The following is a 461,373-nucleotide window of genomic DNA, read 5'->3' as shown; positions in this document are numbered from 1 at the left end:
GCTAAAGCTAAAGTTCATCTGCATGTGAAACGACGCAAAATCGCAGATTTTGCTTTAGGGATTAGCTACATTTATTGAGGCATGACTTTGCGTACAGAGTATATACTGTTGTTACCGGTAATAAAAAACAAAACTTAAAATGAAGAGAAGTTATTATTCTAATTCTATTTCAAAATTCATCCAAGAATCAGAGCCCTCTATTCTTGGCAAACTAAACTCTCATTATAAGTTGCAAAATCTGATTTTAGCTCAAACAAATGCTTGGAAGGAGCAAATTAAAATCCTAAAAAACTTATTAACTGAATATAAAACAGGACAATTATAGTTTGAGTTTTCAATACCGAGAATGGGTAAACGAGTTGATAATATTCTAATTATTGAGGATATCATATTTGTTATTGAGTTTAAAGTTGGACAAAACTCATATGATACAACTTCTATCAATCAATTAATTGACTATGTTCTTGATTTAAAAAATTTTCATGAAGGAAGTCATAACAAAAAACTAGTTCCAATTCTAGTTGCTACAGATGCACCTCTATTCGAAAATCAGTTCAATGTAAAGAATAATGTATACTTACCTTTCAAAGTAAATCAATTTAACTTTAATAAAGTAATAAATCAGATTTTAGAAATCATGCCTACTAAGAACAATCTCGACGTAGACACTTGGGAGAGTTCAAAGTATAAACCAACTCCAACTATTGTTGAAGCAGCTCAAGCCTTATATCGAGGTCATAATGTTGAGGAAATATCTCGACATGGTGCAGATAAAATAAATTTATCATTAACTTCAAGTTGCTTAAATGAAATTATAGACTTCTCTAAATCAAACAATAAAAAATCTATTTGCTTTGTAACAGGAGTACCTGGTGCAGGTAAAACCCTTGCAGGTCTCAATGTTGCAAATGGAAGGATGAATACAGATAAAGAAGAACAAGCTGTATTTTTATCTGGCAATGGTCCATTGGTTCAAGTTTTAAGGGAAGCTTTAGCACAAGATAAATATAAACATTTGATTGAGATAGGACAAAAAATAAAGATTGATGATGCTAGGCGCGATGCTAACTCTTTTATTCAAAATATTCACCACTTTAGAGACGAATATCTTAAAGATAGTTCCGCTCCTATAGAAAAAGTTGTAGTATTTGATGAAGCCCAAAGAGCTTGGAATACGAAAGAAACAAGTAGATTTATTAAAGGAAGGGGAGGAGATCCTAATTTCAATATGTCAGAACCTCAATTTTTAATAAGTGTAATGGATAGACACCAAGATTGGTGTTGTATTGTTTGTCTCATTGGTGGAGGTCAGGAAATTAATAAAGGTGAAGCTGGCATTCAAGAATGGCTTATTGCCTTAAAAAAATTCTTCTCTGATTGGGATATATATTATTCTAATGCCATTTGCTCAAATCCTAATTATCTTCCAAATGTAGAGCTAAATTCTTGGTTACTAAAAAACGGTACTAAAAAGGAAAATCTACACCTTTCTACATGTATTAGAAGTTTTAGAGCTATGCAGTTATCTGAATTTGTAGAAAAACTCCTTAACCTGAATAAGCTAGAAGCACAAAGAGTGTTCGAAAAATTAAATAATAAGTATCCTATTGTAATTTCTAGAGACCTAAAAAAATGCAAACAGTGGCTTAAGGAAAAAGCAATGGGAAATGAAAGAACAGGTATATTGATATCCTCAAGTGCAAGAAGAATGAGATCTTTAGGACTTGATGCTGAGAATGGAATTAGATCAAATTCAGGAAAGGACAAAATAGCCCAATGGTTTTTAAATTCTAAAGATGATATCCGTTCTTCTTCTTTTCTTGAGCTTCCTGCAACACAATTTGCTGTTCAAGGTCTTGAGCTTGATGGGGTTTGTTTAGCTTGGGGTGGTGATCTTAGTTTTCAGGACAATAATTGGGTCCACAAATACTTTACTGGAAACAGTTGGAAATATCATAATACAGAAGAAAAGAAAAGAAAAGATATTTGATAAATACATATAGAGTTCTTATGACTCGTTCTCGACAAGGTTTAATAATATTTGTTCCTTTGGGTTCGAAAGAAGATAAAACTAGGAAAAAGGAGTTTTATGATGGGACATATGAATACCTAAAATCAATAGGAATAAAAGAAGTTTAAACTACCGCTAACAATCTATATATGGCAATGGCGAGTATATGAACAGCCTAAAATTTCGTTCTTATTCTTAGGTCGCAAAATCTGTGATTTTGCGGATAGAGCTTGAAAGAAGATATCCACAAAATCACAGATTTTGCTATATTCCAGGAGCTAGGCTAAACGGCTTCGCCCTTTCGCCACTTCATATATAGTAACGTTGGCAATAATTGGAGAAATCGAGAACCCAAAAATGGAAATTAAGCTTATGAGAAGAAAACTAATCAATCAAACTGGGACATCAAATAAATTCTGGAACATTAAAGTTGAGGAAGAAACCCAAATCATTAATTGGGGAAAGATTGGTACAAAAGGTAGAGAAAGTGTAAAACGCTTTCTTTCCTCTGAGGAGTGTCTAAAAGAAAGCAAAAAACTTATTACTCAAAAGTTTAAAAAAGGCTATTCAGAAATACTATTAAAAGAATCTATCCTTAAAGAAAATGAGATTTGGAATGAAGAGAATGCAGAACATTTCTTTTGGGAAATTATAGAAAAATCTAATAGATCTATAAGCTCACATTGGAGTGATTATCATGTTGATGATCACTTAGAAAATTTGACCATTTTACTTTCTAAATTTGAAAAAAAACATATCGTCTTATTTCAAAAATGCATTCGTGAGAAATTAAATGAACTTTATATCGGAAATACTGCTGAGTTATATATCATCCTTAACTGTTCTTACAAAAAAGTAAATGGTGAAATAACTTTTGATGATTACATCTCAACTGATGGATATATTTATTTCAGGTGCTGGCTTCTATTAAAAGGAAAAGCATTTTTTGATGATATAAAGAAAGACATAAACTCATTCATAAATGGAAAATACAGTTTCAATATTGGAAATTGCTGGGCTGAAGGACTATTGTATGTTTGTGACTATGCCTATGCCTACTCCTTCTACCATGAAAATCTCAACAATTTTGAAATTTCAACAGAAACTAGTAAAAATTATCCAGAAGCCATTCACTATGATGACAATGGAAGAAATAAAATGGATAGAGAATTTTATGGAGGAAGGGATCTTCAAGAATTGTATCCTCATCTGGTGAAAAGTATGTGTGAATTACGAAATGAATAAAAACTATTGCCAACAAGAGATATACGGCAATACCACATTTCAGGGTCAAAGCTAAATCCTCGTCGCATGTGATACTACGCAAAATTGCAGATTTTGCTTTGGTATTAGCTATATTCCTATTCGCATAACCTGTGGTACTTCGCATATCAAGACGTCGTGCGTCATTCAGGGAGATCCTGCAAAATTTGATAAATGGATATAGATAGAATAATACAAGAGAAATTTACATCGTCATTTATGAATGATTCAAAATGGGACAAATTGATTGAGACCTTGACTGATAAACTCGATGAGATATTTGTTAACTACAAATTGATTCATGATGATAAAATACATTTCACTTCATTTGAAACTCCTGATTTCAAACTGTTTTTTATCGAGCCGACTTTCTACAAAGAAGTAGAATGGATTGAATTTCCAAAGACTTTTAATATTGAGCAAAACAAAAGGACAACGAGAAAATATATTAAAGAACAAAAGCAAGATATCGACTCAATTGAGAAAATAATCAATCAAATTGGAAAATTCATGATTGAGAAAGAAGATAATAGTATCAAACTTTATGCTTACCGATAAATGAAAACAAACTTTACAATCGAGGATAATTATGCAGTAATTAAGGATGGAATACAAATTGATTTACATAACAATTTTGATTATAAAGGATTCGTAGATAATGTGAGCGATTTTAAGATTGAGTTTGTAAAAATGAACGGTAATTGGATTAAAGAAAATGAATTTAGCCGATTGATATTCAATTTTAAAGATGTTTCGTATAGATTTTTGGGGGATGGAGATTCAGAGGCTAATCAGGAAGATAAAGTAACACTTGGAGAAATTTCATTTTTTCCTCAAGATTTGAGAGATGTAAATGATTCAATAATACCTCAAGCTGAGCCAAAGGAAAATGACGATTTGATTTTTATATTCGAAGACGGAAAAGTAATTAGACTATCTTGTGATTTTGTAGAATTGATTACAATAGAATAAATTAAAATGAGCGAACGCACAACAATGAGTATAGTTAATAAGGGGTTCAGAGGTTTTCAAACATCATCACCCGCATCAACTTTGGGTGGTAACTTGATAGGTTTGAAGCCCGCAATCCCTTACTAACCATACACTAAACGTTGTGTACAATTCGACAAGCCCCAACAGTTTACACTTTTGACTAAAAATAATTCTCGTATATTGTGGCATTTATCTAACTAAACTCTTAACATGAGCCAAAAATCACTATTCTACGAAGAACCTAAATCAATAAATCCTCAAGGTTTAATAATTGCAAGTCTTATTGGTGTAGCTCTTGCCATTTTATTAGCATTTGTCTACATTATACTCCAAGTATCCATTCCTCTTATTTATTTTGCTGTATTAGTTACTTTTGGTACAGGAATTTTATTAAGTTTTTGTACACGTTTTATTGCAAAATTCACACATAATCGAAATAAAAAAAGTCAATTTATCATCGCTTTAATTATAGGTATATTGCTAAATTATTTTCAGTGGGTTGCCTATTTACTTTACGTATCAAAAGGTCAAATTCCTGCCATAGGTGAATACTTACTAAATTGGGGATTAATCTTTTCAGTTAATGACTTTTGGGGTGCTATTATGGAATTAAATAGTATAGGTCTTTGGTCTGTATTTGGTATAGAATTCAAGGGGGGACTTTTATCTATTATTTGGGTTATTGAATTTCTACTTATTCTTTTAGTTCCAATAATCTACATCCGAAAATCTAAAATATTTCCCTACTCTGAAAAATATGGTAAATGGTATCCTAAATTTACTCTCGAGGAAAAATTTAAAATTATCCATGGCGCTCCTAAAATCATAGAAAGCCTAAAACAAGATGTATATAAAACCATCGATGAACTTGGATTAGGAAAAGGAGATAGGTTCACTAAAATCTACCTTTACTATTTAGAAGATGAGCAAAATCAATACATCGACTTTGAAAGAGTAATTATAGATAGAGAAGGAAAAGAGGATAAAGATTTCATCATCGAAAATTTTAGAATTGAGAAAGAAACCGCAAAAAAAATATTACAAACTTTTTCTAATAAAAAGGAACAACTCGAAGTCATTTAAAAACAAAACTGTACACAACAATGCGTTATATGTCCATCACACATTTCAGGGCTAAAGTTCAAGTGTGTGTGATAACGCAAAATCACAGATTTTGCTTACAGATTGCCTATATCCAATACGCACAGCTTGTGGCACAACATATAGCGCGATCGTTGTGTGTAATTGCCAAAGCAAAGGCTTCGTAAAAAAAAAATCTTAAAATATAAGCTAAAATGGGTTGGAAAACATCACTTATTATCATCCAAAACCAAAACAATTTTAAAGATGAAAATGCAATCTTAAAAGCGATAAATAAAGAGGATTATTCTTATGCAAAAGATGTTATTTTTGAAGATTGCATGTATTTTGGGGATAAATCAATAAACATTGGCTATTTCAATGAAAATATTATTATTTGTGATGATTATCAAATCACTTCTAAATCCTTCGATAATGTAGAGGAACTAAATTTAAATCTCATAAGAGAAGAAGAAAATCTATCTAAACTTTTCCCTTCTGCTGAAATAATTTCTATTGCTTGTCACAGTGTTGTAAATTACCATGCATACTCATTGATTCAAAAAGGAAAGAAAGTTAGAGTTAAAGTTATTGCATCCGAAGGAAACTTGATAGAACTTGGTTTAAAGCCTAGAGTAGAATTTGGTTTAAAAACAAAAGAGGAAGAAGATATTTATGCTCGAGGTTTTGAAAAAGATGGCAAGTTCTATTGGAAAGACGAATTTGATCCAGAATATGAATTTACAGAAGACCAGCTTATGGAAGACTTTACTTTTGGTTTTGCAAATAGGCTACTGGGTGTCTACATTGATAGTGATGAAGGTAAAAAACTTATGGAAACTAAATTTAGGAAATATGTTAGACCTGATTTTCTAAATAAAATTTGGAGGAAAATCACAAAATAAAACAAAAAACAGTGCCCAATAATGTGTATAATCCATGCTAGGTTTCTGTCGGGGGGCTAAAACTCATGGCATGCCCAACACCGCAAAATCTGTGATTTTGCTTTGGGGGGAAGTAAATTAGATACGTATCATGGCATTCCGCACAGTTTTATACACTCACGTCATGCACCATCAAATGTCACTTGAAAATAAACGAATCATAAAGTAATGAGGCAAATTGAACTAAACTTCTACCCTTCTTTTCACAATTCATCCACAATAAAACTAAATGACGATGAAATTTCAATCGAAATTCATCCAGATTTTCAATCTTATCAAGGGTTAGATAAAAAAGAAAAGCTAAAAGTTGCTGAGTATAAAAGATTAAAAGAATTAAAGTTGTACAATGAAAATGCACAAAATCAATATTGGCTAGAAAAAGTCTCCATAGATTTAAAAGTAAAATCTGCCTTAGACGATATTTCAGACTTAGCTCAAGACTTATTAGAAAATCCAGAATTAGATGAAAGAATTCTATTGGATGGGATAAATGTTAAGTGCACTCTAAAAAATGGTAATTTTTCTTACAGATCACCTCAAAATCAAAGTAGAACTTTTGAATTAACTAACAAGTCCTTATCACTTCTTTATAGAGTTCTTAAATCTGAACAAAGCATCAATTATCTTGAAAAAATCGAGGGGTATTTTGACATTAGTCTCCCTTGGAAAATATCTTCTAAAAACCCTTTCATTTTTCGAATTTATGGCTCATTAAGTATTAATGAAAAGGAAGCTCTTGAAAAGGAATTTAAATCCTTCCCAAATGAAGCTCTAGTTCTTGATTTTAGAAATTTTGAAAGTATGGGAACTGCGTTATATCAAAGTTTCAAGTTTATTAAAAGCAAAAATATTATCTGGCTTGCAGACATAAATAATGAGTGGACGATGAAACACTTAAATGGAATTGGTGTCGAAAGAAAAAATATTACTGATAAGATTGAGGTTGCTATCAAAAAAGTAAACCAAATTAACAAAAATAACGGTGCATAAGAAGGTGTACGATATGCCCATGCTAGATATAGGGCTAAAGCTAAAGAATCGTCGTATGTGACACTACGCAAAATCACAGATTTTGCTTTGGAATAGCTATATTTCTGTTCGCATAGTGTAGCACGCTATATGCATGAGCCGTTATCAGCAATTGGAACTTCCCTTCACAAAATTTAGTTCTTAAAGTTAGACCTCTTGTTTAAATATTAAATCCTAAATGAAACAGAACTTCTTTTTCTTGATTTTATTACTACTATCCTTTAGCTGCATAGAAAACAATAAAAATAGTTTAGACAGCAATCCAACTTCTGAAAGTTCTAAATATCAAAAACTAATCGAAAAATTCCACTCAAAAGAAGATTTAGAATACCCTTTAAAAATTGAATTAAAAAATTGGATAAAGGATGGTAACAAAATTAATTTTTCAGATTATAAAGAGTTGTTTAAAGATATAAATTTTTATCAAGATTGGAATCCTAGCCAAAACAGTTTAGATTCTATATTAGCTCTTGGAATAAATCCACATGACAGAACAGATCTTTTTTATGAGTTATTTAATGGTCAAACAAAGTTATTAGCATCATTCCCAAATATTTCAAAAAATCTAAATTTTGATCTCTTTTTAATACAAACTAAAAGCAAGCTTATACTATTAATTGGAGATAAAGAAGAAGAAAAAATTTACAACTTTTTTCAACTAAATTCACGAAATAAGGATTGGTGCATTTCGCTCCCCAAAGCTTCTCGAAATCCTGAAATTTGGTATAAAGAAACCGTTATTGATAGTAATTCCAATTCAAAATTTGCTTATGAAATCAAAACTAAATTAACCGAAAATGGTCAATTTATCTCTAATGAAGTTCTTCTAAATAAGGATGAATCCCTCTTTACAATAAAAGAAGGCTCAATAATAGGCACTTATAAGTTAAAATCAGATATTTTGTATGCAACAATAAGTATAAAAGAAGGTAAAACTTCAAATAAAATATCCTACAAAATCACTCTCCTAGAAAATAAAACTAAATATTGTATAACATACCTTGATAATGATATCGTTCTAGATAAAAATAAAGGGTTTAATGTACTGAGAAAAGATAAATTATTAATGAAGATATATTTCAAAAACCAACATTTATATATTAAATGGGATGGGTGCCTTGAACTAAAATCTATTCCTTGCGATTTTAACTTTGTTGCAATAAAAGAAAAAAACAGCTGATAACAATCTGCCAATTCCGTAAAGTTAAGGACAAAAGCTGGTCTATAATTTGTTAAAAACCTATTTTTAAGGCTGTCACATTTAAGGCAATAACAATTTTGGAAAAAGCGTACTAATTATGTTATTGATAAGGATAAGGAATTATTCTTTTTCGCATTTAACTCTTTCTTGGCTACATGAAGAAACATTGAGGGTATATTATAAAAGACCAATACCGACCATAGATCTTGTAATACATATTGTGCCCTATAGAGAACACGCCTAACTTTAGTTGTTTTTTTAGCTCATCGAATGCCGTTTCTACTCCCCATCTTTTTGCATATAAATCCTTAAAGCCGCTCTTTAGAAATTCATCTACTACTTTTATCCCTTTAATCTTCATTCTTATTAAACAGGGCTTTTTTGACTTTATATGGCGGTCTAATAGCAAACTATCACAATAATGACGGTCATAAATCATGATCGGATCTTTTGGGAGAACTTCAAAATTCTGATGTAGAGCAACTAATTCTGTTATCGCCCTGGGGTGTAAATGTACGTGATAGAATACTCGATTTAGAACATCATGTACTGCCAATATTTTGCAGGCTGCTATGGAACCATGTTGGTTCTTATGGACTCCTATTAAGCGTCTATTTTCTTCCATATCTGGCACTCGTATGCCTGTTCCATCTATTGTTAATAGTCGATAGCCTTTCCAGTGCTTTATTGGAGTTTTTGTTTGATAAAATAGTTGGCAAGTATAGAAAAATAAGTCTTCAAAGAAACGTACTTTTATCTTTGAACGAGCTAAGGATAAGGCGGTTTTTGTGGGAGGTTCTTTGGATTTGAATAGTCCTGATTGGGAGATTAATTCAGCGTTTACGCTTTTTTTTAAAGTCCTAATATCAAGCCAACTGTTTTTGAAAAATCTAATTTTCGTTGTCTTGTGAAATCTTGCTTGGGACGACTCAAATAAATCGCCTGTTTTTGAGCATTTAAACTAGCTAACATTATAAATGATTTTAGCTTTTTTAATTGTTCTGCTAAGTTCAGTCTTTTTTTGTCACTTTTCATCCTATAAATATACATCTTTTTTTACTGCTTTCCTTAACTTTATGGCAATGAACAATATGTATACGTTTAGGGCAAACTAACGTACATGCTTTGATGGTTAACGTATGGCTTGGAGGCACAAAAATAGTTAAACTTGGAAATTGATTTACTAGATTACTCTAAAAACAATAATAAAGAGAGTGCAATACATAGAATCTTGCTAAGTATTGTTTGGTTACTTTTCTCCATTATTTTAGTGTTTGAAAGCTTAACCCTTTTCAACATGCACTTTGAGTTTGACAATAACCCTCAAAGATTTGCATTGATTGACTATTATTTGCCCACTAAATACTTTGGATACCGAATACTAATACAAAGTTTTCTAGGGATATTAATTTCTATCGCAATTATTCTAAATAAAAAAGATAGAAAAGAGATTCTCGTTGCTTACTTTGTTTCTATTCTTCTCTTTGGGCTTTGTGAAGTTCTTTTCGTATTTTTCCCTGAGTCATTTTTAAATTATGAAATTTATGGAAGTCTAATTCTCACGTTTTTAAGTCTAAGCTATTATAAAACCAAGTTACTTCCACTAAATTTATCCGAGTTAAAATTTATACATAAATTAATAATCATTTCAGGAGTTTTGCCATTCATATTTGTAAAAACTCTAGACTACAAGAAAATTTTAGTATGGGACATAAGTTGGATTGAGAAATGGTTATCATTCACCTAAAAACTAAATCATAAATTCATGAAAATAGCAATACTATTGACATTATTTCTACTATTACTTGCAAACTGTGGAAACAAATCAATTGGTGCTAATAAATCAATTGAAAACATCTCTCTAGAACTCCCTAAAGAAAAGGCTGATTTGATAATAAGTCAGCTTGTTTGCTTAGATAATTTTGAAAAAATAAATACTGAAAATTGTCAAAAAGCAATCAGTTCCTATGACTTTGAAAGATACTTCTTTAATAAAGAAAATGAAATTCACTATTACTTTATCAGCAGATGGGAAGGCTTTATTGTTGGTGGAGTTTTCGTAGGATTTATTGGTTGTTTTAAAGAAGATAAAAATGGGAAATTTATTAAAGATCAAATTATTGTCGACTTTTATTCTAAAAACCTTATAAAACCTCTCGCTGCATTTAAAAAAATTATACAAAACCAGACACTGTTGAAATCTGAAAGTCAAGGGCAAGAAATTAGGATATTACATTATGAATTTGAGGAAAAAGATTCAATTCTTTTATTTGATTCTTTTGAGTAGTAATTCAATAGGAAAAGGAAAAAAAATGCCTGTACATAACAAAGCTATATATAGCCATCCCGCTTTGTGGGGCTAAAGCTAAAAATTATTTCTTCTTGTCTGGCTCCGAAAAATCGCAGGTTTTGCTTTGAGATTAGTTATATCCATAGCGTACAGGGATAGACAGTCGTATTGTGGCTAATTAAAACTTGCCGAAAATGCAACATAAAAAAGATCTTCCTTGATATTTATGAAAACTTTACTAAACGATACCCTACTTTTTACAGTACTATCAGTCTTTTTAGGTTGCACAAATACTAGAATAACATCAAACTCTATTTTAGGTGATTACAGATATACTGTTTTTACACATCACAAGCAGGGTAGAAAATACATCAATTGGGGCATTAAAAACGACTTGTTTGATTTGGACTTATCGAATAAGTTGGTCAATGATGCTTGGGATGAGGGATTGGTAGGTTGTAACAAAACAAGTTGCTCTGTTGTTGGGTGACTTGTTTTGTTTTTAAGAACCCGTGTATACTCCGTGACAGAAGTCATGGAAATATAAATATAGTTGTTCTCTGAGCAAAACCTAAGGTTTTGCATTGTAATACATGCGTTTATTCTTCTAAGGTTATTCCCACAACGTGGCATAAAAACATGCACATTTATACGCTTTTATATTTCTATTATTCTACATTTTTCAAAGTTTATATCTGGATAACTTAATTCTGTCCAAGCGCTCAACATCTTTAGAGCAGGTAATAAGCCTTTTGCTTTTTTAGATAATGAATATTCAACACGAGGAGGTATCTCTGCAAATGATTTTCGATTAATTAATCCATCAGCCTCTAACTCTTTTAGTTGACTTGTAAGAACTTTTTTAGAAATAGTAGGAACTAATGCATACAATTTCCCAAATCGTAGAGGACCATTAGATAGTAAATATATAATAATGGGCTTCCATTTATTTCCAATGATATTCATTGTATGTACAAGAGTACACAAATTGGGGTTGTCAATATATTTTCGTGCCATAAGTTACTTTTAGGTTACCACTTCTTAGGTAGAGTTTTTAAACAATAGTTTCTAAAGTAAACTATTATTAGTTCCTTTATCAGCGGTTCTAACGATAAACGGAATTATATTTAATTTTACCATAAGTCTGCATTTATAGGACATACGAGTCAAAATAGAGTGCTAAAATCGCAAAAAAAAGACCTGAAAAATCCCTAAAACAAGGGCTTTTAGAGCATTTTTTAGACATTATTTTGGGATGTTAAATTTTATAGTTTCCTTTTGAAACTTCGCAAGTATCGATAGGCACTGATTTATGAATTAAATAAATATAATTTCAAATGTCGTTAGTTTCGCTATTCCTTTATGAAACAAATGTAATGATTTTATAATAGAACTAGAAAAATCTTTAAAATGAAAAATGTATTTATTATCAATGGACATCAAAAATATCCTTTTTCAGAAGGTAAATTGAATGCAAGTTTGACAGAGAGGGCGGAGCTTTTTTTTAAGGAAATGGATTGTGAGGTACAAATAACGAGAATGGAAGATAGTTATAATGTTACTGAGGAGATTGATAAATTTAAGTGGGCTGATTTAGTATTTTTTCAGACTCCATTAAACTGGATGGGAGTAAGTTGGTTTTTTAAAAAGTATATCGATGAAGTTTTTTCAATGGGGATGATGGGCGAAATGTCAGAGGGAGATGGGAGAAGTAAAGCTGCTCCAAAAAAGAATTATGGAATGGGGGGGAAGTTGGAAGGAAAATATATGATTTCTGTTACTGCTAATGCTCCGAAAGAGGCATTTAACAACCCAGAAGAGTCTTTTTTTGGAGGAATGAGTGAGGACGATTTACTTCAACCAATGCATCTAAATTTTAAATGGTTTGGTTTAGAACCACTTCCAACATTTATGGCTTATGATGTAATGAAAAACCCAGCAATTGAAAACGATTTTAAACGTTTTGATTCTCATTTAGAAAATTCTTTTAAAAAATAGGATGATGCGACCAACACCGAAACAAAAAGCCCCAAGATTAAATTTTCCTTTAATTGATGGAGAGAAATGGAGTTTAGAAGAGCAGAAGAGTGAGAATTTTACATTGATAGTTTTTTACAGGGGGCTACATTGCCCATTGTGCAAGAAATATTTAGAAACATTAGAGAGTCTTTTACCTGAGTTTGAAAGTAGAGGAGTTGAGGTAGTAGCAGTAAGTATGGACACTAAAAAAAGAGCCTCCTTTTCAAGGCAAAACTGGGAAATATTTAATCTTCATTTGGGATATAATTTGAGCGAAGAGATGGCAAAGAACTGGGGGCTTTATCTAAGTCAAGGGGTAAAACAGGGCGAACCAGAAGTATTTAGTGAACCAGGTTTATTTTTAATTGATAATAAAAAGCACGTGTATTATGTAGGAATTAATAGCAATCCATGGGGACGACCATATCTTCCAACATTTATAAAAGCAGTAGATTATATTATATCTTCTGAATATCCAGCTCGTGGTGAAATCTTATAAAGGGGGGATATGCCTTGGAAAAGGAGGGTAAAGAAGCTAAGGTTGTGCAAAATCAAGCTCAGAAACATGCATTGGAGCAAAATGCTATTGAAGCTTGTTGAGAATGGGAATGCAAATATAAAGATGGCTTTTATTTGAATGGTCAATGTCAAAGTGATCCTATTGTTACTTCTTATGGTCAAATATTGAGGTCTAACTACCACGACTTGAATGGTTAGTCTACGCTCTCTTACTGATATAGAGGTTGCCTTTGGTAATAGAGGGCAACCTTTTGTTTTGCAATATGCTAAGGTTCAAACACAAATTTGTTGAAATTACACAGAGGCTATTTTACCAACTGTATTTCTAGTGTTTAGTGCAACAACACTAGAAAATTAGTGGTATCCTATGGTTAGTATAAAAACAGTAGCGGATATAAACGCTCTTATTTTTAGGTTAGTAAGATACTTAATTCAACATAAAAACGGTTCGGAAATAATCCCAAACCGCTATTCTTTTTATACAATGTTCTATGTTGTTTTTTCTTGACGACATAAAAACCTTTCAACTTGCCCGCCAAATTCATCTGGTAGTTGATGATGAAAAGCATGAGCAGCATTTGAATACAGAATTAATTGGCTATTAGGTATTTGTTTATACAGTAGAAAAGAATTTTTACTTGAAAAAGCTATATCTTCCTTTGCTCCAGCAACTAGAACTGGTTGGGAAATCGATTTTATTTTTTCAAAGTAATTTTTTTCACTAGAAAAGTAATTTTTAGTGGCTGTTCCCTGAGCAATCCAAGTTTCTGGTTGTGTTGGCTTAACTTTAGTCAAGTAGTTATCAATACGGGATAGTGATTCTTTAGTAGCATGTAAACCTTTTTGATCATCTGTAAAAAACACAGTTTGATGATGTTCAGGTTTCATATTGTAAACTTTAGTGGCCACATTCAAAAAGCGTTCTGTAGGATATTCAGTGTGTTCACTAGCGCCTAATCCAGTACCTACTAAAACCACCTTTTGAACAATTTTGGGATAATTCAAAACAAAAGCTTGGACTACGAGACCTCCCATGCTCCAACCGAGTAAGTTCACTTTATCATATCCTAAGAATATAATAAATTCATACGCTATTTCAGCCATGCCTTCTATTGAATTTGGACTTGTACCAGAAGAGTTTCCAACACCAAGATTATCAAAGACGATAACTTTATTTTTTTTTACAAGCCTTGTTATAAAGGCAGGATCCCAATCGTTAATTGTCCCTCGAAATCGATTGAAAAGTATTAGCGGTTGTCCATTTCCAAAGGTACGATATGCTATCGTTTCATTTTTAATAATTGCGAATTTAATTTCGCTTTTTAGGATTTCATTCATTTTTTCGAATTTTAATTTAATTATTTATCTAATATTAGTGCAAGACCATTTCCTCTTGCCGCACAAATTGAGACTAGCCCAGAACCTTTACCTTCCTGATTCAAAAGTTTTGAGAGGGTTGCAATTATTCTTGCGCCTGTTGCTGCAAATGGGTGACCGGTAGCTAAACTGCTGCCAACCATATTTAATTTAGAAAAATCAATTTCCCCTTTTATGGAGTCTAAATTTTGCTTGCTCCAAAATGGATCACCTAAACCTTTATTGTTCAATATTTTAATAGTTGTTAATGCCTGAGCAGCAAATGCTTCATGAATTTCAATAAAGGAAAATGAATCCAAATTTCTATTACTCTGTTTTAATGCTTTTTGAATCGCAAGTATTGGTGCTAGTAGTAGGTTTTGTTTATTGTTGATATATTCAATTCCAGCTGTAGCGGCAAAACTTAAAAAAGCTAGAATTGGATAATTATGTTTTTTTGCCCATTCTTCTGAGGCTAGAAAGATACCCGCAGCTCCATCCGAGAAAGGAGTTGAATTAGCTGCAGTAAGGCTTCCAGAGTTCAAATCAAAAGCCGGGCTTAAGGATCTCATTTTATTTAAAGAAGGGTTCTTTCTTAGTATTGAGTCTTCCTTAATTTGCCCGATGGGTTCAATCATATCTTCAATAAATCCACTTTGATATGCCCTTGTTAGCTTTTTGTGACTGTTAAATGCAAAATGGTCTTGTTCTTCACGCGTTATTTTATAATATTTAGCCATTATCTCAGCATGTTCACCCATTGAAAGACCAGTTTCTGGCTCATTATTGTTCGGGATTTCAGGGAGCATCAATTCTAAATTTCTCAGATTTTCTTTTGTAAAATCAGAAAGACTCAAATGTTGATTTAGAAATTCTTTTCTGAATAATTCATTTAATACTATTGGAGAATCACTTGCACTATCTGTACCGCATGCTATGCCATTTTCTATTTGACCTAATGCTATTTTATTTGCAATAATTATAGCTGCTTCCGCAGAAGTTGCACATGCTTTTTGAATATCAAATGCTGGTGTTAGAGGATGAATGTCAGTTTTTAGTAAAGATTCTCGTACTAAATTTCCTTGCGAGCTGTGTTTTATAACAGCCCCTCCAACAACTTCACCTAATATTTTATCTTTTAAAGCATACTTGTTGCTTATGGATTGAAGGGTAGTGGTCAAGAGTTCGTTTGCTGAATAGCTTTTCAAATATGTGTTAGCTTTACTAAACGGAGTTCTACTATGCCCTATAATAGCCACTCTTTTTATTAAATTATTTGTATTCATTCTATTATTTTCGTAACCAATTAATAAATAGTTTTATTTTAGAACTCAAATATATGTACATAAGTTCTAAAAAAGAACCCAGATAGTAAAAAAATGAAAAAATTTCAAAAAACTGAGACGAATAGATTGAATTGTCCAATTCAATTAACTGCTAACTTATTAGGTGAAAGATGGGTGTTGTTAATAGTTAGAGAGCTTTTTCTAGGCAACTCCAAATTCAGCGAATTTCAAGACAATCTGAAAATTTCTAAGTCAGTTTTGACTAGCAAATTAAAAATGTTGGAAAATGCAGGTTTAATCGCGAAAAAAGAATACCAAGAAAACAACAAACGAGCTCGAAATGAATATTTCTTGACAGAAAAGGGAGGAGATTTAATCAAAATAATGAGTGCTATTTTAATTTGGGGCAACTCAAATTTGGTAGACAAAAATGAACCATTCCTCAAAATAGTAGATAAAAGTGGTGCTCCTGTTAAAATGACAATTGTTAATGAGGAAGGAAATTCGCTTAATTTAAATGACCTACAATTTATTTTATCATAGACCTTCTCCTATTTTGGAATGCCCTATAACTCTCTTATAAACACAATTGCGCGCAACCAATTATCTATGAATTGTTATCTAACACCAAGCTGGACAACAATCATCCTTTTATTTGAATGGTCAATGTCAAGGTAAGCCTATTGTTAGTGCTTAAGGTCAAGTAATTGGGACGAGCTACTACGGCTTGAATGGTTGGTCTAAGCTCTCTTACTGATATAGAAGGTTGTCTGGTGTTAGGCGACCTTTTGTATTGTTGTAGCATTCTAACATTGAAGTAATGATGATTTATTTCGATCTGCCTAGTAAGTTGGTGGATGATGTTTGGGATAAGGTGGTAGGAACATAGAAAACAAGTTGCTCTGTTGTTGGGAGACTTTTATCTTGTCCTAGTTGATGCAAAAGTATGAGTTGGCTCCAACCCAAATTCGGATTTGGAAGAAACAGTTGTAGGATGGTGCAGAAGATGTTTTTTAGAAACCAACATCTAAAAGGTCAGAAGAAGAAAAATATCTAATAAATTATTAATGAGCGGAAAATGCTCCTAAATATGAGATAGACTTCAGCTCAGTGTAAAAACGCCAAACCTATGATTTTGCTTATTCGGCTTAAAAATTTGCGAGCAAAAATCGTAGGTTTGGCTTAAGAACGGGGCTCTTACTGTTAAATGCTAGGTTCTTAGAACAGCATATGCATATGAAAGAGCCGTTACCTGCAATGAAAAAGCGCATATTATGATAATTAATAACACCCGCCCAAAGCTGTCAATCTTATTTATTCAAAACTAATTTCTCTTGAGTAATTAAACCCTTATTAGAATTTATCTTTAAAAAATAAATCCCTGAACTTAGACTTGATAAATTAAATGTAGAGAGTCTTTTATTAACAGTATAATTAGAAACAAGCTGACCTATTGAATTATAAATTTCAAGCGTATAATTCATTGAAGGATTAAAATCTTTCATTTGCACGTTTAATACTTCATAAGTAGGATTAGGATAAAAATCTACTCGTTTACTCTTAATGTTATCTATTATAGAAACGGAAGTCAGTGCCAAATCTAAAGAATCAAAAACTACCACATATTGACTAGGAACATTATAAATTGTATAAGGAGGTTTTGCCTGAGCCAAAGTAACAATTCGACCATCACTTGCTTCTATACTTTTTGTTGCTGTTGCTGGTTTTGTTAAAGTATGTGTTCGACTCCACAAAGAATCTCCATTAGGACTCACAACAATCACCCTCAAATCATCACTAAAAGTTCCTGTTATAACATAGTTTCCTGAAGAGTGATGCAAAACATCGATTCCTTTCATAGGAAAAGTTCTTGTCCAGTCTGGTGTTCCAAAACTATCTGTCTTCATTACCGTAGTAGTACCAACTCCAGGAGTATAAGGATTGGAGGCAACTATTATAAAACTATCTTCATTCACCTTGCAAAAATCGTTAATATACACTGGATAAGTATTTGCTGTTTGCCATACAATATTTCCTCCTAAATCCAATCGATGCAAAGAATCATGTTGAAGTAACCAATAACCATTAATATTTTTTTCAATTCTACCTGGAGTTGAAAGCCCAGGAGGGAATGGAATTGTTAATAGTTGTCCATTAGGCAATAACTCTTTTATGGTATAATCATACATTGATCCTATTGTTATTGGATTTCTAGAACCTTGTACTGTTGTGATACCTCCTTCATCATTTTTTAGATAATTATCAATGGAGTTTTCACAATTATCAGTCATCACGTTAGTATTAAGTATTGAGCCACTTGAGGAATATCTATAGGTACAATAATCGTGAAATGGGATAGATTGACCTATAAACCCACACGTGTAATTTTGTCCAATGTTCCCTAATGTCAAAAAATCATTATTAGCACTCTCAATTACATTACACCTTCCATAATGACTATGGTCATGATAGCTAGTCCATACTGTATCTCCATTGAAATCAATACGAACTAAATATTTTTTTAATGTATAATTCTCAACGATTGGAGCTGTTAAATTAACATTTCCGACAATAAAAAAATCTCCGTTTTGAGTTTCAATAATATCGCTAGGATAATGATGATACAACGAATCCCATCCGTAATAATGGATAGTTTGCGCAAAAAGTAAATTTGCACAGAAAAAAAATGCTATTAAAAATTGTAATTTAAGCAAAACCATAACATATCATGTTTTAAGATGTAAAAAGTGTTTTCTTTAAGTATTCAAATTTATTCATTAAACGAAACATTTGAGTATGTTGTGATTTTGAATTTAAAATAAATAAAAGACAGTAGGTAACACAGCAATATATCGCCATAGGGGGAGTTTATGAACTGTCTAAAACTCATTCTCTGCCGATAGAGCTAATGCATAATTATTTAGCATCTTTAAATGAAGTTAATAGCAATAAAATTGGAGCGTTGGGTGCATGTGCTGGTGCTATGTATAGTATTACCAAGCTACACCAAGAAGTTTTTTAATGACATTGCCAAAGCTGACAAAAAATTATATTGGATGAATACTGAATTGGAATCGCCTTTTCACCAATTTAATTATTACGACCAAGATGTTGAAGTAAATGAGTCTATAGCACAATCAAGTAATTGGTTCAGAGAAAAAATGTAAAAAGTACGACATATACTATGTAGCTTGGGATACTTTTGCTACAGATTTGGCTGCTAAGGTGTTGATTCATTAAACTTGAAAACTTCTTAATTAAACAGGGAATAACCCGCATTCGACAAAAGTCGGTTTACTAAAAAGTAAATCACTTCTACCTTTGTCTAAAACAAAATTAGGTAAATGGAGGCGTTAAGTAGGTGAGATGTTTTTTTCTTTTGTAAAAATATTCTTGAGGGATAGTAATCCTAAGTTTGTCTTATTTTATATACATTCAAAATATAAATTATACAACATGATTAAAACACAAAGTTTATTTTGGGGAATTTTCGTTATTTTATTGGTACTATCTAGTTGCAGAGATGAGTTTGATTTAGAAATTCCAAATGGTGCATCAGAACAAGAAAAGATTGAATTGGTTGATTCATGGCTTAGTAAACTACAAAAAGACCAAAAATTCAATGGTTCCGTATTACTTATAAGAGATGGGCAATCGATGCTTGCCAAAGGGTATGGTTTTACCAGTCACGAAAAAAATGAACAACTAACAGCCAATTCTTCATTTCGGCTTGCTTCGGTATCCAAACAATTTACTGCGGCTGGTATTATGCTATTAAAAGAGAAAGGAAGCATATCTTATGACGACTTAGTGTCCGAATATATTGAAAATTTCCCTTATGAAAAGGTCACCATTCGTAGCTTATTAAATCAATGTTCAGGTATTCCTGACATCTATATTGAGCTTGCGCTTGAGAATAAAGATAATATTAATGTACTTACCAATCAGAAAGCCACCGAGCTGATCATAAATGAAAACCGTTCAGCGAAAAAAGAACCTTTTGAAAAGTTTGAATACTCGAATACAAATTATATCCTTCTGGCAAGATTGGTTGAAATTGTCTCTGGTAAAAGTTTTGAAGATTATATGAAGGAGGAGTTATTTGAGCCATTGGGAATGGAAAATACGAGAGTTTGGAACTTGCTCTCTGCAGAGACAGATTTTACAAACAAATGTGGCGGATTTAAGATTGAAGGTGGTGTTTATAAAGAAGTACTGCCTGATTTTGTGGATGGTGTTGCAGGTGATGGAGCCGTATTTAGTAGTATAAACGATTTTTTAATTTGGGATAAATTCTGGTATGAAAATGATTTATTAAGCAGCTCTAATTTGGCAGAAGCATTTAAAAAACCACAATTGAATAATGGAAAATCATCGGACTATGGGTTCGGATGGGTTGTAACAGACGATGGTGCTTGGCACAATGGAGGTTGGCTGGCAGCACGTACTTATTACAGTCGAAACACTAAAAATGGAACAAGTATTGTCGTTTTAGATAACTCCTCTAATTCTGATTTGTATGAGATAGCAGAAGAGATAGGAAATATTTGGTTATAATCGATCATCAATCACGTAGTAGCAGCGCAGCTAATCAACGAATTACTACTATCATAAGAGACAACATTTAATTAATAACACCTGCTTTGAATTGACCGGCAACACTTATAGTGTTGCCGTATTGATTTTCTAACCCAACCAGAATAAATTATGGCAGAGGAAAATTTACGATTGTACAAATTACAAAAAGGAGATAAGTTAATATTCATTTTGTTTTTCTGGATTTTTTCGCTTTTGCTAATTTTATCTAGCGAAGACATGGGAGAAAAATGGATATATGGTTTGTATACGGTTATGGTGTTTGTAGGGAATGCTGTTTTAGTTGTATATTTTATAGTGTTTAGGTGGTTAAAGCAACTTAATACTCGCAAGCATTATTTACTTCTTATCTTAAAAACGATTTTATTTACCGTTTTTCTATTGGCTTTTCAGGGGCTTGTATATTATTACTTTATTGAAGTGACGCCAGACGAAGAAGGGGTTACCTTAGGAGATTTTATAAATGTATCTATTATTATTTTACTACTGAGTAGTATACTGTTGGGAATTATTATGTTAAAAAAAGGAGTTGGATCTCAGATTCAGATGCTTAAAATCGAAAATTTGCAAAAGACTTATGAGTTAAAAAATCTCAAAAAACAAATCGACCCTCATTTCTTGTTCAACAACCTCAACACCTTAGATGCTTTTATTGAAACAGATGTCGGCAAAGCCAAACCTTATATACAAAGGCTTGCTAAGCTTTATCAATATTTGATTAGAACGCAAGATGAAGATACCGTCAACTTAGAGGAGGAAATGAATTTTGCCAATGATTATATTTATCTTATAAAAGAGCGGTTTGGAGAAAATTATCAATTTAATATTATAAATAAAAGAACAAAAAAGGAGGAAAGGCTCATTCCGCCTTGTGCTATTCAAACAGTTTTTGAAAACATAGTAAAACATAATAATGCTTCGAGAGGCAAGCCTATTATCACGAAAATTATTGTGGAAGATGAGCAGATGGTCATCAGTAATAACATAAGATCTAAAGAAGAACCTGTTGTATCTTTTGGTGTTGGTTTAAGTAACTTACAATCTCGTTACCAAATACTTTGTAATCTTCCTCTAATCGTAGAAGTTGATGAAAATTATACCATAACATTACCTCTTATTCTAAAAATAAACGACCATAAGTATGAACGTTATAATAATTGAAGATGAAAAACCTGCTTTTAATAAACTTTCAAAATATCTTTTGGAGCATAGGGCAGATGCTCAGGTTTTGGAATGGTTTGACTCTGTGGATGATGCCCTAAAAGGCAAAGAATTATTCGCTCAATGCGATTTATTACTTTCTGATATACAATTATTAGACGGAAACTGTTTTCAGTTATTTCAACAATTAAAAATAAATTGTCCAATCATCTTTTGTACTGCCTACAACAAATATATGGAGAATGCTTTTGAAACAAATGGTATCGCATACCTTATCAAGCCCTATTCTCAAGAAGCATTTAATAATGCAATGCAGAAATATGAACATTTTTTTGAACAAAAGAATACTATCCAAACCAATAAAGACACCATTCATTTAATTGAAAAAATGTTTCAGCATAATAACAAAAGCTACAAACAAAGATTCAGCATAAAAAAGAAAAACGGGATTATCATTAAGAAGGTATCAGAGGCCTATTACTTTCAAGCTTCAGGAGATTTTTGCATTCTTGTAGATGTTAATGGAGAAAAACATATTGTAAACTATAAAATATCCGTATTAGAAAACTTGCTAGACCCTCAGTTATTTTTCCGAATCAATAGAAGCGAAATCGTTAACATTGAATATATTTTAAAGATTGAACCTCACTTCAAAAACAAGATGCAAATTCTTTTACCCAAGGGCATCGAGCTTTATACAAGTGGTGCTAGAACCCCTGAATTTAGACGGTGGTTGGAGGGGGAATGAATTTTGTCTAGGGAATAGCTATATTTAGATGTGCATGGTTTGCGCCACAGAATATACCTGAATCGTTTTCTGTTATACGGACAAAGGCACCTCAAAAAATATGGACTCAAGATTAGTTAAAGATTTTATTATCTTTGTAGTTTATTGTATCATTTCAAGGTGGAAGAATGCATATTAAATTAATTGACAGGGATTTAGATAGAGTGGCGCAAAGTATTGTTGGGGAGATGAAACAAAAAGGGTTAATTGTTCCCGAACAAATAGATTCTGATGAAACATTAAAAATTATTAACCAATCATCGTATATGGTTGCGATAGTTGAAGACGATTTTCTTAGTGCAACTTTAGTGAGTGATAATATGCTCACCAATTTTATGGGAACATCGTGCAACCGATTAACAGATTTTGACTTACTTTCATTTGTAACAACAATGGATTCTTCGTTATTTAATCATATCCCAAAAACTCGTGCTTTTTTTAAGAAAAATAAAAATACGCCCTATTTTTTTCAACTAAAAAATAAAGATTTTAACCAAAATACCGTTTGTTTTAATGGTGTCTATGTTCTTTTAATAGAAGAACCTACGCGTTATTTAGCTGTTGTTAAAAAAACAGACCATATTCCCCAAGAAACTCTCACGAAACAGGAACGAGAAGTTGCTTTACTTCTACAAAAAGGCTACACACGAAACGAAATTGCTAAACGATTATATATTAGTAATAATACCGTACACTACCACACTAAGAACATTTTTAAAAAACTTGGAATCAATAGAAAAACACTACTGCCTACTATAATTTTGTGATTTGCCTTAAAAAAAGTGTAAAAACTACCCAAATGGGTAGTTGATTGAGAAGCTTATTTCATAGACCTTTGCGAAAACTTTTTTTTAATTAAAAAATTATGCAATATGGCAAAAATTACATTTTTTTTATTAGCAATGATTCTTTCATTTTTAGGAATGAATGTGCAAGCACAACAAATACCTACGCAAGATTTAGTCGTAGAGTACCTGTTTGATAACAACCTTTTAGAAACGAGCGGAAGTTCCTATAATGCTGGAGCTTTAACATCAACAAATAGTGTTAATTATGTTCAAGGAATAGACGGAAATGACGCTGTGTCTCCAAATGGAGAAGTTTTGAGTAATGTAGGAAATATTGCTTTTTCTAGTAATGTAAAGGAATATGTAGTAAGTTTTTGGTTCAAAGCAAATGCTAGTGCTAATACCACACCATTTAAGCTGTTAGAGTTAAAAGACCAAAATAACAGTAATATAGGCTTAACCGTTGAGGTAGCAAATAATGGCCAACAATTAAATGTTACACAAAATGCTAGTGGTTTAACTAGTCTGGGATCATTTAACAGTTTTTTAGGTTATTTAGACAATAATTGGCATCATATAGCAGTAAAACTTGTTTATTGGCCTGGAGGACAAAAATATTATTTACGTACTTATCTTGATAACGCAGAAATTATTGATGATCAAGCACAGGTTTCTTTAAGTAACGTTTGGGTTTTTGGAGGGTTAAATATTTATATTCCTTCACAAGTTATGGGAACAGGCATTGCTCAAGATTTGAAAATAGATAATTTCCGTTTTTACAAAGCTCCGATTACCCTAACACAAATAGCAGCATTATATAACGAAAAAAACAGCGGAGGTACTTGTGCAATTGTAAACATACCAGATGCTAACTTTAAAAATGCCTTATTGGAGCACGGAACAAATATTGTTGGAACAAACATTGGCATAATAGATACAGATGGTGATGGTGAAATTTGTCAAAATGAAGCACAAGCTTACACAGGATGGATTTATGCGCAAAATAAAGGTATCAGCGACCTTACAGGAATTGAAGCTTTTACTGCTTTAACAGGATTAAATTGTTCTGTAAATCAGTTGACTAATTTAGATGTTTCAGCAAATACTGCTTTAACAAGATTAATATGTGATAATAACCAGTTAACTAGTATAGATGTTACAGTGCATACCGTTTTAGATTACCTACAATGTGGACATAATCAGTTAACGAGTTTAAACATTTCGACTAATACAGCTTTAACACAGATATGGTGTCAAAATAATGGGTTAACTCATTTAGATATTTCAACAAACACAGCTCTAGAAGTATTAAATTGTAACAATAATCAGTTAACCAGTTTAAATGTTTCTAACGGAAACAATACTAACTTAATGAGTATGTCTGCGTTTAATAATCCAAGTTTAACTTGTATTCAACATGATGCTGGTTATACACCTGTACCGTGGTATCAAGGTAATGGTTGGCTTAAAGATGCTACTGCAAATTGGAGCTCAAATTGTAATGTTGTAGGTATTGAGGATATTGAGTCTTCTGAGAATATTTCTCTTTACCCCAATCCTGCAAGTGATATTGTAATGATTGAGATGGATAACCTACAATCGGTAAAAGTGGTCGATGTGCAAGGAAAAGAAGTGCTAAAAAGCACCAATAGCAAAATTGATGTTTCTGCATTGAAAATAGGAATGTACTTTGTACAAATAACAAGCAACAATGGAACTATTGCCACTAAAAAGCTATTAAAAAATAAACTCTAGATTTTATTGGAAAATATTATTCAACATATAAAATAATTCGTTCGGTTGTTCCTTTTTAATAGTAAGGAAGAAATGACTGTAAAAAATAGTGTATATGCAAAAGGCGAAAAAGCATTAGTGATAGTTGCCTTTGCATATACACTTAATCGTTATCTGTAACAAAATAGCCGATTAGCTATAAAACTAAATTGACTATCAATTATCAAAATCCACCCATTTAATGACAAAAATTAGCTATCTCATAATTTTATTCTTTTTTCTAAATTTAGTAACCTTAACTGTGGGATGTACGAATAAAGAAAACATAAAAAAAGAAGCTAAAACGTTGTCCGAGGCTACAACTAAGTCTAAAGCTCCTGCCGTTCAAAATGTATATGATTTTAAAGCAGATTCAATAGGGTTTGACTCTCCTGAAGAAGTTGCAAAACAAGTTGTTGAGTTTTTACAAAATAGGGATACAGCCAAATATCTGAATGCAATCATTCCTCTCGAAGCTCAAAAATATCTTTTTTCTCAAAACTTTGAATATAGACCTGACATTAAAGATCAAGCTAAGTTTATGAAACTCCTCGAATCAAGATTTGAAAGGAGAATGAATAACTTTTTAATCAGATCGGAATATATTACAGAAATAATGGAAAGAGATAAAGGCTTCCAAATAAAAAATGCCACAATTGATACTATCACGATAGAGGAAGTACGAATAAAAAATTATGGTGGCTTTAATAGATTTATTGTTGGAAAATGGGCGGATGTCACTGTCAAAATGAAGTTTAATAGACAAGATTATTTCTTTGAAATTCCTCAAATAATAGAACTTAAAAACAAGTGGTTTTTATATTATCCTGAATATTATATCAGGACTAAAAGGGACTTAGAGTTTATTAAAAAGAGAGTTAAAGAAATCAATGCAAAAGCTGATGAGTTTTGGTTATAGATAGAAAGGAAAATTTCTTATGTATATGACCATATTAACTATGAGGTGAAAGCTCAATTCTTAGATTGGGTAAGACTCCGAAAAGCCTATAATTTTGCTGGCAGTTTAAAACAAAATATGAGCAAAATTGTAAATTTTGCTCTTGAGATTACTTATCTTCATTATACATAGCCCCTAAGATAGGCAAAGTGACCAATGACTGTAGTTTAAAATGAATTTGAACCTTAAAAGATAAAATAATATAAACCATGAACTTATGAAAAATAAAATGCTTATTTTTTCCATTATACTATTCTTTAATTTAAATACCTTTTCTCAAAGGTTATATTTTGAAGGTCTATATATGGCAGTTGTTGATTCAACAAGCTTGTCGAAGGAGAAAAAATACTTAAAATTTTATAAAAATAGAGATGTTGTAAGTGCAACATCTATAGGAACACCTCAGAAAGTAAAAAACTGGTTATTAATAGAAAGTGAGCATGTTTCTAAGGGTAAGTATAAAATCAAAAATGAATATATTTCCTTTTACTCAAAAAATAAATATGGCAAAGTAAAATATTCAGGGAAAATTAAGGCAAATGGCTCTTTAGAACTAAATAGCAAGAGTATGATAAATGGGCATGAAGCTCTTTACCTTTATAAATATATCGCTCCAAGTGAACTTCAAAAAGAGGAAAAAGTTGTAAACAAATCTCCTGTAAAAATATTTTCATATGAAGAGGTTGGTATAAAACCTAATTTTATTGGAGGAGAAGAAAAAATGTTACAGTTTATCCGTGAAAACTTATTATATCCGCAGGAAAGTATAAACAATAAAGTAGAAGGGGTTGTTTATGTCCGATTTGTTGTGGAAAAAGATGGAAAATGTTCAAATCCTGAAATCATAAAAGGATTAGATGAAAATTGCAACCTAGCTGTTTTAAAGATAATTGATAAAATGCCCCTTTGGAGCCCTGGAAAAGATAAAGGAGTGAGAATAAGGTGCTATTATGTTTTACCAATAAAATTCACTTTACCTCAATAAAAATAAAAGACTACAGCGATTAAGATTTATATCTTCATCTTATACTCAGATTTTATTTACTTTAAACAGACTCTCTACTATTATCCAATTTTTTAAGTGTTTTAATTCCTCTGATAAATCAGAATACTTAATTTGTATTTTGGCTTGCCTGATTTGATTTTGAGCCTTTCATATTTTGTGGATTTAAAGGTATAGCTTGAAGTGGGATTAAAACAACAGCTCATACTCGCAATAAAAAAAACAAAAATTCCCATGCTAGATTGGTTTAAAAAAGATAAAAAAACAACTAAAAAGGATACACTCATCTTTTTAAAAGAGTTAAGACTTCCTAAAATGATTTTAGAATTATTTATCGAATCAGACATTGCTAAAGAAAGTCCGTTGTCAAAATACTTTAGATTTCCATTTGAGCTATATGATATGGATAAAAAAAATCAAGAGGCTTGTCACATGAATATCTTTATACCGATTTTATGTGACATGAACTTTTACCAAATTTATGCTTATGATAAAATTAGAAAAGGATTCTTTACCTATGATATAGAAGCTCCTAATAAAGATTGGAGAAACGATGCACTAAGATATGCGTGGGAAGGAATTTTTATTCTTGATATTTTGTTTTGGTGGGAATGTGAAATACCAAATGAAGAAATTATTGCTTGGGGAGAAATGCTTAATTTAAAACATACCAAAGAAATACTCTGGAGTATTGAAAATGAATTAGAAAATTCTAAACCTGATACTACGAGAGGTTGGGAGAAAAGAATAATTAGAAAATTTAAATTTGATCAATAAATTCATGTAATTAAAACAAAAAAAATGGCTAGAGAACTTATCTTTAAAAAATCTGGAATGGATATTAAAAAAGCGATATCGTCTAGACTAACTTCTCTTCAAGAAAGACTTGACGCAAGAAATATAGAACTTGAAAAATTCTTGCAGCAACCTGAAAAAATTAGATCATATATTTTACGAAATACTCAATACAACTATGGGCATAGGCATGGATCTCCTAGTAGGCTATTTGGTAAAGAACATATTTCAGTTGAAGAAGTAGAAGAAATAAACCAAATGTGCAAAAGGATAATGGAGCTTGAAAATGAAATTAACAGTCTAAAGCTTGTTGCTAAACATCTTAATCATGATCAAAGTTTCGATTTAGGTTTTGAAGATCTAATAAAATATGGCTTTTCTATTGATGCTAAATTATAAACAAGAAAAGCATAGAAATACGAAAAAGAGACCAAGCAAACTAATTATTTTGCTACGGAAAAATATAAAAATTTTGTGCAAATGTTATCTGAAGATGAATAAAGATTTAAACTTTGAATAATGCCTAAATATCTACTATTTATCCTTGTGTTTTTTGTTAGTAAAGTATCTAATTGTCAAGTAGATACGGTTTTTGTTCTAAAGAAAGTATTAGAAGATAGTCAAACTATGATTGATGCTTTTCAAGCAAAAGATATTGATACTTTTATGGATTTTATACATCCTAAAATCATAGAGTTATACGGTTCTAGGGAAAACTTTAAATACGAGATGACTAAAGATTTACCATTGGAGATTATAGAAACAAAACTTTCATTTCCTAAAACTTTATTGGTTAATGAGTATAATTACCAATGTGTCCTTGAACAGAAACAAACGATTAAAGTTGATCTTCAAAAGATGTATACAATTAGTTCATTAGTTGGGATTTCTTATGATAAAGGCAAAACTTGGTACTTTATAGGAGTTTCAAAGAACTCATTTGAGCAACTTAAAAACACATTTCCAGAACTTGATAATAGATTAAATATTATGAGACAAACAGCCCCCATATTGATCGATTAACTATTTAGATTAAATGAAATTAAGCTCAGGTATTATACTTTATCGAAAAAAGAACCATAAAGTTGAATTCTTTCTGGTTCGCCCAGGTGGACCATTCTATAAGGAGCATCAAAATAACATTTGGACCTTCCCTAAAGGAGAAAAAAATGAAAATGAGTCTGAAGAAGAAGCTGCGAAACGAGAATTTAAGGAGGAAACGGGAATTGTTATAAATCAAGATATTTACCCATTGGGAAAAATAAAACTCAGAAAAGGAAAGTTAGTTTGTGCATTTTATTGTGAAAGAGATGTGAATCCACAATTAATCTCTAGTTCATTATTTGAAATGGAATACCCCAAAGGCTCAGGAGTAAGAAAGCGCTTTCCTGAAATTGCAGAAGCTAGATGGTTTATATTTGATGAAGTAAAAGAGAAAATTCATCCTAAATTACTCCCATTTATTGAACAGCTTGCCAAAAACTATATAGAATAGAGAAACGTGTGTGCTCACTCTCAAGTTTAACCATTTGTTGTATGGAATTTTAAAATAAGGCATTTTGTAACTGATTGTTAGGTATTTAGTGATAATATTTATTTGTAAATATAAAATTTAATCAGTTTCTTAAGAAGAGAGAAACTACTAATTATCAATATAGCTGAATATGGGGAAGTGGCAATTTTTTTTTATCGCAATTTTATTACTTTTTGAGGGAAGTTCCTCAATTCATGTTTAGCATTAAGTATGAATATAGCCCGAATGGGGAGTAAACTTGTAGCTCCAGTGGACGGAGTCTGCTCAATTGAGTCGGTTTTAGGGCAAAATGAAGCTAAAAAGGGAGATAATAGAGTAAAAACGGCTTCATAAAGAAGAAATAAGCTTTTTTCAGCTAAAATCCAACTACATATCTAAATTACAATAATGCATCTTGCTTTTTGTGCAAAAATAAACGAGGCTGCCTGATTTTTACTTTTCAGACATCTCAACGGAAAAGTTGAACGATCTAATCTTACTGATAAGACGGAATTCTATCAACTAATTGATTACGTAGGTGATATTGGCATTAGGAAAATGTTTAAAGAGTGGGAGATTTTTTACAACTGCCACAGACCCTATGGATCTTTGAATGGTCAAACACTATTAGATGTACTAAGAAAAAAACTGACTTAATTTTTTGATTTTGCCCCTCAAAAAAGAAGGGGGTAAAGTCAAAAAATGGTTACTTTATATTTGTCATGCTAGGTTCTGATTGGCACAATTAAGTATCATCTTTCAATTACCTCCAACAATCCAGCAAAAACACGCTCCAATAAAGTATATTCCTTCGTTTGTACAGCAACTGTCACACTCATTTTTTGCTGCTTAGGAATTACAATGCCATAATTGGTCACCCAATCTTGCGGAAGATCTAAAAGAATCTCATACTGGTTTTCAGTAGGAATTGGAGCAATCTTAGAAACCGTTGCAGACAATGTTCCATATTCTGCCGAAGGATAGTTACTAAAATAAACTGTTGCCTTTTGCCCAATGGCTATCTTCCCAATACCATTGGCATTCATTTTGGCTTTGAGGAATGACTTTTTTTGCGAGATAAGGGGCATTATGGTTACAACTGATTCAGTCGTTTTGATTGAACTTCCTTCTTGAAAGTTGCTACTAAGAACAACGGTTCCTGATGATGGAGCATGAAGGATATATTGCGTTTTCCATTGTTCGATTGCTGTTTTTAGAGCTTCTTTCTTTTTTGCAAATTCCGTTTCTAAGCGAAAGAAAAGATCGTGTCTTTGCTTGTCCGATTCTGGAATTTGAAGTTCAAGCTGCTGCACCTTTATCCTGTTAGAAATAATAGATGATTCCATTCGATGAAGTTCTCGTTCACTCTGCAAATACGTATTCTCTTTTTTCTCAAATTCCTGTTGGCTCATAACTCCATCTTGGAGTAATTGTTTAGAGCGTTCCAAGTCTTTTTTGACATTGCTTAATTCTTTTTCAAAGACTTCTTTTTGTTTTAATAAGGAAGCATTAAGAACCTTATTTTGCTTGATCTCATTGCGAATACCTGTAACTTGCTTCGTTGTTATGTCACTTCTCTTGGCATCCTTTATTTGTGTGTCTAAAAGAGCCAATTCTTGGTACAAGGTATTAAGTTCACCTAATTCCTTAGAACGTAAATCTTCATTGACAATAGAGCGTGTTTTTTGCTGTAAGAGACTGTCTAATGCCAAGACAGCTTTCCAATCAGTCGTAGATTCTAAAACAAGAAGAGGACTGTCATACTCAGCTGTGTCATTATTACCTACGAATAAGGTCTGTATGATTCCATTTTTTTGTGGAAATACATCAATAGGTGGGCGGTCTATATAGGTTATTGCTTCTGCTTGGAGTACATCTGGATAACGGATTATCGCTGTAATCCCTAAAGTAACGCCTAGAAAAATAAAAATTACAGTAATGCCCCAATAGGTAAGCCATCCTGGGGGATTTCCCATGGCTTGTTCTACTAATGTAAATTCAGATGATGGAGTGTTTTCTGGCATATTTATTCTTTGTTTGTTCCAACTTGTTCTACATCGAGTTGATTTTGAACTAACCTATAATATTTCCCTTGTTCTTGGAGCAATGATTTATGAGTACCTTGTTCTACGATCTGTCCGTTATCTAAAACCACAATTTGGTCCGCATTCATAACCGTACTCAGCCGATGTGCGACTACAATAACCGTTTTTGATTCAAGAAACCTATCAAGATTCTCTACAATTTTGCGTTCATTGGTAGCATCGAGCGAATTGGTTGCTTCATCTAGAAAGAGTACGTCAGGATTTTTGTAAACTGCTCTTGCAATCAAAATACGCTGCTTTTGTCCCTGCGATATACCACTCCCTTTTGAGCCAATCATGGTATTATATCCTAAAGGAAGATCGTCTATCAGATCACTAATGTTCGCTACTTCTATAGCGTGATCGAGCTTTTGATAATCAATCAAAGTGTCGCTCTCTGCAATATTATGAGCAATCGTATCAGAAAAAATATACCCATCTTGCATAACGGTTCCACACAAGCTTCTCCAGTAGCGTTTATCAACGGATGATAACGGTGTTTTTCCAACCAGTATTTTTCCTTTTTGTGGCTCGTAAAATCCAAGGAGTAATTTTAATAAGGTTGTTTTTTCACTTCCACTTGCGCCAACAATGGCGGTTGTTTTTCCTGGGGGAATTCTTAAATTAACATGCTGTAAGACAGCGGATGAAATGGGATTGTAGGAAAAAGATACATCTTGAAGTTCCAACTCAATGCTATTGGGGAGTTGTTGTGTTTGAATGACGTCTTGCGTATTCTCGTCTTTCTCAGACGTAATTTCGCTCATTCGCTCCAAGCTGATTTTGGCATCTTGTGCAGCGTAGACAAAGCCTATGAATTGCTGAAAGGGGGCACTTAGTTGCCCCACAATATACTGTACCGCAACCATCATTCCCAAGGTCATTTCCCCATTAATAACCGCTGTAGCTGCTATAAAGGATATGAGAATATCTTTGAGTCTTGAAAAAAGTAAAACTCCAAATTCTTGGTACTGGCGTAATGCTAAGGATTTAGTTTGGACACTAAAGAGCTTGGCTTGAATTTCGACCCATTTCCAACGTCGTTTGCGTTCACTTCCTTGCAGCTTTATTTCTTGAACCCCGTTGATGATTTCATACAAAGCCTGTTGGTTTTCGGATGCTTGCTGAAAGGTCATATAATCCAACTCTTTTCGCCATTTCAAAAATCCCCACACCCATAATAAATAGAGGATAGAGAAGAAGAAAAAAACGGCAAAAATAAGCGTGTTGTACATCAATAAGATAGCCGAAAAAACGACAACGGTAACAATAGAAAATAACATATTGAGAATAGAGCCTGTTAAGAAAGATTCTACTCGATGGTTATCGCTGATTCTTTGGTACAAATCCCCGACATTTTTTGCATCAAAAAAGCCTAATGGCAGCCGCATCATTTTGGCCAAAAAATCAGCAATCAAATTGACGTTTACTCTACGACCAATGTTAAGCACAATCCAAGACTGAATAAAACGAACAAATACTTGACTGATTGACAGAACCAATTGCGCAATGAGTACCAACCAGACAAAGCTTATATTTTGATTGTTGACACCAACATCTATCAAAGATTGGGTGAGAAAAGGAAAAATGAGTTGAAAGACTAATCCTGCCATCATACCCAATATAAATTGCAAAATGAGTCGCTTATAGGGCTTTATATATCCTATTAGATACCTCCATTTGGAGCTGTCTTGCTCTACCACATTTTCTTCATAGAAAGCAGGAGTTGTTTCGAGTCCTAGTACAATGCCTTTTTTTCCTCTATTACACCATCCTTTTTCAAAAAAAGATCGTTTTAATTTGAGTCTCCCTTCTGCGGGATCAGAAACCCATACGTATTTTTTGGAAATTTTGTAGACAACAACAAAGTGTTTTTGTTGCCAGTAGGCAATGCAAGGGAGAGGAAATTGCATCAGTCCAGGTACATCACCCTCTTTTGCATAGTTGAGCTGAACGGCAATAGTTCTGAAACCTATATTCTCTGCTGCTTCTGTAATACCCAACATAGAAACCCCTTCTCGTGTAATATAACTTTGCTCTCGTAGATACTGCAATGGAATAGATTTGCTATGCCATTGTGCAATCATTTTAAGGCAGGTTGGACCACAATCCATTGCGTCTAGCTGTTTATAGAATGGGAATTTTATGGGCATATTCTAAGCAGGGTTAAGAAGTAGGTTGAAGGTTATAGTATTGGATGGATTTTTCTTTTAATGGATTGGTACTCCAGTCTTCCCATTCGCACGTTTTGGGATTATACCCACATTTTAATGGCGCAGAATATAAATCCTCAGGATGCTCTAAGTACGCACGGCAATCGGTGCATATATGCCGAAACTCGCAGCCCTTACATTTTTCAATTTCATCTTTTTTGATGTTCCATACTTTTGTGAAGGCTGGATTCGAAATTACATCTTCTAATGAAGTATCATAAATGTGCCCAAAGAATTGTTGCATCGAGGGACAGTTCTTGATACGTCCTTGCGTGTCGATAGATATTTTTCGATTAAGACAGGTATTATGGTGTTGGGATTCTGTGAAAACAGAAATATGTAACTCAAAATAAAAGTAGTGTACCACTCCACAATGGCTTTGATCGGCTATCTTTTCTGTCGTATGCTTTAAGAATGGATATGTTTTGTGGTATGAGTAATTATCTGGAACAGAGTGAATAAACATCCATCTAAAACGGATGTTGTTGATTTTTAGTTGCTCTAATTCATCATACGATAGTTCTGCACTATAAGGAATATAGAGGTCGATAGAATCAATTATACTGTCAAATAGAGCTGCTCCAATTTCATGGAGTAAGTCAATATTGAAAATATCATAGAACCGTATTTCTATATGTGGACATCGCACACTTTCTAAGGCTTTTAGAGCATCTATGAGATTGTAATGAGACGATGAATTATAATCCAATATTGCGTTACTTATGGCATAAGGTGTATCAAATTCTAAAGGAATATCAGGAAAGAAATCACGTTCATTGTTTTCTATATCTAAGACCATCTCTAAACTTTTAAGCTCTAAAAGCATCTTTTTACTCAAGTTGTCTAAGGTTTCATACGTGCACTTTTCTTCTAAAAAATCTGCCAGAATTAACGGAATTAGACGAAGTTCTTGATGTTGTAAATCTATTAGGCAAGCTCTTTGTTGTCCTCGTACTACTTTACAGTTTGCAGCGAACAATTTCATGATTATACGATTTTATTAGGGTTTAATATTTTTGAAATAGCCTTAATAGGGACATAAATTTCTTTTCCCTCATAATTGTATTTCGACATTTTGATTGGTTTCACAGATAAAACAACATTCGCTTCCTTTTTCTTATCCTCAACTTCTATTTCTTCCTGATCAAGTGGTCTTAATATTTCCTCACTAAAATATAAGTCGGCAGGAATATTCTTTTTATCAATGCTTGTTTTTTCGGTTATATATTGTTCTAATTTGGAATTGAGCATGGTCATTTTATTATACGAGTTCTAAGGCAATTTTCTTTTCGAGTTGATAATTATTGATAGCAGAATTATAGCCGAATTGACCAATTGGATTTACTTCTAGAAAATGGAAGCGATTATCAAGTCCATAAATCAAATCTATAGAACCAGTTTTTAAATTGGAATCAGCCATAAAAAGGATGAGCTTATTTTCTATCGTTTTTGGTAACTGGAAGGGGACAGTTCGATTCATCCACTCTGTATCATAGCATCGGTAATCAACGGTAGTTTTTTTGTTTTGCTGTGAAAATATGGCAAAGCTGTAGCAGGTATCATTCAAAAAGAAGGTTCGTATTTCATACTTCTTTGGAATCATTGCTTGAAAAATAGTTAACCCAAATGTTTCAGGGAGAAGCTCCAATTGTTCTCGACTAACCTTGGCTGTATATTGAAAAAAACCTTCTCTTTTTTCATAATTATTGTACTCAAAATTAATATCCAAACTTTTGGTAATGACTTGTTGTTCTTTATCGTAAAAAGCCAAGGCTTCCCTTTTTCTTGTGGTAAATATTGTTTTCGGAATTGTTAGCCCTACTTTTTTTGCAGATTCGAGAGCAAGAATTTTATTAAATCGTCCACCTGCGTTTTTTCCAATAGCTTTTTTTCTAAACAAGGTATCAATAATAGTATCTATATGAGCAACAGAATGTGCTGCCATAAAATATTGAAGACTTGTATGAAAATCTTTAAATGTACCAGGATGTTTTACAAAGGAAGATATGCGAATAACACCACCTCTACAAAAAACAGATTCCACCTCATCAAGAGAAAAAATAGTGCTTCTTGTTTCGAAAATAATAGATTCTTTTTGAAGATCAATAGATTTAATATTGAGCCAATCTTTGTGTTTATGTAAGACTAAAAAATCTTTTCCAAAATAATCTAACCATCGCAAAATCTGCCTTGTAGAACCATCGTGTTGATGTGTGAGTACTAAAATCATATTAGTTGCATTTTTTGTTTAGGAAGGAGTGTTTTTTTACAAATTCATCATTTACCCATGGATGTAGATTGTATGTAGAAAACTTTCTTCTTTGACCTGTAAAGTAGATACTAAGTCCTATGTTCAATCTTCTTTCTACAATTCCTTCATAATCATCTTCTGTACATAGTTTCTGGGTATAAATGCGCATTGATAAATAACAAATATTTTTATTAACAAGATGCCACCTATCCATCATGTAAGCATAACCAAAAGGCAAAATATTACCTTTTTTCAATTCTTCGTACAGCAATTCCTTATAGATTCTGTGTGTTTTATCATCATTCAGTATATGAACTAAAATCAAATTACCATTATCTGTCCCAATCTTAGGGTATCCAGGATAGCTATATTTTTTTATTATATCTAATAACTTTTGTTGTATGTCTAAATCATTTTGGTGAAGTAATTTTAGGTACAAATCATTGTTCAATTCTTCTTGTGTGGCGTTTTTTCTATACAATTGATCCTGTAAACACAATGCAGCTATAGTGTCTTGTAACATTTTGTAAGTATCATTTTTAAATTGTTTGTCTACTTCTTTTTTGATAGATTTTAACTCAAGCGACAGTTTATCAAATTCACCTTTTTTTGAAAAAATTCTTTTAAAATTCTGAATTTCATTAGGGTTATGTATAAGGTAAGGAGTGAAGGAAATAGGTGTAGCAGAGCTTTTTTTTAGCCAATTATGGCAAGCTTTTTTTTTGCCTTGGAGTGCATAGCATTTTGCCAATAAATAGCTGTCTTTAGAAAAAGCCTTCTCTAGACGAAAGGCTCTTTTATAAAGCTTTTCTGCTTTTTTATACTCTTGTTTATAAAGCCAATATTCTGCCTCATTCACTAAATTGTGATATTGGATATAGTTTTGAGCAATAAGGAGATTATCTTTACTATTAAAGATATATAACAAGAATATTAAACAAACTAACCTCATAATATTTTATATTACATTTTTGTTGAAAGTTATCTTTCTTTTAGTTAAGAAATTAAAAGACTAAGTTGTTTTTAACAACTCAGTCTTTGGATTTTAAATAATTACTCTCCCGTAGGAGTCATATCTTCACAATCAAACTCTGCGTCATGACAACTTAATGTGTCACAGTTATCTGCACGAGCTTCATCCCAATTGTCATAAACAGTGCTTGCTTGAGAATCTACAGCTTGCCCATTTCTGTATGTAGCACTATCAACAATTTGTTTCCCTCCCATTACGTTTTTAAGGTTGTTGACTTTGAATGCTTCAAATTGACCGAATTTACTTTCTTGAATTTTCATAATTAAAATAGAATTTTAAAATTTGAGTTAGCTCACTTTCCGTAAGTGAGTTGAACGCCTGTGGGGTTTAATTTTGTATGATCAGGACAAAATGGGGGACAGGTATCCCTTATCTATAACTGACAGTAATAGCTTAAATATAATAGAATTAGACTCAGCAATTCTAACGATAAACAGAATTATATGATAAAATAATATTTAAGTTCATTGAAAAAGGAACGTACATTTACTAAAAAGTAAACGATGTACGACAAATTAGTAGAAATAGTATCCAAAGAGTTTCACCAAGTTCCAGACGATCGAAAAGGGCATACAGAATATTTGCTACATGATTGTTTAATGGGAGCATTTGCTATGTTTGGTCTAAAAGATCCATCATTATTGAGTTTTATAGATAATGCCATTCATCGTAAGGACAATTTAGAACAAGTCTTTAAAATTAGTAAGCTTCCAACAGATAATGGGATGCGAAAAATTTTAGATGCTGTCCAACCATCTGTTTTTCAACCTACTTTTAAAACAATCTTTGAACATTTGGAAAGGCTCAAAATACTCGAAAGTAGAAGATACTTAGACCAACATTTGCTAGTAAGTGTTGATGCCACAGGTACATTTTCTTCCAATAAGATTGGTTGTTCTCAATGTTTAACAAAGAAAAGAAAAAATGGTACAATAGAACATCATCACCAATTGTTAGCAGCGAGTGTAGTTCATCCTAATTTCAAGACCGTTTTTCCTGTTTTTGGAGAAGCAATAACGCGGCAGGATGGTTCAAAAAAGAATGATTGTGAACGAAAGGCATGTAAACGATTATTTCCACATTTACGCAGCATACTGCCAAAAGAAAAGATCTTAATTCTTTTAGATGCTTTATATGCTGATGGTCCAACTATTAAAGCACTTCAAGCACAAGATATCCAAATGGATTACATCATAGTAATCAAGGAAGGATATGTTTTGGAACAAGTTAAGCAACTTAGAAAAAAGGATAGTTTGCATCAGTGTCAATACCAGAAAAATGAAAAGACTCTGTGTCGATACAGGTGGGCATCTAACCTCATTCTAAATGGCGCAAACCAAGATATTATCGTAAACTATTTAGAATACGAAGAATATGATTTAGAAAAAGATAAAGTGGTTTATTCCAATAAGTGGATTACCAACCTAACTTTGACTAAATCAAATGTTTCATCTATTGCCACAGCTGGAAGAGCACGTTGGAAAATTGAAAATGAGACATTTAACACCTTGAAGAATCAAGACTACAATTTGGAACATAATTATGGTCATGGAAAATTCTACTTGTCAACAGTATTTGCTTTGATTATGCTATTAGCATTTTTTGTTGACCAGATTACAAGGGCTGTTGATGAAAGTTTTGAACAAGCCTTAAAAGAAGCAAAAACATTGCGTGATTTAAGGCAGAAAGTTCGAGTACTCTTTGATTTTATTCCTACTATTTCAATGAACTTAATCTATCAAATAATCGCTAGAAAGGTCAATATTCGACCTCAATTAGAATAGCTATTTGATATTATTATTATTTAATATATTTTCTTACATCGTTAGAATTGCTGAATTAGACTGATTCATATAAAGAAATAGTCTTATATCTAAAATGTAAATAAAATTTTGGAAGTAATATTATATCAATAGAGAGGAATTTTGGGTTATGGGTTGATTAAGAAATTAGAGTTGTTTACAATAATAGATTATAAAATAGATAAAATAAATATTTGTATTATGCTTTTACATTTAATTAACAAAATTAACTCTTTAAGTAGATGGACAAAATTAACCATCAGATAAAAGTTCTTTGAAAAATTGATACAAAACTCGTCATCGTAATTACGAACGATATTGAACAGAGCATTTGTTGGTAAGGTTTCACTAAGCTGTGTCAAAATTAAAAAAATAGTATTTTTTCAACGAAAGATCCCTCATAAAAAAGGGACTTTTTTGTTGAAGTTTTCTCGCATTATCGTATCTGATGGTATACTTGTTAAACCATAAATACATTTCAAAATCGGCTACTAAAACCCTCAAAGAAGGACTAAGCTTTCAAAAAAATAGCTACTTTTGCTGGTACCTTTGCTAATACGATGAGAAAAATTAAACAGGAAATAGAGTAGTTTTCTCTAAAGGAAACCTAAGTTGTATAGGCAATTTCTACTGTTTGGGGGGCATTTAACCGATAGAATAAAATAATTGAATAAAAAGATTGTTGCGTAATTTCGTGGCAATCTTTTTATTTTTTCATTGAAAAACTAAATTTAGGGTAGGGACCATAATGTCCCCCTATAATATTCTAAATTTATTTGTAAATATAAAATTTAATCAGTTTCTTAAGAAGAGAGAAACTACTAATTATCAATATAGCTGAATATGGGGAAGTGGCAATTTTTTTTTATCGCAATTTTATTACTTTTTGAGGGAAGTTCCTCAATTCATGCACAGACAAAGGCTTCTGTCTTTGATGCACCATCAGATTCTTTGTTTAGTAATGTTTTTTGGTACCATTGCCAAATACTGGAGTCTACAGATTTAGGAATGTTGGAGGAAGCTTGCGAGCAGGAAGCGTCCAAACGATGTGAACTTAATTTAGCAATTGCAAGAGAACTAAAAGCTATTTTTGATAGCCAACCCTATGTTAATGGCTTAGATCCAACGATGTATGCCCCGCATATTGAACAGCTTTTAATCTTAGGAAAGGAGGCACATGAAGAAGGTCTGTATAGCATCCAAATGTCGGTTTTCCAATGTATTCAATTTGTTTATCAATATGGTTTAGGAGAGGATGGAGAAAAGGTTATTGAGATTGGTGACGCTGGCATTGAGTATTATAATAATTTGACCTCGAAACAGCAAGAAACGATAAAAACAGCGATTTGGATGTTGTCAGAGTTTTATTACAATAACCTATTGGTAAGAAGTTATCAAGAGAAATATGACTTGGCTAAGACCTATTATGAAGGGGCTTTATATTGGGGAGAGCAAGCTTATCGCAAGTCTCGAAATCCCAAACTTAATGTAATTCGATATGCAAGACCATTATTAGAAATTGGAGAAAACTATGCTCAACTTGGTAAACTAGATTCTGCCATTCTTTATATTAACAAAGGCATTGTCGAAGCAAAAAAACAGCAACATACTCAAATGTTGTTGGCTTTATATTCAGGAAAAGCCACCACCTATTTGTATAAAGAAAATTATCAGAAGGGATTAGAAGCATATCTTGAAATGAAAGATATAGCAAAGGAAATGGATTGGCATCAGGGAATGTTGGGGGCTTTATGTGGTATTGTGAATGTTACCGAAATACTTCGACAATACGAAAAAGCTAGAGCTTATAAAACTGAAATTTTGGAGTTGTATCGTGAAAATTCAGAAATTCCACTAGAAAGCCGAATGGATGTTTTGAGAAAAATAAGAGAACTTTTAGAGTATCAAGAACAGTGGGATAGTGTTATTTTTTATACAAAAGAGCACCTAGAAATTGCCAAAAGTTATGAAATACCTTCTGAAATATTTGATGCACACATTGCTTTACATCAATCTTATGTCCAAACTGGAGATTCAATAAATGCAGATTTGCATTATGTGGAATCCTCTAAATGGATAAATCTTATCAACTCCAATATTATTGTAGGAACAGGCGCTTTTTTGGACATGGCAGATTATGCCTTGAGCAGGGCAGATTATCCAACAGCTATTAAGTATATGAAAAAGGCATTGCCCCTTGCTCAAAAAGTGAATAATGCGGTAGGAGTACATAATATCTTTGTGGGTTTATGTGAAAGTTATATTAAATTAAATGAGATGGATAGTGTGGCAAAGTATTTTGACTTTGCAGAAACCACAAAAAGTGCTTTTATTGCTATGCATCAAGATTCTCTTGTCTTTTCTTTGCAAGAAGAATATGAAACGAAAGAGAAAGAACAGGAAATTGTACGATTGAATGAAAAAAATAAATTTACAGAACAACTAAATCAACTTTATATTGGTTCTACATTATTGGTTCTAATTATCTTATTATTAGTTGTTTACTTGTATCGAAAACAGAAGCAAACTTCCAAAGAATTACAAGAACTACAGTATACCAAAGATCAGTTATTCTCTATTATAGCACACGATTTAAGAACTCCATTTAGTGTTTTGATTGGTGTTTCAGAAAATTTAAGCAAGCACTTGGAAGAACAAAATTTGCAGGAATTGGAAAGTTCTTTATTAAGCATAAGAGACTCTTCTAGTAATGCTTATTTTCTATTTGAAGATTTATTGGGATGGACAAAAACTCAAACAGGACAACTTTTATTTGCTCCTAAAACTATTAGTTTGCAATCGAGTATAAAAGAGAGTCTCGGTTTACTTCGAAGCATGATTGAGTTTAAAAATATTAGGATTGAAACTAAATTAGCATATAACTGGGTGCAAGCAGATGCTTATATGTTGAATACAATCTTTAGAAATCTAATTACCAATGCAATTAAATTTTTAAAGATAAATGGAACCTTAGAAATTTCAAGTAAACAACAGGGTGGCTTTATTTTGATAGAGATTAGAGACAATGGTGTTGGAATGGACAAGAAAACTTTGCAAAACTTACTTGAAAAAAAGGGAGAGAAGCAAGGTTTGGGAATGTTATTATGCAAGGAATTTGTTCTTAAAAATGGTGGAGAAATAGGAATAGAAAGTACCTTAGGGCAAGGGACAGTAGCTTGGTTTACCTTACCAATAGCTTATCCTAAACAAGAAAATGAACCATCATCAGCAATCAAGAATAATGTAGGGATAATTAATATTCAACATGAATTACCATCCTTTTCTTTGGAAGAGAAGCAGATCTTGCAGGCGGCTTTGTTGGAGTTGGAGAATTTAAAAATATTTTATGCTTCTGAAATTTATCAAGTTCTTGAAACAATTGAGGTTAAGAATAATAGCAACATCAAAGATTGGATGATTATGATTGATAAAAGTGTCAAGACAATTGATGAAAACCTTTATTTGGAATTATTAGAGCAAGCAAAAATAAAATAGATGAGTAAGATACTGGTTGTTGATGATGATGTTAACAATAGAAGTTTGGTTATTAATACGTTGAGGGGAAAAGAAAATCCTTATTCTGTATTAGTTGCTTCTAATGGTAAGATGGCAGTAGAGGTGGCTAATCATGCTTTGCCCGATTTGATTTTGATGGATTGGGAAATGCCGATTATGAATGGAATTGAAGCGTTAAAGATATTAAAAGCAATTCCTCTTACGGCTTCTATTCCTGTAATTATGTATACTGGAATTATGACGAACTCACAAGCTTTGGAGAAGGCGTTAGCGGCAGGAGCTATTGATTTTTTGAGAAAACCAGTAGAGCAAATTGAATTACTGGCGCGAGTCAAAGCCATTCTGACTTTGCAAAGTTCTATTCAAGCCCAAGTACAAGCAGAAAAAGATAAAGCCAGTTTGTTAGAAGAGCTAAAGTTGCAAGAACTCTCCCAAAAGACGAAAGAATTGGCAGGATTAGCACTACAAATTGATCAAAGCCACTCTTTCTTAAATACAATCTTGAAAAAGTTAGAGCTGATCCAGAAATCAGGGAGCGTTCCAGAAACTAAAATGGAACTTCGAAAACTAGTTCGGTTGATTGAGAATAATATAAACTCAGAGGATCACTGGAATAGTTTGAAAGATCGAATTGACAGTATTTACGGTGGTTTTCTGGGGCGCTTAGCTGAGAAGCACCCCCATCTTAGTAATGGTGATTTGAAACTTTGTTCTTTTATCAAGCTGAATTTGACTCGAAAGGAAATTGCAGAAATTTTGGGTGTCACAACAGAGGCAATTAAAAAAGGGAGAAGCCGTCTTCGTAAAAAACTTGAATTATCGCCAGACTTACGCTTAGATATTTACCTGAAGCAAATTTAATCTAGGACTTTACCCTTTTTGTCCCCCTTCTGATTTTGCTTTCGACCTACTGTTTATATACATTTGTTGTAATGATATTTATTAAATTTATTTACAATAAAAATATATTACGATGGGTTTTTCAGACTATCAGATGCTATGTGCCTCTAGCATAGCTTATGAAATTAATAATGGGATATTTATACCTCCTACCAGCGGAGCAGCTTATGAGGAGTATAGAGCATTAGGAGTGGTTCTTGATGTTAAAGCTATTCAATTTGGAGAAGCGGTTTGCCTTTTATTGGAGACAGAACAGGGAATTATCATTGCTTTTAGGGGAACTATTAGTCATGAAAAGTTGGATTGTCCCATGTTGGATGATTGGCTAACGAACCTTCAATTTAATTTTACTCATTGGGAAGGAAATGTTGAAGTACATTCAGGTTTTGCTTTTGAGTTACATACTATTTTCGATGAAATAAATAGTACTATAAAAAATTGGGGGACAACAAAAAAACTATACATAACTGGACACAGTCAAGGAGGAGGAGTAGCTGTATTGGCAGCATATAAGCTAAAGGAAATAGCGTATGACGTGGAAAAAGTAGTTGTTTTTGCTGCTCCAAGTGCAGGAGGGAAATCCTTTATGGAGCGTTATAATAATGACTTGGGATTAGAATCCAAAACTACTCGTTATCAACATGCAGGAGATATTGTACCTATGTTACCTCCAGACATGGGGAGTGTGCCAACGACTCAATCAGCCATTGTTCAGAATATCATTGAAGTGCTTATAGAGGCAATTACAAAAGCCAATTATATCAAGGACGCAAGTAATGTAGATGATAGTTGTATTTTATTTGGTCTTAGATCTTTTGAAATGTTACTTCGAATTTTTAAATCTATAAAGACTGGTACAGCAAGTACCGATATCAAAGCAGCTATATCCTATTATTCTGTTGGAAGAATTAAATTTATTGAATTCAACAACAAAATAGAACCCCAAATCAGTTACTTTAGTCAAGTTCTGAACCTCTTAGCAGTTTTCCTAGAAGGAAAAGGTGGCAGTTTTGGCGATTGCCACTCTTTGAGAATAGGATATGCACCCGCTTTGAAAAAATAAAAGTCTAGAGTCCCCCTTTTGTCCCCTTTCGTTTTTTGTGCTTCTTTTGGAATACATCTACTTTTGTAATACTACAATATAAATTGAAATTTTTTACAAAAATAAACTCATTTGATCACTGAGTTTATTTGGGTAAAGTCTATAACAGCCTAGGTTGGTTACCTAATCTAGGCCTGTTATTCCCGTGCCCAAAATGAAGGTTTTGCTAAGTTTTAATTGAAGTCATTAAAAAACAAGATAATATTTCTTTACTCAAAAAATAATAATTATGAAAATAATGAGAACAATAAGTTTATGCTTAATTGCGCTAATATGGTTTGGTCTAGAATCTAGTTATGCACAACTCCCAACGGGATACGTACAACAAATAGGAACCTCTATACGAATAGATACGTCTAGCACAGGGCGATTGAGTTCTCCTTCTGCTGTGGATATTGATAACGATGGTGATTTAGATATTTTTTCTGGAACGAATCAAGGAAAAGTTATTTTTTATGAAAATATAGGTAGCTCAACCAATCCTATTTGGCAATTAAATAATACTCAAAATCCATTTGATACGGTAGATGTGGCAGGAACTGTTACCAATGAGTTACAAATTACATTCACAGATATAGATAATGATAATGATTTTGATGCTTTTACTTCTGCTAAATTAAATTACAGTAATTACCAAGTAGATGATGTGATTTTTTGGGAAAATACAGGAACTGTTACCAGTCCTATTTTTACTCGAAGAGGAGGTCTTACTAGCAATAGCAGTGGTGCATCTCCTTTAAATCCTCTAGATAGGACACAACTTGGCAATTTTCCAGGAACGGGCTTTGCGGATATAGATAATGATGGAGACTTGGACATGGTAGGAGGAAGTGGTTCTTTACAGTACTTTGAGAACACTGGAACCGCTAATAACCCTGTTTTTGTAGAGCGAGCAGGTGCTCAGAATCCTTTTGATGGTTTAACAAGTGGTATATTTTTACATCCTGATTTAATTGATTATGATGGTGATGGAGATATTGATCTAATGTTGGGAAATAATGCAGGAGGAGTGGAATTTTATGAAAATACAGGAACCGTTACAACGCCTAATTATGTATTAATGACTCAAAGTCCTTTTGATACGATTGATGTTGGACAATTTTCAACAACTGCTTTTGGTGATTTTGATAATGATGGAGTGTTAGAATTTTTAGCAGGAGAGTACAATGGAGGTTTTTATTATTTTGAACCAGATTATCCATGTCCGACCGTTAATATAACTAATAACCAAACTACTTTTTGTAGTAACGAAGGACCAATTGCTTTAACCGTTGATTCAACAGGAGGTACATTTACTGGATCAGGCGTTACAGGAACTAGTTTTTCTCCAATCTCAGCAGGTATTGGAACGCATACGGTGACTTATACTTATTCGAATGGATCAGGATGTACCGTATCGGCAACCCAAAATTTCACAGTAATTGCTTCACCAACGGTAATGGCAAGCAGCACAGACACAGTAGTGTGTTCAGGCGAGTCAATCACCTTAACAGGAATAGGAGCGGCAAGTTATGTATGGGATAATGGAGCAGTAGATGGAATCGCTTTTGTACCAAGCGGAACAACAACGTACAATGTAACAGGAACGGATGGTAATGGTTGTAGTGCAATAGGTAACTTAACGATAACAGTAGATACCTTACCAATAGTAATGGCAAGTAGCACAGACACAGTAGTATGTTCAGGCGAGTCAATCACCTTAACAGGAATTGGAGCGACAGGTTATGTATGGGATAATGGAGCAGTAGATGGAATTGCTTTTGTACCAAGCGCCACAACAACGTACAATGTAACAGGAACAGATGGTAATGGTTGTAGTGCAATAGGTAACTTAACGATAACAGTAGATACCTTACCGACGGTAATGGCAAGCAGCACAGATACAGTAGTATGTTCAGGCGAATCAATCACCTTAACAGGAATAGGAGCGGCAAGTTATGTATGGGATAATGGAGCAGTAGATGGAATTGCTTTTGTACCAAGTGCCACAACAACGTACAATGTAACAGGAACAGATGGTAATGGTTGTATAGCAATAGGTAACTTAACGATAACAGTAGATACCTTACCAACGGTAATGGCAAGCAGCACAGATACAGTAGTATGTTCAGGCGAATCAATCACCTTAACAGGAATAGGAGCGACAGGTTATGTATGGGATAATGGAGCAGTAGATGGAATTGCTTTTGTACCAAGCGCCACAACAACGTACAATGTAACAGGAACAGATAGTAATGGTTGTAGTGCAATAGGTAACTTAACGATAACAGTAGATACCTTACCAATAGTAATGGCAAGCAGCACAGACACAGTAGTGTGTTCAGGCGAGTCAATCACCTTAACAGGAATAGGAGCGGCAAGTTATGTATGGGATAATGGAGCAGTAGATAGAATTGCTTTTGTACCAAGTGCCACAACAACGTACAATGTAACAGGAACAGATGGTAATGGTTGTAGTGCAACAGGCAACTTAACGATAACAGTAGATACCTTACCAATAGTAATGGCAAGCAGCACAGACACAGTAGTATGTTCAGGCGAGTCAATCACCTTAACAGGAATAGGAGCGGCAAGTTATGTATGGGATAATGGAGCAGTAGATGGAATTGCTTTTGTACCAAGTGCCACAACAACGTACAATGTAACAGGAACAGATGGTAATGGTTGTAGTGCAACAGGCAACTTAACGATAACAGTAGATACCTTACCAATAGTAATGGCAAGCAGCACAGACACAATAGTATGTTCAGGCGAGTCAATCATCTTAACAGGAATAGGAGCGGCAGGTTATGTATGGGATAATGGAGCAGTAGATGGAATTGCTTTTGTACCAAGTACAACAACAACGTACAATGTAACAGGAACAGATAGTAATGGTTGTAGTGCAACAGGTAACTTAACGATAACAGTAGATACCTTACCAATAGTAATGGCAAGCAGTACAGACACAGTAGTATGTTCAGGCGAGTCAATCACCTTAACAGGAATAGGAGCGGCAAGTTATGTATGGGATAATGGAGCAGTAGATGGAATTGCTTTTGTACCAAGCGGAACAACAACGTACAATGTAACAGGAACGGATGGTAATGGTTGTACAGCGAATACTCAGCTAACCATTCAAGTAACAAGTATTGATACAAGTCTAAGCTTAGTTGGAAATACATTAATGGCAACGACAATGGCTGCGACATATCAATGGGTCAATTGTGATAATAATCAATGGATTAATGGTGCAACTAATTCAACCTTTACACCTGATTCTACAGGAAACTACGCCGTTATTATTACCAACAATAACTGTGTAGATACATCAAATTGTTACAATATTTTAGTTGTAGGGATGACAATGTTAAATAGTCCTATATTTGATTCAGTTAAGGTGTTTCCAAATCCTAATACAGGCACTTTTACCTTAGAATTTATAAATGCTAAATATGAGTCTAAGACGATTGAAATTATTAACTCGGTAGGGCAAATTGTTTATCAAACGACTACATCAAATGATAAAGAGCAGGTTCATTTGCATAATATAAGAAGTGGCTTGTATGTAATTTATATCAATGGTTTATATACTCAAAAAATAATTATTAAATAACATCAGAAACGTTAAAATATTTATAGAGGCTGCCCTTTTCAGACAGCCTCACTTAATTTTTCTTATGCCAAATAGCTTCTGAAGAACTTGTTTAAATTTTCACTAATTGGTTTAACGTGTTAGGGTTTCCAATATAAATCAAAATGCTCTGTGTTCTCTGCGAATTGCATTTTTTTAGGTCCAAGTACTTTTTTGAAAAACTCCTTGCCATTTTCTATGGTGTAGGCTTCACTTCCCAAAGCCATAAAAACAGGGGTATTCTCCATTAAATGAATTGATACTGGGACTTCTCTTATTAGGAAGTGTCAGCTACTCAAAATTGAGTAAAGTAATAAATTCCCGAGTAAAGCAAGCTTTAAACTTTAAACGGATACAAAGTAGTAATGTACCACTTTCTCAAGGTAAAATATACTATGGGGAAAGATGGGGCATTGAAGTGTTTTTCTCTGCGTGTATAAATTTAGAAAAGGCTACTAATTTAGGATTTACAGAATTATACGGTAATGAGGTAAACGAATTAAGAGATCAAAATTGTACGTAAAAGTAGAGGAATTGAAACAAAAAGCTCTAGTTTGTAAGAACCTATAAAACATTGCAAAAAAAATCCCTTGCTGTGTTCAAACAACAAGGGATTTTTAGATTGAGCGCGAGAGCAATATTTTATTTAGACAACCAGCGTTTGCGCATTCTTAGTTGCTCGTCAGTTGGATTTTCTACCATTCTGAAAACGTGTTTTTTCATAGTGGGAATTTTAACAACTTCAATATTTTTTTCAATTTCTACTTCTTTTCCATTTTCGTCTTTACGAAGGATAACAATATTTAGATTATCACCTGCTTTGACACCACCCAAGAAGCCGAACAAAACAGCCGATGCTGTTTTTATAGTAAATGGTTTTCCATCCCATTTTAGGATAACATCATCTTTTTGTAGTCCAATGAATTCTTTTCCAAATTTATCCAATTTTTCGTGTTTACGAATATAAAAACGATCTAGGGAATCTCTTCCAATAACGCCATTTTCAATTCCACCAAGAGGAGAAATTTCGTCCACAGTTGCTTCTTCTAGGTATTCGACACCAAATGGCTTTACAAAGACGTTATAATCAGGTGTTTCTGTTCCTTCGATATATTTTTCAAAGAAACTCTTTAGTTGTTTGAAGCCTGTAATTTCAATTATTTTTTGGAACAACTCTTCATCTTTAAAAGGAGTGTCTTGACCATAAAAGCCAGACAAATCTCTTAGTAGCATTTGAATATCGTATTTACCTTTGGATAGTTTTAACAATTCCAAATCTAGACACATTGCCAGGATAGCTCCTTTATAATAAATATTCTGGTATTGCTTTGCATAAGGCTCTACCAAACAGTTTTTACTCATTTCTGTTAAAGACATCCCTTGTTTGAAGCGATTGGAGTTTTTCAACTTGTCACGTAAGGTTTTTAAGAATGCTTCGTCAGAAACTAAATCATACTTAGCTTGCATATGTTGAGCCATATATTCGATGACACCTTCATACAACCACAAATGTTTTGACATTTTAGGATCCACAAAGTCAAAGTTATGAATTTCTTCAGAGTGGATATACAAGGGAGTCACCATATGAAAAAACTCATGAGAAGCAATATCTACAATCATTTTTGAAATTTTTTCAGGCTTTTCTTCAATCAAACAGAAGAGAGAAGAACGTGCGTGTTCTAGAGCACCCGCAGCACCTGAAGGATAACCAGTAGGAGATAAGTAGATGATAAATGAATAGCGATCTACTGGAAGAATATTTCCTAAATATTGATTTTGTGCTTCTAGCATTGGACGTACCTTTTCGGCAACATCTTTAGCCGTTACAAGTCCATTGGGAGAATAAACAGAAATTTGAATGTCTCCATACCCCAATTTGAAATTCACGGTATCTGGCACACAATACATGATAGGTGCATCTACCAATTCGTGATAATCTTGAGCTTTAAAAACGTCAGAGTCAAAATCACCACCGATACGTTTTAATGATGTTGTCGCATAAAAATTAGAAGGGCGATTGTACGTAACGACATAGGGTAATTTTTCCTTGCCTTCAAAAAAACCAAAACACCCATTGGCACTCAAAACATAATTTTTTAAAGCTTCAATATTGGTTCCACTTGGTTCAAAAACAGCTTTGCGAATATCTGCATCCCAGCTATCTTGAATCAAGTAAGTGATTCTGTAGATCTTTTTACCAGCAATTTTCCATGTATTTTGATCAACTCTCTCTACTCCAAATTCACGACCTTTTTTATCAAAAGCTTTTAGGCTGCTTACAAACTGACCATAATCAGAAATCTCGTAAGTGCCAGGGATAATCTTAGGAAACTTAAATGTTAAATCCTTATCTGTTATTTCATTGGGAACAATAAGCTCAACTGATAATTGATCCTCTTGAACATTATTTAAATCAATGTTATATTGATACGCTTCTGTTTGTTCGGCTTGTTGCGCAATTAGCGCAGCATTTGAAATAAATAAAAACGATAGGAGTAATGCTAAAAACTTCATAGATTGAATTTTAAATTTTCGCAATCAGCTAATGAAAGATGTTTTAAAAATCATTGACGGGCTATTTTGCACCCTTAAAATATGTATTTATTTGAAGTGAGTTCTACTTAACAAAGATAATAAAAAAGTATGGATTTTAGCTTAGTAAGATTCGCAAACATGACAGAGTGTACAGAATATCAGACAATAGGACTAAAAAAACGGACGAAACGTATTCTTTTACAAAAAAGTTCCTTTGACACCTCTTTTAATTTTTTATAAAAAAACTTTCTTTTTCTTGAAAGAATTTTTAAAATTTTAATATTTGAAACAAACGTCAATAACCAATCAATAGCTAAGTTAAGAGACCTCACAGAAGGAAGCATACAATTAGTAGACCAATTTTAAAAAGACTGAAAAAAAGTAGAAAAAATAGGAGGATGGGCTAAGTAAAACGGGCTAAAAGATTTAATAGGAGAGGGTGCGCAATCGTGTTAGTAAACGATATATTTTATAATTGATACTAGGGTTGATATTTAAGTAAATATCGTTAATCTCCACTCGATCTTTATAATAATTTAACTTTTGAATATCCAAATATTCAATTCGAGCTGATTTTTGAAAATAAGCTTTCCAGTAAATTGCCTTAGCCGTTAAAATACACCCCTCTTTGCCTGAACGAAGTAATGTGTGATCAATAAAAGCATACGGAATTTCCCCCGCTTCAGGACTAAAAAATGTTGAGCGAGCATTTTTAAGTTTTTTTAGAGGAATATCAATGGCATTACTATAAGCGATCAGTGCTTCTTCATCTAGGTACAAATAGGCATTGACCATTCTGTGCAAGTTAGTTGTTAGAAAGCTAGCTTCCTGATAATGCAGAATTTGTTTAGAAAGTTGGTGGGGCAGCAAGGGGTTGCAATATTCAATAAAGAAACGTTCCAACAATGCAGCAAATTGTTTTTCTACTTCGTGTTCAATTACCTTGAAGGCACTAATTCCTCGTTCCTCAAATATGTCTTCAAACTCTTGTGTCATTAGAATGGTTGCTTCTTCCAAATAATTTTGCTTGAAAGTGCTTTTTTCAAAAGTCTGGAGAAAAAGTGCTTCTTTTTCAGTGTTGTTTTCAGCTTCTAATGCCAAACTAATTGACACCCTAAATGCTTCTGAGAGTTGTGTTGGTAATGTTGGAATGTCGTTAAAATCTAAGCCATAAACAGGTGAGATATTAGGCTTAGGAGTATATTGAATGTTGATTGGCGTACCACATCTAGAACAAAACCTAGCACCTTTGGGATTAAGGTTGTTGCAGGCAAAACAAACAACACCATCTCCGTCTGCTTGTTTGCCACAATTATGACAAAATAAAGCATTAGGAAGCAGGGTAGTATTGCAACTTAGGCAGTTTTTCATAGTGTTAATCTAATCCAATGTTGAGGTCAAGCAAAATGTAAGTACTAAAAATACTTGTTTTCTTGAAAAAATGGAATTTTTTAGAAAATACTTATTCCAGATAGCCACGAAATGTAAAAGCCAAAGCCTGACTAGTGTTTGTGGTGGCAGAATAAATAGTAGTAGTATTATGGCATTTGATGGAGTGCTTGTTCCAACTCCTCTACACGTTTTTTTAGATGCAAGTCTTTGATAGGAAGGTTTTTGAGTTGTACCAGTTGCTCTCTTGATCTATTCCATTCTTTTCTCTCAAAAGCTACTCTAGCCAAATTATAAAGTAAAATGCCTTTCTCTTTGGTGTGCAAATAGCCTAACTCTAGGGCTGTGTTTGAATGCGTTGCGGCAGCATCTACATCTTGATGATGAGAAGCAATTAATGCATTGGCAAAGTGATAATAGGCTTGATACCTAGGGCTTAGCCAATTAGGACGCTTGATGGAATTAATTAATTGTTCTGCCTGAGGTATGTTGCCTTTGCGTAAGGCAACCAAAATTCCTAACATAGGACCATGCCTAAAATGCCCCATCAAGAGAATAAAGGCAGTTGCCCAAAAAGCAAAAATTACATAGCTCCCTAGTTGCGCAAAGGGAGCTATAATACCGCAAATCAAAAACAGTACAATCAGTACCAATCTAAGTTTAGGAGAAATCATTGTTGCTAAGTTCGAATAGAATCAAAAAATTACCTTCTTTTATTACGTCCACGACGCATATAACTTTGATTCATCATAGAGCGTTGTGCTTTCTTTCCCATCATTTTTTTCTGTTCTGCATGCTTGCCTTGTAGCATCAAGCCAACCTCTTGTATGTTTTGTTTTACCAATTCTTGCGTAATATTCAGCTTCTTAGCTTTTTGGTACAACTCTTTTACTTTCATTCGGTTGTTTCTGCTACCATAGATGTTGATTAGTTGCAAATAAATCATTGCCTTAAAATCATCTTGCAAATCTAAGCCTAAAGCTATATTAGAAAGACGTTCTGCTTCTTTAAAATCTTTTCTTTGGAATGCCAAGGTACTTTTAATCCAGTAGTACATTCCGTGATAAGTAAATCGCAACCAGCTTGGTTTGAAAGTATAGCTTAACAATTTTTCTGCTCCATCAAAGTCTTGTTGTTGCATTTTCATTGCTGCGGCATTGACCGTACCAATAAGCAAGTGTTTGGCAACCAAAATAATTACAATAAGAATAGGCAACCAAGATCCTGCAAAACCAGCCCAACTATGCAATCCTACAATTGCAATCAAAGAAACAATGAAGAGAATAAATTGGCGTTCTATGGTAAAAAATCGTAAAAAATTAATCATTGTATAGTATTGTATTATATATTCGTAAGTGTCAGGTAGAGTATCTTTCTAAATTCTAAAAGCAACTTGTAGAAGCACTTATTCAATTGTTGGAAGACAAAATTTAGATGAACTCCAAAATAATTATCGCAAAGATAATGAAAAATATGAAGACTAAAGTACTTCTATCAAATCATACCCAATAAAAGTCGCTTATTCTACGGCTTTAGTATGAACAAAATAACCCGTTTCTCTATTTTTGCGAACATCGTCCCAATTAAAACACTCTCCGTGCATGGCGATATAAATGCCAGGAGGCATACATTGAGCAAAAGCTAGGGCAGCCCCTAAATTGAAAAAACCATCCGAAGACATTCCAAATTTATAAGGAATCATAGCGCCCAATAAAACGATGGTTTTTCCTTCAATGCCAGCTTCAGCTAAGTACTTGGCTGTTTCTACCATAGTGTCGGTTCCATGCGTGATAATAATGTGTTCAAAATTACAACGTTTGCAATTTTGGGCAATAATGGATCGATCATCTTCCGTCATTTCTAAGCTATCAATCATCATCAACGTTCGAACGGTAATGTCTAGAGTAGAACGACCTCTTTCAAAAATTTCTGGTAAATGAGTGTCTTTGAAATAAAGTTCTCCTTTGATCATGTTGTATTCTTTGTCAAAAGTGCCGCCTGTTACTAAGGCTAGAATTTTCTTTTTCATCATAATTGTTGTTAATCGTCCGCTAAATATTTGACAACCATGTTGAGCCAAAATATTTGTAGAGGACTCTTGTATTGTGTGAATGTTAAAATTAGAACAAAATTAAAATTGAACAGAATATAACGACTCCTATTAGTAATAAAAATACCGTGTAAGGAAGAATTTCTTTTGCTTTTAAACCTGTAATGCCCAACAGTGGAAGCGCCCAAAAAGGCTGTAACATATTGGTAATCTGATCGCCATAACAAAGCGCCATAATACTTTTTTCAATTGGAACATGCAATTGTTGAGAAGCTTCGATTAGGATGGGACCCTGTACCAGCCATTGCCCACCACCGCTTGGAACGAATATGTTTACTAGTCCTGCCGAAAAAAATGTAAAAATGGGGAAGGTAGTTGTGGTAGAAACTTCGGTAAATGCGTTTGAAAAAACATCTACCAAACCAGAACCAATCATAATGCCCATGATACCTGCATAAAAAGGAAATTGAATCATAATACCCGCAGAACCTCCAATGCCTTCACTTACCGCTTGATTGAATTTGAAAAAACTACCATGCAATAAAATGGCAAACCCAAATAACATAAAAATAATATAGTTGGGGTTGATAAAACTAAAACTCCAGTCAAATCCTTGTCCTTGTGTTAATGGGGCAATTAGAACTTTATAAAAACCAATAAAAACGATAATCAGCCCTAAAGCAGTAGAAAGAATGGGAGAATAGTCTAGCCGTTCTGCGCCAGTAAGTGAAGTTTCATTAGTTGATGTCGAAGATGAAGATGTTTCAGTTAGGTGTAGAGGTGTACTTTTAACCCGTTTCCCCATCCAATACATAGCTAAAGGAAGAATGGTAAGCAATAGAATCATACATACCAAGTTCATTGTCGAAAAGATGGTATCGCTAAAAGGAATTAATCCAATTTGTGCAACGAATTTGTGACCTTCTTCGGCAACTTTTAGAGGGGCTGAACCAGATAAACCGCCATGCCAGACCATTAAACCCGCATAACCTGCTGCCCCAATAAGTGGATAGTTAATGGAAATATTATGTTGAGAGGCGTGTTCGCCTACTTTTCGGGCAAAGATAGCTCCTAAAATGAGGGCTAATCCCCAATTCAAAAAAGCGACTAAAATACTGATAAAAGTTACAATAAAAGCTGCTCGTGCGGTTGTCGTACAATGCCTAACTAAGCTATTAATCAGTTTGTTGGCAGGGCGTGTTAATGCTAATACGTGTCCCAATACCAAAATTAGCATCATTTGCATCGCAAATTTTAAGAAATCAAAAAAGCCTGCTTCCCAATAAAAAAGAATTTCAAGTAGATGCCATTGGTTGGTTTTTGATTCTGTTAATAACAAGGCTAAAATAACCGTGAAGGCGGTTAATAGAATTGCTATTGTAAATGGAGAAGGTAAAACACGTTGTGCGGTACGAACAAATTTGTCTGCAAAACTCATAACTCTATTACTTTTAAAGTATTTTGGCATGCTTTCAAAGAAGCTTTTTTGTGCTGCAAAAGTCACTATTTTAAGTCATTTTTTATAAAAAAGAGGAAACAGTTTTATAAAAAATCTTGTTAGCCTCAATTTAGATTTAGGACTCAGTTGCTACTGTAAATGTTAAAATACAATCCCTCGCTTGCCTAAACTAAGTTCGTTTCGTTTTTCCAGCAATAGGAGTGAGATACCAAAACACTGGTTTTAATAGTCTCTGATTAACATTACTCCGTTGAAAAATCGTATTAGTTTGATTATCAGCAAGATATACTTTTGCTGGCTTTTATGCTAAAAGACTGATAATCAAACTAATGCAAGATGCTTTTTTACGTTTTTACTTCGTGAGCCTACGGGTTCGTAGAAAAACTAAAAAACTAAGCTTGCGCCCTCATGACCAGAGGGAATAATCAACGGAGTATTAATTAATAGAATTTATAAAAAATAAAAAAATTAGATTATGAGCATGAAGCAAATGCCTATGTATGTGTTGATGTTATGGAGTATACTTTTGATGTCTTGCCAAAAAACGTCTGAGAATTTTAATAATGAAATTCCTGAAGGAACTAACTTTAGAGTAAATTATTACACAGAAGATTGTGTGGGAGAGGCGGTTCAAACCTGTTTATTAGTTCAACAAGGAAGCTTGATTGGTAGTAACAATTGGGAATATTTTTACAGTGAAATAGATGGATTTACCTACGAAGAGGGGTATGTTTATAATCTTAATGTAAAACAAACGGCTATTGCTAATCCACCCATGGATGGTTCTAGTATAACGTACACCTTGGTAGAGGTATTGTCGAAAGAAGAACGATAATAAAAAATGTCTTAGCAGCTCTAGGTTGCTAAGACATTGCTTTGAAAGTACTTAGAAATTGGCTTTATTTATTTTAGACAATTTCTTGACTTATTTCGTATACTCTTTGGATAACAGATATTTATACTTTTTCTAAAATAGTAGAAACAGCAGGAGTTACCCAATCGTGGTTTTCTTCAACTGTATTTTCTTTGATATCTGTTAGTTTTTCTTTGATCATTGGACCAATCTTGCGATCTTCTATAGCTGGCAAGTCATAAACAACATCTTGATAAGAAATATCAGCAACATGAGAAACAACAGCAGCTGTTCCACTACCAAACATTTCTTTTAGTTCGCCAGCTTTATGTGCTTCAATCAATTCATCAATGCTAATAGGACGAACTTCTACTTTGATGCCCATTTCTTTTAACAAAGTAATGATGCTATCACGAGTTACTCCATCTAGAATTGAATCTGTTGTAGGAGGAGTTAATACTGTATCACCAATTACAGCAAAGATGTTCATCGTACCACATTCTTGCAAGTATTTAAACTCTAATCCATCTAACCATAAAATTTGATCAAAACCTTCTTCTTTAGCAATTTCAGCAGGTTTAAGTGTAGCGGCATAGTTACCAGCTGCTTTAGCAAAACCAACTCCACCAGGAAATGCACGAACATATTTTTGAGCAACTAAGATACGTACAGGTTTTGGATAGTAAGGCCCTACAGGACCTGTGAAAACAATAAACTTATAGTTTGTTGAAGCACGTACCCCTAGCGATTCATCTGAAGCAAAAATAAATGGACGAATGTACAAGGCACTACCAGCAGATTGAGGAATCCAATTTTTGTCAATAACTGTCAAAGAATTAACTGCCTCTAAGAATAATTCTTCAGGAACAGCAGGCATTCTCAAACGTTCGCTTGATTTGTTGAAACGCTGTGCGTGTTTTTTGGCGCGAAATAAAACAGGTTCGCCTGTTTGAGTGCTAATATTAGCTTTCATTCCTTCAAATACCGACTGCCCATAGTGCAAAGCCATCATGGAAGGGGCAAAGGAGATATCACCATAAGGAACAAGTTGACAATTTTGCCACTCGCCATCTATATAATCGGCCACAAACATGTGATCAGAGAATGTTTTGCCAAAGGGGAGGTTTTCAATATCCAAGCCTTCTCTTCTAGACTTTTCGACCAACTGCACTTTTACTGGGTATTTCATAAGATACTAATATTATGTATTATAAAATATATATTCACACAAAATGAAAAGTGTTAACTAATATTATGTATATAGTTTTATCTCATTTTGATTTTCTTTCAAAAATACTAAAAATTTTGCATTATTCAAAATAACAAAATTTTTGTTTATGAATAAGGTAAAGTTGTTCTGTTATTTAGAATAAAATTTTGTAGATGCTTTGAATTGATGCAAAAGAATTATATTTTGTTATAAATAAACAAAGTGGAATTATATTCGGTTCTGAGAGTTGCGTTTTTTTTATAAAAAAAATGATTTTGCAATGGAGCTTTAACAAGCTTATGCGGGATTGTTTATTGGTTTAGGTGTTTAAAAATGGGCGTTATAGGCGGAGAAATGATAAAGTTCTTTGGGAATAATTTTTGTCAACTTTGTAACTTAGTAATTCTCCATTAAGCCTCCAAGTTAGATCGTTTTTTATAAAAAGTCCTTTTTTGAAAAAACGTTCGTTAACTGAAATATACATTTCATTGGTTGAAAATTACATTTCGTCAAGTCTCCTCTACCTTTCAAATTTTACCTTTGAATTAAAAGTATAATTGGGGTATCTTTGTGATAAGATTTAAATAAACTCAATTTAATAAAACCAAATTTATAACTCATGAAATTATCCACAGTATTGCAAATACTATTTGCAATAACTATAACATCATGGATGTTATGGTTAACTATTGGAAGTGCAACTCAACCTAAAGTTGCCTATGTTCACTCAGAATATCTTTTTGAAAAGTATCTAGGAACAATAGAATCATACAAGACATTAGAAGCCAAAAATCAACAATGGGGGACTAATTTGGATTCTCTATCCAAATCTTACCGAGCAACATTTGCTAGTTACGAGACCAAGCAAGAAGCACTAGACGAAAAAGAAAAAGAGGCACTAGGGTACAAACTCCGTCAACAAGAAGCCGCCTTTAATAATTATCATCAATCGGTAGAAAAGATGAAATTAGAGGAAGACCAAAAATTGACGCAAGCGGTCATTAAACAGATGGATGCTTATTTAAAAGAGTATGCTCTAGAGAATGGTTACGATCTGATTATTGGAGCAGGAGGGACGAGTAGCTTGGTCTATGGAGGTGAAAATTATGATGTAACTGAAAGTGCTTTAACCTTCATAAATAAAAAATATCGTGGTGAATAAACAACTAGGTGCCATGGCATTGCTATTTGTGACGTGTTGTCTTTTGGGATGCCATCAGTCCATCAATAACCTAAAGGAGTACTATCAGTATCTCAATACACCAAGTAATGGTTTGATAAAATTGAAAAGTATCGGTTCGATGGCATTTAGTATGAAATATTTGCCTTCAGATCTATATGTGTATAAGACCATGATGGATTCTCCTAATCTATCAATAGACAGTCTAAAAAAGGAATACGACTCTAGTCTTAATTTTATCCTCAAGATAGCGCCTTCCGAAGAATCAGATGCTCAATTTGATGTAATGACAGAGACAGTTAGCTCTCTGGCTGAATTTCAGGAACAAACGCTTACGGTCAACTTTGGACTACAAAAATTTATTTACTTAAAGCTTGGCGACCAAAAAATTAAACCTGTTTTAGTAGAGGCAGAAAATGTCTATGGTTTGACCAAACACCGTTTGATCAATATTGTTTTTGCCAAGGATGAATTCGAGGAACTTTGGAACCGTGAAGACAAAATTGATTTGGTCTTTAACGATGAGATTTATAATACAGGGAAACATCATTTTCTTTTTGATAAAAGTGATTTTCTGAGCATACCTCAATTAGAATATTAAATAGAATTAAACCAAATACCTAATCAACTAAATTATGATCCAGCAAACAAGAGCTTTCAAACAGAAAGTTGCTTTCACCCTTGTCTTGTTCATGGTTTTTGAAGTTACTTATCCTACGGCGGCATTAGCACTAACAGGAGGACCTCAACAACCTGAATTTGAGAAATTTACTCCCGTAGCAACAACCGATATGGTCAATTCACTGACGGGTGATTTTCAATACAACCTACCCGTACTCAATATTCCTGGAGCGGACGGGGGAGGTTATGCGCTTTCTTTGTCTTATAATGCCAACCCTTCCATGGATTCCGAAGCATCGTGGGTTGGCGCTAATTGGACACTAAACCCTGGGGCTTTGATACGAAGCAAAAGCGGCTTGCCAGACGATTACAAAGGAAAAGTTAAAGAGTATAATGTCATTAAACCAAGTTTTTCGTTCTCTCGTACCCAAGGAGGTTCGGTAAATGTTGGTTTTGGTGAAGACAACTCAAATAACATAGGGGTGTCTTCAAACATAACCCATACTTGGAATAATTATTCTGGTTATGGAGATTCTAAATACATTGGTCTTTCAACCAATATTCCTATCGACTTGTCGGTAGGAGTTACCTTTGGAGGAAGGGACGCTACTTTTTCGGCGAATGTAACAATTGGACCCAAGCTAGAAGCCTTTACAAAACAAGCTAAAGACAACTTAAAAGATGTTAAAGGAGCTGGTGCTTGGGGAAAAAGAACCTTATTGAATATAGCCGAATCCAATGAATTAAGATTGAATGTGGGAACATCTGGTCAATTCGGAATTTTTGGACAAGTGAATAGTTCTGTTGCGGCTTCCGTAAAGCCTCATCGAGCAATGAGTTATACTTTTGGAGGTACGGCACAGGCACTTCTAGGACCCGTTACGGCTGCTTATAATAGAAGCGAAACAGCCACCTTGCAGGTCAATAAACCAGTAGTCGATTATCATGCCTATGGGTATATGTATAACCCTAATCATGGTACGCATGATTATCATGCTCGACAAGCGACACCAGAACACGTTATGAGTGATTATGGAATAGAAAAAAATTCTAATTTCTCTGCTCGTGATAATATCATAGGGATTGTTCATAATAATGCTGATCAATTTAATGCGATTGGTGAGGGTATTTCAGGTTCTTATAGAATGCATCACAAAAAAGTGGGGCATTATTATTCAGATTGGGCTGCTGACGGTCGATCTAGAAATGTTTCTGTCGTTCCTAATATTACAGGTGGTGCTGGTTTTGTGTTGTCTGAAGGAGCAACAGGAGTTGGTTTTAAGATTGGTGCTAATTTCCAGTTTGAAAATAGAACAAAAACAGAGTCAAGAATGTGGTTGGTTCGCCCCAATTCTTGGGGAATGGGAACGAATGTGGATGCTAAGCAATTTGAAGACCCAAGTGCTCCAACCGAATTGCCCTTTTTTAAGGCTAAGAATGATGTTGGGGGAGCTTTGCTTTATGTACATCCAGATCGATTGGATGATGCCGTGAGGGAGTATCGTGGTGGTTTTATGGGTACGATAGCAACTTCTGATAATTATGGTAATCCTGTGGTTGATGGTGATTTAATTTCGTTTGAGCGACCACATGTGAGTCAGTTTATTGAGGATTCAAAGCATGCTGGTAGCGATTATTACAAAGGCGGTTCAGGAAATATGGAATACGTTTTGAATTCGGACTTAGCAGGAACGCATCCTAGTTATGATGACATTAGCCCAACAAAGGCCTTTGATAAACATCAACGAGTTTTACAATACTTAGATTCTGATCCATTTACCAACACCGCACCAGTTTTAGGAAATGGTTCTGTCGCCAATTCAGAATTATCAGAGCATATTGCCCAAATAAAAGTTTGGAACCCAAACGGGGTTAAATACACCTATGGATTACCTGTTTATGTTCGAGATGAAGCCAATTTTACTTATGGAATCGACTTAAATGCTTCGTCTATTGGGAATGAATATGGTTGCTCTGCGCAAAGACCTACCAAGCTAGAGAATAACAATATTGTGTATCCAATGGTGAGCGAAGGTTCGACAGGAGACTCAGAAAGAAATCTTAAAATCAAGCAGGGGCAACAATTAGAAGAATGGTATGCCAACTCCTACTTGATGACTCAAATTACAACGCCTGATTATGTTGATTTGACAGGGGATGGGGCAACAGAAGATGACTTTGGAGGATATACTCGTTTTGATTATCGACGTTGGGTTAAAAATAAAGATCATAGTGGAGACCATATGAACAATTGGTACCGATTTAGAGCACCTTATACAGGATTGAAATACAATCCTGGAGAGCATGCCAAGAAGAGTGATGACATTGGTTCGGTGTCGCATGGTTATCGAGAAATGTATTATTTAAACGGAATAGAGACAAAGTCTCATGTGGCTATCTTTATTACCAACAAATCAGATGGTTTAGAAGATTTTAAGCAGTTTGGGATTGAAAGTGCCGATTTTAATGGTTCTGGCGATACTCGTAATGATGGTTTAGGACAAGTTATGGAAACACCGAATACTGAACCACTGGGGTTTGGTCCTTCAGATGTGAACCGTTCTAGTGTGCCTAGCTATGGTTGTTATCCTGGTGCTAACTATACCAGAAATGGTTATGCCTTGAATAGCAAAGATGCCAAAGACCTTTTTCAAGATGTAGAAAAATTAGAAAAAATTGTTCTTTTTGCTAAGAGTGATTTGACAAAACCATTGGTGACTACTTGTTTGGAGTACGATTACTCAGCATGGGAGAATATTCCTAACAATAGCCAAACACAAGCTTGTAACCCAGGGAATGGTAGCAACAAAGGGAAATTAACCCTTAAAAAAGTTTGGTTTGAATATGAGGGCGTCAGAAAACATAAAGTAAGCCCTTATGAATTTGAATACGAATATGCTAAGGTGAAAGGAAGCAATCCATCTATTGCTCAGGAGGTTTTAAATCGTTATCCAGCGATTTTTGATCCTGCGCAAGGAGGAGACTGGCCAACAGCAGGCGCGACAAGTTTGGCGGAAACACCTTATTATAACCAACATGCAATCGACAGATGGGGAAATTTAGCTTATGATGGCGAACAACGTCGATTTGACTATAAACATTGGCTCTATCAAGGAGTTTATGACAATACACAGGGCTATGATCCCGCTGCTTGGATGTTGAAGCAAATAAAATTGCCTTCTGGTGGTGAGATTCATATTCAATACGAAGAAAAAACGTACCAAAAAGTACAAGACAAACAGGCTTTGGCAATGGTGAGTTTGTTAGATGGTATTTCTGTAGATGATAGCAACGATGGAACCAAGAATAAATTCTATTTGAATTTGAAAGATTTAGGGATAGAGGGCAATACCCCTAAGAAGGAAGAATTGGTGCGATTGATCAAAGATTTGTACATGCAAGATTCGGATCCTTTGTCTGTCGATTATGGCTTTAAATTAAAAACCAAAGCAGGGAAAAAGGACGATCGAATTTATTTCAAGTTTAAATATGAGTTGGAAGAAGGCTCGGCAGAAGAATATATTTCAGGTTATGGAGTTGTTAGAGAAGTTGGGATTGATAATAACAACGATAAAGTATACTTGTCGATAGGAAATGCTTTGGACAAACCTAATTTTGTAGATCGAAAGGATATACCTCGTCAGTTGTGTTACGACCACATTACAGCGAATAATTATGGCAACTATGATTTTGATTATGCTGGTGCAGCCTATGACTTTTTACCTTCAGAAGCCAATTCTCATTCAAGATATGATAATTTTAAAGCAGAGGTAGAGGGGACTGGTAATCCTATTTATACTTATGGTAATCATGTAGATGATGCTGGGTTTACGTCCATGCAAACGGACTTTACAACAAAAGAGTATCCCGACTATGCAGCCAATAGCACCTGTAAATCGATTAACTATGCCCATTCATTTATAAGAGTTCCTATGGTTACACCTAAAAGAGGCGGAGGGGTTCGTGTTAAACGAGTGTTGATGTACGATGATGGGATGGAATCGGGCGATGCTCAGTTGTTTGGAATGGAGTACGACTATGTGAAGGAAGATGGTACTTGTAGCGGTGTTGCAACGAATGAACCTGGTGAAGGGAGAGAGGAAAATGCCTTGATTTATTATGAAAAGCGCAAAGATACCAATCCTTTCCTCAAGATATTTGCAGGCGAAGATCGCAAAGAGGGTGAAATGCCTTATGGTGAGTTTTTGTTGCCTCCGCCATCTGTCAATTATAGTAGGGTGGTTGTGTCTAGTATTTACAAAGGGACTCAACAAAACGAAGGATTTTCGGTAAAAGAGTATTTTACAATGGAAGATTATCCGACCAATATGCGTTTTGATGACCCTAAATTTGGAATTTTGGAAGGCTTTAAGAGCGTTCAAAAAACAGAATTGGGAAGTGGTTTTCCTTCTATTGAAGATGTTCGTTTGAATTATCGTAGAGAATCCTTTTTGCCACTAAGTTTGGGCTTGTTTAATTACAATAGACATTTCCGTTGGATGACCCAAGCTTTTATGTTCATTCAGACGAATATGAATGGAAAGGTTAAATCAGAACAAACTTATGCAGGGGTTTATAATCGGGATTATTTTGCAAACCCTACAGCAGCTACGGATACAGATATTAGTTTGACTTCTAAGACGACTTATGAGTACATTGAACCAGGTGAAAAAGCAAAAATTTTAACACACAATGGTTCAAGCTATGAGTTGCAAGAACAGCACTTAGGAGTAGAAGACGATGTGACGATGGCCGCCCAAGCTGTTTATGAAGAATCCTTTAGTTCGGGCATGAATTTGAGTTTTTTAATTGCTTATTTTGGTGGAATCAGTGTTTCTCCTAGTCTTGGATTAAATTTCTCCTTTGGAGAACGAGGGATGGCAAGGCATATGACAACTCGAATCTTAAGTTTCCCCTCTGTGCTAAAGTCGATAACGACTGAAATGAACAAATCCATTTCTAAAGTGGAACATTTGGCTTATTCTGATTTGACGGGAACACCAATTTTGACCAAAACTACGGATGGCTACGATCGAAATGTAGTTGTAGGACCAACGGGCGTTCAAGAGCACGATGGCTCAATTTACAAATGGAATATCCCTGCTGCTTGGTTTTATAATGAGATGGGGAAAAAATCAGTTGATCCGAATAATACAAACCAGTTAATGGCGACTGTTGGGTCGGTAACATCTTATGGTGCTGATGGAAATCCTATTGCCTCGAATATTAATACTTGGGCAACTAATCCTGCAGGTGTTCTATCTGCTTCCGCAGTAACTTTGAGCAAAACGGATGCAAATGCAGCCAAGTGGTTCGATGAAACGCCAGGAAGTCAAGATCCTTTGATTCTAGAATATGCTCCAAGTGCTAGCAACCCGCATTTAGTTGCCGAGCAATTAAATAAGTTGTATCGAGTGTTTGAAACTTATGTTTATGATCCAACCACAGGGGCTTCTTCAGCCAATGACAATGGAACAAACAACTGGGGGCAAGCGAATCAAAAAACATATAAGAGTGGTATCAACGACCATTTTACAATGTTTGACTGGACGGGATCAAACCCTGATTGGACTGCTGTTACAAGAGTTAACAAATATTCGCCCAATGGTTATTCTTTAGAGGAGTTGGACTTGATTGCAGAGGTGCCAAGTGCAGCGAAGTATGGCTATAAGAAGTACCTAAGTACCGCCATTGCTCAAAATGCCACTTATAATACGATAGGTTTTGAAAGCTTTGAAGATGAAAAGTTTGCTAATGCGACAACGCCTCATCCAAGCTTAGTTAATGGTGGTCATGCAGGAAAATATGCCCTAACGTTAACCAATACTCCCATTACTATTATTGATAATTTAAAGGTAAATAATAGAGTGACAAATCCTGATTTAGGGAATGGGTTAATGGTCAGACTTTGGGCTAGAAACGAACTAGTGGGGAGTGCCAATAGAATTAAATTTTCAGGAGCGAAACACATCGATGTTAAATTGACTAGTGGTGGCACTACGTTTTCTCCCAATGCAGGGGAAAAAGTTATTGCTCAAGTAGGAGAATGGTTGTTGTTAGAATATGTATTTGAACCAGCCAACTTATCGGCTTCGAATAATATTTACGAGCTAAAAATGAATGTAACAGGTTCTGATGCGAATGGCAATACATTGACGACATTGACAATTGATGATGTTAGAATTCAACCCATTAATTCGGAAATGACGACCCATGTTTATGATAACAAGTCCTTTAAGTTAATTGCTACTTTTGGTTCAGAACATTTTGGTGCTTTTTATCAATACAATGGCGAAGGAGATTTGATTAGAACTTTAATCGAAACAGAAAGAGGAATGAAAACAATTCAAGAAAATCAAGGAAATAGTCCTTTGACACATCAACCTCTTAAGTAGAAATATAAATAGTACAAGTGCTAAATGCTTGTACTATTTATTCCTTTGTTTAATCGAGAATAAATTATATATCATGAAAATAATAAGCTCAATGTTTTGGTGGGGCGTTTGTTTTCTTTTGCTAGGCAATCATACTACTCAAGCACAAGAAAATTTGCTAGAATTGACTCGAAAAGTAACGCAAACAACCAGCATAGCCAATACGAACAATAATGTCCATTTGAAGTATGTTCAAACTTCTACGACAAGAGACCGAATGGATATCCCTCAAACGACAGAGGTTGAAATAAAAAAAAGTGGTAATAAGCAAGTGATGTTGTCAGAACCAATGGAGGTTTATATGGACGACAAAGAAGCTTATGTTGTTTATAAAGAGGCAAAGAAAATCTTTAAGATGAAAGATATTCAAGCTGTAAAAGAACAAATGAGTAGTGCCGATATGTCTAAAGCGATGGAGATGCTTTGGGAAACGGCAAAAATTACAGAAATAACGCCCCAACATTATAAGAATTCAAGGATTCTTAAAGTAATTCCGTCTTCGAAAATGCAAGAAGTGAGTAAGGTGGCACGTGTTGATATTATTTTTGAACGAAGTTCTCAACAACTACAAAAAGTAGTTCTATTTATGGAAGAGAAATCTTATCTCAAAAAAATTGAATTCAAATATTTAATTATAGATCAACACGAACCTGTACAGATTTTTAATTCTGCAAAATCAAAAATCTATGATGCCAGTCAAAAACTATTAAAAAAATACCAAGGTTATACCATCCAAGAAGTCTAATTAAAACTAAAATCTATTATGAAATATATTTCATTGCCCATTGTATTAGTATTGCTGTTTTTTAGTAATACTCAGGGACAAGTACACCAAAGTTGCAGCTCTTTTGCTTGGGGAGATGTAATTAGTTCTCAACAAAATTTGCCAATTAATATCCCTTCTACGATCCATGATAAAGTAAACTATCTGGTTGGAGAGACAGAAGTACAGTTTAAAATTTCCATAGAAAGCAATGGTGTTTATCCCTACGGACGGGGAGATAATTTTTTGCTAGAATTTACCTTGTCAGGGGATATTGTGGATAATAGTAACCATTCTGTATTGGGGAGTGCTATTAACCAATCCATTACCTTGAGCCCAACAGAGCCAGAAGCGATTTTTGTTTCACGAATAGGAGCACCGAATCGAATCAATTTTAATGGTTCAAAAAATCCTTACAATCTAAGTACCAATCAATTGTTTGACATAACGAATTTATTGGTGACGGTAACCAACAGCCAAGGAATGACCATTCCACACGCTATCTTAAAATTTGAAGTGTGTTATAACATGGACTTAAAAAGTTCTGTTGGAACAGGGGTCAATACATCAATGGTTTACTCAACAGTCAACCTAAATAGCATTCCCACCTTAGTACCTAGCAGTGGTTATTATAAATTTGAATGGAATAGTAACCATGTTTACTATCCTAATTATGAGTTTCAATTGTTAAAACTAGAAAATACAATTCTAGATCGACCAGCTAATAACCAAGAGTTGCAAACAGAAGTAGATTGGAATCAGGCATTGTCTTTTGTAATTCCAGAAGAAAAGCTAGCTCAAATCAATGGCATTTATAGTTTGCATTTTAAGCCTTCTGAGGGTACGGGGTATTACCTTTGGAGAATCAAACCAATTGGAAATTATTATGACGGAGGCGTTGCCAATAACCAAAACTGGGGAAGTTGGAACACACCTTTGTATACGGCTGCTTATCTTGCAGGAACCAATACAATTTCCTTGTCAAGTGCTAGTCTTGTATATAACGATTGCTTTTTCTACACAGATGTAGATGAAGACAATAATTACATATACAGCAGAACTTTTACCGAAGATGGGCAAGTGTATGAAAGCATGACTTATGCCGATAAATTATTGCGTCCAAGACAAACACAGAGCTATTTACCAGCCGAAGATAAAACGTTAATTGGGCAATCTTTATACGATCATTTGGGGCGTTCTTCTATTTCTGTCATTCCTGTCCCAGTAGATGGAAAGATGAATGGCTATAAAGAAAATTTTGTTCAAAATCAAGGCGGTGATTTATACGTACAAGAAGATTATGCTAGGGATAATAAAGTCTATGACCCTTCAAAAATTAGTACCAATGGTGCTTATTCTTATTATTCTCCCAATAACCCAGACATCACAATTCCCGATGCAGAAGGTTATCCTTTTACAAGAACATTGTATAGTAACGATGGTTTAAACAGAGTAATCGAGCAATCTGGCATTGGTCAAAAACATATGGTTGGACCTATTTCAAGTGGGAGAGGACGCACAACAAAAACAAACATTCAAGTTAGTGTAGACGATGCTGAGTTGGTTTCTATTTTTGGAATAGAAGCTCCTAATGCCAATCACGTAACTAAGCAGATTGTTATTGACCCGAATGGAACCACTTCTGTTACCTACCTTTCAAAAACAGGGAAAGTCTTAGCAACTGCATTAGCAGCAGCTTATGACCCAGAAGGAACTTATCCACTGACGGAGTTAGACAACTCAACAAGCAATGATTTAGTCATTACCGAATCTTTGGATCTTGGTTCTTATCAAGGCGGTCGTTTTATTTCAAATAAAGAAATTGAACTGGTTCAATCGGTAGGAAATTTACAATTTGAATACCAATCGCCAGGTTGTGGTGTTGGTGGTCAATTGCCACCTTGTTTGAGTGGTCAAAATTGCAGCTACGAAGTTAAGATTAAAGTCGTTAAATTTTTGATTGACCCCAACGATCCTTTGTTTGATATGTTGAATCAAAATGTTACGCAAGAAGTCGTCTATAGCAATGAAACAACACCATTGATTGTACCTACTTGTACCACACAAACAGTTACTACAGGAGTTGCCTTAGAAAGAGGAACGTATATGATTATCAAAGAGGTAAAACCTCTGGGGACAAGCATCCAAGATGCGATTAATACTTATCAAGTACAGGTTGAAAATGAGATTATTACTTATATGAACTTGATAGGACTACTTTTAGATCAAGTTAGCTCAGAATCTGACTGGGTTTATGTGCAACAAGCAGTAGATGAGGTAAACAACTACATGACTCACCAAAATACAACAACATTGGCAACAAATCTAGATGCCATTAGTTTGTTTTCGGGGGTATTGACAGGTTTTGCTTTTAGCGATCTTACCTTTTATTCTGTCAAAAGCCTTAGTTATGACGATGGTCAAACCTCAACGGCTGGCGCTTTTGAAGTCGATAAAATTACCTTGAAGCTGGAGGATTGTTATGGTAATGAAACAACCATAGCTTCAGAGGTGGAAGCCAAAAAAGAAAAATTTAGAATTACACGTTCGGATTATACTTATAATGGAATTGGATATGATTATCCGCCATTTTTAGAATATTTCTTGGAAGAAATTGGACTTGAAATTTACAACGATGCGAGTCAACCCAATAGTATTTTTGCCGATTTCTTTGATGGGTATAAATACTGGAACGGTAGTCAGTGGACACAAATAGACGAAAATTTTGTGTTCGCTTATATCAATGCCTCTTCTACAAATGATTACAAAGTGCTCAATGCAAACCAATTTAATCGTATGGTTTGGCATATGTTTAATGATAAATATTATGGTGGACAGGTTCGCTATGTCGCCAGTGCTGATCCTGATAATATATCTGGTAGCGATGAGTATCAATATTATGATGCCTCTAGCAATACTTGGTTGCAATATGTCAATTCAAGTTTAATGGATTATCAATATGATGTGGAAGAATTAAAATCTTGTTGGGAAAATGTATTTGGAGTGATGAAAAAGATGTTAGATCCAGATGTCCAGAATGCGATTAACAATGGCATATCCAACCATTCAACAGATCCAGATGGTTCCATCAACAATAGCAATGCTGGAGCAGGTTCTTATCAAGATGAGATGAATAAGCGCATACCATGGATTATCAAATTTTTCTTTGGCGATAGTTTAGAAGATCAAATGACAAACGATCAAAATAATGGAGGGGTGCAACCTGTTTTTAGCAGTATTCCTTTAAGTGCCAAACACTTGCCGAAGCAGTTTTTAGAATGCACAGGTTACAAATATGCTAGGATTATAGACCCTGCTTTTGGAGGGACATCAGATTACTCCAATTATGTGAGTACTCTCCCTGCCAATCGCCAACATGGAACGGTCGCAAATATTAGTTTTAATACTTACGATATGCCTTTGAGTGGTACGCCATCTATTTCTTCTGGTGGTTATTTAGGAATTCCTGGTTATGCGGATGAGATGGCAGAGTATTATGGAACGAATGAAAGAGTTGCGCATAATTTGACTTACGATCAACATAGTTTCCCTGCATTTCCATTTACACAAAATCTAGTCTTTGCCTTTAAATATTATGAGTATTGGGGAAGAACATTTAGTCAACCACATCCATGGAATGGTCAAACAGATAAAGCAGGAAATACTTTGACAGTATCGGGCAATTTGAACAAACCGTTGAGTTGCCTAATGTGTGAAGAGAGCTACAGTTATTATGAAACAACAACTAGTGCGTGCAACCAATCGTCTTTTGGCCACGATGAATGGCCTTGGCAACGCAGGAACTTATTCCTACAATGTGCCAAGACCCTAAACAATTCAGGTGATTTGCCCCAAGACGATGATGTTGTAGCGAATGGATCTACTTTAGAAGTTAATAAAAACTGTTCTGAACTTCCTGATTTAGTTCCTATGATAACTGCCTGTGAGAATGATTGTGAATCGAGAAGGGCAGAGTTTCGACAAAAAGTTATTCAAACCTTTGAAAATGCTTGCTATGCAGTAGGGCAATGTTCGGCTCAAAACCCGAATTACATTACCATTGCTGAAATTGATGCTTATGTAGACGAGATTATTGCTGAATGTCAATCTCATTGTGGAATCACAGAAACACATACCCCAATCCAGTGTTTTGATGCCGCTGGAGTGAGTATCCACTATTGCCACGTTGATGTTGGGACAGAATGTGAACTGGTTAATAGGGATATTGCAACCAATTGGCAATTGGAGCTATTTGTCTCTCCTGCGCCAGGATGTCCTAATACGGTTCCAAGTGTTAGTCCATCGATGACACCTTGTCCTAATCCTTCTGTGAACGAAACGGAGGTGATTCAAGTAAGTATTCCAAGTAACCCATAAATAAAACTCTAAAACAATATAACATGAAAACATTTTTGTTTTTTGCTTATTTTTTTTGCTTCAGTACTTTATTGTTTGGGGCACCTGAGCCAACTTTAGATATTACGCATATATGTAATGGAAGTGGAGCAACGATTAATTATTCCTATGAAGGAGAAGATTATTATTTTGGTTGGCATTTTGAAGATGGAGAACCTTTCTTAACCGAGCCAGGTGCAGGAACAATAGAAGATGCGCCTAAGGGGCGACATACGGTAACACTTTACGTTCGAGGAAGAGGTGGTTACCAGAGTTATTCTTACATTATTGATGTCTATGATATTACGCCCACATTTAATTGGGTAGAAGGAAATGCTTGCAATGGAGTAAGTGGAGACGCTACAGCAAAGATTACACTTCACAATTATCATTCTAGCATTAATTATACGGCCTATCTAAAAAATCCAGGTGGACAAGTATTGCTAGCTGCTAATATGACTTCTAGTTCGCATACTTTTACTAATCTACCAACAGGTAACTATCTAGTAGAGGTTCAATCTGATGATGGAGCTTGTAGCCACATAAAAAGTATTGCTATTTATGATGAATACCTTACTGCTACGGTTAGTGCTGATGTCGGAACTTGCCACACTTTGGGAGGAAGCATTACAATTGATTTACCTGATTTTCAAGCAGGAGAAACGTACGATATAAGTGTTGAAAATATTGATAATTTTCAAGTAATTAATTACCAACAAACAACAGGTAACTACACTTTAGCGAATGTAGCACCTGGGAATTATCAAATAACTATTCGTAAAGGAAGTTGTGAAAAAGTACTTACTGCTACAGTAGAAGGAGCTGGTGTGCAAGCCATTACTAGTCTTTATTTGGATGGAGGCTGTTATTGGAAATTCAATGCCGTTATGTTAGGTGGCGCTGTTGCAACCAATTATACTTGGAATTTAGTAGATGCTTCAGGCAATCCAGTAACTACTGGAATTAGTTACCCTACGGTTGAAGGAGATGAAATATATATCCCCACCTCTCATAATTCTGTTGCTGGTACACTCACTGTAACAACAGCAGATGGTTGTACTTATACCGTCAATCTAGAATATCCAAGTACGAATATGTTTTTGACTAGTGGGACACCTAGTCATACTGTAACGGATAATACTTGTGGTGTTTCGGTTGGCTCTATATTAGTAGATTGGTCAATGTTGTCTCCTAATCCTACAATGGCAGTACATGAGGTAAAGCTATATAATGGACCTACTTATCAGACTAGTTTGTACCCTAATGGTGCTAGTGACGTTACATTTACCAATCTTAATGCAGGGACATACACAGTAGAATTACATGCTGGAGGAAATTGCAATAGTGAAGGAATTGTTGAGATTAGTAATATTATTGTAGCGGAAAAAGAACGAACACTTAAAACCTCTAACAAGGTAATTTGTGATAATGGTTCCGTGGCAGAATTGTCGGTTGTGACTTCTCTTGCAGCTAATATATCTTGGGGACCAACAGGAGGTAATCCTATTCCAAATGCTACAGGAGGAACCTATATCGTTCCTTCTCCTCTTATTAGTTCTTCTTATACGGTAACAGTTACAGAGAACGGTTGTACCTCAACAAAAGATTTTGAAATTGCGACAATGAACTTTCCTGGTCCAGACGTGATTAAGCCTATTCGTTGTGGAAGTCCAGGAACTTATCAACTGTGGCTGCCCGGTATAACATCTTCTAACCCAGCCAGCCCTTTTGCGCCTTTTATCGCAATAATAAATGGCGATACTACACCTGTTTTTGGGCATGGACAAGCCTCTCAACCTGTTGAAATTCAAACGCCAGGAACTTATCCAGTTACAATTATTTCCGCTAGTACAGGTTGCCAAATGACTATTCATCCCTATATAGGAACGGCAGGATTGGATGTAGACTTTACAGAGGTAAATCCAAGTAACTGTGTTACTAATAATGGTAGTCTATCTGCTTCGACCAACTCGGGAGTAGGACCCTATACTTATACATGGAGTACAGGAGCACAGACACAAACTATTACAGGCTTGTCTCTTGGCGCCACCTATACGGTTACAATTACAGATGCTGCTAATTGTACAGGCACAGGAAGCTTCACTTTTAACACAGCAGGAGCTTATGGTACATTGATAGTAGGAGAGCCCAATGGACCAGGGTCTATTTGGAATAATGGACCTGCCTGTTCAGATAATGCGACCTTATTGGCTAGTTTTGATGGCGCTAGTCCACCAGGACCCTTAACCTATACTTGGTCGTTATCAAATACTGGAAATGCAGCATTGGCAACAGGCTTTGGAACAGGAACACATAGTGTCACGGTAACGGATGCGAACGGTTGTACTTATACCGCAAGTAAGTATCTTAATGCAGGATGGCAATACCCTTCACCTCAAGAAGTGGAGCAGTATATTGATTGTGCCAATAACCGATTTGGTTTTTATTTTGATTATAATGCTTATTGGGGATGCTCCTCTGTTGATGTCGAAATATATGAGCACGATGCGTCTATAGACGGATCAGCAAGTGGGACAGATGCTTTTAAAACGTTAATTCATACTACAACGGTACAACAGAATGGTTCTCACACAGTATGGGTACCTATGAACAATGCTTTGGATCCGAATACTAGGATTGAACTTCGTTTTGGTAGCTGCTGTAATCAATGGTATTGGCAACCGATACATAATCTTGACTTTTCTTTGCCAGAACCGACCATTACGATTTTGCCAGCGAGTTGTACGAGCTCGGGAGATGTTCAGATTGATTTTCCTGCAACAAGTTATACCGCTCCAAATCAAACTGTTTGGCATGATGGAGTGATTAGCAATCATAGAACAGATTTGCCTGCTGGAACGTATATGGTGAATATGCAGCATCAACAAGGTTGTAGTCAACAAGAACTAGTTCATATTCCTGGTGCTAGTGGAAATCCTCACTTAATCCAAGCAAATTCTTGTCAACAGAGCATTAGCTTAGCCGCCAATAACATTACGGGAGGAACTGCAAACTACACTCTTAAAGTGAATGGAGTTCCTACGGCTGTTGGAACGACATTAACAGGCATAGGCAGTTATACGCTAGAAATTACAGATGCCAATGGATGCGTGGGAACGGAACAGCTTACGATCTATGAGGAAACGTATAACGCAACGGCTCAAACAACGGCTCCTTCTTGTGAGTTGACGGATGGAAAAATTAAGTTGCATGTTAATAATAATGTAAGTGGAATTACTTCTTATGAGTGGACTGGTCCTGGAGCAAGCTCTTATACAGGGCATACGCTAAATGGTTTGGTTGCGGGGAACTATACGTATACCGTTACAGACAACAGAGGTTGTCAACTAAGCAACTCTGTGACCTTACCAACCAATACAACAATTTCTTTAGGATTGTTTGGGGGGTGTTTGCCACAAGTGACCAATATTACAGGAGGAACCGCTCCTTATCAGCTAGCTTTTGAGGCAGATTTAACACAAAATCCTAATCCAACACAAACTTCATTTAATCTAATATTGGATGGAAATACAACCTATCCTTATGATTTGAATGCGTTAGATCAAGGTGCTTATAATGTGTATGTGACAGATAAGCATGGTTGTCAAGTTGGTCCTTATGCCTTGAATACCTTGCCAACACCTGCACCTACTCGGAATCTAAGTTTGTTGCACATGCGTTGGAAGCGACAAGAGGTGACCGCCACCACTACCAACAATTACAAGGAAGCGGATGTCATCAAAGATGATTTGGCGAAACAAAGTCAGAACTTTTTAGATAATTTAGATGCTTTGGATGGTTTGGCAGATCATTGTGAACGCCAAACAACCGATCAACTAGACGCTCAATTTGAGCAGAGTTTGCACCATTATACCTTATATTATTACAATGTAAAAGATCAATTAGTCCGTACCGTACCGCCTGCTGGTGTTGATTTTATCAACAACAATACAGGAACAGACTTGAATGACTTACTTGCTTTTAGACAAGGAACAGGACCTCAACCAAGTAAGTTGATTCCCAACCACCATCAGGTGACGCAGTACGACTACAACGCTTTGGGGCAAATGGTCAAAACCAATACGCCTGATAAGGGAATTGGAACGTCTTTGTATACAGAAGATGGTTTGGTGCGTTTTGTACAAGATGCAAAACAGGCAGCGGCAGCCAATCCTACATATTCTTATACTCTGTACGATGATTTAAAAAGAGTGATTGAGGTAGGAGAAATGTCTTGTGCTACTCTATTGACGCAAGCAGATGTCGATGCGCTCAATTTGGATCAGCTACCTGCTTCTAGTACAAAAGACGAGCATGTCAAGACTTTTTATAGTATTCCACACAAAATAGCAGGGACTCCTATTGCCTATTACGGTTTATTTAATAAACAACAACGTTATTTGAGAAATAATGTCTCTTATACAGAAAGTCATCAAAATGGAGTTGTTGTAACGACTTCTTATAGTTATGATGTACACGGAAATGTAGAATGGATTCGTCAAGATATTCCTGGTTTGGGAGAAAATTACATTGCTTATGATTATGATTTATTAACAGAAACGATAAAACAGATTCGCTATAACGAATATTCAGAAGATCGTTTCTTTCACAAATATACTTACGATGAACAAAAACGGTTAAAAGAAACCTATACCTCTAGAGATGGAATTATTTGGGATAAAGATGCGAATTACAATTACTATGCGCATGGTTTGTTGAAACGAACAGAATTAGGTGAGGACAAAATTCAAGGCTTAGATTATATTTACACCATTCATGGTTGGATAAAATCGGTTAATAATCCATTGATGGATCAATATGGTCTAGATCCTTCTGATCCGAATACCAATGATGTTGGGAAAGATGGTTATGAGAATATCTTTATGAAAGATGTTTTTGGTTTTACCTTAGGTTATTATGAAGGTGATTTTACGAGGGATGGTTTGGATAACTTGATCACGTATAGTTCTCAACAGTTGTATAATGGCAATGTTTCTTCTTGGTCAAATGGAACAAATGTAGAAGCTTTAGCTCAATCATTACCTGGATTCCCTTCTCCAAATAGAGAAAGTATTACTCAACGTGATTTTACATATGACGAGGTCAATAGAATTAAGACCAGTGACTTTTTAGTTTCTAATACGCCTTTGGGAGATGAGAATTTTCCAGCGATGTTTGTTGTTCCTAACAAGTACAGTACAAGTTATTCTTACGATGGAAATGGAAATCTTCAAGAGCTAAGTCGTTATGGTGATAATAATTTAATTGATGCCTTAACGTATAATTATGGCGCAAATGATTTTAAAAATCGTTTGAATAGTGTTGAAGATGGACAAGGTAATCAAGGAGTAGGGGATTTAGAAGCTCTACAATCGTACTTATACGATGAGATTGGTAATTTGACAAGAAGCACAACTCCTATTGCTGCTAGTGGAACGACTGAAATAATGAACGTTTATTGGCGTGTGGATGGAAAGGTAGACTATGTCACAGTGGCCAATGGGGGGAATACTAGTCAACTCAACTTCCTATATGATGCTACTGGAAATCGGGTTGCCAAGGTATGGGATCCTAATATAGCCAATCCTAATGATGAAATTACTACGTATCATGTTCGAGATGCTTCTGGAAATATCCTTGCAACCTATGATAAAACATACAATGGAACTGCCTTTGAAAAAAGCTTAAAAGAGAGAACGCTTTTTGGTAGTCAGCGTTTAGGAATTGATAAAAAAAGCATTACTTTTATAGGAACACAAGATATTGTTCGATCTGGCACTTCTATTTTGGAAGGTTTGCAAACTCGTACAATAAGTGACAAGCTCTTTGAATTATCCGACCATTTAGGAAATGTTACTACTACAGTATCTGACTACAAATTAAAGACGGGAACAGGGTATGAAGCTAATTTGTTGAGTTATCAACAGTATTATCCTTTTGGATGGACGATGCCTGAACGACAAGCGAATGTTGGGAATTATCGTTTTGGGTTCAATGGTAAAGAAAATGATAGAGAAGAATGGGGGAATCAATTGATTCAAGATTATGGATTTAGGCTTTATAATCCTGCTATTGGGAAGTTTCTTAGCGTTGATCCATTGGCTCCTGAGTATCCTGAACTTACCCCTTATCAATTTGCATCGAATCGACCTATACAGGGAATAGATTTAGATGGTCTAGAATTTCTTAATAGTATAATTAAGAAAGCGTCATTGAAAGGTCTAAAAAAGGTAACAGCTAATTTCATACAAGAAGAAATAAAAGATAGATTGGGTGCCTATGCATCCAAGAAATGGGCAAAACAATTAATATCTGATGCTGATAAAGCCTTATCTGTTACAACAGATTCTTGGCTTGAAACTATTGGCGAATTTATAATAGAGTGTATTCCTTATGCTGGACCTACTTACTCTATTTATGATTTAGGAAAGGAGTCCGAGAAATTGGCTAGTGCTTTACAAAAAGTTGAAAAAATAGGTACTAAAGTTATTGGGATTGTTAATGCTATAAAAAAAGCAGCAACAAATAAGAATGGACTTGCTAAATTCAATGGTAGAACTTATAATAAGTTTGGAAATGATGTGACAGACCTTGGAAAAGTAAATAATCGTTACCCTATAAATGGGAGAAAGTATGCAGGAGGGAATTATCAGTTGAGTGGTGCTTTAGGTGAAAAGTATAAAAAAGGAGTTAATTTTTCAGATGCAGGATTTCCAGATTTTTCACCTTATGCATTAAAGAAAAATGGAAAAGCTATAGAAATAAATGTAGGATTGAATGGTACTAATGCTGATATATATGAAGCTGGTAAGATTTATAAGCAAAAGTATGGTAAAGAAGCTCCCTCTAATTACACCTTTCATCATGTGGAACACACAAATAAAGTTATATTGGTTCCTACGGATTTGCATAGTGCAGTAAAACACACAGGTGGAAACGCTACAGGTAAATAGAATTTATAAAAATATGGTAATTATGAGAGAAGAATATTTTTGGATTTTATATGAAAATAAAGAATTTGATAAGTTGCAAAGAGCTTTTGATAATGGATTGACATTTGAATTTGATATTGAAGATGCAATATTGCAGGCTTCATATGCTGATGACTATTCTTTAATGTATTTTTTATGGAAAAATGGAGCAAAAGCAGAAACTCCATATATTGAAAAAATATTTGAAAAGTTCAAAGTTGGCGAATTGCAATATAAGAATAAAGAAAGTTTTTTTATTAGAGAAGACAATATAAAAGACTTATCAAAAAAAAATATTGTTGCAAGCTTGGATATAATTAAAGTCTTTTATTCAATAACAAAAAAAATAGAAGAAGAACAAGACAGAGAGATTGAAATAGAAATACAATTTGAGCCTTTTTTGTATCAAGGTCAAAAAACTATTTGGGAAGTAAATTTCGTAGGAGTAGTGAATTTGAAAATAGAAAAAAAAATATTTTCTTCTCAAGGCTATTTTTTTAAAGAGGGAGATGTTGAAAGCTCTTCTGTGTATATAAAATCTGTTCATTCGCCTGTTGATTTAAGATGGATAAAGATAGATAAAGAAAGAAGTACTATCGAATTAGAGATATTATTTGATTTTGAGTATGAAAAAACAGGCTTAAAGAATCAACCTTTAAAACTTAAGGAAGCTTTGGATATATACAATTAACAAGATGTAATTATATTATTAACGATGTAAGAATTATTATTCTAAATTTGATCTTGTTGGATTTATGTTTAGATGAGGCTGTCTGATTTTATTTTTCAGACAGCTTCATTTTTCTTAAGAAAACCCTAGAAATTTAAATAAAAGGAAGAAAAACTATTTCATTGCAAGTATTTTGTCCTAGTCTGTTCAAAAATATATTGAATAGATTTTTGAATGCTGAAAAATTAGTATTTATTGTGACAGGTTGCACGATTGTGACAATACACCATAAAACAACTTTCATTTTAGGAATCAATCACCTTTGTCTGTTCTAAGTACGTTTATTGCATGAAAAAAAATAAGAATATAGAGCCTAGTCCTGCATTTTATAACTTTCAAGTTTATGATATTGAAGAAAATAGCACTTGGAAAGAGGGGATTAATTCGAGCTTGTCGATTGTTGTTCTGCTGAAAAATGCGACTACAGAGGATTTGAATTTATTAGGAAAAATTTTCCAAGCTGTTGGAAGAAATATAGAAGAAGAGGTTTGTGTGATTAACACGCTTACAACGGTTTCTTATAAAGAATTAGCAACACTTTTTCATTTAGAAAAAGTACTTGTTTTTGGTATCCATCCAAAAGAATTTGGGTTGCATTTGAATATTGACATTTATCAGACATTCATTTTTCAGGAGGTACAGTTTTTGTTCTCTGACACGTTGCAAGTTATTGCCAGTAATTTACCCAAGAAAAAATTACTCTGGGCGCAATTGCAAGCCATGTTTAAGTAGGTTCCTAATAGCGTGTAAAGAGGTAAAACCCTAAATTATTGTTAAAAACTTGCAATTTTAGACCAATTGGTCTAGTTTAGATGTTCTTAAGAAAGAGTAATCCTCAATTATTGTTATTTTTTATCTTTACTTATACTAACTCATTTTTATGAAAAATGTAATCCTATTATTATCTAGTTTGCTATTGTTTTTGGGCACTACTGAATTATCTGCTCAAAAACTATCTAAAAATGTCAAAGTACCCAATATCAATACGGTAGATGCGGTTGGCAATAAAATAAAACTTCAAAACCTGTTGAAGGAGAATAAAAAAGTCTTGATTTGTTTTTTTAGACCTGTTTGGTGCCCAATTTGTAACAAGCGAACGCACGAATTGATTGAGCGTTACGAAGATTTGAAAAAGAAAGGCATCGAAGTTGTTGCTATTTATCCGAGCAACCAAGAAACAATGGCTCAATATGTTAAAGATGCCAAAATACCGTTTCCTGTAATTTCTGACCCTGACGAAGTAATTTATAAGGAGTATGCTATTGAACGTTCGATGCAAAAAGTAAAAGCTTCATTGGGCAAAGATGATGTCAAAAAGGTTTATATGCAAGGCCAACAGCTTTATGCAGGAAAATCATATCCCAAAAAGGGAGAAAAATATGATACTATTATCAATGCTGATTTTTTAGTAGGTGCTAAACGAACGCTAGAAGTTGCCTATTATGGGGACTATGTAGGCGACCATTATAGTTTGGATAAGTTGTAATCGCCTATTATTATAACTTTATCTATGCTACTTTGTAACTTGATTACATGGTAGCTTTTTTTTGTCTATTAAGCAACAGTATGGAATTTTTACTAAAAAAAAACAAAGTCTCGAAGAAGTATTGTCGCTTTCATAATAGAATTTTGGTGAAAATTAACGAACTTTGCACTTCAGTTTGCCATTTGCCCAGATAAAGCACTTATATAGGCTGTCAAAAAGTGGTAACAATCGTAAAAATAAAAAGAAGAGTAATGATAGAATTAATGGCGCCAGCTGGCAATTTTGCTGCGATGCAAGCAGCTATAGATGCAGGAGCAGATTCAGTATATTTTGGAGTAGAGCAATTGAGCATGAGAGCTCGCTCTACTATGAATTTTACATTAGATGATTTAGAAGAAGTGGCAGCACGTTGTGCTCCAAAGAATGTAAAAACATATATAACCCTAAATACCATCATTTATGATCATGATTTAGGCTTGGCTAAAAAAATTGTAGATCGAGCAGTAGCAGCAGGTATTACGGCTATCATTGCGTCGGATCAAGCAGTTATTCAGTATGCCAAATCTAAAGGAATGCCCGTTCATATTTCAACTCAACTGAATGTGACGAATATAGAAACGGTACAATTTTATAGTCTTTTTGCAGATGTCATGGTTCTTTCAAGAGAGTTGTCTGTGCGTCAAGTACAGAAAATCGTAGAAGGAGTTAAAAAAGATGGTATAAGAGGACCTAGTGGTGAATTGGTTCGTATTGAAATTTTTGCACATGGTGCCTTGTGTATGGCTGTGTCTGGCAAATGTTACTTGAGTTTGCACACACAAAATTCGTCGGCAAACCGTGGTGCTTGTATTCAAAACTGCCGTCGAAAATACCGTGTTGTTGATATAGAAGGAGGGCATGAGTTGGAAATCGACAATGAGTATATTATGTCACCAAAAGATTTGTGTACCATTGATTTCTTGGATCAAGTAATTGCGACAGGAGTTAGTGTATTAAAAATCGAAGGTCGTGGTCGTGCTCCTGAATATGTGAAAACGGTTATAGAATGTTATCGCGAAGCTATTGATGCTTACTATGCAGGAACATACAATCAAGAAAAAATTGATGACTGGATGGCTCGCTTGGCAAAGGTGTACAACCGAGGTTTTTGGAGTGGATACTACTTGGGACAGGAAATGGGAGAGTGGACAAAGAAGCATGGTTCTTCTGCACAACAAAAGAAGGTGTTCTTAGGAAAAGGAATTCATTATTACCCAAAAGCAAAAGTAGCTCACTTTGATATTGATTCTTATAGCTTAAAAGTTGGCGATAAAGTCGTTATTATAGGTCCTACTACTGGAGTTGTAGAAACGGAAATCACAGAGTTGATGGTTAACAGTCAAAAAGTAAATGAAGCAACAAAAGGAATGGATTGTACTTTTCCTTTGGAGCAATTAATTAGAAAATCTGACAAGCTTTATAAGCTTGTAGATGTAGAAGTTGAAGCATAATTAATATGGTAACGATCTCTTTACAACGAGCAAAATGCATTGGTTGCAATTATTGCTGTGAAATGGCTTCTGACCGTTGGGCGATGTCTAAAAAAGATGGTAAAACGGTATTAATAGGAAGTGAAAATAAGCGAGGTTTTCATATCGTAAAGGTTGGAGACCATGAATATGAAGATAATAAGCGAGCAGAAAAAGCTTGCCCCGTCAATATTATAAAAGTAGTATCGGTATAAACATGAGTCATCCCGAATTTTGTAATAGAGCAAAGAGAGAAAAAATACAAACGGAGATGGCAGCTCTAAGACGGTAAATCGGTATGGAAGTATTTCTATACCGATTTCCTGTTCGATGTCCCCAGTTTCGGAGGAAAAGGTTGACCCAAGTTCTCCAATTTCGAAGTAGAGTTAAAAGAAAATCATAAACCAAAGCAACGATAGCTAATAACTTAAGCTTGTTTTCCCAAAACCACAATCTAGGAGATTCCATTGCTAACTCTGTTTTACAGAAACGAAAAGATTGCTCAATTTCCCAGCGATGCATATAGCTATTCGCCATTTCCCAAGCAGTTCTGGCATTTGTAATGATTACAGAAGTCAGAAAATAAATAGGAGGAGTCTGTCTTTTTTTGTCTCTAAGAATAACTAAATATAAGGGAATATCGGGTAACTCTGGATGAAAGACTTCTCCCCATGCTATAGTTGCAGAACGTTGCTCTTTTCGTTCCTTGTCATAAATTAATCTAGGTTTTTTTCCTTTAAATGAACGGGCTAATAAATGTGTTTTCTTCTTTCCTTTTTTCGTAGCGATAAGTAGATGATTTTTCTTCCAACGGATCAGAAAATCTTGTTGGAAATGTAACATATGCTCTACTGTCCAGATATTTGCATATCCTCTATCCAAAACATGTAGAACTCCTGTATTTAATTCCTTTTTTAATCGTTTTAGCATACGAAAAATGATATTAGTAGCGAGTTCTTTATGCTTGCCTCTTGTTGTCCACCAAGTCATTTGACAAACACTTGGCACTCCTCCTAGGCAAGACAACATCGTAGCTGTCCACTTATAGCCAGGGACACATATTCTGCTACTTGGTGGTCGGTAAAAACCGCGTTTAATTTTTGTTAATCGCTTGCCTTTACTACTCCAGACACTACACAATCCTTCACTCCACCAACTTTCTGGCTTTTCTAAACGAGAATCATCCCATAACAACAAAGGGCGTTTTCCTTCTTTTTGCAAGCTGGCAATACGCTCTTTTGTCTTCTCAAACAAATAGTCTTTTATTAACTTGTGTTCCCATTTTTTGCTCCTTAACAAGTTGCTTATTCGCTTTGTCCCTGCTGGTGCCTTCCGAAATCCACAAATGTACCCGCCTAACTCACTTAAAAGTAAACCGCTACTCTTATTTCTTAATATCAGTATGGAAATGAATAGATTATAAAATGTTCTAACCAAACGGCTATCTATTTGCTCATCTAGTTTTATCAGTAATCCTTCTAAGTATTTAGAACTTTTTTTCAAAAGAAAATTGTCGGCACCATTTATTTTTCCTTTTTCTATTTTATCTTGTAAGTATGTTTTATACATAAAAAAACTCTTGTCGTTTTGGAATTGTCGTTAATCCCAAATTTACGCAAGAGTTTTTATTTTTTTGTCATCTCATAAATTCGGGATGACTCATGTTTATGTTTAAAAGCGAATCACGCCAGTCAAAAGTAATACAACCAATAGAGCAATGACCAATAAGAGCCCTTCCATTAGAAGAATGGGTAGCGATATGGGACGAATTGGTTTTAGTGGAGGTTCTTTGGACGCTTCTCGCAAACGATTAACAATCGTGTCAATACTTTCGTAATGTTCCATTGTTGGATTGACGGCACGAGTTGGATCAATAGGAATCATATTAGCAGCAGGCAAAGCATCTTTGATGCTAACCAATTGATTTTGAAGTTGTGTTTCTAGTTGCTCTAATTTTTGGTTTAGAGTGTCAACAGCTGTTTCTAAAGGATTTTCTTGCTTGGCATCAACCTGTGTTAGTTGCAAAAAATCTCCCTCTGTCAGTCCATTTTGAAGTGCATTTTCATTTAAGTCTAATAATTTATCCCCTTTTTGCAGGTGCAAAATACCATCGACACCTTGCACAAAATTCTTTTCAGAAGCTTGTTGTATTATGCTACTTAAAGGGCTATCCTTAGGGAGTTGAATATCTAAAATTAAAGGCTCTGTAGGGTGTTTAATTCGAAGAGAAATTTCTTTTTGAGCTGGAATTATTTCTGGTGCATCATCTTTGTGCGCTATAATTTTTATCACAGCACCATCGTAGAGTTCCTGAATCTCGTCAAAAGTCATCTGACGTTCTAGTGCTTGTCCCATTAATTCAAAATCATATCCATTTTTATTCTCGTTGATAAAACCACTCAAAAGAAGATTGTTGATCATTTCTTCAACGGTAAAAGAACCATCAATGTCTACATTCAATGTAGTTCCATATTGTGGATGCATGAAATTTAAATTATATTCTATCATTGGGCTATGTGTTATTTATAAATAGACTATACTCAAAAAAAAGCTTGTTGGTTTCTAGCATTACTCCGTTGGAAAATCGTATTAGTTTAGCTTCGCTGCTACTACGTGGTACTTCGTGAGCGCTACGCTTTTAGTTAGCTGCACTGCTACTAAGTAGTATTGCATGAATGCGATTATTAGTAAGATGTAATTTTGCTCTAAAAAAAACTAAAAAATCAATGGAGGATTATTTCTAGAATAATGGATTTTAAATAAATATAAAAGTTTAGTCAAAATACTAAAAAAAGGGAAGACTAAAAAGTAGTCCTTGATTGATTTTTATGCTTTAGGTAGAAAAATTAAAAAGTTTCCTTTATTAAATTCGTTGTTTGGCAATAAGGAGTATAAAGTGTCTGCTCAAAATTTAAAACAGCAATTTAAAAAATATAGTTCCTTCATAGAACGGATTACAAATGGAGTTAGAAAAGCTTTTTATTGCAATGTTCAAACGAACTTTAGTATCTTTAGTTTGCATTTCAATTAGAGGAATTTGAACAGAATAGATCTTATGATTGTTTATTACACATTTATTCTTTTTATTACTACAAGGTGCTTTGTGAGTACGCTACAGCTGATTACCAATACGAAGTATTCTATTTTATAACAGCAAAATTATTTTACCGATTCATAAAACTATGCAAATTGTTACTTTAACGACTACAATACTTTTTCTTTTGTTTGCAACGACTTCTTACACACAAACTAAAATTGAAGCCTTTGGTCAAGTTCCTCAGCCCGCTCGACCCGATTATTCCAAACTAGAAAATTGGGCAGCACATCCTAGTAAAAAGGACAAAGCAGATAAAATTCCTAGACCATTAAAAACGGAATTAACCAATTTACCAGATAAAGTAGACGTCTTCTTTGTACATCCAACCATTTTTACAGAGACTCCCCAAAATGAATATTTGTGGAATGCTGCTGTAGAGGACGATAAAATGAACAAACAGGTAGACAAAACAACAATCAAATTACAAGCAAGTATTTTTAATCAAGCAGGAAAAGTATATGCTCCAAGGTATCGTCAAGCGCACATTCGTAGTTTTTTTGAACCATACACTCAAGAAGGAAATAAGGCCTTGGATTTGGCTTACGAAGATGTAAAAAATGCGTTTGAGTATTATTTAAAAAACGAAAACAAAGGGCGACCGTTTATTTTGGCGGGGCATAGCCAAGGAGCAAGACACCTAAAACTATTGCTTAAAGAATGGTTTGATGGAACGGATTTGTACAAGCAGCTAATTGCAGCTTATATTGTAGGATGGGGGGTAGAAGAAGGAACCTATGAGTCCATTCCTTTAGGAACAGAACCAGAACAGACGGGATGTTTTGTAACTTGGAGAACTTATAATCGTGGTTATATGCCAGATTGGATTCAAGATGAAGATGTTTGTGTAAATCCTTTGACTTGGAAAGCAGATACTACTTATGCTCCTTACAGTGCTAATGAGGGAGCAATATTGTTAGGTTTTAATATACTGAGAAAAAAATTGTTTGATGCACAAGTACATGGTCCTGTGTTGTGGGTCGGAAAGCCTAAAATGTTTTTAGGAGGACTCTTTCAACGAGATAATTATCATGTAGGAGATTTTAATTTATTTTACCTAAATGTTCGAAGAAATGCTATTCTTAGAGCAAGAACCTTTTTAGAGCAAAATGAATAGTTAAGGATAAATTAGGGGGAACATATTTTATCCATCAACAGTATATTTATACTATGAGAAAAATACCATTAATAAGATTTGACTAAGCAATAGCTATTGGGGGATTTAGGAATGCCTGTTTCACAAATAGCTAAAAAAAATGGGTGTTACAGAGGATAAAGTAGAGGAAGTAATAAATCGTCGAAGCTAGTTTATGACCAGTTTTTGAAAGGATGTAGGACTAAATTAGAGTTAAAATAACGCTGGTCATGGGAAACTTCTTCTTGTATCCATAGAGGAAGTTCGATAGATTGGTTTTCTGTATCGAGTTCTACTTCTGCTAAAATCAAGCCTACATTGTCTCCTTCAAACTCATCAACTTCCCAAGTGAGATCATTTACTGTTAAGACATACCGTTTTTTTCTAATAATAGAACCTTGGCATATTTTCAGCAATTCCATTCCTTCAGCCAATGGAATGGTATATTCAAATTCTACTCTAGAGATTCCTTGACTTTTGCCTTTAATGGTTAATAAAGCTTGCTCTTTTTGGATGCGAATACGAACGGTACGTGCTGGATCTAAAGATAAATACCCTTGAGAAAGCTCCATGCAGGTAGCTTGGGATTTGGCTTTTTCCCAAGCTTCTAGTTGTACCAAATATTTACGTTCTATTTCTACCCCCATATTGTTAAAATTTATAAATATAATGCTTTAAAAATACCTTTTTTCCTTTTGGAGTTAAGGCATGATCTGTAAAATCTAGTTCGACACCACTAAGTACTTCTAAAACAGGGCGTTTGTGTGGGCTTAAAATAATGAGACTTTTGCTGTGTTGAAATAACTGGATGGTCAAAGGATACAGTTTTTGTTCTTCACAGAGATGCATAGCAAAACTACAGATGATAGAACTGTAATTACCTTCTAGTTTCCCTTTAATAACATCATCAAAAGACCAACGATAGCATTTTTGTTTTAAATTTTTTTCATACAATTGATGTGTATAAGGGTCACTTCCTGTCATATTAGAATATCCCATTTCTTTTAAAATCCAACTTACTTCTCCACCTCCTGCACAAAAGTCTAATACGGTACTATAGTCCAACTTATCTTCATTATTAATAATGAGTGTTTCGATTTGTTGATTATGAGGGTTTTGGTATTGATGACCATAATCTTTGTAGTATTTGTCAACTCCCAATTGTTCGTATAATTTTCTAATTGGTTTCATAGTTAAGTAAGCTGAAAAAGTATCCAGAAAATAACATTGTTTTGAAAGAAGTATTGCCCTATTTTTTAGACGACAAGAATAAAAAATATGGAGAAAATAGAAGCGCTTTTGGATAAAGCTATTGATACTTTTAGTATCTTAATTTTAAACAAAAATAATTAAAAATTAGCGGACTGTTAAGGTCTATTGCACATTCCTAAAAAAAGAAATTCATGTTTGCTCAGAATTTATTAAAAGATAAAGTCATTTTAGTCACAGGAGGAAGAAGTGGCATTGGTTATAAGATAGCGGCGTCTTGTTTATCGTATGGTGCTACTGTTTATATTACTTCTAGAAATCAGGAAAAATTAGAAGTAGCAGCTAAAGAACTTGGTAAAAGTGGTTCCTGCTACGCTATAGCAGGAGATATTCGGAACATAGATCGTGTAAAAGAAATAGCAGCGCAGATACAACAAAAATCTGGTCGCTTAGATATTTTGATCAATAATGCAGGAGGGCAATTCCCTTCTCGAGCACAGGATATCAGCCCAAATGGTTGGAATGCCGTGATCAATAATAATCTAAATGGTACTTGGTATATGACACAAACAATGGCAAATACATTTTTTATTCCTCAAAACAAAGGGAATATTGTTAACATTATAGCTAATGTGTATCGAGGTTTTCCTGGAATGGTACATACTGGTGCAGCAAGGGCAGGGGTAGACAATATGACAAAAACTCTAGCCGTAGAGTGGAGTCGCTATCAAATCAATATTAATGCAATTGCACCAGGAATTATTAAGTCAACAGGATTAGAGCAATACCCACCAGAATTACTAAAAGATGTCAGTAATCGAATTCCTCTTAAGAGACTTGGAACTACTCAAGAAGTTGCAGATTTGACGGTTTTTTTAATGAGTCCTATGGCTGCTTTTATTACAGGAGAAACAATTTATATTGACGGAGGGCAACGACTATGGGGAGATGTTTTTGAGTTTTAACAAAAATTATTGGGAGATTAGTACCAAAGACTACAGAACTATTTTTATTTTAGAGGACAACTGAACTACTTTTCAACTATCTATCTAAAGGTGACCCAGAGAACTTAGCAATCAAATCACAGAACCACACAAACCGCCCGATTATGAGAAACTCTAATGCAGGTAGAGATCACCAGTTATTATCTGAAGCATCTTTTTTATACATTATTGCAGGCTTACTTCTTTTTATTTTTCTAATTAGTTGCACGTCTGAAAAAAACTCCAATCAAACACCAGCAGAAACTTTATCTGATTCAACAACTATTTCAACTATCAAGGATACTATTTCGAAAAAAAAAAGAATATATCTTAGTTAAGGTTGATCACCTAAGAGTAAGAGATCGTCCTAGTACGAATCATTCAAAAGTGGTGGCATCGCTCCGAGAAAATTCTTATTGGGCTTATCAAGGGAAGCAGTCGGATCAGAAAGAAAAAATTACACTTAGAAATCAGGAGTTCAATGCTCATTGGTATAAGATTGATATAGATAACTGTGTGTCTGGTTGGGTCTATGGAGGGGCAATAGAGTTTATAGAAAGACCTAAGGATGGCACACCTAATATAGCAGCTACCATTCCATTTTCGGAAGAATTGATCAAAGATATAGGAAAGGAAAAGCACGAAACCATTCAGCAAGTAATTCATGATTTTGATGCAATTTCGACCGCAGAGGCGTTACTGGATTATTACAACACGAAACCAAAAGCAGTCGCAGAACTGTTGCCTTCGATAGCAGAACGTTTGTATGAAGGTGTATACGATGAAGTAATGTTAAAGTGTTTGCTTAAAATATTTACTTATACGCAGTTGTGTAGTGAATGCTCTGTAGAATTATACATTGATGTGCTTGCTTTTTTAGAAAAAGCAAAGACAACTCCAGCAAAAGTCGATGACGAAATCTTTCAGTTGTTATACGATGCTGTAGGTGAGTATAATTCCTTTGATGTGGGGGCATTGTCTGAGCACGATTGTGATTTTTGTTGGCATAGCATTCTAGGAGATGGGCAACTTTTGGCATTTTGGAAGCGGGTAGAAAAAATACGATCAATGCCAGCATCGGATTTAAAACTTGACAACTTAATGAATGAATTGGAGCAATATCTCTTTTTAGAAATGAACTCTACCACTTACATCCATTCTCAAGTGAAAGTATTAAAAGAATTAGAAGCAATAGAAGTTGTTTTAAAACGACTTTCGTTGCCCCGTAATTTTATGAAAGGTTTCGAAGAGCTGAAAACTCAGTTGCACAATCAAATGAATGTAACATTTGATTGCGCAAATAAAGATTGTGCTACTATTGTAATGGATGGGCTTTTTCCTAATCATTAGGAGTAGCTATAATAAAGTAGTACTCCGTTGCTTTTTTAGTTTGATTACCAGTCTTTTAGTGTAAAGGTTGACAAAAAATACATCTTGCTGATAATTAAACTAATACGATTTAGCTGCGCTGCTACTGCGTGGTTTCAACGGAGTAATGATAAAGAACAATTGTAAGAAACTTAAACAACCAATAATCAATTATGAAATCATACTATTTTACTGAAGAACACCATCTATTTAGACAATCTTTGCGTGATTTTTTGAACAAAGAAGTTGTCCCTAACATAGATCAATGGGAAGAGGATCGCCGTATTCCAAAAGATTTTTGGAAAAAATTTGGAGAGATGGGCTACTTTGGACTCAATTTTCCAGAAAAATATGGAGGGTCAGATTTAGATTTTTTCTATTCTGTAATTTTAGTAGAAGAAATTTCCAAATGCTTTTCAGGGGGATTTGCCATCCTACCTATGGTACAATCTTATATGTCTACGCCTTACATTTTGGCACATGGATCGGATTATTTAAAAGAAAAATACCTTCCTAAAGCAATTTCGGGAGAGTGGATTTGTTCCATTGCTATTTCTGAACCTAGTGCGGGGTCTGATGTTATGAATATCCAAACAAAAGCCATTCGAGATGGAGACCATTATATTGTTAATGGTAGTAAAACATTTATTACGAATGGTGTATATGGTGATTTTATGGTAGCGGTAGTTAAGACAGATCCTGACGCAGGCGTAGGCGGGATTAGTTTGTTGGTTATAGACCGACAGGCTGAAGGTGTCTCTGCTCGAAAGCTTAAAAAATTGGGCTGGCATGCTTCGGATACCGCAGAATTAAGTTTTGATGATGTAAAGGTACCTGCCAAAAACCTGATTGGAGATGCTGGAATGGGGTTTTATTATTTGATGGGCGGATTACAGTTGGAGCGCTTGGTTGGGGCAATTAGCACGATAGGAAGTTGTGATGCCGCCTTAAATTATGCGTTGCAATATATGTCAGAACGCAAAGCATTTGGGCGATCGATTAATAAATTTCAAGTATTGCGCCATAGAATAGCCCAAATGGCTTCGGAGATGGAAGCGAACCGTTACTTTACTTATCATTGTTGCCGCTTGCACGACGATGGGGAATATGCCGTGAAAGAATGCTCTATGGCAAAACTATTAGGAACAGAATTGTGCAATAAAGTAGCCACAGAGTGTTTGCAGTTTTTTGGTGGTTATGGCTATATGGAAGATTACAAAATCGCCCGAGTATTTCGAGATGCCCGAATTGGAACGATTGGCGCAGGCACCTCTGAAGTAATGCGCGAAATTATTTCCAAAATGGTAATTGATGGGCAAGAGTATGAAAGTTCTTAAACTTTTGGCTCAGCCAAATAAAAAAGGAATTTTATGCACTATTTCATAGAATCATTCTATAATAACAAAGTTTAACAGTAGCTTAATTTGAATTCGTTAAATAATATCTTATTTTTATAAGAATTGATTGTCCCCACTTTTTAACAATGCGAATACAAACATGGAAAACATTAAAAAAATACATCATATTGAAGGTTTTGATGTAAAAACAACTAAAGGAACCAATATTAAATTTGGGGAAGGTAGTGAGAAACCTACGCTACTAGTTTTATTTACAACATGGTGTTCCTCTTGTTTGGAAGCAACACCAGCTATAAGCAACAAGTTCAAACACCTAAAGGATAAAATTAATATAGTCGGTATTGGTAGAGAGCATCATGCTGAAGAATTAGAAGAATGGTCAAACAAAGAAGGTTTGAGCTATGATTTGGTTGAGGATCCGACAAGAGAGTTGTTTAATAAGTTTGCAGATTTACACGTTCCTAGAATGTACTTAGTTGACACCGATGGGAAAGTAACTTATCAAGATGTGAACTGGCATCCTTTAATGCTAGAAGATATGGAAGAAGCGATTGACAAATTGCTAAAAAATAAATAAGGAAAACTTAGGTCTGTAGACCTAAGTTTTTTTATTTGAAAGTACTAGCCAATAATAAAACACAGGCTATTTTTGAACCCGTTCGCCAGGATGATAAATTTCTTTGGCAGTTTTTAGAATTTCTTCCTTATTTAAGGTCATTTTTTTTAATTGTCGATTGACATACATTTCCATTTGATCTGTATAATGTGGGCTTTCTGGACGATTAGAGCTACCAAAACAATTAATGGTTTCTAGCGCAGCAACACCATTGTCATCGTATTGAGCGATGAGAATGTACGATTCACCAGAATAAGTGCGCAATTTCCCCTTTTCTTTTTTATCACGAGTATATGCCATGGCAGCGATATTCTCAGGCATTCCAGAACTAGGAAAAGAAAGATCACTACCTTTTTCGCGTCTATGAATATGCATTTTGCCAAAAGGAACTTTGATTGTTCCATAATGTTTGAGAACATATTTTTTAGCTTTTCGTAGGGCATTAACAAATACTTCTTCAGGAAGTGTATTGGTGTCTAATAATGCAGAACGATCGGCTAATTCATCAATAATATAAGTAAAAGCAACAGAAAATACAGCGGCGTTTTCGTCTTCTTTGTCGGTAGAGCGGTCCCAATTCTTTACCAAATCTAAGACATCCGCCAAATCAGGGTATTTATTAGGATCTAAATTAGGTAGAATATCTATATTCTCAATATTGTAAGTATAAAACGTATTTTGAGCATACTGAATATCAAACTTTATTTTTTTAAACTCTTCATAGGTCATTTTTCGATCTCCAATAGAGTCCATGATTTCCATAAAACGGATAGAGCGATTGGTTTCTTTTTCTAAGTATCCCATTAACTCATTGGGATAATCACTAGCGTTGATATTCTCTCCTGCTTTCGTAGCCGTAAAGGGCGTATTATTAGAGTTGAAAATATACCCAGAGGCAGGATTAAGCAGCTGAGGCAGCTCTTCCATTTTATAAAATGTCGGTTGCCAAACATTTTCAGACGTATCTCCACGCATAACACCATGCCAATTGTAACCTATTGCTCTATTGTTGGGAATCAGTCCATTGCAGAAATTATAAATATTATCCTCTTTATCGGCATAGACCACATTAAAGCAAGGTATTTGTTGCATTTGTAGCGCTGTTTTGAACTCTTCAAAATTGTTAGCTTTACCCATTTTATACCATTGTTCGGCAGCTGCAATATGTTTGTTTGCAGAAAAGCGCAAGGCATAATAACCATGCTTGTTTTTCATCGCCATACCATGTTTGGACTTATAAAAAGTTAAGGTGACAGGAAACTTAATGCCAATAACATTGACTTTTATTTTCATTTTCTTGACCTCTAATTTTTCCCATTTCCCATCGTACCAATAGGTCAGTTTCTTTTTGGGATGCATTTTTAATTTGTAAACATCTGTCATGTCTGGATGATTAACCGTATGTGTCCAACCAAGATTTTTATTGGTTCCAACAAAAGGAGTCATACCCAAGGTAAATGTTCCTCCTAGCATGTTGTATCCTTCCTCGCTGTTAACATGCACTTCATACCATGCCAAAACGCCTTCTAAGGGTTGATGAGAATTGCTAACAAACACCGTTTTATTTTCTTGCATTCGTTTGCGACTGATAGAAAAACCATTGGAGCCAGTCGGTTGTGTAGCGTGTTTTTCATAATTGTGAATTTTGTTTTCAAAGATTTTCCCAATATCAAAAGCAGCACCTGTCATAATAATATTGCCCAGTAAGTAGCCCGTAACCACATCCTGTTCGTTGATAGGGAATAGTTTTTTTAATAACAATTCTTTGGGATGAGCCTTGGCGTAGTCGTTCATGCCTTGTGTGTAGGCACGAATAATCTTTTTGAAATCGTCCGAAAAAGCAGTTTCATATTGTTCTTGGATAATAGTTTCTGCTTCGCACATAAACTGCATGACATCAAAAATTGCCCCGTCCTTGCCTAGAATTTCACCTGCACGCCTACGAGTGGCTGCATAAGCATGTTGAATCAATTCAAAGTTGTCTTCGCAGTGTGCCCAAGCCAAACCATAAATAACTTCAGCGTCCGTTTGGGCAAAAATATGAGGCACACCCCACACATCTCTAGCAATGGTAACATCTTGGGGGCGAATGGTGTTGTTTAACTGAGCCTGAAGGCTTGATAGGCAGATAGAGAGTAGAAGTGCAATGGTTGTTTTGTTCATTGATAAGGTGTAAATTTTAGTAATTAGATGGTTAATTGAGTAAGACAAAAATCTCTTTAAAGTAGTCAAAAAAAAGATTTTAACCAAGCAGTTAAGATTATTATTGTTAGAATAAAACTTCCTGATTTTTCCGATTCTTAATCAATCTTCAATTTGCTTTTTAATAATTACTTGCCTACTTTAGTGGACTTAAATTCACGAAGAAAATATCATGGAAAAATTTGTTTATCCTTTATTATATTATCAACTATCAGAAAATAGAGTACTAGGACTGTTAGTTGGAACACACCACCAGATTATAGATAAAGACATTAAACATGTCAAATCAAGTTTGACAACCCACTTAAAACGGTTGTATAAAAAATACGACGACTATCCTTATACACCTTTTGAATCTTTTCGTCTAAAGACTTTTGAGGTAAAGGTGCGTCCTGTATATCGAGATAACAATCGTTCTTATCCTTCTAGCAAAGTACTTAAAGTGCCTGTAGACGCTGTTTTTGGACCGACTGATCAAGGCCATTTTTGCTGCTTTTTACCATTGCTCGGAGAGAGTTTTTATTATTATGATAGCAAATTATTAGTATCGTTGGTACAGAATTTTGCGATGAACATTCTCAATAAAAAAACACCTGACGAGATATACCGTATGATTACAGGCTTGCGCCCAAATTTGGATGAAATTTCACTGCGTATTAATCTATATAGAGAATATAATTTTAGCAATGGTTGGAGTTTTACGGATAAATTTAAGGAGTTAGAAGCTATGGCAGAACGCTATCCGCAGTCTAAATCATTGCGAAAAAACATGGCGTCATTTCCTGAAGTAGCCTGGGAACTAGAAAGAGAAGTAGGGGAAGCGGTAGACAAAATAGTTAGTACTCGCTCCAATATTTTATTGGTTGGAAAACACGGAACGGGCAAAAGTTCTGTTTTGAGACAAGCAATGCGAAAGATTACTGCCAAATCTTCTAAGTTAGATTTGACTTTTTGGCAATTGATGGCGCAACGAATTACCGCACGAGCAAAATATTTGGGAGAGTGGCAACAAAATGTAGAAGAATTATTGTACGAGTTAGAGTGTGCCAATGGTATTTTGTGGGTGGTGGATATGGTGCAGCTATTGCAAACAGGAGGAGAAGGACCAGAAGATAGTGTCGCTGCATTTTTGACCTCATTCTTACAAAACGGCAAATTGCAAATGGTAGGAGAAGTAACTCCCGCTCAATTAGAAAGCATGCGCCGAATGCTGCCTGGGTTTGTAGAAAACTTTCAACTTATTGAATTAGAAGAATTGCCAGAACACAAGATTCAATCTATCTTGGATAAATTTGCCGATTACTGCCGACAGAATATGAAGGTAGAAATTGACAAAAAAGCCTTATCGGTTAGTTATCGATTGCTGTTGCGTTATTACCCTTATGAAAGTTTTCCTGGCAAAGGAGTGAAGTTTTTGAGTCAATGCATCAATCAAGCCTTGCAAGAGAATAGAACTCAGATTACTAAAAAAGAAGTGATTGATAATTTTATCAAGCAAACAGGAATGCCAGAACTTTTTTTGAGAGATGATTTGTTGTTGGATGACAAAGAATTGACAGCCTATTTCAAAAATCGAATCATTGGACAAGATACAGCGATTGAGTCGTTGGCAAATGTTGTAAAGATTTTTAAAGCAGGATTGAACAGCCCTGCGAAACCTATTGCTACGATGATCTTTGCAGGCCCAACAGGAGTTGGAAAAACAGCATCGACAAAAGCCTTGGCAGAATATTTCTTTGGAAAAGGACAGAAAAAATCGCCCTTGGTACGCATTGACATGAGTGAGTTTCAGCACCCTGCGCAATTGGCTCGATTTATTGGAGGTGGTGGAGAAATTGGTAAGCTGGTTCAAGAGATTCGAGAACGCCCATTTTCGGTACTTTTATTGGACGAGGTAGAGAAAGCAGATCCTTCGGTGTTTGATGCGCTATTAACTGTTTTGGATGAAGGTTTGTTGGTGGATGCCTATGGTCGTGTAACCAATTTTAGAAATACGATTATTATTATGACCTCTAATTTAGGGGCATCCAACCGAGCTTCTGTAGGTTTTGGTCGAGAAGATACCACCAATTATGAATCGGCTATTGGCAAGTTTTTTAGACCTGAATTTGTGAATAGAATTGACCATATTGTTACTTTTAACGCTTTAGAACAGGAGCATATTCGAGCGATTACACGTTTAGAATTAGAAGCCTTAAACAAACGAGAAGGAGTTGATAAACGTCAAGTTACTTTGTCTTTTACAGAACAGTTGGAGTCGCATCTGGCAGAAGTGGGGTTTGACAAACGCTATGGAGCAAGACCGTTGCAACGTGCTTTGGAGAATGAAATTATAGCTCCTTTGGCAAAATGGTTGCTAGAACACCCCAACATAAAAGGGTGTGCCTTACGTTTAGACTTAGTAGATGGACAGTTGAAGATTGAAAGTTGATGGCAAGAAATCTATCGAAAAGATAGAGCTAAACATTAGTACTAACTAAACAAAAGCGTATTAAGACAAAAAAGCAAAGAACCGTTATTTATTGGACAGGTATTTTTTTATGTTTACAAACCTGTTCACTTTGGGCGCAGCAAGATAGCACTCAAAAAACGCCTCCTATTTCTAATTGGAGGAATATAACTATTGTTGCTAAAGATACCATTGTTTTAGATAGTCAAGTTGTATTTCCCAATTCGCTTTTGTTAAGAAATACTCAAAATCAGATTGTTTCCGATACCAGTTATCAAATAGAGGGCAATCAATTGATTTTTTTTAATCGACCAGAAGATAGCCTCTTTCAAGCTCGCTTTCGTGTCTTTCCTTATCCTATTACAGCAAAAAAACAACACAAAGATGTTGCGTTGATTGGGAAAAATATTCAGCATGATGGTTTGATTGGAAATGGTTATACTTATAATCCTTTTGAAACGGGAGGGGATGCATTTAATTTTAGCGACTTAGATTACAGTGGTGTATTTGCTAGAGGAATTTCTTTGGGAAATAGTCAAGATTTGATTTTGAATTCTACGTTTAATTTGCAAGTAGCGGGCAAGCTAGGAGACATAGAAATCTTAGGCGCAATTACAGATAATAATGTGCCGTTGCAACCAGAAGGAAATACACAACAATTGGATGAGTTTGATCGAATTTTTATAGAATTCAAATACAAACGACAGCGACTAATTGCAGGAGATTATAACATAGAACGACCCAAGGGCAGTTATTTTATGAATTACTATCGCCGTTTGCAAGGAGGACAACTTTTTACAAATCTCAAAGTAGGAAAAGGTCGTTTAAAAACAGATGGAAGTTTTGCCGTATCCAAAGGTAAGTTTTCTAGAGATGTGTTTAATGGGGAAGAAGGCAATCAGGGACCTTATCGTTTGAAGGGGGCTAATGGAGAGCAGTTTATTATTATTGTTGCAGGAACCGAGCGCGTATATATTGATGGTAAATTATTGCAACGAGGGGCAGACAACGATTATGTGATTGATTATAACCTAGGTGAACTAACATTCACTCCTCAACAATTAATTACCAAAGATAAGCGAATCCAAGTAGAGTTTAGTTACACAGATTTGACCTTTTTGAGAACCTTAGGTACTGCAAATGTTAGTTACGAAACTAAAAAAAGCACCGTTCGATTTAATTTTTACTCTGAACAAGATGCCAAAGGTCAGACCATTGCAGAATCTTTGTCCGACTCTGCCAAAGCGGTGTTGCAGCGTATTGGAGACAATATAGATCAAGCCTATGTTTCGGGCATTAGTATACCTGATCGAACGGGAGAAAACACTGGTACTATATTTTATAAATTGGTAGATACCATTGTCAACGGATTTCGTTATGAGGATGTACTTGTATTTTCCAATGATCCAGATTCTGCTATTTATACCGCTCGTTTTGCTATTATACAAGGAGGGGGAAATTATATCCGTACGCAAGGAGCTGCGAACGGTGTTGTTTATCAGTGGGTTGCTCCTGATCCTATTACCAATCGTCCTAGAGGAACACACGAACCCGTCCAATTGTTAACAACACCCAAACAACGGCAATTGTACAATCTTGGGATGGATTACAAACTTGGAAATAATGGAGCAATTTCTGCGGATGTTGCATTGAGCAATGTGGACGAGAATACTTTTTCGGAAATTGGAAACGAAGACAACCAAGGAATTGCAGCGCGTTTGACCTACCAACACAAAGTTCCGATTTTTGGGAATAAAAAAAGTGTTTTGGATAGCTTAACCAGCGACAGCACTACCTCCAAACCGAATACTTTTTTGAAACTTAATGCACATTACGAGTTTTTAACAAAAGAATTTGAATTTATAGAACCGTATCGTCCACGAGAATTTTCTAGGGATTGGAATATTAATTTGACTGAACCAACACAAGAACATTTGTATAAAGCTAAATTGAGTTTAGAAGGTCAAAAGTGGGGAAGTGTCGCCTACCAATTTAGTGGTTTGAATAAAGATACTTTGTACAATGGCTATCAACATAATTTGAGTGTTAATACTCGATATAATGGCTTTCAAGTCGTTAGTAATAGTAGTTTGGTACAAAGTGAAACGCCTCTCGAACGCAGTGTTTTTATACGCCCAAGACTGGATGTGTCACAACGTTTTAAAAAGCTATTTAATTGGAAAATAGGCGTCTATGGAGAACTAGAACAAAATAGCCGAATAGATGCTTATACAGATACCTTAAATCAAGGTAGCTTTTTTTATCATTTGTTTAAAGTCTATTCAGAACTACCTGCCAGCGAAAACCTTACCTTGAAAACACACTATATTCGCCGCTACGATTATACACCTCGGCGAGATGGTTTTTTGACCAATGCGATAGCCGATGATGTCAATCTAGCGGGAGAATGGACACAGACAGCGGCTTCTCAATTAAAGTGGAATTTGACGTATCGGAATTTGAGAATTCAAGACAGTACATTGACAACCCAAGAACCTAAAGAGACGTATTTGGGGCGTTTAGAATATATTCTAAACATCAAAAAAGGATTTATTCGCTCTAATACAATTTATCAATTAGGGTCTGGGCAGCAACAAAAAGTAGAATACAATTATGTCAAAGTAGATCAAGGACAAGGGACTTATATTTGGGTGGATCGAAATGGAGATGAGGCGCAGCAAGTGAATGAATTTGAACAAGCTCAGTTTCAAGATCAGGCAGATTACATTCGAGTAACCTTACTAACTGGCTCGTTTATTCGCACGAATAATGTACTCTTTAGTCAAAGCCTAACGATTCGCCCAAAACGACTGATTCAAGCCGCTCGAAAGAAAAAAGGCAAGGATTATAAACTGCCAATAGGACTAGATGTTTTGCAGCGTTTCTCGACAAGAAGTATTTTTAAAATTGATCGAAAAACATACGATGGAGCAAAGGGTGTTGTGGCGTTTAATCCCTTTCAACTCAATGTTGTTGATACAGCGTTGGTGTCGGTTAGTTCTAGTATTAATAATAACATTTATTTTAATCGAACAGGAGTGTATAGTATTGAGTTTGGACAGCGGGACAGTAGAGGAAAAACGTTGCTAAGTACAGGTTTTGAAAGTAGAAATTTTACAGAGTATAGTTTGAACCAACGTCTGAACATAAAGCCAGGAAAAAGAAGGGCGGGAAAAAAGCCGTCTGCTGCTTTGAGGAACATTCGATTGCAGGCTTTACTAACGGGAACCTATGGTTTACAAGGCAATCGTTCAGAGTTTTTTCCAATACGAGATTATGACATAGAGTTTTATGGCATAGAACCACAATTTACATTTTTATATCAAAAATCTTTTCGGGTAATTCTCAAGTATAAATACAATTACAAAAAGAATCGAATTAACGATCAAGAATTGGTTCAAAGCCATGATGTAACCACTGAAATTAGTTACAATCAAACGGCAAAAACAAATATAAAAGGAAGTTTTTCAATTGTTCAGATGGCTTTTGATGGCGACCCTACTTCTTCTGTTGGATATGCTATGACACAAGGTTTGCAAGCTGGTAGTAATTATTTGTGGAATATCTCGATTGCTCAAGCACTTTCCAAAAGTATTCAATTAACGGTGAGTTATGAAGGACGAAAAACGGGAGAAAGTGATAACGTGGTGCATGTAGGAAGGGCTGAGATTAGAGCTAATTTCTAGAAAAGAATATTTACAACCAATAGTTAGCAGCGTAGCTAACTACTATACAACGATAAGAGTATTTTTTGAAATGCGTGACTTGACGTGGCATTTTTTGATAACTTCAATGTATATTTGAAAAAATACGATGTTATATACTTTTAATACTTAGGAGTTCTAGGGACTATTAATCTTCTAATTTACCTTAAAATGAAAGCTAAAACAATTGATGAAGTGATTGAAGCATTGGATTTGATTATTGAAGATGCTAAAAAAACAAATAACTCTAAGGGGTACTTTGCTGCGTTGTATCGAAAAGTAACCAAACGAGTAAAAGAAGGTATTGCAGCTGGAGAATTTGAAGATGGAGAACGAATGGAGCGTTTGGACGTGTTGTTTGCCAATCGTTATTTGAATGCTTATGATAACTATTTTGAAGGGCAAACAACAACTAAAAGCTGGACGGTTGCTTTTGATCATACCAAGCAGTATTGGCCTATTGTATTGCAACATTTGCTATGGGGCATGAACGCCCATATTAACCTAGACTTAGGTATTGCAGCGGCAGCAGTAGCACCTGGCGACTCGATTCATAGCTTGAAAAAGGATTTTGATCGTATCAATGCATTGTTGGCTAGTTTAGTTGGCGAAGTAGAGCAAGAACTTTCTGAAATATGGCCGACCTTAAAATATATTCTTACCTTGTCCCAAAAAATAGATGACTTTCTGGTCAACTTTAGCATGAAAGCAGCCCGAGATGGTGCTTGGCGATTTGCCTTGAAATTAGCAGCAGCAGCAGAAGAAGAACGTTGGAAATTGATAAAAGATAGAGACGAAACGATTAAGGAAATTGCCAACTGCGTAGATCCGCCAGGTTTTATTCCTCGATTGGTTTTTGCCTTAATAAGATTGGGAGAAAAAAGAGACATTGCTAAAGTTATAGAGATTTTGGAATAAATTTTATAAGTATAGAAGTATAAAAACATGAAGCTTAACATACTAATCTACTTATTGTTGATACAGGCGGTTTTTGCTCAGTCACAAAATAGAACATTAGACTTACCTAAAGTAGAAGAAGATCTCAATATGTTATTGGATGATTTATCTAATAACTATGCCTATTGGGAAGAGAAAAAGATAGACATTAATTGCCTTCGAGAGCACTATAGTCAAAAAGTGGCTGGTCTAAAAACAGAAGCAGATGCCGTCTTGTTGTTCGAATATTTGTTAGACGAATTTTATGACAGTCACTTAATTTTAAATACCAATACACCAACTTCTTTTCGTTTGTACGCTCCAATATATGCACAACTTATCAACGGAAAACCGATCATTTCAAATGTTTGGCAGAGTCAGATGGAGCCATTAGAAGTAGAGCTAATTGGCGCAGAAATTCAACAAATTAATGGCGTTAATTTTGATCAGGCAATAGAGCATTTTCCAACGCATTGTCAAGATAAAAATGATCCTATTGTTAGAGAATGGATTGCCAATAAATTATTAGCAGGGCGTTATAATGAAAAAAGAGTATTGACTTTAAAGCTGCGTAATCAGAAAGTTGTACCATTTGATTTGGATGAAATTGTTGTTAAAAAAGAAGCGCACTTACTCGATTTTGGTCAAAAGAAAAATATAGGCTGGATTAGAATTAACAACTCCTTAGGGCAAGATGCTTTGGTCAATGCTTTTGATAGTGCTTTGAATGTATTGTCTGAAACTCAAGGATTGGTTTTAGACTTGAGAAACACAGTAGATGGTGGAGATACTTACGAAGCGAGAGGAATTATGGGGCGTTTTATTCAAGAACCTACGCCTTATCAAATGCACGCTTATGTTGAAAAAGCTTATGATAATCCTGCTCAGAACCCTTTGATTAAAAGACTTTGGATGGAGTTGGTTGTTCCTAGGGGCAAGGTGTATCAGGGAAAAGTAGTCGTTTTGGTTGGACGATGGACGGGGAGTATGGGAGAAGGGTTGGCAATTGGTTTTGATGGAATGAAACGAGCTACTGTTGTTGGGACAGAAATGGAACGTTTGGCTGGTGAAATAGAGTTCTTTCCTTTTCAGCATCGTTCTTATGGCTACCGCCTACCTGTTGCAAAACTATTTCATGTGGCTGGTACGCCTAGAGAACAATTTGTTCCTAAGCATTATGTCAAACAACAAACTAATAAAAGAGATGAAGCCATTGAAAAAGCCTTTGAAATGCTAGCTAAGTAAGTTTTGAACGGTTGAAATAAGAATAAAAGCTCGTATTCTAAATATTAAAGAAAGCTTTGTACTTTTGCATTTCTATATCGAGAATCAACATTATGAAGCAGAAAGAAGAGTTAGGGCAACTGCCAAATTGTTTTATTCCTTTTGAGGAATCAATGGATGAGTTTGTATTGCCTGAAAAATTTACATTCCCATTTTATTACGAACCACATCCTATTAGCATTTTTGCAGCAAAAAAACTGCAAGTTTATCTAGAAACGCAATCGGACTGGAAGCATAATTTTTATGCTACGGAGGGAACCGATGAGATGGCTATTGGTAAAATGTTTGGTGTATTAGTGGTTAAAACAAAGGACAATCGCTTGGGCTATTTAGCCGCTTTTTCAGGTAAGTTGGCGAACGAAAACCACCACGCAAAGTTTGTTCCTCCTGTGTTTGATATGCTAAGAGAAGATGGCTTTTTTGTTGCGGGAGTAAAGGTTATTAATGCAATTAATCAAGCGATCAAAGACCTCGAAACAAAAGAGGAATACTTGGCTTATCAAAGCTATTTAAAAGCAGAAATAGAACTGTCAGAAGCTCGTCTTGCTTTCAAACGAAAGCAAATGAAAGAAGATAAGAAACGAAGAAAGGCAACTAGAGAAGCGGGGCGAAATAGGTTGAGTCCTCAAGCGTTTAAAGTTCTAGAACAGGAGTTAAAAGATGAAAGCCTTGGTCAGCAATATTATTACAAGCAATTGGTAAAGTTTTGGAAAGCTCGAATTGCAATGACTCAAGCAGAGGTGGCTATTTATGAGAATGAATTGATGGCTTTGAAAGAGGCTCGAAAAGAAAAATCTGCTGCCTTACAACGTCAGTTGTTCAATCAATATGTGTTTCTGAATAAAGATAAAGAGGAGAAGAGTTTGTATGATATTTTTCTACCGACAATAAATGACGTGCCTCCAGCTGGAGCAGGAGAATGTGCGGCTCCAAAATTGTTACAATATGCCTTCTTGCACGATATGAAACCCATTGCTTTGGCGGAGTTTTGGTGGGGGGAGTCTCCTAAATCTGCCATTAGAAAACATGGCTATTTCTATCCTGCTTGTAGAGGTAAGTGTGAACCAATTTTGGGACATATGTTGGCTGGTATTCCAATGGATGAAAACCCTATGTTGACCAATCCTGCGGAAGGAAAAACCATTGACATTTTATACGAGGATGAAGACTTGTTGGTCATTAATAAACCCGCCGATTTTTTCTCTGTACCAGGAATTACTATTAAGGATTCTGTGTTGCTTCGAATGAAACAGCGTTATCCAACAGCTACAGGACCTTTGACGGTACATCGTTTAGATATGTCAACGTCTGGATTGATGCTCATTGCCAAAAAGAAAGAAATTCACAAAAGCTTACAATATCAATTTATTAAACGAACAATCAAGAAACGTTATGTCGCTTTGTTGGATGGTTATGTAGATGGAGCGGGTGGTTTTATTGATTTGCCGCATCGGGTAGATTTGGACGATCGCCCAAGGCAGATTGTCTGCTTTGAACATGGAAAAAATGCTAGGACAAAATGGGAGGTTATTGAACGTTCCAATAATCAAACTAGGGTTTATTTTTATCCTATCACAGGACGAACACATCAATTGCGTGTCCATGCAGCACATCCCTTGGGACTCAATGTTCCAATTATTGGAGATGATTTGTATGGAAAAAAGGGCGAACGTTTGTTGTTGCATGCTGAATCTATCGAATTTGTTCATCCTGTGACAAAGGAATTGATGACAATGCAAGTAGACCCTGAGTTTTAGGGATAGGATTGAACGTAGGGTTAAGAATTTTTATTAATGCAATTAAACTCATAAAAAATATTAGACGCTATGGATATTCAATATGCATACACCATACTTTATGTAAAAGATGTACCTCAAACAATGGTTTTTTATCAAAATGCCTTAGGGTTTGAGCAAAAATTTATAACCCCTGAGCAAGATTATGGAGAAATAGTTTCAGGAGCGACCACTATAGCATTTGCGAATTTAGAACTAGCTACTTCCAATCTTAAAGATGGTTTTGTCACAAGCCGTTTAGAACAGAAACCATTTGGAATAGAGTTAGCGTTTACAACATCCGATGTTCAAAAGGCAGTAGATAGAGCTGTTGAACATGGGGCCGTATTGCTCTCAGCATTGCAAACCAAACCTTGGGGGCAGGATGTAGCTTATATTAGAGACTTGAATGGCTTTATCATTGAACTTTGTACCCCAATGGGAGGAGGGGAGTAGCTTTTTATTATAAAACTAAATCATGAAACTACCTTTTGAACTTAAATCTCCAATAACACTGCTGGATGTCCAGATTCTTTCTTGCCAAATGCTTTTAGTCATGATGAAGTATAGGTATAAATCTTAAAATTCTTTAAACCCAATTCTTGCATTTTTGTTTTAAAATCAAACACATCAAAATGAGTATTAAAACAAAGATATGAAGGTAAGTATATTTTGGTTTCGGAGAGATTTAAGATTAGAAGATAATTTGGGATTGTTGGCAGCTTTAGAGGATGAGTATCCTGTATTGCCTTTGTTTATTTTTGATAATAATATACTGAAGGAGTTGCCAAGGGACGATGCTCGACTGACATTTATTTATGATTCCTTAAAAGATATGGATGATAGACTCAAAGAGCAGGGGGCCTCTTTGTTGTGTCGAAAGGGAAAGCCAGTGGATGTTTGGAAAGACTTATTGCAAGAGTTTGATATTACCGTGGCTTATACCAATAAAGATTACGAGCCTTATGCTAGAATTAGAGACAAAGAAGTGTCCGATTTGTTGGAAAAGGAGGGAATAGCGTTGCACCGAATTAAGGATCAAGTTATTTTTGAAGAGAAGGATATTTTAAAAGATGACGGAGATCCTTATGTTGTTTATACTCCTTATAAGAATAAGTGGTTGGAGCATTTTGATCGAGCGTCTATTCAACCCAAAGCAATTCAAGATTACAAGCAATTTTATCAAACAAGTTTTGATTTTCCTAATCTGGCGGACATTGATTTTAAACGTTCTTCAATTGAAGTCAAGCCTTATGATTTGTCAGAGTTGCAGCATTATAAAGAACTTAGAGACTTTCCTAGTGAAGATGCAACCAGTTATTTAAGCCCTCACCTACGTTTTGGGACGGTAAGTGTTCGTCAAATAATTGCAACATTAAAACCAAGCGATGAAACTTTTTTGAGCGAATTGATTTGGCGAGAATTTTTTATGCAAATTTTATATCATTTTCCGAAAGTAGTCAAGCATAATTTTAGAGCAAAGTACGATGATATTGCTTGGCGGAATAATGAAAAAGAGTTTCAGTTATGGTGCGAAGGAAAAACAGGCTATCCAATGGTTGATGCAGGAATGCGCCAACTGAACAAAACAGGCTATATGCACAATCGAGTTCGGATGATTGTTGCTGGCTTCTTATGCAAACATTTGTTGATCGATTGGCGTTGGGGAGAGGCTTATTTTGCCAAAAAGTTGTTGGATTATGATTTGTCTGCCAATAATGGAAACTGGCAGTGGGCAGCGGGAACAGGATGTGATGCAGCCCCTTATTTTAGAATTTTTAATCCAATTACTCAATTTACTAAATTTGATAAAAAGGAAGCGTACGTTAAAAAATGGGTTCCAGAATACAACACAAAGGAATATCCTGAACCAATGGTAGAGCACAAAATGGCTCGAGAGCGTGCCTTAGAAACTTACAAGCAAGGAATAAAATAGGAATTGTAACCGTGTTTTTAATACTACTATAATTGCTAATCGTATAATTTATGATAGTAGTTCTTTTAGTTAGCTGCGCTGTCACTGCGTGGTTTCAACGACCACGTAGTAGCAGCGCAGCTAACTATTGTTATGATGCATTTAACTGTTAAAAAAAGATATTTATGTTTGGTTGGTTTAAGAAAAAAACAAAAAAGGAAATCCTAGAAGCAAAATACAAAAAGTTGATGGAAGAATCTTTTCGACTTTCGCATATAGATAGGGCAGCAAGTACTCAAAAAAACGCGGAGGCTGAAAAAGTATTGGAAGAAATAGAACAACTAAAAGATTAAATTAGAGAGCATTACTGGATGGCAATGGATTTAAGGTCAAATAGAGACTTAAATCCATTTTTTATTCTATTTGCAAGAATTTCTCAACAAGGGTATCTCTAGGTGATGTATTGTTTTTTTGACGTAAATATTCGATTTTTGGTGTTTTAGTGCTATTTTTTAGATGAAAACAACCTTAAATTGTTATTTGAATAATAGAGTAGTTTGCTGAAACTACACAGTAGCAGCACAAAGAGCTACGAATTCTAATAGACTATTGGACAAAACGAGAAATGATATTAATACCACAGCGATTATTCAAATCAGAGGGAGTGCAAATTATTTTGAAGGATGGAAATGTTTGCATTTTAAGTAAAGCGTTAAACCGTCCTGTGCTCCGTCGAGAAGGCTATATTTCTAATCACGTCATTTCGATGGTTTTGTCAGGGGAGCAGCATATTAGAAATTATGATGGGCAGTTATTAGTTGCCAAAGCAGGAGAGATGCTCTTTATTCCTAGAGGAATGTATGTCATATCCGATTTGTTACCTCAAAAAGAAATGTTCAAAAGTTTACTTTTTTATTTTGATGATTTACTCATTCAAGATTTTTTGTCTGTAGCTAAAAGTACAAAAACTACTAAAGAAAATATCCCCAACTATTTAAAGTTTAAGATAGAAACTACATTACAATCATTTGCAGATTCCCTTATTACCATCTACAGCAATCCACATTTAAAAGATAAGCATTTTCTACATTTAAAAATACTAGAAATGTTGCATTTGTTAGATGCCTTAGGAGTAGAGCAAGAACTTGCTAGTTTCTTATTTCGTTTAACACTTCCAAAGAAACGCCACATCAAAAGCTTTATGGAAGCTAACTTTAGTAAGCCTCTAAAAGTTGCGGATTACGCTTATCTAACGGGGAGAAGTTTAAGTACATTTAGAAGAGATTTTAAAGCTTCTTTTGGTTGTACACCTCAAAAATGGATTAAAAACAAGCGACTAGACAAGGCTCTATCTATATTAAATGAAAGAGAGGTTAGTGTAACGGAGTTGGGGGTGGCAACGGGATATGAGAATATATCTTATTTTATCAAAGAGTTTAAAGGAAGATTTGGTTTATCTCCTAAGCAATATAGTCTTTCTAAGAATAAAGACTTCTTGCTATAAATTAGTAGCAGCGCAGCTAACTATTGATAAATCATTTTGATGCAAATCTGTTATTTCTGCTTTTTATCGGATATTTTAATTGATAAAAGGCAAGTATCTTGGTCTTGTTCTTTAAAATAAGAGTCTACAATTGATTGTTTTGAAATGCTTTTTAGCGAATTGATAAACAGTTTTTTGTAGGCAGTTCACTGTAAAAATAACAAGTATGAAAGTTACGTTTATTGGATTAGGAATTATGGGGAGTCGGATGGCAGCTAATTTATTAAAACATCAAGTTGAGTTAACGGTCTGGAATAGGTCTGCGGCAAGCATGAATGCACTAGAAAAAAAAGGGGCTATTGTTGCTGCCTCGGCTCAGGAAGCCGTTAAAGATGCTGACTTGGTGTTTAGTATGTTGTCAACACCAGAAGTTGTGGAAGCATTATTCTTGGGACAAGAAGGGGTGTTGTCAATGATGAAAAAAAATGCTTTATGGGTAGATTGTTCAACAGTCAATCCATCTTTTAGTGACCTCGTCAGTAAAGCGGCTAGCCGTTCGGGGCAAGTTTTTGTAGATGCGCCTGTAGCGGGAACGAAGCCGCAAGCTGAAAATGCCGAATTAGTTTTTTTTATTGGAGCAGAAAAAGTTGTATTGGCACGTATTCGACCCTATTTAGATATGATGGGAAAGAAAGTCTTGCATTTGGGCAAAACGACCAAAGGAGCAGCATTTAAAATGTTAGTGAATATATTGCTTGCTCAATCTATGTTAATTTTTTCAGAAGCAGTTTTATTAGGGGAGAAATTAGGTTTGTCTAAGGAATTTTTATTGGATACACTTCCAAATTTAGTAGTTACGGCACCTTTTACAAAATTCAAAGCAGAAATGATTCGAACATCAGATTACGAGGTGCAGTTTCCATTAGAGTGGATGCATAAAGATTTGCATTTGGCGGCAATAACAGCCTATGAACAAGAACAGCCACTGTATTTAGCAAATTTAGCAAAGGAACTTTTTGCAGAAGCTAAAATGGCAGGTATGGGGCGTTTAGATTTTGCGTCTATTCACCAGTATTTGGCGCGTAGATAGCATGCAAATGTATTAAAAAAATAATCGCTGCTACTGCGTGGTTTATAGAATTTTTTTTGATGATTATTTATAATAATAATACTCCGTTGATTTTTTAGTTTTCTTACGAAAAACGTAAAAAAGCATCTTGCATTAGTTTGATTATCAATCTTTTAGTATAAAAGCCAACAAAGATACATCTTGCTGATAATCAAACTAATACGATTTTTCAACGGAGTAATGTAATAAGTAATCGTTCATAAAAAAGTATAGTTAAAAAAAATAGCTGCCTGATTTATGTCAGGCAGCTCCCATATTCTAAGGTTTACTATTAATGTATTTTTAAGAAGGATCTTTTTCGTCTTTTTCTTTTGTTACATTGTCAACTTCCACCATCAAAACTTCATCTACTAGTGATATTTCTTTTCCTACTTTGATAGGAGCGGCTAGTGGCGCTTGAGGAACTAAGACAATTCCTTTGTTTTCCTCATCAATTTCAAAAGGTTTTTGTATTTCTAAGTTATAATTTTCAATCAATTTTTTGAATGCACTGTTCTCATCTGTAGTCATTTTGGTAAGATCACCGTTGTAGATCACCGTAAAACTTACCATAGTTTCTTCTTTTTCTTCTACAAACGCACGAGTGCTATGGCCTATTTTTTCATTTGACATGGTATCCAAGATACTCGTTCCGAAAGTTTCATTGTTTTTATGATCATTGCAAGAAACTATAAATAAAAAAAGTAAAAAAGAAAATAAAAAGTTAGTGAGTAGGGAATTTTTCATATTTGCTAGGTTGTATCGTATTGGTTACTCAACTAGTGAGGTAACTTATCATTCATAGTAAGGTGAATATTGTGCCAGTTTCTAAGTAATTGGCATTCAGTTTTTAATATACGCAATAAAAACTTATTTGTTTCCTATTTGGAAAACAATCCGAATGAAATAAAGTTTGGTTATATTTGAGTTTTGCGGCATTAAATATTGGTTACTGTTAAGTTAGTAAAATAAATAGATTTTTAAGTGGTTTTATTGGAATTTTTGTAGAAAAAAAGATTTAAAATATGAAAAAAAATATTTCAATTTAGGAATTGTACCTTAGTGTTTTTTATATTATGTATATGTTTTATGTTTTTAATTTATATTAATTAGAGGCTGTTCTGTAAGTTGTTGATGGGATTGCTATCTGGTTGATTGACAGATATAAGAGGGGTAAATAGGAAGCGTGGCTTTTCTTTTAAAGAAAAGCCACGCTTCCTATTCTAATTTAAAGAACAAAAGTCCTAAAGAAACCTTAAGAGATAAGCTCTGCTTGTTTTACTAAATCTGCTCTTGTGGAGCCTCTCTCTTTTAATATTGAGAATCTATGATTTTTTCCATGCTGTAGGTCTTGTCAAACAGTTTTTAGTAATCTTGTTGGCTGTGGATAGCTGCTAAAAACTCTTTTCGAGTAGCTTCTTCATTAAATTTGCCACTATAAGCTGTTGTGACAGTGCTGCTAGAAATATCTTTAATACCTCGTGAAGAGACACACATATGTTTGGCATCGACATAAACTGCTACATCTTCTGTCCCTAAAGCCGTTTTTAGATCTTCTAGGATTTGCATACTCAAGCGCTCTTGAACCTGAGGACGTTTGGCATAATGCTGTACTATTCTGTTGATTTTAGAAAGACCAATGACATTTCCATTAGCAATATAAGCTACATGGGCTTTGCCATAGATCGGCAAAAAATGATGTTCACAAGTAGATTGTAAAAGAATATTTTTTTCGACCAACATCCCTTTGTATTGATACTTATTATCAAAGAGAGCTATCTTCGGTTTGTTGGCAGGATTGAGACCACTAAAAATTTCCTTTACATACATTTTTGCAACACGATAAGGTGTCCCTTTTAAACTATCGTCAGTTAAATCTAGTCCAAGTATATCCATGATTTCATAGAAGTGTTCTTGGATTTTTTCAATTTTTTCATCATCCGAAAGATCAAAGGCTCCCTCCCGCATAGGAGTATCTAAAGAGGTTAGAATATGTTCATCGCCCATGTCTTCGTAGATTTCAATCATTTTTTTGTCTGAAATCATTTTGTTACCATTGTTCATTTGAAAATAGTTTAAAAGGCTCTAATTGCCTACGTTCTGAAAATATAAAGTTTGTATAATAACATAACACCTATTTTTTGGGTGGTAGTCATTTGGGAAAATACCCGAAGTTGTTACTTTGTTTTATTGGCATACTTTACTAACGGCGAAACAAAAATTGTGTTCAAAGTTGTGCGCTAGAAAAATAAAAGATGCCTAGAAAATACTACTTATTTATAAAAATGTAGCCAAATTTAATACCATTTAGCAACTTTTAAGGAAGAAGTTAAAATTTTATTAAATTTAAAAAAGTTGTTTTTAAATTTTTCATTGCCGTTCTTAGTGGGTGACACTTTGGAAAGAACTGTCAATTGAATGTTCTGCTAAAATAATACATTTGCGAAATATTTCTATGTAAAAAGAAGATTGAACAAGTATCCTTACAAGAAAATTACAAAAAAATAAACATCAATAGCTTGGATACCTGCTTTAGATTCCTCATTTTGTACAGATCATTTTGCCAAAAATATAGCTTAACAATACTCTAAACCAATGGAATATTATTGTTAATTACAATTACACATTTATTAACAAGTATAGAGATAATAATTTTTGTGATTTATAAATTCCGTTGTTGCAGATGTTGATGTTGTTGTAGAGCTTATTGTTGGATTACGGGAAGCTACTTTATCAAATTTAATACACTGCTAAAATGATTAGCAGAATACGCTACTATAAACCATTTAGTATGAAAAAAATAATACTAACATTTTTCTTAAACTGTTTTTATCTTGCCGTTTTTGCTCAAAACGGAATTCCACAAAATGCGGGAGCTAGAGGAGCTGCTATGGGGAATGCTAGTTTAACTTTTACAGACATCAATAGCATTTTTACCAATCAAGCAGGTTTGGGATATTTGGAACATTTGTCATTTACAGCTTATGGTGAACGACGATTTTTGGTGGCAGATGGGTTGAATTCTTTTTTGTTTGGAGTAGCGTACCCCCATAAATCAATCGGCACAATAGGGTTAAGTGTGCATTATTTTGGATATGGCAAATACAACGAGCAAAAAATAGGTCTTTCTTATGCTCGAAAATTGTTCAAGCGTATGTCTATTGGAGCTCAATTTAATTATTTGGGAACTAGGATAGGAGAATATGGTACGGCACACTCTTTTACCTTCGAATTAGGAATTTTGGCTAAGGTAAGCAAGCAATTCCATATTGCTGCCCATACATTTAGCCCTGTTCAAGTTCAATTGCCGAATGGAGATGTCCTACCATCTTTATTCAAATTGGGAGTTGCTTACCTGCCATCTAATCAATTGAGACTAACAGCAGAAATCGAAAAAGATTTGGATAATCCGTTTAATGGTCGTTTTGGGATCGAGTATCATCCTATTCACATTTTATACATTCGAGCAGGTGTATCTACGACTCCAGTGATGGCTAGTTTTGGTTTGGGATTAAATATGCGAGGACTTAAAATAGATATCGCTACTAGTTATCATACTATTTTAGGAGTTACTCCTAGTTTATCGGTTAGCTATATTGTAGGCGAAAAAGCGATTTCAAAAACTCCTGAAGCACACTAAACGAACCAACTATGCGAGCAATATTCTTATTAATACTATTCATTACTTTTTCTAATGTTCTCCTAGCTCAAAAAGCGAAAAAGGAAAAAGCAGATGAAAACGAAGTTAGCAATGGAACACAGTTTTTGATTGAAAACTTGGTAGAAGATAGTGATGGTGAAAATTTTGATTTTGGAACTCAGTTTGAATATCTAGAAGCTTATGAACGAGATCCTCTAGATATTAACAATGCAACAGAACAAGAATTGACGGCTTTTGGATTGTTCTCTGCAATTCAAATACAAGCCTTATTGTTGTACCGCAAACGCTTTGGGCAAATTTACTCTTTATACGAACTACAAGGTGTGCCGACTTTTGATGTGAAAACAATTGTTCGATTGACTCCTTATATAACTGTATCGGCAACTAAAGAGCAAGAAAAAATGAATTTTGGAAGGATGTTGAAATATAGTAGACATCAAATTTTTGCTCGTTATCAACGAATCTTAGAACAACAAAAAGGATACAAACCTTTAGAGCCAGGAGAAACAGGAACGCGTTACTTGGGGTCACCCGATAAGTTTTATTTTAGATATAGAATGACTTATAAAGACAGAATGAGTTTTGGAGTTACGATGGAAAAAGATGCTGGAGAAGAATTTTTTACTGGATCAAATCCTCAAGGCTTTGACTACTATTCTGGACACTTTTATCTGAAGAAGGTTTCTAAGCATGTTCACAGTATTGCTTTGGGAGATTTTCAAGTATACTTTGGGCAAGGATTAACTATTTGGGGAGGCTTTGGTATTCGAAAAGGAGCTCAAGTGTTGAATGTCAAACGTATTTCGTTGCCCATACGACCTTACACCTCGGTCAACGAGGCGTTGTTTATGAGGGGGGCTGCTGGGCATTTCCAGTTTTTAAAGAACAAGAATTTAGAAGTGACGGTTTTTGGATCGTATCGCCAACGAGATGCCAACTTAAACCCCATTATAGATTCTTTGATAGGAGACTTGGATTTTGCGGTTAGTTCTTTACAAGATATTGGTTTCCATAGAACAGAAAGAGAAGTTGAGGATGAAAATTCCATTGGAATTGTTACTTCAGGGGCTAGAATTGGTTATCGTGGTAGAAGTTGGCATGTGGCAGGAAATTTTGTCCACAATTATTTAACCAATGAACTAAAACGTGAAAATCCTGCTTTGTATCAGCAGTTTAATTTTGCAGGGCGACAAAGTTTTAATGCTAGTTTGGATTATTCATTTAGGTATAGAAATTTGCAGTTTTTTGGAGAAACAGCAATCAATGGGATAGGAGGTCAAGCAATGTTAGATGATATATCTAAAAAGCCTTTACATGAGGGTTTAATTGCTTTCCTTAAACCTGCTAATAGATTAGAAGGTTTAGCAACGGTGAATGCTTTGTTAATAGATCTAGACCCAAGAGTAAGTTTAGCAGCGTTGTATCGTTATTATGATAAATCTTATTACACCCTTAATGGCAATGCTTTTGCAGAAGGGACGAATGCTAGCAACGAATCGGGCTTGTATTTGGGGGTAGAAACACGCTTAGGAGCAGGGATTAAACTGAGTACTTACTTTGATGTTTTTCAATTCCCTTGGTTGCGTTATCAAATAGATGCCCCAACAAGGGGATATGAGGTGTTTAGCAAGCTAGAATATTCACCCAATTATTTTGTTACAATGTATGCTCAATATCGTTTTGAACGCAAAGGGCGAAACTTGTCAGATAATGTGACGAATATTGATCAGATTATCAATCACGATAAGCAAAATCTAAGATTTCATTTCAGCTATAATGTTTCTAGTCAATTTGCTTTGCGCTCTCGAATTGAATTCTCGTTCTACCAAAACCAAGAATTTAATAAAGGATTTATGATTTATCAGGATTTGGTGTTTAAGCCTAAGGTTATTCCGCTAAAAGCACAAGTTCGGTTGGCATTTTTTGATACCGATAATTATGATACTCGTATTTATGCTTATGAAAATGATGTTCTGTATGCCTTTTCTGTACCCGCTTATTCAGGCAGAGGTTTGAGATATTATTTTAATTTGAGTTATCGAATTAATCGCAATTTTAGCGTTTGGTTTCGCTTCTCTCAAACCTACTTCACAGATAGAGACGTTATTAGCTCAGGATTGAATGAAATAGAGGGACGCACACGGTCTGAGATAAAAGTACAATTGAGGGCAAAATTTTAAAAAATTGAATTAAATACTTGCTTTATATTTTGAAATAGATTTATATTAGTGATGTTAGAAACACGTATTTGAATATTACTATTTAAAAAGCTGAGAAGCGATGAACAAGCCTAAAGTAATTAAGAGTTACGAAAACTTATCAGAGGAACTTTTGGAGCAAGTTAAATTGACTTATCCTAGAGGTTTTGCACGCCATTTGGTGTCTTTTTCAGACGCAAAGGGAATTAGACAAAAAGGACTTCCTTTTGAAACAGAAGATAAATATTATTTGATTAAAATGTCTCCAGCAAAAGCTAAGAATATTATTGCTGACGATGATGATTTTGATGATGATGGTAATCTAAAAACAAAAGTAAGAGATAAATATATGGATAATCAGGATGACTTGGAGTTCCTAGATTCGAATAATAATGAAGATAATAATTTTGATATAGAAATTTAGTCTTACTCTTAAGTAGACTTACGGTGCATTATCTCAATGTTGCTTAGCGTTGAGATAATGCGCTTTTTTTTTGCCTAATCTTGACTGATAATAGGAGAATCGTGTTTGTCTCTGTTATGCGATATCTTTTATTTATCAGATAAAAAATGTTGATTTGATTCGATAAAAGAGTAGCGTTTCATAGATCGATTTAGCAACCATAAGAATGGTCATTAGCAAAATAGGGCTACTGATGCTCAAAAAATGATGGGTTGCCCAAAGTAGTAAAAACCAAAGATAGTGTGCTATAAATTGGCTAGGGTGAATCATGATTTTTGTTTGTAAAGGCATCGTTTCAATAGAAGGACGAATCCCTCTGCGTTCTAATATAAAGGGGGGAAGTAGATAGGCCAACAAAAACACAACAGTTAATAATAACAAACTACTATTCCATAATTGCAGTGGCATCTGAGCTAAGGTCTGGAGTACACCTGATGAGGTATCCCATGTATCTACTTGTCCTAAGCGGATGATAAAAATTAAGGCGAAATAGTGCAAAATTAGCGTGTAAATAGAAATCCCTATGACTTTTAACGCAGGAGTGCGAAATTCGGGGAGGTGTTGATAGCCTGGACGTCCATATTTTAGGGGAATAATGATTTTTAGATAAATCAAAACAACTATGGCGGAGATTAATTCTAGCCAAACCAAGAATAACGTTTCAAACAAGGTCCATCCCAGCAAAGAAACGCCAATTAGTAAAAAAATATTATTGATAAAAATGGAGTAAAATTCAAACTTTTGAATGGATTCTGGTGTTATCTTATTCATAGATGGATAGAACTTTCACTTTTTTCTGAAAGTTTTAAAATTTATATTTCGACTAAGCCAAATTATTTGTACATTTGTTAAGCAATGGTTTGCTACAAACCTACTCCCAAACGCTAATTTAATTACAAAAAAGATTAACGGAGTAGTAGCAAATTCATCGATCTTTGTGAGTTGCTCAAGCATATAATCAATTGACAATACAAGTGCAACGCTTCTTAAAATAAACAGGCATAGTAACCTAAAAAAATAATAGATGGACAAAAATATAAATGTTCTGCTCCAAGATGAAACATTGGACAAAGAATTACAAAAAATAGCGCAAAAGGTAAGTAATCAAGAGCGAGTATCTGATGAGGATGCTCTGTATTTGTATGAAAAAGCTCCATTGGGATATTTAGGTGTTTTAGCCAATTATATACGAGAAAGAAAGCATGGTGATAAGACTTATTTCAATCGAAACTTTCACATGGAGCCTACCAATGTTTGTGTGTACACCTGCACTTTTTGTTCGTATTCAAGATTGATAAAAAAACGTTCGGAAGGTTGGGAGTTGACACACGATGAGATGTTGGATATCGTCAAAAAATATGATGATAAGCCTGTGACAGAGGTGCACATTGTAGGAGGGGTGCTGCCACAATACGATTACAATTTTTACCTCCAATTATTCAAGGCGATCAAAGAACATCGTCCAGAATTGCATATCAAGGGCTTGACTCCTGTAGAGTATCACTATGTTTTTAAGAAGGCAAAGGTGTCGTACGAAGAAGGAATGAAAGCGATGGTAGAAGCTGGTTTGGACTCGATGCCAGGTGGAGGAGCAGAAATATTTGATCCAGAGATTCGAGAACAAATTGCCCGTGGAAAATGTGATGCCGATCAATGGTTGGAAATTCACAAAATACTTCACAATTTAGGCAAACACTCTAATGCAACGATGTTGTACGGACACATAGAGGAATACAAGCATCGAGTGGACCATATGGCAAGATTGAGAGCGTTGCAAGACGAAACAGGAGGATTTCAAACGTTTATTCCTCTCAAATTTAGAAATAAAAACAACGAGCTGTCGCATTTGGAAGAAGTGTCTGCTGTAGAAGATTTGAGAAACTATGCTATAGGTAGAATTTATTTGGATAACTTTGATCATGTAAAAGCGTACTGGCCAATGATTGGACGTACTACCGCTCAGCTATCTTTGGCTTTTGGTGTGAATGATATTGATGGAACAATTGATGATACTACTAAGATCTATTCAATGGCAGGGTCGGAAGAACAATCTCCTAGTTTAAATACGCAGCAATTGGTAGAACTTATAAAAGCAGTTGACAGACATCCGATAGAAAGAGATACTGTTTATAATGTCATACAAGACTACATGGACTATGATTTTAGTAAAGATGAAGACAGTTTAGTTGGCTTTTTAGAATTACCAGTAATACAAAAATAATCTTGACGCTTTGATAACAGTACTTTCTGTATTGATGTCGACTTATTTAATTGTAAATTCAAACATATCAAAATACTCTAACAGCTAGTATTGAATAGATATTACGGTTATCGAAGCTATGCAAGTCTTACACCCTTATGGAAATTTACTTATATAGACATGGTCAAACCTTGTACAATACTCAAGGCATTATTCAAGGGCGAGGGGTCGATTCTTCTTTGAATGAAACAGGAGCGGCACAAGCACAAGCCTTTTTTGAGGCATACAAAGACGTGGCATTTGACCGATTGATTACCTCTACTTTGAAACGAACACAAGAAACGGCTCGCCCATTTGAAGCATTGGGTATTCCAACAGAACGCCGTAGCGATTTAGATGAAATCGGATGGGGAGAGTGGGAAGGCAAGAAGGCTGATAAAGCTATGCATGAAGCTTATTTGGGGCTGCTGCAAGCATGGGCAGAAGGCGACTATCAAAAGAGTTTGGTAGGAGGAGATAGTGCGGCAGATATGGGGTTACGATTGACAGGGTTTATGAATTACTTAAGAACGCTGAACGATCAAAAAGTACTCGTTTGTACTCATGGAGGATGCATGGCTTACTTAATGGCTATTTTGCAAGGACAACCATTATCCTATATGCCTAAATACAAACACAAAAATACAGGTCTTTGTTTGTTTCATTATGATGGCACCAATTTCCACTTAAAATTACAAGACGACATTTCTCATTTAAACAATAAATAACTTGAAGCAGCCACTTAAAATTTCCGCCGTTTCTTATCTCAATACAAAGCCATTTTTGTATGGTTTGTTCCAATCTGGATTAGAGCAATCAATTGATTTAAGTTTAGATATCCCCTCTGAATGTGCCCGTAAGCTTATTGCAGGCGAAGTCGATCTGGGATTAATTCCTGTTGCTGTTATTCCTCAACTCCAAACACCACATATTATTTCTGATTTTTGTATTGGAACGGAAGGTGCTGTGAAAACGGTTTGTATTTATTCGAACTGCCCAATTGAAGAAATTACCCATTTGTACCTAGATTATCAGTCTAGAACCTCTGTTGCATTGACGCGTTATTTAGTAGCTAATTACTGGAAAATCAACCCACAATTTATCAATGCCAAGGCAGGTTTTGAAAGTAAGATTAAGCATAAGACTGCTGCTTTAATTATAGGAGACCGCACCATAGATATGGAGGTGGTGTATCCTTATGTTTACGATTTGGGAGAAATTTGGAAGAAACATACCGATTTGCCTTTTGTGTTTGCGGCTTGGGTTAGTAATGTCGAATTGCCAACTTCTTTTCTCAAACAGTTTAACAAGGCATTACAGGAGGGGATTCAAAAACGACATCAAGTGGCACAGTTGTTCCAATCTAGCTACCTTAATTTCAATGTGCATGATTATTATTACAAATACATTGATTATAAATTAACCTCCCAAAAACGCCAAGCTTTGGATTTATTTTTGAACTATATTGAGCCCAAACGGGAGGTCTTGCAAAGCCAATAAAACAGACAAGTACCGCAAACGGCATTATTTGACTTTTGCTTTTAATAACTTACGCAACTGGCGCTCCAATTTTGCGTTGCTAGGAGGCAACGCATCGTTGTTGACAATTTGCCCATCTTTGCCAATAATCATGTAATGTGGGATAGAATAAATATAGAAAAATTTTAAAAATTCAATCATTTCATCTTGATTTCTACGATAGTGTTGCCCTTTTGTTTGAATTTTTAGGTTTTCCATGCTTTTTTTCCACGCAGCTTCATTTTTGTCAATCGAAATGTAAACAAAAACAATGTCTTCGCCTTGTAAGTTTTGATGTAACTTTAGAGAGGCGGGCATTTCTTGCCGACAAGGACCACACCAACTGGCCCAAAAGTCAATGTAGATAACTTTTCCTTTATTGGCTTTAAAAATTTCTGTAAACGATTTCTCTTCTCCTTCTAAAGTGACAAATTTATTTTCTTCTACAATCTTTTTAAAGCTCTTTTGAGCATAGCTGAAATTTGCAAGAGCAAAACATAAGATAAGCAATAGATAACGCATAAAAGTATTGTTTTTGTAATGTGACGATTTAGACAATATTGAATAAAGAATTGTAAAAACTGCTTTATAAAAAGCTCAAAATATCTTTCCCAAGATACAAATAAAGACTTACCAATATAGTCTCTCCTAAAAAGATGCCAGTTATCATAATAGGATATTTCATTTTTACCAACCCTGCCACATAACAAATAATATCTGTCGGTACAAACGGAAACCAAGCCCATGCCGCAACAAGCCATTTCCCTTGAGGTTTGTTTAGCTGAATACGTGCCTTTTCAATTTTTTGAGGATACTTTTGAGACAAGTAGTCTCCGAATCCAATGGCATCTGCAAAATAGTACAGTAGTGTAGCAGAGAACAAGATTCCTAGAATTGATACGATCCCTACCAAGATTAATTTATCTGGAAATAAAATAGCTCCTGCAAAGACAAAAGGGGTGCTTGGAAATAAAAAAATCCCTCTCAAAAAAGAGATAATGATATATACCAACCAAACCCAGTGGTCAAATTTTCTTAAAAAGGAGGACAACTGCTCCGCATTAAATGCAGTAGGGTGAAGAAGGACATAAATTAAAACAAACAGAACCGTGCTAATCCATAAGTAATTGATAACTTTTTTTATTTGCTTTAAATTAATGAGTGCCATTGGGAGAATAAATTGATAAAATGGTTAGAAAGGAATATGCTGTAAAATGACAGTTATGGGGTAATTGAAATAGCCATCCTACACGGTGATTTTTTTAATTTGACAATATGGATTTTTTAACAAAGAATAAGCCACAATGCATTACTCTGTTGAAACCACGCAGTAGCAGCGCTCACGAAGTATTAACAATAAATACTAAGAAGATAATTACGAGGCTTCAAACACTTCAATAAAAAAAAATGATTGAAAAGAGTTCCTTTTGATAAACGTTAAATTATTTTTTTTACTATTTCTTCGATAAAGTATTGGTTCTTCTAGACAAGGAGGTTAAAAAATGATTATTTTTTTGTAAATTGGCTATAAGTATTAACCAAAAAGTTAAAATCGAAAAACGAAAAACATGCAAAAAATCACTTTTACATTATCGCTTCTATTAGGAGTGTTTATCAGCCTTTCAGCGCAAAATCATCCTACTTGTGACGGGACCCGCTATGTAAGCGAAGTCTTTACTGCCGTCGATACTACCGCCGATGTTTTATATGGAAATAATACCACGTTTGCGGGGAATAATCAAGACCTCTACATGGATATTTATGAGCCAATGGGAGATGCTGCAACAATGCGTCCTGCTATTGTTTTGGCTTTTGGAGGTTCTTTTATTAGTGGTCAACGACAAGCCTTAGATGATCTTTGTCGATATTATGCTCAACGTGGTTTTGTAGCAGTCACTATTGATTACAGATTGTATGATGGTCCTTTTTTCCCATTTCCAGATTCTGCTGATATGACAGATGTTGTCATCAAAGCAGTAGGAGATATGAAAGCTGCTGTTCGTTTTTTGAGAGAAGATGCTGCTACTGACAACAAGTATAAAATTGATCCAAATATGATTTTTGTAGGCGGAATTTCTGCCGGTGGCATTACAGCTGCCCATACCGCTTATGTAGATTCAACAGATAATTTGGCACCAAATGAAATGACAGCAATTAACAACAATGGAGGTTTTGAAGGTAATAGTAGTAACAATGTAGGGGTGTATAGTTCCGAAGTACAAGGGGTTGTCAATTTTTCTGGAGCATTGAGGGATGCGGATTATATTGGCTCGGGTAGCGTACCTATCTTTTCGGCACACGACGACAACGATGGAACGGTTCCTTATAATGGAGATGATGCTCGAGTATTTGGTATTCCAATTATTTATGTGGAAGGAAGTGGGGTAATGCATCCGCAAGCAACTGCCGTAGGGGTGGACAATTTTTTAATTACATTGCCTAATAGTAATGGACATGTGAGCTACTTTGGTAATAATGCTGCACAATGGCAAGATACAGTTTTGAATACATCGTCAGAATTTTTGCACGATTATGTTATTTGCCCATTGATTTCTAGTACCAAAGAATTGTCAAAGGAGTTTATTGCGGCTAATTTTTATCCGAACCCTGCCGACATTGATATGATAATCGCATTTGATAACGTACCATCTAGTTATACAATTACTTTGTATGATAATATGGGGAGACAAGTTTTTGAAGAGAAAGCAGTGTTTACCAATCGTTATATCTTAGCCAAAGAGAATTTTGCAACAGGTGTTTATTATGTTAATATTCAGTTTGAAGATGCTAAAATAGCACCAATACAATCCAAAGTGATTTTTCGTTAGTTTTTCTTAGAATACTTGCCAGATGCTTGTGGTGGCAATGTGATTTTATCGAACGATTTTCAAAAATAAATTGTATCTTAATGTTCTGTCTTTTTTTAGACAGGACATTTTTTTATTTAAACTAGTCTAGCCAATGATAAAACATTGCTACTTATTGTTTGTCCTCTTGATTACTCAAGGAAGCCAAGCACAGCATCCTACTTGTAACAATTCTCGTTATTTGGATACTATTTTTACAGATATAGATACTACATTTAACCTGCTCTTTGGTGTCAATACGACTTATCAAGGTAATGTAGATAGTTTGTATATGGATGTTTATCAACCTGCAACTGATACAGTCAGCAAACGACCATTGATAATATTGGCTTTTGGAGGAAGTTTTATTTTGGGAGAACGAACAGATATGGCACCGCTTTGTCATTACTATGCACAGCATGGCTATGTAACAGCAACTATCGATTATAGATTGTACGATGGTCCTTTTGTCCCTTTTCCTGATTCGGTTGTCTTTGCTGATGTGGTGGTGAAAGCGATTGGAGATATGAAGGCTTCTATACGTTATTTTAGAGAGGATGCCGCTACGGCTAATTTATACAATATTGATACGAACGCAATTTTTGTAGGAGGAGGATCGGCAGGGGCTATTATGGCGTTGCACACTGCTTATTTAGATACTACTGATAATATTCCACCTCATATTCTAACAGCAATTCATAATAACGGTGGTTTTGAAGGAAACACAACAACAAATACGCAATATTCATCAGAAGTGCAAGGTGTTTTAAACTTATCGGGAGCATTGGGGAATGCTTCTTGGGTGGATATGAATGACGTTCCTGTATTTAGTGTGCACGATGATAACGATGATATTGTACCGTACGGGCAAGGGTATTCTACCATTGCAGGTTTCCCCATTTCTTATTTAGAAGGAAGCCAAGTAATTGCCGACACCGCAACTGCTTTGGGTATTCCCAATGTATTGATTACAATTCCCAATAGCAATGGACATGTTAGCTATGTAACTAATCCACAATGGCAAGATTCTGTTTTTACTGGAATAGCGATGTTTTTACACGAAATCTTGTGCCCAATAACAACCTCTAAGTTGTCTATTGCCACAGAAGGGAGCAAGGTGTTGGTGTATCCAAACCCCGCTACTCAATATATTAACATAGCATTGGAGGAGGATAAAGGAGCGTACGCTGTCTTATTATATAATAGTGTAGGACAAAAAGTGTTTGAACAAAGTGATATAGTAACGACCAATTGGAGTCTGTCGCGTCAAAATTTGCCTGCTGGGGTTTATTATTTAAATATTGCATTCAAGGATGTTCGTAAGCAGAATATTCAAACCAAAATTATTTTTCACTAATACATTTATCCCTTGAGAGTTTTGTTGTGAGAATCAAGAAAACTTTGTTAATTTAGGAACGTGAAAAATAAGTTGAATGCTTGGATGCCATCCAAGAAAAATCAAGAACTTTTTTTTAGCGAAAAGAAACGCCTTAATTCGTGTGTAGATGGATATTAATAAGACAATAGAGAAGATACTGGATACGAGAACAAATGCAACACTTAATAACTTAGATTTGAGTGACCAGTCGTTAGAGCAGTTGCCCGCTCAAGTTTTGGAAACCGAAAACTTGGGGGCGCTAGATTTATCTGGCAATGCGTTGAGCGAATTGTGCGACGATTTGTGTAGCCTAATCTCTTTGCAAGAACTCAATGTAGAGCATAATTTTATAGCTGAAATACCAGAAAAAATTGCTCAACTCAAAGCCTTACGCTCTTTCAACTGCTCTAGTAATGAATTGCAGTTTTTGTCCTTGGCTTTATGCGAATTGTCAGAGCTGGAAATATTAGGTTTACAACAAAATAAATTAACAACTTTACCACTTGAATTAGCTAATTTAAAGAAACTACGTTCATTTAAATTAGAGAGCAACCCACTAAAAATAATACCAGAGGTGATAGGACAACTATCTCAATTAGAAGTCCTTGATTTGTCAGATACTCGAATTCATTCGTTATCGGATAATTTTGGAAATTTAGCAGGGCTAAAATGGCTAGATTTGTCTATTAATAACTTTAAAACCTTAACTTCTAATATTGGAACTTGCAAGGAGTTAATTTATTTGGATATTAGCCACAATAAAATTCAAAATTTAGAAACTGTTTTGGAACAACTTTCAGGCTTAATGGAGCTTAATATTGAAGGGAATCCACTAACACGCTTGCCTAAGACAATTGGCTTATTGAGCAAATTGCAACGACTCGATGTAATTGCCACCCAATTGGTTGCCTTGCCTGAAGAGATTGGACGTTTAAAAAACTTAAAATATCTAAATGCATCCTCTAATTATTTAGAGGCTTTGCCAGAAAGCTTTGGAGCACTCGAATCTTTGACTCAGTTTGATGTTAGTGAGAATCAGTTGGAGTATTTGCCTAAAAGTTTTGGAGCATTAAAAAATCTAGAAGTACTCAATATCGAGTTGAATCCATTAGAGCATTTGCCCTTAGTGATCTGCGAATTATCTAATTTGAAAGACTTAGATTTAACAGGAATAGAACTAAAGCAATTGCCTTATTCTATCTGTAAGTTGACCAACTTAAAACGCTTGGACTTGTCAGAAAACTTTTTGGAAGAATTACCAGAACAAATAGGAGAGTTGCCTAAGTTGGAAATCTTAGATTTGAGAGAAAATCAATTGGATAATTTGCCAACAGGATTTGCTCGCTTAACGAGCCTAAAAGAACTGCACTTAGAGTATAATTTATTCTTAGAATTAGGGACAGAAATAGGGGAGTTGGTTAAACTTAAGAAATTAGATCTTAGCTATAACGAATTGGAAGATTTGCCTGCCAATTTTACACAACTACAACGCTTGGAACGACTCAATTTAGAAGGAAATGCTTTGTCTACTATTCCTAGAGAGGTTTTTAGTTTGCATCGAATCAAAGAATTGGACTTGTCAGATAATGAAATTAGCAATGTTCCTGATTTGATTGTAAGTTTAGAAAAACTCCGTTGGTTGGATTTGAGAAATAATCAATTGACCGAATTACCTATGGAGTTGGGATTGTTGGCAAATGTTTTAGAAGAGTTGTATTTAGAAGGCAATTATTTTAGAGAGGAAGAAAAAGAAACGATTATAGAATTATTACCCCATACAAATATTTATTTTGATTTAGATTAAATTTCAAGTCAGAATAGGATACAATCAGCATAAGCATATAACAATGAATGTAGAGGAACAATTAAAAATATACTTAGAAGAAGAACAAGTAATAGAAGTAGATTGGAGTGGAAAAAATTTAAGCGCTGTTCCGTCTGGACTAAACCAAGTGAAAGGATTGGAACGACTGAATCTAGAGCGCAATAATTTAATGAATTTGCCAGATGAAATTACAGAAATTCGTAGCTTGCATTGGCTAGATTTGTCTGATAATTATTTAGCAAATTTGCCCGTACTAATGTCGAACTTGTCAGAGTTGAGATGGTTGGATTTATCTGCAAACGATTTTGAGGAATTACCTAGTAATTTTGGAGATTTAACCGCTTTGGATTGGTTAGATTTAAAAAATAACAAATTACGTGCTTTGCCGAGCTCTTTTGGGCAGTTAAAAAAGCTGAAGAAACTCAATCTAGAAATTAATGAGTTAGAAGCTTTGCCTGCTTCTATTTGCGAATTAAAGGCGTTAGAATGGCTCGATTTATCAGATAATCAATTGACGGATTTGCCTGAGGAGATAGCTCAATTACAAGAGTTAGAATGGCTAGATTTGGAAGAAAATCCCTTTGGTAAACTACCTGAATCTATTTGCCAATTAATTAAACTGAGAGAATTGGACTTGACGGGGATTGAGGCTGAAGAACTGCCAGAGTCAATCGGTAATTTAATCAACTTGGAGTGGTTGGATTTATCTGAAAATAAGTTAAAAGCTATTCCAGAGTCAATTGGTAATTTAGTAGGTGTCGAATGGTTGGATTTAAGAAGCAACCAATTAACGACGCTTCCTGAATCAATGAAAAATCTCCAAGCATTAACTCGTTTGAATTTAGAACACAATAACTTTGGGGGATGGGTTTCGGTTGTTGCTAAGTTAACACAACTTCAAGAACTAGATTTAACAACAACAGGTTTGGTCAATATTCCAGAGGACATATCAAATTTACAAGCACTAGAATGGTTGGATTTGTCAGAAAATAAGATCAAAGAATTACCAGAAGCACTAGGGGCATTAAGCAAGCTGACTTGGTTGGATTGTAAAGAAAATGAAATCACGCACATTCACCCCGCTCTTTATAACTTATATGACTTAAAAGAGCTGTATCTTAATTCCAACCAATTGACAACGATAGATAAAGAAATTGGGCAATTGGAAAGTTTAGAACGACTAGATTTGAGTTTTAACGAATTGTCAGAACTACCAGAAGAAATTGGAGCGTTGCCTTTGCTGGTATGGTTAAATTTAGAAGAAAATAGATTTAGAACATTGCCTTCAGGAATTTGTGCCTTGACTCATTTAGAAGATTTGGATGTTTCTGATAATCAGTTGTCTAGTTTGCCTGATGATTTGGCTCAATTAGAAAATTTGCGCTTTTTAGATTTGCGGAATAATAATTTTACAAGTTTGCCAGCTGTCTTGTCGCACTTTGGCAATCTACAAGAGTTGTATTTGTCAGATAATCCTTTGACCGAAGCTCAAGTTGAAGAAGCTAGAACTATGTTTCCCAATGCGATTGTTGAATTTTGATAAAACACAACATTATAGATTTAATAGAAACATGAGTCATCCCATTTAAAGGATCACTCATGTTTTTTTATTGCTAGTTGGCAGTATTGTTACTAACAATTATAGTGTATGATTTGGAGTAATACCAAGCGTAACCCTTTTAGTTATATCACTGTAAATTTCTTTATCAGCAATCGAGAAGAGTAACATTTCTGTGAAGTATAGCTTTTTTGTTTTCTCTTTATCTCCTTTCCAAAGCTGTTGATGAATTTGTATTACTAATTTATTTAGCACTTCATAAGCCGATTCTTTTGGTATAAAACAATCTTTATCTCTCTTGTTTATATACTGTCGGTTATCTAAATCACTTAATTGATTTTCTTGATATTTTTCAATGTTCTTTAAGCGAATTAATACATTCATATCAAAAGCTAACATTTTAGAATTTCTTCCTTCTGGAATAGGGAAAAATTTATTGCTAGCATTTTCAGATAAGAGAATCCAATTTAGGGCATATGCTACTCTTGAATCATAAATAATATACTTTTCGGGAAACATGAATGAGCCAACCTTAGAGGAACTTGCAATTCTATGAAATGAAGGAGTAGAGTTGTTTTTATATATTTCTAGTAGTTGCAACGTATCCGAGTCTTTTGCTCCTCTTATACCTCCCCATTCTTTGATAATCCAAAGGCAAATTTCATCGAACAAAGCTTGATTTTTAAGTACAGAAGAAGAAAGAGCTTGTTGGATTTTTGGTTTTAAAAAAAGCTCTTTCTCATAAAGGTTTTTGATCGCATTTACTTCCTTTAATTCCTTTGAAGAGATCACCTTTAAATCAACTAACTTTTCACTTTTTGATTTCCACTGGTACAAACTAGGTAATCGATCTTTGTATTGTTCTAAATATTGGACAATTTTATCTACTTTAAATTCTAGTTGCATTGATTGATTTTTATGAGCGTTTTAATTTGATAATACTTCGTTGTAGGTATTCTTTTAAATAGCTTCTCAGACATACTACTTAAAATGATTAAATTTAAAAAAATATTTTTAAATCCTTTTAGTTACCTACTAATAGCTTGTTTAGGATTATTAGCTTATACAGAACTGAAATTATTTGTTCAACATTCTCTAGATCTGAGCGGTCGCCCTTTATATGATGTTAGGGAAGTGCTTGGGATACTTGCTGGTTTGTTTTTGATTAAGATGCTAGTGTGGAACTATTTTTCAGAACAAAAAAATAACAATTATTGGCTCTTATCGGCTGTTGTCCTAGATGTTGTCATGTTGGTTGGCGTATTCATGAACTATAATGAAATAATTAATTTTCATCTTAATTATGAGGAATATAGCTACAATTTTAGAAGTGATGAATACAGCCGAATTAAAAAAAAATATCATCCTTTTGATAATATTTCTATATTTAATCTAGGTTATTTTTTATTTCTAGTAGTGTTCTTTTGTCTAAAAAAATCTGAAGAAGAGGAAGATTTAGAAATACTAGATAATTAGTGTTAAGGAATTGATTTAAGATTGGTATTACTCATTTTAAGGAGCTAAAAATTAAAAGCTTTCAATTCAAGACGTTTTAATAAAAAACTAGACAAAAAAAAATCTAAATACCAGAAACTAGTCCAGTATTTAGATTTTTGCAAAACGAGGTTAATCGTTTTGTATAGATCTTATTTTACAACTTGGAATTGTTGTGTCATTACTTGGTTACCAGTAACGATAGAAATGATATAAACACCATTTTCTAAGTCATTGGTAGCAATTTGAGTGGTATAGGCGTTGATATTAGTAACGTTCAATACAGTTTGTCCAAGTGTATTGTGAACCATTACTGTTTGAATTTCTGTTGCGCTTTGGATGTTCAAAACACTAGCAGCTGGATTAGGGAAAAGAGTAATTGGTTGCTCTTTTTTGTTGTTTACCTTTGCAGTGCTTGTAATCATATTCATACCACAAGTAGACAAGGTGTATCCTTCGTTGCGAGGAGCAGAAGGATCAAATTGAGTCACCCAACCAGAGATGCTAAATGTTCCTAGAGGAGCAGGCATGTTGTACAAATCAACATCGTTGTCAATACGAAGTGTGATTGTATCTGCGCTACCATCTGTAATGCGAACGTTAAAACCAGAACCAGTTCCTGTCCATTCAGCAGTATCTACTAAAGACATGTTTGCAAACATAACGTGTCTATTTTCCCAAGACTCATTCAATTGAGTTACGGTTGCTGGGCTAGCAGTTGGATTACCTTGAGAAATAACAGCAATACTATCTGGAGCAAATTGTAACAAACCATTAAATTGAGAAACAGTTCCCCAAATGTGTAGAGAGTCACCTTCTGTAACGCTATAAGCATCTACATCGTTGAAAGAGAATACTCTAATACCAGCGCTATTGTCACTGTTAGCAAAAGGAAAATCTAATCCATTACCACCTCTAAGGTCAATACAATGAGCAATTCCTCTCAACTCGCAAGTTACATTTAAAGAATCGGCATTACCACTAGTATCAACATCATTGATTTGGTCAAAAGTATACAATGGATAGCTTGGTGGTGGTGGTGGAACAACAACAACACAGTTGTTCATCATACCAGGAGTTGCAAACAATGAGTCTGTACCTGTTGTACCATTCAAACCAGCAAAGTCATTTGAAGTTCCCCAGCTAGCAGCAAGAATGTTGTCCGTTAGAGGATCACATAATTGCAAAGAACGACCTCCACCAGCAGCATTGGTTGGCCAAGGAGCAGAAGTCTCATAGTCAACAGAGTCAACAAGTGTACCTGCACCATCGTAAATAGTAACATCCTCTCCACCATTAGACAAACCTCCATTTGTCCAAACAGCATTAGGAGCCATTCCAAATGCAGTGTGGAAAGCTGCAGAATCAGAAGCAATTACAAAGTAACCACCAGCAGCAATTGTATCTGCGCCAAAGGTATGGGTTACACCTTGTGTAAATGTGTAGTTTTGCAAGTTAACTGTAGATGACCCTGCATTGTACAGTTCAATAAACTCTTCATTTTCTCCACTACCAGGAACGTTATAAAGAATTTCATTAATTACTACTTGTGATTGTGCTGCAAAGCTTACCAACAACATAGCAGAAAGAGTAGAAAATAATTTTTTCATAATGGTCTTATCTTAATTTTAATCAAATTGATTGATACATTGAAAGTGCTAAATTAACTAAAAATGTTCATACTGAAAAAAGGACTTTCCTTTTAAAACCACCTTGGCAGTTTAAAAAATGAAAAATAGGAAATTATATTTTGGCTATGTTTGGTCTTTACTACAGTATAAAGAGGATATAAAATTAAATGCCGAATAGAATTTTATATGTTAATTTTAGTTGAAATTTTTGTAAGCCTTTGTTAATACAAGTTTTTAGACAATTATGATAAAAATTAATTTATTGAGATGAGTATATTGGATGTTTTGTATTGAGTTGTTAATCAATGTGGTGTGGTTTTTGAAGGCACTAGGGAAGAACCATAGTTCTATATCTTATATTTTTAAATAAAAACAATCATTTTAGGATTACCAATAGCTCGTTGAAACCATGTAGTAGTAGCGAACCGAGCTATGCGAGCTCACGACCCTAGGGAGTAGCAGAGCTAACTACTAATTACAAAATACGATAGATACAAGTCAATAATGTAACAGGAACGTTAAAGAAATACTAAATATGTATAAAAAAAGAAATCTAGTTCTGTTTACTTTCTAAATATGTTTATCTTAGATATACAATCTAGAAAATTATTAGATTATTTTTTAAATAAAAACTAAAAAATGTACGAAGTTTATGCCCTATAAACGTTCTAATAATTATAGACACTCATTCCCACCAATTAATTAGCTGATAAAATAGAATATTATAATACTCAACATGCTTGACGACTTTGTTTTTATAACGAGTTGGAGGCTAAGAGGTAAAGTATGTAGCAAATAGACAAATAGTCGTCTATTATTGCAATTTACTTTACAAGCATTCAGAAATGACATAAAACGAAAACTAAGTAAAAGTAATTTTAGGGATAAAAAGAATGAATATTATGAAGCTTATTATGGCTCTATTGCTCCTAGGGAATATACAGTGGGCATTCGCACAAAAACCAGACGCCATTGAAGATTATAACGCTGGACTCGTCTATTACAAATTACGGAATTATAAAGATGCAGTGCCTTTTTTTGAATCGGCTGTCAAAAAAGATCCTGATTTTGTTCCTGCTTTTCGAGTATTGATTACTTGCCATGAACAAGAAGGACAAAACGAGCTTGCTGCAAGTTTATACGAAAAGGTTATCGAATTGGCGCCTTCTGATAAAGCCCTTTGTTATAATTTGGCACTTACTTATGTAGATCTAAAAGCATATCATAAGTCTATTTTGTATTTAAAAAAGGCACTAAAAATTGATCCAACTTATGCAAAAGCCGCTAATAAAGTCAAAGAAATTGAAGCGTATTTGGAGCAACAAAATCGTATCAAAAACCAAGACAAAGAGAACAGCAGTGGCGATGCTAGTACTTTAGAAAACCAAGTTTATACGGTGGCTTTACAAAATTACAGGAATAAGTCCTACAAAGATTGTTTGGCAAAGCTAAAAGATTATACAGGTGAAATTACCAATCCCAATTTCTATTATCTAATGGCAATTACCTTGCAACATCTGGGCGATAGGGAAGCTGCTATTGTTGATTATGAACATGTTTTGGAATTGGATGATTTGCATTTTAATACAAATTTGAACTTGGGGCGTATTTATTATAATGATAAAAATTATGAAGGAGCAATAGAATTGCTAGAAACAGCTTATTCTCGCAGAGGAAATGACTTGAGTTTGTTGTATGACTTGGCAAAATCTTACTTTTATGCTCAACAGTACGAAGCATCTATTGCACACCTAGAATCTTATATAGAACGCAACTCTGATGATGGTGAAGCTTGGCGTCTGTTAGGGGAAAGTTATAGTAAAACAGGAAAACCCAAAGCAGCTTCAAAAGCATTTGACAAAGTTGAACAATATAGTGCAGGGAATGATAAATTATACGAACAGTTAGAAGAAAGTATTGCCAAGTACGGGCGACAAGCCAGCGAGTATAGCAAAGAGGGAAAATATAAAGAGGCCATTGCTGTTCTAGAAAAAGGAATCATGGAGCACTCTAAGGCTGCTTCGTTGCATTTTAACCTTGGGCTAAATTATATCGAGATAGGAAACACTAAAAAGGCAAGAGAAGAATTTAAGAAAACAATTGATTTGGAACCAGCGCATGCGAAAGCATATCAAGGTTTGGGACTGATTCATTACGAACGAGAAGAATACAAAGAAGCAGGCGCTTATTATTTGGCTACAATTGATGCTGGCAAACAAGATGAGTTTGTATATTATAAATTGGGTAGTTGTTGGTTCAAATTAAAAAACTTTAATAAAGCGGTTGATGCCTATTTGCAAGCCATCCATCTAAATCCCAATCAAAAGCGTTATCACTTTGGCTTGGGAGCTGCTTATATTGCATTGAACAAACATTATGATGCTATTGATGCTATGAAGGTAGCTCTAAAATTGGATCCAATGTACTTAGAAGCACACTACAATATTGCTGTTGCTTATCTCAAGATGAGTGAATACGATAAATCTATTGCTGAAGCAGAAAAATTGTTGGCTAAAAATAGTGAATATGCCAAGGCTTATTTGGTAATTGGGCATGCACACAAACGAATGGGAAATTATGTTTTGGCAGATAATTTTCAGAAAAAAGCAGAACGAATGGATCCCAGTTTGAAGCAGTAGTTTAATCCTTCTATTTCGTTGAATTAATTTTTAAACAGGTTTTGAATTATCCTTAAAATCTAATATATTTAGCACATATTTTATGAAACAGGTATCCACCAATTATGATAATTATAATAGTGGGGTATGATTATAAAGTATAAAGTGATTCATTATAGTCGTAATACTACAAGGAGTATTGCAAAATCCTAAAAAATTAAAACAATCAAATAAATTGTCATGGCAGAAGATAAAGATTTAGAAATTGCAATTGGACACGTCGTGGATATGGTCGGCAGTGGTTTGGTCAAACGCAAAGCAGAAGGAATTGAGTTGGAACGTAGAGTGCGTAACTTTTGGAACAAAATTAAAAAAGGAATGGCAGACGATGTTGTTGCTAACTTAGAAGCTGAACCAGAAGATGAAGCTGCAAGAAAAGCTTTTGCAGAAGAATTGGAGCGCTTAATGAAATCTCAAAATGTAAAAATGAGCGTTGTTGCTTTACTTTTTAATAGTGGCATCCGTCTCTAATAAGTAGCACATCTAGTTCGATGTGTTTGCATACTATAACAAAGTCATCCCGTATTCCTCGTGGATGACTTTTCTTTGCCTAAAAATCACCTTTAATAATGACTTTCCTAACTAAAATGTTAAAGCCTGTCCTGAAATGGTTTGTACACAAACAGGCGAAAAATAATCTTCCAAATCTCAATAAAATAATTCATGCACCTGACTTGAAGGGGAAGGTAGAAATTATTAGAGACCAATGGAGTGTCCCTCATATTTATGCTGAAAGCAAAGAAGATGCTTTCTTTGCACAAGGCTATGTACATGCCCAAGAACGCTTGTGGCAAATGGAACTAACTCGACGCATAGTGTCTGGTCGTTTGTCAGAAGTAATCGGAAAGGATGCTTTGGAAGTGGATCGCATTGCTCGAATTATGGGATTCAAACATTTGGGGCAAACGGACGAGCAAGAAGCTAGCAGCAATGTTTTGTTCCCATACTTAGAAAGTTATGTAAAGGGAGTCAACTATTTTATTGCTACTTGTAAATATCCTCCTGTCGAATTTAAGTTGCTCAAAGTCTCAATGGAAAATTGGACGGTTGCCGATTGTTTTGGAATGGCACGTTTGTTGGCCATGCAGATGTCACAAGGGTGGCTGCATGAGTTAGAACGTATGGGAATGGCAGAGCTGTTTGGATTGGAAAAAGCCCAAGAAATATTCCCAGAGTACTTGGCTACCAACCCTGTTTGTTTGAACTATGGGATAGAAACCAACGAACGAAAAGCAGATGGAACATTAGAAGCTTTTAAAGGTCCATACTTGCGCCCCTTAGGTGGTAGCAATAATTGGGTAGTTGCTGCTGATAAAATGGATACAGGAGCTGCGGCATTGTGCAACGATCCACATTTACTCATTAATACTCCCAATATTTGGTATGAAAATCATCTGGTAGCACCCGATTATGAAGTAACAGGCGTTTCTATTCCTGGAGTGCCTCTTGTCTTGATTGGTCACAATGCCAATATGGCTTGGGGAGCAACACTTACATACGCAGATATTCAAGATACTTATATAGAAAAATTTGTCAACCCCGATGGGTTGCAGTACCACTTTGGAGATCGCATATTAAAAGCCAGCGTTCGAGTAGAAAAAATATACATCAAAGGAGAAAAAGCTCCACATGAAGAAAAAGTAATTCAAACACATCATGGTCCTGCCATTTTAAATTTAGATGGCACGCATAAAGTTACACTTTGTTCCAAAGCACTACAACAGAATGAGATGATTTTTGGCTTTTATGAGTTAAATGTAGCCGAGAATTGGAATGACTTTGTTGCGGCTTGCGAAAAATTAACCGTTCCTTCTCTTAACTTAGTGTATGCAGATATTAAGAATAATATTGGTTATTACATGACTGGAGAAGTGCCTATTCGTGCTCGATCCAAAGGATTGTTGCCCAACAAAGGATATGATGCCTTGCATGAATGGACTGGACGTGTGCCTTTTGAAGCCATGCCACATGTTTTAAACCCAACGCAAGGATATTATTATACTTGTAATAATAAATTAGTGGGGGATGATTATCCATACGATTTAGGAAATATATGGATGAATGGCTATCGTGCCAAGCGTTTGCAAACGTTGCTTGATTCAAAGGATAAGTTCGGATTCGATGATTTCGCCTCGTGGCAGCTAGATTTTGTGAGCTTGCCAGGTGCTTCATTTATTCAATTAGTACGGCGATTGATTCAAGAAAAACAATACGAAAATTTGTCTGGTTACCTCAAAAAGACAGTTGATTTATTCTTGAACTGGGATTGTGAGTTGACGGCAGATTCTGTTGGTGGAGCAATTTATCAAGTATTAAAACAAGAGCTAATTGATTTGATTTTTGATAAAAATAAAAGCATAAGAGGGGTTGTTCCTAGAAAAGAGCTACCTATTTTTGCTGTATCAGAGTTTTTTGGACACGATGTAACGGCCATTTTACGATTGTTTGATAATCCCAATTCTGTTTGGTGGGAGAGGTCGCCAGAAGAAATTTTATTAGAAGCATTGAAAAATACCACCGAATACCTAACCAATAAATTGGGTAGCAATACCGCCAATTGGAAATGGGGGCGCTTGCATCCTATGGTTGCTAAGCATGCTCTTGGAGTGAAACCTATTTTGGGAGAAATATTTGATACAGGGAACCTACCAATAGGAGGGGACACTGATACTTTATGTCAAATGGCTTTTGTACCAGGAGAACACTATGGAGGAAAGTCTTTGATTGGTGCTTCTTATCGCCAAATGATTGACATGGGAGATTTTGCTAATAGCAAATGTATTGCTCCTGTAGGGCAAAGTGGGAATGTTCAATCTCCTCATTATGCCGACCAAATGGAAAGATGGGTAAACGGAGATTATAAACCCATGTTGTGGACAAGAGAACAAGTCGAGCAGCATCAACGATACCGAGCTGAGTTAAATCCACTGTAGGGAGCTATTGGTGTTTGGGGATAAAAATTTTAGAAACCAGGTAGCTTTTTGTTTTGTTCTACTTTGAGTTTCAAATCTTCAATCTCCTTCAGTAGCCATGGTTCTATAGGAACGGTTTTGAAGATAGCGTATGCTGTTTGATTTTGATAAATGAATTCAAATTCTTGCAACCACTCTTGAAAGTTGGATTGCCCAATAATACCATGATTCGTTTGTATGTATAAAATCAATTCTTTGGGTAAAATAGCCAAAGAGTCTAAACCCCACAAAGAAAAACACTGGAGTAAGTACTCGTAATCCGACATAATTAGCATGTTCGAATTGAAGCGAATGGTATCATTTTTTTTGTGAACAAAACCATTACTATCAAACCATGCTTTGGGGTTATTCTGAATAAAATCAATATTAGTAGCATCAATTGTTGGACGAAAAAACTCTTTTCCTGTTTTGATACGAACACCATCTTTATAAATATCTCGTCTTTGTTTTCGGATGGGGTTGCACATTTGAACAGACGGATTGGCGTCAAAAAAATTCAAGACCTCTTGTACAAAAGAGGGGTGTAAAGCATTGTCATCGTCCAAAAAACTAATAAGAGGAGCAGAAGCTAAAGAAAGTCCTTTGTTGCGGGCATGAATAAGTCCTTTGTGGGCTGTCTCTACATAAATAATCGAACACTCGGATTGTTGTTGAATAATTTTTCGAGTAGTAGAACAAGCACCATCGTTAATAATAATCCACTCAAAGTTTTGATTGGTTTGCGCCAGTAAACTAGGCAGGCAAATCTCCTGAAATAGCTTGGATCTATTATGAGTAGCTGTGATAATACTTAATTGTGGCATCGTAGGAGTGTTAATGAAAAATAAAAATCGACAAAGAATATTTCCTTGCCGATTTTAAAATAAAAAATTATTGAGCAAATCTGTATTAGACTTCTTTTAGCATACTTGAAGCTTGAAGTAATGTTTAAACATACTCTTAAGCAATGCCGTAATTGGTAATTCTGTGCTTGACACGGTAGAGTGCTAGTACTTCTTGAATCTCTACTTCATAAGGAGGATAGATTTGATTGTCTGAAATTAAGCGCAATCCAACCGTTTGATTTTCGTGTTTGATGTTTTGAACTCGTTTAGCAACAACAGAATCACTAGTTACGACAACATAAACCGAGTTATCTTTAATAGAACCATTCGGACCACTTTCTACCTTTTCACAAATAACAATATCTCCATTGGTAATATTCGGCAACATACTATCGCCACTAATTTCAATAGCAGTTAAGTCCCCTTCTAAACCAGGGATAGAAAACTTTTGAATTTCTATTTTCTCTTGGCTAGCATCATCGTAATCAGAATTTTGAGCACCCAATGAATTTCCAGCCATAGCATGTGCATTGACAAGTGTGATGTTCTTTTGTCCTTCAAATATTTTTTGAGTTAGAGGGATGTGCATATCTTCATGCCCTTCAAACATTTGGTTGCTTCCACCAAAAAGAAAGTTAGCATTTATACCATAGATATCAATCAATTTATTCATTTGATCTAAAGTGATATTGCGTTTTCCTTTTAGAATACTGTTAACAACATGGTTGTACGTTCCTAATTGAGAAGCGATATCTGATTTACTTTTGATTTTTCCTTCTTCTTTTAGTTGATCATAAACTAAGCGGAAGCGTTGGTTAACAGTATTATCAATAAAGTTAGACATGGTTATAATGCTTTTGGTTATTCTGTGTACTTTAAGATCTTGTTGATGGTGTGATAATCCGTCAAAGAAAAATATTAGATTATCACATTTGTATAGTAGTTAAAAACATTCTTCTGAATCTTGTTAAAAATTAAGACAAAAAGTTTAAAAACTCTATCAACTAATAATTTATTAAAACAAAAAGTTTTACCTTTATGTTGGTTGAAAATTTGAGTTAAAATCAATAACGATTAACTTGAAAGTAAAGTTATTAAAAATAATATTAGAATGCAAACATTTTTGTTTGTTTCTGAAACAGAACATTGTATTTATGTGGTATAGAATATTTTTGTTGGTATTTGCTGCAAATTTGTTTATAGCTTGCGAAGCTGCTCAAAAACAGGACTTAGGGAAGGATTTTTATAAGAGTATTGGAGCACAAATACGGGAAGAACGACTTCAAAAGGGAATTTCTCAACAAGATTTGGCAGACGCTGTTGGGGTAACTCAAAATGGTCTTAGTTTGATTGAAGATGGCTTGGCGACCCCTATCCATACAAAGTTAATTGCTATACAAAATTATTTAGATGTAAAATTCAAGTTTAATGGAAAATATGCTACAATAGAAGAGTATTTGGAAGGAAAAAACTAAGAATTTATAAAAAAAACGCAAAATGCTAGAACATTTGATAGGTTTGTGTAGTTTCGTAGTGTATGAGTAGATTGGTTCAACTTAAGAATCTATTTAGTTAATAGTCCACTTATTTCTTAGTTATTAACTAAAAACATAAAAAAACATCTTGTATTAGATTGACGAAAAGAGCCTGTATTCAAAAAATAGGATACTAATTTATCCATTTCAATCTGGTTTTTAAGCGGGACGAATCTTTAGTAGAAATAAATAAAAATGAAAATCGAAGAAGAGATCAAACAGACAAAGCCTTTTGATAGTCCACAAACAAAAGCTGTTGTAAATCTAAATTTTACAGCTTCTTGGTTGTGTGGATTGCAGACACAGTTGTTGAAACCCTATGGAATTTCAATACAACAATATAACATACTTAGAATATTGAAGGGGATGCGCCCTAAACCCGCAACCGTTAAGATATTAATAGAACGAATGATTGACAAAAATTCCAATGCTTCTAGATTGGTTGATAAGCTGTTGAAAAAAGGCTTGTTGGAGCGAAATGCTTGTTCTAGAGATAGAAGAAGAGTGGATGTAATGATTACAGAAGCTGGACTGGATATGGTCAATCAAATTTCTAGAGCCATGAAGAAGAATAAAACTTTTGTCAACTTAACCGATGAAGAAGCTTTGCTCTTGTCTGATTTGTTGGATAAAATGAGAGATACATAGGTGCTTTTTTTTGCCTTAAAAGATGTATATACATTAAATGTTTTGATTTTAATTAAACTGAATTATTATGAATGAGAAAGTAGTTTTAGGTATTCGTATACTGTTAGGTTTGGGATTGGTTCTATTTGGATCTAACAAGTTTTTGCACTTTATGGAGACGCCACCTTTGTCGCCAGAAGCAGGTGAGTTTATGGGGGCAATGGTTAAAGCAGGCTATATTTTGCCTATTGCTGGAGCGGTACAAGTTTTGGCAGGGATTTCTTTTTTGACCAACAAGTTTGTGCCTTTGATGGTCGTTGTTTTGTTCCCAATTATGCTGAATGCATTTTTATTTCATGCTTTTTTGGACCCTGCGGGAATAGCAGGAGCAGCAGTTGTTACAACCTTGAATGTTGTCTTGATGTTTGCGCACAAACCTGCTTATGACAAATTATTACAAGCTTAATAAGCCTTGAAGCTTAGAGAATTTTACTTCAAATAGACATTTGACAAAATATTATTTTCAAAAAAAAAGCGGATAATAGAGATTAATAGAATTCATTTGTTATTTTAGCATCGTAATAATTAATAATTATCAAAAAAGTTTTACCTTGTAAATCGAAAAGATAATTACTTAAAAATGAATTTTTACTCATTAAAATCTATTTAGACTGTGGGATTTGATAATAAAGATAGCCGTTTTGAAAGTGTGTATTCTCAGAAGGTAAAAGCAGGAAAGAGAAGAACGTATTTCTTTGATGTGCGCAAAACTAAAGGTGCAGATTACTATGTGACTATTACAGAAAGCACTCGTCGATTCGAAGATGATTCTTATTCTAGACACAAAATTTTCTTGTACAAAGAGGATTTCAACCGCTTTGTAGAAAGCTTAGTAGATGTAGTAGATCATATCAAAAATGATTTGTTGCCAGATTATGATTATGATGAGTTTACACGCCGTCATGAAGAAAGAGAAAAAGAATATGAGGAGAACAATTACAACCATGCAGACAATGACTCTACAAATGATGATGGAGATGTGGGAGAGTGGTAAGCTATTGTAGGTTTCTAAAATAAAGAAAAGCGAGATTTTGACTTGAAAGTTGATTTCTCGCTTCTTTTTTCCTAGCAATTATAATTGGCTAAATGATTGGTTCGTGAGCTTATAACATATTTACGATTGATAATTATTATTTCAGAATGTTACGATATACAATATGCCTGTTTCTGTTTTTACTAGTTGGTGCTGTTTGGGGACAAACTCATACTGTAAGTGGTGTCCTTAAAGATGCTTCTAGTGGAGAAACTTTGATTGGGGCTAATGTTTATGTAGGCGATGGGACAACAGGAACCATTACGAATGAGTACGGTTTTTATTCGCTGACATTGGCGCAAGACACCATACGACTTACTTATTCTTATATTGGTTTAACGCCAGTTATCCATCAATTTTATTTGTCCCAAGATACGATCCTTAGCTTTGAACTAAGCGAAGGAGTGGAGATAAAAGAGGTAACCGTTCAGGCAAATTCCAACAAAGAAAAAGTGAATTCTACGCAAATGGGATTGGATGAAGTCTCTGTCAAAGAGGCAAAGGAAATTGCTGCTGCATTTGGAGAAGTTGATGTCATTAAAGTATTGCAGTTGAAGCCAGGAGTACAATCTGGTTCGGAAGGATCGTCTGGTTTATTTGTTCGAGGTGGTGGCGCAGATCAAAATCACTTTATTTTGGACGAGGCTCCAATTTACAATCCAAGTCATTTGTTTGGTTTCTTTAGTACGTTTAATGCAGATGCGATTAAGAATGTCAAATTATTTAAGGCGGGCTTCCCTTCAGAATATGGAGGAAAACTATCGTCTGTAATTGATATTCGTATGCGAGAAGGCAACCGAAAAGATTTTCACGTAACAGGAGGATTGGGACTTATTTCTTCTCGTTTGACAATAGAAGGACCACTTGTCAAAAACAAAGGTTCATTTATTGTTTCAGGGCGCCGAACGTACGTAGATATTTTTACGTCTATTCTTAACGAAGCGAACAAAGATAATGAGGATTGGGTGCAAATCCCCAACTATAGTTTTTATGATATTAATCTTAAAGCCAACTACGATTTGGGTGAAAAAGATCGTTTGTTTTTAAGTGGTTATTTTGGTCGAGATGTTTTTTTGTATGCTGCTGATGGGATCAATTTTAATTTTGAATGGGGGAATGCCGCAGGAACTTTGCGTTGGAACCATACGATTTCCTCCAAGCTATTTGTCAATACGAGTTTTACATTTTCGGATTATTTGTATACTATTAAGAATAAGTTTGACGAATTTGATGTTAGCTTAGGATCTGGAATTCGGGATATGAATTTGAAAACAGATTTTAGTTGGTTTCCATCGACAAAACATTTGATCAAATTTGGTTTGAATGCTATTTATCATCAATTTTCGGTAGGGAGGTTTAGTGCAGGCAATGGAAATAATTTGAACTTTGAGGCGGGAAGTAATTTTCAATCAGGAGAATTTGGTGCCTATTTTTCGGATGATTGGACAATTTCAAGTCGGGTTAAATTATTAACAGGTTTGCGTTGGAGTGCTTTTTATAATTCAGGGCAATTTTACTGGGCAGCAGAACCTCGATTAGCACTCAAATACAGTGTTCACCCTACCGTATCTTTAAAGGCAAGTTATGCTAGAATGACACAGTATATTCATTTGGTCTCGACTTCGGGAGCATCCTTGCCAACTGATGTTTGGTATCCTTCTAATAAAAACGTACAACCACAATCATCAGATTTAGTATCTGCGGGTTTTTCTTGGGCGATAGGAAAGGACTTTTTTCTAAGCGGAGAAGGATATTATAAATGGATGCAGCGTCAAATTGATTTTAGAGACGGGGCGCAATTGTTTATCAATGATGAATTGGATAAGGAGTTTGTATTTGGAAAAGGCTATAGTTATGGAGGTGAATTTTATTTGGAGAAGAAAAATGGTATGATACGTGGTTGGATTGGCTATTCGTTGTCTTGGACGTGGCGAGAATTTGCCGAAATCAACAATGGAAAACCGTTTCACCCCAAACATGATAGACGACATGATATTTCGGTTGTTGTTATTTGGGATATTCCTTGGACAGGTCCCAAATTCCCATTAACAGTAAGTGCTACGTGGGTTTATGGAACAGGAAATGCAACTACCTTGCCTGCTGGGCGTTATTTGTCATCTGGAATTGTAGGTTCTAATCCCTATTCCTTTGTGCCTATTTATACAGAAAGAGGATCGTTTAGAATGCCCGCTTATCATCGAATGGATTTTGGGATTGTTTGGAAATTATTTCCATTGAGCAAAAAGCGTTTTAAGAGCGACTTGACATTTAGTGTGTACAATGTATACAATCGAAGAAATGCGTTTTTTATGTACATTGATGCGGTTTATCCCAATGGTAGAGGGCAGAGCAATCAAACAACGTTACCAGATCGCTTTGAAGCTAAAACCGTTTCTTTGTTCCCTATTATTCCTACCGTAACTTGGAATTTTACATGGTAAGCAATCAGAAGGCTTTAAAGTTATTGTGTTTTTTATTCTGATATTTGGTGGTTGAGTTTGTTTTTTATTTGTTTTATTTGATTTTTAGTTCTTGCTTATTTGTTTGTTGGGTTTTTGTTTGAAATAAAAGTTTGGCAAAAATGTGCCTTTTTTGGCAAAAAACAGTCACTTTATAGCGTGAAAATAGCAGATATTTGTCGTGTGAAACTTTATCTAACAACAAATGATGCTAAGTATGAAATATTTACTAAACATATTGGGAGGGCTTTTTATTTTAAGCCATATTGCAGCAGGTCAAGGCGGCACAATCAATAATTTAAAGGAAGAGGCAACTCAAACGGCGGGAGTTGATCGACTGATAAAAACAACAGGAGTTCAAGAAAAAAGCGCGGTGCGGGATCGCATGGCGTATGTTAAAGCTAGGAATATAGAAAAAAAAGAAGCCATAAAAGTTTCTATACAAAATGGAGAAATGGTTGTTGGCAAAGCAAAAGACAAAATAGCATTGGCAAAAGATAGTTTATCTCAGAAAAGGAAAGAAAATAAAATTTCTGAACGAGAGTATGTCATACGAATGGCTAGAATTGATATGATAGAATCAAAAGCAAAAGCTTTGGAAAATATGTTGATAAGAAACCAATAGACATGAACACGAATAGAGTTGTATAGTTGAAAAAGCAGGATGTTTTTGTAGGCATACCATTTCATTCGTGATGAACTGTGTATATATGCAAACAAAAAAGTGATTAATTTACATTAAATTTTAAATAATACTGGTTATCAAAAGGATTACCAGATTTGACAACGCCAAAAACCTGTTTGACAAGTTTATGCATAACAGCAACAGCAGCAACCTTGTGGCATTTTCCGATGCTTCGCAAACGATCGTATAAATCTTTACAACTTTTATTATATTTCCTAGCACTTCGGGTAGCCATATATAAGCATGCTCGAACTTCTGCGTTTCCTTTTTTTGTTATTCCTCCTTTTTTATAAACAGAAGATCCAGAAATATGAGAAGAAGGAGCAAGACCTAGAAACTTAGCTAGTTGCTGTGGTTGCTTGAAATTTTGTATACCTCCTGTTGCACAGATTAATGCCTGTGCTGTTTTAGATCCAATCCCAACAACTGATTGCATCAATTCCAGTTGATGTTCTATCTCCTCATCATCAAGCGTATTTAATTGCTCTTCTAGTTCTTGAATTTCAATCTCTACGGTTTGTAAAATTGTTTTTAATGATTCTACAGCTTTAGTCGCAAATACAATTTGGTGATTAAAAGCATGCAGTTGATTTTTTAGCATTTGACGTTGCTTTTTTAAGCCACTTATCGTTGTCAAAAGTTGTTTTCGGTTTTCCATATCATCTGTTCGATGGTTGTATAAAGGCAAGTCTAAACGTTGTCCCATCAAAGCTAATGCTTTGGCTGCTTGTACATCATTTTTATTAGTGATACCTAGTACTTGCATGAAATTATGGCTTTGACTAGGATTAACAAGGGATACGTCGAAACTTAAATTTCTTAAAAAGTATAAGACTCGTTGACTGTAACAGCCAGTCGGTTCTAAGACAAATAAAGTATTTTTTGTTTTTATCTTAGATAACCATATCCTTATTTCTAGATTTGTATTTTTAATTGAATAACTTTTGTTATTTGAATTTGTTAATTCGTTAATATCTAAAACATTTTTACTGACATCAATTCCAATAATAGTTGTATAAGTACTCATTGGGATCTATTTTTTAAAATGAAAAAAAAGAATCATCATCGTTACACAGAGTCTTTTTCTGTTTTAAACAAATTGCTCCAAAGAACTGTCCGATTTTTATAGTGTAGTGTGGGGTTAAATATCACGATCGGTATTTTATACCATAATGTTTTCTACCTTTTTCACACTACTTTCTTGTATTTATACTTTTTTTTCACTTTTTTGTTTACAGTTTTAATGTACGATAATGTTTAATACTAAAGGTTGGTATAAATTGCACAAAAAATATGAAAAAAGCTATCTTGTTAGGATGTTTTTCTACCTTTTCTATCATAAGCTGTACGAGTGCCAATGAGTCTCCAGACGCACTATCAGATGATGTAAAAAGAAAAATCATTGCTTTAGAAACGGAGACAGAGATTATAGAAGCCAAAAGAGAAGAAATTCAAGCTTCTATTGAAGAGTTAGAAAAACTGTTAGAGGAGTTATAGTTGCGAGATAAATAGCAAGTATAACCAATTAAATTTTATTACAACAATTATTAAAGAATGCGTTATTTAGTCTGTTTGTCGCTTTTTCTTGTATTGATTGCTTGCGAAGATATGGAGACAGTTGTTGAAGTAGAATTGCCACCAATAGAAAAGAAATTGGTCATTGAGTGTTATTTGGAAGCTGGACAACCTTATCGATTGTTATTGACAGAAACCAAGGACTATTTTGATGATTTGAAAGCCTGTCCATTTGTTCGAAAAGCAATTGTTGTTATAACACATGGAGGAATAAAAGACACGCTAAATGAGGCTTTCTTTTTTAATGACAATTGTGACGTAGACGATATTATTCCTTATGGCTTTTTGCCTTATTTAAGTCCAGATTCAACTCGATTTTTTAATTATGGTTCTACTTCATTGTGTCCATTGGATTACACCCAACCATTTACCGTAGAAGTATGGGATACCATTAGCAATCGTTATGCTACGGCAACCACCCAATTTTTGCCTCCATCACCTATTTTAGATTTTAAGACAGAGTTTAATAACTCAGGAAAAGCATATGCTTTATTAACAACAGAAGACGACCCTAATACAGAAAATTATTATCGTTTGGTATTGCATGAAACTTCGTTAACCAAAAAGGGAGAAGGGCTTTTGCCTATTCCTGTAGGTCGAAAACCAAGATTTGATCGAGTATTAGATGATGGTGGTATTTTTAATGGCAATGTTGTAACTACAGCCTCCAATTATCGTTTTGAATCGGGAGATACATTAATTGGAACTATTTATCATTTAGAGAAGCATTACCACGATTACTTAGAGTCGGTTCGAGATGCTCAAGGAGCCAATAATAGTCCTTTTGGTCAGCCTGCGGCTATACAGTCTAATATCACAGGAGGAACAGGAATATTCACCTTCTTGTCTTATGATCGTGATACCATTTATGTTCCTTGATAAATTAGAGGGAGAAAGGAAACGACAGTATATTTTATGTGTATTCTACTTTTTTTGTAAAAAGCCATTGTTATAAGGGGTATAAAGCGAATCTTCTTTTGAAAATTTCTTTTAAAAATGTATTTTTAATTAAAACAGATTACTTAGTTCGTTAGAGTGGTTTATAATATTTGGGAGTGCTTGTTCGTTACTATTCAAAAAACATCCAAAAGGAAGACCACTCCAAGCTAAAATACCTTTCAGATATCGTATTAAATTGTTACTATGAAAAGAATATTGTTGATTGTTGCAGTTGTGTGTGCCCCATTTTTAACTAAAGCTCAATTTAATTGGGGACATAACTACTTTGAAGTTGGTCTAGGTGGTGGTGTTATGAACTATTCTGGCGAATTGACCAATTCAATTTTTGATTTTAAGCACATGCATTTTGGTGGTGCGTTGTTTGGTCGATATAATGTTGGTCCATTTTTTAGCGTACGTTTGCAGTTGGCATTGGGATCTATTTCTGGAAGTGATGCCGATTCGCCTGATTTTAGAAATAGAATTCGAAATTTAAGTTTTAACTCACATCTTTTTGAAGGTTCTTTGATTGCGGAAGCAAACCTAATGGGATTTCAGCCTAGAGGACATGAGAAAATGTTTTCACCTTATGTTTTTGTAGGAATAGGTGTGTTTAACTTTAATCCTTATACGACACATTTTGATCCAAACTTAGACGGTCAACGGGTATTTTTGCAAGAAATAAACACAGAAGGACAGGGAAGTTCTACATTTTCCAATAGATCGCCTTATGCTAGAACGCAAATATCTATTCCAATGGGACTAGGGATTAAATATGCTGTTAATAGTAATATTAGCATCGGCTTTGAAGTAGGATTCCGTCCAACGTTTACAGATTATTTGGATGATGTTGGTCAAACATATCCTGTAAATGCTTTAACAGGAGAGCCGTTTTATGATCAAACGCCTTATTTGGCAGGACAATATGGAGATAAGTCGACACAAGAGTTATTTGCGGATAAGAGTTATTCTTTTATTTTAGATGAATTGCAAGCAAGAGCTTTGGCAGGTGATCCGAATTTAAATGCAGAGTTAGCAACGCATATTCAAGGAATGACTCTAAGCGAGTTTTTGAATTACATTACGCCTTATATAGATAATCCTAATACTGCAATTGCTGGTTCAAAAGAAGAGGCAGCAGTGACAGAATACAATGGGTATATTAATGCTAGAGGAGGAAACTTAGTAAGAGGGGATAAATTGAACGATTGGTATGTGTTTACTATGGTGACTGTTTCTTACAACTTTATTGAAAACGGTTTGGTAGGTGCCCGCAAACGTCGCAAGAGAAGAGCCGGATGTAAAAGCTCTCAGTTTTAATCTGTTTAGCAATACAATATATTGATTTATGGATTATCAAAAGACACTGCTATACAGTATTTATAGTCTGCTTTTGTAGCATACTATTTTGATTTGATAATCCATAAATTTTCTTATGTATAAGCTAATTATTCTCCTCCTCACAAGCTGTTTTTGTTGCCTGTCTACTACAAAAGCTCAATTTGTAGAGTTAGGAGGCTTTGGAGGAGCCTTAAGTTTTAATGGAGATGTTAACGAAGGAGATATTTTGTCTAATACCAATGCTGCCTTTGGAGGCTTTTTTCGTTACAATCCTCATCCTCACTTAGCCGTTACTTTAAGTTTTATAAAAGGAACCTTAGAAGCCAAGGACCGTTCCTCAAAACACAACAATATTCGCGAGCGAAATCTCAGCTTTAAGTCGGATTTGATGGAATTTTCCTTAATTCCTGAGTTTAATATACTACCATTTTATCCTAAAAAATCTAAGCAAATACTGGCACCTTATATTGGTATTGGAATAGGTGTTATTGTCTTCAATCCAACCACAAAGTACGAAGGCGAGTGGGTTGCGCTACAAGCGATTGGAACAGAAGGTCAAGGCTTAGAGGGCTATCCTTCTAAATATAGCTTGGTAGAGTTCGCTGTTCCTGTATTATTAGGTTTAAAGTATTCTATTGGTGGTCGATTAAACATCGCTTTGGAAATCGGATATCGATTTACAACAACAGATTACTTAGATGATGTGAGCACGATCTATTTGCCTAAAAAAACATTAATGAATAGTAGCCAGTTAGCAGTAGCATTATCAAACAGAACGGAAGAATACACAGGAGTAGTTGCCGATCATTTGACAGGAACACGCCGAGGGAATTCTAACAATAAAGATAGTTATCTTACTTTTGGAATTCGGATATCCTTTGGATTGTATGGGAAAAAAGCGTACAAACGGAAAAAGATGCAGTATAAAATTAATAAATGGTTTTAGGTATAGTTGTGAAATTAGTTGCAAAATGTTGTTTTACAATTTTTTATAATTAATGAAGTTCTTGTTTTTTATAATAAAAAAACAAACAATATTTCTAAAAGGTTGTTTCCCTAGTATCAATCAATACTCTATAAAACAATTTTTTATGAAACAGTATTTCCTAATTCTTGCGCTTTTAATTAGTGTCAACACCTTTGTGTCAGCTCAAAGTCACTCAACACTCAATAGTGAAGCTAGGTTTCTCATCCGTCCAATGCTATTCATTGATTATAATATGTACCATTGGTATCAAGAACCTCTCAAAACAGTAGATGGGACTCCTAAAAATATGGGACAAGCATTTAATGTATTGCCTGGTTTGGGTGCGGGAGTTATTTTGGGTAAAAAAACAGCCTTTTTATTCTCATTAGAAGCTTCTGTCAAGTATTTTCCATTCAGCCTAGACTTAGCAGGTTATGAAGGGATCGGTGCGGTTTCCTTTCCAGTTCTAGCAAATTTCAGAATTCCTCTAAATGGTTTCTTTTTTATGCAAGTAGGAGGAGGGATTCAGTGGAATAAGATAAATATACACGATCGGTCGGCTGCCCATAAAAGATATCCCAATCCCTTTTTTATGACGTATGTCGGAGAAATAGCAGTAGGAGCAGAAGAAAGCGTTTATATTTTATATTTTGCACGGTTTGGATACAATTCAGATCAATCTACTACATTGGATTTAGGACTAAGAGTCGGTATACATGGAAGTCTTTGGGACTGATACCATTTTAGTTTTGAGAAAACTAAAATGGTATCAGCCGAGCGAAGCGAGGGAAAGGAAAAGAGGGGAAGGAAAAAAGTTTACATCTATTTTAGTTTTGAGAAAACTAAAATGGTATCAGCCGAGTGAAGCGAGGGAAAGGAAAGAGGAGAAGAAAAAAAGTTTGCGTCTATTTTAGTTTTGAGAAAACTAAAATAGTATCCGCCGAGCGAAATGAGGGAAAGGAAAAGAGGGGAAGGAAAAAAGTTTACGTCTATTGTAGTTTTGAGAAAACTAAAATAGCATCCGCCAATCATCTATCACCATTTATAAGGAAGTAGATCAAACCTAGTAATAATGCTATAGAGTTGTTTGAAAAACTCATTTTTTGAGCAAATTTGTTTACTTGAAATTAGCCTGATACAAAAAAAAGAGCTACCCCAAAAAAAGAGGTAGCTCCCTATACTATTAGTTATGAGCAGAATTTAGTTCATATCCCACCATACTTTGTCAAATAGAGTTACCCCTACAGGACAATTTGAATTATAGTTAACCTCATCATTAGGGTAAGGCAATCTAACAGGAATTTGAGAACCAGAATTTGGAGTCAAACTAGGGATACCTGTTCTTCTCCAATCATTGAATACTTCTACATCTGTATACAATGCGATGTATTTTTGCGTCATAATTTCGTTCATACTAAGTGTAGCTTGACCAGGATCAACGGCACCTTGAGCCACATAAGCAGGATAGTCTCCACTAACACCCAATTCCGCAAAAGAACTAGAAATACCATCCAAGTAAGCTTGATGCGTTGCCGCAGTAGCACCTTCAGTTTTCATTCTACACTCTGCCTCTATAAACTTCAACTCTGTATACGTCATTAGAGGTTGAGCTTGATCTGGTACAAATATAGGATGAGGTACAGTTAGTGGCGCACCCAAAATCTTCCCTCTAACAGTGTCATTCAAAGAATTCATTAAACTAACATAGTTGGCTCCAACAGCAATATCATTTCTTTCATTGTTGTATTGAAACCATGGTGCATTAGCCGTTGCTGCCGTACCAAATTTTAAGTCAGCATCATCTTCCCATGAAGAAAAACCATTGGTTAAAGCCGTTAGTGCTTTGGTGTAATTACTTTGATCAACTAACCCCAAGTGCAAATGAGCTCTAGCTTTTAGCGAATAAGCAAATTTAGTCCAAAGAGAAATATCTCCACCATATATAACATCGTCTGGTCCAGGTACAAGTCCATTGTTGGTAGCTGCGAAGTTAGTGATACTTTCGTCCAAAAGATTTTGAATGCTAGTATAAATACTTTCTTGGCTATCAAACATTGGTTGTAAGTTTTCACGTCCTTGTAATGCTTGGCTATAAGGAACGTCGCCGAATAAATCGGTTGTCAACATGATTGTGTAGGCTTCTAAGACTTGAGCTATTCCAGTATAATGTGGATTTCCATTAGCACTAATCTTTAATTGGTTGATCTCTTGTAAGATACCAGAGTAAAGATTTTGACTCCAAAGTGCATCAACATCTGTTGGTTGGAGCCCATAGTTTTGGATGACAGAAAATTGGCGAGTAACCCCGTCAACATGCTGTGTGAAGATTGAACTAAATCTTGACGCATCTCCACCTACCACATATGCCAATCTCAATTGAGCAGCAGGAAGGATTACAGGGGGAGTGACGCTAGAGGGGCTATCTGGATCTACGTTGGTATCTCCAAAATACTGCTCACACGAGCTAAATCCAACTAGGATAAGCATCAAGATGATCAGATGAAATGATTTTATACGAATCATAATTTTTTATTTTGATAACATGCTCTTATTTGTTCTTAATGGAAAAGAACAACATAGCAGCAACATATGCTGCTATGCTTGCATGATAGATTATGGTTACAAATTAGAATTTAACATTTAGACTAAGTGCAAAACTACGCGTGTTAGGCATTTGGAAATAATCCAAACCTTGTCCATTACTAGATGAACCTACCAAGCTTGTTTCTGGGTCAATTCCTTCATAAGGTGTAATCAAGAATAAGTTACGACCAACAAATGAAATGGTAATTCCAGTAAATGGCGTTTTGCTAAGTAATTTAGAACTCAAGGTATAACTTAAGCTCAATTGACGTAATCTAAACCAAGAAGTCTCTTGAACGAAATGTTCTGCAACAGAGCCAAATCCTCCACCATTTCCTGTGTACCAATTTTCATCTCTCAAAACAGGTTTAGTATTGGTAGAACCATCTTGTGTAACGCCTTCAAAAACATAGTTAGGAGCATCACCAGGCATGTCTCTGTTTTCTGTCAATTTGCTCATACCAAAATAAGTCAAGGCACCTTGGGTTCCATTCCACATTTGACCACCTTGTTTCCAATCTAAAAGAAAAGATAAAGAAAGTCCTTTGTATGATAAGGTATTGTTAATACCCAACAAGAAGTCAGGATTAGGATTACCAATTGGACGCTCAAGTGGATCAACTAGTGGATAACCACTTGCGCTGTCAATAACCATTTGACCATTAGGGTTATATGGCTTGTCTACGTTAAAGATTGGATTGCCATTAGCATCTGTATCGTTAACACGCATAAAGGCACCACCATAAATTTGACCATACTCTTGACCAACAACATTGTAAATACTAGAACCCGTAAAACCATCTAGGTATTGTCTTTCAACACCATCAGCTAGGGCATCTACTACTGTTTTCCAATGTGTGAAGTTGATACCAATATCCCATCTAAAGTCTTTTGTTTTTACAGGAGTAGCATTTAAGACGATATCAACACCATTGGTGCTCAAAGAACCACTGTTCAAAACTGCTCTTTGGAAACCAGAAGTAGCCGCAATTGGCACGACTAAAATTTGGTTAGCAGATTGACGATAGTAATAAGTAGCATCTAAATTTAAACGCCCTTTGAAGAATCTTAAATCTGCTCCTACCTCGTAATCTGTCGTTCTAGATGGTTTTAGGTTTGGATTGCCCAAAACAGCATCGTAGATATACGCAGCTTGCCCATTGAATGGGAATAAAATACCATCTGTCCAACCATCGTTAAGTGCATTAATTGTTCCTGGCTCAGGATTGGTAAAGTTGGTTCCTGTCAAATATGCTGTAGGGGCTCCACCACCTACTTGAGCAAAGGAGAAACGAACCTTGCCGAAAGATAAGATATCATTGTCAGGTAATAATTCTGTAAATACAAAACTTAAAGAAGCTGAAGGGTAGAAGACAGAAAGATCTCCCGCTTTAAATTTCTTGGTAGGAGCAATTAGAGTCGACAACCAATCGTTTCTTGCTGTTAAGGATAAGTACAACATGTTTTTGAACCCATACTCTACACTTGCAAACAAAGAGTAGGTCTTTGTCCTTGTTAGATCAGTAATAGATGTAACCGAACCTGTATTACTCAAGTGCATAAATCCAGGGAAGCTTAACCCATCACCTTGGGTTAATTGTTGGTTGAGGCGAGTTGTAAAAAATTCTGTACCAATGTTATAGCTAAGGCTATGGTCGTCGCCAAAGTACTTGCTACCTAAAACATTTACAAAAGCATTGATATTGTGGTAAGTATATTGATCTTCGATTACTTGACCATTAGGAAGTGTTCTGGAACCAATTTCAAACGATTGTTTTCTGGTATCGGAATAAAAATCCGTACCAATTTTAGTACTTAATGTCAACCACTTTGTAAATTCATACGAAGCGTTCAGGTTACCAATGAAACGATTAACACGATCTACAAAAGGACTATTGTTTACAACCCAGTAAGGATTATCATACCCACCACCACCACGGTAGTTTCTTTGAGTTTTATCAGAAGAAAAGTAATAAGAACTAGAATTGTTTACAGGATCAGCTAAACCATTAGCATTGTCAAATGTAGAAGGTGTACGCAACAAACCTAACATAATACCAGAAGTATTAGAGCCTTGTTGAATTCTATTTCCTCCTGAATTAACATAGTTGATGCTAGTTCCAATTTTCATTTTATTATCCAAGAAATTAGCCTGAGAGTTTAGACCAACATTGATTCTTTCAAATGTATTGTTAGGAATAATACCATCTTGCTTTAGATGACTGAATGAAAAACGGTATGTGGCGACAGTACCTCCACCAGAAACAGACAAGGCATTTTTCCAAGCGTGACCCAATTGGAAAAAGCTATTTAGATTGTCGTAAGGAGTTACTTTTTGACCTGCATTAGGATCGCTTTGACCTACAATTTTACCATTGTTGTCGTATTGATAGGTAGCATCTCCATCCCAATAAAGTGTATCAATTAGTGGTCCCCAGCTTGTTGGCCAACCTGTTTCAGGACCTCTATATTCTGGAGTTACACCATCAGCACTAAACCAACTTGTTCCTTGCGCATATTTGTTTTGTAACTCAGGTAATTTGTTTACTTGAGAAAGTGTGTAAGTGGAGGTATAATCTACAGAAATACCATTTTTAGTTTTTCCGCCTTTACCTTTCTTAGTTGTAATAACCAATACTCCACGAGCCCCTTCAGCACCGTAAAGAGCAGATGCGGCAGCACCTTTTAGGACAACAACGGATTCAATGTCGTTTGGATTGATATCAATACCACGGTTAGAGTAGGCAACACCAGCTAAAGAACGCTCTGTTGTTAACTCTTCGTTGTTGATACGAACACCATCAACAACAATTAATGCTTCATTATTACCATTCAAAGAGGTAGGTCCTCTAAGTACAACTCTTGAAGAAGCACCCGCAGCACCAGAAGCACTTGTAACTTGTAAACCTGCTACTTTTCCATTCAGTGCATCTACAAAGTTGGCAGTGTTGGATTTTGCGACTTCTTCACCATCCACTTCTTGGATGGCATAACCTAAAGCTTTTTCAGAGCGTTTAACACCCAAAGCTGTTACGACTACTTTTTCTAAATCTACTCCTTCTAATAGAGTAACATTGATAGTAGTTCCTGTAATTTCTACTTCTTGTGTAGCATACCCAATGTAGCTAAATAAAAGGGTTGTAGCATCCTCTGGTACCTCAATAGAATAATTTCCATCAATATCTGTAATAGTACCAGATGCCGAGCCTTTCATTAAGACGGTTGCGCCAATGATTGCATCGCCATTCTCATCCGTTACGGCACCAGAAATTGTTTTCTGGGCATAAACGGTCCCTATAGAGAAGACTAGCAACACTAGCATCGTGTTGAATAGTTTCATAAAAAACCTTTTGTTTTTTGAGTTTAAATAAAAATAGTTTGCGTGTCTAATGTACTTATAAAAGTTAGGAAAATAACAGTTTGTTAAATTTTTTTTAACAAAATAGTTTGTTAAAGTTGTATTTTTGATTAATTGTTTAATATTTCAATCTTTTGATTATTAGATTATTATAGTTAGTTTTTATCTATTATTTGTAATTGCACACTTTTTTCATAAAAAAAGTATTCTAAGCTTTTAACAAAGTTTTAAATGAAAAAAAGTGGTTAACCGTTAGGTTAAAAACTATAAAAACAAAGAAATTCAAAATGTTATTTGGTCGTATTTTTGTGACAGGCAAAAAAAGGTTTTTTAGAAAAAATGCTTTTCTAATGTTAAATTAATGTAAATAGAATAATAAAAAAAAGCTACCTCTACTAGAGATAGCTTATGATTCTGTATTATACTTAAAAAGTGTGTTAAGTCTCCACGAAATTAAGCGTGTTAAAGTCCTTCTAAGTTTAATTGTTTTGAAACTTCGTCAACAACAAATTGTCTGTGTTCTGCATTGTTTTTGTAGTCTAATTCATTAACATCCAGGACAAGTAATTTGCCTTCTTCGTAGTTGTTAATCCAATCTTCATACTTGTCATTGAGCGATTTTAAATAATTTAAGCTCATTGTAGATTCGTAATCGCGTCCTCTTTTCTGAATGTGATTCACTAGGGTAGGAACACTGGCTTTTAGATAAATAAGCAAATCTGGAGCATTGACTTGTGAGCTCATTAATTTGAATAAATCAAAGTAATTGTGAAAGTCGCGAGTAGCCATCAAGCCCATTTTATGCAAGTTGGGCGCAAAAATGTGTGCATCTTCGTAGATAGAGCGATCTTGGATAACAGTTTTGTTACCTCTTTGAATTTCAACAATTTGTCGGTACCGATTGTTTAAGAAGTAGATTTGCAAATTAAAAGACCAACGACTCATATCATTATAAAAATCCTCCAAATAAGGATTGTCGTCTGTTGATTCATAATTTACTTCCCATCCATAATGGTTGCTTAATAATTCACAAAGTGTTGTTTTTCCAGCGCCAATATTTCCTGCAATTGCAATGTGTTTTGGTTTCATCGTCTTATTTACTGTCAGTGTTTAAATGATTATTTACTTTGATATAATACCATATTGAAAACAGTTTAGTTTTTGTCCTGATATTGCCAGGTATTAAAATTTGACAATCAGTGCCATACAAAAAGCCTAATGGTACTCTTGTTAGTGTCATGGTTTCATTCCCAAAGTATTAGGGTTAAAATAAAGTTTTTTTATAAAAGAATGGCATCCTATAGATTAATAGTTATTGATTTTTTTGTTTTTCTAAATTAGCCCAAGCTTTTTTGGAAAAAAAGCAGCTCTTAAACCAACCATTTTCTACTTTATTAACGTTTTTTGAGTTAAGTAAGCAAGGAGACGAAAGTCTCCAGTGACTTTTGTTCTCCTTGGATGTTTTTTGGGAAGAAACATCCATTTTGAGTAAGTTGGTTGGACTACAAACGCAAATGCTTTATCATGCTCTGGGCTGCCTTTTGGGACGCACCTTGATGACCTAATTTTTTAGATAAAAGCAGATAGTTTTCTAGCATTTCTTGCCGTTTAGGTCCAGCTATAATTTGCTGAAGTTCTATCTTTAGCTGCTGTGTAGTTAAGTCGTGTTGGATGAGTTCTGGCACGACTTTTTTTTGCATGATTAAGTTAACAATAGAGATAAAAGGAACTTTTATAATTCGTTTGACAATAGCATATAATAAAGCACTAGCCTTGTAACAAACAATTTGAGGCACTTTGAATAGTGCTGTTTCTAACGTTGCTGTACCAGAAGTAACCAATGCAGCATGGCTGTTTTCTAGCAGGTGATAGGTCTGATTTTGCAAAAGAACTACATTGGTTTTGTGTTGAGTAAAAGGCTGATAAAAATCGGGAGAAATACTAGGAGCGCCAGCAATGACAAATTGATAATCGGGAAAATCGTCAACAATACTTAGCATTGTTGCTAACATGGATCTAATTTCTTGTTTTCGGCTTCCTGGCAACAAAGCAATAATAGGAGCAGTTCCCAATTGGTGTTTGTCTCTAAAATCAATTTCTGTTTGATGAGCATGGATGACATCTAATAATGGATGACCTACAAATTCAACCGAGTAGTTGTGTTTGGCATAAAAGTCTGCTTCAAAAGGAAGAATAACAAACATTTTGTCGATATAGCGCTTGATTTTTTCCACGCGTTTTTCTCTGGTGGCCCATATTTGAGGAGAGATATAGTAGAAGATTTTATACCCCTGATTTTTTGCCCATTTGGCTATTCGTAGATTAAACCCAGAATAATCAATTAAGATTAAAACATCAGGAGAAAAAGCTTGGATATCTTGGCGACAAAATTTAAAATTTCCTAAAATAGTAGGCAAGTTTTTTAATACTTGTCCTATTCCCATAAATGCTAAGTCTTTGTAATGTTTTGCCAATACAGCCCCCGCAGCTTGCATCAAATCTCCACCCCATGCTCTAAATTCAGCAAAAGCATCGACTTCTTTTAAAGCTTTGATTAAGTTAGAGCCATGCAAATCTCCAGAAGCTTCTCCTGATATTACGTAGTATTTCATCTTAATGCTTTACAAAGCGATTGAAAGATAACCAATATTTATCTTTGTATATGGTATAATCTATTGTTATCTTAGAATGGTATTTTTGTTGGAGAGCAAAGCAAACCAAAGAAGGGTTTCTAAACTCTTTGCACGCTAAAAATAAAGTCCTTTTATGATCGCCTGTCTGTCGACCAACGTTTAAATATCCTTCTCTGCTAGGAAGCTCTTGAGTCAGCTCATCCTCCAAATCATTTAAAAAATCATACATTTCTTGATTGGGCATACCATTGTTGTCTTCACCATTGTAAGGAATTTCAACGCGAAGAATCCAAGGGTGAGAAGCTTTGGAATCCCATCTCAAAAGTTCTCTATTAATAGTCACAATAATTCTATTGTCATTCTCAAGAACACCTTCTAGCATAGCATACTCATCATCATCCGTATTGTGTCGAGTGCCATTATATTTTTCAATAAATTCTTTTTGTCGCCAAGTTAGAAAGGCATTCAACTTCTCTATAGGAATCAACTTTTGGTCAGCTTGATTGGGACCAACTAGGTCTATATTGTCAATAAGTGTAGCGAAGTTAAGCTCTCCCAAAAAATTATCTAAAAAGATAAAGGTGCCACTAGAGATAATTTTTTCGTTGTCTGGCTTATAGTCTTGATGCACGAATGTAATATCAATAGCATCGGGTTGTGCCTCGTGTTCATGGTAGTAGAAACTGATGGTCTCTTTATTGAACTCATATCCAGACATCTTAATACTAATGTTCGGAGAATTAGAAGGCGGTTTTAAAGCCGTGAATCGCCACCCTTTGATAAAAGGCGCTGCTGCTACCAAAGCTTCAACAAAAACGATGTTTTTGATGTTCCCTTCTGTGGTAAAAACCAATTCAGCAGTGCTTTCATCGGCCATACCTGCCAGAAAGTAAAAGCCTTCGTGCAGTTGATCCAATTGACTAGATAACTTGTTGAAAAGACCAAGTTCAACATTGTTGCGTTCCTTTACAACCTTATGGAATTCTTTTTCTTTTGATTGGAACCATGCCCAAAATGCCGCATAGTAATTATTGTTCTCTGACTCAGATTGGAATATTTTTTTGAAAAACTTCATCCACTTATTATTTAGATTCTCTGAGACATGTGCGCATTACTTGTATAAAGTTATAAACATCTAAAAAGCTGTTGTAAAGAGGCACAGGGGCTACTCTAATAACATCTGGTTCTCTCCAATCTGCAATAACTCCTTTAGCTGTAATGGCTTCAAAAAATGCTTTGTTGCCATTTTCAACTTTGATAGATAGTTGACAGCCTCTATCTTTGGGAGATTGTGGGGTGATAATGCTAATTCTATCGGTATTAATATTCAAGAGCATAAATTCCATATAGGCTGTTAAGAAGGTGCTTTTTTCTCGTAGCCTAGACATGCCTACCTCATCAAATAATTCTAAGGAAGCTAATAAAGGGGTCATAGAAAATACAGGTGCATTACTCAATTGCCAAGCTTCTGCTGAAGGCATAGGGTGAAACTGGTCGCCCATCAAAAATCGAGTATTCTTATCGTGTCCCCACCAACCTTCAAATCTAGGGATGTTAGGATCGTTTAAGTGCTTTTCATGCACAAAAGCTCCCGCAATAGCACCTGGACCACTATTCAAGTATTTGTAATGGCACCAAACTGCAAAATCTATGTTCCAATCATGTAGGTCCAAATCAACATTACCAACAGCATGCGCCAAGTCAAAACCAACCAAAGCTCCTACGGCATGTCCTGCATTAGTAATGCGTTTTAAGTCAAAGAACTGCCCTGTATAATAGTTGACACCTCCAATCATAACCAATGCTAGTGTATCCCCATTTTCTTTGATAACAGCCTCAATGTCTTCAATACGCAAGGTTTCTTCGCCCTCTCTGGGTGTTAGTTGAATCAAACTCTCAGAAGGATCATAACCATGAAAACGAATTTGAGAGTCCACGGCGTATTTATCAGAAGGAAATGCTGCCTTTTCAATTATGATTTTATAACGTTGTTGGGTAGGGCGGTAGAACGAGACCATCATAAGATGTAGATTGGTGGTCAATGTATTCATGACCACAACTTCCTTTTCTTTTGCCCCGACTATTTTAGATAGTTTTTCACTAAAAAACTCGTGGTAAGGCATCCATGCATTTTTGGCATGAAAGTGCCCTTCGACACCATATTTTTTCCAGTCGTTTAACTCTTGTTGCAAATATTTTTCTACATTTTTCGGCTGCAAACCTAAAGAATTGCCACAGAAATAAAGACTTTCTGTTCCGTCATTATGTTGGGGAATATAAAATTGATCTCTATATTTTTTTAGAGAATCTTGCTCATCCATCTGTAGAGCAAAATCTATACTAGTTTCAAATGATGTTATTTTCATGGTTTCCATTAATATTAATAGTTACGACAAGAGCATGTACAATTACCAATAGAGGTATGTTCGGTTAATGCACAAAACTGCGCCTAATTGAAGGCGCAGTGGTGCAAAAATGAATATTTTTTGATAAAATCCCAAGTGATTTAAAGACAAGAAATCAAAAAATATAAAAGAAGATTATTGAGCAGCCCAAGGGTTGGTTGCCCAAACAGACAATTCAGGAATCATACCACGGTCGTCCATTTCCAAAATAGATTTGATACTATGAGCGATTTCTGTCGGTGTTAATTTATGTTCTACCGTTGGTTTTTCTTCTCGATCTGGATTGTTAAATGCCGTTGGTACTTCACTAGGATTTACTTGGAGTACACGAATGTTTAAAGGGCGTAGTTCTGCTTGCCAGCATTGTGTTAGTGCACGCAATGCAAATTTAGATGCAGCATAAATAGAACCTCTAGCAAAACCTTTTAGAGCGGCAGTAGAAGCAATGTTGATAATGTGACCACTACCTTGTTTTTTGAAATGTGGCAATACCTCTTGTGTTAATAACGTTAATCCAAAAACATTGGTAGAAAACACACGTTCAAAATGCTCTAATTTAATTTCTCCCAAAGCGGGAAACTCACCAATACCAGCGTTGTTGATAAGCACATCAATTCCTCCTAACTTTGCAATAGCCTCTTCTGTTTTGCTGGGCAATATTTCGTAATTAGCGATGTCAAAAGCGAGCCCCAAACAGCCAATATTGTTGGCTACTTTGTTTACTTTTTCTGCATTACGTCCTGTAATCAACACCTTAGCACCTGCTTCTGTCAAAACTTCTGCCATTGCTTTTCCTAGTCCTGAACTGCCTCCTGTTAAAAGGACTTTTGCATCTTTTAAATTCATACTATTTTGTATCGTTTTGTGTGATTAATTATATATATTAATAGTATGGAAATGCCAAAAGTCTTGAAAAGGTTGTGATAGATGGTAAGTTTTAACAAATAAGTAAGTGGGCAGAAAAAAATATAGCTAAAAAAATAGACTTATTTTTAGTGCTAGTCAAAGAGAAAAAGTGCAGATTTACCTGCGGTGCTACTGCGTGGTAGCGGGCTAAAGCAAGATGTTTCGATGAAGAGTAGCGCAAAAAGAAGGTTGTTTTTATATAGTTTTTTCTGAACGATTACTTATTGTACAAAACGTTACTTTGTTTAAAATTGCATTAGCTTATTTTTTTATCTTAAAAGCTCATCAAAGCTTCGTAAACCTTTTGTGTTGGTAGTCCAACAATACTATTGTAAGCGCCATCAATTTTGATAATTTTGGCGAGCCCAATCCACTCTTGAATGGCATAAGCTCCTGCCTTATCATAAGGTTGGTAGTTGTGAATATAGTAATCAATTTCCTTGCGAGAAAGTGGCGCAAAATGTACATTAGCAACATCTGAAAAGACGACCTCTTTATCCAAGCTCAATAGACATACGCCTGTAATGACTTGATGCACTTTTCCAGACAAAGCTGTTAAAATACGAACAGCATCTTCGTAATCTTTCGGTTTGTGATAAATAGTATCCTCCAACAATACAATGGTGTCGGAAGCCAAGATTACTTTCCCATTTGTTAGATGTGTTCGGACAGCATTGGCTTTTTGTTGTGCTAAAAACGCAGGAACTTCTTTTTTTTGCAATTCTTCAGGAAAATCTTCCACTATATCTTGTAAGACAACCTCAAATTCAAACCCGAGTTCTGTTAATAGTTGCTTCCTTCTTGGTGACTTGCTGGCTAATAATATGCTTGGTTTTATTTTTTGCATGGATAATTTTGTATTTTAAATCTTATCTTTATTGGTCAAATCAAAGTACCTTTACAGACAATGGTCTATTCTAAACAAAGATATATGTTTGCTCAAAGTACGCAGTTTTTGATAATATTATGAGTTAAGTCGAAAAATAGATGTTGTTTTATAAGAACATTATTTCGTTTGAAAATCGCATTAGCTTGATTGTTAGTAAGGTGTTTTTTATTGTTAAAAGGGTAAGTGATTGGTAGTCAATTAATAAGTGCTCTTAGCGTAAACGGATGTAAAGATGCTTTTTGTGGTTTTTATAAAAAAACGAAAAAATCCATGAAGTATTAAAGAAAAAATCTGACTTAAACTTTAAATTTGCTCTATGATGAAATATACTATAAAATGGCTTTTGGAGAAAGTCGAAGAAGAAAATCGCATTAAATATTTGTTTTTTTGGGGGCATCAACCTCAAAAAGACGGAACGATTGGGGCTACTTGTATGAGTCAATGGTTTGATCAAGATTGTTCCTTTGTGGTCGATGGCATTCGCTACCAAACCGCCGAGCATTGGATGATGGCAGAAAAAGCGCGTCTATTCGATGATCCAGAAATGGTTGAACGCATTTTAGCAAGTAATTCGGCTGCCAAAGCCAAAAAATTAGGTCGTTTGGTACATAATTTTGATACTGAAAAATGGGAAGCCAATGCATTTGAAATTGTTAAACAAGGTTCTATTCACAAATTTGGACAAAATCCGCCATTAAAAGAGTATTTGTTGAATACCAACAATCGTGTTTTGGTAGAAGCCAGTCCCTTGGATAAAATTTGGGGAATAGGATTGGCTAAAGACCACGAACATGCCGCACAACCTGCTTTTTGGCAAGGGAGAAACTTATTAGGTTTCGCATTGATGGAGGCAAGAGATGTATTGGCTGAAAATCGATAAATAGGAAATGCTCTTTGTCAAATAAGATTGAGAAAAGGTCATAACGCTAAGTTATTTTAAGGAGTGGTGTCTGAGTCTTAGAGGGGGATTAGTAGATGACTGTTAAAAGAAATAAAATGATTAAATTTTTAGGAGCCACATTGGCTATTTTTGTATTAGGGTATTTCGGTACCTTTATTGGGTGGTGGGGCATTGTAGTGGTTGCTGCTGTGACTGGTTTTATAGTTCAAATTCAAGGTGGATTGAGCTTTTTGAGTGGTTTGTTAGGCGGTGCCTTGTTTTTTGGTTTATATACCTATTATTTAGATAATGCCAATGGGGGGCAGTTGTCAGGTATGATGACAGAAGTACTAAAATTCAATCCTTTTTTGCCAACGGTTGCCATTGGTGCTTTGTTAGCTGGGCTGGGAATGTTAACGGGGAAATATGCACGAGATGCTTTCTTTGGAGAACAGAAAAAGCCTAAATATAGAGGCCGATACAGATAATCGATATGATAGACTATTGGTATTTTTATTTTATAGAGAGTTTGGTGTTGTTATGATGCACCACTTGTTAAACAAAAGGATTTAAAACGTTAAAGAAAGAAACATGAAGAAACCACATCGTTCAGGTTTTGTAAATATTATCGGTCGTCCAAATGTTGGAAAATCGACTTTGATGAATGCGTTGGTAGGAGAGCGTATGTCTATTATTACGAATAAGCCACAAACGACAAGACATCGTATTATTGGTATTGTTAGCGACGAGGATTATCAAATTGTATTTTCTGATACGCCAGGATTTATTAAGGACCCATCTTATGAAATGCAGGAGAGCATGAATAAGTTTGTCTCAGGTTCATTCAAAGATGGTGATATTATGGTTTTGGTGGTAGACGTAACCGAAACGTATGATAATGACAACCCATTGTTTAAAAAATTGCAGGGGGTAGAGGTACCTTTATTCTTAGTTTTGAATAAAAAAGATTTGGTAGACGAAGGTGTTTTGTTGAACAAAGTATTGGAATGGAAAGACAAGGCTGATTTTCAGGAAATTATTCCTATTTCGGCTTTGCAAAATAAGGGAACAGATGTTTTATTAGAATGTATTTTAGATAATCTTCCGATTGGTCCTGTTTATTATCCCAAAGATCAGTTTACGGATCGCCCAGAACGTTTTTTTGTATCTGAAATTATTCGAGAAAAAATCTTGATGAATTATTATCAAGAAATCCCATACTCTTGTGAAGTAGTTGTAGATGCTTTTAAGGAAGATCCTGATCCTAAGAAGAATTTGGTTCGAATTCATGCCACTATTTTTGTTGCTCGTGCGAGTCAGAAAAATATTATCATAGGAAAAAAAGGAGCTGCTATTAAGAAAGTGGGAATTGATGCTCGTTATGCTATTGAAAAATTCTTAGAGAAAAAGATTTACTTAGAACTTTTTGTGAAAGTTAAGGACAATTGGAGAAATGACGATAAGATGCTGAAAAGCTTTGGGTATAAAGAATAAAACCATTGGATAATAATTGGTATTCTAGTCTTATTCTAATGACTTCTCTATGATGACAGAAGAACTAACATTGCCTGCAATTGCATCAGGAATGGTTGTCGCAACTTGGATTTTAGGCAAGGCTATCCGTTCTATTCCTAGCTTATACGAGGATTCTAAGACTAAGAAAGGAACTGAAATGTATGGGGATTTGTCCATGCTTCTTGGTTTTCGTGTTATCAAAATATTACTTATACTAGGAGGAATGATATGGGGAGAACACCAATTGGGGTATAGCTCGCAATGGTTGAAAAATGTAACGTATGCTATTTTTATTGCTTTGTTTGCTGCTGGTTTTCTTTCCTTTTTGGTATTAACAGGAACGCTCTTGTTGGCGAAAATAACGAAAATACAAGCGCCGAATAATGGGGTGGATGTACTAGACCATGACGATAGAATGACTTAAAAACAATATATATGCTTTCTTTTTTCTTGGTAGCGAGTAAAATTTATTTGATAGGAATATCCATTGCGTTGCTTGTCTTGCTATATCAGGCCTTGCCCAAAGTATATCAGTTAGAAAAAGAAGGGAAGAATTGGGCAAATGAGTTGTTATTAGTAATTATTGGTTCTTTTTATGGAATCTTTGGAATGATAGCAACGATGTTTTGGATTGGTTTAATTCTAACTTTCTGTACGGATGTTGCTTATCTAGCATGGAATTTCATCGGACAATTAGCTGTTGTTTTGGTTGTAATTGTTCTAATTATCGTACTGACAGTAGGACTTGCAAAAGCCCAAAAGAAAGCTTAAATTTATAGACGAAAAATAAATATCTCTCAATAATGCCAACCGATCAATTTGACATAACGGCTCAATCAATTTTATTTTTGATGCCACCAGGAGTTCAACCACCTTTTCAAGTCCGATTAGGAGTACATACTACTAATGGAGGACTGTTATCCAAAGGTGATTTTACAATTGCAAACTGCCAAGATATAGCAGATGCTGTACAAAAGGCAATGCAATTGATTGAAACAATGAACTTAAAAATGGCCGCAGATTTTATTTTGGTTTTACCACCATTTGTAGGGCGAAACGAAGCAGAAGAAGCTGCTTTGATTGACACGGCATGGAGTATCAAAGAGGCTGCTGATAAAGGTGGATGGGAATTTTCTAGACATCTTCCTCCGCCTATTTTTTAATTGAAGAAGTCGTTCTTACTAACGTTCCCCACTATGAAATCATATATTCCTAGTCTGTGCTTAATATGTATTGTACAATTGTGGTCTTGTGCAAGTCAGTCAGATTCATTCAAACAAGAGACCATTCCACAACAAGAGAACAAGGGGAGGGCTTTGCCTAAAACTACTCCTAAAGTTGAAGATGCTGTTGAAGAAGAACCAGAGCATTTAAAAACAGATGAAACAACTGAAAAACCAGCTTATTCAGAGGAAGAGAGTATTGTGCAAAGTAATAAAGGAAAGACTTCTGGCGAAGTCAATGCCAATAGTGGGGGGACTACTATTCAGTTGGAAGATAAGATGGAAGGTACTTCTATTATTTCTTATCACAATATCATAGAAAAAGAGGTTTCCAAAATGCCTGTGCAAGGTCAAAAAGTGAAATTGATGATTAAAAATAATCATCAATATGCCATGTGGTATCTAATGCCCGTTTCGGGTGAAAAAACAATGCCTAGTGATGGACAGTTTTATGCCAATCCAGAAGCTAGCCCTCCTTTTTTGGTCAAGCAATACGGTTCTGCAAATAGCAAGCTAATTGAATTAATTTACCATGGAAAAGAGGCGCAAAGCTTTCGAGCTTTTTATATTGAGGCAGGCAGTTCGTTGTTATTTAGAAATTACGACTTAGGAACTTACCAAGAGGGGGAGTATGTTCCTTTTTGGGCAATTAAGGGATTGGTTGTTGATGATAAAATAAATTTGGAAGATTGGCTGCCATTTTCTGTCGTTTCATCCCCCAATGTTGTAATTCACAACACAACAGAAAGTGGCGCAGCTAAGTGGATTGATATGGGAGCAGAAGCTGTTTTCCCGAAGCAAAAGATTCACTTTGTACAAGCAAGCGGTATCAAAAAACATCAAATACCAGTTGGCGTGATTCGATAGTTGGTATGGTGTTAAAAATTATGAGATAATTGCTAGGCAGTCTACTAGGAGGCTATAGGGAATCATATTTTGATGAATTTACCGTTCTATTGGATTCCAATGTACATAAATATCTCCAGTGAGTATATGCTTAGGTAATGTTTGAATGTATTGATAAAAATCGTTTTGGGGCAGCCACTTTTTTAAGTATAGTTGCATGGATTCATAAGGGGAGAAGTTGTATTCCAAATTAGAAAATTTAGACAAAATTTTAAGACATTCTAGTGCCTTGTTTTGTAGACGGTTATTATATTCAAATGAAAGGTAGGGAATCGGTTGAGACAAGCCTTTTAGCACTTCTGTTTCATAACCTTCTACATCAATTTTGCAAAATTGAGGGCATCCATATTTTTGAATAAGTTGATCCAAGGTTGACAATGGAATTATTATTGTTTTGTCCCATACAATAGGATGCTTTTCTTGATGACTATATTGCTCAATAAACAAAGTGCTAAGTGTTGAAACTTCGTGATAATTGGCTAAGTGCAGCGTGCCTTCTCCCGCTTGGGCACCTAAAGCTAGTGGAAGTATGTCAACGAGTGGATGATTACCAAATTTTTTTTCTAGGATTTGACAACAATTTTGAGTGGGTTCTATGGCAACTACTTTTGCGCCCAAAGTTGAAAAAGTATGCGTACGACTTCCTACATTAGCACCTACATCAAAACACAAATCGCCTTTTTTTATAAACTGTTGATAGAATGCTTCTTGTTGCTTTCGTTTGCGTGTATTGGAGCGTATTTGTTTTATTTTTTTGATCCAGTTCATAACTTTTTAGAAGGGGAATAAAGGAACTAAAGAGGCATTAGATATACTGTACATACTAAAGATAGGCAATTATTTAGGACAAGACTTTCAAATTAACTTAAAAATGAGACAATTATTAGAGCAAATGATGTTAACGGCTTGTAAATCTGTCAAAAAATAGACTAGAAATAATAGAAAGCTACTTTACTAAGACTTTCTAAAAAAAAAATATTACTTTTGATAGTAATAGTTCACTTATTACCTATGGTGTTATTCATCGTAACTCTTTTAGTTACTTGCTATATTACGTGAGTTCATTATTCTCCGTTAGTTTAGCTGTTTGAGCAAAAAATAAAAAAAATCGTGTGTTAATTTGATAATTAACTGCTTATTGTTTGCTTTGTGAAGGCTTATTGTATTGGTTATTAACGGAGTAATTGATTTTGTATGTTTTAAAGTGAGCTAATGATAGAAAAAGAAAACGTCACTCGCGGGCGTAAAAAATTGCATATATTATATATTGATAAGAAATGACATTTGAGGAATTAGAGTTAGATTATGATCTATTAGATGCGTTGGATTATATGGGATTCGTGGAGGCAACACCAATTCAAGAACAAGCTATCCCATTGATATTAGAAGGACAAGATTTGATTGCTTGTGCTCAAACAGGAACTGGAAAAACGGCAGCTTTTATTTTACCAATCTTGAATAAGTTAGCTGAAAACCCTACGGCACATACCAATACATTAGTCATCTGTCCAACTCGTGAATTGGCGATTCAAATTGAAAAACAGGTACAAGGATTTGCCTATTTTGTGGGAGTAAGTTCGATTGCTGTTTATGGCGGTAGTGGAGGAGATGATTTTGCACAACAAAAACGTGCGTTGACACAAGGAAGTAATATTATTGTTGCTACTCCTGGTAAACTTATTTCACACCTAAATTTGGGTTACGTTAAGTTTGATAATATACAGCATTTAATTTTAGATGAGGCTGATCGAATGTTGGATATGGGATTTTTAGATGATATCCAAAAGATCATTTCTTATTTACCTAAAAAACGTCAAAACTTGATGTTTAGTGCTACCATGGCACCCAAAATAAGAACTTTAGCCAATCAAATTTTAACCCAACCCAAAACAATTAACATTGCTTTAGATAAGCCAGCAGAAGGCGTGCTACAAGCCGTCTATTTAGCTTATGATAATCAAAAAACACCCTTGATTCATAGCTTAATTTCTGATAAACCTAATTATGAACGCATCCTGATTTTTACATCTACTAAAAGGAAAGTATTTGATATTGTGCGATCGCTGCGCAAAGAAGGGTACTCGGTGGCAGGTATCTCTTCCGATTTAGACCAAGATGAACGTGAAAAAGTACTCTTGGAGTTCAAGCAGAAATCGATACGAATTTTAGTAGCTACAGATATTTTGAGTAGAGGAGTCGATATCAAAGATATTAATTTGGTGATCAATTACGATGTGCCTGGAGATGCTGCTGATTACGTGCATCGTGTGGGGAGAACAGCACGTGCTTCTACGACAGGTGTCGCATTGACATTGGTCAATCCAGACGATATGTACAAATTTGCAAGAATAGAAAAATTGATTGAAAGTAAAATACCTCAAATTCCATTGCCAAAAGAACTAGGAGAAGCGCCAGAATATAAAGTTAGGGGAGGAGGAAGAAATCGAAAAGGAGGTAATAAAAAGCATTACAAGAAGAAAGGGCATCAGACCACTAAAAAATCCAACAATAACCGAAAAAAAAGTAGCTCTAAATCTACTAAAACCAATACTCAAAAAACAAAAAATAAGTCATAGGTAGAAAATGGATGGAAGAAATCGGTCAGATATAAAACCTGGAATGGAAGTGGCTATTGTGCTCAAAAAAGACCAAGTTTCAGGTGTTTTAACGGAGGGCTATGTGAAAAACATTTTGACAAAAAGCCAATTTCACCCTCATGGAATAAAGGTGCGCCTAGATACAGGAGAAGTCGGACGTGTGAAAGAAATTTATGGAGAAGACGATGTTTAATCGTTGATGGGGCTTATAGTATGTAGCTGTAACCAATTTCGTTTAAGTCTTCTTTTAATGTTTTAAAGTCAATACCTTGGGAGGTAAGTTGGTTGATTAAAGAGTTCGTAATAGGAGCATGTTGATAAATTGCTTGAATTGCATTGAGATTCAAACTGACTAATTCATAATATTCCATTGCCCATTGGTGAAATGTTTCAGGATTTCCATCTAATAATTGAAGTAAGCTTTCCGAATCACGGCAAACCACCTCATGAAGCGTATTGTCTAGGTGAATGCCGCTTGTCCATTTGCTGTTAGAGGGAATATTCCAAATACAAAAAGTCGTACCAATACTTTTGACGGGTTCTGTAAACATAAATTCATGAAATTCGTTAGGGAGGTTTTGAGTTATTTTTCCTTTATCTTGTACTGGACTTTCATGGATAAAACCATTTATAATCGCTCCATTTTGTTGAAATAAAATGAGCATCTCATCACCAGAGCCATTTCTCATTTGGCAACAAGCCGCTTCTTTGTCCCAGTTTTTATTGTAAGAATAATACCTATATTCCCACTCTTGGCAAATAATAGCTTCAAGTACGGCAATAGATTGACATCGTTTTTTTAATACTATAGGAGAGGGGATTAAATCAATATTTTTAAGGGATAAGTTTTTCATATTTGTTGTTATGGTGTGGCTTTAACAAATTATTATTTAGTACAAATAGCTGTGTTTTTTTAGTAAAATAGAAAATCCTTCTCAAAAGGAGATCATGTATCATCTATTCTATTAATATTATTCCATTATTTATTCATTAGTAGCAGCGAACCGAGCATAGCGAGCTCACGACCATAGGGAGTAAGAAACCCAGCTTGCTGGCTCATGATCGCAGGGGGAACTAAGCTAACTATTAAAGGTTATGCATGTAAAAAGTTATGGGAATAGTTACTATATCTTTTGGTTTTTAACAGTAGGGAATAGTTTACTCCTCTGTCCTTCTTTTACTTCGTGAGCCTTCGGGTTCTTGATAAAAGAAGCAAACCACGAAGTAGCACCGAAGGTAATCAAGACCCAACACTACGATTAGATGATTTTTGCTGCTTGTTTGCTGAACTAGCTTGCATGCTTCGCCAAGCTAGTTCGGACGCAAAGCTGCGCAGAAATCATTGTCTAATCTCCGTTAACGGTCATTTTTATTGCTCATACAAAATCTACTTAAATAACCTTTATTGTGTTCATAAAAAATGAAAGGTAAAAATAGGAGAAGGACTTAAAATATAGGATGTTTTGTGGTTTATTGTATCTTTAGCTTTTAGGAGGGCAGAATCAAGCCGCAGGTAGAATATTATTTAACTAATTACATATGAACAATACTCCAAAGATAATTGGAAAGCAATAAGTAACAGATAAAAAATCAACTTCATAAACAGTTTCATTGTTAGGAGTGTATTTTTGTTCCCAAGTTGTAAAATTAAGATTTTTTGGAGTACTAATTTGAAAATATTAGCATGAAACTAATCGTATTAATCATTTTACTAGGTGTGTCTTTAGGAATAACGGCACAAGACAAAGAATTGACTTTGGAAGATGCTGTTTTGGGGCAGTGGAGACAGTTTTATCCGACACGTGTTGCTAATTTGACATGGAGAAAAGGACAAGATGTTGTTACATTCCACTCTAAGGATAGCAAGCAGATTATGATGCAAAAAGTAGGAGCTAAGACAGCTCAGGAACTGTTTGATTTGAAAGCGCTAAATAAGGCTTTTGGTGAAGAACTATCTAGAATGCCTTTTATTCAATGGGAGAGTGAGCAAGAGTTTAGTTTTGTTTATGGAGGACAACGATTTTGGATGGCATTAGAAGGGGACAATATTAGTCGAAAATTAGTCGTCCGTATGCCGAAAGAAGCCAACATTGATTATCATAAAAAATCTCAAAATATAGCCTATACCAAAGCGCATAATTTATATGTTCAAGATAAAAATGGAGGTGAATTGGAAGTAACTGCTTTTGAAGATCCTAATATTGTTAGTGGTCAAGCGATTGCTCGATACGAATTTGGAATTGGGAAAGGTACCTTTTGGTCTCCTGATGGGTCGCACTTGGCTTTTTATCAAAAAGATGAAACAGATGTAGCAGATTATCCTCTACTAGATATTACAACAACACCAGGAGCTTTAAAAACAATTAAATATCCTATGGCGGGGCAAAAAAGCGAGTATGCTCGAGTTGGAATTTTTAATGTAGCGACTAAAAAAACAATTTATCTAAAAGTAGATGGTCCTAAAGATCAATATTTGACCAATTTGGGATGGGGACCTGAGAATAAGTATGTTTACGTAGCTGTTGTTAATAGAGAACAAAATCACGTTTGGTTAAATCAATATGATGTCAAAACAGGTAATTTAGTTAAAACACTTTTTGAAGAAAAACATGATAAATACGTAGAACCAGAGCATCCAGTTTGGTTTATTCCTGGCAATAACAAAGAATTTTTGTGGTGGTCAGAAAGAGATGGCTTTATGCATTTGCATCGTTATAATACAGAAGGGAAATACCTAGGACAAGTGACCAAAGGCAAATGGGTAACGTTAAAAGTGTTGGGTTTGGATGATACTAAAAAAATGATTTTGGTGCAAGGCACGGACGAAAGTGGCTTGAATACAACTGTTTATTGTGCGCCATTGGAAGGTGGAAAGCCTTCTAAGCGTTTGGTCAAAGAAGATGGTGTGCATAGCTTTTCTTTGAGTAGCTCTGGAAAATATTTAATAGATGATTATTCTGATATTAAAACACCTCATGTAACACGTATTGTTACTTTAAAAGGAAAAGTAAAAAATACCTTGCATACAGCTGAAAATCCTTATAAAGATTATCAAATATCTAGCCCAGAATTGGTTAGTCTTAAAGCGAAAGATGGCACACCATTGCAAGCACGTTTGATAAAACCAGCTAATTTTGATCCATCTAAAAAATATCCTGTTATTGTCTATGTTTATGGAGGACCTCATGCTCAAATGGTGACCAATAGTTGGCTGGGGAATGCTCGACTATGGATGTATTATGCAGCTAACAAGGGGTATTTGGTATTTACCTTGGACAATAGAGGATCAGCCAATAGAGGGTTAGAATTTGAAAATGTCATTCACAGACAGTTGAGCAAGCATGAAATGGAAGATCAGTTGGTTGGAGTCGACTATCTAAAATCTTTGGCTTATGCTGATACGGATAGAATGGCGGTGCATGGCTGGTCGTATGGTGGTTTTATGACAACTTCCCTGATGTTAAAGCATCCAGATGTCTTTAAAGTAGGAGTTGCTGGTGGACCTGTTACGGATTGGAATTATTATGAGGTAATGTATGGAGAGCGTTATATGGATATGCCCAAAGAAAATCCTGAAGGGTACAAAGAAACACAACTAAAGAATCATGTACAAAACTTAAAAGGAGATTTATTGCTTATTCATGGAACGGTAGATGATGTTGTTGTAATGCAGCATAATTTGAGTTTGGTCAAAGCTTTTGTTGATAATGGCATTTTGATGGATTTCTTTCCTTATCCAATGCACCCACATAATGTAAGGGGCAAAGATCGAGTTCATTTGATGAATAAAGTATTGACTTATATTGATGATAAATTGAAATAGATTACCAGATTTGTAGAGTGATTTGCTGTTTTACATTACTTCGTTGGAGAAACGTATTGGCTTGATTTTTAGTAGGTAATCAACGACCACGAAGTAGCAGCGAACCGAGCTATGCGAGCTCACGACCGTAGGGAGTAACAAAGCTAACTACTATTGAAAATAACTATAACTATGGGATTATGGGATTAATAGCATTAGAAGGAATGGAGTTTTATGCTTACCATGGATTTTATCCAGAGGAGCAATTAATAGGAGGGGATTATATTATTGATGTTTATTTGGAAACAGATTTTGAGGCAGCAGCAGCAGGCGATGCTTTGGATGTAACGATTAATTATGAGACCATCTATCGTATCGTAAAAGTAGAAATGCAAAAAAAATCTAAGTTATTAGAAACAATAGCAAGGCGCATTATCAATAAAATAATTGGAATTTGCACAACGGTACAAGCTCTAAAAATACGGGTAACCAAGAAAAATCCCCCTTTAGGAGCTAGTGTGCAACGCGCATTTATAGAAATAGAAGAAAGCTATGTGGTTAAGTGCAATAAGTGTTCTCGTCCATTTCTTTCTCATGCGAGAGGTGATTGTTGGACAAAATACGGACAAGTATATCCAGAAACAAGAGCTACTTTAACCCGTAATTTTGGTCCTAATATTTGCCGAAATTGTTTGTTGCCACACTTTATTAAAAGTAGAGAAGATTAAGTTTGGCTTGCTTTTAGTATTACTTTGTTAGAAAATCACAGTAACACTCGCAACTAAGTATTATTATTTTAGTAAAACATACAAGTTCCAAAAAAACTGTCTAAAATGAGAATGAAATTTTAGACAGAGATTTCAAAGAACAAATTTAATAACCTATAATAGACAAGGAATAATGAAAAGAATTACTATTTGGATGTTTTGTTTTTTATCCATATTCTCTTTATCTAATTGTGACACGCTTCAAGATATTGCTAATTCTACACTTGGAAGTTCTTCTAGTGGGGGGAAGGGCTTGAGCAATGATCAGATTATTTCAGGCTTAAAACAAGCCTTGATACAAGGAACTTCAAAAGGAGTCAACGTGTTGGCTGTTAAAGATGGTTTTTTCAAAAATGCTGCTGTTAAAGTATTGTTTCCACCTGAGGCTCAAAAAGTAGAAAAAACGCTGCGTGATGTAGGCGCAGGACAATTGGTAGATGTTGCTATAGAAAAAATTAATCGAGCCGCAGAAGATGCCGCTTCTGGAGCCAAAGATATTTTTATCAATGCAATCACAAAAATGACCGTAACGGATGCAATGGATATCTTGATGGGAACGGATAATGCTTGTACCAACTACTTGAGAAAAACAACTTCTTCGGCACTGTTTTCTTCGTTTAATCCTGTGATTCAAAAATCATTAAATCAAGTGGGAGCTTCAGATGCTTGGTCAACTGTTATGACCAATTACAATAGAATTCCTTTTGTAGAAAAAATTAATCCTGATTTGGATGATTATGTTACCAACAAAGCAATGGATGGCGTTTTCTTAATGATTGAGAAAGAAGAAAAGCTTATCCGAAAAGATCCTGTAAAACGAGTAACAGACCTGTTGAAAAAGGTATTTGCATTGCAGGATAACAAATAAGAGCCACAAAAAAATCAAATTGAGGACTTCAAGCAACTTGAATGACTCAATTTTGCTAAAAAAAGTCTTAAAGTAGCTACTTCAGCTATACAACTTGAAGCATCTTCTCGTTTGTAAGGTAAAAAACAATCCTTGCTAGTAGAGAATAATGCTTCAAGTTTTTTTTTGGCGAACTTCTTTGTAAATTTGGCGAACTCAATGAGGAAGTTCATAATAAGCAGATATTCTACTAACTTCAATAGGAGTATTACTATTCACATTAGTTTACTAAAACACAACCTAACCGTACAAGTATAGCGGGTTAATTGGTAGGCTATAATATTCACAATAGTTCGTTAAAACTACATAGTAGCAGCGTCGCTAGCTAAACCTGCGATTGCATGAAGTAATTAACGAACTACTAATATTCACAATAGTTCATTGAAACCACGCAGTAGCAGCGCAGCTAAACTTTATTAGTTTGATAATCAGTAAGTTGCGATTTTATTGCGTTTTATGTTAAAATTTTGATTATCAAACTAATATAAATGTGCTTTTTTATCTTTTTGGTAAAAAAGTAAAAAATCAACGAACTACTAATTCAAAAATAGAACAAAAATTTATGACCATTCTGAAAGCGCTTTTCAGGCTATCTATGGGTAGCCTTTTGGTTTTATGCGGGTATAGTAGCAATGCCCAAAACTTGATTCAAGTACCGTTAGAGAATAATCCTGTTATTGTAAAATACCTAGAAGATAACCCTCGACCCAATTCAAGAAACAATCAACTTTGTCCAAACGATACTTTAGGACTACCATTTTTTGACGATTTTGCTGCACCAATAGGCAATATCTATCCAAGTTGCTCGAATTGGCAAGACAACCATGTTTTTATTAATGGAGACATGGCTTCGAATCCTCCTTCTGTAGGAGTTGCTACTTTTGATGGATTATCTCCAGATGGCTCCCCTTATAACATCCAAGGCAATGTGTCGTTAGGAACCCCAGCCGATACTTTAACCTCTCAGCACTTAGATTTGAGTGGCAAAACGGCTTCAGATGCGATCTATCTAAGCTTCTTTTATCAAAAACAAGGACTAGGAGACCGTCCAGAGGTACAAGATTCTTTTATTTTAGAATTTAAAGATACTAGCAATACTTGGGTAAAGGTTTGGTCAGAAGCAGGAATTGACAACTCTGTTTCTTCTCAAACAATTCTGCCCTTTGAGCAAAAATATATTGCTATTGATAGTGGGTATTATTTGTACAATGGATTTCAGTTTCGGTTTAGAAATTTAGCAAGTGTTACAGGAAGCAACGACCACTGGCACTTGGATTATGTCATGTTGGATGAAAATCGTTCTAACAATGCCGATACCTTGCACCCAACCTATGGTAGTTATGCTGATGTTGCGTTTACACATCGCCCAACGACACCACTAAAAGACAAGTTGATGGCCATGCCTTGGACCCATTTTGATGGGGCTACTTGTTGGGCAACCGAATTGACAATTCAAAATTATAATAGAAATCACAGTCAAATTGCCACTTTGGATAGGAGCTGCACCATCGAAGAAATACTTCCCAATACAACGTCAATCTTAACAGAAGGAATTCCTGCTGTTGGGGCGTATGCTCCAAGCCCAAATACTGATGATAGTTTGACACATACCATTGTTGGGACGCACAATACGCTTAATCCGACAGAAAAAACAACTTTAGAGACAACATATGTTATTTTGAATCCATCTGGTTTTCAAAGTAATCCTATATTTGAAGCCAACGATACGGTTAAGCGAAGAACAGTGTTAGACAACTATTTTGCTTATGACGATGGAACCGCAGAAACCCGTATTGTTGCACAAAATTTAGGGACAAAGATTGCAGTAGAATATAAAGCAGAACAAGCAGATAAATTGAGGGGGATTTATTTTCATATGCCTTATTTTATCGAAGATTCTCAAAACCATTTGATTAATATCAAAGTTTGGGTGGATAGTTTGTCTGATGACTCTGAAGTGTTTTCAAGAGATTTGCACAAGTTGCAGTATAGATATGGTTTTAATGGCTTTTATTTTGTAGATTTAGTCGATTTTTTAGGCAATGCGACTCCTATTGATTTAGCAGCAGGGCAAACTTTCTATGTTGGTTGGCAACAATCGTTTGGTACAGAAGTTCCTGTTGGTTTTGATAGAAGCACCGATACAAAAGAAAAAACGTGGGTTGGTGTTGGCACTACTTGGTCTCAATCGACTGTAAGTGGCTCGGTTATGATCCGCCCTCTAGTTTCTATAGATCCTAATTTTTCTACAATTGCAGTAGATGAAGTGGAGGTAATCGAAAACGAACTAAGGGTATATCCTAATCCAACAGATAATATCCTAAATTTAGAGTTGACAAATTATGAAGTAGCTGAAGATTATCAATTGTATATTCACAATGCCGTTGGACAAGAAATACACGGTTCAAACTTTGAAAGACAACTGAATGTAGGTAGTTGGCAATCTGGTTTGTATATTTTAACATTAAGAGATGAGCAAGGCAATGTCATGGCTCAACATAAAATTATAAAATACTAAATTAGCGGGTCTACCTTGCTAATGGAGGTTCAAAAAAGCTTCATTGGTCAAGTAGCAAAAGTTAGATTCACTACAAAGAAAAGAACAAACAATGAAAATAGATATCTTGGCAATTGGAGTGCATCCTGATGATATTGAACTCTCTTGTTGCGGAACTTTACTGCATCATATTGCAATGGGAAAAACTGTCGGATTATTGGATCTTACGTGTGGAGAGTTAGGGACAAGAGGAAGTGCTGAAATTCGTTTGAAAGAGGCCGCAATAGCGTCTAAATTAATAGGAGCAGCCGTGCGAGGAAATTTAGAAATGGCAGATGGCTTTTTTCAATACACGAAAGAAAACATGCTCAAAATTGTTGAAATTATTCGTTTGATGCGCCCTGAAATTGTCTTGGCTAATGCGGTCTCTGATCGCCATCCAGACCATGGTCGTGCCGCTAAATTAACAGCGGATGCCTGTTTTTATGCAGGTTTGCGCCGAATTGAAACAGAATGGGAAGATAAACCACAAGAGGCTTGGAGACCCAAAGCAGTTTATCACTACATCCAAGATCATAATTTAACGCCTGATTTTGTTGTGGATATAAGCCCTTACATAGATCAAAAAATGGAAGTGATTCAAGCATATAAATCACAGTTTTACGATCCAGAATCTAAGGAGCCTGATACACCTATTTCAGGAAAGAGTTTCTTAGAGTTTATCAAAGGTAAAAATGCTATGTATGGTCGTCCTGCTGGTTTCTTGTACGGAGAGGGATTCACTGTTGCTCGAACGATTGGCGTCAATAACCTTTTCGATTTAAAATAGCAATAGTTGGCTGCGCTGCTACTATGTGGTCGTTGAAACCACGAAGTAATAGGTGATTGTATTATTAATACTTTGTGAGTTCTGTATGGTTTATTATCAGTTTTTTAAAAGGTAAGGGGAAGGTGTGTTTTTTGATAATCAAATTGATATGGTTTTTTACGGAGTAATGATTTATTCAAATTAGGCATTTCAAATAATAATAATAAGAATGACATCAAAAGCAATTTATTTAGGAGAATTGAGAGTAGAAGCAACCCATCTGAAATCAGGCGAAATTATGATTACAGATGCTCCTACGGATAATAATGGAAAAGGGCAAGCATTTTCTCCAACAGATACTGTAGCAACAGCATTAGCTACCTGTATGCTAACCATTATGGGGATTCGTGCCAGTAAAAAAAATATTAATATACAAGGTGCAACAGCCGAAATAACCAAAACAATGGCTTCTAACCCAAGAAGAATTTCGAAAATAGAAGTTACTGTAACAATGCCTAAAGTGGGGATAGAAGAAAATTTTCAAGAAGTACTAGAGGCAGCAGCTAAAAGTTGTCCAGTAGCGCAAAGTTTGCACCCAGACATAGAACAAGTTGTTCGCTTTGTTTGGTAATAATTTTGCTTGAAAACAACCTTTTTGACCTTTTCGTGCATCTTTAATTAATAGTGTACTTAGGTATAGATTACAAAATAACGTTCCCCAACTGCTCTAACAACATTACAAATGATTAAACAACAACCGTATGCGCAGTTTATTTAGCTTAGTGATTTTGCTCGTTTTATTAGGACAAGCCAATGATATATGGGCTCAACAGAAAAGACGAAGAATAGAACAAAAGATTTTTGATGAAAATGCAAAGCCACCAAGTGGCTTTTTGATTGATTTTTCTTACGGAATCCACTTGCCATTGGCAGATATGGCAGAGAATTTTAAGTACAATTTCTCTTTGGCAGGAAAAGTACAGTATATCTTGTCCAATAACTTGGCGTTTGGCTTGGTAGGAGATTTTCAATTTATTGACGATGTTAAAACAGATGTAGTTGCGAATTTGAGAGAAGAAGAAGGGTTTATTATTGACCGATTTGGTCAGTTGTCCGATGTTCAATTAGGACAACGCGGATTCTTTTTAGGAGGTAGTGTTAGTTATTTGATTCCTGTTCTAAAAAAATACAAACGTTCGGGAATAGAAGTTCGATTTGAAGGGGGGTACCAGCAACATTGGGTGCGTATAGAGGTACTAGGTGGTGATATTTTTGGCTTGTCGGATGAATACAAAAAAGGATATGATCGAATGACAACAGGTTTTGCTATGCGTCAATACATTGGTTATCGCCATTTGGACAGAAACCGTTTACTGAATTTCTTTGGTGGTTTTGATATTATGCAAGCCTTTACTAAAAATAGGAGAGGGTATAATTTTGATACCCGTCAAGAAGATACCAAAAATAGAATTGATATTTTAATTGGCTTTAGAATTGGAATTACCTTGCCAATTTATATTTATACGCCAGAAACTCAAGAAGATGTTCGCTTTTATTAAGCACTTTTTTATTGTAAAGGTTGGAAAGGGGGATCTTGTTGATAATGAATGCAATTTATTTTGTGAGCTCGGTTCGCTGCTGCTATGTGGTACCGCATGGGTACTTTGTTTTTAGTACTATTGTGTAGTTTCGAGGAAGTAATGTTTAAGACTAAAATGACCATGAAAAAACACCTACTTATTGGTATTCTTTTTTTATTTAATACGACTATTGGGGCGCAGTCTGATGCAGACTTTATAAAAGAAACCATAGAAAATTATATGGCAGTAGTCAAAGCCAAAGATTATGTCAAAACAATGGATTATCTATATCCTAAATTGTTTGATCTTGTGCCTCGAAGTGTTTTGGAAGAAAGTTTAAAAAATCAAGCTCAAGACACGACAATACAGATAGAGTTTGAAAATAATACCATTGAAAAAATTTCTAAAGTTTTGCTTCTGAAAGGAATAAAATACGCATTAGTTGATTACTCTTTTTTGATGAAAATGACTATAAAAGGAAAAGATGAGGAAGGCTTAAAAATGATGCAAATATTGTTCGAGGGCAGTTATGGAAAAAAGAATGTTTCTTTAGATACAGAAAATAGTACATTTAGTATCCAAGTAAATCGAGCTACATATCTAATTAATAATCCTGAATATGAGGGCTGGAAATTGTTGGAGCGAAAGGAAGGATTACTTTCTCTTTTGGAAAAAATATTGCCTAAAAAGGTATTAAAGAAATTAAAGTAGTTGCAGCTCACTATGACCACCCTTCAACGAAAAAAACAGGCGCAAACTTTACGTACTTTTCGAAAAGTACATCGTTTAACAGGCGCTTTGTTGTTTGTCTTTTTTTTTATAATAGCAATAACAGGCGTGTTTTTGGGATGGAAAAAGCATAGCGCAGGTGTTCTTTTACCAAAAAGTTATAAAGGGACATCGACCAACTTGAAAGACTGGCAACCAATTGATCAATTGAATGAAATTGCTACTCAAATTTTAAAGGATTCTATCAATCCGAAGCTTTCAAATAAGTTGAGCAGAATTGATATTCGACAGAACAAAGGAATGTTGAAGTTTGTTTATAGTGAACATCATTGGGAAATTCAATTAGATGGCACTACAGGAACCGTATTAAATATAGGCAAGCGACATTCTGATTGGATTGAAAATGTTCACGATGGCTCTATTGTGGATGCTGCTTTAGGAATTTCTAAAGGGTGGTTCAAATTATTTTATACAACCATAATGGGATTAGCGTTACTATTGTTTACCATTACAGGCTTCTGGCTTTGGTATGGTCCTAAGAGAATGCGTAAAGAACAACGAAAACGTTAATGATCAAACTATAAATGCTACAATCATGTCGATAACAAAAGAATCAGAATTAGTGGGAATGCAGGAAATTAGTAAAGTCGTTGGTACGACATTAAGTAAAATGATGGCTTTTGCTAAACCTGGAATGTCAACCAAAGAACTTGATAACTTTGGTGGAGAACTGCTAAAAAAATATGGTGCTCAATCCGCGCCTTATGTGACCTATGGTTTTCCTGGTTGGACATGTATTAGTGTTAACAACGAAATTGCACATGGTATCCCTTCTGCTACAAAAATACTAAAAGAAGGTGATTTGGTTAATATTGATGTTTCAGCAGAACTCAATGGCTTTTTTGGAGATAACGGGAGCTCTTTTGTTTTGGGAAAAGACATTCACCAACATCAACCTTTGGTAGATGCCTCCAAAGACACCTTACTAAAAGCAATTCGACAAATTAGAGGTGGGGTTAAAATAGCAGATATAGGGCACTTAATGGAGACCAATGCTAAAAAAGCAGGTTTTAAAGTGATTAAAAATTTAGCAGGTCATGGAATTGGTCGAAGCTTGCACGAGAAACCCGAAAACATCTTAAATTATAGAGATCGTTTTAATCGTCAACGATTTAAGAAAAATACTGTCGTTGCTATCGAAACATTTATTTCTACTCGCTCTGATTATGCTTTAGAAATGGCAGATGGCTGGACATTGGTTGGAAATAAAGGAGGTTTTGTAACGCAACATGAACACACCATTCTTATCACAGATGGAGCGCCTATTATTTTAACCTCCTCCAATGGCATACTTTAGTAGAAGTAGCGATGGTAGTTTAATCTTAATAATAGGGTATTTTGTATCCATTTCAACACTTGTTGTTGTATGTGATTCTATTATTTTTGATGCTTAAATTTCTTTTTTTTAAAGAAAAATACTCATCCATTAATTTCTTATCTCGAACACCTTACCCCTTTTAAAAGTAAGCGTATTATTCTCTAATACTTTTTTAGGGGCACGTACTTGTTGTCGCTACTTTCCCTTATTACATTATTAAAAGGCACAACAATTCTTGTTTTTACCTCTTTTTTTAATAAAGTAGCAGCACAACTAACTACTATTCTTGTAAAAATTATTTGTAATAATTATTATAACAATAGTTCGTTGAAAAACTTTATTAGTTTGATAATCAACAAGTTGTGCTTTTGTTGTGTTTTGTGTTAAAGTTTTGATTATCAAACTAATATAAATGTGCTTTTTTATCTTTTTGGTAAAAAGAAAAAAATCAACGAACTACTAATTATAATTAACAGTGCAAAAAAATCTTGAGTATCGAAGCAACAGAGATTTGAAATTGAGTTATATTAGCATAATACTTAGCTGAGTTCATAAGGTCGCTGTTGGTTTGTTTATGCGTCTGATAGTTAGTTTAGCGTGTTTTGTAAAGTAATGCTTGACAGAGCAGTCTTCAAAAATTAAAAGAGAGAAAAGAATGCAAGATATAGAAAATATAGAATTGAAATTTTTGAGTCTAGATGATTATCAAGAATTGAAAGAGGCAATGATAGCCGCTTATACTTCGGTGGAGGATAATTATTGGGAAAAATATCAGATTAATGCCTTAATTCAAAAATTCTCAGAGGGGCAAGTTGTTATTAAGATCAATGGCGAATTAGCAGGGTGCGCCTTGTCTATTATTGTGAATTACGAAGACTGTTCGGATACTCATACTTACAGAGAAATTACACAAAATTATAGTTTTGATACCCACACTGATGACGGAGATATTTTGTATGGAATTGATGTTTTTATTAAGCCACAATTTCGAGGATTGCGTTTGGGGAGACGATTATACGATTATCGGAAAGAGCTTTGTGAGAAATTGAATCTAAAAGGAATTGCTTTTGGAGGTAGAATTCCTAATTATCACAAATATGCGGCTCATTTGACACCTAAGGAGTATATTGATAAAGTAAAACGAAAAGAAATTAACGATCCTGTTTTGAACTTTCAGATATCAAATGATTTTCACCCGTCCAAAATTTTGCGTGGTTATTTGGAGGGGGATAAAGCGTCGAATGAATTTGCGGTGTTGCTAGAATGGGACAATATCTATTATCAACAGCCTAGCCACAAGGCAGCCTCTATCAAAAAGAAAATCGTTCGTTTAGGATTGATACAATGGCAGATGAGACCTTATCGGACTTTCGACGAATTGTTGCAACAGTCTAAATACTTTATTGATGCTGTAGCAGCTTATCATGCTGATTTTGTACTATTTCCAGAGTTTTTTAATGCCCCATTGATGGCGGGAAACAATCATTTATCAGAACCTGTGGCCATTCGAGAGCTAGCCAAGTATACCGATGCGATTGTACAGAAGTTTTCGGAATGGGCAATTTCTTGTAATATTAACATTATCTCTGGAAGCATGCCAGAAATGAAGGACGGACTTTTGTACAATGTAGGTTATTTATGTAGAAGAGATGGAACCGTTGAGCGTTATGAAAAAATACATGTAACCCCTGATGAAGCCAAGGTTTGGGGCATGCAGGGCGGAAATACGATACAAGCTTTTGATACCGATTGTGGCAAAATTGGCGTGTTGATTTGCTACGATTCAGAATTTCCAGAATTGGGACGTATTTTGGCTGATGAAGGAATGAACATCTTGTTTGTGCCTTTTTTGACAGATACTCAAAACAGTTATTCGAGAGTTCGGCATTGTTCGCAGGCAAGAGCAATTGAGAACGAATGTTATGTCGCAATTGCTGGAAGCGTAGGAAATCTGCCTAATGTTCATAATATGGACATTCAATTTGCACAATCTATGGTCTTTACACCCTGTGATTTTGCCTTTCCGACTAATGGAATTAAAGCAGAGGCTACTCCAAATACAGAAATGATTTTAATTGCTGATGTGGACTTAGATTTGCTCAGAGAGTTGAACCGTTTTGGTAGTGTCCGAAATCTCAAGGATAGGAGAAAGGATATTTTTGAATTAAGGCTTAAAGAGAAACGCTAAACTAAAAAATAAGTCGCTAGTCAATCAACCAGCGACTTATTTTTGGATATTTTTTGGCAAAACTTATTTCCCTATATTTATACTCAAACCGGCTGAGAAACGAATGGGATCTTGTGGCGAAGCTCCAAAGGAAATAGGAGTATTGTCTGTAGTATGATAATATTTGCTATTCAATACATTGTTGATCTTAACAAAAATATCCATTGAGAATTTTCTTTTCTTGACTACCGTATATTTAGAAAACAAATTCCATAGAACAAAAGAAGCATTTCCTACTTGGAAAAACTCACCCTCAGTATCTGTAAAACCTTCATTATAAGTACTAGAACGATAAATCAAACTGTTATTAAGGCTAAAGTTGTAAAATTTAAACAACAAACCAGCCTTAACAGTATGTTTTGCTGTAAAAGGCAAATGTTCTAAGCCTTCTATATTGCCATCAGCATAGCTATAACTACCATGTATTCTAAATTCTGCTCGTTCTTTTCTTTCTAAAATATATCTATAATCAACCCGCAATGTAGAACCATAGCTTAAGGTATTGCTAGTAGAATTAACAGGTTTCTCGGCAGCTTTGACAGGAATGCCATTAAACGTTTGATTGATAAAATTCGTCTCATAAATAATCGAATTTTCTATTAGGTTGAAATAACTGTTTAAACTAATAGAGAAATCACCTTTGGCATATTTACTTGATAACTCAAAACTACGTACTTTTTCTGGTTTTAGTTGTTCGTTTGGAATTCTCCAAACATCTCCCTCTATGTGTGTGTACCCTCCACTTTCGTCCGCGACAGGGTAGAAGGCACCAAAGTGATCGTATTTGTGATCTGGAGAGGGTTGTAAAAAGCCTTCTCCATAAAACAGCTTAATATTAAGATTGCTCATTGGTTTGTAGACAATGCCAAGTCTAGGATTGATCGAATTATAAGCATTAGGATCTTTAGTCGGTGCATATTCACTAATGTCAATAACTTGATCGAATCTAGCTCCCAAAGTAAGCAAAAGTTTTTTGTGCAGTTTGAGCTTGTATTCTCCAAATGCTCCTAAAATAGTCCGACGAATATAGTATAGCTCTTGATAAAGTTTTAAGCTGTTTCCATCAACATCAGTTGCATTAGTTCCTAGGTAGTAAATATCTAAGTCAGCTGCATTTACTGTCCGCATAGGAAAGAAAACGGTAGTTTGTTGTTGGGAAATACCTCCTGTTCTAGGAAGTGCTGCTGAATATTGTCCTGTTAAACCAAAGGCAAGCTGATGTTGGTCGTTGATTTTGTAATTAAAGGTTTCAGATAGTCGAACTCCTGCATTGGTACCCACATTATAAGCATCCTGATAATTAGAAAAAGTATTGATGATTTTGCTATTATTAGGAGTAAACATAAACGTTGCATTAAGCAATGATTTTAAGGTCCATTTTCTAGATTTTTTAGGCTTGTAAGTATGTTGAGCATTAATACTCGTCAAAGAACTTCCATATCGAGCTTCTTTCCAATAAGGAGAATAGTATGGCAAAGCACCTGTTGAACTGCTGTGTTGTTCTTGGTTGTGGAAGATACCAATATTAAAGTCTTTGAATTTTAAATTACCTTCCACAAAATAAGAAAAACGGCTCAAATCAAAGGGTTTGATAGGAATGGTTTGTGTTGCTCCTGTAGGGTCTACTGGGCTACTAAGAATGGTTCCATTTTGCAAATACTGTTGATTGTAAAAATAAAACTCCTCAGGGTAGTGTGCATTCAAATTAACACCATCTGAGTAATAAGCCCCTCCAGACATAGCAAAAGAGACATCTTTGTTGCCCACACCAAATTGAAAGGAATTGTTGGTGGTGTTGTACATACCATAACTACTACTCAATGACAAGCCTTTGGCAGCGTCGCCTTCTTTGGTAATAATATTGATCACTCCCATATAAGCATCGGCACCGTATAAGGCAGATGCAGGACCAAGTATAATTTCAACTCGCTTGGCATATCTAATATTATAGTTTTCGGTAATGGCATATTGGTTGTTTGTCATACTATTGTATCGAACACCATTAATCAAGATCAATATTTTTTCATTGCCATAAATACCCCTTGCAGAAATTGCATTATAGGATTGATTGCTATGACGTTCTTGTATTTCAAATTCAGGAACATCTAAGAGCAACTCATTAAGCCCCGTATAACCACGACTTTCTATGTCATCTGAAGTCACAATATATACTGTGGCTGGCGCATCCTCAATAGATTCTTTGATACTAGAACTAGTTTCTAGAGCTATTTTTTGTTGTGCTTGAATTGAAGCATAGGAGTAAACTTCGTTGATTTCAGCAGCAGGACCTCTCACTAGCTTGATGTAAGCCAGTTTGGTTTGATCTTCCTTGACTTGTAAGCCTATCAAACGGGTTGTTTTAAAACCAAAAGCAGAGCATTCTACATCATAGATACCAGGCTTGATATTTGAAAAAATAAATTCTCCTGCGTCTTGTGAATAAGTTTTAGTAATCTCTTTTTTATCTTCAAAATAAACGAGCTTAAGCGTTGCCCCTCGAATAGGTCTCCCAGAATCTAGATTGCTAACTAAGCCACGTATATTGCCATTGATTTCAGTCCAAGCAAATGTAATATTATAGGAAAATAATAAAAGCATTACTATATGAATCGCCTTCATAATTTAATAGTTCTGTTATTATTGTAGGAATAGGCTGATAAGAAACCAATACAAAAGAATGGTTTTTTACACTTTGAGTTTTGAATAAAAGATGGGAACATTTTCTATTCAATTCCTACTAGATTGGTAGATTAATAATAATGAATTTATAAGCTATTTTTTACAGCTGTTAGATCGGAGAAAGCATCGGCAATCGCATCAATAGCTTTATCTATGTTTTGACCTGAAGCATTATAAAAGTCGGCATCTAAAGGATCAGGACTGCCACCTATATAAGTTAATATTAGATCTATTTCTGCGTCCGATAGGGTGGTATAAGCTCCATACCTCAACCCCATAATATTGCCATAAGCTTTGCTTAGATTATGATAATAAAGTGCTAATCTAGAAACATTGGCTTTGGCATCATTTAGGAAAGAAATACTAGTCGCAGCCATTAAGATTTCAAAAGATTTTTTCAAAGAAACACGAGCACTATCTCTTGTCGGATAATCTTTTGCCGAAATAGCAGCACGTCCTTTCAAAAACTCATCCATGATTTTAGAGTTAGAGCCGATAATACTATTGGTTTTGTCCGAATAATTGCCTAAGTAAAGCAAGTCACTTGTTGTAGAGGGAAAATCTTTTGGAACTCCAAAATAGCCAAATGCTTCATCCCAGTGGTGTTCCATATTAGTACCTCGTCCTGCTATCACACCTTTGTTGTCAGTGTTAATTTTATTTTCACCTAGATAAACTTGAGTGATTTGATAATAAAATGTGGCACCAACCAAGAGTTTTTCTAAAACTTGCCCTAATTCTACACCATTTTCGTTTAGTAAATAGCGACCACCAGAAGCCGCATCAACCATTACACCAGAGTTGCCTACACTTGCTGCCACATTCATGTTTTGGCTAACAATTTCTAATTCTTCAATTAAGTCCTCTGCATAAAACTGTGCTTCAGGATGTGTCTTATTTTTTAGTTGAGTCGAAGCTTGATTGAGGGCTGGATTAGAAAAAGGAGCATTGGTGTTTTGATACATGTTCAGCATTGTTGCTTTGCTGATAGTTGAGATACCCGCATTACTCGCTGATTTGACATAAGCCATAAACTCAGTAAGCATTTCAATGCGCTGGTTTTGACCTTCGTAATTGACGTTTTCAAAGTTGTAAGAACTAGGAACATCGTAAATAATTTCTTTTTTTTCACAGGAGAAAAAACAAAGCAATGTTACTGCAAGAAATGCAATGAAGTTGTGGTTACTAAACACGCTAAAATTTTTTATTTATAGTTAATTAATTACTAAAGTGTTTCGTTTGAACATTTAGGAATATAGACGCATTATTCGTTATAGGAGTTGGTTTGTTTTTAACCTAAAATAGGCTATAACATTGTCATCCAAGCAGATTTAACTAAATAATGAGAATAAAGTATAATTTAAAATTAAGGGCGTATTCAAAACAGCTTGAATAGAGGGGGACTAATTGCTTAACGGCACAAAAGTAGTAAAAAATATGGGAGGTGAACTTTTTTTAACAAAAAAAAACACTTTCAGAGGCTTAATAGGCAAGTATAAGAGCTTCTATTTATTGCTTTTGGAGCTTTAGTATGTTTTTTAGTTGTTTATGTATAAGGTTTTGTAAATATTTTTATGTTAATTGTATGTTAAAAGGGATTTAACCATGTTGTTAATTCAGCAAGAAGTATCGATGAAATGGACTTATTATTTGACCTTAAAGTAACTTTGGCTTATATTAAAGATTGTCGCAAGTTGATCAACTTTAGATCTTGTTTTCTTCATTATGAGGAGAATTTTCCAAATGCAAATGAATAAGTCGGTTGGACATCCAAATTCCTATAATCAAGATGGCAAAGGCTAAAAAAGAAAGTAGAATAAAATTATTTTGGAACAAGAAAAAGTCATAAGCCCCATGAACGAGAGCGGCAGAAAAGATGCCTTGTAAATGCAAACGAAATGATTGACTAGGACTTGGGTGAAATTTTGCGAGCCCTATGTAATAGCCCATGATGACACCAAAAGCAGCATGACCAGGAACAGCCGTAAACATTCTTAAAATAGCTACATTCAAGCCCCCTTCATAGACATACAGCACATTTTCTAAGATGGCAAATCCCATGCTAATAATTACGGCATATACAATTCCGTCCATAGGCTCATCAAATTCTTCTTTGCGATAAATGTATAACCGTAGAAAAATATATTTTGCCAATTCTTCACTTAGTCCAACAGCTATGAAGGCATAAAATGCCACCACTCTCAAGTCTAAAGATTGAGCAGGGGCAGGCATGCCCATTGCATATTCAACGGCAAGTGTCCCCATGATTGCAGGAATACAACTTAACATCCCAAACAAAAGACAAAAAAACACGTAGCGATAAGGTTCTTTTTCGTGTTTGTCTTTGTGGTAAATAAACAAAACAATCAGAATACCTGGCAATAGTGATAGTACAAAATTAAGCATGGGGACGTATTTTTTAGACAAGTATTGAATTGCAAAGAGACGGCTTGTTGCTGCTAGATTGCTTTATGGCAATGATCGAAAAAGTTATACTTTAATGTTTTGCCAACGTTTAGAACGAAGGTACCAAATAGATGTCGCTAATGAGATAATCCAGTAGTAAAATTCTGCCATCCAAGCTGTTTCTAAACTACAACCTAAGAGATGAACGACAATATAAATATAAGCTAGATAAAAGATAACACAGCCAATTTGAAAGAATAGGGCTTGGTTCGTTGCCCCTGTACCTACCAAGCCATTAAAATAAATGGCACCAATAGAAAACAAAGCTAAAATAGCGGTCAAAACTCCTGTTAAACGAATGGATTTTTGAATTAAATCGACGTTGTCAGTCCCTACTCTAAGAACTACTTCTGGTGCCACAAGCATAGAAGCAGCACAAAGCATGGTCACACCAAAGGATAAAATAGCTGTCTTAGTGGTTACCTCAAACACTTCGTCTAGCTTGTTTTGCCCAATCAAATTAGAGGCTAATGTATTAATGCTAGAAGCAAACCCCCAACAAGGAATCATAAAGAGCAAATAAACAGCTCTCATGATATTAGAAATGGCTAATTCTGTTTTTCCCATGTCCTCTATAATAATAAAGAAAATAAACCAACTGCCCATTCCTACAACAGATTGCAAGACAATAGGCATTGATAATTTGAGCTGAGCTTTGATAATTTGAAAGTTGATTTTCGGCGGTGGTGGTGGTAAATCGTCTGTATTATCGTCTAAAATAGTAGTATATCGGATCAATGCTTTACGACCAAAGATACCGTATGCTCTGTTTTTTTTGTCCAATAAGATATAAACGATAAAAATAATAAAGGCCAGACCTTCTGCAATGGTACTAGCTAGTCCTGCACCAGCAATACCCATTTCAGGAAAACCCCATTTACCAAAAATTAAACCATAGTTTAAAAACATATTAGCGAGTCCCAATACAATAGCATTGTAAATAATAACCTGAGTGCGCGCTACTCCTGTGTAGAGGGCAACAATAATGACCCCCGCATAACTAAAAAATATTCCAGCCGAGCGATAATCTAAATAAGCAATACAAGCAGTATAAATATCTTGGTTATTGATAAAAAGTGCAAAGAAATAATCTCCGCCGAACTGCATAAACAAAAAAAGCAACAGTGCCAAAGAAAGGGCAAAAGCTAGCATAGAATAATAGATGGGCGCAATTTTGTCTAGTTCTTGTGCTCCCATTCTCCGAGCAATCATAATCTGTCCTGCTTTGGAAAAACTGTACCCAATGGAAGCAATCATTAGATAAAATACACCGACCAAACCAATGGCACCTAATTCAATTTCGCCTACTCGACCTAAGAAAATAGTATCGGTAAGTGTAATTAAATTTTGAACAGCCGATCCAATCATAATTGGAATGGATAGCTTAAATATTTCTGAGTATGAGATGTTGGTTTTCAAAATTGTCTATCATTTTACATTACCTCAATGCAAAAAGTTGTTTTGTGTATTCGCTTTTAACTTTCATTTTGTGAAAAAATGATAACATATTTAACAATAGCTATATGTGTGTGCTAAACAGCATTGTATATAGTCTAACAACATTATTTTGAAAAAAGCGAATCAATTAAAAACTAAGCCGCACGAAGTATTAATTTTAGTGGAGTCAACCGTACTTGTGTATAGGTGTCTTAAATTTGTGTAGGGGGAATAATAAAACAAGTACTTACTCCTCTAGGGTATCCTCGTAGTCATAATATTGCTCATTAAGGGTTTCTATAAACTCCAAAATAGGTTCTCGACCCATTTTTGTCTTAGATGAAGTAATAAAGGTCTGTGGCATTTCGTTCCAATATTCTAGAAATGCTTTTTTGAACTCTTGGAAGAAGTTCTTGTTTTTGGACGATTTCTTTTTATCATTTTTGGTAAAAACAATGACAAAAGGAACTCGATTTTCTCCCATCCAGTTGGCAAATTCAATATCTTTCTCTTGTGGAGGAATACAGCTATCAATCAATAAAAAAGCGCATTGTAAGTTCGGACGAGAAGTAAAGTAAGTATGGATCATTTCGCGCCAAACTTGACGAGTGCGTTGAGCAATACGTGCATAGCCATATCCGGGCAAATCAACCAAATACCAAGTGTCATCAACATCGTAGTAGTTGATGGTTTGGGTTTTTCCAGGTTGACCAGATATTTTAGCCAATGATTTGTTGTTGCAAACCATATTAATTAAAGACGATTTGCCAACATTAGAGCGACCAATAAAAGCATATTCTGGACGATCTGCGGTTGGGCATTGTTCTATTTTAGTATGACTAGATATATATTTAGAATGAAAGATTTCCATTTTTCTGAATTTTAGATAAATTTATAATTGCCAGTCTAATGTGAACGTGCTTCTTTTTTTTGCTAACTAAGTTGACACCTGCACGACTGTAGGGAATACGACACAATAGCAGTGTAGCTAACTATTTGCATTTATTTTATTTAATCAATGCAAGTTGTTTTAATAATTTAAAAATTAGTTCTTTAGGTTGTTAGTTTTGGTTTAAAACCCAAAAATCTATCAAAAAAACTTGCACAATATAAGTGATGACCGTTATTATATAAACGGGAAGTTTTATATTTTTTCTAGTATAGAATCTATCTAGATAGACATATAGTTTAAGAATTCACAATACCTTATGGATTATTAATAATTAATGTAGTAAATTTGTGCCTGCAAAGATAACAAGAAATATGAACCTGAAAGGGCTAGTTTCGTTTAAATTGTGGATAGGTTGATAAGATGCCTTGAATCTATTGCACAAAAATATAATTATCAATAAACTATGAGCGTAAAAGAAGTAAAAGCAGAAGAAGTAAAACCATACGAAGAAAATGCCGAAAAGAAAGGTCAAGTATCGACTATGTTTAATAATATTGCGAAATACTATGACTTTCTAAATCATTTTTTGTCATTAGGGATTGATAAAAGCTGGAGAAAAAAAGCAATTGCAACTCTACAAGAAGATGCCCCTAAAAATATTTTGGATGTAGCAACAGGAACAGGAGATTTGGCAATTGAAGCAAAACGCCAATTGAATCCTGATAAAATTACAGGAATAGATATTTCTGTTAAAATGTTAGAAGTCGGCAATAAAAAAATACAAAAACTAGGTATAGATGACGTTATAACTCTACAAGAAGGAGATTCAGAGAATTTGCCATTTGAGGACAATACTTTTGATGCAGCAATCGTTGCTTTTGGTGTCCGTAACTTTGCAAATGTAGAAGCAGGTTTAAGAGATATGGTGCGAGTTTTGCAACCTAACTCAAAATTAGTAGTTTTGGAGTTTTCGAAACCAACTATGTTCCCGTTTAAGCAATTGTTTAATATGTATTTTAAATATATATTACCTTTCATCGGAAAAATAACTTCAAAAGACAAAAAAGCCTATGGATATCTCTATGAATCTGTTCAAGCCTTTCCCGAAGGGCAAGACTTTCTAGATTTATTAACTAACATTGGATTAAAAAACGCAACATGCAAAAAGCTTTCATTAGGAATTTGTTCAATTTATACCGCTACAAAATAGCTGTAGTTGTACTACTTTTTTTTTCAGCTCCATTGGCTTCTAATGCCCAAAAAGGATCTTTTAATTACGACAATAAATTTTCTAAAAAATCCTACTATTTTGGCATTACGTTGGGCTTTAACGCTTCTAAGTATCGAGTAGAGAAAGATTTACAACTAATCAACAACGATTCTGTCAAAACTATTAACTCGCTTTATGGACCAGGGTTCAACTTAGGGATTGTAGCAAATATCAAATTAGGAAAACGTTTTGATTTTCGTTTTTTATTGCCAACACTTTCGTTTGCAGACCGAAAATTGCAATATGTAATGACGGATAATTCTATTGTTGAAAAACGAATAGAGTCAGTTTTTCTGGAGTTTCCTGTGCATTTTAGATACAAATCAAAACCTTATAAAGATTTCCGTGTTTTTGTCGTTGGTGGAATAAAATACAGCATTGATTTGGCGTCTAATTCTCGTTCTCGAAAAGCAGAAGATTTATTAAAATTAAACCAAAGTGACTTAGCGATTGAACTAGGAGTTGGATTCCAAGTATTTTTCCCTTATTTCATTTTGTCACCAGAAATTAAGTTTTCTTATGGCGTTTTGGACATCCATGCTAGAGATGAAAATATTACATTTTCTTCTACAATAGACAAATTATTTTCTAGAGGTTTTGCCATTTCGTTGCATTTTGAAGGTTAAAAATAAAAAATGTAATCTTTGATAGATTAGCATAGAAGGATTTGGATGTACGCATTCAAATCCTTTTTTATTAAAAGCTGTCTCATTTTACCAATTATAAAACAGGGTTGTCATTTATCTTTGTGCTTGGATTTTTATATAGTATTAATGAAGCTAACTATTGATTCTAAAAACTAAAATATAAATCAATGAACATAAAAGGTATATCGGTGTCAATTGTTTTGATCTGTATTGGTTACTGGTTTTCAGCACAAAATTTGGAAGGAAAGATCAAGGCTGTTATGACATATGAAATGGATGGCAAGGCTAATAAAGAAACACTAAATCCAATAACAACAACTTATTGGCTTCACAACCGATTAATAATAGTTAGTAAATGAATATAACTATACAACTAAAATTATGGCTGTTGGGTAGCCTTAGTTTGCTGTGTGCTTGCTCAACTTCTGAACCACCTCAAAGCAATGAAAAAGAAACTGCCTTACTGCAAGGTCTGGAGAAAAGAGCAGCAGATAATTTAAATAGCGAGACATGGAATTTGGAACGTTTTCAAGAAGACAAGAAAATGTATGCCCAATACAAAGAAGTTTTTAGTGTTTACCCTTTAAATTGTAGTCCTTTTCCTGTTGCAGAGTACGAATATGCAGTGGCAAGCATGCCTTTTTCTATACAAGATAGCACCAAAACGTTAAAAGGGATTTGTGTGGGAGAGTTTGCTACAGTGGACAGTGAGGAGCCGCAGTACGGCTTGACAATCGTGGTTGTTGCCCAAAATGAGACCTACTCAGAGGATGTTTTTGTGCAATCTAGAAATTATCCTTATTTGACAGCACAAGGCATTTTTGCTTCTCAAAAACATCATTTTGATTGGGTTTACGCTAAAAGCCCTGACGGTTTTTCCTTTTGTTTTGTGAATATGAAACTCTTTGATTTAAGATTTGGGGAAACGATTGTTCTGTTTCCAGAAGCAGAGGGAGCATTTTCATATCAGCAAATTCGTCAAAATCCCCATCAATACAAATCTTTAGACGCATTTAAAGCCGTAATTGTGGATACCATTCAGACCTTATTATTAACTAAGTAATTCACAAAAAAACATAATAAAAAATAATAAGAAAATTACTGATTTTCTTGTAGTGGGTGTATCTTGAAATTGGTACAGGGCGTTTGTCAAACGTTCTATACTGTCAATATTTAATCCATAACTTGTGTTTGTAATCAATGATAGATAAAAAGCTTTTTGTTGCCCAAAAACCTGCTAGTACCTTTTTACAAAAGTATATTGCTTATTATTATTTTCAAGAATGCATTGATGCAACCCAAAAAAGACAGTATATTTTTTATCCTCATTATAAGAATGCTTTAAGTATTTATAAAAATGCAGCCATTTCTTATTCTAATAATCTATATGAAGTAGTCCCTAGCAAGAACGAAAATTATCATTATGCTTATCAGAGCGTCAACAAAGTATTCAAACAAGTGGTACAACAACCACCATTTTATAAAATAGGCATTGTTTTTCAATCTTTAGGGATCAATCATTTTTTGAGCGCGCCACTCGTTCGTTTTATGGCAACAAAAGAAGGAGAAAGTTTTGAGTATTTTAGAGTTTCTATGAACCCTTTTTTAGATAAAATCTATGCAGCAGAAAATATAGCTGATAAAATTCATTTTTTAGACGAATATTTTGAAGCACAGTATGTAGGGTTTCAAGAATCCCGCTTAGAATGCGCTATAACGTTATTGTTGAATGCGAGCGATAAGTATACGGTCAATACATTGGCACAAGACTTAGCAATTAGTCGAAAAACATTGCTTCGATTATTTAATAAACATTTATGTTGCTCGGTAAAGGATTATATTAATGTAGTTCAGTTTAGAAAAGCATTGCAAAGGTATCAAACAGCGCATCAAAAGCCTTTATTAACCAATTTAGCTTATGACGTTGGTTATTACGATCAGTCAGAATTTATTAACCATTTTAAAAAAATAACTGGATTTAATCCAAGTAAATTATTGGGCAACATTCAGCAATTAGGAAGTGAGGATACTTTTTGGACATTATCCTAAGTGTTTTGTAACGTAAATTACTTTCATTATTGCAATGTTTTAACGTTTTTTGAAAAGGGACTGTAACATTTCTTTACTTGAATCGTCTTTTGGTAGTTACAGTCCGTTTTATCAAAAGTATTCCCATTCTTACACATTCACTCAATATATTCTGTTATTACTCCATGACAATCCGCTGATAAAGTTTTATTGATTTCATTTTCTGAGCAATTATTACTTATAAAAGCGTATTTACCTTTTGTGTATCTAAGGATTGTCGAATTCAAATTATTATAATTTAATGAAATATTTAAATTCGTTTTTTTGTTTTTTATCCCTTTTTATATCCACTCTTTCAGCCACCCCCATTAAAGGAAAAATCGTAGATTCTAGTGGTGAAATTTTATCCTTTGCCAGTATCCATGTAGAAGGAACTTCAATAGGTACGACTAGTAATATCGATGGATTTTACGAATTGGAACTAGAGGAAGGAACGTATCAATTAGTGTTTCAATATGTTGGATATACTTCTAAGGTAGAGTCTGTAACAATAGGAAAACAAGCCATAGAATTGAATGTTGTGTTAGAACCTTTGGTTAACAATATTCAAGAAGTTGTCGTAACGGCAGGAGAAGACCCTGCTTACAGGGTGATTCGGAAAGCAATTAAAAAACGAAAATTTTACCTCAACCAAAGAAAAGAGTATAGTTGCGATGCTTATGTAAAAGGAAAACACTCTGTGGGAGTAGATGAATTGCCCAAATCGTTTATGGGATTTTCTTTGGAAGATGATTCGTTGGACGTTGATTCCCTAGATTTTGGAATATTGTATCTTTCCGAATCTTTATCGCGATTGCACTACAAAAAAGGTCAGTACAAGGAAGTCATGGTTTTTTCTAAAGTAAGTGGAGATGACAAAGGATTTAGTTTTAATTCGGGGAGTGATTTGGCCAAACTGTCGTTTTATCAAAATACCATTCAATTGGGCGAAGCTCAAATTTTATCTCCCATAGCAAACGATGCTTTGAGTGCTTACAAATATCGAATGGAGACTTCTTTTTATGATGAGAAAGGTCATTTAGTATATAAAATAGAAGTGATTCCTAAAAATAAGTTGGGAGCAGTAGTGGCGGGGTACATCTATATTGTTGACAAGGACTGGGCAATTCATAGCACAGACTTATTTACAACAGGAAAAAGCGCAAATATTTCTATTTTAGATACCTTACATTTTAGAGAAACGCACATCAAATTAGACGATAAAACTTGGACCGTTTTTTCTAGAAACTTAACATTTACATTGAAAGTGCTATTTATCAAACTCTATGGTTATTTTGCGAGTGTATTTAGCAACTATGATTTAAACCCTAACTTTGACAAAAAGTTCTTTAATGCCGAAATATTTAAAGTGGAAGATAATGCCAATAAGCAAGACCAAGCAGCTTGGGATTCCATTCGTCCTGTACCTTTAGGGAAGGATGAAATAGAAGATTATCACGAAAAAGATAGTTTGCAAAAAATCTACAATTCCAAAGCTTATAAAGATTCGATGGATCGAATTGCCAATAAGTTTAAGTTGATGGATTTAGCAACAGGGTATACTTACCAAAATACACACAAAGGATATGCTTTTAATGTTTCATCTATTCTCCAAAACTTTTATTTTAATACTGTTCAAGGGTTTGTTTTAGGTCTCAATGCTAATTTTAAACATACAGTAAATGCCGAAAAATATCAATGGTATCGAATTAGTGGTGAGGGAAATTATGCTTTTTCGGAGCAGCAGTTTAGAGGATCAGGAGCGTTTGAAATGCAGTTCAGCGCTATTAGTAAGGCCAAACTAAAAATAGAAGGTGGTAAAAAAGCGTTGCAGTTCAACTCCGATAATCCGATTATGCCCATGATTAATAACTACTATACGTTATTGGAGAAGCGCAATTACCTCAAGCTTTATGACGAAGTGTATGGCAGTGCAACTTATTCACAAGAGATTTTGAATGGTTTGTATGTAGAAGGGGGGATAAAATATGCACAACGTTCGGCATTGGTCAATACAACCGATTGGTCGTTTGTTCCTAAAAATACAAGAGCCTACTTTTCTAATCATCCTCAAGATATAGGGCAACCGAATATTAATAAAGACAATCCTAGTTTCTTGACACACCAACATTTGGAACTAGCCTTAAAACTGCGGATTCGTTTAGGGCAAAAATATGTAACGTACCCCAATCGAAGAGTTTACAAGCCTTCTCAATTTCCTGATATTTGGATCAGCTACAAAAAGGGAGTACCTTGGTTAGGAGGAACAACCAATTATGACTATTTAGAATTAAAATTGACAAAGGAAAAAATAGCCCTAGGAACATCAGGTCTGTTTAGCTTCAATCTGACGGGAGGATGGTTTCCTAATAGAGCGAAGACTTATTTTATGGATTATCATCATTTTAATGGTAATCAGACTATTTTTGCAAAGAATGATGCTTATTTGAGAACGTTTCAACTGTTGCCCTATTATCAAAATAGCACCAATTCAGCATTCGTTATGCTGCACGCCGAGCATCATTTTAATGGGGCAATTTGGAATAAGATTCCAGGTTTAAAAGTCTTAGGTTTTGAGTTTGTAGCAGGTTATCATGTACTGTATACGCCTGAAAATAGAGAGTATATGGAGTTCAATATAGGTTTAGATCGTATAGGCTGGGGAATATTTCGATTTTTGCGAGCCGATTTTGTGATGGGCTATAAAGTAGGCGAACCGTTGAGATATGGGGCTGTATTAGGGTTTAATTTTTCACTCTAGTCCAATAGACCAATACTTCGTGGTACTTCGTGAGTGCTGCGCAGTTGATAATCAATAAGTTGTAAATTTATTGCATCTTGTGTTAAAATTCTGATTATCAAAATAATATAAATGTGATTTTTTATCTTTTTGGTAAGAAGTAAAAAACTAAGCTTGTGCCCTCATGAGCGTAGCGAACTAATCAACGACCACGAAGTAGCAGCGCAGCTAACTACTAATAGACAAGATAACTCTACTAAAAAAACTAGTACCCTATTTTGCCAATCAGAAGTGCACTGTATATTTTTTATGGAAAAACTAAAAAATCAATGGAGCATTATAAATAATAACTCAAAAGAAAATTATAATTTGGAGTGCTTTTTCGGAAGCACTCTTTTTTTGATTTAAAACAGGTTCAGTACAGTAGAAATTGTTATTTGAATGAGAAAGTACCCTAAATTTGTTTGGTTCATTGGATTTTTGTTTGTTGTTAATCTACTTTGGATGAACCATTCTGTAAGTTTGTGGGATGAGGACGAAGCAGCTTATGCAGGATTCGGAATGACAATACTGGAAACAGGAGATTGGGTAGAACCTAGTTACCAATGGTCTGTAATTCATAGAAAAACTCCTTTTCATTTTTGGACCATTGCATTATCTTATCGACTATTTGGTGTCAACGAATTTGCGCTTAGGTTGCCTAGTGTACTTGCCATTTTATTGACCTGTTGGATGGTGTTTTTGTTGGGACGGTCGTTGTTTGGGCAAAAAAACGCTTGTCGAGCAGCCATAATTCTAGCAACTTCTATTCAACTTCCATTGATGGGAAAAGTTGCGCTAACCGATGCTTCGTTGTTATTATTTCAAACAATTGCTGCACTTTCATTGCTGAATTTTATTTATCGCCCCTCATGGAAGTGGAATCTAGGCTTGTGGGGAGCTATTGCAATGGGAATTTTAGTCAAAGGACCTCCAATTATTTTATTAATAGGAGGGATGTGGGTATTATTAGCTATTTTTCATCCTAATAGGAAAAATTTAATAAAAACCCACCCTTGGTTTTTTGCTTGGTTGGCAATTACTCCTTTTGTTGGTTGGTGTTATGCGTCGTATAGTCAAGACGTCTTACTGTGGGAGCAAACAGGTAATGGCGTTCCTTTTGCTGATTGGTGGCAAGAGGAAGCGAACGGACACAAAATTCACTTACTACCTTTTTTGTGGGAGTGGTATGTATTGAGAAGAATTGGAGGATCTGTCTTGGGACAATCAGGTTTTTGGGGCTATCATTTGGTTGTGCTATCCATTGCATTTTTGACATGGTTACCTTTTTGGCTCCCAACGCTCAAAGCATCTGTTAAAGGTTTTATAAAGCCCTCTAACAAAGAGCTGATGTTGGTCATTTGGTTGGTAATGGGGTGGTTCTTTTGGGAATTTATGAGTAGTAAGTTACCTTCTTACTCAATGGGGGCACAGCCTGCACTAGCTTTTTTAATGGCGTTACAAATTGGTTATTTAGAAAACAAAAAGGCTGAATCCAACTTGCTAAAAATAGGCTTAGTATTGTATACTTTAATTTTTGCACTCATTATTATAGGACTCCCTATAGCAGGTGTTTACTTAGTCGGAAATGGGACGCTGGTATATTTACTCCCCATGAGTATGGTGCTTTTGTTGCTTTTGATATCCTTGTTAAAAGCACGAGAAAATATTCAACAGTTGTATCAGCAGACCGCTGTATTAGGAGGCGTTTTTATGTTTTTACTTTGGACTTGTGTTAGCCCGCTGATAGAGCAATCACCAATCAAATCGTTTGACGATATCATAGCAACAGCGTACGAAAAAAGTGGACAAAATAACAAGGCAAGGCTTATTTTTACGGGTTTGAATATCAAGCAACAAAAAATAAGTCTATTGGTTTATGCCGAACAACACTTTGGAACTTATGAAGAAATGCATTCTCCTAAGGCAATGAACGCTTTTTTAGAACAACAGCCTACTGTTTTAATTATTGGACAAGATGCCATTCAACCACTTCAAAAAGCATTCAAAAAAGCCAAACTGCCATTTAAGGCTCAAAAAATACAACACCGTTCTACAGATGATGCTTTAAAAGCACACGACTTTTGGGTCATCAGTAATGTAGAGTGATAACTTTAACGTTGCCGTCTTTTTTCTACAATACGAATGGTACAGTTTGGGGAAATCTCATATGTTGCTATTTTGGTATTGCTCCATCCAATTGTACGAGAGTTTAGGAATAGCAAGCTGTTTTTTCCATCAACAATTACTTTTCAACCAAGCCAAAGCCTTATTCAAATCTTCAGGCGTATCGATATTAGGAGCCTCATAGTCCGTTTTTAAAATACGGATGGACTGATTGTGTTCTAGCCAAGCAAGCTGCTCTAATTTTTCGATTGCTTCCAATTGACCAGAAGCCAAAATTGGATAAGTTTTCAACAAAAAAGAACGGCTAAAGGCATATAAACCAATGTGTTTGTAGAAATGTTGCTGTGTAAGCCATGCCTCTTGAGGCAAGTCTCGAACAAAGGGAATTGGACTACGGCTAAAGTATAGAGCGTTGTGAATACCTGCTGCAATAGGAGTAGAAAAAACAACTTTTACAACATTAGGACTGAGCAAATCGTCTAAATTGTCAATTTGTTTGGCTAAGGTGGCAATAGGCGTATCGGGAACGTTAAAGGCAGAGAGAATACTATTGATTTGGCTAGGTGCAATAAATGGCTCATCCCCTTGGATGTTGACCAATATGTCGTAAGTAGTTGTCTCTTTTAAGTAGGCTTCTATGCACCTTGATGTACCGTTTTCATGAAGTCCAGTCATAACTACAGTACCACCAAAGTTTTGTACAGCTTGGTAAATCCGAGCGTCATCTGTAGCAACAATTACTTTATCCAAATTGGATTGCATCGCTTGCTCATAAACACGTTGAATCATACTTTTTCCCGCTATATCTATCAAAGGTTTTCCTGGAAATCGAGTAGAGGCATAGCGAGCAGGAATAATTCCAATTGATTTTTTCATTTATAATAAAATTTTACTCCGTTGTAATTTTATGCTATTTGTTTTGTTTGTGATAACTAATAAAGTTTTTCAACGAACTATTATTAAAAAGCTTGATACAATATTTATCTTGTGGAAAGTATTGAAAAATGCGATTTTTACCTAACAATTGATACCAATATAAAATGAAAAAATCGAAAATAAATGGGCATGGGCATTTATTGCCAGAACCCCACCAAATTCCACAATTTATGAAAGCTAAAAAGCTTTTTTGGATTGATGAGGATAAAAAATTTATGCGACAAGGAAATTGGGCTAGACCGATTACAGCACCAAGCTTCTTTCTTAAAGAAAAGTTGGAGTGGATGGATAAAAATGAGATAGAGCGAACTGTAATTTTGAACCTGTCGCAGTTATATTGCAATGGTCTGACATTAGAAGATACAAAAGATGCCATACAAACCAATGTGTTTGTAGAAATGTTGCTGTGTAAGCCATGCCTCTTGAGGCAAGTCTCGAACAAAGGGAATTGGACTACGGCTAAAGTATAGAGCGTTGTGAATACCTGCTGCAATAGGAGTAGAAAAAACAACTTTTACAACATTAGGACTGAGCAAATCGTCTAAATTGTCAATTTGTTTGGCTAAGGTGGCAATAGGCGTATCGGGAACGTTAAAGGCAGAGAGAATACTATTGATTTGGCTAGGTGCAATAAATGGCTCATCCCCTTGGATGTTGACCAATATGTCGTAAGTAGTTGTCTCTTTTAAGTAGGCTTCTATGCACCTTGATGTACCGTTTTCATGAAGTCCAGTCATAACTACAGTACCACCAAAGTTTTGTACAGCTTGGTAAATCCGAGCGTCATCTGTAGCAACAATTACTTTATCCAAATTGGATTGCATCGCTTGCTCATAAACACGTTGAATCATACTTTTTCCCGCTATATCTATCAAAGGTTTTCCTGGAAATCGAGTAGAGGCATAGCGAGCAGGAATAATTCCAATTGATTTTTTCATTTATAATAAAATTTTACTCCGTTGTAATTTTATGCTATTTGTTTTGTTTGTGATAACTAATAAAGTTTTTCAACGAACTATTATTAAAAAGCTTGATACAATATTTATCTTGTGGAAAGTATTGAAAAATGCGATTTTTACCTAACAATTGATACCAATATAAAATGAAAAAATCGAAAATAAATGGGCATGGGCATTTATTGCCAGAACCCCACCAAATTCCACAATTTATGAAAGCTAAAAAGCTTTTTTGGATTGATGAGGATAAAAAATTTATGCGACAAGGAAATTGGGCTAGACCGATTACAGCACCAAGCTTCTTTCTTAAAGAAAAGTTGGAGTGGATGGATAAAAATGAGATAGAGCGAACTGTAATTTTGAACCTGTCGCAGTTATATTGTAATGGTCTGACATTAGAAGATACAAAAGATGCCATACGATTTCAGAATGATTTTAATGCGGAGGTGCAACGGAATCATCCCAATAGATTGACCTGTGGTTTTGTTGTACAGCCTAGATACATCGACTTTGCTTTGGCAGAAATAGAGCGTTGTGTAGAAACATTGGGAATGTCCGTATTATGCTTGCCGACACATTTTATTAACGCGGAAGGAAAATGGACTTCTGTTGCGGATGATAGTGTTCTTCCAATTTATGATTTGGCCAATCATTATGGATTGGCGATTGAAATACATCCTTATGATGGTCAAAAGATGATTCAGTTGGAAGATACTTATTGGCGTTTTCATTTGGTGTGGATGATGGCGCAAACAGCCGATACTTTGCATTTGTATACCTTAAAAGATATTCCCAATCGTTTTCCCAACATTAGAACTTGTTTTGCACACGGTTGTATGTTAGGACAAGCCAATCTAGGACGAAGAGTACAGGGATTTAATGGAAGACCCGATTTGTTTCCAAATACGCAACACCCTCAGGCTTCGGTAGGGCATCCCAATTTATTTTTTGATACCTTGGTACATGATGTATATACCTTTCAGTTATTAAAAAATCGTTGTGGTGTTGCTCAAATCATTGCTGGGATTGATGATCCTTATCCTTTAGGAGAAATGGAAGATGTACCGAATTCTTATCCAGGAAAAGTTTTGGATGAAGCCGTTGCTCATGGAATGATTACGATCAATGAGCAAGAGGAGATCTGGCATGATAATGTTTTGCGATGGTTAGGAACAGCATCCAATAAATAGTTAACCAAATAATAGGGGGAAAAACCAAATACTAGTTGTTGATACTTTTGGATGGGAATTATCATTGATAAAGTTGTTTTTGTGATAAATAGAAACTACATTAGTGAAAGTGCTTTGAATTTCAAAGTTAAATAATGTATTGTTTTTAATAACCCTATTGTTCCATTCAATTATAGCCTAACTCCAATCCAATACTGGAATATCAAGTTGGAGAAGTAGGAAATAAATGTACTACGGAGCAGCAATGTTTATCGTATGAAATCGTTTGTTCTATTTTGTCAAGGTTTTATCTCAAAATATCCCTTTTTTACAGCTTTAAGCTTGTTATTTTTATTTAATTTTTGTCTGGTTATCAGTAGAATTGTATACGCTCAAGAGCGGTATTTTTTATTTTTAGTATGGAATTTATTTCTAGCATTTTTGCCATTACTATTTATACACAGTGCAAAGTACTTAAAACAGCAACACGCTTCTGAAGTACTTGTATGGGGCGTGGGAGGAGTTAGTTTACTTTTTTTACCCAATTCTCCTTACATTATCACTGATTTATTTCATCTAATATATTGGAAACACACCGCACCACTTTGGTTTGATACACTATTGATTTTTTCTTATGCAAGTACAGGAGTTGTTTTATTTTATGCTACATTACTAATGATGGAACAACTACTAAAAATGTACTTTAAGACACATACAGCTATTCTAATACTTTTAGGAATTATATTTTTAAATGCTTTTGGGATTTATTTGGGACGTTATATGCGTTTTAACAGCTGGGATATTATCAGTAATCCAATAGGACTTATTGAAGAAATCTTACGATATTTAAGCAATCCAATGGGGTACCCTAGAATTTGGGGAATTACCTTTACTTATGGGATGTTATTTGGAGTGGGATATTGCTGTATCAAATTATTTCAACAAACCATACAAAATGAACAATCAAGAAGCGTATAATAGTTGGGCAGCTATTTATGATGATAATCATAATAAAACTAGAGATTTGGATGCTCTAGTGACTCAAAAAGTATTAGGTCAATATGCCTTTGAAAATGTCTTGGAAATAGGCTGTGGAACGGGCAAAAATACCGTGTGGCTAGCCAAGCACGCAAAGGAAATTTGGGCGATGGATTTTTCTTCAGAAATGTTAGGGAAGTTAAAGGAAAAATTGGATACGGACAAGTTGAATCTTTATGAAGTCGACATACAACGTATTTGGCCTATTGCCAGTCAACAAGTAGATTTGGCAACAACGAATCTTGTGTTGGAACACATACAAGACTTGACATTTATTTTTAAGGAGGCGGCTCGTGTCCTTAAAAGTGGAGGTACCTTTTTTGTTTCGGAGTTGCATCCTATTAAGCAATACTTAGGAAGCAAGGCACGATTTGAAGCAGGTGGAGATTTGCAAACGTTGGATTGTTACATACATCACATTTCTGAATATTTAGAAGTGGCTAAAAGGACAGGGTTTGAATGTGTTGATTTGCAAGAATGGTTTGATGACAACAACCGAACCTTGCCGCCAAGAATAGTATCTTTTGTCTTCACCAAAAAGGATTAAATACGACATGATACAACTAAAAAAATTGCAAGTGGGGCACTCAAAAGCAATTAACTCAATCCCCTTGGATGCTGATTTTTCCCTAGGGAATTTGGTGGCTTTATTGGGGCGAAATGGCTGTGGAAAGACCACTTTGCTAAGAACATTGGGGAATTTCCTGAAACCTATAGCTGGTCAGCTGTTATTAAATGAACAAAGAATAGAGGATTTTTCAGCAAAAGATTTTTCTACTCAATTGAGCATTGTCACGACAGAACGAATTCAGACACCTTATATGAAAGTGTATGACTTAATTGCTCTAGGAAGGTATCCTTATTTGGGTTTCTTGGGCAAATTGAGAGCAGAGGATCATCAAGCGATTCAGGCGATTATCGAGAACTTAGAAATCAATCATTTGACAAACAAGTATATTACAGCATGTAGTGATGGTGAACAGCAAATGGTACTTTTGGCAAGAGCCTTAGCACAAGATACCCCTATTATTTTGTTGGATGAGGCTACTGCACACCTCGATTTTGTCAATCGAATTAAAATTTTTCAAACCTTACAGCGCTTGGCAAAAAAGCAGCAAAAACTTATTTTTTTAGCTACACATGAACTAGACATTGCACTCCGATTTGCACATCAAATAATGCTTTTTCATCAAGGCAAAATAACCGTAGACTTGTCCAAAAACTTAACGCAAACAAAGCAAATTCAAGAAGTATTTGCCATTGAAGGTATTTCTTACAATTTTTAGAGTACATGGGAGTTATGCTGCTGCAAAATAAGTGCTAAAGAGCAGCCCTGTATTTTACTTTTTAACCAAGAACGAATCATAGATAATTGGGTGATTTTATTGTTAGGCGTATGATTAAAAAGAGTAGATAGCTCTTCATACATTTCCTGAAATAGGATAGGATGTTCGTTCTTTTTTGTGGAAAGAATTTTTTTCAAAAATCGAATGATTCGTAATTCTAAGTTGTAGTTTTCTTTATGAGGATAGAGTTGTCGATGAAGCGAACGGAGAGCGCTTTCGAGAAGGGAGTCTTCTTGTGTCTCAAAATAGATCAATAACTTGGTGATATTAGCATTGAGTTGTAACGCCAAATAAGATTTATTTTGTTTTTTATCCAATATTTTTTCTATATAAAACAAGGCTTTCTCATAATCAGGAACTACAAAATAGATGGAAACAAAACAGGAATAAGGAACCAAAACATCCAAGGGCGTTTTTTCCAACCAATCACTTTGTTCTGCAATTAATTTTAGACCTTCTTGGGTATTTCCTGTAATGGCATAAATGTTGGCTTTAAGCTCAATTAAACGTAGTTGCTCAATTGGATGTTGAGTTTTTAAAGCATATTGACTTTTTTCTATTTTGGCAATCAAGGACAAGATTAAATCAATTTTTCTATAAAAAAGTGCTCGGCTAGCAAGGTTGTATAAGTGGCTGATGTATTCTTCTGGTGGTCGTATATTGATAAGCTCTGCCTCAAAAATAGACAGTGATTCTATACTGTGTTCCAACGCATTTTCTAAATTGCCTTTGAGGGCATCATAAATTAAGTGTATTTGATGGTATTCCAATTGGGCGAGCGCACTATGTGCTTGAGTAGGGGAAGCCAAAATAGGGTGTTGAATCAATTGTTCTGCTAACAATAAATCTTTGGGAATTCGAGTCTTTTTTCGATAAAGATAATGCAATTGGGTTTTTAGGAGGTTGTAATGATATAAATTATTAGCTAACAATGAGTTGGTTTGAATCGCATCTATAAACTCCGTAAAAGAATCATCTTTAAAGGAATAAAATTGCAGCACTTTGTTTTCTAATTTTAAAATTTCTTGATCAATCAATTGAACATAAAGAAAGAGTTGTTGTTCTTCCGCTATTTTTTTGAGTTTATAAATTTCTTTTTCAGCGGCTTTGTAAAGTTCCTTATGGACTAAAATTCGAAAATACTGCAAGCCTGCCAATATTTCTTGGCTTGTATCTACTTGACCGTGAAAAACAATTAAAACCTCACGAACCAAATCGTATAAGCGTTTTTTTTCGATGCTAAAAGAAGTACCTCTAAAGGCTTTTTTTAATGTTTCTTCATCATAGATTTCTTGTTTGTCTATGGCTTTAAAAAGTTTTAGATGCTTGATACCCTTCTTGCCTAATCCTCTAAGATGCATGGTAACTTTTCTTTTTTCTTCCTTACTTAAAGAACGAATCAAGGTGTGAATTTGGGAGGATGTTTTTCGCATAATTTTAAAACTTTAGTACACAGTATGTCTTTTTTATGGAAAATATATGAATTTGTTCTGTGAGTGCTGTGCTATAGATTGTTAATGTATTGTGAAGGTTGTTTTTTTAGTTGAGTAGGATAGTTGCTTTTTTATTGGATAGATAGAGGTTAAGGAAAAATATAAACTACAATTCTAGCAAATATATAATCAAAATAGTTTTAGATCTTGCTTTTTGTTTTCAAAAAGTTTATTATTGTTTCGCTAATTGTTATATGATAACTAAAAATCATTACTCCGTTGGAAAATCGTATTAGTTTAGCTTCGCTGCTACTACGTGGTACTTCATGAGCACTGAGTTTTTAGTTATACGCTGCTACTACGTGGTGTTGCATGGGGCTTCGAAGTTGATTATTAGCAAGACATAATTTTGTTTGCTTTAGGTTTAAAAAATTGATAATTAAACTAGAAAATGAACGTAGTATTAAATTAAAAAAACAAAACAAACCAATCAATAGCACAAAAAAGAAATAAACACACCTTATGAAACAATATCTAGAAAATAAGCAAGGAAAATCTTCTAAGTTTTGGGAAATAGAATTAGATGGACAATTTCTAACCATTCAAAATGGAAAAATTGGAGGGAAAGGTCGCTTGACTAAGAAAGACCTCAAAACGGAAGAAAAAGCATTGCTAGCTTTTAAAAGAGAAATTATTAAAAAAAAGAAGAGTGGCTATGAAGACCCTGCTATGCCTATTATTGCTTTAGATTTAGAAAATACTCCTTTTAACGATACGATTTTTAAGCACGAAGCGGAAGTTGAGCATATCTATTATTATGAACAAAAAGGTGTTGTAGTAACAGCCAGTAGGAATCATTTTTACTTGTGGCAACTAGATGGAACGTTGTTAGACCAATATGAATTTGCAGAAAGTACGCATTTTTTTGGTTCCTTTTTTGTCCAAGCAGTGCCTAATTCTGAACAATTGTTGATTTATAAGAAAGATACTTATCGAGATAACCATATCTATCTTTTTGATTGTGCTCAACACAAACTAGAGCTTATTCGAGAACAGCTAATTGAAATACCGATAAAAGGCTATTTTGGTGATATAGATGTGGATGAGAACTACATTTATTTGGGGTATACGGGGGGATTTATGTTGCTAGATTATGAATTTAATACACTAAAAACTTTAGTTTCTCCGCAAAATCATAATAATTCTAGTGGAACGGTGGTTAGTGCGGTTAGTCAACGAATTGCGTTCATTGAATACGGTGGTCGAGAAAGTTTAGAGCAAATATTGATCATGGATTTGGATGGCAATGAAGTGGCTCAGTTTGAAGCCAAAGCGCATGGATCGAATGGAATAGCAGTAAAGTTCAACGCTACAGGGACAATTTTATATACTGTTTCAGCGGCTAATTATAAAACAAAAGCGCAGCTATGGGAAGTCGAAAAAGGCAATTTGCTCCAAGAATTGGTGAATTATTCTAGTAGTGGGGGCGTTTTGTCTTTTGAGGTATCGAGAGATGATAAGTGGTTGGCTATTCGAGTGGCAGGAGTAGATATTATTTTATGGAATGTAGAAGAAGCTTCGGTTGCTTGGGTAAGAACGAATGAAGCACTTTGGGCAAACATTGCTTTTGGAGGGTCGGGAACATTGTATCAGTCTGCGGGAAATAGGTTGCAACCAATTGGTTTGGAATCGGGTGAACCTTTGTTGGTATCGAAAGGATTGACAGCCGCGTGTCGTACGTTGTATATTGACGATGCACAAAATGAATTGTGGACAATGGCAGGGAAAATAGCGCATTGTTTTGAGGCAGATGGTTCCGTAAAACATGCGTTGGATATAGAATCTTTTGTCGCTGAAAAAACATCGGGCAAACTTTTGCTCAAGCGTCGATACCAAAATTATGGAGGTACTTATGCTTGGTTCGATCTAAAAACGGGAGAAGAAACACCTATTTTATCTGGTTTGTTTGAAAGTATTGATTTTGATGAACGGCGATTGCTCTCTACTTCAGGTTATTTTTCGAGAGAAAAGAAAATGACCAAACTTTGGAGCCACTCGGGGAGAGAATTACAGGCTTTTAAGCCAAGCAAAAATGTAAAGGCTTATCTCTGGAAAGATGATGAGTTTGTTGTGGTGCAAGGTAAAACACTGGAATTTTGGACGATGGGGGAAAAGAAAGCTTCTTTGGTGATTAAAAATGCGCATAGTAAGGGAATTCAAGTATTACATACGTTCCCTAATTGTTCTCTAGTATTGTCTATTGCGGATAATGAAATTAGATTATGGGATGGAAAATCTACAACTTCCTTGTTTTTTGATCTGGCATTGGATACGATTAAGACAGTTCTTAAAAAAGATTACCTATCAGAATTGCTAATCGTTGATAAACTAGGGAATGTGTATGTATTGGAGGTAGAACAACAACTTTTGAGGCAAATTGCCAATTTAAAACAACCGATTACAACCGCTACACTTAGTCGAACAGGAATCTTATATGCGGCAACAGAGGAGTTAGAAATTTTGAAGACTGATTTATCTTCGTTGTTACAACTTAAACAAGAAGAAAAAAAAGCAAGCAGTACACTAGAGATAAATACTAGTATTTTGAATGGCACTCCAACAGAAAAAGAAGTGTTTCGTTTTTTGAAATCTATGGATTGGAAAACGTTGGATGTTCCGTTATTCTTAAGGTTACGAAGTGCACTAGAAAAGATAGCAATAGAGGATGGTGTTGGAGCTGCACACGAATATTTTACAGAACGTATGTTGGAGTCTGGTGCTTTGCTGAGACACTCTTTTGCACACGAAGAAAAAATAAACAGTTTTGCTATGAGTCCAGATGGGCAATATTTGGCAGTTGGAACTTGGGTAGGAGATAATTATGAAGAAGATGGAACGGTACAAATATGGGAAACGGCTACTGGGCGTTGTGTGAATTTGTTAAAAGAGTCTTATGGTGGTATTGGTTGGCCTGATTATCCTCATATGCTTCAATGGAGTGCCAGCAGTCGATACATTGGTGCGGGTTTAAATACCAATACTGTAGCAAAATTAAACCCTTTTTCAGATGCTTCTAGCCCTTTGGCATCGGCATCAGTAACAAATGGTTGGTCAAGACCCCCAGCATGGACATGGCAAGGAAACAAAGATGCTTTTGTCATTAGTTGTTGGCACAATTCTGAAATTCCTCTAGCAATAACCTCCAACAAAAGGCAGAACACGTATGAAGATAATGCCAAGTGGATGTCTATGAAATTAGCAGCCAATATCAAGCCCTTGCTTAATGGAAACGATTTGCAACCTTACAAATGGTGTAGAACGACCCCTGATGGTCGGTTTGCTTATGGTTATAACTACCAAAATCAGGTATATGGGGTAGATTTGGATTCCAAACAAGTTGTTTGGTTGAAATCTATCAGCCAACCTGTTGGATTTAGTGCGTGCAATGATAGAATGGTTTATCAAGACTCTGACAAATTGGTTTGGGCAACTATCCAAACAGGGGAGATTGTTTCTAAAACTAGTTGCTTGATGAGTGTTAAAGGAATACAGTTTTCAGAAGAAGCTCAACGGTGTGTGGTCTATGGCGAAAAAACATTGTTGGTTTATGAGGCAGAAAAGCAAATTGCTCGATGGACTCTTAATGATAATGTACTCAAAGAAGCAGCATCTTATTCAGAACTTAGAAGTGTTCAATTCAATCAAGAAGGTGACAAACTTGTGGTATTATTAGAGTCAGGGAAAGCACAAGTCTGGTCCATCGAAACACAATCTTTGCTTAGTGAGTTTGTGGTTACTGCTGAAGGAATTTATTGGGGGGCTACAATTGTAGTCGTAGGTGCCTATGGGATTTCTTTTTACAAGGAAGATGGGACGTGTATTCAATCTTGTGATAAGGATCAGCAAGCGAAGGCTTATAATGCATTGTATGATCAAGCGAGTCCGCTTCAAGTAGGGAAAAAAGATTTCTCGATTAAATACGATGTGGTTCCTAATTACCCTTTAGATGATAAGGGGCGGAAGCAGTGGATTGCGGTTGTTCCAACAGGAGTCGTAATCGGCAATGATTTGAATGTAGATGGGTTAGATCAACATTTGGCGTATGTATATGAAAATAAATATGCTTGGTCGTATTGTTGGGGCAGTAAAAAGCATCTGTATACAACGCTATATGAAGCTAAAGAAGATCCTAAGCTGGGATTGACAAGTAAAGAAAAAGCACTTATAAAAGCTCCTAAGAAAACCAAACCGAAAAAGGCGGGCATCTCTTTTTCTAAAGGAGGATCCTTGTTGGATATTGTACAAGTACACCAAAAATCCTTGGCGGAATTGAAAGGAGGTTGGCATTATCACATTAGCAAACACAATGGTATTATTGCTCGTCAATTGATTAAGATAGGTGCGTATAAAAAAGCTATTAAAATTGCTGCTGCCAGTTCCGAACCTTATGTGTTGGTGTCGAATTTAGGTTTTGTAGCTGTTGATTTGGCTCAAAACGGGGTGCTTGATTTGGCAAAAGAAGCATTTGAAAAGGGTGTCAATGCGCTAGAAAATATGCCTGAAAAAGATCGAAATGATTGGGCTGCTACCTTTGTTTATGCACCATTGGCAGCCGCCGCAGCTTTGTTAGGTTTAAGCGAAACATCCAAAACATATTTTGACCTATCGTATCAAAAAATAGAAAAGGAATCGAATACCTTTGAAAAATATACCCACTTGGCGACTAGTTATCTTCTGTGCCATCAACATGAAAAGGCAATGGATGTTATGTCGAATGGCCCTTGGAACGAGGGATGGTTTAGTTCCTATCAAGTACAATTTATTTTGTTATTAATGGATTTGGGGCATTTAGATTTGGCAATGGAATATTTTGATTTGGGGATTCAGAAATGTGGCAAGATTGATGAATTTGACTTGCTAGATAAAGGATTTGAAGCGCTATTAGAACAAAAACGGTATCAAGAAGCGATTGCTTGGATGGAGAAATTTCCAGGGTTGAGCACGAGCCATTGTGAAGCTTTGCTGATTCAAAAATATATAGAAGTTGGTGAGAAAGAGTTGGGGACGGATTATTTGTTAACAAAAATGGAAGCTTCCAAAGGATACGATGGTAGCGTAATGGAGTACTTAAAGTTGATGAGTTATATCAATCCTGAAAAAGCTAAGGAAAGTATTCTAAATTATACAACAACGACCAATGCTTATTATAAAGATCGTTATTATGAGGATTTGGGAAGAACAAAATCTAATCTTGGTTTGGTTGATGATGGGTTGTTAACTTCAGAAAAAATAAGCGATGTTCGTAACCGAGTACTTTACTTGGTTGGTTTGTTAGAATGCCCAGCAGATAACACCGAGGTGCAACTGCAAATTTTGAATCAAGCTATAGATTTGGTGACAAAAGAGGAGATGGTTGTTCAAGAAACGATAAAGTTCTGTATTGAATTATCGAAGGCTGCCAGTCGATTGGGCAAGGAAGATCAAGCGAATAACTTATTGGAAAAAGCCAATGCATTGGCTAATCAAAGTAAGGCAGATGATCGTTATTCTGCTAGTGAATTGCAAAAGCTATATTTAGATTTGGAATTGTTAGAAGCATCCTATAAAATGTTTAAAAAGCAGACGCCAGCTAATCGAAAATATGGGATGAAGGATTATGCGCTAGAAATTGCCCGAAAGGGATATTGGAAAACAGCAGCAGCACTTTTAATGACAATTCCTGCCAAAGATTTAAACGATCGACACGCCGCTGCGATGAAAATTATCAAAGATTTTAATCCATAGTTTTTGTGTGATAATATTGAGAACCGCACAATCTTGCGAAAGGGGCAAGAACTAGGATATAAAATATAAGTCTGTTTGATGCTTTTAGAAGGCATGGAACAGACTTTTTTATTGCGTTAATATGAGGAACTGGAGTAAAACAAAAAAAGCCATCTAGTATAAACTAGATGACTTTTAAGTGATTCGAGCAGGATTCGAACCTGCGACCGTCTGCTTAGAAGGCAGATGCTCTATCCAGCTGAGCTATCGAACCGTTTTGTTGTGCTTGTTTTATTAAGCGATTGCAAATATACACGCTTTTGTCAAAAAAAGAAAAAGAATGTCGTTATTTTTTAATAAAAAAAACAAAAAAATAATTGTGTTTCTTTTAGTCTTTGATAAACAAGCTAATAGTTAAACGGGCATTGGTTAAAAAAAATTCCCTTTGAGATATTTTTTTTATATTTTTCTGTTCTCACGAATGTAAATTGTATATTTAGTAGAGAAGAAGTAATAAGAGATCGAAAAAAGTAGCAATATTTTTGAAATTATCTTGGTCTAAAGCTTTCGTGCATTAAAGTTTCGTTTTTTGACTATTCTAAACTCAAAATCTAATACAAACTATAATTTAAACTAATTCTGCTTTCTTACTTATATTAAGTAATCATAGACATAAGTAGAAAAACAAAAGCTGTCTATATTTTGTTACTAATTTTGTCTTTCTACTTACTAAAATTAAGTACTTATGAATATTACATCAGTTATGTTTGCCACCCCTGAATACGATCAGTTGGTAGCCATGCGTATTGAAACGCTTTATGAACCTCTTAATGCTGAAATTACAATCGAAGATTTTGCAGAGGAATACAAGGATGTACATTTGATGGTTCAGAATGAGCAACATGTTTTAATTGGTGCCATTGTAGCAAAGGTTTGTGAAGAGGAAGATGAATTTCTAAACAAGCGTAAAATTTGTTTGCTGCGTCAGGTTGTCGTTCGCAAGGATTTACAAGGAATTGGAGTGGGAAGAGATGTTTTGGAATCTATTGAAAAGTTGTTGATAGAAAAAGGCTATAAAGAAATTCGTTTGTATGCTCATGTAGGTGCCTTAGATTTTTATACAAAGTTTGGCTACACTAAACATGGAAAAGAATTTACGGGCAACGGTATTAAGCAACATGTTATGAAGAAAAAAATTCAGAAAAAATCTGAAAAATTAGACAAGTTGGAAGCTGTTGGAACGGCTTATTCTTAATTGTTTGGTATTTCTAAAAAAAACGTTGACATTGCTGATGTTGTAGAACATCAATTTGAAATTTAGTTGATAATAAAAGTAGAAAGTAGCTGGTATTCTTACAATATCAAGAGACTACTTTCTACTTTTATTTTTTATTCAGCGCGCATTGCTTATTTTTGCTACTCCCAAACAAAGCTTAGGGAAGAAAATAGATTAGCAAAAAAACATAGAATTATAAAGAGTGGATACAAATACAGTAAAAATAAAAAAAGGAGCGATTTTAGAAAACGTTCAAATTGAGGATGTTGCATTTGGTGGTGAGGGCTTGGCTAAATTAAAAACAGAACATGGAGATTATGTTTTGTTTGTAAAAAATAGCTTACCTGGGCAATTGGTTCATGCAAAAATTGTTAAAAAGAAAAAGCGATTTGCAAAGTGTAAATTGATAAAAGTAGTGCAGCCCTCCAAGGATGAAATAAATTTGCCTTACCAACCCATTCCTGGTGCTCCTTTTGCTAGGTTGCCAATCGAAAAACAGGAGCAATACAAGGAGTCTTCTACCTTGGAAATGTTCAAGCGATTGAGTGGAATAGAGGAAATTAAGGATTTGTACGAAACTTACATCAGTTCTCCACTTGTATGGCATTATAGAAATAAGATGGAATATTCTTTTTCTACGCTAGTTTCAGAGTTAGGAACAGGAGAAGAGTCGGAAGGCTTTGCATTGGGATTCAAACGGAGAGGACAATGGTGGGCTGTCGAAAATTTGGAAGCAGATTCGGGCTTGTTTGATGCACAATTTGAAGGGGCAATGCTTTCAATTCGTCAATATTGTGAACAAACCAATTTGCCACCTTGGAATCCTGCCAAAAGTGAAGGTTTCTTTCGATTTTTGGTCGTTCGAAAGAGTTATGCACATGATGAGTTGTTGTTTAATTTGGTAACGACCAGCTCGAAATTAGAGCAGTTTGATAAAATGGCTTTTGTTGATTTACTAAAAGGGATTTTAGGCGAACGCTTAGCAGGAGTTATTCATACGATTAACGATGAAATTGGAGATGTCGCCAAACAACCTGCGGAACAATCGACACTGTTGTATGGCAAAGAAAAAATTGTAGAAAACATCTTGGGCTTGGATTTTGAAATTAGCATGCAAAGTTTCTTTCAAACAAACCCTAAATGCGCTGAAAAATTATATTCTAAAGTAATCGAATACGTTCAAGCAGGGATGGAGCATTCGGGAACAACCAATGCTGTTGCTATGGATTTGTTTTGCGGAACAGGGACAATTGCCCAATTACTAGCCAATGATTCAAATATTGACCAAGTGATTGGTGTTGACATCGTAGCAGAAGCGATTGAAGATGCAAAAGAAAATGCCAAACGAAATGGTATTGACGGCATTCAGTTTTATGCCGCAGATGTGCGCAAGTTCTTGTTTGATTATCCTCAATACAAAGGAAAGATTGGAACGATTGTATTGGATCCACCGAGAGGAGGGATTGTTCCCAAAGCTTTGCAACGAATTATTGAGTTGGGGGCAAAATCTATTGTATATGTCTCTTGCAATCCTTCTACACAAGCTAGAGATGCAGCAACCTTGATGGAAGCTGGTTATGAGCTAAAGCGATTTTGTTTGGCCGATCAATTTCCTCATACAGCCCATATCGAAAGTATTGCTTTATTTGAGCGCCCTTAAACTTAGATACTATGGAAGCAGCCTTATTTCAATTTTTAGCCAAACACATCGTATTGACAGAAGAGGAGAAAGTTGCTTTGTTGGATTTTGATCTATTTAGAACGTATCCGAAAGGACATATTTTACTTCATGAAGGAGCATTTGCTCAAGCAGCTTATTTTGTTATCAAAGGCTGCTTGAGATGCTATTATTTGGACGAAGGAGAAGAAAAAACAACCGCTTTTTATATGGAGGAAGAAGGTGTTACGCCAGAAAGTTTAATTAATCAGAGCCCTTCTACGTATTATATTTCTTGTGAAGAAACGTCAGTTGTGTTGGTTTCAACTCCTCAAATGGAACAAACCATTTTTCAAAAGTTCCCGAAATTTGAAACACTATGCCGAATCTTGTCTGAAAAAGAACTTGCCAATCAACAAGTCGCTTTTGCTAAGATGTTTAACTCCACTCCAGAAGAAAGGTACTTGCATTTGATTAAAACGAAACCTCAATTATTACAAAGAGTCCCTCAGTATCAAATTGCCAGTTATATAGGAATTAAGCCAGAATCATTGAGCCGCATTCGAAAACGACTTAATGATAAATAATTTTCGTTCTTAACTCAAGTCAATTTATTTGACCAAATGATCCCTTATCATTGTTCTATTTAACAGTACTTCGTTAAAAATTAGACCTAACGAAGCTAGAATTTAATACTAAATATAGAACAATGGATGTAAAAATTAAGCTTTCGACTTTGTGGATGATTTTGTTATTCAATATGATTTATGCAGATATCTATAGCATTATAATAGAACTTGTGCATGGAGGTATTCTAGATATACCAGGAGATGTACATTTTATCATGGCGATAGCAGCTATTTTGACCAACATTCCCATCATAATGGTTTTTCTTTCAAGGTATTTACGCCCTGTTGCCAATCGTCGGGCTAATATTGGAGCTGCATTATTTACAATATTATATATTATTGGTGGAGGAGATACCGCATGGCATTATCTGATAATTGCAAGTATTGAAATTCTCTTGCTTGTTATAATTCTTGTTACCGCTTGGACTTGGAAGGAGGTGGAAGATAGTGTGTTGTAGGTGGTGTCAAAAAGGACTCTAGTAAAAAAAAAATGCCTAGGCTGCTCTTATCACAAAGAACCTAGGCATTTTAAAAAATTAACGGAGTAATATTTTTAAATAAGCATCAACTTAATTCTGAACAGCGAGTAGTTCGATGTCAAAAACCAAAGGCTCGTTAGGTCCAATAGCACCCGAACCCGAAGAACCATAAGCTAAGTGGGAAGGAATCAATAATTTACCTTTTCCACCAACTTTAAAATAAGGAATACCATATTGCCACCCTTTAATAACATTGGTTAGCGGGCTTGTAAAAGGATTGCGCCCAATAGAGCTATCAAAAACAGTTCCATCAAGGAGTCTACCGGTATAGTGAACCGTGACCGTGCTGTAAACACCACTTGGTTGATCTCCTGTGCCCACAACATCCATGGTGTAATATAATCCATCTTGTGCCTCAATAACCGTAAGGTTGTTATCTTGAATATATTGTTGGATGCGTTCTTCGTCTTTTGATCGAATGTCTTCGCTACAGCTAGTAAATGAGTAACTTACTATTAATAATACAAAGAGTGAAAATATTGCTTTCATAATAATTTATTTGATTCTTTGGTCAGTTAAATGGTCATCTATTAATTTTAGTTATTTAATGCTACCACATGATTTGCCAAATGTGGGTTTACTCAATAGTTCGTTGAAACCACGGAGTAGCAGCGCAGCTAAACTTTATTAGTTTATTGCATGAGTGCTGCGCAGTTGATAATCAATAGGTTATGTCTTTGTTGTGTTTTGTGTTAAAAAAAATGATTATCAAACTAATATAAATGTGCTTTTTTATCTTTTTGGTAAAAAAGTAAACAACTAAGCGATAGCGATCTCACGACCGCAGGGAGCTAATCAACGAACTACTATTTACTAAAAGAGCTATTTTAATACCAATCTTCCTTGCGTGTAAGCTCGCCAGCGTTCCAAAACAGCACTCATGTCTTCTGGAAGTTCAGAATCTTGCCCAACAAACTGCCCCGTAGACGGGTGTATTAAACCAATTGTTTTGGCATGAAGTGCTTGTCTAGGGAGTAGCTTAAAGCAGTTTAAAACAAAATGTTTGTACTTGCTAAATACAGTTCCTTTAACGATTTTATCACCACCATATTCAACATCACCAAACAAAGGATGTCCGATGTGTTTAAAGTGAACACGGATTTGGTGCGTACGACCTGTTTCCAATCGACATTCTACTAAGGTAACATAACCAAAGCGTTCCAAAACTTTGTAGTGGGTAACAGCGTGTTTTCCACGTTCTCCATCTGGATAAACTTGTCTTAATTTGCGATGTCTTGGATGACGATCAATGTGGCCTGTAATCGTGCCTTCGTCCTCTTCAATATCTCCCCAGACCAATGCTTGGTAACGACGTTCGATACTATGATCAAAAAATTGTTTAGCAATATTCGACATAGCTTCTTCTGTCTTAGCGACAATCATTAATCCAGTGGTATTTTTATCAATTCGGTGCACAATACCAGGTCGCTCGTTGTCCTGAGTAATTGGAAGCCCTTTTAGGTAATGCACCAAGCCATTGACTAAGGTTCCATCGGCATTACCAATACCAGGGTGAACGACTAATCCCGCAGGTTTGTGCAGAATCAAAAAGTCGTTGTCCTCATAGCGAATATCCAACTCCATTTCTTGAGGAGTTGGTCCTCCTTCTGTTTTTTGTTTTTTCCAGCGGACGGTAATTTTATGCCCAGGTTTGACCTTGTGGTTGCTTTTGATATTTTTCCCATTCACCATGATCCAACCATCATCAATGGCTTTTTGCACTCGATTTCTCGTTACATTTTCGAGCCTGCCCATTAAGAACTTATCAAGTCGAATGGGTTCTTGTCCAGGGTCAGCGATAAAGGTTTGTAGGAGATAAACTTCGTTGTTGATTATTTTTTCTTCTTTCATAATCTTGCAAAGATACGCATTTCAGTCGACTACTAAACCTAGAAAGGAGTTTTTATTTCTTTATTTAATAATTCTATAGTTTTTAAGGCGCGTCGTTCTTTGGTTGTTGCTCGTTTAGCCTGATTGATATAGTTGGCGTATTCTTTTTGGCAAGTATAGGAAAGTTGTTGATAAAAAGCCGCTGCTTTTGGAGCTTTTGCAAATGCTTCTTGTAGTTCAGGAGGAACTTCTACCACTCTAGGAGCAGTGTCTAGTGATATTGAGGCTTGTATATGATCACCAACTTCCTTATTGAGTTTGTTTCGAATGTCTTTTCTAACAATTAGAATGTGATTAACTGTTCCCATTCGAGAGAGTGTACCCCTATAGGGTTCTTGCCCTTCAAAAAGTACACTTACTTTAGGTCGCTTTGCACCAAAAGCTTCTTCTACATCAAAGGGGATTTCAATATAAGCACCTCCCTTCGATGTACTTTGAATAATAGCTGTAATATTGTGTGATTTTATCATAAATGTTCGTTTTGTTTAGCATAAGTAATCGCTCAGAAAAAATTATATAAAAATAACCTTCTTTTTGCACTACTCTTCATCGAAGCATTTTGTTTTAGCCCGCTAAAGCTGCACTGTTTCTCTTCGATTAGCACTAAAAATAAGTCTATTTTTTAGCTATATTTTTTTCTGCCCACTTACTTAGTTACTACTATGTGGTACTTTATGAACTGTTTCTTTGTACCTCGTCTAAGTCTCTTATTTTTATAACTTATCTTTTGTTTTGATGGAATAATTAATGGACAAATTGTCACTAACAAAAATGTTCTTATATTTGCAGTCTATTTTGGACGTTGTAAAAAACAAGATTCCCAAAATAATGTTATTCTTTCTAGAAAATTAGTACAAAAAAATGAAATTACCAATATACGCTTACGGTCACCCTATTTTAAGAAAAGAAACAGAGGAAATTGATGAAAATTACCCAGATTTAGAAAAATTATTAGAAGATATGTTTGAAACAATGTATCATTCTAAAGGAATGGGCTTGGCAGCACCTCAAATTGGTCGTAACATTCGCTTGTTTTTGGTAGACACGGAGCAGTTGGATACCGATGATAGAGAAGAGGAAGCAGAGGAATTTATTAAAGAAGTTTTTATCAATCCAATCATTTTGGATGAGTCTGGCAAAAAATGGGAATACGAAGAAGGTTGCCTAAGTATACCTGATGTGCGTGGGAACGTTTCTAGAAAACCCAAAGTGAGAATTGAATATTACGATGCCAATTTTGAATTGCAAGATAAAATTTTTGATGGAATTACAGCGCGTGTTATTCAACATGAATACGATCACTTGGAGGGCATTTTATTTGTAGATTTGTTGAAACCTTTAAAAAAGCGTTTTGTGAAAAAGCGCTTGGATAAAATTCAGAAAGGACAAATTCAAGCAGATTATAAATTGGTTTATGCCAAAAAATAAAATAATAACTCTGTTAGAAAAAAATTAAAATCTTAGTAATAAACACAAATTGTTGCTAAGATTTTTTAGTTTAGGAATTATTTGAATGCTTTTTGTAGAGCATTGAGGGCGAAATTGCTAAAGAACTAGAATACAATAGTTTGTTGAAACAATAAAACAGCATATAGATAATTAGAGAACGACTAAAAATATAGAATATGAAATATATAAGCTTATTGGTAATCATGATCGCCATAGGTGTTTCTTTTTCATTTAAACCGATGGAGGAAGCTCCTGCACTAAAGTTTGGTTTATTAAAATACAACGGAGGAGGGGACTGGTATTCCAATCCAACCGCTTTGCCTAACTTAGCGAAATTTTGCAATGAAAAATTGCACACGAATATTGATCCTAATTATGAAACTGTTGAAGTGGGAAGTGCAGAGATTTTTAACTATGCTTTTATGCACATGACTGGGCATGGAAACGTCGTTTTTTCGGATGCTGATGCAGAAAATTTGAGATTGTACTTACAGTCTGGGGGCTTTTTGCATATTGATGATAATTATGGTATGGATCCTTTTGTTCGTATCGCAATGAAACAAGTCTTTCCTGAATTGGATTGGGTAGAGCTACCTTTTACGCACGAAATTTATCACAAGACGTTTGAATTTAAAACGGGAATACCTAAAATTCATAAACATGATGGCAAACCCGCACAAGGATTTGCTTTGATATGGGAAGGTAGAGTGGTTTGTTATTATAGTTATGAAACAGATTTAGGTGATGGATGGGAAGATCAAGAAGTGCACAACGATACCGAAGAAATGCGTACCAAAGCACTTCAAATGGGGGCTAATATTGTCCAATTTGCTTTTGAGCAATAAAAAGAAACGTACCAAACTATATCGTGGAGCTACATATATTTATGTTAAAGAATTACTTAAAATAATTGTTGCCTAGTAACTTGCAATAGTTCGTTGAAACCACGCAGTAGCAGCGAACCGAGCTGTGCGAGCTCATGACCGCAGGGAGCTACCACGAAGTAGCACCGCAGGTAACTAAGCTTGCGACCTCATGACCGCAGGGAATAATCAACGAACTACTAAAATTGTATATCGAATTTTATATAAAACCATAATTATGCAAAAGCTAAAATTTGGAGCTTGCAGTTTTCTTTTTTTGTTATTGGCGTTTTCTTCTGTAGGACAACAAATTACAGCACATAATGAATTCCGTAGTACAAAAGCTCAAAAAACAATTCCTGTTGAGGATGACTTATATTTAAGAATTAGCCTAGAACAGCCTTTAGAGCAATTGATCAAAGAGCAAGAAGGGGACGGTCAAGATGTCTATGGGGTGCTTAAGATAGACTTTGATGGCTTAGAGTTCTTGACAGATGCATTTGCCTTAGGATCAACTAAAGCTGCTTCTATTGATGAGTTTGATGTAGCTTTAAGTGTTAATATGAAGGAATTCCATGCTTTGGCAATGGACTATAAGGATAGTTGGGGACCTAAAGATGATTTATTACTTTATGTGTTGTCTCAAAAAAATAATCCACTTGTTACATGGATGAGAGCGGTTGCCGCACGTGCGCTGCCTGTTCATACACATTCCATAAAAGTGGCATTGTATGTAATGAAGGATAAAAAAGAGCCTTATGATCTAGCCACGCCTTTGGCAACGGGAAGCTTTGATCTAACAGTTGGTAAAAATGCCTTGTTGCCTTTGTATGGAACTAAAATTCCTGCAATGTATCAACCCGTTAAAGACAATGGTTTGATAGATGATTTGCATCAAGAGAATGTAACCAATATTTTGTGGTCGACTCAATTTGTTCCAGTCAAAGATGTGGATAAAAAGCTGCTTCAATCGACGTTTAAAACAGCAGAAGAGACCGTTTATGGTCGTATCTACCTGCCTAAATCTATTCAAAATCTGAATAGAGGTGTGGGGGAAAGCAAATCATGTTCGTACACAACGCACTATTATATAGATGGAGTATTGATAGAGTCTGTTGATGTAGAATTAACAGCTTCTATTTGTGAAAAAGAGACTTCTTTGCCTATTGTGTTGTGGGGAAGAGATTCAAACAGTGCTTCCAAATTTAGAACAAAAATCCAAGAATTAAAAGCAGGAGAGCATACTGTAAAGGTAGTGGTTGATTTGAAATACAAAGAAGGAAACGAATCCCGCACACTGCCCTTGGCTAATTCGGTTGTTAAATTAATCAAGTAGGAAGTTTGAATATGAATAATAGAGAGCAGCCCTGTTAATCTTTGATTAACAGGGCTGCTTGTTAGTGAGGTGCAAGCGCACTAATATCACTTGTTATTGGTTCGCACCGAAATATCTGTAATAATGATTTCTACTCGTTGGTTTTGCCTTTGCCCAGCTTTGGTTTTGTTGTCGCCAATTGGTTGTCGTTTACCGTAGCCTTTATAACTCATTCGATCCAAGCTAATCCCTTCTCTTTTCAGATAATTGACTACATTTTTAGCACGTTGTGTCGATAAACGATCGCAGTAGTCATCAGGAGGCAAACCATTTGTATGACCGCCTATTTCTAATGCTAAATTGGGGTTGTCTTTTAAGAATCGATAGAGTTCTATAAGCACTTTTTCTCCGTTATTGGTAATTGAAGAAGAGTCTGCAGGGAAATAAAGTTTTTCTAGGCGGAATTTGTGTCCTACCTTTATGTCTTTGCTATTAATGTTATCGGGTTCAAAATTTCCTTTATCTATTGTTTTGATGTTCTCTGCCGAAACATTTGGTTTCCTATTTTTATCCAAAGGATCTTCTTTGGGAGTGGTTGTTTTATCTTGTGGTTTAGGATTGTTTTTGGGAGGTGTATTATCTATTGGTTCGTTGATAGCAATAGGATCTGTTGGAATTTCACAAGAAAAAATTTCAGAAGCGTTATCAATCAATACATTGCCATTATACCAAGAAAAAGTAGGTGTTTTGTAGTATGCTTCGATACAAATATAGTTATAATCACCATCTTTAGGATTAAATTCAAAGTCATAACTTCTCCAATCAACATGATCAATAGGATCTTTTAATTCATCTAACAATTCTGCCCGATCACAGTAGCTGTTTCCTCCCCAAATTCTCAAAACTAAGCCTTTGTTAAAATTAATAGGTTGACTTTGGTTTTTACGTGTCGGACTCATATAAATTGGTGATTTGCAAGCATGCAAACTAAATTTATAACAAGAGCCTTGCTTTAGTGGATCTGTCAATCGTTGCGCCACGGCTTCCCATGTTTTGTTATCTCGACTAACCAAGCCAATATAAGTTCTACCGTCTTGGGCAGGACGTGTTACATTAAATCCACCATAAGGCTGAACATCTGGAGGAGATTCTTGGCTGTGACCACAATCTGCCCATCCATCAGGAGTACGACCAGGACGAGGCTGATCTTCAAACGATGGGTTTTCTAAATAAATAACTTGGGTTTCTTGTGCTGCACAAGTATTAGAGATAACAACAAGTATGATTGAAAGTAGTATGATTGATATTTTATACATATACAAATTGGTCTTTGTCTTTTGGAATGATAACAGTAAAAAACACTTTTAGTTTATGAATACTTTACAAGAAAATTATGTCAAATGGGCGATTAGGCATGATTAAGAATGACCCTCTGAATTGATTAAAATGAAAAAATAATACTATTCGTAGTTCTTTCTCAATACAAAAAATCCCCAAATGTTATTTATTGATTCTAAAAATATGCCAAATATAAGGATCTTCAAATCCCTTATTCTGACTCCATAACTCTAAAGCAATAATTTATTGACGCACTTAATTTTTTGTTTCTTTTTATGTTGAAGCTTTGAGCTTGCAAAGCTATTATAGTTCACCATATTGGATTAAAAGGAATTAAAAAATAGATACTATTTGATAGTACTATTCTATTGGGTACAGAATTGGTTTTCAGTATTTTTAAAGAAAAAAAACTTATTGTAAAAAAAATATAAAGGTAACACAAATCTAAAAATAAAAAATAGGTATGCCTTATCCTCTACAAGCGAATAACAAATTTTTAAGCAAAAGTAACAAAGTTCTTAACGCTATTACAATCAATTCTACAAATAAATACTAGAAAAAGATTAATGCTTCTTTTTATAAGATGGACTGTAATGAATTAAAATCTGTACGGGCTTTTTTTTTCAAAAATGTAAGAAAAAATTGAGACTTTATACATTAAATCTATCTTTGAGTAGTCTTAAGGAATAGTGATCATAACTATTTACTAAAGTGCCTACATCATCAATTTTAAATAGGTTGATGGGAGTTATTAATTTAATTAAGTAACAGGCAAAAATATTAGGTAAATCGAAAGGTGACTTTTTTGCTTTACTAAACATTCTATCATTAATAGTCCGTTAATGATCAATTGCGCAGCACTCGTGAAACGAAGCTCCTGCAATAACTGATTTAATTTGATTTTTTAGCGGGCGAATAATCGTACAAACTAATTTAAAAATGCGAGTATTTAAATTTGGAGGAGCATCTATCAAAGATGCTGAATCAATTCGAAATGTAGCCAGTATTGTGCGTCGTTTTCCTAACGACCAGTTAGCTATTGTTATCTCAGCTTCAGGCAAGACCACCAATGCAATGGAATTGGTTTTGAAGGCTTATTGGGAGTGGGATATAAAACAGATGGAAGCGTGTTTAAATAAGGTAAAGGAGCATCACAAAGCCTTGCTTGAAGGTTTGTTTGATAATACAGATCATCCTGTTTATAGTGAGATACATGATATTTTTATTGACTTGCAATGGATACTAGAGGAAGAGCCACAGGATGAGTTTGATTATCTGTATGATCAGATTGTAAGCGTAGGGGAGTTGCTATCAACAACCATTGTTAGTGCTTATTTTAATGAAGTAAATCTAAAAACAACTTGGTTGGATGTTAGAGATTGTATTCAGACAGACAATACTTATAGAGATGCCAATATAAATTGGGAAGAAACAGAGCGAGCCATTCAAGCAACGGTGCCAGCTTTATTAAAAAAAGGCTTGGTTATAACGCAAGGTTTTTTGGGAGGAACGACAGAGAATTTTACAACTACTTTAGGACGAGAAGGTTCTGATTTTACAGCAGCTATTTTTTCTTATTGTTTGAATGCGCAAGATATGTCAATTTGGAAAGATGTACCAGGTGTGTTGACAGCAGATCCTCGGTTATTTGATGATACGACATTAATCGAACAACTTTCTTATTCAGAGGCGATTGAGATGACCTATTATGGAGCACAAGTTATTCATCCTAAAACTATTCGTCCTTTACAGAATAAAAAAATTCCTTTGTATGTCAAGTCTTTTGTGCATCCCGAAGGAAAAGGTACGGTAATAGGGGCTTTTGATTTGGTTCAATACCCTCCAATGATTGTTGTTAAGAAGGAACAGGCTTTGCTAAGAATAATTTCTAAAGATTTTTTCTTTGTTGATGAAACCAAATTTGCAAAACTCTTTGAAGCATTGGCAAAACATCGCATTAAAGTAAATATGACCCAAAATACAGCATTAGCTTTTTCTGTTTGTGTGAATGATGACCCTGAAAAAATAAAGGCATTAGTAGCTGATTTGGAAATGGACTATGAAATTGAAAAAACAGAAAATTTAAAATTAGTAACCATTCGCCACACCTCAGAGGCTCTTTTGGGACGAATTGTAGGAACACGTGAAATTTATCTAGAAGAAAAGATAGGGACTAATATACAGTTGGTTATGAATAAAGCAGAAATTCTTTAGCTGGATTAGTCAATTATACCACCAGAAAAAAAATAATAAAATACAAAAAACGGAATCATTTTTGACTCTTCTTCGTTAAACTGTAGTGTCAAAAAAATGTAAGAACATAAAAGGTCAAATATATTGACTATACAATAACAAAATGACTGTAAGTGAATGTCTATAATAAAAAACAATATTATACATCATTTATCGTTTTAGAAACAGAACTTCTCTAGAGGTCGTTTTTTTACCCAAAATAAAAAACATATATCTTAAGTATGAAAAAAGCAATGCTATTTCTTGCACTATTATTAACTGTAAGTACCACGTTTGCACAAAAAGAATCTGACAAAACATTAGTAAAAACAATGGATCCTAAGGGAACTTCATCCATTAACTTTGATTTTAGAAACAAAGGGATTGAGTCTACACCTTGGGATGAAGGGTTTATTCGTGTTGAATTAGAGATTACAGCCAATTTTCCAGAAGCTGTTTTGGCACAATTAGTAAAAGCTGGGCGTTATACGTTGTCTTCTGAAATTGATGGCGAGACATTTATTATTAAAGCTAAAAACCTAGATAAAGCTGTTTCTATTGGTGGGACAGATTTAGACGATCATGTTCGAATTTTTATCAAAACGCCTGGATATTATGCTGTTTCGGAAGGAGTACTTCAGAAGAATTTCCCTGGAGGAATGGTGGAAGCTGTTGTTGGTCGATCAGAAAATATGAAAGAAGCAACAAAGATGATTAAGGAAATGCGTCAAATTAAAGAAAAGGTGGACGTACAATATCGCTTTGTGTATAAAAAATCTAAAGATGCCCAAAAGGATAACGAAGCAAGCAAAGCTAATCCTGCACTTTCTAAAGAAGGAGAAGCAGGCAACGCAGGTTTTATTCAAGGCAAGAAAAAAACATTGACTCCAAACTCTACTCTAAAAGAAGTGGAAGCTATGTATGGAGATATTATTATTGGTGGAATGTCATTGAATGATTTTGAGGACTAATAAAAACGCCACTAGCAAAAGCACTAGTTTGTTACGCTGCTACTGCATAGTTTCAACGACTGCGAAGTAGCAGCCTAGCTAATTATTGCAAAAGTTAACAATTATAATTTTTTCAATTCATTTTTTTTCTCTATTATAACAATTCCTTAATAGAGAAAGAGCCCCTTTTTTGATGAGAATAGATTTAAATGTTAGGAATGCTATTCTTGTTATCCTGCTAAAATCCACACCTAAATAACTTATTTTTGACCATTCCTAAAAATAAAACTTCAACAACATGAAAGTATTTTCTTTTTTATTCGCTCTTCTTTTTACTACATCTACTATTTTTGCTCAAGACTCTGACAAAACTTTGGTGAAAACTTTAAATCCTGAAGATTGTCCTAATGTACAAATTGACATTAAAAACAAAGGAATGGAGTCCGCACCATGGGACGAAGGTACTATTCGAGTAGAGTTAGAAATTAAGGCAAATGTTCCAGATGCAATTTTAGGACAACTGGTAAAAGCTGGTCGTTATTCAATTGATGGTGGAAAAGATGGAGAGGTGTATATAGTTTCAGCACCTAATTTGTCTAAGTCTATTACAATTGGTGGAAAAGACCTAGAAGAAGAGATTAATATTACGGTTAAGACACCGGGGTACTTTGCTTTGAATGATGCAGGTATATTGTCTAAAGAAATCAATACAGAAACAATTGCTGCTCGCTCTAATAATGCTGAGGAGGCTGCCGAGATGATTAAAAAAATGAAGGCAATTAAAGAAGATTTGAATATGGAAGTTAAGGTGATCTCTACTTCTAAATACAAAGGAGAGGTGGATTTGTCTAAATACAAGTTAGTTATAGATGGAAAAGAGGTAACTGCCGATCAAATCAAGTTTTAAGATAATTTCTTTTGAGACAACAGTAATCTATTTGTTGGTACCTTTGACAATGTATTGGCTTAAAAGGAGGTGCTAGACAATCATAAAAAATTATAGATACACGATACCTTTGAGTATCTTAAAGTCATTTTCAATATTAGATTGGAAATGACTTTTTTTATGCTTTATACTGAAATGTCCTTTTAGCTGATTATCTTTACAGGCTTTCAAAAAATAGAGCAATTTATAGAATCTTTAAAGTAAGGTTTGTTTGAGTTAAGTTGCTGAGAATGAAGAATGTTTAATCATAATTAAATGCGTTTAAAAAGTTTAGATATAAAAGGCTTCAAGAGTTTTGCTGATCGTACGGTAATTAATTTTGGAGAAGATGTTATTGGAATCGTAGGTTCTAATGGTTGTGGGAAGTCAAATATTGTAGATTCCATTCGTTGGGTGTTGGGAGAGCAAAAAACAAGTCAGTTGCGCTCGGAAAGCATGACTAGTGTTATCTTTAATGGAACCAAAAGTCGTAAAGCATCTGGCTTGGCAGAGGTAACTTTGACGTTTATTAATGATAAAGGTATTTTGCCTTTGGAATACCAAGAAGTTTCTATCAAGAGAATTTTGTACAAAGATGGGTCTAGTGAGTACCAATTGAATGGTGTGAAATGTCGTTTAAAAGATATTTCTAACTTGTTGGTAGATACGGGTATGGGATCTGATTCTTATGCGATTATTGCGCTGGGGATGGTGGATGATTTGTTGCAAGACAAAGATAATTCGCGTCTTAAATTGTTTGAACAGGCGGCAGGTATTTCTAAATACAAAACAAGAAAAAAGGAAACGTTTAGCAAATTAAAAGCCACAGAAGCTGACTTGTCTAGGGTGGAGGATTTGTTGTTTGAAATTCAAAAAAACTTAAAGAGCTTGGAACGTCAAGCGAAACGAGCCAAACGCTATTTTGAGCTAAAGGACGAATATCGTCGGCTAAGCTTGGAATTGAGTTATTTTAAAATATCAGAGTGTAAGACAGCTTATAAAACACTGGACAAACAAATTGATGAGGAGCGAGAAAATAAAAAGGCTCTAGATCAGGAAGTAATTCAATTGGAGAAACGAGTAGAGCGAGAAAAAAATGGCAATGTGGAAAAAGAAAAGGCATTGGCAGATGCTCAAAAGCAATTGAATAGTTTAGTAGGAAAAATCAAAGGGAAAGAAAATGATAAAAAGATTCTGACCCAAAAATCGTTGTTCTTACAACAAAATAATGAAAAATTAGATGAACGTATAGCCTCGAATAGAAAGAGAATTGCTGAGACAGAACAAAATATAGAGCTGCAAAGCGAACAACTAGATGAGCAATATAAATTAGGAAAGGAGTTGAGTAGCCAATTGGCAGAAGCTAAGGAAATTCTAGAAAAAATTCGCAACAAACATGGCAATGTCAAGAAAGAATTAGAAGCATTTTTGGTAGAGCAAAAAACATTAAATAATGCGCTTTTTGAACAGGAAAAAAAGGCAGCTGTTTTGCAAAATCAAGAAGAATCTGCTTCTAAAAGTATTGAACGCTTAGAACGAGTTTTGGAGCAAAGAACTTCTGAAGTAGCGGGCATTACGGCTCAAGCTAGTCAACTTGCCACTGCCCAACAAGAGCAAGAGACTACTTTGGAAGGGTTAAGGGCAGCAGAGGCACTACGAAAAAAGCAATTGGAGGAAAACGAACAGAAACTGGAAGTTGCAAAAGAGAGTTTGAGTGGCAAGAATCGCAATTTGGATTCAAAACGAAACGAATATAAATTGCTTAAAAGCTTGGTAGAGAATATGGATGGGTTTTCAGAATCTATCAAATTTTTAAGCAAAAATCGTTCTTGGTCAGACAATGCGCCTTTACTATCAGATGTATTTTATTGTCAACCAGAGTACAGAGCCGCTGTTGAGAATTACTTAGAAGCTTATTTGAGTTATTATGTTGTTCAAAATTTTACGGAAGCGTTGCAAGCAATTGAGCTGCTAGATCAACATCAAAAAGGGAAAGCGAATTTCTTTTTGATGGAGCAGTTTCCTACCACACACACAAAAGAGAAGATTACAAACAAAGGAACTTGGGCTTTAGAGGTATTGGAGTATGATGCTAAATATCAAGCTCTAGCGGAGCACTTGCTAGGGGATGTGTATATTGTTGATGAAAAGGTCGGAGTTGAAGAATTAAATGGGCAAACAATTTGGTTGACTAAGGATGGGAAATACACACAACGTGGATACTCTGTTCGAGGAGGTTCTGTTGGTGCTTTTGAGGGTAAAAAGATAGGCCGAAAGAAAAATTTAGAATTGCTAGAAACTCAAATTGAAACGCTTACAGAGGCAGCTCAAGTTTTGGAAAATGAGGTAAAAGATTTGAGATTGGTGCAACAGAATCTGCGTCAGAACAATCAGCAAGTAGAGATTCAGAAGTTAGAAAAACAACTAAATGATACTGTCCGACAGGCTATTACGATAAAAAGTAAATTAGAGAGTTTTGAACAATTTAAGAAAGAAACAGAGGAACAGAAGGAAAGCTATTTGGAGCAAATTAAAACATACCAAGTAGCTCAAGAAGGCGTTCGGGGAGAACTAGCTAAAGTGCAAAAGCAATTGGTGCAACTAAGAGAAACGGTTTCTGAAAAGGATGCTTCTGTACAAAATATTGCGGAAGACATGGCAGAGGCTTCTTCCAATTATAATAAAAAGCATATTGAACAGGTTCGTCATCAAAATGGTATGGCTTCAATCGAAAAAGAATTGGACTTTAGCCATCGTCAATACAAAGAATTAAAAGATCAACGCAAACGAGATGAAGAAGTATTGAACGAATCAGGTGGAGACTTAACGTCTACTCAAAAAGAAATTGAAGCAGCTAATATACAGTTGGAAGAGTGGTATGAGGTAAAAAAAACGTATCAAGAACAGGTAGGTCAAGCAGAAAAAGCGTACTTTGAAGCAAGGGGAAATATTGTAGAAACTGAAAAAAAACTGCGAGACAAACAGCGTCAACAAACACAATTATTAGAGTTAATTGGTAAGTTGGATAATAAATTTAATGAGGTAAAACTAAAATTGACCTCTATTGCAGAACGCTTGAATGTCGAGTTTGAGGTGAAGATCAATGATCTAGTAAACGAAGCTCCTAACCCTGAATTTGAGGAAGCTGTTTTAGAATCGAACGTAGAACAATTGAGACAGCGTTTGACGAATTATGGTCCAATCAATCCTATGGCCATTGAGGCGTATGATGAAATTCAAGAGCGCAATAAATTGATCATTGAGCAAAGAGATGATTTGTTGAAATCCAAAGAAAATTTATTGGCGACGATTGCCGAGATTGAATCGAAGGCAACCGAACGTTTTATGGTTGCTTTTAATCAAGCTAGAACTTACTTTGTGGAAGTATTCCGTAGTCTATTTCATAAAGATGATACGTGCGACTTGAAGTTGATGAGTCCCGAAACGCCACTGGAGTCTAAAATCGAAATTGTTGCCAAACCCAAAGGCAAACGTCCTTTGTCTATCAACCAACTCTCAGGAGGTGAAAAAACCTTAACAGCAACGGCTTTGTTGTTCTCTTTGTATCTTTTAAAACCTGCGCCATTCTGTATTTTTGATGAGGTAGATGCGCCATTGGACGATGCGAATATTGCGAAGTTTAATAATATCATTAAGGATTTTTCTAAAAATTCTCAGTTTGTCATTGTGACCCACAATAAGAAAACAATGGAAGCGGTGGATATTATGTATGGAGTAACGATGGTAAAAGGAATTTCAAGGGTTGTGCCTGTTGACTTCCGTGAGATGGAAACAGTTACCTAATAAAAAACTGTTTGAAGGCCAGTAATTCATGGTTCAAACTACTTGTTGCTACAAAAAAGACAAGGCGAGTTGGTAGAAGGCTAACTCGCATAGTTTTTTCTATAAGAAAGGTTGTAAAGAGCTTTTAAATCGTAGTTTTTTTGTACTTTTGGAATATCTGAAATATATTACTTAACCACAATTCTACTAAAAAAAGTACCTAAATAATTATGGCTTTTTATCAAAAACTAGGAAAAATTCCACAAAAGCGACACACACAATTTCGCAAGGAAGATGGTAGTTTGTATGCAGAAGAGTTGGTGAGTACAGAAGGCTTTGATGCCAACTACTCGCTTATCTATCACGTACATCCTCCTACATTGGTCAAAGAAGTTGGAGAACCTTATTCTGTGGAGCCTAAAATTGCAATTAAAAAGAATTTAAAGTCTTTGTCTTTAAAAACATTTGCTGTCAAACCAGAAGCAGATTATCTCAAAAGTCGTGTGGTTCTGATGGTAAACAATGATTTGCAAATTGGTGTTGCCGCTCCCAAAGGAGCTCCAATGGATTATTACTACAAAAATGCAGATGCAGATGAAATGCTTTTTGTCCATGAAGGGGAAGGAACCGTGCATACGATTTACGGAGATTTAGATTTTGAATATGGAGATTACATTGTCTTACCTAGAGGAACCATCTATCAAATTGAATTTAAGACAGAGAAAAATCGTTTGTTTGTTTTAGAATCATTTAGCCCTATTCGCTTTCCAAAGCGTTATCAAAACAATCAAGGACAACTAATGGAGCATGCTCCTTTTTGTGAGCGAGACATTCGTACCCCACAAAATTTAAAAACGCACGATGAGCATGGTGATTTTAAGGTGTTGATTAAGAAACAAGGAATGATTTTTCCTTATACCTATGCAACACATCCGTTTGATGCTGTAGGTTGGGATGGATACCATTATCCTTACATTTTTTCTATTCATGACTTTGAGCCAATTACAGGGCGAGTACACCAACCGCCACCAGTGCACCAAACTTTTGCAGGTGCGGGATTTGTAGTGTGTTCTTTCTGCCCCAGAAAATACGATTACCATCCTAAGGCGATTCCTGCACCATACAACCATAGCAACATTGATTCAGATGAAGTGTTGTATTATGTAGATGGTGATTTTATGAGTCGTAATAATATTGAAAGAGGTCAGATTACACTACATCCAGGAGGCATTCCTCATGGACCACATCCTGGCGCTGCGGAACGGAGTATCGGTGTAGAAGATACAGAAGAATTAGCTGTAATGGTTGATCCTTTCCGACCATTCCAAATTACAGAAGCAGCTTTGGAAATTCAAGATCCTAATTATTATTTATCTTGGTTAGAACACTAAACGTTAGTAGGTTGAAACGGCAGCGTAGCAACACAACTAACTACTATTAGAAATAATAAACAATGAACTATAATTTAATTAGTAAAATTTCAGAAAAACAACGCATTAAATTGGCCATTCAAAGTAGTGCCATGTGGTAAGTATTGGACTTTGTAAAACTAGGTACTTTACAAAGTCTATTGGGCTGTTGAATTATAGTTGCTAAATTCATACACTATTTGCTATTTATCTAAAATACTTGACAAAGGATGGTACAGTAAGTGCGATTTAGCAAAAAATTATTATCATTAACTTAAATACACTGGAAAATAGATTTTTAAACGAGTATTGGTGTTTTGATAACGGAGCTTATCAAGTTGTGAGTGCTCTTGAATTTTATCAAAAGTATTTTATACATAGTTTGTTGAAACCACGCAGTAGCAGCGAACCGAGCTATGCGAGCTCACGATCGTAGGGAGCTACCACGAAGTAGCAGCGTAGCTAACTACTATTATAATAACAATCACAAATTTCTGTTGCAGTGTACTAAAAGAGTTTTACTCTATCAAAATAAAATAATCATGGCAAACGATTTAAAAAATTTAGAGAATGTAAATTATGGCATCGAAAAAATCTTTGAAGAAGCAGAGGATTTCTTGCCATTGTTAGGAACGGATTATGTAGAGCTGTATGTGGGCAATGCCAAGCAATCAGCACACTTTTATAAAACAGCTTTTGGCTTTCAGTCTTTGGCATATTGTGGTTTAGAAACAGGGGTGAAAGATCGTACCTCTTATGTATTGGTTCAAGATAAAATACGATTGGTTTTAACAACACCAATGGATGCTGATGGACCTATTGCAGAGCATATTAAGAAACATGGAGATGGAGTTAAGGTGGTTGCTCTTTGGGTAGACGATGCTACGAAGGCATTTGAGGAAACGACAAAGCGTGGCGGAAAGCCATTTATGGAGCCAACGGTTGAGAAAGACGAACATGGAGAAATTGTTCGTTCTGGAATTCATACTTATGGAGATACAGTACATATTTTTGTAGAGCGCAAGAATTATAATGGTATTTTTATGCCAGGCTTCAAAGAATGGAAATCAAATTACAACCCTGCACCAGTTGGTTTGAAGTATATCGACCATATGGTTGGTAATGTAGGTTGGGGAGAAATGAATACGTGGGTAGATTACTATGCTAATGTTATGGGCTTTGCCAATTTAATTAGTTTCGATGACAAGGATATCTCCACAGAATATACTGCTTTGATGTCAAAAGTGATGACCAATGGCAATGGTCGAGTAAAATTCCCTATTAACGAACCAGCAGAAGGAAAGAAAAAATCTCAAATTGAGGAATATTTAGACTTCTATCAAGGAGCAGGGATTCAGCACATTGCAGTCGCAACCGATGACATTCTAGCAACCGTAAAAGAAATGACTGCTCGTGGAATCGAATTTCTATATGTACCAGGAACGTATTATGATACGGTATTAGATCGTGTTGGCGAAATTGACGAAGAAATACTGAAGTTAAAAGAATTGGGTATTTTGGTTGATAGAGATGATGAAGGATACTTGTTACAAATCTTTACAAAACCTGTAGTAGATCGTCCAACGATGTTTTTTGAGATTATTCAACGCAAAGGTGCACAGTCTTTTGGAAAAGGAAATTTCAAAGCATTGTTTGAATCAATTGAAGCAGAGCAAGCTCGCAGAGGGACATTATAGAAACTGCTTTTTTGAATAGTTTTTAGAGCAAAGGATAATCATTTAAGCGTATTATCCTTTGCTTTTTTTATTAAAACTGATCTAGTTTGTATTGTTATGGCATAAAAATAACGTTTTTAGGACAACGAATTTGAGGTGGTGTTTTTAGAATTATTTAAGATAAAGTAATGAATAAGGAATGAACAATTCTAAGTAAATCCTATGAATTAATCTGCTTTAGAAGACTTGAATTCATAATTCTTTGTTATTTTAGAGCAAGAACGATATGATTTTGGGGCTATTTGCTTTGATTGTGAAATCTTTGTATAATTAAAGATTGTAAATTGATTCTTGTAAAAGTTTAAAAAAATCATCCATACCCACATCAAAATGAATTGTTATGTTATATAAATGGATTTTAGTAGGAAGTTTAGTTAGTTGTTTTTTTGCTAGTTTTGCGCAGAAAAAAGACTCTATACGTGTTGTTATCGCTATGGATGCCGCTAATGACGATATTGAAACTTCTTATGGGTATTGGGAAGCTCGTTCTAACTTAAAGGTTTTGATTGATATGTATGGGTTTAGTGGGGGCGTAAAGCACTTGGCAGAACAATACGAAATGAAATACGATGTAGGAGAAGAAGCTTGGGTGGTAACCTTGCCGAAGGGCTTTTTTGAACTTCGAGTAGAGTCGTTGGGGTTTACTGATATTAAATCTCCGCTTCGATTAAAACAAGATTATAGAGAGAATATTTTGTTGAATGTAGATTCTACCTCTTATACCTATAAAAACAGAAAACGCTATAATTATATAGCAGGAACATTAAACTTTTGTTCTACGATATTGGTTCAATTTGGAAGTGGAGACCCCGCTGCTCAACGTGATTTTTTATTATCGGCTTTAGAAGTAGAAGGTTTTGAGCACATCTCTGTCCTTAGAACCCAAAAAATACGACATACCAATGCATTTTTAGTTACCCTAGCTATTACCGATCGCACTCCTTTAAATATTCTTTTGTATCGAAAAATGACCAAGCAGCCCGAAATAGAACGAGGCTATTTGATTGGAGGCGATATTACCAAGGCAATTGAGCTATTTCAAGAGAACAGCAATGTTCTTTTTGCCAATCCCAGTTTTTTGAATGACCCCAACGTTGTATTCAAGAATTCGGCTAAATTTACAAAGAGCGAACAGTTGGAACGCAAATTGTTAGGCTTAATGGAAGAGGACAGTCAAACATTGGATAAGATTAATTACATTTTAGATAAAACCACTCCCAAAGAAGAAATAGAATAGGTTCATGTTGCTGTCTGGGAGATTCTCTCTTATAGCAATTGAATCCCCTAATCATCCCTTTTGATTAAAAGTCCTATCATTTTAATTCTAAATGGTCGAAATACAACCACAATCTTATGAGATTAGGCGCATTGTTTTGCATTACATACTTATCATTTTATTCATTAGTTGTTGCACAAGCAGATGTAAAGCTTGAAGTAGAGTACTTTACAGATAGTATGGTTACGGTGGCTACCTTAGATACCAATTATTTGTATCCTTGGAATAAACGTGTCTTGGCTTCTGTAAAAGCTTTTTTAGCTTTGGAAAAGGGAAATCATGATGTAATGATTTTGGTGACTATGCCAAAGGGTAAACCAGCATTTGTTGAGGTGAGTTCAAGACCTCAGTTAAACAAAGAAACGACAGATCACTTGATTCGACGACTGGAAGCTTTGTCTCGTCCTCCTCGATCAGAATTGACGGAATATGCTTACTTAATTACAGCTACGGTAGGGAAAGGCTGCGAAAATCCGCAGTTAAAATTCTTACCTAAGGTGGCATTGCCAGAAGAAAAAGTTCGTGCAAAATTTGAAGCAGCAGACTTAGCAGGCAAAATTGATTTATTCCAGAATTGGGTCATCGAAGATGTCATTCCAGTCTTAGCATTTTATGAAGATAGTTTAAGGTCTGAACTAAAAGGAGTAAATGCTATTGGTAAAATATTAAAAACCAAAGCTTTCAACGATAAAAGTGCTGAAGAGTTGACTATTGCGAATCCTGAATATTGGCGTGCAACTATGGAAATTGGTTCGGGGAATGGATTGGTTATTTTATCTAAAATTTCTATTCATATTGCGAAAGGAGAGTTTGATTTGGCGAAACGTTACCTTGATGTAGCACAAGCGTTTCCTGAGCAAAATTCAATGGCTCTTAATTTTTATAAACAATTTGGATTTAGAATGGAATGGCTCTATGATGATGTTCGAGAACAAATTCGAATTGGAAAAAAGTTTCAAATTGAGGGAGATTTTGAAAGCGCTGCTTTGCATTTTGAGGCACAACTAAAAAACTTTCCCAAATCTGCTGATTTTAATTTTGAAAAATACTATTCTCGTTCTTTGTTGATTAGCGAACACGATCCTGAGTATATCATTCAATTATGGAAAGATTGCAAAGCTGCTGTTTATGCTTGTGATCCTTTGTATAATATGAATGTTCCTGCCAAAAATAGTAAAGACCTATACTTGATGTCCAAACGACACGAAATTAATTTATTGTTTGATAATCAAGTAAGTATTAGCGAGAACATACTAGAATATGCCGATATTGCTTTGGATTTGGAAGTCTATGGATTTGCTGCTCATATGTATTGGTTAATTATCGGAAATAAACCTGATGCTTTTCCTGAAAGAGATATTTTGGCGCATTATTTATATTGTCTAGAAAAATTGGGCGATACCGAAAATATTCGAACATTTGAAGAAGAGTATACGCGTCAAAAATTCAAAAAAATAGAGCGAGAACGGAAACAAGCAATGGAGAATAGTCCCATTTACAATCGCTCAAAGGGCATTCAAAATAAGAACGACAAGCGCCGAAATAATCAAAAAAAAGATAAGGGATAAACGAAGAAATTTTACTCGTTTATTCTATGTCTAGGGTGAAAAAGTTGGATTGTTTCTTTGAGGTACCCCATGTCTAAATGGGTGTAAATTTCTGTTGTAACGATGGATTTATGCCCTAGCAAGTCTTGTACGATTCTTAGGTTAGCGCCTCCTTCAATTAAATGAGTGGCAAAAGTATGTCGAAAAGTATGTGGAGAAACTTTTTTATCAATGCCTGCTTTTTTTGCTAAGTCTTTTATGATAATGAAAATCATGTTTCGGGTAAGTTGCCCACCTCGCCGATTAAGAAAGACGATGTCTTCACTTTCTGGTTTGATATTGGTCATTTGATTTCGATCTAATAGATAGAACTCTAAATGCTTAATAGCTTGATCTCCAATCGGAACCATTCGTTCTTTGTTGCCTTTCCCTATTACTTTGATAAAACCAATATGCAAATACATATTGGATAGTTTGAGATTGGTTAATTCGCTAACACGCAAACCACAAGCATACAAAACTTCTAAAATAGCTCGATTTCTAGAACCTTCTTTTTTAGAATGGTCTATTGCTGCAATTAGTAACTCTATTTCTTGATGTGTCAATACAGAAGGGAGCGAACGAGCTAGTTTGGGAGCACTAAGCAACAAAGCAGGATCTTCCAACAAAACATCTTCTAAAATCAAATAACGAAAAAAAGCTTTTAGGCTAGATATAATTCGAGCTTGAGAATTAACACTTAAACCCAATTCATTTAAATAAGTAATGAAATTTTGTAAATCATTGAGTTCTAATTGAGATAATCCCTTATTTAACGCATGAATTTCTATAAACTCTGTCAACTTTTTTAAGTCTTGCAGATAGGCAGTGATGGAGGCAGGAGAAAGCCCTTTTTCTAATGCCAAAAATGCTTTGAAAGATTTTATATAGGGTGTTTCCATTTTTACTCTCCTAAGGTGCTTTGAACGCCAAAATCAATAATTATGCGAGTTTCTGTAATAGGAATGGCTCTAAAGATAACTTTTAATTCCATTTCAAATTCATCTTGAGTAATGTGTTCTTTCATATCTAGAATAGACGGATAGAGTTGGATAGTTCCAGAGTTGGTTATGGGTAAGTCGGTTTGATAGGCCATTTCTTGGCGTTTTGTTCCATCTACGGTATAAAAATAGGCTTGTTGAATGAAATCCAAATTGCTCTCGCCATATTCTACCGTCATTGTAACATAGGCAGGCTTTGCTTCCAATAAGTCAGTACGACTTACACCAGGAATGTCTCTTAAGACAAAATGATGCGAAAAACCTGTATTGAGCCCTGCGGGGATAGTTACATAGGTTCGAAAAGGAATATCTATAACAGGACCCTTTTGGCAAGCATTAAAAACACAAGCAATGATGATAAAGCAAAAAAAACGCAACATGATAGTTTAATTTTTGTCTAATGCAATGGCTTATTAAAAATTTAAGAATCACAATTCTTAATTAGTAGTTCGCTAATTCGCACCTTATGCTTCGTTGCTCCCTTTGGTTATTAGGGGAAAGCTTAGTCAACAGAAGATAAAAGAGTAGATTTACATTACTTTGTCAACGAACGATTACTTATAGCACAGGAACTATTGCTTAACTCCTTCAAAGATACTATTTTGCTTTAATACACCAACAGAACAAGCTCTGTCATGTTCATATTTCAGGATAAGTTGTCGGTTGGCAGGTGAAAAAGTTAGCAAATAAGCTTCCTTGCCGCTACAGTCTTGAGCAGAGTAAAGAAATACATCGTCGTATTGATTTTTGTTGGAAACCGATTGCGTAACTAAGTTGAGGACATTGCCATTGATAACAAGAGCATTGTCTTGAGTACTTGATTTTGTGATTTCAACTTGTTGATGCTCCAAGTGATCATAAGCTTTCGTAGATTCTTTGTTTTCGTTGGATTTGGCGATGTCTTCATAAGTAATGGTTCCTTCATAAATCCCTATCAGTTGATCTCTGTAGTCCTCTGTCTGAATGGGAGTTAAGGCTTCTTTTTCACAACTAGTTAGCAAAAAAAGACTAGAAATAAGGCAAGCAAAAAGTAATTTATTCATTATTTAGCAATTGTAGGTGGTTATATCTTAATGTTTAAGGTTATATACTATAAGACGAACGTTTTTGAGTAAAGGTCTACAATACTACTTTATTTTTCTTAATTTTAACGTTATCTTAAGTGATCTATTGTAGAAGATTATTTCTACCAATAAGTTAAGAATACGTCCATTTTAAAACCTGTTTTGAACTAAAAAATAAAAAATGAATAAAAAAAAGATTTTGATTGGAATAGGGTTATTATTGATTGCGATGCAATTTTTTCAAATTGATAAAAGCCCCATTATGATTGATAATAGAGTGACATTTGCAACGAATGAAAAACCTCCTCAAGATGTTTTGGCACAACTAAAATCCTCTTGTTACGATTGTCATTCAAATGAAACAAAATATCCTTGGTATACGTACGTAGCTCCTGTATCATTTTGGATAAGAGGTCATATTAAAAATGCAAGAAAAGCGTTGAACTTCTCTACGTGGACTATAATGAGCAAAGAAGATCGCCGACACGCTTTGAGAGAATGTGCCGAAGAAATAGAAGAAGGACACATGCCGCCTAAAGGGTATTATAGAATGCATGGCGATGCTTATCTGGATGATGCTAAAAAAGTATTATTACAGGACTGGTTTGAGCAACAGAGCCTCCAATAACATTAATGTTATTACTTCAAAGGGGAGAGCGTTGTCGAACCATTAAAGAAACGCATGATATTGAACCAAGAAGTTGTTGCCGACGAATTTATTTATAGAATTGCTCTGAATTTAATTCCTAGAATAGGAAATAAAACTGCTTTTGAACTGCTAGATTGTTTTGGTTCTGCACAAGCTGTTTTTGAGCAAACATCAATTTCCGATTTACAGCAAATTCAAAAATTAGGAAAAACTGCTGCCCAAAAAATTTTGAATAAAAGCACACTTCAACAAGCAGAAGAGGAGTGGGCTTTTGTTCAAAAATATAGTATAAGAGTATTGGCTCAGGAGTCATTAGGATATCCTAAGCGTCTTAAGAATTGTCCAGATGCTCCTTTTTTGTTGTATTATAAAGGAAATGCCAATTTAAATGCTGCGAAAGTAGTAGCGATTGTAGGAACACGAAAGCCAAGTACAAAAGGGCGGGTATTTTGCGAACGTTTGGTTGAAGATTTGAGCATATACCATCCTTTAATTGTGAGTGGTTTGGCTTATGGGATAGATGTTACAGCACATAAGAAATGCCTAGATTTGGAACTTCCTAATGTCGGTGTTGTTGCACATGGTTTGGATCAAATTTACCCTAAGATGCATAAAACAGTAGCTCAGAAAATGACCAGCTGTGGGGGGATTCTTACTGAGTTTAGAAAAGGAACAAAACCATTGCCACAGCATTTTCCTATGCGCAATCGAATTATTGCTGGGATGGCCGATGCAGTCGTTGTTGTTGAAACGGCTAACCGAGGTGGCTCTATGATCACTGCTTACATTGCCAATGAGTATAATAAAGATGTTTTTGCCGTTCCTGGTCGCCTAGAAGATCCTTTGTCCAAAGGGTGTAACCACTTGATAAAAACACATCGTGCTTCTCTGTTGGAGTCTGCAAAAGATCTTGCTTATATCTTGCGTTGGGAAAAGAAAAATATTGGACAACAAAAGCAATTATTTAATGAGTTGTCCAAAGAAGAACGACTAATAGTTGATCTAATGTTGGGGAAAGAAATCCATTTAGAAACTATGATTCAACAGACAAAAATTTCGACTAGTAAAATGGCTGCTCTTTTATTAGATTTGGAATTGAGAGGTATTATTCGTGCGTTGCCAGGCAAAAATTTCCGTTTGATTTAATCAACAAATAGTTGGTTTTTATGTTGTTTTTAATAGAAACATGTTGTTAATAGTTGCTTTTAGAGCTTACTCAAGTTTATAAGAAAGACCCCAATTGGGAATATCTTATCTCAAGCTTTTAGTAGACAACTATCTACAATAGTTCGAATAAAACATCAAATCAAATTAAAAAAACAACACATGAATACTAAATTTCAAGCTTGTATAGATGCCTGCCAACAGTGTTTGATCGACTGCCAAGATTGTCTGACACAAATGGCTACAAAAGAGAGTAGTAACGATTGTCCCAAATGCTGTATGGCATGTATAGATGCCTGTTTGATCTGCATTAAATTTATGGTTGCAGATAGCAAATGGGCGGCAAAGTACTGCGAATTGTGTGCGGAAATTTGCGAATGGTGCAGCGAACAATGTGGAGCACATCAACACGATCATTGCCAAAAATGTGCAGAATCTTGTCGTATCTGTGCAGAAGAGTGCCGAAAAGTAGCGGCATAGTTGCTACAAGGCGTTTTAATATGTGGGCAATATGCCCACTACTATTCATGCCAATAATCTCTGCTTATTTAAAAACCTTTTTCTCGTAGTTTGATCAGTTTGTGCTTTTGTGTGCCGTATTGAGAGCTAATGTTTAGAATGATCATTCCTGTCGGAAAACCCTCTAAATAAGGGTGTAAATCGTGTAAACCTTCAGGCAAAGAAATAACTTTTTGTTTTTTACCATCTATGGACAAGAACGTTAGGTTACTATGATCAGATAATTTTAAAAATAGCTCGTTGGCAAATGGGTTGGGATAGGGAGTATTTGTTATCGAATGCTTTCCTGTTACACTAATAATATCAGAATAGTAGAAGCTTTCGTTTGTATCAAAGGACTTCAATCGATAATAAACGGTTTGTGGAAGACTTAAATCTTCAAAATGATAATAAGCACCCTTGGATGTTCCAATTGCGGCAATATTCCCTATTGTTTGGAAATAAATACCATCTATTGATTTTTCTAACTCAAAGTGACTACTAAATTCTTCGGATGAAGTTTGCCAATATAGTTGAGTCAAATTGTTTTGAGGCATCGCAGTAAAGGAAACCAAATTGACAGGCAAGAGACTTGTGTGGCTTACAACAACATTGTCTAAGGTCATCGTTTCTGTTCCTGCCGTATTACGCATGACGACTCTTAAGACTAAGGTGTTGCCCGAAAGACCACTTTGAGTAATTGTTGTACTTTCCCAGTCAGCATCTAAAGCACTTCCGTTTTGACTGTCCCCAGTAAGCGTATGTCCTGGCTCTCCATCTCCATTCCAGTTTTCTATTGTAATAAAAGCACCACCATCAATACTATAAGATACGTCAAAGTAGTCGATATTAACTCCACAAGCACAACCGGGACCTTCATGGTCACCTGTTTCGATAGCATCTAATGCAAAGGTAACATCACTCACTCCCGCGATGTTAATGGATTCAGATTCCCACGTAGAAAAATCATTAACATCTTGTGCTGAAAACGCGCCAGATCTAACTTCAAAAAAATCACCCGATAGGCAAGCGCCACAGGTACTTGTCCAACGTCCAGTGGTGCCTACTGTCGTTCCATCTGTATAAGCATTAAAATCTTCTTGCCAAATAATTTGTGCACTTAGATATGGGGGGAAAAGCAGCAGTAAAAGGTAGGTAAATATTATTCTCATATTAATCATTTGATAATGTTAGATGAGGGTTCTAATTTGCTGGTTTACAAATATAAAAATAAGAAACTAGAAAATACTATTATCCTCTGTTAGATTAATAAATTGTTACCTTTTACTAGGGATAAAGCACCCGATTTTAAGTATAAATAGTAGCTACTAATTTTCTGCTTCCACCTTGATTTCTAAATTCACAAAGGTAAATACCTTGCCATGTGCCCATATTTAATGAGCCGTTGGTAATTGGAACTTGAATAGAAGCTCCTACTAATGAGGATTTGATATGCGCGGGCATATCATCAGGACCTTCTAAAGTATGGACTAAATAAGGCAAATTTTCGGGAACTAGCTCGTTAAAAATATTTTCAAAGTCCGTTCTAACATCTGGATCGGCATTTTCGTTAATACTCAAACCTGCTGATGTATGTTTTATAAATAAATGAAACAACCCAGTTGATGGAAGAGGAGGTAAAGCACTCAAAACTTCTTGAGTAATTAGGTGAAAACCTCTTTTTTTTGCTTTTAAATTAAACTCTATTTGTTGAATCATGTTGAAAATGGTTGATGAGCAGAAAATTTTTTGTAAAGAAAGTGCAATTTTCAATTAAAAATGAAAGTTTCTAGAAGTTTATATTTTTAGGTCAACTTTTTTTCGGCTTTTTTTGTTATTTTTATGCACTTTCCTCTAGTCGATAAAGTGATGAACAAAGAATGATTTTTTAGTAGCAATAGTACTTATGAAAAAAGTAAAACGAATAGTAGTCTGGTTTCGAAAAGATTTGCGCTTGCACGATAACGAAGCGTTGACCAAAGCTATTGAAAATAGTGAGGAGGTAATACCAGTTTATGTCTTTAACGAAGAAGAGTTGATGGGAACCACACCTTATGGTTTTCAAAAGACAGGTGCTTTTAGAACTCAATTTTTATTAGAGAGTATCGACTACCTACGCCAAAAATTGAGAGATAAAGGTATTGACTTAGTAATTAGAAAGGGAAAGCCAGAGGAAGAAGTTTTTAAGCTTGTCCAAGAGGTCGAAGCCAGTTATGTCTATGCCAACATGGAGCGTACACATGATGAGGTATTGGTTCAGAATAGTTTAGAGAAAAACTTATGGTCTTTGGGTTTAGAGATACAGTTTTTTAGAGGTAAAATGTTGTATTATACACAAGATTTGCCCTTTCCAATTGCACATTCACCCGATACCTTTAGCACGTTTAGAAAAGAAGTAGAACGTTTTGTGATGATTCGAGAGCCTTTGCCCGAACCAGAGGACTTTGTGCCTTGGACTATTGATGTAGAAGATCAAGCGTTGCCAACTTTGGAGGAATTAGGGCATCAGAAAAATGAACAAGACGAAAGAGGAGATTTGAAGTTTGTGGGAGGAGAATCTGCCGCATTAACTCGACTAGCAATTTATTTTGGTGCTGAACGCCATCTGGATAGTTTTGTAGATAGCCGGTATGAATTAAAAGGTACTTATGCCGCTTCTCGTTTGTCGCCATGGTTGGCATTGGGGTGTCTATCACCCAAAGAAGTTTATGCACAGCTCAAAGCGTATGAACAAAAATACAAGTCTAATAAATCCACTCAAACTTTTTTCTTAGAATTACTTTGGCGAGATCATTACCGTTTGATGGGAAAGAAGTATGGAGATAAAATATTTGAAGAAGGAGGAATTAGAGGGCAAGAAACCAAGGATTTAAAAGAAGATATTATTCTTTTTGAGCAATGGAGGAATGGAAAAACAGAAGTTGATTTGATCAATGCTTGTATGTTACAACTGAAAAATACTGGTTTTTTGTCTCACAAAGGACGCCAATTGGTTTCGAGTTACCTAGTCAACGATATGGGAGTACATTGGAGAATGGGCGCGACTTACTTTCAGCATATTTTAATTGATTATGACATTTGTTCTAATTGGGTCAATTGGAATGTGGTAGGGGGCGTTGGTCCTGATACTAAAGAAGATCGGTATTTAAATATTGAAAATCAAGCAAAACGATTTGATAGCAAAGGCGACTATACCGATTTGTGGTTGGGGTCGGTTTGTTCTTAGGTACTTGTTCTAAGATTATCTCTCAAATAAAGTACGGGTATTGCTAAGCTCTAAAAATATGAAAATCATTTGGATACTATGTTGGAGTTGTTGTGCAACATTATTAATTGGACAAAAAGGCAATACTTTTCAAGTAAAACGGCTGAAAAAAATTAAGCAGAAAATTCGACAAGACTTAAAAGGTTTTGGAGTCCAAATTAAAAATGTACGGTACAAAGGTAAGCGCCGTGCTATAGGTGAATTTTGGAATGGCGATGCAATTTTTCAAATGTCTCATGGAATTGTTCTTTCTACAGGTGTTGCAGAAGATGCCCAAGGTAACAATGATATTACAAGCAAAACAGGAGTCAATAGAAGAAAAGGACAAGCTATTTTTAAAACAACAACCAATCAAAAATTGTACGATGCAGCTGTTCTACAGTTTGACTTTTATCCCAATTCTGATTACATTTCATTCAATTTTGTCTTTGCTTCTGAAGATTATCCCGAATTAAGCTATTCTGGTTTGAATGATATTTTAATTTTTATATTAACCTTGCCGAATGGAGAAAAAGTTAATTTAGCCCATTTACCTAACTCCAACCATCCCATATCTGTTGCTACGATCAATCCAACTACACATCCACAGTACTATATTAATAACAGCATCCAATCAGCAATTCAAGTTGAGAATAGTGTAGATACTTTTTTAGAAACGAATTCTACCCACCAACTATTATTAACTCGTTCTTGGAATATGGAACAAGCGATTACAGCAACAAGTCTTTATCCCATTCAATACGATGGTTTTACTAAGGTGCTCCAAGCGCAATCAAATGTCATCCCACATCAAAAACATCGGTTACAAATAGGGATAGCAGATCATGGCAATTATATTTTTGACTCGGCTGTTTTTATCGAAATGGAAAGTTTGCACAGCCACGAGGATTCTTCTTTTCAAGCTGGAATATTAAAGAGGGAACCTAATTATTATTATATCATAGATACTCTTTCCCAAACTAGAATTCGACCCATTATTATAGATCACCCAACCCGACCAAGCATTTGTCTAGACCAACCATCAGATTTGTTATTTAGTTATGATTCTCCTAATTTAAGCCCAACCAACCAATCTTTGTTGAAGCAACTAAGTCAGCAATTACATCAATGCCCTGATTTGAAACTTAGAGTGGTGGGTTATGCGGCGGCTAAGGACAACCAATATAACCGAAAATTATCAAGAGAACGAGCCGAACGAGTTAAAATCTATTTGATAGAACAAGGAATTGCTAATGATCGAATTGAGGTCAACTGGCAAGGAGATGGATCTAAAACGACTAAAAAAGCATTGGCACAAAATCGTCGTGTTAAGCTACAAATTTATTAAAAAATAAAATGACAAACCAAAAAAATAATAAGGGCACTATATGGGAAGTGGCACAGGTGTTTTTTAAGCTAGGATGTATTGCTTTTGGAGGACCTGCCGCTCATGTTGCTATGATGGAAGATGAATTGGTGACAAAGCGAAAGTGGATGAGTCGCCAACATTTTTTGGATTTGATGGGGGCGACCAATCTGATACCTGGACCTAATTCTACCGAGATGACGATGCATTGTGGGCATGAACGGGCAGGTGTATTGGGGCTGTTTGTTGCAGGAATTTGTTTTATCTTTCCTGCGGTTGTCATTACAGGAATTTTTGCTTGGTTTTATGTTCAGTATGGTGCCCTTCCTGCGGTTGCACCTTTGATTTTTGGAATAAAACCTGCCGTTTTGGCGATTATAGCAGGGGCTGTTTATAAATTGAGCAAAAAGGCTTTAAAAAGCAAAGCATTGGGGGTTTTAGGAGGACTTGTTTTAGTTGTTAGTTTATTGGGGGTTAATGAAATTGTGGCATTATTAGTAGCAGGTATTGTTGGGACACTTTTTTTTATGGGAAGAAGCCAATGGCAGAATCATCCGAAGTCTATTTTTCCAATTTTGTTATTACAAACAGGAGGAACGGCAACTGCTAAAATTTCTGGTGGAACCGTTTTTTGGAGTTTTCTGAAAGTCGGTTCCGTATTGTATGGCAGTGGGTATGTTTTATTTGCTTACCTAGATGCTGAATTAGTCATGAAAGGATTATTAACTCGTGCAGAGTTGATTGATGCAATTGCCGCAGGGCAATTTACGCCAGGTCCTGTTCTGTCTACGGCAACTTTTATAGGCTATCAATTGGCGGGTTGGACAGGAGCAATTGCAGCTACATTGGGAATCTTTTTACCTTCTTTTATTTTTGTGTGGTTGCTGAATCCATTGGTGCCTAAGATGCGTTCTTCAAAACCTTTAGGTTTCTTTTTAGACTCTGTTAATGTTGCTGCGTTGGCAGTTATGGTCAATGTTCTTATTGAAATGAGTTTGGAAACATTGTTGGTTACTGCTTCTTGGATGCCTGATTGGCGGGCATGTGTCATTGCGATTTTTGGAGCAGTGCTAGTTTTTGGTTTTAAGAAAATAAATGCAATGTGGGTAGTGCTAGGAGGTGCTTTGTTGGGATATTTATTAATGTTAGTTTAAATAATCAATGGTGTATTAATAATAATAATATGGTGCTAAAATTAATGCTCTAAAAAAAGATTAAAAATTTAGCAGCCTATTGTTAAAAATGAACACAAAACAGCTAATTTTAGGAACTAGAAATACTCAATAAGTTTTTTAAAAGTTAAAACAGTTGATTGTTATGAATAAAGACTTATTTGAAGAACATTATCTCAATGCTATCCATCCAATTTATATTGGTGCCATTCCTTCAGAATTAAAAGCACAATTACCAGATTTTGATACATTATGGAATACACATCCTGATGAGTATCATGTGGTGAAAATTTTGGGAAAAGAAGTGCCAACACCACGTTGGCAACAGGCTTATGGGTTTGATTACAAATACACAGGCTCCAAACAAAATGCTTTGCCTATTAGCCCTGTGTTGAAGTTGTTTTTAGATTGGTGCAAAAAAGAAATTCATCCCTCTTTAAATGGCTTGTTACTCAATTGGTATGAGGGAGAAAAAAAGCATTATATAGGACCACATCGAGATGCTGTTGTTGGTTTGAAAGAAGGTAGCCCTATTGTAACCATATCATTGGGGGAGGAGCGTATTTTTAGATTTCGTCCTTGGAGAGAAAAAGGCTATCAAGATTTTAAGGTAGAGGATGGAACGGTAGTGATTATACCTTGGGCGACTAATAAAGGGTGGACACATGAAGTGCCGCATTTTGCTCGATTTAAAAACAGAAGAATTTCTGTTACATTGAGAGTTTATGAATAATGGAATGAACAAGTTAAAATTTGAAAACCTCTATCTTATCTTAGAGGTTTTCAAATCGATTCCTTGTTGTAAAAGGACTATTTCAGACCAAGCTCTCGGATACGTTCATCTAGAAACTCACCAGCTGTAATATCTTCGTAAGCTTTAGGATTGTCTTCAGAAACACAACTGTCTAAACAAGACAAATCCATATCGCTGCGTGGGTGTAAGAAAAACGGAGCAGAATATCTAGGAAAACGCATTGACTCCTTGTCCAAATTGATGACACGGTGAATAGTAGATTTTAAACGACCATTGGTATGGCGGTGTAGCATATCACCAATATTGATAACAATTTCATTTTCTTTTGGAGAAACATCGACCCATTCTCCCGCAGAGTTTTTGGCTTGTAATCCTTTGGCAGATCCACCCATTAACAATGTAATCAAGTTGATGTCACCATGTGCAGCAGCACGAACAGCACCTTCTTCTATTTCATCCAAATTTTTGACAGGGAAATAATGCAACAAGCGAAGCACACTATTGCCATTGTGAATTTTTGCATCAAAGTAGTTCTCCTCTAGTCCTAAGTATAACGCAATAGCACGCAATAAATTACGACCTGTTTGCTCAAATGTACTGTATATTTTTTTGCCTACGGTCTCCAAAGAAGGAACTTCTTCCATCCAAATATTGTCAGGGTATTCTGCTTTTAGAGCAGGCTCGTTAACTACTTCTTGACCAATATGCCAAAATTCTTTTAAATCAGGTACTTTTTCTCCTTTGGCAGTTTCTCTACCTTTAGAAATGTAGCCTCTTTGTCCACCGTTGTTTAAGTCTTCGTATTTTTGTTTTATTTCTTGTGGTTGATCGAAAATATTTTTTGAAACTTCAAAAAGTTCTTGACGTAGTTCTTCCGATACGCCATGATTTTTGACAATAACAAACCCAATTTGAGAGAAAGCATCTCCTAAGTCTTGGATAAATTGTTTGCGTTTTTGAGCATCGCCAGATGTAAAATCATGGTAGTCAACAGTTGGAACGGTCTGTAAAGCCATCTTATAATTTGTTTTTAAAAATTAAACAAGTAAATATCATCAAGAATTGTTTTAAGAAGAGGTCAGAAAAATAATAACAAAAAATGGGATTATTTTTTTGAACGATTACTCTAAATTTGAATTAGAGATGATGTAGGCATTCCACATCTATACAATTCTAGGTGTAATAATATTTAGTAATTATCGTGAATATACAACATTAGAAGCAGTTGAAAAAGTAGATCTTAAAATCTTTACAGGAATTTATTCTTAAGAAGTGGCTTATGCTTAAATACAAAGGACAAGAATTAGTTTTCTTACCACATTTAAGATAATTTTAAGAGAGGTGTTTTTTGCAAATTACTTGCCCTTTTTTTTTTCTGCACGTTTATACCTTTGAAGCACCAAATACAGCTTCAAATTTCACTTTTAAATTACAGTTTCCTTATAAAAAGTACATCCACTTATAAGGTAGTTATTATATTATATAACAATAATTTTATTATAAAAATAATTATGATAAAAAGGACACTCTTTGCCTCAACTTTAGGGTTGACATTATTATGGACCAATTTATACGCACAAAAAAATAGCCCTTTGGTAGATAGTAATGAGGCAAAAATGCTAGATTATAACCACACACAGACCTATGAAATAGGAGGTATTAATGTTAAAGGGGCAATATATACCGATGCAAATGGAATTATAGCCATCACAGGGCTTACTATAGGTGAAACCATACGTATACCTAGTGATCAAATCAGCAAGGCAATTAGAAATCTTTGGAAGCAACAACTTTTTGTAGATGTAGCGATCAATATAGAAAAAACAATAGGGGATATTGTGTTTTTAGAAATTGAAGTACAAGAATATCCACGGTTTGCTCGCCATGGGTACAAAGGAATTCCAAAAGGGCAACACGATGATGCAAATGCTGTTGTTCAACGATATTTGCAAAAAGGGCGAGCAGCAACTCCTGCTATGAAACAAAGCGCTATCAATGCGTTAAAAAAACTTTATATAGAAAAAGGTTTTTTGGACGTTGCTATTGAGGTGGACGAAACAGAGGACGTCATTCTAAAAAATTCCATTCGATGGATATTTAATATTCAAAAAGGAAAACGTGTACGGATTGCAAAAATCAACTTTCACGGGGTCAAAAATGCTAAAAAAGGCAAATTGTATCGTTCGATGAAAGAAACAAAACGCAACAACTTCTGGGCGATCTTCAAACCATCTAAGTTTATTCAAGAAGAATACGAGGTGGATAAAAATAACTTGATAGCTTATTATAATTCTATCGGGCATCGGGATGCTCGTATCCTAAAAGATTCTGTATACTTTGTTCAGAAGAAAAATAGGAAGGTTTTGCATATTGATATGCAGGTAGAAGAAGGAAATATTTATCGTTTTGGAAGTATAAAATTCAAAGGAAATACCATTTACTCCGATCGAATTTTAAAAAACATTATAGGCATCGAAAAAGGAGCCATTTATGACAAAGATTTATTAACGACTCGTCTAGAATTTGACAAAAATGGGAGAGACCTAAAAACGCTTTATATGGATAATGGGCACCTGTTTTTTAGAGTTGATCCAATCGAAAAAGGAATTCGAGAAGATTCGATTGATTATGAAATTCGTATCGTAGAAGGACCGGTTGCCAAAATTGGTGCGGTTAGAATTATTGGCAATACTAGAACTAGTGAACATGTTATTCGCCGTGAACTGAGAACCTTGCCAGGAAATAATTTTAGTCGTTCTGATTTGATTCGTTCTCAAAGAGAATTGATGGCATTAAATTATTTTAATCCAGAAACGATGCAGATTAATACCCCAGTTAATATAGAACGAGGAACCGTAGATATTGAATATGTCTTAGAAGAGAAAATTTCTGACCAAATAGAGTTATCCGCAGGTTGGGGAGGGACGACCGTTTTTGGAACCGCAGGGATTAAATTGACAAATTTTTCTTTGCGCAAGTTTTTTCAGCCCAAAACTTGGAATCCTTTGCCCGCAGGAGATGGTCAAACGCTATCGTTTAGAATACAAACCAATGGACCTAGTTATCAATCGTATAATTTTTCTTTTACAGAACCTTGGTTGGGGGGCAAAAAGCCTAATTCTCTAACGTTTTCTGCTTATTATTCTAACTTTACCAATGGGTACACCGAAGAGAGTTCGGCATTGAGACGTTTGCAGGTAACAGGTGCAACGATAGGGTGGGGAACTCGTTTGCGTTTTCCAGACGACTTTTTTGTCTATCAGGCAAGCCTGAACTATAAGAAAATGGATTTGTTGCGTTGGGATGACATCAATGTTCCTTCAGGAACGTACCACAACTTGAGTTTTAATCAAACTATTTCTAGAAATTCTGTTGACAATCCAATTTTTCCAACAAAAGGCTCCAATATTGCTCTAAGTATGAGTTTTACATTGCCGTATTCTTTGTTGTCAAACAATAATGAAACCTCAGGGACAAAAGACCGATTGGTCGAGTATCACAAGTGGGATTTTACGACGGAGTGGTATGGAAAAATCGCCAAGAATTTTGTTGTGAAAATAGGAGGCAAAATGGGATTCTTGGGCTATTATAATCCAGATTTAGGGGTAACTCCTTTTGATCGGTACGAATTGGGGGGAAATGGTTTGTCTAATCCTCAAACTGTTCAAGGACGAGATGTGATTTCTATGCGAGGGTACGAATTGGGTGATTTGGCAGCGAATGGCGCTGGTGCTACAATTTATAATAAGTTTAGTTTAGAGTTTCGCTATCTGATTTCTCCTAATCCAAGTGCTACTATATGGGCTTTGGCGTTTCTAGAAGCAGGAAATGCTTGGTCGAATGCAAAAGATTACAACCCTTTTGATTTAAAACGATCGGCAGGTTTAGGTTTTCGCATCTTTTTGCCAATGTTTGGTACACTAGGAGTCGATTATGGAATTGGTTTTGACAAACCTAATTTGAGTGGCGTGAAAGATTTTACAAAGTATGGAACCTTTAATATAGTGTTGGGAGTCGAACCAAAATAATTTTAAACAATATTAGACATGATCACGAATGAAATGGTATGCCTACAAAAACATCTTGCTTTCTCACCTATACAACTCTATTCGTGATAATGTCTATTCTTAACTGGATTAAAATCAAAAATAACTGACCTCTTTTTTGCGATTTTAATAGATATATTTTCTTATTGCTATTAGATTACCTTACTTTTGTGCAAAAATTATCGTTTATAGGTTTGAGTAAAATTTATAGATAAGATATTACAGTAATCAGACGTTTAAGAATAGTAATTGTATGGTCTTTGTACCATATTGTTGCACGACAAAATTAGTTTGATAAATGTAGCCACAATAAAATGGACTTTTTAATGGCATCTAAATATAACTAAACAATCCAAAAAATAATGATTGTTTATGATTGGGTGTGACATTGAGAGCCACAATGCTGGTTTAAAATTGTTATTATTATAAAAAATATTATGATTCAGAGGTTATTTAGTGTAGTATGCGCTGTGTTGTTGTTATCGAACCAAAGTACTTGGGCACAAGCGACAGAAGAAAAATTAGATTCGTTAGAACCTGCACCATTGATTGATTATAGCGAACCACAAACTTATGAGATTGGTGGGATAGAGGTTGTAGGAGCAAATTATACAGATGCCAATGGAATCATTGCTTTATCTGGATTAACAGTAGGCAAAACAATTCGTATTCCTAGTGATCAGATTTCTAAAGCGATCCGAAAACTATGGAAACAAGGACTGTTTGTAGATGTTAATATTAACATTCAAAAGAAAATTGGAGATATTGTATTCTTAGAAATCAAAGTAAAAGAATATCCACGTTTTGCTCGTCATGGATACAAAGGTATTCCGAAAGGTCAGCATGATGATGCTAATGCAGCTACAAAGCGTTATCTTCAAAAAGGTCGTGCGGCAACTCCTGCTATGAAACTGCACGCTGTACAAGCCTTAAAAGAAATCTATATCGAAAAAGGATTTTTAGACGTAGAAATAGAAGTGATTGAAGAAGAAGATAAAATTCTTAAAAATTCGGTTCGTTGGGTTTTCAATATCAAGAAAGGAAAGCGTGTTCGTATTGCCAATATCAATTTTCATGGTGTTGAAAAGATGAAAAAGGGAAAGCTTTATCGCTCTATGAAAGAAACCAAACGCAATAATATTTGGGCTATCTTCAAACCTTCTAAGTTTATTCAAAAAGAATACGAACAAGACAAAAAAAATATTATTGCTGCTTATAATAACCTAGGACATAGAGATGCTGTTATCACAAAAGATTCTGTTTATCTAGTTCAAAAAGGGAAGCGCAAAGTCATGAATATTGATATTCATATTGACGAAGGAGCAACTTATGTTTTTGGTGATATTGTATTTAGAGGAAATACAACCTACTCTGATCGTATCTTAGATAATATTTTAGGTATCAAAAAAGGAGATGTGTACAATGAAGAGCTGATTCAAACTCGTTTGAAGTTTGATCGTAACGGTCGAGATATTAGTACGCTTTATATGGACAATGGATACCTGTTTTTTGATGCAACGCCTATCGAAAAAGGTGTTCGAGAAGATTCCGTAGATTTAGAAATTCGTATTTCAGAGGGACCAATTGCTATTATTGCCAATGTGATTATAAAAGGAAATGATCGTACGCACGAGCACGTTATCCGTCGCGAGTTGAGAACGTTGCCAGGCAATAAATTTAGCCGTTCTGATATTATTCGTTCTCAACGAGAGCTAACAGCTTTGAACTATTTTAATCCAGAGAATATTCAAATCAATACGCCTGTCAATCCTCAACGAGGAACGGTAGATATTGAATATATCGTCGAGGAACGTCCATCGGATCAGTTAGAATTGTCTGCTGGATGGGGTGGTGTTGGTCGTGGAGTTATTGGTACACTTGGGGTTACGTTCAATAATTTTTCTTTGAGAAATTTATTAAAACCAGAAGCTTGGAATCCTTTGCCACAAGGTGATGGTCAACGATTGTCTTTGCGTGTTCAGACAAACGGTCGTTTTTATCAGTCGTACAACTTCTCTTTCACAGAACCATGGTTGGGAGGCAAGAAACCAAATGCCTTTACAATTTCTGCTTATCATACGAATTTTAACAATGGATTTAGTCAAGAAAGTTCTGCATTCCAACGCTTGCAAATTACGGGAGCTTCTATTGGTTTAGGAACTCGTTTGCGTTTTCCTGATGATTTCTTTGTGTATCAAATTAGTTTGAATTATCAGAACATGGATTTGTTGCGTCGTTATGATTTTGAAATTCCAACAGGATCATTCCACAACTTGAGTTTGAGCCAAACTATTTCAAGAAACTCTATCGACAATCCAATTTTCCCTCAGAAAGGCTCTAATATTTCATTGACCTTGAAATTGACAATTCCATACTCTTTGTTTGATAATAAATCGGCTTCGGATTATGCGTTGATGGATCCTGCAAAGAAATTTGAATTGTTGGAATACCACAAATGGGATTTCTTGGCAGAGTGGTACGGAAAGATCGTGAAAAACTTTGTAGTAAAAGTTGGTGTTAAAATGGGATTCTTAGGCTTCTACAATCCAAACGTTGGTTTGTCACCATTTGAGCGTTATGAGTTAGGAGGAGATGGAATTTCTAATTTCCAAGGATTGCAAGGAAAAGATATCATTTCTTTGAGAGGATATCGTGATCCTGTAACGGATGTTTCTGCTGCTAATGCACAAGGGGCAGCTATTTATAATAAAATTACAATGGAATTGCGTTACTTGATTTCTCCAAATCCAAGTGCTACTATTTGGGTGTTAGCATTTGCAGAAGCAGGAAACGCTTGGTCAAAATTTGAAGATTATAACCCATTCCAATTAAAACGTTCAGTAGGAGCTGGGGTACGTGTGTTCTTGCCAATGTTTGGAACACTTGGATTTGACTACGGAATAGGTTTTGATAAGCCACATTTGAACGGAAGTACTAAAGTAACTGACTATGGAGCCTTTAATATTGTCCTTGGGTTTGAACCTAAATAAGCGTTTTACTGTTACTAAAATAGTAAAGCCGTATTCATAATAAATTATAGTTAAGAGCCGAATTGTGAGTACCCACAATTCGGCTCTTTATATGAAGTATTGGGGCGTTTAGAATCAAAAAATGCCCAAGAACGACTGATTTAACGACTTTTTTTGATAAAAGGACAATATTTAATTGAATATGTTGTTGTAAAAAGTTAAAGTTTTTTAACTTTATTCTAGTAAAAGAAACACAAGGGACTATTTCCCTATTTTTATAATAAAACGAATCGTATTGGCTAAAAAATTTAATAGAAGAAACACCTATAACAAGGGGAATCAACCGAGTCATCGCATTAATGGATTTATCAAAGTACCTGAAGTGCGCTTGGTTGGAAATAATTTTAAAGAAATCAGCAAAGTAGCAGGAAAAGACTTAGAACCAGGTGTCTATCCAACTTCAAAAGCACTGGAATACGCTACTAAATTGGAAATGGATTTGGTCGAAATCTCTCCAAAAGCTTCTCCTCCTGTTTGTAAGATTATTGAATACAAGAAATTCTTGTATGAAAAGAAGAAAAAAGAAAAAGAGCTTAAATCTAAACAGGTAAAAGTAGTCGTTAAAGAAATTCGCTTTGGTCCGAACACAGATGACCACGATTTTGAATTTAAATTGAAGCATGCTAAAAAATTCTTAGAGCAAGGTGCTAAGGTGAAAGCTTATGTTCAATTTAAAGGACGTACTATTGTGTTTAAAGATAGAGGAAGAGATCTTTTGAAAAGATTTTTGAAGGAACTAGAAGGTATTGGCTTCCCTGATTATCCACCTAAAATGGAAGATAGAAGAATGCATTGTACCTTGGCCCCTAAGAAGATGGGTAAGTCTAAATAAAACTTAACATTTTATTAGGAGCAAACTTCAGTAAAAGCCTCTTAATATTTCTTATCTTTGCCCCAAAATCCTGTCTTTGTTCAAAAAGACAGGGTAACTATAACTTAGTGTGCCTTATTGTATACAAATTTTTAAAGGCAAGCTTGGAATTTGCGTATAGCGTGTCGTTGAGACCAACTCGCAAATGAAATGGTTGTTTTTGAAAGGTTACATTGATAAAAATTTTAGTATAATTATAATTTCATGTTTGGAGCAAAAAAAGAAAATAATTTACCTAAAGGAAAAGGAGCTTCTTCATCTGCCCACAATAGCTTGGTATTTGGTACGGTCATTACAGGAAATCTTAAATCAAAAACAGATATAAGAATTGATGGCAAACTAGAAGGCAATTTGGAAAGTGAAGCTAAAGTTGTTGTTGGAAAAAATGCTTTAATTGTTGGCAATATTGTCTGCGAAAGCATTTTAATTGAAGGTAGAATAGAAGGTAATATTACCGCCAGAGGTTGTTTGCACATTCAAAGTGCTGGAACGGTATTCGGTGATTTAAGAACCAATAAGTTAATTATTGAGGACGGAGCTGTGTTTGACGGTGCTTCTATTATGAAAAAAACTTCTTCAACACAAACTAAAAATGGACAAGAAGGATCCTCATCTAACAAAAAGCAAAACGTCCAAAAAGCAAGTTAATTTCCTAAAGTATACCAGTATGGCTACTCAAATGGGAGTAACCATTGGTTTGTTTATTTTTGTAGGATTAAAACTAGATGCTTGGTTGGAAACCAAAGTGCTTTTTGTGCTAATAGGTTCTCTTTTAGGGGTTGGACTATCTCTATATTATTTTATCAAACAAGCAATTTCAGATAATGAATCGTAGTTTCTAAATTGGTAGAAACAAAACGATTTTTAATACAAAAGGAGAATGGCTCCCAAAAAATTTTATATACAGCTTACAATCATATCTATTGTTGTCGCTTTATTATTGGTGCTGCTAGACTCATCTAACTTAATAAGCTCTCATCTATCTTTATCATGGATAAGTTGGGGCTTCTTTATTTTATTCTCTATAGGTTTGTTTTATGCTTCTTCCAAAACTGCAAAAAGCGAAAACAAAAATCTATTTGGGCAAATATTCTTGCTGTCTATCTTTTTTAAAATGCTTTTTTGTGCCACTTTGTTAATTGTTTATATGTTGGTAACAGCACCTAAAACAGCTTATTTTGCCTTACCTTTTTTATTTGTCTACTTAGTTTATACAGTATACGAAGTCTATTTTGTAACTAAATTAGCAAAAACATAACGTTTTATGTACGAATCTAATGTTAATGAGAATTATAAATCAATGATAGATCCCAATAGTTTAAACTGGGATTTATTGGAAATAAAAGATGGGAGATTTCATATCTTACAAGACAACCAGTCTTTTGATGCGACGGTCTTGGAGGCGGATTATGAAACAAAAACATTTCGGATTAAAATTAATAGAAATGTTTATAATGTAACACTGAAAGATAAATTTGATCTCTTGGTAGAAAAATTAGGGTTCTCCAATATGACAGCTCAAAAAGTAAACCACATCAAAGCTCCAATGCCTGGGTTGGTTTTGGATGTTTTGGTACAGGTAGGAGATACGGTGGCTAAAGGAGATTCTGTCCTTATATTGGAGGCTATGAAAATGGAGAATATTATAAAAGCAGATGGCAATGCTGTGGTCAAAAGCATTGAAATTGGAAAAGGAACACCTGTGGAAAAAAATCAAATTTTAGTAGAATTTGAGTAATTAGAAGCAACAAAAATACTATTAAGTCAGATAAAAAACGGCTATTAGAAATGTGATTTTCTAGTAGCCGTTTTTATTTAGACTAGTTGAAATGATAAAACTGCTATGCAACAAAAGAAGTACTTGCCTACCGAAAAAAACTTCTAAATACGTTTGAGAGAAAAATGAGTTGCCTAGATAATAGTTATCTGATAAAGGGTAATTGTCTAAAGGTAAGATCGTTTAAATGTAGTTTTAAAATAGCATGAATTTTTTTTTAATACTTTGATTATTATTGATTTATGGTTTTGTTTTTGCGTTTTATTATGAGGTAATTATTCTTTTTTTATCCGTTTTCTGTTCTGATTTCGGCAAATGAAAAACGTATCCTTTGTTGAGGAAATCTTACTTTTATTTCACCCCCACCTCATTTTCGAAATTTATTACAAATAAAACTTAATTATGAAGAGAATTTTCATTTCTATCTTATTCAGTTGTCTATTTGTCCACCAGACAACCGCACAAATGACAAATGAAGGAGCACCTCGCAGTTGGAGTTTAAAAAAAAATCAATCTAGAATTGATTATTACTTAATGCCAAAATTTAATTTAGAAAAACAAAAAAAAATAGATGCATTAAATGCCGCCTCGAAAACAAAACCGTGGCAATTTGGCTATGAATATACCGTCAATTATGGCTTGAATAATAGTGGTACTTGGACGACATTGGCAAATGGAGATCGAATTTGGCAAATTGAGATCGAATCAAAAAATGCCTTAACAATGAATTTTGTTTTTGATGACTATCATTTGCCTAAGGGAGCTACTGTTTATTTGTACAATCCCAAAACAAAAGAAGTACAGGGAGCCTATACTCATGCCAATAATAGTGCTGATAGAATGTTAGGAACGACACTTATACAGGGTGATAATGTTGTGATTGAGTACTATGAACCTAAGGTGGTACAAGGTCTAGGGGCTTTAAATATTAGTATGGTTGTTCATGGATATCGTCAATTAGGAGCTTATCCTAGTAGTAAATTAACGAAAGGTTTGAACGATGCTGGAGATTGTCATATAGATGTGAATTGTCCGCTGGGTTCAGGGTGGCAAGATCAAATCAATTCAGTTGCGTTGATTATAGAAGGAGGGAATGCACTTTGCTCAGGAGCGTTGATTAACAACACTTCTAATGATGGAACACCTTATTTCTTAACGGCAGAACATTGTGGAGCTGCAGGTTTTGGCGCATGGGTTTTTCGTTTTAATTGGGAAAGCCCTGTACCCGTTTGTGCACAAGTAGGTAATAGCCAAGACCCTGGTGCGCCATATAATGAAATAAATGGTGCTGTATTGCGTGCAAAGAAAAGTGATTCTGATGTTTTGTTGTTGGAGTTGAATAACACCCCAACAGGAAATGTTTATTATGCGGGTTGGAATAGAAGTACAACTCCTGCAACTCAAGTAACTGGAATCCATCATCCTTCTGGCGATGTAAAGAAAATTAGTCGAGATAATGATGCTGCTGTATTTGTAAATGCAGGGAAGTCATTATGGAATGTAGAGGGGTGGGATCAAGGAGTAACAGAATCAGGTTCTTCAGGATCCCCTTTATTCAATCAGAATAAATTAATTGTTGGGCAGTTATTGGGGGGGGCATCAGCCTGTGTTGGTACAAGTGGTAATGCCGATGCAGATGCTTACGGTCGTTTTGATGTTTCTTGGAATGGTACAAGTCCTGCGGATCGTCTGAAAGATTGGTTAGACCCAGGAAATATAGGGCTGGTACAACAATCTGGTTACGACCCAAATGCTCCAGTATTGGCTGTAGATGCTGGAGTTGTTCAGATTAATGGAATTGAAGCACTTTATTGTGGCGTAGATTCTTTTATCCCTGAAATTTTAATTCATAATTACGGGAGTGATACCATTACTACTCTAGAGATTGTTTATGATGTGGATGGAATTCCCTATCCTAATTATTCGTGGATAGGAACTTTAGCTCCTAATGGTATTGTAAGAGCTTTTTTGCCAACGATAACCTCGACGGATGGAATGCATACATTTACTGCGGTTACTGTTATGCCCAATGGCATGGTTGATTCTAACACAGTTGATGATGCTCGTAGTATGTCTTTTTCTATTACAAGGGGAGGGCAACAAGTAGATTTGGAGTTAATTTTGGACTGTTTTGCTAGCGAAACTTCGTGGTCACTAACAGATTCTGCAACTGGTCAAGTTTTGTATAGTAGAGATACGGCTTTCTATCTTGATAATTTTTCAACAATAGATACTGCTCAAGAGCGATTTTGTTTGACAAATGGTTGCTATCGTTATACTATCTACGATAAACACGGAGATGGTATGGATGGAACAGGTTTTTGTGGTCGTTCAGGAGATTATACGATAAGGGATGAAAATGGCAATGAGTTAGCTCGTATGACAGCGGCAAATGGAAATTTTGGAGATAGCGCAGTTCATTATTTTTGCTTGCCATATGTTGTTAGTAATCAGATGTCTATTTTTAATTTGAATGAGTTTAAAGTATTTCCAAATCCAACTGATGGAATTGTTTATGTTAATTTAGGATTAAAAGAATCTGAAAATATTAGGCTAGAACTGTATACGGCAACAGGGCAATTGCTAGAGCAAGTAATTGCTCAAGATAGTACATCAGAGCAGTTTGAATTTGATTTAAATATGTATAGTATGGGGATGTATTTTGTGAAACTGCGGGTTGGAGACCAAACACTTGTCAAAAAAATTGTTAAGAATTAAGATACTTTATTTTTTGTCAAAAAGTAGTGGATGTTAGTTACACTCTATGAGCTTTTAGGCTTGTAGGGTGTTTTTTATACCATATTTAGGAGCGTACTAAGTGATAGAAGAGGGCATAAAGAAACTGCTCATGGAATAATCTACGACTACATCGTAACAGTGCAGTACTAAAATTATAGTAATTAAAAGTAAAATAAGCGCCTGAAAGATAGGAGCAAATGGTGTTTTGTTGTTGGCTAGAGTCCTTTTTTTATCAACTTCCTGTTTTGTGTTTTGGCAAATAAAAGACATTCTTTTGTTAATAAAATCTTATTTTTGTTTTGTCCCCACTTTATTTTCGAAATTTTTACCAACAAAGTGTATTATGAGCAGAACTTTTATTTTTATTCTGATAGGTTGTTTATTAGCGATTCAAACTAAGGCACAAATGACCAATGAGGGACAACCTCATAGTTGGAGTTTAAAAAAATCTAGACCAGCAATTGATTACTATTTAATGCCAAAATTTGATTTAGAAAAACAAAAAAAAGTAGATGCATTAAATGATGCTACAGGTATGAAGCCTTGGCAATTTGGATATGAGCATACGGTCAATTATGGTCTTAATAATAGTGGAACATGGACTACCTTGGAAAACGGGGATCGAATTTGGCAAATCGAGTTTGAGTCAAGAGGAGCTTTAACAATGAACTTGGTATTTGATGATTATCAATTACCGGCAGGAGCAACGGTTTATTTATATAATCCGAAAACAAAAGAGGTACAAGGCGCTTATACTAGCCAAAACAACAATGCCGATAGAATGCTAGGAACTACGTTGGTTAAAGGTGATAATATTGTAGTAGAATACTACGAACCGAAAGCTGTCCAAGGAACTGGTGCTTTGAATATAAGTATGGTTGTGCATGGATATCGTTCGCTTAAAGGTTATCCGATGGAAAAGGCAATTAAAGGTCTTAATGACGGAGGGGCATGTAATATAGATGTTGCTTGTCCATTGGGTTTGGGATGGCAAGATCAGATCAATTCAGTTGCCATTATTATTGTAGGAGGAAGTGGCAACTGTACAGGTGCTTTAATTAACAATACTTCTAATGATGGAACACCTTATTTTTTGACGGCTAATCACTGTGGTACCTCAGGTTTAGGAGCATGGGTTTTTCGCTTTAATTGGGATAGTCCTGTACCTGTTTGTGCTCAAAATGGCAATAGTCAAGACCCTGGAGGACCATACAATGAGGTGAATGGTGCCGTTTTACGAGCAAACAATAGTGGTTCTGATTTTGCATTAATGGAATTAAATAGCGCCCCAACAGGAAATATCTACTATGCAGGTTGGGACAGAAGTACAACGCCTGCTACAGAAGTAACAGGAATTCACCATCCTCGTGGTGATGTAAAGAAAATTTGTCGAGAAGAAGACCCTGTTACTGCACTGAATTGGAGTGGTGCTGCCGTATGGGAAGTAGCAGACTGGGAACAGGGAGTGACAGAGCCAGGTTCTTCAGGGTCTCCTTTGTTTAATCAAAATCAATTGATTATTGGGCAGTTGTATGGTGGAGGTGCTGCTTGTAACGGAACGAATGACAATGGATTAGAGGATAATTATGGTCGTTTGGATGTTTCTTGGAATGGTGCTAGTGCTTCTGAGCGTTTGAAGGATTGGTTAGATCCAGGAAATACCAATGTATTGACACACTCAGGGTACAATCCTAATGGTCCAGGTATTGCTTTGGATGCTGGTGTGGCTCAAATTAGTGGTATAGAAGAGAACTATTGTAATGTTGATTCTTTTATTCCTGAAATTTCCATTCGAAACTATGGCAGCGATACGATTACCACTGTAGACATTATCTATGATGTAGACGGCGTAGCTTATCCTACTTATTCTTGGACAGGAACTCTGCTTCCTAATAGCATGGCAACGGTTGTTTTGCCAACGGTAACGGCAAGTGCTGGAGCACATATATTTAATGCCAAAACGATAACACCTAATGGTGCATTGGATTCTAATGTGGTTAACGATGCTCGTAGTGTGCCTTTCTTTATAACTTTGGGAGGTCAATCGGTAGCATATTCATTGGCTTTTGACTGTTTTGGGAGCGAAACAAGTTGGTCTATTAGCGATTCGGCAAGTGGGATCGTTTTGTATAGCGGCGGTCCTTATAGCAACAACTTTTCAAGTTTGGATACTTTCAAAGAGCAATTTTGCCTAGCAGATGGTTGTTATCGTTATACAATATATGATAATTATGGAGATGGCTTGGATGGTACCAGTAGTTTCTGTGGTCGTTCAGGAGATTATTGGATTGCGGATGCTGTTGGCAATGAACTTGTGAAAATGACTGCTCCCAGTGGAAATTTTGGAGATAGCGCTGTCCACTATTTTTGTTTACCTCTTGTTATCAATGGTCAAACAAATGTGAATTCCCTAAACGAGTTGAATGTATATCCTAATCCAACAGAGGGAATGGTGTCTATTGATTTTGCCTTAAAAGAATCTCAAGATGTTCAATTAGAACTATATACAATAACAGGGCAGTTGCTAGAACAAATAAGCTTAGGGAATAGTATTGCGGAGCGACTTGAATTAGATTTGAAACAGTACAATGCAGGAATGTATTTTATAAAGTTGCGAGTTGGTGATCAAACCTATGCTAAGAAAATTATCAAACATTAGTAGGAGCATAGAATCTTATACTAGATAAATAAACGTAATAAAAGAAAGAAAAAACACTCTATGGGCTTTGTCTATAGAGTGTTCTTTTTTGAGATTGGTGTTATAGTTTAAAAAATTATTAAATATAATTAGATGAATCTTGTTTTTGTTCTTTGAGAGTTGTTGATTGTCAATAGTTTTTGCTTTGGATATAGAGGTGATATTCTTTACATATAATTTACATATATAGACCCATTAAAAAAGGCTTGATGTGGCTAAACAAAAGACGTAATTTTGTAACAGTTCTAATCCTCATTTATCTTTCTACAACTATCTAGTCATGCAACAATTTACACACTTCATTGCTATTTGTATATTTCTTTTGCCCTCGTTTCTTTATGCCAATAGTAAAGGACCGTCCATCAAAGAAGCGTTAGAAATTACTGTAGAACAACAAATTTTATCGCAGAAGATTGCCAAAATCTATTTGACTTTATGTTACGATATTAGAAACCCAAAGCTGTACAAAGACAGAGCAGCGACAGTTGCCAAATATGAAGAACAATTGTATCAGTTGAGTTTATTTATACCAAACGAGCGGGTAAAAGAACACATCCAAGCGGTTCGTGTTGTCTGGAAAGAGTTCAAAAGTATTGCTGATTGGTCCATCAAAAAGTCCTCGATTACGGCGTTGTTGAACAAAGCTAAGGAATTGCTAAAAGCCTCTAAAATGCTTCATTCTGCTTATCAAGAATATGAATATACAATTCAAGACGACAATAACTGGATTACTATTAATCAATACATCAATCAGGTGCAACATCAAAAGATTTTGATGCAGCAAATTTTAACGTATTATATGGCAAATGGTCATACCGATGAAACATTAGATTGCGCTACAGAATTAGCAACTTTTCAAAAATCATTTGTGCGTATTTTATACATTCTCGAAAAAGCAACGACTACTTCGGCTTCTATTCAAGAAACATTGCAGTTAATTAGAACCCAATGGCTTTCTATTATAAAGCAGTTTTCGGTTAAAGAAAATGATGTAGAAGCTTTGCATCGAATCTTAGAACAAGGAACAGCTATTGAAGAGAATATCCAAAAAGTAATGGATAGTTATGGTGTGCTTAGTGCCAATCTTTCTTTGAGTCATATGATTCATCAAGGGGCAAAACAATGCGTATTAGTACAGCAAATGTCCACTACTTATGTTACTAGTAATCACAAAGATATCAAGTACGTTTATCAGCAACAAATCTTAGATCAAACCAATGATTTTGAACACAACTTGGAAGGTATGCTGCTGGCAGCACCAACACTTGAAATTCAGGATGCTGTAGAGGTTGTTCAGACTATGTGGAAAAACTATAAGAACCTATTGGTCAATTTTGAGACAATGAATGAGGTGCAAACATTCAAAACTTTGGAACAAGGTTTGGTGGTGATGGCAGCCTGTGACCAAGCCAATGTAATGATCAAACGTCATGCTGAAACGGTTCCTGCTTACCAAAAGATCTTACCCCAAAACAACGGAAATTCTCCCATGTCAGAAGACATGATTTTTCAAATAGAACAGCTTAGTCACTTAAAAATAGAAAGTCAACGGAGCGCACTTTATTTTATGATGAAAGCATTAAATTGGGATATTGCATTGTCTATAAAGCGTTTAGAAGCTAGTCGAGTTCGGTTTAAAAAGTTGTTGGCAATTTTAGAGCAAAGTGTCGAGGAGCCTAGTAGACAAAAAGTTCTAGCTGAAATTAAGAAGCTTTGGGAAACATTGAATGATGTTTACGAAGAAGGGACTAAGGATAATTTTCTCAAAGTCGTTCAGCAGCAACAAGAATTGAATCAAAAACTAAATAAATTGAGCGATGCTTGTATTTATGAATTGAATCAATTATTTGCTCAAGATTTGCAGATTAATTATTGATGTTTTTCGCTTAATAACGATTGTTGAATCGTAACTAAGTTAGTTGATATATTCAACTGTTTTAGTTGAGTATCAATAGCTTGTTCCTGTGCTAAAGACAGTTTTTTTTGTCTAGAAATAACATCATAACCGTTGGGAGTGAATAATGTTTTTTGAAAATATATAATTGCCCAACTTTGATCTGGTGCAAGGTGTAAAATTTCCCATTTACTAGTTAACATAGCCAGCAGCCCTTTGCCGCGCCACATGAATTTTCGATTATTGGCATCTAGTACTGTATCATAACCTTTAATGGACTTTGTCTTGCCATTTTGTTGATATTGTACAATATCTAATAATCCTTTTTGTCCCTTTTTTTCTTGGAGGGTATAATTGAATGTCGGGTTGGCTTTGTTTCCTTTTAGCCACATTGGGAAATTACTTTGATTGATATACCAACGACCTTCTAAATCTTGTAAGTTGATTTTCATAGAGTTATGTTTGTTAAAATATACAGAAGTAAAGGGAGATGGAGTACACAATATTTGACTAATACCACAGAAGAACAGGAAATAAAAAAATGACAAAAAGACAAGGATTGGGTATTTCATAGTGCAATGCTTATTGGGCTTTTTCTTACAATTATTAATATCAATAGCTAGTGCTACTATCGTATAACAACTAGCAACAGCGAGATGTTTAATGGAGCGTATTGAAATATGACCACAATAGTGCCAGCAAACCACCTAAGCAGTGTCACTATATTTATAAACTAATAATGATTGAGCACGTATAATTAGATGCTATTATTAAGCTTCTAAAGCATAAATAAGTACTTTTATTTCTGCCAGCAAACGATTTTCTAACCATGTTTTTTCTTGGATGTCTAATAACTCCAAGATTCCATCATGTTCTAAATTAAAATCCTGCCAGACATCTTCAAGATAACTGGTTTTAATTTCTTTTAATCGTTCTTGATTGTCAAAGTCTAAATGTCCAATTTTAGAAAGCACATTATTCAGTCTATTTTTAGTAATGGAGTTTCTCAAATCTAATAATAAAAAGTTTAGCGCTTCGCTATTGGTTTTTTGAGTTGTGCTAAATGACCATTTTTGAGCTTGATGAAATTTTATATCTTCTGCGAAAGCTTCATTTTTGAGCTTCAAAGTAGGGCGAAAATAAGAAGCATCCAAAGGGTCAACAATATTGTGCAGAGGTTTTAAAACAACTCCTTCTGCTAGATTAGAATGTAGAGGGGGCAAGCCCAACAAGGTAGGTAAGTGGGAATCAAAGGCAATATCATAATCTAAACAAGTATTTAGAGGTCCTTGATACAATATTGTAGCATAAAAAATGTTTGCCTCCTCAAAATAGGCAATGGCTTTTTCGTAATCCAAATAATAACGGTGTTCTTGGGTTTCAATGGCAATATCAAAAGCACAAAAATGAATAGTAGGACTGTAGTAAACACCTGTTTGAATGGCGTGCAAATCAGCAATAGATTCAACTTCAGGGTGTGGATAGGCACCTCCAAAAAGTTCTCCATAGATCGCATAACTTTCGGCGGGAAACTCTAAGGCTAATAACTCAAATAAAGATAATATTTTTTCTTCTAAACGTTGAACCACTATTTGAAAACCAAAAAAGTCGTCTGTCCATGCTAACTTTGTTTTGCGTTTTGCAAACCCTAATGTTCGATCTTTGTAAGTCAAACAAAAGTTAGCGCCATGTACTTTTTCTGTCACGACCCAATCTACTTTATGTAAGAGTGCGTATTGTTGCTCATTCAGACGTAACTTTTTTAAGCTAGTCGGCATTTTTTCGTAGGCCTTAAAATCCATCGTATTCTATTTATAAGTGTACTTGAATAACAGCTAGAACACTTAAAAAAGTTCGATGAAATAAGTATTAATCCGCTTAAAAATTGCATTGGATTGATTGTTAATTTAATATAAAACAAATTTTTATATCTCGCTAACTAAGAGTAGCAACTTCATATGAAATGAAGGTTATGAAATAAATACCACGCAGTAGCAGCACAGCTAACTAAAAGCGCAACGCTCACGAAGTACCACGCAGTAGCAGCGCAGCTAATCACCAAGCTACAAACCTTAATAGGGAGGAGCACAAAACGGTTTGTTCATGAACATTACTGAATAAACAACAAAGCCAATTTAATTTGTGTGTAGCCAATCTCTTGGTTCATGGCTTCATACAGGGCTTTAGAACTCACCGAGCCATCTGGACGGACATCATCAGGCTTGTTGGCTGCCAATATTTGGTTGTAAGCAGCTTGTACTTTCTGCAAAATACCAGCAGGAGGTGCATAGGGAGACCAGTCAAAAGTAGGAAATAAGTCATGGAGTTTGGCGATATGACCTGTAATAGTACTTTCTGTCAATCCACGTTCGGCGGCAATTTGTTGAATGCTCCAGTTTTGATCAACCAGTTCTTTGGTAATCAGGTGGGTTGCTTTTTTCTTGTGTTTTTTCTCCTTTTTTTTCTTTTTATAACGCTCAATGTCTTCGGGATCGGTCAACCCTCCACAATGTCTTAAAAAACCAAGGGCTCTTTTTTCTAGAGCTGTTGCATCAATTTTAGCTTCTATTTCAGATGATAACTCTTGGAAACGCTTATCTGCTTTAAAGGCTAAAGGATCAACTTGTAGTGCAATATCATTGAAGCCTGTTAATTGAAGTCCCGCTAGGTTTTTCAGACGAGAGAGGGCAACGTAGCCCTGTCCTTTCTCAAAGGTTCGGCTCAAATCAACTTTTGCATAATCCAAGGTCATACCTTGGCTTTTGTGAACAGTAATAGCCCATGCCAATCGAATAGGAATTTGTTGGTAAGAAGCAAGGGACTTTCCCATATCGTCCTCTATAGACCATTCGTTGGGTTCGGCAATCAATTGTTTTCCATCACTGAGCATAATGTGGGGAAATCCTTCTGGTGAATATCCCATCACTTTGCCCAATGTTCCATTAATATACCCATGTTCATAGTTATTTTTGACAAACATTACTTTAGCGCCTTCTTTGAGGTAAACTTGTTCTTCTGCTCGAACAGAGTTTTTGAGCAAGTCTAATAATTTTTTATTGCCTTTTGTTGTTGCTTCGAAGGTAGTAATTTTTCCATCTAAGGCTCTAAGATATTGATTGTTGGTTCTATTGACATCGTGGTTGTGACTATATAGCATGGGCGGTTCCCAGCCTTTGGGAAAGGTCGTATGGGCGGCTTCTTTTAATAACTGCAAAGAGTTTTGAGAAATTGTATTGTTGCGGATTTCGTTCAAAATCTGATTTAGTTGACCGCTTTCTTGTCTATGTTGCTCTGTAAGATAGCAAATGGCAAGTTTGGCTTCTAGCCAAGCTTTAGACATAAAGGCAAATTTTTCTCGATTATTTTCTGTTCCTAAGCCAACTGGAGGAAGTTGGAAAAAATCGCCTGAAAAAATTACTTGTATGCCACCAAAAGCATAGTCATTGCCCTTAAAAAATTTCAAAACTTGATTGACCATATCCAATTGTGTTTTGTGCAACATAGATATTTCGTCAATGATCAATACCTTGGCAGCTTCTAGTTTATCCCGAAGGTATTTCTTGGTTTTCATGAATTCCAAATCCTTTTGGCTCAAATGTGTACGCACGCCAATACCCGACCAAGCATGGATGGTCATTCCATTCATATGCGTAGCAGCAATCCCCGTAGAGGCTGTAACAGCAACAGGAACCCGACGTTCTTTCAGATATTGTATGTACTGGTTGAGTACATAGGTTTTTCCTGCTCCAGCAGAACCTGTTAAAAATACATTTTTTCCTGCTTTGAGAATACGTAGAGCAGTGGATTGTTTCATGAATTAGTTTTTAAGCCCAAAAAATTGTAAAAAACAAAGGTATAAGATGTTCACTTATATTGCAAGCGAATGACAACTTTGTTCTTATGGAGCATGGAAATCTTTACAAGGGGGAGAATAGAGTGGGCATTCTATTTCAAGAGGTTCCTAATTACAATAGTTCGTTGAAAAATCGTATTAGTTTGATTATCAGTAAGATGTATTTTTATTAACCTTTGCGCTAAAAGACTGATAATCAAACTAATGCAAGATACTTTTTTACGTTTTTCGTAGGAAAACTAAAAAATCAACGGAGTATTAAATTAGATACCTATTTAGTTGAAAAAAGAATAATTAGCCGATAGACGGTAGGCTAAAGGTTGTTTTTCTTATGGAAAATGGCTATCTTAAAATGCAAAATGCTTGACGATATGATATTAAAACAAAGTATGAGAATTATTATTTTAAGTTTATTGTTGAGTTGGTATTGCCAAGAGAGTTTTGCAACTGCCCAAATTCCAGATCAATTAATTTACGAAGGCAAAACGTATTATTTGCACAACAATCCTTTGGAAGCTTATTTTAAAGAACATCCTAAAAAGCGCCCTGAAGGAGACGTTTTATCTACTGCTTTATGGCGAGGCTATATTGCTACTTTCGAAATTCAGAATCAAGTATTGGTATTAAAAGACATACAAATTCAAGTGTATCAACACCAAGAGGGAAAAGAGGAGTGGGCACCCAATGTTTCCTTAAAATCGGTTCTGAAACAAATATTCCCCAAAGACGAGGTATTTAAAATTGATTGGTGTACAGAGATACTGATCTTGCCCGATGGTAAAATAAAGGATTATGTGCATCATGGGTACGCTTCTATTTTTGAAAAATACCTCTTGTTAGAAATAAAGGAAGGAAAATTGATACAATCGAAAGCTTTTGATTCAGTAGGCTACCTAGCTTTTAGAAAAGAGCAATTACAACGATTTAAACAAACAGCAGCTTATCAGGAATATTTGGTAAAATGGAAGGAGAAATATGAATATACAGAAACAGAAATTGATGCCATACTAGAGAATAATATTTTCAACTATTTGAATGGTTTTTTGGAATGAGCAAGTTTATTTTAGTCTGTTTTGCAGTATGATTACTTACTATTTTAATAACACCAAAAATAGTTGTATCATCACGTTTGAGGTATATTCTAAAGAATTTCTACGTATAAAAAATGAAGGCAACATATCATATTACACAACACGTTGAGCAGTTTGAGCAATGGAGAAAGAAAAATCACACACAAGAACAATATGAAAAAGGGTTTACGGATGACCCTGCTTATCCATTTTGGGAGAATATCGAAAGTGATTTAAAGCAATTATTTGAGAGTGGCACACTCCAAAACTTATCTATAGAAGAACAGGAAGGGATAATGTATTTGATTGCTCGAAGTTGGGATGTTGGAAATATTATTAATTGGCTAACCATTAGTGCTGAAGAACCAATTTCTTATTTGGAGTGCACCGAATCTGATTTTTTGCAGATGTGTCAGTGGGCTTTAAAGACCAAAGAAGAAGATGTGAAATGTCAGTTTGTAAAAGTGCTGCCTTTTTTGAAGACGATTTCTAAAGACGTAATAAGAGCACTTTTATTAGATTTTTATAAGGATGGAGGAACGTATACCAAGCGCATGAGTTTATTTGCATTGCAAGAAACTAAATATCCCCATTTAGAAGAACTTGTGCTGACTTCTTGGGCAAGCGAGGAGGATGAGTTTTATACAATTGCTTGCATCAATATTTTGCATAGTTTAAAAAGCAAAGAGCTAAAAGTATATCTCAAAAAAGCCGAAGCGTACAAGGATTGGGAGTTCTTGCAAGAAAATATACAGCGTATAAAAAAGGAGGCGAAGTTGAAGTAGTTGTATTTAAATCATTCGCCAAAAAGAATCATTAGCAGTACCTTTTTTAAACTCCAAGAAACGTTGGCAAATAACATACAAAATAACCAAACCGCTTAACCAACACAAATACATGACTTTAATATCACAGCCCATTCTAAAGGCAGCTCCAATAAAGGCATATAAGTATAAGTGTGCGATATAAAAGAACATAGCTGTTTGTCCAAATACTTTGACTGGATGGAGCCAAGCTTTTCCAGAAAGACGGGCAAAAATAGAGAGCAAAACCAAATTGATACCGCAAGTGATAAGAGCAAAAGTAAGACTAGGAGGGTATTTGACCAATGTGAAAAATGCAATCCAAGTATCGTTGTTGGCAATGGAAAAGTTGCCCCATTCTAGTAAGCGAAGTGCCACGAAAATTAAGATAAAAAACAAACCTGTAAAAGCTGAAATTGTATAGATTTGTTGCGGTTTCTTTTGTAATAATTGTGCCCAAAACATACCAAATGTTGTAATACCTAACCAAGGAATAATAGGATAAATCACCAAAGCACCAGGAGACATTCCAGGCACCAACAAAAAATGCTCAAAAAAACTAAAGGCAACATTTGGATTGGAGTTGCTAATATACCACCAAGACAATGCAAAACTACCCACAGTGATGCTTAATAATTGCCATGGTTTTAACTTCCATAAAAAGCCAGCAATTATCATACAACTCCCCAAACCATACAAAACAGATGTTGGAATAAAAAAATACTTCCCAGGAGCACCTGGCATTTGTACACTAGGAGCGCTTATTGAAGGATCTTGGATCTGCAAGGCCATGCTAATTCCCCATGCAGGAAATTCTAAAAAGAACATAAGCAGTAAAATTACTCCTCCTCGTTTTAAAAAATAGGTATAAATTTTTTGATTGGACCATTCCGATTGTAGCCGTTTTTGTGCAAATAGGTAAATACTCATGCCCATCAAAAAGAAGAAACCAGGAGCACATAAATGACTCAAAAAACGTGTTAGCCACCATCCCAAATCGGGATAGCCTCTAAATGGCACACCCCACAGTTCGCTAAAATGTCTTCTTCCAACCATTGCACTGGCATGATCCAATGCCATTAATAACATAATAAAACCACGTAATAAATCTATGCTATCCGTTCGATAAGTGGTGTTTGTAGAAGTTGTCATAATGTGCTAGATTATTGTTGAGAAGAGTAGTTAAGTTAATACCTAAAGATAAAAAAATCATTGCTTCTATTAATATGCCTTGTGGTAGGCACTTGTTGACCATCTGTCAATTGATGTACGTTAAAGGTGACATATTGTTGTAATTCTGAAATTTTTACCAAGCCATCTTGATCTAAGTCTGCTTTTTGAGACTGCAAGCCTTCTAATACAGAATAAGCAAAAGCACTGTTGTTCCATTCCTTAGATTCCAAAGCAAATTCCATCCCGCCAGCTGCCGAGATAATCGTTGTTCCAGTACCTTTGGTAACATTAGAAAATAAGGTTTGCATATAGGCAAATGAATTATTAAGCCCCATTTTAGGATGGAGGGTATAATCGCCACTTTTGGGATAAGCTTGAACTGCTTCGTGAGGCAATGTTGTTTGTGCTAACTGTTCAACTTCTGACTTGTCTATCTCACCAGAATGGCAAGCATCGATAAATAGTAAGCGTTTGCGAGCAGGAATTTGAGCCAATATACTTTCTAAGGTTTGATAGGCAAGCCCGCCATATTGAGGTTGCTCGAAATTGGTATCGTGCATAGCCAGATAATAATTGAGTTGATCGTCCAACAAGCCATGACAAGAAAAATATAAGATGATTTCATCGTCCACAGTTGTGTTTTGGAGGAGTTCTAATTGTTGAAGGACATATTTTAAAGTGGCTTTTTCATTGCTGATATAATGGGTATGAATTTGTTGGTAAAATGTTGTTTGATTGGAAAATGTGGTTGCAATGTCTTGTGCATCTTTGCTGGCAAAGGTTAAGTTTCTACTACTATCGGCATAGTTAGAAACTCCTACGGCAAAGACATACAACTCTACGGCTTGTTTAGTGGGTTGGTTATAAGCGACTACTTTTTTTCTTTTTAAACTTTCTGCTCCTTTTTTATTGGTTACAGATAAGGTGATTTCATTTAAGCCTTGCGAAAGTTGAAGTTGGATTTTTGCTGTTTGTTGATTTGGATTTCCGTTGGATAAATCTTTGCCCAATAAGCCATAAACAGGAACATCGTTGACATAGACATTCAAACGATTCAACGTTTCTTGTGTGTCTTCTAGAGCTACATCAAATTCAAGATAGCTTTTTTTGACTTCAAAAGGCAGCGGATCCATTATGGACAAGGACGGAACATGAAATTGATCATCCAGCATATCAGGAGTATAGCCCATTTTTTCCAAACGTTTGTTGTAGGCTTTTTGCAGCATACGATTTAAAATAGAACTCGCTAGTCCTAGAGAATCCATTAAAATATCAGGGCGATTGAATTTTAAGTCAAATTGCTCAAAGTTAAAGAGTTGTTGTTCTTTTTTGAAGGCTACCCAATCCAATGCCTTTTGAGTTGCCATATAATAGCCATCTTCGGTATATAAAATATAATCGTTTTGGTCAACCAAAATCATTTTTGCCAAAATAGACCAAGATTTAGTATCCCAAAAAATAATTTGCGCATCTTGACCAGCAGTAGCCATTATGGCTTTGTTCGGATGGAAACTAATGGCAGTAATCAAGCTAGAATGTCCTTCCAAGCGATGCAAGAGTTTTCCTGATGAAACTTCCCAGATTCGAACCTGATGATTGCCCCAACCGCCAACCAAATACTTTGAATTAGGGCTAAAAGCCAAGGCAGAAACATGAACAGGAGCACAGATTTTTTGAGATGTTTCAGAATCCATTTGCCAATGAAAACAATTGTCCACAACCAGCGGAATTTTGGTTTTTATCGTATGTTTGACAGCATCAACAATGTAAATACTAGCAACGGTCTCCGTTCGACTTTTGTATTCTTCTTTTGCGGCAATGGCAAAGAGTGTTGCTTGGGCATTAGTAGCAGTTGCGTTGCGCTCCCCAAAATCCCAAAACATAGCGCCTAGATCTAATTTCCCTGTTTTCTTACCTGTATTAACATCATAAAAATGCAAAGCATTGTTGGCAGTTACTTTTTCATAATTTTTGATTTTACCAACTTCTAACAAGGCAACCTCCTTGCCCGCATTCATAAAGTGAACATTGGGCTTGTGTTCCTCTTTTGGATTAGGCATTTTTAATTGTCCTATATAATGATTGTTGTTGATATTTTGCTGACTAATTTGGTACAAGTTAAAATCCTCATCAATCGCTGCGGTATGATTTTGATTAATGACAACAGATTTATCTACATAATCAAATGTTTTTTCTGAAAGCCCTAAACTAAATAATGGTTGCGCTTTGCTTTTTTGACGAAGTGTCACGATGTCTTGATAACTATAATCATTAGTTTGAACAATACCTGCTCCATGAAACCAATAATAATTGATAAAACAGCTTTGTCGATTTGGTGAAAAAATCAACTGTTTGACCTCATCCGATGCCAGCGTTGTGGTGGGTAAATTGCCCACTTCTCTAAATTTCCATACATTGAGAAGAGAATGTTTGTTGGGTATATAAGAGGACTCATTTTCGACCATCCACAAACTTTTGCCTTTGGGATCAAAAGAAAGCGCATTGATCGTTTTTCCAAGAGAAGCATATTCTCTCAATACGAATCCTGTTGATAAATCTATTTGGCGTATGGTAATAATGTCTGGCTCAAAGTCACCTTGAAATTGGGTAAAGTGGCTTCCACCTCTTGCCGAGTTATTGCCTGCAAATGCAACAAAGACACTATTCCCATCAGCACTACTTGTGATAGCGGTAATGTCGCCCAAATGTTGTATCCGTTCTGGAGAGGTATTGCCTCGAACATCTTTGGCAGACCACGTCTGTTGAATCAGAATTTCTCCAGGAGTACACACATAAATAGAATCATAATAACTATAAACAAACTGCCCATGAGGAGTCATACAATGGTTCATGACCACATTTTCTTGTTCCTTTAGTAATGTACCCATACTATCGACTAACTCTCCTGTTTCTAAGCTGTATTTTCGCCAATAAACTTTGTTCCAATCTAATCCATTTTCAGGAATGGTATAAAAAAATGTATTATTTTTATCTGGAATGGCAGCATAAACCCGTCCACCTTTTATAGCGGGCAATGGAATGCGTTTTTGAGGCAGACCAGTACGAGCATCCAATAAAAAAACAACCTCTCCCGCTTCGGTGTTTTCATCTAGACCTTCTCCCCAGTCCAACCCCATGCTTAAGGTAGTTTGCTGGTTAGGGGTATGATAAACGCCATACTTAAACGATGTCCAATGTTCTTGGCGATGGGCTTTTGAGAAGGATTTGTTTAAGTTATAGTAGGGGGTAGATTGAGCTTGAAGACTTTGAAGGTTATAATAAATCAATTGTTGCCCATTAACCCCTTCACAGAAAACAACCGATTTTCCATCAGGAGAAAAAAAGCCTCCAGCCAAGTGTCGATCATCGCCATCTTGAAATGACTCTAATAAAATTTTATGATCCGAAACCCGCAAAAGTAAAAGCTGATCTACCACTTCTGAACGAACAAAACAGAGCAGATATTGATTGTCTTTGGAAAACTCTAGTTTTGAAATTCGGGCGTTTTCTCCTAACAAATTCCATTGTTTAGCACGAAAAGTATTGGACTCAATACCTGAGTCTAAATCCCTAAAGCGAATGGACATATCAGTTCCCCCAGTAGCTAATGTCTTACCATCAGAACTTATGGCAATGGTAACAATTGGTTCGTGATGTCCTTTTTGAAAGCGTAACTCTACTTTTTGGGCATGCGTGGGAGATGGGTTTAGCAAGAAGGAAATAACAAAAAGAACAAGGAATATAATGGAGTGTTTCATTTATTTAGTTATAATCTAAAGTATCAGCATCTTGGTCGTTTGAATTTTTTGAAAACGGAAGAGATTGAGCCAGTACACAATAAGTACGACTAAAACGATCGTGTATGGCCTGTTTTTTTTCGTCTAATAAGATAGCAGAACAAGAGAAGATAAAGAAAAAGGTAGTCATCTGTATAGTTGCATCTCTACCTATATTAGAGGTTTGTTCTAAATTTTGAAACTCTTCTAATGTATGTGCAGCATAAAAACCATCGATATTAAACAGCGCAAATGTAGAAAAAAGTAAACTCAAACTTACCGCAAAATAAGGCAGAAATCGCAAGGCTGCTTGGTTAAAAGAAAGTGCTTCAAAATTTTCATCTACAACACGGATTTTAAGAGCCATTTTGCCTAAAGTTGCGCCGTATTTCCATTCCATGACAGGTTTGTAAATCCACCAAATAACAGTAATTAGAATACTTAAGCTGAGTACTTTAAATGAGATGGTATTTAAGTTATTTAATATGTTTAAGGGGATAAATACTAAGCAATCAACGATAAAAGCATACATACGTTGTAGAAAAGTAGCATAAACTACAGGGGTATTGGAAGATGTTTGATTCATCAATACTATTTTGTTTTTCATTAGTCTAAAAAAATAAGTCGTATACCTTTGTTAAAAACAAATGATATACGACTCAAAATTAATAGAATTCTACAAAAAATAAGTTAATTGTATTTTAATACTTTAGAAAAGTAAAAAAGCTACCTTCTATCAAATGCCTAAAAAGGGGCAAAAAATAGGTAAAGAGCCTAAAAACGAACAGGTTTGTTTTTAGCTTGTTTTTCACATTTTCGACAACACTGCTTGTAGTTTTTATTGGTGGTGTAAATGCTCACAATAGGAATATCTACAGCAATAAAAGCGCCCCAACGCCAACCACTTGTCTGAGTTTGTAGATTGCCATTGGTAACGGTTCTTAAATTAGGTCCCAATTGAGCGCCCACGCCAATAGAAATGGGGTACTTGGGAACACCATAGACCAAATAGCCACCAGGGGCCAATACATTTTCAAATTTTAAATCAGGCAATTCACTGACATTATCATCCTCAAATCGGAATGCCGTTAAAGCACCAATATCTAAGACAGAAGCTAAAAGACTGATAGAACCATAGTTTTTGAACCCCCAGTTGAATGTTACCCCAATTGGAGTGGCTACTGCATAGTATGGATTTGCGCCTACATTATCTAAAATTTCTTGACCAGCAGATAGTCCGACATAGGCATTAAGGGCAATACTAAATTTAGAATACTTTTTAATGGCTGAACCACCTGGAGGCAATGCAAAAGCAGAAATAACATCCGAAACTTCTTCTGCTGTTTTAGCCTTTACAGCCGTAGCAATGAATGTTCCATATTTTAGCATGACTTGACGTTCGCAAGCAAACTGACCTTCGGGCAATAATTTTTCTATGATAAATAAGGTATTAATTAAAGCAGAGGTATAATGTTTTTTACGAACTTCCAAAGCCATTCCATTGATGTCACCAACTATGGTCATATAACGATAAACAATACTATCTTCTTTACTGGTTGCGCCCAAAATCTCTTTTTTAAACTCATACGTATACAACAACAAATCACAAATATTTTGAGTGAAATCATAATATTCATCATACTCAAGTTCTTTGTCTGCATCTGTCATCGGTGCAGCATTTCTATCTCTTCGGCGATCATTAGCTTTGCGACGCATATCTTTAGCCAAACGCTCTAAGGCTTTGGTTTTGTCCAAAAAAGCTTTGAAAGTATTGAGCAATCTACGAACACGCGGCGCATTTTCACGAACGCTCAAAGGTGCTAGATATTCCGCAAATGTTTTTTCACCCATTTGAATATCTTTACCTTGTTGATAAATTAGCCCTAGATAAAGTGTGGTGATAATTGGGTTTTGCAACATTTTAGTAACCTTTTCGGGTTCTACCCAATACCCATTGTCGTCTTTGTTTTCAAGAGATTTAGAAAGCAAGCCCAAAACTTGCAAACTGCTTTGTAAGACAGGAACAAATTTGGAGCTATCGACTTCGGGCGTTATCGTATGCAAGTAAGCATCATCAGCTAAGTAATTAATAATATCAGAAGGAGTTGTTTTATCATAAAATAACTCAATAACTTTAAAAAAGTCACTCATCATATGTCGAACAACAGTGTTTTTAATTCTAGAAGATTGTTGAACATAATCTTCGAGATTATAGACCAAATCTTCCAAGTCTGCAAGAAAGCTTTCTCTTAGGACTTCCCAAAAAGCTTTGAACTGATAGATGTTTTCATCAATTTTAAGAAGTACTTTGGTTGTCGTAGGAAACAAAAACTGCATTTCTTCCGAACGCTGTACGATTTTTTGAAAATCTCTAAAGAATGCAATGGACAATTCTTGCTTGGTGCGTTTGACCAAAAAATCTGTTAAGCCCATTAAGAATGTAGAGCCTGGCAAGCCTAAGCCTGTGCTTGCGCTAGCTAGGTCTCCAATAGCACGTTGTCCCGTTTTTCCACTAAAGACAACATCGCCTCCCAAAAGATCTGTTAGCATGGGGGCAATAAAAGGATTGTCACGATACGCATCGACAATCTCATCGTACGTTAGTCCTGATTGAACCGTACTAAAGTTTCGAGCTAAAATTTCGTAAAAAGTCTCTACATCTTCTAAATCATATAGACCATAAGTGTCATAATCTACAAATTCGTGCAGTTTGAATGCATCGTGAATTGCTTGGGCTCGAACAGATTTGCCAAGCGTTCCAATGATTAATAGAGAGAAAAGGAGTTTCAAGTATGCCTTGTTTACCATAGTTTTAAGTTTTTTGTTAAAAGGTTCTTTTGTATTGCAGTTCCGTTAAATACGCTGTAATAAACAGGTCAATAGGTTATTATTTGGATAGATAAGTAATCGTTCAGAAAAAATTCTATAAACCACGAAGTAGCAGCGCAGCTAAACAACCTTCTTTTTGCACTACTCTTCATCGGAAAAATTTGCTTTAGCTCGTTAAAACCTTTTCCTCTTCGATTAGCACTAAAAATAAGGCTATTTTTTGCCTATAATTTTTTATACCCACTTACTTATTGATGATTATTACAAAAGAAATAACAGAACGCTATTCATTATTAGTGTTGTTTATTCAATCAATAAAAAAGCCGCCCAATAGTAAGGGTTTCTATAGCGTTTTCGCATCGTGTGTTGTGCTTCTTCAAAAGCTTGGTGTGCAGATTTGCCGTTGATATACCCTTGGTAAAACAACTGCATTAATTCGGATGTTTGAGCATCTGGAACTTTCCACAAACTAATTAATAATTGCTTGGCACCAGCAGTTTTGAAAGCACGACGCAAGCCCATGATACCTTCATTGTTATCAATATCTCCACGTCCTGTTTCACAGGCAGATAGAACAACCAAATCTGTATTAAACAAGTCCATATTGGCAACCTCTAGAGCTGTCAATATACCATCGTCCAGCCCTTCTATCTCTGCTCCTCCTTTCCACACACGATTGATACCTGCTAATGCTAGCCCTGAACGTAATAAGGGATTGGACAGATTAGCAATTTTATCTTCTAATGTGGCTAATTTTTTGGGGTTAAGCCAACTGTCATCGTCTTCATCGGAGGTAGGGGTAGGAAAGAAGTAACCATGTGTGGCAATGTGAAGAATGGTAGGCGAGTTATCTGCTAAAATTTCTAAATTTTCTTCTGTGGCTAAGGTATCGGTTAATAAATTAACGACCCATCCTTCTGGAAAAACATTGGATATCGCATTAACTTCTTCTAACGTACCAGGGAGGTAATTAAAATCTTCACCTCTAGCCCCTCTAGAGTAAGCCAAATCCTCTTCGCTTAATTCTCTTTCTTCAAATGCTTTTTCTAAGTTTAATTCAGGAATATCGTTGCGTTGCGCCAAGTTTTGGATTTCTTCTTCTGTGAAGGTAAACTTTACCCCTCCAACGAGCCCCACATTGGTGACTCCTGGGCTTAGTTTGCCTACTTGCGGGTTTAGCAAATCACGGAGTGAACTGTAGTAGTGAATGGACCAATCATCCATAATACGGCGTTGGTCATAATCGCTTGTTCGCAAAGTACCAAAGGCAATTTTACTGAGAATTCCTCCAGGACAAATATGCAACCGTTTGGCATCTAGTACATAAGGCAACAACGGCTCCCAAACCAATTGGTACAAATAACGACTTTCCAACTCATCTGTAATATAATTGATGGTATTGGGGGCAATATCTGGTGCCAAGACATCTCCCAATTCTTCTTCTGTTGCCAAGCGAACAAAGATAGGAGCTTCGTAGTTAGAACCAATAACAGCAGCATAGTAAACGGCAGTTTCATAACCACTTTCGTCTACTTGATCTACAATTAAAAAATCAATAGCAAGGGCTGAACTATCTGGAGTTTCTACAGCTTTTAAGATTTGTTTTAGTTGATAAAAATTAAGTTGTTTATTATTCTTACCAAAGTAATCTCTCAAATCTTTAGAGGTCACCCCAATCTCTTTTTCTAGGTCAACAATTTGCGCACTAATATCGTTTTGTTTGTCTAAGGGCAGCGATGTAGATCTGGCCAACACTTTTCGAAGTGCTTGCATTTCGTGGCATTTTTTCTTGAGAACTGTATTTTCTGTTTCATTACAAATACTTTGTAAATTGGTGGATGTTTCTAAGGCCAGCCCCTTGACAGTCAAGTGTGCATTAAAGGCAGCTAAAGTTAAGGTGCTGTCTTTTCTAGGTAGCGCAAAATTAAAAAACGAATTCAGACGCTTAGAGATAGGATTTAAAAATAACAGGCGTTCTTTTTCTGCTAAATTGTTGTAGTTGGCTTCCAATCGTTTCAAATCAATCTGCAAAGCATCTTTATAATAGATAGCAGCCATAGAATCTTGTTCAAGGTTCTCATAGAACTGAGCAAAGGCAAGGTTCAAATTGGCCAACTCGTCTCTATCTCTAATTTTTTGTATAGCAGTTTTATAATAATAAATAGCCTGAGCTGTATCTCCTTTTAATTCTGCTAAATAGGCTAGGTCAGACTGGAGCGAAATATCTTTTTGGAAAGAAACGGGTGTTCTTTTATCATTTTCAAAAGCTTTAATATCATTGTAGTAACTTTCTGCTAACTCTATATAACCGTTGTTTAAATGTATTCGCCCAATATGTCGTTGAATTTTAATGTAAAGTAGTGCCATGTCAAAATTTTCATAGCGACTAAGGCTCGGATTATAAATTTCTGCCGTAGCCAAAGCACTCATGGCATTATCAAATGATTTCATAGCGATTTCGGGCTTCCCTTTTTGATAAGCAATCAATCCTAAATCGTCCAAGCATTTAGCAATAAAAACAAATTCTCTTTCTTTGATAGCTTGATTGACAGTTTGATAGTATAACAGAGCAGCTTTGTTAAGACGACCTGTTTTTCGATAAATTCTAGCCAAATTATAAGAAGCTTCAATGATCGTAAGAATGGTCTTTTTTTGCTTAGGTCGTTCTTCGTAATAATTGATGAGCGAACGATAATAACTTTCCGCTGAAACTAAACGCTCATTTTTGTAATGCCAATCGGCATATTTTTTTAAGTATTTGAGATAATCAAAGCCAATACCTTGATCTTGCTTTAAAATTTTTAATTCCTCTTCAAAAAAGAAGGCACTTTCTTCGGGAGTCCATGGGTCATATTGCTCCAAGTTGCCGATGATTCTCCTAACAAGGACTTCATATTCATAACTTTTGCCTTCTAAGTTGCTGTAAGTATCCAAAATTCGTTTGTATGCCAAAAAAGCTTCTCTAGGATGCCCAGGATCGCTTTTACTATAAAAATACCCATCAGCAATCAATTCTAATGCATTGTTATATTCAACACTATAGTTTGTAAACTCTTTGGCGATACTATCTAGTGGCGCTCTTAATAATTCTTTTAGGGGTTCTATCGGATATGTTTTAGGAAGATAGGCGATAAGTGTGTAACTAATTCCTGCAGGGTCACTTTTGAACAAAGAGTCAAGCCAAGGCGTCGCCACGTAATAATTTGAGGTGTCTAGTTTTCGAATGCCTTTAAACAAAAGATTTTCTCCATCTCTACCAAAGTCATATTCTTTGAGATAGTACCAAGCTGCTTGAAACATAGCTCCAATATACTCCTTGCTATTTTGACCATAGACCGATTTCATAACTCGCAAATTGCGTTCTTGGATAACATATATTTTCCAAGGGTGCACAACCTTTTTTATGTACTGCTCAAAAAGAGTTGGGCTACGATCAATAGGAAGTTCTATTGCAAGTTCGTCGAGCAAATTAAAGGCTTTTTGGTAGAGCTTTAGAGCATTTTTATCACTTCCATCCAAGGCTTCTAGGTTCGCTAATTGAATCAAAGCACCTACATATTGCTCACTTTTACCAAATTCGACTTCAATCTGTTTTACAATACTCTCTTGAATGGCAATTTTCTTTTCTTCATTGGTCAAATCCCAAGTGTCTTGAATGGCTTTGACAATAATATAATATTGCCCTTTTTTACCTCCATGGTGTGTTTCTAAGTCTTTTAAGACCAATTTGAAAATTCGATCAGAATCATAATAAATAAAGGTAGCATCGTCTGCGAGCTGTAGAAAAGGACGAAGGTCTGTAATAAAAGTATCACTAGCAGTTTCGTGTCGTTTGATTCTATCCATGATATCTTTTTCCAAAAGATAGAACTTTTTCATTTTAGGGTTAAACGTAGCAAAAGCCTTTTTGTATTTGGGGTGTTTTTTGCCGAGTTTTGCTTCGTAGATGTCTAAGGCATCTGCCAGCCAAGTGTAAGCCGTATCAATATACATATACTCGAAATATCGGATGTCGCTATGTATGATAATATCTGCAAAAGCAGTTATTTTATCGGCTAACTCAATACTATCAATAGGAGGAGAGAAGGCTTCTTGAACCTGAAGTTGTTGTTCAATAAAAGCAATAATGTCTGTAGGTAAATATTCAGACATGTTTTGATAGATTGGAGTACGCTTCTCTTTAGGTAATTTGGGTAAAATTTTATAGGCTTGGTAAGCATACTCGTAGGCATCGCCAGATTCTTGATCTAAGAGGTAAATTTTAGCGCGTTGCAAAAGTGCTTTGACATAAGAAACGGATAGCTTTTTATTGGCTTTTTCAAGTTCTTCAAGTGTCAAATCAGCATCAATTAATCGGGCTTGATGTTCTGAAAGTTGTGCCAAGGATTCTAAGTATAGATTACTTTTTGAGCCTTTTTCTTTTCGGATAATTCGAAGACCAATAGCTGCCCAAATTCGAGCTTCGTCTTGGTTGTTTTCATCTTGATAATATAATAGCGCCAGATTTAAAGCTGCTTTGCCATATTCGATGTGTTCCTTGCTATATAGGGTCTGAGCTTCGGATAATTCTTGTTGTGCTTTGGTTAAGGCTTGCGGGCTTACTTGACTATGCGAATACTGAACAACCAAACAAAAGAATAGAGAGAGTAAAAGTTTGCTATGCATGAGTGGAGAATTATAATCATTTTAGAGGTTAGAGTATAAATTTAGAACTTTTTGCTTAAAATGTCCTTTTTTGGTAAAAAAAAGACGCTCTATTTTGAACAGAACGTCTCTTGATAATCATATTTTTAACAAAAAATCGTTGCGTAAAACGATTACTAACCTAATATAAATAGCAATGTTTAGGAGCGCATAATAATTTTTGTGTAATAATGTTGCGTGCCAACTTGTATTTTTAAAGTATACATACCTGCGGCATGTTGCTGAAGGTTGAGTGTAGTTTTGTTATGATTTAATGTTTGTTCATGAACTTTTCTACCAACAGCATCAAAAACCTCAACCGTATAATAAGCACCTTCTAACCCTCTGAAATCGATGTTAAAGATACCTTGGTTAGGATTAGGATAAACCCAATATCCTATATCTTGGACAAATTCGACCGTTCTAACATTACTATAACTAACAAAATCATTGATGTCTGTAATTTCTAGACGGTAATAATTTTGACCGTTCATAGGATTTTTGTCCAAGAAACGATAGGAGGTTGGTTGATTCAAACTGATTAATGAACCAATTTTTTCCCAGTGAACACCATCTGAACTGCGTTGAATGTCAAAGAAACGGTTGTCTTTTTCAGATTCAATTTCCCAAGACAATAAGACTTCTTGATTAGACGTAGGTTGTACCTCAAAATGTAAGAATTTATTGTTTAATAGTACGGTATTATTAACAGGGAATAAAATGCTAAAATCATTAATTCCTGCAAAAGAACAGTGATTGTTACCTGCTGTATTGTCTGCCGTAGTAGCGGGCGAAAAAGTTTGAGGCCAGGCTCCAAAAGCTCTAGAAGGGCGTTTGTACAAGGTGAATTCAGTTAATAAATTAGTTGTAACATTACCATCAGCATATCTAAACAATGGAATAGCTGCCAAAGCTGTATTCACAGAACCAAAATTATTGACGACCCAATATCCTGTTTCAAAGGGAGCATTGGCTGGTGCTGCAACTGGATTTTCAGTAAGAACATGAGTAACGACAACTTCACCATTAGGATGGGTACTTGGAAAGTTAATCTCCAAGTTAGTACCTGTAAAAATAACATTACCATTTGTTGTAACAGATTGAGTATTAGAAATACCACCACCAACATGCACTTCGGAAGGTAAATAAGCTGTTGGATTCACTTGTGCTGTGCTATGGCTAATTCCTAGCGCATCTCGAACGCCCAAATTAGTACCGACAACCTTATCTCTATCAAATTGATAATATACAGCTAGATGAGGTTCAGTACCATCTAAGGATCGATGCATTGCTTCTCGAATTTCTGTTTGTGTTCTAGCAACTTTCCAAATTCGGACTTCATCCATTTTTCCATTAAAGAAATCAGATAAAGCAACACTAGCATCTCCCGAATGGGTACCTATATTATGAATACCACCTGCATCTGCTTCCGTAGAAGTTGTAGAACCGACTAAAATTCCATTGATATACAAGCGCATTTCATTGGTTAACGTGTCGTAAGTACCTGCTATGTGATGCCATTCAGAAGGGGTGATTGCTCCTGTTACGATAGCAGCGCCTTCTTGCTTGAAAAACTGAGCTTGTCCACCTGAAATATCTAGACCCGTTCCAGAAGTGCCAGTATAGTTGTGGTTTCCTAGGATGACTTGCCTAGTAGCCACATCGTCTGGATAAACCCAAGCCTCAAATGTATAAGAAATATCTTGCGTATTAGAAGCACCCAAAGGTGTTGTATCCATAGCAATGTAATCATCTACACCGTCAAAATCATACATGTTTCCTCGAACATTACTAAATAAGATAATGGAAACTTGAGCGGAGTCAGATGCTTTTATACAGGTAGGACCACAAGATACACGTCTATACCAGACCGCATCTAAACTGCTGTTAACAATTACTTTTAGAGTATCGCCAGAGACACCATTGGGATACACAGCAGCATTACTAGTTAACAAGTTCCAACCCGTTCCCGTATTGATTTCCCATCCATTGCCACAAGTTTCATTAATACTATTAACAATAAAATCTACCGTATCTCCAGCATTTCCTACTTGTGAAATAGGCTGTCTTGTAATCTGTATCAATTGAAGTGATGTTGTATCACTATTAAGTGTTCCACAAGGACTGTTGATAGCACAATAATATTGATGATTGTTAATGCCTGTAGGGTTGGTAAAGGTAAGGGTAGGAGAAGTTGCACCACTATAAATACCACCATCAATAAGAGCAGACCATGTTGTACCATTAAATTCAAACCATTGGAAACTACTGGCATTAGTTGCTGTGATAACTAAACTAAAATTATTGTTTTCACATTGGATCGTATTGGCTGCTAAATTTGTAGTGATGTTTGGAGCAGCTGTATTGATGGTTAGTGTGGCATTATTGGAAGTGGTATTGCAGGAACCATTGGCAACAACACAACGATATAAGAAACCATTCATGGGCGCATTGATTCCTGTAATGGTTAAGGTTGCAGAAGTTGCTCCACTGTAAATGCCACCATTGGTAATATTCACAAAGCCGCTTCCTTGGTCTTCTTGCCATTGGAAAGTAGTTGCAGTTGGTGCATTGATAGTAAACGTCTCGTTGTCCCCAACACAACCATCTTGGTTGCTAGGTTGTGTTGTAATTGTTGGAGTTGTATTAACGGTTAGTGTGGCACTATTGGAAGTAGTATTACAAGTTCCATTAGCAACAATACAACGATATAAGAAACCATTCATGGGCGCATTGATTCCTGTAATGGTCAAGGTTGCAGAAGTTGCTCCACTGTAAATGCCACCATTGGTAATATTCACAAAGCCGCTTCCTTGGTCTTCTTGCCATTGGAATGAGGTTGCAGCAGGCGCGTTGATGGTAAACGTTTCATTATCACCGATGCAGCCATCTTGGTTGGTAGGTTGTGTTGTAATAGAGGGGGCTGTATTGACGGTTAGTGTTGCATTATTGGAAGTTGCATTACAAGAACCATCGCTAACAAGACAGCGATACAAAAAGCCATTCATGGGCGCATTGATTCCTGTAATGGTTAAGGTTGCCAAAGTTGCCCCACTGTAAATACCACCATTGGTAATATTCGCAAAGCCACTTCCTTGATCTTCTTGCCATTGGAACGTAGTTGCAGCAGGCGCGTTGATGGTAAATGTTTCGTTATCACCAATACAACCATCTTGATTCGTAGGTTGTGTATTAATGGTTAACCCACCACCAATTGTCAACGCAGCATTGTTAGAAGTGATGGATTGGTCACAACCATTGCCAACGATACAGCGATACAAAAAGCCATTCATCGGAGCTGTCACCCCTGTTAGATTTAGAGTGGCAGAAGTAGCACCACTATAGACGCCACCATTGCTAATATCAACAAAACCACTTCCTTGGTTCTCTTGCCATTGGAAGGTTGTACCACCAGTAGCTACAATCGAAAAAGAAGCATTGGCTCCAGCACAAGCGTTGGTAGGATTGGGCTGTGTGGTAATGGTGGCAGCAGGGGAGATGAAAATACCATAGTCCTCTGATTCTCCTGTAAATAGATTATCACAAGGACCTGATAGATTAAATTGGTCATTAATAACTCTCATTCTAAGCAAGTCGCCTTCAACAGCATTGATAGGAATAACAACATTTTGAGTAAACGTTTGATAACCACTACCTGCTGTAGTAGAACCACTCAGAATGCTCTCGCCTGCAGAGAAAACGCCATCATCATTATAATCAATAAAACAATTATAAAAGCCATCTTGCCCGCCACTGTTACCTACTGTAATGGACAAAGAATAAGTTTGTCCTTCTGTTACACAGGTTGTTTGAGTACATGAAAAATCTTGTGGTCCATTGGTTGCAGGAGGAGTGCTGTTGTTGATATTGTTGAATGTTACATTAGAAAAAGAATAGCCAAAGAAACCCGTGTTCTGAATGCCAGGGGTACAGGCTGCTGTAGGAGATTCATAAATAGTAATATAACCTGTTTTGGTTTCTGTATTGCCAGTTCCACTCGCATTCGTAGCCACAAGTGTTACTGCATAGGTTCCTGCAGTATTGTATACCACGCTTGGATTTTGGGCAGTAGAGTTGGCAGGTGTACCTCCAGGAAACGTCCATGCCCAACTTGTTGGATTGTGTGTTGATAAATCATAAAATTGGATGGTGCTTCCCGTGCAACCAGCAACAGCAGTACTAGCACATTCAGTTGTGAAATCACTAACAGGGGGAGCTACAGGAGTACAACCCGCAGAGGTCAACAAGTCAGCACGACCACTCGTTAAGAAGGAGCGTGCTCGTGTTTTTTGACCAGCTGTAAATTCTGTTTGGCAATCATCACTAGAGTAATCCATAAAATTGTGAATGTGATTGTCTCTTAGCGTCCCACATAAATTATTCGTTCCTGTAAGGCAAGCGCCAGAACGTTCATGGGGAGGCGTGTCACAAACTCGATCGCCATCTGTGTTACAGTTAGTGTTAGTAGGACAGGCGGTGCCTCCTGCATCTCCTTGGAAGGTGTGAAACAACCCAAAAGCATGCCCTAATTCGTGAATTAAAGTAATGTTGTAATTGGTAAAACTTTTGACATTAAAACATCGAGCAGCAGTCGGATCAAAGCCCAAGGAATTATGCATAATCACGGTACCATCAACGGCAGCACTAGCTCCTGGGAAATAAGCAAAGCCCTGTGTCCCACCTCCTGCGTTATTGCCATCAATTTCACTCACAACCCAAATGTTGTAGTAGTCCGTGTTGGGCCATCGACTTAGTGCTTTGATGGTAGTTTCGTTGTTTGTACCTGTTGTTGTTAGTCCATTGGCAGCATAGTCACTAGTTCCAGAAGCGTCAACACGATTGACACCATTGGTTGGGTTGCCAGAAGGGTCTTGTGCCGCTAAACAAAACTCAATTTCCATATCTACTCCATTACTGTTATAAGGGGCAATACCTCGGTAAGCATCGTTTAAACTAGCCAAGGCGCTTAGGATTTGCTCATGAGAAATGTTGGTGCCTGTTCCTTCGGCTTCTCCCAAGTGCATGACATGGAAAACGACTGGAACTGTCAGCAATGGAGCTCTACCTGTAGAGGAAGGGTTGTTTCTGATTTCTTGTTCTACTCTTCGTTGTATATCCTCAAAGTTTTGACGGTATACAGGGTCGTTATTTAATAAACGTTGATGAATTTGGTCTGAGCCACATTTTTCTTGTTGATTATGCAAAGATGGGTTGGTATAAATACTGGCACTTTGACTTTTCAACGTGTGTTGAATAAACAAGAAAGTGGATAAAAATAAGAGAATTTGTTGAATTTGTTTCATAGAGATACGTTTAGGATGAATACAATTAAATCTATTAAGATACTGTTGTGCGACACAGTAATATAGAGTAAGAAGAAAAATAAAAGGTGTTTAATAAAAGGACGTTCTTACAATTATATTCAATAATTATTAGCAATATAGTTGATAATCATATTGATATGACTGATGTTTGGTGTATTGCGATAACATTCATTAAGTTATCTAATTAAATATTGTGTACAACTTAGGCATCTGAGTGATTCAGACGTATAATCTTGAGAAAACATTACAACATGAATAACATCCGCTAATGCTTTGCTAGCTACGAAACAACTACATGGCTTTAACGAGTTATTGTTTTATATCTAAAAGCTTATTTGTTTTCTTAATTTTTAGGTTCAAAAGTGTCTAAAACTAGACAAACGCTTAAGGGGAAATACGATGATTTTCAGTTTTTGTGGAGTAGAAGGACAAGGGATTTGAAATAGTTGTATGCTTCTACGCACTATTAACGTATTACTTAGATATTTATTGGGGAGGTGTATCAATTCCTTTATGTGTATTTTTAACAGATTATTACCTTTTTTAGGGAATAATAGTTAACAAACTATTAATTTATTGACCTTACAAAAGCTCTGTTACTACGTTGTGGTTTACTAAAATTTACCACCATTTTATTGATTCTTAATTAGAATTAACGGTTTAAAGTAAAGAAAAAAATACTTGTGAAGAGAATAATAATTGTAAAAAAAGAAAACAGGCAACCTTTTGTCAAAGATTGCCTGTTGTATAATGATTAAAAAAACTATCGAATTAAAGTCAAGTCACCTTTAAAAATCTCCGTAGAACCATCTACATAACGGACTCGAATGTAATAGACAAACACGCCTGTGTTCATCGGTTGTCCTAAGAAAGTTCCGTCCCATCCATAGGCAGGATAATTAGGGCGTCCATCTTTATGATGACAAAGGAGTTCCCCCCATCGATCAAAAATCATAAATTCTTCGATTTTGTCAACAGAACCAGAACTATAGAGCATAAATACTTCGTTGGTACGATCTCCATTCGGAGAGAATGCGTTTGGAACATAGACGCCTTTATCTTCATCAACTTCTATGAATACATCGGCTGTACTAATACAGCCCTCATCTCCTGTAATGGAGACAGTATATAGGGTAGAAGTAAATGGTTGTGCTGTTAATTGATAACAAGTATCGCAACTCAATCCAGTATTGGGCGTCCATGTTACAACAGGATTAGTTGGAGAATTAACAGGCATCTGAACAAATAGTGGTACTGTCTCTCCAAATTTGATACTCATATCGGCAGGAACTCGTAAAACAACAGAATCAGCAACAGCAACCGTTGCGCTTGTCGTAAAGATACAGCCACTAGCATCTGTGATTTCAACAGTATAGTTGCCAGCTCCTAAACCACTAAATGTGCCTGAATTTTGAACAATCCCTCCATTCAAAGAGAAGAAATAAGGAGGCGTTCCACCAGCAGCAGTTGCCACAATTTTCCCATCGGTGTCGCCAAAACAATCCAATTGGTCATCGCTAGCCGTGCCAGATAGTTGGGCAGGATCAGTGATTAACGTATTCAAAGAAGTAGAGCAACCATTTTGGTCTGTTACTGTAACAGCATAGGTTCCCGCACTTAGATTTCCTACCGTAGAACTGCTAGGATCAACTATTTGTATTCCATTGCTCCAACTAAAAATATAAGGACCAGTTCCATTTTGAGCTTCTATGGTTAGCATTCCGTTGTTGCCATTTTTACAATCTGCATTACTAATTTGCGTGAAAGTAGCCTGTAGTTCATCGGGTTGATACAAGAAAAATGATTCAACATGAGTACATCCATTGGCATCAGTTATGGTACAATAAAACGTGAAATTGGCAGCAATACCGCTAATAGAATTACTAGCACTGGGGCTATTGGACCAAGTGTAGGTTAAAGGAGGCGTCCCACCAGTAGCACTAACAGCAGCCGTTCCATCGTTGGCTCCAAAACAACTAATATCAGTACTCGTAGAAGTCACTAAAATAGGATTGGGATGATTGATGAACACAGAATCTAAGATGGTACAACCTTTGGAATCTGTTACCAAAAGCGTATTCCACCCATACGTTAAATAGGTTGGAATGCTATCATTGTAAGTAGAGGTATTGTTCCATTGGAAATAATAAGGTGTTGTACCTCCAGAAACTAGGGGAGTAGCAGAACCATTTTGATTAACATTGCAATCAATATCTATAATATTCGTAAAGGTTAACCCTAGTGGAGAAGGTTGGGTAACAATTTCTTGGAACGTAGCCGTACAACCACTATTATCGGTAACCGTTACAGTATACAAACCAGCAATTAGATTAGAAGCTGTACTAGTCGTTTGACCATTTGACCAAAGATAGGTGTATGGCGCTGTACCTCCACCAATTTGAATACTTGCTGTTCCGTTATTACCACCGTGGCAATTAATGGGAGTTGTAGAGCTATTGATTAGATACATAGTTGTTGGTTCTGTTATAACAATAGAAGCACTTGCTTGACAACCATTCATATCCGTTAGGGTAGCAGTGTGCATACCAACCGCAAGGTTGTTATTAATAGCAGTGCTTGTTCCATCATCCCATAAAAAGCTAAACGTAGGTGTGCCCGAAATTGGAATAATTTCAGCGGCTGCATCTTGACCACCTGCACAAGAAACATGATTAATTAGGTTGATCGCTACGTTGGTTGGCGCAGGTTCTGTTAAACTTACTTGAGCAGTATCAGAACAGCCATTGGCATCTGTTATCTGCACAAAATAGGTATGTGGTCCCAAGCCTGTAGCGGTAGCAGTCGTTTGCCCATCAGGCCAAAGGTATGAAAATGGAGCTGTTCCTCCGATTGGCAGAGCCGTTGCCATTCCATCATTGGCACCCACACAACTGATATCAACACCATTATAGTTAGAACTAACACTTACAGTTGCCTGTAATAGACCAGGAGCAGTGATGGTTATACTAGCACTATCCATACAGCCATTGTTATCGGTAATTGTTACGGCATAATTGCCAACACCTAGCCCTGTTGCAATTGAATCGGTTTGCCCATCAGACCATAAATAGCTGTAAGGGCTAGTTCCTCCCGTTGTGCTAGCAGTTAATTCCGCATCGGTTGCTCCAAAGCAACTAATTGGAGAACCATTATAGTTAGAACTAATACTTATGGTTGCTGCAATAGAACTAGGTTCTGAAACAGTAATACTTGCTGTAACGCTACAAGCATTGGCATCACTTACCGTTACGGTATAAGCTCCAGTCGGCAAGTTGGTTGCAGCTGAACTGCTTTGCCCATCAGACCACAAATAAGTATAAGGAGCAGTGCCTCCTGTTGCTGTAACAGTTGCACTACCACTACTATCTCCAAAACAAATTGCTGGAACAGCTGTAATGGTAGCGTGCAGTTCGGTTGGTTGGAAAATATTCACATCATCTGTGACCGTACAACCGTTGTTATCTGTAATGGTAACACTATGTATACCAAAGTCTAGGTTATTGACAGAGGAAGAAGTTGCTCCGTTATCCCATACAAAGTTATAAGTAGGAACTCCTCCAGAAACTACGACCGTGGCTTGCCCATCTGAAGCCCCAAAACAACTTGCATTTTGAACGGCGATAAATGTGTCAGAAAGGGCAGGCGGAGCAGTCAATGAATCGGTGTGCATGGTCCAACAACCATTAATATCTGTTACTGTAACAGCATAAGTGCCTCTAGAAAGTCCGACGGCAGTAGTGCTGGTTTGCCCTCCTGACCAGACATAACTATAGGCACCAGTTCCACCTGTTGCACTCACTATCGCTGTTCCATCGTTGGCATCGTGACAACTAACATTATACCCATTGTAGTTGGAGGTGATGTTAGTTGTGATAACAATTTGTGGTGGATGCATGAGTGTAACACTGTCTAGGGCTGTACAACCTTGTGCATCTGTGACGGTTACGGGGTAAGTGCTAGCCTGTAAGCCTGTGATGGTATCGGTTGTTTCGCCATTAAACCATTGATAACTATATCCAGGAACTCCCCCAGAAGCACTAATCATGGCAATTCCATCGTTTCCATCGGCACAAGAAATTTGTTGCCCATTGTATGGGGTAAAAATAGTAGTATGGGTAATAATAGGAGAAGGACTATGAATGGAATCCTCAATAGTAGCGGAACATCCATTGGCATCCGTGACAGTGGCTTGATAAACCCCTTGGCCTAAGTTATGATTAGAAACGGAGTGGTTGCCATTGCTCCAAGCATACGAATAAGGGGCTGTGCCTCCACTGACAGTAAGCGTAATACTACCATCGTTACTATCAAAACAGTTGGCATCATTCACCAAGCTTGCAATTTGAATAGAATCGGTTTCGCTCAAGGTAATTGCCATGGCAGCTGAACAGCCATCTATATCTTCAACAGTTACTTGATAAACACCTGCACAAAGCCCTGTTGCCAAAGCCGTAGTTTGATTGTTCGGGTCATTCCATGTGAAGTTGTAAGGGCTACTACTGTTCCCGCCCGATGCGGATACAACAATAGAACCATCACAATGACCAAAGCAACTAGGGCTTGTTTGATTGATAACACTTAGGTTCAACGAAGTATTAGCAGGAATTAGTATGCTAGTATCAATGCTGCATCCATTAGCATCTGTTACCGTAACTTGGTTAAAGTTGGGGCATAGATTGTTAGGGGTAGGGCTAGTATTCCCATTCGACCATAGGTAGGTATAAGGGGCTTGCCCGCCGCTTACTGTAACCGTTGCTGTCCCATCACAACCTGTCGAAGAACAATTGGAAGCAGTTGTGTTTTGTATCCTAATAACTAAAGGATTAGGTTCTAGAATTACAACCGAAGTACTTGTTGTGCAATTGTTGCTGTCGGTAACGGTTACTGTATGAGAACCTGCAAGGAGTTGTACTGCTGTTTGATTGGTTTCTCCATTATCCCATAAATAACTATAAGGAGTCGTCCCTCCAGTAGGGGTTGCTGTTGCTTGACCATCGGCAAGACCTGTGCAACTAACGGGTTGAATAGGAGCTGCCAAGGTTGTTAAGGGAGCAGGTTCTGCCAAATTAATCGTTTCTACAACAAAGCAGCCACTATTATCGGTGACGGTGGCGGTATAACTTCCTGCACATAGGCTAGAAAGGGCATTGGTCGTATTTCCTGTATTCCAAGCGAATGTGTGTGGTGTACCTGTTGTCGGAACAACAATGCTAATCGCCCCATTACAATCGCCATTACAAGTAATCATTTGGTCTATTGTTGGTGTTACTGCAAATGAGTTGGAATTGGCAATCGTAACAGCTAAAGTAGCAGAGCAATTGTTGGCATCTGTCACCGTAACGGTATTGGTTCCTGCACAAAGGGCTGTTGGAGTTGCGGTAGTTTCTCCATTGGGCCAAAGGTAAGTAAAGTTTCCACCACCACCACTGGCTGTAATGGTAGCGGTTGCATCGCAAGCCCCACAACTAGCTATGGTTTGAGCGTTTAGAACAACGTTAATGCCTGCTGGTTCGCTAATGGTAACAGGAATTGTAATGGTACAATTATTACTATCTCGAATTACAACGGTATAATTATTTGCCGTAAGATTTAAGAATGTTCCATTATTACTAAAGTTAATACCATCAAGAGAGTAACGATAAGGAGCCAAGCCAGAACCTGCTGTCGCTTGAACAATAATTTCACCATCATTATTACCAAAACAACTAACGTTAGAAGAGGCAATTAACGTTCCCGTTAATGCGCTTGGTTCAGTAATCACAATAGTTATAGAGTCTTGGCAATTATTGGCATCTTCTACCAAAATACCGTAATCTCCTGCTGGTAAATTATTAAATGTGTTGCTAGAACTGCTTATTAATAAGCCGACATTATCATATAAACTGTATGTGTAAATTGGCGTGCCGTTGGTTGCTAGTACTTGAACAGAACCAGTCGAATCACCGTTACAATTGATGTTGGTTTGATTGGCAATAGATGCTGTTACGCTTGTTGGTTGTGTAATGAGGATGCTTAAGGTATCCGAACAGCTATTATCATCTGTCACCGTTACTCGGTAAGCACCTGCACACAGTCCAGTAGCTTGGGCGGTTGTTTGCCCATTGGACCATAGGTAACTATAATTGCCTACCACAGAGCCACCAGTAGTAGAAACAAAAGCAGCACCATCACAGACTCCATTGCAGGATGCTGTTGTCATCGAATCTACTTGTATGGTCATCGGATTTGGTGTGCTGATAGTTACATTTGCTGTATCAAAACAAAGGTTGTCATCATAAACCGTAACGGTATAATTTCCAACACATAAACCAGTTGCTGTTGCTGTTGTTTGATTTCCTGCGGCGGCATCCCATAAATAAGTATAGGAAGTGGCAACACTTCCTCCAATAGCCACAACAGAGGCTTGTCCATTGCAATCGCCACTACAACTTACATCAATTGTATTAGCAATAGAAGCAGTTAGTAATAAGCCGTTATCAACAACAACACTAGCAGTATCAAAACAGCCGTTTACACCTGTAACCGTAACAAAATAAGTTCCCGCTGCCAACCCTGTAATTGTAGAATCGGTACGACCATTGCTCCAGTTAAAGGTATATGGAGCAACGCCGCCTAAAGTAACTGCTGATGCGGTACCATCATTAAGTCCAGAACAACTTAGAGGCGTTGATACTGGATTTAGGACAGGGTCCGTGGTAGTGGTAATCATAATTTCTCCCACATTATCACCTCCCAAACTACCAAATCCACCATCTAATTGAATGACATAAGGCGTATTAGGAGATAACCCAGTATAGGTTTGAGACCAGTTAAAAGGTTGAACGTCACAACTTGTAAAGGTTTGGCAATCGACAAGCGTATCGGGGTTATTGTCGCAGGGGGTCGCATCTTGGAATAGAGAGATATTAAATCCATCGGTTGGTGTAATACCCAAAATACAATTCCCATTAGAAACAGCATTGATGATACTGAGCGTTACGTCGCTGCCATTACAATCCGAAACAAAGTAATAATACACTGAATTTTCGGGATTGTCACCTTCTGAACATTCAAAATATCCAGGGGCACCACCCGAAACATTTTCCCCATTTGCACCAGCTGTATTAAAGCAATAAGGAACATTGGGCAGCATCGGTATTGCCAAGGCATCCAAACAGTCATCAAACCCACAACCTTCCGAAATACACAATTCATAGTCTTCTTCATCATCGTCTCCGTCTTCATTGAATACTTGGAGCCAAACGGTAGAGCCTGGAGTAGCTGCAACCTGAAAGGATACATCGCTACTCAAACCTCCTTGATCGCAATCAATAGGCGTCAGGTTGCCACAGGTGCCCGTATAAGCTACAACGGTTAATTCAGAAAAATCGCCTAAAATACCACCACCAACATTATCGTCATTGCCTTCAATGACTGCATTGCCAGAGGCTGGCATGGTAAATTGATACCAAGTGTCACCGCAGTTTCCTCCGCATCCTTGTGCGAAAGCAGGGTTATAAGTAATGGTTGGTAAACCATAGTTTAATTGGGAGAACGTTCCATTGGCATTTAAGCAAGATTCAGATTGCACGGTTAGTGTAATAGCGCTATCGCAGGCATTATTAGCTGGTTCAGGATCACCTGCTACTCCTGTGCCATAACTTGGGTGCATATCTTCAATAGATATGTTGAACGTACCCTCGATGACCAACCCAGAGCCATCGACTTGGATGAAGTAAACATTTCCAGGAACCAAGCAAGTTGCCTCTATGTTTTCCGTAATCAGAGCTGTTGGCCAAGTAGAACTTTCTATTTGTGATAATGCCCCCGTACAACTATTGTTAGACGAAGAAAATAGTCTGACTTCTGGATCCATTCCAAGAAATAGGTTGGTTGAGGTAACATCAATTTCAACACGCCCAGAAGGTGGTGCTGTAAATTGATACCAAACGGTATGAGTGGCATAGCTACCAACACCAGGTTCGCCTAGTTCTATGTTGGCGCAAACATTGGATTCACTATTGAGTGTTTGTGTTGTATTGGGAATTCCAAAATTATAGGCATTACAAATGTCATTATTATAAGGGAAATTGCTTGTACCTCCGTCATCTCGAATCTCAAGGGTGAACCAACCGTCTTCATCGCCAAAAGCACCATTGGAGCCGTCTACTTGTAAGAAATACAAACGGCCAGGTTCTAAACAATCTACGCTCAATGATTCATCTTTGTTAAAAATATCGTAATCACTGTCTACTTCTAAAAATGGACCAGAGCAAGTGTTGTTAGGAGAATAGTACAATGCCAATTGTAAATCAATTTCGTCCCCTATGTTGTTTGGGTCGTTTTGGGCATCAATGGTTACATTACCAGAAGCGGGAGCTGTAAAGGTAAACCAGACGGTTTTATCAACACTAAATGCAGAAGGGGTAGGTTCGCCAGGTTCGGTATTTGAACAAAGATTGGTATAATCAATATTGTTATTAATAGAACCTCCATTGGGAACAACGCCTAGAGGTTCAGCATTACAAATAATATTATAAGGAGGGCGATAACCAGCTCCATCGTCTTGTACTTCTATTTGAAAATAGCCTTCCAAGTTCAGTGCAGAACCGTCTACTTGTACCCAATATCGTCGTCCTGGATATAGGCAGGTGACACTCACATCAGCATCAAAACTGAATAGTGGGTCTGCATCGCCATTTTCTAATAACGTCATATTTCCGGTACAAGTACCATTGCTAGACTCATAAACAGCTAATTGTAAATCAACGGTATTACCAACACCAGCAGGATCAGATTCTACAGAAATGGTAACATTGGCAGTTGTGTTAGCGCCGGGATGATTGGGGGCGACAAAAGAAAACCAAACCGTCTGTTCAATACTAAATGGATTGGGTTCGCCTGATTCTACGTCTGCACAGAAGTTATAATAATTATTACCATTGTTAATTGAACCACCAATAGGCACGACACCTAAGTTTTCATGTTGGCAAATTAAATCGTTGGTAGGAATAGGAACGGCTGTTGCCGCAGAAATACTAATGTCAAAGTATCCTTGAACATCCAAGAAAGAGCCATCAACCATGACATAATAGGTTTTTCCTGCTTCCAAACAGGGGACATTCAAGCTCTCGTTGAATAAATCTAAGAGCGAATAACCACTTTCAACCTCTGTTAGAGTACCTGTACAAAGGTTATTACTAGATTCAAAAACAGCTAACTGCAAATCAATGGCATCCTGATTGCCAAACGGCCAAGGCAAACTAGAAGTCGTATTAATATCAACCGCATAAGGACCTCCTGTTGCAGGAGTTGTAAATGAGTACCAGACGGTTTGATCTGTTCCAAAAGCAGAAGGTGTTGGGTCGCCCAAATCGTCGGCACAAAGGTTGTGTTGATTGGTAATGCCAACAGTTCCTGCAAAAGGATTGCCTAGTGCAATAGCATTACAGATAGAATCATTGGGCGCAACAGGAATAGAAGGGATTTCAGTAATGGTAATGTCAAAGTAGCCTTCGTGACCTTCTAGTAAAACAGGTGGAGAACCATCAACTTGGATGTAATATATTTCACCAGGTTTTAAGCAGTAAACATCTAAATCAACGTCGTATAATAAATCATCGCCACTCACAAATTCTCTCCAAGGACCTGTACAGCCTGGCGTTTCCCAAACAGCAATCTGCAAATTGATAGGATCTGTTCCTCCAATAATAGGGTCAGAATTCATGTTAATATTAACGTTTCCTGTGGAAGGAGCGACAAAGGTGTACCAGACAGTTTGGTCAGCAGTAAAACCAGATGGTTGAGGTTCGCCTGTGGCTGTAGCGCAGAAGTTGTTTTGAGAACCATGGTTAGTGATAGGGCTAGTACCAACAGAGCCTCCTGTTGGGTCTCCTAATGCCAAAGCATTACAAGGATCATCGTATGGTGATGCCAAATCCCTAGGATCTCCATAAACCTCAATGTCAAAGATACCTACTTGCAAATCAGGGTCAATTAAAGACCCTTCCCCGTCTACTAATATCCAGTATTCTCGACCAGGAATTAGACATTCAACTTCCATGTCTTCGTCCCAGAGAATTCCAATTCCTTCGTGTTCTGACTTTATTTCAGTTGGAACTCCTGTACAAACCGCACCTGTTAAATCATAGACCGCTACTTGTAGGTCAATATTATCGCTGCTAAAAGGACCTCCATTATCCAAACGAATTTCTACTTTGCCAGAGGGCGGAGCAATAAACGTATACCAAACCCCTTGGTCATTTCCCCAGTTGGCAGGAATGGGTTCAAAGATATTATCTGCACAGTAGTTGTTTTGATCGATCAAGCCTACTGTACCTCCTGGAGCAGGCTGCCCCAGAGGAATGGCGTCACAAATTAAATCATTGGGAGCTGGAAATATTCCTCCATCTGTTATCGTCAAATCAAAGATTCCATCTACATTAAGAGGGGAACCATCGACCATTACCCAATAGTTTTCACCAGGTGTTAAGCACTTGACATCCATCGATTCGCCAAACAAACCTGGGGTATAATCAGAGGCAATAAAATCTAGTACCCCTGTACACGTTCCTGTACTAGTTCCATAGACTGCTAATTGTAAGTCGATAGGGTCGTTGGACAGAGGGAGTAAGGGGTCACTATCTGCATCTATAATCACATGCCCAGAGGGGGGGGCTTGAAAACGAAACCATACAGTTTGGTCCGAAGCCCAAGCACCAGGGTTGGGGTCGTTGGTATTGGTCGCACAAACATTGGAGCGACTTAAATTAGGAGTGGCTACCGATCCTCCATTGGGGACGGCACCCAGAAATTCGGCGTCACAAATTTCATCTCCTGCCTGTAAGATTCCTCCATCTACCACTTGCAACCCAAAGAATCCTTCTTGACCTCCTGTATTGATAACGTTGGTTCGTTCTCCATCTACTAATATAAAGTATGTTGTATTTGGAGACAGACAATTGACAGTCATGTCTTCATCGTTTAACAGACCTAAGCCTTGGTATTCTTCATCAATTAAGTTTAATGTTCCTGTACAGGTTCCATTGCTAGACTCATAAAGTGCTAATTGCAAATCAATATCGTCTCCAAAGTTTTGTGGATCACTTTCGGCTTGAATATCAATTACAGCAGAGGGGAAGGCACCAGTTGTGAATTGAAACCAAACCCCTTGATCGTTGTCTCCACCCCAAGGATTGGGTTCGCCTATATTATCTGCACAGTAATTTCCATAATTACTCAAACCGCTATTACCAAGTGTTGTGTTAGAATTAAGTGTTCCTAAATTAATGGCATTACAGACAGTATTGTAAGCACTACCAGGCAGATTAAAACTTCCTGTTGCTGTAATGGTAAAATTGACATTTGCTGTACTTGATCCTCCTACCGCAAGGCTATAAGTAATGGCATTTCCTGGAGTTGGGGTAGCAAAATTTTGGCAAATTTGTTCCAAACAACTTTGACTAACCACACAGGCTGCGCCATCATCTTCAAATGCTCGAAGGCAAACTTGCAAATTGGCAGGATAGTTATTCGGGCAATTGAATGTTTCGTTGTATTGCGTATTGGGTGGATTGGTAAAACAAATTCCTCTTCTAGGATAAGTGGTATAGCCTTGACCTGCAACCTCTACGCGCCAATGTGGTTCTGGAGCCCCTCCAAAAAAGCCATCAGTACAGGTCGTGGTGGAATTTCCACTGTTGATTCTCACCGTCAGAGTGACTTGTGAACATAAAGTTGTGCTAAAACACAATAATAAAGGACATAGAAGGAAGGTCAATAGTACTTTCATAACAAATGTTCTAACAAAATTGCAGCAATGCAATGTTGAAGGTGGAAATTGATTGATACGAGATACTCATTTTTTGAAATGAGTGCTCTTATTTTTTTCGGATTTAGGAACTAGCGAATATACTAAAATAAAACGAAATATTTTAGGATTCATTGCAGTGTAAAGCTTAGAGGGACATTAATTTAACTGTCTGGTTGGTTTTATAGAGAAGAAGAACAAGAGGAGAGGAATGATGATGATGGGTGTTGGAATTGAAAAGAGCAGATGCAAAAAATGCATCTGCTCTAAAACAGCAATAGAGTTGCTTTTATTTTTATAAAAGAATCGTTATGGTAGCGACTAGTTAATATTCACATTTAATGGACCAACCCAGTTTGTGGGAGTTCCATCCTTGCAAATTGTTCGAACATAAAAATCGTAATCTTTGTTTCGAGTTAGCGGACCATAAAACACAGTCACACTTCTTGCTGTGCTTGTCACGGTTTCTATATTTCCAGAAGTAGGAGCATATCCATTACTAACTAAATTAAGTTCGTAATCGGTATTGCCTCCATTATCTTCCCAAGTACATTCTGCCCCAAATGGTCGGGAAAGGCTATCTCTAACAATCGAAAATGATAAATTGGATGGTGGCATGCAAATATTGAAATTTTCAGAGGCATAATGTGTGAATGGTCCAGCCCAATCGCTCCAACCTAATGTATTGTTACAATAACCTCGGACATAAAAATCATAGACTTTTCCTTGCTCTAATACCATGTCTCTACAATTCATATTATTGGTTGTAATTTTTTCTCCTGCACTTGCGGACGTTCCTGCAATTCCATAACTCACTTCGTAATAAGAAGAACTTGTATTATTATTATAATTATTCCAAACAAACCCAGAGTTGCCAACAAAAGTTAGACCATGTGGAGCTTCACAAAAATCCCCAAAGTTGATTAAAACAGGATTAGACCAGTATATAACAGATAAGTCATTGAGTGTAGCAGAAACATTAAATGTATAGATACCACCTGATCGAATAGACAACTCACTTATTGTTTTGGTAATGGTGCTGGTTTCTGTTGTTGTAAAGTCTCCAAAATGGCTTGAACTAGCATTAGAATTGCTATACGTTATTTCATAGTATTGAACATCTTGACCTGTAGCCGAAAAATTAAATACAAGATCATTGTTTGATTTTGTAACTGAAAAAGAGGCAATTTGAGTGCCAGTAGGTTTCTCTTCTTGGCAAGAGGTTAGATAGAATATTCCCAAAAGAAAAAGGCAGATGTACTGGGGTGAGCAATGCATAAGTATGTTGATTTTTTTTATAAAAAGAGTTGTAAAATAACGATTTATTAGTGCTAAGCAATCGTTCAAAGAAAGTTATCTTTTTAGAGCAGGCATTGGAATATACGTATTGTCGTCAGGAACCATTGGAAACTCTTTGTTTTCCCAATCTTTTTGAGCCTCTTTTAAGCGAGTTTTGCTATGAGAAACAAAATTCCAAAGCAGATAATGTTCCTCAGGCAACGGAGCCCCGCCAAACAGCAAAAGTTGCGTTTGAGCGTCCAAGCAAATTTCGCAAGCTTCATTGGTTTTGCTAATGAGCATTTGCCCTGCTTCAACTCGTTCTTCTTGATCGCTAATAGAGCCTTTGACAATAACAAAAGCAACTTCCCCTTTTAATTGATTTTTCAGCGAAATGGTTGTCGCTTTTTCAGCGTAGATGTCAACCATAAATAGGGGCGAATAACCTTGTAAGGGAGCTGATTTACCGAAGGCATTTCCCGCTACTAGTTTGAATCGAACACCATTCTCTGTCCAAGTTGGAATTTCTGAACTTGGATAATAATCAAATCTTGGTTCCATTTCTTCCTTTTCCTTGGGAAGTGCTAGCCAAATTTGATAGCCGTGCATGGTAAATGTTTCTTCTTGTCGTTTGTGTTGAGGTGTCCGTTCTGTGTGGGTAACCCCACATCCCGCTGTCATAAAACCAACATCGCCTGGAGTGATAATCTGAATACTGCCGATGCTATCTCGATGCTCTATTTCTCCCTCAAAAAGATAGGTTAGGGTACTTAACCCAATGTGCGGATGTTGATCTACATCTAAGTACTGACCATTTCCTAATTCTGCTGGTCCTATGTGATCTATGAATGTGAATGGACCCACTTGTCTTTTTTTGCGAAAAGGCAATAACCTTCCGACCATAAAGTTTCCTAAATCAGTCTGTCTTTCGTTTACTAGTAATTTGTTATTAGCCATATTCGTTATTTTATGAAAAGTCCATTGTTTGTACTATCTACAAATATAAATAATTTTACGTTTTTAGTAGGAAGATAATTCTCTGGTTTTGACTTTACTTTAGAGAGGCTTATACCAAAATGATACTTTTTAGGGAGGTCTTATTATTAGAATGTGACTTTGCTTGCTTTTTTGAGATCTTGGATTGACGAAATAAAATTATCCCCCCAAAAAAATGCCATTGATACTAAGGTGTTTGTGGTGATAGGCTACTTTTTATTAATTATAGCCTCAACAATTGCGACAGTATTCTAGTTTATAGATGGAAATAGAAATAGATTCGCAATAAATTAAGTAATCGTTCAGAAAAAATTATATAAAAATAAGTCTATTTTTTAGCTATATTTTTTCTGCCCACTTGCTTATCAAGAAAAAAATAGGAATGAAAAACAAAGCAGCAAACCCCATTAAGTTTACTTGTGGTGCCAGTATGAAGAACAGATTTATGTTGGCTCCAATGACCAACACACAGAGCCATGAAGATGGGCAACTTTCTAAAGAAGAATTAAATTGGCTAAAAATGAGAGCAGAGGGACAATTTGGTTTGGTAATGACCTGTGCTACCCATGTTCAAGAAATAGGAAAAGGGTTCCCTGGGCAATTAGGACTCTTTTCTGATGAGCATATAGAGGGGCATAAAAAATTAACGCGTGCGATTAAGGAAAATGGCAGCTTGATTGTTAGTCAATTACATCATGCGGGAATGCGTTCTCCAATGGATTTGCTTCAAGATAAGCCCGTTTGCCCCTCTGATAATGAGAAACACAATGCACGTGAGCTTTCTTTAGAAGAGGTGAAACAACTTCGAGATGATTTTATTCAAGCAGCAATTCGAGCAAAAGAAAGCGGATATGATGGTGTGGAAATTCATGGAGCACATGGATATATTTTAACCCAATTTTTGAGTGCTGCAATCAATCATCGGACAGATGAGTATGGAGGAAGTTTGGAAAATAGAGCGCGCATTTTGTTGGAAATAGTTGATGGTGTTCGAACGACTTGTGGTTCTGATTTTTTATTGGGAGTGCGCTTATCGCCCGAACGATTTGGAATGGACTTAAGAGAGGTTACAACCATTTGTCAGCAGTTGATTGATGGTGGAAAGATTGACTTTTTAGATGTTTCTTTGTGGGATTCCTTCAAAGAGCCAGAGGAGGAGCAATACAAAGGAAAATCTTTATTGACTTATTTTACAGAACTTGACCGTAAAAATGTTTTGCTGACTGTTGCAGGAGGAATAAAAAGTGCTCAGGATGTTAGAGAGGTTTTAGATGCAGGAGTCGATTTTGTGACGATTGGACATTCTGCAATATTGCATCATGATTTTCCGAAAAAAGTGATGGAAAATGATAATTTTGAACCTACACCAACTCCTGTCTCCAAAGATTATCTTCGAAAAGAAGGATTGGGAGAAGATTTTATCGAATACATGACTCGATGGTCGGGGTTTGTAAAACAATAGTAGCAGCGTAGCTAACTACTATAAAAGAAACGTCCGAAAAAGTTTAAGATGCTGAAAACTAAAAGGATAATCTAGCATAAATTAGTATTGTGTTATAAAAAAGGAGTCGTCAATTGAAAATCAATTGGCGACTTTTAGGTTGATGCCAAAGGATCATTTTTAGAATGAGAATAGTTTACTAAGAAAATGTATTAACTTAATAGCAAGTACCGTATGAGTGTTAATAAGACCCCTTTTTTAAATTGAAATCATTATTTAATATGAGAATAGGATTAACTGCTTTATTACTGTGTTTGGGATGTTTGTTGCAAGCGCAAAATGAATTTTCAAGTAAGCAATATCAATTTATTGCTTATGATAAGATTCCGACTTGGAAAGGAGTTGCTACTAATTGGAATGAATCTTTAAAAAAAGTGTATTTATTTGATGTAGAACAGTACAAAGGGCATGGTAATTTTGTTTGTTATGGTTTGAAAACAGGACTTCGATTTAATCAGTTTAAAGAATTGGTACGTCATCCTGACAAGAGAGTTTATTTGCCTATTTTTTTGTACGATTTACGGACAATGCCCATTCAAAAAGATGGGCAAGTATATACTTGGGCGGTGCGGTTAGAGGATTATAGTTATACCGATAGTCGTTGGTCTATGGAACGTACTTTTGTAGAGTTGATGGAAGTGGTAGAACGATATATCAAACAGCAAGTTCCTGAAGTAGGAAAGGGAATTGCTATTTTAGCAAGCCCAAGTGCTTCCTTACCTAATTTAACAATTCGAGAAGGGATCGAAAAGGCGGGATATGTTACCATGACATTGGGTGAATTGATTAAAAGAGCCTCTAAAAAAGAAGCTAAAGAAAAGACAAAAATTGCTCCTAAACAAGATGGATATTGGTCGGCTAATGTCTTAAATGAGGGGGTGGCAGTTGGTTATTTACGGTTTGTAAAGGAAGGAGAGGAAACACAAGTCCAAAGCGATTTTAAAAATATTTTGCTTTATCAGCAAATTCCTTATCGAGTACCGATTGCAAATGGAATACTTACTTTGGCGCCTCAAACACCTTTTTCGCACATCAACCTTTTAGCCAAAAACCGAGGAACAGCAAATGCTTATTTAACGCAACAGTTACCAAGTGATTTTCGAGCAAAATATGAGAATAAGTTGGTGAAAATTATTTGCAAGAAAGAGAAAGGAAAAAACATTCTAACAATAGAACCTATTTCTGAACAAGCGGCTCAGTTGCATTGGTCGAGTCAACGAAAATTGAAGATTGATTTACCAAAACCAGATGTATCTGTTCGTGCTTTTTCACATTTTACGACAGGAGATAGATCGGTGCAAACGGTTACTTGTATAGGGGCAAAAGCAAGTAATTATGCTTTGTTGTATCATGAATTACCCAACTATACTCGACCTGGTTTTGCAATTCCTTTTTACTTTTATTTTCAAACGATACAAGCTTGTGGGGCAGATCAACTGATTCAAACACTGCTAAAACAGAAACACCAATGGACAAAAGAACGTTTGCACAAGCAGTTGGAAACTATTAGAAATGCAATAATGGGAGCTACTTTGAAGGAGCAAGTTTTTAAGGAACTAGAGATTATCTGTAAGCAATATTACAAAGGCAAAAAAATCCGCTTGCGTAGTTCGACCAATTGTGAAGATTTGCCAGAATTTAATGGGGCTGGATTGTATGTTTCCAAAGGTTTTTGGGAGGGGAGCGAACGAACTGTTATACAGCAAAAAATATTGGAAGTCTATGCGTCTTTGTGGTTGGTTCGTGCGTTTGAAGAACGTGATTTTTTTGGAATTGATCATAGTAAAGCCGCAATGGGAATCTTGATCAACGAAGCTTTTCCTGATGAATATGCCAATGGAGTGGCATTGACATTGCCCAACCCTACAGGAACGCCAAGTATTCATATTAACACACAATATGGTGAACAATCTGTTACAAATCCTGAAGGTAAAGCCGTGCCAGAGGTAATTTATTTTCGGCAGTTGAATAGCAAATGGTATGTCACAGAGTCCAAGTCGTCTATACACAATATTTTTGTTGAAAATGCGGCACTGACACCCCTTGTTCGTCAATTGCAAAGTGCTTGTGCAACATTGGATACCTTGCTGAAAAAAGAGCTTGAACACCCTGTACATTATGGAGTGGATGTAGAATTTAAAATTATGAAAGAAGAAAATAAATTTCGATTGTACCTAAAACAAGCGCGTCTGTTGAATGTAAATTTGCCTGAGTAAGTATACTTCTATACTTCCAGAAGTAGTGTAAGAGGAGGAACAGCTATATTTTAGCCATTAACAGACTTTAGGTAAAAACCAATCGCAATAAAACCGCCAAAAATTAATACTCCTGCTGCTAGTGGTCCCCAAATGCTATTGGTATCATAAACTTTGTGCTCTTTTAAATGATAATTCCAAAAAGGACCAATTAACAATAGACTGCTAAAGGCGTTAAGCAGAGGATATAGAATAGGAAAAGGGATTGAAGATAGTATTGGGTAAATTTTAGAAATGACAAACCCATTGACGATTGCGATGGATAAAATGGTAGGAAAAATCAGGTGCTTTTTGTTGACTACCTGTAAATTGGATATATATACAAAAGCTCCAAATAAAGAACCGAAGAATGTGGATAAAAATAAAATAGATGCTTTGGAAAAAAAGGAAGGGATTTCTCTTTGATCGTCAATAACTTTCATGGATGTAATTTTAGAATGTTTTACTGTTTAGTGGCAGAAATTTGGTGAATGTAAAAATAGTCGCTAATAACAGGATCAATATATATAGCCTTATTTGTCTGTAAATCAATGATAACATTATAGTCGTGATTTTTAAAAAAGGAACTACTAAAAAATCTATGTAAATCCATCCCCAAAAAATCTATTTTTCCAACAAGATGTTGAGCTTTATACTTTGCTTGAAGTTGTTGATCTTGAAAAATGAAATTGACAATAGAGTTAAACAAAGCAGCATAGATCAATTGCAGAATAAGAAAACATCATTTTGAACAAACAGGTTCTAAAAAGGAATGTTAGAATGAGTAGCATGCTTACTATCTTGAATCGTCTGTACGAGTTTTTCATAAGCCATTATACCTTCCAAATCCCATTCTTAAACAGCTGAAACCATTTTTCAATTGTAGCAAGGTCATATAATTCTAATTGCAAGAATATTTCTTTGGCAAATTCGATTGGAGCAATCCCATTAGCAGTTATAATATGGCGACTAGAAGTAGCTAGCGCATCAGTATAATTGACAGCACCAGTATATTGAGGAGCAATACTTTGCAAATAATGAAGGGCATTGCTAGTGTGTTTGATTTGATTGAGAAGACCGAGTTTGCCTAAGTAGGTTGTTGCAGCACAGATAGCAGCAATACTTTTTTTGTTTTCGACTAAGGATTTGACCAGCGTTTCTATTTCATTATTTTTATTGCGCTCCCATGCACTCCCGCCAGGAAGTACCAATAAATCAACTTCTTGTGGATCAATTTGTTCCAATGAAATATTAGGCATCACCTGTAATCCTCCCATAGATGAGACAGCTTGTCCTGTACTTGAGAAATAAATAAGTTCAATCGACGGACTTTTTTTGATTTCAGGAGAAAGAAAAGCAATTTCCCAGTCTGAAAATCCGTCAAAGAGAAAGATAAATACTTTTTTATGCATAAAATCATTTTGAGTACTTTTAACTAAGGTAGCGCACAGTACTAGATTAATAATGTTTGGTTTCGAAATGAGAATGGTTTTTATAGCGAATTACCAATTGTCATTTCTTATAGCCTAAAAAATAACCTCTAGCAATTGCTAGAGGCTAAGGTATTAATTGATTATTGAAGTTTTATATTTTGGTATAAAAATATATTGAAGTATCGACTGTTAGAGTATTAATAGATTCTAAAAGTTAATGTAGTTGTGAGCCCCTAGGACAGTTACTTTCATGCCTTTAGGAACAAAAATTTGATATTCTAACACTTCTTCTAACACTTCTCCTTTGATGCTTACTTGGTGTGCTATTCTAGGCATTTGAATTTTCATGACACCATCAATAGTTTCAGAAGAAATAGCATAGCGCCCTAGGCTTACCAAACGCATCAGAACCTGATCACTAAAATTATTGACTTCTATGTTGCTCATGACACGTACATAATCTTCATCCCATTCGTTGACCAAAACACGACCAACCATATCAACGACTAGTTCTTTTGAATCGGTGTCAAAAGATTTGATTAAAGCTTTTTGTCCTTGTGAAAAAGATATAGGGAGGAGTACTATATTTAAAATTAAAGTAAAAATTATATGCTTCATAATTACTATTTTTTGAAGGTGAGATAATAGTACGTTGTCATTGATTATTATCCTGTATCGGATGTATTCTCTTGCAACATATTTTGATTAAAATTTTTAATTATTAAGGATTAAAACTTGTATTGATAAAACAAATAATTGGATTAAAAAGTTGGTTTTATTACTCCTAGAATTGCTAAATATTAGTTAAAATTCACGACTGCGAATAACAATCGAATTGGATAGTTGAGGTGGTGTGGATGAAACCTTTGTAAAGCTTTTTTAAGAAAGGGAATGATATGGTATTAAGACAATTATAATGTATTTTAGCTTAAAAAGCAAGTGGGTAAGTAGAATGATTAGAAAGTGTTTAGGTAGGTAGAGTAATTGTTGTAAAACAAAAAAAGTAAAGAAAATTTGGAAGTTTCAGAAAAAAAATACTAGGTTTGTAGTAACAAATCAGAAAAAACACTTCTAATAATAATTATGTTTTTGAGTAACGCACATACACATCATATCCATCATTTGCTGCATTGTCAGTCAAGTGAGGCTACTGTATGTGTCCATCATTCTACTCATCATAATTTCCATTCCTAGCGAATCAATTAGGTAGAAGACAAAATACGAAAAGGCTTATCACTTGGTGATAAGCCTTTTTTGTTTTTTGCCCATCTTATATTTCTCTTTTTAATTACAACAAACAAGGTCATGAACAACGAAATTCTTCGTATTGCCATCCAAAAGTCAGGTCGGCTAACTGAAAAATCAATGCAATTGTTAAGCGATTGTGGTATTCAATTGCAAAATGGAAAACGAAAGTTATTGTCACCCGCAACTAATTTCCCTTTAGAAATTTATTATTTGAGAGATGATGATATCCCTCAATATGTAGAAGATGGCGTTGCTGATATCGGTATTTTAGGAGAAAATGTTTTATTGGAAGAACAAGCTAAAGTAGACAAGATATTGGACTTGGGCTTTGCACAATGTCGCTTGTCTTTGGCCATTCCTAAAAATGAAGTTTATACTGGATTGGATTATTGGCAAGGAAAAAAAATTGCTACCACTTATTCCAACATCTTACGACAATATCTAAAAGAAAAACACATCGAGGCAGACATACACTCTATTAGTGGCTCTGTTGAAATAGCACCTAGCATTGGATTGGCCGAAGGGATTTGTGATTTGGTTAGTTCGGGCTCTACTTTATTGAGCAATGGCTTGAAAGAGGTAGAAGTTATACTAAAATCGCAAGCGGTACTCATTGCCAATCAAAACTTATCCCTTGGCAAGCAACAGATTCTCGAACAACTACTCTTTAGAATTCGAGCAAAACAAGCCGCTGCTCATAACAAATACATTCTACTGAATGCCCCAAATGACAGAATAGAAGCAATTTGTGCTTTGCTGCCAGGTATGAAAAGCCCTAGCATTTTGCCCTTGAAAGATAAAAATTGGAGCTCTTTACACTCTGTAGTTCAGGAACAGGCTTTTTGGGAGGTGATTGATAAGCTCAAAGCCGCAGGGGCCGAAGGTATTTTGGTCATTCCCATTGAAAAAATGATTGTATAGTTATGAATTATAGTAGCAGCGCAGCTAACTATTGGAATCAATCTATTTGTCTAAAATTAAAACAGAAAAAAACGTTATGAAAATTATTGAGTATCCTAAAAACTGGGAAGCTTTGTTGCAACGTCCTGTTATCGAGACAGAAAACCTAGAAGGGCTTGTGAAAAATATTCTCTCTAGGGTAAAGGAAAGGGGAGATGCAGCAGTAAAAGAATACACCCAAAAGTTTGATCAAGTCGTCATAGATAACTTGAGTGTTTCGGAGGATGAAATTAAAGCAGCCATCCAATTAGTGCCTGAAGACTTAAAAGCAGCCATTCAAGCTGCCAAAAAAAATATAGAAACCTTTCACGAGAGTCAAAGAGATAGCGTGAAAGTGGTTGAAACCACTTCAGGAATCAATTGTTGGAGAAAAAGTGTGGCGATTGACAAAGTGGGCTTGTATATCCCAGCAGGAACAGCGCCTTTGTTTTCTACGGTTTTAATGTTGGGGGTTCCTGCAAAATTAGCGGGTTGCCAAGAAATTATTCTATGTTCACCACCGACTCAAGAGGGTAAAATCAATCCCGTTATTTTATACACTGCCAGTTTGGTTGGGTGCACCCAAATTTTTAAAGTAGGTGGGGTACAGGCTATTGGAGCGATGGCTTCTGGAACAGAAAGCATTCCTAAGGTATACAAAATTTTTGGACCAGGGAATCAATATGTTACTTGTGCCAAGCAACTGGTCAGTCAACAAGGTGTTGCGATAGATATGCCTGCAGGACCTTCTGAGTTGTTAGTTTGGGCAGATGAACAAGCCAATCCTGCTTTTGTTGCGGCTGACTTACTTTCTCAAGCAGAACATGGAGTGGATAGCCAAGTTATGTTGGTTAGTGATAATATGAAGGTCGTTGAAGAAGTTCAAAGTGCTATAAGCCAGCAAATTGAACGGTTGCCAAGAAAAGACATCGCAAAAGTAGCCCTTCAAAATAGTCGAGCCGTTGTATTGCAGAACTCAGAAGAAATGATTCGATTTATCAACGCATATGCACCCGAGCACTTAATTCTAAATCTAGTTGAGGCAGATAAAATGGCTGAAAAAATAACCAATGCAGGATCGGTCTTTTTAGGAAACTTCACGCCTGAATCGTTGGGAGACTACGCTTCAGGAACCAATCACACCTTACCAACCAATGGCTTTGCTTGCAATTATAGCGGTGTTTCACTAGACTCCTTTGTCAAAAAAATAACATTTCAAAAAGCGAGTATCAAAGGCTTAAAAAACATTGGATGGGCAGTTGAATTAATGGCTGCTGCCGAAGAGTTGGAGGCGCACAAAAATGCTGTCAGTATTCGATTAAGAACACTAAAATCTACAGACATTAAAAATTAGAAGTATGAAAAAAATAAAGGAACTGGTTTGCCCCCATATTTTAAGTATGACTCCTTATGCCTCGGCACGTTCAGAGTTTAAGGGGAATGCTAACGTATTTTTAGACGCCAATGAGAATACCATTCGAACCAATTACAATCGTTATCCTGATCCATTGCAAAACGATTTGAAAAAAGCCATTGAGCCTTTGGTGGAATTAGATGCCACGCAAATTTTTTTGGGAAACGGAAGTGATGAGGCTATTGATTTATTGTTGCGTATTTTTTGCAACTCTGGAAAAGATGCCATTATTACATTGCCACCAACTTATGGGATGTACGAAGTATCTGCTTGTTTGAATAATATTCAGGTCATAGAAGTACCCTTAGAATTAGATTATCAACCTAACGTAGAAGGCATCTTAGCGGCACAAAGCGAACGAACAAAGATACTCTTTCTGTGCAGCCCCAACAATCCAACAGGGAATGATTTTGATGTAGGAAAACTACAGCAGCTGATCGAAAAATTTGAGGGAATCGTAGTTGTAGACGAGGCCTACATACACTTCTCAACGCAGGCTTCTTGCACACGATGGATTCAAAAATATCCTAATTTGGTGGTGTTGCAAACTTTTTCTAAAGCTTGGGGAATGGCTGGCATTCGATTGGGGATGGCATTGGCAAGCCCAGAAATCATTGCCTTGTTCAACAAAGTTAAGCCGCCTTATAATGTTAATGTATTAACGCAAAAATACGCCTTGAGTCAACTACAAGATTGGAGTACTTTGAAAGAAGACATTGCTACGATTTTATCCGAACGAGCATTGCTAGCAAAAGCCTTGTCTAAGCTAGTGTTTGTAGAAGAAATCTACCCATCTGCATCGAATTTCTTATTAGTAAAAGTCACGGAAGCTGATACAATTTATCAATATTTAATAGAACAAGGGATTATCATCAGAAACCGAAGCAAGGTGATTTTGTGTGATAATTGTTTGAGAATAACGATAGGAACAAAAGTAGAAAATGAGAAGCTGCTAGCGGTTTTAAGTAGTTATTCCACTTTAAAAATAAAATGACAATGAGCAAAAAAGTATTATTTATAGACAGAGATGGCACTATAGTAATTGAGCCACCTATTGATTATCAGTTGGATAGTTTGGAGAAACTAGAGTATTACCCTAAAGTATTTCAATACCTTTCTAAAATAGCAGTGGAATTAGATTATGAGTTAGTTATGGTAACCAATCAAGATGGTTTGGGAACAGATTCTTTTCCAGAAGCAACATTTTGGCCTGCTCAGAATAAAATCATTCAAGCTTTTAAAAATGAGGGAATTGTGTTTGGTGAGGTTTTGATTGATCGTTCTTTTCCTGCTGATAATGCGCCAACTAGAAAGCCTAGAACGGGCTTGTTGACCCAATACCTAGAAGGGGATTATGATTTGGAAAATTCCTTTGTAATAGGAGATCGCTTGACCGATATGAAGTTGGCTAAGAATCTAGGCGCAAAAGGAATTTGGTTAAATCCTTCGGAGTTGGGAAAAGAAGAGTGTGCGGCAAGAGTGGAGCAATTAAAACAGACGATTCAACTAACCACCAAGGATTGGCAAGAGGTTTATGAGTGTTTAAAATTACCATCTAGGATGGTGCAAATAGAGCGAAATACCAAAGAGACTCAAATTAAAATCCAGTTGAATTTAGATGGAACCGCTAAGGCCAATAATCAGACAGGAATTCGCTTTTTCGACCATATGTTAGATCAACTGGCACGTCATGCGGGAATTGATTTAGAGGTATTGGTTGAGGGAGATTTGGATGTGGATGAACATCACACGATTGAAGATACAGCCATAGCTTTGGGCGAAGCATTTAGAAAGGCTTTGGGTAATAAAAAGGGAATAGAACGTTATGGTTTTTGCTTGCCAATGGATGATTGTCTAGCGCAAGTGGCATTGGATTTTGGAGGACGAAATTGGATCGTCTGGGAAGCAGAGTTTAAGCGAGAAATGGTTGGGAAAATGCCTACAGAAATGTTTTTTCACTTTTTTAAGTCTTTTTCTGATGCGGCACGTTGCAATTTGAATATTCAAGCTAATGGAACGAATGAGCACCACAAGATAGAAGCCATTTTTAAGGCTTGGGCAAAGGCTATCAAGATGGCTATCAAGCGAGATGTTTACAACCAGCGTTTGCCTTCAACGAAAGGAGTATTGTAAGCTTGGGTCGGTATGGGGGATTTAAAAATTACAAAATTAACGAACTATTGAAACAATAAAATGAAAGTAGCAATTATAGATTATAATGCAGGAAATACCCGTTCGGTACAATTTGCGTTGGAACGTTTGGGGGTAGTACCCATTTTGACAAAAGAAGCTGCTGTTCTTTCTGAGGCAGACAAAGTAATTTTTCCTGGAGTTGGTGCCGCCAATTCAACTATGGCTTATTTAGAGCAAACAGGTTTGGATGTGGTGATTAAAAATTTGAAAAAGCCTGTATTGGGAATCTGTTTAGGGATGCAATTGCTTTGCGATTTTTCGGAAGAAGGAAATGTCAAAGGTTTAGGAATTTTTCCACAACAGGTGAAACGTTTTATGCCTCAAAAAGGAATGAAAGTGCCACACATGGGATGGAATCAACTGTCTTGTGAGCCTACAGCCTTGTTAGAGGGAGTTGCTTCGGGGAGCTATGTATACTTTGTACACGGCTACTATGTAGAGGTAAGTGTCCATACAATCGCCCGTTGTAATTATGGAGGAGCATTTAGCGCAGCGTTACACAAAGATAATTTTTATGCGACACAATTTCATCCTGAAAAGTCGGGAAGTGTTGGCGCAAAAATTTTAAAAAACTTTATAGACTTATAAAAATTATGATAAAAATTATACCTGCAATAGATATTATTAATGGTCAATGTGTGCGCTTGACACAAGGAGATTATGAACAAAAAAAAGTATACAATACCAATCCTGTAGAGGTCGCCAAATCGTTTGAAGATGCTGGCATTCAGCAGTTGCACTTGGTAGATTTGGATGGAGCCAAAGCGAAGCATATTGTTAATGCTAGTGTTTTAGAAAATATCGTCAAAGAAACCAATTTGAGGATTGACTTTGGGGGAGGAATTAAATCGGATAAAGACCTTAATGTTGCCTTTTATGCAGGAGCAAGTCAAATTACAGCGGGAAGCATTGCGGTCTCCAATCCTGAGTTAGTAAGTCGCTGGATAGAAGTTTATGGAGCCGATAAGATTATATTGGGAGCCGATGTCAAAGGAGGGAAAATAGCTGTTCATGGTTGGCAAAAAGAAAGTTCAGAAGAGTTGTTTCCTTTTTTAGAGAACTATTTAAAAAAGGGAATAGAATACTGTATTTGTACGGATGTGGCCAAAGATGGTTTGTTACAAGGAACATCTGTTGGCTTATATGAGACTATTATCAAGCGTTTTCCTAAGGTAAAATTGATTGCTAGTGGAGGCGTCAATTCGATTCAGGAGATTGAGCGTTTAGAGGAGTTAGGCTGTCATGGAGTGATTATAGGTAAGGCGATTTATGAAGGAAAAATTAAATTAAAAGAACTCGAAAAATTCATAGTATCATGTTGACAAAACGAATTATTCCCTGTTTAGATATAAAAGATGGGCGAACGGTAAAAGGGGTTAATTTTGTAGGTTTAAGAGATGCTGGTGACCCCATTGAATTGGCAAAAAAATACACAGAAGCAGGGGCAGATGAACTGGTGTTTTTGGATATAACGGCTAGTCATGAAAAACGAAAAACATTAGTGGATTTGGTGGAAAAAGTAGCACAAGCTATTTCAATTCCTTTTACGGTTGGCGGTGGAATTAGCACGGTTGAAGATGTAGCACGTCTATTGCAAGCGGGAGCGGATAAAATTACAATTAATTCTGCTGCGGTTCGCCAACCTAATTTGATTCAAGAGCTAGCAAATTGCTTTGGAAGCCAATGTGTCGTGGTGGCAATAGATGCTAAGTTAGAAAACGGTCACTGGCGTGTTTATACAGGAGGAGGTCGTCAAAAGAGTGACTGGGAATTACTGGCTTGGGCAAAAGAAGCAGAGCAACTGGGAGCGGGTGAAATTTTATTTACCTCTATGGACCACGATGGGACTAAAAAAGGCTTTGCCAATGAGCTATTGGCTTTGTTGTCAAAAGAGCTGACCATTCCTATTATTGCTTCTGGAGGAGCTGGAAATTTAGGGCATTTTAAAGATGCTTTTGAGGTAGGATTAGCCGATGCGGCTTTGGCCGCTAGTATTTTTCATTTTGAAGAAATTAGCATCCCTGAGTTAAAAAATTATTTAAATCAACATAAGATAGCTGTACGATTATAATGATAGAATTGAATTACGAAAAAACAGGAGGCTTAGTACCTGCGATTATACAAGATGCCAAGACAAAAAATGTCTTAATGTTGGGGTACATGAATCAAGCTGCTTTTGAGCAGACAAAAGCTACAAAACTAGTAACATTTTATAGCAGAACGAAGAAGCGTTTGTGGACAAAAGGAGAAACTTCGGGTAACTATTTGAAAGTACTTGCTATCCAAGAGGATTGTGATAAAGATACTTTGTTAATACAAGTGCAGCCTAAAGGACCCGCTTGTCATAAAGGGACAGGAACCTGTTTTAATACAGAGAATAAGTCCAATTTTGATTTGAAATACTTAGAGACTGTCATTCAGTCGAGGAAAAATAATTTGAAAAATAGTTCGTACACTGCTCAATTATTAGAAAAGGGGATCAACAAAGTAGCTCAAAAGTTGGGAGAAGAAGCCATAGAGTTGGTGATAGAAGCCAAGGATGATAACAAGGAATTGTTCTTGGGAGAGGCTGCGGATTTAATGTATCATTATTTGGTGCTACTGGCGGCTAAAAACTATACTTTGAGCGAGGTATTAGCTGTTTTAGAAAAGCGCCATCAATAACAGTTTTGTATGGCTTTTTTATTGTTTAAAATGATTAGACAGTGCCTTTGTAAGTCTTGGGCACTGTCTAACGAAAAGCTATTTTTTTGTTGTTTTAGCCTCTTGCTTTAGGCGTTCTTTTCGAGCTTTTTTCTGATCATTGTTGCTTTCGTAAATGGTGTAGTTTTCATATTTGGCCTTATTGTTTTCTGCCCAAATATCCTTTCCTATATTACAAACTAAAACCAATTCACGATAAAGTTCGTTGCCCAATTCAATGCGTTTTTCTACAGAAATGTCTCTATCAGAAACTTTATCTTGTTGGATATGAATGGTATTTTCAAATGCTGCTGCTGCTCTTTGAACAGCATCTATGTGAGGCTGCCTCAAGCCTGTTTCCGCCAAAAAGTCCAACAGTTTATTAGAAACACGTACAACACGACGCCCACAAAGTAGCAACTTAGGATCACTCATATCATTCATTTTGATAGTACCAAACTTTCGGTAATGTCCCGAACGCGTATTGTATTTGCTAGCAACGCGAGTCATAACGGATCGAATGGCTGTTTTTAGTTTTTCTTTGGCATCATTTTTCTTGCTAGTAGCTTCCATTTGATTGCCAATCAACTCGTCATCATCTGGCAAATCAGAGAATCTTTTACACAATTGCTCAAAGTGCTTGATTTTACTATCAGCATAAGCATAACTTTCAAATTCTTTCTGATCTCGTTTGATATATTGGATGCGTTCTTTGCATTGGGCATACAAATCTGCATCAGGGAAATTATATTCTCTATTGATACTCTGTTTTTTCATATTTATAAATAATCTGTTAACATTTTTAGTTAAGTAAAACTAATTTTTTTTTACACAAATGTCAAGTTTTGCTTCTTATTTGTTTCTAAATTTTACTCCGATATAATTTTTTTAGCAAAGTTAAGTGTTAAGGTTGTATTTAATATTTTAAATATTTGATATTTTAATTGATTATATCTAATATAATTTATATTTTGATATTATTATTATTGAAAAATGAAAGGGATATGAAGGAATACAAAACAAGAGCGTTGACAATCAAAGTTCGACCTGATGGAATTATCGAAATGCATACCAATGAGGGTTGGGATCAACCCGATACGGTTGAGATTGCCAAAGAGAATATCGAAATGTTAATTAAAGCAGTAGATAATAAGCCGAGAGCTTTGCTGAGCTATATGCCAAGTACTTATATGAGCAAAGAAGTATTGGATTGCTATGACAAAGCAGAAATTGGTGAAGTGGCAAGTGCTATGTTAACGACTTCTTTTGGTGCCAAGGTTATGGGTAATGCTTATTTGAAATTGACAGGAAAAGCGGCTAAATCAAGTCAAATTAAAAATCAAGCTCCTGTTAGAATTTTTAGCAAAAAAGAAGATGCTGTCGTTTGGCTTTTGAGCCAAATAGCCAAGCATCAATAGATTTTTTGGCGACAAATTGTCTTGCTTATTTTTGGTGCAGGTGGTTAATTAATAAATTAAATACCTTGCTCCAATAAATAATATGGATTTCGTATGTCTAAAATTAAAAAATATATTAATTTCGCACTCTTTAATTCAACCCCCCTCAATCAAAAGCCTTCTAATACGAAATTAATTTACATTTATTAAGATTAGATAACCATGAAATTAACAACACGAGCATTGACAATTATTGTTCGCCCTGATGGAATTGTAGAGATTTTAAACAATGAAAACTGGAATGACGCAGACACAATAGAAATTGCTCAAGAAAATATTGCAATGTTAAAAAAAGCAGTAGATGGACAACCAAGAGCTATGTTGAGTCACATGCCAAGTACATACATGTCAAAAGAGGTATTGGAGTGTTACGAAAATGCTGAGATAGGAGAAATAGCTAGCGCTTTGTTAACAACTTCCTTTGGATCAAAAGTAGTCGGAAATTTGTTTTTAAAATTGACAGGTAAAGCTGCTACGAAAAGCGTAGAAGGCAAGGCTCCAGTAAAGATATTTACAAAAAAAGAGGATGCTGAAGCATGGTTGCTAGAACAAATAGCAAACCATACAAATTGATGTAATTCAAAACGATAGAAGTTGAAGGATAGCAGCAAGGTGTATGGTTGATAGATCGTAGTTCTGTTTCACTGATTTGGCATTTGATTTATAAGAAATAAGCTTATTTTAATTGTCAATTTAGCTAAAAGAAGAAAAATGGAATACAAAACAAAATCTATCACAATTAAGGTTCGGCCAGATGATATTGTAGAAGTGACCAATAACGAAGAGTGGGAAAATATAGATACAATTGAGACCGCTACTGAAAATGCCAAGGTGCTAAAAAAAGCAGTAAATGGAAAAAAGAGAGGTATCTTGAGTCATATGCCAGATACGTATGTTGGAAAAGAAGTGCTGGAATGTTATATCAAGGCAGAAATAGGAGAAGTCGCAACTGCTTTAATGACTCGGTCTTTTGCTTCTAAAGTAGTTGGAAACATTTATTTGAAATTAACAGGAAAAAAGAAAAATGCAGAACAGGAAAGTGACAAACCTCCTGTCAAAATATTTACCAAACGAGAACTAGCGGAAGCATGGTTATTGGAGCAAATCGCTCTCTATTCAAAATAAAGGGTTGAAGAGTAAGCCTTATCTTTGAAAAATTGATATAGGAATACTTTTTATTAAATCACAATTTTATTATTTGAGCTTTTTTGTCGAAAAAAAAGCTTATTTTAATTGTCAATGTTTAACCCCAAAAACAGAGCGATATGGAATTTAAAACTAAATCAATGACTATTGTAGTCCGACCAGATGACATTGTAGAAGTAATCAATAATGAATATTGGGACAAGCCTGATACAATTGAAACGGCTACTGAAAATGCTAAAGCTTTGAAAAAAGCTGTGGACAAGAAGCAAAGAGGCATATTAAGACATCTGCCTGATCATTATATAGGAAAAGAGGTCTTGGAATGTTATATCAATGGAGAGATAGATGAAGTGGCTACAGCACTATTGATTACATCGTATGGATCAAAAGTAGTCGGTAATCTGTATTTAAAACTGATAAAAAAATATTCTGAGTCTAATGATAAGCAAGCGACATTTTTAGTAGATATTTTCACTGAAAAAGAAGCTGCTGAAAAATGGTTACTCAATGAAATTGCTAAACGCAAGTAATTTTACTTTGACGATAAAAAACAAAAGCCATTTCCAATCTTTGGAAATGGCTTTTTGTATGAAAAAGATTCGATTATGATGCTCTTTGGTTAATTTGTTCAGACGAATACTTCATGTCTTCTAAAATATGCTGGTGGTGGCGATATCTATTGGTTACAAATTGCCAATGATAAGTAGCGGATAGAATAGAATTAAGCCCATCGGCAAATTGCAAAACGGTTACCTTTTCTTCTACTGTTAAGCCCTTAATATCGGTACGAATTTGTTTGATCATCTTCTTAAATTCGGCGTGGCAATTATTAACCAAATCAATGGATTTTTGAATTGCTTTATCTAAGGTTTTTGTTTGTTTAAGCACCCCAAAACTATTTACTAAATTGAACTGGCTATGGCTTTCCTTAGGATAAGAAAATATATCATTTGATAATCCTCCAATATCTGCACATAAGTCAATAGCGGTTTGCAAGCTAGGTACTTTCTCTAGAAGATCGTGATTTAAATACCTGCCCGTGCAATATTCAATTAAATAAATGGCAACATACATCCCCGAAAAGTTTCTTCTTAATAGAATATATTCTTCTGTCGATTCGTAGGCATCTGGTTTTAATTGATCTCTCAAATGTTCAAACAAAAGCCAAGATAATTTTTTGAAAAAAGTAGGTTCGCAACTTTGAAATATTTTGTTTCGAACCCATTGTAATGCAGTGCAAACTGTTTTTATCTCATTGCTAGTTAGTTGGTTATAATAAATGCTGTTTATTTTTCCTGTTTGCCAGATATACATCAACTCAGACAAAGCAGGTTTGTCTTCCTGTTGGTTCTTTTCTATATCTTCTCCAAATAAATCATCAATGTAATACAGCAAATCGTATAGAATATTAACAATAACGATTCTGTATTTTCCAGATTTTGGATATAAAAACGAGGTCATTGTTGTATGGGCTGCATAGGATTGGTCAATTTGGATATTTAGTTCTTTGGATAAACGTGAAGTTGCCAATAAAATGCTCTCCATTGCTTCATGATGTTGGGGTCTTAGTTCTGAAATACTGAGCTGTTGAGAGTTAAAAGTGGTTGTGGTTCGTAGTGTGAAATGATTTGAAAAAAAGTCGAAATTTTTAGTGGTTGTATTTCTTTCTTTCATAGTGTGTGGTTTCTTTTAAAAGGGATAAATAAATGGCATTGTGAGGTTCCCTAATTTGCTTATTTATAGAAGCCTAATTCTTTGTTAGATGCTGCATAGTTTTGGTTTATTGTTGGTTCTGAATTATTTTATGCAGTTAACAGTTTTGTTCAGTCAATGCAAGGCTTCGCCAGTCTTCGCAAAACGTCAATAAGAGTATTACAAAGGAGGAACAGCACAAGCTTTTAAAAATGAAATTGCAAAAAATAGAGGCTTCTTACCCTTAGATATTAAGATTAGATTGTGTTAATAAATTTTGTAAGAAAGTGTCAACTGGTACGTGTACTCCTTAATAGAGTGAGTGGTATATTCGCTATACAGTATTGAAGGGAATAATTTGTGGGCGAAACTACTTTTAAAAGTAAGTATGTCGTTTTACTATGTTGTTTACAAATATAAACAAAATAATCAAATGTTTTAATTAATATAAAATTAATTTTAATAAATTATATGTGTCAATTTGTAACGGCTTTTAATGAGCTGCTAATATAAATTAATTTCTTTTTTTTATTAGTATCTAGATTGGTTTCTTAAAAATATATTGTACTTTAATTCTTGATATTTATTATAAATAAGTATTAGAATTGAATTATACGAGAGGATATTGGAATTTTTGACCAAAATAAGTAAATACATATAAATAAAGAACCCTATATGGTCTTGTTAAGGTGTAGTTTACATATATTTATTGTACAGTTAAAAAATTAATTTATTTTTGGAGTGAAAAAAAGATTCTCAAATCTCTCTTGTACTTATATTTTATAACATACTTAATAATTGATGTTATTGGAGGATTTCCCCTTGGCATTATATTCAATAGATAATTATTAATTACAAAAAAAAATGGAGTTCAAAACAAGAGCCTTGACGATTACAGTTCGACCAGATGACATTGTAGACATTGTGCCAAATGAAGATTGGGTGGAGCCCGATACGATGGAAATCGCCAAAGAAAATGTCGCTGCCATGAAAAAAGCAGTAGATGGAAAACCTAGGGGGTTGCTTAGTCGCACACCAAGTACGTATCTAAGCAAAGAGGTAATGAACTATTATAGTGAAGCAGAAGTAGGAGAAGTGGCTACTGTTATATTGACCAATTCGTTTGGATCAAAAGTAGTCGGAAACCTTTTCTTAAAACTAACAGGAAAAAGCAGAGGAGATGCTCCCATACGTATTTTTTCGGCAAGCAACAAAGAAGAAGGGATTGCTTGGTTATTAGAGCATATTAATAAAGCTAAAAAACAGGCTAAAAGGGGCTAAAATAATAGTTTTTAGTTATATTTCTTTTTTATGAATTTATGTTTTCATATATTTAGATATACTGTTGAGTTTACTTAGAATTATAAAACAACATAAAAGTATAATAAAGAACCTTAAACATAAAGATTATGGAATACAGAACTAAAGCACTAATTATCAAGGTTAGACCAGATGATATTGTTGAGATTATCCCTGATAAGAACTGGGTAGAACCTGATACCTTAGAAATTGCCAAAGAGAACGTGGCAGCAATAAGAAAAGCAGTAGATGGAAAACCCAGAGGGCTGTTGAGCGAAAACCCCAATACTTATCTTAGTAGAGAAGTTATGAACTACTACAATGAGGCGTATGTAGGAGAAGTGGCTACAGCAATGTTAAGCACTTCTTTTGGGTCAAAAATAGTAGGCAATCTATTTTTGAAGTTAACAGGCAAAAGTAGAGGAGATGCACCTGTTCGTATTTTTGCAATGAGCGATCGAAAAGCAGCAATTGAGTTCTTGTTAGATGAAATTGCCAAAGCCAAAAAACGAAAATGATAAAATTAAGAAAAATATAAAAATACCCCTATATATTTTATGTTTAATTGTTATAATAATGTTATATTTATTAGGCTTAATATGTGATTGTAACAAACTTTAAATATAGAAACTATGGAATACAGGACTAGAGCACTAATCATCAAGGTTCGACCCGACGATATTGTTGAAATATTGCCTAACAAAGAATGGACAGAGCCTGATACATTAGAAATTGCACAAGAAAATGTGGCTGCTATGAGAAAAGCGGTAGATGGCAAAGTGAGGGGATTGTTAAGTAATACGGCAAATACTTATCTTAGTAAAGAAGTTCTAAAATGTTATTCTGAAGCAGAAATAGGAGAAGTCGCAACAGCAATGTTAACCACTTCTTTTGGTTCAAAGATTGTCGGAAACCTTTTTTTGAAAATAACTGGTAAATCCAAGTTGACAGATGGCAAAAGAGGACAAGCTCCTGTCAAAATATTTGATGAAAAAAAACGAGACGAGGCAATCAAATGGTTGCTAGAATGTATCGAAAAAAAGAAAAATGGATAAAATATTACATCAGAGAAATAAAAAAACTATCTATTGAATTTCAGTAGATAGTTTTTTTATGCCTATTCTATTAGCTAGCTGGATTTCTTTTTTGAACTCGAACTTTAATACCATTCGTTGGACTTAGAGTAAGCAAAGGTTTAAAACCTATGTTTTGTCCTGGCGATAAGACAAATTTGTACCTCCGAATAAACATGGCTAAAATGAATTGCATTTCCATAATAGCAAAATTTTTCCCAATACAAATTCTTGGTCCTCCTCCAAAAGGTAAATAAGAAAAAGGAACCTGTTCTTTTTTATTTTCTGGAGTGAAACGCTCAGGGTCAAAACATTCAGGATCTTTCCAGTACTTAGGATTATGATGTAGACCATATACAAATGCTGCAATGTCTTCTCCTTTTTTGATTTTGATGCCCGAAAACTCGTCATCTTCTACGGGTTCTCGGTCAATAAGCCAGACAACGGGATACATTCGCATTGTTTCTTCTAGGACTTGTAGTGGATAAGTCAATGAGCGAATACTTTCGATGGAAGGTTCTTCATCTCCCAATATTTCTGTGACTGATTGCAGCACTTTTTCTTCAATTCCAGGGTGTTTGGCTAGCAAATAGAAGAGCCAAGCCATTGTAACAGCAGATGTTTTGTTGCCTGCAACAATCAAAATAATAGATTCATCTAGCAACTGTTTATTCGTCATCTTAGAACCATCTTCATACTCGGTATCCAACAACATACCTAGCAAATCATCTTTTGATTCGCCAGATTTTTTTCGTTCTTCGATGAAATCTAAGATAAATTTATCTCGAATATTTTTTTGTTTGACAATATGCTTATAAGCGCCATTGAGATGATACCAAGGTTTTAGAAATGGCTGTTTGGCAACAGCGACAATGTATTCATTTGCTTTGGCAATGCTATCATCAATAACATCAATTTTTTCATTGTCAAACTCTTGCCCGAACAAGCTTTTGGAAACTACTTTTGATGCCAAGTAAGTCATTTCTTTTTCGAGATCAATTTCTTGGTTTGTTTCTGCATACACGTCCAAGATATTATCCATATATTGATTGATTTCATCAAGCATAATTTTAGAAATGCCAACTAATTTTTTTTTGTGAAAACCAGCTTGGATAGCTCTGCGTTGTTTCAACCAATATTTTCCGTCAGATGTAAAAAGACCATCTCCAATTTGATCTCTTACAAAAGTTCTAACTAAAGAGGTTTTGATATAGTTAGAATTATTCTTTTGTAAAAAATACTGAATCAATTCAGCGTCATCGGTTAGGGTAAGTTTGTTAGGAAGTTTGATAAGACCATCATTCTGGTCTAATATTTCTTTAAAAAAAAGGATCAAGTTGCGATTCATACTAGGAAGCTTGCGTAAAAAAGCAAGCAATCCCATTTTAGGAACATTAACTTCAGGGTTCTCCATTATGAAAATATATTAAGTGTTTTGAATCAATAATCCACTAACCTTATAGTTGCGTAATACTAAAAAATTAGTGACTGTTTAGGTATAGACATTGATAGTCAGACCAATAAAAAAATGAGGAAATAACAATAGAATTAAATGACCTTAGTCTACTAAAAGACTAAGGTCATACTTTGTATTAAGATAATAAATTTCATTATCATTCAGTCGATAATTCCATTTACTTTATGCATGTTTCTTGATTAGAGGAATCAAATTCTTAACTTTCGAATTGAATGTATAAGTAGATTCGTGTTTCAAGTCTTCCAAAATGTGGTTGTCATGTCTGAAACGCTGAGTAACAAATTGCCAGTGGTAGCTTGCTGATAAAATATCTTTTAGACCCTCTGCAAATTTTAACACAGTAATTTGTTGCTCTTCAGATAAAACCTTAACCTCTGTTTGAAGTTGCTCTATGGCTTGGTCAAATTCAAAGTGACAGTCGTTAACTAGGTCGATAGAATTTTGAACAGCTTCTTTTAATGTCATTTCTGGATGAGCAACTAAATAACTGTTGACCAAATTAAACTTGCTGTGACTTTCTTTGGGATAGGAGAAAATATCGTTTGATAAACCTCCAATATCAGCACATGCATCAATTGCTTTTTGTAGACTAGGTACTTTTTCTAAAGTACCTGCGGCAAGGTATCTATTGTTGCAGTATTCTACAAGAAACGCAACAGGGTACATTCCACCAAAACGTCTTCTTAGCAAAATATATTCGTCTACAGTGCTAAAGTCTTTAGGCTCCAACTGATCTTTCAAATGCTCAAAAAGCAGACCAGATAGTTTTTTGAAAAATGCAGGCTCAGAGCTCTGAAATAACTTAGTTCTAATCCAAAGTAAAGCGTTATAGATGTTCTTAATTTTTGGGTTTTTAATAGCATCTAAAAAGCCATCTTGGATTTTTCCAGTTTTCCAAATTTGCATCATTGCCATCAATGAAGGACGCTCGTCGTCTTCTCCAATTTCTATGTCCTCTCCAAAAAGATCATCGATGTAATATAGAAAATCGTAGAGAACATTGGCAATGACCAATCTATACCTACCTGAGTTGGGGTATAAAAATGCAGTCATACTTGTATGAGCAGAATAGACCTCTTCTAGTTGGATATCCAGCTCTTTGGTCAATTTAGAGGTAGCTTTCAAAATATCTTGAATAGCTTCGTGATAGTGTATTTCTAGTGTAGAAATGGTTAGCTGCTTAGAGTTGAAGGGGCTAACAGGGCATGCGGATAAATTGTCTTGAAAATCGTTAGCGATTTGTGATACGTTGGGTTTGTTACCTTCGTTTGCTTCTTGATTTCTTTCTTTCATGGTACAATTTCTTTATAAGGGGTTGAAAAATAAGATTGTACATTTTCCCTGTTTTTATCCATTAGATATAAGACTATTACGATCATCACTAACACTAAGTGTTGCTTTTTGGTTAGGACATACAAAAGCCGTTTTAACTATCTAAAAACATTGTGATAATTAACTGGAGTAATGGAAAGTAATTCGTACTTTCAATAGATAAAAATCTATACTGGATAAGGTGAATATCTCGGGCTATATGTTGTGATTTTTGTTTTAAAACAGAAGGATCTCGCTTGATATAACTTATCAATAAAAAAAGTTAAATGAAGAAAAGTTAAATGAAGGCATAAGATGTCCCAATGATTGTGGTGGTTCAATCATCAACAAACATTAAGCACATAAATCACCTAACTAGACAACAGCCTTAGCAGCGTTGAATAGGAGGGACAGTACAAACTTTAAAATTAAAATTGTAAAATAGGAGGTATCTCACTCTTGCGATATTAAAAATGGGTTGTTTCTAATTTTGTAAGAAAGTCAATTGGTACGGATTGCTCCCTAAGTGGAGCGAGTGATAATATAAGCGGTACGGTATAGAGAGGTTGTTGAAATAGGAAACTTTGAGTTATGGTTGTTGGTGAAGTTAGGGAATTAAAAATTGATTGTGTTAAAAGTTAAATAAATAATAGTTTTGTTGTGCGTGTATTGTCTGTATTACTTAGTAATACTAATATACGTAAAAAAAATGAATATTACAAATTATGTAACGGAAAAAAGTTAATTTAGCAAATTATTAACTGTGTGTTAGTTTTGTGTTAATGGATATGTTTTTTGTAACTTTATGAAAGTTAGTATTTTAACTTTTTTAAAGTGAAAAAATAAATGATTTAAAAAAAAGTTTAATAAAATGATAAAATTTATTCTTAATAATGAATTAATAGAAACTGACTTACCATCAGGGATGGTATTGGCAGATTATATACGATATAAAGAATGTCTAACAGGAACCAAGCTCGGATGTCGTGAAGGTGATTGTGGCGCTTGTACCGTTTTAGTTGGAACAAGAGTTGGATCAGAGGTAATTTACGAATCGGTTACTTCTTGCTTGATGCCATTAGGTAATGCGCAAAGCAAGCATATTGTTACCGTAGAAGGTGTTAATATTATAAGATTAAATAAAATACAAGCAGCAATAGCGGATGAAGGAGGAACTCAATGTGGTTTCTGTACCCCTGGTTTTATCATGTCTTTATGCGGTTTTGCCTTGTCCAAAGAGCCTAAAAATCAAGAAAAAGGAATTTTGGCGATAGCTGGTAATATCTGCCGATGCACGGGCTACAAATCAATTGAGCGAGCGCTTAAACAGATTGTGCAAGAATTGCAAGAACTAGATACCAACAATAGGATAAATTGGTTGGTTGAAAATGGTTTTTTGCCCAATTATTTTGTCAATATTGAGACGAAACTCAAGGAATGTGTGCTTCAAGAAACTGATTTGGGGCATGATGCACAAAAAATTTTCGTAGGGGGAGGGACAGATTTGTATGTACAGCGCCCCACCGAAATGTTGCCCGCAGAGATAGTTCATACAACGCAACGACAAGATTTAAAGGGGATTTGGAAGGCAAATGGGCGATGTCATATTGGTGCCTCTACCTCTACCGAAGCACTCAAGCAGTCGCCACTTATACAAAGTTTAAGCCCTAATAGTGATCATTTTTTTAATTTAATATCTTCATTGCAAATTCGGAATATGGCAACCGTAGCAGGAAACCTTGTTAATGCTTCGCCAATTGGTGATTTGGCGGTGTTCTTGTTAGCGTTGAATAGTAATATCATATTAAATGACAATGGGGCATTGAGAGAAATTCCACTAAAGAACTTTTTTAAGGGCTATAAAACACTGGATAAAAAAGAAACAGAGTTTGTTCAAGAAATCAATTTTGATCTGCCAACAGAGAAGCATTATTTTAATTTTGAAAAAGTTTGTAAGCGTACTTATTTGGATATTGCTTCTGTTAATACTGCGATAAACATAGAGTGCAATTTGCACGGTGAAATTACAAAAGCAAGCCTAGCAGCAGGAGGTGTTGCACCTGTTCCTAAGTACTTAACCAAGACAAGTGCTTACTTAACAGGACAAACAGTTTCGGAAGCTCTTTTTAAAAATTCTTTGGACATAGCACAAGAAGAGATCAGCCCAATTTCCGATGTTAGAGGTTCTGAAGAATACAAGCGTTTGTTGTTGCGTCAATTGATGAAAGCACATTATCAAGTCTTATTTCCTGAATTAGTAGTGTAATGATATTTTGTTGCTTTTTTAGTTGTATCAATATTTGAGTTCTATGGGGATATACATCTTGATGGGACTTTTTTTATCCTTGTTTTTGAGGAAGAATAGCCTTAGGTTATTAAAAATACGTATACTTAATATATGTAATTTTACGGATGGTAAGCACTAAATTTTTCATCTACTTTTGAAAGTATTCAATCACTTTTAAAACTTAAATATAAATGAAAAGTTTAAAATTATGCTTAGGCTCAATGTTGCTGTGCGCTGCAATTAGTCTTTATGGGCAAACCCCAACGTATTATGGTTCTGGAGCAGGAACGGCAGGTTCTTATAATTCATTTTTTGGTCAACGTGCTGGTACTGCTACTACAGCTAGTTATAATTCAGCTGTTGGAGCTTTTAGTTTGTATACCAATACCACGGGGCAGAGAAATGTTGCCATGGGCTACAGTTCTTTGAGAAAGAATACAACAGGAAGTTACAATATTGGGGTTGGTATGAGTTCCTTATACAATAACACCATAGGAAATTATAATGTAGCGGTAGGTTATTATACCTTAAACAAAAATAGCAATGGAATTCATAATGTAGGGATTGGATATTATACCTTGTATAGTAATACTGAAGGGATTGACAACGTAGCAACGGGAAGCAACGCTTTGTTTTATAATACAACAGGAAATTCGAATGTGGCTACAGGAAGTCATTCGTTACAAGAAAATACAACGGGCAGCGAAAATGTAGCAACGGGATATCGTGCTATGTTTTATAATACGACAGGTTATAAAAATACAGCTATCGGTACTAGGGCTCTAGAAGATAATACTTTAGGTTATAATAATGTTGGTGTTGGAGCTGATGCTTTGAAAAATAACGCAGGAGGATATCGAAATGTGGCCATAGGTAATACTGCTTTAGGCTATAACACAACGGGGATAGGCAATACTGCTATAGGATATAACGCTGGTCCAGGATCAGCAGGTAGTGGTTATTTCTATTCTTCTGGTTTAGGAGCTTATGCTATCCCTACTGCTTCGTATCAAGTAAGGGTAGGACATACTGGAATTACTAGCATAGGCGGTGCCCAAAATTGGACGAATTTATCAGATGGGCGTTTCAAAGAAGATGTAAAGGAAAATGTTGTTGGTCTGGACTTTATCAAAGCTTTGCGCCCTGTTAGTTATTATGTTAACAAAGAGGCTGTCAATCAATTTTTAGACGTAGAGTTAGAAGAGGCTGCTATTAACAATACAAAGCAATATCAAACAGGATTTATTGCTCAAGAAGTAGAAGCAACAGCCAAAGAGTTGGGCTTTGAATATTTTGGAGGAGTCGATGCTCCTAAAAATGGAAATGATTATTATGGATTGCGATATGCAGAATTTGTCGTGCCATTGGTAAAATCTGTACAAGAATTAAGTGCTCAAAATGATGAATTAAAAGCATTGATACAGGAGCAACAAGCTCAAATTGATGCTTTGTTGAAAGCCAATGCACCAATAACTTTAGATTCTAAAACGCTACCTACTTTGTCTAAAGCAAAATTATACCAAAATACGCCCAATCCATTTTCAAAAGAAACGCAAATTAAACTATTTGTCCCTGAAGAAGTACAGCAGGCAATAATTCAAGTTTGTACGATAGATGGAAAACAATTGTTTTTGAAAGAGGTGTCTGACCGCAATGAAATGTTGGTGACCATTGAAACTAATAATCTATCAGCAGGAATTTATCTGTACACATTGATTGTTGATAATGAGATTGTTACTACGAAAAAAATGGTTGTAACAGAATAAAAAAATTAGATAGTTACTTTTTTATCATCCCATCAAGATCGCTTTTCTTGATGGGATTTTTCTGTAGGTGGCATAAATGTTAAAATTAATTGAATGTTCGTATAATAAATTGTTGATTTTTATTTGTTTAGGTGAAATTGAAATATTGGTTTTTATCACAAATGAAAAATTTCATGTTGACCCAATAGGCAGATAGTCATAGCTTTGAATCATTCAATCACACTTAAAACTTAAATAAAAATGAAAAAATTAGGATGGTTAATTGGGCTTTGTTGCTCAGTTGGATTGGTTAATGGTCAAACAAATACTAGTTATGGAACAGGTGCAGGAACGGGAGGTACAGGTAGTACTTTTTTAGGATACTATTCAGGTAAAAGCACTACTATTGGAACCAATAATGTCGGTGTTGGCTTTTACTCCTTATATAGTAATACTTCTGGTTATAGCAACATAGGAATAGGCAGTTTGTCTTTGCATGACAATACTATAGGAGATGAAAATGTAGGATTAGGTACATTTTCATTACGTTCTAATACAACAGGTAGCCGAAATACAGCTATCGGAAATTCTGCTCTTAACAAGAATACAACAGGAGCATATAATACAGCATTAGGAGGCTCTGCTTTAGAAAAAAATGAAACAGGAAATTATAATACAAGTACTGGTTATCAAGCAATGTATGACAATCTTAATGGTGCTTATAATACTTCTCATGGTGCCTTTTCCTTATCTAGTAATACAATAGGAGATAAAAATACAGCTATGGGAAATAACGCTGCACGAGCTAACACAACAGGCAAAAACTTGACAGCAATAGGTTATGATGCTTTGAGATACAATACAACTGGTACAGGAAATACAGCTATAGGCTATAAAGCAGGACCTACATCGGCAGGGAGTGCTTATTTGTATTCTTCAGGTTTGGGGGCTTATGCTGTACCGACCGCTTCTTATCAAGTTAGAGTAGGGCATTTTGGTATTACTAGCATAGGTGGCGCTCAAAATTGGACGAATTTATCAGATGGGCGCTTCAAAGAAGATGTAAAGGAAAATGTTGTTGGTCTAGACTTTATCAAAGCTTTGCGCCCTGTAAGTTATTATGTCAATAATGAGGCTGTTAATCAATTTTTGGGTGTTGAATTAGAGGAGGCTGCTATTAACAATACAAAGCAATACCAAACAGGATTTATTGCCCAAGAAGTAGAAGCAACAGCCAAAGAGTTGGGCTTTGAATATTTTGGAGGAGTCGATGCTCCTAAAAATGAAAACGATCACTATGGGTTGCGGTACGCAGAATTTGTCGTGCCATTGGTCAAATCTGTGCAAGAATTAAGTGCTCAAAATGATGAATTAAAAGCATTGATACAGAAGCAACAAGCTCAAATTGATGCTTTGTTGAAAGCCAATACACCAGTAACGTTAGATTCTGAAATGTTATCGACTGTATCAAAAGCAAAATTGTATCAAAATACGCCCAATCCATTTTCAAAAGCAACGCAAATTAAGGTATTTCTTCCTAAAGAAACAGAACAGGCATTGTTGCAAGTAGGCACGATTGATGGCAAACAGTTGTTGATAAAGGAGATTCAAGATAGAGGTGAGGCAACCATGACATTAGATGGCAGTTCTTTAGAGGCTGGAATCTATCTCTATACGCTGATTGTTGATAATAAGATAGTAGCTAGTAAAAAAATGGTTCTGACTAAGTAATATTATATTTTTATAAGAACGTACACTTTTAAAATTGACTTTTAGAAAATTTCTACTCATTTACAAAGTGTACGTTTACAGAGCTTTTTATTCAATTGCATTCAACTTGACACTGCTTTCTAAGCTTTGTGCTAAATATCTTCGGATTTAACTAGAAAACTTGTTGAGATTAAGCATGTACCCTTTATTGATTTTATAACCTCATAAAAGATTTTTTTAATGAAAATAATAATAACAATAGCTATCGTTGGATGTCTGTTGTGTACAGGAAAAATAACGAGTGCTCAAAATGTAAGCATTCCCAACGCTAATTTTAAAGCATATTTGGTGGGAGAACCAACTATTAATACAAATGGAGATAATGAAATTCAAGTTTCGGAGGCGGTAGCGCATACAGGAAGTATCGATTGTTCTGGTCTAGGGATTACTGATATGACAGGAATTGAGAGTTTTACCAACTTAACAGAATTAAAGTGTTCTTATAACCAATTGAGCAATTTGGATGTGAGTAGTAATGTCAATTTGACTCATTTGTATTGTTATAACAACCGATTAAGCAGTTTGGACGTGAGCAGTAACACAAATTTGGCTTATTTATATTGTTCTGATAACCAGTTAAGCAGTTTGAATGTAAGTAATAATGCGAATTTAACGGGATTAAGTTATTACAATAACCAACTAAGTAGTTTGGATGTAAGCAGTAATGTTAACTTAACGATATTAAATGGTTCTAATAATCAATTAAGCAACTTAGATGTGAGTACTAATGTCAACTTAACTGAATTAGATTGTTCTTATAACCAACTAGGAAGCTTGGACGTGAGTAATAATGTCAATTTAGTTTATTTAAATGGTTCTAATAACCAATTGAGCAATTTGGATGTGAGCAGTAACACAAATTTGGCTTATTTATATTGTTCTACTAATCAATTAAACGGTTTGGATGTAAGTAATAATGCGAGTTTGGATCGTTTATATTGTTTTAATAATCAACTAGGTAGCTTGGATGTGAGTAACAATGCCATCTTAAAGGAATTGAATTGTGCTTATACGCAGTTAAGTAGCTTGGATGTGAGTAGCAATACCATCTTAGGGGAATTAAATTGTGCTGATAATCAACTGAACAGCTTGGATGTGAGTAGCAACACCATCTTGAGGGAATTAAATTGTGCTGATAATCAACTGAGCAGTTTAGATGTAAGTAGTAATAACGACTTGATTCGTTTGTATTGTTTTAACAATCAGTTAAGTAGCTTGGATGTGAGTAGTAATGCAGACTTGGCTTATTTATATTGTGGTAATAACCAGTTAAGTAGCTTGGATGTGAGTAGTAATGTTAATCTAAGGGCGTTAGGATGCTTTAATACACAACTAAGTAATTTGGACGTAAGTAATAATGTAGACTTAGCTTATTTGTATTGTCATAATAACCAGTTAAGCAATTTGGATGTAAGTAGCAATAACTTAAGAGAGTTAGATTGTTATGATAACCAGTTGAACAGCTTGAATGTAAGTAATAATACCATTTTAACTGTATTAAATTGTTATAATAACCAATTGAGTAATTTGGATGTGAGTAGTAACGCCAACTTAAGGGTACTCAATTGTTCGAATAACCAATTGAGTAGTTTGGATATGAAAAATGGCAATAATTTAAATATAAGTACGTCGGACCTTTCGATTATTAACAATCCAAATTTGTATTGCATTCAAGTGGACGATGCTACTTATTCGGCAAACAATTGGTTAAATGTTGACGCTATCGCCACCTTCAGTACAGATTGTAGTCTATACAGTAGTACAACAGCAATTAGTAATGAGATTGATGTTAAGTTTTATCCCAATCCTACTTCAAAAGATATTAGACTAGAGTTTGGGGAGCTATATGAGAATGTTCAAATTCAAATAACAGATATGACAGGACAAGTTGTAAGGGAAAAGATAACTAAAAATGCTGCAACTACTGTCGTAGAATTGCCCAAGCCATCAGGAATCTATTTTATTACTACCAAAACAGTCAACAAAACAAGTGTGCTTAAGGTAATTAAAGAATAGCAAGAACCAACCATACCAAGCAGCTAATTTCTAATTAATGAAATGGTGCGTTTGTAGTATAAATAACCAATCCTATTGAGACCATGACTCAGTAGGATTTTTTTTGCGAAATAGAATCAACTTGCTTGAGTTGGTGAATAATCAAAGAGATAGAACACGACCTATAAGGTTCAACAGCTGTAAAATAAAATCATTTTTTATTTTATAGCAAAAAAAATGTAAGTATATTGAATGTCGAATGAATTTGAACGAACAACAAAAAAGTTGTTATTGGCCAAGAAAAAGATACGATGAAAAATATAGATTCATATACACATACACGAGGCGAATCCATTTATGTAGATGATTTGCCAATTTTAGGCGGAACTTTGTTTGCTGCTATTTTTGACGCTCCAATAGCACATGGAAAAATCACAAAACTGGATGTAACGAAGGCAAAGCAATTAGCAGGGGTAAAATACATTATTACCCATCGAGATATTCCTGGAGAGAATCAAATTGGAGGCATTTTTCCTGACGAACCTGCCTTGGCTGATGGAGAAGTACATTTTAGAGGGCAACCAATTGCTTTGATTTTGGCAACGACCAAAGAAGCGGCACACAAAGCATTAAAGGCAATTGTCTTTGAAGTAGAGGAATTACCAATTATTGTTGATCCTAGAGAGGCGGCTGCCAAAGGGGAAATTATTGGTTCGGTTCGAACATTTCGATTGGGAGATGTTGAGCAAGCGTGGAAAGACTGTGTGCATATCTATGAAGGGCGTGCCGACTGCAATGGTCAAGAACATTTGTATATAGAAGGTCAAGGAGCGTATGCTTTTCCTGTTGAAAATGATTGCATTCGTATCGTATCATCTACTCAAGGGCCAACTCAAGTACAGCGAGGAATTGCACGAGTCTTAGGAGTACCCATGCACAAGATCGAAGTCGATGTACGTCGTTTGGGAGGAGGTTTTGGTGGCAAAGAAGATCAAGCCACGCCTTTTGCTGTCTTGGCTGCTTTGGGAGCATATTTGAGCAAAAAACCTGTTAAATTGGTCTTAGATAGGGAAGAAGATATGCGCATGACAGGAAAAAGACATCCATATTCCGCAGATTTTAAGATTGGGTTGGATCGCAATTTCAAAATTATGGCCTATGAGGCAGATTATTATCAAAATGCAGGTGCTGCGGCAGACTTGTCTCCAGCAGTATTAGAACGAACATTGTTTCATGCTACCAATGCTTATTTTGTGCCGAATACACGCTTATCGGCAACAAGTTGCCGCACCAACTTACCGCCTAATACTGCTTTTCGAGGCTTTGGTGGACCTCAAGGAAAATTTATCATCGAGTCAGCCATTACAATGGCAGCAGAAGCCTTAAATATTGATCGTGCCATTATTCAAAAAGCGAACTTACTGAAAGATGGCGATGAATTTTCTTATGGGCAAATTGTTGAAAACTGTGAAGCTGAAAAGACTTGGAATCAAGCGGAACAAGATTATAAAATAGAGCAAATTAGGGAGCGTGTGGCAGCATTCAATGCTACGAATCAATACTTGAAAAAAGGAGTAGCGTTAATGCCTATTTGTTTCGGAATTTCCTTTACCAATACTCCTATGAATCATGCTCGTGCACTTGTTCATATCTATCAAGATGGTAGTGTTGGAGTTAGTACAGGAGCCGTAGAAATGGGGCAGGGGGTCAATACTAAAATGGTACAAGTAGCTGCTCAAACATTTGGAATAAATCCTGATCGAATAAAATTAGAAACTACCAATACGACGCGGGTTGCCAATACGTCACCAACCGCAGCAAGTGCAGGGGCAGATTTGAATGGGCGAGCTTTACAAATTGCTTGCAAGGCTATACGATTAAGGTTAAAAGCCTTTGTACAAAAAGAATTTAATTTAGAATCTATTGATGCGGTCAATTTACAGGATGAGTGGGTGTATGTAGATGGTGAAAAAACGGACTGGACTTGGGAAAATTTGATCTTAAATGCTTTTGGAGCAAGAATCCAATTGTCAGAGAAAGGGCATTATGCTACGCCTAGGGTGAAATTTGATAAAACGACAGAAAAGGGACATCCCTTTGCATATCATGTTTATGGAACAGCGATTACAGAAGTCACCGTAGATTGCATTCGAGGTACCTACGAATTTGATGCGGTTCATATTGTACACGATTTTGGACAGAGTATGAACAAAATAATCGACAAAGGTCAAGTGGAAGGTGGTTTGGTACAAGGTATGGGGTGGTTGATAATGGAAGACTTGCGTTATAATAAAGAAGGACGTTTGTTGTCGGCTGCTTTGTCTACTTATAAAGTACCAGATGTTTTTTCTGTCCCCAAAGAAATTAATATCAAATTCTTAGATACCAATCATTCTAATTTAGCAATTATGAAGTCGAAAGCAGTAGGTGAACCGCCATTAATGTATGGTATAGGGGCACATTTTGCGATTACAGATGCTATAAAAGCCTTCAATCCTAAGGCTATAGGATTGTTTGAAGCTCCCATGACACACGAACGGGTTTTGATGGCTTTGTATCGTAAATAATCGCTGAATAGTGCTGCTCAGTTTTGGGTTGAATGAAGTAACCAAGTAGTTCGCAAACAAAGCGATTCAGTAGTAGCGATTTTTATAGAAATCGTGAGTGCTGTGCTTTTAGTTAGCTGCGCTGCTACTGCGTGGTTTCAACGAACTATTGTTAAGTAGATAGCAAAACTAACAAAGTCATGCAAATTGTTCGGAAATGATAAACAATAAGAATAACAATATATGGGCATAGTAGAAACAATGATAGGGATTGTTGTGAGCATCTGTTTGTTTGGAACAGTTATCATTAAAAAAATGGTGGCACAATATGAAGCAGATCCTAAACGTCAGAATGAAAAGGATAAGGATTTTGCTGCTAATATGAGCTTTTTTCGAAAGTGGCTTTTTTTTATAGCCTTCTTTTTTGGAGCAGCTTATTTGATTTATAATCAAGTAGCAGGAACTCCTTGGCAAGCGCACTTGCATGAGTGGTTAGATTTGATTTTCCGTTGGTTGCACATCATCTTTGGTATCTCGTGGGTAGGTGCTTCTTTTTATTTTGTGTTCTTAGAAAATTCATTGAATAGAGAACATGGTATTCGAGATGAATTGGCTGGAAACCTATGGGCAATTCACGGAGGAGGCTTTTATTTTTTAGAAAAATACAAAGTAGCTCCCAAAAAAATTCCACCCCACTTACATTGGTTTAAATACGAGGCTTATTTTACTTGGTTAACAGGAACTTGTTTGTTGACAATTGTCTATTATTTTAATGCCGAGTCCTTTCTATTGAACCCAGAAATTACCGAACTAACACCTGTATTGGGAGTTATGATTGGCATTTCGTCTATTCTATTTTCTTGGATATTTTACGAACTCTTGTCCCAAACTTCTTTGTTAGCGCCCAATAAACGACCTGTTTTTTTCTTAATAATGGTCATTTATCTCTTGCTTGTTGCCTATGTTTTATCTATTGTTTTTAATCCAAGAGCAGCATATATTCATATGGGGGCGATTATGGGAACGATGATGGCAGGCAATGTCTTTTTTGTGATTATTCCAGCTCAAAAAGAAATGGTGTTTGCAGCCAAAGAAGGGCGGGAACCCAATGGAGAAGTTGGCAAGCGGGCAGGTTGGCGTTCTTATCATAATAATTATTTTACATTACCTGTCTTGTTCATTATGATTAGCAACCATTTCCCAAGTACCTTTGGAAATGAGCATAGTGTTTTAGTCTTATTACTAATATCCTTGGCAGGAGCAGGAATCAAGCATTTTCACAATCAGTGGGAGCGAGGCGAATTAAATCGTTGGATTGTTCCTGTTAGTTTGCTATTGCTAGTAATAACGATTTACTGGACGGCTCCAAAGTCTAGAGAGGACTTGGCAAATGCAGCTAAAGTGCCCTTCTCGGAGGTGGAAATGATTATAGGGCAGCGTTGCCGTCCCTGTCATTCCAAAAATCCAACAGATGATGTGTTTATTGTGGCACAAGGAGGAATGATGTTTGACACGCCTGAACAAATTATTGCAGCCAAGGATAAAATTATGAATCGGGCTGTTATCACCAAAACAATGCCGCAAGGGAATAAAACAAGAATGACAATGGACGAACGAACCAAAATAGAGACTTGGATTATGCAGGGGGCTGGATTAGAATAGTTTATGAAAGAGCAAGGACGCTTTTGGGAGCACATTCAGAATTTGATTAAAACTGGTGCTCCATCCAATATAGATTTAGCCCTCCAATTGGCAGCAGGGCAAGGAATTGCGGCTGATGTCGTGATGAAAGATTGGGATGTTTTGTTAGACTTTTTAGACATCGTAAAAGGAAAAAAACATCAATTACCAGATCTTTTTAAGATTCAAGAGATTTCTTATTATAATGGGAATTTGTGGCGCATACCCAACAATATTGGCTATTTGTCTGGTTTAGAAAGATTGGAGTTAAGTTCTTGCGGTGTTGACGAGTTGCCTTGTGAAATAGGTTTTTTAAAGAATTTGAAACAATTGTATTTGATTGGGAATAACCTGTTCTCATTGCCCAATGAAATTGGAGAATTGCAAGAATTGGAAACAATAGACGTGACGAGGAATCAAATTAACGAGCTGCCTGATTCGTTGGCGAACTTGGAACAGCTAACTACTTTAAATTTGTATTTCAACCCAATTAGTTGCTTGCCTACAGAAATGCACCGTCTCAAAAAATTAGAACGTTTAAATTTGGGAAAGACCACCCTTTGGTCTTTTGTAGCTACGATTGAATGCTTGGTTGATACACCATTAACGTACTTGTCATTAGAGGACAATCATCTGCAAACGCTGCCAGAAGAATTGAAGTATTTGGATTGCTTGCAACAGTTGAATCTGAGTCGAAATAAATTTTCAGATCAAGAGAAAGAGCGAATTCAGTCCTTATTACCTAACTGCACAATTTATTTTTAAGAATATGGAAGAAAGTTTTGTTATTTATAGTGAACGTGTTGTTTTGCCAGAAGCGATTGGAGCCTTCTCCATCACCATTACAAAAGGAAAAATAACAGCCATCAAAAAAGGTCGTCAAAACCTTGAAAACTTGCCTTTTTATGATTATACCAAATTGGTAATCATGCCGGGCATTATTGATCCTCATGTTCATATCAACGAACCAGGAAGAACCGAATGGGAAGGTTTTGATACAGGAACAACAGCAGCAGCAGCGGGAGGAGTAACGACACTAGTAGATATGCCTTTGAATGCTTCCCCCGTAACAATTAATACCCAAGAACTGCATAATAAATTGGCTGCTACGGAAGGAAAATTACATATTAATAGTGGATTTTGGGGCGGTATAGTTCCCAGTAATACGGCTGATTTGGTGCCCTTAGCCAAAGCTGGTGTATTGGGGTTCAAGGCATTTTTGACGTACAGTGGAATTGATGAATTCCCCAATGTTGATGAACAAACATTGTGTGCTGCCTATGAAGTTTTGAAAGGAACTAATCTGCCGATTCTTGCACATTGTGAATTGACAACAGGAAGTTATGATCAGGATTTGCAACAGGATCCTATGAGCTATGCTGCTTATTTAAAATCTAGACCCAAACATTGGGAAAATAATGCGGTTGCTTTGATGTTAAAATTAGCAGAAAAATACCAACATCCGACGCACATCGTGCATTTGGCTTCGGCGGATTCGCTAGATACTATTCGAGCTGCCAAAAAGCGAGGAGTACCGATTACCGTAGAAACTTGTCCGCATTATCTTTACTTTTGTGCAGAGGATATACCCAATGCAGATACCCGTTTTAAATGTGCGCCACCCATTCGAGAACGTGCCAATAATGAATTGCTTTGGGATGCTTTGTTAGATGGAACATTGGATTTTATTGGTTCAGATCATTCTCCTGCACCTCCTGCAATCAAGGCATTGGATACAGGCAACCTTCAAAAAGCTTGGGGGGGGATATCTGGCATTCAATTGACATTATCTGCCTTGTGGACAAAAGGACAAGCTTATGGTTTGAGTTTGGAACGTCTTAGTATGCTGTTATGTCAAGCACCCGCTCAATTTATAGGTTTTGAAGATAAAAAAGGTAAAATAGCGGTAGGGTATGATGCTGATTTTGTAATTTGGAGCCCAGAAGCTTCTTTTTTGGTCAGTCTAGATACGCTTCAAACAAAACATAAAGTTTCCCCTTATGAGGGACAAAAATTGACAGGAGTGGTAGAGGCTACCATTGTAAATGGGAATTTTGTTTGGACTAAAGAGGGCTTAACAAGTAAAAACAAAGGAGCTTTATTATTAAAATAAGCAAGCCATAGAGTATTAGAATAACTTTGTGCTTAGTTTGCTGAACGACTATTGATTTTATACCAATCAAAAACAAAAAAAGGTTATGAAACTATTGTACATGGGGGTATTGCTTGTGTTTGGAATAGCGGCTTGCACTTCTCCCAAAGAAGAACATGCAACCATGAACTTGGATGAATTGTACAAAAACAATCAAGTAGAAGGATGTTTTTTGTTAAAATCTTTGAATAGTGATCAGTTGTATGTGTATAACTCGAACCGCTGTGAACGAGGCTTTATTCCCGCTTCTACTTTTAAAATTCCTAACTCTATTATCGCATTGGAGACAGGGGTAGCAATGGATGAAAATTTATACATTGAATGGGATTCTGTTGTTCGAAAAATATCTGCATGGAATCAAGGGCATACTTTAAAATCAGCTTATCAGGTTTCTTGTGTGCCCTATTATCAAGAAATAGCACGTCGGATAGGACCTATGAAAATGCAAGAATGGGTTGGTAAATTGCAGTTTGGACGAATGGATATTCAGAAGGAAAATTTGGATGAATTTTGGTTGAAAGGCAAATCTGAAATTACACCATATCAGCAGTTGGATTTTATGGAGCGATTGGTCGAAAATAAGTTGCCAATAAAACCATCTACCGCACATAAGATGCGAGATATTATGCTGATTGCTTCGGATTCTTCTGGAATGGAAATGAGAGGGAAAACCGGTTGGGGAATTGTAGATGAACAAAATATTGGTTGGTTTGTAGGTTATGTAGAACGACCAGATGGAGAGCGTTTTGTATTTGTTAATAATGTACAAGCTGGCATTAACGAGATTGATGACAAAACCTTTATGATGTGCCGAAAAAGTATTGTTGGAGCGGTGTTAAAAGACTTGGGGGTTATTTGAAATACTATTTTTATTAAAACTCCGATAAGAATTTGCTGAATACAATGCCATGAAACATCGCTTATATTCTTTACCTAGTTTTTTTGAGGGGGAAGCAAGTTTATTAAATAGCTTATTTAAAGTTGGCTTGCCTTGCTTGCATCTTCGCAAACCACAACAGACACTAGACGCTTATACTTGTTTGTTAGAGCAAATAGATGCTTCATATTATTCAAGAATTATTGTACACCAATATCCTGAATTAGTATCAAAATTTGGTTTGTTGGGCTTGCATTTGACAGAAGCTGCTCGACAGCATTTGAACAACGAAGAATTACAGGCATTGATCTCAGAACAACACCAAAATGGATGCTTGGTAGGAACTTCTGTGCATCAAAAAAAAGCATTGTTTAGTCTACCCTCAAATTTAGATTATAGCACGGTTAGCCCTATTTTTCCTAGTATTTCCAAAAAGAATTACCAACCTACAGAGCATTGGCAAATAACCGAATTGGAATTTTCTTTTGCCTTAGTAGGGCTAGGAGGGATGGGAATGGAAACCTTAGAGGTTGCTTATGAATGGGGCTTTCGAGAAGTTGCTTTTTTAGGGGCGGTATGGAATGACTTGTCTAGTGTCCTTCAAAATTATCAGTTATTATGCAAAAAAATAAACGACCTTACGCTTTAAGTATTGCGGGGTTTGATCCTAGTGGGGGGGCTGGTTTGGTCTCAGATGCTAAAACGATGGAAGCTCATAAAGTTCAAGGTTTGACAGTCGCCACTGCAATAACCGTTCAACATGAGTCTGTTTTTCAGAGGGTAGAATGGGTAAAAATAGATTTAATCAAACAGCAAATAAATTTACTTTTCCAACAATATCAGATTGATTGCTGTAAAATTGGATTGATAGAAAATTGGGAGGTGTTATTAGAAATAACAACCTTGCTATTAGACTTAAATCCACAAATAAAAATTATTGTTGATCCTATTTTTAGAGCTAGTGCGGGGTTTGATTTTCACCAACAAGTCAGTGTGCAATACTTAGAAAAGTGGCTGCCCAACATTTATTTATTAACTCCTAATGCGCAGGAATTAGCAAAAATTGATGCGCAGGCAACAAACTTAATGACAGTAGCAAAACGCTTGTCGGAGTACTGCAATATATTGTATAAAGGCGGTCATAATCCCATGCAAAAAGGAACCGATTTTTTATTGACAAAGGGCGAGTTGTACGAGTACCGACCTAAAACAATTACTACTTATGAAAAACATGGTTCAGGCTGTGTTCTTTCTGCGGCGATTGTTGCTAATTTAGCTTTGGGAAAGACTTTGCCAGTAGCTTGCAAACAGGCAAAAGATTATATTACTCGTTTTTTGAATTCAAATGAAACGTTGTTGGGGTACCACCATTTTTGATGATTATGAAAGAAGCATATGAAGTACGAGCTTTAAATAAAAAGGAATTGGAATGGAAGAAAGACGCGCTGGATTTAGCTGCTGCTTTTTTTGAAAAATACGTTCCTCAAATGGATTTTATAACCGATAAGGCAGCCGCTTTGGATGTTGTGTTGAAAGGTGTTATGCAAGAATCTTGGTGGCAGCGTCCTCGTAAATTTGCTATTGTGACGGGATTAGGATATGGCTTGGGGCAAACATTGGTTGATGAATTGAATTTTGAATGGATTGTTTATCAAGATACATATGGGAAAGATGTTGCTGTACAACATGCTGCTTCTGGCATTATTGCGTTTCCAATTTCTGCAATTCGAAAACGATTAAAAAGCAAAGAATATACTTTTGTAGTAGATTATTTTAAAACACTAAAAGAAGAGATAAACATGGCAAAAAAGGACTTGCCTCAATTACATTATGTTTCACAAGAGCAAAAAGATTTGACACATTTGGAGGCGATAGAAAAGGCTTGTAAGGCGGGCTGCAAATGGGTACAGTTGAGGATGAAAAACGTGTCTTATGAAACGTATTTGGAGACAGCTTTAGCGGCTAAAGATCTTTGTCGAAAGTATGATGCTTTGTTAACTATTAATGATAATCCACAGGTAGCAGCCGCGTCAGGGGCAGATGGTTTGCATTTGGGAAAGGAAGATATGTCTCCAACAGAAGCCCGAAAAATAGTAGGAAATATACTGATAGGAGGAACGGCAAATACGTGGGAAGATGTGGTGCGATTGTCTAAAGAGCCTATTGATTATATTGGTCTGGGACCACTACGATACACGACTACAAAAGAGAAGTTGAGTCCAATTCTAGGTGTTCAGGGGTATCAAGATGTTTTAAGTAAAATGAAAGCGGCTTTGATTGATTTGCCTGTTTATGCGATTGGTGGGATTCGACAAGAGGATATTGTTGGAGTGTTAAAAACGGGGGTGTATGGCATTGCGGTGTCTGGTCTGATTACGAATGCTGAGGATCCTCGTTCGGTTTGTGAGACGGTGTTGGAGTTGTTTTAGGCGAGCATAGAGGCTGGTAAGTAATCGTTCAGAAAAAACTATATAAAAAACAACCTTCTTTTTGCGCTACTCTTCATCGAAACATCTTGCTTTAGCCCGCTACCACGCAGTAGCACCGCAGGTAAAGCTGCACTGTTCCTCTTCGATTAGCACTAAAAATAAGCCTATTTTTTAGCTATATTTTTTTCTGCCCACTTACTTAAAAATAGGAAAACAATGATTTTAGATGCTACAGAAAAAGGTAGGAACAAAACGCCTTTGTTTCAACGGATGCAGTATATTGGAATAGTAATTTTGATAGGAACAAACTGTATACTGTTGTTGCGCTATCAATTGGATGCTTCAGGGGCGTTTATAACAACTTGTCCTAATGAACCATGTACTCCGCCAATAACAGCATTTATGAATAATTTTTGGAAGTATTTATTGGGAACTAATCTAGTAGGAGGCGTGGTTTTTGTTTTTTTGCATAAAAAAGCGAGTTAGGCGAAAGTCAATTAAATGTTAATTTGACTTATGTTGATAGATACAAGCTTTATAACAAGTAAAAGACTAACAATCAAAGCCTTTAATAGAAAGTATCTATTGTGGGTTTTAGGAGGCATATGTTATAATTTACTGCTTGCTATTTTAATTTTTTCTAATAATATGAAGGTAAATAGTATTTAAAATGCTAATATTAATTTGGGGGCACTTATTGCACTTTTTGATTATTTCGCTATTTTCTATTTTTATATCTTCTTCTTTTACTCCACGTTTTAATAAATATGCTTTTATTTTGGATATTGCTTGGAGCATCTTCCGTTTTTTTCCCTTTGTCCCACTGGAGTAGATAAATATTTCATATTCCTTTGTATTATTAGTATAACATTGAATGAGAGTTTTTATTAAAGGTTTTTCTCTCTTTTTGAGCCTAGTAGAACCTTTCAAAAAATAGACCCCTGCATAATTAGGAAATTTATAAGTTTTGTAATATTCATTGCCAAAAATTACAGCTTCTTTATTATATTCTCTATTCATACAATATTCAAACTCTTTTTCATAATATATTTTCCAAATGGGACTATATAAACTATCTAGGTGTTTTTTAATTTCATTAATGTAGTCAATAACTCCTATAGGAGGAGGAACATATCCCCCGCACATAAAGAATCTTTGGTCTTCAATTTTTAAACCATATTTCGCCCCAACTTTATTTTCACAAAAAGCAATATGTTCATAAAGATCATCCCATAGTACTTTATAAAGCGTTCCTTTTTTGATATGTTCCTTAGCTAACTTTAAATTTATTGTATCACCACTAGATTTCATCGTAGCTTTGTTTTGACTAAAAACAGGATAGTGAAGTATAAATGTTAGGCCTATGTAGATGTAGATCTTTAGTTTCATTTTTACTTTTCTTTTTAGATGAAAATAAACTTTAAAGGTAACCTGTGGAAAAAAAACAATTTTACAAAAGCTTAATTTTGAGTGCTTTTTGTAAATTAATAATTAAACACATTTCTTATAAGCTTAAACTAAATATTAGTACAGTTATTGTCGAAATGCTGTTCTTTTGTAAGGACAAAATGAAGTACATAGTGCAATTCAAAATATTGAAGGAGTTAAGAATTGCATGGTGTATGAACTAACCACCTACAAATAGAACAACAATGCTTCAATTAGCAACCAATAAAGCAAAAGACTGGATGTTTGGTAAGATACATGGCAATAACTTAATCTACAATACTTGTTGGGAAGATCCAGAGTGTGATAGAAGGCTGTTGGAACTTAATCAAGAGAGTGAAGTTGTAATGATTACTAGTGCAGGATGCAACGCTTTAGATTATTCCTTAGATGACCCTACTGCCATTCATTGTGTCGATGTGAATTATCGCCAAAATGCCTTGTTAGAACTTAAAAAAGCATTTTATCAAGCAGGTACTTACAAAACACTGTTTCGTTTTTTTGGAGAAGGTAGCCACGAAACGCCAGAGTATTGTTATCAAAACTATTTGAGAGATTATCTGCCTACTTATGCGCAACGTTTTTGGGATAAAAAGATTGAACCTTATTTTGGAGCTTATCGCTTTCGCCCAAGTTTCTATTTTTATGGTACCGCAGGTACCTTTGCTTGGTTGTTTGGTTGTTATATGCGTCTGCGTCGCTCTTTGTATGATAATGTCCAACAGTTGCTACATGCCCCTACTTTAGAGATACAAGCCTATTGGTACAATATAGTAGAGCAGAAAATCATTGGGAATTTTATTCAGTGGGCAATGAAACAGCCTGTTACTTTGAGTTTGTTAGGGATTCCACGTACCCAATCTAAACTGGTAGAAACAGAATATATGGGGGGCGTCATTCAATTTATACAAGACTCTTTGCGCTATATTTTTACACAGTTACCAATACGAGACAACTATTTTTGGCAACTTTATATTAATGGGCGTTACACCGAAGATTGTTGCCCGAACTACCTCAAGAAAGCAAATTTTGAACGCTTGCAAGAAACACATACCAAGATTCAAACCCACACGACGACCATCTCTAATTTTTTAAAACAAAACCCCAAAGCATATAGCCATTACGTGTTGTTGGACCACCAAGACTGGTTGGCTGCCAATGATACCAAAGCATTAAAAGAAGAATGGCGGTTGATTCTTAAAAATAGTCGTCCAGGAACCAAAATTTTGTTGCGTTCTGGGGCAAGTGAAATCAACTTCTTCCCTGATTTTGTACAAGAAAAAGTAAATTTTGAGCATACTCAAACAGCTACAGAACATTTAAAAGATCGCGTAGGTACTTATGGCAGTGTTTATTGTGGGATTGTTCGATAAAAAAAAATACCTCCTTTTGTCCTAATAAAAAATAATTTTCACACCAGTAAGTGGGGCGAAAAGTATAACATAAAGCAATGTTCCTTTTTGACAGCTACTTATTGATTAAGCTACATTAAACTATGATTCCAGCATTTCAAGATACTAGTTCGCAAAAACATGCGATGAAGAAGTATTACAAATTTCAATCTAAAATCTATGATAGCACTCGATGGATGTTCCTATTTGGGCGAACGAATTTGGTGCATCAGTTGCCTATAGCTAGAGATGCTGCCATTCGAATACTAGAGGTGGGGTGTGGAACAGGTTATAATTTAGAAAAATTTGCAGCGTATTATGTTAATGCTCAATTGGTAGGAATGGATGTTTCGGAAGACATGATAGAGTTGTCAAAGAAAAAACTAGCTCCCTACTCCAATCGAATTGATTTGTTGTCTAGGGCTTATGGAGACACTGCTTTCTCTACCCAGAATAGCTTTGACGTGGTGGTATTTTCCTATGCGTTGACAATGATTAACCCACAATGGAAGGAATTAATCGATCAAGCTTACAAAGATATAAAACCAGGTGGAATCATAGCAGTGGTTGATTTTCATCAAACGAGTAACCCTATTTTTAAGTTACACATGAAAAACAATCATGTTCGGATGGACGCTCACTTGTTACCTGTTTTAGAAAATAAATTTTCTACTTTATCATCCGATGTACAACGAGCTTATTTAGGAATGTGGGAATATTTTTCATTTGTAGGTATTAAATCGTATCAATAAAAATGGCAAAAAGAAGAAAATTAGACCTTCTAGTTTTATCGGATATACATTTGGGAACCTATGGTTGTCACGCAAAGGAGTTGCTGACTTATTTGAAGTCTGTAAAACCTAAAATATTGGTTCTAAATGGAGATATTATAGATATTTGGCAATTTAAAAAAAGCTACTTTCCAAAATCTCATTTGGCAGTCGTTAGTCAGATTATCAAAATGGCTTCTAAAGGGACTAAGGTGTATTACCTCACAGGTAATCACGATGAGATGTTGCGAAAATTTGCTCCTTTGCAAATGGGAAATTTTTATATGGACAATAAATTACTGTTAGAACTAGATGGCAAAGTCGCTTGGTTCTTTCACGGAGATGTATTTGATACTTCTGTTACTTGCGCCAAGTGGTTGGCAAAATTAGGAGGGGTGGGCTACGATGCTTTGGTAGCCATTAATTTATGGGTCAATCATATCTTAAAATCAATGGGTAAGCCAAGAATGTCGTTGTCCAAAAAGGTTAAAGATAGTGTCAAGCGGGCTGTAAAATATGTTCAAGACTTTGAAACAGTTGCATCAGAGTTGGCAATCGAAAAAAACTATGATTACGTAGTATTAGGACATATTCATCAGCCACAAATGCGTACCATTACAACGTCGAAAGGTAGCACTATGTACCTTAATTCAGGTGACTGGATTGAAAACTTAACAGCACTAGAATATACAGAAGGAAACTGGTCTATTTATCAATATGATGAAGCTGATTTTGATACGACAATTCCAATGGAGGAATTACAAGAGATTAATTATGAAATGGTCTATGCTTCTGTAACGGAGGGAAAAGTTCAACAAATATTTAAAGAGCTTATTTTACAATAAGAAGTTTATCAGGTTAGTATTTACGGGTTAGAGAACCTCTGGGGTATGTTGCCTTAGGGGTTTTTTGTATTAATAATAGTTAAGAAATTGGGATAGAGGTTTTGTTTGTATTGGTTTGTTTATTATGTGGTTATGTTTGCGTGGGTAGCCTTTTTTGAAACTTTTGTGTTCTTTTGTATTTTTTATTTTTATATTTTTTTAGTTAGTTTGTAAAATTAGTTGCACCATTTTATATCTAACCTAAGTTTATGAACGACGATAATCAAATTTCCCATCCCAATAAACGGGCTTCTCTAGCAGTAACTCTTATTTATCTAGGAATAATTATAGTTTCTTTTTTTTATGTATACAACCGTATTTTTGATGGAAAAATAAACCTAAATGGCGACAATATTAGTTACTATTTGTTAGGTCAAGCCTTAGCAACGGGGCAAGGATACGTGAATACAACAAGTAGAGCAAAGCAACCGCACAGGCATTTTCCTGTAGGTTATCCATTGGTTGTTGCTGCTGCTTCAAAAGCTTATTCAAGCGAAATCATATTTATTAAAAGAGTCAATGGCTTTTTATTGATAAGTGCTGTGGTTATCTTGTTTTTGTTGCTAAAATCAATTACTCAAAATAACCATATTTCATTTGTTGTTGCTTTATTTTGTATTCTTAATTCCAATTTGTTGAATTACTCATATATAATGATGAGCGAAATATCATTTTTATTTTTCTCTATCTTAGCGTTATGGATGGCTACTAAGGTTAACTTCGATAAGCCTATTGTCAAAAATGGGCTGTTTTTTATGTTAATCTTGTGCGTTGTATTTGTTTTTCATATTAAAATGACGGGACTGGCTTTGTTTTTAGCAATAGCTACCTATTTGTTAATCAATAAGGAAAAAAAGTATTTGTTGGCATTTGGATTAGGATTTATAGTGTGTTCGCTGCCTTGGTATTTGAGATCAAGAAGCTTGGGTGGAAATTCACATATGAAAAGCTTATTGCTGAAAAATCCTTATGAACCAGAATTAGGGGCGATAGGAATAGCAGATTTTATAGAGCGAGTGGTGTCTAATATAGGGCGTTACATTGCGAGAGAAATTCCTTCGAGTACGTTTAATTATGTCAATATAACTAGTTATAGCGAAGCACTATCTTGGGGCGAATTTTTAGTAGGAGCGAGTATAGTATCAGTCATGTTGTTAGGGCTTTATAAAATGAAAATATATAGGTCATTAATCGGCAGCTATTTATTTTTCTTTTTAGGAATACTAGTTCTATGGCCCGAAGTATGGTATGGAATACGATTTATTCTACCAATTGTTCCATTATTATTGTTTGCTTTTGTATATGGAATAGAGCAGCTTGTTACTAGTTTGGCGCAAAAGGTTCGTTTCCAAAAACAAGTGCCTTACATTCCCATTGCGCTGCTTCTGGGGGCATTATTTTTGGTGCCCAGTTATTTAGAGCCATTAAAGGCGTTGGAAAGGGCAAGCAAACAGCCTTATCCTATTAGCTATGCAAACTACTTTAAATTAGCCAATTGGGTTAATGAAAATACCCCACGAGGTTCGTTAACTTGCTGTCGAAAGCCCATCTTATTCAGTTTGTACTCCAATAAATACTCCGTACCGTATAAGAATACATTGAACCAGCAGGAATTTATAGAAGATTTAGAAAAAAAAGGTGTTGATTATGTTGTTTTGGATCAATTGGGCTATTCGTCTACAGCAAAATATTTATACCCTACCATCAAAAATAATCCTGAACGATTTGAAGTGATTGCTTATATGGAAGAAGACCCCATTACTTATCTACTAAAATTTAAGAAAAAATAGGACATTTTGAGGTGAGTTTATGTGGGATTGTCACTAGTAGTGATAGGATTTTGTTACCAAGAGAAGAGATACCTAATAAAAAATGCAGTAAATAAGTAGCTTATTTACTGCATTGCATAATCAAATATTATAAGGAATAGTTGATTAGAATAAAGGAGCCTTATTGATGCACCAAATCCATACCTTGACAAATTTTGTCAACAGCATTAGCTAGTTCTTCAGTAGTATGAGCCGAAGAAATAAAGCCTACCTCGTAGCCAGAAGGACCTAAGTAAATGCCATTGTCAAGCAAATAAGCATGCAAGATTTTAAATTTCTCCATACTATCAGGATTGATTTGGTCGGCACGGCGAATATCGTCTTTGGAGAATGCAATCCAGAAGATTGAACCAATGGTATTGATATGAACTTCATAACCTTTATTATCACAATAAGATTGAATTTTGGCTACAAAATCTTGTGTTGTTTGCTCTAAATTCGCATAAAAACCTTCTTCTAGTAATTGAGAAGCAGCTGTAAAACCAGCTGCCATAGCTACAGGATTACCAGACAATGTTCCTGCTTGGTAAACACCACCATCGGGAGCGACATTACCCATGATTTCGGCATTTGCTCCATAAGCACCAACAGGCATACCGCCACCAATAATTTTTCCATAAGTAATAATATCTGGCTGAATATCGTAGTAACCAGCAGCCCCCTCAAATCCTACACGGAAACCAGAAATTACCTCGTCAAAAATCAACAACACATTGTATTGTGTACACAGCTTGCGCAAACCTTCTAAATAAGAACGATGTTGCAGCAATAGACCATTGTTGGCAGGAACTGGTTCAATAATTACACAAGCAATTTGATTGCCATGTTCTTTAAATGTTGCTTCTACTGCGTCCAAATCATTTAGTGGGGCAACTAAAGTTTCTTTCGCAAACGCTTCAGGAATACCTGCGGAGCTACTTACTCCAAAAGTAACCAAGCCCGACCCTGCGTTAACCAATAGAGAATCGACATGACCGTGGTAACAACCATCAAATTTAAGAATTTTATCTTTGCCTGTAACGCCTCTGGCCAAACGGATGGCAGACATGACAGCTTCTGTTCCAGAACTTACGAAACGTATTTTTTCAATAAATCGGTTGTTGTTAAGAATCAACTTTCCCAGTTTGTTTTCCCAACGAGTTGGAGTGCCAAAAGATGTCCCATTTGCTACTGTAGCAACGATAACCTCTCGGATAGCATCATTATTGTGTCCTAAAATAAGTGGTCCCCAAGAACAACAAAAGTCTGTAAACTGATTGTCGTCCTCATCCCAAATTTGTGAGCCATTCCCTTTTTTGATAAACAAAGGAGCCCCTTTTACAGATTTAAAAGCACGTACAGGAGAGCTCACTCCTCCTGGAAAATAATTTTTTGCTTCTGCATACAATTCTTCTGAAATCTTTCTTTGCATTTTTAACTTTATTTTTTAGTAAGCACAAAATATTACTTCAAGCCATTTAAGTTTCGTTCTTGTGCTAATCACATTACCCCGTTGATTTTTCAATAGAGTATTACTAATTATTAATATTCTTATTAGAGCACAAAGATGTAAAAAAGACAATAGATTGTTATCAAGAAATGGTAAAAAGGTGACCAAATTGACGACAAGTGCTGATAATGTTGTGCAAAATTCAGTAGCTTCTTATTCGGCTAAGGCATTAATAGTTTGAGTCCGTTAAACTTTCTAAAAAAACAACCAAAGCAGCTTTTTCTGCATCGGTTAGATTAAGTTGATCTTCGGGTAGAGTTTGATGTGGTAAATCTAATCCCATTCCTACACCGCCACCTAAGTCATAAAACTCAATTACCTTTTCTAATGTTTTGATAGAGCCATTATGCATATAAGGTGCTGTTAAAGCTACATTCCGAATGCTAACGGTTTTAAATGAATTGGCAAAAAAATCATAGTTATCTTTGGTAATGCCGTTGTTGATTCGTCCCAAGTCTTTGTCTAGTTTGGGGTGGTCAAAATTCTCATCGTCCAAGACTCCCAAGACTTCAGATTCAGAATCAACATATCTAGGAGGGACTAAGCCACTAAAAGTAGGTGGAAAATGACAAGTAGCGCATTGAGCTTTGCCCATAAATAAATTAAAACCCTGTCTCAATTCTTCTGGTATTGTTTCCGTTTTGGTTTGAACCAATTGATCAAAAGGCGAATCAAAGCGAGGCAAACTCATCAAATAACTTTTGAGAGCATGATTGATGCTTGCTGTGCTGATTGGGTTGGGGTGTTGAGCATAGCTTGTTGCAAATTTCTGTTGATAATCTTTATTTTGATGCAATTTCTTAATAATAGATGTATAATCGCTGTTAAATTCTTTTTCATTGTGGATGACATGATCAAATTGATTTTTCAAATCATGGGCTCGCAAATCAAAAAAATAAGCACTGGCATAAATACTGTAATTTAGAGAAGGAGAATTGCGGCTAGTTGTCTGCGTTTTATCTCCATTCATACTGCGCTCTAATTGGTCGGTAAAGGCTAGTTTTTCGTTGTGACAAGTGGCACAAGATGTTTTGAGGTTGTCTGAAAGAATAGGATCGTTAAAAAGCTGTTTGCCAAGTTCAATTTGAGCCGATTGTATTTGCTGATTAGGAATATTCGTATAATAAGAGGCATTTAAAAAGTCAGCTTGAAAGGGATTGGTAAAACTGCTATTTAGAGGCAGTTGATAACGATTTAACTCTTCTTTGGTTTCTAAATTAGCACTGACCCTAATCGCCTCTAGATTTTCTAATATAGGAATAAGCTGCCCAACCAAATAAGCATAACGATCAAAATCATCAAAAGAATCATAATTAATCGCATTAAACTGTTGTTCTATAGTTGAAATTAATTGGGGAGAAAAACGTTCTTTATAAGAGAGTAAGGTGTTCAAAATACCTTGATTGACTTGTTTGAAATCCTCAATAGCATTATCAGAAGCAGGTGTATCAAAACCTGTAATTCCTAAAGTAAAGGAACGAATAAGAGCCTCTTTCATCGCATGAATAATCATGGCATCATAAAAACGAATAGAGGTTACTCTGGTTCTAAAACGCTGAATTTCTGTTTTTAAGTATGTAACAGTTTTTTGAATTGGTTCTACAGTGACTTGCTCTTCAAAAAGCTGTTCATCAATAACTTGAAAGCCGCCAGGATAATGTGTTTCCTTGTTGGCAACTTTTGGAGTAGGTTTTAGCAAAGGAGATTCATTGATGCTACGTTCATACAATTGAGGATCTAGATAAGCGATCAAAAATTCTGCTTGCTTAAAAGGTATTCGAGCTTTGAGATAAGTCGCCCTAGCTTGTTGGATGTTCTTATCTTTTAGATCTAAAAGTAGTTGTTCCAAGTGTGTTTGAAGTTGATCCAATTGACTCAAAAAATTGGTCTTGATCTGAAGGGTAGGAATAGAGGTTTCGGGTTTGGGAGAGGCGGTATCTGTTGTGCTTGAAACCATTACAAATAAGGTAATCAGCGCAATAATTAGGAAAGAATATTTCATAAGAATAGTGTAATTAGTAACAGCGTAGAGATATATGCTTGTTGGGTAGAATAGCAAATTCTGTAAGGAAGTAAATCCCTACAGAATCTTGCTTTAAACTAATAATGTGTATGACAAACTATTGAACAATCAGTTTTTTAGTTATACCTGCCTTATTTTGTATGAAGTAAGTACCTGCTGCCAAGTGGGCAACATCAATTTGGTTAACATTTCTATAGACTTCTAACCTTCTACCATGCAAATCATAAATGGCAAAATCACCTACTTCTTTGAAATAAACTGTACGAGAAACAGGATTTGGATAAAAATCATAGTCCGCTTGTTCTTGTTGGATATTTTTGATCGTAGTAATGCTTTGATCCCAACCTGTGATGGCGTACGTTAAAGAGTGGTTGTAAGGGAAAGGGTTGCTGCTGCTAGGGTGTTGAGAGTTAACAAAGATTGTTTTTCCGTCAGGACTTGCAATTGCCCCTGTGATTTCAGCTCCTTTAGCCGCTACAGAAATACGTGTCAAATCGCTTACAGTAGGCGTGTTATCAGACATATCAAACAAGTACAATTCACAAGTTCTATCCGACAAGCCAGCAGGAACTCTACCATGAGAAGTACCATTTAAGTCTTCACAAATCATCATATAAGATTGACCATTAACATTGATAAAGTTTAAACCATCAGGATTAGAAAGGTGGTTGTAAGGATAGTGCGTAGAATCTGGTGAATTGGCATAATGAGGACCTCCTTCTAAGAACGATGTCATGGCATCGGTGGCAGGATCAAATTGCAAAACACGACCATAGTAGTCCCAGTAATCACTAGAATCAGGATGTGTACCTTGTACAAAAGCTGCTCTATTAAGCGTATGTGTAGCGTGTGTTGCACCAGCAGCAGACTCATCCGCCCATCTTGATGCAGGGTTGTCACGACCTGTTTCAGTTAAATATACTTTGTTAGAATTTGGATCTTTGGCAATCCATTCCAAACGATTGAACATTGTTGCTCCAACTGCAACGGCTTCATTTTTGAAGTTAAGCATTTTATTAGGATCTGTATTATCAATTTCAATCCATTTGCTACCAGTTGCATCTTGTTTGTATACATAAGTTTTGCCTACGGTAAAATCGCCTGCGTTATCTGCCACAAATTTGGTAAAAAAGGCAGGAGTATCGTCAACAGTTAGGTAAACTGTGCGGTTGTCAGGCATAACAACACCACCTTCAAAGGCTTGTCTTCCCCAGTTGTATTGCTTGCGAATTGCTACAGCTTGTCGAGGATCAATTTCAGTCATGTAGTTGTAGTTTTGGTATTTTTGAATGGTCTGACCATTCCAACCAGGAAAACCAGCAGGAGCCGCTTGTCCATTGGCAGTACCTGTACCGATCGTAAACAAAGAAGTATCTCTATCTGCAATATCAGTGTTGTCTCCACGGAACCATTCTTCAGCTGTCCAAATTCTTCCATCTACTGTAGACGTAATACCACCGCAATTCATTCCTGTTTCACCTGTATGATTAACAAAGTCAACATTAAAGAATTTTCCAGAACGTCCATCTAATAATGTTTGATTGACTACAATGATAGAATCTGTCAAGGAATCTCTATCAATTAAAAAGGTTGTCATTCCTCCGCCATCTCCAAGGTTGTCATTAGAAACAACTTTTTCATGGTTGATTGAAATCCATCCCAAGTGTTGTCCTGAAGCATCAGGTGTAAATCCAATAAAGTCATTCCAATCTTTAGAAACGACAGTTTGAGCTGGCTGCCCATAAGTTGCTGTTGCCTCTACCATGTCATACCCCCCGATAAAAATCACTTGTGATTTTAATGGAGAAGGTGGCATAAGTACCGTTTCTGCTCCAAAAGCAGGTTGTATAGTGGCGTCAAATTGGATTTGTGCAAATCCAGTAGCACTAAAGAAAACACAAAGAAGTAGTAGTGTTAGCTTTTTCATAATTTAGGTTTGATAAAGTGTTGTAATGAATGTTTTTTCCTAGTCACAGGAAGTCTATTTCCGCTGCAAAAGTACCGCCTATTTGTTAACCTAAATTAAAGGAAGAGATAAAGAATATTGAAATTGGTGTTAAGTAGTTTATTTGAACAATATTTGTTTTGGGAATTGTTTAACGGTCTGAAAAACTATTAGTTGTGCTAGTTGGAGTCTTGTGTGAATTTTGCTTTTATCTTTCGTTTGTGTAAATATTGAGTTGCTTGAAATTAACATTAAGATAGCCTATAATTAAATTTAAGCCAATCTATGAACATTACTTTTGTGCTCGAAATGAACAGAAAAACAAGGTCTTAAATAAGTTAACGGATAGTGTGTTGCCCTTAAAAATAGCAAGCACTAGAGTTCTAAATGTAAGACGTTACTGTTTGCAAATCTTTATAAACTAAAATAAGAGACGAATGAAATCTATTTTACCCCTTTTATGCTTATTGATAGCTCAGTTTACGTATGCTCAAAACATATCTGTTACGGAATTAGGGCGTTATACCGATGGTCGAGATGGTGCTTGTGAAATTTCAGCTTATGACTCCACTACTAATCAATTGATTATTACCAATGCCGCTTCGGACTCTATTGATATGGTTGATATAAGCAATCCAAGTATGCCTATGCACATGGGTGGGATTGATGTAACCTTGTATGGTGGCGGTGTGAATTCTGTCGTTAATCTAAACAATGGCTATTTTGCAGCAGCAATTGAGGCTGTTGTTAAACAAGATTCTGGGAAAGTAGTCTTTTTTGATCAAACAGGAGCTTATGTAAATGAGGTTACTGTTGGACACTTGCCAGATATGTTGACAGTCACTAAAGATGGAAACAAAGTATTGGTAGCTTGTGAAGGAGAACCGAACGATGCTTATACAATCGACCCTGAAGGTTCTATTGTTATCATAGATATTAGCGGGGGAGTTGCTGCTGTGAATACTAGCCATGTGAAATTCTTAACGTTCACAGATGCCCCAACAACTATTGCTGGAAGTATTCAAAAACCAGGAACAACGCTTGCAGAAGATTTAGAACCAGAATATATTGCTGTTAACCAAACTTCTACCTTGGCAGCTGTTGCCTGTCAAGAAAACAACGTGTTGATATTAGTAGATTTGACAGCAGATACCATACTGACATATAAAGGACTTGGATTTAAAGATCATAGTGTAGTCGGCAATGGTTTTGATGCAACCAATACAGATGGTATCATTAATATTTTAACTCAAAATGTAAAAGGCGTTTACCAACCAGATGCTATTGCCGCTTACTCTGTAGGTGGGATGACTTATTTCGTTTCTGCTAATGAAGGAGATGGAAGAGATTATGGAGGCTACAGTTCAGAAACAAGAATTAAAAATTTAACATTGGATTCGATGGCTTTTCCAACAGCGAATATACTTCAAGGTGATAATTTTTTAGGACGTTTAAAAACATTTACAGCAGACGTTATTGGTGATACAGATGGCGATGGTGATGTAGATGAATTGTATAGCTATGGAGCGCGTTCATTTTCAATTTGGGATGAAACAGGTAATTTGATTTGGGATAGTGGTGATGCAATTGAACAATATATTGCTGCCAATCATCCTGCTTTCTTTAATTGTAACGATGGTTTGGCTTCAAAAATGGATAACCGTTCAGATGATAAAGGACCAGAACCGGAAGCTGTTGCGATTGGTAAAATCGGAAATCGATTTTATGCTTTTATTGGCTTAGAACGTCAAGGAGGGATTATGGTTTATGATGTAACGAACCCTAATAGCCCTATATTTGAGGCTTTTATTAATAATTTTGATGCAACATCAGGAACAATGACGGATATCGCACCAGAAGGTTTGGTGTTTGTTCCCGCAGCCGAAAGTCACAATGGTAAAAATATGCTGATTGTTAGCAATGAAGTATCAGGAACAACAACCATTTATGAAATAGTTGATTTGTTATCTTCTGTAATGGTATCTGCGATAGATGCAAAGGGAAGTGTTTATCCTAATCCGACATCAAACGAATTGACGATTGAAATGGATTCTTACAATAAAGAGGTGCAATACTACCTAACCAATACCGTAGGACAACAGATAGAGCAAGGTGTTTTTATGGGGACAACAACCTTATCTTTAGGAAATTTGTCAACAGGTATGTATTATCTAACAATACAAGATGCGACCAACCCATCCAGCGTATGGACGACAAAAGTTGTTAAAAACTAATAGGAATAAATACATTTTAGAATTGAAAATGAGGTAAGTAAAACTCATTTTCAATCCTAAAATATAAATGTCTTATTCCAAATCAATATTGATAGAATTCCCTTGGCTATCAATCATATTAACACTATTAGCTTCGTACTTAAAAGTATGCACGATATAACCATTCGGATCTAACATCTTCTTTAACTTTCCATCCTCATAAATGTAGGTGTTTTTGAGTAATTGGTCTTTCCCGTATTCTTTCCATTCACCCGTTCTAGCATAGGTTTGGGTAACAACACGCTTATTCGGATCAAAAAGGCTAGCCGTATGTGGGCTATGACTGCCTTTTAGTTTAAGCCCTCCATCTTCATAAAATGCTAAGTAATCTCCTTCACGAACCGTTTTCCTATCTTTGACTGTGATGTTGGCAATTCTTGGTTGTGCTTCCAATCCGTACGTGCGATACAAGTTGAAACGTCGGTTTAGTTCGCTCGGAGCAATAGAATATCCAGGTTCGTTCAGCCAAGTAATATATTCATAATGCATGCTGGCAAAGTCTTCTTCCACCAATAAGAAATGGTGTTCATAAGGAAGTTTTAGGCTAAAGAAAGTCGTATCTCTAGTGGTTTCATCAGTAATGATAACATGGGTGCCTTGTTCTTGCAATTGTCCATTTTTGTAATAACGCTTAAATTCACCTTCTTCCAAGCCATTGTTATAAGTAGACGCATATTTAAGCTGACCATTGTCATAATAATGATTGAATCGACCATGTGGAACGCCATTGTTATAAGAACCTGCTAAATAAGTTTGGTTGGCAATTCTAATTTTCCAAAGACCAGTACGTTGCCCTTGTTCGTTGTAATTACCTGTTTCGATAAAATCACCTTTAGTACCGTAGTTGAATTCTATCCAACGACCCACCTTTTTGCCATTAGAGTAAGCACCACTACCTGCCAGCGTTTCACTAACACCAAAAGTAGGATGTTGCTCTATTTTATAAAAGTCCAAACGACCAGAATTGGTGCCGTTTTCAAAGTTCAAACTTCCTTTGACATGAGTATTAACATCTAAGAAATAATCATAAGCCCAAGTACCAATTCGAACGCCATTTTCATAAAAGCCTTCTGACATAACCTTGTTTAGTTTCAGTCCATTTGCGTGATAGGCACCAGTCGGATTATTTTCATCATAAAGAATCCATTTGCCATGACGAATTCCATCCACCATCAAACCTCGGGCTAAAATACTATTGTTTTTATCATAGTAGAGGCATTCTCCTTGCATTAGGTCGTTGACAAAATTGGCACGAACACTGATATCGGTATGGAAGTTAGTATAAATCCATTCGCCTTGTTTAATACCATTTGTATTGTAGCTACCCTGAACATCAGGTTGGTGGTTTTTACGGCTATATTGGGATACATAAAATTTCCAAGGACCGCTTCTGGTATCATTGATGTATTCGCCTTCTGCATAAACGAGTCCTTGTGCATCTTTTAGTTCCCAGTAACCTGTTTTTTTGCCGTTATCTAGCTTGTTTTGACTATAAATTGGGTTGATTGTAGTAAAAAAAACAAACAAAGCAATTGTATTCAATATTCTCATAACAATTGATTTTAGTGAACTTGTTTAAGAATAAGCAGAACTCAAGTTAGGAATGTGTATTGAGTTTATTTTTAAACAATTTCTGTGATTCATTTAAGTAGGTAACTAGGAGTGTATTAGTTTGTGTGATGATTGATACAACAAGGAAGCCCTAGTGAATTACTTGTGATAGATAGATAGTTATATTATTAAGTACGTGGAATTGTTAAGATTCGTTAATAAGAAAAATGTTAATGAAATGTTAAAAATATTTTTATTCTTACCTCTTTAAAATCTATTTTATTGTTAATGTATCTGTTTATGAAAAGGTAACCTTTGTTTTTTTATAATTGAGAATTATGGATTTTGTTTTTTAATCAATTGTTTCATTTTTATTGGGTTTTGTTTATTTTTTTGTCTTTTAGGAAGTTTTTTATAATCTTTATTTATATTTGTTGAAATAAAAGTTTTAAATTAATAATCTACATTATTATGAAACACTCCATTCTAATGGTAGCTTTGATGTTACTATTTTCCCTTGTTATTTCCTGCTCTAAACAAAAAGAAGCAGAAGAAACCCAAAATCAAATTTCCCAAAACACCATTGAAAGAACTTTTGTATACAACCAGAAAGAATACAAAATCTTGTTCGGCAAAGAGGAGCACTTTATACCAAATGAAGAAAGTGCCTTGTTAGAAAGTTTAGTAGCAGAGCAATCAGATGTTGTTGCCTTTTCGTTTTCAGGTAGAGAGAAGAAGATACATTTATTCAATTCCGAAATGGAAGGTTATAAATATTATGAGGAACATATAGATGAAAAAGTAGGGCGACAGTTCCAAGTTGGGCACGCCACCAACTTATTAAGAGACCAACTAATTGCACGGTATGGGGTAGATATAAATTACAATGATCCTCAAATCTATGCAGAAACGAAAGCAGCAATAGATGCTATTTATAACGAATTTAAAATTGTAGGAACACCGCCTAGAGATGTCGAAGCTTTTATGGGAAAATTGGGAGAAGGTAGAAGTGCAAGTAGAAACAACAACTCTTGGCGACTATGGGAGGACGCAATCCAAAATGGGGAAATGTTTAATCTAGAAACAGAACCCAATGTTTGGTTTTGGATACATGGGGAATGGGATTGCAACTGGACTTATGCTGCTGCAAACTTAGACTGGAATTACAGACAAAGTAATCAATCTTGGGAAGATTGTATTTCTTCTTATTGTTTTAATTTTCAACCAGGTGCTGATGCAATGGCTTTTGCTGTTTATAAAGATGGTTTCTTTACACAAGGAAATTGTAAAAAACTTGTTACTACAATTAATGAAAGTGATTGGAATAATGGTTATGTTGCTCGTTGTTGGAATGATTTAACAGCGGATCATTTTGGAGGCTTATTTTGTACTACTGTAAATGATAATATATCTTCTTTAAGGATGCAAATAGTGTGGGACGGTTGTCCTGTAGATTTTAATGACTTATAAAAGAAAATAATGAAAAATATCATTTTAATATTACTATTTACTTTTAGTAGTAGTTTTATTTCAGCACAACATAATATTTCTGCTACTGCTGGATGGACAGTTTCTACTTTATATAAAGTGGGGACAAGAGCAGCATTAAATACAAGTTCTTATTACGCTGATTTGTATGAATTTACGCCATTTTATACACTCAATATAAATGTAAAATATGAGTATACCTATAATTTATTTAGGTTGTCAACAGGCTTTTCTTTACTTTCTTTGGGGGCTAATGATTATTTTTTTAAAGGCTTTGAAAATGTTTTTATGTATTTAACCATACCTGTTCTATTGGGTTACAAAAAAAACTTTTCTAAAGAAATATCTTTAGTCATAGAAGGCGGTTCTGAATTTGGGCTAAGTTTAGCAAATGTAGGAAGTGTGATAAATGCTGCAAAAAAAGGACAAACAAGACCCTATATAGGACTTTTGTTTGGCATTGAAGGAAAATACAAAAGATTTAGTTTAGGAGCTAGATTTCACTTAGGTTTGAATGATTTTGAGCAACATACCTTTTCAAGTAAAAATGAAACGATTTATTTCAAACACATAGGTAGCACGATATACTTAGGCTACACGATTTGGGATTCTTCTAAGGTTAAAAAGAAGAAACAAAAGGAGTAGAATGGTTATTGGTAAATTTGATAAATAAAATTCTAGAAAAGTTTCTTTAGCATTGGCTAAAAGGAACTTTTCTGCTTTTTATTCTAAACGATTATTTTTATGAAAGTTAATGCTATCTACTTAAAGTATTTTCTCTAACTTGTTTATTCAATCAATCTGCTTACTTTTTAGTAGACTATTATTATGACAAGCACAAAAGCTAAAAAATAAAATTGGCGTATATGAATTATTACCACGTATCTCATCGAAAACTTAGAGAGGGAACTATTCTTACTTTAGGTGTTTACGGAGAGCGAATTCGCAGACATGATTCAATAGAAAAAGAATACGCTACTTATATTAAAGAAGAAATATTTGAAGCAATTCGCGTACATCATTATGCTAGCCTACCATCTAGGTTGAATTGTACTTTTTTATTTGCCGATTTGGCAATCGCTAGAACATTTTATGCCTACAAGAGTTATGTCTATGAAGTAGAGATTGATGAAGGTGTACCTTTATTGGCTGAAATGGATTTGCTCCATTGTGATGGATTGAGTTATGAGAAAATTACAAGCTGTGCGCACAAGTATTGGCAAGGGAAAAAACATCCTAATAGTGGAAGCTTAGAAGTCCTGATAGAAGGAAAGGTAAAAGTCAAAAAAATGGTTCTAGCTCCTTCTAATATTTGGGATTTGTAAAAATAGTAGTAGATTTGAGTCTTAAACGTCTTATCATTTTAATCCTTGAGGTAAAATTATTGGGACAAAGATTGATCTGACGCATTGATTTAGAGGTTGGTCGATATAGATGTGACCTCTTATCTGAAAGAAAACTAAATATTTTGTTGATAACCTATATATGCCCAATTTATCTATAAAAACTTACTAATCCTTTTATAAAAAACTTTCAAACTATGTTATTTCTAGATTTTGAAAAGCCAATTGAGGAACTATACGAACAACTAGCAGAACTAAAGAAAACTGCAGATTTGAACCATGATGTGGATGCATTAAATACTGCTGTTGCTGCATTAGAAAAGAAAATTGTAAGCACTCGAAAAAACATATACAACAATTTAACTGGGTGGCAAAAAGTACAACTTTCTAGACATCCTAAAAGACCTTATACCTTATTTTACATTGAACAAATGTGCTCTCGCTTTGTAGAAATGCATGGAGATCGTTGCTTCAAGGATGATAAAGCAATTGTTGGGGGAATTGGCAAGATTGATAAACATAGTGTTATGATTATTGGTCAACAAAAGGGAGAAGATATCAAGATGCGTCAATATCGTAATTTTGGTATGCCAAACCCAGAAGGATATCGCAAGGCATTGCGTTTGATGAAAACAGCAGAGCGCTTGGATTTACCTGTTATTTGTTTGATTGATACGCCAGGTGCATTTCCTGGAATCGAGGCAGAGGAACGTGGTCAAGCAGAGGCGATTGCTCGCAACTTGTTTGAAATGGCAAAACTTCGTGTGCCAATTATTTGCGTTGTAATTGGAGAAGGTGCTTCTGGAGGTGCTTTGGGAATTGGTGTTGGAAATCGTACTTTTATGATGGAAAATACATGGTATACAGTTATTTCTCCAGAGTCTTGTTCTACGATTCTTTGGCGCAATGTAGAGCACAAGAAAGAAGCTGCTGAAGCTCTAAAATTGACAGGAGCAGATGCGTTAGAATTTGGTATCATTGATGGAATAATTAAAGAACCTGTTGGAGGAGCACATCTACAACCAGAAGAAGCCGCAAAAATATTGAAGCGTCACCTTAAAAAAGAATTGACTGCTTTGAGTGAGTTAACTAAAGATGAATTGGTGCAGTCTCGTATCGAAAAGTATAGCCAAATGGGACGTGTTACTTACAAAAAGTAGTTGTTAACAATAAATTTTTAAACAAGCATTAATTTTTTTTGTCCTAAATTTGATAAATTAATGCTTGTCTTTTGTTTGTTTTAGTAATGTAGATAGATTACTAAATTATTAATGGATGATAATCTATAATAAAAAGATCAACACCAATTAATTACATTAAATATTCCCCCGATATGAGCTTGTTAACTGGAATAAAAGAAAATTTGTATCAACGAAAGTTGAAACAATGCGCCAAACAAAATAGACAAAGATCGTCTTGCAATCTTGATACGGCAAAAAATATAGGAATTCTTTTTGATGCTAGCAGTGAGACCGATACACAGACCGTTTTATCATTCAAAAGAGCGTTGCAAACACAACGAAAACAGGTAGCTGTGATGGGATACAAAGATGTAAAGGAACTTAGTGAGGACGAAAAATTTCCCGTTTTTTGCAACAAAGATTTGGGCTTGAGTCAAACGCCCAAAAAACAAGAGGTGCTAGATTTTATTCAACAGCCATTTGATTTGTTGATTGCTTTGCATATCAACAATTGCCAACCTTTGGAGTACATCTCAGCTGCTTCAGCAGCTAAATTTAGAATTGGGCATTATAGAGAAGAGAAGACCGATTTTTATGATTTTATGGTGTATGGCAAAAGTCAAAGTTTAAGAGCCATCATTCAACAGATGGAGACTTATTTAAGAAAGATTCATTAAGTTAAATTATGAGCAAAATATTTACAGGTACAGGAGTAGCTTTGGTCACTCCCTTCAAAAACGGAGTCGTAGATTACGATGGTTTGGAGCGATTGATTAATCATAATATAGATGGTGGGGTAGAGTTCTTAGTGTCCTTAGGAACAACAGGGGAGTCGGTGACATTAAGCGAAACGGAAAAGCACGCTGTACTAGATTTTACAGTCAAAATTGCTGCTGGTAGAGTTGCGATTGTTGCAGGCTTCGGAGGAAATAACACGGCGGCAGTTATTAAAAGTATTCAAAACTACCATTTTAAAGGAATTGATGGGATTTTATCGGCTAGCCCTGCTTATAATAAACCTACTCAAGAAGGAATTTATCAGCATTTTATGGCAATAGCAGCAGTTGCTCCTTGTCCAATTATTTTGTACAATGTTCCAGGTCGTACAGCTTCTAATATGACAGCTGCCACAACCTTGCGCTTGGCAAATGCAAGCGATAAATTTGTCGCAATCAAAGAAGCTTCAGGCAATTTAGCGCAGTGCATGGAAATTGTCAATGGTGCAAAACCAGCGAACTTCTCTGTTTTGTCAGGAGATGATAACTTGACATTACCTATGTTGGCTTGTGGAATGGATGGCTTGATTTCCGTTATTGGAAATGCGTATCCTCAAGGATATTCAGATATGGTTAGAGCAGGTTTGGCTGGAGACTTTCTAAAGGCTAGAAACTTGCATTATTCATTTATGCAATTGGTAGATTTGTTGTTTGTGGATGGCAATCCAGCGGGAATAAAATATGTCTTGCATCAATTGGGTATTTGTGAAGAAGAATTGCGATTGCCATTAGTACCAGCAACTCCTACAACCAAGGAATCCATAGATTCTATCATAACTAAACTAAAGGAATTAGTCTTGGTTTAGATGAAGGAAAAAAACTTATATAAAGACATTAGGCTATATACTTTTTTAGGTATTATAGCCTTTTTATTTGTCCATCATTATGGTGGATATTTTGGTCATTATGGGTTTGATGACATTATGGGCTATGGTTATTATGGCAAGAAATGGGCAGATGGACAATTGTTTTTTTTAAACGAAGACTTTTTTTCTTATCGTTGGGGATTTATTAGCTTGACAGGTTTTTTCTATGCTCTATTTGGTGTTAATGATACGGTTTCAGCTATCCCTGCTTCTTTGGTGTTATTATTAACGGTATTACTAATTTTTAAGGTACTTCAAAAAGAAGTACGACTGGTAGGAGTAATAGCAGCATTGATTTATGTGTTGGATAATTGGACAATGTACTATTCCGATAAAATCATGCCCGATACATCGGTAGCCTTAGCCACGTTTGCTGCATTTGCTTTAATTTGGCATCATCATTTTAAACAACAGACCACCCCATTTAAACATGCCTTAATATTATCCTTGGTGTTAATTTGGGCATACATCACCAAGCAGTCCGTTCTGCTTTTATTTCCTGTCTTTTTTATTTTGTTATTAATAGATGTCGTGCTAAAACGGCACTATAAGTTTTGGTTGTATACGGCTTTTTGTTGTACGGCAATGGGTATTTTATATTTATTCGTTATCTACTTGTTGACAGGAGACCCGCTTGCAAGATTTCATGCTGTTGAGGCAGGTTTAGATGATAATTTGGGAGAAGGGCGTTCGTTTGCTTTTTGCAATTATGCCATACAACCTTGGGGGGTATTGTTGCATCGAATTGGTTATGAGATGATCGAGAAATTTCTTAGAACAGGAATGATGATTAGTCTTATGTTGGCGTTGCCTGCCATTTTTAGCCATCGTTTTCGTGACTTCATCACCTTTAAAAACGAACAATCGTACTGGGCCTTGATTTTAGTGCTGTCGCTGCTGTCATCTAATTTTATGACAACGTCTTACAAAGCGTATTTGCCAATTTGTCCTGATATCCGCCATTTTTTGTTTTTAGTACCAATTGCAGCAGTTGTCGCGGCACCTGCCTTGTACCATTTTGCACAAAAAAAAGAAAGAAAATTTGCATTTTTAATTGTTTCCATACTTGTTTTTTTATTAGCAAAATACAAGGCAATTGGAAACTTTGAATGGGCTTATTTAGGAATAATGGTACTGGTGCTTTTGCGTATTATCTTACCCAATCGAACGATTATTGTAAGTGGCTTTCTACTAGGGATGGGAACAGTGGCGCTAATGCCTATTATTTCTTCTATGCAAACAGCCAATAAACATTCTTATGTAGAACAACGAGCAGTAATTTATGCGTATTTAAAAGATAAGAAAGAACCAACAATTGTTCTTACGAATGTTATACAAAAACACATGGGGCAATATTTATTAGAATATAACGAAGAGGGGCCTGTTCAGTTCTATGATTATTCAGACTTACCTGAGCTAACATTTTCACCCGAAAAAACAGTATATGTATTGGTGAATGGTGCGACTCGTTATATGTCGAATTTTTCTTACGATGATTTGCCTCGTTGTATCAAAGATTGTTACGAGAAAAAGCATCCAGCAAGTATAGAAATAATCTATGAAAGCCCAGAGGTAGCTTTGTACCAGTTAAAAGATCCCAATTTATTACGGGTATCAGAGCACTAAAATACTTCTATAAACGATTTTCCCCACATTGTGTTACTACGAGATGTTTTGAGGATCTATTGCCGTTGGATAGCGTTAAAGTCTATGGCAATTTTTAAATATCTATTGCATATCGCTTTGATTTTTTGTATATTGCGAGTCTCTCAAAAGAAAGCTTCCTTTTTAGAGCATTAAAAAAATAATCCCTCGCATATTTTATTATGATCAAATCTTTACTACAAATCATTGTTTGTTTATCAATGGTTTGCTCTTTATCCAGTTGCACTTTAACCAAAATTGTTGTATTCTTTAAACCTAGCATAGAAGACCATCATAAAGTATTTGCTTGTGATACCATATCAGGGTCGGCTATGAACGATTGGGCGACATCATCTATGGAAGCAATGCTGCCAAAGAAGCCTTTGTTTATTAATGCCAATTCCCCCGCTAACATCCCACCAATGGAGCAGTGGATACCCACGGAAGAAAACCTAGAAACGAATAATTTTGATGCTTTTTTAGAAAAGTCAAAAACCACAGCGCTTATTATCATCAAAAATGATTCGGTATTGTATGAACGATATCTGAATGGTGGCGCCAAAAACAAACCCAAAGTTGTATTTTCTGTTACCAAAGCTATTACAGCCACCTTGGCAGCAATTGCAGCAGAAGAAGGCTTGTTATCTTTGGATCAAAAAGTTGCTGATTTTATTCCAGAATTTGGAGACGATGCTCGAAAGAACATAACACTACGTCATTTAATGGGAATGGTTTCGGGACTAAATTGGCATGACTTTGACAATGTGTTGCGTTTGGGAGGATTGTATTATACTGGCAACCAAAAGCGTTTTATCAATCGGGCTGCCAAGGCAAAATATGAACCGAACACTCGTTTTGCGTATAAGTCTTTGTCAACTCAAATTTTGGGTGTTTGTTTAGAAGAGGCAATCGGACAAAGCTTAGCAAGCTATTTGGAAGCAAAAATATGGCGACCCGTGGGAATGCAGTACGATGCAATGGTTACGCTAGATAGTAAAAAACATCGAAACCCAAGAACATTTGGTGGAATGGCATTGGCGGCGCCTGATATGGCTCGTTTTGGAAAATTGATGTTAAACGATGGTGTTTGGGAGGGGCAGCAGATTGTACCCAAGTGGTTTGTAGATGAATTAAAACATCGAGATATGAATCGTTGGTTTGGATACTCTAATTGCTACTGGCGGAATGGATATGAGGAATTAGGATTTGAAAACAACGATCAATACTGGGCAGCAGGGTACAATGGTCAATATATTTTTGTCGCTCCTAAAGATAACATTATCATGGTGCGAACAGGAGCAGAAGAAAAGAACCATTGGTCTCTTTTATTGGGAAGGTTGTCTGTTTTGTTGGCGCATGGACGTACAGACTTAACAGACGCATCCTTAGATTTTGGAGAGCAGTTTGCAGGAACTTATGTCAATGAAGCTGGAGCAGAAATGACATTGGATTTGTTGCCAACTCTAGACCAATACAAGAGACGAAAATGGTTGTGGAAAAGAGATACAAAGCTTTTTAAGGAAGGAAAAAAACGGAAAGAATTAACGCAATTGGACGGCATTAGTTTGGGATACAAAAAAGGAGGAAAACAAACTCGGATGTACTATGATGTCAAAGACGGAAAGGTATTAGGTTTTTATTATAATTCTTGGCCAGCTGTAAATTTAATGTACTTCAAAAAAGTAAAGTAAACGCTATTTTTTGAATAAAAGGCATTGTTTGACGAATTAGAAAATATTAGAATTAAGGTAGGTGTTGTCTCTATTATTACTCCATTGGGAAATCGTATTAATCTTTTTTACGACTAGTAAGAAGAACTCTATTCAATTTTATCAGATATAGAAAAGTATAGCCATTAGTAGACTTTTTACTACTACATAAGAATTACGTTGCCAAATTATGAAAAATAGTTGGGTTAGCTGAACAAAATGTGTTTTTGGCTGTTCTATAATCATGTGATAGGCTAAGCTTTGTTGTTTTAGTCTAAATACAACAATTTCCAAATACATTTACAAGTTTATAGTTCTACTTAAAAGTTACTACTCGTAATAAATAACAATACGCTGAAATAGCAACACATTTAGGGGAAAACGCCCCAATAAAGCTAAATTCAATCAATGTTTATTTATTAGAGAACAACTACTTATACCCAATAGAAAACAATTCTAACAAAATATATGCATAAGGCAAGTACAAGGCGCAGAAAAGCATACTGGATGGCATTTAAAGTAGGTTTTAGCTACTTTTGGCTCTATTTAGTATCCAAAATTAGAGGAAAGGAGTACTGGTATTCTCGTATTAGAGAAAAAAACAGGAAGAATGCTGAACGCATAAAAGATATGATGTTGGAACTTCAAGGTTTATTCATCAAAGCTGGTCAATTAATCTCCACCTTGTCCAATGTTTTGCCAGAAGAGTTTAGAGCACCGTTAGAGCAATTACAAGATAATGTTCCTCCTCATTCTTTTGAAACGATCAATAGAGCGGTTATGAAAGAACTAGGGAAGCCTATTGATGAACTCTTTACTCGTTTTGATGAAGTCCCTTTAGCGGCAGCTTCTATTGGGCAGGCGCATCGAGCTATGTTAGGGGATAAAGAAGTAGTTGTAAAAGTGCAACACCCTGAAGTAGATGAGTTAGCGCATATGGATTTGACAATCATTAAACGGATTGTTAAGATGTTCTCGAAATTTATGAAAATAAAGGGAATGAAGCATCTATACGAGCAAGTGGAGGAAATGGTAGAGGATGAGCTTGATTACTGTAAGGAGGCGGAATCAATGCAAATTATTAAGGAGAATGTAAAACACGAAAAAGGTATTTATGTTCCTGAGGTCTACACCGAATATAGTTCAAAGAAAATTTTGACAATTGAATACTGTGAAGGGGTTAAAATTAGTGATGTGGATCAGTTGTTGACGTGGAATTTAGATTTGCACCAATTAACCGAATGTTTGGTGCGAGTTTTTTGTCATATGATTTTGGTGGATGGATTTTATCATGCAGATGCACATCCAGGAAATTTACTAGTGAATAAAGAAGGGCAAATTATTTTATTGGATTTTGGAGCAGTATCTAGATTGAGTCCTAAAATGAAACGAGGCATTCCGATCTTAATACAAAATATGATTCAACAGGATGCAGGCGAAATGGTTAAATCTTTGCGTCAATTAGGTTTTATTGCGAATGGTGAAGCGACAGCTAGAGTCGTTCGAAAATTGATTGACGATATTCAAGATTTTATTGAGAATGAGCTGGAAATGGAAAGCTTGAATATTCAGGATATTTCGGAAGATCAATTAAGACAAGCACTCAAATTAGTTAATATTCGCGAGTTGGCTCGTATCGTACAAATTCCTAAGGAATGGGTTTTGTTGAATCGTGCAGTGGTATTGGTTGGAGGCGTTGTTTATTTGTTAGATCCAGATTGGAATCCTGTCCATACCTTAAAACCTTATCTTGAGCGTGAGTTGATTGGTGGGAAAAGTGGTATGGCTAAAATGGCTTTGAATATTGTAAAACGGCAAGTAACGGCAGCAGCAACTTTACCCGTTGAAGTTCAAAAAATTATCAAGAAAGCCAATCAAGGAAAAATTACCATTGATGTTCGAAATATCAAAGAAGGTTTTAGCCGAATGCAAATGATAGGACAACAAATAGTATGGTTAATTGCTTTTTTAGCGGCTATTTATTTTTACGTATTACTAGATAGTACCAATGCCTATCCTTATTTAACGATGTTTTTCCAAGTCTTTGGATTTGCCTCATTTTTTAGCTTTTGGCTAACGCTTTTGAGAACACCGAAATAGTAAAACACTTGAGTTGGATGAATAGATAAAAAATAATTTACAAACCATAGCTGATAAGTTAACATCTTAGAATGCATATTATACCAAATTGAGAGGGTATAATATGCATTTTTTTTATTATCTTGTGACCTATTTTGACATGAACTAAGGATTTATAAAATTCAAGAAACACTTAAAAAGAAATAGATGTAGAATTTTGTGTTGTTTAGCTTTTTATCAACACCAATTTTCTTTCGTATTGGGTAGGGAACTACTACTACATGGTATTCTATTTTATACAATCCTATTTGTTCCATCAATCATACACTTGTTTCATAGATATCTACTTGTTACTACAATTCAGCAACCTATATGAGTTTTCTTAAGTTATTCCTTTCTTTAACAATCACGATAGCATTTATTTGGGCATTGGGATCTGCTCGTCAAACAGGAGAGCCAGAAAAAAGCACTAAAGATAAAGATGGCAACCTTATGGTTGTAGCAAGCACTGAGCAATTTATTCCGCCAATAGGCAAATTATTGAGTCCTTCTCATGGTTTTTGGCAAAATGCAGAGGGAAAAACACCTGCTTTGAAAACTACAATTTATCACGAAACACTTTCTGCGCCTGTTCAGGTCAAGTACGATGATAGAATGGTGCCGCATATATTTGCAGCGAACATAGAGGATGCAACTTTTGCGCAAGGTTATGTGACCGCTTCTTTGCGATTGTGGCAAATGGAATTACAAACACATGCCGCAGCTGGTCGGTTGGCAGAAATTTTGGGAACGACCGAACATTTCCGCAAAATTTTGATCAAAAAAGATATTGAAACTCGTCGTTTGGGATTGCCATTAGGTGCTCGACGTTCTGTTGAGCTTTGGTCTAAAGAACCTGAAAAATACAAGGCCTTAAATAGTTACTCAGATGGAGTCAATGCTTATATCAACTCACTTTCTTATGATGATTTGCCTTTGTTTTATAAGCTGCAAAATTATAAGCCAGAGCCTTGGACGCCTCTCAAAACAGCCTTGTTGTTAAAAAATATGGGGCGAATGTTGACAGAGCGAGACCATGATTTTGAGTTGACCAATGTCTTAAAAGAAATTGGCTTGGAGCAATTTAATAATTTATATGCAGAGTATTTTGAAGAGCAATCGCCTATTATTCTGGATTCTATGAATTATGTGAAGCCTGTTGTAATAGATGAGACAAATCCAATTAGTTTGTATTTGGGAGAATTGGGGATGGATAGCTTAACAAGGGCTTTTTCACCTAAAGGAATAGGAAGTAACAACTGGGCTGTATCTGGTGCAAAAACGGTTTCGGGGAATCCTATCCTTTGCAACGATCCTCATTTAAAACTAAACTTGCCTTCAATTTGGTTTGAAATTCAATTAAGTACCCCAGAGTTTAATAGTTATGGGGCTTCTTTGCCTGGAGCTCCTGGAGTAATCTCTGGCTTTAATGAAAATATTGCTTGGGGAGTTACCAACGTTAGCCATGACGTAAAAGATTGGTATGCAATTCAATGGAAAGACGAGACCAAATCAGAATATTGGTTTGACAGTACTTATAAGAAATCTAGTATTATTGTTGAGGAAATAAAGGTTCGAGATGCTCCTTCGGTTTTTGACACCATCTATATGACTCATTTTGGTCCAGTGGCGCATAGTGTCGGAAATCAAGATTTTGTATTGAGATGGACGTTGCACGATCCTTCTACGGAGCCACTTACATTTTTGAAATTAGTAAAGAGTAAAAATTACAACGATTATAAAGATGCCATCCGTCATTTTGCCTGTCCTGCTCAAAATATTGTGTTTGCTGCTAAAAATGGAGATATAGCACTTTGGACACAAGGAAAATTGCCATTACGCAAAGAAATGCAAGGACGTTTTGTGCAACAAGGAACAAGCTCCAAGGAGTTGTGGCCTGGTTTTATTCCTCAAAAAGATATTCCACACGAATACAATCCTGCCAAGAATTTTGTTGCTTCTGCGAATCAACATTCTGTCAATCCTGCGTTATATCCTTATGACTATTATGGTTATTTTGAAGAGTATCGAGGACGCTATTTGAATCGGCGTTTAGCGGAAATGGATAGCATTACGGTAGAAGATATGATGGCCTTGCAGTACGATGCTTACAGTGTCAAAGCCGAAGATTTTATGGACTTGTTGAAGTTGCATATTCAAAAAGGGGCGTTAAATAAAGACGAGTTAGAGGTTTGGCACCAACTAAAAGATTGGGATTATAAATACACCAAAGATCAAATAGAACCTACAATTTTTGAAATGTGGTTCGATACTTTGGAGTATCTGGTGTATGATGAAATTATAGCGTTGAAAAAGGAAAAGGCTGATAAGCAGGAGATTGTATTGCCAGAGGAATATAATTTATTACATTTGTTGAAACGAGATACAGCAAATATCGTAATAGATATAGTAGCAACAGACCAACGAGAGTATATAGCCGATGTCTTCACATTAGCTTTTCAAAAAATGTGTAAGGCTGTTCCAAGAGATAGCAGTACTGGAGCAATTCTTAAATGGAAGGAGCAAAGAGGATCTATTGTTCAGCATTTATCAACGTTAAAAGCGTTTAGTGTTGACGATATACCTTCAGATGGTCATGGTTCTACATTAAATGCTTTGAATAAACGCCCTGGACCTTCTTGGAGAATGGTGGTGGAGTTAGGAGATGAAATTAATGCATATGGTATTTATCCTGGAGGACAGTCCGAAAACCCTGGAAGTTATTATTATAAAAATATGTTAGACAAATGGTCTAAAGGAGAGCATTATAAATTGCTCTTTATGAAAACACCAGATGATGCACCTGAGCGCATTATTTTTGCACAAGAATTTCAATAAAATAATGTCTATTGTATCATTTTGGTTGTAACCAATAGTTGTCAAAAAATATACAATTAAATGCAAAGAAGAAATAGTTTATACGCTTTGATAACTGCTATAGGGCTGATGGCTTGGGTAGCAGCAGGAAGCTATTTGTTCTCTGAGAATTGTTGTGGTACAAGCGTAGATAGTTATAATGGCGCTCTTGGAGGCACAATGTTGATTGAAGATGGAAATGCTTTTCGTCTCGAAACTCAAAAAACGATACTTTTTCCTGAAAATAGTGCGAAACCAATCCTTTATCAAGAAGTTAGCGAACAGTTGATGGAAGTGGTGCGTTACGTCAAATCTAATCCTATCAAAAAGGTGACGATTAGAGGTCTTTTTACAGAGAATGAATCTGGTGGTGCCCAATTGGGGCGAGAACGGGCAGAAGCAATTCGGCAACAATTATTTGTCAATTCCGAAACGCCAGCATATCAAATTGCCGTAGAAGCTGGGCTGCGAAAAAATTTATTGGTAGATGTTGACAATAAAATGGTTTTTGGAGCTATAGAATTTCTTTTTACTTGTATGGCTCCTTTTAAAGTAGAGGATATAGCAACAAAGTTCAAAATAGAGGCAGATAATAACTTTGTTTTTAATTATGCTAGTGTTGACTTTTTGCTAAGCCTACCGCCTGCTATGGAGGATGTGCTAAAGCAACTAGTTGCTTACCTAAAAGAAAATCCTCAACGTCAACTAATATTGACAGGATACAATCATCCGGACGAAGGGAATGGTACCGTATTTGAAAATTTGGGATGGGCAAGAGCAAACAAAATGCGAAGCTTATTGGTGCAATTGGGGGCTGATGCTCGCCAAGTTGCTATCAAAGGTGTAGCAGACGAACGATTGGCGGTGTTTAATTCGGCACTTTATAATAAGTTTTTACCCAATGCAATGGGATTTGAGTTGGACGTGCTGCAACCGACACGTGCGAAACAATATGACCGAAAATATGCCAAAATTGAAAAAGAACTAAAGGAAATGCAGGTTTTTCGTTTCAAAGATTTTGGTCAAAAAACAAACAAAATTATCATGAATGATAAGCTAAAAGCTTACATGAATGATTTAATTTTGTATATTAGTATGAACAAAAAGGCCAAAATTTATTGTGTTGGTCATAGTAATCCATCTAAAACAAAAGAGGAAAGTGCTGTTAATGGCAGCCAAAGAGCGGAGTATGTTCGTGGCTTCTTGAAAAAGCATGGTATACTAGAAGATCGTATAGAAACAACCACTGCTGGGGATTCGCATCCTCTAGGAGAGGAGAATACAAAATATGGCCAACAAATTAATAGAAGGGTAGACTTGTTTATTTCTTATGATGGAAGTCAACCTAAACTATATGCTTTGCCACCTTTGGAAACAGAGAAAAAAAAGAATCTAGTTAAAAAAACAAAGAAAAAAAACTCTGTTGATTCGGTCGCAAAAAGAACGATAAATACACCAAAAATAGATTCGCTTAAGTAAGTAACTTACTAGAACCACATAAGAGTAAGTTATGGAATCTTAAAATTTTAAGTTTCTTCTAAAAGAAATATTGAATGACCAAACTAATTGTATACGTAATATGTCTTGTTGGATAATGGTTTTGGGATTTATGCTTGGAGCAGCTGTAATGGGATATATGTTAGCGTGGTTCTTGCAACCAGTTAACAATCATGCCTCTGCTAAGCCTGTTTCAGCTCCTGGTGGAGATGGAAATGCTGCTGAGAATGCTGCCGCTGCTGAAAAAGCAAAACGAGATTTAGAAAAAATGAAAAAGCGATACGATGAGCTTTATAATAGTAAACTGGATGTCGATACGGCTTTGGTTGCTGCTGAAAGTACGCTAGATGGTCTCAAAATGGATTACGAACGTCTGGAACGGGATATGTCTGGAAATAACAACAGGCATAAGGAGTTGCAGATGGATTTTGACAATTATAAAGACAAGAAAGAAAATGAAATCAAAGAACTCCGTATCAAAACCAAAAAAGCAAATGATGGTTATGAAACGGTGAAGTTCCAATTGGCAAAGTCGAATCGTATCAATGAAAAATTACAGGAAAGCTTATCTCAATTAAAAGAAGAAAATGCTAAGCTCTCGACAGAATTGGAAGAGGCAAACGAGGAAATGGAAGTGGTTAATGCTTCCATGGCAGAACTAAAAACGGATTATAAAGAATTAAAAGATAAAGCAACTACTTACAACGAGCGTTTGACCGAATGGCAGGAGAAGTACCAAAATCTAAATCTCTCTTATGAGGAGTCTGAACAAGAAAAAACGGAATTGGCAAAAGCTTATGAAAGTTATCAAATTAGTACAGGTTCTGAAATAGAGAAACTGAGCGGTCACCTCAAATCTCTCCAATCTCAACTGGAACAATCTACACAATATACAAACGAATATGCAGAGGCATATTCTAATCTAGAATCAAATCACCAACAATTGACCGCTGAACTGGAAGCGCAACGAAAAGCAGCAGCAGAAGAGTTGGCGCAGATTCAAGAGCATTTTAAAGATTTAGAAAATGATTATAGTTCGATTCAAAAAAGAGAGCAATTACTAGATGAACGATTTAGTTCTCTTCAAGAAAAACATTCTGATTTAGAAGATGCTTATCACAATACGGTAGAAGAAAAACAAAACTTAGAGGTTGCCTACAAAGAATACAAACAATCGACTATTGAGAAATATTCTGAATTGGAGAAGGATGCTAAAACTTGGGTGGATCGTTTAGAAGCTTCAACGGCGGAAATGTCTCAACATAAAGAAAAAGCAGCTGAACTAGAAGAAAATAAAAAACAGCTGATGTTGGAGCTGGAAAAGACTCGAAAACGTTATGAAAAAGAACTGTCTTTGTCTGGTGGTGAAATGGATGCTTTGAATGATGCGTTTGAAAATTTAAAAGAGCGTTATTTTCAAGTAAACAAAGAACTTTCATCGACTCGACTAGAAAAAGAGCGAATCAACTACCAACATGAAAATTTTCAGGAGCAAGTCATGAGCGAATTGGAACTGGTGCGCAAAGAAAATAAGAAGCTAAACAAAGTTTTGTTGGAGATAAAGTCAGAAAAACGTTCTTTGGAGTTTTCTAAAAATGAATTGTTAGCTAGAATTCAAACTTTAGAAGAGATGGGAGGAGGGGCTACTCCTGATCAAGCTAAATTGATTAAGGTAATTAATCGATTGAAGAAAAACGCTCAAGCTCAAGAAGAGCAGCTAAAACAATTTGAACAAGAGAAGTTGGCTTATCAAGAAAAAATAGAAACCTTGGAACAACAACTTCAAGAACACAGTAATTCTAATACAGTACAGCAGTTGATGGATCAACAGAAAAAAGATAACCTAAAGGCTATCGAAGGGTTGACAATGACAGCAGCAGAAATATTAAACGATTTTGGTATTTATACTTATTCAGAATTAGCGAATCTTTCGGATGAAAATAGAGCTTTGCTGCATCAAGTTGTAGAGGCTTCTACCGACCGTATTGATCAGTGGGTTTTAGAAGCTAAAGAACTAGCTGCCAAAGAGGCATAGTGCCTATTTTGTAAATAGTAGAACAATTTGCTAAGAATTACGTGCTTTAGCAAATTATGAATAGCCATCTCGATTTTGAGGATGGCTTTTTTAGTGCGTTAAGTAAGAGGTCAGAAAAAATAAGAAGGCTGTTTGACTTGTTATCTTTTTGAACGATTACTTAGTTAGCTGTACCGCTCTGAGTGTTTTTTACAAAACATTGAATAAATCAACAAACGACTAAATAAAAAAGATGGCAAGGTTTATTAAAAAAAAGAAAGAAGAAATAGGCTTGGCTCCTGACGATCTGTTATTCCGAGGAAAGCCAAAAGTTAGTGAAGTTCGTTTGCGTGTCATAGACTTTGATGCTGTTAATCTTATTGAAAATGTTGTGAATGAGGTAAAAGATGTTTTATCTTTTCAAGAGAAGGATACGGTCACTTGGTTTAACATAGATGGCTTGCACAATACATCTATTATGGAGGAATTGGCTGCTGGATTTCATTTGGAACACCTTATTTTGGCGGATGTACTCAACACACAAGCTAGACCTAAAGTAGAAGAGCATGATAATTGTATTTTTTTATCTATCAAAATGTTGCAACATGATGCAGATTCCGATATGATTACGGTTGAAAATTTGAGCTTGATTATAACTCCTAGTGTGCTGATTTCTTTTCAAGAGAAGGATGGCGATGTTTTTGAACCCGTGCGTGATCGGATTAGGAAACAAAAAAAACGCATTAGAAATGGAGGGACGGACTATCTTGCTTTTGCTTTGTTGGATATTGTTATAGATAATTATATTTATATTATTGGAGTACTTGGACAAAAAATTGAATCCTTAGAGGAGTATTTGTTGAATGACCCAAGCCAAGCTGTTGTTGAAAAAATTAATGCTTACAAGCGTGAACTTAACTTTTTAAGAAAGAACATCAAGCCTGCTAAAGAAATGATTCTGGCATTTAATAAGCTAGATTCTGATTTAATAGGAGAAGGGGATATTGTTATTCATCTTAAAGAATTGGAGGACAATATTAATCATGCGACAGAGTTAACCGATAGTTACCGAGAAATTTTATCGGATCAATTGAATATATACCATACCACGATCAGTAGTAAGTTAAACGATATTATGAAATTCCTAACGGTGTTTTCTGTCATTTTCATTCCGCTGACATTCATTGCAGGAATTTATGGAACCAACTTCGATTATATTCCTGAATTAAAATACCGATATAGTTACTTTATCATGTGGGTAGTTATGATTGTGGTAGCCGTAGGAATGTTGATTTACTTTAAATTAAAAAAATGGTTTTAAGTGTTTTTAGTTGCACAAATAATTGATTTAGATTTCTCTAGTGTAAAGCTATTCTATTGGTAAAGAAGAAATTTTTTTAAAAAGTGATAACCTGTTTGCTTTTGGGGAATATATCTATCATGTGACCCCATATTGTTTTACAAAAACAAGCATCTCCCTCAACGATGCAACCAATTGTTCAATTATCTATGTATAATAATTCAATTCCTCAATCAATACTAATCAACGACCACGAAGTAGCAGCGTAGCTAACTACTATCAATTATATCATCTATAAATTAAGGTGGCACTTTACGCCTAATCATTAGCCTTATAATTGGTTGATTATTGCAGAGAAAAAGTTGTTGATGGATTGTTATAACCTAAAAAAAGTAAGCATGAAAAATTTTTGTTGGATACTATTCCATTTGATTTGCCTAAGTGCGTATGGTCAAGATAGCGCTAAGTTTAATTTGAATTTTGAGAAAAAAACAACAGATAAACCATTGCCTGATGGATGGCTTCAATGGGGCGATTATCAGTTGGGGGTTAGTGAAAAAGGATATTCAGGTAATTATGCCGCAAAGATTGTGTCTACAGAAAGCGATTTGAATTTTGGTTCAATAGCTTATCATATTCCAGCCAAATACGAAGGGAAGAAGATTAAGTTAGAAGGATTTATGAAAATAAAGAATGTTGCCGATGGATTTGCGGGATTGCTGTTGAGAATTGACGGAAATGGAACGAGTTTGGCTTTTGATAATATGCAAAGCCAAGGAATTAAGGGGACAAAGGATTGGAAAAAATATAGTATCGAATTGCCTTATCCAGAAGAAGGAGAACAGATTTTTGTAGCAGGCATTCTTGTTGGACAAGGGGAAGCTTGGTTTGATGATTTTGTATTGACAATTGATGGCGAGGATGTGCAAACATTAAAAGAGGTAAAAAGGAAACGCTTACCAGCTGCTTTAGACAAAGAGTTTATTAAAGGGTCAGCAATAACGTCCATTGTTATCAACGAACAAAATGTTGCTAATTTAGAATTGTTAGGGCGTATTTGGGGGTTAATGAAATACCATCATCCTAAAGTAGCCAAAGGAAATTATAATTGGGATTTTGAGTTGTTCCGTATGTTGCCGCAGTACTTGAACATAACCGATGATAGAATGCGGGATCGTTACCTGCTCAAATGGCTATCAAAATATGGTGGTCTAAAAACTTGTAACGATTGTGCTTCAACAGAAACGGATGCTTTGCTCAAACCAGATTTGGCTTGGGTGCACGACTCTAGTATAGGCAAAAAACTACAAAAAAAATTAGAAGAGATTTACAAGAATCGGCACCAAGGTGAAAATTATTATGTGGAAATGGCAGTAGGAGTTGGCAATCCTAAATTTTTGCACGAAAATGCTTATGAAAATATGCCTTACCCCGATACTGGCTTTCGGCTATTAGCCGCTTTTAAGTATTGGAATATGATTCATTACTACTTCCCTTACAAGCATTTAATGGATAAAGACTGGAATGAAGCTTTGAAAACATACATTCCTAAATTTATTGAGGCACAAGATGAATTGGAATATGAGTTGGCAGCTGTGCAAATGATTGGCGATATTCAAGACACACATGCCAATCTTTGGGGAGGCAATAATAAAATTATGGAATGGAAGGGAAAGTATTACCCTCCTATTCATACTCGATTTATTGAGAATCAATTAGTCGTCGTAGATTATTATAATTTAGAACACAAAGCATCCGTAGGACTGAATATAGGAGCCGTTATTACTAAAATAAATGGAACACCCGTTGAAGCTCTTGTTAAAGAAAAGGCACCTTATTATCCTGCGTCTAATCAACCTACTCGTTTGAGAGATATTTCAAGAGATATTTTACGTTCTAATGACCAAAAGGTGAAAATAGAATACGAACAAGATGGAAAAGTAAGTACCAAGATGTTGACTTTATATGACCCTAAGTCATTGAATTATTATGCTTGGTATCGAAAAAAGGAAGGCAAGTGTTACAAGTTGCTGAGCGATGAGATTGGTTATATTACGTTGGCAACCATTCAATCTGAAGATATAGAGGCGATCAAAAATTTGTTTGCACACACCAAAGGGGTGGTTATTGATATTAGAAATTATCCATCTACATTTGTTCCTTTTTTGCTAGGGTCTTATTTGGTATCAAGCCCAACCCCTTTTGTGAAATTTACAAAAGGGAATGTCAATAATCCTGGTGAATTTACATACACTAGTCCGTTGAGTATTCCTGCTTCTGGAGACCTCTATGGAGGAAAAGTAGTCGTCTTAGTCAATGAGTTGTCTCAAAGTCAGGCAGAGTACACGGCAATGGCATTTAGAGCAGGACACAATACAACAATTGTTGGGAGTACAACAGCGGGAGCCGATGGAAATGTTTCTAAAATTCTTTTACCTGGTGGGCTAAGTACAATGATTTCGGGCATAGGGGTTTATTATCCCAATGGAGCAGAAACACAGCGTATTGGTATTGTACCTGATGTAGAAGTACTGCCGACCATAAAGGGAATTAGAAATGGCAAGGATGAATTGTTGGAAAAGGCAATTGAGTTGATTGAAAAAGAATAGTTATTGTATTCAAAAATGTTGTAATAATCATTATTGAGATAGAGTAAGATGTTTTATATTGTTGTTGATTTTTTAATATTTAAAATTAAAATACAATGCAATTACACCAGTTAACCTTATGGATGCTTTTGTTGCTAAGCAGCTCTTTTTTAGCTGCACAAAAGACATTAAACATCAAAAGCAAAACAGCATTTACGATAGGAGAGACGCTTGAAGTAGAGTCTGCTATCTTGGGCGAAAATCGAGTGCTAAACATCTATCTTCCCAATGGCTATTCTAAAGAATCTTCTAAAACGTATCCTGTCATTTACCTATTAGATGGTTCCATTGACGAAGATTTTATTCATATTGCAGGTTTGGTACAATTTGGCTCCTTCTCGTGGATTAACTTACTACCTGAAACGATAGTTGTTGGTATTGGGAATGTAGACCGAAAACGAGATTTTACTTATCCTACTAATAATGAAAAAGACAAGAAAGATTTTCCAACAACGGGTGGATCAGAGAAATTTATTCGTTTTATAGCAAAAGAGTTGCAGCCATTCATTGCAAAAGAATATGCTATTAATGATACCAAAACTTTGATAGGGCAATCATTAGGAGGGCTTTTGGCAACAGAAATATTATTTAAGCAACCTAACTTATTTGACAATTATATTATTGTTAGTCCTAGTTTGTGGTGGGATGACCAATCTTTACTATCTTGGAATTTACCAACCTATACGACTTCAAAGTCGATTTACATAGCCGTGGGAAAAGAAGGAAAAGTAATGGAAGGAACTGCTAAGGAATTGTACAAAAAAGTGAGTGTCTTAGACAAAAAAAATACAAAAACATTTTTTGAATTTTTAGAAGCACAGGATCATGGAGATGCACTGCATTTAGCTGTTTATAAGGCATTTGAAAGTATATTTGAAAAAGTAAAGGAAAAAGAGTAATGTTTTGGGGGAATAAGAACAGTTCCCCCAAAACAATCAATTGCTGATAAAACATTCCAAAACATAAAGCATGAAAGAAGCATTTACAGGGATAGAAACTAGTCGTCTTATTATCAGACCATTTCGAGTCGAAGATGATGCAGCCGTTTACGAATTTGGTTCGAATGCGGAGGTACAAAAGTATACAGGAGATGGCTTAATTGCTTCGTTAGAAGCAGCAAAAGCGCTGATTCAAAACGTTTGGCTTACCGATTATCAAACTTATGGTTATGGCAGATGGGCAGTTGTTTACAAGCCAGATAATAAACTAATTGGTTTTGCCGGTCTCAAATATCTAAAGAGCATGAACGAGACAGATATTGGGTTTCGTTTTTTACCCGAATATTGGGGCAAGGGGATTGCTACAGAAGCTTCTCAAAAGATTATCAACTATGGCTTTGATGTTTTGGAGCTTCCGCAAATCATCGGTATTGCTATGCCTGAAAACATAGCTTCTAATAAAGTCTTGTTAAAATTGGGCTTAACCTTTTATAAGGTAGATGATTATGAGGGGGATGGCGGAGCTTATAATTGGTATAAAATAAGGAAAGAAGCTTACAAACAAAACAGTTCTAGTTGATATTTTATAGCAAAAAACTTTATACAGCTTTAAGTTATAGAATCGTTACATTTGGCATCTTTTTGCCTTTGGCAAATACTCTTGCCACCTGATCTGCAAGTCGTATGGGCTCTGAAATACGATAAGTAGGCGAACAATCTAAAATAATTTGATTGGACTGTGTTAAAGACATTTTATAACCAGGACTAACATAAACAGGTTTAATATCAGTTTGAGTTCTCAAAACGCTGCCAACTTCTTGCCCTTTTCGGAAGATGGGAAGTGTTGATCCGCGTTCTAGTCCCAGTTCTCCATCGTATTTTAGAAGCGGTCTTTTAGCAACACCTATACTAGGTATATTGGTTTTAACTCCAATCCAGCTGGCAATACCTAACTTTCTAGGGTGCGCAATTCCATGCCCATCAATAATGATTAGTTGAGGAATTAAATTTTTAGTTGCTAAGATTTTTCGGATGGTTCTAAGAACAGGAGGTCCTTCTCTAAAACAGAAAAAGCCAGAAACATACTCCATGCCTGTTTGTGTTTTAAAAATAAAGGTATCTAAATGAGTGCCATTAAATTGATAGGCTGCAATAGCACAAAAAGCTTCTTCTTTTACATATTGAATATCTACACCAAATAAGACATCCGAGGCGTCAAACATTCGATCATTGGTTGAAATTACGACTTGTTTGGCTAACCATTCTTGTTCATCTCGTAAGAAGTCTAAATCCATAAATTAATTTAGCTGTTAATTTGGTCGTCAATAATCACCCCATCTTTCATAACCAAGGTACGATCACTCATTTTTGCCAATTCAGTATTGTGTGTGACAATAATAAATGTTTGTTGATGCTTATCTCGCAAATCAAAAAAAAGTTCGTGTAATTGTTGAGAGGTCTCAGTGTCCAAATTCCCTGAAGGTTCATCCGCCAAAATAACAGCAGGGTTGTTCATCATAGCACGAGCGACAGCAACTCGCTGTTGTTCTCCTCCAGAAAGTTGGGATGGCTTGTGGTGCAATCGATCCTTGAGACCTAAGTCAGACAATAATTGTGTGGCACGTGCCACTGCTTCCTTTTCAGATTTTTTCTGAATATAAGCAGGGATACAGACATTTTCTAAGGCATTGAATTCTGGTAATAAATGATGAAATTGAAAGACAAAGCCAATGTGTTGATTTCGAAATGCAGAGAGTTCTTTTTCAGGTAGTTGGCTAATGTCCTTGCCATTGATAGTCAAAACGCCAGAGTCTTGTCTATCAAGCGTACCCAAGATGTGCAACAAAGTACTTTTCCCAGCACCAGATTTCCCAACTATAGAAACAATTTCTCCCTTTTTAATTTCAAGATCCACCCCTTTGAGAACGGTAAGGTTGTCGTAAGTTTTTTTTATGTCTTTTGCGTGTATCATTTAATTATTTTCGTCAATAGCAATAGTGTGTAGACAGTGTAAACCTTAAAAGTAGGTTATTTTTTATGTACTACAAAACTTGTTTTAAGCATTTGTTTTTTTATTGTTCTTACAAGCCATTTAAGCAAGAAATGACACAATAGAAGAAAAAGCAAATTAATACAATCCCAGCAATCAATTTTAGTAAAAGTACTGAAACAATAACACCTAGTACCATTAAAACGATTTGTAGAATTGTTTTTTTTCCATTGTCAGGTGTTTTTTCCTCCAAGGGCTGATGTTCTCGGCGCAAAATTTCAGCTTCTGCAATTTCAACAGCAGCACTTCCCCAAATGTTCGGATTTTTAACAATTTCCAATAGAGCAGGCATAGAAGCATTTGGAATTTCTGCCAGAGATAGATTGGATTGGTTGTATTGATGTTGACGTTCTTGGAGTAGTTCTATTGCAGCAGCTACTTCGTCGTCAGAGGCTTCTCTAAAACGTCCTGCGATAATATCTTTAAGTTGATCATTATCATAGTCCCAAAATTTTTCTTTATAGTGGTTTTTCATATTCATAACATACTAAGCTTGTGTTTTTCAAATTTATGAAATTTTAGAGACTTATCCCTTAAAAATAAGGTAGCAGCGCAGCTAAGTACTCCTAATATAAAGAATTGTATATTTTTCCATAGTTTTGCTGCGGATTTGTATCACAAACATAAATTTACAAAATGGAGAGCATTTTTAAAGATTTGAAAGTAATAGAATTGGCGTCGGTGTTAGCAGGACCAGCCGTGGGACTTTTTTTTGCAGAGTTAGGGGCAGATGTAATTAAAATTGAAAATAAAAAAACAGGCGGAGACGTTACCAGAACTTGGCGCCTACCATCAGAAGATAAAACAGCGTCAGTTTCTGCCTATTACTGTGCTATTAATTGGAAAAAAGAAGTGCAGTTTTTGGACTTGTCGACAGAAGAAGGAAAAAATGCAGTGTACGAATTGGTCAAAACAGCCGATGTTGTTGTTGCGAATTATAAGAAGCAATCGGCGCAGAAATTAGGGATGGACTACGAACATTTAAAAGCAATCCGACCAGAATTGATCTATGCCAATATCTCAGGTTTTGGAGAGGAGAGCGAACGAGTGGCATTTGATGTAGTGCTGCAAGCGGAATCAGGCTTTATGTATATGAATGGACAAGCAGATGGACCTCCAACCAAAATGCCCGTTGCGTTAATTGATGTTTTGGCGGCACACCAGTTAAAAGAAGGCATTTTAGTAGCGTTGTTACAACGTTACAAAACAGGGCAAGGGGCTTATGTTAGTGTCTCTTTGTTGGAAGCCGCAGTGGCCTCTTTGGCTAATCAAGCCACCAATTGGCTGATGGGAAAACATATCCCTCAACGGATGGGATCTCTACATCCAAATATTGCTCCTTATGGTGAATTATTTGAAACCAAAGATGCCAAACGCTTAATTTTATCTATTGGTTCTGATCGTCAATTTGTGAATCTCTGTACTTGCATCAATCGTCCTGATTTATTGGAAAACGAAAACTATCAAACCAATATAGCAAGAGTCAAGCATCGGGTTGTTTTGGCAAAAGAATTAAGTCAAACCTTCAAAGGGTTGATAGCAGAGGATATTTTGGAGCGTTGCCACCAGAAATTTGTGCCTATTGGTCAGGTGCGCAATATGCAGGAAGTTTTTGAACAGCCAACTGCTCAGAAAATGATTTTAGAAGAAGAGGTGGATGGTTTGTTGACACAAAGAGTTCGAACGGCTGCCTTTAAAATTAACTAAAACTAAGTTAAAACACTCATTAAGAGTAAATGATAGTGACTGTTGAATTGTGCTGTAATTTGAAATTATTCTGAATAAGATTTCTTGAGATCAAAACGAATTTCTATAATTTATTTTTTCTTTAATTCCTTATCTTTGCGTTTCCAAAGAAAGTGCCAGAATAACTCGTTGTAGCAGCTGGCTGTTGATGTTAATCAGGCATACAGAACCTAGATTTTATTACAATAATTAATATTATAAAAATATGAAACCTGTTTTTTTTATATGGATGGTAGCGCTTTTGTGTATCTGTTGTGCTTCCAAGAATGACAACCCTTCTGGATTACCTGTTTATGGTGTAAAATTGCCTATCGAAAAAGAGGTAAATGGAAAGACCGTAATTGATTCATTGGATCATATTATACCACCTTTTACATTTGTGAATCAAGATAGCAGTACTGTAACCGAAAAAACAGTCGAAGGAAAGATCTATTTAGCCGATTTTTTCTTTACGTCTTGTTTTACAATTTGTCCTAAAGTAAAGAAGAATATGAAGAAAGTATATGAGGTGTTCAAGGATCGACCTGATTTTGTCATCTTATCTCATTCTATTGATACTCGACACGATACGGTAGGGCGATTGGCTTGGTATGCCAATAAATTTGATATTAATTCGGACACTTGGCATCTCTTGACAGGAGAAAAAGAGGCAATTTATAAGATTGCTTATGATTATTATATTACGGCATTGGAATCAGATGACGCACCTGGAGGTTTTGATCATAGTGGAGCAGTTGTGTTATTGGATAGAAAGCGCCGAATTCGTGGTATGTATGATGGAACTGATCCAGAACGTATGGAACAGCTGATTAAGGATACTCAATTATTATTGGATAAAGAGTAAGTCGTAATTTAACGATTTGGTGTTGGTGCTGTGATGGAAGATTTTTGAACGAAATGCTATGGTGAGTAGAAAATATAAATATGCAAAAAATAATTAGATATAGTTTGGTAGTAATGCTAGGTCTTCTGTTCTTGTTTTCTTGTGGCAACCCTAGAGAAAAAACCTACAATGAAGGAGCTGTCTTGTATAAAAAACATTGCGAAAATTGCCATATGTCAGATGGAACAGGTTTGGAAGCATTGTATCCGCCTCTTGCTGGAGCCGATATGTTGCAAAGCGTCGGAGTAGGAGCGGCGTGTATTATTAAGAATGGTTTGCAAGGCAAGATTATCGTGAATGGGGTAGAGTTTGAAACAGGGATGGCTCCCATTGAAGGCTTGTCTAATGTAGAGATTACCAATATTCTTAACTACATCCATAATGCTTGGGGAAATAAACGAGAATTTATACAACTCAATGAGGTGGAAGCTGTTTTAGAATCTTGCCAATAAGTACTTTAAAAATAGGGGATCAGATAACAAAAGTGTATGCTTCAGTCAATAGTTAGCTTTGCTGTTACTACGTGGTTTCAACGACTACGAAGTAGCAGTGTAGCTAACTACTACTTCAGTAAGAGTCTGTTTTTATTCTATCTTCAATTTAGAGATGATTGATTCTCGCTAAGCTAATAGCTCTTTTTTGAGCGTTGGTAGTAAGTATTGCTATTAGCTTAAAAAAGAACTTTGCTAGACACTAAAATCAAATCATTTTTGTGAAAAACGCCGCATTGAAAGAACAGAAACTTTGAACATGCTCTAAGTAATAATAGAGCAAGGAATTATAGAAAGTAAGGAAGAATATTAGAATTAGCAATTTGATTAAACTTTTTGGTTAAAAAAAGATATTTCTAAGAACATTTTTTCTTTCATTTATTGTCTTTTTTGTATATTAGGGAAAACTCAAATAATTTTTGATATTCTATATTTTGTATACGTTGTGTACATCTTTCCCAATAAATAGAGTATCATTTAATACAAATTCTGTTGCCATTAACCTTGGTATCAAGAATCTAACTTATATTCCCAAATGAAAAAATTGAGCGATATTCGTCGGCAAATCAACCCCTGTTTGCGAAAAATCGAGCAAGAACGACAAGATACATTAGCCAATATCAAAAAGGCAAAAAAATGGTATCTGCTCCCCATCTTGTTATTGTTGCTAGCTATAGTAAGTTTTGCAGCCAATAAAATACCACTAGGTATAGGATTGCTTTTTGTTTCTATTGTAGGACTTATTGTCGTCGCTGTATTTAAAGTAAGTCCTTATCAAACGAATTATATTTCGAATTTTAAGAAAGGAGCTTTCTCTACTTTTGTAGAAGCATCGTACCCTCAAGTTTATTATGCACCTGATAATTATTTACCAAGTAGTTTGTTTGATAAATCGAAGTTGTTTGGAAGTTATGACTCTTATAGTGGAGAAGATTACTTTGAAGGAAAAACAGAGGGGGGCTGCTCTTTTAAATTTTCGGAACTGCATGTTACTAAAACAGAGGTGACTAGCAATGGCGACGGTGGGGTAGAAACAAGTGCTAGAACAATATTTGACGGCTTGTTTTTTGTATTGAATGTACCTGATCGTGTCAGTGGACAAATTCAAGTATTACCTGATAGTGTCGAAAATGTTTTTGGCAAGATGGGCAAAATTTTTCAAAAAAAGATTGGAGCTTTTTTTCAACGTTCTTCGGTGGTATATTTAGAAGATCATCCCGAATTTGAGAAAGAGTTCGTTGTATACAGCAAGGATGAAGAAGAGGTTTATCGGATTTTAACCCCTAATTTATTGCAAGCAATCTATGATTTGCGCTATAAGTGGAATACTCGATTGAGTATTAGTTTTATAGAACATCAAGTGTATGTTGCCATGCCAACAAGCAAAGATTTTTTTAGACCTAATATCAAATACTCAGTAACAGATGATACCTTATTAAAGGAGTTGTACGATGAACTGGCGTTGTGCTTTGCTGTTGTTGAAGATCTAAGCATGGAGCACCAACCAGAAGAGAGTCGGAGCTTGTTAAACTCTGGGCAAAGCGTGAACTTTAATCGTACGAAGTCAAAGGATAATCCATTTTTGTTATAGTAATTTGGAAGTGTTATTTTATCATACAAAATGATGCGTAATAATGCTTAATAGTTTGCCTATTTTATTGGTGAACCCAAATTACTTCAGTAGTTTTGTATACGAATATTATTACATTATAGTTGAAGAATTGATGAACCCAATAGAAGGATACAAAGAGGAGTTGGCTCCAACAATTGAAAAATTGGAAGCCTTTCGATTGAAACAATTAGGTAAGACAAAAGAAATACATCTTTATTATTTTGTCCCCGCAATTCTGACCATACTTGCAATACCCATTTACTGGAAAATTAACCCAATCATGTCTTTTGTCGTGTTGGGCATAGCAGTAGCCATTGGCGTACAAATTGCCACGACAGCGGTAAGCAAACCCAGCCAAAACTATGTTCTTGATTTTAAAAAGCAATTCTTTACGATTATTGCCAAATCGGCGTTTTCCAAGGTCACTTATTCCGTAGAGCAGTTTGTTGCACCCAAGTTGATTTTGTATTCTGATTTATTTAAGGAGCAACCTTTAGAAATGGAAGGCAGTGATTATTTTAAAGGCTTTTCAGAGACAGGACAGAAATTTCAATTTTCAGAAATAAGGGCTTACAAAGAAGGAAAAACGATATTTGAAGGTTTTTTTTACGAGATAGAAATGCCCATCAATTTTCAATCTAAAGTAATGGTATTGCCTAGCAAGGGCAAACGAAGCCCTAAGAGTATTGCCGACTTGAATCAGTTGAGCTTGAAAGGCTTGACTGCGGATGGAGATTTGGTTGCTGTTGCCAATGTGTATCCTAAGTTCGAGAAGGATTTTACAGTCTATAGTCATAGTAAAGAAATGGCTTATCATATCTTAGTACCTTCGATAGTAGAAGGAATTCATGCGATTTATAAAACTTGGAAAGTAAAACCAAAGCTTAGTTTTATTAACAACAAAATTTATGTTGCAATACCTGCTAAGCAAGCTGTATTTACACCAAATATTCATGAATCTTTAATAGACAATCCTAATTTTGTATTGGTAATAGAGGAACTGAATAAGTATTTTGATGTTATTAAAAAATTGTCTACCAAAGAGAAAAAACAACCCAAAGAGGAGATAGAAGAACGGATAGAAAACGACGACTTTCCAGAACTAGATTAAAATCCTTTCCATGCCATACCCATCCAACCAAGAAGCATTGCAGCCTTTGCTTCAAAACTTAGAAAGCAAACGACAAAATTATTTAAAAGCCTACGAAAAAGGGAAGAGATTACGTTGGATACCGATTGGTCTATTTATAGTTTTTTCATTGGCAACCTTGTTTTTTTCTATTCCTCTATTATTGTGTTTTGGAGGATGTATCGGTTTAGGAATATTGATAGAATACAAAAAAATTGCTCCATCAGAGAGGGCATACCGTGAGGTCTACAAAAATGATTTTGTACAGCCTTTTGTCCAATTACTTTACCCTAATGTACACTATTTGCCTGGACAATTTTCTACTAGCAACCATATTCAAGCCAGTTTATTATACAATCTATTGGATGCAAATGGAAATTTGGTTTGCGAAGATGGATTTAGAGGAACGACAAAACAAGGGCATGAATTTACAATGATGGAAGTAGCTTATGGGATTGATGTTCATGGTAAAATGGAACACCAACGGGAGATTTTTATTTCTATAGCATCTCCTAACAAAGGATATCGATCTATTTTTGCCGCTAAAAATGCGATGATGGCGCACACCTTGGACGCATACAATAAGAAACACATTGAACAAGATCCCATTGTTGCACAGCAACAAATAAGCACACAATTTGCAGAAGGGTATACGATATATAGTCAAGAGGAAGAAGATGTGAAGGCATTTTTAACGCCTGAATTTACTGGACTTCTTTGGGGGTTAGTAGAACAATGGTCTGGAGCGTTGAGGTTCTCCTTTGTGGAGGATGTTTTTCATATTGCCTTGCCCTCTCAACACAATTATTTTGAAACAGATTTGACAGAATTCGTATCTGAAGCTAATTTGGGGCAAAAGCTTTTTAAGGAGTTAACGACTTGTTTGTCTATTGTAGAGGAATTGAGTGCTGGAATGAATCGAATTAAATTGCCCTCACAAGAACGACGTTTGCCATTAAAAGATTCTACAGCTTCTACCGAAAATTGGGATAATTCAGCTTACGATCATTTTATAGATCAGGGGTTGTTATAGATATACGAATATATGAAAATAGAAGACATTAAAGAGACCTTTTACCCCAGCTTGGTGCGTTTAGAAAAAATAAGAAAAAAGCAGCGTATCTTGTATTATATGGATTATCTCTATTATGCTGTTGGCTTGTTGGTCTTATTGGTAACTATTTTGATTCTTTTATCTGATTTGCCTTGGTGGTGCGTCTGGTTGTGTTTGGGGGGATTTTTAGGAATCGTAATTGGAAAAAGTACTGATATTGGTAATCCAGAGAAAACTTACGAAATCGCCTATGGTGATTTTTTAGTAGAGCTTATACCAACCATTAATGGAAGCACCATGCCTTGTTCGCCAACTTCCTTATTAGAGTTTCAAAAAGTCGGACCAATAAAGGATTGGGAGAAAACAGTTATTCAAGGGCAAACTACAAACCAAATACCTTTTGAGTATTTGATAGGAGAATTAGCTCCTGACGGAGTGACTTGCAAGGCTTATTTTGTATTAGATTTTGAGGAGGATTTAGGCAAGCGAACAACTATTTTTCGCAGAACAGAGTGGGTAGATAGCTCAATAGAAATAGAGACTAAAAGCAGGAAAAAGTTTTACATACACTTGTATTCTGTACACCATCAAGATGCTGTTTTTAACAAAAAGTATACCGTGTATGCTGAAGAAAGGCAAGCAACCCAACGATTGATTAAGCCTAAATTGTTACATTGTTTAGATTCAATTTTTAGAGAATGGGACGATCTGGAAGAGGTTACTTTTGAGAATAAAAAAATCTATTTGGAATTGAATGTGGACATGGATTTTTTATAGGAAACATCCATTTATCAGTAGTAGAAAACGAATTTATAGAAGGACTATTTTCAGAGCTTGAATGGAATTTTAGTTGTTTGGATAAATTGTCTACATGTTTGATGGCAACTGTATCATCCATAGATTCAACTAAAAATGAGACACAAAAGGGTAGAGGTACCTCTAACAATTCTGGCTACGATGATTTTATAGAAAATGGACTTTAGAAAAATAAAAGCGGTTCTAACACTATTAAGAATTCCTAATCTAATAATAATTGGATTAACGCTTTGTCTGTTGTATGGAAATGCCGAAGTGCAAACGTTGAGTATTCTCCACCTTATTCTATTGGTTGTAGGAACTGTTTGCATTGCGGGAGGGGGCAATATTATTAACGATATAGTTGATGTAGAAATTGACCAAATTAATAAAAAAAATCGAGTCGTTGTTGGGCGGTTGCTTTCGTTTAAATTTGCCCGAACAATGTACTGGGGGAGTAATATAATAGCAATTGGGCTAGCAATTTATGGACAATCTTTGAGTTTGTTGCTGTTTTTTTTAGGAGCAATTGGATTACTGTATTTTTATTCTACTGTATGGAAACGAAAGGCATGGATTGGTAATTTGGTCGTAGCATTGTTGTGTGCTTGGGTTGTTGTGGAGTTTTGGTACTTATCTTATGCAGGACTAACGCCCTACTGGCATGGAATTTTAGCTGCCTATACCTTATTTGCTTTTTTATCTACTCTAATGCGAGAACTAGTAAAGGACGTAGAAGATTTAGAAGGAGATCGGCATCAAGGTTGCCAAACGCTAGCCGTTCAAAAAGGCATTGCTTTTGTGAAAAAAGTATTGTGGGTATTGTTAAGTATTTTATTTTTATTATTAAATGCTGAAGCGTTATTTTTATACAGCTATCGTGCTTATATAGCATTGGGGTACCTATTATTGGTGTTAATGTTACTACTTGCATTCTTTGCGAGACAACTACAACAAGCCAACAAGATTAGTAATTTTACGTCAATGAGTCGTTGGTTAAAAGTGTATATGTTATTGGGTTTGTTTTTATTGCTGTTGGTATAGATAATGTTGCTTCTAGGTTTTAACAAAACCCAGAAGCAACGCAGATTGATTCTTAGTAGGGCATGAGTTTTTGGTAAAGTGGTGGCAACTCTACCTTGTAAGTAAATGCCCAAAGAATGGATAATCCAATAAGTGCCCCTAAAAATAGCACCCAACTGGCACGACGATTGGCTTTATCAAGTCCAACATTTCGAATCATTTTAATTCTCAAAATACAGGCAACGTGGACAAAAAAGGAAAAAGCACCTAAGAAATAGTAAGGAATGTAAAAAAACAAATAGGGTTTTAAATTAACAACCATAGCTCCATAATAAAAGTTGGTGTCTACTTGTAACATAAAGCGTCCTGCAAGTGTTGCTGAAGTATGGACAAAGAGGAAGAATGCCAAATAAATTCCTGAATAAACATGAAGTTTGTTGTAGTATAAGGTCTGCTTCCATCCTCTTTGCCTAACCAATTGAACCCCCGAAATAATTTGCACCAAAACAGATAAGAGTAGAAGAGGCTCTATCAATGGGTGTTGGTATACTTGTCGTAGTGCATTCATCACGGCTATATGGGTGTGAATGCTTTGCAGGGCTGTTAGGTGATTAAGCAAGTGAAAGGTGACAAAAATGCTTAAAATAATACCAGATAAAAAATGTACTTTTTTCATAGTTCAATTCTCTAATTTTAGTTGTTTAAAAACATACTTTCTTAGAAGACTGAAACCTGTGTTTTTTTGTGACAAAGAATGCCTACTTTTTTTACAAGGATAAAAAGATATCAATAGTTCGTTGAAACCACGCAGTAGCAGCGAAGCTAAACTTTATTAGTTTGATAATCAAAAAGTTACAAATTTGCTGCATTTTATTTTAAAATTTTGATTATCAAGCTAATATAAATGTGCTTTTTTATCTTTTTGGTGAAAAAGTAAAAAATCAACGAACTACTAAAGATATTGTAATTCTAAATAAAAAAGCTGCTAAGCATCCTTAATCGAACCTAGATGTATTTTATCAGGATTGCGAATAAAATAAATGCGACTGACTTGCTCTCCTTCAACTTCTAACAAACCAATAGAAATTAATTCTTCGCCTACATAGGTAAGAAAGCCGATTTCTTGATTGATTTCTTGGATAACAAAACGTGGCGTTTGTTCAAATTTGGCATAGAGTCCCCACAAAAACTTACGACAACTTTCGATACCATAAAGTATATTTTTGGCAGCACTAACTTTTCCACCGCCATCCGAATAAAGAGCAATGTCTTCCTTTAAAATACTTAATAAAGTGTCTAATTGCCCTGTATTAGAAGCTTTAATAAAGGCATGAATAATACGCTCTTTTGTTTTGTTTTCTGCCAAAATAGTACGATTAGAAGGCTTGATTTTTGCTTTCAGTCGTTGATATATTTTCCTGCAATTAGCATTGGTTAGATTTAGCACTTGAGCTAGTTCTTCATAGGTATAATCAAAGCTTTCTTTGAGGATAAAAACAGCCCGTTCTTTGGGGCTAAGTTGAGAGAGTAAAACGGTGATACCATAGCTTAAATCTAATTGATAATCTATGCTATATTCGGAGTTTATAATGGGTTCTGGCAACCAAGTTCCCCAGTAAGCACCTCGTTCTTTTTTAGATTGATTTAGATAATCAATCGCAGTGTTAATGGTTGTTCTAATAAGGTAAGAACGATGATTTTTGATGTGGATAACCTGCTTATTGTTAGCTTGTATGTATTTAGCAATAGCCTCTTGGCTAATATCTTTGCTGGTGGCAATTTCGCCAGTCATTTTATAGGCTGTAGCAAAAAGCAACTGTTGGATTTGTTCGTCTATTTTAATCATAATGGACAAAATATAGGTAGAAAGGTGGATTTTTTCTACGAATTATCGTATTTTAGTTAATTGTATTAACGCAATAGTCCGCTAATATTCTGCACAACAGTTTTTTAATTTGAGAGAGAGTGCTTTGTCAATTTTTTAATTTTAATTAAACTTGATGGATATTTAAATTAGTACTTCGTGGATTAGCTTCGCTGCTACTGCGTGGTATTTTATGAGATCGCTTCGCTTAGTTACCTGCGGTGCTACTTCGTGGTAGCTCCCTGCGGTCGTGAGAGCGCAAGCTTAGTTTTTTAGCTTTTTTGTGAAAAACTAAAAAAGTATCTTTGCATCAGTTTGATTATCAATTCTTTAATAAATCAAGTAATAAAAGTGTATTCTATTGATAATCAAATTGATGTGATTTTTTTACGAAGTAATGTTAAATCCAAGGTCGTTTTAATCAACGACCACGAAGTAGCAGCGTAGCTAACTACTAATTTAATAGTAAATCTAAAAAAATAATTGATTTGCCTGATCTTTTATTTCCTGTTGTTCTTAAGAATAGTGCATTGAATAAACAGTGCATTTGCTTTGCAGTTTTTTGGGGATTAATGATTAACGAATGGGTAATAGTAATTGCAATACTGGGGATATAACAACAATTACTTCAACCAAAACTCTAGACAAAAATGCCTATATATATCAATCCTTTCAAATTATTTGATTTGCCTTTAGAGGTAGACGCCACTACTTTAAAAGCGCACAAATTACGCATTCAAGAAAGAATGCAGCACAGCAAGGAAACAGACTTGGTTTATATAGGTAATAGTAAAGTGCCTAAACAGACGGTCTTAAAGTTGTTAAAGGAATTAGAGAACTATCAAACACGTCAATACCACCTTGCAATTTACGAACACAAGAAGCTTTTAAATTTCTTAGAGTATGGACACTTGAATTATTTTAGAAATGGTCAAGCATTAACGGCAACTCAGGATGCTGACTTTTTTAAATTTATAGGACCTTACTTTGGCTATCAATACGGAGAAACACTACTTCAGGCAATCAAAACACAGGATAAAGAAACATTGTCGTTGTTGGCCGCAACAAGTTTGCCTATGGTTGGTGATTTTGAAGAACAATGTTACAAACATGCTAATTATTACGTAGAGAGTACAATCAAGGAGCTGAAAAATTTACAAGGAAAACAAGAGCTCAATCATATGTCCGAACGAGAGTTACTATCTTATTTGCCTAATAGGACCATTGAACTGTATAATATGTTGCCGGATTACTTTTATGCTGCTCGAAATTTAATTGGAAATGAGGTATACCAACTGTCTATTGTCTTGATTCAAAATTTTGGTAGGAGCGATGGTGCTTCTTTGATGCTTCGTCAAGGATTAAAATTAAAATTAGATACTACGGTTCGCAAAAATTTGGAATCTATGTTGGGGCGATTTAGTATGAAATCTAAATTTCCTAGTTTTATTTTAATTGCTATTATATTTGTTGCTATCTTGTTCATGATGAAATATATAGAAACTAATTTTTTGGGAGGATAACAGATGAAATCACTTTTAACTATTATTTTAGCAACGAGTTTGTTGTTTAGTTGCCAACCCAATGCAAGTAACTTCATAGAACCGTCGGATCGGCTTCAAACGAATAGTCCAGAAGACTGGGATAATTGGCAGCTTTTTTTGGAAGGGACAACAGGACGTTTTCGAACCAATAGTTCAGAAGATTGGGACAATTGGCGGTATGACTTGGAAGGACAATCGGGGAGTATTAAAACGGCAAGCACAGAAGACTGGGACAATTGGCGGTTGGATAATGGTCTTTTTACGATACGAACGTATTCTTCTAACGATTGGGATAATTGGGAGATTAGGGGAAATAGTCAAACTTTTCGAGTTCGAACCTATTCTTCTAATAACTGGGATCATTGGCAAGTTTCAGGTGATTTTGAAGCAACATTTAGAACCTCTAGTTCAGAAGATTGGGATCGATGGGAACTGGAAGGTGATTGGACTAACTTAGATGCTTCTACCAAGGCTGCTATTTTATTTATTCCTATTTTTACCAGCAGTATTTATCAACAGGAAGTTCACTTGTAACTTCGTTTGTGCTTATTAAAAATTACCCCACTTAAAAATTATATTATGTTACGTCTTGTAATAGCAATATTGTGTTCTACCTTGTGGGTGTCTTGCACCAAAGTAGATTTAAAAGAAGTTTGTAGAGGAGAATGGAGCTACATCGTTGGAGATACTGCTTATTGCGAACTATTAATTGAAGGAGGAAAGGTCTACCCATATCATCACAACCAACTCAATAGCTATGCTTATCCTTATAAAATAGAGAAGGATACATTTTACATTTATGGAAATGAAGGAACAATTATTGAGCAGTCGCCCATTAAGTATATTGATCCCAATACTTTTCAAATTTTAGGGATAACCCCTTCTGTACTACAACGAATCTCTTATCCAGAGGCAGCTTCGAATTCTCTTTCTAAGTACCGTTACAGAGTTTTTAAATTGACTTTAGATAAAGGTATTGTAGATATTTACGAGCAAGATATCTTTGAGAAAATGGAAGAAGCTAGAAAGCTGTTCGATCCTTCTTTTCAAGAACGTCGTTCTATTGCATTGTATAAATTAAATAAAGAAAAGTTAATTCATTACTCCGTTGAAACCAAGCAGTAGCAGCGCAGCTAACTAAAAGCAAAGCGCTCACGCAGTAAATCGTATTAGTTTAGCTACGCTGCTACTACGTGGTATTGCATGAGTGCTTCGCAGTTGATTATTAATAAGATATATCTCTTTCTTGCTCTTTGTGCTAAAGGTTTGATAATCAATTTAATGCAAGGTAATTTTTTATGTTTTTACTTCGTGAGCCTACGGGTTTCTTGAAAACTAAAAAACTAAGCTTGTGCCCTCACGACCACAGGGAGCTACCACGAAGTAGCACCGCAGGCAATCAACGGAGTATTATTAATTCAAAGTTTCAATTAAAAAATGCGTGTTAGTGATATCATGGATCCCACCAATATACTCTCTCCTAAGATGAGTATGATTTTTAACAATGCTTTTGAAGAGGAGTACTACAAAAAGGGTACGTTGTTGTTAGAAGTAGGAAAAATTTGCCAAAAAGTGTACCTCGTTAAAAAGGGACTTTTGCGTAGTTTTTATTATAAAGATGGAAAAGATGTGACGCATTGGTTTGCAGCCGAAATGGAACCTTTAAGCGCTTTAGATTCTTTTTTTAAGCAACGTCCCTGCGATTATAGTATTGATACATTGGAAGATTCTGTTGTTTATACCATTACATTGGAACGGTTGAATGCACTTTTAGATGCCCACCACGAAATTGAGCGTTTTGCCCGCATATTTATCACTGAAATGGTTATTCAGGTATCGGATAAAGTGAAAGACCTTCAATTTAGAACTGGAGTAGAGCGTTATCATACACTACTCAAAAAACACCCCAGTATCATACAACGAGCACCTTTGAGCAAAGTAGCCTCTTATCTTGGAATGACCCAGCAATCTTTGAGTAGAATACGAGCACAACGGTAGTTTTTACCAATTGTTAAAAGAAGTTTGAGGAATATAGCTTATTTTTAAAAGTATATAATTGTTTATTTACTAACTTTAAAAACAAGTAGTTATGTTGCTTAAGTTAAGTTTATTTTTGGGTGGTGCAATCTTCTGGACGTTCTTAGAATATACCTTGCATCGAGGCTTGGGACACAATCCAAAATTAAAAAACATCTTCACAGTAGAACATTTGTTACATCATAAAGAAGTCAATTATTTTGCAGCAGCTTATAAAAAGGCAATAGGAGCCATCGCTGTTGTTGGGGGATTGACATTGATCTTGGGCTGTCTGATGAGTTGGGGAAATAGTTTTGCTTTTTCGGCAGGTTTAGTGAGTATGTATTTGGTGTATGAATACATACATAGTTATTTACATACCCACGCTCCTAGAAATGCCTATGGGGTTATGTTGCGAAAGCACCATTTTTACCATCATTTTAATAATCCAGATAAAAACCATGGTGTAACGACACCGTTTTGGGACAAGATATTTGGTACCTATGTAAAGCCACAAGGTATTATTCCAGTTCCCAGACGTTCCCAACTAAAATGGTTAACCAATGAGAAAGGAGAAGTACTCCCAGAATTTTCGGATAGCTACTGTTTGGTTTAAATATTTAAAGTAAAAATATGCAGTTCTTGTGGTGTCATCGCAGCCAAGGCAACAGTACCATTATCTAACACTTTCCAACTTTGGTAAGGCGTTAGAATGGTATTGGAATCTTTTGGAAATTGAGCGGTCAACTTGTCTAATGTTTGTTGCTTTACAATAGCACCTTCTGGGCTAATGCAGTAGATAGAACCATAGATATGGTCTTCTTTGGGTAAACTATAGGTGTAAAGGTTACGTTTATTGTCCATTCCTATCGGATACAACAAAGGACCATATAGTTCTTTGGCACAAACTTTTTCGTGGACAGCATTTGTTTTTAAATGTGCAGAAATCAGCCCTCTAAGGTTGTGTTTTTCAAAAAATTTGATTCCTGTGATAGTATCTTCTTTTTCAAAAAGCCTAGAAGCACCAAAAGGCAAATGATCAAATTGGGTCGGAGTTGCTTGCCAATCGGTACTAGAAAATTGCCATAAGATGCCAGAGTAGTCCTCTTTTTCTGTCCAACAATAAACATGTTTAGAATTAGAGGATGGAAGAATATGAACATCTCGATAAGTTCCCAACGCAATGCTGTTCTGTTTTTGCTCTTGAAAATTCCAATAGGCAAGTTGATAGTTAGATTGCTCATCGGATGTTAAGAACACACAAGTATTGGAATGGAGCACTTTAAAATCTTTCACCGTTTTACTAGACATACTAGTAGGCAGTTCTATTCGTTCCAAAAATACTCCATTAGGATCAAAAACTGTCAAATACTTAAAGGATGCATCTACAACATAAGTTTTGTTATCTTCTCCCAATTCAAATAAAATAGGTGCTAATTTTGTGGTAGGAGTAACTTCAAATGCTAAACCAGAAGAAATATGAGTCGGTATAATTTCAGCTTGTTTTTCTCCCCAAGGAGCAACCAAAATAGATTTCATAAAATGCGTATCGTTAAGTTTTGTTCGATTAAAGTTTTGAGTTGTACAGCTTGCTAGCATACAGCATAGTAATAAAAGACAATATTGATGCATGTATTACCAATTTGGAGTAAAGAATTTGACGGGAGAAGCGGCGCCTCCTGCGAGTAGATCTTCAATTGTAGTTTTGTAGGTTTTTTTATTGTTTTGTGTCCAAAGGCTCATAATTTCAATTTTTCCACCGACAGTATTTCCAGTGGCTATTGTAACATGATTCATGAAATCTTTGAAAATAACCATATCCCCTTTAATTGGTTTAGGAGAATCTGGATCGTCTTTGTCGTATGTATATTCTTCGCCTTTTCTAAGAACATCAAAATTACTAAACGCTTTTTGAACGCTAGTAGACAAATCAGAGCCAAAGTTTCTGTATAGAGTTGTGATTCTTTCTTTCGTAAGAATACCTTCTTTGTATGCACTATAAAGAACCAGTTCCCAACAATTTAGAACGCTTGTGCTAGTGTCGGGTTCTGCCCCTCCTTCAAGAATCCATTTTCCAAAATCGGTTTGGTTAAGAATGCCTCCTTGTCCTCTCCACTGAAGTTCGCCTTCAAAGTTCATAGCCGTATCGGCAACAGAACCCTGTTTTCTAGCTAAGTCAACATAAGTCTGACCATCGTTGCTGACATCTTTAGAGACTTGTGCTTCTCGCATTTCTCGAATAGCCAAGCGGCAAGCTAAAAGGACCTCTTCTTCTGTGTATCGATTGAGTAACACATAGTTGGCAAACTCAGCAGCCCATTTATGGTATTCGCTAGTTGCTTTAATAGCAGCGTCTGCAATTTGTCCAGGATCGTGTTCTGGTTTGTCGTTAACAAAGTCTCGTAAAGAGCTACTTGGAACAAGTTCAGGGCTTGAACTAGTATCTTGATATTGGCTTACAGATGAATTATCATGTTCTGATGCATTTTCTTGTAGTTGCGTCAAATTATTGGTCTCGTCACTATTGTTGGCCAATTCTTGTAGCCTACGGGCTTCAATAGCTTCAGGACTATTATCAACAAAATTACTGGTAGAGTTTCCTGTTTCTTGTTGTTCCTGTGAAAGATGGTTAACAGAAGTAGTGGTTGAGGTTTCTGATTGTTTTGAAGATCTACCTTTTCCCATAATTTTAAGTTTTGAAGTGTGATTGGGGAATACGAATAGCAATATAGGAAAATTTATTTATATATGAAACTGTAAATAAATAAAAAATATAGGTTTTTAGATGCGGTAGATAGGTCGTTTAAATTGAATGACTTAGTAACCTATCCTGGGCTATAGATGACACGTCGTTTTTTTATTTTTTTTAAAGTAACCGCACAAGAGAGACCGATAGCTAAATTATTAAAATCACCATACGTCTTATAGTGGACGGTTAGGAGATCATAATTGCAATAGAGTGAAAATCGCATGATTTTTTTAAATTTTAGAGCGATTTCGACACTGGGACCAAAATTAAATAAGCATTGTGTATTGGAAGATTTGAATGGCATTAGAACTCTTGGGATGATGCCTAGTCCAAAACGGAATATTTTGCCTGTTTTGAAAATAGCTTTGATGGGAAGGGCTATAGAATGATAAGCAAAGGGGAGAAAATCTGATGGGATGATTTGGAAATATTTCAGATCGTAAAATAGATTGAAACGAAGCCCTAAGCTTGGTTTTATTTCTTGTTCTAAAAAGAAACCAGCTTTTACACCCGCACGAGTATGATAAGGAACACTTGAGTAACCTTGAGATAATAAAAAAATGTGCTGATGCCCTATTTCTACACCAAGAGTAGTATGTGAAGGTTGCCCCTTTATAGAGGATAGGCATACCGTTAATGCTAAACTAATTAAAAAAAGTATTTTCATGATAAATTAAAGTGATGCATGTTAGTAATGAGAAACTTTTGTGCTAAATAAAGCTTATTAGCCTGGGCTATAAATGACCCGCCGTTTTTTCATTTTTTTAAATACAAAGGCAAAAGAAACGCCAGCTATAAGACTATGAGATTTAGGGATTGAAATTAATTTGATGGGGATAAGATCTATATTTAGATAGAAGCTAAGACGCATTTTTTTTCTTATTCTAAATGCCATAGAACCACAAACCCCAAGATGAAACTGAGGAGTAGGAAGTTGTTCAGAAAGTAGTAACATTGGATCTAATCCTAAACTAAAATGGACGATTCTTCCTGCTTTAAAAATAGTCTGAATCGGAAGACTAAAGCAATGATTGCCTTGGTAAGGGTACCAATCATTAGTGGGGAAGTTAAGATACCTAAAATTATAAAACAAACTGGTTCTAATATTGATAAGAGCAGATACCTCTCTTTCTAAAAAAAAGCCAGCTTTTAGACCTGGAGTTGTATAGGCTCCTGAAAAGATATTAGAGACTTGAGGTTGCCCAATGTAGTCGGACAGGTGTTGCCCTATTTCTATGCCAATTTCTGTTTGTGCGTTAGCGTGTAGTACGCCTAAGATGGACATACAAAAGGCGAGGAGAGTGGTTTTCATAGTAACAATGGATTATTTTTGTGTTGCTGAATGCTAGGATTGGTTAGATTGCTTATAGAAAAGGAGGGCAAAGGTCAACAGGAATAGAGGAAGACTGTGGGGTGCTGATCAATACATACGATAGGCTAATTCCTGCAATAATATTATTGTAAAAATCATTTTGTCGAGATTGTCTAGTGCGAATCTCTAATAATTTGTTGAAACCATGCATGTAATAAGCTGCTACACGAAGCTGTTCTGTGATGTGGAAAGCGCATTCCCCTCGCATACCTAATTGTATACTCGGTATCCGAATAAGAGGTAAATTACTACCCAAGACAGTATTCATCTCAACACCTAAGGCAACTTGTACTTGTTGATTGAGTTTGAGTACACCCATCATTGGAATATTGAGGCTATGCATATCCCAATATTTATCGGTATTATAAGGATTGGGAACATTACCAAAGTGAAAGCCTCGTAACGTATAAAACACACCGCTTCTTATAGCAAATAAAGAACTGATTTCTACCTCTGCAAACATTCCTCCACGTACACCAATTCGTTGAGCATAGTAGGGGATTGTTTGGTTAGAAGGGACAATAGCAGATATAGCGGTTCCTACCTCAGGACCTATATGAATCTGCGCTTGAAGCCGATTTGGAAGGGAAAAACACCATCCCAAGAAAAGGAGTAAAGCCTTTGACACAAACAATTTTTTCACAAACATTGATTTTGTTGTATAATAAATAGAATGTGTAAAGTTGTGGCATAGATGGATGGTTTATTTTATGAAGTAAGGGGTAGTTGCCAGATAAAATTTAGGTTTATCTTTTAATGATAAACATAGGACGTCGTATCTTGCAAAGGCAGTTCTTTTATAAAACCACTAAAATTTAAAATACGCTGCTTATATTCTAAAAAAAAGCTATTGCCATTGTTGAATAGTTCATGGCAATAGTGCATTAATCAAGGGTTATAAAAAACTAAATACACCAATAAAAAATATTAATAGACCACCATAAATATAAATAGCCATTGAATTTTTGGAGCTAACCTGTAATCGAGCAAATAAATATTGACAGACAAGACTCCATAAAAAAACAACGGCGAAAAATAGACTATTCCCATTGGTCGAGGCAATTGTCCAAAAATCAAGTTTAGGAGCTACTTGATGAATGAGTCCCGTTAATCCTGTCATGAGTAATGCCCCAGAGATAATCTGTAACCATTGGTTTTTTAGCGGTGATTTATGGATGATACAAGCGGTACTAAAGGCATTGACCAACCAATAAATAGGCATTACTAGAGGTATTCCTAATAGACTAAATCCAAGTGTTTTTCCAAAAGAATAAGGTATTATTTGTGTCATAAGTGTTTCTATACCAAGACTTAAAATAAAAGTGCTTGCTATGAAAAAAAACACCGATTTATTCCATTCTTTTTGATAAAGAAAGAGCAAAAGTGCATTGAGTAGAATAAAATAAGGGGTGTAATACAAATACCAAGCTTGTTGATGTGGGGTAGTAAAGCCAACTAGTGAAGCCATATAAACGATCATGAGAAGAATAACAGCAGGTACGTAACTCATTATTTATTGTTTTGTATTGTCAATTGTATTCGGAGCGCAAAGATAATGGATATTGTTTGCTAATTTGGGGTTTTGTTAGAAAAAGCTCAAAATGGAAGTATTATTATTTGAAAAAATTCATTAAAAATCACTACTTTTGCATCAAATTTCTTAACAACAGAGAAGTATTGGAGATAAAACCTCCTAATATTTCTATTCTATATCTATAACAAATCTTATGTTAACAGTTAGTAACCTTTCATTACAATTTGGGAAACGAGTGCTTTTTGATGAAGTAAACATCAAATTTACACGGGGCAATTGTTATGGTGTAATTGGTGCCAATGGTGCTGGAAAATCAACTTTTCTTAAAATCTTATCAGGAGAAATTGAGTCAACTCTAGGACATGTTGCCAAAGAACCAGATGCTCGTATGACTGTATTGAAACAGGATCATTTTGCTTATGACGAATATACAGTATTGGATACTGTAATGATGGGGCATGAAAAACTATACAACACAAAAGTTGAACTGGATAATATTTATTTGAAAGAAGATTTTAGTGATGCAGACGGTGTTAGAGCGGGAGAGTTGAATGAGTTGTTTGAGGAGATGGGAGGATGGAATGCTGAAAGCGATGCCGCTATGTTGTTGAGTAACCTAGGAGTAGTAGAGGCAGATCATTTTAAAAAAATGGAAGAGCTGAATACGAATCAAAAGGTTCGCGTGTTGTTGGCTCAAGTACTATATGGTAATCCTGATATTTTGATCTTGGATGAGCCTACGAACGATTTGGATGCAGAGACAATTATGTGGTTAGAAGATTTCTTGGCAGATTTTAAAAATACCGTAATTGTAGTATCGCATGATCGTCACTTTTTGGATGCAGTTTGTACGCATATCGTGGATGTAGATCACAAGAAAATTAAGTTGTCTACAGGTAACTATACCTTCTGGTATCAAACTAGCCAGTTGTTGAGTCGTCAGATGGCAGATAAAAACAAGAAAAATGAGCAAAAGCGTAAGGAATTAATGGATTTTATCCAACGGTTCTCTGCCAATGCATCAAAAGCCAAACAAGCAACTAGCCGTAAAAAGGCCTTAGAAAAATTGGATTTGAACGAAATTTCTGTTTCTTCTCGTCGTTATCCAGGTATTATTTTTAAGCAAAACAGAGAAATAGGCAACCAAGTATTAACAGTTAATTCTTTAAAAAAGGTACTGGGAGATACTGTTTTATTTGATAATCTGAATTTTACTGTTGAGAAAGGAGACAAAATTGCTGTTCGTTCTAAAAACTCTTTGGCCGTAACAAAATTGTTCCAAGTTTTGGCAGGCGAAGAGGGAGAAACACAAGATTCTGGAGATTTTGAATGGGGAGTAACGGTAACAAAATCTTACCTTCCTAATGAGAATGCTAAATACTTTAATTCTGACTTGGATTTGGTCGATTGGTTGCGCCAATATTCGGAAGAAAAAGATGAGACTTTTATTCGTGGATTTTTAGGTCGTATGTTGTTCTCTGGAGAAGAAACACAAAAAAGTTGTAATGTTCTTTCTGGAGGAGAGAAAGTACGTTGCTTGATGTCTAAAATTATGTTAGAAGAAGGAAATGTACTTATCTTAGATGAGCCTACTTCTCACTTAGATTTGGAATCCATTACGAAATTGAACGAAGCGTTAATTGATTATCCTGGAATCGTGATCTTTACTTCTCATGACCACGAGTTTACACAAACAGTAGCCAACCGAATTATTGAAATTGGACCTAATGGTATGCTGGATAAGTTGATGACTTACGATGAGTATTTACAAGATGAGAAGGTTAAAAATCAAAGAGAAGAATTGTACAAAGGTACTGTTTATGCTTCATAGCTAAAGCAGATCTTATGTATTGAATACTATAAATTAAAAAGTGCTTGATAGAATTTCTGTTAAGCGCTTTTTTTAATTCTATTGACATTATTATTAGTAGTAGCAGTATGAGTGAAAAAATGGAAGCGTTTAAACGCAAATTAGCAGCAAAAAGAAAAGCTCAAAACGAAGCTTTTTTAGCAGAAAATGCACAAAAAGAAACGGTAACAGTATTGGATAACGGAATTCAATACGAAGTTTTGGAGGAAGGATTTGGTAAAGTAAGTCCTAGTGTAAAAGATTGGGTAACTGTGCATTATCATGGTGCGCTCATTGATGGAAAGGTTTTTGATAGTTCTGTAGATAGGAAAAAAACAGCTACGTTTAAATTAAATAATTTGATTCAAGCTTGGCAAGAAGTTGTCCCGTTAATGGTTGCTGGTGATAAGTGGCGTCTTGTTGTGCCTCCAAGTATGGGGTACGGGGATCGTCAAGAAGGTAAAATTCCTAGCAACTCTATTTTGATATTCGAATTAGAATTAATTGCAATAGGAAAATAATCAATAGTTCGTTGAAACCACGAAGTAGCAGCGCAGGTAACTAAGCGAAGCGATCTCATAAAATACCACGCAGTAGCAGCGAAGCTAACTAAAAGCGTAGCGCTCACGAAGTAATCAACGAACTACTAAATAATAATACTCAGTCTAAAATAGGCAATGGTCAGGACGTGAAGTATAAAACAAATATTTATGAAAAGATTTAATTTTTTGCTAGGAATATTCTTCTTGCTTGGCTTTTGTCAAACAAGCAATGGGCAAAACTCCAAGGAGATTATTACAGATCGTTTTGCGTATAGTTGTGGCGTATTAGCAGGAACCAATTTCCAAGATATTGGTTTGTCAAAAGACTTGATAATTGTAGACAAACTCTGGAGTGGGATAGAAGCTTTTATGACTGGTCAATCAAAGATAACAGAGGTGGCTGCTCAAAAAATGACCAAAGCCAAAACGATTGAACTGCAAAATACAGGAGATTTGTCTCAATTGACAAAAGCTTCCTTAAGTGATTTTTATTACAATTATGGAATTGTAATTGGTGCCAATTGGAAAACCTTTAAGATTGATTTTAGTTCAGTAGGTCAAGAAGATTTTAAGCAAGGTATCTTGGCAGTATTTTCTAACACGGCATTGTTTAGTGTAGAAGAAGCACAAAAAGAAGTGAGTCTTAAATTTAAGGCTATTAAAGAAATGGAGGCTCAAGATCAACAGCACATTAATAAACAGTTTCTGAAAAAAAATAAAACCAAACCAGGTGTTATTGCACTAGAGAGTGGAATTCAATATGAAATCTTAAAGGAAGGAAGTGGTAAGCAGGTTAGTAATAACTCAAAAGAACTGATTACAGTGCATTACCATGGTACATTGATCAATGGAAAAGTCTTTGATAGTTCTGTACAAAAAGGCAAGCCAATTACGTTCAAATTAACAGGCGTAATCAAAGGGTGGCAAGAAGTAATTCCTTTGATGGAAGAAGGGGAAAAGATTAGAGCATATATTCCACCTTATTTGGGATATGGCAATAAGAAAACAGGAAATATTCCTCCAAATTCCATTTTAATTTTTGAAATTGAACTGATTAAAGTTGGACAATAAAATGTTGAAGTTTTGAATACTCGTGCATTCAAAACTTCAACTAATATTAAAACGATACAACTTTAGCCACCAAAACCAACTGTTAAACCACTAACAAATCGGATAGGGTCTTGTGGTGAAGCTCCCAAGCCAATTGCTGAGTTGTCTGTTGCATGATAGTATTTACTATTTAGGACATTATTAATTTTTACGAATACATCCAAATTTACTTTTTTAGTCGTAATGATTTTGTATTTAGCAAATAGATTCCACACAACAAAAGAAGGGCTTCCCGTTTGAAAGAAATTACCATCATTATCAATAAAACCATTGTTATAACTTTCTGAACGATAGATAAGACTATTGTTCAAACTGAAATTATATAAGCGGAATAATACCCCCGCTTTTAAGGTGTGCCTAGCTGAGAAAGGAAGGTATTGTAAGTTTTCGATTTGACCATCTGCAAATGTATAACTGGCGTGCATTTTTAATTTTATTTGTTCTTTAGAACCTAAAACAACTCGATAGTCAGCCCGCAAAGTTCCTCCGTAGGTATATATAAGTTCTTCTCGATTAATGGCTCTTTCGGCTGCTGTAATTGGAATCCCTTTAAAAGTTTGATTGTCAAACTCTGTTTTGAACTTGACAGCATTACCAATTACATTAAGATAGCCATTGACACCAATCGACAAATCACCTTTGACATACTTGGTAGAAAGCTCAATGGTATTGAGTGTTTCAGGGCGCAAATTTTCATTAGGAAGACGCCAAAAACCGCCCTCAATATGTGTGTATTCTCCACTTGCATTGGCAACAGGATAAAAAATGCCAAAATGATCGTACTTGCGCTGGGGGAGTGGTTGTAAGTAACCTCGACCTATTAGAAGTTTAAAATTAAGGGTACTTAGTGGTTTATAAATAAGCCCAAGCCTTGGACTGATACTATTATAAGTCCGTAGTGTTTTGGCAGGAGAATATTCGCTAATATCAAAAATTTGATCAAATCGAGCACCTAAAGTAATTAATAGTTTATCTTTTATATTAACACGGTATTCTGCAAAAGCAGCAGCTATAACACGTCGTAAATAATATAGGTCTTGATAAATTTTTAAGCTATTTCCATCTGCATCGGTATGATTTGTCCCTAAATAATAAATGTTATCATGTACAGTATTAACAGGGCGAACGGGTAAGAAAAGTTGAGTAGGTTGTTGGGGAATATCACTAGTTTTGGGCAAGGTCATTGAGTGTTGGAGCGTAATACCTACAGCAAGTTTATGGGTTTTGTTGAAGGTATAGTTAAAGGTCTCGGTTAGTCTTGCTCCCATATCCGTTCCAGTCTTGTAGGCATTGGCATAACCAGAAAATGTATTAACAAATTTACTATTCAAAGGAATAAACATGAATGTGGCATTGAGCAACGTATTTAACGACCACTTATTGGATCGTTTAGGTTGGTATAGCTGATTGATATTTATTCCAGAAAGAGAACTACCATATCTAGATTCTTTCCAATAAGGAGAATATTGACCTTTAGTGCCTATCGAACTACTATGTTGTTCTTGATTATGAAAGAAACCAATGGTCAACTTTTTGTATCTAAATTTAGCATCAAAGAAGTAACTGAAACGACTCAAATCGAAGCTTTTGATGGGAAGTTGTTGTGTATTTCCTGTTGGGTCAAAAGGACTGCGGAGTACTGTTCCGTTATTCATATAATTGTTGTTATACCATCTAAATTCATCTGGGTATTGTTCGTTGAGATTGACACCTTCCGAATAATACATTCCTCCAGACATCGAGAAAGACATCTTATCGTTGCCCAGTCCAAATTGAAACGCATTGGAGGTTGTATTGTACAAGCCATAACTTCCAGTTAAATTAAACCCTTTGGCATTCCTTCCTCTTTTGGTAATGATATTGACAACCCCCATATAAGCATCGGCACCATATAGAGCCGAAGCAGGCCCTAAAATAACCTCTACTCGATCAACATGTCGGATGTTAAAATTTTCAAGAATGGCCATTTTGGTACTAGTCATACTATTATAACGTACTCCATCTACTAAAAGTAGTAATTTTTCATTTCCTTGAATTCCTCTAGACGAGATTGTATTGTAATCTTCAGACGTGAAGCGATTTTGAATTTCGATTTCTGGAATATCCAAGAGTAACTCATTTAAACCCATATAACCAGCATATTCAATATCTTCAGAGGTTACCACATAAATCGTAGCAGGAGTATTTTCAATAGATTCGTTAGAGGTTGAACCTGTTTCTGTTGTAGCTTTCTGTTTGGCTTCTAATGCTGCATAGGTATATATTTCGTTAATTTCAGCTGCCGGACCTCTAACTAATTTAAAATAAGCCAATTTTGTCTGATCTTCTCTTACTTGAATCCCTACAATACGAGTTGTCTTAAATCCAAAAGCAGAGCATTCTAGGTTGTACAAGCCTGGAGCAACATTTGCAAAAATAAATTCTCCTGCATCTTTAGAAAATGCCTTGACAGGCGTTTTTTTACCTTTGAAAGAAACGAGTTGAATCGTAGCACCACGTATGATTTGCCCAGATTCGGAGTTGGAGACCAAACCACGGATATTTCCACCTAGTTCTGTCCATGCAAAAGAAAATTGAGAAAATAAAAGTATAATTACAATATAAAAATATTTCATTGTTAAAATGAGACTAATGTTGTTAGTTCTATTGGAATTATTGGAGGATTGTGCAATAGAAAACCAACGTTTATAAAAGTAGAGTTTCTTCACTTACAAGTAGAAGAACAAAAGCAGTCATAAAAAAATCACTTGTTTTGTCCTTCTATCTAGTTGTCAACACATTTAGCAAACTTAAAGGCTTGCTTTTACGGTTTCTAAACTAGTAAATGAGTTAGCGAGAGCATTGATTGTATTGTCGATATCTTGCAGTGAAGTAGCATAAATATTAGCTTGTAGAGGATCTGAACTTCCTGCTAAGTTGGATAAGATGTTATCAACATCTGCATCAGGAATGGTTTTAGAAGCACCGTATTTTAGCCCAGCAATAAAAGCGTATGCTTCTGTTAGGTAATGAGCATAAAGGGCAAAATCGGTAGCATTCTTTTTAGCATCATTTAAATAAGAAATAGCCACAGCAGCCAAGATAACTTCCCATTCTTGTTTAATAGTAGTGCGAGCCTCGTCCCTTGCATTATAGTCTTCTGCCGAGATAGCAGCACGACCTTTTAAGAACGCATTCATGATTTTTGAATTGCATCCTAAGATAGAATTTACTTTGTTGGAGTATTTTGCCCAAAGTTCTACATTAGAGGTGTTACTAGGAAAGTCAATCGGTGCTCCGAAGTAACCAAATGCTTCATCCCAGTGATGTTCCATATTAGTACCTTTTCCATCTGTAACCGCTTTATTGTCTACACTCATTTTAGTTTCCCCCAAATAAACCGCAGTAGACTGGTAATAGAAACAAGCAGTAGCAAGCCCTTTTTCGATTATTTGTGCCAATTCGACGCCATTGTTATTAAGCAAAAAGCTTTGCGTGCCATCATTGCTAGTAGCAATTCCCGCTTGATTTGCAGCAGCTGTTTGATTGGTACTTAGGCTAGCATTAGCTTGAGCAACCATGTAGTTTTCAAACTTGTTTTGAATGGATAAATGAACTTTGTTTTTTAATTGTTTGCTAGAATTATTTAAAGCGGGATCAGAAAATACAGTATTGGCATTGTTGTACATATTAATCATCGCTGTAGAACTCAGTTGGTTAGAACCTAGTGTATTGGCTGATTTAGCATAAATAGATAACGCTTCTAGCATCTTAATTCGAGTCGTTTGACCACTGTAATCAACATTTTCAAAATTATATGTTGTTGGAATTGTATAAGTCTGATCTTCTACTTTTTGGCAGGCAGAGAGACTTAATAGAATGCCCAAGGAAATCGTAAGTATCGCAATGTAATTTTTCATAATAGTCGGGGGATAAAGGATGATAAAATAATATTTTGAATATGAAAGAAATGAGTTATTGAATGAATCAATAACAAGGAATATTTAAGTTTAACAAATCAAACAATAGTTGGGGATTGGAGGTAAAACTATTGTTTGATAATGTTAATGTAAGGACTTGTAGACTAGTGCGTTTTGCTTCCGTTTTTAGGGTAGTTAATGTTAATCTCTGCCGTTTTTTCACAAGTAATATCTGTTAATAAAATGCCTTGATCATCAGGACCACTCAAAGAAACAGCATAAAAGCTAAGCTTTGTAATATGATCTGGAGCATTAAAATAGATATTGTGGTATTTGAATGTGCCAACCGAGGAACTATTTTTCATGGTTTCTGTATGAATTACAGTTCCATTAGCTGTAATAACTAACTGCTTGTCACCGGCATCAGGACGTAATGCGTAGGCAAAGATTAAGGTATAGTTATCTGATTTATCAGTATTTATTTTCTGTTGAATAGCAGAAGTAGCATCCAACTCTACAAAGTTTGTATTGATATAATTATCCGCCAACCCATATAAATCTGGAAATTGACTGTGTTCAATTACTTGTGCTTTGATAGGAATCCCTTTATCCGCTAGCAAAACTTCCCAGTGTTCAACACCCGAATTAAATTTGCTGTTTTTAATCAAGTTTTGCCCTTGTAAAAAGGATGTATTCAAAAGAAATATAAGAAGAATTAGGATCGGTAAATTTTTCATAAGGTTATCTGTTTGTTGTATTGTTTGTCAAAAAATAGGGCTTTGATGTGGAAGCTTAGATTAAGAATAAATACACTTTGCAACCAATTTTTGATAGATTCAGGTTAGATTTTCAATCCTTTCTCACTTTTTGACATTAGTTCCCTACTACAGTATTGGAGTCAAATAACATCAGTTAGTTGAATATACTGTTAGACCAATGCAATAGCAATGCTTAGATTCAAGTAATGAAGTGTAGGCTACTTTCAAAACTTAATCCTTATTATGATATTAATAAATATTAGTACAAGACAAAATGGTTTCTTTTTGTCTTAAGTAGAGATTTGTAATAAGAATGAAGAAAATTTATGAATCATGTAAAGTCATTTTTGACTACCTACTTAGCATGAAATAAAGAGGGGAGTTATGCCTTTTTGTTGTGCTAGAGTGTTTTGTCAAAGACTATTTTCGGATACTTGTAGTCTGAAAAGTAGTGCCTCTTATTTAAGAAACACTACTTAACTTATGTATATATTATTTATTGCGATTGATGGTCAAAGTAGTTGTTTTTTCAGCACCACTTTCGTCTGTAATTAAGAATTTGTAAGTACCATCTTCCAATGTTTTTACATTGAGCGCATTGTAGTTGTTGCCATTATCTACTTTGATGACACGGTTAGCTGCTACGCGATAGCCTTCTTCATCAAGTAATTTAATAGCGATTTCTTTTTGTTCTTGTGATTTTAGAGAGAAAACAAAAACATCATCGTTTACTTCATCCTCAGCGATCAATTCTATATCCAATACCTTAGCAACTTTTTCAGCAGCCATTAGTGAAGTATAGATTGTGCTAATGATTTCTTGTTCATCGCCATTATCCATCATTAGAATAATCGCAACCATTTTTTCTTCTTGAAGGGGAGCATCAATTGCAAACACGTTAAGTGAGAGAACAAGTAATGCGAGGGACATTAAAGATTTCATGATTAATGAAAATTAAAAGTTAATAAATCAATTAAAAGTTAATTTGTATTACTTATTACCGCGTAATACAAAAACAGTAAAGCGAAATTATATAATAATAAAAAAAACAAGTAGTTTATTCTTGCCAAGAATAGACCTATTTTAGCCAATATAGGTTTGTTTTTAGCCATATGTATCGCTTGATTCTGCCAAATTAGTTCTTAACTAACTCTTTTTGTGCTCTATATAGCCTGTTCCATCGCAAGCCTTACAATTGTTCCGTTCACCTCGCAATCCTCTCCAAAAACCTTTTCCTTCACACCTTTCGCAGATATATTGATTGGATTGAGAGTTGTTAATAATGATAAAAATAATTGCACCAACAATAGCGACAAATAGCAATACTTTCATAGGTAATAAAAAAGATAGAGTTTTGAAATAATTAGGGTGTTACAATAAAACGAAAAAAAAATAAGATATCCAATTGATTTTCAGTTTTTTATCGATGTTTTCGTAAATGGGACGTGTAAGATAAGAATAATAAACGATTTTTTTAAACAAAAAATTAATTGCCTCTTAGACGTTTTTTAAGCCATTTTGTAGACTTATAAACAAGCAAGCCGCAAATAATAAGTACGATGTAGTCACAACACAACTCGTGGCTAGTAACAAAAGTAATTGTTCTAGAAGTAATAACCTGTTGATACTATTGATTAACCATAACTCAATTTATTGCTTAGAGGATTGGCATATATTTTAAGCATAAATTCCCGACCTTCTGTTTGTTCTTCAAGAGGAAGCATTTCAATAAGCATATCAAAAAACTCTTTTAAAGAAGCTTGGGTAGGAGCATATTTTGAGGAGTAATTAGTCGAGTTCAAAAGTTGATCGTAGGCGTAGTAGTTGATGGGGTGCAATTGGTAGTTGAGATGAATGGCTTTGTCTATTATGCCAGCCAAATTAAGTAACATTCCTTTTTGGTTGGGGGCTTCATACAGAGCATCAAGACGTTTGTGGAGTGGCTTTTCAAAATGAAAATGAACATGACCTTTATGTCCCTTTATACCCAACAACAAATGTTGCGCATCATCATGAAACACTTTTTTGTAATTAGGATCTTTCTTTTTCTTTAAATACTCCTTCGTTTTTAGATAGCCACAAGGGTCGTATTCATAAGAAATTGAGACAGGAGTGATGTTGAGTGATTTAAAATGTTCTACGAGGTTGTCTTTGCTAGAAAGACTCAACATTTTTAGCAAAGAAATTTGAGTCTTGTCATTGCCATCTTTGGCGCGCCCTTCCCGTTGTGCAATCCAAACAGAGTCTTTTTCCTTTGTAAGTGTTTCTTTGATATATTGAGAAAGAATCACGGCATGGTTGTAAATTTCTCTAGGATTACCAGAACGTTTAACAACAAAGCTTTTATTTATTTTGAATAGCAATTCTGTCAAACGGTTGGCAACTAAATTATCTCCAATGGCAATTTGACTTGTCCGCATACCTTGTTCTAGTAGAACCATATTTAAATAAGCAGAATCTAAGACAATATCTCGATGATTGGAAACAAACAAATAGCTTTTGGATGGGGATAAATGTTCTGTACCACTAAACGTAAAATTGCTAATGCTGCTCTGTGCAACCGTTTTTAAAAAAGGGCGAATCACCTTTTTTTGAAAATCATCAGCACTTTGAACAGTATCTTTTTCGTCTAATATTAATTTGTTTAGTTGAGGAGGTACAAACGCTTTCATTCCTGCCAGAAAATCCTCATAACTAAATAATTCTTGAATGGCTTCTCGAACTTGGTGATCGCCATATATTTTAGGCTTGGTATGGTTGTGGTGTTGCATTGATGGAGCACGACTTTAGTCAATAAATAAAGGTTAGATGCACATTTATTGTTTGTTTTAAAACAAGAGATATGCAAATGTGGGGAGGTCAATGTTAATATTGGGAATCTACAACATATTTGAAGGTTACAAGCATTCGTAGTTAGCTACGCTGCTACTTCGTGGTCGGTGATTAGCTTCGCAGCTAACTATTGAAGCATCACTTTTTACACTTTTATGCGAGTAATTCTTCTACTTTTTCTAGTGGACGACCAATCACAGCTTTATTTTTGTACACCACAATAGGGCGTTCAATTAGCTTTGGGTGTTTTACCATAGCTTCTATCCATTCGTTTTCGTTCAGTTCTTTTCCTTTGTAATGCTCCTTATAGATGGCTTCACTTTTTCGAATCAATTGTTCAGCTTTGATACCTAATTGGGTTAATAAAGTTTGTATCTCAGCAGCATTTAGCGGTGTTTTTAGGTATTCAACAATTTCAAAATCAAGACTCTTTTCTTTTAGCAAATTTAAACTATCTCTACTTTTAGAACAGCGAGGGTTGTGATAAATAGTAGCTTTCATTGGGATATATAGTTTTGGCATTATGAGATCAATTCTCTTGCGAAGATACAATATAATTGCCACTTCACAATTTAGAGTCAATCTTAATTTTAGGTTAAAATAAGAAAGAGAAAAAGGTAGTTTTGTAGACCGTTGAAAATAAATAAAAAAGCGTTAAACCTTATGAAAAGATTTAACGCTTTTTAGAATAGGATTTGCTGTTTTAATCTTGAGGCATTGCCTGAGCAGCAGGAGATTCCTCTTTGATATCTTCTGCAAAAAAATCATTCATTTTATGTTCGTATAAATTGGTTAATTTCATTAGTTTTTTAGAAAGCATATTGGTTTGACTTAGCATCTCATCAATATCCTCTTTAGTAGTATTTTGACAAGCATTTTTTATCCACTCCCATTCTTGATAACAACTTTCTAGTAAAACACTCATAGCAGGACTATTAATTCTAGATGCTTTTAGTTCTTCCAATTGTTTTTTAAATTCTTGTAGGCAAGTATTGAGGCGTTTGATAGATAAATCGGAATCAATATTTAAAGCTTTCATAATGAAATAGAGGGCTACCCGTTGAGAGGTAATCCGCAAATCACTAGAAACATAGATCTGATGCGTAATATCCAAACTAGGATCAACTTTAACATCATCTTTGATACTTAAAGCCCTGTAAGAAGGTGTTTTCAAAGCATATTTTTCGATTTCATCTGAAACCCGATCGCAAGCAGCCATCATAACATAAGCCTGTTCAATTAATTTAGTTGCTTGAATATCATCCATTGCACTAAAATTAGTCGCCAAGTTCTTGTAATTTTTCCACATGGTTTTTACCACATTAATAGCCATTCGGATATCCTCTGTTTGTGCTGTGATAAGCATAGCATTCATGCGTTCTTCAAAATCTTCTACATCCTCAATAACTTCTTTTTTATATTTATAAGCAATATGGTCATTGAGACTAGCTATACAAGATTTGGCTATTTTTTGGATATAAACCGTTTGCATAGTAGCTTCGTTAATTGAGTAACTAATGTTTAACTTGACAGCTAACTCAATGTATTTTTCAGAAACTTCTTCTACCGTTTTTGAAATTAAATTGGAACGATTTAACATATCATCAACATAACTTTGGTCTTTGTCTACAAAAATCAGATGTTGGTTGATTTCCGTCCAATTTTCTCGTATAAATGCTAATTTATTTTGAATGGATTTAGAAGTAATCTTTGCTTTTTCTAGAATACCAAGAATCCTACTAAATGATTTTTGAGCATCGTTTAAACTATGTCCAGCAGCAGTGGCGTCAATACCTTGTTTTTCGGATAAGTAATACAGCATGATCCGCTGCATCAAAATAAGCTGATTGCGGTTTTGTTTGATGTATTGTTGAATGGTAATTAGATCACTGTTATCCGAAGGCGTTGTCAAAGATTTGTTGTAGTTACTATATGCCACATGCAATGCTTTGGTAGCTTGTAAAATTAAAGTAGACTGTTTTAATAATTTTGATGCTGCGTCTTTTTTGATGCTCCACCCTGCAATTTTTTTGTATTCTATCCAGATGCTACGAACGTTTTGAATATTTTCCTTGATATCGTCAGTAGGAGTAAAAAGGCTTAATTGATGTAATTGTTCGTCAAATCTTTCAATGGCTTCATCTCTTTCTTGATAAAATTTAGGTTCCATAACATTGTTGCAAAGGGCAAAGTAAACTTTGGCAATACGCTGTGATTGCACTTGCTGATCGGAAGAGACTAATAACGCTTTTTGAATGTCCAGTTTTAAATCATTGGCTTTAAGACTAAAAAATAGTGATGAGAATAGTATGGTGTAGAGTATTTTTTGCATAACATTATGATATAAATGGGGAAGTTAATTTATGCAGTTTTTATGAAATTGGAATAGTATCAATTATACTAGTGGGGTTACAATAACAATAAAACTTTTTAGTGTACCTAAACATAAAATTACAATAAAATATCGAATTTTTTACCTAAGGCAGTATAGAATTTCAGTTTTAGAAATAAAAAAACAAAGATGTAATTGGTTGTATGGAATAGATTAGTTTTTTTCTTAGGTACTATCTATTGTTTATGAGTGTGCTATATCGGTGGGGAGTCTTTTGTCTTGATAATTAATATTCTATACGGCTGTTGCCAGATTTTGTTGTCATTAAAAATAGTCTATTTAGATATTTATTTAAAACATATTAAGAACTGTTTTGGTGTGACAGGGTTTGCGGCAAAGAAAACTGGGAACTAAACCGTACTTTGCTGTAACAAGATTTATCAGAATGCCCCTTAGTTATTGATGTAGATGCAGATGCTTTGTGCGATTTTATGGTCGTTTTGTTTAGAATTGTGTAGACGAATTCAGAGATGAAACTTTAGCTATAATGGCGTTTTTCGTTTTTTCGATGACAAAGCAGAAAATCCAAGGAGTACTCTATTGGATTCGTCCGAAAAAAAACTATCTTGACCTACCTAAAAACGAGTAAACAGTGCAACAAAAAACAAAAATCATTATAGGACGTAGAGAAAAAGCCAATTTTCCAGATTTGGGTTTAATGGATATAGATGTCAAAATAGACACAGGGGCTTATACCTCTAGTATACATTGTCATAATATAGAAGAACATTCTAAGCAGCTTCATTGTCATTTTTTGGATGAAGCTCACCCTGATTATAATCATAGAAAACTAGTTTTTGATCGGTATAATCGAACAGTTGTTAAAAGTTCTAATGGTATTACCGAACCTCGGTACAAGATTTTTACTAAAATTGAGGTTGGGGGACAAGAATACCCCCTCGAACTTACCTTGACCGATAGAGGAGAGATGCGTTACCCTGTTTTGATTGGTCGAAAGTTTTTGAATAAAAAATTTCTAGTAGACGTTTCCTTAACTAATAATTTAAAGAATAAAAAGAAGCATGAAGGCTAAAATGAAAATGGCAATTTTATCTAGGAATCCTAGGTTATATTCTACCCAACGAATAAAAGAAGCTGGTGAGAAAAGAGGACATGAGATGTTGATTATTGACCATACTAAATGTAATATTATCATCGAACAAAAGAAACCTCAAATTTATTATAAAGGAAATGTCCTAACGGATATTGATGCCATTATTCCAAGAATCGGAGCTTCTGTTACATTTTATGGTGCCGCAGTAATCCGTCAATTTGAAATGATGAAAGTGTTTACCGCTACAAGTTCTCAGGCCTTGGTCGATTCTCGCGACAAATTGCGTAGTCTACAATTGTTGTCTAGTGCTGGTCTGGGGATGCCTAAAACTGTTTTTACGAATTATTCGAAAGATGTCGCTAATGTTATTGATATTGTTGGAGGAGCACCTTGTATTTTGAAATTATTGGAAGGAACACAAGGGGTTGGCGTTGTGTTGGCAGAAACGCCAAGTGCCGCAAAATCGGTTTTGGAAGCATTTAACGGCTTACAAGCTAGAGTCATAGCACAACAATTTATTAGTGAAGCTAAGGGGGCTGATTTAAGGGCTTTTGTTGTGGATGGTGTTGTGGTTGGTGCTATGAAGCGTCAAGGAAAAGAAGGAGAATTTCGCTCTAATTTACACCAAGGTGGTTCTGCTTCTATTATTGAATTGTCAGACGAAGAAGAAAATGCCGCTTTGAAAGCTGCTAAAACATTGGGCTTAGCGATTGCAGGGGTAGATATGCTACAGTCTAATTCAGGACCAATGATCTTAGAAGTAAATTCCTCGCCAGGTTTAGAAGGAATTGAAAAAGCGACAGAGAAAGATATTGCCAAATCTATCATTCGATATGTGGAACGGAATGCTTCGTAAATATTTCATGGTAGTAGTTTGTTGATTAGCTTCGCTGCTACTGCGTGGTACTTCGTGAGCGCTGCGCTTTTAGTTAGCTTTGCTGCTACTGCGTGGTATTTCGTGAGTGCTTTGTTTTTAGTTAGTAGCATCAACTATTGTCATGAGAAATACATTATTAAAATGGAAATATTAAATACTCCAATTGGAAGAGGGAAAAGTAAGGTTATCAATCTAAATATTGCTAAATTGCATACTAGGACTAGTCTTGCAGTTCCTATTATTGTAGAAAGAGGTAAAGAAGATGGTCCTTGTGTATTACTAACGGCTGGAATACATGGAGATGAAGTAAATGGGGTAGAAATTGTCCGTCAAATTGTAGCCAATGATTACAACAAACCTCAAAAAGGCACTGTTATTTGTATTCCCGTAATTAACGTATTTGGCTTTTTGAATCAAGAAAGAGAATTTCCCGATGGTAGGGATTTAAATCGATTGTTTCCTGGTTCTAAGAGAGGTTCTTTAGCGGGGCGGTTTGCTTATCATATTATGAATGCTATTGTGCCTCACATTGATTATTGTATGGATTTTCATACAGGAGGCGCTGCACGTTTCAATTACTCGCAGGTGCGTTTGGATATAAGAGATAGGGAAGTGCTGACCTTGGCCAAAGCTTTTGGTGCGAAATTTATTGTTGATGCAGAAAATAGAGATAAATCGTTTCGAAGCACCTTGTCTAAAAAAGGTAAGAAGGTTTTGTTATTTGAAGGAGGGAAGACTTTACACTTGGATCGACACGTTACACAAGTGGGGATAGATGGTGCTTTACGTGTTATGCATCATCTAGGAATGCGTGATTTTACCAAAGAGTTAATGGGAAGTAGACATCCTGAAAAAGTACAGCCTATTTTAGTAAAAAAATCAACTTGGATTCGTGCCAAGCATTCAGGAATGTTTCGGACAGAATTAAAATTAGGAAGTCAAGTGTCAAAGGGAGATAAAATTGGTTCTATTAGCGATCCTTATGGAGACTTTGAAGTAGATGTTATCTCAACGTATGATGGTTATATAATAGCGGCCAATCATGCACCTATTGTTAATCAAGGAGATGCTTTGGTACATGTTAGCAAGGAAACTAGTTTAGAGTTTTAGAACGAAGGATAGTTAATTGATGGTAATTTTAGACATGCAGATAGGACTAAATCTGTGTTTTATGCTTCAATAGTTAGCTGCGCTGCTACTAATGCTTTTAACAGAGAACAATTACTTTCTTTTATTGTTAAAATAGCATTCAATCAAATAGAACACTTTGTGAGATCGCTTTGCTTAGTTGATAGCTTTGCTACTATGTGATTTCCACGAAGTAACGTTAAATTGTTAATCCCCTTAAAATAAAGATAATGAGATATATACTTTCAGTAATGACAATCAGCTTGTTTTTCTTTTCTTGTTCATCTAATAGGGCGGGAGAAAAAACAGTTACTCCAGAGGTAGAACCACAAACTGTTGCAACAAAAAATACGGCTAGCACTAAAAAAATGGAAGAGCTGAGCAAAGCTTATTTTGCGAGCGGTTGTTTTTGGTGTGTGGAGGCTGTTTTTGAGTCTGTTAGAGGAGTGGAAGAGGTTATTTCTGGTTATGCTGGTGGAACCAAAGCCAACCCTACATACGAAGAAGTAGGAAGTGGTCAAACAGACCATGCAGAAGCCGTAGAAGTTTATTACGATCCAGAAATTGTTTCTTATGCCACCTTACTTAAAGTATACTATGGGTCGCATGATCCGACTACAGTAAATGGACAACATCCAGATTTTGGCAAACAGTACCGTTCTATGATTTTGTATAATGATGAAATGGAACGCAAGGCGGCAACAGATTTTAAAGCGGAGCTAGAAGCGGCTGGCACATACAGTGCACCTATTGCCACTGAAATTGTCCCTTTTAAAAAGTTTTGGCCAGCAGAGGATTATCACCAAGATTATGAAAAAAGAAACCCTAATAATTCTTATGTGAGAAATGTATCTATTCCTAGGTTGAATCGTTTTAAAGAAAAATTTCCAGAGTTATTGAAAAAAGGACATTAGAAAATACTTTGCAAAAAAAGTAAGCGTAAGCCGAACAAAAATTGCCAATTGGGAGCTTTCTCAATTGGCTGTTTTATATAAGAACGACTCAACTCCAATTAGGAAAAAAGGCATCTTCAAAATGACAGATTTCTAGTTGAGGTTCTAAAATAATTGAAATAACGTCAAATCTAAATTCTGCTTCATATTGAGCTTGATACATATATTCAACGGCTAACTCATACATTAAGTTTTGTTTTTTGGAAGATACCGCCTCTTCTGGCAAGCCAAATATGGCTTTTTTTCGCGTTTTGACTTCGACAAAGACAAGGATATGGTCGAGTTGAGCAATGAAGTCTATTTCCCCCTTTCCCCAGCGCCAGCTGTGTTCCAGTATGGTGTAACCTGCTCCTTTTAAGTGTTTTTTTGCAATTTGTTCACCTAACTTGCCAACATCGTTGTGATTCGCCATAAAATTATTATATTGCAGAGTTATTAGAATAGGTTAACAATGAGTAAACAAATGTACCTCAACAACAAACCATAATATATTCTAAATCATTGCTTCTTGTAAAAATTGTATCAATCTGATTATCAATAAGATATGGTTTTTGCTTTTAGGGTTTTAAGGGTTTGATAATCAATCAAATGTAAAAGGAATAGAAGGTGTTGTTTTAGTGAAAAGTTGTATAAAACGACTTGTTTCTGTAAAAAAAATATACCATTAATAGTTCCCCCTAAATACTAATTATTTAGTGAACAATGTTCTAGTTAAGTATCTACGTTACTTGACTATTCTACTATTTAGTTACTAAAAGTGAGTAGTTACTACATATATTAGAATATGTGAGTATATCAATTTTTTTTGTTAAAAATAAAATAGTAGCGAACAATTACAATATTTAACCTAAAAAAATAGATTGTCCTTTGACAAGGACTTAAAAAAATAAAATACAAAAAGTTATGATGAATGTTTTTATCCAAGAATTTCCAAAGCAATTGAAAACGGCATTGGAAATAGGAGAGCAAGCAACATTGAGTAAGCACAATCAACCTATTCAAAATATAGTTGTATTGGGAATGGGAGGCTCAGGAATCGGAGGTGAGTTTGTTGCAGAATTTGTAAAAGATACTTGTTCTGTCCCTTTTTTATCCTGCAAAGGATATAACATACCAGCTTATGTGGGTAAAAATACTTTGGTAATCACTTCTTCATTCTCAGGTAATACAGAAGAAACACTAAATGCTTTTGAAGAGGCCTTAAAACGAGAGGCAAAAATTGTTTGTATTTCATCGGGCGGAAAACTAATAGAAGAAGCGAAGAGATTAAATTTGGATTATATAAAAATTCCTAGTGTCCAACAACCTCCTAGAACCTGTCTAGGTTACTCTTTGGTGCAACAATTGTTTGTTCTGAACTATTTTGGGTTTGCAAGCAAGCAATGTATACAAGATATTAAATCTTCTATTGCTTTGCTAGAAGAGCAACAAGACCAAATTCGAGTAAAAGCTGCTCAATTGGCGAGAAAAATGGAGGGTAAATTTCCTGTGATTTATGCTACAGATAAAATGGGGGCAGTAACCTTGCGTCTGCGCCAACAATTGAATGAGAACTCAAAAATTTTGGCTTTGAATCACGTCTTTCCAGAAATGAATCACAACGAATTGGTGGGCTGGAGAGAACAAATTGGACAATATGTTGTTTTGATTTTCCGATCCAAGGATGATCTAGCTAGAAACAACAAAAGAATAGAAATCAGTAAGGATATCATCGAAAAAATTGCTGATGAATTGTTAGAGATAGATTGTTTGGGAGATTCTCTAATTGAGCAGGCAATGTATGCTGTTCATTTGGGAGACTGGATTTCTTGGGAATTAGCAGAAGCAAGAAAAATGGATTCTATCGAAGTAAATGTCATTGATCTACTAAAAAGAGAATTAGCCGCAGCTGCATTAGGGTAGTACAATTTCATGGGAAAAAAAATTGTTTATAAAGATCTTGGAGTAATTGATTACCAAGAAGCGTGGGATTTGCAAACAGAGCTTTTTGAAGAGGTTGTTGCTAGAAAAGTAAGCAACCGAAAAGCTACACCAACCGAACAACAGGAACAATATCATTATTTATTGTTTTGCGAACATCCGCATGTCTATACTTTGGGACGAAATGGAAAGGAAGAACATTTGTTGTTAAATGAAACGACCTTAGTAGAAAAAGAAGCTACATTTCATAAAATCAATAGAGGTGGAGACATTACTTACCATGGATTTGGTCAAGTAGTTGGGTATCCTATATTAGATTTGGATGAATTTTTTACTGACATAGGGCGTTATGTGCGTTTCTTAGAAGAAATGGTTATTCGGATGTTGGAGGAGTATGATATTGTTGGAGAACGAATAAAAGGGCTTTCAGGAGTTTGGATTGATAAGGATACTGATAATCCTAGAAAAATTTGTGCAGTAGGGGTGCATTTGAGTCGTTGGACAACTATGCATGGCTTTGCCTTGAATGTTAATACTGATTTAGATTATTTTAATTATATCGTTCCTTGCGGTATTGATGATAAGGCAGTTACTTCAATGGAAAAAGAGTTGGGGCAGCGAGTTGATGAAGAGGCTGTTAAATTAAAACTAAAAAAGCATTTTGCTGTTTTATTTGAAGCTACTTACAAGTAATAATAGTACAGAATAGTTGCTGTTAACTGGTGTGTAGTGAATCATAGTGCTTAACTATGCTGCTAATCAGTGGTTTTGATGGTCATGTAGTAGCAGTATAGCTAACTATTGTAATCAATTAAAAATTAATAAACATAGCGTATCGTAATGAAGAAAGATATTCCTATCAAAAAAGTGACGGATATTGCAATTGCAATTGTGCCAAGTGAAGAGGATGAAAATTTTTGGGATGTATATTTCTTGAATTTAAAAGAAAAAGACATTAAAAATGTCTTTATTAGCTCAAGAGGATATGGTGAAATTGATGGAGAGAAAGTAGAAACAACACAGTTGAGGTACTTTTATGAATTGATTGGAGCCGAAATGGCGGTTAAGATAGAACCCATTGATTCAAAGTTGTTTCGTTTGGCGAATGAATATTGGATTAGCTTTAATTTTGATGGTTTTATGTATGATAAAAAATACATTTTTGTTCCTGGTAGTTTGATTGAAGAAAACTTTACCAACATTCCTATCGTAAATAAAAAGGGTGTAATGATAAAATAGAGCGTTATAATCCTTACGTATAACCTAGATCGGTTTGAATGTGTAATTTGATTGAAGATTTGAGAATGAGCGAAAGTTGTTTCATTTTCAAATCTTCAATTTTTTTTAGCCTACTTCTACTTTATTAAGAAAAAAGATGCTCTATTGTATGCTTTGTTGTGGCTTGAATTTTAGAGCAAAGGTAGTCGGGCTTTCATTGATCGTTAAGTCAAACTCAACTGATAAACTTTCTTGGCTTAAGTCTTTAATTTGAAGGTTAAATTTTTCATCGACTATAATGCTATTGTCTTTTAACTCATAAGGTTCTTCTTTGTTTAAAGAAGGCATCATCTCTGGTAATAACTCGCACTTAAACTCGCTTTCTGTAAACGTAAAAACGAGGTTGTTTAATAGTTCTGTCCCTTCTGTTCTACCATCTCTAGTGCCACTGTCAAAGACCCAAGAACCAACTAAAAGCTCTTTTTGGGCACTATCCTCAGGAACAGTTTCTCCACAGGAATAAAATAAAAGCATAAAGGGAAGAATAAGAAGTAATAGTTGTTTCATTAGTTCAATATATTAAATATGTGAGGTACTATTGTTAGTATGAATAACCAATATAATAATTCGTCGAAACAATATTGATTAATACTTTGAGCAATTTTTAACTTTTTTATTCTGACTTCTTGATGGAACGAAAATAAGCTTCCTTTGGTTGTCTCTAAGTGAACTGCAAGACTAGTTGCCTTATCTTTGTAGAAAACTAATCCTTAAAATATATGCAAACGGATAAATATGGACGAACCTATCACTTGCCATTTTCGGAAGGAGTAACCAATGATGATAAAACACTTCAAGATTGGGAAGGTTTGTTGAAACAGGAAATTATTATTACAGAAAAATTAGATGGCGAGAATAGTTGCTTAAAGACGGCAGGAGCTTTTGCCCGTTCTCATGGTGCACCGACTAGAAACCCTTGGGCAAGCAATATGTGGGCAATATGGGAACGAACGAAAGGGGATTTGGGAGACTTGGAAGTTTTTGGCGAAAACCTTTATGGTATTCATAGCATAGAATACGAGCAATTGTCGTATCATTTTTATGTTTTTGCCATTCGAGATGGCAACAGGTGGTTGTCTTGGGAGGAGGTCGTCTTTTATGCTGAATTGTTAGAATTGCCTACGGTGCCTGTTTTGGAGATAGGTTACTTTACAAGCCAACAAATTAAAGATTTTATACAACAGCGCATGGAACTTGGAAGCGTATTTGGCGGTCCTTGTGAAGGATTTGTATTGCGAAATGCCAATGAATTCCAAACTTCAGATTTTAAATACAACGTTTTAAAATATGTGCGCAAAAATCATGTACAAACCAATGAGCACTGGACTAGAAATTGGAAACGAGCTTCCCTTTGGTATGAAAAACCTTTGGTCTGAAAATGGAACAGCGAACTGGCATATTATAGAGCAACAAGATTGGTTTATGGATTTGCAAAATTGTCCGCAAGACCCTAATTTTCACGCCGAAGGAAATGTAGCCATCCATACTAGAATGGTTTTGGATGCCTTACTTGAATTAGAAGAATATCAGGTGCTAGGAGGATACGATCGGCAAATTTTGAAATGGAGTGCTTTGTTGCACGATATCGGAAAACCTAAATGTACTATTACCGATGAGGAGGGGTATATTCGTGCCCCTAAACACGCAGCCATTGGTGAAAAAATGGCTCGAAAGATGCTTTGGGACATGGATTTTAAATCGAGAGAAGCTATTTGCTCCTTGATTCGATTGCATGGTTTGCCCATTTGGTGTTTGGATAAAAATAATCCGTATGCTGCGGTAGCTAGCGCAAGTCTTCGACTAGTTAACAAGCATTTATATCTATTGTCAAAAGCAGATGTATTAGGGCGAAAAAGCGTGAATCAGGATGATTTTTTGGAACGAGTAGAACTCTACAAGGATTTTTGTATCGAACAAGAATGTTGGGAAGAAGCCAAATCGTTTCACAATACACATAGTCAGTTTAAGTTTTTTCACAAACAATCGCATTATCCCGCCGTTATTTATGATGATACCGCTTTTGAAATTATTTTATTATCAGGAATTCCTGGTAGTGGAAAGGATACTTATGCTAAAACTTTAAAATTGCCTATCATTAGTCTAGATGACATTCGAGCAGAATTTGATATTAAGGTTACGGACAAAAAAGCGCAAGGTAAAGTAGCGCAAATTGCTTACAAACGTGCCAAAGAATACGCTGCTAAAAAGAAAAGTTTTGTTTGGAATAGCACCAACTTGACACACGAACTTAGAACAAGAATTGTGAATACTTTATCGGTTTATAACCCAAGGTTTAAGCTAGTTTATATAGAAACTTCTAAGGCCAATATTTGGTCAAGAAGAAGAGCTACGATTCCTGTCCGAAAGCTAGAAAAAATGATGGACAAGATGGAAATACCTTTGCCTAGTGAAGTGCATTCTATCGAATACATTCGAAATTAAGTATTGTTTTTTTTAGATTAAAAGTGTTTTAATTTTTCTATGTAGGCATATTAATTCGATGTAAACAAAATTAAATTTTGTAAAAAATATAAAATTTTATTCAATCAAGGGATAATATTGTATATTTACAGCCACACCCAAATTGGGCACCCTTGTTTATTTATAATATAAATAGTAGGATACAAATTTACTATTTAGTTAATTAATTCTTTAAACGATAAAAAATATGTCTGCACACAATCATAAGTTGGACAAAATAGACCTAAAGATTCTAAAAATCTTACAAGCAAACAGCAAGATTACAAATTTGGATTTATCTAAAAAAATTGGTTTGTCTCCAGCTCCAACATTGGAACGTGTAAAGAAGCTTGAAAGCTCTGGGATTATTAAAAGTTACCATGCTCAAGTAGACCCTCAAGTGATTGGTCTGAGTGTTAAAACTTTTGTTTTAGTTTCATTGGCTTGGCAAAAAGAAAATGCTTTAGAAAATTTCATTGCAAAAGTTAATGAAATTGATGAAATTGTAGAGTGCTATATCATTACAGGAGAGGCAGATTTCTTAATGCACTTGGTATGTAAAGATATTCCAACCTACGAGCAGTTACTATTCAAAACACTCTCTAAAATTGATGAAATTGAACGCTTAAAAACATTGATGACTTTGTCAACAGTAAAAGACTCTAAAGTCTTGCCATTCGATTACGATACGGTTCCTTTTAATGGGAACTAAGTTGTTGTAATCTAAAGAAAATTATTTTGCTAAAATGCTCCTAGAAACTCAGATTTCTAGGAGCATTTAATGTAAGTAGTTGTAGTATCTTTGTTAGAAACCAACACCGCCACCGCCAGCACCAGCATCGGAGCCTCTTTGATTCATACGTCTTCTAACTCCCATATCCATTTTCCCAAAGTCATAACTAATGCTCAAATGAGCAACCCTTGACTCCCAACGATGTCTTCCTTGTATGGTATAGTTTTGATCTGCCAAGTCATAACCAAATTGTTGGACGTTAAAAGGATCTTGTATTCTTAAAGTAATGGTCAATGATTTTTTTAAGAAACGCTTGCTAACTGCAAAGGTGCTGAAGAACATATCTGTTATATTGCCAATCACCAAAACCATAGGCGCACGATAGAACAGGTTAAATTGTACTCCAAAATCTAAAGGAAGTTCAAAAGAAGAACCTATATTAGCATGCCCTCCAAAAGAACTATTTCTATATTGGTCGCTCAAATTACTTCCATCTTCTTGCATTCTATAAGCATTTAGACTGGCATTTAATCGCCACCATTTGAAGAACTGTATTCCTGTTGCTAGCTCAACTCCAAAAGAATGTGCTTCATCAAAATTGGTAAATCGGACAGAACCAACTCCTTGGGCATCGACATTGTATAATCGACGCATGACATCAGTTGTTTGACGGTAATATAAACTACTAGTAAAGGAGCCTTTTTTCCAATATTTGGCATAGGTGAATTCAATTGAATTGATGTATTCGGGTTTGAGATAAGGATTGCCAATATGTACGTTTTGAGGATCGGTCTGATCTCCAAAGGGATTTAAAGCTTGTATTTGTGGTCGATTGATGCGTCGACTGTAAGATAATTGAAGCTGTTGCATTTTTGGCAATTCATAACCAATATGTGCACTTGGGAAAAAGCTAAAATAGTTGTTGTTGTATTGCTCGTTGGTCGTCAATAAATAAGAGGTTGTTAGAGTCTGTTCTAAACGAATGCCTACTTGGAAGCTAAACTTTTTAATTTTTTGACCATAAGTACCATACAAAGCATAAACTTGTTCGCTATATAAGAAGTGATTGCTAATTCCTAAATCTGTTTCATAGTTTTGTTGGGTATAATCGTAATTCATAAATTGGAAGTTATTATCAATTAAACGATACCCACCTTTGGCTCCCAATTCCATCTTTCCTTTATTTTTGAATGGATGTGTATAATCTACTTGTACATTCAAAACATGATTTGATCTAAAATCCTCATTGTACTGCAAAAGAGGATCGTTTGAACTTACCCTTAAATCTTCCTGTTTGTAATTGTTAACCAAAGCATCGTTGTAAGAAGTATAATTGGCATCAAATTCTAATTTTTGCTGAGGGGTTTTGAAGGTAGAGGTATAGTTTAGATTGTAGTTCATGCTAAGCGGTGCATCTTTTTTGTCAATAGACCTTAGCGTATAAGACGTTACTTCTTTTGCCTCATCCAAAAAAGTATAATAAATACTATCAGCAGCTTCACCTTTGCCTGGGTTAACCGATGCACTAAGGGATATCGTGTTTTTGTCATTGATAAAATAATCCATTCCTACTTTTGCAAAATGACTGTAGTTTATGTGGTTACCCATTGCGTGTTCTTCTAAGAAATTATAACTTCCATCACTAAATATATTTTTTCTATTGGCAACAACAGAATTGAAAGACCCTCTGTAATTAAAGTTGTAATTGGCAAAAACATTGATTTTTTGGTTTCTAAAACTAATGCCCGCGACAGCATTGTGTTTGTTAGCCATCGTGCCAATAGTATAAGAGACGTTGCCACTAAACCCTTGCATTTTATTTTTTTTGAGTACAATATTGATAATCCCCGTCATGCCCTCAGGGTCATATTTGGCAGATGGATTGGTGATGATTTCAATATTTTTAATCATACTAGCTGGAATTTGTCTCAAAATAGCAGCTCTATTCGCTCCATTCAAGCCAGAAGGTTTGCCATTGATCAAAACACTAACACCTTGGCTGCCTCTAAGGCTAATATTTCCATCCATATCTACACTTAACGTTGGGGTATTTTGCAGCACATCAATAGCATTTCCACCATTCACTAAGGTGCTTTTTTCTACATCAAAAATCTTTCGATCGATACCTAGTTGCATCATATTGCTTTCGGCAGTCACCTCAGCAGTATTTAGAGTCGCGGCGTTTACACTTAGTAGAGTTGGTGGAATTTCTAAGTTAGGTTGCTCCGCAGATAGTGAAATATTTTGTATGCTAGACTGGTAGCCGATAAAGTCAATAACGACATAATAGTTGCCGAACGGAATTCTTTGTATATCAAATGCTCCTTTTTCGTTGGTAACACCCCCCGTAATAAGCGAAGAGTCTGTTCGGTGATGGACTGAAATAGTAGCAAATTCTATCAATTGTTTGCTCTCTGCATCTTGTACAATTCCTTTTATTGATCCTGTAGGAGGCGCTTGACCTTGTGCAAAAGAAGCATTTAAAAGTGCAAAAAGTAGCAGTGTTGTTAGTAGTGATTTCATAGAGATTATTTTCGCATGCTATCATCTTTGAAGAAAGAAAATAATAATGCATGGTTAAAAGAATACGTTGGTGATGTACTTGAAAAAAGTGTTTGCTTTTTCGGGGTACTGCTCCAAATGTATTTCATGGAAATGGAGAAATCAACTTTTTGCGACCAATGGCATTTAATGAACGATAACTGTAAAAATCAGCTAAAAACGCCTAAAATTAAGGATTTGTAGTGTTTTTAGTTTGAATAATCGATGCTTTTCGAACTGTCGTATAAAAAGAGGTGGGGTGAGGGAATGCTCTAAAACACAAAACAGGATGAACAATTGCTGTCCATCCTGTTGAGTCTATATACGTTATTTACAAAGTATATTATCGTATTAATGTAAATTCACCTTTTACAGTTCTTGTATCTGGATCACTTGCTTTTTTGTAAACAATCATATAGATATAAACCTCTGTTGGTTGAGGAACACCATTAACAGTACCGTCCCAGCCATCTCCATGAGAGGTATCGCCATTGTAAATTTCTTGCCCCCAGCGGTTGAATATTCTAAAAGAACTTATTTCTTCATCTGCTAAAGTAACAGGACGGAATGTATCGTTAATACCATCACCATCTGGTGTAAAGGCAGTAGGAACTCCTTGGAAGGGTGCTTCTACTGTAATCCAAACCGTATCGGTAACACTACAAGTCGTGTCATTTGTTGTCGCACTAGCCGTAACAATATAGGTATAATCTCCTTCTGGATCAGGATTAGCAGTTGTTACGCCAAGTGTAGAATTCGCAATATTAGCATTTCCTGTAACAGGATCAACAATACTAGTCCAAGTATAATCAAAACCAGTAGAACCAGCTGATAATGTTACAGCAGTATTTAGAGGAACAGAAACACTTGTCATGCCTGTAACACTTACAAAAGCATCTACTGTTGGAATAACAGGAGCATTGATGGTTTGACTGGCTGTTGCGGTACATCCATCACTATTGGTAACTGTAACCGTGTGGTTTCCTGCTGCTAAGCCTGTTGCGGTGCTATCCGTACTATTATTACTCCAAATATACGTAATATTACTTCCACCAGTAGCAACAGCATTTAGCGCACCGATAGGTTGTAAATCACAAGCTAAATTGCCCACCAAGGTAGTAATCGTCACAGTAACATCCGTAGCTTCTTCAACAGTATATGGACCTCCAGTTACCGAACAACCATTAGCATCTGTCACAACAACTGTATAATTTCCTGCTGCTAAGCCTGATAAATCTTCGGTAGTAGCACTATTATCCCAAGCGTAAGTATAGACAGGTGTACCTCCAGAAACCTGAATGTCAATAGCACCAGAATTTGCTGTTGAATTACAGCCAATATTAGTGGTATCAACTAGCGTAACAACCAAAACAGGTGGATCCACTAAAGTGATGGTATCTAAAGTCGAACAACCATTGCCATTATCGGTAATGGTAACTGTAAATGTACCTGAAGGTATCGTAGCTGTATTGGTCGTAGAAGTAGAAGCAGCACCCCAATCAAATGCATATGATCCAGAACCTCCTGAAACAGTTAGGGTAGATGTTCCATCCTCTCCATTACACGATGGATTAACCGATACGTCTGTAACACTCAACAATATTGTAGGATTCACGACAGCTTGTGCCGTTTCAGAGCAACCATTATTATCTGTAACGGTTACGATATAAGTTCCATTAGAAACCGCAGCAAGATCTTCTGTCGTAGCATTATTGTTCCACAAGTAAGTCAATGTTCCAACGCCACCTGTTGCTGTGATAGAAACACTACCATCGGCAGTTCCTGCACAACTATTGTCAACAATATTATCTACAGTAATGAGAATAGGGTTAGGAACAGTTAACGTTGCTTGTGCGGTGTCTGTACAGCCATTAGCATCTGTAACGGTAACAGTAAATGTACCATTATTCAAACCCGTAACATCACCTGTCGTATCGCTGTTGCTCCAATTATAACTGTAGTTAGGAGTTCCTCCCGTAGCTGTTGTAAAGATATTGCCATCGGCAGATCCACTACAGAATGGGTTATTAAAGGAGTCTACTACAATAGCTAACACAGATGGTTCTGTAATGGTAATACTTTGTGAGTCAATACAAGAAATTGTAGGAGAGCCTGGACCACCAGAAATAGTATCTGTTACAACTAAAGTATAAGTTCCTGCTACTAAATTACAGATAGTATCCATATCAACGGTGCCGTTAGACCAAGTCAAATTCATTGGACTTCCGCTACCACCTGTTACAATGGCACTAACACAACCAGAAGAATCGTTGTTACAAAGTAAGTTGGTTGGCGTTAAAGCTATGTTGATAGCAGGATTATTAATACAGCTAGGATTAAGCGTACTACAGTTATTAGTTCCAGTAGGACTTAGTGGGCAAGCCCCTCCTGTACCATCGTTCCCACGAACAAGAATCGTATAATTTGTGTTGCTATTTAAGCCTGTTGCTGTAGTTGCCAAAACGTTCCCTACATTAACCCAAGTAGCACCACCATCTAAACTATATTCATAAAAGCCTGTAGCAGGTAAACCTAAGTCAGACCAGCTAAAACTAAGGCTATTGACAGAAGAACTATCACAAATAACCGTAGGAGTGTTTAGCCCAGAAATAATATGTACGGTTGTCGAATCACTGTAAGTACAAACACCATCTTGCACAGCTACTGTATAAGTAGTCGTCGCTGTTGGGGTAGCAACAGGAGAGGCTACATTGTTGGCATTTAGTGTAGCTGCAGGTGTCCAGTTATAAAATGGTCCAAAAACTTTGGGACTAAAGCGATAAGCAACATTGGTAATTGGTCCACTTGCTTGTCCTTGAGTAGCATTTAAGCTTGAATGATAGTGAGCTACTGTGCCATCACCATTCTCAATACCAATTGTAGAAACCCCCAATGTATTGCTCGTAATATGTATTTCGATAGAATTGTCAGATTCATTCAAGATAGCTTGTGTAGTTGTACTTGTACTACCTAGCCAGTTTTGGATACCATTGAAATTTACAACAAGTTGTCGATTAGGGGCTGTCCCTACTACGTAGTAGTTGATGCTACCTCCGTTGCCAACATCCAAGTCTTCCCATGAAAGCGCAATGATGTTTTCGGGATCACCAGCAGCAGGTAAAGTAGCACCAGGCAAGAAGCCTGCGTTGGGACCCAAGGCATTGAATGTAATAAATCCGTTGGTGTGGATGTAGAAAGTATTAAAGCTATTACAATAAAAATCAAAATCAAAACCAATAGGTAGTGCAGCAGAAATACCTTCGTCTGTAGCTCCAAAAGTAGATGTTGCTGTAAAATTGGAAACCGCCGTTCCGCCAGTTGTTGTTAATGGAGCAAAAGGAATGATACTTACATCATAATCATCACAAAGAGCTGGTGTTAATGTATCCGATAAAGTAACCAATAAATTTGAGTTGCCACCAGAACAAACCGAATCAGGAAGCGCACTTGCCGTTACCGACATATCTGGATAGTTAAGCACCATTGTATCGCTCATAGGACACAAGCCACCATAGTTGTAATCGACAACAATAACTGTAGAATCATTAGAACTTGTACTAGATGAGACAGGAATGGTAATTGTTGGGATTCGGGTGGTCGTACTAGAAAAGCTAACTGCTGGACCACTGATTTGACGCCAATTATAGCTAGAGCTACCTAAGATTGTTGTAGGAATAGAATCAGCTACCACTTCAAAACTAGCTCCAGAACAAACCGATCTGTTATTTAAACGAACACCAGGAACAATAACTTGGACATTGAGCAAGTCAAAACAACTACTGTCGCTAAAACCACCCGTGTATAAATCATTTCTCAATCCAATATTAAAGTTATTAACCCCAATCTCTTCTTGAGTTGGTGTTATTAAAGCAAGTACATTCAAAGAATCAAAACTAACTGGTGCATTAGGATTGGTAACTAAGATGGTATTGTTCGTAAATGCATCGTTAATAGTTGTAAATGGACCATACAAATTTAGCGTATCATTTAATGAACCAGATGCTCCTACATTAATCCCTAAAGTATTGTTAGGACAAACGACAAATTGATTGATACCATTTGTCGTATCTGTAATATAACCTTGGTTACCAAAAGCTACGCCTAAGGTGTCAATATCGTAAGGAATTTCACACGGACAGGCTATACTTCCTGATCCTGAATTTTGTGTACTAAAGATATTGGTAGCAACATTGGCATAGTTTGTAACCATTAAAATATAAACTTCACCTGCTTGCGCATTGGGGATGGTTACTTGTTCTTGACTAACAGAGCTATAACTACAATCTGCGATGTTACCCCATTGTCCCCCTTGTCCCATAGAGTCACAAGCAAGTCCTGCTGCTGCAATACTCGTAAATGGTCCCCAAAGGATAAAATCAATGTCAACATTAGCTGTATTGTCTAGAGTAAAGTCAATTAATCCAGATTGTTCAATCGTTAAAGAAAAATAACTTGGATTGCCTTGTGTACCTAAACAGTCGTAATTGGGACCTGCGGGAGCTTGGGGACCAGCCCCAGAACCTGTACCGTCAAAATTGGCAGGGTATTGAGCAATACCACTACAAAATGGACTTTGAAAAGCACCTGAACAATCAGGAGCTTGTGCATTGGCTTGGTTGAACCAACCAAGGCTGATACAACACAAAACAATAATACTATATAATCGTTTCATTATAAATTAGAATTTTAAAAATAAAGCATTGAACTTTTATCATCTGCTAACTACTCTGCAAATAAATCCTCTCATTTTTGTGGAGCAATTTTAGTAAAAGTTGAGAACTCTTATGGTTTGATTCTATTTGGGTTAGCGTCATATATTTCAAGGAATATTTAGCTAACAAGGTGAGAATATTACTTTATAGGTAGTAGTTACCTGTAAAGAGCAAAAGAGGTTCGTAAAAAAGGCTCACTTAAAAAGTATTATTTATGCTACAGTGTGCTAAGTATTGTTATGGGAGCATATATGCATATGATTGATAAAAAATCCCTTTGATTAGTTGATTCGTGCCATTTGATATTGGCACGATACAAGAACAAAGGCAACTCGACAAGTTGAGTTGACCATACTACAATAGTATATTAAGGGAATATTGCACCCGATATCTCATGACAGATACAGTATTTTAGCAGACTATTCAAGTTTTGTTTGTTGAAATTAGTAGTTCGTTAATTACTTCGTGAGCACTTTGCTTTTAGTTAGCGGTGCTGCTATTACGTGGTTTCAACGAACTATTGTGAAATAAAGATGATTAGAAAAATCAAAGGGCTATTGAGCTGCTTTTTTTAAAGCAATTTGTTTTTGCTTTTTCTTTGCATTTTCAAGATGGAATTCTAATGCTTTTATCTTTTCAAGATTAAGCGTTAGCGCCTTTTGATATTTTTCGATTAATGCTACATCTGTACTTTCGCTTTCGTGTAGGTTTTTGATAATCGCAACTAGTCGTTCTTGATTTGCTATTAGCTCTTTCATGGAACGTTGTTGAGTTTCAAAAGAGGAAGAAGAAGCAATCTTGTTTTTGCCACAAGTAGAGCATTGTTTGTGTGCTTCTTTTTGTTGTTGAGTTAAGGCTTTTAAATTAACTTTTTTTGCTTGAGGATACCGCCTCATAAGTTGATTTTCAGCCTGCTGATGTGCTCTTGTTGCTTCGGTTTCGGATTGCGCAAACAACCCTAACGGTGCAATAAGTAACAGGAGGATTAACTTTTGCATGATGTTATCGTCTTAAATGATTAAAAAAAATATTATAGTTCCCTGAATCTAAGTTGCTTGAGTGCTTTTTTAAAATAACACTTAAAAAGAGTAGAATTAGGACAGGGGAAAGTGCCTTAAAGTTAATATAAAAAATGTTTAAGTTAAAGAAAAAATAATAATCCTTATAAAACATTTTTTCATAAAAAAGGACGATAAGCCTAGAAGAATAAAAAAAGTCATGCTTTGAAACCGACCTTTTCCCAAAAAAAACATACTTTGATTGGCGATGCAAAACAAAAGCACTTTTTTAAAAGTATTCAAGCACATTTTTTTCTATTTAAGAAATTGTGCTTTAGTGTTTTATTTTAATTTTGTGTTAACTTTTTAAAGAGTGTTTGTTGGATTGATAAGTTTTTAAAGGATAAAAATATTTATGGAAGACATTTTTAGAGGGATTTTGGGAATTACAGTTTTGGTTGCTGTATTGTATGTTTTTTCTTCAAACAAAAAAGCAATTGACTGGAAATTGGTAAGTATAGCCTTAGGGATGCAAATCATATTTGGATTAGCGGTCTTAAAGGTAGATTTTGTGCGAAGCATTTTTGACTGGATTGGTAGTGGTTTTGTTAGCGTATTGGAGTTTACCAAACAAGGGTCTACTTTTGTTTTTGGTGGCTTGATGGATCCCTCTAATGCTGGATTTATTTTTGCTTTTCAGATTTTGCCTACTATTTTATTCTTTTCTGCTTTGTCTTCCATCTTATATTACCTAGGCATTCTACAACGAGTTATTTATGCATTAGCTTATGTAATGACTAGAGTAATGCGTTTGTCTGGAGCAGAGAGTTTGGCTGCTGCTGCCAATGTCTTTATTGGACAAACCGAAGCACCTTTAATTATCAAGCCGTACTTAGATAAAATGACCAAGTCAGAGTTATTGTGCTTGATGGTAGGAGGGATGGCAACCATAGCAGGTGGCGTCCTAGCAGCGTACATTGGTTTTTTGGGAGGAGATGATACGGCATCGCAAGAGGAATTTGCAAGGCATTTGTTAACCGCTTCTATTATGTCTGCCCCAGCAGCGATACTAGCCGCAAAAATACTATATCCAGAAACAGAAGAGGTTGATACTAATTTGGAAGTGCCTAAAGATAAAATTGGAAACAACCTCTTGGAAGCAATTTCTAACGGTACTTCTGATGGATTGAAATTAGCGGTTAATGTAGGAGCGATGTTGATTGTATTTATTGCTTTAGTAGCGATGTTGAATGCAATCTGTTCCAATACTTTGGGGGAATGGGTTGGATGGACTAGCGATGGCTCTTTTGCATTGTTGGGGGATGCCTTTTTGCCTCATCAGGATACTTTAGTTCAGGCGATACAAATACCTCTGCCCCCTACAGAAGAAATGGTTAAAGTCGTAGAGGAAACAATTGTAACAGGTTCGAATGGGGTAGATAGTATTGCTTTTACAATAGTAGAAGAAGCGCATTCTGTTCCTAGGTTTGATATTGTTTACGATACCTTATTGAGAAACGAAATGGATATTCGTTGGGCTGTTATTGGGCAAGAAACAGTAACAGGGGCAAATGGTATAACAAGTACAGTTCCTGTAGATGGCTGGGTTTTATATGCAGATACAAAATCTAATATACCTTTGGATACTTTAAGTTATACGGGCAATGAAATGAATAGAATGTCTTTGAATATGTATACCAATCAAAGTACAGAAGGAAGATTTCCTGCATTTAATCTAGAGTATATCTTAGGGGTAGTTATGTCTCCAATTGCTTGGATATTGGGAACTCCTTCTGAAGATATTTTAACCGTAGGGCAGTTGTTGGGTAAAAAAACAATCTTGAACGAGTTTGTTGCTTATGCTGATATTCCTTCGGTTAGTGATAATATTACACATAAATCAAAAATTATAGCTACTTATGCTTTGTGTGGTTTTGCTAACTTTGCTTCTATAGGAATTCAGTTAGGAGGGATTGGCGCAATTGCACCCGAACGCCGAACAACACTAGCAGAGTTTGGTGTAAAAGCTTTGATTGGTGGTACCGTTGCCTGTTTCTTGACAGCTACGATTGCAGGGATGCTTGTCTAGTAGCTTTTTGGGGAGAGGGAACCAACGTCGGTTATACTGATGATTGAAAATTTGGAGATTACTTATTTGATAAAGTAATACATTTGATTAATTTTGCGCCTTATTGTTGCAAGATTAAAAAGAACTGAAAATTACTAAAAAGTAAAACAATGAAAGCATTTTTGTTTCCTGGGCAAGGCGCTCAATTTGAAGGAATGGGGAAAGATTTATACGAAAATCATGAAACTGCCCGTCAATTGTTTGATCAAGCCAATGAAATTTTAGGTTTTGATATTACTAAGGTGATGTTTGAAGGAACCGCAGAAGAGTTGCGTCAAACAAAAATTACACAACCTGCTATTTTTTTACATTCTGTAATTACAGCAAAAGTAAAAATGGATGAGGCAGAAGTCCCTGCAGCAGTTGCTGGGCATTCTTTAGGAGAATTTTCTGCCTTAGTAGTTAGTGGAGCGATGACTTTTGAAGATGGTCTTTTGTTGGTTTACAAAAGAGCCATGGCCATGCAAAAATCTTGTGATGAAACAGAAGGTACGATGGCTGCGATTATGACGCCTGATATGGACTTAGTAGAGTCAATTTGCAATGAGGTAGAAGCTGTTGTGGTACCTGCTAATTATAACACCCCAAGTCAGTTGGTTATCTCAGGATCTTTAGAGGGAATTGAGCAAGCATCTAAGTTGTTGGAAGAAAAAGGAGCTAGAGTTATTCCATTAACAGTAGGAGGAGCATTTCACTCTCCTTTGATGGATTCTGCAAAGCAAAGCTTACAAGAGGCCATTGAGAGTACGAAATTTTCTACTCCTATGTGCCCAGTTTACCAAAATGTAACGGCTAAAGCAACAACAGATATAGACGAAATACGAACAAACTTGATTAATCAGCTAACTGGTTCTGTTCGTTGGAGTCAAACGATACAAAATATGTTGGAAGATGGTATAGAGCACTTTGTTGAAGTAGGAGGTAAAGGTCGTATTTTGTTGGGAATGGTTCGAAAAATCAATAGAAAAGCACAAATGGAAATGTTGTAAAATTCTCATATACAATATATTACTTTGCTTTAAAACGCTTCTTAGTGAACCTAAGAAGCGTTTTTTTTGTTCTGAAATCATATCAGGTATACTTCAGCATAATTTTTGTAGCATTGAATCACTAAAAAGAACATTCCTCAGCTTATTTATGTAATTGATATTTTTTCAAAAATCAGTATTGTAAAACGCAAAACTTACCAATTACAATTTAAGTAAGTAGTCCAAAGGAATCGCCCCCTAAAAATAAAGCTTTTTAAGATAGGCACTTTGGGACAATTGCTTAAACAACTTCCAATTGAACAAACTACCTATTTGTTCAACTTATTATTAGCTAATTTTTAAGCCTTATTTTATTATGATAACAGGAAGATACACAATAAGCATTTTTATACTTGGGTTATTATTTTTTGTAATTAGTTGCAAACGTTCCATAGAATTTGATCCAACTGATTTGATAGATGCCAGAGATGGCAACCGATATTCTACGATTAGATACGGTAATCAGCGTTGGATGGCAGAGAATTTGAACTATGACTTGAACAATTCAAAACTAAATCCCAATAACCCCATTTCGGAATATGGTCGTTTGTACACCCTTGAGCAAGCTTCTATCGCTTGCCCTAATGGTTGGCATTTGCCTACGGATGAAGAATGGCAAGCAATGGAACAACACTTGGGAATGGGAGCTGTAGAATTAGGCTTTGTTGGTTATCGAGGAGGAAATATCGGGCGCTCTCTGAAATCTTCTACAGGATGGTTGCTCAAAAATGGTAGCAATGAATTTGAGTTCAATGTGTATCCTTCTGGTTTATATAATGATGTCAAAAATGCCTTTGAAGAGTTGAGTTATAAAGCCTATCTTTGGACAGCTACCGAAGCAAACAATCATACTGGTTATTATAGAGGGTTAACCAAGGATTTTGATGGTTTTTATCGGGATACTATTAGTAGAAGCACAGGGTTATCTTGTCGATGTGTAGAAGATTGAGATTGTTTTTGTAGAAGCATAAAAAATGAGCCACTCTACTTGTTATAGAATGACTCATTCAACTATTTTTTTAGGATAGAATCTATGCTATCTATTGTATTGATTAACTATAAATTTCTGAACCTTGATCAATAAACTCTTGAGATTTTTCATCCATACCTTTTTGTAGTGCAGCAGCTTCATCGGCTTTTAATCCCGCAGCGTAGTCACGAACTTCTTGTGTGATTTTCATAGAACAGAATTTAGGACCACACATCGAACAGAAATGAGCGATTTTTGCCCCTTCTGCTGGAAGTGTTTCGTCATGATATTCTCGTGCAGTATCTGGATCTAGTGATAGATTAAACTGATCGTTCCAACGGAATTCAAAACGAGCTTTACTCAAGGCATTGTCACGGTGCTGAGAACCTGGGTGTCCTTTTGCCAAATCAGCTGCGTGTGCAGCAATTTTATAGGTAATAACACCATCTTTGACATCTTTTTTGTTGGGTAATCCTAAGTGTTCTTTAGGGGTTACATAACAAAGCATTGCTGTTCCGTACCAACCAATTTGAGCTGCACCAATAGCAGAAGTAATATGGTCATAACCAGGAGCAATATCAGTTGTCAAAGGACCCAATGTATAGAATGGAGCCTCAAAACAATCTCTTAATTGTTTGTCCATATTTTCTTTAATCAATTGCATTGGAACATGACCAGGACCTTCGATCATTACTTGAATATCGTGTTTCCAAGCAATTTTTGTCAACTCTCCCAATGTTTCTAACTCTCCAAATTGAGCAGCATCATTGGCATCTGCCAAACAACCTGGACGCAAGCCATCTCCTAAAGAAAAGGCAACATCATAGGCTTTCATAATTTCACAAATATCCTCGAAATGCGTGTATAGGAAGTTTTCTTTGTGATGAGACAAACACCATTTGGCCATAATCGACCCACCTCTAGAAACAATCCCTGTAATACGATCTGCTGTCAGTGGTACATAACGCAACAAAACACCAGCATGAATTGTAAAATAAGAAACCCCCTGCTCGGCTTGTTCAATTAATGTATCTCTAAATATTTCCCAAGTCAAATCTTCTGCTTTACCATTTACTTTTTCCAAAGCTTGATAAATCGGTACGGTACCAATTGGAACAGGAGAGTTGCGAATAATCCATTCTCTTGTTTCGTGGATGTTTTGCCCTGTAGACAAATCCATAATGGTATCAGCTCCCCAACGACAAGCCCAAACCGCTTTTTCTACTTCTTCGGCAATACTTGATGTAACAGCAGAGTTACCAATATTAGCATTGATTTTTACTAAGAAATTGCGCCCAATAATCATGGGTTCGGATTCAGGATGATTGATATTATTAGGAATAATAGCACGTCCTGCAGCGATTTCATCTCGAACAAATTCAGGCGTAATAAAACCTGTTGGAATATTGGCTCCGAAGCTTTGACCAGGGTGTTGTTTGAAGTCAACGCCTTGTTGCATCAACTCATCTCTACGTTGATTTTCTCGAATAGCAATGTATTCCATTTCGGGAGTAATAATACCTTTCTTGGCATAATGCATTTGAGAGACATTGCATCCTTTTTTAGCACGAAGTGGTTTGTGTTGTAAAGAAGGGAAGCGCAAGTGATCCAAGCTGTCGTCTTCTAGACGTTCTTGACCATATTTAGAACTAATGCTGTCCAAATATTCTACGTCACCACGATCCAAAATCCATTGTTCACGCAAACGTTTGATACCTTTAGTAATGTCAATGTTAATAGTAGAATCGGTATAAGGACCACTCGTGTCATAGACTGTTACAGGAGTATTTTTTTCTACTTTACCCGTTCCTTTGTGAACAGTGTCTTCCAAGGTGATTTCACGCATAGCAACTTCTATATCATGAATTTTTCCTTTTACATAGATCTTTTTCGAGGCTGGAAATGGATCTTTCGTAATAATGCCTTCACTTGGAATTTTATCTTTTTTCATAATCTCAATTTTAGACCCTATATCGGGTGTTAACACTAGCCCCCTTGTGTGGCAGTTATGATGGTTACTTTATCTTGCTCTTTCAACAAGAGTTCTGTCCAATTGTTTTTGGGAATAACTGTATTGTTTACAGCGATAGCAATTCCCGTTTTGTTGGCTTTACCCAGTTGTTTTACTAAGTTGATTAATGTCAAAGGAGCATCATAAGTATGCTCTTTTTGGTTGACCCAAATTATCATATGCTTACAAAGTAAATTATTCAATAAAAAAGGAGAGGAAAGACAATAGAGCGGCGACTATAGAAAACTTCTTATAGTAGTGCAACTTTTCCCTACGACAGTACGAACTGTATCAGGTAATAAGGGTCTTTCTCAGTGCAATTACAAGCACACCCCTAAAGCTAAAACAAAGTTAGTAAAAAAAAGATAAGGAAGGTACTCCTTATGATGGTTTTTCAATTTGCTACAGGAGGATATCAGCAAGCGTTGTTGGTAAACTTGAAACGTACTACAAAGTTTTTTTAAAATAATTGTTATTGAATATCAATGTGTTGGTGTAGGGCGTCTTCCAAAAAATGGTGTAATGCAAATGTTTGTTCAGCACCTAGTTTCTGACCCAATTGACTAATTAAGTACATTAAAATCCCTGTTCCAAATAAAATTGGTATCGCCCAAGAAAAAGAAGTAATGATTCCTAAATTGTATTGACAGCCTTCATAAATTCCAACAAAAAGAATGGATAATAAGATAGCGCCATAAGAAAGTGCAAAAAGTGTCCAAATATTAGGATTGGGACCATAGAGCCCTCTAATGAGGGTTTTTCCATCAGACAATTGTTCAAATTCTATATGCAAATGAGGTGACCAGTAGTGTTTTTCGCCTCCTTTTATTCGTACGATAAAATGCCCTTTGACAGATTTAAATGTAAAACTTTCGTGGCTTGTTTTGAGTTTTTCTTCCATCTCTCTTTTGATTTGTGCAGGGCTAGATTTTGTTGTAAATCTAAATCGAGGTCTTATTCTAAAGCTTGTCATATTAGGTCTTTTTGGCTGTGATAATTTAAAGAATGGAGACGCTTCTAAATACGGTATCGAAGGGGAATACAAGTGGGGTATTAGGATCAAAACTATGCTGAAAATTGTCTAAATACCTACCGAACATTCTATTCAGGATAGTTCCGAAATGATAATTATAAATATATACATAATATTGTGAATGTGGAAGGTGGTGGGGCAAAAAAATAGATAAGAAATTTGAAATAATAAAAAATAGAGGGCATCCAAAATTGTATTATTAACAGTTTTTAACAATTAAGAAAGCCAACTTTTTGATGAAATACAGCATCTATCCAATTGAAAGTGCACAGAAGGTGGACGCATTGACTGTTGCCCAAATATGATTTTAAAAGAATGGCTTGCCTTATAGATTGATTCAATGCGGCAAGCTGCTAAAAATTAAAACAAGATGCTTTATAAAAGAAATCTCGTACTGTCCGTTGTTGGTCTATTGAGTCTAGCAAGTTGTCAGTATACTTCCACAAAAAATGCAAGCACACCAACCACCACCTCCACCATCACCACAAAAAATATTAATCAGTCTCCTCAAAAAAAATGCTGCACCAAAACAGCTTATGACCACTCTGTTATTCAAGCCAAACTAAATTCTTTGGAAGCACCTGTAGCAAAAGGCTGTGTCTTTAGGACTATTTTTAAAGAAGAGTCTGCCGAAGGTTTTTTAGAATATAAAACACCAAAAAATATAAAATCGGCTCTGGACAAAAGTTTAAAATGGACAATAAAAGCACAACATGAAAATGGAGGTTGGGGAGCTGGATTAGGGTCTATGCAACAAATTCGAGACCCACATGCTGTTAAAACAGACCCTGCAACGACTTCTATGGTGGCAATGGCGCTTTTGCGTACTGGAAATACATTGACAGAAGGGCAATATGCTGCGTCTTTGGTGAAAGCAACCAAATATCTACTCAAAGAGATAGAAGAAACCGAAAAAGATGCATTTATAACCACGAAGAGAGGAACTCAAATTCAGAGTAAATTGGGACAAAATATAGATGCTGTTATTACAGCTCAATTCTTTTCTAATTTATTAACCAAAACCGAAAAAGACCACGTTTTAGTAGCTCCAATTAAACATGGTTTGGATATATGTGTACAAAAAATCCAAAATACGCAAGATGAAAAGGGGAGAACAGCTGGAGGAAGTTGGGCAGGTGTTTTGCAGTCTTCTATGGCAAATGCAGCACTAGAAGCAGCTGAAATGAATGGAGCAGGTGTTGATCAAGAAAAGTTAAGAAAGGCGAAAGAGTATCAAGAAGAAAATTATGACCCTTCAACAGGTGCGGCAAAGACAGAGGATGGAGCGGGAATTATGTTATACTCTATGTCTAGTTCCGTGCGAGCAAGTGCTAAAAATGCTCGGAAAGTTAGAGAGGAAGTGGCACAAGCGAAAAAAGAGAAAAAAATACCTAGCAATGCTCCTGTAACAACAGAAACTTTGGTTGATTTGGGGTATAGTAAGGATGAAGCAGTTAAGATGAATACTTCTTATCAAGTCTATGAATCGGCTAAAGAAGAAGCGCAAACAGCTCGTGTTATGAATGGCTTTGGTAATAATGGAGGGGAAGAATTTATCAGCTTTTTGCAAACTGGAGAATCTATGGTTGTAGGGGGTGATGATAGCTGGAAAAAATGGTATGATAATGTTTCTGCTAAGATGTTGGCTATTCAAAATGCTGATGGTAGTTGGAATGGACACCATTGTATTACAAGTCCTTCTTTTTGTACAGCCACTTGTATTTTGATTCTTTCTATTAATAATGATGCTGAACTACTATCAACAATGGGAGCCTCCCAATAAGATTGTAATTGCAACAGTGCGAGATTGTAAATGGACTGTAATTGCGCACTTTTAAGAAAAAACAAACCTATGGTTAGTAGACACCTTTTGGTCACTAACTATAGGTTTTGTTTTTATAGACAATTGATGAGGAATCTACTTAGTCGATAAAAAATGGTAATAAGAAGTAGAGTGCAGAAAAGAGAGGACAACTTTTTTTGATAAATTTTGTTCCTCAATGTTAATGTATAATAACTGATGAGAGGGAGATCTTGCATCTTGCTCACTATCGGATATTTATGCAGAGTATAGCTTGAGGTTTATAAAATAACTAAGGAAATAAAATTAGGGTAAATCGTATTTTGTATTAGATTTGAAGTCTTAGTCTTAGGTGCTCTAAAAATTAATAAAAGAAGCCATTCTAAAGGATTTGAGATTACTATACAAACGATCGCTACAATCGTACAATTATGAGATTATCGTTTTCCTAATTAATAAGTGATGTGGATAAAAAAAACTGATAAATTTTGATTTTTGTGATTGCAGAAATAAAGTGAAAATGGTACTTTTGTCGTCTATCTAGCTGTTTCAAAAGCTGAGAGTGCTGGTAGAGTGAATTATAAAATATTTTAGTGATGGGGAGTTGTAAAAAGACTAAATAGATACTTTATGAAGCCGAAAAAATATTCTAAAACAAACTTACCAGAAAAAATTTGTATTGTTTGTAAACGACCTTTCTTGTGGCGTAAAAAATGGGAAAAATGTTGGGATGAAGTAAAGTATTGTAGTAAAAAATGTCGCAAAGAGTCTTCGAAACAATAGTCGGTACACAACAAAATCTAACCAATTAGAAAAAATGCATAGTTTCAATATTAATTAACAAGTAGACTGTTGCCCCAAAATATGCAAGCAATCAATGAACCATTTAAATAAATAAAAAGCATGAAAAACATTGTAATCGGGATTGTGTTTTGCCTCATAATAAGCAATCTTGTAGGGAGTTGTGGAAAAAGTCAAAAAGTGATTGACTGTTCTTTGGTATATGGTACTTTAGTAGATCCTAGAGATGGAAGCCGCTATTCAACAGTAACAGTTTGTGATGATGTTTGGATGACACAAAACCTTCGTTATGAAGTTCCTGGAGTTGTCAAAGATCCTATTTCTTTGGGAGTAGAATATGGTGTCTTATACAATTATGAGCAAGCGAATGGTGCTTGTCCAGAGGGATGGCATCTGGCGACAGATGAAGATTGGAAAAATCTAGAAAAAGCAATCGGAGTAACTACTGAAGAATTAAATAAAACAGGCTGGAGAGGCGAAGAAGCAGGCGAATATTTAAAATCTTCGACTCAGTGGCAAAAAGGTAAGAAAACTTATACGCCAATTTCGTTTAGAGTGTTGCCTGCTGGATATTCTGACGGAACGTATCAAGGTTTGAAAGAAAAAACTCGCTTTTGGACTGCTACAGAAGCTGGTGCTGAGTCTGCATGGGTTAGAGAGTTAGCGATTGACAACAAAAAAATTAACCGCTCAGAAGGAAAAAAATCAGATTATAATTCTTGTCGTTGTGTGTTGAACTAAAATATCGTGAAAATATAGTACTTCTGAAAGAAGTAGGGGCTTATTGTTGATAATCAGGTGGCTATTGGTGTTTGCAATAAAGGATGTAATTTGTTGTGGTTAAAAAAATGCAATTTTGTAGAAAGTTAAATTTTAATCTTGGGAACCTTCTTCCTATAAAAATTGTAAAATTAGCGTACTAAATGTAAATTGAGCCATGAAATACCACCTAATGTTAAATGGGCTTAATTTATTAGAATAGTTTGTTTGTTATTTTTTAGATTGTATTTGAAGTGTACTTAAATAAGAGAATTCTATATGATTTTCTAAACAAGAACAAGTGAACTATTGTTATCACACTAAAACATACACATGAGTTTAAGCGAAGTAGTATTACTTATTGAAGATTTAGATTTGGTTGCTTTTTATGGTCAAAATGATAATAACCTTAATGCTGTGCGCAAAGCTTATCCTGACGTAACAATTACTTCTAGAGGAGGAATGGTCAAATTGAATGGAGAAAAAAAGCGTGTACAAGAGGTTAAGGGGAAATTGGAAATGATGACCAAGATGCTTCGCCAGTACGGAGAATTGAGCAAGGCTAATATCAAAGATATTTTAAGTGGAGAAAATCCGTTTCTTACCAAGGTAAAGAAAGACAGCAAAAATATTATTGTACATGGTCGAAATGGAAAACCCATTTTGCCAAGGACTCAGAATCAAAAAAAGTTAGTCGAACTTTCGAACGAAAACGATATCTTGTTTGCTATTGGACCAGCTGGAACAGGAAAAACCTATACGGCTGTAGCCTTAGCCGTTCGTGCTTTAAAATTGGGTATTGTAAGTCGAATTATCTTGACACGACCAGCTGTAGAGGCTGGCGAAAACTTGGGATATTTGCCAGGGGATTTAAAAGACAAAATTGATCCTTATTTGCGTCCTCTCTACGATGCACTAGATGATATGATTCCACCCGATAAGTTGGCGTTGTATATGCAAAATAGAGTAATTGAAGTAGCGCCATTGGCATTTATGCGTGGTCGTACGTTGGATAATTCTTTTATTATTTTGGATGAGGCACAAAATACAACAGAGACTCAGTTAAAGATGTTTCTAACTCGTCTGGGACCTTATGCAAAATGTATTATTACAGGAGATTTGTCCCAAATAGATTTACCTCGCAAGCAGCAGTCAGGTTTAATTAAGAGTTTGAATATTTTAAGAAATATCGATGGTATTGGTATGTTGCAACTAACTAGTGCAGATGTAGTGCGTCATCGTTTGGTGAAACAAATTATTGATGCTTACGAAAAGCATACAGAAACAAAACCAATTCCCAAAAAAGGAAAAAAAGCTGAGGAAAAAGACGAAGATTCTGCTAAAGATTCTGAATAATAGTTTATCTATAAAAATTACAAGAAAGTCACTTTGGAATTTAATTCAGAGTGACTTTTTTTATGAGATTAGAGATCTTAAAAAAATGCCTTGGGAGAAAGGAGGTGCGGCAATTTATAATGAACTATTGATTTTTAAATATAAAATCTTATCTTGTTCATTCTGAAATTATATCTAATAATCGTGAACACTTACTTACAAAAGAATGGCAAAAACAAAAAAGAAACGTGAGGCTGTAGAAGAGACTGCTCAACATCAAAGAAACGAAGGTATTGCTTTGGATATGAATTATGTTAGAAGCCTAAATGTTAATAGAAGTGCCGTAGAACGTAGAGCAGCCACGATAGGCACCCGTCGTTCTGTCAAAAAAGAATGGCAAGCTGCCTGGTTATTAAGAGCGGTTACATGTATTGATTTGACGACTTTAGCAGGAGATGATACCCCTAGTAATGTACAGCGTTTGTGTGCCAAAGCTAGGCAACCTGTGCGCCAAGATTTGTTGGAAGCTATGGGGATGGAAAAAATGGGAATTACAACAGGGGCAGTTTGTGTTTATCATAATTTAATAATAGAAGCTAAAAAGGCTTTGAAAGGTAGTCATATTCCAATTGCCGCTGTGTCTACTGCTTTTCCTGCCGGCTTAATTCCGTTGAAAGAACGATTAAAACAAATCGAACTTTCGGTGGCAGCAGGAGCAGAAGAAATTGATATTGTTATTCATCGGGCACAAGTTTTAACAGGAGATTGGGAAGGACTTTATCAAGAAATGAAGCAAATGCGTGCTGCTTGTGGAGCTGCCCATATGAAAGCTATTTTGGCAACCGGAGAACTTTCAACATTGACCAATATAGCCAAGGCAAGTCATGTTTGTATGATGGCAGGCGCAGATTTTATCAAAACAAGTACAGGAAAAGAATCTGAAAATGCGACTTTGCCAGTTAGTTTGACAATGTTGCGAGCCATTCGCGATTATCATGAACGAACAGGCTACAAGGTAGGATTCAAACCAGCAGGAGGTATTCGAACCGCAAAACAGGCTTTGAATTGGTTGATTTTGGTCAAGGAAGAATTGGGAGATGAATGGCTAAACAATACCCTGTTTCGTTTTGGTGCCAGTAGTTTGTTGGGAGATATAGAACGCCAGTTAGAGCATTTTGTAACAGGACGTTACTCGGCTTCTTATCGTCATCCAATGGCTTAAATTGTTGAACTGTTTTAGGCATACCATGTAAAGGCTTAAATTAAAATGTAGAATTAAACAATGAGTATTAAGAAAATATTTGAAACCATGGAATATGGTCCTGCACCAGAAAGCACAAAAGCAGCTTTTGATTGGTTGAATACACACAACAATAAATTTGGGTATTATTGTAATGGTAAATGGGAAGCTCCATCTACTAAAACTTATTTCCCAACGGTTAACCCTTCTAATCAAGAGGTGTTGGGAGAAATAGCACATGCTGGAGAAAAAGATGTTAATAAAGCGGTAAAAGCTGCCAAAAAAGCACTCCCTCAATGGGGTAAATTAGGGGCTCATGGGCGGGCTCGATACTTATATGCTTTGGCACGCAAAATTCAAAAACACGCTAGATTATTTGCGGTTTTAGAGTCATTGGACAATGGGAAACCAATTCGAGAATCTAGGGATATTGATATTCCATTAGTTGCCCGCCATTTCTATCATCATGCGGGGTGGGCACAGTTGATGGATACTGATTTAAAGGAATATAAAGAAGTTGGGGTTATTGGTCAAATAATTCCTTGGAATTTTCCTTTGCTAATGCTTGCTTGGAAAATTGCGCCTGCTTTAGCGATGGGGAATACCGTTGTGCTCAAGCCAGCAGAATCTACCTCCTTAACAGCATTACTTTTTGCGGAAATTTGTGACCAGATTGGTCTGCCAGCGGGAGTTGTTAATATTGTAACAGGGGAAGGAGATACTGGTGCGGCAATTGTTAATCATCCCGATATAGATAAGATTGCTTTTACTGGATCTACAGAGGTAGGGCGCATTATTCGCAAAGCAACAGCAGGAAGTGGGAAAAAACTGTCGTTGGAGTTAGGAGGGAAATCTCCGTTTATTGTATTCGAAGATGCAGACTTAGATTCTGTTGTAGAAGGAATTGTAGATGCAATTTGGTTCAATCAAGGGCAGGTGTGTTGTGCTGGTTCTAGACTGTTGGTTCAAGAAAGCATTGCAGAAAAGTTATATGCAAAAATTAAAGCTCGAATGGCAAAGCTGCGAATAGGAGATCCACTAGATAAGTGTATAGATATGGGGGCGGTAGTAGATGGAACCCAACTCAAAACAATCACCAAACTAGTGCAACAAGGCATTGAAGAAGGAAGCAAGGTGTATCAAGTAAAAGACACTTGTCCCAAAGATGGATTTTATTATCCTCCGACTTTGTTAACGAATGTACAGCCTGCTTCTACCGTGGCGCAAGTTGAAATTTTTGGACCTGTTCTCGTCGCTATGTCATTTAGAACGCATAAGGAAGCGGTTAAATTAGCTAATAATACGAAATATGGGTTGGCAGCTAGTATCTGGACAGATAATATCAATTTAGCGTTAGACGTAGCTCCAAAGATCAAGGCTGGGGTTGTTTGGGTAAATTGTACCAATGTCTTTGATGCAGCGGCAGGATTTGGAGGGTATCGTGAGTCGGGCTTTGGTCGTGAAGGAGGAAAAGAAGGACTATACGAGTACATGGATTTGAAAGTTAAGGACACATTTAGCGATGTTCCGTTTGAAAGACCTAGGACAAAAGAACTAGAATCTTTAACATTGGATAATTTGCCAAAGATTGATAAAACGGCAAAAATGTATATTGGGGGGAAACAGACGCGACCAGATGGAGGCTACTCTATTCAAGTATTTAATCCAAATGGAGTATATATAGGAGATGTCTCTGAAGGAAACCGCAAGGATATTAGAAATGCTGTTGAAGCCGCTTCAAAGGCGAATAGTTGGGCGAGTAAAACGGGACATGCACGAGCACAAGTACTTTATTTCCTCGCTGAAAATATGGAGTATAGAAAGCAAGAGATAGCAACCCGAATAGCACAATCTATTAGCGTTAGTATGGAGGCAGCGGAGGAGGAAGTGAACCTGTCGATTGAACGAATTTATTATTATGCTGCTATGGCTGATAAATATGATGGACAGGTGCATCATACCACTTCTAGAAATATCACTATGGCAATGCCCGAAGCCATCGGAACAATGGCCGTTATATGCCCTAATGAAGCCCCCTTATTAGGTTTTGTATCTACGATTATGCCTGTTCTAGCAATGGGAAATAATGTTGTTGTTGTCCCTTCTGAAACAGCTCCTTTATTAGCAACAGATTTTTATCAACTATTGGAAACTTCCGATGTGCCAGCAGGTACAGTAAATATTGTTACTGGAAATCAAGCAGAATTAGCTAGCGTCTTGGCAAAACATGATAATGTCGATGGCATTTGGTATTTTGGAAATCAAGAAGTTTCTAAAATGATTGAGTTGGCTTCTGCTGATAATATGAAACGAACTTGGGTGGCGAATGGGAAGTATCGCAATTGGTATACGATTGAGCATGGTCAAGGAGAAGTTTTCTTGAGACAGGCTAGTCAAATTAAAAATATTTGGGTGCCTTATGGGGCATAGAGGGAGAGATTAAGTAATGTTTTTATTATAAATTGTTTTTTATAGTACTAAGTTTGATTTTCTCAATAAAAAGAAAGAGTTTTGTTACGAGGAAAAATGTTTTTTTTAAATAAAAATTATTACAATGACAATGAAGTTAACATTTTTTAAAAACTTGTTTTTATGGGGGGCATTTATGAGCCTTTTTTCTTTTAGTGCTACAGCACAATGGGATACTCTAGGACCTGCTTTGGAAACGAATACGGCTGTGGATTATAATGATATAGAGGTATACAATGATACTATTTATGTTGCTTATTCTAGTACATTATATGGAGGGAAAGCGCTTGTTAAAAAGTATGATGGAACAACTTGGCAAGTGCTAGGGGGGCTTGGACTGTCTGCTGGAACTGCTAAAAAGCTAGATTTGGTAATTAATAGTGCTGGAGAGTTATACATTGCTTATATCGATCAACCGAATAGCAATGGTGTAACAGTGATGAAATATGGGAATGGAACTTGGGCACCAGTTGGAACAGTTAATATAGATAATAGCCAATCAGAAGACCCTAGTTTGGCATTTGATAATGCTGATGTTCCTCATATAGCTTATGTATCTGGGGCAAACTTCCCTCAGTTGGAAGTAGTGGTGAAAAAATTTACGGGAACATGGGTTGATGTAGGGTCTGCACTTTATACAAGTTCAGGTTCTTCAAATGATGTACCTAAGGATGTGAATATAACTTTTCCTTCCACAGGAGTTCCTCATGTTAGTTTTGTAGACGGTTTAGGTAGAATTAGAACGCGAAAATTAAGTACTAGCGGTACTTCTTGGTCCGTTATAGGAGCTAATATAAATTTGGCTCAATTACCTCATTTAGGATTTGATCAAAATGATAACCTATATATCACTTATAAAGATAACACAGTTAGTTCTAAAACTAGTGTTAGAAAACTTGTAGGAACTTCATGGACAGCTGTTGGTGTAGATGGTTTTACAACAGGACCTTCTGAGCATCTTAATATAGCGTTTAACTCATCGGGTGTTCCTTATACAGTTCAAACTCAATTTAGTACTACTGTAAACGCAGCGGTTTATGGGTTTGATGGAAACAATTGGAATCTGATCGGAGGGCAACCGGCTATGGGAAGTGTGGAATATACGGATATGGTTATTAGTAATGATGTTATATATTTAGTGTATAAGCAATTTAATACTTGTTATGTAGTGAAATATGATCTAACGGTAGGGATTGATCAAATTCCTACACTAAACAACGATATTACAATTTATCCTAACCCAGTTAAAAATCAATTAACAGTAGAAGGCGTAGAAGACATTGAAACAATTCGTATTTTAACGATGGAAGGGAAAATCATGGAGACTATTACAACGAATCGAAATGTGATTTTTGTTGAAAATTTACCACAAGGAATTTATACGATTGAAGTAATTACTGAAAAAGGTAAGGGGTATAAAAACTTTGTAAAACAATAAAAAATAAAATATTGTTTTGATTATCAGTTTTGACAAGCTGATTAAGAAGAATAGCCAATTGTTACATACAACAATTGGCTATTTTATTTACAGGGCAGCTAAAAAAAATAATCAAAATTGAATTTAATTTTAGTGTGCGGGAGCAAAGAGGCAAGCCGTTGTTGTTCTTGATCAGAGATGGGAACTTTATACAAAACCAGTTCTTCTAGGAGGGTTAATGCCGCCATTTCTTCAGGAAAATGCTCAATAGGATTGTAGGTTAGGTCTAGGCGTCTAAGGTTTTTAAGCATTCCAATACTAGGAGGAAGTTCATAAATTTGATTGTAAGAAAGATCTAATAACTCTAGAGCTTGCCAACCTGCTATCTCATCAGGCAAATAAAAAAGTGCGTTTTTGACTAAATGCAAATGCTGTATTTCTGTCCAATATTCTACTGTAGCAGGTAATGTCTGTAATTGATTTCTAGATAAATCTAAATCTTGTAAATTGTGTAAACATTTTACAGCATTAGGTAGTTTAGTTAATAAATTGTCAGCTAAATGAAGTGCTTTTAGATTGGTCCATAAGTCTAAGTTGGGGGTTATTTCTTGAAGCCTATTTTTATTTAAGTTCAAATATTGGAGGTTGTACAGATCAGTCAAGGGAGAAGAAAGAGTACTTAGAGCATTGTTAGATAAATTAATATGTTCCAATGATTGAAGCTCGGATAGGTTAAGTGGTAATTGTTTAAGGTTTAGGTTTGACCAATCCAATTTAGTATTCACAAATAACTGGACATAGTCTTCTACCGAAGGTGTTTGGGTCGGTACTAAATTGTTATAAGGATGAAGCAATTCCAACAGATTTACCCCTAAGGCTACAGCGATATTTTGCGCTAAAAGGATGTTATCAGGACAACCACTTTTTAAGAGGGATAACAATTGTATATTTTCCTTGGGAGTTGGCACAACTGGCAAATTATTTTTTCTTAGAAAAGAATTAAATGAAAGTAATTGATGTTGCTCACGATCAAATTCAAATTAATCAGATAAAGATACAAACAAGGATGCTTCTATTCTAAAAAAAATAATTAAATTAACGGGGGTTCAAACATTAGTCTGCTGGAGAATCGTATTAACTGTGCAGCTACTAAAGTATACTTTATGATAATACTCCGTTGATTATTCCCTCTGGTCATGAGGGCGCAAGCTTAGTTTTTTAGTTTTGCTACGAACCCGTAGGCTCACGAAGTGAAAATATAAAAAAGTATTTTGCATTAGTTTGATTATCAGTCTTTTAGTGTAAAGGTTGATAGAGAGACATCTTACTGATAATCAACTGCGAAGCACTCATGTAATGAACTAATAAAGTTTAGCTGCGCTGCTACTGCGTGGTTTCAACGGAGTAATGTTATGAGTATTGCATAGTTTATAGTCAATATAGTAGCTTTGAAGTCTATAAAGCTTTGAATAAATGAGCATAGAACCTACTTTTCAAAACCAAAATCAATAAATATATAAAATACCCTTTTAAATGAACATTTTAGTAATAAACTGCGGAAGTTCTTCTGTAAAAGCTGCCGTTATCAATGGAGAAACTGGAAATAATTTGTTGACCATGAGTATAGAGCGAGTTTTAGATAAGCCTCTCGTTCACATCAATGAAACAACTTTAGAGTGTCCTGAGGTAGGACATGAAGCTGCTTTAAATTTTGCTTTACCATTAGTTAAAGAACATTTAGGGAATCATACCTTAGATGGTGTTGGGCATCGTGTTGTGCATGGAGGAAACAAATTTGATACACCTGTTTTGATTGATGAGACCGTCGAAAAAGCCATACAGGATGTCAGTGGCTTGGCTCCGTTGCACAACCCTGTCAATTTATTAGGAATTACTGTAGCTCGAAATGTATTTAGCAACTTGCCTCATGTAGCTGTTTTTGATACTTCTTTTCATCAAACAATGCCCAAACGTGCTGTTGAATATGCATTGCCAAAGCAAATTCGAGAAAAGCATGGTTTACGTCGTTATGGGTTTCATGGAACAAGCCATGAGTATGTGGCTGAATTGGCAGCAGAACATTTGCAAGCAGATTTAAATTCTTTAAGGGTGATTACTTGCCATTTGGGAAATGGAGCTAGTGTGACGGCTGTTGAGTATGGACGTTCTGTGGAGACTTCTATGGGAATGACTCCTTTAGAAGGTCTGGTTATGGGAACTCGTTCTGGAGATGTTGATCCTGGTATTTTGTTGCATGTGGCAAGAGAAGAAGAAATGTCTATGAAAGACTTAGATCAATTGCTGAATAAAAAAAGTGGCTTGGTTGGATTGTCTGGATGGAGTAATGATATGAGAGATATTATTGAAAAATCAACGAATGGAGACGAGGATTGCCGTTTGGCTTTACAAGTATTTACACATCGTTTACGTAAGTATATTGGCGCTTATGCGGCGGTAATGGGCGGTGTTGATGCCATTATATTTACAGGTGGTATTGGTGAGAATAGTCCTGTGGTTCGACATCGTACAACACAACGTCTCGATTTTTTGGGAGCTTTGATTAATGAAGATAAAAACCATGACATAAAGCTATCGGATGACGAACCTGTGCAAGATTTTTCTATGAATCATAGTCGTGTAAAGCTATTGGCAGTTAAGACTAATGAGCAATATGCAATTGCTCAAGAAGCACTACGGATTATACAAGAAAAAACAAAGGTAAATACGATTCCAACGATTCCCATTGCTGTTTCTGGGCGTCATATTCATTTAACTCAGGATGCCGTAGATGCCTTGTTTGGAAAAGGGTATGAATTGACTGAGAAAGCACCTTTATCTCAGCCAGGGCAGTTTGCTTGCAATGAACAGGTAACAATTGTCGGACCTAAAAACCAAATAGAACGTGTGCGTGTGCTAGGACCAACTCGCCCTAAAAATCAATTGGAAATCTCTAGAACGGATGAATTTTTCTTAGGAGTAGATGCCCCCGTTCGAGCGTCGGGAAAGGTTGAAAACACCCCTGGTATTAAACTAATTGGTCCTGAAGGTGTTTATAATATGACAGAAGGAGTTATTTGCGCTTGGCGACACATACACATGACTCCTGAAGATGCTCAAGTATTTGGCGTGGCAGATAAAGATATTGTTGATGTAGAAGTAAGCAACGGTTTGAGACCATTAACCTTTGGAAATGTATTGGTTCGAGTTTCACCCAAATACAAGTTAGAAATGCATATCGATACGGATGAAGCCAATGCGGCAGAATTGCCTAGGTATTCGGAAGGAGTGTTAAATAAAACCAAAGGAAGTGCTCACCTTCTTAAACGTAAAAAAAGACATTAAGCGTATTGTTTATTTTTAATTGCTTGCAATTCAGTTGTTTGTTTTGCTTTTAGAAAGTTGGAACGACAATTGCAATAAGATAAGTACAAACAATTGAAATGTTAATTTATTTTCTAATGTTTGAGTTCTTTTAAGGATTAATTGGCTTCTGATATAGAAAAAAGTCGATTAATTTTATTGAGATAATTAGTTGTTGTCTTTATTATGTACTATCTTGTATGTAATAATGAGCCTATAGCAAACTAATTTTAACACCTTAAATTTAAAAATCATGAGGCTATTAACATCCGTTTTTGCACTAATCTTATTGATGTCTTGTTCTGTTTTAGGACAAAATTTAGGTGCAGCACCAAGTATGGGAGCTCCAAAAGCAACAGAGGCTAAAGATATTGTTATAAAATTAAATGAAACCACAGGAAAGATAGAATTATTCGATGCAAAAAGTAATCAAAGTATTACACAACAGTATCAATTAGATCTTCTTGAAGTCGAAATTTTTGACGCCAATGGCGAATATGCAGGTTCGTTAGAACTGAAAGATTTTGCGCTGCCAAAAAATGAAATAGAAAAAACAGAAAAGGTAAAAGTTGCCAATATGCGCTTTAAACATATGGCATCTGGAGAACAAATGACATTGTCTAATGTTGATTTTGCTAGATAAGGATGCAAACACATTTTAATCGAGCATTTAAGTACGGAGATGGTTTGTTTGAAACAATTCGAGTTCGTCAAGGCAAAATTCTTTTTTTAGAAAAACATTTTGCTAGACTATCTAAAGGGTTGAGTACCTTGCAAATGCAAGACTCCCAAAAGCCACTGTCTCTAAATAACTTTCAAGAAATTTTACAAGATTTTTTATCAAAACAGAGTGATGCGAATCTCAGAATTCGCATCACTTTTTTTAGAAAAGGAGGTGGATTGTATACTCCTAATGAAACAGATTATGATTATTATATAGAAGGCAGTCCTTTGTGTCAAGAAGCTTTTGAGTTGAATATTGATGGTCTTCGATTAGGGTGTTGCACGACTGTGCAATTACCTATAGATCAACTTTCTAACCTTAAAACAACCAGTGCCCTTCCATATGTGCTGGCAGCTTTAGAAAAAAAAGCAAAGGCTTGGCAAGATTGCTTGATACTTAATTCAAAAGGAGCAATAGCCGAATCAATTGCTGCCAATGTGTTTGTCGTTAAAAATCAAAAAATTTATACACCAGATTTGAATGAGGGGTGCATTGCAGGTGTCATGCGGCAAAATGTCATCGAAATTGCTGAAGAAATGAAGATGGTGTTGGAACAAGGAACGCTTGTTTGGAAAGATGTTTTGGAAGCAGACGAAATTTGGCTGACCAATTCAATTAGAGGAATTCAATGGGTTTCTCAAGTAGAAGGAAGGTCTAATATTTTAACCAACAAGAGGGCAAAACGGTTGATAACTAGGCTTAATCAAAAAGTTGAAGCCAAATTATAAGCGTCTAAATAGGGCAGTTTTTAAATTAAATGACTATATTAATATAATACTCCGTTGATTTTTTAGTTTTTCTACAAAAAACGTAAAAAAGCATCTTGTATTAGTTTGATTACCAGTCTTTTAGTGCAAAAGTTGGTAAAAATACATCTTGCTGATAATCAAACTAATACGATTTTTCAACGGAGTAATGTTAATAGTCATTTTTTGCTTTTTGTTCACAATGCAAGCATACTATAAAAAGAATCAAAAGTAATTGCTTACTGGATTAAAAACTTTTTGCTAGTTGTGGCAGATAGCCTTTTATTGCTCTTTTGAATACTATTGTTCTGCCCCTTGTCAAGGGGATAAAAGAATATTTTAGAAAGTCCCGTTGTTTTAGAAAAGACCCCCTTATGGATTTAGAAACTGTAGATGATCATTTTCATGATATTGAAAATGTAGATGATGTGCCCTTAAATAGGTCAGTATTACATCTTTTGGCAAAGAATAGTCAATTAAAAGCAGAAGAACTTGAATTAGGTTATCAAAAAAGTTCTCTGTATCCAACTTCTCAAGAATGGCTTAATATTGCTTACCGCTTCTTTCTAGGTGTGGGACTACTCTTGTTCCTTTCTGGCATTATTTTCTTTTTTGCGTATAATTGGGATAGCTTGCACAAGTTTGCAAAATTGGGTTTGATCCAATTGGGGATATTGAGCATTGGAATTCCTTTGATCGTGACAAAACCTTCTGACTTTATTATAAAGTTAGGTTTAACAGCAATTTCTGTTCTAGTAGGAATTGCTTTTGCTGTATTTGGGCAGATTTACCAGACAGGAGCAGATGCTTACGACTTTTTCTTAGGATGGTCTGTATTTGTAACTGCGTGGGTTGCTATTGCTGCTTTTCCATTTTTATGGTTTTTCTACCTAGTCTTAATCAATATAACAATAGTCTTGTACCTTGTACAAGTTCAAATGTACACACATGAAGAAGTGCTAAGTTTAATCATAGCTTTTATCAATACAATCGCGTTGTGTCTCTGGGAATATGCGATTAAAGGAGACCGTAGCGATTGGGTGCATGCTTTATTGACAAGGATGATTGGTGCAGTAGTAGTCATTACTCTGACGATAGGTATGATTTGGGTGATATTTGATTTTAGAGCAGCAGTAGACTTATCAGTAATAAATATAGTATTTTATTTAGGGGTATTAATTGGAGGAAGTTGGTACTACATTAAAAAAGGCAAAGACATTGGCTTTACAACAATGCTTGCTCTTTCTGTATTAGTAATTGGCAATGCTTGGATTATATCTCTTGTAGACCACAATTTTAATGAGGGGATCTTTTTATTGCTGAGTATTGGAAATCTAGGAGCAACTGTTTTTTTAGTGATGAAACTTGTTCAAATCAAAAAAAGATGGGAGCAGATAGCGAAAGAAACTTCAAGCCCTTATAATCAACTAGACCATGAAGCTTAAAAACAAAATAAATTTAAAAGGGTTATTAAAAATATATAAGGAAGCAGGAGTTAACCCTAAGTTGGATACAAAGGCTTTTCAAAAAGATTATCAGCGTTTAGAAGATAATAAAACGTCTGTATTAATTCAAATTTTAATTTTTGGAGGGGCACTATTTGCGGCTGGTTTCTTTTTTTCTTTTTTGGCAGCGATAGGTTTGCTCGACTCCAGAGTAGGAATGCTTGGGTTAGGAGTTATGATTACAATACTTAGCCTGATTATTCCATATGCCTCTAATCAAAAAACGAATACAGAGTCTGTTTCGATGGCGCTGATGATTGTAGGAACAGTTTTGTTTTCGATTGGTTTTATAGGAGGAAGAGAGAGTTTTGAGGCATTCCTTTGGGTGTCTTTGGTGGTATCATTATTGATAACAATTTTGGCAGGGAGTCATTTGCAAAAATTTGCAGCAATATGTTGTTTTAATGCTTGTGCTTATTGGCTTATTGCCGAATATTGGAAAATCCCTGTTTTATTTAATTTCCTCATTCTTGTAAATGCTATAATTGTTACTATTGGGTGGTTAAAGGAAGCAAAAGTTTTGAGTAGTTATCCTTGGTTAGGGCAATGGTATAGTTCAATACTAAATGCCTGTTCTATTTCTATGATTGGATTGTTATCAGGGTCTGTAAATTGGAATGGGGGCTACCAAAATGAAGGTCAATTAGCTGAATGGGGGAGCTACTGGTGGATTTCAACGTTGTTGTTACTTAGTCTGGTAATTTGGTCGCTCAGCGAAACGATTGATTTAGTAGGCAAGCAGGTTCCCAAGATTCCTATTTTGGTTGGAACGAGTATCGCATTATTATTGCTAATAAAAGCACCAGGAATAGTAGGAGGTATTTTGCTTTTGTTTTTGGGTATTTATTCTGGATATCGCTTATTGGCTGGACAAGGAATTTTGACCATATTCTTTTTCACAGTTCTATTTTATTACAACTTAAATACGACTTTATTATTTAAGTCGATGTTGATGATAGGTGCTGGTCTGTTATTTTTAGCTTTGGGAGCAGGGATGAAACGCATACATGATTCAGAGTTGTCAAAGCCCTCTAAATAAATATTATGAAAGGATACAAAAAAGTCATTTTTATAAGCAACTTAATTTTATTTTTTGGCGTGTTTAATTGGATGATTGTTCAGAAAGAAAATACGATAAAAAATGGAACCTTAGTGTTGTTAGATTTATATCCTCTAGACCCAAGATCGCTAATGCAGGGAGATTATATGCGGTTGAGGTATGAGATGACGAATACTTGGAATATGGACGACAGTTTTTCTCCTAGAGGATATTGCATTGTTAAAAAAAGTGCTACTAATGTGGCTTCTTACGAACGCTTACAAGACAACAATAAGGGGTTGGCATCTGATGAAATTGCAATTAAGTATTATGGTAGTAGTTCGGGGAGTATAAAAATAGGCGCAGAGTCCTTTATGTTTGAAGAAGGGCAAGCAGCTACTTATGAAAAGGCAGCGTATGGAGGTTTGAGGGTTGCTGCGGATGGCTCAGCAGTGCTGGTTGGGTTGTATGATGCCTCAGGGCAGAAAATTATAAATAATTACGATATAGAGTAGAATGGAAGATTTTTTTGCAGAAAACAACAAACAACCTAGGGAATTAGAGGATTCATTTGAACGTGTTTTTGATTTGTCCCCAGATTGTATGCTCAAAATAAGGACAATAGATTTAAGATTTGTTGCTGTAAATCAACAAGCTTGTGATTTATATGGTTACAGCAAAAAAGAATTTTATACAATGTCAGTGTTTGATGTTGATTTAGACAGTAGCGCAAAAAATAGGATTAATGCTCTTTTGGAGCAATATCACATTGGAGAGGTCATTGATGTAGAAGGAATTAGCAAGAAAAAAAATGGAACCTTATTTCCTGTCCAAGTTCGCTATTCTAAAATTGACGAAAATCATGTGTTAGCGGTTGTTCGTGAACTATCTGAAAAGAAAAAAAATGAAAATCTCAATCTAGAATTATTGAATGTTTTAGAAATACAAAAACGACAAAACCTTGAATTACGTTTAAATAAAGATGTCCTTCGAATGGTTGCTAGACAAGAGCCTGTGGATGATATTTTATTAATGCTGGCGGAACGAATGGAAGGACTATTAGAAGAAGTTAGGGTCTCTATTTTGTTGTTGGATGGCAATCGTCTATTGGTCAAATCGGCGCCTAGTTTGCCCAAAGAATTTATTGAATCAATCCATGGAATTACTGTTGGGGTTGATATTTTGCCTTGTTGTATTGCTGCAGAATCAAAAAGACAGGTGATTGTCCCTAATTTACATACTGATCCATTTTATATTAACTGTAGAGATTTGGCAAAGACGTTTGGAATTACGTCTTGTTGGTCGACTCCTATTATTTCGCCCAAGGGAGAAGTTTTGGGTACTTTTGCATTTTATTCTGCAACGGTTAGGGAACCTGTGTCGATAGAAATGGATTTGATTTTGATGGCAGCAGACTTGGCAGAAGTTGCTATAGAGCAGAGTTATTACAAAACAAGTTTAAAAAAAATTAATAAAAAATATTTAAAACAAAACAAAGAATTAGAAATAACCAAAAAAATTCTAGAAGAGGATAAAAAGATCCTAGAAGATAGAGAAGAACAATTGAAAGAAGCGCAATTACTCTCTAAAGTAGGTAGTTGGCACTATACCTTTGATACACAAGAGTTGCTATGGTCAGAACAACAATACCGAACGTATAATGTAGATCTTTCTACTCCGACAACAGAACTTTACAATATTTATATCAAAAAAATAAAAAAAGAGGACGAAGAAAAATTTCGGAATGTCATTATTGCAGCCATAGAAGGAGACGACCCTAACTTTAAGTACGAGCATAAGTTTTTGGACGACAGTGGTACGTATCGTTATATACTAGGCATTGGTCGAGTTGAAAAAGATGCAACAGGCAAAACGCTTTATATTAAAGGAACTGAGCAGGACGTAACAGAATTAAAGTTGGCTCAAGAAGCTGCCCTCAAAAATGAATTAAAGTTTAATGAGTTGATTTCTAACATCAACGAAATTGTTTTTATTGTAGAGCTAGAAGACGAAAAAGAGTATAATAATCCGATCACTTATATCAATGGAGATACGATTGGTATCTTTGGATACACGCACCAAGAGCTCAAAAATGATCCTCTATTGTGGCCTAGTAGAATTCATTCGGATGATTTTGAATTGGTAGTAGCGCAAGGAGAAAAATTACACGAAACAGGGAAACCTATTGTTAGAGAGTATCGCTTTAAACATAAAGATGGTTATTATTTGTGGATAGAGGATAATATATCTGTTGGAGGAGAGGAGAATAAGCAGACTAGATTGTATGGGAGTGCTAGGGATATTACCAAACGAAAAAAATCGGAGGCCGCAATTTTAGAAGGAAGAGAACGATTGCAGTTGGCAACGCAAGCCGCTCGTTTAGGGAGTTATGATTGGCAAATTGCAGAGAATTTATTGCATTGGAACGATAGAATGTATGAATTGTTTGGTTTGGAAAAAGGAGTTGGGAATGCCTTTTATAATAAAAATGAATACATTGCTTCTATCTTGCACCCAGATGATCAAGTAAGGGTAATGAATGCTTATTTATACAATCTTAGCAATAGAGAATTGTTTAATTATAAAAATGAATACCGTGTAATTATTCATGGAAAGATAAAATACATCGAAAGTCATGTCATTTATTTTCGAGATAAAAAGGGTATTGCTTCTAGGGTTATTGGTACCTGTTTGGATGTAACAGAGCGAAAAGAGGCAGAGGCACTTTTGATTTCTAATGAAGAAAAAGACGTTTTACTTAAAGAGATTCATCATCGAGTGAAAAATAATTTGCAAGTAATTACCAGTCTTTTGAGTTTGCAGTCAAGTTATCTTAAGGACGATGACCAAAAACGAATTTTTGCAGATAGTCAGTATCGAATCAATTCTATGGCAATTGTTCATGAAATGTTGTATCAGTCGGATAATCTCTCTAAGTTAGATTACCGCCATTATTTGCGAGAATTGAGTGAATATTTAATTCGTTCTATTAAGGGCGCTGATAATAATGTCGAGTTGATATTGAATATTCCAGATATTAGTTTGGGCATAGATACAGCGATTCCTTTAGGATTGCTCATTAATGAAATATTAACCAATTCTTTAAAATATGGAATTAAGAAAGACAATGCAGGGATTATTACTATAGCCATACATCGACAAGAAAATGAGGATACAATATCTCAGAAAGCTTCCTTTGTGTTAGAAATAGGAGATGATGGAGAAGGCTATTCTGATAGTATTAATTTTAAAAATACCAATTCCTTAGGTTTGAGGTTAATCAATAACTTAACCCGTCAACTAGAAGGAACCATGCAAAAAGATAACTCTAAAAAAGGAACCAATTATATCATTTCATTCAAAGAGGTTTAAATGTTACGTATTCTTATCTGCTTATTAATGGCAACGGTTGTTCAGGCTAATCCTATTGAGCCAATTGTTGTGACAGATCAAACACTACAAATTAACGGAGAACAACGTTTTTTCTTTGCATTCGAAACAGGAGATGAAATTGTATTGGATCTTTCTATGTTAAAAGGAAAGTTTGTTAAAGCCGTTGAAGTCTTGGTTTATCAAGGCGAAACAAAGTATCAAGTATTGCAAGTAGATGCTTTGAATCGAAAGAAAATTCGAGTATTTGAACGAGCGATTTATGAGTTTAGGTTAAAGTCGGGAGGAGCAAAACGGGTTCGGTTCAAAATAGAACGCATTCCTTATTCGAGTGCTAGAGTTGATTTTGATACGCACGTAGAATGGCGGACGATAACAGATACTATTCGCCGAAATTATAGCGAAAAAATCACCACTATTTATGATACTTCTTATGTAACTAAATATCGTAGAGTTTTAAAAAGAACAGATTTAGATGTCGTTGAAGTTGCTAATCAAGAGGAACGAGTCCATTCCAGAACCAACTTAACCAATGACAATATTAGCACTCTAAGTTTTAATTTACCTCCTTCTATTCAAGAAAAT

361 protein-coding genes, 1 tRNA gene, 1 pseudogene and 1 riboswitch (1 of these 364 cut by a window edge) are annotated in these 461,373 nt (G+C 35.6%); of the genes and pseudogenes, 246 read left to right on the top strand and 117 right to left on the bottom strand.

The features are described from left to right. Positions 1–139: 139 nt before the first annotated feature. From QP953_RS20045 to QP953_RS20005, 9 genes and pseudogenes are all read left to right on the top strand, one after another. Positions 140–325 (top strand): hypothetical protein, encoded by a 186-nt coding sequence (locus QP953_RS20045; RefSeq protein WP_309552620.1) that lies wholly within the window; start codon positions 140–142, stop codon positions 323–325. A gap of 21 nt (positions 326–346) precedes the next feature. Next, positions 347–2,139 (top strand): annotated as a pseudogene (locus QP953_RS20040) (DUF2075 domain-containing protein). A 244-nt stretch (positions 2,140–2,383) separates the two neighbouring features. Beyond that, positions 2,384–3,256 (top strand): WGR domain-containing protein, encoded by an 873-nt coding sequence (locus QP953_RS20035; protein WP_309552616.1) that lies wholly within the window; start codon positions 2,384–2,386, stop codon positions 3,254–3,256. A 192-nt stretch (positions 3,257–3,448) separates the two neighbouring features. Beyond that, on the top strand, positions 3,449–3,832 hold the full coding sequence (locus tag QP953_RS20030) for a DUF6678 family protein (protein ID WP_309552614.1): 384 nt from the start codon (positions 3,449–3,451) through the stop codon (positions 3,830–3,832). After that, the gene (locus tag QP953_RS20025) at positions 3,833–4,246 is read left to right on the top strand and encodes a hypothetical protein (RefSeq protein WP_309552612.1); all 414 of its coding nucleotides are present in this window, start codon (positions 3,833–3,835) and stop codon (positions 4,244–4,246) included. 231 nt (positions 4,247–4,477) lie between these two features. After that, the gene (locus tag QP953_RS20020; RefSeq protein ID WP_309552610.1) at positions 4,478–5,350 is read left to right on the top strand and encodes a hypothetical protein; all 873 of its coding nucleotides are present in this window, start codon (positions 4,478–4,480) and stop codon (positions 5,348–5,350) included. A gap of 212 nt (positions 5,351–5,562) precedes the next feature. Further along, a complete protein-coding gene (locus QP953_RS20015) occupies positions 5,563–6,252 on the top strand; it encodes a hypothetical protein (RefSeq protein WP_309552608.1) in 690 nt (229 codons plus the stop codon). 207 nt (positions 6,253–6,459) lie between these two features. Continuing rightward, the gene (locus tag QP953_RS20010) at positions 6,460–7,281 is read left to right on the top strand and encodes a hypothetical protein (protein WP_309552606.1); all 822 of its coding nucleotides are present in this window, start codon (positions 6,460–6,462) and stop codon (positions 7,279–7,281) included. Positions 7,282–7,498: 217 nt separating this feature from the next. Continuing rightward, positions 7,499–8,500 carry a hypothetical protein gene (locus QP953_RS20005; RefSeq protein WP_309552605.1) on the top strand — a complete coding sequence of 334 codons (1,002 nt, stop codon included), beginning with the start codon at positions 7,499–7,501 and terminating at the stop codon, positions 8,498–8,500. A 172-nt stretch (positions 8,501–8,672) separates the two neighbouring features. On the opposite strand, the gene QP953_RS28625 is transcribed toward QP953_RS20005, so the two are convergent. Both QP953_RS28625 and QP953_RS20000 read right to left on the bottom strand, forming a co-directional pair. Continuing rightward, positions 8,673–9,209, bottom strand: coding sequence for a transposase (locus QP953_RS28625; RefSeq protein ID WP_408913543.1), 537 nt, complete (start codon positions 9,207–9,209; stop codon positions 8,673–8,675). A 164-nt stretch (positions 9,210–9,373) separates the two neighbouring features. Continuing rightward, complete coding sequence (locus tag QP953_RS20000) at positions 9,374–9,556, bottom strand: hypothetical protein (RefSeq protein WP_309552603.1); 183 nt, start codon at positions 9,554–9,556, stop codon at positions 9,374–9,376. Positions 9,557–9,689: 133 nt separating this feature from the next. Between QP953_RS20000 and QP953_RS19995 the strand changes: the two genes are divergently transcribed. The 3 genes from QP953_RS19995 to QP953_RS19985 all read left to right on the top strand — a co-directional run bounded on the left by QP953_RS19995 (position 9,690) and on the right by QP953_RS19985 (position 11,301). After that, positions 9,690–10,268 carry a hypothetical protein gene (locus QP953_RS19995; protein WP_309552601.1) on the top strand — a complete coding sequence of 193 codons (579 nt, stop codon included), beginning with the start codon at positions 9,690–9,692 and terminating at the stop codon, positions 10,266–10,268. An 18-nt stretch (positions 10,269–10,286) separates the two neighbouring features. Continuing rightward, positions 10,287–10,808: a hypothetical protein gene (locus tag QP953_RS19990; protein WP_309552599.1), complete on the top strand. Its 522-nt coding sequence runs from the start codon at positions 10,287–10,289 to the stop codon at positions 10,806–10,808. Positions 10,809–11,037: 229 nt separating this feature from the next. After that, the gene (locus tag QP953_RS19985) at positions 11,038–11,301 is read left to right on the top strand and encodes a hypothetical protein (RefSeq protein WP_309552598.1); all 264 of its coding nucleotides are present in this window, start codon (positions 11,038–11,040) and stop codon (positions 11,299–11,301) included. Between the two features lie 167 nt (positions 11,302–11,468). On the opposite strand, the gene QP953_RS19980 is transcribed toward QP953_RS19985, so the two are convergent. Further along, positions 11,469–11,828: a helix-turn-helix domain-containing protein gene (locus QP953_RS19980; protein WP_052600064.1), complete on the bottom strand. Its 360-nt coding sequence runs from the start codon at positions 11,826–11,828 to the stop codon at positions 11,469–11,471. A 393-nt stretch (positions 11,829–12,221) separates the two neighbouring features. Between QP953_RS19980 and QP953_RS19975 the strand changes: the two genes are divergently transcribed. Then, positions 12,222–12,809, top strand: coding sequence for an NAD(P)H-dependent oxidoreductase (locus QP953_RS19975; RefSeq protein ID WP_309552596.1), 588 nt, complete (start codon positions 12,222–12,224; stop codon positions 12,807–12,809). A gap of 1 nt (position 12,810) precedes the next feature. Further along, complete coding sequence (locus QP953_RS19970) at positions 12,811–13,329, top strand: redoxin domain-containing protein (RefSeq protein ID WP_052600062.1); 519 nt, start codon at positions 12,811–12,813, stop codon at positions 13,327–13,329. Positions 13,330–13,838: 509 nt separating this feature from the next. Here QP953_RS19970 and QP953_RS19965 read toward each other — a convergent pair. Next, positions 13,839–14,687 carry an alpha/beta hydrolase gene (locus tag QP953_RS19965; protein WP_309552594.1) on the bottom strand — a complete coding sequence of 283 codons (849 nt, stop codon included), beginning with the start codon at positions 14,685–14,687 and terminating at the stop codon, positions 13,839–13,841. A gap of 20 nt (positions 14,688–14,707) precedes the next feature. Beyond that, positions 14,708–15,991, bottom strand: coding sequence for an acetyl-CoA C-acyltransferase (locus QP953_RS19960; RefSeq protein ID WP_052600060.1), 1,284 nt, complete (start codon positions 15,989–15,991; stop codon positions 14,708–14,710). A gap of 93 nt (positions 15,992–16,084) precedes the next feature. On the opposite strand from QP953_RS19960, the gene QP953_RS19955 reads away from it, so the two are divergent. Then, the gene (locus tag QP953_RS19955) at positions 16,085–16,534 is read left to right on the top strand and encodes a helix-turn-helix domain-containing protein (protein WP_052600059.1); all 450 of its coding nucleotides are present in this window, start codon (positions 16,085–16,087) and stop codon (positions 16,532–16,534) included. A gap of 767 nt (positions 16,535–17,301) precedes the next feature. Here QP953_RS19955 and QP953_RS19950 read toward each other — a convergent pair. Then, a complete protein-coding gene (locus tag QP953_RS19950) occupies positions 17,302–18,711 on the bottom strand; it encodes a T9SS type A sorting domain-containing protein (RefSeq protein WP_309552592.1) in 1,410 nt (469 codons plus the stop codon). Positions 18,712–19,447: 736 nt separating this feature from the next. Between QP953_RS19950 and QP953_RS19945 the strand changes: the two genes are divergently transcribed. The 12 genes from QP953_RS19945 to QP953_RS28620 all read left to right on the top strand — a co-directional run bounded on the left by QP953_RS19945 (position 19,448) and on the right by QP953_RS28620 (position 30,022). Next, entirely contained in the window at positions 19,448–20,548 is a 1,101-nt protein-coding gene (locus QP953_RS19945) for a serine hydrolase domain-containing protein (protein WP_309552590.1), read from the top strand. 150 nt (positions 20,549–20,698) lie between these two features. Then, positions 20,699–21,748 carry a histidine kinase gene (locus tag QP953_RS19940; protein ID WP_309552589.1) on the top strand — a complete coding sequence of 350 codons (1,050 nt, stop codon included), beginning with the start codon at positions 20,699–20,701 and terminating at the stop codon, positions 21,746–21,748. Then, positions 21,729–22,496, top strand: a complete 768-nt coding sequence (locus QP953_RS19935) for a LytTR family DNA-binding domain-containing protein (protein ID WP_309552587.1) — start codon at positions 21,729–21,731, stop codon at positions 22,494–22,496. The genes QP953_RS19940 and QP953_RS19935 overlap by 20 nt, the downstream gene beginning before the upstream one ends. A gap of 167 nt (positions 22,497–22,663) precedes the next feature. Further along, positions 22,664–23,302, top strand: coding sequence for a helix-turn-helix transcriptional regulator (locus QP953_RS19930; protein WP_309552585.1), 639 nt, complete (start codon positions 22,664–22,666; stop codon positions 23,300–23,302). Positions 23,303–23,407: 105 nt separating this feature from the next. Further along, complete coding sequence (locus QP953_RS19925; protein ID WP_309552583.1) at positions 23,408–25,078, top strand: T9SS type A sorting domain-containing protein; 1,671 nt, start codon at positions 23,408–23,410, stop codon at positions 25,076–25,078. A 220-nt stretch (positions 25,079–25,298) separates the two neighbouring features. Then, positions 25,299–26,015, top strand: a complete 717-nt coding sequence (locus QP953_RS19920) for a hypothetical protein (RefSeq protein WP_309552582.1) — start codon at positions 25,299–25,301, stop codon at positions 26,013–26,015. 256 nt (positions 26,016–26,271) lie between these two features. Beyond that, positions 26,272–27,039 carry an energy transducer TonB gene (locus tag QP953_RS19915; protein ID WP_052600051.1) on the top strand — a complete coding sequence of 256 codons (768 nt, stop codon included), beginning with the start codon at positions 26,272–26,274 and terminating at the stop codon, positions 27,037–27,039. Between the two features lie 252 nt (positions 27,040–27,291). Further along, positions 27,292–27,834 (top strand): hypothetical protein, encoded by a 543-nt coding sequence (locus QP953_RS19910; RefSeq protein WP_309552580.1) that lies wholly within the window; start codon positions 27,292–27,294, stop codon positions 27,832–27,834. A 24-nt stretch (positions 27,835–27,858) separates the two neighbouring features. Next, positions 27,859–28,251 carry a hypothetical protein gene (locus tag QP953_RS19905; RefSeq protein WP_309552578.1) on the top strand — a complete coding sequence of 131 codons (393 nt, stop codon included), beginning with the start codon at positions 27,859–27,861 and terminating at the stop codon, positions 28,249–28,251. A 120-nt stretch (positions 28,252–28,371) separates the two neighbouring features. Continuing rightward, a complete protein-coding gene (locus tag QP953_RS19900; RefSeq protein ID WP_052600048.1) occupies positions 28,372–28,875 on the top strand; it encodes a hypothetical protein in 504 nt (167 codons plus the stop codon). 13 nt (positions 28,876–28,888) lie between these two features. Beyond that, a complete protein-coding gene (locus QP953_RS19895; RefSeq protein WP_052600047.1) occupies positions 28,889–29,347 on the top strand; it encodes an NUDIX domain-containing protein in 459 nt (152 codons plus the stop codon). Between the two features lie 543 nt (positions 29,348–29,890). Further along, positions 29,891–30,022, top strand: coding sequence for a hypothetical protein (locus QP953_RS28620; protein WP_408913542.1), 132 nt, complete (start codon positions 29,891–29,893; stop codon positions 30,020–30,022). A gap of 95 nt (positions 30,023–30,117) precedes the next feature. Here QP953_RS28620 and QP953_RS19890 read toward each other — a convergent pair whose 3' ends face one another. The 7 genes from QP953_RS19890 to QP953_RS19860 form a co-directional block, all read right to left on the bottom strand. Further along, the gene (locus tag QP953_RS19890; protein ID WP_309552577.1) at positions 30,118–31,389 is read right to left on the bottom strand and encodes an HlyD family efflux transporter periplasmic adaptor subunit; all 1,272 of its coding nucleotides are present in this window, start codon (positions 31,387–31,389) and stop codon (positions 30,118–30,120) included. A gap of 2 nt (positions 31,390–31,391) precedes the next feature. Further along, positions 31,392–33,602, bottom strand: a complete 2,211-nt coding sequence (locus QP953_RS19885) for a peptidase domain-containing ABC transporter (protein ID WP_309552575.1) — start codon at positions 33,600–33,602, stop codon at positions 31,392–31,394. A 13-nt stretch (positions 33,603–33,615) separates the two neighbouring features. After that, the gene (gene gwsS, locus QP953_RS19880; RefSeq protein ID WP_309552573.1) at positions 33,616–34,647 is read right to left on the bottom strand and encodes a grasp-with-spasm system SPASM domain peptide maturase; all 1,032 of its coding nucleotides are present in this window, start codon (positions 34,645–34,647) and stop codon (positions 33,616–33,618) included. A gap of 2 nt (positions 34,648–34,649) precedes the next feature. Then, the gene (locus QP953_RS19875; protein ID WP_309552571.1) at positions 34,650–34,913 is read right to left on the bottom strand and encodes a hypothetical protein; all 264 of its coding nucleotides are present in this window, start codon (positions 34,911–34,913) and stop codon (positions 34,650–34,652) included. 10 nt (positions 34,914–34,923) lie between these two features. Then, positions 34,924–35,892 (bottom strand): grasp-with-spasm system ATP-grasp peptide maturase, encoded by a 969-nt coding sequence (gene gwsG / locus QP953_RS19870; RefSeq protein ID WP_309552569.1) that lies wholly within the window; start codon positions 35,890–35,892, stop codon positions 34,924–34,926. Position 35,893: 1 nt separating this feature from the next. Further along, complete coding sequence (locus QP953_RS19865) at positions 35,894–36,772, bottom strand: CDC27 family protein (protein ID WP_309552567.1); 879 nt, start codon at positions 36,770–36,772, stop codon at positions 35,894–35,896. 194 nt (positions 36,773–36,966) lie between these two features. Beyond that, positions 36,967–37,206: a hypothetical protein gene (locus tag QP953_RS19860; protein ID WP_309552565.1), complete on the bottom strand. Its 240-nt coding sequence runs from the start codon at positions 37,204–37,206 to the stop codon at positions 36,967–36,969. Between the two features lie 243 nt (positions 37,207–37,449). On the opposite strand from QP953_RS19860, the gene QP953_RS19855 reads away from it, so the two are divergent. The 5 genes from QP953_RS19855 to QP953_RS19835 all read left to right on the top strand — a co-directional run bounded on the left by QP953_RS19855 (position 37,450) and on the right by QP953_RS19835 (position 47,861). After that, entirely contained in the window at positions 37,450–38,730 is a 1,281-nt protein-coding gene (locus QP953_RS19855; protein WP_309552563.1) for a transposase, read from the top strand. Positions 38,731–39,591: 861 nt separating this feature from the next. Next, complete coding sequence (locus QP953_RS19850) at positions 39,592–42,243, top strand: HAMP domain-containing sensor histidine kinase (protein WP_309552560.1); 2,652 nt, start codon at positions 39,592–39,594, stop codon at positions 42,241–42,243. Further along, complete coding sequence (locus QP953_RS19845; RefSeq protein ID WP_309552558.1) at positions 42,244–43,125, top strand: response regulator; 882 nt, start codon at positions 42,244–42,246, stop codon at positions 43,123–43,125. Between the two features lie 112 nt (positions 43,126–43,237). Continuing rightward, positions 43,238–44,227, top strand: coding sequence for a lipase family protein (locus tag QP953_RS19840; protein WP_309552556.1), 990 nt, complete (start codon positions 43,238–43,240; stop codon positions 44,225–44,227). Positions 44,228–44,495: 268 nt separating this feature from the next. After that, on the top strand, positions 44,496–47,861 hold the full coding sequence (locus tag QP953_RS19835) for an FG-GAP-like repeat-containing protein (protein ID WP_309552555.1): 3,366 nt from the start codon (positions 44,496–44,498) through the stop codon (positions 47,859–47,861). A gap of 119 nt (positions 47,862–47,980) precedes the next feature. On the opposite strand, the gene QP953_RS19830 is transcribed toward QP953_RS19835, so the two are convergent. The 7 genes from QP953_RS19830 to QP953_RS19800 form a co-directional block, all read right to left on the bottom strand. Continuing rightward, positions 47,981–48,127 (bottom strand): hypothetical protein, encoded by a 147-nt coding sequence (locus QP953_RS19830; RefSeq protein ID WP_309552553.1) that lies wholly within the window; start codon positions 48,125–48,127, stop codon positions 47,981–47,983. 394 nt (positions 48,128–48,521) lie between these two features. Then, the gene (locus QP953_RS19825) at positions 48,522–50,393 is read right to left on the bottom strand and encodes a peptidase M61 (RefSeq protein WP_052593464.1); all 1,872 of its coding nucleotides are present in this window, start codon (positions 50,391–50,393) and stop codon (positions 48,522–48,524) included. 447 nt (positions 50,394–50,840) lie between these two features. Next, complete coding sequence (locus QP953_RS19820; RefSeq protein ID WP_052593466.1) at positions 50,841–51,785, bottom strand: zinc ribbon domain-containing protein; 945 nt, start codon at positions 51,783–51,785, stop codon at positions 50,841–50,843. A gap of 167 nt (positions 51,786–51,952) precedes the next feature. Continuing rightward, positions 51,953–52,477, bottom strand: a complete 525-nt coding sequence (locus tag QP953_RS19815; RefSeq protein WP_052593467.1) for a hypothetical protein — start codon at positions 52,475–52,477, stop codon at positions 51,953–51,955. Positions 52,478–52,506: 29 nt separating this feature from the next. Then, entirely contained in the window at positions 52,507–53,130 is a 624-nt protein-coding gene (locus QP953_RS19810) for a hypothetical protein (protein WP_052593469.1), read from the bottom strand. 192 nt (positions 53,131–53,322) lie between these two features. Next, positions 53,323–53,835 carry an asparaginase domain-containing protein gene (locus QP953_RS19805; protein WP_231512758.1) on the bottom strand — a complete coding sequence of 171 codons (513 nt, stop codon included), beginning with the start codon at positions 53,833–53,835 and terminating at the stop codon, positions 53,323–53,325. 88 nt (positions 53,836–53,923) lie between these two features. Then, positions 53,924–55,291 carry a short-chain fatty acid transporter gene (locus QP953_RS19800; RefSeq protein WP_052593536.1) on the bottom strand — a complete coding sequence of 456 codons (1,368 nt, stop codon included), beginning with the start codon at positions 55,289–55,291 and terminating at the stop codon, positions 53,924–53,926. 496 nt (positions 55,292–55,787) lie between these two features. On the opposite strand from QP953_RS19800, the gene QP953_RS19795 reads away from it, so the two are divergent. Beyond that, the gene (locus tag QP953_RS19795) at positions 55,788–56,147 is read left to right on the top strand and encodes a DUF4377 domain-containing protein (protein WP_309552552.1); all 360 of its coding nucleotides are present in this window, start codon (positions 55,788–55,790) and stop codon (positions 56,145–56,147) included. 121 nt (positions 56,148–56,268) lie between these two features. Here the strand turns inward: QP953_RS19795 and QP953_RS19790 are convergent, their stop codons facing one another. After that, the gene (locus QP953_RS19790) at positions 56,269–57,354 is read right to left on the bottom strand and encodes a branched-chain amino acid aminotransferase (protein ID WP_309552550.1); all 1,086 of its coding nucleotides are present in this window, start codon (positions 57,352–57,354) and stop codon (positions 56,269–56,271) included. Positions 57,355–57,994: 640 nt separating this feature from the next. On the opposite strand from QP953_RS19790, the gene QP953_RS19785 reads away from it, so the two are divergent. From QP953_RS19785 to QP953_RS19735, 11 genes are all read left to right on the top strand, one after another. Beyond that, entirely contained in the window at positions 57,995–58,537 is a 543-nt protein-coding gene (locus QP953_RS19785) for an OmpH family outer membrane protein (protein ID WP_081909454.1), read from the top strand. Continuing rightward, on the top strand, positions 58,530–59,156 hold the full coding sequence (locus QP953_RS19780; protein WP_309552548.1) for a hypothetical protein: 627 nt from the start codon (positions 58,530–58,532) through the stop codon (positions 59,154–59,156). The genes QP953_RS19785 and QP953_RS19780 overlap by 8 nt, the downstream gene beginning before the upstream one ends. Positions 59,157–59,190: 34 nt before the next feature. Then, a complete protein-coding gene (locus QP953_RS19775; protein ID WP_309552546.1) occupies positions 59,191–65,571 on the top strand; it encodes a hypothetical protein in 6,381 nt (2,126 codons plus the stop codon). Positions 65,572–65,644: 73 nt separating this feature from the next. Beyond that, entirely contained in the window at positions 65,645–66,355 is a 711-nt protein-coding gene (locus QP953_RS19770) for a hypothetical protein (RefSeq protein ID WP_309552544.1), read from the top strand. An 18-nt stretch (positions 66,356–66,373) separates the two neighbouring features. Continuing rightward, positions 66,374–70,750, top strand: a complete 4,377-nt coding sequence (locus tag QP953_RS19765; RefSeq protein WP_309552542.1) for a DUF6443 domain-containing protein — start codon at positions 66,374–66,376, stop codon at positions 70,748–70,750. A 23-nt stretch (positions 70,751–70,773) separates the two neighbouring features. Beyond that, positions 70,774–77,721: an RHS repeat-associated core domain-containing protein gene (locus QP953_RS19760; protein WP_309552540.1), complete on the top strand. Its 6,948-nt coding sequence runs from the start codon at positions 70,774–70,776 to the stop codon at positions 77,719–77,721. A 22-nt stretch (positions 77,722–77,743) separates the two neighbouring features. Continuing rightward, entirely contained in the window at positions 77,744–78,430 is a 687-nt protein-coding gene (locus QP953_RS19755; protein ID WP_309552538.1) for a hypothetical protein, read from the top strand. A 327-nt stretch (positions 78,431–78,757) separates the two neighbouring features. Continuing rightward, on the top strand, positions 78,758–79,201 hold the full coding sequence (locus QP953_RS19750; RefSeq protein ID WP_052593494.1) for a hypothetical protein: 444 nt from the start codon (positions 78,758–78,760) through the stop codon (positions 79,199–79,201). Positions 79,202–79,349: 148 nt separating this feature from the next. Then, positions 79,350–79,955 (top strand): peroxiredoxin-like family protein, encoded by a 606-nt coding sequence (locus QP953_RS19745; protein WP_052593496.1) that lies wholly within the window; start codon positions 79,350–79,352, stop codon positions 79,953–79,955. Between the two features lie 251 nt (positions 79,956–80,206). Then, positions 80,207–81,445 (top strand): peptidase U32 family protein, encoded by a 1,239-nt coding sequence (locus QP953_RS19740; RefSeq protein ID WP_309552536.1) that lies wholly within the window; start codon positions 80,207–80,209, stop codon positions 81,443–81,445. A 5-nt stretch (positions 81,446–81,450) separates the two neighbouring features. After that, complete coding sequence (locus QP953_RS19735; protein WP_052593499.1) at positions 81,451–81,678, top strand: ferredoxin; 228 nt, start codon at positions 81,451–81,453, stop codon at positions 81,676–81,678. Positions 81,679–81,685: 7 nt separating this feature from the next. Here the strand turns inward: QP953_RS19735 and QP953_RS19730 are convergent, their stop codons facing one another. Both QP953_RS19730 and QP953_RS19725 read right to left on the bottom strand, forming a co-directional pair. Further along, positions 81,686–83,032, bottom strand: a complete 1,347-nt coding sequence (locus QP953_RS19730; RefSeq protein ID WP_052594259.1) for a transposase — start codon at positions 83,030–83,032, stop codon at positions 81,686–81,688. Between the two features lie 102 nt (positions 83,033–83,134). After that, the gene (locus QP953_RS19725; RefSeq protein ID WP_052593501.1) at positions 83,135–83,971 is read right to left on the bottom strand and encodes a hypothetical protein; all 837 of its coding nucleotides are present in this window, start codon (positions 83,969–83,971) and stop codon (positions 83,135–83,137) included. A 674-nt stretch (positions 83,972–84,645) separates the two neighbouring features. Between QP953_RS19725 and QP953_RS19720 the strand changes: the two genes are divergently transcribed. Next, positions 84,646–85,674: a DUF3089 domain-containing protein gene (locus tag QP953_RS19720; RefSeq protein WP_309552534.1), complete on the top strand. Its 1,029-nt coding sequence runs from the start codon at positions 84,646–84,648 to the stop codon at positions 85,672–85,674. A 191-nt stretch (positions 85,675–85,865) separates the two neighbouring features. On the opposite strand, the gene QP953_RS19715 is transcribed toward QP953_RS19720, so the two are convergent. Further along, positions 85,866–86,339, bottom strand: coding sequence for a CYTH domain-containing protein (locus tag QP953_RS19715; protein WP_309552533.1), 474 nt, complete (start codon positions 86,337–86,339; stop codon positions 85,866–85,868). Positions 86,340–86,343: 4 nt separating this feature from the next. Beyond that, positions 86,344–86,883, bottom strand: coding sequence for a hypothetical protein (locus tag QP953_RS19710; protein ID WP_052593510.1), 540 nt, complete (start codon positions 86,881–86,883; stop codon positions 86,344–86,346). A 212-nt stretch (positions 86,884–87,095) separates the two neighbouring features. Here QP953_RS19710 and QP953_RS19705 point away from each other — a divergent pair, with 212 nt between their 5' ends. The 5 genes from QP953_RS19705 (at position 87,096) to QP953_RS19685 (ending at position 91,187) form a co-directional block, all read left to right on the top strand. Then, positions 87,096–87,866 (top strand): SDR family oxidoreductase, encoded by a 771-nt coding sequence (locus QP953_RS19705; RefSeq protein WP_052593513.1) that lies wholly within the window; start codon positions 87,096–87,098, stop codon positions 87,864–87,866. Positions 87,867–88,009: 143 nt separating this feature from the next. Next, positions 88,010–88,222: a hypothetical protein gene (locus tag QP953_RS19700; protein WP_052593515.1), complete on the top strand. Its 213-nt coding sequence runs from the start codon at positions 88,010–88,012 to the stop codon at positions 88,220–88,222. Between the two features lie 52 nt (positions 88,223–88,274). Further along, positions 88,275–89,234 (top strand): hypothetical protein, encoded by a 960-nt coding sequence (locus QP953_RS19695; protein ID WP_309552531.1) that lies wholly within the window; start codon positions 88,275–88,277, stop codon positions 89,232–89,234. Positions 89,235–89,425: 191 nt separating this feature from the next. Next, the gene (locus QP953_RS19690; protein ID WP_309552529.1) at positions 89,426–90,589 is read left to right on the top strand and encodes an acyl-CoA dehydrogenase family protein; all 1,164 of its coding nucleotides are present in this window, start codon (positions 89,426–89,428) and stop codon (positions 90,587–90,589) included. A 160-nt stretch (positions 90,590–90,749) separates the two neighbouring features. Beyond that, on the top strand, positions 90,750–91,187 hold the full coding sequence (locus QP953_RS19685) for a TlpA disulfide reductase family protein (protein WP_052593522.1): 438 nt from the start codon (positions 90,750–90,752) through the stop codon (positions 91,185–91,187). A 66-nt stretch (positions 91,188–91,253) separates the two neighbouring features. Here the strand turns inward: QP953_RS19685 and QP953_RS19680 are convergent, their stop codons facing one another. Then, on the bottom strand, positions 91,254–93,389 hold the full coding sequence (locus tag QP953_RS19680) for a penicillin acylase family protein (RefSeq protein WP_309552527.1): 2,136 nt from the start codon (positions 93,387–93,389) through the stop codon (positions 91,254–91,256). Positions 93,390–93,600: 211 nt separating this feature from the next. On the opposite strand from QP953_RS19680, the gene QP953_RS19675 reads away from it, so the two are divergent. The 10 genes from QP953_RS19675 (at position 93,601) to QP953_RS19630 (ending at position 108,064) form a co-directional block, all read left to right on the top strand. Continuing rightward, complete coding sequence (locus QP953_RS19675) at positions 93,601–95,859, top strand: AAA family ATPase (RefSeq protein ID WP_309552525.1); 2,259 nt, start codon at positions 93,601–93,603, stop codon at positions 95,857–95,859. A gap of 248 nt (positions 95,860–96,107) precedes the next feature. Beyond that, on the top strand, positions 96,108–99,563 hold the full coding sequence (locus tag QP953_RS19670; protein WP_309552523.1) for a hypothetical protein: 3,456 nt from the start codon (positions 96,108–96,110) through the stop codon (positions 99,561–99,563). Between the two features lie 189 nt (positions 99,564–99,752). Continuing rightward, positions 99,753–100,499 (top strand): DUF5995 family protein, encoded by a 747-nt coding sequence (locus QP953_RS19665; protein WP_309552522.1) that lies wholly within the window; start codon positions 99,753–99,755, stop codon positions 100,497–100,499. Between the two features lie 27 nt (positions 100,500–100,526). Next, positions 100,527–101,762: a S41 family peptidase gene (locus tag QP953_RS19660; protein ID WP_309552521.1), complete on the top strand. Its 1,236-nt coding sequence runs from the start codon at positions 100,527–100,529 to the stop codon at positions 101,760–101,762. 92 nt (positions 101,763–101,854) lie between these two features. Then, positions 101,855–103,558 (top strand): pseudouridine synthase, encoded by a 1,704-nt coding sequence (locus QP953_RS19655; RefSeq protein WP_309552519.1) that lies wholly within the window; start codon positions 101,855–101,857, stop codon positions 103,556–103,558. A gap of 69 nt (positions 103,559–103,627) precedes the next feature. Continuing rightward, positions 103,628–104,032, top strand: a complete 405-nt coding sequence (locus QP953_RS19650; RefSeq protein ID WP_309552518.1) for a VOC family protein — start codon at positions 103,628–103,630, stop codon at positions 104,030–104,032. Between the two features lie 199 nt (positions 104,033–104,231). Beyond that, positions 104,232–105,512, top strand: coding sequence for a deoxyribodipyrimidine photo-lyase (locus QP953_RS19645; RefSeq protein ID WP_309552516.1), 1,281 nt, complete (start codon positions 104,232–104,234; stop codon positions 105,510–105,512). Between the two features lie 164 nt (positions 105,513–105,676). Beyond that, positions 105,677–105,844, top strand: a complete 168-nt coding sequence (locus QP953_RS19640) for a Lacal_2735 family protein (protein WP_052599234.1) — start codon at positions 105,677–105,679, stop codon at positions 105,842–105,844. A gap of 272 nt (positions 105,845–106,116) precedes the next feature. Beyond that, entirely contained in the window at positions 106,117–106,995 is an 879-nt protein-coding gene (locus QP953_RS19635) for an AraC family transcriptional regulator (RefSeq protein WP_309552514.1), read from the top strand. 205 nt (positions 106,996–107,200) lie between these two features. Further along, positions 107,201–108,064: an NAD(P)-dependent oxidoreductase gene (locus QP953_RS19630; protein WP_309552512.1), complete on the top strand. Its 864-nt coding sequence runs from the start codon at positions 107,201–107,203 to the stop codon at positions 108,062–108,064. 321 nt (positions 108,065–108,385) lie between these two features. On the opposite strand, the gene QP953_RS19625 is transcribed toward QP953_RS19630, so the two are convergent. Together QP953_RS19625 and folE are read right to left on the bottom strand one after the other, a co-directional pair. After that, positions 108,386–108,829, bottom strand: coding sequence for a hypothetical protein (locus tag QP953_RS19625; protein WP_309552510.1), 444 nt, complete (start codon positions 108,827–108,829; stop codon positions 108,386–108,388). Between the two features lie 618 nt (positions 108,830–109,447). Continuing rightward, positions 109,448–110,146 (bottom strand): GTP cyclohydrolase I FolE, encoded by a 699-nt coding sequence (gene folE / locus QP953_RS19620; RefSeq protein ID WP_052599238.1) that lies wholly within the window; start codon positions 110,144–110,146, stop codon positions 109,448–109,450. Positions 110,147–110,873: 727 nt separating this feature from the next. Between folE and QP953_RS19615 the strand changes: the two genes are divergently transcribed. From QP953_RS19615 to QP953_RS19605, 3 genes are all read left to right on the top strand, one after another. Beyond that, positions 110,874–111,722 carry a hypothetical protein gene (locus tag QP953_RS19615; RefSeq protein WP_052599239.1) on the top strand — a complete coding sequence of 283 codons (849 nt, stop codon included), beginning with the start codon at positions 110,874–110,876 and terminating at the stop codon, positions 111,720–111,722. 11 nt (positions 111,723–111,733) lie between these two features. Further along, positions 111,734–113,923 (top strand): helix-hairpin-helix domain-containing protein, encoded by a 2,190-nt coding sequence (locus tag QP953_RS19610; RefSeq protein ID WP_081909632.1) that lies wholly within the window; start codon positions 111,734–111,736, stop codon positions 113,921–113,923. 100 nt (positions 113,924–114,023) lie between these two features. Further along, positions 114,024–114,365: a hypothetical protein gene (locus QP953_RS19605; protein ID WP_052599240.1), complete on the top strand. Its 342-nt coding sequence runs from the start codon at positions 114,024–114,026 to the stop codon at positions 114,363–114,365. A 135-nt stretch (positions 114,366–114,500) separates the two neighbouring features. On the opposite strand, the gene QP953_RS19600 is transcribed toward QP953_RS19605, so the two are convergent. Continuing rightward, a complete protein-coding gene (locus QP953_RS19600) occupies positions 114,501–115,175 on the bottom strand; it encodes a hypothetical protein (protein WP_309552508.1) in 675 nt (224 codons plus the stop codon). A 253-nt stretch (positions 115,176–115,428) separates the two neighbouring features. Here QP953_RS19600 and mqnE point away from each other — a divergent pair, with 253 nt between their 5' ends. The 3 genes from mqnE (at position 115,429) to QP953_RS19585 (ending at position 118,143) form a co-directional block, all read left to right on the top strand. Further along, complete coding sequence (mqnE, locus tag QP953_RS19595) at positions 115,429–116,625, top strand: aminofutalosine synthase MqnE (RefSeq protein WP_052599242.1); 1,197 nt, start codon at positions 115,429–115,431, stop codon at positions 116,623–116,625. A 137-nt stretch (positions 116,626–116,762) separates the two neighbouring features. After that, positions 116,763–117,371, top strand: coding sequence for a histidine phosphatase family protein (locus QP953_RS19590; RefSeq protein ID WP_309552507.1), 609 nt, complete (start codon positions 116,763–116,765; stop codon positions 117,369–117,371). Position 117,372: 1 nt separating this feature from the next. After that, a complete protein-coding gene (locus QP953_RS19585; protein ID WP_052599244.1) occupies positions 117,373–118,143 on the top strand; it encodes a menaquinone biosynthetic enzyme MqnA/MqnD family protein in 771 nt (256 codons plus the stop codon). 24 nt (positions 118,144–118,167) lie between these two features. Here the strand turns inward: QP953_RS19585 and QP953_RS19580 are convergent, their stop codons facing one another. After that, positions 118,168–118,683 (bottom strand): TlpA disulfide reductase family protein, encoded by a 516-nt coding sequence (locus QP953_RS19580; protein ID WP_309552505.1) that lies wholly within the window; start codon positions 118,681–118,683, stop codon positions 118,168–118,170. 64 nt (positions 118,684–118,747) lie between these two features. Further along, positions 118,748–119,329 (bottom strand): TVP38/TMEM64 family protein, encoded by a 582-nt coding sequence (locus QP953_RS19575; RefSeq protein WP_052599246.1) that lies wholly within the window; start codon positions 119,327–119,329, stop codon positions 118,748–118,750. Positions 119,330–119,729: 400 nt separating this feature from the next. On the opposite strand from QP953_RS19575, the gene QP953_RS19570 reads away from it, so the two are divergent. The 4 genes from QP953_RS19570 to QP953_RS19555 all read left to right on the top strand — a co-directional run bounded on the left by QP953_RS19570 (position 119,730) and on the right by QP953_RS19555 (position 125,750). Continuing rightward, positions 119,730–120,989, top strand: coding sequence for an alpha/beta hydrolase fold domain-containing protein (locus tag QP953_RS19570; RefSeq protein WP_309552503.1), 1,260 nt, complete (start codon positions 119,730–119,732; stop codon positions 120,987–120,989). Positions 120,990–121,122: 133 nt separating this feature from the next. Next, positions 121,123–122,364: a T9SS type A sorting domain-containing protein gene (locus QP953_RS19565; protein ID WP_309552501.1), complete on the top strand. Its 1,242-nt coding sequence runs from the start codon at positions 121,123–121,125 to the stop codon at positions 122,362–122,364. A 148-nt stretch (positions 122,365–122,512) separates the two neighbouring features. Then, positions 122,513–124,189: a leucine-rich repeat domain-containing protein gene (locus QP953_RS19560; protein ID WP_052599249.1), complete on the top strand. Its 1,677-nt coding sequence runs from the start codon at positions 122,513–122,515 to the stop codon at positions 124,187–124,189. Positions 124,190–124,232: 43 nt separating this feature from the next. Beyond that, positions 124,233–125,750 (top strand): leucine-rich repeat domain-containing protein, encoded by a 1,518-nt coding sequence (locus QP953_RS19555; protein ID WP_309552499.1) that lies wholly within the window; start codon positions 124,233–124,235, stop codon positions 125,748–125,750. A 99-nt stretch (positions 125,751–125,849) separates the two neighbouring features. Here QP953_RS19555 and QP953_RS19550 read toward each other — a convergent pair whose 3' ends face one another. After that, entirely contained in the window at positions 125,850–126,674 is an 825-nt protein-coding gene (locus QP953_RS19550; protein ID WP_309552497.1) for a hypothetical protein, read from the bottom strand. An 84-nt stretch (positions 126,675–126,758) separates the two neighbouring features. On the opposite strand from QP953_RS19550, the gene QP953_RS19545 reads away from it, so the two are divergent. Next, positions 126,759–127,244, top strand: a complete 486-nt coding sequence (locus tag QP953_RS19545) for a hypothetical protein (RefSeq protein WP_309552495.1) — start codon at positions 126,759–126,761, stop codon at positions 127,242–127,244. A 170-nt stretch (positions 127,245–127,414) separates the two neighbouring features. Here QP953_RS19545 and QP953_RS19540 read toward each other — a convergent pair whose 3' ends face one another. Further along, positions 127,415–128,872, bottom strand: coding sequence for a lamin tail domain-containing protein (locus QP953_RS19540; protein ID WP_309552493.1), 1,458 nt, complete (start codon positions 128,870–128,872; stop codon positions 127,415–127,417). 923 nt (positions 128,873–129,795) lie between these two features. On the opposite strand from QP953_RS19540, the gene QP953_RS19535 reads away from it, so the two are divergent. The 3 genes from QP953_RS19535 (at position 129,796) to QP953_RS19525 (ending at position 134,504) form a co-directional block, all read left to right on the top strand. Then, positions 129,796–131,532 carry a tetratricopeptide repeat protein gene (locus tag QP953_RS19535; RefSeq protein ID WP_052599254.1) on the top strand — a complete coding sequence of 579 codons (1,737 nt, stop codon included), beginning with the start codon at positions 129,796–129,798 and terminating at the stop codon, positions 131,530–131,532. 219 nt (positions 131,533–131,751) lie between these two features. Next, positions 131,752–132,042, top strand: a complete 291-nt coding sequence (locus QP953_RS19530; RefSeq protein WP_052599255.1) for a hypothetical protein — start codon at positions 131,752–131,754, stop codon at positions 132,040–132,042. Positions 132,043–132,140: 98 nt separating this feature from the next. After that, positions 132,141–134,504 (top strand): penicillin acylase family protein, encoded by a 2,364-nt coding sequence (locus QP953_RS19525; protein ID WP_309552491.1) that lies wholly within the window; start codon positions 132,141–132,143, stop codon positions 134,502–134,504. 29 nt (positions 134,505–134,533) lie between these two features. Here QP953_RS19525 and QP953_RS19520 read toward each other — a convergent pair whose 3' ends face one another. Beyond that, a complete protein-coding gene (locus QP953_RS19520; RefSeq protein WP_309552489.1) occupies positions 134,534–135,346 on the bottom strand; it encodes a glycosyltransferase family A protein in 813 nt (270 codons plus the stop codon). 136 nt (positions 135,347–135,482) lie between these two features. Continuing rightward, on the bottom strand, positions 135,483–136,211 hold the full coding sequence (locus QP953_RS19515) for a S24 family peptidase (protein ID WP_052599258.1): 729 nt from the start codon (positions 136,209–136,211) through the stop codon (positions 135,483–135,485). A 310-nt stretch (positions 136,212–136,521) separates the two neighbouring features. On the opposite strand from QP953_RS19515, the gene QP953_RS19510 reads away from it, so the two are divergent. The 6 genes from QP953_RS19510 (at position 136,522) to QP953_RS19485 (ending at position 141,706) form a co-directional block, all read left to right on the top strand. Then, on the top strand, positions 136,522–136,842 hold the full coding sequence (locus QP953_RS19510; protein ID WP_309552487.1) for a helix-turn-helix transcriptional regulator: 321 nt from the start codon (positions 136,522–136,524) through the stop codon (positions 136,840–136,842). A 255-nt stretch (positions 136,843–137,097) separates the two neighbouring features. Further along, on the top strand, positions 137,098–137,550 hold the full coding sequence (locus tag QP953_RS19505; protein WP_052599260.1) for a MarR family winged helix-turn-helix transcriptional regulator: 453 nt from the start codon (positions 137,098–137,100) through the stop codon (positions 137,548–137,550). A 67-nt stretch (positions 137,551–137,617) separates the two neighbouring features. Next, positions 137,618–137,995 (top strand): hypothetical protein, encoded by a 378-nt coding sequence (locus tag QP953_RS19500; protein ID WP_309552485.1) that lies wholly within the window; start codon positions 137,618–137,620, stop codon positions 137,993–137,995. 207 nt (positions 137,996–138,202) lie between these two features. Next, positions 138,203–138,583: a DUF3276 family protein gene (locus QP953_RS19495; protein WP_052599262.1), complete on the top strand. Its 381-nt coding sequence runs from the start codon at positions 138,203–138,205 to the stop codon at positions 138,581–138,583. Positions 138,584–138,729: 146 nt separating this feature from the next. Further along, a complete protein-coding gene (locus QP953_RS19490; protein ID WP_309552484.1) occupies positions 138,730–141,063 on the top strand; it encodes a TonB-dependent receptor in 2,334 nt (777 codons plus the stop codon). Positions 141,064–141,298: 235 nt separating this feature from the next. Continuing rightward, positions 141,299–141,706 carry a hypothetical protein gene (locus QP953_RS19485; protein ID WP_309552482.1) on the top strand — a complete coding sequence of 136 codons (408 nt, stop codon included), beginning with the start codon at positions 141,299–141,301 and terminating at the stop codon, positions 141,704–141,706. A gap of 103 nt (positions 141,707–141,809) precedes the next feature. On the opposite strand, the gene QP953_RS19480 is transcribed toward QP953_RS19485, so the two are convergent. Further along, on the bottom strand, positions 141,810–142,793 hold the full coding sequence (locus QP953_RS19480) for an IS110 family transposase (RefSeq protein WP_052599911.1): 984 nt from the start codon (positions 142,791–142,793) through the stop codon (positions 141,810–141,812). Positions 142,794–143,059: 266 nt separating this feature from the next. On the opposite strand from QP953_RS19480, the gene QP953_RS19475 reads away from it, so the two are divergent. The 5 genes from QP953_RS19475 to QP953_RS19455 all read left to right on the top strand — a co-directional run bounded on the left by QP953_RS19475 (position 143,060) and on the right by QP953_RS19455 (position 147,324). Beyond that, positions 143,060–143,263, top strand: a complete 204-nt coding sequence (locus tag QP953_RS19475; protein WP_052599264.1) for a hypothetical protein — start codon at positions 143,060–143,062, stop codon at positions 143,261–143,263. 57 nt (positions 143,264–143,320) lie between these two features. Beyond that, positions 143,321–144,220 carry a DUF4249 family protein gene (locus QP953_RS19470; protein WP_309552481.1) on the top strand — a complete coding sequence of 300 codons (900 nt, stop codon included), beginning with the start codon at positions 143,321–143,323 and terminating at the stop codon, positions 144,218–144,220. 264 nt (positions 144,221–144,484) lie between these two features. After that, on the top strand, positions 144,485–145,600 hold the full coding sequence (locus tag QP953_RS19465; RefSeq protein WP_052599266.1) for a DUF6089 family protein: 1,116 nt from the start codon (positions 144,485–144,487) through the stop codon (positions 145,598–145,600). Between the two features lie 115 nt (positions 145,601–145,715). After that, the gene (locus tag QP953_RS19460; protein WP_309552480.1) at positions 145,716–146,567 is read left to right on the top strand and encodes a DUF6089 family protein; all 852 of its coding nucleotides are present in this window, start codon (positions 145,716–145,718) and stop codon (positions 146,565–146,567) included. 145 nt (positions 146,568–146,712) lie between these two features. Next, complete coding sequence (locus tag QP953_RS19455) at positions 146,713–147,324, top strand: hypothetical protein (RefSeq protein ID WP_309552479.1); 612 nt, start codon at positions 146,713–146,715, stop codon at positions 147,322–147,324. A gap of 464 nt (positions 147,325–147,788) precedes the next feature. On the opposite strand, the gene QP953_RS19450 is transcribed toward QP953_RS19455, so the two are convergent. From QP953_RS19450 to QP953_RS19415, 8 genes are all read right to left on the bottom strand, one after another. Continuing rightward, a complete protein-coding gene (locus QP953_RS19450; RefSeq protein WP_309552477.1) occupies positions 147,789–149,111 on the bottom strand; it encodes a SusD/RagB family nutrient-binding outer membrane lipoprotein in 1,323 nt (440 codons plus the stop codon). Positions 149,112–149,214: 103 nt separating this feature from the next. Continuing rightward, positions 149,215–152,511 carry a SusC/RagA family TonB-linked outer membrane protein gene (locus QP953_RS19445; RefSeq protein WP_309552476.1) on the bottom strand — a complete coding sequence of 1,099 codons (3,297 nt, stop codon included), beginning with the start codon at positions 152,509–152,511 and terminating at the stop codon, positions 149,215–149,217. A gap of 480 nt (positions 152,512–152,991) precedes the next feature. Further along, complete coding sequence (locus QP953_RS19440; RefSeq protein WP_052599272.1) at positions 152,992–153,618, bottom strand: deoxynucleoside kinase; 627 nt, start codon at positions 153,616–153,618, stop codon at positions 152,992–152,994. 413 nt (positions 153,619–154,031) lie between these two features. Next, a complete protein-coding gene (lpxB, locus tag QP953_RS19435; RefSeq protein WP_309552474.1) occupies positions 154,032–155,141 on the bottom strand; it encodes a lipid-A-disaccharide synthase in 1,110 nt (369 codons plus the stop codon). 1 nt (position 155,142) lies between these two features. After that, positions 155,143–156,237, bottom strand: coding sequence for a DUF695 domain-containing protein (locus QP953_RS19430; RefSeq protein ID WP_309552472.1), 1,095 nt, complete (start codon positions 156,235–156,237; stop codon positions 155,143–155,145). Between the two features lie 7 nt (positions 156,238–156,244). Then, positions 156,245–157,528: a kynureninase gene (kynU, locus tag QP953_RS19425; protein ID WP_309552469.1), complete on the bottom strand. Its 1,284-nt coding sequence runs from the start codon at positions 157,526–157,528 to the stop codon at positions 156,245–156,247. A 174-nt stretch (positions 157,529–157,702) separates the two neighbouring features. Continuing rightward, the gene (locus QP953_RS19420) at positions 157,703–158,413 is read right to left on the bottom strand and encodes an SDR family oxidoreductase (protein ID WP_052599275.1); all 711 of its coding nucleotides are present in this window, start codon (positions 158,411–158,413) and stop codon (positions 157,703–157,705) included. 334 nt (positions 158,414–158,747) lie between these two features. Beyond that, entirely contained in the window at positions 158,748–159,320 is a 573-nt protein-coding gene (locus QP953_RS19415; protein WP_052599276.1) for a Maf family nucleotide pyrophosphatase, read from the bottom strand. A 361-nt stretch (positions 159,321–159,681) separates the two neighbouring features. Here QP953_RS19415 and QP953_RS19410 point away from each other — a divergent pair, with 361 nt between their 5' ends. The 7 genes from QP953_RS19410 to QP953_RS19380 all read left to right on the top strand — a co-directional run bounded on the left by QP953_RS19410 (position 159,682) and on the right by QP953_RS19380 (position 163,847). Next, positions 159,682–160,242: an NADAR family protein gene (locus tag QP953_RS19410; RefSeq protein WP_197043926.1), complete on the top strand. Its 561-nt coding sequence runs from the start codon at positions 159,682–159,684 to the stop codon at positions 160,240–160,242. A gap of 116 nt (positions 160,243–160,358) precedes the next feature. Then, complete coding sequence (locus QP953_RS19405; RefSeq protein WP_052599277.1) at positions 160,359–160,730, top strand: hypothetical protein; 372 nt, start codon at positions 160,359–160,361, stop codon at positions 160,728–160,730. A gap of 103 nt (positions 160,731–160,833) precedes the next feature. Next, positions 160,834–161,736, top strand: a complete 903-nt coding sequence (gene era, locus QP953_RS19400; RefSeq protein WP_052599278.1) for a GTPase Era — start codon at positions 160,834–160,836, stop codon at positions 161,734–161,736. A gap of 49 nt (positions 161,737–161,785) precedes the next feature. Continuing rightward, positions 161,786–162,181, top strand: a complete 396-nt coding sequence (locus tag QP953_RS19395) for a hypothetical protein (RefSeq protein WP_309552467.1) — start codon at positions 161,786–161,788, stop codon at positions 162,179–162,181. A gap of 11 nt (positions 162,182–162,192) precedes the next feature. Then, the gene (locus QP953_RS19390; protein ID WP_309552466.1) at positions 162,193–162,528 is read left to right on the top strand and encodes a hypothetical protein; all 336 of its coding nucleotides are present in this window, start codon (positions 162,193–162,195) and stop codon (positions 162,526–162,528) included. A 32-nt stretch (positions 162,529–162,560) separates the two neighbouring features. After that, positions 162,561–162,920, top strand: coding sequence for a hypothetical protein (locus QP953_RS19385; RefSeq protein WP_309552464.1), 360 nt, complete (start codon positions 162,561–162,563; stop codon positions 162,918–162,920). 33 nt (positions 162,921–162,953) lie between these two features. After that, entirely contained in the window at positions 162,954–163,847 is an 894-nt protein-coding gene (locus QP953_RS19380) for a hypothetical protein (protein ID WP_052599282.1), read from the top strand. A gap of 78 nt (positions 163,848–163,925) precedes the next feature. On the opposite strand, the gene QP953_RS19375 is transcribed toward QP953_RS19380, so the two are convergent. Then, complete coding sequence (locus tag QP953_RS19375) at positions 163,926–164,654, bottom strand: FkbM family methyltransferase (RefSeq protein WP_309552462.1); 729 nt, start codon at positions 164,652–164,654, stop codon at positions 163,926–163,928. 509 nt (positions 164,655–165,163) lie between these two features. Here QP953_RS19375 and QP953_RS19370 point away from each other — a divergent pair. Beyond that, positions 165,164–166,462, top strand: coding sequence for a DEAD/DEAH box helicase (locus tag QP953_RS19370; protein WP_052599284.1), 1,299 nt, complete (start codon positions 165,164–165,166; stop codon positions 166,460–166,462). Between the two features lie 7 nt (positions 166,463–166,469). Beyond that, positions 166,470–166,676: a YwbE family protein gene (locus QP953_RS19365; RefSeq protein WP_309552460.1), complete on the top strand. Its 207-nt coding sequence runs from the start codon at positions 166,470–166,472 to the stop codon at positions 166,674–166,676. Between the two features lie 13 nt (positions 166,677–166,689). On the opposite strand, the gene QP953_RS19360 is transcribed toward QP953_RS19365, so the two are convergent. Beyond that, on the bottom strand, positions 166,690–167,337 hold the full coding sequence (locus QP953_RS19360) for a hypothetical protein (protein ID WP_309552458.1): 648 nt from the start codon (positions 167,335–167,337) through the stop codon (positions 166,690–166,692). Between the two features lie 830 nt (positions 167,338–168,167). Between QP953_RS19360 and QP953_RS19355 the strand changes: the two genes are divergently transcribed. From QP953_RS19355 to QP953_RS19305, 11 genes are all read left to right on the top strand, one after another. Then, positions 168,168–170,306: a DPP IV N-terminal domain-containing protein gene (locus tag QP953_RS19355; RefSeq protein ID WP_052599287.1), complete on the top strand. Its 2,139-nt coding sequence runs from the start codon at positions 168,168–168,170 to the stop codon at positions 170,304–170,306. Positions 170,307–170,485: 179 nt separating this feature from the next. Beyond that, a complete protein-coding gene (folB, locus tag QP953_RS19350) occupies positions 170,486–171,013 on the top strand; it encodes a dihydroneopterin aldolase (protein WP_052599288.1) in 528 nt (175 codons plus the stop codon). Positions 171,014–171,185: 172 nt separating this feature from the next. Beyond that, positions 171,186–171,920: a DUF4197 domain-containing protein gene (locus QP953_RS19345; RefSeq protein ID WP_052599289.1), complete on the top strand. Its 735-nt coding sequence runs from the start codon at positions 171,186–171,188 to the stop codon at positions 171,918–171,920. 601 nt (positions 171,921–172,521) lie between these two features. Beyond that, on the top strand, positions 172,522–174,477 hold the full coding sequence (locus QP953_RS19340; RefSeq protein ID WP_063833202.1) for a T9SS type A sorting domain-containing protein: 1,956 nt from the start codon (positions 172,522–172,524) through the stop codon (positions 174,475–174,477). A gap of 91 nt (positions 174,478–174,568) precedes the next feature. After that, on the top strand, positions 174,569–175,285 hold the full coding sequence (bshB1, locus tag QP953_RS19335; protein WP_052599291.1) for a bacillithiol biosynthesis deacetylase BshB1: 717 nt from the start codon (positions 174,569–174,571) through the stop codon (positions 175,283–175,285). A gap of 208 nt (positions 175,286–175,493) precedes the next feature. Further along, the gene (locus QP953_RS19330) at positions 175,494–175,895 is read left to right on the top strand and encodes an OsmC family protein (protein WP_052599292.1); all 402 of its coding nucleotides are present in this window, start codon (positions 175,494–175,496) and stop codon (positions 175,893–175,895) included. Positions 175,896–176,025: 130 nt separating this feature from the next. Continuing rightward, a complete protein-coding gene (locus QP953_RS19325; RefSeq protein ID WP_052599293.1) occupies positions 176,026–176,823 on the top strand; it encodes a hypothetical protein in 798 nt (265 codons plus the stop codon). Positions 176,824–176,985: 162 nt separating this feature from the next. Then, entirely contained in the window at positions 176,986–177,555 is a 570-nt protein-coding gene (locus QP953_RS19320) for a hypothetical protein (protein WP_309552456.1), read from the top strand. Between the two features lie 12 nt (positions 177,556–177,567). Further along, complete coding sequence (locus QP953_RS19315; RefSeq protein WP_309552454.1) at positions 177,568–178,143, top strand: PepSY-associated TM helix domain-containing protein; 576 nt, start codon at positions 177,568–177,570, stop codon at positions 178,141–178,143. A 25-nt stretch (positions 178,144–178,168) separates the two neighbouring features. Beyond that, positions 178,169–178,930: a type I methionyl aminopeptidase gene (gene map / locus QP953_RS19310; protein ID WP_309552453.1), complete on the top strand. Its 762-nt coding sequence runs from the start codon at positions 178,169–178,171 to the stop codon at positions 178,928–178,930. Between the two features lie 676 nt (positions 178,931–179,606). Continuing rightward, positions 179,607–181,139 (top strand): carbon-nitrogen hydrolase family protein, encoded by a 1,533-nt coding sequence (locus QP953_RS19305; RefSeq protein WP_052599297.1) that lies wholly within the window; start codon positions 179,607–179,609, stop codon positions 181,137–181,139. Between the two features lie 63 nt (positions 181,140–181,202). On the opposite strand, the gene QP953_RS19300 is transcribed toward QP953_RS19305, so the two are convergent. The 5 genes from QP953_RS19300 to yihA form a co-directional block, all read right to left on the bottom strand. Beyond that, entirely contained in the window at positions 181,203–183,797 is a 2,595-nt protein-coding gene (locus QP953_RS19300; RefSeq protein WP_052599298.1) for a TonB-dependent receptor, read from the bottom strand. 146 nt (positions 183,798–183,943) lie between these two features. Continuing rightward, positions 183,944–185,050 (bottom strand): DUF4856 domain-containing protein, encoded by a 1,107-nt coding sequence (locus tag QP953_RS19295; RefSeq protein WP_052599299.1) that lies wholly within the window; start codon positions 185,048–185,050, stop codon positions 183,944–183,946. A 511-nt stretch (positions 185,051–185,561) separates the two neighbouring features. Continuing rightward, positions 185,562–186,263 (bottom strand): PrsW family glutamic-type intramembrane protease, encoded by a 702-nt coding sequence (locus tag QP953_RS19290; RefSeq protein WP_309552451.1) that lies wholly within the window; start codon positions 186,261–186,263, stop codon positions 185,562–185,564. Positions 186,264–186,347: 84 nt separating this feature from the next. Further along, positions 186,348–187,742 (bottom strand): MATE family efflux transporter, encoded by a 1,395-nt coding sequence (locus QP953_RS19285; RefSeq protein ID WP_231512831.1) that lies wholly within the window; start codon positions 187,740–187,742, stop codon positions 186,348–186,350. Positions 187,743–188,007: 265 nt separating this feature from the next. Continuing rightward, positions 188,008–188,631 carry a ribosome biogenesis GTP-binding protein YihA/YsxC gene (gene yihA / locus QP953_RS19280; protein WP_052599301.1) on the bottom strand — a complete coding sequence of 208 codons (624 nt, stop codon included), beginning with the start codon at positions 188,629–188,631 and terminating at the stop codon, positions 188,008–188,010. A gap of 484 nt (positions 188,632–189,115) precedes the next feature. On the opposite strand from yihA, the gene ubiE reads away from it, so the two are divergent. From ubiE to QP953_RS19245, 7 genes are all read left to right on the top strand, one after another. Beyond that, on the top strand, positions 189,116–189,862 hold the full coding sequence (gene ubiE / locus QP953_RS19275; RefSeq protein WP_052599302.1) for a bifunctional demethylmenaquinone methyltransferase/2-methoxy-6-polyprenyl-1,4-benzoquinol methylase UbiE: 747 nt from the start codon (positions 189,116–189,118) through the stop codon (positions 189,860–189,862). Continuing rightward, on the top strand, positions 189,811–190,548 hold the full coding sequence (locus QP953_RS19270) for a porin family protein (RefSeq protein ID WP_081909636.1): 738 nt from the start codon (positions 189,811–189,813) through the stop codon (positions 190,546–190,548). The genes ubiE and QP953_RS19270 overlap by 52 nt, the downstream gene beginning before the upstream one ends. Positions 190,549–190,736: 188 nt before the next feature. Further along, positions 190,737–190,928 carry a hypothetical protein gene (locus QP953_RS19265; RefSeq protein ID WP_309552450.1) on the top strand — a complete coding sequence of 64 codons (192 nt, stop codon included), beginning with the start codon at positions 190,737–190,739 and terminating at the stop codon, positions 190,926–190,928. Then, a complete protein-coding gene (locus QP953_RS19260) occupies positions 190,925–191,632 on the top strand; it encodes a hypothetical protein (protein WP_309552448.1) in 708 nt (235 codons plus the stop codon). Before QP953_RS19265 ends, QP953_RS19260 begins: the two co-directional genes overlap by 4 nt. A 137-nt stretch (positions 191,633–191,769) precedes the next feature. Further along, complete coding sequence (locus tag QP953_RS19255; protein ID WP_309552447.1) at positions 191,770–192,618, top strand: AraC family transcriptional regulator; 849 nt, start codon at positions 191,770–191,772, stop codon at positions 192,616–192,618. Between the two features lie 280 nt (positions 192,619–192,898). Continuing rightward, on the top strand, positions 192,899–195,397 hold the full coding sequence (locus QP953_RS19250; RefSeq protein ID WP_309552446.1) for a DUF5686 and carboxypeptidase regulatory-like domain-containing protein: 2,499 nt from the start codon (positions 192,899–192,901) through the stop codon (positions 195,395–195,397). Between the two features lie 483 nt (positions 195,398–195,880). Continuing rightward, complete coding sequence (locus tag QP953_RS19245; protein WP_197043919.1) at positions 195,881–197,524, top strand: glycosyltransferase family 39 protein; 1,644 nt, start codon at positions 195,881–195,883, stop codon at positions 197,522–197,524. 129 nt (positions 197,525–197,653) lie between these two features. Here the strand turns inward: QP953_RS19245 and kdsB (QP953_RS19240) are convergent, their stop codons facing one another. Both kdsB (QP953_RS19240) and kdsB (QP953_RS19235) read right to left on the bottom strand, forming a co-directional pair. Next, on the bottom strand, positions 197,654–198,418 hold the full coding sequence (kdsB, locus tag QP953_RS19240) for a 3-deoxy-manno-octulosonate cytidylyltransferase (protein WP_309552444.1): 765 nt from the start codon (positions 198,416–198,418) through the stop codon (positions 197,654–197,656). A 413-nt stretch (positions 198,419–198,831) separates the two neighbouring features. Continuing rightward, positions 198,832–199,416, bottom strand: coding sequence for a 3-deoxy-manno-octulosonate cytidylyltransferase (gene kdsB, locus QP953_RS19235; RefSeq protein ID WP_309552443.1), 585 nt, complete (start codon positions 199,414–199,416; stop codon positions 198,832–198,834). Between the two features lie 164 nt (positions 199,417–199,580). On the opposite strand from kdsB (QP953_RS19235), the gene QP953_RS19230 reads away from it, so the two are divergent. From QP953_RS19230 to QP953_RS19215, 4 genes are all read left to right on the top strand, one after another. Further along, positions 199,581–200,624, top strand: a complete 1,044-nt coding sequence (locus QP953_RS19230) for an amidohydrolase family protein (RefSeq protein WP_309552441.1) — start codon at positions 199,581–199,583, stop codon at positions 200,622–200,624. 420 nt (positions 200,625–201,044) lie between these two features. Next, positions 201,045–201,581: a DUF1361 domain-containing protein gene (locus QP953_RS19225; RefSeq protein WP_197043920.1), complete on the top strand. Its 537-nt coding sequence runs from the start codon at positions 201,045–201,047 to the stop codon at positions 201,579–201,581. Next, a complete protein-coding gene (locus QP953_RS19220; protein ID WP_309552440.1) occupies positions 201,559–202,188 on the top strand; it encodes a class I SAM-dependent methyltransferase in 630 nt (209 codons plus the stop codon). Before QP953_RS19225 ends, QP953_RS19220 begins: the two co-directional genes overlap by 23 nt. Positions 202,189–202,195: 7 nt before the next feature. Further along, positions 202,196–202,927 carry an ABC transporter ATP-binding protein gene (locus QP953_RS19215; RefSeq protein ID WP_309552438.1) on the top strand — a complete coding sequence of 244 codons (732 nt, stop codon included), beginning with the start codon at positions 202,196–202,198 and terminating at the stop codon, positions 202,925–202,927. On the opposite strand, the gene QP953_RS19210 is transcribed toward QP953_RS19215, so the two are convergent. Continuing rightward, entirely contained in the window at positions 202,924–204,420 is a 1,497-nt protein-coding gene (locus QP953_RS19210; protein WP_309552436.1) for a hypothetical protein, read from the bottom strand. The genes QP953_RS19215 and QP953_RS19210 overlap by 4 nt on opposite strands. A gap of 522 nt (positions 204,421–204,942) precedes the next feature. On the opposite strand from QP953_RS19210, the gene QP953_RS19205 reads away from it, so the two are divergent. Further along, on the top strand, positions 204,943–210,204 hold the full coding sequence (locus QP953_RS19205; RefSeq protein ID WP_309552434.1) for a WGR domain-containing protein: 5,262 nt from the start codon (positions 204,943–204,945) through the stop codon (positions 210,202–210,204). 179 nt (positions 210,205–210,383) lie between these two features. Here QP953_RS19205 and QP953_RS19200 read toward each other — a convergent pair. Further along, a tRNA-Arg gene (locus QP953_RS19200) sits at positions 210,384–210,457 on the bottom strand. 471 nt (positions 210,458–210,928) lie between these two features. Here QP953_RS19200 and QP953_RS19195 point away from each other — a divergent pair. The 4 genes from QP953_RS19195 (at position 210,929) to QP953_RS19180 (ending at position 214,203) form a co-directional block, all read left to right on the top strand. Continuing rightward, complete coding sequence (locus QP953_RS19195; protein ID WP_052599315.1) at positions 210,929–211,438, top strand: GNAT family N-acetyltransferase; 510 nt, start codon at positions 210,929–210,931, stop codon at positions 211,436–211,438. 223 nt (positions 211,439–211,661) lie between these two features. Further along, positions 211,662–213,119: a 23S rRNA (uracil(1939)-C(5))-methyltransferase RlmD gene (gene rlmD / locus QP953_RS19190; RefSeq protein ID WP_309552432.1), complete on the top strand. Its 1,458-nt coding sequence runs from the start codon at positions 211,662–211,664 to the stop codon at positions 213,117–213,119. 11 nt (positions 213,120–213,130) lie between these two features. Next, positions 213,131–213,703, top strand: a complete 573-nt coding sequence (locus QP953_RS19185; protein WP_052599317.1) for a Crp/Fnr family transcriptional regulator — start codon at positions 213,131–213,133, stop codon at positions 213,701–213,703. A 122-nt stretch (positions 213,704–213,825) separates the two neighbouring features. Next, positions 213,826–214,203 (top strand): DUF6326 family protein, encoded by a 378-nt coding sequence (locus QP953_RS19180; RefSeq protein ID WP_052599318.1) that lies wholly within the window; start codon positions 213,826–213,828, stop codon positions 214,201–214,203. Between the two features lie 111 nt (positions 214,204–214,314). Here the strand turns inward: QP953_RS19180 and QP953_RS19175 are convergent, their stop codons facing one another. The 3 genes from QP953_RS19175 to QP953_RS19165 all read right to left on the bottom strand — a co-directional run bounded on the left by QP953_RS19175 (position 214,315) and on the right by QP953_RS19165 (position 216,644). Next, positions 214,315–214,773 (bottom strand): FKBP-type peptidyl-prolyl cis-trans isomerase, encoded by a 459-nt coding sequence (locus QP953_RS19175; protein WP_309552431.1) that lies wholly within the window; start codon positions 214,771–214,773, stop codon positions 214,315–214,317. Between the two features lie 333 nt (positions 214,774–215,106). Continuing rightward, the gene (locus QP953_RS19170) at positions 215,107–216,135 is read right to left on the bottom strand and encodes an RluA family pseudouridine synthase (protein WP_052599320.1); all 1,029 of its coding nucleotides are present in this window, start codon (positions 216,133–216,135) and stop codon (positions 215,107–215,109) included. Positions 216,136–216,173: 38 nt separating this feature from the next. Continuing rightward, positions 216,174–216,644, bottom strand: a complete 471-nt coding sequence (locus QP953_RS19165) for a YdeI/OmpD-associated family protein (protein WP_052599321.1) — start codon at positions 216,642–216,644, stop codon at positions 216,174–216,176. A 391-nt stretch (positions 216,645–217,035) separates the two neighbouring features. Between QP953_RS19165 and def the strand changes: the two genes are divergently transcribed. The 3 genes from def to QP953_RS19150 all read left to right on the top strand — a co-directional run bounded on the left by def (position 217,036) and on the right by QP953_RS19150 (position 219,822). Beyond that, the gene (gene def, locus QP953_RS19160; protein ID WP_052599322.1) at positions 217,036–217,602 is read left to right on the top strand and encodes a peptide deformylase; all 567 of its coding nucleotides are present in this window, start codon (positions 217,036–217,038) and stop codon (positions 217,600–217,602) included. Positions 217,603–217,826: 224 nt separating this feature from the next. Continuing rightward, positions 217,827–218,468 (top strand): DUF4159 domain-containing protein, encoded by a 642-nt coding sequence (locus QP953_RS19155; RefSeq protein ID WP_408913541.1) that lies wholly within the window; start codon positions 217,827–217,829, stop codon positions 218,466–218,468. Between the two features lie 256 nt (positions 218,469–218,724). After that, positions 218,725–219,822: a hypothetical protein gene (locus tag QP953_RS19150; RefSeq protein ID WP_309552427.1), complete on the top strand. Its 1,098-nt coding sequence runs from the start codon at positions 218,725–218,727 to the stop codon at positions 219,820–219,822. Between the two features lie 86 nt (positions 219,823–219,908). On the opposite strand, the gene QP953_RS19145 is transcribed toward QP953_RS19150, so the two are convergent. Then, on the bottom strand, positions 219,909–221,117 hold the full coding sequence (locus QP953_RS19145) for an OmpA family protein (protein ID WP_052599325.1): 1,209 nt from the start codon (positions 221,115–221,117) through the stop codon (positions 219,909–219,911). 961 nt (positions 221,118–222,078) lie between these two features. On the opposite strand from QP953_RS19145, the gene QP953_RS19140 reads away from it, so the two are divergent. The 8 genes from QP953_RS19140 (at position 222,079) to QP953_RS19105 (ending at position 235,018) form a co-directional block, all read left to right on the top strand. Beyond that, the gene (locus QP953_RS19140; RefSeq protein ID WP_052599326.1) at positions 222,079–223,353 is read left to right on the top strand and encodes an aspartate kinase; all 1,275 of its coding nucleotides are present in this window, start codon (positions 222,079–222,081) and stop codon (positions 223,351–223,353) included. Positions 223,354–223,613: 260 nt separating this feature from the next. Further along, complete coding sequence (locus QP953_RS19135; RefSeq protein ID WP_052599327.1) at positions 223,614–224,342, top strand: hypothetical protein; 729 nt, start codon at positions 223,614–223,616, stop codon at positions 224,340–224,342. 277 nt (positions 224,343–224,619) lie between these two features. Further along, positions 224,620–225,228 (top strand): hypothetical protein, encoded by a 609-nt coding sequence (locus tag QP953_RS19130; RefSeq protein ID WP_309552425.1) that lies wholly within the window; start codon positions 224,620–224,622, stop codon positions 225,226–225,228. Positions 225,229–225,522: 294 nt separating this feature from the next. Next, positions 225,523–229,050, top strand: a complete 3,528-nt coding sequence (smc, locus tag QP953_RS19125; RefSeq protein WP_309552424.1) for a chromosome segregation protein SMC — start codon at positions 225,523–225,525, stop codon at positions 229,048–229,050. A 209-nt stretch (positions 229,051–229,259) separates the two neighbouring features. After that, a complete protein-coding gene (locus QP953_RS19120; RefSeq protein ID WP_052599330.1) occupies positions 229,260–230,420 on the top strand; it encodes a homogentisate 1,2-dioxygenase in 1,161 nt (386 codons plus the stop codon). A 560-nt stretch (positions 230,421–230,980) separates the two neighbouring features. Next, the gene (gene hppD, locus QP953_RS19115) at positions 230,981–232,135 is read left to right on the top strand and encodes a 4-hydroxyphenylpyruvate dioxygenase (protein ID WP_052599331.1); all 1,155 of its coding nucleotides are present in this window, start codon (positions 230,981–230,983) and stop codon (positions 232,133–232,135) included. A 379-nt stretch (positions 232,136–232,514) separates the two neighbouring features. After that, positions 232,515–233,411 carry a hypothetical protein gene (locus QP953_RS19110; RefSeq protein WP_052599332.1) on the top strand — a complete coding sequence of 299 codons (897 nt, stop codon included), beginning with the start codon at positions 232,515–232,517 and terminating at the stop codon, positions 233,409–233,411. A gap of 116 nt (positions 233,412–233,527) precedes the next feature. Beyond that, complete coding sequence (locus QP953_RS19105) at positions 233,528–235,018, top strand: hypothetical protein (RefSeq protein ID WP_052599333.1); 1,491 nt, start codon at positions 233,528–233,530, stop codon at positions 235,016–235,018. Positions 235,019–235,029: 11 nt separating this feature from the next. Here the strand turns inward: QP953_RS19105 and xerD are convergent, their stop codons facing one another. From xerD to QP953_RS19090, 3 genes are all read right to left on the bottom strand, one after another. Then, positions 235,030–235,938 (bottom strand): site-specific tyrosine recombinase XerD, encoded by a 909-nt coding sequence (gene xerD, locus QP953_RS19100; RefSeq protein WP_309552422.1) that lies wholly within the window; start codon positions 235,936–235,938, stop codon positions 235,030–235,032. Positions 235,939–235,940: 2 nt separating this feature from the next. Then, on the bottom strand, positions 235,941–236,417 hold the full coding sequence (locus QP953_RS19095; protein ID WP_052599335.1) for a hypothetical protein: 477 nt from the start codon (positions 236,415–236,417) through the stop codon (positions 235,941–235,943). 192 nt (positions 236,418–236,609) lie between these two features. Beyond that, positions 236,610–237,080: a hypothetical protein gene (locus QP953_RS19090; protein WP_309552421.1), complete on the bottom strand. Its 471-nt coding sequence runs from the start codon at positions 237,078–237,080 to the stop codon at positions 236,610–236,612. 202 nt (positions 237,081–237,282) lie between these two features. Between QP953_RS19090 and QP953_RS19085 the strand changes: the two genes are divergently transcribed. The 3 genes from QP953_RS19085 (at position 237,283) to QP953_RS19075 (ending at position 239,394) form a co-directional block, all read left to right on the top strand. Continuing rightward, on the top strand, positions 237,283–237,729 hold the full coding sequence (locus QP953_RS19085) for a heme-binding domain-containing protein (RefSeq protein ID WP_052599337.1): 447 nt from the start codon (positions 237,283–237,285) through the stop codon (positions 237,727–237,729). Between the two features lie 54 nt (positions 237,730–237,783). Further along, a complete protein-coding gene (dprA, locus tag QP953_RS19080; protein ID WP_309552419.1) occupies positions 237,784–238,896 on the top strand; it encodes a DNA-processing protein DprA in 1,113 nt (370 codons plus the stop codon). Between the two features lie 180 nt (positions 238,897–239,076). Further along, entirely contained in the window at positions 239,077–239,394 is a 318-nt protein-coding gene (locus QP953_RS19075) for a four-helix bundle copper-binding protein (RefSeq protein ID WP_052599339.1), read from the top strand. A 68-nt stretch (positions 239,395–239,462) separates the two neighbouring features. Here the strand turns inward: QP953_RS19075 and QP953_RS19070 are convergent, their stop codons facing one another. After that, complete coding sequence (locus QP953_RS19070) at positions 239,463–240,584, bottom strand: T9SS type A sorting domain-containing protein (RefSeq protein ID WP_309552418.1); 1,122 nt, start codon at positions 240,582–240,584, stop codon at positions 239,463–239,465. A gap of 136 nt (positions 240,585–240,720) precedes the next feature. Next, positions 240,721–241,131, bottom strand: a complete 411-nt coding sequence (locus QP953_RS19065; protein ID WP_052599341.1) for a secondary thiamine-phosphate synthase enzyme YjbQ — start codon at positions 241,129–241,131, stop codon at positions 240,721–240,723. A 187-nt stretch (positions 241,132–241,318) separates the two neighbouring features. Between QP953_RS19065 and QP953_RS19060 the strand changes: the two genes are divergently transcribed. The 4 genes from QP953_RS19060 to QP953_RS19045 all read left to right on the top strand — a co-directional run bounded on the left by QP953_RS19060 (position 241,319) and on the right by QP953_RS19045 (position 245,927). Next, the gene (locus tag QP953_RS19060) at positions 241,319–242,638 is read left to right on the top strand and encodes a DASH family cryptochrome (protein WP_309552416.1); all 1,320 of its coding nucleotides are present in this window, start codon (positions 241,319–241,321) and stop codon (positions 242,636–242,638) included. Positions 242,639–242,696: 58 nt separating this feature from the next. Further along, a complete protein-coding gene (locus tag QP953_RS19055) occupies positions 242,697–244,004 on the top strand; it encodes an OmpA family protein (RefSeq protein WP_309552414.1) in 1,308 nt (435 codons plus the stop codon). An 8-nt stretch (positions 244,005–244,012) separates the two neighbouring features. After that, positions 244,013–245,176 carry a chromate efflux transporter gene (gene chrA, locus QP953_RS19050; protein WP_309552413.1) on the top strand — a complete coding sequence of 388 codons (1,164 nt, stop codon included), beginning with the start codon at positions 244,013–244,015 and terminating at the stop codon, positions 245,174–245,176. A 163-nt stretch (positions 245,177–245,339) separates the two neighbouring features. Beyond that, positions 245,340–245,927, top strand: a complete 588-nt coding sequence (locus tag QP953_RS19045) for an alpha-ketoglutarate-dependent dioxygenase AlkB (protein WP_309552412.1) — start codon at positions 245,340–245,342, stop codon at positions 245,925–245,927. Positions 245,928–246,004: 77 nt separating this feature from the next. On the opposite strand, the gene QP953_RS19040 is transcribed toward QP953_RS19045, so the two are convergent. Continuing rightward, a complete protein-coding gene (locus QP953_RS19040; RefSeq protein ID WP_052599346.1) occupies positions 246,005–246,964 on the bottom strand; it encodes an isopenicillin N synthase family oxygenase in 960 nt (319 codons plus the stop codon). A gap of 495 nt (positions 246,965–247,459) precedes the next feature. Between QP953_RS19040 and bamA (QP953_RS19035) the strand changes: the two genes are divergently transcribed. From bamA (QP953_RS19035) to QP953_RS18990, 10 genes are all read left to right on the top strand, one after another. Next, positions 247,460–249,976, top strand: coding sequence for an outer membrane protein assembly factor BamA (gene bamA, locus QP953_RS19035; protein ID WP_309552411.1), 2,517 nt, complete (start codon positions 247,460–247,462; stop codon positions 249,974–249,976). Positions 249,977–250,431: 455 nt separating this feature from the next. Then, positions 250,432–252,984: an outer membrane protein assembly factor BamA gene (bamA, locus tag QP953_RS19030; protein WP_052599348.1), complete on the top strand. Its 2,553-nt coding sequence runs from the start codon at positions 250,432–250,434 to the stop codon at positions 252,982–252,984. 274 nt (positions 252,985–253,258) lie between these two features. After that, entirely contained in the window at positions 253,259–253,855 is a 597-nt protein-coding gene (gene infC, locus QP953_RS19025) for a translation initiation factor IF-3 (RefSeq protein WP_052599349.1), read from the top strand. Positions 253,856–254,098: 243 nt separating this feature from the next. Continuing rightward, positions 254,099–254,542 carry a polymer-forming cytoskeletal protein gene (locus tag QP953_RS19020; RefSeq protein WP_052599350.1) on the top strand — a complete coding sequence of 148 codons (444 nt, stop codon included), beginning with the start codon at positions 254,099–254,101 and terminating at the stop codon, positions 254,540–254,542. A 19-nt stretch (positions 254,543–254,561) separates the two neighbouring features. After that, entirely contained in the window at positions 254,562–254,729 is a 168-nt protein-coding gene (locus QP953_RS19015) for an AtpZ/AtpI family protein (protein ID WP_197043921.1), read from the top strand. Positions 254,730–254,774: 45 nt separating this feature from the next. Further along, positions 254,775–255,152 (top strand): hypothetical protein, encoded by a 378-nt coding sequence (locus QP953_RS19010; RefSeq protein WP_052599351.1) that lies wholly within the window; start codon positions 254,775–254,777, stop codon positions 255,150–255,152. A gap of 6 nt (positions 255,153–255,158) precedes the next feature. Continuing rightward, positions 255,159–255,632, top strand: a complete 474-nt coding sequence (locus QP953_RS19005) for an acetyl-CoA carboxylase biotin carboxyl carrier protein subunit (RefSeq protein WP_309552409.1) — start codon at positions 255,159–255,161, stop codon at positions 255,630–255,632. A 441-nt stretch (positions 255,633–256,073) separates the two neighbouring features. Continuing rightward, on the top strand, positions 256,074–258,389 hold the full coding sequence (locus QP953_RS19000; RefSeq protein WP_309552407.1) for a T9SS type A sorting domain-containing protein: 2,316 nt from the start codon (positions 256,074–256,076) through the stop codon (positions 258,387–258,389). Between the two features lie 364 nt (positions 258,390–258,753). Next, positions 258,754–261,069 (top strand): T9SS type A sorting domain-containing protein, encoded by a 2,316-nt coding sequence (locus QP953_RS18995; RefSeq protein ID WP_309552406.1) that lies wholly within the window; start codon positions 258,754–258,756, stop codon positions 261,067–261,069. A gap of 319 nt (positions 261,070–261,388) precedes the next feature. Next, the gene (locus tag QP953_RS18990; protein WP_052599355.1) at positions 261,389–262,984 is read left to right on the top strand and encodes a hypothetical protein; all 1,596 of its coding nucleotides are present in this window, start codon (positions 261,389–261,391) and stop codon (positions 262,982–262,984) included. Here the strand turns inward: QP953_RS18990 and QP953_RS18985 are convergent. The 3 genes from QP953_RS18985 to QP953_RS18975 form a co-directional block, all read right to left on the bottom strand. Beyond that, a complete protein-coding gene (locus QP953_RS18985) occupies positions 262,978–263,454 on the bottom strand; it encodes a lipocalin family protein (protein WP_309552404.1) in 477 nt (158 codons plus the stop codon). The two genes, QP953_RS18990 and QP953_RS18985, sit on opposite strands and share 7 nt — an antisense overlap. Before the next feature lie 318 nt (positions 263,455–263,772). Next, positions 263,773–264,804, bottom strand: a complete 1,032-nt coding sequence (locus tag QP953_RS18980; protein WP_309552403.1) for an RNA ligase family protein — start codon at positions 264,802–264,804, stop codon at positions 263,773–263,775. Positions 264,805–265,112: 308 nt separating this feature from the next. Continuing rightward, positions 265,113–266,816, bottom strand: coding sequence for an AAA family ATPase (locus tag QP953_RS18975; RefSeq protein ID WP_052599358.1), 1,704 nt, complete (start codon positions 266,814–266,816; stop codon positions 265,113–265,115). 410 nt (positions 266,817–267,226) lie between these two features. On the opposite strand from QP953_RS18975, the gene QP953_RS18970 reads away from it, so the two are divergent. Next, a complete protein-coding gene (locus QP953_RS18970; RefSeq protein WP_156039876.1) occupies positions 267,227–267,907 on the top strand; it encodes a hypothetical protein in 681 nt (226 codons plus the stop codon). A gap of 113 nt (positions 267,908–268,020) precedes the next feature. Further along, positions 268,021–268,710: a hypothetical protein gene (locus QP953_RS18965; protein WP_309552401.1), complete on the top strand. Its 690-nt coding sequence runs from the start codon at positions 268,021–268,023 to the stop codon at positions 268,708–268,710. A gap of 6 nt (positions 268,711–268,716) precedes the next feature. Here the strand turns inward: QP953_RS18965 and QP953_RS18960 are convergent, their stop codons facing one another. From QP953_RS18960 to QP953_RS18920, 9 genes are all read right to left on the bottom strand, one after another. Continuing rightward, positions 268,717–269,880: an acyltransferase family protein gene (locus QP953_RS18960; protein WP_309552399.1), complete on the bottom strand. Its 1,164-nt coding sequence runs from the start codon at positions 269,878–269,880 to the stop codon at positions 268,717–268,719. 35 nt (positions 269,881–269,915) lie between these two features. Next, positions 269,916–273,659, bottom strand: a complete 3,744-nt coding sequence (locus tag QP953_RS18955) for a caspase family protein (protein WP_309552398.1) — start codon at positions 273,657–273,659, stop codon at positions 269,916–269,918. A 4-nt stretch (positions 273,660–273,663) separates the two neighbouring features. Continuing rightward, entirely contained in the window at positions 273,664–274,263 is a 600-nt protein-coding gene (locus tag QP953_RS18950; RefSeq protein WP_197043922.1) for an RDD family protein, read from the bottom strand. A 188-nt stretch (positions 274,264–274,451) separates the two neighbouring features. Next, on the bottom strand, positions 274,452–276,485 hold the full coding sequence (locus QP953_RS18945) for a hypothetical protein (protein ID WP_052599364.1): 2,034 nt from the start codon (positions 276,483–276,485) through the stop codon (positions 274,452–274,454). A 324-nt stretch (positions 276,486–276,809) separates the two neighbouring features. Continuing rightward, the gene (locus QP953_RS18940; protein ID WP_052599365.1) at positions 276,810–281,171 is read right to left on the bottom strand and encodes a CHAT domain-containing protein; all 4,362 of its coding nucleotides are present in this window, start codon (positions 281,169–281,171) and stop codon (positions 276,810–276,812) included. A 179-nt stretch (positions 281,172–281,350) separates the two neighbouring features. Further along, positions 281,351–286,492: a LamG-like jellyroll fold domain-containing protein gene (locus QP953_RS18935; RefSeq protein WP_309552395.1), complete on the bottom strand. Its 5,142-nt coding sequence runs from the start codon at positions 286,490–286,492 to the stop codon at positions 281,351–281,353. Between the two features lie 784 nt (positions 286,493–287,276). After that, positions 287,277–298,283 (bottom strand): T9SS type B sorting domain-containing protein, encoded by an 11,007-nt coding sequence (locus tag QP953_RS18930; protein ID WP_309552394.1) that lies wholly within the window; start codon positions 298,281–298,283, stop codon positions 287,277–287,279. 339 nt (positions 298,284–298,622) lie between these two features. Further along, positions 298,623–299,579 carry a hypothetical protein gene (locus QP953_RS18925; RefSeq protein WP_052599368.1) on the bottom strand — a complete coding sequence of 319 codons (957 nt, stop codon included), beginning with the start codon at positions 299,577–299,579 and terminating at the stop codon, positions 298,623–298,625. 75 nt (positions 299,580–299,654) lie between these two features. Next, positions 299,655–300,536 (bottom strand): pirin family protein, encoded by an 882-nt coding sequence (locus QP953_RS18920; RefSeq protein ID WP_309552393.1) that lies wholly within the window; start codon positions 300,534–300,536, stop codon positions 299,655–299,657. A gap of 421 nt (positions 300,537–300,957) precedes the next feature. Between QP953_RS18920 and QP953_RS18915 the strand changes: the two genes are divergently transcribed. Beyond that, positions 300,958–302,037 carry an NADH:flavin oxidoreductase gene (locus QP953_RS18915; protein WP_309552391.1) on the top strand — a complete coding sequence of 360 codons (1,080 nt, stop codon included), beginning with the start codon at positions 300,958–300,960 and terminating at the stop codon, positions 302,035–302,037. Between the two features lie 260 nt (positions 302,038–302,297). Continuing rightward, the gene (locus tag QP953_RS18910; RefSeq protein WP_309552388.1) at positions 302,298–304,292 is read left to right on the top strand and encodes a PEP/pyruvate-binding domain-containing protein; all 1,995 of its coding nucleotides are present in this window, start codon (positions 302,298–302,300) and stop codon (positions 304,290–304,292) included. Positions 304,293–304,342: 50 nt separating this feature from the next. Here the strand turns inward: QP953_RS18910 and QP953_RS18905 are convergent, their stop codons facing one another. From QP953_RS18905 to QP953_RS18895, 3 genes are all read right to left on the bottom strand, one after another. Next, entirely contained in the window at positions 304,343–304,753 is a 411-nt protein-coding gene (locus tag QP953_RS18905; protein ID WP_052599372.1) for a hypothetical protein, read from the bottom strand. Between the two features lie 390 nt (positions 304,754–305,143). Continuing rightward, complete coding sequence (locus QP953_RS18900; protein WP_309552387.1) at positions 305,144–305,722, bottom strand: DJ-1/PfpI family protein; 579 nt, start codon at positions 305,720–305,722, stop codon at positions 305,144–305,146. 228 nt (positions 305,723–305,950) lie between these two features. After that, a complete protein-coding gene (locus tag QP953_RS18895) occupies positions 305,951–306,361 on the bottom strand; it encodes a hypothetical protein (protein WP_309552385.1) in 411 nt (136 codons plus the stop codon). 687 nt (positions 306,362–307,048) lie between these two features. Here QP953_RS18895 and hisG point away from each other — a divergent pair. The 8 genes from hisG to hisIE all read left to right on the top strand — a co-directional run bounded on the left by hisG (position 307,049) and on the right by hisIE (position 314,201). Then, complete coding sequence (gene hisG, locus QP953_RS18890) at positions 307,049–307,912, top strand: ATP phosphoribosyltransferase (protein ID WP_052599376.1); 864 nt, start codon at positions 307,049–307,051, stop codon at positions 307,910–307,912. 76 nt (positions 307,913–307,988) lie between these two features. Beyond that, positions 307,989–309,284, top strand: coding sequence for a histidinol dehydrogenase (gene hisD / locus QP953_RS18885; protein WP_309552383.1), 1,296 nt, complete (start codon positions 307,989–307,991; stop codon positions 309,282–309,284). 4 nt (positions 309,285–309,288) lie between these two features. Next, positions 309,289–310,338 (top strand): histidinol-phosphate transaminase, encoded by a 1,050-nt coding sequence (hisC, locus tag QP953_RS18880; RefSeq protein ID WP_309552382.1) that lies wholly within the window; start codon positions 309,289–309,291, stop codon positions 310,336–310,338. Between the two features lie 2 nt (positions 310,339–310,340). Next, positions 310,341–311,477, top strand: a complete 1,137-nt coding sequence (gene hisB / locus QP953_RS18875) for a bifunctional histidinol-phosphatase/imidazoleglycerol-phosphate dehydratase HisB (protein ID WP_309552380.1) — start codon at positions 310,341–310,343, stop codon at positions 311,475–311,477. Between the two features lie 60 nt (positions 311,478–311,537). After that, positions 311,538–312,125, top strand: coding sequence for an imidazole glycerol phosphate synthase subunit HisH (hisH, locus tag QP953_RS18870; protein ID WP_309552379.1), 588 nt, complete (start codon positions 311,538–311,540; stop codon positions 312,123–312,125). Between the two features lie 8 nt (positions 312,126–312,133). Then, a complete protein-coding gene (gene hisA, locus QP953_RS18865; protein WP_408913539.1) occupies positions 312,134–312,859 on the top strand; it encodes a 1-(5-phosphoribosyl)-5-[(5-phosphoribosylamino)methylideneamino]imidazole-4-carboxamide isomerase in 726 nt (241 codons plus the stop codon). After that, positions 312,853–313,608 (top strand): imidazole glycerol phosphate synthase subunit HisF, encoded by a 756-nt coding sequence (gene hisF / locus QP953_RS18860; protein WP_309552375.1) that lies wholly within the window; start codon positions 312,853–312,855, stop codon positions 313,606–313,608. Before hisA ends, hisF begins: the two co-directional genes overlap by 7 nt. Beyond that, positions 313,608–314,201, top strand: a complete 594-nt coding sequence (gene hisIE / locus QP953_RS18855) for a bifunctional phosphoribosyl-AMP cyclohydrolase/phosphoribosyl-ATP diphosphatase HisIE (protein ID WP_309552373.1) — start codon at positions 313,608–313,610, stop codon at positions 314,199–314,201. The genes hisF and hisIE overlap by 1 nt, the downstream gene beginning before the upstream one ends. A 78-nt stretch (positions 314,202–314,279) precedes the next feature. Here hisIE and QP953_RS18850 read toward each other — a convergent pair whose 3' ends face one another. Further along, positions 314,280–314,996, bottom strand: a complete 717-nt coding sequence (locus QP953_RS18850) for a hypothetical protein (protein ID WP_052599383.1) — start codon at positions 314,994–314,996, stop codon at positions 314,280–314,282. A gap of 227 nt (positions 314,997–315,223) precedes the next feature. Between QP953_RS18850 and QP953_RS18845 the strand changes: the two genes are divergently transcribed. The 4 genes from QP953_RS18845 to QP953_RS18830 all read left to right on the top strand — a co-directional run bounded on the left by QP953_RS18845 (position 315,224) and on the right by QP953_RS18830 (position 317,352). Next, a complete protein-coding gene (locus QP953_RS18845) occupies positions 315,224–315,637 on the top strand; it encodes a hypothetical protein (protein ID WP_052599384.1) in 414 nt (137 codons plus the stop codon). 201 nt (positions 315,638–315,838) lie between these two features. Next, entirely contained in the window at positions 315,839–316,249 is a 411-nt protein-coding gene (locus QP953_RS18840; RefSeq protein ID WP_052599385.1) for a hypothetical protein, read from the top strand. Between the two features lie 138 nt (positions 316,250–316,387). Then, complete coding sequence (locus QP953_RS18835) at positions 316,388–316,801, top strand: hypothetical protein (protein ID WP_052599386.1); 414 nt, start codon at positions 316,388–316,390, stop codon at positions 316,799–316,801. Positions 316,802–316,962: 161 nt separating this feature from the next. Next, on the top strand, positions 316,963–317,352 hold the full coding sequence (locus QP953_RS18830; protein ID WP_156039880.1) for a hypothetical protein: 390 nt from the start codon (positions 316,963–316,965) through the stop codon (positions 317,350–317,352). A 73-nt stretch (positions 317,353–317,425) separates the two neighbouring features. On the opposite strand, the gene QP953_RS18825 is transcribed toward QP953_RS18830, so the two are convergent. Next, a complete protein-coding gene (locus QP953_RS18825) occupies positions 317,426–318,496 on the bottom strand; it encodes a terpene synthase family protein (RefSeq protein ID WP_052599388.1) in 1,071 nt (356 codons plus the stop codon). An 882-nt stretch (positions 318,497–319,378) separates the two neighbouring features. Between QP953_RS18825 and QP953_RS18820 the strand changes: the two genes are divergently transcribed. The 3 genes from QP953_RS18820 to QP953_RS18810 all read left to right on the top strand — a co-directional run bounded on the left by QP953_RS18820 (position 319,379) and on the right by QP953_RS18810 (position 320,868). Beyond that, positions 319,379–319,795 carry a hypothetical protein gene (locus QP953_RS18820; protein WP_052599389.1) on the top strand — a complete coding sequence of 139 codons (417 nt, stop codon included), beginning with the start codon at positions 319,379–319,381 and terminating at the stop codon, positions 319,793–319,795. Positions 319,796–319,923: 128 nt separating this feature from the next. Beyond that, complete coding sequence (locus tag QP953_RS18815; protein WP_052599390.1) at positions 319,924–320,331, top strand: hypothetical protein; 408 nt, start codon at positions 319,924–319,926, stop codon at positions 320,329–320,331. A 114-nt stretch (positions 320,332–320,445) separates the two neighbouring features. Beyond that, positions 320,446–320,868, top strand: a complete 423-nt coding sequence (locus QP953_RS18810) for a hypothetical protein (protein ID WP_052599391.1) — start codon at positions 320,446–320,448, stop codon at positions 320,866–320,868. A gap of 70 nt (positions 320,869–320,938) precedes the next feature. On the opposite strand, the gene QP953_RS18805 is transcribed toward QP953_RS18810, so the two are convergent. Together QP953_RS18805 and QP953_RS18800 are read right to left on the bottom strand one after the other, a co-directional pair. Next, entirely contained in the window at positions 320,939–322,300 is a 1,362-nt protein-coding gene (locus QP953_RS18805; protein WP_309552371.1) for a cytochrome P450, read from the bottom strand. Between the two features lie 225 nt (positions 322,301–322,525). Further along, a complete protein-coding gene (locus tag QP953_RS18800) occupies positions 322,526–323,656 on the bottom strand; it encodes a terpene synthase family protein (protein ID WP_052599393.1) in 1,131 nt (376 codons plus the stop codon). 889 nt (positions 323,657–324,545) lie between these two features. On the opposite strand from QP953_RS18800, the gene QP953_RS18795 reads away from it, so the two are divergent. From QP953_RS18795 to QP953_RS18735, 13 genes are all read left to right on the top strand, one after another. Beyond that, entirely contained in the window at positions 324,546–325,940 is a 1,395-nt protein-coding gene (locus tag QP953_RS18795; protein ID WP_309552370.1) for an FAD binding domain-containing protein, read from the top strand. A 212-nt stretch (positions 325,941–326,152) separates the two neighbouring features. Beyond that, positions 326,153–327,727 (top strand): tail fiber domain-containing protein, encoded by a 1,575-nt coding sequence (locus QP953_RS18790; protein WP_309552368.1) that lies wholly within the window; start codon positions 326,153–326,155, stop codon positions 327,725–327,727. A 240-nt stretch (positions 327,728–327,967) separates the two neighbouring features. Further along, positions 327,968–329,437, top strand: coding sequence for a tail fiber domain-containing protein (locus tag QP953_RS18785; protein ID WP_309552366.1), 1,470 nt, complete (start codon positions 327,968–327,970; stop codon positions 329,435–329,437). A 219-nt stretch (positions 329,438–329,656) separates the two neighbouring features. Continuing rightward, positions 329,657–331,492 (top strand): T9SS type A sorting domain-containing protein, encoded by a 1,836-nt coding sequence (locus tag QP953_RS18780; protein ID WP_309552364.1) that lies wholly within the window; start codon positions 329,657–329,659, stop codon positions 331,490–331,492. A gap of 290 nt (positions 331,493–331,782) precedes the next feature. Then, positions 331,783–334,038, top strand: a complete 2,256-nt coding sequence (locus QP953_RS18775; protein WP_309552363.1) for a molybdopterin cofactor-binding domain-containing protein — start codon at positions 331,783–331,785, stop codon at positions 334,036–334,038. Positions 334,039–334,260: 222 nt separating this feature from the next. Further along, positions 334,261–335,679, top strand: a complete 1,419-nt coding sequence (locus tag QP953_RS18770; protein WP_309552361.1) for a urate hydroxylase PuuD — start codon at positions 334,261–334,263, stop codon at positions 335,677–335,679. 3 nt (positions 335,680–335,682) lie between these two features. Beyond that, complete coding sequence (locus QP953_RS18765) at positions 335,683–336,462, top strand: leucine-rich repeat domain-containing protein (RefSeq protein ID WP_052599399.1); 780 nt, start codon at positions 335,683–335,685, stop codon at positions 336,460–336,462. A gap of 4 nt (positions 336,463–336,466) precedes the next feature. After that, complete coding sequence (gene allB / locus QP953_RS18760; protein ID WP_309552360.1) at positions 336,467–337,810, top strand: allantoinase AllB; 1,344 nt, start codon at positions 336,467–336,469, stop codon at positions 337,808–337,810. Between the two features lie 85 nt (positions 337,811–337,895). Next, a complete protein-coding gene (blaOXA, locus tag QP953_RS18755) occupies positions 337,896–338,708 on the top strand; it encodes a class D beta-lactamase (RefSeq protein ID WP_052599401.1) in 813 nt (270 codons plus the stop codon). A gap of 49 nt (positions 338,709–338,757) precedes the next feature. Further along, on the top strand, positions 338,758–339,375 hold the full coding sequence (locus tag QP953_RS18750; protein ID WP_309552358.1) for a thiamine phosphate synthase: 618 nt from the start codon (positions 338,758–338,760) through the stop codon (positions 339,373–339,375). Continuing rightward, positions 339,345–340,103, top strand: coding sequence for a hydroxymethylpyrimidine/phosphomethylpyrimidine kinase (locus tag QP953_RS18745; RefSeq protein WP_309552356.1), 759 nt, complete (start codon positions 339,345–339,347; stop codon positions 340,101–340,103). Before QP953_RS18750 ends, QP953_RS18745 begins: the two co-directional genes overlap by 31 nt. A gap of 5 nt (positions 340,104–340,108) precedes the next feature. After that, positions 340,109–341,155, top strand: coding sequence for a thiamine phosphate synthase (locus QP953_RS18740; protein ID WP_309552354.1), 1,047 nt, complete (start codon positions 340,109–340,111; stop codon positions 341,153–341,155). A 216-nt stretch (positions 341,156–341,371) separates the two neighbouring features. Further along, a complete protein-coding gene (locus tag QP953_RS18735) occupies positions 341,372–341,641 on the top strand; it encodes a hypothetical protein (protein WP_309552352.1) in 270 nt (89 codons plus the stop codon). Between the two features lie 144 nt (positions 341,642–341,785). Here the strand turns inward: QP953_RS18735 and QP953_RS18730 are convergent, their stop codons facing one another. After that, positions 341,786–342,466, bottom strand: a complete 681-nt coding sequence (locus QP953_RS18730; protein ID WP_309552350.1) for a hypothetical protein — start codon at positions 342,464–342,466, stop codon at positions 341,786–341,788. 341 nt (positions 342,467–342,807) lie between these two features. On the opposite strand from QP953_RS18730, the gene QP953_RS18725 reads away from it, so the two are divergent. The 4 genes from QP953_RS18725 (at position 342,808) to QP953_RS18710 (ending at position 347,436) form a co-directional block, all read left to right on the top strand. After that, positions 342,808–343,974 (top strand): BtaA family protein, encoded by a 1,167-nt coding sequence (locus QP953_RS18725; protein ID WP_309552348.1) that lies wholly within the window; start codon positions 342,808–342,810, stop codon positions 343,972–343,974. Between the two features lie 122 nt (positions 343,975–344,096). Continuing rightward, the gene (locus tag QP953_RS18720) at positions 344,097–344,744 is read left to right on the top strand and encodes a class I SAM-dependent methyltransferase (RefSeq protein ID WP_052599408.1); all 648 of its coding nucleotides are present in this window, start codon (positions 344,097–344,099) and stop codon (positions 344,742–344,744) included. Between the two features lie 2 nt (positions 344,745–344,746). Beyond that, complete coding sequence (locus QP953_RS18715) at positions 344,747–345,607, top strand: UDP-2,3-diacylglucosamine diphosphatase (RefSeq protein ID WP_052599409.1); 861 nt, start codon at positions 344,747–344,749, stop codon at positions 345,605–345,607. A 248-nt stretch (positions 345,608–345,855) separates the two neighbouring features. After that, positions 345,856–347,436 (top strand): hypothetical protein, encoded by a 1,581-nt coding sequence (locus tag QP953_RS18710; protein WP_309552346.1) that lies wholly within the window; start codon positions 345,856–345,858, stop codon positions 347,434–347,436. Positions 347,437–347,596: 160 nt separating this feature from the next. Here the strand turns inward: QP953_RS18710 and hemL are convergent, their stop codons facing one another. The 3 genes from hemL to QP953_RS18695 form a co-directional block, all read right to left on the bottom strand. After that, entirely contained in the window at positions 347,597–348,886 is a 1,290-nt protein-coding gene (gene hemL, locus QP953_RS18705) for a glutamate-1-semialdehyde 2,1-aminomutase (RefSeq protein ID WP_309552344.1), read from the bottom strand. Between the two features lie 247 nt (positions 348,887–349,133). Further along, on the bottom strand, positions 349,134–350,966 hold the full coding sequence (locus tag QP953_RS18700; RefSeq protein WP_309552343.1) for a cytochrome c peroxidase: 1,833 nt from the start codon (positions 350,964–350,966) through the stop codon (positions 349,134–349,136). Positions 350,967–351,084: 118 nt separating this feature from the next. After that, complete coding sequence (locus tag QP953_RS18695) at positions 351,085–352,914, bottom strand: alkaline phosphatase PhoX (RefSeq protein ID WP_309552342.1); 1,830 nt, start codon at positions 352,912–352,914, stop codon at positions 351,085–351,087. 455 nt (positions 352,915–353,369) lie between these two features. Here QP953_RS18695 and QP953_RS18690 point away from each other — a divergent pair, with 455 nt between their 5' ends. Next, positions 353,370–355,166 (top strand): choice-of-anchor I family protein, encoded by a 1,797-nt coding sequence (locus QP953_RS18690; protein ID WP_309552340.1) that lies wholly within the window; start codon positions 353,370–353,372, stop codon positions 355,164–355,166. A gap of 72 nt (positions 355,167–355,238) precedes the next feature. On the opposite strand, the gene QP953_RS18685 is transcribed toward QP953_RS18690, so the two are convergent. Further along, positions 355,239–356,756, bottom strand: a complete 1,518-nt coding sequence (locus tag QP953_RS18685; RefSeq protein WP_309552338.1) for a hypothetical protein — start codon at positions 356,754–356,756, stop codon at positions 355,239–355,241. A gap of 471 nt (positions 356,757–357,227) precedes the next feature. Here QP953_RS18685 and QP953_RS18680 point away from each other — a divergent pair, with 471 nt between their 5' ends. The 16 genes from QP953_RS18680 (at position 357,228) to QP953_RS18605 (ending at position 379,714) form a co-directional block, all read left to right on the top strand. Continuing rightward, entirely contained in the window at positions 357,228–358,226 is a 999-nt protein-coding gene (locus tag QP953_RS18680) for a hypothetical protein (RefSeq protein WP_052599416.1), read from the top strand. Positions 358,227–358,235: 9 nt separating this feature from the next. Then, positions 358,236–358,889: a hypothetical protein gene (locus QP953_RS18675; RefSeq protein ID WP_052599417.1), complete on the top strand. Its 654-nt coding sequence runs from the start codon at positions 358,236–358,238 to the stop codon at positions 358,887–358,889. Between the two features lie 221 nt (positions 358,890–359,110). Then, complete coding sequence (locus QP953_RS18670; protein WP_052599418.1) at positions 359,111–359,569, top strand: hypothetical protein; 459 nt, start codon at positions 359,111–359,113, stop codon at positions 359,567–359,569. Positions 359,570–359,784: 215 nt separating this feature from the next. Next, positions 359,785–360,747 (top strand): acetyl-CoA carboxylase carboxyltransferase subunit alpha, encoded by a 963-nt coding sequence (locus tag QP953_RS18665; protein ID WP_052599419.1) that lies wholly within the window; start codon positions 359,785–359,787, stop codon positions 360,745–360,747. 173 nt (positions 360,748–360,920) lie between these two features. Then, positions 360,921–361,445 carry a DUF6913 domain-containing protein gene (locus QP953_RS18660; protein ID WP_052599420.1) on the top strand — a complete coding sequence of 175 codons (525 nt, stop codon included), beginning with the start codon at positions 360,921–360,923 and terminating at the stop codon, positions 361,443–361,445. A gap of 8 nt (positions 361,446–361,453) precedes the next feature. Continuing rightward, on the top strand, positions 361,454–362,350 hold the full coding sequence (gene dapA, locus QP953_RS18655; RefSeq protein WP_052599421.1) for a 4-hydroxy-tetrahydrodipicolinate synthase: 897 nt from the start codon (positions 361,454–361,456) through the stop codon (positions 362,348–362,350). Then, the gene (locus QP953_RS18650) at positions 362,351–364,036 is read left to right on the top strand and encodes a hypothetical protein (protein ID WP_309552336.1); all 1,686 of its coding nucleotides are present in this window, start codon (positions 362,351–362,353) and stop codon (positions 364,034–364,036) included. It begins immediately after the preceding gene. Between the two features lie 200 nt (positions 364,037–364,236). Then, on the top strand, positions 364,237–365,745 hold the full coding sequence (locus QP953_RS18645) for a serine hydrolase (RefSeq protein WP_081909638.1): 1,509 nt from the start codon (positions 364,237–364,239) through the stop codon (positions 365,743–365,745). A gap of 525 nt (positions 365,746–366,270) precedes the next feature. After that, on the top strand, positions 366,271–367,863 hold the full coding sequence (locus tag QP953_RS18640) for an AarF/ABC1/UbiB kinase family protein (protein ID WP_052599425.1): 1,593 nt from the start codon (positions 366,271–366,273) through the stop codon (positions 367,861–367,863). A 351-nt stretch (positions 367,864–368,214) separates the two neighbouring features. Continuing rightward, positions 368,215–370,719 (top strand): penicillin acylase family protein, encoded by a 2,505-nt coding sequence (locus QP953_RS18635; protein WP_052599426.1) that lies wholly within the window; start codon positions 368,215–368,217, stop codon positions 370,717–370,719. A gap of 60 nt (positions 370,720–370,779) precedes the next feature. Then, positions 370,780–372,216 carry an OmpA family protein gene (locus QP953_RS18630; RefSeq protein WP_052599427.1) on the top strand — a complete coding sequence of 479 codons (1,437 nt, stop codon included), beginning with the start codon at positions 370,780–370,782 and terminating at the stop codon, positions 372,214–372,216. A gap of 100 nt (positions 372,217–372,316) precedes the next feature. Beyond that, complete coding sequence (locus QP953_RS18625; RefSeq protein ID WP_309552334.1) at positions 372,317–374,269, top strand: hypothetical protein; 1,953 nt, start codon at positions 372,317–372,319, stop codon at positions 374,267–374,269. Positions 374,270–374,501: 232 nt separating this feature from the next. Beyond that, positions 374,502–375,569, top strand: coding sequence for a magnesium/cobalt transporter CorA (gene corA, locus QP953_RS18620; protein ID WP_309552332.1), 1,068 nt, complete (start codon positions 374,502–374,504; stop codon positions 375,567–375,569). 377 nt (positions 375,570–375,946) lie between these two features. After that, positions 375,947–378,157 carry a S41 family peptidase gene (locus QP953_RS18615; RefSeq protein ID WP_052599430.1) on the top strand — a complete coding sequence of 737 codons (2,211 nt, stop codon included), beginning with the start codon at positions 375,947–375,949 and terminating at the stop codon, positions 378,155–378,157. 95 nt (positions 378,158–378,252) lie between these two features. Continuing rightward, positions 378,253–379,095, top strand: a complete 843-nt coding sequence (locus QP953_RS18610; RefSeq protein WP_309552331.1) for an alpha/beta hydrolase-fold protein — start codon at positions 378,253–378,255, stop codon at positions 379,093–379,095. 70 nt (positions 379,096–379,165) lie between these two features. Next, positions 379,166–379,714 carry a GNAT family N-acetyltransferase gene (locus tag QP953_RS18605; protein ID WP_052599432.1) on the top strand — a complete coding sequence of 183 codons (549 nt, stop codon included), beginning with the start codon at positions 379,166–379,168 and terminating at the stop codon, positions 379,712–379,714. Positions 379,715–379,748: 34 nt separating this feature from the next. Here QP953_RS18605 and QP953_RS18600 read toward each other — a convergent pair whose 3' ends face one another. The 3 genes from QP953_RS18600 to QP953_RS18590 all read right to left on the bottom strand — a co-directional run bounded on the left by QP953_RS18600 (position 379,749) and on the right by QP953_RS18590 (position 381,665). Continuing rightward, positions 379,749–380,429, bottom strand: a complete 681-nt coding sequence (locus QP953_RS18600) for an endonuclease V (protein ID WP_052599433.1) — start codon at positions 380,427–380,429, stop codon at positions 379,749–379,751. 8 nt (positions 380,430–380,437) lie between these two features. Continuing rightward, entirely contained in the window at positions 380,438–381,106 is a 669-nt protein-coding gene (locus tag QP953_RS18595; RefSeq protein ID WP_052599434.1) for an ABC transporter ATP-binding protein, read from the bottom strand. A gap of 109 nt (positions 381,107–381,215) precedes the next feature. Then, positions 381,216–381,665 carry a hypothetical protein gene (locus QP953_RS18590; protein WP_309552328.1) on the bottom strand — a complete coding sequence of 150 codons (450 nt, stop codon included), beginning with the start codon at positions 381,663–381,665 and terminating at the stop codon, positions 381,216–381,218. 155 nt (positions 381,666–381,820) lie between these two features. Between QP953_RS18590 and QP953_RS18585 the strand changes: the two genes are divergently transcribed. The 8 genes from QP953_RS18585 to QP953_RS18550 all read left to right on the top strand — a co-directional run bounded on the left by QP953_RS18585 (position 381,821) and on the right by QP953_RS18550 (position 389,938). Then, a complete protein-coding gene (locus QP953_RS18585) occupies positions 381,821–382,891 on the top strand; it encodes a CaiB/BaiF CoA-transferase family protein (protein WP_052599436.1) in 1,071 nt (356 codons plus the stop codon). Between the two features lie 244 nt (positions 382,892–383,135). Then, positions 383,136–383,774: an SCO family protein gene (locus QP953_RS18580; RefSeq protein ID WP_309552327.1), complete on the top strand. Its 639-nt coding sequence runs from the start codon at positions 383,136–383,138 to the stop codon at positions 383,772–383,774. Positions 383,775–383,854: 80 nt separating this feature from the next. Beyond that, the gene (locus QP953_RS18575; protein WP_052599438.1) at positions 383,855–384,265 is read left to right on the top strand and encodes a cytochrome c; all 411 of its coding nucleotides are present in this window, start codon (positions 383,855–383,857) and stop codon (positions 384,263–384,265) included. Between the two features lie 574 nt (positions 384,266–384,839). Then, complete coding sequence (locus QP953_RS18570) at positions 384,840–385,895, top strand: DUF3137 domain-containing protein (protein ID WP_309552325.1); 1,056 nt, start codon at positions 384,840–384,842, stop codon at positions 385,893–385,895. 43 nt (positions 385,896–385,938) lie between these two features. Beyond that, a complete protein-coding gene (locus QP953_RS18565) occupies positions 385,939–387,027 on the top strand; it encodes a DUF3137 domain-containing protein (protein WP_052599440.1) in 1,089 nt (362 codons plus the stop codon). 10 nt (positions 387,028–387,037) lie between these two features. Further along, positions 387,038–388,078, top strand: coding sequence for a DUF3137 domain-containing protein (locus QP953_RS18560; protein ID WP_309552323.1), 1,041 nt, complete (start codon positions 387,038–387,040; stop codon positions 388,076–388,078). 12 nt (positions 388,079–388,090) lie between these two features. After that, positions 388,091–388,876, top strand: a complete 786-nt coding sequence (locus QP953_RS18555; RefSeq protein ID WP_309552322.1) for a DUF3137 domain-containing protein — start codon at positions 388,091–388,093, stop codon at positions 388,874–388,876. 195 nt (positions 388,877–389,071) lie between these two features. Further along, a complete protein-coding gene (locus QP953_RS18550) occupies positions 389,072–389,938 on the top strand; it encodes a geranylgeranylglycerol-phosphate geranylgeranyltransferase (RefSeq protein ID WP_309552320.1) in 867 nt (288 codons plus the stop codon). A gap of 52 nt (positions 389,939–389,990) precedes the next feature. On the opposite strand, the gene QP953_RS18545 is transcribed toward QP953_RS18550, so the two are convergent. Together QP953_RS18545 and QP953_RS18540 are read right to left on the bottom strand one after the other, a co-directional pair. Beyond that, positions 389,991–390,593, bottom strand: coding sequence for a hypothetical protein (locus tag QP953_RS18545; protein WP_309552318.1), 603 nt, complete (start codon positions 390,591–390,593; stop codon positions 389,991–389,993). A gap of 309 nt (positions 390,594–390,902) precedes the next feature. Beyond that, on the bottom strand, positions 390,903–391,763 hold the full coding sequence (locus QP953_RS18540) for a sigma-70 family RNA polymerase sigma factor (protein WP_309552316.1): 861 nt from the start codon (positions 391,761–391,763) through the stop codon (positions 390,903–390,905). Positions 391,764–392,431: 668 nt separating this feature from the next. On the opposite strand from QP953_RS18540, the gene QP953_RS18535 reads away from it, so the two are divergent. The 5 genes from QP953_RS18535 to QP953_RS18515 all read left to right on the top strand — a co-directional run bounded on the left by QP953_RS18535 (position 392,432) and on the right by QP953_RS18515 (position 395,957). Continuing rightward, positions 392,432–393,304 (top strand): hypothetical protein, encoded by an 873-nt coding sequence (locus QP953_RS18535; protein WP_309552315.1) that lies wholly within the window; start codon positions 392,432–392,434, stop codon positions 393,302–393,304. A gap of 3 nt (positions 393,305–393,307) precedes the next feature. Further along, positions 393,308–393,859, top strand: coding sequence for a hypothetical protein (locus QP953_RS18530; RefSeq protein WP_309552313.1), 552 nt, complete (start codon positions 393,308–393,310; stop codon positions 393,857–393,859). Positions 393,860–393,904: 45 nt separating this feature from the next. Further along, positions 393,905–394,450 carry a hypothetical protein gene (locus QP953_RS18525; protein WP_052599452.1) on the top strand — a complete coding sequence of 182 codons (546 nt, stop codon included), beginning with the start codon at positions 393,905–393,907 and terminating at the stop codon, positions 394,448–394,450. Between the two features lie 312 nt (positions 394,451–394,762). Next, positions 394,763–395,323 carry a Crp/Fnr family transcriptional regulator gene (locus QP953_RS18520; RefSeq protein WP_052599455.1) on the top strand — a complete coding sequence of 187 codons (561 nt, stop codon included), beginning with the start codon at positions 394,763–394,765 and terminating at the stop codon, positions 395,321–395,323. A gap of 91 nt (positions 395,324–395,414) precedes the next feature. Then, the gene (locus tag QP953_RS18515) at positions 395,415–395,957 is read left to right on the top strand and encodes a sterol desaturase family protein (RefSeq protein WP_052599458.1); all 543 of its coding nucleotides are present in this window, start codon (positions 395,415–395,417) and stop codon (positions 395,955–395,957) included. Here the strand turns inward: QP953_RS18515 and QP953_RS18510 are convergent. From QP953_RS18510 to QP953_RS18485, 6 genes are all read right to left on the bottom strand, one after another. Continuing rightward, entirely contained in the window at positions 395,954–396,973 is a 1,020-nt protein-coding gene (locus QP953_RS18510; protein ID WP_309552312.1) for a hypothetical protein, read from the bottom strand. The genes QP953_RS18515 and QP953_RS18510 overlap by 4 nt on opposite strands. 3 nt (positions 396,974–396,976) lie before the next feature. Next, the gene (locus QP953_RS18505; protein ID WP_309552310.1) at positions 396,977–398,026 is read right to left on the bottom strand and encodes a hypothetical protein; all 1,050 of its coding nucleotides are present in this window, start codon (positions 398,024–398,026) and stop codon (positions 396,977–396,979) included. A 140-nt stretch (positions 398,027–398,166) separates the two neighbouring features. Continuing rightward, a complete protein-coding gene (locus tag QP953_RS18500) occupies positions 398,167–398,757 on the bottom strand; it encodes a hypothetical protein (RefSeq protein ID WP_309552308.1) in 591 nt (196 codons plus the stop codon). A gap of 57 nt (positions 398,758–398,814) precedes the next feature. Then, positions 398,815–399,402: a hypothetical protein gene (locus QP953_RS18495; protein WP_309552306.1), complete on the bottom strand. Its 588-nt coding sequence runs from the start codon at positions 399,400–399,402 to the stop codon at positions 398,815–398,817. 52 nt (positions 399,403–399,454) lie between these two features. Continuing rightward, positions 399,455–400,105, bottom strand: coding sequence for an outer membrane beta-barrel protein (locus QP953_RS18490; protein ID WP_309552304.1), 651 nt, complete (start codon positions 400,103–400,105; stop codon positions 399,455–399,457). 252 nt (positions 400,106–400,357) lie between these two features. After that, entirely contained in the window at positions 400,358–400,972 is a 615-nt protein-coding gene (locus QP953_RS18485; protein WP_309552301.1) for a hypothetical protein, read from the bottom strand. A 217-nt stretch (positions 400,973–401,189) separates the two neighbouring features. Between QP953_RS18485 and QP953_RS18480 the strand changes: the two genes are divergently transcribed. The 3 genes from QP953_RS18480 to QP953_RS18470 all read left to right on the top strand — a co-directional run bounded on the left by QP953_RS18480 (position 401,190) and on the right by QP953_RS18470 (position 404,458). After that, a complete protein-coding gene (locus QP953_RS18480) occupies positions 401,190–402,827 on the top strand; it encodes an ABC-F family ATP-binding cassette domain-containing protein (RefSeq protein WP_052599472.1) in 1,638 nt (545 codons plus the stop codon). 107 nt (positions 402,828–402,934) lie between these two features. Continuing rightward, positions 402,935–403,366: an FKBP-type peptidyl-prolyl cis-trans isomerase gene (locus QP953_RS18475; RefSeq protein WP_309552300.1), complete on the top strand. Its 432-nt coding sequence runs from the start codon at positions 402,935–402,937 to the stop codon at positions 403,364–403,366. A 189-nt stretch (positions 403,367–403,555) separates the two neighbouring features. Next, a complete protein-coding gene (locus tag QP953_RS18470; RefSeq protein WP_309552298.1) occupies positions 403,556–404,458 on the top strand; it encodes an FKBP-type peptidyl-prolyl cis-trans isomerase in 903 nt (300 codons plus the stop codon). A gap of 62 nt (positions 404,459–404,520) precedes the next feature. On the opposite strand, the gene QP953_RS18465 is transcribed toward QP953_RS18470, so the two are convergent. The 8 genes from QP953_RS18465 to QP953_RS18430 form a co-directional block, all read right to left on the bottom strand. Continuing rightward, positions 404,521–407,112 carry a TonB-dependent receptor gene (locus tag QP953_RS18465; RefSeq protein ID WP_309552296.1) on the bottom strand — a complete coding sequence of 864 codons (2,592 nt, stop codon included), beginning with the start codon at positions 407,110–407,112 and terminating at the stop codon, positions 404,521–404,523. Between the two features lie 174 nt (positions 407,113–407,286). Beyond that, on the bottom strand, positions 407,287–408,396 hold the full coding sequence (locus QP953_RS18460; protein WP_309552295.1) for a DUF4856 domain-containing protein: 1,110 nt from the start codon (positions 408,394–408,396) through the stop codon (positions 407,287–407,289). 164 nt (positions 408,397–408,560) lie between these two features. Continuing rightward, complete coding sequence (locus tag QP953_RS18455; protein ID WP_052599483.1) at positions 408,561–409,133, bottom strand: DUF642 domain-containing protein; 573 nt, start codon at positions 409,131–409,133, stop codon at positions 408,561–408,563. A gap of 513 nt (positions 409,134–409,646) precedes the next feature. Continuing rightward, positions 409,647–410,096 carry a hypothetical protein gene (locus QP953_RS18450; protein WP_052599484.1) on the bottom strand — a complete coding sequence of 150 codons (450 nt, stop codon included), beginning with the start codon at positions 410,094–410,096 and terminating at the stop codon, positions 409,647–409,649. Positions 410,097–410,300: 204 nt separating this feature from the next. Continuing rightward, on the bottom strand, positions 410,301–410,486 hold the full coding sequence (locus tag QP953_RS18445) for a hypothetical protein (protein WP_052599486.1): 186 nt from the start codon (positions 410,484–410,486) through the stop codon (positions 410,301–410,303). Positions 410,487–410,788: 302 nt separating this feature from the next. Then, entirely contained in the window at positions 410,789–411,925 is a 1,137-nt protein-coding gene (locus QP953_RS18440) for a 1-acyl-sn-glycerol-3-phosphate acyltransferase (RefSeq protein ID WP_052599487.1), read from the bottom strand. 214 nt (positions 411,926–412,139) lie between these two features. Next, positions 412,140–412,487: an arsenate reductase (glutaredoxin) gene (arsC, locus tag QP953_RS18435; RefSeq protein ID WP_309552294.1), complete on the bottom strand. Its 348-nt coding sequence runs from the start codon at positions 412,485–412,487 to the stop codon at positions 412,140–412,142. Between the two features lie 202 nt (positions 412,488–412,689). Then, entirely contained in the window at positions 412,690–414,318 is a 1,629-nt protein-coding gene (locus QP953_RS18430; protein WP_052599490.1) for a hypothetical protein, read from the bottom strand. A 652-nt stretch (positions 414,319–414,970) separates the two neighbouring features. Between QP953_RS18430 and QP953_RS18425 the strand changes: the two genes are divergently transcribed. From QP953_RS18425 to msrA, 4 genes are all read left to right on the top strand, one after another. Beyond that, on the top strand, positions 414,971–415,411 hold the full coding sequence (locus QP953_RS18425; protein WP_309552293.1) for a RimK/LysX family protein: 441 nt from the start codon (positions 414,971–414,973) through the stop codon (positions 415,409–415,411). A 1-nt stretch (position 415,412) separates the two neighbouring features. Beyond that, positions 415,413–416,288: a 30S ribosomal protein S6--L-glutamate ligase gene (gene rimK / locus QP953_RS18420; RefSeq protein ID WP_408913538.1), complete on the top strand. Its 876-nt coding sequence runs from the start codon at positions 415,413–415,415 to the stop codon at positions 416,286–416,288. Between the two features lie 162 nt (positions 416,289–416,450). Beyond that, entirely contained in the window at positions 416,451–417,419 is a 969-nt protein-coding gene (locus tag QP953_RS18415) for a succinylglutamate desuccinylase/aspartoacylase family protein (protein WP_052599492.1), read from the top strand. Positions 417,420–417,667: 248 nt separating this feature from the next. Next, a complete protein-coding gene (msrA, locus tag QP953_RS18410; RefSeq protein WP_309552289.1) occupies positions 417,668–418,351 on the top strand; it encodes a peptide-methionine (S)-S-oxide reductase MsrA in 684 nt (227 codons plus the stop codon). Between the two features lie 88 nt (positions 418,352–418,439). On the opposite strand, the gene QP953_RS18405 is transcribed toward msrA, so the two are convergent. Continuing rightward, entirely contained in the window at positions 418,440–418,802 is a 363-nt protein-coding gene (locus QP953_RS18405) for a YraN family protein (protein WP_052599495.1), read from the bottom strand. 491 nt (positions 418,803–419,293) lie between these two features. Between QP953_RS18405 and QP953_RS18400 the strand changes: the two genes are divergently transcribed. The 3 genes from QP953_RS18400 to QP953_RS18390 all read left to right on the top strand — a co-directional run bounded on the left by QP953_RS18400 (position 419,294) and on the right by QP953_RS18390 (position 421,549). After that, positions 419,294–420,292 carry a bifunctional phosphoglucose/phosphomannose isomerase gene (locus tag QP953_RS18400; protein WP_052599497.1) on the top strand — a complete coding sequence of 333 codons (999 nt, stop codon included), beginning with the start codon at positions 419,294–419,296 and terminating at the stop codon, positions 420,290–420,292. Between the two features lie 9 nt (positions 420,293–420,301). Then, entirely contained in the window at positions 420,302–421,003 is a 702-nt protein-coding gene (gene lipB, locus QP953_RS18395) for a lipoyl(octanoyl) transferase LipB (RefSeq protein ID WP_309552287.1), read from the top strand. 147 nt (positions 421,004–421,150) lie between these two features. Next, a complete protein-coding gene (locus QP953_RS18390) occupies positions 421,151–421,549 on the top strand; it encodes a hypothetical protein (RefSeq protein ID WP_052599501.1) in 399 nt (132 codons plus the stop codon). Positions 421,550–421,690: 141 nt separating this feature from the next. On the opposite strand, the gene QP953_RS18385 is transcribed toward QP953_RS18390, so the two are convergent. Continuing rightward, the gene (locus QP953_RS18385; RefSeq protein ID WP_052594381.1) at positions 421,691–422,095 is read right to left on the bottom strand and encodes a hypothetical protein; all 405 of its coding nucleotides are present in this window, start codon (positions 422,093–422,095) and stop codon (positions 421,691–421,693) included. A gap of 212 nt (positions 422,096–422,307) precedes the next feature. On the opposite strand from QP953_RS18385, the gene QP953_RS18380 reads away from it, so the two are divergent. The 3 genes from QP953_RS18380 (at position 422,308) to QP953_RS18370 (ending at position 424,760) form a co-directional block, all read left to right on the top strand. Then, complete coding sequence (locus QP953_RS18380) at positions 422,308–422,964, top strand: RNA ligase family protein (protein WP_052594379.1); 657 nt, start codon at positions 422,308–422,310, stop codon at positions 422,962–422,964. After that, complete coding sequence (locus QP953_RS18375; RefSeq protein WP_309552286.1) at positions 422,903–424,030, top strand: AAA family ATPase; 1,128 nt, start codon at positions 422,903–422,905, stop codon at positions 424,028–424,030. Before QP953_RS18380 ends, QP953_RS18375 begins: the two co-directional genes overlap by 62 nt. Before the next feature lie 226 nt (positions 424,031–424,256). After that, positions 424,257–424,760 carry an Lrp/AsnC family transcriptional regulator gene (locus QP953_RS18370; protein WP_052594376.1) on the top strand — a complete coding sequence of 168 codons (504 nt, stop codon included), beginning with the start codon at positions 424,257–424,259 and terminating at the stop codon, positions 424,758–424,760. 93 nt (positions 424,761–424,853) lie between these two features. Here the strand turns inward: QP953_RS18370 and QP953_RS18365 are convergent, their stop codons facing one another. The 3 genes from QP953_RS18365 to QP953_RS18355 form a co-directional block, all read right to left on the bottom strand. After that, the gene (locus tag QP953_RS18365; protein ID WP_052594373.1) at positions 424,854–427,304 is read right to left on the bottom strand and encodes an outer membrane beta-barrel family protein; all 2,451 of its coding nucleotides are present in this window, start codon (positions 427,302–427,304) and stop codon (positions 424,854–424,856) included. Between the two features lie 361 nt (positions 427,305–427,665). Beyond that, the gene (locus tag QP953_RS18360; RefSeq protein WP_309552285.1) at positions 427,666–431,994 is read right to left on the bottom strand and encodes a T9SS type B sorting domain-containing protein; all 4,329 of its coding nucleotides are present in this window, start codon (positions 431,992–431,994) and stop codon (positions 427,666–427,668) included. 594 nt (positions 431,995–432,588) lie between these two features. Continuing rightward, complete coding sequence (locus QP953_RS18355) at positions 432,589–433,032, bottom strand: hypothetical protein (RefSeq protein ID WP_309552283.1); 444 nt, start codon at positions 433,030–433,032, stop codon at positions 432,589–432,591. Between the two features lie 415 nt (positions 433,033–433,447). On the opposite strand from QP953_RS18355, the gene QP953_RS18350 reads away from it, so the two are divergent. The 3 genes from QP953_RS18350 (at position 433,448) to QP953_RS18340 (ending at position 437,137) form a co-directional block, all read left to right on the top strand. Further along, positions 433,448–435,121 (top strand): nucleoside transporter C-terminal domain-containing protein, encoded by a 1,674-nt coding sequence (locus QP953_RS18350; protein ID WP_309552282.1) that lies wholly within the window; start codon positions 433,448–433,450, stop codon positions 435,119–435,121. A 149-nt stretch (positions 435,122–435,270) separates the two neighbouring features. Continuing rightward, positions 435,271–436,149, top strand: a complete 879-nt coding sequence (gene fabD, locus QP953_RS18345; RefSeq protein ID WP_052594364.1) for an ACP S-malonyltransferase — start codon at positions 435,271–435,273, stop codon at positions 436,147–436,149. Between the two features lie 355 nt (positions 436,150–436,504). Beyond that, positions 436,505–437,137 carry an FISUMP domain-containing protein gene (locus tag QP953_RS18340; RefSeq protein WP_052594363.1) on the top strand — a complete coding sequence of 211 codons (633 nt, stop codon included), beginning with the start codon at positions 436,505–436,507 and terminating at the stop codon, positions 437,135–437,137. 103 nt (positions 437,138–437,240) lie between these two features. Here the strand turns inward: QP953_RS18340 and thiC are convergent, their stop codons facing one another. From thiC to QP953_RS18325, 3 genes are all read right to left on the bottom strand, one after another. Further along, entirely contained in the window at positions 437,241–439,109 is a 1,869-nt protein-coding gene (thiC, locus tag QP953_RS18335) for a phosphomethylpyrimidine synthase ThiC (protein ID WP_309552281.1), read from the bottom strand. Positions 439,110–439,144: 35 nt separating this feature from the next. After that, positions 439,145–439,348, bottom strand: coding sequence for a sulfur carrier protein ThiS (gene thiS / locus QP953_RS18330; protein ID WP_052594359.1), 204 nt, complete (start codon positions 439,346–439,348; stop codon positions 439,145–439,147). A gap of 72 nt (positions 439,349–439,420) precedes the next feature. After that, positions 439,421–439,515, bottom strand: a riboswitch (TPP riboswitch). A 126-nt stretch (positions 439,516–439,641) separates the two neighbouring features. Continuing rightward, positions 439,642–440,142, bottom strand: a complete 501-nt coding sequence (locus tag QP953_RS18325) for a hypothetical protein (protein WP_052594357.1) — start codon at positions 440,140–440,142, stop codon at positions 439,642–439,644. 430 nt (positions 440,143–440,572) lie between these two features. Between QP953_RS18325 and QP953_RS18320 the strand changes: the two genes are divergently transcribed. From QP953_RS18320 to QP953_RS18290, 7 genes are all read left to right on the top strand, one after another. Further along, on the top strand, positions 440,573–441,985 hold the full coding sequence (locus QP953_RS18320; protein ID WP_309552278.1) for a hypothetical protein: 1,413 nt from the start codon (positions 440,573–440,575) through the stop codon (positions 441,983–441,985). 648 nt (positions 441,986–442,633) lie between these two features. After that, positions 442,634–442,786 carry a DUF2256 domain-containing protein gene (locus QP953_RS18315; RefSeq protein ID WP_072010989.1) on the top strand — a complete coding sequence of 51 codons (153 nt, stop codon included), beginning with the start codon at positions 442,634–442,636 and terminating at the stop codon, positions 442,784–442,786. A gap of 120 nt (positions 442,787–442,906) precedes the next feature. Then, positions 442,907–443,545 carry an FISUMP domain-containing protein gene (locus QP953_RS18310; protein WP_052594352.1) on the top strand — a complete coding sequence of 213 codons (639 nt, stop codon included), beginning with the start codon at positions 442,907–442,909 and terminating at the stop codon, positions 443,543–443,545. Positions 443,546–443,896: 351 nt separating this feature from the next. Continuing rightward, entirely contained in the window at positions 443,897–444,919 is a 1,023-nt protein-coding gene (locus QP953_RS18305) for a PhoH family protein (protein ID WP_052594350.1), read from the top strand. Between the two features lie 205 nt (positions 444,920–445,124). Next, on the top strand, positions 445,125–446,120 hold the full coding sequence (gene deoC, locus QP953_RS18300) for a deoxyribose-phosphate aldolase (protein WP_309552276.1): 996 nt from the start codon (positions 445,125–445,127) through the stop codon (positions 446,118–446,120). Positions 446,121–446,180: 60 nt separating this feature from the next. After that, complete coding sequence (locus tag QP953_RS18295; RefSeq protein ID WP_309552274.1) at positions 446,181–448,568, top strand: aldehyde dehydrogenase family protein; 2,388 nt, start codon at positions 446,181–446,183, stop codon at positions 448,566–448,568. A 124-nt stretch (positions 448,569–448,692) separates the two neighbouring features. Next, positions 448,693–450,045, top strand: coding sequence for a T9SS type A sorting domain-containing protein (locus QP953_RS18290; protein WP_309552272.1), 1,353 nt, complete (start codon positions 448,693–448,695; stop codon positions 450,043–450,045). A gap of 98 nt (positions 450,046–450,143) precedes the next feature. Here the strand turns inward: QP953_RS18290 and QP953_RS18285 are convergent, their stop codons facing one another. Then, positions 450,144–450,992: a leucine-rich repeat domain-containing protein gene (locus QP953_RS18285; RefSeq protein ID WP_309552271.1), complete on the bottom strand. Its 849-nt coding sequence runs from the start codon at positions 450,990–450,992 to the stop codon at positions 450,144–450,146. Positions 450,993–451,557: 565 nt separating this feature from the next. On the opposite strand from QP953_RS18285, the gene QP953_RS18280 reads away from it, so the two are divergent. The 8 genes from QP953_RS18280 to QP953_RS18245 form a co-directional block, all read left to right on the top strand. Further along, entirely contained in the window at positions 451,558–453,366 is a 1,809-nt protein-coding gene (locus QP953_RS18280) for an acetate/propionate family kinase (protein ID WP_309552270.1), read from the top strand. 271 nt (positions 453,367–453,637) lie between these two features. Then, a complete protein-coding gene (locus tag QP953_RS18275) occupies positions 453,638–454,027 on the top strand; it encodes a hypothetical protein (protein WP_156039682.1) in 390 nt (129 codons plus the stop codon). 2 nt (positions 454,028–454,029) lie between these two features. Continuing rightward, complete coding sequence (locus QP953_RS18270) at positions 454,030–454,836, top strand: aminotransferase class IV (protein WP_309552268.1); 807 nt, start codon at positions 454,030–454,032, stop codon at positions 454,834–454,836. Positions 454,837–455,228: 392 nt separating this feature from the next. Further along, entirely contained in the window at positions 455,229–456,299 is a 1,071-nt protein-coding gene (locus tag QP953_RS18265; RefSeq protein WP_309552266.1) for a DUF2157 domain-containing protein, read from the top strand. Then, entirely contained in the window at positions 456,289–457,398 is a 1,110-nt protein-coding gene (locus QP953_RS18260; RefSeq protein WP_309552265.1) for a DUF4401 domain-containing protein, read from the top strand. Before QP953_RS18265 ends, QP953_RS18260 begins: the two co-directional genes overlap by 11 nt. Positions 457,399–457,403: 5 nt before the next feature. After that, positions 457,404–457,913: a GDYXXLXY domain-containing protein gene (locus QP953_RS18255; protein ID WP_052594332.1), complete on the top strand. Its 510-nt coding sequence runs from the start codon at positions 457,404–457,406 to the stop codon at positions 457,911–457,913. Between the two features lies 1 nt (position 457,914). After that, the gene (locus QP953_RS18250; RefSeq protein WP_309552263.1) at positions 457,915–460,770 is read left to right on the top strand and encodes a PAS domain-containing protein; all 2,856 of its coding nucleotides are present in this window, start codon (positions 457,915–457,917) and stop codon (positions 460,768–460,770) included. After that, a protein-coding gene (locus QP953_RS18245) for a hypothetical protein (protein ID WP_309552261.1) crosses the window boundary here: on the top strand, positions 460,771–461,373 show its 5' portion. 489 nt of this gene lie beyond the right edge of the window; 603 of the gene's 1,092 nt are visible here — the first part of the coding sequence; its start codon is at positions 460,771–460,773; the stop codon falls past the right edge of the window.

Origin of the sequence: Aureispira sp. CCB-E (assembly GCF_031326345.1) — a bacterium.
Taxonomy (GTDB): domain Bacteria; phylum Bacteroidota; class Bacteroidia; order Chitinophagales; family Saprospiraceae; genus Aureispira.
Note: the sequence above shows the minus strand (reverse complement) of the source record. Positions and strands in the feature narration are given on the sequence as shown.

What these genes read in the sequence shown, in the direction of transcription:
- QP953_RS19535 (WP_052599254.1), top strand. Translation starts at nt 129,796, where the DNA reads ATGAAGCTTATTATGGCTCTATTGCTCCTAGGGAATATACAGTGGGCA.
- QP953_RS18715 (WP_052599409.1), top strand. Translation starts at nt 344,747, where the DNA reads ATGGCAAAAAGAAGAAAATTAGACCTTCTAGTTTTATCGGATATACAT.
- QP953_RS18520 (WP_052599455.1), top strand. Translation starts at nt 394,763, where the DNA reads ATGCGTGTTAGTGATATCATGGATCCCACCAATATACTCTCTCCTAAG.
- QP953_RS18595 (WP_052599434.1), bottom strand. Translation starts at nt 381,106, where the DNA reads ATGATACACGCAAAAGACATAAAAAAAACTTACGACAACCTTACCGTT.
- QP953_RS18680 (WP_052599416.1), top strand. Translation starts at nt 357,228, where the DNA reads ATGAAACACTCCATTCTAATGGTAGCTTTGATGTTACTATTTTCCCTT.
- QP953_RS18835 (WP_052599386.1), top strand. Translation starts at nt 316,388, where the DNA reads ATGGAATACAAAACAAAATCTATCACAATTAAGGTTCGGCCAGATGAT.
- QP953_RS19250 (WP_309552446.1), top strand. Translation starts at nt 192,899, where the DNA reads ATGAAATATTTAAATTCGTTTTTTTGTTTTTTATCCCTTTTTATATCC.
- QP953_RS18570 (WP_309552325.1), top strand. Translation starts at nt 384,840, where the DNA reads ATGAAAAAATTGAGCGATATTCGTCGGCAAATCAACCCCTGTTTGCGA.
- hisF (WP_309552375.1), top strand. Translation starts at nt 312,853, where the DNA reads ATGTTGACAAAACGAATTATTCCCTGTTTAGATATAAAAGATGGGCGA.
- QP953_RS19650 (WP_309552518.1), top strand. Translation starts at nt 103,628, where the DNA reads ATGGATATTCAATATGCATACACCATACTTTATGTAAAAGATGTACCT.
- QP953_RS18580 (WP_309552327.1), top strand. Translation starts at nt 383,136, where the DNA reads ATGAAACCTGTTTTTTTTATATGGATGGTAGCGCTTTTGTGTATCTGT.
- QP953_RS19820 (WP_052593466.1), bottom strand. Translation starts at nt 51,785, where the DNA reads ATGAAAAACTGCCTAAGTTGCAATACTACCCTGCTTCCTAATGCTTTA.
- QP953_RS19905 (WP_309552578.1), top strand. Translation starts at nt 27,859, where the DNA reads ATGGCTAGAGAACTTATCTTTAAAAAATCTGGAATGGATATTAAAAAA.
- QP953_RS18625 (WP_309552334.1), top strand. Translation starts at nt 372,317, where the DNA reads ATGTCTTGTTGGATAATGGTTTTGGGATTTATGCTTGGAGCAGCTGTA.
- hisIE (WP_309552373.1), top strand. Translation starts at nt 313,608, where the DNA reads ATGATAGAATTGAATTACGAAAAAACAGGAGGCTTAGTACCTGCGATT.
- gwsS (WP_309552573.1), bottom strand. Translation starts at nt 34,647, where the DNA reads ATGAAATTGTTCGCTGCAAACTGTAAAGTAGTACGAGGACAACAAAGA.
- QP953_RS19560 (WP_052599249.1), top strand. Translation starts at nt 122,513, where the DNA reads ATGGATATTAATAAGACAATAGAGAAGATACTGGATACGAGAACAAAT.
- QP953_RS19680 (WP_309552527.1), bottom strand. Translation starts at nt 93,389, where the DNA reads ATGAACAAAACAACCATTGCACTTCTACTCTCTATCTGCCTATCAAGC.
- QP953_RS19900 (WP_052600048.1), top strand. Translation starts at nt 28,372, where the DNA reads ATGCCTAAATATCTACTATTTATCCTTGTGTTTTTTGTTAGTAAAGTA.
- QP953_RS18745 (WP_309552356.1), top strand. Translation starts at nt 339,345, where the DNA reads ATGCAAAAAAATAAACGACCTTACGCTTTAAGTATTGCGGGGTTTGAT.
- QP953_RS19990 (WP_309552599.1), top strand. Translation starts at nt 10,287, where the DNA reads ATGAAAATAGCAATACTATTGACATTATTTCTACTATTACTTGCAAAC.
- QP953_RS18725 (WP_309552348.1), top strand. Translation starts at nt 342,808, where the DNA reads ATGCTTCAATTAGCAACCAATAAAGCAAAAGACTGGATGTTTGGTAAG.
- QP953_RS19745 (WP_052593496.1), top strand. Translation starts at nt 79,350, where the DNA reads ATGAAAAATGTAATCCTATTATTATCTAGTTTGCTATTGTTTTTGGGC.
- QP953_RS18380 (WP_052594379.1), top strand. Translation starts at nt 422,308, where the DNA reads ATGCAAACGGATAAATATGGACGAACCTATCACTTGCCATTTTCGGAA.
- QP953_RS19910 (WP_309552580.1), top strand. Translation starts at nt 27,292, where the DNA reads ATGCTAGATTGGTTTAAAAAAGATAAAAAAACAACTAAAAAGGATACA.
- QP953_RS19390 (WP_309552466.1), top strand. Translation starts at nt 162,193, where the DNA reads ATGCTTTCTTTTTTCTTGGTAGCGAGTAAAATTTATTTGATAGGAATA.
- corA (WP_309552332.1), top strand. Translation starts at nt 374,502, where the DNA reads ATGGCAAGGTTTATTAAAAAAAAGAAAGAAGAAATAGGCTTGGCTCCT.
- QP953_RS19970 (WP_052600062.1), top strand. Translation starts at nt 12,811, where the DNA reads ATGATGCGACCAACACCGAAACAAAAAGCCCCAAGATTAAATTTTCCT.
- QP953_RS19645 (WP_309552516.1), top strand. Translation starts at nt 104,232, where the DNA reads ATGAAGGTAAGTATATTTTGGTTTCGGAGAGATTTAAGATTAGAAGAT.
- QP953_RS18430 (WP_052599490.1), bottom strand. Translation starts at nt 414,318, where the DNA reads ATGCAAAAAATACTCTACACCATACTATTCTCATCACTATTTTTTAGT.
- QP953_RS19010 (WP_052599351.1), top strand. Translation starts at nt 254,775, where the DNA reads ATGGCTCCCAAAAAATTTTATATACAGCTTACAATCATATCTATTGTT.
- ubiE (WP_052599302.1), top strand. Translation starts at nt 189,116, where the DNA reads ATGAGCGTAAAAGAAGTAAAAGCAGAAGAAGTAAAACCATACGAAGAA.
- QP953_RS19540 (WP_309552493.1), bottom strand. Translation starts at nt 128,872, where the DNA reads ATGAAAAAATTATTTTCTACTCTTTCTGCTATGTTGTTGGTAAGCTTT.
- rimK (WP_408913538.1), top strand. Translation starts at nt 415,413, where the DNA reads ATGAAAATGGCAATTTTATCTAGGAATCCTAGGTTATATTCTACCCAA.
- QP953_RS18975 (WP_052599358.1), bottom strand. Translation starts at nt 266,816, where the DNA reads ATGAAACAATCCACTGCTCTACGTATTCTCAAAGCAGGAAAAAATGTA.
- QP953_RS19615 (WP_052599239.1), top strand. Translation starts at nt 110,874, where the DNA reads ATGAAAAAAATAATACTAACATTTTTCTTAAACTGTTTTTATCTTGCC.
- QP953_RS19410 (WP_197043926.1), top strand. Translation starts at nt 159,682, where the DNA reads ATGAAATATACTATAAAATGGCTTTTGGAGAAAGTCGAAGAAGAAAAT.
- QP953_RS18310 (WP_052594352.1), top strand. Translation starts at nt 442,907, where the DNA reads ATGAAAAACATTGTAATCGGGATTGTGTTTTGCCTCATAATAAGCAAT.
- QP953_RS19555 (WP_309552499.1), top strand. Translation starts at nt 124,233, where the DNA reads ATGAATGTAGAGGAACAATTAAAAATATACTTAGAAGAAGAACAAGTA.
- QP953_RS19065 (WP_052599341.1), bottom strand. Translation starts at nt 241,131, where the DNA reads ATGATTCAACAAATAGAGTTTAATTTAAAAGCAAAAAAAAGAGGTTTT.
- QP953_RS19720 (WP_309552534.1), top strand. Translation starts at nt 84,646, where the DNA reads ATGCAAATTGTTACTTTAACGACTACAATACTTTTTCTTTTGTTTGCA.
- QP953_RS19510 (WP_309552487.1), top strand. Translation starts at nt 136,522, where the DNA reads ATGTGGTATAGAATATTTTTGTTGGTATTTGCTGCAAATTTGTTTATA.
- QP953_RS20045 (WP_309552620.1), top strand. Translation starts at nt 140, where the DNA reads ATGAAGAGAAGTTATTATTCTAATTCTATTTCAAAATTCATCCAAGAA.
- QP953_RS18315 (WP_072010989.1), top strand. Translation starts at nt 442,634, where the DNA reads ATGAAGCCGAAAAAATATTCTAAAACAAACTTACCAGAAAAAATTTGT.
- QP953_RS19925 (WP_309552583.1), top strand. Translation starts at nt 23,408, where the DNA reads ATGGCAAAAATTACATTTTTTTTATTAGCAATGATTCTTTCATTTTTA.
- QP953_RS18820 (WP_052599389.1), top strand. Translation starts at nt 319,379, where the DNA reads ATGGAGTTCAAAACAAGAGCCTTGACGATTACAGTTCGACCAGATGAC.
- QP953_RS18980 (WP_309552403.1), bottom strand. Translation starts at nt 264,804, where the DNA reads ATGGATTTTAAGGCCTACGAAAAAATGCCGACTAGCTTAAAAAAGTTA.
- QP953_RS20010 (WP_309552606.1), top strand. Translation starts at nt 6,460, where the DNA reads ATGAGGCAAATTGAACTAAACTTCTACCCTTCTTTTCACAATTCATCC.
- QP953_RS19785 (WP_081909454.1), top strand. Translation starts at nt 57,995, where the DNA reads ATGAAATTATCCACAGTATTGCAAATACTATTTGCAATAACTATAACA.
- kdsB (WP_309552443.1), bottom strand. Translation starts at nt 199,416, where the DNA reads ATGAAAAAATCAATTGGAATTATTCCTGCTCGCTATGCCTCTACTCGA.
- QP953_RS19210 (WP_309552436.1), bottom strand. Translation starts at nt 204,420, where the DNA reads ATGCGAAAAACATCCTCCCAAATTCACACCTTGATTCGTTCTTTAAGT.
- QP953_RS18590 (WP_309552328.1), bottom strand. Translation starts at nt 381,665, where the DNA reads ATGAATATGAAAAACCACTATAAAGAAAAATTTTGGGACTATGATAAT.
- QP953_RS18685 (WP_309552338.1), bottom strand. Translation starts at nt 356,756, where the DNA reads ATGAGAATATTGAATACAATTGCTTTGTTTGTTTTTTTTACTACAATC.
- QP953_RS19685 (WP_052593522.1), top strand. Translation starts at nt 90,750, where the DNA reads ATGGAAAACATTAAAAAAATACATCATATTGAAGGTTTTGATGTAAAA.
- QP953_RS19875 (WP_309552571.1), bottom strand. Translation starts at nt 34,913, where the DNA reads ATGCTCAATTCCAAATTAGAACAATATATAACCGAAAAAACAAGCATT.
- QP953_RS19825 (WP_052593464.1), bottom strand. Translation starts at nt 50,393, where the DNA reads ATGAAGTTTTTAGCATTACTCCTATCGTTTTTATTTATTTCAAATGCT.
- QP953_RS18650 (WP_309552336.1), top strand. Translation starts at nt 362,351, where the DNA reads ATGAAGGAAAAAAACTTATATAAAGACATTAGGCTATATACTTTTTTA.
- QP953_RS19415 (WP_052599276.1), bottom strand. Translation starts at nt 159,320, where the DNA reads ATGCAAAAAATAAAACCAAGCATATTATTAGCCAGCAAGTCACCAAGA.
- QP953_RS18275 (WP_156039682.1), top strand. Translation starts at nt 453,638, where the DNA reads ATGAGGCTATTAACATCCGTTTTTGCACTAATCTTATTGATGTCTTGT.
- QP953_RS18475 (WP_309552300.1), top strand. Translation starts at nt 402,935, where the DNA reads ATGAGTGAAAAAATGGAAGCGTTTAAACGCAAATTAGCAGCAAAAAGA.
- QP953_RS19245 (WP_197043919.1), top strand. Translation starts at nt 195,881, where the DNA reads ATGAACCATTCTGTAAGTTTGTGGGATGAGGACGAAGCAGCTTATGCA.
- QP953_RS19375 (WP_309552462.1), bottom strand. Translation starts at nt 164,654, where the DNA reads ATGAACTGGATCAAAAAAATAAAACAAATACGCTCCAATACACGCAAA.
- QP953_RS19075 (WP_052599339.1), top strand. Translation starts at nt 239,077, where the DNA reads ATGAATACTAAATTTCAAGCTTGTATAGATGCCTGCCAACAGTGTTTG.
- QP953_RS19165 (WP_052599321.1), bottom strand. Translation starts at nt 216,644, where the DNA reads ATGATAAAATCACACAATATTACAGCTATTATTCAAAGTACATCGAAG.
- QP953_RS20030 (WP_309552614.1), top strand. Translation starts at nt 3,449, where the DNA reads ATGGATATAGATAGAATAATACAAGAGAAATTTACATCGTCATTTATG.
- QP953_RS19485 (WP_309552482.1), top strand. Translation starts at nt 141,299, where the DNA reads ATGAAATATTTACTAAACATATTGGGAGGGCTTTTTATTTTAAGCCAT.
- QP953_RS19845 (WP_309552558.1), top strand. Translation starts at nt 42,244, where the DNA reads ATGAGTAAGATACTGGTTGTTGATGATGATGTTAACAATAGAAGTTTG.
- dprA (WP_309552419.1), top strand. Translation starts at nt 237,784, where the DNA reads ATGATATTGAACCAAGAAGTTGTTGCCGACGAATTTATTTATAGAATT.
- QP953_RS19460 (WP_309552480.1), top strand. Translation starts at nt 145,716, where the DNA reads ATGTATAAGCTAATTATTCTCCTCCTCACAAGCTGTTTTTGTTGCCTG.
- QP953_RS18765 (WP_052599399.1), top strand. Translation starts at nt 335,683, where the DNA reads ATGAAAGAGCAAGGACGCTTTTGGGAGCACATTCAGAATTTGATTAAA.
- QP953_RS20015 (WP_309552608.1), top strand. Translation starts at nt 5,563, where the DNA reads ATGGGTTGGAAAACATCACTTATTATCATCCAAAACCAAAACAATTTT.
- lpxB (WP_309552474.1), bottom strand. Translation starts at nt 155,141, where the DNA reads ATGAAATACTACGTAATATCAGGAGAAGCTTCTGGAGATTTGCATGGC.
- QP953_RS18675 (WP_052599417.1), top strand. Translation starts at nt 358,236, where the DNA reads ATGAAAAATATCATTTTAATATTACTATTTACTTTTAGTAGTAGTTTT.
- QP953_RS19395 (WP_309552467.1), top strand. Translation starts at nt 161,786, where the DNA reads ATGATGACAGAAGAACTAACATTGCCTGCAATTGCATCAGGAATGGTT.
- QP953_RS19940 (WP_309552589.1), top strand. Translation starts at nt 20,699, where the DNA reads ATGGCAGAGGAAAATTTACGATTGTACAAATTACAAAAAGGAGATAAG.
- QP953_RS19790 (WP_309552550.1), bottom strand. Translation starts at nt 57,354, where the DNA reads ATGAAATACCCAGTAAAAGTGCAGTTGGTCGAAAAGTCTAGAAGAGAA.
- QP953_RS19470 (WP_309552481.1), top strand. Translation starts at nt 143,321, where the DNA reads ATGCGTTATTTAGTCTGTTTGTCGCTTTTTCTTGTATTGATTGCTTGC.
- QP953_RS19450 (WP_309552477.1), bottom strand. Translation starts at nt 149,111, where the DNA reads ATGATTCGTATAAAATCATTTCATCTGATCATCTTGATGCTTATCCTA.
- QP953_RS18250 (WP_309552263.1), top strand. Translation starts at nt 457,915, where the DNA reads ATGGAAGATTTTTTTGCAGAAAACAACAAACAACCTAGGGAATTAGAG.
- QP953_RS18645 (WP_081909638.1), top strand. Translation starts at nt 364,237, where the DNA reads ATGATCAAATCTTTACTACAAATCATTGTTTGTTTATCAATGGTTTGC.
- QP953_RS18555 (WP_309552322.1), top strand. Translation starts at nt 388,091, where the DNA reads ATGAAAATAGAAGACATTAAAGAGACCTTTTACCCCAGCTTGGTGCGT.
- QP953_RS18255 (WP_052594332.1), top strand. Translation starts at nt 457,404, where the DNA reads ATGAAAGGATACAAAAAAGTCATTTTTATAAGCAACTTAATTTTATTT.
- QP953_RS19740 (WP_309552536.1), top strand. Translation starts at nt 80,207, where the DNA reads ATGATAGAATTAATGGCGCCAGCTGGCAATTTTGCTGCGATGCAAGCA.
- QP953_RS19755 (WP_309552538.1), top strand. Translation starts at nt 77,744, where the DNA reads ATGAGAGAAGAATATTTTTGGATTTTATATGAAAATAAAGAATTTGAT.
- QP953_RS18780 (WP_309552364.1), top strand. Translation starts at nt 329,657, where the DNA reads ATGAAAATAATAATAACAATAGCTATCGTTGGATGTCTGTTGTGTACA.
- QP953_RS18640 (WP_052599425.1), top strand. Translation starts at nt 366,271, where the DNA reads ATGGCATTTAAAGTAGGTTTTAGCTACTTTTGGCTCTATTTAGTATCC.
- QP953_RS19355 (WP_052599287.1), top strand. Translation starts at nt 168,168, where the DNA reads ATGAAACTAATCGTATTAATCATTTTACTAGGTGTGTCTTTAGGAATA.
- QP953_RS19300 (WP_052599298.1), bottom strand. Translation starts at nt 183,797, where the DNA reads ATGAAGGCGATTCATATAGTAATGCTTTTATTATTTTCCTATAATATT.
- QP953_RS18370 (WP_052594376.1), top strand. Translation starts at nt 424,257, where the DNA reads ATGTCTGCACACAATCATAAGTTGGACAAAATAGACCTAAAGATTCTA.
- gwsG (WP_309552569.1), bottom strand. Translation starts at nt 35,892, where the DNA reads ATGATTTTAGTACTCACACATCAACACGATGGTTCTACAAGGCAGATT.
- QP953_RS18845 (WP_052599384.1), top strand. Translation starts at nt 315,224, where the DNA reads ATGAAGGAATACAAAACAAGAGCGTTGACAATCAAAGTTCGACCTGAT.
- QP953_RS18775 (WP_309552363.1), top strand. Translation starts at nt 331,783, where the DNA reads ATGAAAAATATAGATTCATATACACATACACGAGGCGAATCCATTTAT.
- QP953_RS18900 (WP_309552387.1), bottom strand. Translation starts at nt 305,722, where the DNA reads ATGCATAAAAAAGTATTTATCTTTCTCTTTGACGGATTTTCAGACTGG.
- QP953_RS19195 (WP_052599315.1), top strand. Translation starts at nt 210,929, where the DNA reads ATGAATATTACATCAGTTATGTTTGCCACCCCTGAATACGATCAGTTG.
- QP953_RS19605 (WP_052599240.1), top strand. Translation starts at nt 114,024, where the DNA reads ATGAACAAGCCTAAAGTAATTAAGAGTTACGAAAACTTATCAGAGGAA.
- QP953_RS18700 (WP_309552343.1), bottom strand. Translation starts at nt 350,966, where the DNA reads ATGAAATATTCTTTCCTAATTATTGCGCTGATTACCTTATTTGTAATG.
- era (WP_052599278.1), top strand. Translation starts at nt 160,834, where the DNA reads ATGAAGAAACCACATCGTTCAGGTTTTGTAAATATTATCGGTCGTCCA.
- QP953_RS18465 (WP_309552296.1), bottom strand. Translation starts at nt 407,112, where the DNA reads ATGAAATATTTTTATATTGTAATTATACTTTTATTTTCTCAATTTTCT.
- QP953_RS19920 (WP_309552582.1), top strand. Translation starts at nt 25,299, where the DNA reads ATGACAAAAATTAGCTATCTCATAATTTTATTCTTTTTTCTAAATTTA.
- folB (WP_052599288.1), top strand. Translation starts at nt 170,486, where the DNA reads ATGGGATTAATAGCATTAGAAGGAATGGAGTTTTATGCTTACCATGGA.
- QP953_RS19325 (WP_052599293.1), top strand. Translation starts at nt 176,026, where the DNA reads ATGCGCAGTTTATTTAGCTTAGTGATTTTGCTCGTTTTATTAGGACAA.
- QP953_RS19735 (WP_052593499.1), top strand. Translation starts at nt 81,451, where the DNA reads ATGGTAACGATCTCTTTACAACGAGCAAAATGCATTGGTTGCAATTAT.
- QP953_RS18540 (WP_309552316.1), bottom strand. Translation starts at nt 391,763, where the DNA reads ATGATTAAAATAGACGAACAAATCCAACAGTTGCTTTTTGCTACAGCC.
- QP953_RS18460 (WP_309552295.1), bottom strand. Translation starts at nt 408,396, where the DNA reads ATGAAAAATTACATTGCGATACTTACGATTTCCTTGGGCATTCTATTA.
- QP953_RS18355 (WP_309552283.1), bottom strand. Translation starts at nt 433,032, where the DNA reads ATGCAAAAGTTAATCCTCCTGTTACTTATTGCACCGTTAGGGTTGTTT.
- QP953_RS18405 (WP_052599495.1), bottom strand. Translation starts at nt 418,802, where the DNA reads ATGGCGAATCACAACGATGTTGGCAAGTTAGGTGAACAAATTGCAAAA.
- QP953_RS18695 (WP_309552342.1), bottom strand. Translation starts at nt 352,914, where the DNA reads ATGAAAAAGCTAACACTACTACTTCTTTGTGTTTTCTTTAGTGCTACT.
- QP953_RS18525 (WP_052599452.1), top strand. Translation starts at nt 393,905, where the DNA reads ATGTTACGTCTTGTAATAGCAATATTGTGTTCTACCTTGTGGGTGTCT.
- QP953_RS18805 (WP_309552371.1), bottom strand. Translation starts at nt 322,300, where the DNA reads ATGGAGAACCCTGAAGTTAATGTTCCTAAAATGGGATTGCTTGCTTTT.
- QP953_RS19765 (WP_309552542.1), top strand. Translation starts at nt 66,374, where the DNA reads ATGAAATATATTTCATTGCCCATTGTATTAGTATTGCTGTTTTTTAGT.
- QP953_RS19545 (WP_309552495.1), top strand. Translation starts at nt 126,759, where the DNA reads ATGATTAAATTTAAAAAAATATTTTTAAATCCTTTTAGTTACCTACTA.
- QP953_RS19525 (WP_309552491.1), top strand. Translation starts at nt 132,141, where the DNA reads ATGACTTTCCTAACTAAAATGTTAAAGCCTGTCCTGAAATGGTTTGTA.
- hemL (WP_309552344.1), bottom strand. Translation starts at nt 348,886, where the DNA reads ATGCAAAGAAAGATTTCAGAAGAATTGTATGCAGAAGCAAAAAATTAT.
- QP953_RS19840 (WP_309552556.1), top strand. Translation starts at nt 43,238, where the DNA reads ATGGGTTTTTCAGACTATCAGATGCTATGTGCCTCTAGCATAGCTTAT.
- QP953_RS19440 (WP_052599272.1), bottom strand. Translation starts at nt 153,618, where the DNA reads ATGAAACCAAAACACATTGCAATTGCAGGAAATATTGGCGCTGGAAAA.
- QP953_RS18280 (WP_309552270.1), top strand. Translation starts at nt 451,558, where the DNA reads ATGAACATTTTAGTAATAAACTGCGGAAGTTCTTCTGTAAAAGCTGCC.
- QP953_RS18585 (WP_052599436.1), top strand. Translation starts at nt 381,821, where the DNA reads ATGGAGAGCATTTTTAAAGATTTGAAAGTAATAGAATTGGCGTCGGTG.
- QP953_RS18320 (WP_309552278.1), top strand. Translation starts at nt 440,573, where the DNA reads ATGCTTTATAAAAGAAATCTCGTACTGTCCGTTGTTGGTCTATTGAGT.
- QP953_RS19565 (WP_309552501.1), top strand. Translation starts at nt 121,123, where the DNA reads ATGATAAAACATTGCTACTTATTGTTTGTCCTCTTGATTACTCAAGGA.
- QP953_RS18450 (WP_052599484.1), bottom strand. Translation starts at nt 410,096, where the DNA reads ATGAAATCTTTAATGTCCCTCGCATTACTTGTTCTCTCACTTAACGTG.
- QP953_RS18905 (WP_052599372.1), bottom strand. Translation starts at nt 304,753, where the DNA reads ATGAAAGTTATTGACGATCAAAGAGAAATCCCTTCCTTTTTTTCCAAA.
- QP953_RS19805 (WP_231512758.1), bottom strand. Translation starts at nt 53,835, where the DNA reads ATGATGAAAAAGAAAATTCTAGCCTTAGTAACAGGCGGCACTTTTGAC.
- QP953_RS19725 (WP_052593501.1), bottom strand. Translation starts at nt 83,971, where the DNA reads ATGATAGAATATAATTTAAATTTCATGCATCCACAATATGGAACTACA.
- QP953_RS18515 (WP_052599458.1), top strand. Translation starts at nt 395,415, where the DNA reads ATGTTGCTTAAGTTAAGTTTATTTTTGGGTGGTGCAATCTTCTGGACG.
- QP953_RS19935 (WP_309552587.1), top strand. Translation starts at nt 21,729, where the DNA reads ATGAACGTTATAATAATTGAAGATGAAAAACCTGCTTTTAATAAACTT.
- QP953_RS18710 (WP_309552346.1), top strand. Translation starts at nt 345,856, where the DNA reads ATGAACGACGATAATCAAATTTCCCATCCCAATAAACGGGCTTCTCTA.
- QP953_RS18265 (WP_309552266.1), top strand. Translation starts at nt 455,229, where the DNA reads ATGGATTTAGAAACTGTAGATGATCATTTTCATGATATTGAAAATGTA.
- QP953_RS19635 (WP_309552514.1), top strand. Translation starts at nt 106,117, where the DNA reads ATGATATTAATACCACAGCGATTATTCAAATCAGAGGGAGTGCAAATT.
- QP953_RS18925 (WP_052599368.1), bottom strand. Translation starts at nt 299,579, where the DNA reads ATGCATTGCTCACCCCAGTACATCTGCCTTTTTCTTTTGGGAATATTC.
- QP953_RS19775 (WP_309552546.1), top strand. Translation starts at nt 59,191, where the DNA reads ATGATCCAGCAAACAAGAGCTTTCAAACAGAAAGTTGCTTTCACCCTT.
- QP953_RS18535 (WP_309552315.1), top strand. Translation starts at nt 392,432, where the DNA reads ATGCCTATATATATCAATCCTTTCAAATTATTTGATTTGCCTTTAGAG.
- QP953_RS19140 (WP_052599326.1), top strand. Translation starts at nt 222,079, where the DNA reads ATGCGAGTATTTAAATTTGGAGGAGCATCTATCAAAGATGCTGAATCA.
- QP953_RS18290 (WP_309552272.1), top strand. Translation starts at nt 448,693, where the DNA reads ATGACAATGAAGTTAACATTTTTTAAAAACTTGTTTTTATGGGGGGCA.
- folE (WP_052599238.1), bottom strand. Translation starts at nt 110,146, where the DNA reads ATGAACAATGGTAACAAAATGATTTCAGACAAAAAAATGATTGAAATC.
- QP953_RS19855 (WP_309552563.1), top strand. Translation starts at nt 37,450, where the DNA reads ATGTACGACAAATTAGTAGAAATAGTATCCAAAGAGTTTCACCAAGTT.
- lipB (WP_309552287.1), top strand. Translation starts at nt 420,302, where the DNA reads ATGGGAAAAAAAATTGTTTATAAAGATCTTGGAGTAATTGATTACCAA.
- QP953_RS19270 (WP_081909636.1), top strand. Translation starts at nt 189,811, where the DNA reads ATGCAAAAAGCTTTCATTAGGAATTTGTTCAATTTATACCGCTACAAA.
- QP953_RS19570 (WP_309552503.1), top strand. Translation starts at nt 119,730, where the DNA reads ATGCAAAAAATCACTTTTACATTATCGCTTCTATTAGGAGTGTTTATC.
- QP953_RS19000 (WP_309552407.1), top strand. Translation starts at nt 256,074, where the DNA reads ATGAAGAGAATTTTCATTTCTATCTTATTCAGTTGTCTATTTGTCCAC.
- QP953_RS19640 (WP_052599234.1), top strand. Translation starts at nt 105,677, where the DNA reads ATGTTTGGTTGGTTTAAGAAAAAAACAAAAAAGGAAATCCTAGAAGCA.
- QP953_RS19955 (WP_052600059.1), top strand. Translation starts at nt 16,085, where the DNA reads ATGAAAAAATTTCAAAAAACTGAGACGAATAGATTGAATTGTCCAATT.
- QP953_RS20020 (WP_309552610.1), top strand. Translation starts at nt 4,478, where the DNA reads ATGAGCCAAAAATCACTATTCTACGAAGAACCTAAATCAATAAATCCT.
- QP953_RS18730 (WP_309552350.1), bottom strand. Translation starts at nt 342,466, where the DNA reads ATGAAATCTAGTGGTGATACAATAAATTTAAAGTTAGCTAAGGAACAT.
- QP953_RS19520 (WP_309552489.1), bottom strand. Translation starts at nt 135,346, where the DNA reads ATGCCACAATTAAGTATTATCACAGCTACTCATAATAGATCCAAGCTA.
- QP953_RS18470 (WP_309552298.1), top strand. Translation starts at nt 403,556, where the DNA reads ATGAAAAGATTTAATTTTTTGCTAGGAATATTCTTCTTGCTTGGCTTT.
- QP953_RS19830 (WP_309552553.1), bottom strand. Translation starts at nt 48,127, where the DNA reads ATGGAGAATACCCCTGTTTTTATGGCTTTGGGAAGTGAAGCCTACACC.
- QP953_RS19315 (WP_309552454.1), top strand. Translation starts at nt 177,568, where the DNA reads ATGACCACCCTTCAACGAAAAAAACAGGCGCAAACTTTACGTACTTTT.
- QP953_RS18740 (WP_309552354.1), top strand. Translation starts at nt 340,109, where the DNA reads ATGAAAGAAGCATATGAAGTACGAGCTTTAAATAAAAAGGAATTGGAA.
- kdsB (WP_309552444.1), bottom strand. Translation starts at nt 198,418, where the DNA reads ATGAAAAAATCAATTGGAATTATTCCTGCTCGCTATGCCTCTACTCGA.
- QP953_RS19095 (WP_052599335.1), bottom strand. Translation starts at nt 236,417, where the DNA reads ATGTTGCGTTTTTTTTGCTTTATCATCATTGCTTGTGTTTTTAATGCT.
- QP953_RS19180 (WP_052599318.1), top strand. Translation starts at nt 213,826, where the DNA reads ATGGATGTAAAAATTAAGCTTTCGACTTTGTGGATGATTTTGTTATTC.
- QP953_RS19675 (WP_309552525.1), top strand. Translation starts at nt 93,601, where the DNA reads ATGGAAAAATTTGTTTATCCTTTATTATATTATCAACTATCAGAAAAT.
- fabD (WP_052594364.1), top strand. Translation starts at nt 435,271, where the DNA reads ATGAAAGCATTTTTGTTTCCTGGGCAAGGCGCTCAATTTGAAGGAATG.
- QP953_RS19290 (WP_309552451.1), bottom strand. Translation starts at nt 186,263, where the DNA reads ATGCTTAATTTTGTACTATCACTATTGCCAGGTATTCTGATTGTTTTG.
- QP953_RS18305 (WP_052594350.1), top strand. Translation starts at nt 443,897, where the DNA reads ATGAGTTTAAGCGAAGTAGTATTACTTATTGAAGATTTAGATTTGGTT.
- QP953_RS18350 (WP_309552282.1), top strand. Translation starts at nt 433,448, where the DNA reads ATGGAAGACATTTTTAGAGGGATTTTGGGAATTACAGTTTTGGTTGCT.
- QP953_RS19465 (WP_052599266.1), top strand. Translation starts at nt 144,485, where the DNA reads ATGAAAAGAATATTGTTGATTGTTGCAGTTGTGTGTGCCCCATTTTTA.
- bshB1 (WP_052599291.1), top strand. Translation starts at nt 174,569, where the DNA reads ATGAAAATAGATATCTTGGCAATTGGAGTGCATCCTGATGATATTGAA.
- QP953_RS18400 (WP_052599497.1), top strand. Translation starts at nt 419,294, where the DNA reads ATGATGAATGTTTTTATCCAAGAATTTCCAAAGCAATTGAAAACGGCA.
- QP953_RS19835 (WP_309552555.1), top strand. Translation starts at nt 44,496, where the DNA reads ATGAAAATAATGAGAACAATAAGTTTATGCTTAATTGCGCTAATATGG.
- hisB (WP_309552380.1), top strand. Translation starts at nt 310,341, where the DNA reads ATGAGCAAAAAAGTATTATTTATAGACAGAGATGGCACTATAGTAATT.
- QP953_RS18295 (WP_309552274.1), top strand. Translation starts at nt 446,181, where the DNA reads ATGAGTATTAAGAAAATATTTGAAACCATGGAATATGGTCCTGCACCA.
- QP953_RS19590 (WP_309552507.1), top strand. Translation starts at nt 116,763, where the DNA reads ATGGAAATTTACTTATATAGACATGGTCAAACCTTGTACAATACTCAA.
- bamA (WP_052599348.1), top strand. Translation starts at nt 250,432, where the DNA reads ATGATTCAGAGGTTATTTAGTGTAGTATGCGCTGTGTTGTTGTTATCG.
- QP953_RS19895 (WP_052600047.1), top strand. Translation starts at nt 28,889, where the DNA reads ATGAAATTAAGCTCAGGTATTATACTTTATCGAAAAAAGAACCATAAA.
- def (WP_052599322.1), top strand. Translation starts at nt 217,036, where the DNA reads ATGAAATTACCAATATACGCTTACGGTCACCCTATTTTAAGAAAAGAA.
- QP953_RS19260 (WP_309552448.1), top strand. Translation starts at nt 190,925, where the DNA reads ATGAATATAACTATACAACTAAAATTATGGCTGTTGGGTAGCCTTAGT.
- QP953_RS19055 (WP_309552414.1), top strand. Translation starts at nt 242,697, where the DNA reads ATGAAAATCATTTGGATACTATGTTGGAGTTGTTGTGCAACATTATTA.
- chrA (WP_309552413.1), top strand. Translation starts at nt 244,013, where the DNA reads ATGACAAACCAAAAAAATAATAAGGGCACTATATGGGAAGTGGCACAG.
- QP953_RS19625 (WP_309552510.1), bottom strand. Translation starts at nt 108,829, where the DNA reads ATGAAAAATTCCCTACTCACTAACTTTTTATTTTCTTTTTTACTTTTT.
- QP953_RS20035 (WP_309552616.1), top strand. Translation starts at nt 2,384, where the DNA reads ATGAGAAGAAAACTAATCAATCAAACTGGGACATCAAATAAATTCTGG.
- QP953_RS19600 (WP_309552508.1), bottom strand. Translation starts at nt 115,175, where the DNA reads ATGAATAAGATAACACCAGAATCCATTCAAAAGTTTGAATTTTACTCC.
- hisG (WP_052599376.1), top strand. Translation starts at nt 307,049, where the DNA reads ATGAACAACGAAATTCTTCGTATTGCCATCCAAAAGTCAGGTCGGCTA.
- QP953_RS19550 (WP_309552497.1), bottom strand. Translation starts at nt 126,674, where the DNA reads ATGCAACTAGAATTTAAAGTAGATAAAATTGTCCAATATTTAGAACAA.
- QP953_RS19980 (WP_052600064.1), bottom strand. Translation starts at nt 11,828, where the DNA reads ATGGCACGAAAATATATTGACAACCCCAATTTGTGTACTCTTGTACAT.
- QP953_RS18670 (WP_052599418.1), top strand. Translation starts at nt 359,111, where the DNA reads ATGAATTATTACCACGTATCTCATCGAAAACTTAGAGAGGGAACTATT.
- QP953_RS19420 (WP_052599275.1), bottom strand. Translation starts at nt 158,413, where the DNA reads ATGAATTTAAAAGATGCAAAAGTCCTTTTAACAGGAGGCAGTTCAGGA.
- QP953_RS19155 (WP_408913541.1), top strand. Translation starts at nt 217,827, where the DNA reads ATGATCGCCATAGGTGTTTCTTTTTCATTTAAACCGATGGAGGAAGCT.
- QP953_RS19930 (WP_309552585.1), top strand. Translation starts at nt 22,664, where the DNA reads ATGCATATTAAATTAATTGACAGGGATTTAGATAGAGTGGCGCAAAGT.
- QP953_RS18965 (WP_309552401.1), top strand. Translation starts at nt 268,021, where the DNA reads ATGAAGGCAACATATCATATTACACAACACGTTGAGCAGTTTGAGCAA.
- QP953_RS18550 (WP_309552320.1), top strand. Translation starts at nt 389,072, where the DNA reads ATGGACTTTAGAAAAATAAAAGCGGTTCTAACACTATTAAGAATTCCT.
- QP953_RS19320 (WP_309552456.1), top strand. Translation starts at nt 176,986, where the DNA reads ATGAAAAAACACCTACTTATTGGTATTCTTTTTTTATTTAATACGACT.
- QP953_RS19665 (WP_309552522.1), top strand. Translation starts at nt 99,753, where the DNA reads ATGAAAGCTAAAACAATTGATGAAGTGATTGAAGCATTGGATTTGATT.
- smc (WP_309552424.1), top strand. Translation starts at nt 225,523, where the DNA reads ATGCGTTTAAAAAGTTTAGATATAAAAGGCTTCAAGAGTTTTGCTGAT.
- QP953_RS18770 (WP_309552361.1), top strand. Translation starts at nt 334,261, where the DNA reads ATGGGCATAGTAGAAACAATGATAGGGATTGTTGTGAGCATCTGTTTG.
- xerD (WP_309552422.1), bottom strand. Translation starts at nt 235,938, where the DNA reads ATGGAAACACCCTATATAAAATCTTTCAAAGCATTTTTGGCATTAGAA.
- QP953_RS19340 (WP_063833202.1), top strand. Translation starts at nt 172,522, where the DNA reads ATGACCATTCTGAAAGCGCTTTTCAGGCTATCTATGGGTAGCCTTTTG.
- QP953_RS19145 (WP_052599325.1), bottom strand. Translation starts at nt 221,117, where the DNA reads ATGTATAAAATATCAATCATACTACTTTCAATCATACTTGTTGTTATC.
- QP953_RS19135 (WP_052599327.1), top strand. Translation starts at nt 223,614, where the DNA reads ATGAAAAAAGCAATGCTATTTCTTGCACTATTATTAACTGTAAGTACC.
- msrA (WP_309552289.1), top strand. Translation starts at nt 417,668, where the DNA reads ATGAGATATATACTTTCAGTAATGACAATCAGCTTGTTTTTCTTTTCT.
- QP953_RS18495 (WP_309552306.1), bottom strand. Translation starts at nt 399,402, where the DNA reads ATGAAAACCACTCTCCTCGCCTTTTGTATGTCCATCTTAGGCGTACTA.
- QP953_RS18660 (WP_052599420.1), top strand. Translation starts at nt 360,921, where the DNA reads ATGAGCTTGTTAACTGGAATAAAAGAAAATTTGTATCAACGAAAGTTG.
- QP953_RS19850 (WP_309552560.1), top strand. Translation starts at nt 39,592, where the DNA reads ATGGGGAAGTGGCAATTTTTTTTTATCGCAATTTTATTACTTTTTGAG.
- QP953_RS18895 (WP_309552385.1), bottom strand. Translation starts at nt 306,361, where the DNA reads ATGAAGCATATAATTTTTACTTTAATTTTAAATATAGTACTCCTCCCT.
- QP953_RS19330 (WP_052599292.1), top strand. Translation starts at nt 175,494, where the DNA reads ATGACATCAAAAGCAATTTATTTAGGAGAATTGAGAGTAGAAGCAACC.
- QP953_RS18665 (WP_052599419.1), top strand. Translation starts at nt 359,785, where the DNA reads ATGTTATTTCTAGATTTTGAAAAGCCAATTGAGGAACTATACGAACAA.
- QP953_RS19475 (WP_052599264.1), top strand. Translation starts at nt 143,060, where the DNA reads ATGAAAAAAGCTATCTTGTTAGGATGTTTTTCTACCTTTTCTATCATA.
- QP953_RS19060 (WP_309552416.1), top strand. Translation starts at nt 241,319, where the DNA reads ATGAAAAAAGTAAAACGAATAGTAGTCTGGTTTCGAAAAGATTTGCGC.
- QP953_RS19150 (WP_309552427.1), top strand. Translation starts at nt 218,725, where the DNA reads ATGCAAAAGCTAAAATTTGGAGCTTGCAGTTTTCTTTTTTTGTTATTG.
- QP953_RS19220 (WP_309552440.1), top strand. Translation starts at nt 201,559, where the DNA reads ATGAACAATCAAGAAGCGTATAATAGTTGGGCAGCTATTTATGATGAT.
- QP953_RS19815 (WP_052593467.1), bottom strand. Translation starts at nt 52,477, where the DNA reads ATGATTTCTCCTAAACTTAGATTGGTACTGATTGTACTGTTTTTGATT.
- QP953_RS19730 (WP_052594259.1), bottom strand. Translation starts at nt 83,032, where the DNA reads ATGTATAAAACATACTTACAAGATAAAATAGAAAAAGGAAAAATAAAT.
- QP953_RS18720 (WP_052599408.1), top strand. Translation starts at nt 344,097, where the DNA reads ATGATTCCAGCATTTCAAGATACTAGTTCGCAAAAACATGCGATGAAG.
- QP953_RS19015 (WP_197043921.1), top strand. Translation starts at nt 254,562, where the DNA reads ATGGCTACTCAAATGGGAGTAACCATTGGTTTGTTTATTTTTGTAGGA.
- QP953_RS19700 (WP_052593515.1), top strand. Translation starts at nt 88,010, where the DNA reads ATGAGAAACTCTAATGCAGGTAGAGATCACCAGTTATTATCTGAAGCA.
- QP953_RS18850 (WP_052599383.1), bottom strand. Translation starts at nt 314,996, where the DNA reads ATGAAAAAACAGAGTATCAATAGAGAATATAATTTCCCTGATGCAGAT.
- QP953_RS19230 (WP_309552441.1), top strand. Translation starts at nt 199,581, where the DNA reads ATGAAAAAATCGAAAATAAATGGGCATGGGCATTTATTGCCAGAACCC.
- QP953_RS19690 (WP_309552529.1), top strand. Translation starts at nt 89,426, where the DNA reads ATGAAATCATACTATTTTACTGAAGAACACCATCTATTTAGACAATCT.
- QP953_RS19480 (WP_052599911.1), bottom strand. Translation starts at nt 142,793, where the DNA reads ATGAGTACTTATACAACTATTATTGGAATTGATGTCAGTAAAAATGTT.
- QP953_RS19380 (WP_052599282.1), top strand. Translation starts at nt 162,954, where the DNA reads ATGAAATCATATATTCCTAGTCTGTGCTTAATATGTATTGTACAATTG.
- QP953_RS18960 (WP_309552399.1), bottom strand. Translation starts at nt 269,880, where the DNA reads ATGACAACTTCTACAAACACCACTTATCGAACGGATAGCATAGATTTA.
- QP953_RS19655 (WP_309552519.1), top strand. Translation starts at nt 101,855, where the DNA reads ATGAAGCAGAAAGAAGAGTTAGGGCAACTGCCAAATTGTTTTATTCCT.
- QP953_RS18480 (WP_052599472.1), top strand. Translation starts at nt 401,190, where the DNA reads ATGTTAACAGTTAGTAACCTTTCATTACAATTTGGGAAACGAGTGCTT.
- QP953_RS19305 (WP_052599297.1), top strand. Translation starts at nt 179,607, where the DNA reads ATGCAAGATATAGAAAATATAGAATTGAAATTTTTGAGTCTAGATGAT.
- QP953_RS19345 (WP_052599289.1), top strand. Translation starts at nt 171,186, where the DNA reads ATGAAAAGAATTACTATTTGGATGTTTTGTTTTTTATCCATATTCTCT.
- QP953_RS18790 (WP_309552368.1), top strand. Translation starts at nt 326,153, where the DNA reads ATGAAAAGTTTAAAATTATGCTTAGGCTCAATGTTGCTGTGCGCTGCA.
- QP953_RS18340 (WP_052594363.1), top strand. Translation starts at nt 436,505, where the DNA reads ATGATAACAGGAAGATACACAATAAGCATTTTTATACTTGGGTTATTA.
- QP953_RS19185 (WP_052599317.1), top strand. Translation starts at nt 213,131, where the DNA reads ATGGAAGCAGCCTTATTTCAATTTTTAGCCAAACACATCGTATTGACA.
- kynU (WP_309552469.1), bottom strand. Translation starts at nt 157,528, where the DNA reads ATGAAAATAACATCATTTGAAACTAGTATAGATTTTGCTCTACAGATG.
- QP953_RS18955 (WP_309552398.1), bottom strand. Translation starts at nt 273,659, where the DNA reads ATGAAACACTCCATTATATTCCTTGTTCTTTTTGTTATTTCCTTCTTG.
- QP953_RS19770 (WP_309552544.1), top strand. Translation starts at nt 65,645, where the DNA reads ATGAAAATAATAAGCTCAATGTTTTGGTGGGGCGTTTGTTTTCTTTTG.
- QP953_RS18950 (WP_197043922.1), bottom strand. Translation starts at nt 274,263, where the DNA reads ATGAATCAAACATCTTCCAATACCCCTGTAGTTTATGCTACTTTTCTA.
- thiS (WP_052594359.1), bottom strand. Translation starts at nt 439,348, where the DNA reads ATGATAATTTGGGTCAACCAAAAAGAGCATACTTATGATGCTCCTTTG.
- QP953_RS18440 (WP_052599487.1), bottom strand. Translation starts at nt 411,925, where the DNA reads ATGCAACACCACAACCATACCAAGCCTAAAATATATGGCGATCACCAA.
- QP953_RS18815 (WP_052599390.1), top strand. Translation starts at nt 319,924, where the DNA reads ATGGAATACAGAACTAAAGCACTAATTATCAAGGTTAGACCAGATGAT.
- QP953_RS18600 (WP_052599433.1), bottom strand. Translation starts at nt 380,429, where the DNA reads ATGGATTTAGACTTCTTACGAGATGAACAAGAATGGTTAGCCAAACAA.
- QP953_RS19530 (WP_052599255.1), top strand. Translation starts at nt 131,752, where the DNA reads ATGGCAGAAGATAAAGATTTAGAAATTGCAATTGGACACGTCGTGGAT.
- QP953_RS19070 (WP_309552418.1), bottom strand. Translation starts at nt 240,584, where the DNA reads ATGAGAATAATATTTACCTACCTTTTACTGCTGCTTTTCCCCCCATAT.
- blaOXA (WP_052599401.1), top strand. Translation starts at nt 337,896, where the DNA reads ATGAAACTATTGTACATGGGGGTATTGCTTGTGTTTGGAATAGCGGCT.
- QP953_RS19360 (WP_309552458.1), bottom strand. Translation starts at nt 167,337, where the DNA reads ATGAAAAACTTATCCCTTAAAAATATTGATTTAATCCCCTCTCCTATA.
- QP953_RS19950 (WP_309552592.1), bottom strand. Translation starts at nt 18,711, where the DNA reads ATGGTTTTGCTTAAATTACAATTTTTAATAGCATTTTTTTTCTGTGCA.
- deoC (WP_309552276.1), top strand. Translation starts at nt 445,125, where the DNA reads ATGGCAAAAACAAAAAAGAAACGTGAGGCTGTAGAAGAGACTGCTCAA.
- QP953_RS19515 (WP_052599258.1), bottom strand. Translation starts at nt 136,211, where the DNA reads ATGTCTAACTTTATTGATAATACTGTTAACCAACGCTTCCGCTTAGTT.
- QP953_RS18615 (WP_052599430.1), top strand. Translation starts at nt 375,947, where the DNA reads ATGAAAAATTTTTGTTGGATACTATTCCATTTGATTTGCCTAAGTGCG.
- QP953_RS19205 (WP_309552434.1), top strand. Translation starts at nt 204,943, where the DNA reads ATGAAACAATATCTAGAAAATAAGCAAGGAAAATCTTCTAAGTTTTGG.
- QP953_RS18735 (WP_309552352.1), top strand. Translation starts at nt 341,372, where the DNA reads ATGATTTTAGATGCTACAGAAAAAGGTAGGAACAAAACGCCTTTGTTT.
- QP953_RS18630 (WP_052599427.1), top strand. Translation starts at nt 370,780, where the DNA reads ATGCAAAGAAGAAATAGTTTATACGCTTTGATAACTGCTATAGGGCTG.
- QP953_RS19175 (WP_309552431.1), bottom strand. Translation starts at nt 214,773, where the DNA reads ATGAAAGCAATATTTTCACTCTTTGTATTATTAATAGTAAGTTACTCA.
- QP953_RS19945 (WP_309552590.1), top strand. Translation starts at nt 19,448, where the DNA reads ATGATTAAAACACAAAGTTTATTTTGGGGAATTTTCGTTATTTTATTG.
- QP953_RS18560 (WP_309552323.1), top strand. Translation starts at nt 387,038, where the DNA reads ATGCCATACCCATCCAACCAAGAAGCATTGCAGCCTTTGCTTCAAAAC.
- QP953_RS18365 (WP_052594373.1), bottom strand. Translation starts at nt 427,304, where the DNA reads ATGAAATCACTACTAACAACACTGCTACTTTTTGCACTTTTAAATGCT.
- QP953_RS20000 (WP_309552603.1), bottom strand. Translation starts at nt 9,556, where the DNA reads ATGAAAAGTGACAAAAAAAGACTGAACTTAGCAGAACAATTAAAAAAG.
- QP953_RS18915 (WP_309552391.1), top strand. Translation starts at nt 300,958, where the DNA reads ATGAAAAACAAAGCAGCAAACCCCATTAAGTTTACTTGTGGTGCCAGT.
- hisC (WP_309552382.1), top strand. Translation starts at nt 309,289, where the DNA reads ATGAAAAAAATAAAGGAACTGGTTTGCCCCCATATTTTAAGTATGACT.
- bamA (WP_309552411.1), top strand. Translation starts at nt 247,460, where the DNA reads ATGATAAAAAGGACACTCTTTGCCTCAACTTTAGGGTTGACATTATTA.
- QP953_RS18940 (WP_052599365.1), bottom strand. Translation starts at nt 281,171, where the DNA reads ATGCATAGCAAACTTTTACTCTCTCTATTCTTTTGTTTGGTTGTTCAG.
- thiC (WP_309552281.1), bottom strand. Translation starts at nt 439,109, where the DNA reads ATGAAAAAAGATAAAATTCCAAGTGAAGGCATTATTACGAAAGATCCA.
- QP953_RS18840 (WP_052599385.1), top strand. Translation starts at nt 315,839, where the DNA reads ATGAAATTAACAACACGAGCATTGACAATTATTGTTCGCCCTGATGGA.
- QP953_RS19455 (WP_309552479.1), top strand. Translation starts at nt 146,713, where the DNA reads ATGAAACAGTATTTCCTAATTCTTGCGCTTTTAATTAGTGTCAACACC.
- QP953_RS19445 (WP_309552476.1), bottom strand. Translation starts at nt 152,511, where the DNA reads ATGAAACTATTCAACACGATGCTAGTGTTGCTAGTCTTCTCTATAGGG.
- QP953_RS19975 (WP_309552596.1), top strand. Translation starts at nt 12,222, where the DNA reads ATGAAAAATGTATTTATTATCAATGGACATCAAAAATATCCTTTTTCA.
- QP953_RS19020 (WP_052599350.1), top strand. Translation starts at nt 254,099, where the DNA reads ATGTTTGGAGCAAAAAAAGAAAATAATTTACCTAAAGGAAAAGGAGCT.
- QP953_RS19965 (WP_309552594.1), bottom strand. Translation starts at nt 14,687, where the DNA reads ATGAATGAAATCCTAAAAAGCGAAATTAAATTCGCAATTATTAAAAAT.
- QP953_RS18500 (WP_309552308.1), bottom strand. Translation starts at nt 398,757, where the DNA reads ATGAAAATACTTTTTTTAATTAGTTTAGCATTAACGGTATGCCTATCC.
- QP953_RS18970 (WP_156039876.1), top strand. Translation starts at nt 267,227, where the DNA reads ATGATATTAAAACAAAGTATGAGAATTATTATTTTAAGTTTATTGTTG.
- QP953_RS18415 (WP_052599492.1), top strand. Translation starts at nt 416,451, where the DNA reads ATGGAAATATTAAATACTCCAATTGGAAGAGGGAAAAGTAAGGTTATC.
- QP953_RS19710 (WP_052593510.1), bottom strand. Translation starts at nt 86,883, where the DNA reads ATGAAACCAATTAGAAAATTATACGAACAATTGGGAGTTGACAAATAC.
- QP953_RS19090 (WP_309552421.1), bottom strand. Translation starts at nt 237,080, where the DNA reads ATGAATAAATTACTTTTTGCTTGCCTTATTTCTAGTCTTTTTTTGCTA.
- QP953_RS18610 (WP_309552331.1), top strand. Translation starts at nt 378,253, where the DNA reads ATGCAATTACACCAGTTAACCTTATGGATGCTTTTGTTGCTAAGCAGC.
- hisH (WP_309552379.1), top strand. Translation starts at nt 311,538, where the DNA reads ATGAAAGTAGCAATTATAGATTATAATGCAGGAAATACCCGTTCGGTA.
- QP953_RS19715 (WP_309552533.1), bottom strand. Translation starts at nt 86,339, where the DNA reads ATGGGGGTAGAAATAGAACGTAAATATTTGGTACAACTAGAAGCTTGG.
- QP953_RS19500 (WP_309552485.1), top strand. Translation starts at nt 137,618, where the DNA reads ATGAATGAGAAAGTAGTTTTAGGTATTCGTATACTGTTAGGTTTGGGA.
- QP953_RS18260 (WP_309552265.1), top strand. Translation starts at nt 456,289, where the DNA reads ATGAAGCTTAAAAACAAAATAAATTTAAAAGGGTTATTAAAAATATAT.
- yihA (WP_052599301.1), bottom strand. Translation starts at nt 188,631, where the DNA reads ATGGAAATCTTTCATTCTAAATATATATCTAGTCATACTAAAATAGAA.
- QP953_RS19885 (WP_309552575.1), bottom strand. Translation starts at nt 33,602, where the DNA reads ATGCCCATAAAATTCCCATTCTATAAACAGCTAGACGCAATGGATTGT.
- QP953_RS19045 (WP_309552412.1), top strand. Translation starts at nt 245,340, where the DNA reads ATGAATAAAGACTTATTTGAAGAACATTATCTCAATGCTATCCATCCA.
- hisD (WP_309552383.1), top strand. Translation starts at nt 307,989, where the DNA reads ATGAAAATTATTGAGTATCCTAAAAACTGGGAAGCTTTGTTGCAACGT.
- QP953_RS18270 (WP_309552268.1), top strand. Translation starts at nt 454,030, where the DNA reads ATGCAAACACATTTTAATCGAGCATTTAAGTACGGAGATGGTTTGTTT.
- QP953_RS19005 (WP_309552409.1), top strand. Translation starts at nt 255,159, where the DNA reads ATGTACGAATCTAATGTTAATGAGAATTATAAATCAATGATAGATCCC.
- QP953_RS18385 (WP_052594381.1), bottom strand. Translation starts at nt 422,095, where the DNA reads ATGAAACAACTATTACTTCTTATTCTTCCCTTTATGCTTTTATTTTAT.
- QP953_RS18390 (WP_052599501.1), top strand. Translation starts at nt 421,151, where the DNA reads ATGAAGAAAGATATTCCTATCAAAAAAGTGACGGATATTGCAATTGCA.
- QP953_RS18530 (WP_309552313.1), top strand. Translation starts at nt 393,308, where the DNA reads ATGAAATCACTTTTAACTATTATTTTAGCAACGAGTTTGTTGTTTAGT.
- QP953_RS18325 (WP_052594357.1), bottom strand. Translation starts at nt 440,142, where the DNA reads ATGACAAGCTTTAGAATAAGACCTCGATTTAGATTTACAACAAAATCT.
- QP953_RS18795 (WP_309552370.1), top strand. Translation starts at nt 324,546, where the DNA reads ATGATAAAATTTATTCTTAATAATGAATTAATAGAAACTGACTTACCA.
- QP953_RS18545 (WP_309552318.1), bottom strand. Translation starts at nt 390,593, where the DNA reads ATGAAAAAAGTACATTTTTTATCTGGTATTATTTTAAGCATTTTTGTC.
- dapA (WP_052599421.1), top strand. Translation starts at nt 361,454, where the DNA reads ATGAGCAAAATATTTACAGGTACAGGAGTAGCTTTGGTCACTCCCTTC.
- QP953_RS19385 (WP_309552464.1), top strand. Translation starts at nt 162,561, where the DNA reads ATGCCAACCGATCAATTTGACATAACGGCTCAATCAATTTTATTTTTG.
- QP953_RS18995 (WP_309552406.1), top strand. Translation starts at nt 258,754, where the DNA reads ATGAGCAGAACTTTTATTTTTATTCTGATAGGTTGTTTATTAGCGATT.
- QP953_RS20005 (WP_309552605.1), top strand. Translation starts at nt 7,499, where the DNA reads ATGAAACAGAACTTCTTTTTCTTGATTTTATTACTACTATCCTTTAGC.
- QP953_RS18510 (WP_309552312.1), bottom strand. Translation starts at nt 396,973, where the DNA reads ATGCATCAATATTGTCTTTTATTACTATGCTGTATGCTAGCAAGCTGT.
- QP953_RS18785 (WP_309552366.1), top strand. Translation starts at nt 327,968, where the DNA reads ATGAAAAAATTAGGATGGTTAATTGGGCTTTGTTGCTCAGTTGGATTG.
- QP953_RS18935 (WP_309552395.1), bottom strand. Translation starts at nt 286,492, where the DNA reads ATGAAACAAATTCAACAAATTCTCTTATTTTTATCCACTTTCTTGTTT.
- QP953_RS18575 (WP_052599438.1), top strand. Translation starts at nt 383,855, where the DNA reads ATGCAAAAAATAATTAGATATAGTTTGGTAGTAATGCTAGGTCTTCTG.
- QP953_RS18505 (WP_309552310.1), bottom strand. Translation starts at nt 398,026, where the DNA reads ATGGGAAAAGGTAGATCTTCAAAACAATCAGAAACCTCAACCACTACT.
- QP953_RS18930 (WP_309552394.1), bottom strand. Translation starts at nt 298,283, where the DNA reads ATGAAAGTACTATTGACCTTCCTTCTATGTCCTTTATTATTGTGTTTT.
- QP953_RS18635 (WP_052599426.1), top strand. Translation starts at nt 368,215, where the DNA reads ATGAGTTTTCTTAAGTTATTCCTTTCTTTAACAATCACGATAGCATTT.
- QP953_RS19610 (WP_081909632.1), top strand. Translation starts at nt 111,734, where the DNA reads ATGCGAGCAATATTCTTATTAATACTATTCATTACTTTTTCTAATGTT.
- QP953_RS18990 (WP_052599355.1), top strand. Translation starts at nt 261,389, where the DNA reads ATGCAACAATTTACACACTTCATTGCTATTTGTATATTTCTTTTGCCC.
- QP953_RS19660 (WP_309552521.1), top strand. Translation starts at nt 100,527, where the DNA reads ATGAAGCTTAACATACTAATCTACTTATTGTTGATACAGGCGGTTTTT.
- QP953_RS19630 (WP_309552512.1), top strand. Translation starts at nt 107,201, where the DNA reads ATGAAAGTTACGTTTATTGGATTAGGAATTATGGGGAGTCGGATGGCA.
- QP953_RS19800 (WP_052593536.1), bottom strand. Translation starts at nt 55,291, where the DNA reads ATGAGTTTTGCAGACAAATTTGTTCGTACCGCACAACGTGTTTTACCT.
- QP953_RS18445 (WP_052599486.1), bottom strand. Translation starts at nt 410,486, where the DNA reads ATGAAAGTATTGCTATTTGTCGCTATTGTTGGTGCAATTATTTTTATC.
- QP953_RS19985 (WP_309552598.1), top strand. Translation starts at nt 11,038, where the DNA reads ATGAAAACTTTACTAAACGATACCCTACTTTTTACAGTACTATCAGTC.
- QP953_RS18830 (WP_156039880.1), top strand. Translation starts at nt 316,963, where the DNA reads ATGACTATTGTAGTCCGACCAGATGACATTGTAGAAGTAATCAATAAT.
- QP953_RS18690 (WP_309552340.1), top strand. Translation starts at nt 353,370, where the DNA reads ATGAAATCTATTTTACCCCTTTTATGCTTATTGATAGCTCAGTTTACG.
- QP953_RS19705 (WP_052593513.1), top strand. Translation starts at nt 87,096, where the DNA reads ATGTTTGCTCAGAATTTATTAAAAGATAAAGTCATTTTAGTCACAGGA.
- QP953_RS19505 (WP_052599260.1), top strand. Translation starts at nt 137,098, where the DNA reads ATGAAAATCGAAGAAGAGATCAAACAGACAAAGCCTTTTGATAGTCCA.
- QP953_RS19960 (WP_052600060.1), bottom strand. Translation starts at nt 15,991, where the DNA reads ATGAATACAAATAATTTAATAAAAAGAGTGGCTATTATAGGGCATAGT.
- QP953_RS19265 (WP_309552450.1), top strand. Translation starts at nt 190,737, where the DNA reads ATGAACATAAAAGGTATATCGGTGTCAATTGTTTTGATCTGTATTGGT.
- QP953_RS18565 (WP_052599440.1), top strand. Translation starts at nt 385,939, where the DNA reads ATGCTTAATAGTTTGCCTATTTTATTGGTGAACCCAAATTACTTCAGT.
- QP953_RS20025 (WP_309552612.1), top strand. Translation starts at nt 3,833, where the DNA reads ATGAAAACAAACTTTACAATCGAGGATAATTATGCAGTAATTAAGGAT.
- QP953_RS19255 (WP_309552447.1), top strand. Translation starts at nt 191,770, where the DNA reads ATGATAGATAAAAAGCTTTTTGTTGCCCAAAAACCTGCTAGTACCTTT.
- QP953_RS19110 (WP_052599332.1), top strand. Translation starts at nt 232,515, where the DNA reads ATGTTATATAAATGGATTTTAGTAGGAAGTTTAGTTAGTTGTTTTTTT.
- QP953_RS18945 (WP_052599364.1), bottom strand. Translation starts at nt 276,485, where the DNA reads ATGGTAAACAAGGCATACTTGAAACTCCTTTTCTCTCTATTAATCATT.
- QP953_RS18375 (WP_309552286.1), top strand. Translation starts at nt 422,903, where the DNA reads ATGAGCACTGGACTAGAAATTGGAAACGAGCTTCCCTTTGGTATGAAA.
- QP953_RS19795 (WP_309552552.1), top strand. Translation starts at nt 55,788, where the DNA reads ATGAGCATGAAGCAAATGCCTATGTATGTGTTGATGTTATGGAGTATA.
- QP953_RS19120 (WP_052599330.1), top strand. Translation starts at nt 229,260, where the DNA reads ATGGCTTTTTATCAAAAACTAGGAAAAATTCCACAAAAGCGACACACA.
- QP953_RS19575 (WP_052599246.1), bottom strand. Translation starts at nt 119,329, where the DNA reads ATGGCACTCATTAATTTAAAGCAAATAAAAAAAGTTATCAATTACTTA.
- QP953_RS19365 (WP_309552460.1), top strand. Translation starts at nt 166,470, where the DNA reads ATGGATGGAAGAAATCGGTCAGATATAAAACCTGGAATGGAAGTGGCT.
- QP953_RS19215 (WP_309552438.1), top strand. Translation starts at nt 202,196, where the DNA reads ATGATACAACTAAAAAAATTGCAAGTGGGGCACTCAAAAGCAATTAAC.
- QP953_RS19370 (WP_052599284.1), top strand. Translation starts at nt 165,164, where the DNA reads ATGACATTTGAGGAATTAGAGTTAGATTATGATCTATTAGATGCGTTG.
- QP953_RS18455 (WP_052599483.1), bottom strand. Translation starts at nt 409,133, where the DNA reads ATGAAAAATTTACCGATCCTAATTCTTCTTATATTTCTTTTGAATACA.
- QP953_RS19750 (WP_052593494.1), top strand. Translation starts at nt 78,758, where the DNA reads ATGAAAAAAAATAAGAATATAGAGCCTAGTCCTGCATTTTATAACTTT.
- QP953_RS19430 (WP_309552472.1), bottom strand. Translation starts at nt 156,237, where the DNA reads ATGAAGTTTTTCAAAAAAATATTCCAATCTGAGTCAGAGAACAATAAT.
- hppD (WP_052599331.1), top strand. Translation starts at nt 230,981, where the DNA reads ATGGCAAACGATTTAAAAAATTTAGAGAATGTAAATTATGGCATCGAA.
- QP953_RS18605 (WP_052599432.1), top strand. Translation starts at nt 379,166, where the DNA reads ATGAAAGAAGCATTTACAGGGATAGAAACTAGTCGTCTTATTATCAGA.
- QP953_RS19490 (WP_309552484.1), top strand. Translation starts at nt 138,730, where the DNA reads ATGTTACGATATACAATATGCCTGTTTCTGTTTTTACTAGTTGGTGCT.
- QP953_RS19170 (WP_052599320.1), bottom strand. Translation starts at nt 216,135, where the DNA reads ATGAAAGAAGAAAAAATAATCAACAACGAAGTTTATCTCCTACAAACC.
- QP953_RS19810 (WP_052593469.1), bottom strand. Translation starts at nt 53,130, where the DNA reads ATGATTAATTTTTTACGATTTTTTACCATAGAACGCCAATTTATTCTC.
- mqnE (WP_052599242.1), top strand. Translation starts at nt 115,429, where the DNA reads ATGGACAAAAATATAAATGTTCTGCTCCAAGATGAAACATTGGACAAA.
- QP953_RS18825 (WP_052599388.1), bottom strand. Translation starts at nt 318,496, where the DNA reads ATGAAAGAAAGAAATACAACCACTAAAAATTTCGACTTTTTTTCAAAT.
- QP953_RS19760 (WP_309552540.1), top strand. Translation starts at nt 70,774, where the DNA reads ATGAAAACATTTTTGTTTTTTGCTTATTTTTTTTGCTTCAGTACTTTA.
- QP953_RS18810 (WP_052599391.1), top strand. Translation starts at nt 320,446, where the DNA reads ATGGAATACAGGACTAGAGCACTAATCATCAAGGTTCGACCCGACGAT.
- QP953_RS19040 (WP_052599346.1), bottom strand. Translation starts at nt 246,964, where the DNA reads ATGGCTTTACAGACCGTTCCAACTGTTGACTACCATGATTTTACATCT.
- QP953_RS19105 (WP_052599333.1), top strand. Translation starts at nt 233,528, where the DNA reads ATGAGATTAGGCGCATTGTTTTGCATTACATACTTATCATTTTATTCA.
- QP953_RS19915 (WP_052600051.1), top strand. Translation starts at nt 26,272, where the DNA reads ATGAAAAATAAAATGCTTATTTTTTCCATTATACTATTCTTTAATTTA.
- allB (WP_309552360.1), top strand. Translation starts at nt 336,467, where the DNA reads ATGGAAGAAAGTTTTGTTATTTATAGTGAACGTGTTGTTTTGCCAGAA.
- QP953_RS19130 (WP_309552425.1), top strand. Translation starts at nt 224,620, where the DNA reads ATGAAAGTATTTTCTTTTTTATTCGCTCTTCTTTTTACTACATCTACT.
- QP953_RS18985 (WP_309552404.1), bottom strand. Translation starts at nt 263,454, where the DNA reads ATGAAAATCAACTTACAAGATTTAGAAGGTCGTTGGTATATCAATCAA.
- QP953_RS18485 (WP_309552301.1), bottom strand. Translation starts at nt 400,972, where the DNA reads ATGAGTTACGTACCTGCTGTTATTCTTCTCATGATCGTTTATATGGCT.
- QP953_RS19405 (WP_052599277.1), top strand. Translation starts at nt 160,359, where the DNA reads ATGATTAAATTTTTAGGAGCCACATTGGCTATTTTTGTATTAGGGTAT.
- map (WP_309552453.1), top strand. Translation starts at nt 178,169, where the DNA reads ATGTCGATAACAAAAGAATCAGAATTAGTGGGAATGCAGGAAATTAGT.
- arsC (WP_309552294.1), bottom strand. Translation starts at nt 412,487, where the DNA reads ATGAAAGCTACTATTTATCACAACCCTCGCTGTTCTAAAAGTAGAGAT.
- QP953_RS18750 (WP_309552358.1), top strand. Translation starts at nt 338,758, where the DNA reads ATGAAACATCGCTTATATTCTTTACCTAGTTTTTTTGAGGGGGAAGCA.
- QP953_RS19890 (WP_309552577.1), bottom strand. Translation starts at nt 31,389, where the DNA reads ATGCCAGAAAACACTCCATCATCTGAATTTACATTAGTAGAACAAGCC.
- QP953_RS19860 (WP_309552565.1), bottom strand. Translation starts at nt 37,206, where the DNA reads ATGAAAATTCAAGAAAGTAAATTCGGTCAATTTGAAGCATTCAAAGTC.
- QP953_RS19580 (WP_309552505.1), bottom strand. Translation starts at nt 118,683, where the DNA reads ATGCGTTATCTATTGCTTATCTTATGTTTTGCTCTTGCAAATTTCAGC.
- QP953_RS18920 (WP_309552393.1), bottom strand. Translation starts at nt 300,536, where the DNA reads ATGGCTAATAACAAATTACTAGTAAACGAAAGACAGACTGATTTAGGA.
- QP953_RS19085 (WP_052599337.1), top strand. Translation starts at nt 237,283, where the DNA reads ATGAATAAAAAAAAGATTTTGATTGGAATAGGGTTATTATTGATTGCG.
- QP953_RS18910 (WP_309552388.1), top strand. Translation starts at nt 302,298, where the DNA reads ATGAGAATAGGATTAACTGCTTTATTACTGTGTTTGGGATGTTTGTTG.
- QP953_RS18360 (WP_309552285.1), bottom strand. Translation starts at nt 431,994, where the DNA reads ATGAAACGATTATATAGTATTATTGTTTTGTGTTGTATCAGCCTTGGT.
- QP953_RS18800 (WP_052599393.1), bottom strand. Translation starts at nt 323,656, where the DNA reads ATGAAAGAAAGAAATCAAGAAGCAAACGAAGGTAACAAACCCAACGTA.